Source organism: Bradyrhizobium ontarionense (assembly GCF_021088345.1).
Lineage (GTDB): Bacteria > Pseudomonadota > Alphaproteobacteria > Rhizobiales > Xanthobacteraceae > Bradyrhizobium > Bradyrhizobium ontarionense.
This window is the reverse complement of sequence record NZ_CP088156.1, coordinates 2742972-3198893: the sequence shown is the minus strand read 5'-3', so window position 1 is coordinate 3198893 and position 455922 is coordinate 2742972. Positions and strand designations below refer to the sequence as shown.

The following is a 455922-nucleotide window of genomic DNA, read 5'->3' as shown; positions in this document are numbered from 1 at the left end:
GCCGAAGCCGCCGGAGCCGAGGCCCTCGACGAACCATTTGAAGCCGACGGGGGTCTCGACCAGCTTGCGGCCGAGCTTGCGCGCGACGCGGTCGATCATCGAGCTCGACACGATGGTCTTGCCGATGGCGGCATCGCTGCGCCAGTCGGGTCGATGCGCAAAGAGATAGGAAATCGCGGTCGCGAGATAGTGGTTCGGATTCATCAGCCCGCCCGTGCGCGTCACGATGCCGTGGCGGTCGGCGTCGGTGTCGTTGGCGAAGGCGACGTCGAAGCGCTCGCGCATGCCGATCAGGCTCGCCATCGCGTAGGGCGACGAACAGTCCATGCGGATCTTGCCATCCCAGTCCGCGGTCATGAAGCGGAAGGTCGGATCGACGACGTCGTTCACGATCGTTGCATCGAGACCATAGCGCTCGATGATCGGGGCCCAGTAATGCACCGCGGCGCCGCCGAGTGGATCGATGCCGATCTTGATGCCGGCGGACTTGATCGCGTCGAGGTCGACGACGTTGGCAAGATCCGCGACATAGGGCGTGAGGTAGTCATGCGGATGGACGGAGCCGCGCTGGCGCGCCTGCCGGTAGCTGATGCGCGACACGCCATCGAGATCGTTGGCCAGATAGACATTGGCCTGCCGCTCGATCTCGGCCGTCGCGTCGGTGTCGGCGGGGCCGCCATGCGGCGGATTGTATTTGTAGCCGCCGTCCTCGGGCGGATTGTGCGACGGGGTGATGACGACGCCGTCCGCAAGATGCGAGGTGCGGCCCTTGTTGTAGGAGATGATGGCGTGCGAGATCACCGGAGTCGGCGTGTAGCCGCCGTCCTTGTCGATCATGACCTCGACGCCGTTGGCGCCGAACACTTCCAGCGCGCTGGCGAGTGCGGGCTCGGCGAGGGCATGGGTGTCGATCCCGACGAACAGGGGGCCGTCGAGCCCCTGCTGTCGCCGGTAGTCGCACAGCGCCTGCGTGGTGGCCAGAATGTGGTTCTCGTTGAAGCCGGTCTTCAGCGACGAGCCGCGATGGCCGGACGTGCCGAACGCGACGCGCTGGGTCGGCTCGTGCGGATCGGGCTTCAGCGCGTAGTAGGCCGTGATCAGCCGCGGAATATTGGCGAGCGCGGCATTGGCGATCGGCTTGCCGGCAGCGGGGTCTGTCTTGGCCATGGAGCATCCTTCGCAAGTTCAAGAACATCGGCGGCGGCGCTTCGTTCCGCGCCGCGGGCGCGTGGAACGACCGGCCGTATCGACTGGATTGCCGCCCAACATGGCGGTGTGCGGTGATCCGATCAACGGAATTCGTGCCAACCGCATGACGGGCGTGGGCGGAACGGCCGGTCAATCCGTCAGCTCGTAGATGAGATGTCCGGGTCCGACCAGCTTGGCGCTGAAATTCGCGGTCCTGCCGGCCAGCGCCGCGAAATTTCCGGATGCCAGCTTGAACACCACCTTGCCGGTCGCCTCGGAAATGGCGGGGCTGCCGTTCTTCATCACGACGGATCCGGTCCCTTCGGCCAGCACCGCCACTGCATAGCCGTCCGTCATGCGGTGAATGCCGGCGCCGTACAGATACGTTCCCTTCTGGTTCTCCCATTCGGAGGCGACGTTGGCGGTGTAGATCGCGCCCTTCATCAGGCCGTCGGTCCCGACGCAGGAATATTGGAAGCTGACCAGCATGTGACCGGGACGGTCGCCGATCGGCTCCAGGCCCATGGTGCCGACGATCGTGCAGTCGTAGCGGGCGATGGTGTCGGCGCGCGCCGCACCGAGGCCGGCGACCAGGCCGAGCGCGAGCCCTGCGGCGGATATGCGATGTGACATTGTCATCGGCGTGTCCCCCCACCTGATTGATGAAGTCGATACTACTACCTTAAAGCGTGTGTGTGTCCCGCTCTTTCTCTGCAGGTGAGGCTTTCTTCAGCATGTCGCCGCCGCAGCTGTCTGGCGGTCGGCAGGATCGGCCGCTTCATGCGCGCACCATTAACCACGCCGCGCTGTGAGAGCCGTGCCGGACCAACAAATAAGTCTGAGTTTAACGCATGGCCGTCGAGATGGGAGGCCAGCGCAGATCGCGTGTGCATCGTGCGCAAGAGAGTTCGTCAGGAGCGGAAAGTGAGAGCGCTTGTTATCGGCGCGTGGGCCGTCGTTTCAGTCTTGACCCTGGCTGGCTGCAGCCATCCGGTCACGCCGCAGGTGGCATCACCGTGTGTGGATCTCAGTGGCAAGGCCTGCGCGGAGAGTGCAGCGGTCGGCCAGCCGCCGCCGTCCGGGGAAGCCGCCATGGTGCACCGCAAATCCGCGGCCGGCGTTGCCCGTCGCGCGGCATTGCAGCGCAAGCACGCACGTGCCGCCAGGAAACGGGCGGCGTCCCATGTCGTCGCCGCCAAGCCGATCGAGCCGGCGGTGCGGACGCCACGGCCGGATCCAACGCCGCTGCCTGCTGCTCCCGCGCCAGCAGCCAAGATTCCGTCCGTCCCGACCGCTGCTCCCCCGAGTCCTGCCAAGGTCCAGAGCGAGGTCATGATTGCGGCGGTCACGGTGGCGGCCGAACTGGCCGAGCGGATGACTGCGCTGCGCGTCCCCGAGGCGCCGGGCGACACTCATCTGGTCGCCGTGGTCCTGGCGCGCCCGAATGTGCATGCGATTGCCGATCTCAGCGGCAAGGTGATCGCGATCGACGAGCGCTACGCCAAATCGAATGCCAGGATCACCGCCGCGATGTCCACGGCCGGCGCCTCCGAGGTGCTGCTCCTGGAAGGGCAGGCGACCGCGATCACCCGGCTGACCAACGGCGAGGTGGCGGCGGCCGTCGTCGCCCTTGCCTCGCCCGAGGCCGCCGAGGCGTTTCCGAAGATCGAGGGCTTCCGCCTGTTCTCGGTCGTGTTGCCGAAGCCGTAGCTGCGGCATCGGAGCCGGCTGCTGCCGGCCGCCTCAGGCCGCCGTCTTGGTCGTTCTCTTCGCAGCGGCCTTTGCCGGTGGCTTCTTCTTGGCAGGCTTGCCGGCCGGCGGCTTTCCCGGTGACGCCTCAGCCGGCTTGTCGGCCTTCTTTTCCGGCTTTTTCGGCAGCTCGGCTGCTGCGGCCTGCCGCATCGCGCGGGCATAGCTGTCGGCGGCGTTGTCCGCGGAGATCAGCAGCCGGCGCGCCGCGGCATTGGCCTGCTCGACCACTTCCCGGGCGAGCATCTTGAAGCGCTCCTTGGCGTCCTTGTCCTTGGCTTTCACGGCCATGCCGCTGAAGCGGTCCCGCCGCTTCTTCGCCGCCGCCAGAATGGTCTTGTTGTGCTGCTTGGCCAGTTGCCGGATCACGGCATCAAGATCGGCATCCGCCATCGTCGTCCCCAAACACCCCTGAGAATCAGCGCGCCCGTCGCGCAAAGCGCGCGGACTATGCTATCGGCGCTCCCGCTTTGCAATCGGGGTACCATGGGAGGGGTGCCGTCGCCTATGCCTGCCGTCGGTGCCGGTGAGGGCGCATCCGCTCACGGCGCATCGGGCCGGCGCTGATCCCTCGCATGGCAGTCATGCCGCGGTCGCTGGTGCAGCGGCACCGCCCGCAACGCGGTTACGACAATCGGAAACGCATCGTAACCGAATCCGCGCAATCGCATCAATTCCAACGCAACGGTTGACCAGCAACATCGGTCTGCAAGAGCACCTGTTTGTTGGAGCGCGACGTGCCGACCGGATATCGATACCTCAAGCTTCTGTCGCGGTTTCGTCGTGACCAGAACGGTAATATCGCGATTATCTTCGCGCTCGCGCTGCTGCCGATCCTGACCTTCGTCGGCTCCGCGGTCGACTACTCGCTCGCGGTGCGCGCCAAGGCGAAGCTATCCGCCTCGATGGACGCCGCCATGCTGGCGGCGACCGCCTATACCGCCATGCGCGGGACCGCGTCGGACGCCAAGACCGCGGCGACCAACATGTTCAATGGCCAGATGTCGGCCCACAATCTCGCCTCGAACTCCCTCAACATCACCATCACCGACAGCGTGACGGCACGAACCGTGACGGGCACCGCCACCGTCGTGGTCAAGACGGCGTTCATGTACATGTTCGGCTACCCGACCATGACGGTCTCGGCCTCGTCGTCGGCCTCGGCGTCGTTCCCGACCTACATGGATTTCTACGTTCTCGTCGACAACTCGCCGTCGCAGGGGCTCGGCGCGACCACGGCCGACATGACGTTGCTGCAGAACGCGACGTCCGACAAATGCGCGTTCGCCTGCCACGACACCTACACGTCGAGCTCGAAGAAGACCCTGCAGACCAACAGCTACTATCAGATCGCCAAGAATAAGGGCGTGACGATGCGCATCGACGTGGTCAGGTCCGCGACCCAGTCGCTCACGGACACGGCGACATCGAGCCAGGTCGTCAGCAACCAGTACCGCATGGCGGTCTACAGCATGGGCAGCGACTGCGGCTCGTTGGGGTTGTCCACCATCGCGAGCCTGTCGTCGAGCATGTCCTCGGTGAAATCGTCGGTCGGGTCGCTGGACCTGATGACGATCCCCTACAGCGGCTACAACAACGACATGTGCAGCGATTTCGACGGCACCATGTCCGCAATGAATGGTGTGATCCCCGCGCAGGGCGACGGCTCGTCGACGAGCCCGCAGAAATGGCTGTTCTTCGTCTCCGACGGCGTTGCGGACTATTCCTATCCCACGACCTGCAGCAAGACCGTGCTCTCCGGCGGACGCTGCCAGGAGCCGCTGAACACGACGACCTGCAATACGCTGAAGGCCCGCGGCGTCAAGATCGCGGTGCTCTACACCACCTATCTCGCGATCACCAACAACAGCTGGTACACGACCTATATCGCGCCGTGGCGCGACTCGATCGGAACCGTCATGAAGTCCTGCGCCAGCCCCGGCTACTACTACGAGGTCGACTCCAGCGGCAGCATCGGCGCGGCCCTGACGGCGCTGTTCCAGCAGGCCATCGCCTCGGCGCATCTGACGCAGTAGGGCGGGGCATCAGGGCTCGGACGCCTGCAGCGCGACCAGCTGCCCGAGCGCCGCTCGATCGTTGAGCACGGCGACCGTTTCGCGGCGGGAAAGAAAGCGGATCGCCTGTTCGAAGCAGCCGGCCTCGGCAATCCTCGCTTTGGCGGTGGCAAGGTCGACATCGATATCGCCCGGCTCGCGCGGCCGCGGCGCCGGCAGGGCGTCCACGTGATGGCGGCGGAGCACGGCATCCTGCCGGAGCTCGACCAGCGCAGCTCGACGTCGCGGCCGAAGCTCATCCGCAAGCTCCCTGGCGCGCACCAGCACCCGCGGCGGGATACGATCCTCGGGCGTCGTGAACAGGCGTGCGCCGCTGCCGCGGGCCGCGGTGAGCAGGCCGATCGGAATGGCGAGCACGAGCCCGGCGATGACCGGCGACATCCAGGCCAGCAGGGGCACGGAGACCGCGGTGGCGCTGGCCGCCATGGCGAGGCCGCAGATCGTCGGCAGCGCGAACTTGCGATAGATCTCCCGCCGGCTGACACCGCCGTCGCTGCGGCGCTGCACCTGCCAGCCGGCGTCGCGGCCGAGCAGGATCTCGATCACGGCGACCGACTGGAAGATCATCATCGAGGGCGCGATCAGCGCCGAAAGCACCGTCTCCGCCAGCACGGCGGAGCAGAGGCGCAAGCCGCCGCCAAAGCCTCGGCGCCTGCTGGGCGTGAACAGGGTCGCGAGACAGGCGAGCAGCTTCGGCACCATGAGCAGGCCGATGGTGGCGGCAAAGACCTGGGCGGCGAGCACCGGATCCTGGGCCGGCCAGGTCGGAAACAGCGCAAAGCCCTTCGGGAAGTATTCGGGCCTGACGAAATTGGCCTGCAGCGAGATCAGGATGCCGAGCACGAGGAAGGCGAACCACAAGGGGGCGGTGACATAGGCGCCGATGCCGATCAGAAGATGCAGCCGTGACGCCCAATGCAGGCCGCGCGCCGGCAGCACGGCCAGATGCTGCAGATTGCCCTGGCACCAGCGCCGGTCGCGCGCGGCGTAGTCGATCAGCGACGGTGGAACCTCCTCGTAGCTGCCATCGAGGTCGACGGTCATGTAGATCCCCCAGCCGGCGCGGCGCATCAACGCGGCCTCGACGAAGTCATGGCTGAGGATATGTCCCCCGAACGGCTTGCGCCCGCGTAGTTCCGGCAGCGCAGCGTCCTGCGCGAACGCCGCCACGCGGATGATGGCATTGTGTCCCCAATAATTGCCCTCAGAGCCGTACCACCAGGCATTGCCGGCCGCGACCATCGGCCCGTAGAGCCGGCCCGCGAATTGCTGCAGCCGCGCGAACAGGCTGGTGCCGTTGACGATCACGGGAAGGGTCTGGATCAGCGCCGCCTGCGGCGCGCGCTCCATGGCGTCGACCAGCCGCACCACGGTCGCCCCGCTCATCAGGCTGTCGGCATCGAGAATGATCATGTGCGCGTAGGCCGCGCCGAAGCGCCGGACCCAGTCGGCGATGTTGCCGGACTTGCGGGCGACATTGTCGGCGCGGTGCCGGTAGAACACACGATCGGTGCCGCGGGCCTTGCGCAGGGCGAGAAAGGCGGCCTCCTCGCCGATCCAGATGTCGGGATCGGTGGTGTCGCTGAGCAGAAACCAGTCGAAATGCTCGGACTGGCCGGTGGCGGCGATCGACTCGATCATCGCGCGCAGCCGCACCATCACGGCGTCCGGATCCTCATTGTAGGTCGGCAGCAGCATGGCTGTGCGACTCGAGAGCCTGGGCAGAGGACCGTCGATGTCGATCGGGATCGTATCCTGCCGCCGCGCCAACATCAGGCAGAAGCCGGCCAGCGCCGTGACGAACGCGAAGGCGATCCAGGCGAGAAGAATGGAAAACAGCGCAAGCACCAGGCCCTCGAGCACGGTCACGCCGCCGACTTCGACGACCTCGTACATCTTGGTGATGCCCGCGAACGTCAGGGCTGCGGTGCCGGCAAGAAGGAGACCGCGACGGAGCGCGATGCGCCACCCGCTGCTGATCTCGGCTCTGCCGGGCGCTGCGTGATGCAGCGGCGACGGCACCATCTCGCGCGGTGCCTCGGCGGGGAGGAAGTCCGAGCCCATCCCCTCATGAGGCGGGCGCTGCAGCCTTGCGCTTACGGCGTCCATCGATAGATCCAGGTCTCTGAGATCAGCTTGTCGCCGACGAACAGCTCGGCCCTCAGTTCGACCGGCGCGTCTTCGACGGCGCACTGGAAGCTCAATCGCCATCCTCCGGTTTCGGGATTGGGCTGCGCGACGATGTCGGTCACTGCGGATTTCCCGGCGCTGACCACGCCCTTCACGCCGCCCGGATCGAGGCCCTTCAGGATGTCGCCCGCCAGTTCGAGGACAAATTGTCGTCCCTCGCCGCGCGCGCCGACGCCGGTGCGGGTGACGCGTGCCAGCCCGTGCGGCTTCGGCATATCCGGCCCCCAATGCAGGCGATAGGTCATGTTGTGCTCGCCCTTGGCGGCGAGCGGCGTCTTCGGCCGCCAGAAGGCGGCGATGTTGTCGTGGATCTCCTGCTTGGTCGGAATCTCGAACAGCACCACCGCGCCTTCGCCCCAATCCCCGATCGGTTCGATCCACAGGCTCGGCCGCCGTTCGAAATGCGATTCGAGATCCTGGTAGGCAGTGAATTGTCTTTCTCGCTGCATCAGGCCGAAGCCGCGCGGGTTGAGATCATTGAAGACGCTGACCTGCAGATCGCGCGGGTTGCTCAGGGGCCGCCAGAGCTGCTCGCCCTTGCCGTTGAACATCGCAAGCCCGTCGGAATCGTGCACCGCGGGCCGGAAGTCGTCGACGTCGTTGCGATCATTGGGGCCGAAGAAGAACATGCTGGTCATCGGCGCCAGCCCGGCGTGGCCGATCTCGACGCGCGGATACAGTGAGGCCTCGACATCGAACACGGTGGTCTCGCCGGGGCGGATCGTGAAACGGTAGGAACCGGTCGCGCTCTTGCTGTCGAGCAGCGCATGAACCACCATCGCGGTGGTGCCGGGCACGGGCTTCTCGAGCCAGAACGCCTTGAAGACGGGAAACTCCTCGCCCTTCGCTTCGCCGGTGTCGATCGACAGCCCGCGCGCCGAAAGCCCGTAGATCTCGCCCTTGGCAACGGCGCGGAAATAGCTCGCACCGAGAAAGACGCAGACCTCGTCATAATAGTCCGGCCGATTGATCGGCGCGTGAATCCGGAAGCCGGCAAAGCCGAGATCGGTCGCCGGGAATGCGGGGACCTGCGGACCGAACGCGAAGTCGTCAGGACGATAGGCCACAGGTCTGGCCTGTCCGTCGGACACCTCGTAGATGTCGACCCGGTCCTTGTAGATGGAGCCGCGGTGAAAGAACTGCGCCTGAAATGGCAGATTCTCGCTGCGCCACAACGCGTGATCCGGCAGGAAACGGATCGAGCGATAGGCATCGTAGTCGAGCTTGGCCAGTGCGTCCGGCAGCTGATTGTCCGGCGCGGCGTAGGGCTTGGCGGCGAGGCTGCGCGCGAGATCGCGCACATAGGCCGCATTGAACGGTTGGCTTGCAGGCGCTGCCGCGGCTGCGCCCCGCACCAGCGATGCGGCGACGGGGATTGCAGCCGCAGATTGAATGAACTGACGGCGATTCAACTGAGTCTCACTTTTCTGCGTGGAACTGCGAAGCAACCATTCTGGAGCCATGCGGTTCCATCCCGAATTGAGGTTGCCGCGGTGGCGCGGGCCGCGGCGGTCTCCGGCCTGGCGCAAGTACGCCCTGCATGTGCAGACCGCCTCGCCCGATGGGGCGTGATCGCGCTATGCGCGTGCGCGGTGCTGACATACGACGGGGAATTGATGTCGCTGGTCGGCGAATGTGTGGCTGCGAGCGGCGATGATTGCTGGAGCCGGCGCATGTTTCGATACCCAACCGCCGATCGCTTGCGAAACTTGCAAGTCATCATGTCCGAGGCGTCATGAACGCAAGCTGAGCGATCGTCGGACGTGGCGATGAAGATTGGGACGAGACCTCAACAGACGCCCGACCGGGCGCGCGCCTCACCTTCCGATGACGCCGATCAGACGCGGGCGGCCTGCGAGCGAGGTCCGGGACGCGACGGCGCGCAGCCATTCGCGGAAGCTGACGACCTCCGGACAGTCCGCGGTGCCTTCAGGCGCAATCAGCCAATCCCCCAGACCGGATCCCTCATCGATCCGATCGCAGCGATAGCCCGGATGGTGGCCGAGACCGCGGGCGATCAGCAGGTCGACCTTGCCTTCGACCAACTCATGCAGGCCGGCGGGCTGCAGCACCCGCAAGCCGATGTCCGCATGCGCGCCGCGGAACTCCGCCAATGCGAGGTGGCGGAGGTCGAAGCCGCCATGGACCCCCAACTGCAGCAGCACCGCACCCGCCGGTTTCAAGCGCGAGGTCGCTTCCGCAATGTGCCGAAAGCCGGCGGAGATCCCGGGCAGATAGGCCTGACCGGCCGCGGTCAGGATGAGCTGCTTATGCAGCCGCTCGAACAGGCGGACGCCGAGGCGTCCCTCCAGCGCTTTCACCTGCTGTCCCACAGCGGCGGGCGTCACGTGTAGCTCGTGCGCGGCTAGCTTGAAGCTGAGATGCCGTGCGGCGGCTTCGAATGCGCGGAGCGCGTTGAGGGGTGGAAGGGCGTAGGTCATCGCGCTGCAATCTGACACGGACGGGCCGCCACCTTGCAATAGATTTTCTAGCGCTTGGCCGAAGAAACCATGCTTTGCGTGGACTTCGTGTCCCCGCCTACGGTCGGTTCGCAAATCCGCAAATCCTGTCCGCCAGCGAAGTCCGTGAGCGCGGCCTGTTCGAGAGGTGTCCCATGGCTGAGATCATCCATCCCTTCTACGAGTCGGAGCGCGGTGCCATGGAGGCCGCGATGCGCCACCGCCTCGATCTTGCCGACGCGATGTTGCGTGAGCGCGCGCATCTATCCGATATCGATGGCATCAGGCGGGAGGTGATGGACGAATTCCAAATCGTGCTCACGCAAATGCCCTATGTCGGAGGCACGGCAAGCCGCATGACCGAGTTCTTCATGCGTCTCATCGGCTTCATGGCCATCGGCCGCGTGCTGCGGCGACACGGCGTAGCGCTGTCCGTGATCGGCGAAATCGAGCGGGAGACCTACAAGGCGCAACTGCTCACAGTGCCGGAAGCGGAGCGTCTCGCCTCGGGGCGCCACTTCATGTCGTCGGAGAATCAGGCTTTCCTGCGCGAGCAGGCGATAAGGAGCGCCACAGAAAGCCATCAGAAGGAGTTTCCGGAGGATTTCATCTACGATTTCGTCGAGCCGGGCCCGGGTGACAACTTCGAATTCGGCATCAACTATAAAGCCTGCGGTTTCTGCAAGTTCGCGGCTCGTCATGGAGACAAAGAGATCCTGCCGAACATTTGTGGGCTCGATTTCGACGCCTATGCAACCCGAGGCATCCACCTGGAACGGACACAAACCCTGGCCGGCGGCGCGAACCACTGCAATTTTCGATACTCCCGGCTCCCGTCGGACTAGGACGACGCACGTGTCCGGTTCGGATCATTCGCCAGGGTGCAGGATGTGAAGAGCTTTCCGGATGCCGCGCACCTTGGTTAAGCATCGGAGCTTCCATGAGGTCCGGTGTCCTTCGCAGGGGCGGCCTTCATTCCATCGGCTCAGGTAATCGGTTGCCCTGGTGAAAGAGCGATGTCATGGCCGCCGGGGCAGGGCCGCGCTGAGATTTTGACAGCGCCGCTCATTGGCCCGGCTGTCCTCAATCTCGGATTGTGTCCTTATTCCTATTCCCTTTCCGATGATCTGTGCAATGATGACACCGGGAGGCAGGCATCCGGCTCGTTCGATCGCGGCATCTCGCAGATTGCGCGAGCAAGTGTGGTGATCTCAGTCTGTGCAAGACGAAGTCAGACGGATTTATCGATGATGAAAAAGGTATTGCCGGTAGGGCTGCTATTGCTCGGTGCGGTCCTGTTATATGTCTATTTCGATACCCGGTTACCGCCCGGCGTTCAGGCCAAGGGCGGCGAGGATTGGGTCAACAGCCTGTCTTTGGTTTCCTCGATCATCTCCATTCTCGGAGGCGTCGTCAGCGTGACACTTCAGGTGATCCAGCATCGCAGGGGGTAGTCATCCCATGCTTCGAACTTGGCTTGCGCTGTCCATTCTCGCCTTGACCTGCGGTCTTGCCCGCGCCGGTGTCGATGAGACCTACATACGTCCAACCGAACTTCCATCCTGGTCGGATCTCTACAAGAATTTCTTCGGCAGCAACGAATTCGGCAAGAGCTATGCCGTCGTCATTGGCATTGGTGACTACGACGTCTATCCCAAGCTCGATGCCCCCGCATCAGACGCCACTCGGATGCGCGACTTTCTGCGCGACGAGGCCGGATTCGACTACATCGTCACTTTGACGGATGAGCGGGCGTCTCGGTCGCGGATCGAGACGTTGATGGAAAAGACACTTCCGAAGCTCGTCGGCGCCAATGATCGAGTTCTGCTGTACTTCTCCGGCCACGGAGAAACCCGGAAACTCGCCGGAGACACGAAGCGCGGATACCTCATCCTGAAGCCCGCCGGCAAGGAGGACTGGGATGAAATGCTGGACATGCCGCGCGTCATACAATGGGCGGAGAATGTCGGCCAGTCGCGGCACAGTCTCTTCATCCTCGATGCATGCTTCAGCGGCCTCGCCGCGCTGCAAGTCAAGGGGACTGTCAGGGATCAGACCATCGGCCGTCTCTCGCAACCCGCCCATCAATTGGTGACGGCGGGCGTGGAGGACGAACTCAGCTTCGCGAGCCAGGGCGAAAGTCTGTTCACGAAAGCATTCATCGAGGCTGCGCGCGGCACGAGGAGGCCGGCTCCCGACGGCGTCGCGTCTCTGAGCGAAATCATGCTCGATGTCGGCCGTTCCATAGACGAGTATCGGTCCACGACCGGAATGAAGCGCCGGATGTCACCGCGTCAGTACCTGCTCAGCGCGAAGAACAATGCGGGCGAGTTCTTTTTTCTGCAGAAGGAGCGGCTCGAAAAAGTGGCCGCGAGGGCGCCGGATGCGCCGCAGAAGACGGGAGATCCAGTCCCGAAGGGACACGATGGGCAGGCCGGTGTGCCTGGCGGCAAGCCGCAGGGCGGGGGCGATCCGGCGCGGATTCCGGGCCGGGTGACGCTCGATGCGTATACGGTCCTGTTCGATCCCGCGAACGGCAAGCCTCTGCTGTGGTTCTCCCGCTTCGATCAAGAGTATGAATTCTTCGATGGACCCGGCTTTCACCCGCGCTCGGGCGAGAAGCTGTTGCCGTTCACCAGTGAAGAAGCGAAGAAGTTTCAGAAGCTGACGACGGAGCGAGCGGAGGCCTTGAAGAAGGAGAAGGAGCAGTTGGAGAAATCCAAGGCGGAGCGCGAGGCGCGTGATGCCGCTGCCAGAGATGCTCTTGCGAAGAAGCAGGAAGAGGATCGGAAGTTGAGGGAGGCCGAGGCGGCGCGGGCCTCGGGGGCGGGACAGCATTGCGACGAGCTTGCAGCCAATCCGAATGACAAGAACAAAGTCGGCCCGGGTGTCTCCTTTGCGGTTCTGAAGTCCCAGGCTGCTGAAGCCGTGAAGACGTGCGAGGCGGCAACAAAGCAAAGCCCGAACGAGCTGCGTTTCAAGTATCAGCTGGCTCGCAGCTTGCAGTTCTCGGACCGGGCGCGCGCATTCACCCTCTTTCAAGACCTGGTGTCGAAACGGTATCCCGCGTCCTTCGACAATCTCGGCTGGATGCAGCTGACTGATAAGAACAATCCGGCGCAGGCGGTGTCGATGTTTCGGTCCGGGGTGCAGGCCGGTGACGTCGATTCCATGGTCAGTCTTGCCGAGATGATCGATCGGGGGCAGGCAACTGCGGCGAATCCGTCGGAAACCAAGATGGAGCTCTGTCGCAGGGCGTCGGAGCTGGGACATCTCGGCGCAGCCCAATGCTATCAGGCAGAGGTGGCCAAGCTGGAGCAGGCGGAGAAGGATCGCGTCCAGAAGCTCGAGCAGCAGAAGGTGATGATGGAGGTCATCGGCACCGTCCTGCAGACGGTGACGAAGAGATAGTCGCCGACAACTCCTGCTCGGCTCCAATGCCGTGCAGAAGCGAATTTGCTCCGTGCGCTCGAAACTGTTTTTATCAGTCTTTTCAAATCGATCACCTCTGTCCAGATCCGAGTCGAAAAATATTTTTCTTTCGCTTTATCGGAAATTGTGTTTTCCTCCATTCATCCCGCCTCGATCTGAGGGGCGTTTCGCGGTCGTCACGAGCGTTGGGTGCGGGATGCGATGGGCGTGTCGGGTTGCAGCGTGAGTCATCATGCCGACGGACAATCCGATGCGCACGGTCAAGCCGTGTGGTCCTGGTCTCCCGATGCTGAGGCCAAGTTCGCGCTGAAGTAGCTGCGGACGACAGGGGCAAGACAGCCGGTCCCTGGGGAGAGCGCGGAGTAAGCCGTAAAGCCATTGCGCAGGGAGGGCCGGGATGTCCCAGCCGAACCTGTGGTTCCTGCCCCGTGCATTTTTTCCGCACGGGGGCCATGGGGGCGGCGAGCTCCCGGTCTTCCCTGCGCCCTCACGATTGAAGGGGGCGAGCTATCAGCAAAACTCGGACGCAGATGCGCCGCGAGAGAGTGATCCCATGTGTCTCCGCGTCATTGCGAGCGAAGCGACGCAATCCAGAATCCCGCGCGCGATTCTGGATTGCTTCGGCGCAAGGGCGCCTCGCAATGACGTGGATGGATGGGTGCCAAACACTCACTGTCATTCCGGGGCGCGCGTCAGCGCGAGCCCGGAATCCATGTCACAGCCCGGCCTGCGGCCAAATGGATTCCGGGTTCGCCCTGCGGGCGCCCCGGAATGACGGCGGAGTGAGCGGTGACGCTACAGCTCCCTGGCATTGCTGAAGGCGAACGAACTCACGCGCCGCGTGGTCTCGTCGAGGATCAGCGTCCGCGTGATCGGCGGCTCGGCGCGCTGGGCGCAGTTCTCGCGTTCGCACAGCCGGCAGTTGACGCCGATCGGCGTGCCCTCGGCCTTCTCCAGATCCGTGCCGGCGGCATAGACGAGGCGGGACGCGTGCCGGATTTCGCAGCCGAGGCCGATCGCAAAGCGCGGCTGCGGATGCGGATGCGGCGCCACCGGACGGCGTACCATCTGGGCGATCGAGAAATAGCGCGAGCCGTCGGGCAGCTCGATCACCTGCTTCAACAGCCGGTCCGGCGTGTCGAAGGTCGAATGCACGTTCCACAGCGGGCAGGTGCCGCCGAACTTGGAGAACGGAAAGGTGCCGGACGAGAAGCGCTTGGAGACGTTGCCGGCATTGTCGACCCGCAGCATGAAGAACGGAATGCCGCGGGCATTGGGGCGCGACAGCGTGGTCAGGCGATGGCAGACTTGTTCGAACCCGGTGTTGAAGCGCTGCGCCAGCACGTTGATGTCGTAGCTCAGCGCTTCCGCGGCGGCGAGGAAGGGGGCGTAGGGCATCATGACCGCGGCGGCGAAGTAGCTCGCCAGAGTCATGCGATAGAGCCGGCGCGAGGTGTCGTCGAGCGCGCCGGCGCGTCCGATGATGACTTCGAATGGGGCAAGGCATTCCGCCATGCCGAGCTGGACGGCGAGCTGAAAGGTGCGGCCCGGCCCGTCGACGAGCTCGGAGATCAGCAACTGGCGGCGATGGCGGTCGTAACGGCGCAGGGTCTCGCGCATGACGTCGACCGGCATGACACGGGTCTGAACCGAATGCTTTTCGCGCAGCCGCGCCGCGAGCGCCGCATAGAGCCCTTCGGCCGGCACGTCGAGTGCGTCGCGCAAGCTCTCGGCCTGCTGCTCGAGCTCGGCGAAATAGTTGCGGTTGGCCTCGATGAGGTCGCGGACGCGCTCGATCGGGTTGGCCTCGAAGCGCGCGCCCTCGTTGCGGTCGGCCATCTGCGCCGCCACCAGGGTCTCGCCGCGCCGCGCCTCGGTGTAGGCCGCGTACAGCCGCTGCAGCGCATGGGTGACGCCGGGGCAGAGCTCGGCGAGATCGCGCAGCTCCTGTTTGGGCAGCTCGATCTGGCGGAAGAGGGGATCGGAGAAGATCTCGTTGAGCTCGGCGAAGAACCTGTCCTCGTCGGCGGTGGCGAGGTCGCGCAGGTCGAGGTCGTAGGTCTCGGCCAGCCGCAGCAGGATCTGGGCGCTGACCGGGCGCTGGTTGCGCTCGATCAGGTTGACATAGCTCGGCGAGATGCCGAGCCCCTCGGCAAGCTGGGTCTGCGACAGTCCCAATTGCTGGCGGATGCGCCGGAAGCGCGGGCCGACGAACAGCTTCTTTCCGGATTCACCGGGCATCGCGCGCTCCCTTCGAGGTCATCCAACGACCGAATTTGTGACAATAATTACAAAATTACATTCGTTACAAGTAATGATGTTACATGACATCACCATTCGGAAACAAGCCATCTATACGAAACGTCCGGATTCGCGTTTATCTCCTGTCACGCAATTCGCAATGCTCTGTCAAAGTTGTGACGGGGTTTGAAGGAGGGTCTCATGACCAGCAATTTCTGGGTGATTGGCGGCGAGTTCGGCTCGATGAATTTCCACAAGCTGGTGGAAGGTTCGGCCCAGGTGAAGGGCCCCTTCAAGTCGCGCAAGGAAGCCGAGGACTGCTGGCGCGAGGTGTCCGAGGAGAACCGGCACAAGGCCGGCGTGCGGTTCTCGATCGTCGAGGAGCCGCAGCGCGCTCCGGCCGCCTGAGGCGGTCGTTTCAGGAATGCATTGCCGGGTATTTGAATAAGCTCGAGGAAGAGCCCAAGGACGGGGCGGTCTCAGCCGGGTCACACCGGAGGGGGCCGCCCACGTCCGTTTTGTGGTTACGGCAGCGTGCTTATAACCCATTGAAGATGAAAGGGGTTTGCGGAATACTGGGTTACTGCTAGGTTAATGGGTGGGAACCTGGCGGAACCAGGGCCAAAACGTGAAAGCGTGAGCGATGTCCGAGGCGCCCGACAGCAGCAGTGAATCCGGTCCCGTGCGCCTGCGCGAGGCGCTGCGCCAGGCCCGCATCGAGGCCGCAGACCGAACGGGCGTGGTGGTCGATCTGCGCGACGCCGAGGTGGCGCGGCTCGAAATTCTCAACGACGCGCTCGACCCGCTGTTCGCCGAGATTCCGAACCATATCGATCTGTTCGATCGTGGCATCAGCCAGGGCGAGACGCCGCGGTTGTGGATCGACGTCGTCGCCCACGTCGTGATGGGCCGCGACAAGCGGCAGTATCGATTCGTGCAGGACACACGCAACGGTCGCATCGTGCTCGCGGAGTCGCACGATCTCGGCGGCATCGTGAAGGCGGTGACGGACTACGTCGCGCGTCGCATGGTCGAGCGCGAGCGCGCCTTCGCCGTGGCGCGTGTCCAGGCGCCGGTGCTCGGCGAGACGCCGCGGCGGCGCGGCGGATTCTGGCCGTTCGTGCTCGGCTTCGTGTTTGGCGTGCTGTCGCTGTTCGGGGTCGCATTCTATGCGAGTCTGCAGCAGATCTGAGGCGCGGCCCGCGTTTCAGAGCAGGCGGATCTCGCGGATTTCGCGCACCCGCATCGCCTCGTTGACACCGCGCACGGTCATGTCGCAGCGCCAGTGATTGCCGTCGCGGGAGATGGCGAAGATGTTGTAGGCCGCGGCCGGATAATGGCCGTGCGCGATCGAGGAGGCGGAAGGGACACCCACGACCGGAATCTTGCGTTCCGGACCGTCGATCCAGATCGTCGAATGCACGTGGTCGTGGCCGTGCAGGATCAGCTCGACGCCGTGGCGCGCGAGCAGGGCGATGAGGTCCTGGGCATCGGTGAGCCGCTTCATCCGATTGGCCGAGCGCAGCGGATGATGCACCAGCAATACGCGAAACGCCTGCTCGTTGCCGAGCGATCCTAGCAACTGCTCGAGCGCCGCAAGCTGCGCGCTGCCGAGCCGGCCCGTCGCCAGGAATGGGGCCGAAGGGACAGCCGAGGACAGGCTGATCAGCGCCAGCGCCCCGCGCCGGCGCAGCGAGGGAAAGGTCGCCGGTCCCTCGCCATCGCCGCCGAAATAAGAGGCGAAGCTTTCGGCGAAGCGCAGCCGGGTCGAGCGCACATAGGCGTCGTGGTTGCCGGGGATCGCGGTGACCTTGTCGGGCGGGCCGACCGTCCGGAGCCAGGCCTGTGCCAGCGGGAATTCCGATTCCAGCGCGAAATTGACCAGATCGCCGGTGACCGCGATCTGGTCCGGCATCTGCGCATGCAGGTCGGAGACCAGCAGGTCGAGCACCTCGCGGCGATGATATTTGTAGCGGTTGCGCGTCCAGTTGAGATAGCCGAGCGCACGCTTGCCGGCGAGCTCGGACAGTCGCGGCCGCGACAACGGCGCGAGATGCGGATCGGACAGATGGGCGAGCGTGAAGGCGGCCATCAGCGGCCTCTGCGCCGAATGTGGATGCGAGCGCGCCCGGCTGTCATGTCGTGCTATCCCTCATGCTGGTGGCTCTCATGACAAGCCCTGCCTTCGAGCGCAAGACCAACCAGGACGACGACAGCGATGACGACATATCTCAGCGGGCTGAGAAGCCGGTTCGAGCCCGTGTTGAGGCGGGGATTCCACCTGTATTGGCGCTTCGCCCGCGGCATGACCTTGGGCGTCCGCGGGGTTGTGCTGGATGCCGCGAACCGCGTGTTCCTGGTGCGGCATGGCTACGTGTCCGGCTGGCACCTGCCGGGCGGGGGCGTCGAGGTCGGAGAGACGTTCATGGAGGCCCTGGAACGGGAGCTGTTCGAGGAAGGGCGGATCGCGCTGGCCGGCGAGCCGGAGCTGCACGGCATCTTCCTCAACAGTCACGTCTCGGTTCGGGACCACGTCGCGGTGTTCGTTATCAAAAGGTTCACGCAGGACTGGCCGCCGGAGCCCAACCACGAGATCGTCGAGACCGGATTCTTCGCCCTCGACGCGCTGCCGGAGGGAACCACCCTCGGCACGCTGTCCCGCCTGCGCGAGGTGCTAGACGGCGTTAAGATCATTCCGACCTGGCGTCCGGAACAGCGCCCTGCCGCCGGCTCATTATGAAATTCTGCACCGAATGCAGGCAGTCTCCCGGCCGTGGGAGATCGGTCAATGATATCACCATCGATGCGGATCGCCGTCCTGGTGCCGTGCTACAACGAGGAGGCTGCGGTCGCCTCCGTGGTCAGGAGCTTCAGGCAGGCGCTGCCGACGGCGACAGTTTACGTCTACGACAACAACTCGAAGGATCGCACGATCGAGGTCGCGCGCGCGGCCGGCGCCGAGGTGCGCAGCGAACGGCGGCAGGGCAAGGGCCATGTGGTCCGGCGCATGTTCGCCGATGTCGATGCCGACATCTACGTGCTGGTCGACGGCGATGCGACCTATGATGCGCCAAGCGCCCCTGATATGATCGAGCGTCTCGTCAACGAGCACCTCGATATGGTCGTGGGGCTGCGGGTCGACCAGGAGCAGGCCGCCTACCGGATGGGCCACCGCACCGGCAACTGGATGCTGACGAGCTTCCTCGCCGAGGTGTTCGGCCAGGCCTTCAAGGACATCCTGTCCGGCTACCGCGTGTTCTCGCGCCGCTTCGTCAAATCCTTCCCCGTCCTCTCGGACGGCTTCGAGATCGAGACTGAGCTCACCGTCCACGCGCTGGAGTTGGCGCTGCCGGTCGCCGAGATCGCGACGCCCTATTACGCGCGGCCCGAAGGCTCGGTCTCCAAGCTCAACACCTGGCGCGACGGCTTCCGGATTCTGGGCACGATCCTGAAGCTGTACCGTTCGGAGAAGCCGCTGCGCTTCTTCACCGCGATCGGCATCTTCTTCGCGCTGGTGTCGGTCGGCTTCGCCATCCCGATCTTCGTCACCTACTTCGAGACCGGGCTGGTGCCGCGGCTGCCGACCGCGGTGCTGTCGATGGGCCTGATGATCATGGCGCTGTTGTCGGCCTCGTCCGGGCTGGTGCTCGATACGGTCACGCGTGGCCGGCGCGAGATGAAGCTGCTGGCCTATCTGTCACAGCAGCCGGTGGGCGGCTGACACTCGGGAGCGAAGGCCGACATTGAGTGGCGGAAGCTTGTGTCCGCCCGCGGTTGCGGTCATGGTTCGGGGTCGTCAACTTCCTGGAACGAGAACACCGCTTCCCATGCCCATCCTCAACAGCATCGCCGCGCTCGCCGACGATATGGCCGCCTGGCGCCATGATCTCCATGAACATCCCGAATTGATGTACGAGGTGCATCGCACGGCCGGCATCGTCGCCGAGCGCCTGCGCGAATTCGGTTGCGACGAGGTGGTCACCGGCATCGGGCGCACCGGCGTGGTCGGCGTCATCCGCGGCCGCAACACGACGTCCGGACGCACCATCGGCCTGCGCGCGGACATGGACGCGCTGCCGATCGAGGAGGCCTCCGGCGTGCCCTACGCGTCGAAGACCCCGGGCCTCATGCATGCCTGCGGCCATGACGGCCACACCGCCATGCTGCTCGGCGCCGCCAAGCATCTCGCCGAGACGCGGAATTTCGATGGCACGGCGATCGTGATCTTCCAGCCGGCCGAGGAGGGCGGCGCCGGCGGCAAGGCGATGGTCGATGACGGCCTGATGACCCGCTGGGGCATTCAGGAGGTCTATGGCCTGCACAACGCGCCGGGCGTGCCCGAAGGCGTATTTGCCTTGCGGCCGGGCGCGATGCTGGCCTCGTCCGACCAGCTGGAGATCACCGTGCACGGCAAGGGCGGTCATGCCGGCGCCGGTGTTCACAAGGCAGTCGACAGCGTCCTGATCGCCGCGCACATCATCACCGCGCTGCAGTCGATCGTGTCGCGCAACGTCGATCCGATCAAATCCGCGGTCATCTCGATCTGCGTCGTCGAGGCCGGCAAGGCCATGAACGTCATTCCCGAGACGGTCGAGCTGAAGGGCACCGTGCGCACGCTCGATCCCGACGTGCGCGACCTGGTCGAGCGCCGAATCGCCGAGGTCGCCGACGGCATCGCCCGCACCTATGGCGGTACGGCGACGACGACATACACGCGGCTCTATCCGATCACGATGAACCATGCGCGCGAGACCGTGATCGCCGCCGACGTCGCCCGTGACGTGGTCGGCGCTGAGCGGGTCGTCGACAACGCGCCGCCGCTGATGGGCGCCGAGGATTTCGCCTTCATGCTGGAGGCGCGGCCCGGTGCCTTCGTCTTCCTCGGCATGGGCGACGGCAAGGACTGTCACCACCCGGCCTATCGTTTCAACGACAACATTCTCGGCCACGGCGCCTCCTATTGGGTGCGGCTGGTCGAGAAGACGATGCCGGCGGAGTGACGCCTGCGTCCTGGCGTCAGCTGCGGGACAGCACCTGCCTGGACAGCTGGCGCCACTGCCGCGGGCCGCAGCCCGCCCAGCGCGAAAACGCGCGGGAGAAGGCGGACGCCTCGGAATAGCCGAGCAGGAAGGCGACGTCGCCGAGCGGCAGATGCGCCTGGCGCAGATAGTGGCGGGCGAGATCGAGACGCGTCGCCTCGACGAGATCGGAGAACGTGGCGCCGAACTCGGCAAGGCGACGCTGCAAGGTCCAGGGCGTGGTCGACAGCGCGTCCGCGATCTCCTCGAGATGAAGCGGACCGACGGCCAGCCGGCGCCTGATCTCGCCGCGAACCAGATCGAGGAACGCCGGCGTGCCGCACGAGCCCGCGACGCCAGCCAGATCGGTCGTCAGCCGCTGCAGGCGTGACAGGTCGGCCTGCGGCATGGCGCGGTCGAGGCCATGGTCGCGAAACATCAGTGCGTTGGTGCCGTGCGACCATCCCACGTCGGCATCGAAGGCTGTTTCATGGTCGCGCCATGCGGCGGGCCGCGCGTGCTCGAACAGCACCATCTCCGGCGCCCAGCCCGACGGCAGGCAGGCGCGGAAGACGTTCGCGAACATGCCCATGGTCAATTCGGCGTCCTGCCGGCGATCGACAATCGACCCGTCGAGGATGCGATATTCGAGACGGAGAAATCCGTCCTGACGCGTGAGGCGGGTCTCGGTCGCCTGCTGGTGCCAGGGAAACCACAGCGCAAGGTGCTCGATCGCCGAGCCGAGCGTCGGGGCTGACAGCGCGATCTCGCCGATCAGGCCCAACATCCGCGGCTGGTAGCGCTGGCCGAACCACAGTCCGAAATTGTCGTTGCCGGTCTCCTGGGCGGCGTCTTCCATCATCGCCACATAATCGGCGAGATCAAGCGCGCTGCGGGTCTGGCCGAGGCATGCGGCATCGATGCCGATCCGCTCGAACACCGCTTCCGGACGACCGCCCGTCCGAGCGATGAAGTCTGCAACCCCGGTCGCCGCGGCGGCCAGAATGTTCCGGCTGCGATTTTGCGGATGCTGGCTTTCGGCTGCAAGACGCTGTGCCATGAAATCCTCGCTTTCGAGGAAATACGTTCCCGGTTCACACCTCGTAGTTATGCAAGTCACATGCCTGCCAGCCGTCGGCTGGCGATGAAACCCTCCGCGCGGGCGCATGACGCGGAGAGTTTGTTCGTATCGATTGAAGGTCTCGCGATCCGGCCGGATCAGTCGACCATGGCGCGGGCTTCGTTCAAGGCGATGTCGAGCAGATTGTCGTTGGCCGCATTGCCGCGTTGACCTGCCGTCAGACGATACAGCAGCAGGCCGGCGGCGAACAGCACGACGAATGCCGCGAACACCTGTAAATTGAACCAGATCATCGTGAGCAGCGAGAGCGTCGCGCTCACCAATGCGACGGCCGGAAGCACCGGATAGAGCGGCGCCATGAACGGCCGCACCAGGTTGGGCTCGGTGGTGCGCAGGCGGAACAGCGCGGCCATGCTCATGATGTACATCACCAGGGCGCCGAACACGCTCATGGTGACGATGTTTGCGGTCAGCGTCTGTCCGGCGAACTGGATCAGCTCGTCGGAGAAGATCGCGGCGATTCCGACCACGCCGCCGGCAAGGATGGCCCAGTGCGGCGTGCGGCAGGTCGGATGCAGGGCGGCGAGCTTCGCCGGCAGGAAGCCGGCGCGGGACAGTGCGAAGATCTGCCGCGAATAGCCCATGATGATGCCGTGGAACGAGGCGATCAGGCCGAACAGGCCGATCCACACCAGCATGTGCAGCCAGCCTGAGTTCTCGCCGACGACGATCTTCATCGCCTGCGGCAGCGGATCGTTGATGTTGGAGAGCTTCGCCCAGTCGCCGACGCCGCCGGCCATGATCATGGTGCCGAAGGCCAGCACGACCAGGGTCAGGATGCCGGCGATGTAGGCGAGCGGAATGGTCCGGGTCGGGTTCTTGGTCTCTTCTGCCGCCATCGCGGCGCCCTCGATCGCCAGGAAGAACCAGATCGCGAATGGAATGGCCGCGATGATTCCGCCGACGCTCGCCATCGAGAACGAAGTTTCTCCAGCCCAGCCATTCGCGGCGAAGTTGGCGAAGGAGAAGCCCGGGGACACGACACCCATGAACACGAAGAGTTCGATGATCGCCAGGATCGTGACGAACAACTCGAAAGTCGCCGCGATGGTCACGCCGGCGATGTTGAGCGCCATGAATACGACGTAGGCGCCGACCGCGGCCGTCTTCGGCGACAGCGCGGGAAACTGGACGTTGAGATAGGCGCCGATCGCGAGCGCGATGGCGGGCGGTGCAAACACGAACTCGATCAGCGTCGCAAAGCCGGCGACGAAGCCGCCGAGCGGTCCGAACGCCCGGTAGGAATAGGCGAAGGGCCCGCCGGCATGCGGGATCGCGGTGGTGAGCTCGGTAAAGGAGAAAATGAAGGTCGTGTACATCACCGCGATGAAGATCGTGGTGACGAGGAAGCCGAGCGTGCCGGCCTTGTCCCAGCCATAGCTCCAGCCGAAATACTCGCCGGAGATGACGAGCCCGACCGCGATGCCCCAGAGATGGAGTCCGGTCAGGCTCTTCGAAAGTGTCGGTTTGGTCTGGTCACTCATGTGCACGCGCTCCTGTCGGTTTGTGATGGGTGATTTGAGTTGTCGGTTGTGTCGTCTCGATCGCGCCATCCGGCGCCGCCTCCTTGAGGCCGATCCCGGTCACGCCGATCCGCAGGGCCTCGCGGACCAGCCAGGCGAGCTTGTCGGCAGCGCGTTCGGGCGTGAGCCCATGGCCGTGAATGTTCGAGATGCAGTTGCGCGCGCTGTCGCGCAGTCCCGGCGCCGGATTGAACGACAGATAGGCGCCGAGCGAGTCGGCGGCGGAGAGGCCGGGACGTTCGCCAATCAGGACCGCGACGAGACGCGCGCCCATCGTGGCCCCGACGTCATCGCCGAGAGCAACACGTGCCTGCGAAGCCAGCACGACCGGCGCGATGGTGAGACCGGCGAGGCGTGCTTCGGTCGCGATCACGACATTTGCCGCATGGCCTTCCACGGCATCGGCAGAAAGCCCGTCGGCAATGACGAACACGAGATCGAACGGTCCGGGCGGCAGCTTCGCGGCCTCGCCCTCTGCCAGGCGGCGGCCGAGGTCGGGCCGGCGCAGATATATCGCGCGATCGGCCGCAGCGCTTGCGACATGGATCACCTCGCGCGGCGCGAGCGCGGCTGCGATGCTCTCGAAATTGACTTTGCCCCACACGGCATCGCGGGCGAGCGCGTGCGCCATCTGGAATTCCAGCTTGGCCTTCGTCGGAAGCCCGTCGCCGGAACGCCCGAGCGCGACGCGGGCGCGCGTCATCCGGCGCAGCCTATCGAAGGCATCGTCCCTCATGCCCGTGCTCCCTGGCCGATCAGCCGGGTCACCGCCGGTGCGCTGCCGGGCAGCGGTGGCACGCGTCCGCTCTCGTCGAGCAGGCCCATCCGCGCCAGCCAGGCCTCGAATTCCGGCGCCGGGCGACGGCCGAGCAGATGGCGCAGCCGCATCACGTCGTGATGCGACAGGCTCTGATAGTTGAGCATGATGTCGTCGGCGCCGGGCACCGCGATCAGGAAATTGACGTTGGCCGCCGCGAGCAGCAGCGCCAGATCGTCCATGTCGTCCTGATCGGCCTCGGCGTGGTTGGTGTAGCAGACGTCGCAGCCCATGGGCACGCCGAGCAGCTTGGCGCAGAAATGGTCCTCGAGCCCGGCGCGGATGATCTCCTTCGCGTCGTAGAGATATTCCGGGCCGATGAAGCCGACGACGGTGTTGACCAGCAGCGGCGAGAAGGCGCGCGCGACAGCATAGGCGCGGGCCTCGACGGTCTGCTGATCGAGGCCGTGATGGGCCTCGGCGGACAGCGCCGCGCCCTGGCCGGTCTCGAAATACATCACGTTGGACCCGACCGTGCCGCGCTTGAGCGATAGCGCTGCCTCCTGCGCCTCGCCCAGCAGAGCGAGGGTCACGCCGAAGCCGGCGTTCGCGGCCTCCGTGCCGGCGATCGACTGGAACACGAGATCGAGCGGCGCGCCTTGTTCGATGGCCTGGATCGACGTCGTGACGTGGCTGAGCACGCAGGACTGCGTCGGCACCTCGAATTTCAGCCTGAGCTCGTCGAGCATCGTGAGCAGGCGGATGCAGGCCTCGACATTGTCGGTAGCAGGATTGATGCCGATCACGGCATCGCCCATTCCGAACAACAGGCCATCGAGCGTGCCCGCCGCGATCGCCATCGGATCGTCGGTCGGATCGTTGGGCTGCAGCCGCGACGACAGCCGGCCGGGCAGGCCGATGGTGGAGCGGAAACCCGTCACCACCCGGCATTTCGCGGCGATGGCGATCAGATCGCCATTGCCGCAGAGCTTCGACACGGCCGCGACCATCTCGGGCGTGAGACCGGGCGCGAGCGCGGCAAGCCGGTCGGCATCCGCCTCCCACGACATCAGCGATTCGCGCAGCTCGCCGACCGTCAGCGAGGCGACGGCGGCGAATGCGGCCGCATCGTGGCTGTCGAGGATGAGCCGCGTGACCTCGTCGTCCTCATAGGGGATCAGCGGCTCGTCGAGGAACCGCTGCAGCGGCACGTCGGCCAGTGCCATGCGCGCGGCAACCCGCCGCGCTGCGCTGTCGGCGGCGACGCCTGCGAGCTCATCGCCGGAGCGGCGCGGAGAGGCGCAGGCCAGCAGCGTCTTGAGATCGTCGAACACATGTGTTTCGCCGCGATGGCGCGACCGGAAACCACCCGTCATCTTCGACCTGCCGCCCGTGCTGCGTCAGAGCCATCCTGACGGTCGCGATGGCGACCGCAACGCTCATGACCGGTCTCAGGTTAAATGAGGTCCGCTCGGAAAACTTGACATCTCAGCACAATCTTCGATCACGTCGGGCGGGTGCTCATAAATTCAGCATTGCGAGGCTGTCCGGCGACCGTCTTCACACCAGGCTGGTCACGCCATGGACCGCGCCGCTTCGGGATGCTATCTCGCCACCCCACATGAGTGACCTCTCCATTACGATTTCCGCCGAAAAGCCGGGCGACGCGCAGGCGATCGAGCGGCTGCATGAGCGCACCTTCGGCCCCGGCCGCTTCGTGCTGAGCGCCTATCGGCTGCGTGAGCATGTCGAGCATCTGCTCGAACTGTCGTTCACGGCCCATATCGGCACCCTGCTGGTCGGCTCGGTGCGGCAGCTGCCGATCTGCGTCGGTGACACCAAGGCGCTGATGCTCGGGCCGCTGACGGTCGAGCCGCCCTTCCGCAAGCACGGCATCGGTCGTACCTTGCTGGAGCGCTCGATCAGCGACGCCAAGGCGCAGGGCCACCGTCTGATCCTGCTGGTCGGCGACGCCGCCTACTACGCCCGCGTCGGCTTCAAGCCGGTGCCGAAGGGCAGGGCGACGATGCCCGGCCCGGTCGACTACAATCGGTTGCTGGTGAATGAATTGGTCGAGGGCGCGTTCGACTGCATCTCGGGCGCGATCCGACCGGATTGGGACTACGCGCGCTAGCGTCTTTCCGTCATTGCGAGCGAAGCGACGCAATCCAGGGTCCCGAAGGAAGTCTGGATTGCTTCGTCGCTTCGCTCCTCGCAATGACGAAGGCGGCGCCCGTTGGTCGCCTCCGCGCCCCACCGAGCTCTTGATCAGAACTTCAGGTTGGCAAAAATCCGCACGCCGATGCCGGGCAGCAGCACCTCGTCCTTGGTGTAGGACACGGAGTTGCGGATCTTCTCGTTCAAGAGATTGTTGCCGACGAGGCCGACCAGCATCTCGCGCGCGCCGAACATGTTCGGATCGAGCTTGGTCCGATAGCTGACCTCCGCCTTCAGGAGATTGTAGCCCGGCGTCGGCGTTTCCGCGATCTGTGCGATGTCGTTCTGGGCGAAAGCGTGCAGCAGGTTGATGCGCGTGAGCCAGTTGGCATCGCGCCAGAACAGCCCGCCGCCGACGCGCATCGGCGGAATCCGTGGCACGTTGGTGCCGTCGGGGAAGGTGGCGCGGACGACATCGAACTGATTCTCGATGCCCCAGATGCCGCTGCCGAGCGCGGCGACGTCGAACTGGCTCTGGAACTCGGCGCCGCGGAACAGCGCGTTGCGCTGCGAGTAGACCGCCTGGTTCAGCTCCGTGCCCGTGGTGCCGCAGGAGGCGAAGTCGCCGTCGCACATGACGCCGGTCAGTCTCCGATAGATGAAGTTGCTGAACTGCGTGTAGTAGGCATTGGCCTCGAAGCGGAACGGGCCGGTGGCCTTGCGCAGGCCGACCTCGACGGTCTTGGCCGTCTCGATGCCGAGGTTCGGATTGCCGATGTCGAAGGTCGCGGTCGCGTCGTGCCCGCCACGCGAGAACAGCTCGGCCGCCTTCGGCGCACGCTCGACATATTGCGCCGTGACGCTCGCAACGAGGTCGCCCGGCAGGTTCTGCAGCAGACCGACGCTCGCGCTCTTCGGCGTGAACGACGGATTGCGCGCGATGTTGGCCTGCGGCGTGCCGTCCGGCAGATAGTCCGCCGGGAAGTCTGGCGTTGAGCCGTTCAGCGAGACGTGCTCGATGCGGCCGGCGATCTGCGCCTTGGTCGTGGGCGTGAAGGCGAGTTCGTTGAAGACGTAGCCGGCGACGCGGTTGTTGGTGTTGGGGCCGAACAGGCCGTTGAAGACCGAGCCGGGATTGTCGGGGCTCGGCGCATTGAGCTCCTGATGTCCGGCCTGCACGCCATAGGCCGTCGTCAGCGTGGCGAAGCGCAGATTGACCGGCATCATCTGCATTTCGACGCGGGCCTCCTGCTCGCGGTTGGTGAAGGTCTGACGCACGCCGTCGGTGGTGGGATCGGCGGTGTTGGCGAGGCCGATCTCATTGTGCCGATAGTCGGTGGCGCCGGCCCAGAACCGGATGGCGTCGATCGCAGCGGAGTCCGGTCGGTACTCGCCCTTCGCCGTGATCTTGGTCTGACGCGCATCGATCCGCGTCCGGCTATCGGCGCCGTCGATGCCGGGGATGTGGTAGAGCGCGTCGGTCTGCGTGATCGCCGCGCCGATGAAGCCGCCGCTGAAGAAATAGCTGCCGCCGATCGAGGCGCCGTCGTTCTGCACGGCCGAGTTGGGCTGCCGGCCATTCACCGGGCGGGTCTGATCGAACAGATAGGGATAGCCGGGAATCGAATAATCCCCGGTCTTGCGGCCATAGGCATCGGCATGAAGGGCGAAGTTGCCGCCGCCGGCATCGAGCAGCACGCCGCCCTCGACGCCGCGATCGACCGAGCTGAACGACGTGCGTGTCTCCGCCGTGACGCAGGGCGCGCCGCCTGCGGCAGGTGCTTTCGCCGGCAGGCCATAGGTCTGGAACGGTGCGGTCGAGCAGGCCGGCAAGGCCTGCGGAATGCGGTTGTTGGTGGCGCTGACGACGCCGCCGATCGATGTCGAGCCGTAACGCAGCGCGGCGGGGCCGCGCACGACCTCGATCTGGTCGCTGGTGAGCGGATCGATCGGCACGAAATGGTCTTCGCCGAGGTCCGACGCGCCGCCGCCGCCGATGCCGTTTTCGACGATGCCGACCCGGTTGCCGTCGAGGCCGCGGATGATCGGCCGGCTCGAAGCGCCCGGCGCGAAGCTCGAGCCGGTGATGCCGGGTTTCGAATTGAGGAGGTCGCCGAGCGTGGCTGCGCCGGCGCGCCGGATCTCCTCGTTCGGCACCACCGTGACGGTGGCGAACTGGTCGGTGACGATAGGCAGCACGCCCTGCTGCGGCGGAGGCGGCGCCGCCTGAGCTTCGCGTGCCGGGGCCGGCGCGCGGGTGCCGCCGCGCGCCACGCGGACGGTGGGATTGGGGCGCGGCACGACCGGCTTGCGGGCGCGGATCGGGCTCGGCGCGGTCACGGTGACCTCGGGCAGCTCGGCCGCCGGCTTCGGATCATCGGCGCGCGCGGTCGCGCCCAGAACGCACAACAAGGCTGCGGCGCTGCAGCCCGACATCAAAGCTCTCGGCAACATTCTTCCATTCCTGATCTTGATCAGGCGTCCCACGTCTTTCGTTGCTGGTGGGATGCGCCTGCCGTCGCCGTGCGACGGATGCATTCCTGAACGCTGTCGCTGCGCGCGTGAGCGCAGCGGTGCAGCATGTCGAGCGGCTCAGATCAGGCGGAGGGGAGGGGCGCGCGGCTGGAACGCCGTGCTGATGACGACCGCCGCCGCGGAGGCGGGGATCGCATCGGGCAGACGAAATGCGACGGCGTCAGGAAGAGTCAGAACCGGCGCGGGCGACAGCAGGATCGATTGCGCCATCGCCATGACGGCACAGATGGCACAGCCATCAGGCGAGGGCTGCTGATCGGGGTCCTGGCTTGCGGGAGACGAGCCGGTGTCCCGCTCGGCGACGGTGACGCCGCCCCCGTCCTGCGCCTGTCCGGCGAGCCAATGGACATGCCCGAACGCAAGCGCGAACTGCAGCAGCAGCGCAAACAGCGCCAGCCGCGAGACATCCTTGATGTTCGTGCGAAACCAGCTCATGGCCAGCTCTGGCTCATGCGGATCAGACACCCCGTTCGGCTGCGAATGTCAGCCGATGTTATATTGTAACATCGCAGGGACGATCCGGAGGTGTCAATCAGCACGCGGCGCGACATCGCGGAATCGCGTCCGCTGTGCCCTTGGCGCCACGTCATCTGAACCCCGTCGGGTGCGGATGCGGCGAGGGCTTAGCGCCCCTCACGCACCCAGGTCGCAGCGAGCGCGCCGAGCAGCAGCAACAGACCGACCAGGCCTGCGAACATCGGCAGCACGCCGACGCCCTTGACCACGCTGGCGTCGCGCATCCGCACGCCCATCCAGCCGTCGCCGCTGAACAGCGTCGACGACTTGACAGGGACGATGCGTGGCATGTCGAGGCTCGATCCGTCGGCGATGCGGCGCGTATCGCCGCCGGTCGCCTGCGTCAGCGCCTTCAGCGTCTCCGTGGTCGAGGTGACCTCCGAGAATTCCTTCGGGTTGGTCGGCCCGACATTGATCAGCGCCTTCAGCGTGCCGTCGGTGGCCTGCCACAGGCCGAGCTCGTTGGCCGGCAGCGTTGCGCGCCACTCGCCGGGATCGCCCTGGTTCAGGGCGAGCTCGCGCGTCGTGCCCGAGGGCGAGGTCACGGTGACCGGCGGGACGGTGTCGGCCATCGTCTGCCGGATCACCACGAGATCCTTGCCCTGGATCTGCAGCCGCAGCGCCTCCTCGTCGAGATCGGGCTGCTTCATCAGCCAATGCGACATCCGCCGGAGAAGGTCGAGATGGGGACCGCCGCCTTCATAGCCGCGTGCCCATAGCCAGATGTGGTCGGACAACAACAGCGCGACGCGGCCCTCGCCGAAACGCGACAGCAGCAGCAGCGGCTTGCCGTCGGCACCGGTCATGACCGGCGGGCTGACCGCATTGCGCGTCTCGACGGTGCGGAAGAAGCGGCTCCAGTGCGGCGGCTCGGAGGCCGAGCCCTCGAGCCCGCGCGTCACCGGATGGCGTTTGCCGGCATCCGACAGGTGCGCATAGAACGGCTTTTCGGTGACGCCGACCGGCTCGGCGGGCAGCACCGAGTCGAGCGGCGTGCGCCAGATGCTGGTGTTGGAGGCGTAGTCCGGCCCGGCCGAGACCAGCACCGCGCCGCCGTTGCGGACATAGCGCGCGATGTTGTCGAAATAGGCGATCGGCAGCACGCCCTGGCGGGCGTAGCGGTCGAAGATGATCAGCTGGAATTCGTTGATCTTCTGCTGGAACAGCTCGCGGGTCGGAAACGCGATCAGCGACAGCTCGTTGATCGGCGTGCCGTCCTGCTTCTCCGGTGGGCGCAGGATGGTGAAGTGCACGAGATCGACGCTGGCATCCGACTTCAACAGGTTGCGCCAGGTGCGCTCGCCCGAATGCGGTTCGCCCGACACCAGCAGCACGCGCAGCTTGTCACGCACACCATCGATCGACACCACCGCGCGGTTGTTGACGAGGGTGAGCTCGTTGTCGAGCGGCGAGGCCTCGATCTCGACGATGTTCTGGCCTTCGTGCTTGATGTCAACATCGACATTGGCGCTCTGGCCGCTCGTCAGCGTCCGCTCGCTGATGACCTCGCCGTCGCGGCGGATCACGACCTTGGCGCTTTCGCCGCTGACGCCCTGGTCGTCCAGCCTGAAGCTGATCGTCTGCGGCTGGCCGACGATGCCGAAACGCGGCGCGGCGGTGATCGCGACACGGCGATCGCGCTCCGCCTTCTGTCCCGTGATCAGGGCCTGCAGCGGCGCCTGGAAGCCGAGCGCCGCCACGTTGCCCGGGATGTCGTGGACGCGGCCGTCGGTGATCAGGAACGCACCGGCGACCCGGTCGACCGGGACGTCCGACAGCGCCGAGGTCAGCGCGCCGAACAGATGCGTACCGTCGGTCTCGCCGTCGGCCTGGCCGGCATCGACCACGCGGACTTCGAGGCCCTTGATCTTCTTCAGGCCATCGACCAGCGCCTCCTGGGCCGCCTGCGTCTGCTTGGTACGGTCGCCGAAATTCTGGCTCGGGCTCTTGTCGACGACGACGGCGGCCACCGAAGTCAGAGGTTCGCGATCCTCGCGCGTGAACTGCGGATTGGCGAGCGCCAGCGCGATCAGGACGAGTGCGGCGACGCGGATCCAGGCCGCGCGCGAGCGGCCGATCAGCAGCAGCGCGGCGATGACGGCGATGGCGCCGATCGCGAGCCACAGCACGATCGTCGGAACCAGAGGCGTGAACGCGATGCCATAGTTCATGAGGCAAACTCGCTAGCTACGTCGTGGCCGGGACAAGCCCGGGCATGACGCTGGTGGTTTTGGCGCGATCGGCGAGCACAGCTAACATCATCACTGCCCGAGCCGTTCGATCAGCGCTGGAGCATGCACCTGGTCGGCCTTGTAGTTGCCGGTCAGCGTGTACATCACGATGTTGACGCCGGCGCGGAAGGCGAATTCGCGCTGCCGCGGCTCGCCCGGCACCATCGGCAGCATGGCCTGGCCGTCGGGACGGATCGCCCAGGCGCCTGCCAGGTCGTTCGACGTGATGATGATCGGCGATACGCCGTCGCCGCCGCGCGCCGGACGTGATGCACCGTCCTCGTCCTCGTCCTTCGGCAGCGCCTCGACCCAGGTCTGGCCCGCGGTGAAGCGGCCGGGGAAGTCGCGCAGCAGATAGAACGTCTTGGTCAGCACGTGCTCGCGCGGCACCGGCTCGAGCTCGGGCACGTCCAGCGAGGAGAGAATGTCGCGCAGCGACTGCATGCCCGGTGTCTGCTGGGCGCCGTTGTCGCCAGGCGGCGCCTCGACCGCGTCGCGGGTATCGAAGATCACCGTGCCGCCCTGCTTCATGTAGGCGTCGATCTTGTTGATCGCGTCCTGCGGCGGCTTCGGCGCGCCGGGGACGATCGGCCAGTAGATCAGTGGGAAGAAGGCGAGCTCGTCATGGGCAGGATCGATGCCGACGGGATCGCCGGCTTCCAGCGCCGTGCGCTGCGCCAGGAACAAGGTCAGCCCGGTCAGGCCGGCCTTGACGATGGAATCGACGTCGGCATTGCCGGTCACGACATAAGCGAGCCGCGTCTGCGACACCGCGCGCATCGCGAAATCGTCGCTGGCAGCATCGGCGCGCGCGGCCATCGGCATCGCGATCGCGAGCAGGGCGCCGGTCGCGAGCACGGCGAAGGCGATCGCCGCCGGAGCTGCACGGCGGCGCCGTGCGAGCGAGGCCAGCGCGCCACCGAGCAGCGCGACGATGACGGCGTCGATCAGGAACAGCAGCAGCGCGGTCGACAGCAGGATGCCCCGGAGATCGCGCGGCTCGGCCGTGGTGTAGCTGGCGCGCCTGGCCTGCAGGCCGGAAGTATCGAGCGCCAGGATGCGATCGTTGGGGTTGAGCGTGTTCACTGCGGTGGGTCCCTCGGCAGGGCCGTAGAATCCGGGTGGATGATCCAGCGAAGCCCGGTCGTTGAAATCTGCCGGCAGCGGCTTGGCCGTCGAAGGCGGCGGTCCGAAGGCGCCGAACCCGTCGAGCACGTGCAGCGGCGCCAGCGTGGCCTTGGCGGTGTCGCCCGCGGGACCCGCGCCTGGCGTCGAGGTGTAGCCGGACATGTCGACGATGCGGCGGAGCATCTCGACCATCGCGCCGGACATCGGGAGATCGGACCAGCGCATGTCGGCGCTGACGTGGAACAGCGCGATGAGACCCTTGCCGCGATGCTCGCCGGTGACGAGCGGCGTGCCGTCTTCGAGCGAGGCCCAGCTCTTGGTCGCCAGCACTGCGTCGGGCTCGGCCAGCACCTGCCGGCTCACGGTCACGTCCTTGGGCACGACGATGCCCGCGAACGGGCCGTCGGCGGCAAAGGCCGCCAGATGCTGCGGCTTCTCCCAGGTCAGGCTGCCGCCCAGCGTGCGGCCGCCGCGGCGCAGCTTCACCGGGACGAGGTCGTCATCGCCCTGCGCGAGCCGCGGGCCGGCGAAACGCACCAGCACGCCGCCATTCTCGATCCAGCCGTTGAGCCGGTCGCGCAGCTCCGGCGACAGCGTGCCGATGTCGGCCATCACGATCATCGGCACTTTCTGATCGAGGAACTGGGTGATGATCTGCTGCGGCGCGCCGCGGTCACCGAGCCGGAGATCGGCGAATGGCGACAGCGCGCGCGTCAGGTAGAAGGTCGGTGCGAGCAGCGGCTGCGCGGTGTCGCTGGTGGCACCGGTGACGATGCCGACGGCGCGGCGGCGCCAGCGCTTGTCGAGCAGCTGCACGGCGCCGGCCGAGCGCTCGCCGGCGATTTCGAGCCGGGTGATGTCGTTGCGCAGCTCGACCGGAAGATCGAAGCTCGCCTCGCCATCGTGCGAACCGGCGGCGAAGCCGAACGGGGCCTCGCCCAGCGGCGAGCCCTTGGCATCGAGTGCGCGCACGATGCCGCCGGGCACGGACAGATCGGCCCGCAGCACCTTCACGGTCATCTTGGCGGCCGCATTCTCGGCGCCGGCGAGCGCCAGCGGCGACAGCATGCCGCCCTCGAACACTGTCAGGCTGCGGTCGCCGATCGTCTTGGCGAGGCCTGCGACGAACTCGCTGCCGCGGCCAGGATCGACCCCATCGGAGAACCAGATGATCTCGGCATCTCCAGTGGCCTTGAGAAAGCGGTCGAGCAGCGGCAGCGCGTCGGCGCGCTCCGCCGTGTAGGCCTTCGGTGCGATCTGGCGCAAAGCGACGCGGGCGGCGCCGGCCGGCATCAGCGTGATGTCGCGTGCGGATTCGGACAGCGGCACCAGCGCGACGCCGCGGCGGTCGGCATCGGCATTGGCGATCATCTCGTCGGCCGCCTTGATGCGCTGGTCCCAGCTCGCCGCAGCGCTCCAGCTGTCGTCGAGCAGCAGCACCAGCGGCGCCTTGCTGCCGACGGCTTCGGTGCGCGGATTCCAGATCGGGCCGGCCGCGGCGAAGATCACCAGCGCCGCTGCGATCAGCCGAAGCAGGGTCAGCCACCACGGCGAGCGCGACGGCGTCTCTTCCTTGGGCGTGATGTCGAACAGCAGGCGGGTCGGTGGGAATTCGATGCGCCGCGGCCGCGGCGGCATCACCCGCAGCAGCCACCATAGTACCGGCAGGCTGACGAGGCCGGCCAGCAGCAGCGGTTCGGCGAAGGACAGCGGCAGACCCATCATGCGCCAAGACCTCTCGCGCCAGCGCCTGCCTTGACGTTGCCGCGCGCGGCCCCTTTGGCTGTCGTCATGCCGGCATGCAGGAACAGCAGCAGCTCGGCGGCCGAGCGGCTGGTGGTGTGCGTCGTGAACAGCCAGTCGAGCTTGCCGGTCTCGGCGCGGATCTGGTCGCGATGCAGCGCGACGCGTGCGACGTAGTCCTGCGCCCAGCTCTCGGCGCGGCCGGCGGTGATCACCTCGCCGCCCTCCGGCTCGACGAATTCGACGCGGCCCGAATACGGGAACGTCTCTTCGGCGGGATCGACGACCTGCACCAAGGTGCCATGCGCGCCCGATGCAGAGAGCCCGGCGAGCATGGTGCCGATCTCGGAGATCGGCGACCAGAAATCGGACAGCACGACGATCTCGGCCAGCGCCGACGGCACGAAGGACGGCGGCAGGCTCGGCCGCGCGCTCTCATCGTGCAGCATCGCCTGCGCGATGCGGTCGATCACGCTGCGGCTCGCGGTCGGATTGATCAGGCCGGGAATGCCGACGCGCTCGCCGCCGGCGACGAGCAGTTCGGCCAGCGCAAAGGTGACGATCAGCGCCCGCTCCAGCTTGCTGTCGCGTGCGCCCTTCGACGCAAAGGCCATCGACGGCGAACGGTCGGGCCAGATCCACACCGTATGGGCGGCCTCCCATTCCTGCTCGCGGACATAGAGATGGTCGTCGCGCGCGGAGCGCCGCCAGTCGACGCGTTGCGACGGCTCGCCCGAAACGAAGCGGCGATACTGCCAGAAGCTTTCGCCGGAGCCGGCGCGTCGCCGTCCATGCAGGCCATGGATCACGTTGGCGGAAATCTGGCGGGCTTCCAGCACGAGACGCGGCAGCGATGACGCCAGCGTCCGGCTTTCGCCGTCGGCACGCCGGATTGCGAGAATCTCCTTGTCGGCGTGCCCTGTCGCTGCGGCCATCAGCCAATCCGGCTCTTCAGTTGCCGGATCACGTCCGGGATCGTTCGCCCCTCGGCGCGGGCCGGGAAGGTCAGGGCCATGCGATGCTTGAGCACAGGCTCGGCAAGATCGAGCACGTCGTCGATCGACGGGGCAAGCCGGCCGTCGAGCAGCGCGCGGGCGCGCACCGCGAGCATCAGGGATTGGCTGGCGCGCGGGCCCGGGCCCCAGGCGATCAGCTTGCCGGCGTCACCGGCCTCGGGGCCGGGACGGGCGGAGCGCACCAGCGACAGGATCGCCTCGACGACGGAATCGCCGACCGGCAGCCGCCGCACCAGCCGCTGGGCAGCGATCAGCGCATCGGCGGTCATCGCACCCTTGGCGATGCTGTCCTCGGAGCCGGTGGTTTCGAACAGGATGCGGCGTTCGGCATCGCGATCGGGATAGTCGACGTCGATCTCCATCAGGAAACGGTCGAGCTGGGCTTCGGGCAGCGGATAGGTGCCTTCCTGTTCCAGCGGATTCTGGGTGGCGAGCACATGGAACGGCTTGGGCAGGTCGTGCCGCGCGCCTGCAACCGTGATGTGCTGTTCCTGCATGGCTTGCAGCAGGGCGGACTGCGTGCGCGGACTAGCGCGGTTGATCTCGTCGGCCATCAGAAGTTGCGCAAAAACTGGGCCGGCGATGAAGCGGAACGAGCGCTTGCCGCCCGAGCTCTCATCGAGCACTTCGGAGCCGAGAATGTCGGAGGGCATCAGATCGGGTGTGAACTGGACGCGCTTGGCATCGAGCCCGAGCGTGACGCCCAGCGTCTCGACCAGTTTGGTCTTGGCGAGGCCGGGAACGCCGATGAGGAGCGCGTGGCCGCCGGACAGGATGGTCACCAGCGTGTTTTCGACCACTCTGTCCTGGCCGAAGATGACGTTGGCGATCGCGTCCTTCGCTGCGCGGATCTGTCCGGAGACCTGTTCGGCCGACCGGACGATCGCATCCTCGAGCTTCTCGGCACTCTCAGCCATTTCCGTCGCTCCTTCTGCCCCGCATCTTCAACTTTCGGACGGACGTTCCGCTCCAGTTTCTCAGGAAGCGGATGCCAATCTATGCGAAGGCGCTGTATTCGTTGAGTTAAACTATCCCCATATTATCGGCATTCCGGGGTATAGACGGCATCACGATATGGCGACCTTACATCACGCGCACTGACGCCAGGAACTTTTGCACAGACGACTGCGATGAATTCCTGCACCAATCGTGCCAATGCCGACGCAAACTCAGGGCAAACAATGGCGAAGCAAGGGCAGACCACCGACCAGGGACTCGAACGGCTGACGTCGGCCGTGACGCAGGCCGGCGCCTCCGGAAAGGGCCTGCCGCCGGTGCATCTGTGGAATCCGCCATTCTGCGGCGATCTCGATATGCGAATCGCAGCTGATGGTAGCTGGTACTACATGGGCACGCCAATCGGCCGCCCGGCTCTGGTTCGTTTGTTCTCGACAATTTTGAAGCGCGAGGGCGACCGATATTTCCTGGTCACGCCGGTGGAAAAGGTCGGCATTCGCGTCGATGACGCGCCGTTCATGGCCGTAGAAATGCGGAAGGAGAGCGACGCACGCGGGCCGCTTCTCCACTTCCGCACCAATGTCGACGACTGGGTCGCTTGCGATGCCGAGCACCGCCTGCGCTTCGAGCCGGGTGAGAGCGGCGGCCTCACGCCGTACCTGCACGTCCGCGCCGTTCTCTGGGCCAAGGTGACGCGGGCGCTCTACTACGAGCTTGTTGACATCGGCGAGGAGCGGATGATCGATGGCGAGGTCATGTTCGGCGTGGGGTCGGGCGGCGCGTTCTTCCCCATGGCCAATGCAGAAGAGGTGAGGGCTGCGCTTTGAACGAGCCCATGGTGAGGAACGGGACGGCCGTGCTCAGTTCAGCAGAGTTCTTCGGGCGCGGCCGCGAGCGGCTGCGCTTCGACGTTCCGCAGGCGTTGATCGATCCGGACATCGTTCCCGCCAGCGGCGATTCCGGCACCGATCGCATGCTCGAGATCATTGCCCGCGAGCAGCCGATCCGCCCTGCCGCGGTGCTGATCCCGGTGGTGGACCATCCCGAGCCGACGGTGCTCCTGACCCAGCGTGCGCCCCACCTGAGCAGCCATGCGGGACAGATCGCCTTTCCCGGCGGCAAGATCGACGTCACCGACGCATCGCCGCTTGACGCGGCGCTGCGCGAAGCCGAGGAAGAGGTGGGGCTCGACCGCAGTTTCGTCGATCCGATCGGCTACCTTGATGTCTACGGCACCGCCTTCGGCTTCCGTATTCTGCCGACGGTGGCGCGCGTGCGGCCGGGTTTCACGCTGCAGATCAATCAGGGCGAGGTCGACGATGCCTTCGAGGTCCCGTTGGCGTTCCTGATGAATCCCGCCAATCACCAGCTGCATTCCAAGGAATTTCGCGGCATGGAGCGCTCCTACTATGCGATGCCGTTTGCGGAGCGCTACATCTGGGGCGCGACGGCGGGTATCCTTCGGGTTCTCTACGAGCGGATCTATCTGTCATGATCCGACCCGTGTTGACGGAAATCGGAATCTTCCTCATTCCTTTTGCGGTCTATGTGCTGTTCTTGATCGCGACCCGGTCGGGGCTGTTGGTGCCGGCCTCCTGGCCCCTCCATCTGGTCGCAAAATTGACGGTGGCGGCGCTGGTGTTGGTGATCGCAAGTCTGGTTCTGCTCGCCGAGTTTTCCGGCGCCCCGCCGCGTTCCACCTACACCCCCGCGCATGTCGAGAACGGCAGGCTCGTTCCCGGAGTCGAGAAATGACCGACGCGCGGGTGTTGAGCGCGCCCTGGCTCGCATCCGGTCCGGCCGCGCGGGTGCTCGCGCTCCTCAATGCCGAAGGCGAGGAGGCGCGCGTCGTCGGCGGCGCCGTGCGCAATGCGCTGCTCGGCATTCCCATCGGCGACATCGACATCGCGACCACGGCGCTGCCCACCGAAGTGATCCGGCGGGCCAGGGCCGCATCGATCAAGAGCGTGCCGACCGGCATCGATCATGGCACGGTGACGCTCGTGCTCGAAGGCCATCCGTTCGAGGTGACGACGCTGCGCGAGGACACCGAGACCTTCGGCCGCAAGGCCAAGGTCGAGTTCGGTCGCGACTGGGTCGGCGATGCGCATCGGCGCGACTTCACCATCAACGCGCTCTCCGTGGGGCCCGACGGCGTCATCCACGACCATGTCGGCGGTCTCGCCGACATCGCTGCCCGCCGCGTGCGCTTCATCGGGGATCCCGCGCAGCGCATCGACGAGGACTATCTGCGCATCCTGCGCTTCTTCCGCATCCATTCGGCCTTCGGCCACGGCGAGCCCGATCGTGAGGGTTATGTCGCCTGCATCGCGGGCCGTGGGGGGCTTGCCACCCTCTCCGCCGAGCGCGTGCGCATGGAGATGCTGAAGCTCCTGGTCACCGACGGCGCGGTCGGCGCGGTCGCGGCGATGACGGATGGTGGTCTGCTGACGGCCATCCTTGGTGGCGTCGCCTATCTCGGTCCGTTCTCGGCGATGATCGACATCGAACGCGAGTTGGCGCTGCCGCCGAGCCCGGTCCGCCGTCTCGCCGCGCTCGCGATCGCCGTCACCGAGGATGCGCGCCGTCTCGGCGTCAGGCTGAAGCTCTCCAATGCCGAGACCAAGGCGCTGGACGGCATGGGCCATCGCTGGTGGCGCTTTGCCTCCGCGGACGAGGCGCGCGCACGGCGCCTGTTGTATCGCCTCGGCGAGACCGTCTATCGCGACCGCCTGATGCTCGGCTGGGCGCGTGCCGGGCGCGATCGCGACGATCAGCGCTGGCGCGAGCGCGCACTGTTGCCGCAGCGCTTCACGCCGCCGAAATTGCCGTTGAAGGCGGCCGATTTCATCGCGCGCGGGGTTGCGGAGGGGCCGCTTCTCGGTCATGTGCTGACCCTCGCAGAGGATGCTTGGCTTGCTGCGGATTTTCCGCTCGACGAGGCATCGCTGAGCGCGATCGCCGATCAGGCGGCGGCGCGCGTCAACCGCGACGGACGTTCATGAATTTTCTGGCAGGCTTTGCCGACATCTCGCTGCTGCAACTCCTGCTCGTCGCTTCCGTCGCATTATTTGCTTCCATCATCGGTGGTCTCGCTGGCTACGGCACCGGCGCGCTGATGCCGCTCGTGCTGGTGCCCATGGTCGGCGCCGAGCCGGTGGTGCCGATCATCGCGATCTCTGCGATCCTGACCAATCTCAGCCGCGTCGGCGCCTATTTCAGTCATGCCGACCGCACGCGCGCCGGCATCGTGGTCGCCGCGGCGGCGCTGACGACCGCGCTCGGCGCCTATGGTTACACGCGGCTGACCAATGCCGGCGCGGCCTTCGTGATCGGCACCATGCTGATCATGAGCGTTCCCCTGCGGCGCATCCTGCGCAAGCGCAATGTGCGGATCGGTCATGGCGGACTCGCCGCAGGCTCCGTCGGCTATGGTGTGCTGGTCGGCGGCACCTCCGGCTCCGGCGTGATCCTGCTGTCACTCTTGATGGCGGCGGGCCTCGAAGGCGCGGCGGTCATCGCCACCGACGCGATGATCTCGGTAGCGACGGGGGTGATCAAGATCTCGGTGTTCGGGCTCGCCGGCGTGGTCACGGCGCAGGTGCTGGCCTTTGCGCTCCTGATCGGCGCCGTCGCCGTGCCCGGTGCCTTCCTCGCCAAGGCCTTCGTCGCGCGGATGCCGGTGCACATCCACGCCGCGATCCTCGACGCCGCCGTCATCACCGGCGGCGGCGTGATGATCGCGTCGGCCTTGCGGCCGTTGCTGAGCGCCGCCTGAGCGGTCTCGCGAGACCCGTCAGGCGGCGGGTCGTTCGATCGCCGCTTCTACCTCAGCCCCACTTCATCTCGCCCTTGGCGACCTTGGCGCCGATGTCGAGCGCAACGCCCATGCCGAGATTCGAGAATCTCGCCTCCATCGCGGCCTTGAGGGCTGCGGCGTCCTTGGCCCTGGGCAGCTCCTCGTCGAATGCGACGAGATAGGCCTTGGTATGCTGAACGCCCGACAGATCGGTGGCAGCCTCCGGCACTGCGTGACCGGCTACCACGACGGTAGGGCCGCGCGCGGCGATCTTGTCGAGGGTCGCGATCCATGCCGCCCGCTGGTCCTTGGTCGGCGTGTCGGCGGTCCAGACATGGACGCCGGAAAAGATCATGACGCCGCCGAACACGGCCTTGAGCGAGGGCACCCAGAGATAGCGGCGGTTGGCGAGACCCTCGGCGTTCACGATCTCGATCGTCTCGCCATCGACCGACAGGGACGGGCCGTCGAACGGCTCGGGCAGAACGATATCGGCCATCGTCTGCGGGCCGTTGTCCTTGAGCTGCGGCCCCCAGACGGCGAGCTTCTTCTCGACATTGGCCTTGATCGCCTCGACGGTTGCCGTTGCGGCGATCACCTTCACGCCGGGGAATGCCTCGCGGATCGGCCTGAGACTGAAGTAGTAGTCAGGGTCCGACTGGCTGACATAGATCGCCGTCAGCTTCTTGCCGCTCGCCTTGATCGCAGCCGCCACCGCGCGGCCGTCGGGATAGTTGAAGCCGCCATCGATCAGCAGCGCTTCGGTCGGGCCCGAGAGCAGCACCGGGGCGCGAAAGAATCCGCTGGGGCCGGCTGGAAAATGCGTCCAGCTGAGCTTGCTCTCGGCGGCATGGCCGGTCACGGACGAGCCGAGGATGGCGGCGGCGGTCCCTGCAATTGCTGTCGTCATGATCTGTCTCCGTGTCGGCATGTCAGTCTCCTTGGCGTGATGAACTGATGAGGCCGGGCAGCCGGCCACGCTCCGGACGTGCGCGACGGCCGGGTGACGTGTGCCAGGCGTGTCCAGGCAGGTTGGCTAAGGCGCTCCGAGCTGCGCGAGCAGACCATCGAGCGGTTCGTACAGGACGTTGCCCGGCAGGGGCTTCTGGTCTGTGCCGTCACCGGCCAGCAAGGCCGGGACGCCGGACAACCCGTGGCGTCGCATGAGTGTCTGCGCGGTCTGGATGCGGCGGCCATAGGCTTCGATCAGCACTTGGTCGCGCGCCAGCATTCGCTCGGCTGCGCTCGCAAGTCCCAGCGATCGAAGGATCTCGCTCACGCCCGTGACACTCACGATGTCCTGCCCCCGCACATAACGCGCAAGCTGCAGCTCCTTCAGGGCCGCGATCTCACGGCCGGGATCGGTGACGTGGACCGCCGTCAGGCCGAGCGAGGCGGCCGTCGAGTCGAACGCGCCGGTCACCGCCAGGACCTTCGTGCGGTAGTCGTCGGTGAAACGCTGTCCGGTCAGCTTGGCGATACGCTGATCGTTGCTCCAGGCATACTCGGCAAATTGCGCATCCATCCTGCCGGCGCCACGACCTGCAAACAGGCCGGTTGGCAGCAGCTCGAGCTCGATGTTGTGGAGGGCTGCCAGCTTTTCGATCGCCGGGCCGGCGCCGTAGCACCATCCGCAGAGCGGATCGAACAGATAGGTCAGTCGCATGTCCAGAACCCTGTGTTGGATCGGCATGACGCTGACATAACGCGTTCTCTTTTGTTCAAAAAGAGAGCATAATCTGACAGACTGTATGCTAAAGACAGACAATCGAATGGGAGATCCACGGCGTGGAGCCGATCAATCTCAATCGCCTCGTCTATTTCGCCGCGGTCGTGGACGCAGCGTCCTTCACCCGTGCGGCCGATCGGCTCGGCATCACCAAGGCGGTGGTCAGCCAGCAGGTCGCCCAGCTCGAACGCGAGCTGAAGACCGACCTGCTGGTGCGGACCACGCGGCGCGTCGAGCCGACGGAAGCCGGCCGCCTTCTTCATGCACGATGCGCCGCGATCCTGCGCGAGGCGGAGAGCGCGATCGCCGAACTGGCACAGACCAACGCCGCGCCGATGGGCCTGTTGCGGATCGCCGCTCCGAACGACTATGGCACCTGCATCCTGGCCCCGATCGTGACGGCGTTCTCGCGGACCTATCCCGCATGTCGGGTCGAATTGATTCTTGCCGACAGCAGGGTCGACGTCGTCGCGAGCCAGATCGATCTCTCGATCCGGGTGGGGTGGCTCGATGATTCCACCCTGCAGACCCGGCGGATCGGCAGCTTTCGTCAGTTGCTGGTGGCCGCTCCCGGCGTGGTGAAGCGCGTCGTGCACCCGCGAGATCTGACGACGCTGCCGTTCATCACCAACGCAGCGCTCAGGGAGCCGCTCACATGGCAGTTCACGAGAGGCGAGGCCGGGCGCGAGACCGTTCAGATGACCCAGGCGCTGAGCATCAACACGACGCCCGCGGTCCTCGCTGCGACCTTGGCCGCGGGTGGTCTTGCCGTGCTGCCGGACTTTCTGATCACGGACGATCTGGCCGCGGGCCGTCTCGTTCAGGTGCTGCCGTCATGGACGCTTCCCTCCGGCGGCATCCACGCCGTCTTCCCGGCGGCCCGCTTTCGCCCGCCGAAAGTCACCGCCTTCGTGGCGATGTTGATGGACGCGCACAAGCGCTTGGCTGCAAGCGGCCGGAGGCGAACGAGATGATCGCGATCGGTCTATCGCGCCGGCACGAGCTCGGTCAGTGAGCGAATGATGCGGTCGGGCTTGACGGTGGTGTCGGCCGGCAGGCCGTCGCCATGGACGTCGATCCAGATCGAATAGATGCCGAGCCGCTGCGGCGCCTCGATCTCCCATTCCAGATTGTCGCCGATCATCCAGGTGTCTTCCGGACCGACGCCGAGCCGCTCCATCGCGTGCCGATAGGCCTTCTCCTCGGGCTTGCCGAAGCCGTGCTCGCCCTCAATCTGGATGTGGTCGAAGCGGTGCGCCAGCGCGAAGCGCTCGATCTTGGCGCGCTGCTGCCCGGCCTCGCCATTGGTGACCAGCGCGAGCCGGACGCCGCGTGCCTTGAATTCGTCGATCGCCTCATGCGCGCCGGGAAAGATGAACATCTGCTCGTCGCGATAGGCGGTGAAGCGGTCGGCGATGCGGAGCGCGAGCTCCACCGGCAGAGCGGCGCCGTCGCTGGTCAGCGCCGCGAAGCCGCCCTTGACCACCTCCTGGCGGGCCTGGATCAGCTTCATCCGCCATTCGGCCCCGGCGACCGACCAGAAGCGGCGCGCCGAGGCCAGGATCGCGGCCGCGACAGCGTGCGGCGTGTGCGGCGCCAGCTCGTCGGCGAATTCGGTGGCGACGATATTCCAGGCGATCTCCGGTCGGCCATAGGCCGACAGGATGGTGTCGTCCATGTCGATCAGCATGGCGCGGGGCAGGGGAGCGGTCATCTCCTGGGTACGCGGCAGCGTGGCTGAAGGTTTCAGGGCCATTTCACTTCGGGCGGCATCGAGGACAGGATCGAGTCGACATTGCCGCCGGTTTTGAGCCCAAATGTGGTGCCGCGGTCATAAAGCAGATTGAATTCGACATAGCGGCCCCTGCGGATCAGCTGCTCCTCGCGGTCGGCCTCGGTCCAGGGGGCGCTGAAATTGCGCCGGACCAGCTCGGGATAGATGGCCAGGAAGGCGCGGCCGACATCCTTGGTGAAGGCGAGGTCTGCCTCCCAGTCGCCGGAATCGTGATGGTCGTAGAAGATGCCGCCGATGCCGCGCGCCTCCTTGCGATGAGGCAGATAGAAATACTCGTCGCACCATTTCTTGTACTTGTCGTAGGAGGCGACGGCGGCGTGGGCGTCGCAGGCGCCCTGCATCGCGGCGTGGAAGGCGATCGTGTCCGCGTCCTCCTGGGTGCGCCTGCGGTCCAGCACGGGCGTGAGGTCGGCGCCGCCGCCGAACCAGGCCTTGGTGGTGACGACGAAGCGCGTGTTCATGTGCACTGCCGGCACATGCGGCGACCATAGATGCGCGATCAGCGAGATGCCCGAGGCCCAGAACCGCGGGTCTTCGGCGGCTCCCGGAATCTGGCTGCGGAATTCGGGGGCGAACTCGCCATGCACGGTCGAGCAGTGCACGCCGACCTTCTCGAACAGCCGACCGTGCATCATGCTCATGACGCCGCCGCCGCCCGGCGCCCCCGTGTGATCGGTGCGCTCCCAGGGCGTGCGCACGAACCGGCTGGCGGCGCGCGGATAGAGCGCGGCAGGCGCCTCGTCCTCGAGCCGCTCGAACGCCGCGCAGATCTGGTCGCGCAGGCTTTCGAACCAGGCGCGGGCGCGGGCCTTGCGATCCTCGATGGCGGCTGTGGTCATGAACGTTCCCCGGGCAATTTGTCCTTCACCCTGCTGTCAAGACTGTATGACAATCCTAGGTGACAGCGCCGTTGTCGCTGCAGGTGAGGTCCTACCACAAGAGATCAGCCCTGCGGGCCGAAATAGGTGCAGGTCTCGCGGCAGCTGTCGCGGTGGACGCTGACCTTGGTGACGTGGCCGATGGGACGGACGCGCTCGTAGATGAAGCGCGACAGGTTCTCCAGCGTCGGCAGCCCGATCGCTTCGATCTTGTTGAGAAACTTGTGGTCGAGCGTGGCCTGGATCTCGCCCAGGCGCTGCGTCAGCAGGCCGAAATCGACCACCATCCCCGTTGTCGGGTCCGGCGTGCCGCGCACGGTCACCTCGGCGCGGAAGGAATGGCCGTGGATTTCCTGGCTGGCTTCGCCGAGCGTGGTGATCGGCAGCGTGTGCGCGGCCTCGAAGGTGAAGGACTTGGTCAATTCCCACATCGGTTCAGTCACAATCCCTATCTGATGCCGATCATCTTGTGCGTCTGCAGGCTGAGCCGCCATTGCGGATGATGCTGGCAGTAGTCAATGGCGCGGGCCGTGTTCGCGGCCGCCTCCGGCCCGTCCATCGGCTGCAGCGAGAAGCGGCTGAAGGCGAGCCCTTCAAATCGCTCCGGCTCGGCGTCCGCCTGCGGATAGACCAGCTTCAGCTCATGGCCCTGGCGAAGCTTCAGCTCGGCGCCCGCCTTCGGGCTGACGCAGATCCAGTCGATGCCGTCGGGCGGAATGAGCGTGCCGTTGGTCTCGATCCCGACCGCAAAGCCCTCCGCATGGAGCGCTGCGATCAGGTCCGCATCGACCTGCAGCAGCGGCTCGCCGCCGGTCAGGATCGTATAGCGGTCGGCGTCGCCGCCTGTCCATTGCCCGGCGATGGCATCGGCGAGCCGCGCAGCCGTCTCGTAGCGGCCGCCCAGCGTGCCGTCGGTGCCGACGAAATCGGTGTCGCAGAACCGGCACGTCGCCGTTGCGCGGTCGGCCTCGCGACCGCTCCACAGGTTGCAGCCGGCGAAGCGGCAGAACACGGCGGCGCGGCCGGCCTGGGCGCCTTCGCCCTGCAGGGTCATGAAGATCTCCTTCACCGCGTAGCTCACTCCGGGGCTCCTCGTGCCGATTGCAGTTGGTCGAAATGCCCGGTCTGGCGCAGCGCCTCGCCGGCCGCCATGGCGGCCGCGATCGCCACGTTCAGCGAACGCAGGCCGGGCTGCAGCGGAATCCGCAGCCGCGCATCGGCGGCCTCAACCACCGCCTGTGGAACGCCGGCACTCTCGCGCCCGAGCAGCAGGATGTCGTCCGGCCGGTAGCTGACGTCCAGGTAGGACGTGGCCGCCCTGGTCGTGAACAGCAGCAGGCGATGGCCCTGTTCGGCCCGCCAGCTTTCGAACGCGCTCCAGGAATCATGCCGCCGCCAGGTCACGTGGTCCAGATAGTCCATGCCGGCCCGGCGGAACAGCCGATCCGACACCGGAAAGCCAGCCGGCTCGATGATGTGGGCCTCCAGCCCGAGGCAGGCGCAGAGGCGCAGAATCGTCCCGGTGTTCTGCGGAATGTCCGGCTGATAGAGCGCGATTTGCATGCGAACGGGTCTTAGGAATGGTGCGTCGGGACCGCATCCCCCACGGGAATTGGTGCATGGCGTGCTGCGGGGCCGATAGCGGGCTTGCGCTCGTATCGCAAGGGTGCCAATAGAACGATTCTGGACGGCTTGTTCCCACCAGGGGCGGTGGAACGAGCTGTTTTCTGCCGCCGCGGGGGACGCGGGCGCCGGCAGGCATCTCCCGCTCACGTGATCTCCAACGCCGAGATCTCAAGCGTCGAGCGGGGCGGTTCCACCGGCTGCAACGAAGAAAGGGTTGGAATCGTGACAGCGTCTACTGCGGATCATCCGACACGCCGTGATTTTCTTTTCGTCGCCACGGGCGCAGCCGCGGCAGTTGGTGGTGTGGTCACCCTGTGGCCCTTCATCTCCCAGATGAATCCCGATGCCTCGACCATCGCGGCCGGCGCGCCGATCGAGGTCGACCTCGCCCCGGTGGCCCAGGGGCAGGACATCAAGGTGTTCTGGCGCGGCAAGCCGATCTACATCTCCCACCGCACCAAGAAGCAGGTCGAAGAGGTTCGCGCGGTTCCGGTGTCGAGCCTGCCTGATCCGCAGACCGACCAGGCCCGGACCAAGGAAGGCCACGAGCAGTGGCTGGTCGTGATCGGCATCTGCACCCATCTCGGCTGCATCCCGATCGCTCACGAAGGCAATTACGACGGCTTCTTCTGCCCGTGCCATGGCTCGCAGTATGACGCCTCCGGGCGCGTCCGCCAGGGGCCGGCGCCTCTCAACCTTCCCGTCCCGCCCTATCAGTTCGTTTCCGACACCAAGATCCAGATCGGCTGAGCGGACGTTTCGTCTGCAGCTCACGCTCGATCGTGCAAGATAATTTCTTCAGGAACGCATCATGAGTGGACCTTCTGACTACCAGCCGAGCCATCCCGCCTTGAAGTGGCTCGAGCAACGACTTCCGATCCTCGGCCTGGTCCATTCGTCCTTCGTAGCCTATCCGACGCCGCGGAACCTGAACTACTGGTGGACGTTCGGCGCCATCCTCTCGATCATGCTGGGCGTGCAGATCGTCACCGGCGTCATCCTGGCGATGCACTACACGCCGCATGCCGACCTTGCCTTCAAGTCGGTCGAGCTGATCGTGCGCGACGTGAACTACGGCTGGCTGCTGCGCAATATGCACGCCTGCGGCGCGTCGATGTTCTTCCTCGCCGTCTACATCCATATGTTCCGCGGCCTCTATTACGGGTCGTACAAGGCGCCGCGCGAGGTGCTGTGGATCCTCGGCGTCATCATCTACCTGCTGATGATGGCGACCGGCTTCATGGGCTATGTGCTGCCGTGGGGCCAGATGAGCTTCTGGGGCGCCACCGTCATCACCAACCTGTTCTCGGCCGTGCCCTATTTCGGCGAGAGCATCGTGACCCTGCTGTGGGGCGGTTACTCCGTCGGTAATCCCACGCTGAACCGCTTCTTCTCGCTGCACTACCTGCTGCCGTTCCTGATCGCCGGCGTGGTCGTGCTGCACGTCTGGGCGCTGCACGTGGTCGGCCAGAACAATCCGGCCGGTGTCGAGCCCAAGACCGACAAGGACATGGTGCCGTTCACGCCCTATGCCACGATCAAGGACTTCTACGGCGTCACGCTGTTCCTGATCTTCTATTCCTGGTTCATCTTTTACATGCCGAACTATCTCGGCGACGCCGACAACTACATCCCGGCCAATCCGGCCGTGACGCCCGCGCACATCGTGCCCGAATGGTACTACCTGCCGTTCTACGCCATCCTGCGCTCGGTGCCGAACAAGCTCGCCGGCGTGATCGCGATGTTCTCGGCCATCATCGTGCTGGTGTTCCTGCCCTGGCTCGACGCGGCCAAGACCCGCTCGAACAAGTACCGTCCGCTCGGCAAGCAGTTCTTCTGGATCTTCGTCGTGGTCTGCGTGCTGCTCGGCTATCTCGGCGCCCAGCCGCCGGAGGGCATCTACGTCATCGCCGGCCGCATCCTGACGGTGCTGTACTTCGCCTACTTCCTGATCGTGCTGCCGCTGCTCGCCCGCATCGAGAAGCCGCGGCCGCTGCCGAACTCGATCGCCGAGGACGTTCTGGCCAAGTCCGGCCGCGCCGCGATCGTCTCGACGGTGGTCGCGCTGGTCGCCGCGCTGTCGCTGCTCGCCGGCAGCATGGGCGAGGCCCGTGCCAGCGAAGGCCAGGAGAACCCGCCGTCGGCGAAGTGGTCGTTTGCCGGGCCGACCGGCACGTTCGACCGCGGCGCCCTGCAGCGCGGCCTCAAGGTCTACAAGGAGGTCTGCTCCAACTGCCACTCGCTGCAATATGTGGCGTTCCGCAACCTCGCCGAGCCCGGCGGCCCCGGCTACACCACGGCGCAGGCGGCGGCGTTGGCGGCCGAGTACAAGATCAAGGACGGTCCGAACGATTCCGGCGAGATGTTCGAGCGCGCCGGACGCCCGGCGGACTACTTCCCGTCGCCGTTCCCGAACGAGCAGGCGGCGCGTGCGTCCAACGGCGGTGCGGCTCCGCCGGACCTGTCGCTGATCGCCAAGGCCCGCTCCTACAAGCGCGGCTTCCCCTGGTTCCTGATCGACTTCTTCACCCAGTTCCAGGAGCAGGGCCCGAACTACGTCAACGCGCTGTTGCAGGGCTATGAAGACACCCCGCCGCATGACGTCACCATTCCGGACGGCTCGTACTACAACAAGTACTTCCCCGGCCACGCGATCAAGATGCCGAAGCCGTTGTCCGACGGTCAGGTGACCTATGATGACGGCTCGCCTGCGACGGTGGCGCAATACGCCCACGACGTCGCCACCTTCCTGATGTGGACCGCCGAGCCGCACATGGAGGCGCGCAAGCGCCTCGGTTACCAGGTGTTCGTGTTCCTGATCATCTTCGCCGGCCTGATGTACTTCACCAAGAAGCGGGTCTGGGCCGCCGCGCATTGAGCGGCGTGCCAGCAGCGTCGCCTGAGAACGAAAAGCCCCTTCGGGGGCTTTTTTGTTGTCGCCAGCCGGATGGCTAGCTCGCACGCTTGGGGCGGCAGAGGAGGGATTGCATGACGTCGCTCTTGGCCTTCGCAGGCGCCGCCGTGCTCGAGATCGCCGGCTGCTTCGCGTTCTGGGCCTGGTTGCGCCTCGGCCACTCTGCGCTGTGGCTCGTGCCCGGCGGCGTTGCGCTCGCCGGCTTTGCCACGCTGCTGACCCTGGCCGACAGCCCGCTCGCCGGCCGCGCCTACGCAGCCTATGGCGGCATCTACATCGCGGCCGCGCTGCTGTGGGGCTGGCTGGTCGAAGGCCATCGCCCGGACGTCTGGGACGTCGTAGGTGCGGTCATCTGCCTGATCGGCATGGCCGTGATCCTGTTCGCGCCGCGCGCGATGCCGGCCTAGCGCGCCGATGTCGTAGCCCGGATGAGCGAAGCGACATCCGGGGCCAACGCGAACGCTGTTGTGATCCCGGATGTCGCTTGCGCTCATCCGGGCTACGGAAGTGGTCACGTTCGAGCGAAGCGGATCGCCACCAGTCGCGCAGCGAGCGTATTTGCGGTAGACCGCATTCCTAATTTCGAACACGAACAGCGGAGGACCATCATGGGCACACTCATCAGCTTCAAGCGCCCCGACGGCCAGGAGGCCAAGGGCTATCTGGCCAAGGCCGCGCAGGCCAATGCGCCGGGCGTCGTCGTGATCCAGGAATGGTGGGGCCTGCAGGACCAGATCAAGGGCATGTGCGACCGCTTCGCGCTGGCCGGCTTCAATGCGCTGGCGCCGGACCTCTACAAGGGCACGGTGGTGCCCTATCACGACACGGACGCGGCGGGACGCGAGATGAACTCGCTCGACTTCATGGATGCGACCACGCAGACCGTGCGCGGCGCCGCGCAATATCTGGCGCGCAACGGCGCCAAGGTCGGCCTCACCGGCTTCTGCCTCGGCGGCGCCGTCACCATCATCGGCGCGACGAAGATCGACGAGCTCACGGCCGGGGTCGTGTTCTACGGCATTCCGCCGGAGCAGGCGGCCAGGCCCGCCGACGTCAAGATCCCGCTGCAGGCGCATTTCGCCAACACGGACGACTGGTGCACGCCGGCCGTGGTCGACGCGTTCGAGAAGGGGATGAAGGAGGCCGGCAAGTCGCTCGAGCTGTATCGCTACGACGCCGAGCATGCCTTCGTGAACGAGCAGCGCATGAATGTGCATGACCGCGCGGCCGCCGAGCTCGCCTGGGGCCGCGCCACGGCGTTCTTCCACAAGCATCTGGGCTGATGGGGCAGGAGCGCCGTGCGGTTCCGTCGATCGCGTCTGATCGCTGGAACTGTCGCGGGCGCGTACGTTTCTGCCGTCCTTCGAGGCGGCCGCCTCGGTCGGGGTCTCGGGAGCAGGGCTGCATTCAGGGCGATCAAAGACCCTCATGGCGAGGAGCGCCGCCTGCGGGCCTCTCGAACCATGAGGCCGGATGGCGGTTCGCCATCAGGCACTGAGCGAGCCTGCTTGTGATCGTCTTGCCGCTTATTCCGGAACAATCGCCGCAGCGCTGTCTCAGGTGAGCCGAACCGGCTTGAGGATGGTCGGCGCGGACCGATCGACGTCGTCTGCGGCCGTTTGATCGACCTGATCAGCCGGCAGCTCAACGCTGATCGGCGCGGAAGCGGAGATGCGCCTGCGCTTCGTCCTCTTCGCCTGCGCTTCGAGGAAGCAATCGAGCAGCGTCTGCTGCTTCGGAAGCGCATGCGACACGGAAGGCTGTTTGCCGCGGGCCATGTTAACCAAGGTAATTCAATATGGTTAACCAATCATTGCCACACTATTGCAGATAGACAACAGTGTTGCTCTCGGGTCAGGCCAAGTTATGTAACTTTTTGGGGCTGATGCAGCCAATGGTAGGTAAATACTAAGTGATACACGCGCGCAACATGAGGTTGTGACGCGCTGCACAGCTGTCGGCTGCAGTTTTTCCGCCTCCGGACGCTGCCGCCTCACCTCGAATCACCGTGAAAATGCGGGACTCTGAGCACTGATCACGTTCGAAAACGGGCCATCGCGTTCGTCGTTCGAACGTGATCGGGCCTTCTCTGTTTGCATTGCCGAAACAATCTGAGGTAGCGTTCTCCAGTTCTTCTGCCGACGGAGAGAACGGTGCCTGTCGCCTTTGCGCTGGCCGGGCTGGGCGGCCTGAACGCCCATGGCGCCGGTTTTCTCGACACCGCCCGCGCCTGGGGCGTCACGCCGGATCTGGTCACGGCGACGTCGGGCCAGATCCTGGTGGTGTCGGCGTGGCTCAGGGGTCTCGACCTGCGCCACCAGCTCATCTCCTCGGACCGCACCGCCGATCCGGCGGCGCAAGCACGCACGGTGATGTTCGGCCATCCCGGCGTATTTCGTCCCGCCTTTGCCGAGGCGCTGGCGCGCTTCGCGTCCTGGCCGGATTGGCGCGACAGTCCGTTCAACGTGATCGCCGACCGGTTGCTGCCGGCGCAGCAATATGTGCCCGTGCGCAGCGAAGCCGACTTCGCCGACGCGGCGGACACGCTCAACGCGACGCCGATCGGCATCGTGTTCAACACCTACGATCCCGAGGCGGGCGCCGGCTATCTCTACGGCAACGACGCCGCGCGGGCGCTGCTGCCGTTGGAGAAGTCGATCCGCAACACCCATGTCGCCAAGGCTCAGCGCTCGGCGGCGAAGCGCGACCTGCGCTATGCCTCGGACGTGACGGCCGAACGCGCCATCCGGCCGATCACGGCCGAGGCGGTCAAGGCCGCGCTCTGGCTCTCGCTCTATGGATTTGCGCATCTCCCCGGCGGACAGATGGACGGCGCCTATCATCGCGCCTGCATTGTCTCCGAGCTGCACGGCTTCGATCGCGTGTTCGCGGTGCGCCCGCTCGCCAACGGCTGGCAGGGCAAGGCGCCGCAAAACTGGTTCGAGGTGCAGGACTGGACCTACGAGATGTGGTTCTCGGTCGGCTACAAGGCCGAGGTCGATGCGCTCAAGCGCATCAACGACCTGATCGCCGCGGGTGTGATCACCGATCCGAAATTCAAGAGCGTGGACCTGGTCGAGATCCAGCCGGAGACGCCGGCCGGCTATTTCAACTACTTCGTCGAGCGCGGCGAGGTCTATGAGAACGCGGTGGTGGCGACGGAGCTGAAGTTTGCGGAGCTGGGATTGACGAAGCCGGAGAGCTGACGCGCGCCGGTGCAGTCGCCGAAAGCGGGGCGCCGCCTCGGTCTCCGCGATCGTCCCGGGCAGCGCTGTCGCGTATGAGGATCCGAGCTCGTGGTCGGCTGCCTCCACGCCGTCATGGCCGGCCATCCACGTCGTTCGACGTCCTGGAAGGACGCGGATGCCCGGGACGGAGCCCGGGCATGACGAGCAACCAATAAGCAGCTATCCTCGTTGCGAAGGTCCTTTGTCTTCATAGGCGATCGCCCTGGCCGTCAGGGAAGGGCACCCTCAACGCGGTGACGAGTCGGGCCCATCGAGGCGTTGGATTGCAAAGTGCAACTCGCAAAAGTCATCCTGGATCACGCATGACCATTGAGCCGATCACGTTCGTAGACCAGGAATCCGGCGGATCCAGTACGCCGCGGCCCCTCCGCATGAACCGCAGCGTCAGTGGAATACTGGATGCCCGCCTGCGCGGGCATGACGCCGGTGAAAACAGGTGCCGCCTCGTTTCTGGGCATCGACCACGGCAAATCAAGCGTTGGCTGCCGGGATGGGCTGCTCAAAGCGGGAGCGGCATCCGGAAAAGGTTCTGCCGCTTCCGAGACGGCGCGATCGTCGTTGATGTGCCCTCTCCCCTTGCGGGGCCCCTTGCGGGAGAGGGCATGTGTGACCGGTCGGCAAACTCGGTCGGGTGAGGGGTATGCCTCCACGAGCGCCGTTTGCGGAGAGAGACCCCTCACCCGACCGCGTGCGTGGATGGGCCGGAGATGCCCTCTCCCGCAAGGGGAGAGGGCGCTGTATCGCGCAGGCGCTCGCAGAAACTCGGCTGAAGCCGATCCTCTGGCGCATCCCGCCACCACCCCCGAATGTGCCCCTCCCGCCCTTGACCCCGGCCGTCCCGCGTGGTCAGTTCCGTGCCATGAGCACCCCCGTCCGCCCAGCCCGTCTCTGGTGGCGCACCTTGTAAAAGGTGGCCGGTGCGATTTGTCTGACATCCAATCGCTTAGGGGCCGCCACGCAGCGGCGGCTTCCGGTTGGTCCTGTGTGGCGTTTCCTCGGCAAGTTTCGTAAGAGGACACCATGAACAGGACCGTTTTCGCCCTCCCGGCGCTCAGCGACTACCGCACCCGTGGCGGGCTTGCGATCACGCGCGCCGCCGAGCAGTTTTCCGGTGGCGCCAGCCGCCTCGACGACCTGATCGACCTGCTGGATCGCCGCCGCGGCGTGGTGCTGTCGTCGGGCACCACCGTGCCCGGCCGCTATGACAGCTTCGACCTCGGTTTCGCCGATCCGCCGCTGGTGCTGGAGACCAAAGGCACCAACTTCACCCTGCAGGCGCTGAACCGCCGCGGCGAGGTCTTGATCGCCTTCCTCAAGGACACGCTGCGCGAGCCCTGCGTCGTCATCACCGAGGCTTCACCGGCGCGTCTGGCCGGCCACATCGTCCGCGGGCCCGCCCCGGTCGAGGAGGATCAGCGCACCCGGCGCGCCAGCGTGATGTCGCTGGTGCGGGCGCTGATCGCCGTCCTGTCGGCCAATGACGATCCGCTGCTCGGCCTGTTCGGCGCCTTCGCCTACGACCTCGTGTTCCAGATCGAAGATCTCGTCGAGAGGCGCCCGCGCGAGCAGGACCAGCGCGACATCGTGCTCTACGTGCCGGATCGCCTGTTGGCCTATGACCGTGCCACCGGCCGCGGCGTGGTGCTGTCTTACGATTTCGCCTGGAACGGCCAGTCGACCTCGGGCCTGCCGCGCGACACCGACGCCAGCATCTACCTGAAGGAGCCGCGCCAGGGCTTTGCCGACCATGCCCCCGGCGAATACCAGGCGACGGTCAAGAAAGCGCGCGCCGCGTTTGCCCGCGGCGACCTGTTCGAGGCGGTGCCCGGACAGCTTTTTGCCGAGCCGTGCGAGCGCTCGCCGGCGGAGGTGTTCCAGCGTCTCTGCCGCATCAACCCGTCGCCCTATGGCGCGCTGATGAATCTCGGCGACGGCGAGTTCCTGGTCTCCGCCTCGCCTGAGATGTTCGTCCGCTCCGACGGCCGCCGCGTCGAGACCTGCCCGATCTCCGGCACCATCGCGCGCGGCCGCGACGCCATCGGCGACGCCGAGCAGATCCGCCAGCTGCTGAACTCGGAGAAGGACGAGTTCGAGCTCAACATGTGCACCGACGTCGATCGCAACGACAAGGCGCGCATCTGCGTGCCCGGCACGATCAAGGTGCTGGCGCGCCGCCAGATCGAGACCTATTCGAAGCTGTTCCACACGGTGGATCACGTCGAGGGCATGCTGCGTCCGGGCTTCGACGCGCTCGACGCGTTCTTGACCCACGCCTGGGCGGTGACCGTGACCGGCGCGCCGAAACTGTGGGCGATGCAGTTCGTCGAGGACAACGAGCGCTCGCCGCGGCGCTGGTATGCCGGCGCCATCGGCGCGGTCAATTTCGACGGCTCGATCAACACCGGCCTCACCATCCGTACCATCCGGATGAAGGACGGGCTGGCCGAGGTCCGCGTCGGCGCCACCTGTCTGTTCGATTCAGATCCCGCGGCCGAGGATCGCGAGTGCCAGGTCAAGGCGGCCGCTTTGTTCCAGGCGCTGCGCGGCGATCCGCCGAAGCCGTTGTCGTCGACCGCGCCGGACGCCACCGGCTCCGGCAAGAACGTGCTCTTGATCGACCACGACGACTCGTTCGTGCACATGCTGGCCGATTATTTCCGCCAGGTCGGCGCCAACGTCACCGTGGTGCGCTATATCCATGCGCTGAAGATGCTGGCCGAGCGCAGCTGGGACCTCATCGTGCTGTCGCCGGGACCGGGCCGTCCGGAGGACTTCAAGATTTCCACCACCATCGATGCGGCGCTCGAGCGGAAGCTGCCGATCTTCGGGGTCTGTCTTGGCGTGCAGGCGATGGGCGAGTATTTCGGCGGCCGGCTCGGCCAGCTCGGCCATCCCGCGCATGGCCGGCCGTCGCGGGTTCAGGTGCGGGGCGGGCGCCTGATGAAGGGGCTGCCGAACGAGATCGTCATCGGCCGCTATCATTCGCTGTTCGTCGAGCGCGACGGCATGCCGGACGTGCTGACCGTCACGGCGGCGACCGAGGATGGCGTCGCGATGGCGATCGAGCACAAGACGCTGCCGGTGGGCGGCGTGCAGTTTCACCCGGAGTCGCTGATGTCGCTCGGCGATGCCGTGGGGTTGAGGATCGTGGAGAATGCGTTCCGGCTCAATCAGCCGGTGACATGAGGTCACCGTCATCGCGAGGAGCGTGAGCGACGAAGCGATCCAGACTTGTTTTCGGACTCCTGGATTGCTTCGCTTCGCTCGCAATGACGTAAATCTTCGCGATCACGGCCAAACAGGGCAACGAGAGCACGATGACGTTCGATCTGGACATCAAGAACACGGTCCGCACCATTCCGGACTACCCGAAGCCCGGCATCCTGTTCCGGGACATCACGACCTTGCTGGCGGACGCCCGTGCGTTCCGCCGCGCGGTGGACGAACTGGTGCATCCCTGGGCCGGCTCGAAGATCGACAAGGTCGCCGGCATCGAGGCGCGCGGCTTCATCCTTGGCGGCGCAGTGGCGCATCAGCTCTCGGCCGGCTTCGTGCCGATCCGCAAGAAGGGCAAGCTGCCGCACAAGACGGTCAGCATGTCCTACGCGCTGGAATACGGCACCGACGAGATGGAGATGCATGTCGACGCGGTCGAGCCCGGCGAGCGCGTGATCCTGGTCGACGACCTCATTGCCACCGGCGGCACGGCCGAGGGTGCGGTGAAGCTGTTGCGCCAGATCGGCGCCACGGTGGTCGCGGCCTGCTTCATCATCGACCTGCCGGATCTCGGCGGCGCCGCCAAGCTGCGTGCGCTCGACGTGCCCGTGCGCACGCTGATTGCGTTCGAGGGGCATTGAGGCGCGGTCGCAGCGGGCGTCAAGACCGCTGCATCAGGAGCTCCGTTTCGATCTCGCGCAGCGCGTAATAGTTGCGCCGGATCCACTGATAGAGCTCCGTCGACGGATCCTTTTCCTGGCGCAGATAGCCGGTGAAGGAAAACGAGTAACGTTCGATATAGGTTTTCAGGAAGTTGGGCAGGGCGGCGATGCGCAGGTGCTTGGCGCGGTTGTAGAGCGCCGGAAGGTCGTTGCGCAGCACGTGGTCGTTCTCGACCACGATCAGCTGGGGCAGCGGGATCTGGCGCCGCAGGGCGTCATAGGCGCGGGTCGAGACCCGGTCGCCCTCGGCGCAGTACAGCACGATCGGGACCACGTTCCGCCGCGAGGCCTCCTTCAAAAAGCCGATCTCCTCGGACATCTTGAAGAACTCGTCGAACGAGTAGTAGCCGAGGTCGATGACCTTGGCGATACCGTCATTGAGGATCACGCGATCCATCAGCTGGATCTTGCCGTAGGTGTCCTCGATCGACGCGGTTTCCGTGATCTGCGGCAGGAAGTCGAGCAGCGACGGCTCGCGCAAGGTGACGTCGAAGGCGAGCACCTGGCCGTTCTTCAGCAGCAGGAACTCGCTCAGCACCCGCGCAAGCAGCGTCTTCCCGGACTGCGGCCGGGGCGAGCAGACGATGTAGACGGGCGTCGCGGGCATCAGACCTATATCAGGTCAAACGCGGCGGCGATAAAGTCCCATCATTCACGGAGATGCTATTTTTCCCCGGTCGGACGCGGCGCCGCCGGCTTGGTCGATCCGACGATGTCGGTCAGCTTGATGCGGTCGAACTCGCTCCAGACATTGGCGAGCCAATGCCGGACATAGCCGCGCAGCACGAAGGAGTAGTTGGCGGCCTCGTCATGGGGGCCCTTGTTGGCGACGAATTTCAGGAACGGGACCGAGGCGACCTCGACCTGCTCGAACGCCATTTCATTGAGCTTGGGGATGGTCAGCTCGGTCGCATCCTTGATGCGGTGAAAGTAGGAATTGTAGGTCGACTGGTCCCACTCGAAGAAGCTCGTGTTGTTGATGAAGTTCTTCACCAGGAAGTACTTCGCGCCGACCATGTAGCTGGCGGTCTCGGCGATCTCGTCGAGCGAGGCGATCGACGAGCCCAGGATGTGGAACACCGCGAAGGTGATCTGGCCGGAGCGGGCGGCATCGAGGAAGCCGATGTCGCGCAGCGCGGCAAGCGTCGGCGACATCAGGCCGGCGCGGACGTCGATCACGGTCACCGAGGGCGCCACCGCGCTCAAGGTGTCGAAGATCTTCATCTGGTCCGGCGTCGAATTCATGTCGACGATCTCGGTGATCTCGGGATGGAAGCGCTTGAGCGTGCCGCGCGGATGCTCGGTATCGAACGCCCGGGTGGGGACGTTGTTGGCGCTGAAATAATCGAGCAACGTCCGCGACACCGTGGTCTTGCCGACCCCGCCCTTGTCCGCGCCCACCACAACCACTGCCGGTTTCGCCATGGAAAGTCCCTGGATCCTTTCGGGCCGGCCCGCGGCCAGCGCAATGCGTCTGCTTTGGGCGCGAACATGGCAGAAACGCTGGAGAATTCAAATTCATTGAAGCAAGGCGCCGGTGAAATTTGCGCCCTCGCTGCAACAGGCGCGAGCAACCGGGAGCATTCCGGCCGAAACCTTCGGTCCGGTCCGGAAACACTTGAGAGCGATTGGCAGAACGGCTGTCCGCAAGACGGGGACTGGCGCCCGAATCGCGCCTCAGGGGCACGTCAGTGCCGGCCCCAGGGCCCCGACGCGGGCGTCGTCCAGGGGCCTTGCGGAGGCGCCTGCGCCGGATCAGGCGGCGTGCTCGGACCGTCGCCGGTGCTCCAGGGCCCCGCTGGAGGCAGGGGCGGCGGACCATCGCCGTCGGCGGGTCCGGCAGCCTGGCCGTCGGTGGCGGCCGGGGAGCCCTCGTCGGACGGCAGCGCGAGCGGACCGGGGTCATGGCCGCCGGCAAACTTGATCAGTGCCTGGATGCGCGCGTCGACGGACGGGTGGGTGGCGAACAGGTCGGCAAAGCCTTCGCGCGGATTGTCGACGCACAATTCCATCACCGCGGAGGTGGCGCCGGGCAGCTCGCCGCGCCCCTCGATCTTGCGGAGCGCGCTGATCATCGCGTCCGGGTTCTTGGTGAGCTCGACCGAGCCGGCATCGGCGAGGTATTCGCGGGTGCGCGACAGCGCCAGCTTGACGACCTGGGAGAGGAGCCAGGCCAGCACGATCAGCACGACCGCAATGATCACCACGATGACGGCGCCGCCGCCCGAACTCTTGCGGTCGGAGGAGGACGACGACGAAGAGGAGGAGGACGACGAGGATCGGCCCCAGCCGCCGCCCCAGCTCATGTTGGTGAACAGCCGGAAGAACAATTCGCCGAAGAAGCCGACCACGCCGGCGATGATCACGGCGATCACCATGAGCTGGACGTCGCCGTTGCGGATGTGGGTGAGCTCGTGGCCGAGCACGGCCTCGATCTCCTGGTCGTCGAGGGCGTCGAGCAGACCGGTGGTCACGGTGACCGCGTATTGCCGCGGGTTGAGGCCGGTCGCGAACGCGTTCAGCGCCGGGCTGTCCATGATCTTCAGTCGGGGCATGGTGATGCCGCGTGAGATGCAGAGGTTTTCGAGCAGATTGTACAGCCGCGGCTGCTCCTGGCGGGTCACCGCGACCCCGCCCGTGACGGCATCGATCATCGCCTGATGGAAAAAATAGGCGATCACGATCCAGGCTGCCGCGGCGATCGTGGCCCAGGGCAGCGCCTTGATCAGGTCGCGCAAGGCGGCCTGCATGTAATAGGCGACGCTGCCGTCGCTGTTGATCATGACCTCGGCGATCAGCGCGCCGGCAAACACCAGCACGTAGATCAGCAGGAACAGGCCGCCGAGCAGCAGCATCGACCGGAATTTGTTCGATGCGATGTGGGTATAGAGACCATAAGCGGCCATCGGATCGAGCTCTTCAGGCGCGAGGGCTCAGGCTCAGAACTTGACGCTGGGCGCAGTCTCGACTTCGGCCCGGCTGGCGCCGAGACCGAAGAACTCCTTGCGGGTGAAGCCGAAGGTCCCGGCGAACAGCGCTGCAGGCATCTGCTGGATGCCGGTATTGTACTCCTGGACCGCGCTGTTGAAGAAGCGGCGGCTGGCTGCGATCTTGTTCTCGATGTCGGACAGCTCGCTGGCGAGCTGCTGGAAGTTGGCGTTGGCCTTGAGGTCCGGATACGCCTCCGAGAGCGCGATCAGGCGTCCCAGCGCGCCGGAGAGCTGGCCCTCGGCGGCGGAGACCTGGGCCGGCCCTTGGGCCGACATGGCGGCATTACGGGCCTTGATCACCTCGTCCAGCGTGCCGCGTTCATGTGCGGCGTAGCCTTTCACGGTCTCGACCAGGTTCGGGATCAGGTCGTGGCGCTGCTTGAGCTGGACGTCGATGTCGGCAAAGGCCTGGCCGACCCGCTGGCTGAGGGCGACCAGCCGGTTGTAGGCGCCGAAGGCGAACAGCACGAGGATGACGATGATGCCGAGGACGATCCAGCCGGACATGACGGGCTCCGAGGGAGAAGGCGGGAGGACAAGGCGGCCGACGCATGGCGGCGCCGCCGGTCCCCGGGAGGGCCGGCGTGCATTGGTCGCACTAAAGCGGATGCGCGTTCAACCCGTCGAGAGCGTCCGATCGTTCGCGGGCCGACCGGATCATCCGATCTCAGGCAACTGGGCAGCGATCGGGCAAGCTCAATAGGGCCGGGCGACGCGCCAGAGCTGGGCGGGATCGTGGCCCTTGACGTCGCCGGGGGCGCTGTCGAGCTGCGAGTTGTAGAGCGGGCGGTAACGATAGGCCCACATCTTCTTGCCGTCGGGGCGGGTGATCACGGTGAAATCGCCGCTGGCGACCGCGTTGTCGGGCGCGAGCAGCGGCGGTCGCTTCTCGGCGCAGGCGCCGTCGCAGGTCGACTTAGTGCCGGTATTGTCGCGCTCGGTATAGTAGAGGGTCATCCCCTTCGGGTCGACCAGGACGGGACCGTTCTTGCCGACGATGGCCTTGGCCGGCGGGCCCTCCTGCTTCGGTGCCGGAGGCGGCGCCGCGGATTCACCACCGTGGCCGTTTGCCAGGGCCGTTCCTGCCGAAGCCAGCAGCGTCACCGTGATCACCGTCATCCTGAACATCGAAATGCATTCCCGTATGAGCAGCGCATTCAGCGCCTGTTGCAGCTCACCGTAGCAAACGCGGATTATTCCCGGGTTTCGCGAAATTGCGAAAATGAGAGACAAACACGACCTGACGTTAACCACGCTCCGCGGGCGGAGGTATCTGCGCAACGCTCGGCGTCATACGCCGTCGCCCCACGTCCAGCGGCGCGCGGCTGCGAAGGCGGCCTTGTCCCGCCGGGGAATGCTGACGGTTCGCGCCTGGCCATCAGCTTCGCATAGCTTGGCCGTCACCCCGATCTTGGTGGTCAATGCCGGTGCGAGCACACGCGCAGCCGGCCGCTGTGCCGCAGGCTCGCGTGTCAGCGCGACATAGCTAAATTTCTCATCCTCGAAGGGGACGTCCGCGCCCTTGATCTGCCGGTGGGCTCGCGAGCGGGCCAGCCGCTGCGCGAAGTGGCACCAGTCCGGTGCTACAAGCGGACAAGCCGCCGCGTGCGGGCAGGGGGCGGCGACGTGAGAACCGGCGGCGATGAGGCGGTCGCGCGCGGCGATGATGCGCTGATAGCCCGCCGGCGTGCCGGGCTCGACGATGAGGAGAGTGTCGCCGGTTCTGGCCCACAGCGCATCGATGATGCCCGGGCGTTCGGCGTCGGTCAGCTCGCCGATCATGTAGCTGGCGATGACGAGGTCGGCGCTCGTGGCGCACTCGCGCAGCGCCCGCGCCGGGCCGAGCGTGTAGGCGAGATCGCGCAGGCGCATCGTCTCTCCGGCGAGCGCAAGCGCCAGCGCGCGCAACGCGGGATTGGCGTCGATGGCATCGAAGGATGCCAGCGACGAAAAGGCTTCAGTTGCCGCAAAGCTCGCGGTGCCCGGCCCGGCGCCGACATCGAGCAGCGACGTCGGGGCGAAGTCCGGGCTCGCCTGCATCACGGCGTTCAGGCTGGCTGCAACGGCCGCGTAGGTCGCCGGCATCCGCACGGTGGCGTAGGCGATCGCGTCGGCTTCGCTGGTGATCGTTCCTGAATTGCCGCCGCTACGATAGGAATCCGAGATGCGGGTCGCGCGAACAGCCGCATCCTGCCGCGAATGCCCATGCAGCTTGCCTTCCAGGGCGGCCTTGAGGTGAGCGGGCAGGTCAGGAGAAATCATTGATGGTTGTCATCGTCCGGAGCGTTCGCGCATGATCGATGTGCGTCCTGAAAGAGGATGGCTGGCGTCTGGGGTGCGGAGCGAGCAATGCACAAATCGGCCGTGGGAAGGAAGCTCAGGCGATGGGGAGGGATCGGACTCCTCGGTGTGATCGCATTGGTCATCGTTGAATTAGCCCGTTCTGGCCCTCTGGGCTACCGCCCCTATTATTATTTGGCCATGCTGCTGCGTGAGCCACTCGACATTTGGCGCACTCAGCCGAGCGGGTTTTACAATGGCACGTTTCACGCGCGCGGCAAGTCGCTCCTGATATGCCCGGCGAGCGTCTGCAAGTCTGCCGAGAAAATCGACGTTGAGCCGCCCATCTTAAATGGATCGGCGGAGGAACTGATGGCGCGTCTCGACGCGGTCATCATGGCGGAGGCCGGAGCAGGTCGGGGCTATCAGCCTCCTGACAATTCGCTGCGAGCGCGCTACATCATGCGCTCATCATGGCTTGGATTGCCGGAGACCGTCGATGTCATCGTCATCCCTATCGACGACACGCACGCGACATTCGCGCTCTACGCGCGTGACCTCATCCGGGAGCTTGCCCCGGACCGGTCCGAGCGCACCGCGCGTTGGCTGTCAGCCTTGCGCGATGCACACTGAAACTGGGTTACGCCACCTGCTGGTCGAGGATCTTCACGGCCTCGTCGAGCGCGACCGAGACGAGCTGCGACACGCCGCGCTCGGCCATGGTGACGCCGAACAGCCGGTTCATGCGCGCCATGGTGATCGGATTGTGGGTGATGATGATGAAGCGGGTCTCGGTTGATCCCTTCATCTCGTGCAGCAGGTTGCAGAAGCGTTCGACGTTGTGGTCGTCGAGCGGCGCGTCGACCTCGTCCAGCACGCAGATCGGCGACGGGTTGGTGAGGAACACCGCGAAGATCAGCGCCATCGCCGTCAGCGCCTGCTCGCCGCCCGACAAGAGCGACAGCGTCTGCGGCTTCTTGCCCGGCGGCTTGGCGATGATCTCGAGGCCGGCCTCGAGCGGATCGTCGCTCTCGATCAGATGCAGCGCGGCCTCGCCACCGCCGAACAGCTCGGTGAACAGACGCTTGAAGTGATCGTTGACGGTCTCGAACGAGGCCTGCAGACGCTCGCGCGCCTCCTTGTTCAGGCTCTGGATGCCCTGGCGCAGCCGCTTGATGGCCTCGACCAGATCGTCGCGCTCGGTCGTCAGCGCGGTGTGCGAGCCCTCGACCTCGATGAGCTCTTCCTCGGCGCGCAAATTGACGGCGCCGAGCCGCTCGCGATCGCGGCGCAGCTTCTCCAGGCTGTCCTCGATCTCGTGCTGCGGCGGCAGCTGCGTGTCCGGGCCGATCTCGGCCATGGCGGCAACGGCCTGCGGCTCGCATTCGAGCATGTCGTGGATCTCGCGCTCGACATCGGCGACCCGGCGCTTGGCGCTTTCGAGCCGCTCCTCGGCACGGGCTGCGGCCTCGCGCGACTTCGACAGCGCCTCCAGCGAGGCCTTGGCGGCGCGATCGGTGTCGCCCATCGCGCCCTCGGCTTCGGCCAGCGCGTCGGCCGCGACCTGGCGCTCGCCTTCGGCGATGCCGAGCTCGTCGATCAGCGCGCTGCGCTTCTCGGCAAAGATCTCCGGCGCGTTATCGAGCTCGGCGCGCTCGTCCTTCACCTCGGCGATGCGGGCCTCGATGGTGGCGATCTGCGAGCCGGCGCCGCGGATGCGGTTGAACCAGTCGTTGCGCTCGCCGATGATCGCCTGCAGGCGGCGGTCGGCCAGTTCAGCTTCGCGCGCCAGCGCCTGGGCCTCGGCGCGGACCTGCGCCGCGGCCCGCCGCTTGGCCTCGATGTCGGCGCGCACGGCCATCAGCCGTGCCTCGGCTTCGGTGGTCGGCGGCAGCCCCTCGATCGCCTCCAGCGCATTCTCATGCAGCTCGGCGATCTCGGCGCGGTCATGGGCGAGGCGGGTCGACGCCTCGACCAGCGCCGATTTGCGCGCCGAATGCCGGTTGATCTCGCGCTCGGCATTGGCATGGCGCTCGCGCGCCGAGTTGACCTCGCGCTGCGCGGCGCGCCAGGCTTCGCGGCCGGCGCTCTCGGCGGCGGCGGCCGCTTTGACCTCGGCCTCGGCGCTCTCCAGCGCCTGGCGCTTGTTGGACGCATCGATGCGCGCCTGCTCGAGCTCGGCTTCGATATCGATCAGGCGGGCGCGCTCGGCGAGGCGCCGTGCCGCGCCGGTCGGCGCATGCGCCGCCGCGATGAAGCCGTCCCAGCGCCAGACGTCGCCTTCGGGCGAGACCAGCCGTTGGCCGGTCCGCAGCTGCGACACCAGCTGGGCGCCGCGATCCCGCGACACCACGCCGATCTGCGCCAGCCGGCGGGAGAGCTCCGGCGGCGCCTGGACATAGGCGGCGAGCGGCTCGACGCCATCCGGCAGCGCGGGATCGGTGACCTCGGCGCCGGCCACCGTCCAGTGCATCGGCGCCGACGCATCGACCGGCGCATCGAGGTCGTCGCCGAGCACGGCGCCGAGCGCCTTCTCATAACCCTTGGCGACCGTGACGCCGTCGATGATCGGCGGCCACAGGTTCTTGGTCTCGCTGTTGACCATCTTGGAGATGGTCCGCGCCTCGGTTTCGAGCCGCTGCACGCGCTTGTCGGCTTCGGCGAGCGGGGCGCGCGAGGCTTCGAGCTTCTGGCGCGCGGTTGCCTGCGCGGACTCGTTGCTCTGCACCGACGCTTCCGCCTGGGCCTCGGCCTCTTCAGCCGCTTCGAGCGTGGCCGCGAGCGTATCGAGATCGCCGAGATGGGCGGTCTCCTGCGCGAGCCGCTCCTCGTCGCCGCGGACGTTGGCGATGTCCTGGTCGAGCCGGGCGAGACGATCGCGATGGCTGCGAACGTTGGCCTCGAGCTGATTGCGCCGCGCCGTGAGATCGGCGAGCTGCGTCGTCAGCTCGGTGAACTGACGTTCGGTTTCGGTGAGATGGGCCTCGGCCTCGGCGACGCGCTCGTCGACGCCGCTGCGCATTTCGACGCGCGCCTTGATCTCTTCCTTGAGCTCGGCGTCTTCGGTTTCCAGGCGCTGCAGCGCGACCTGGGCGTCCTGGTTCTGCTGCTGCTCGCGCGCGACGTCGGCGGTGAGCTGCATCAGACGGCGGTCGAGCTCGCCGGCACGGTCCTTGGCGCGCAGCTCCTCGCGGTCGAGCAGGTCACGGGCGTTCTTCAGCCGCTGCATCGTCGCCGCGGCACGCGCCTCGGCCTCGCGCAACGCCGGCAGATGCGAGGCGCGGATCGCCTGGATGCGGGCCGATTCGGCCTGCTCGCGGGTCCGCTCCGCCATCTCGCGCACGCTGACATCGTGCACACGGGCGGCGTCGTTTAGATCCGCATGCGCGCCCATCCAGCGCATATGATAGAGCGTGGCTTCGGCCTTGCGCACCTTGGCCGCGACCTCGCGATAGCGGATCGCCTGGCGCGCCTGCTTGCGCAGCCCTTCCATCTGGCCGGAGAGCTGGCCGATGACGTCCTCGACGCGCAGCAGATTCGTCTCGGCCGCCTTCAATCGCAGCTCGGCCTCATGGCGGCGCGCATGCAGGCCGGCGACGCCGGCGGCGTCTTCGAGCACGCGGCGGCGCTGCTCAGGTTTTGCTTGAATGATCTCGCCGATCTTGCCCTGGTGGACGAGCGCGGGCGAGCGCGCGCCGGTGGCGGCGTCGGCGAACAGGATCTGCACGTCGCGCGCGCGCACGTCGCGGCCGTTGATCCGATACACCGAGCCCGCCTCGCGTTCGATGCGGCGCGAGATCTCGAGAATGTCGCGGTCGTTCACGGCCGCCGGCGCGGTGCGATCGCTGTTGTCGATCGTCATCACCACTTCGGCGTGGTTGCGCGACGGTCGCGTATTCGAGCCGGAGAAGATCACGGCGTCCATGTCGGCGGCGCGCAGCGATTTGTGCGAGGTCTCACCCATCGCCCAGCGCAGCGCCTCGACCAGATTCGACTTGCCGCAGCCGTTCGGACCGACGACGCCGGTGAGGCCGGGTTCGATCACGAAGTCAGTCGGTTCGACGAACGTCTTGAAACCGTGAAGACGAAGACGGGTGAGTTTCATGCACAGATTCTCTGTTGGCGGGAGACGAATCTCCCAGCCCCGACAATACCATGGAAGGCAATGTCAATGTGGACTGAGTCGCCTTGGCGCCCCATTCTAGGGGCCGGACAATGGCGAGAGCGGCCCGCGAGGGCAACCCGCCGCCCCTGCTTTTCCAAGGCTTTCTCGTGGCGATCAGCCCACGAAACAGAAGCGGCCCCATCAAGGGGCCGCACTGTGTCTCATAGGACTCAGTGATTCGAATCAGCTCTTCAGAAGCGGGTTGATCTTCTTCTGGAACTCCTCGATCGAGGTCTCGCCCTTGATCTTCTCACCGTTGATGAAGAAGGTCGGCGTCGAATCGACTTTAAGAACGTCGCTCGCATACTTCTGATCAGCGGCGATCTTGTCGAGCAGCGCCTGGTCCTTGAGGCAGGCCTCGACCTGCTGCTGGCTCAGCCCGGCCTGCTTGCCGATCCGCGTCAGCGTCTCCGTGGTGTTCTTCACCACCCAGTCGTTCTGCGAGCGGAACAGCATGTCGGTGACGGCGAAGTACTTCTGCGAATCGCCGTTGGCGATGCAGCGCGTCAGCATCGAGCCGGCGGCGGCTTTGATGTCGAGCGGGAACTCGCGGAAGATGTAGCGGACCTTGCCGGTATCGATGTATTCGGCCTTCAGCTTCGGGAACACGGTCGCGTTGAACGCCGCGCAATGCGGGCAGGTCATCGAGGCATATTCGGTGATGGTGACTGCGGCATCCGCCGGGCCGAGCACCATGTCGGGCAGCGACACCGGCTTGGCGACGTCGGTGGCGCTCTGCGCGAAGGCGTCCGAGATCAGCCGCAGCGGGGACAGCCCGGCCAGGGCGGCGAGGCCGGTCAGGGACAGGGCGGCGGTGAAGGCGCGGCGGGTGATGATCAAGGCTCTGCTCCGAAATGGGCGCATCTCGCGCCTGAAACGCTCATAACTTGGCTTTTCGCTAGCTTGAAACCCACCCGGAGGCAATGCCGGGCCGCAAAGCGGGATCGAAGGGGGAGTGTCAATTTCGCTTGATGGCGGCACCCAGGCGGGCGAGCGCGTCACGCAGGGCGTCGTCCTCGATCGCGGTCAAGCTCTCGGCGACTTCCGCCACCGCTTTCGGATCAGGCGGCGGCGGGCGGCGCTTCACGGGTGGCCGCGACAGCGGGCCCTGGCGCAGCGCCAGCTTGCCGACGGCATGCCAGCCGAAGAACCGGTTCACCCGCTCCAGGATCACGTCGGATGAATGCTGGATCTCCAGCGCCATCGGCCCCTCGACGCGCAAAATGAGGGTTGCCGGCTCCTGCGGCTGGCCCTCGACCGGCCGCGGCCACTGCATCTTGAGCGGCTGGGCATGGTCGGCGATGTCGCGGCCGGCGATCTCCGGCCAGCGGGTGACGAGCTCGCGCGCCGCAAAGCCCTGCTTGGCATAGGCGGCCGACAGCACGTCGCCCAGCATGAGCGACAGGGGCTTGGCAGTGAGGCGGCCGGGCTTTGCCATGATGTACGGGCTTCTCGTGGTCTGCCGTCAGTCCGAGCCGCCGGGGACTCGAAGAAAGCCGTGGATGCCGCAGACGAGACGGCAGTCCAGCGGGCGACGATGGCTCCTGACGTACTAGATTGGGCCGATGGTGTCATCAGCCCTTCCTTCCAAGCGCAAGAGTCAGCCAGAGAAGAGCCAGCCAGAGAATCGTGGCTCGGCCGAGCGTCCCGCGCAACTGCTCGCCTGGTACGACCGCCACCGCCGGCGGCTGCCCTGGCGCGCGCCAGCCGGGCAGCGCTCCGATCCGTATCGCGTCTGGCTGTCTGAGATCATGCTGCAGCAGACCACGGTGAAGGCGGTCGGGCCGTATTTCGAGAAGTTCCTGGCGCGCTGGCCGGAGGTCTCAGCGCTCGGCAGCGCTGATCTCGACGACGTGCTGCGGATGTGGGCCGGCCTCGGCTATTATTCGCGGGCGCGCAATCTGCATGCCTGCGCCGTCATCGTGATGCGCGCGCATGCCGGCGTGTTCCCGGACACGGAGGAGGGGCTGCGCGCGCTGCCCGGCATCGGTCCCTACACGGCTGCGGCGATTGCCGCGATCGCCTTCGATCGCCTGACCATGCCGGTCGATGGCAACATCGAGCGCGTCGTCTCGCGGCTGTTTGCCGTGGAAGAGGCGTTGCCGCAGGCCAAGCCGCAGATCCAGGCGCTGGCGGCCACGCTGCTCGGACCGTCCCGCGCCGGCGACAGCGCGCAGGCGCTGATGGATCTCGGCGCCACCATCTGCACGCCGAAGAAGCCGGCCTGCGCTCTCTGTCCGCTGAACGAGAACTGCGCGGCGCGCGAGCGCGGCGACCAGGACACGTTCCCGCGCAAGGCCGCCAAGAAGACCGGCGCACTGCGCCGCGGCGCGGCCTTCGTCGTTGTCAGAGGCGAGGAGGTGCTGGTGCAGTCGCGCCCCGCGAAGGGGCTGCTCGGCGGCATGACCGAGGTGCCGGGCTCGGAGTGGCTGGCCGGCCAGGAGGATGCGGCGGCACTGGCGCAGGCGCCGGAGCTGGCCGACGTGAAACGCTGGCACCGCAGGCTGGGCGTCGTCACCCATGTGTTCACGCATTTCCCGCTGGAGCTCGTGGTCTACACGGCCAAGGTGCCCGCACGGACGCGCGCGCCGAACGGCATGCGCTGGGTGCCGATCGCGACGCTGGACGGCGAGGCGCTGCCCAACGTGATGCGCAAGGTCGTGGTGCATGGGCTGGGGGAGTGAGGCTGCGCGTATGAGGGAGGCTGAAGGCGCTTCGCGAGCCGGCTGATGTAGGGTGGGCAAAGGCGCGCCCCGACAGGGCACGCCTCATGCCGCGCTCTCGCGCGCGCCGTGCCCACCGTTTTGGTTGGTTAAGTGCACTGTCACCGTAACCCCTGCTGCTCCGCCGTCTTGACCGGCACGTAACGCATCCGCGGCCGGCTCGATGCCTCACACAGCGCCTCTGCGTCTCGCCCGTCGTTCTTGTTGCGCTGAACGTATGGCTTCACCAGTTGCGGGGCGATCAGCTTGACCGTGTGCCCCAGCTTACCGAGCTCACGCGCCAGATTGTGCGCGGCCCCGCAGGCTTCCATCACCACCACCGTCGGCGGCAACTTGCCAAAAAACTCCATCATCGCCTTGCGCGTAAGGCGTGTGCGCAGAACCACGCTCTCCGACGCGTCCACCCCATGCAGTTGAAAAATATACTTCGACGTATCCAGCCCGATGCGGATAATCTGGCTCACGGACGGCTCCCTGGTATGAGACTTCGACAACCTCATTCTGGCACAACTGATGCCGTAGGGGGCCGTCCACACCATCACCCCCAGGGAGCGGTTCGAGGCACGCTGGTCATTGGCACTCTGCCCATCACGACGGCCGCAGCGTATGGGCCCCGGATCGGCGCCCCGACGCGCTTCCCGCGTCATGGCTTGTCCGGGACGGCGGCGAGGGTGAGGAGCCGCTGCAGCACCAACCACCGCTGTCGGACGTGATCGTGCCGCTGCTGACACAAGGCTGGCAGCAACGAGGATCTAGAACGGGCGCGCATTGGAGGCGCCCATGGTCGCAACCGAACTCGATACGCTCACCTCGCCGCCCTGCGCAAAGCTGCTCGGCTGGCGGCTGCTGGACGCCAACCCTGCTGACGGCTGGATCAAGATCGGCTTCGACGGCAAGCCGGAGTTCTGCAACCCGGCCGGCTACACCCAGGGTGGTATGCTCGGCGCGATGCTCGACGACACGATGGGGCCCGCCGTGTTCGTTAGCACCGAGGGGCGGCTCTACACGACGACCGTGAGCATGACCGTCAACTTCCTCGCTCCCGCCAAGCCCGGACCCATCGTCGGTGAGGCGCGCGTGCTGCAGCTCGGCAGGACCATCGCCTTCATCGAAGGACGTCTGACCAGCTCGGACGGCACGCCCCTCGCGACCGCCAGCGCCAGCGCGCGTCTGGTGGAAGCCGCAAAGGCGCTGCGCTAGGCGGTTTGCCGGGTAGGGTGGGCAAACGCGCGCCACGACGCTGATGAGTTCGGCGAGGTGCCACCCGCGGCGTGCCCACCATCGCTACCGCGAGTCCGCTGTGAGACTTCGTGGTTATACTGCTACGCAAGTGCCAGCTGCCTCACCAGGCTCAGTCGATCTATTTCATGCAGCGTCACCGTAATTCGGCGCGCCCCTATTGCTGGCCGGTTGGGGAAGGCAATGTCCAAAGATCTATGGCGCCTGCGTCTTGAGTGGCGGGCTTGTGAATGTATTGAATACCTACAACGTTGTGCTTTGGGAATTGCTCGGCAAACCGTTTAATAGGTTCAATTGACCCCTGAGTTTTTGAAATTGAGTATAACTCTCGGCCAACTCGAGTTAGTAGCACGCTGGGTAGGGAGACGGGAGTGGGGCTGGTGAATCGAACAAGGCAAATGTGATCCCTAAACTCAAAACCCCAGAGAGGTTTTTCTTCTGGAAGGGTTGGTGATTGCGCTTCGAAAGTCTTGCTTAATTGCCCGGTTGCCCCTGTTATAAGGCCGAAGTCTTCTAGCTGTAACAATTCAGTAAAATCGGCCCCGCCTTTGGCAGGGAATGCGATGTAATCTGACGAGATAACCCAGTTCGACCATTTTTCAAACATCGCGGCGATGTGCATGTCAAGTTCAGAAATAAATCGTAACGTCTGAAGAGAAAAGCACTGCGGCTTTCTTATCTGGCCGGCGAGCACGCGAGCCCAAATGTCCTGCAATCGATCCGATGATGCCTCCTGAGCGTGTCGTGCGAATACATTGAGCCAGTCGTCTTCTGGTGTGTTTGCCTCCGAGTTTGGAGTTTCTTTCAAGTGCTCAATCGTTTTAATTGCAACGGCCTCGCGATTGTATTGGTGGCGTATCTCTCTTGCCAAAAAAACGTCTGCAGCTCGCTGCACTAGTTCTGGGTCGTTCTTTACAAACTCCGCGGCTGCTCCAGCGAGAGTCTTTGAGACCAAATTTTGGGCCTCCGTCTTGTTGCGAATTGATTTTGCCTTTTGCTCAAGCCAAGCGGCCGGGACATCTGCGCCACCCGCTATCAGCCGAGATATCGCTTCGCCTGCCGGACCGGCGATCAGCTTCGGCAGATTGATCTCGGCAATAGCTCCCTTGATCATGTTGAGCGCATCCGCAGGAGGGGAGGTCTCTTCGGAGGGGCCGGGTGCAGTTGTCATCGTTTCCTCACTAGCTTGCCCGAGGTTGAGGATCCTGGTGAACCGGCTATATCAAATTCGTGCGGCTCCGTCCTAGGCTTTGTTGATTGGAGGAGCGCATTGGAGAAGATTACTTGACTTCTCAGGAGCAAAAAAGAAGTTGGAAAATTAGCTGATTGCATGGCTCGTCTTGTGGACTAATTCAGGATTTTCCAGGCGTCGAGCCCGTGGCGCCAGCGGCGGAAAATAGCTCGCCCACATCGGTTGCAGGGGCGTGCTGGCATGTATTCCGGTTTTCAGAACTCCCCCTTGACTCTCCTCCCAAATCAGGTGTCTTATCCGCCCCGTTCCGTCCCGGCAGGAGGGGCGTACGCGTCGTCACGAGACGCGGGGCGGGATGCGGTGGCTGCGACGGCGTCGTCACGACGAGCGATGTCGACCGGCCTCGTCCAGCGCTGCGGCGGCTTGCCGGCGTGGCGCGGGTGCGAGGTCTTTCGCGGACGTTGAAATCGTGTGGTCCTGGCATCCCGATGCTGATGCTAACTCACGTTGAGGCTTCGCTTCGCGTGGGGATGGTGGCCAAAAAGCCCGGCGCACCAGGGAGATCACGTATAAGACGTAAAGCCCATCGCGCAGGGAATGCCGGATGACCGGCTGGACCTGTGGTGACTGCCGCCTGCTTTCTTTGTTGCAGGCGGGCCATGGGTTGCGGCCAGCACCCGGCATTCCCTGCGCCCTCCTCATTTGCGAGGGTTCCTTGTCTGACATCACTCGGGCGCGCATCGCGCCGCGAGAGGGAGAGATCATGTCTGGCGTCGAGGCGCCGTCGGTCGGTCGAGACCATGCGCGCAGCTGTGCGGTGGACGACGGAGCGCAGCGGTGATGCGTCCGGTCCTGCGCAGATGGAACCATCGTGGCGACCGCGATCGCCGATGCGCGGATGATCGCGCGCGCAACGGTGCCGCGCGGAGGCTTCGCGGCTGCAGCGCCGAAACATCGCCGGCGCGATGTCTTTTTCATTGCCGCGCCAGCGAGGATGACGATAATCTAAGATTGTGTTTGAACGTTGCGCATCCTGTTGGTGCGATGCGTCGCATGACAGCTGGCGGCGCCTCGTTCGGACGCCGCGCACATTCGGTTCGCGGATGACGGCCTCTTCGTTGTCTCGTTCCCGCTGTGTCGTTGAAGGGCAGAGCTTGGACGAACGACGCGCTCGAACAGGACGCGCTCGAACAAAGAAGATCAATCTGGGGAGAGACGCATGATCAATGCTGCAGGATTGTCGCGCCGTTCGATGCTGAGCCTCGGCGCTGCGGCCGGGCTTGCCGGGCTCGCCAACAGCACCGCGCTGGCCAAGGGCCCGTTCCTGAACACCCAGGCGCCGACCTTCTTTCGCTTCAAGCTCGGCTCGGCGGAAGCCACCATCATCTCCGACGGCGTGCTGCCGCTCGGAGATCCGCATGCCGCGTTCCTCGGCATTTCCGCTGGTGATCTCGACGGGATGCTCACCAACAACTTCCTGCCGTTGGGAGCCGCGACCCTCGAGCAGAACATTCTCGTGCTCAACACCGGCGACAAGATCATCATCTTTGACAACGGCATGGGCGTCTCGAAGTTGTTCGGCGACACCACCGGCAAGATGCTGCTGACCTTGAAGCAGGCCGGCATCGACGCTGGGGATGTCGATGCGCTGGTCATGACGCATGCCCATATCGATCATTGCGGTGGCGTGATCGGACCCGACGGCAAGCCGAGCTTTCCCAATGCCGAGCTCTTCATTTCCGAGGCCGACTTCACCTACTGGACCGATGAGGCGAAGGTCGGTCCCACCTACAAGGCCTTCTATGAGCAGGCGGTTCGCAATCTGCTGCCCGTCAGGGACCGCATCACCTTTTTCAAGGACGGCCAGGAGTTCCTGCCGGGCATCCAGGCGATGTTCACCCCAGGCCATACGGTGGGACACACGATCTTCCTGATCCAATCCGGCAAGGACCAACTCGCCTATATCGGCGACATCTCGCATCATCCGGTGCTGCTGATCGAGAAGCCGCTGATCGAGTTCGCCTACGACACCGATCCGAAGCAGGCCGCCAAGACCCGCGTCCGCGTGCTCGACATGCTTGCCGCCAACCGGACGCAGATCCTCGGCTACCACTTCCCGTGGCCGGGCCTCGGCCACATCGGAAAGTACGGCGACGGCTTCCGCTATTACCCGACCGCCGTGCACACGATGGACGTGGCGCCGATCTAGTGTTTCAAACCGGAACAGGTGGTTCGCGGGCCGGCCCATGGCAGGCGGGGGTGGACGACCGATGTCGTCACAGCTAGGGTTCGGCTCCTTTCATTCGGGATCATCATGCTCAAGCTCTATTACACGCCAGGAACCTGCGCGCTCGCCTCGCATATCGTGCTGGCCGAAGCCGGCGCCGACTACTCGGTCGAGAAGATCGACTTCAAGACCGGCCAGCAGAGCAGCCCCGGCTATCTCGCGATCAATCCCAAAGGGCGGGTGCCGGCGCTCGTGACCGAGCGGGGCATCCTGACCGAGACGCCGGCGATGCTCGCCTATATCGCACAGATGTTTCCGCAGGCGGGGCTTGCGCCGCTGGATGATGCATTCGCCTTTGCCGAGGTGCAATCCTTCAACAGCTATCTGTGCTCGACGGTGCACATCGCACACGCGCACAAGATGCGCGGCCATCGCTGGGCGAACGAGGAGTCCTCCTTCGCCGACATGAAGCGCAAGATTCCGGAGACGATGCGCGCCAGCTTCAGCCTGATCGAGCAGAAGATGCTGCGTGGTCCGTGGGTGATGGGAGAGCAGTACACGATCTGCGATCCCTATCTTTTCACCATCGCGCAATGGCTCGAAGGCGACAGCGTCGACATCAACGCTTTCCCCAAGGTGGCCGAGCACTTCAGGCGGATGTCTGAACGCGTCGCCGTGAAGAAGGCGTTCGCAGAGCAGGCGGCCTGACGTCAGATGAAGACGACCGGCGCTGACGCCGGAACGAGCTTGATCGAAATTATTGGAGGGTGCTGAGCGCCAGCGCAGTCCAGGACATGACGAGGAAAAATATGCGGCGTCGGGAACCTCGGTGGGGCCCTGACGTTGCAGAAAGCCGTGGCGTGCGTCTGCGGCCGAATTTCCTCGATCCCGGGCCCCTTGATGTCGCTGGCTGCCATTTCGAATGATGCATTTTATCCGAGCAGCATCGAGGGAATCCGCGAGAGATTGAAGGTCGCGACAGCGGCAGACCATCATGCGCTCGATGAGCGCCTCCGCGACTTCGATCTCAGCACGACGGCGCATTATCGCCGCTTTCTTCAAGCCAGCGCGGCCGCCCTGTTGCCGCTGGAAGCGGCGCTTGAGCAGGCCGGGGTCGGCGAACTGTTCGAGGACTGGGCGCAGCGGCAGCGTGCACAGGTGATCGCCGCCGACCTCGCGGACATCAACGGCGTATGCGTGCCGTTGGGTCTGCCGATCCAGCCGCTCGACCGCCCCGCCGTCTTCGGCACGCTCTACGTGCTGGAAGGATCGCGACTGGGCGCGGCCTATCTGTTGCGTGTCGTCGCCGCCTCGGCCGATCCGCGCGTGCGGCGCGCCACGCGTTATCTGCGTCATGGCGCAGGCCAGGCGCTGTGGTGCGGCTTTCTCTCCCGTCTCGCGCGCGAGCCGGTGACGGCGGACGATGAGCTCAGGATGATCGTGAGTGCGCGCGAAGCGTTCGCGGTGTTTGCGAAGGCAATGGCGTGCCCATGAACGAGCCGGTCAATCTCACCAATTGCGATCGTGAGCCGATCCACGTGCCCGGCAACGTCCAGCCGTTCGGCTTTCTGCTCGCGCTGGTGTCGGACTTGACCATCTGCATGGCCTCGGAAAACGCGCCGGACTATCTCGGCGCCGATATCGGCTGGCTGTTGCAGCGGCCGATCGCCGCCGTGCTCTCCGAGGCCGCCGTGACGGCGATCCGCTCGCGGGTGGACTATCTGAGCGGACCGGACGCCGTCGAGCGCGTGTTCGGTGTCGATCTGCAGGGACGGGGCAGGCTGTTCGACCTCGCCATTCACTTCTCCGGCGCGTATCTCGTCATCGAGGCAGAGCCGAGCCTGATCGAGCCCGACGTCAATTCCGGTGAGCTGGTCAGGCTGATGCTCGGCCGGATCCGCAAGACCGCGGGCATCGCAGAGCTCGCGCAGGAGGCGGCGCGCCAGCTCAAGCTCCTCACCGGCTTTGACCGTGTGATGGTGTACCGCTTCCATCCGGACGGCTCGGGCGAGGTGATCGCGGAAGTCGCGGGCTCCGGACTGGAGCCGTTCCTCGGTCTGCATTATCCCGCATCCGACATTCCGAGGCAGGCGCGGCAGCTCTACCAGCGCAACTGGTTGCGCATCATCGCCGACATCGATGCCGCGCCATCGCCTTTGATGTCGACGCCGGCGCACAATGCGGGGCTGCTCGATCTCTCGATGAGCGTGCTGCGCGCGGTCTCGCCCATTCACATCGAGTATCTCCGCAACATGGGCGTGGCGGCGTCGATGTCGGTGTCCATCCTGCGCGAGGGCAAGTTGTGGGGCCTGTTTGCCTGCCATCACTATGCCCCGCATCATCTGTCGTTCGAGAAGCGCACGGCGGCCGAGCTGTTCGGCCAGATGTATTCCTGGCTGCTCGAGGCGCGCGAGCGCGAGAGCGACGTGGCCTACCAGACGCGCGCGCATCAGATCCAGGAGCGGCTGATCGAGCGCGCGGCCGCGCAGGCGCACAGCAAGCGCGCCATTCTCGATTTCGTCGGCGACTATCGGCAGATGATCGAATGCGACGGCATCGCGGTCTGGTCGGACGAGGAGATCACGCTCGACGGCGAGACGCCGACGGAGGCGGAGGTGCAGGACCTCGTCGGCTTCATCAATCGCACCTCGCCGGGACGCATCTGCGCCAGCGCCGAGATCGCCAAGATATATGCCGCGAGCGAATCGTTCCGCGATCGCGCCGCCGGCTTCCTGGCCATCCCGATCTCGCGCACCCCGCGCGACTGCCTGATCTTCTTCCGACGCGAGGTGCTGCGCTCGGTCAACTGGGCGGGCGATCCCGACAAGACCTATTCCGAAGGTCCGCTCGGCCCGCGGCTCACACCGCGCAAGAGCTTCGAACTGTGGCGGCAGACCGTCGTCGGCCAGTCGAAGCCATGGACGACGGCGGCTCTTCGGATCGCGGAGAGCCTGCGCGTCACGCTGCTCGAGGTGATCCTGCAGCTGTCGGAGCTCGCCGCGCGCGAGCGCCGTGGCGCGCAGGAGCGGCAGGAGCTCATGATCGCCGAGCTCAATCATCGCGTCCGCAACATCCTCAGCCTCGTGCGCGGCCTGGTGACGCAGAGCAAGGACACCTCGACCTCGATCGAGGACTTCGCGTCCCTTCTCGGTGGTCGCATCCAGGCACTGGCGCGCGCCCACGACCAGATCACCAATTTCAACTGGGCGCCCGTCGCGCTACGCTCGCTGCTGGAGTCGGAGGCCGGCGCGTATCTCGGCTCGCGGGCCGGCCGCGTGCGGATGGAAGGACCTGACGTCGCGCTCGACCCCAAGGCGTTTGCGACGCTTGCGCTCGTCGTGCACGAGATGATGACCAACTCGGCGAAATATGGTGCGCTCGCCGACTCGACCGGGCAGGTCCAGGTGTTGTGGCGGCTCGATCCCGGCGCGAGCCTCGTCATCGACTGGAAGGAGAGCGGCGGTCCACCGGTGCAGCCGCCTTCGCGACGCGGCTTCGGCACCACGATCATCGAGCGTTCGGTGCCGTTCGACCTGAAGGGCGACGCCGAGCTCCGCTTCGATCTGCTCGGCGTTCAGGCGCGTTTCGTGATTCCCGCCAGCTTCGTCCAGATCGTGCCGACCATGACCGGCGCTCTTTCTCATGAGGCGCAAAAGCAGGAGCAGACACGGCGTCTCTCCGGCACCGCGCTGATCGTCGAGGATAATCTGATCATCGCGATGGGCGCCGAGGTGATCCTGCTCGAACTGGGCGCGCGCCACGTCGAGACCGCCGCGTCGGTCAATCAGGCGTTCAAGGTGATCGAGCGCGTGACGCCGAGCTTCGCGCTGCTCGACATCAATCTTGGCGCGGAGAGCAGCCTGCCGGTGGGGCACAGGTTGAAGGAGCTCGGCGTGCCGTTCATGTTTGCCACCGGCTATGGCGAGCGCGCGCCGATTCCAGCCGAGTTGTCCGACGCGGCGGTGATTCAGAAACCGTACACGCGCGAGCTCGTTGAGAAGGCATTGACGAAAATCAAATGAGTTGCGCGCGCGGTGGCGTCCGACTCCGCGCCCTGCAGTGATGGGCATGCATAATTTCAGTCTTAGGTTTTCTCACATCCGCGTGTTGTCTCGAACAGGACCACATGCTTTTCGCTGCCGGATCGACGCGTATTCCAGCTGTTGCTGCGACAAAACAGCACGAGAAAATTAGAACGCATCCAAAGGACACCGCCGTTCTAACATTGTTTCGACAAATGGAACCCCCGCAGCCTTATTCCGAACGAAGTCATCGCCGAAACGGCGCATCGGGGGCGGTGTTGAATCGTCGGAGGTCTGATGATGAATCGAGCGACGAGTTTGTTGCCGTGCGTTGCTGTCGCGATGCTTGCGGGAGCAGCTGCGGTGACAATCGAGTTTCAACCGGCATCGGCGGCTGACGATTGTCTGACGAAGCCTGCGGGGACACCAGCGGGGAAGCATTGGTTCTATCGAATCGATCGCACGACGAAGCGGCAGTGCTGGTATCTGCGCGACGACGATCGCGCGGCGCAGGGGGCCTCGCTCGTCACGCGGAAGCTGGCTTCGGAGAAGGAGCGGGCGAAGCTCTCGTCGTCAGCCGCCGATGCGCATGCCGAATTCCAATCGCCCGCGAGCCAGACCAGCGATGATGTGAAGATTGCTGCATCGACGCCGCCGACATCCGCGCCGCCGGTCGCCGGCTTCCCGCCCGTGGCTGCGTTCCCGGCGCCAGCTGTGCCGGCCGTCACCCCGCCGGTGGCGTCGGCGCCCGCCGTGTCGCCGCCCCATACTGTCGATTCTGCTGCCAGCGACTCCGCGGTGGCGACACGCTGGCCCGATTCATCCGGCACGCTCCAGACGTCCGCCGAGCCGCCGCCCCGCGCCTCCTCCTACACGCTCGCCGCTGCGTCCGCCGATGCCGCGCCGGCGGAGACCGCCGCGCCCGTCGCGCCGGCTCCGATTGCGGCTGACTCGCAGCTGACCGCGGCGGTCGGCAGTGCGAGCGACGACGCGGCCCGGACACGGCTGTTCGCCTTCCTCGGCGCGGTCGCTGTCGCCGGCTTCTCGACCAGCGTTCTGCTCGCCCGCGCCCGTGCAAAGCGGCAGCTCCGCATCGAGCCCGTTGCCGCGCGGCGCGTGACACGCTGGCCGGTCGAACCGGAGCTCGATCGCATGCATCTGCCGCCCGTAGAGAGCTACTACCCTGGGCTTGCTCCGCGTGGCAAAGCGCGGTCGCAGCCGACGTCGCAGGTTTCGGTCGTGCCGCGCGACGATGTCCGCTATGACGAGCAATATGAGGTCGAAGACCTGCTGGCCCGTTATTCGGGACAGCCGCGCCCCAGATCGTAACGAATCAGGCGGTCATTTCCGAGCGGATCGCGGCGCGCAATTCGTCGATCAGCTTCAGGCCGCCCTTCGTCTCGACGTGCCAGAACGTCCAGCCGTTGCAGGCCGGCAGCCCCTGGGCCACCGCGCCGATCCGGTGGATCGAGCCGACCTTGTCGCCGAGCGTGATGGCGCCATCGGCACGCACCAGGGCCCCGTGACGTCGCTTGGAGTCGACCAGCTTGGTACCGGGCGAAATCATGCCGCGCTCGATCAGCTCTGAAAAAGCGACGCGCGGCGCATCGCGCGCCGTCATGAACGGCGCGAGCGTGGCCTCAGGCAGCGGTTCGACGGCGGCGATGCGCCGTTCCGCAGCATCAGCATAAGTCTTGTCGCGCTCGAATCCGACATAACGGCGGCCGAGGCGTTTTGCCACGGCGCCGGTGGTGCCGGTGCCGTTGAACGGATCGATCACGAGATCCCCGGGCTTCGATGACGACAGCAGCACCCGAGCGAGCAGGCCTTCCGGCTTCTGCGTCGGATGGATCTTCTTGCCGTCGCCGTCCTTGAGGCGCTCCTCGCCCGTACACAGCGGAATCAGCCAGTCTGACCGCGCCTGCACGTCCTCATTGGCGGCCTTCAACGTCTCGTAGTTGAAGGTGTAGCCTTTCGCCTTCTCGTCACGCGCTGCCCAGATCATGGTCTCGTGAGCGTTGGTGAAGCGGCGGCCGCGGAAGTTCGGCATCGGGTTGGACTTGCGCCACACGATGTCGTTCAGGATCCAGAAGCCGAGATCCTGCATGATCGCGCCGACGCGGAAGATATTGTGATAGGAGCCGATCACCCAGATCGTCGCGCTCGGCTTCATCAGCCGCCGTGCGGCGAGCAGCCAGGCGCGCGTGAAGTCGTCGTAAGCGGCGAACGATGAGAACTTGTCCCAATCGTCGTTGACCGCATCGACCTGCGATTCGTCGGGGCGCTTGAGCTCACCCTTGAGCTGCAGATTATAGGGAGGATCTGCAAACACCAGGTCGACCGATCCGCCTGGCAGTTTGGACATCTCGGCGACGCAGTCGCCGACGATGATTCGTTGCTCTTCAAGAGCCTGAAATTTAGTGCGGGGCGCCCTTGCAGACGCCCCGCGACGCGACTCAACCATGACTCATGAACTCTGACTCAGGCGACGCTGTCGGCGACGCGGGACCTAACAACCGACTGGCGTCACATTGACCCGGCAAAGTAAAAATGGACTTAATCGGGAAAATTTTTCGCATCGATGCGCAGTCCTTCATCACGTGCGGTGACGATGAAGTCCGGCGCGCTTGCGATCGGCGTTCTTGCGCAACACGGCGATTGTGATGGGTTTTTCGCTCCCGCTGCGCGGACGCCGTTGGGCGAGGCGCGGGGCGCCCGCCGGTTTTTCCGGCGGCGCTAGGCAAAAGTTGCCGGGCGGGTTATTGATTAACAGTGTGGAAATTTTACCTGTTTGCCGCGTTGGGAATTTCGCGCAGAGCCGCGCAGGATCATGAGGAAAGGCCGCCATGCGTTACGATGATTTCCGTCGCAGCGACGACATCGACGACCGTCGCGACGAAGGCGGCGGGATGGGCGGCGGTATGGGTCTGCCGATCGGCGGCGGCGGGCTCGGCATCGGCACCATCATCGTGCTCGGCCTGATCGGCTACGCCTTCGGCATCGATCCGCGCATCCTGATCGGCGGCGCCGAGATGTTGAACCATGGCAGTGCGCCGTCCTATCAGGCGGATCGCCGGTCGCCCGGCAAGACCGGCGCGCCGAAGGACGAGATGGGCGACATGATCTCCGGCGTCCTCGGCGAGATCGACGACCGCTGGAGCGAGATATTCCAGGCCAGTGGTCAGAGCTACACCGGACCGAAGATCGTGCTGTTCCGCAACAGCACCAATGGCGGCCGCTGCGGCATGGCGCAGTCGGCGATGGGGCCGTTCTATTGTCCGCCGGATCGGCAGATCTTCCTCGACACCGGCTTCTTCCGCGAGGTCGAGACGCGCTTCCGTGGCTGCTCGGGCAGCGCCTGCAAGTTCACGGCGGCCTACATCATCGCGCATGAGGCCGGACACCACATCCAGAACCTGCTCGGCATCCTGCCGCGCGTGACGCGGCTGCAGCAGCAGTCGGGCAGCAAGGCTGAAGCCAACGCGCTGCAGGTCAAGGTCGAGCTGCAGGCAGACTGCCTGTCCGGCGTCTGGGTGAACCGCGAGGCGAAGAAGCGCCCGGGCTTCCTCGAAGAGGGGGACATCGATTCCGCACTCACGACCGCGTCCGCGATCGGCGACGACACCTTGCAGCGGCAGGCGACCGGACGCGTGGTGCCGGATTCGTTCACACACGGCTCAGCGGCGCAGCGCAAGCGCTGGTTCATGGTCGGCTATCAGCAGGGCACGGTGCAGGCCTGCAATACGTTCGGCGCGAATTCGCTGTAAGGAGTGGTGGGATGGCGATCGACGAGAGCAAGAGCTTCGTTCCGCTCAACATCGCCGTGCTGACGGTGTCCGACACGCGCGCGCTCGCCGACGACAAGTCGGGGACGACCTTGAGCGACCGGCTGACGGCAGCCGGCCACAAGCTGGCGGCGCGCGAGATCGTCACCGACGACGTCGAAAAGATTCGCGTGGTGGTGAGGTCGTGGATCGCCGATCCCGGCGTCGACGTCGTGATCACCACCGGCGGCACCGGCTTCACCGGCCGTGACGTGACGCCTGAGGCGATCGAACCGTTGTTCGAGAAGCGCATGGACGGCTTTTCGATCGCCTTCCACATGCTGAGCCATGCCAAGATCGGCACGTCGACGATCCAGAGCCGGGCCACCGCGGGCGTTGCCGGCGCGACCTACATCTTCTGCCTGCCGGGATCGCCCGGCGCCTGCCGTGACGCCTGGGACGGCATCCTCGCCGCCCAGCTCGACTATCGGACGCGTCCGTGCAATTTCGTCGAGATCATGCCGCGTCTCGACGAACATCTGCGGCGGCCCAAGGCCCAGGGCGCGACGGCCTGACTCGCCATGGCGACGACGCGCGATCGGCCGCGTCCGTCACTGAGCCGGAACGATCTCGAATGCGCCGCCGCCTTCAATCGCGGCGCCGACGAGGCCGCCCATCATGCTGGCCGCGAAATTCTTACCCCGTGGACCAACGACCATCCGATAGGTTTTTCCGGGCGCCGCGGTGAAGCGAAGGCTCGATGATCCCGGCGACGACCAGGTGGACACGGTGATGGCGATCGGACCCGGCGCGATCTGGCCGCTATAGCTTTCGCCGCGGCCGAGACTCGCCACCTTGGCGCCGTTGATCTCGATGGCGGCGGGCGCTGCCAGATAAAGAAAATCATTCGTCCGCGTGATCGCGATCGTGGTGCGGCCCTTTGGCGCGGCGTGAGCCGCCATGCCGCCGGCGCCCTCGATTCCCAACATGCCAGCAAGTGCAAGAAGCACGGCAAGCTTCGATCGACACGTCAAACTGATCACTGATCACACCCTCTCTGGTTCGGCGAAATACTACCGAAGAGCGGGAACTCCGCAATCAGCGTGTACAGTGTGTTGCAGAGGTAGGATGAGGCTACCGCCAGTTGTCGCGACGCCGCGATCGGGCGAGCCCGCGCAAGCTACAGCTCGAGCTCCCACGTCTCGCCCATGAGCTCGGCGCCAAAGGAGGCATGCGGCTCCTCCGCGATCTTGCGAAAGCCGGCGCGGGCGTAGATGTCGCGCGCGGCCGTGAGGATGCTCTGCGTCCACAGCACGACCTTCTTGTAGTTCTTCTCGCGGGCGAAGCGGATGCATTGGTCGGTCAGGGCGCGGCCGACGCCAAGTCCGCGCGCGTTCTTTTCCACCAGCAGCAGCCGCAGCTTGGCGACCTCGTCGGTGCTCCTGACTAGGAAGATCGAGCCCACGGGGGCGCCGGCGACCTCGGCGATCCAGCAATGCTCGCGCGCCGGATCGAAGCTCTTGATGAACTGCGCGCCGATTTCGGCCACCAGCGCCTCGAACGAGATGTCCCAGCCATATTCCTCGGCGTAGACGGCGCCGTGCCGCGAGATCACCCAGCCGATGTCGCCGGGACGGTGGCTGCGCAGGAGGACGGGGGATCGTGCCTGCGCCGGCGGCTCCAGCACGTTTTCGATCGTCGTCATCGCGCCCACCAGCCGCTCGCGCGCCGGCTGTGGCAGTGTGTCGAGCATCGCCGCGACTTCCTTCTGCGAGCTGCGGTCGAGCCGGGCGAACGCCTGGCGTCCCTTCGCGGTGAGGCCTATCTGCTGCTGCCTTCGATCGGACGGCAAGGGCGTGCGGCTGATCAGTCCGTTCTCGTCGAAGCTCTGCACAATGCGGCTGAGATAGCCGGCGTCGAGTCCGAGCGAGAGTCCGATCTCCTTGGCGGAAACGGCCTCGCGGTGGGCCAGTTCGTAGAGCACGCGCGCTTCAGCGAGCGAGAACGGGCTGTCGAGCAGATGCTGATCGAGCGCGCCAAGCTTCCTCGTGTAGAAGCGATTGAACGCGCGCACGGCGGCAATCTGGCTGTCCGACTGAGCATGGACCATGGGCATCTCCAATACTTGCCATTGTCAACCAATTCGTTGAATTTGGCAAGTATCGGGCGCTACACCATCACGATCCGGCTGCGCAGCATGGTGCGAGAGGAGCGGCCGAGCTGGCGCAGCAACCGCGTTTCGGCCCGTTTGGCGTCGGGCTTGTAACCGCCGACCTGGCGGTAGTGATCGCGGGCGATCAGCAGCCCCTGATCTCCGAGCGGGCCGACCAATGCCCGCGTAACCGACCGCAGCCGGTCGCGCACGCTGACGGCTGCGTAGGGCGATCTGGCGTAGCGGAAGACGCCGGCCAGCGGCCGGCCGGCGGCGGATACGCTCTGCACGAACTGCATGGTCTCGTCGATCCAGCCGGGATCGAGCACCGCGCCCGCCGGCAGAAACATCAGCCAAGGCGCGCGGGCCTGCGCCGCGCCCGCCGCGAGTGCTGCGGCATGCGAGCCCTCGAACTTCATGAAATGGCAGCCGGCGACGTCGGCGACGCGCTCGATCACGCTGGAATCGAGGGAGCGGTCGATCAGCAGGACCTCGCTGACGACACCGGCTGCCGCGCCCGGCACCAGCGCTGACAGGGTGGCGACAGCGGTCTGCTCGACCCCTGCGGTCGGGATGATCACGCTCAGCATGGACCGGGCATCGTTGTTTGTAACGCCTCCGGCCTGCTTGTTATCATCTTGTCATATCCAAATCAGCCCGCTGCGCTGCGGAATTTTGCGGCAGGCCGGGCGCTCGCCCCGGCCTGCCGCGCCGTCGACCGGTGGATGCGACTTCCTGACCGCTCTACCTTTGCAGGCCTAGATGCCGGCGGCTGGCGTCGTGTTGCCGGTGCTGTACGGCCAGACCCAATCGCGGATCTCAGGCATGTCCTCGCCATGGGCGCGGATGTAGCGACCGTGTTCGATCAGCGCATCGCGGAATTTCTGCGTCACGTGCGCAGCCGAGACGCCGCGCCCCGGCACACGTTCGATCGCCTCGATCGCCAGATGGAAGCGGTCAAGCTCGTTCAGCACCACCATGTCGAACGGCGTCGTTGTCGTGCCCTCCTCGATGAAGCCGCGCACATGCAGGCCGCTGTGGTTGGTCCGGTTGTAGGTCAGGCGATGGATGAGATGGGGATAGCCATGATAGGCAAAGATCACCGGCTTGTTCGTCGTGAACAGGCTGTCGAACTCGCGATCGCTCAATCCGTGCGGATGTTCCTCCTTCGGCTGCAGGGTCATGAGGTCCACGACATTGACGACCCGGATCTTCAGGTCGGGCAATTCCTTGCGCAGGAGATCGACGGCCGCGAGCGTCTCCAGCGTCGGAACGTCGCCGGCGCAAGCCATCACCACATCAGGCTCCTCCCCGGCCGGCTCGGTGCCGGCCCATGACCAGATGCCGATGCCGGCGTCGCAATGCGTGGCGGCGTCCTGCATCGACAGCCATTGCAGCGAGGGTTGCTTGCCGGCAACGATCACGTTGATGCGGTCGTAGGTACGCAGGCAATGGTCGGCGATCCACAACAGCGTGTTGGCGTCCGGCGGGAAGTAGATGCGGACGATGTCCGCCTTCTTGTTGGCGACGAAGTCGACGAAGCCGGGATCCTGATGGCTGAAGCCGTTATGGTCCTGCCGCCAGACATGCGACGTGAGCAGGTAGTTCAGCGACGCGATCGGTCGCCGCCACGGCAGCTCACGCGACACTTTCAGCCATTTGGCGTGCTGATTGAACATCGAATCGACGATGTGGATGAAGGCTTCGTAGCACGAGAAGAGGCCATGGCGACCCGTGAGGAGGTAACCTTCGAGCCAGCCCTGGCAGAGATGCTCGCTCAGTACTTCCATGACGCGGCCGTCCCGGGCGAGATGGACGTCGTAAGGCTCGATGCCTTCCATCCAGACCCGCTCGGTCACCTCGAACACCGCGTCGAGCCGGTTCGACGCCGTTTCGTCCGGGCCCATGATGCGGAAGTTGCGGCGGTCGGCGTTGAGGCTGATGACGTCGCGCAGCAACTTGCCGAGCTCGCGCGTCGCCTCTGCGGTGGTCTTGCCGGGGGAGGGCACATCGACGGCGAAGGCGCGATAATCGGGCAGCTTCAGTTCGCGCTTCAACAGCCCGCCATTGGCGTGCGGATTGGCGCCCATGCGCCGTGAGCCCTTCGGCGCCAGCGCCTGCAGCTCCGGTCGGAGGCGGCCCTGGTCGTCGAACAGCCGCTCCGGCTCGTAGCTCTTCATCCAGGCTTCGAGCAGCGCGAGGTGCCCGGGGTTGCCGCGCGGATTGGCGATCGGCACCTGATGCGCGCGCCAGAAGCCTTCGACCTTGAGGCCGTCGACCTCCTTCGGCCCGGTCCAGCCTTTTGGGCTGCGCAGCACGATCATGGGCCATCTCGGGCGTTCGATCGCCGCATCCGGCTGGCGCGCATTCTGCTGGATCGAGCGGATGCTCGCGAGCGCGACGTCGAGCGCATCCGCCATCTCCCGATGCATCGCCTTCGGCTCGGAGCCCTCGACGAACAGCGGCGCGTAGCCATAGCCCTCGAACAGGCTCCTGATTTCGGCGTCGCTCATGCGGCCGAGCACGGTCGGATTGGCGATCTTGTAGCCGTTCAGATGCAGGATCGGCAGCACCGCGCCGTCATGGGCGGGGTTCAGGAACTTGTTCGAATGCCAGGATGCGGCCAGCGGGCCTGTCTCGGCCTCGCCGTCGCCGACCACGCAGGCGACGATCAAGTCGGGATTGTCGAACGCCGCGCCATAGGCGTGGAGCAGCGCGTAGCCGAGTTCGCCGCCCTCGTGGATCGAGCCTGGCGTCTCCGGGGCCGCATGGCTTGGGATGCCGCCGGGAAAGGAGAACTGGCGGAACAGCTTGCGCAGGCCGTCGGCGTCGCGCGCGATGTCCGGATAGATCTCGCTGTAGCTGCCTTCGAGATAGGTGTTGGCGACCATGCCCGGACCGCCATGGCCGGGGCCGCAGACATAGATGACGTTGAGGTCCTGCAGCCGGATCGCGCGGTTCAGGTGCGCGTAGATGAAGTTCAGTCCGGGCGTCGTGCCCCAGTGTCCGAGCAGGCGCGGCTTGATGTGGTCCGGCCTGAGCGGCTCACGCAGCAGCGGGTTGTCCAGCAGGTAGATCTGGCCCACCGAGAGAAAATTGGCCGCGCGCCAATAGCGGTCCAGCAGATCGAGATCGTCGGTCAGGGTCGTCGGGTCGGAAGATGTGAACTGCATAAGCCCTCGCTTGCCATCCGCTGCGCGACTGCGGGATGCTGTATTAGAGTAATGCCGCACCGCCTCGTTCCAGCACCGTCCGAGAATAGAACAGGAATGTGATGGCTGGCCTTGCGCGGGCTCAGATGCTGAGCGCAGCGTCGTTCCGTTTTGTTCTATTTTGTTCTTGTAATGTTCTGTTCGTGTGCTATGTCTTGGCCATGAGCCGAGCATCCTCACATGCCCTCAAGCGCCCGCCGGTCAAGGTGCCCTCCGAGCCGGCGGGCGCGACCCAAAGCGGTCCTGAGACGGATTTCCCCGAACTCGCGGTCGCCATCGAACGGGGCCGGCGCCGCGGCCGGGGCGCACAATCCAATGCCAGCGGCCGCTACGAGGCCGAAGCGCGCGTCATCTTCGACGATGGCTGGCAGAGCCTGGAGGAATTGCCGCCGTTCAAGACGACGGTGGCCACCGATACTTCGCGCAAGGTCATCACCCGCAACGACTCGCCCGACATCGGTTTCGATCGCTCGATCAATCCGTATCGCGGCTGCGAGCATGGCTGCGTCTACTGCTTTGCACGGCCAACGCACGCCTTTCTCGGCCTGTCGCCCGGCCTCGACTTCGAATCCAAGCTGTTCGTCAAGCCGGACGCGCCGGCGCTGCTGGAGAAGGAGCTCGCGGCCAGCGGCTATGAGCCGCGGATGATCGCGATCGGGACCAATACCGATCCCTACCAGCCGATCGAGCGCGAGCGGAAGATCATGCGCGGCATCCTCGAGGTGCTGGAAAAGGTTGGCCATCCCGTCGGGATCGTCACGAAGTCGGCGCTGGTGATGCGTGATGCCGACATCCTGGCGCGGATGGCCAAGAGGAATCTGGCGAAGGTCGCGATTTCCGTGACCACGCTCGATCCGAAGCTGGCGCGGACCATGGAGCCGCGGGCCTCGACGCCGGCGAAGCGGCTGGAGGCGCTGCAGGCGCTTTCCAAGGCCGGCATTCCGACCACGGTCATGGTGGCGCCGGTGATCCCGGCGCTCAACGACAGCGAGATCGAGCGCATCCTCGATGCCGCCGCCCATGCCGGCGTCAAGGAGGCAGCCTATGTGCTGCTGCGGCTGCCGCTCGAGGTGCGCGATCTGTTCCGCGAATGGCTGCTCGAGCACTATCCGGACCGCTACCGCCACGTGTTCACCCTGATCCGTGACATGCGCGGCGGCCGCGACTACGACTCGCAATGGGGGACGCGCATGAAGGGCACGGGCCCGATGGCCTGGATGATCGGCCGGCGGTTCGAGATCGCCTGTGAGAAGCTGGGACTGAACAAGCGCCGCGCGAAGCTCACCACCGATCATTTCGTGCGACCCAAGGGCGGCGGCCAGCAGCTCAGCCTGTTCTGACGTTGGCAGTTTGACTTGGCACGAAATGGGTTTGGCACGAAGTGGATTTGGCACGGAGTGGATGATGGCTGACCAAGTTGTGGTTCCCCGGTTCACTGTCGTCACGCTGGGAGTGGCCGACATGCGCAGGAGCATCGCCTTCTACGCTTCGCTCGGGTTTGCCCGAAAATTCAGAGCGACGGGCGAGGCGGTGGCGTTTTTCGACACCGGCGGAACGGTGTTGGCGCTGTATCCCTGGGACGCGCTTGCGCAGGACGCTGGCTTGCCGGACATGCCGCGCGCCTCCGATTTCCGTGGCGTGACGCTAGCCTGGAATTGCCGTTCGGAAGCCGAGGTCGATGCCGCGCTCGATTGGGCAGTCGGGAAGGGGGCGGCTCTGCTGAAGCCGGCACAGCCGACCGACTATGGCGGTTATGGCGGCTATTTCGCCGATCCGGACGGACATGTCTGGGAAGTCGTGGTCGCGCCAGGGATCGATCTCGGCGACGACGGGCGGGTGCGCCTGCCGGATTGATGGGCTGCGAATAGCGGGAATTGCCGCCGGTTCCGGGTTGCGCGGGCGAAGCCCGTTACGCACCATGCCGGCCATGATTCGGGATCAAGCGAAGAAGCCGGGCAGGGCGAAGGCTGCTACCAGCACTGCTACGAAGGCCGCTGCCAAGGGCGCTGCGAAAGTGGCCGCCGAGAACGGCGCGGGCAAGGCCGGCGCAAAGCTCGGCAAGGGCGTCATCGCGGTGTCGCCGCCGAGCTTCCGGCGCGAGCGTGCGCTGCTGAAGCAAGGCGTCTGGCCGGTGGCCGGCTGTGACGAGGCGGGACGTGGTCCGCTCGCGGGGCCCGTGGTCGCTGCGGCCGTCATTCTCGATCCCGCGCGCATCCCGAAGGGTCTCGATGATTCCAAGCGGCTGAGCGCCGAGCAGCGCGAGGCGCTGTTCGACAAGATCTGCAAGACTTCGGCGTTCGCGGTCGCCTTCGCCTCGCCGGCGCGAATCGATCGCGACAACATCCTGCGCGCCTCGCTTTGGGCGCTGTCGCGCGCCGTCAAGGCGCTGCCGGAGGCTCCGAAGCACGTGTTCGTCGACGGTCGCGACCGCATCGATGTCGACTGCGCCTGCGACGCGGTGATCGGCGGTGACGGCCTCGTGATGTCGATCGCGGCGGCGTCGATCGTGGCCAAGGTGACGCGGGACCGGCTGATGTGCGCCCTGGCGCAGGATTGCCCCGGCTACGGCTTCGAGCAGCACAAGGGCTACGGGGTGCCGGAGCATCTCGCCGCGCTCGACCGGCTGGGCCCGTCGGTGCATCACCGCAGCCTGTTTGCACCGGTCGTGGCGGCGCGCCAGAAGCACCAGCCCTCGACCGTGCAGCGCGAGCCGGACCTGTTGGCGGAGATCACGGTCGTCACGTCCAGCGAAATATCCATCGGCCTGTGATGCCGGTTGCCTCGCCAGCGCCGCGGTCTTAATAGCTTAAGTCAGCCAACCGGCACGATGTGTCACTCCTCGCAGCGGGGGCGATCTTGTGCGCCCCGATCATGTGGCATCGATCGTGGGCGTCGGGACAGCGAGGCTGCTGCGGATGAGGGACGGTCCTGCCGGCCTCTCCTCGACGTCCCAAGCGATCCAGCCGTTCATGCGTTTCACGTCCCTGGTTGTCGAACTGATCCGCGCGCGGCCGCGGCTGGTGGTCGTGATCGTGGTGTTATGCCAGGCCATGCTGTGGCTCGGCGTCGCCATGGTGCTCTATCGCAGCCCTCCGGGCGAGCTTGCGACCTCCCTCGCGTTCGGCCGGGAGTACCAGGTCGGCACCGATCTGGGGCCGCCGCTGTCGTTCTGGCTTGCCGACATCGCCTATCGCGCCGCCGGCAACCATTTGTTCGGTGTCTACCTCCTTTCCGTGCTGTGCTCGGCCCTGACGTTGTGGGGCGTGTATCTGCTGGCGCGCGCGATCGTCGGCGGCCAGCAGGCGGTACTGGCCGTGCTGCTGACGATGACCATCACTGCGTTCGGCGTTCCGACCCTCGAATTCGGTCCTGACGTGCTGGCGCGTCCGCTCTGGGCGCTGTTGCTGCTCCACAGCTGGCAGATCCTCGGGCTGGGCCGGCGCAATGCCTGGTTCGCCTGGTCGATCGAAGCCGGATTGCTGTTGCTAACCACGTCGGCCGCGATCGGGCTGCTGCTCCTGATCGCGGGCTTCGTGGTCTCGACCGTGCAGGGCCGTCGGGTGTTGCGATCGTTCGATCCGCTGTTCGCGCTGCTCGTGGTGCTGGTGCTGGCGCTGCCCTATCTCATCTTCGTGCTGCGGGCCGACAGTGTCGGGCTACCCGCGCTGCCTCCGCTTGCGGAGCTCGCGGTGCGCGCCAGGCATTGGCTCACACTTGGCGGTGGGCTGCTGCTGGCGATCTCGGCCGTTCTGCTTCTGGTCCTGCTGGATGCCAACTGGCCTGGCCGCAGCGAAACCGACGCGCCGATCATCTATCGTCCACCGGTGCCGCCGCTCGGGCGCGATTTCGTCTACTGCTTCGCGATCGCGCCGGCGGTGGCCGGCAGCCTGATCTCGGGTCTGTTCGGCCTGCCCACCGTGCTCGGAGGGCCTGCGGTCACGCTGATGATGGTCGGCCTTGCCATGGTGGTCGCGTCAGGCGACTTGATCTACCTGCGGCGCCAGCGGCTCCTGCGTGCGGTGTGGGCGGCCGCGATTGCGGCGCCCGCCATTCTCGTCGCCGGCAGCGCGGTCGTGCTGCCCTGGGCCGGCGACGGCGAGGTCGTGACCGCGATGCCGGCCCGCGACATCGCCCGCTTCTTCGTCGACAGCTTCGAGCGCCGCACCAATCAGCGGCTGCAGGCCGTCGCCGGCGACCCGCAACTGGCGAGTCTGATTTCGCTCGGCCGCCGCCGGGCGCACCTCTTCCTCGATGCCGCCCCGCAACGGACGCCTTGGCTGACGGCCGCCAAATTCGCCGAGAGCGGCGGCATCGTGGTTTGGCGCGCGTCCGATACGGCGGGCACGCCGCCGCCGGAGGTGATCAGTCGCTTTCCGGGCCTCGTGCCCGAGGTGCCGCGCAGCTTCGACTGGCTGGTCAACGGCCGGCAGCCGCTGCTGCGGGTCGGCTGGGCCATCGTCCGGCCGAAGGGGCCGTGATGTGATCGATCGAAGGGATGGTTGGGAGCAGCCGGCATGGACCTGAACCCCCCTGATGGCTCTCGGATCACGATCTCCGGGGGAGGGGTGCATCCGATCATCCGCATTCCCCAGGCCGGCAGCCCGACGCGCTATTTCGGCGGGCTGTTTCTGCTGTTCTGGCTTGGCGGCTGGGCCGTGGGATGGACCTCCGCCTGGTCCAAGATCACGTCCGGGCAAGGTTCCGCATTTCTCGTGTTCTGGCTTGGCGCCTGGACCATCGGCGGCATCTTCGCCGCTGCGACCGGGTATCGTTCGTTTCGTCCGACCGTTCCCGAGACCCTCGCCCTCAGTCGGAGCAGCCTGTCTTACGATTCAGGCGTTGCCCCATTCGAATTCAACAATGGCGAGCAGGGCCGGTCGAAGGGAGTCCGCGACGGCTTCAGAACGCTGTTTCCGAAGCGAATTCGGATTGAGCTGACGCAAAGGCAGCTCCAGTCGCTGCGCCTCCGGGAGACCGATTCGGGCAACCGCCTCACGGTCGATGCTGGTGCCGAGCGTCTTGATCTTGCGCGAGGCGCCAGTGAGATCGAACGCGAGTGGCTCGCGCATTACCTGGCGCGCCGTTATGGGCTTTCGCAGATCACTGCGCCCGCAGCCGAGACCTGAACTCGGGGCGCCGCGGGCATCAGGCCGGCAACACCTTTGCGATCGCGCGCAGGTCCTGCCACGACAACCGCTTGTAGGATGGCGAGCGCAGAAGATAGGCGGGATGGAACGTCGCGATCGCGCGGATGGTCCGTTTTCCGGTGTCGTAGTCGCGCCATTTGCCGCGCGTGCGCATGATGCCTTCGGTCGTCCCGAGCAACGCCTGGGTCGACGGATTGCCGAGCGTCACCAGCACGTCGGGATCGACCAGCTCGATCTGGCGGCGGATGAAGGGCAGGCAGATCTGCGTCTCCTGCGGCGTCGGCGTCCGGTTGCCCGGCGGCCGCCACGGGATGACGTTGGCGATATAGACCTTGCTGCGGTCGAGCCCGATGGCGCTGATCATGCGGTCGAGCAGCTTGCCGGAGCGGCCGACGAAGGGCAGCCCCTCGATGTCCTCGTCACGGCCCGGCGCCTCGCCCACCAGCATGATGCGCGCCTGCGGATTGCCGTCGGCGAACACCAGCCGTGAAGCGGTTTGCTTCAGCGAACAGCCGTCGAAGGTCTCGAGCAGAGCACGCAGCGCCTCCAGGGTCGGCGCGGTGCGCGCGGCCTCGCGGGCCGAGGCGATCGCTGTCTCCGGCGGGGGCGGCGGTTCGCCGCGGGGCGGAATGACCGCCGGCGCTGCCAGCCTGCCGGCCGGCGCCGCCGCGGTCTGGCGGGCGACAGCGGCGGGCGCAGGCATCGCCTCGGGCTCCACCAGCCGATTGATAGGCTCGTCGGCGAGCGCGCAATCGACCCCGGCCTCCAGATAGAAGGCGAGCAGTTGCCGGACGTCGGGGAGGGGCTCGAGGGTCATCATGATCGGTCGATACGTCTGTTTACGCCGCATTGGCGCATGACGGAATGCATTTCCGTGGTTGTCCTGCCCGGAAAAATCGGAAACAAGGGATTGGAATGACCCAAAAAAAGGGACGGAACGCCCTAGTGCAGCGGATTTGACGTTTGCATCTCCCCGCCGCGAGATCGCCGTGCAAATTTCAAATCCAAAGCTGCAATAGCAACAATAACTTAGCTAGTCCTTTGGCGCCGACATTCGCTGAAGTGCCGCCCGGAGGGGGGATGCGAATGTTGATGCCGGAACACTAGCCGGGCCTGAGATCGAGAAACATGAGCACCGAAGAATTGCCCCCGCGCGAATCCATGGAGTTCGACGTCGTCATCGTCGGCGCCGGCCCCTCGGGCCTGACCGCTGCGATCCGCCTGAAGCAGCTCAACGCCGACCTCAACATCGTCGTCGTCGAGAAAGGCTCCGAGGTCGGCGCGCACATTCTGTCGGGTGCGGTGATCGATCCGGTCGCGCTCGACAGACTGATCCCGGACTGGCGTTCGGACGACGATTGCCCGCTCAAGACGCAGGTCAAGATCGACAAGTTCTTCTGGATGACCGAGAGCAGTGCGATCGCGCTGCCGGGCTTCGCGATGCCGCCACTGATGGACAATCATCATTGCTACATCGGCTCGCTCGGCAATGTCTGCCGCTGGCTGTCGCGCAAGGCGGAAGCGCTCGGCGTCGAGATCTATCCCGGCTTCGCCGCGACCGAAGTGCTCTACGACGACAATGGCGCCGTGCGCGGTATCGCGACCGGCGACATGGGCGTCGCCAAGGACGGCTCGCACAAGTCCTCGTTCACGCGCGGCATGGAGCTGCTCGGCAAATACACGCTGTTCGCGGAAGGGGCGCGCGGCAGCCTGTCCAAGCAGCTGATTGCGAAATTCGCATTGGACTCGAACAGCGAGCCGCCGAAATTCGGCATCGGTCTCAAGGAAGTCTGGCAGATCGATCCCGCCAAGCATCAGAAGGGGCTGATTCAGCACTCCTTCGGCTGGCCGCTCGACATGAACACCGGCGGCGGCTCGTTCCTCTATCACTACGACGACAACCTCGTCGCAGTCGGCTTCGTCGTTCACCTGAACTACAACGATCCCTATTTGTCGCCGTTCGAGGAGTTCCAACGCTTCAAGACGCACCCTTCGATCCGGGGCGTGTTCGAAGGCGGCAAGCGGCTCGCCTATGGCGCCCGCGCCATCACCGAAGGCGGCTATCAGTCGGTGCCGCGGCTGTCGTTTGCCGGCGGCGCGCTGATCGGCTGCGCCGCAGGCTTCGTCAACGTGCCGCGCATCAAGGGCGTGCACAACGCGATAGGCAGCGCCATGCTCGCGGCCGAGCATGTGAACGCCGCGCTCGCGGCCGGGCGCGCCAATGATGAACTGGTCGACTACGAGAACGCCTGGCGCGACTCCCCGGTCGGCAAGGACCTGTTCACGGTCCGCAACGTCAAGCCGCTGTGGTCGAAGTTCGGGACCGTGCTGGGCGTCGTGCTGGGCGGCTTCGACATGTGGTGCAACACGCTCGGCTTCTCGCTGTTCGGCACCCAGTCGCACGGCAAGCTCGATCGCGCGACCCTCGATCCGGCCAAGGCGCATCAGCCCAAACCGGCGATGAAGCCGGACGGCAAGCTGACGTTCGATCGGTTGTCCTCGGTGTTCCTGTCCAACACCAATCACGAGGAAGACCAGCCGGTGCATCTGAAGGTCGCCGACATGGCGCTCCAGAAGAGCTCGGAGCACGACGTCTATGCCGGGCCGTCCAACCGCTACTGCCCTGCGGGCGTCTATGAATGGGTCGAGGACGGCACCAGCCCACGCTTCGTCATCAACGCGCAGAATTGCGTCCACTGCAAGACATGCGACGTCAAGGATCCCAATGGCAACATCACCTGGGTTCCTCCGGAGGGCAGCGGCGGGCCGAACTACGAAGCCATGTAGCGCGGATTAACGCACGATTGCGTGAGGCGGTCGCCCCGGGAGGGGTGACCGGCCACGATACGGCCATACTGCCGCGGTTTGACGCAGGTGACCTTTGCCAAAGGGGCTACCGGCTGACCCGAATATCCTGCAGATCCTTGCGGTTGGCCGCTAAACGCGGCATTGTCGGCGCCTTGAAGAGCTGCCGACCGGGTTTGTGTCCGAGACGACCAGTCCTTTCCAACAATCAGAGCGCACCGTGATGTTATCAATTCGTTGCAATCGCTGGACCGCCGTTGCCGTTGCTGCCTTGCTGCTCCCCGGTACCGTCCTGGCCCAGACGCCGGATCACCCGGCGGATAACACCGCGAAATTTCCGACCGGCGTCGATCTGAAGGCGCTCACCACGTCCGGCAGCTATCTGGCGGCGCGCCATGCCAGTGTCGAGCGCGATGCGGCCTCCGCAGCTGCGTTCTACCGTTCGGCGCTGCGCAGCGATCCCAAGAACAACGAGCTGCTCGATCGTGCCTTCATCTCGTCGGTCGCCGACGGCGACATCGACGAAGCCGTCAAGCTCGCCGAACGCGTGCTCACGGTCGACAAGTCGAACCGCATCGCGCGGCTGGTCGTCGGCGTGCAGGACATCAAGCAGAAGAAGTACGCTGCAGCCCAGACCAACATCAACCAGTCCGTGCGCGGTCCGATCACGGATCTGGTCGCGACCCTGCTGTCGGCGTGGGCAGCTGCGGGCGCCGGCGACGCCAAGACCGCGGTCGCCAACATCGACAAGCTGACGGGCCCCGAATGGTACCCGCTGTTCAAGGACCTGCATGCCGGCATGATCTGGGAGCTGGCCGGCAAGGACAAGGAAGCCGGCGTGCGCTTCGAGCGCGCCTACAAGCTCGACGATTCGATGCTGCGCATCACCGAAGCCTATGCGCACTGGCTGTCGCGCAACAAGGATGCGGCGGCGGCGACCGCGATCTACGAGGCCTTCGACAAGAAGCTCGCGCGTCACCCGCTGGTGCAGGACGGCCTGCGTGAGATCAAGGCCGGCAAGAAGCTGCCGCCGCTGATCGATTCGGCGCAGGCCGGCGCTGCCGAAGCGCTGTACGGCATCGGCGCGACGCTGAGCCGCCGCGGCGGCGAGGATCTCGCCCTGGTCTATCTGCAGCTCGCGCTGCATCTGCAGCCGAATCATCCGTTGGCGCTGCTGTCGCTGGCCGATCTCTACGAGACCGTGAAGAAGCCGCAGATGGCGATCAAGGTCTATGAGCGGGTGCCGGCAAGCTCGCCGCTCAAGCGCAACGCGCAGATCCAGCTCGCAACCGATCTCGACAGCGCCGACCGCGGCGACGAGGCGATCAAGATTCTCAAGGACGTGATCGCCCAGGATTCGAAGGATCTCGAAGGGATCATGGCGCTCGGCAACGTCGAGCGCGGCCGCAAGAAATTCGCCGATTGCGCCAAGACCTATTCGCTCGGCGTCGACGCGCTGCCTGCGAACAACGACAAGGCCAACAGCGTCTATTACTACTATCGCGGCATCTGCCTGGAGCGCTCCAAGCAGTGGCCCAAGGCCGAAGCCGACATGCGCAAGGCGCTCGAGCTGCAGCCCGATCAGCCCCACGTGCTCAACTATCTCGGCTATTCCTGGATCGACCAGGGCGTCAACCTCGACGAAGGCATGAAGATGATCAAGCGCGCCGTCGAGCAGCGGCCGGACGATGGCTACATCGTCGACTCGCTCGGCTGGGCCTATTATCGCATCGGTAACTACGAAGAGGCGGTGAAGAACCTCGAGCGCGCGATCGATCTGAAGCCCGAGGACCCGACCATCAACGACCATCTCGGCGACGCCTATTGGCGTATCGGCCGCAAGCTGGAAGCGAAGTTCCAGTGGGCCCATGCCCGTGACCTGAAGCCGGAGGCTGAAGAGCTGCCGAAGATCGAGGCCAAGATCCAGAACGGCCTGACCGACGATCCCGCTCCGGCGGCAGCGAGCGCGGACACCAAGGACGCACCGTCCGACGCCAAGAAGGACGACGGCAAGGGCGGCTAAGTCGCCGCTCAATCTTGGGGGACTTTGCGCCGATGTTGGCGTCCAGCAATCAAGGCGCGCTTCGCGAGACGGGGCGCGCCAAAGTCAATCTGACCCTGCGCGTCGTCGGCCGCAGGGGCGACGGCTACCATGATCTCGAAAGCGTCGTCGCCTTCGCCGACTGTGCGGATCAGCTCAGCCTCGTGCCCGGTTCCGAGCTGACGCTGACCACGATCGGTCCTCTGGCTGGAGCCTGCGGCGAAACCTCGGACAATCTGGTGCTGAAGGCCGCGCGCCTGCTCAGCGAGGCCGTTCCCGGGCTGGAGCTCGGCGCCTTCACGCTGGAGAAGGTGCTGCCGGTCGCGGCCGGGATCGGCGGCGGTTCGGCCGATGCAGCGGCCGCGCTGCGGCTGCTGGCGCGGCGCAATGGTCTTGCGTTGGATGATCCGCGGCTGGTCGCCGTGGCGCTGCAGACCGGAGCCGACGTGCCGGTCTGCGTCGCGTCACGCGCCTGCACCATGACCGGTGTCGGGGAAAATCTGCTGCCGCTCGATCTGCCGGTGCTGCCGTGCGTGATGATCAATCCGCGCGTGCCGGTGGCGACCAAGGACGTCTTCCAGGCGCTCGGCCTGAAGCCGGGTGAACTTCTGGTCGGCGTGACCGACGTGCTGACGGCGCCGGCGTGGCCAGGGGCCGGTGCGTCGGTCAGCGACTGGGTCGATGCGCTCGGAGAGGTGCGCAACGACCTCGAGCCGCCGGCGCTGAAGGTGCAGCCAATCATCGGCACCGTGCTCGACTCGCTGCGTGCAAGCGGCGGCGTCCTGCTGGCGCGGATGTCCGGCTCAGGCGCGACATGTTTCGCGATCTATGGCAGCGACGCCGATGCAAAGTCCGCCGGCGCACAGATTGCAGCCGCGCACCCCGAGTGGTGGGTGCACGCGGGGACGCTGAGTTAGCTGCGTACAGTCTCCGAGCGCCTGCGCGATACAGCGCCCTCTCCCCTTGCGGGAGAGGGCATCGCCGGCCCATCAACGCACTCGGTTGGGTAAGGGGTATCTCTCCGCAAACAACGCTCGTGGAGGCATACCCCTCACCCGACCGAGTTTGCCGCTCTGTCCGACATGCCCTCGCCCGCAAGGGGAGAGGGCGCAGTCATGAGCACCGCGGTGTACTGGATGCCCGGCCTTCGCGGGGCATGACCGCGTGTGTGTTGGTCACTAATGCGACCGCGCCAAACAGAACGCCACGACCTGCCCGAGCGCCGCCTTCATCGGCGAGGCCGGGAACAGCGCCAGCGCATCGACCGCCATCGCGCCGTAGTGATGCGCGCGGCTGATCGTGTCCTCGAGCGCGCGGTGCTTGTTCATCAGCCCGATCGCATGATCGAGATCATGATCGCTGATCTCGCCGCGTTCCAGCGACTTGATCCAGAACGCGCGCTCGCTGTCGCTGCCCCGGCGGAACGCGAGCACGACCGGAAGCGTGATCTTGCCCTCGCGGAAATCGTCGCCGATGTTCTTGCCGAGCTTGGCGGCCTTGCCGCCATAGTCGAGCACGTCGTCGACGAGCTGGAAGGCGATGCCGAGATTCATGCCGAACGAGCGCGATGCGGCCTGCTCGGCCTTGGGGCGATCGGCGAGCACCGGACCGACCTCGCAGGCGGCCGCGAACAGCTCCGCCGTCTTGCCGCGGATCACGGCGAGATATTCGTCCTCGGTGGTCGCGGTGTTCTTGGCGGCGGCGAGCTGCATCACCTCGCCTTCGGCGATCGTGGCCGCGGCGGCCGACAGGATGTCGAGCGCGCGCAGCGAGCCGACCTCGACCATCATGCGGAACGCCTGCCCGAGCAGGAAGTCGCCGACCAGCACGCTGGCCTCGTTGCCCCACAGCATGCGCGCGGACAATTTGCCCCGGCGCATTTCGCTCTCGTCAACCACGTCGTCATGGAGAAGGGTCGCCGTGTGCATGAATTCGACCGCGGCGGCGAGCTTGATGTGTCCGTCGCCCGGGTATCCCGTGAGGTGCGCCATGGCGAGCGTCAGCATCGGCCGCAGCCGCTTGCCGCCCGAGGAAATCAGGTGATTGGCGACCTCCGGGATCATCGTCACGTCGGAGCCGGTCCGCGACAGAATCGTGGTGTTGACCCGTTCCATGTCGGCTGCGACCAGCCCGACCAGCCCATCGATCGAAGCTCCCGATGGGCTCTCGAAAGGTACGATAACCGCCACGCTGGTCTCCAATTTTGCTATCCTGGCAACGACAATAGAAACTGCCGTTGCACGCGGCAAGGGCAGACACGGAACCTTGACCCAGCCTTCTTTGACACAAGCCGGCACGGAGACATAACGATTGAAGGAATTGGTTCGGACCAACGATATCGTGCTGGTTTCGGCGATCGGGGCGCTGCTCGACGGCGCCAACATCCATCATCTCGTGCTCGACCAGAACATGAGCATCATCGAGGGCTCGCTCGGCATTCTGCCGCGCCGGATCCTGGTCCATGAGGACGACAACGTCGAGGCCCGCCGTCTCCTCACCGAGGCCGGTCTCGCGCATGAACTGCGCGCCGATGAGTGACGCCGCCGACATCTCCGAAGACGCCGTGCTCGGTGGCCGGCTGCGGCTGCGGCAGCCGACCTCGGGGCATCGCGCCGGCCATGATGCAATCCTGCTCGCGGCGGCCACGGCCGCGCGCCCGGGCGATCGCGTGGTCGACCTCGGCGCCGGGGTCGGAACGGCCGGGCTGGCGCTGGCCAGGCGGGTGGATGGCGTCGCACTGACGCTGGTCGAGCGCGAGCCGGGTCTGGCGAGCCTTGCGCGCGACAATGCACGCGCCAACGAACTGCAGGCGGATGTCGCCGTGCTCGATGTGGCTGCGGACGCCGCCGCCTTCGCCGCCGCCGGGCTCGGGTCCGACAGTGTCGACGTGGTCCTGATGAATCCGCCCTTCCATGACGCCGCGCGTCATCGTGCCTCACCCGATGCGACCCGCGCGGCTGCCCATATGTCCACCGCGACGACGCTGGAGATCTGGACGCAGGCGGCGCGACGGATGCTGAAATCAGGTGGTGTGCTGACGCTGATCTGGCGTGCGGATGGCTTGGGGGAGGTTCTGGCGGCGCTGACGCGCGGCTTCGGCAGCCTAGCCGTTCAACCCGTTCACGGCCATCCGGCGCGGCCGGCCATTCGTATTCTGGTGAGGGCCGTCAAGGGAGGCCGGGCGCCGACCCAAATGCTCGCGGGTGTGATGCTGAATGAGGCGGCAGGCGGACCGAGCGACGAGGTGGTACGCGTGCTGGAGGGGCAGGGGGCGCTGGCCTTGGCCGGCCCCCTGAACGGTTGATGGGGGTCAGACGTTATTGCGTCTGCGCTTCGGATTGGCGTTCGGTTACCGTCGTGAAACGGATCGCCGTCAATAGAGTACCGATCAGCAGCATCAACAGGTAGGCCTTCATGAATTCCTCCGCCGCTCTCTGCAACTTGGCTCGCCGTGCAATTGCCCAGGCCATTGCAAGGCTCGTTCCAGCCCTTTGAATGGCAGCGGCGCGATAAAAAGTGGTTAATCCGAGGTAACAGGATGGTGGACGATTTGACACAACCAGGTGATGTGGCGGGGCCTTTCGATCGGTTGAAGGCGCTGCTTCCAGCAAGGCTGCGCGGCGCACCGGTGGTGCCCGTCGTTCGCCTGTCCGGCGTGATCGGCGCGGTGACGCCGCTGCGTCCGGGGCTGACGCTTGCCGGCGTTGCCAAGATGCTGGAGCGTGCGTTTTCGATGCGCAACGCCAAGGCGGTGGCGCTGGTCATCAATTCGCCCGGCGGCTCGCCGGTGCAGTCGCGCCAGATCTATCTGCGCATCCGCCAGCTCGCGACCGAGAAGAAGCTTCCGGTGCTGGTGTTCGTCGAGGATGTCGCCGCGTCCGGCGGCTACATGATCGCCTGCGCGGGCGACGAGATCTTCTGCGATCCGTCCTCGATCCTGGGCTCGATCGGCGTGGTCGGCGGCTCGTTCGGACTGCAGGATCTGATCAAGAAGATCGGCATCGAGCGCCGGCTCTATACCGCCGGCGAGCACAAGGCGATGCTCGATCCATTTCTGCCCGAGAATCCTGATGACGTGGCGCGGCTGAAGAACATCCAGCGCGAGATCCACGCGCTGTTCATCTCGCTGGTCAAGGAGAGCCGCAGCGCCCGGCTGAAAGGCGCCGACGATATGCTGTTCACCGGGGAATACTGGGCCGGCGACACCGCCGTGACACTCGGGCTTGCCGACGCCATCGGCGACCTGCGCGCGGTGCTGCGGGCCCGGTTCGGCGACAAGGTCGCCATGCCCGTAGTGGCGCCGGCCGCAGGGCTGCTGTCGGGCCTCCTTGGCCGTCGCTCGCCGGGCGCGGGCAGCCTGGAATTTGGCAACCTTGGGCTCGGCTGGGCGGGCCTGGCCGAGGAGCTGATCTCCGCGGTCGAAACCAGGGCGATATGGGCCCGATTCGGGTTCTGAACCCGGTAAATGGCTGCGCCATTTCGCCCCTCGCAATCCGGATTGCGGGGGGAACCGGGATCGGCGAGAATACGAATCAGGGGTGGCGCTTCTCATGAACAAGGATCGACCGATGCCGCCGTTCGTTGCATTCGCGGGTATGCTGGGCGGACTTGCTGCGGTTCGCTGGGTCTACAAGACCGCGCAGAAGATCAACCGGGAGCTCGAAGAGGCGCGACTGTCGCGCGCCGCCGAGGTCGCGCAGACCGCCGAGATCAAGACGCTGCGCCGCGATCCCGTGACGGGCGCCTACCGGCCGGGCTGACCCGTCCTGCTGATCCCGAAACGGCGGCCTGTTCGCCGCCGTTTTCGCAGGTCCCTATTGCCTTGATTCCTGTTGCCCCCGCCGATACGGTCCGCGCGCTTTTCGACCCCCCGCGAAAGACCGATATCGACGATGGATTCGCTGCCTCTGCACATGCGCCCCGAACGTTCGTTCCAGGGCTTCATCCTGGCCCTGCAACGGTTCTGGGCCGAGCAGGGCTGCGTGATCCTGCAGCCCTACGACATGGAGATGGGCGCCGGCACATTCCATCCGGCGACGACCCTGCGTGCGCTTGGGCCGAAGCCGTGGAATGCCGCCTATGTGCAGCCCTCGCGCCGGCCGAAGGACGGCCGCTACGGCGAAAATCCGAACCGGATGCAGCACTACTACCAGTTCCAGGTGATCATGAAGCCGTCGCCGCCGAACCTCCAGGAGCTGTACCTGAAGTCGCTGGGCGCGATCGGCATCGACGCCGCCGTGCACGACATCCGCTTCGTCGAGGACGATTGGGAAAGCCCGACGCTCGGCGCCTGGGGCCTGGGCTGGGAGTGCTGGTGCGACGGCATGGAGGTGTCGCAGTTCACCTACTTCCAGCAGGTCGCGGGCTTCGAATGTGCGCCGGTGGCGGGCGAGCTCACCTACGGGCTCGAGCGCCTGGCGATGTACGTCCAGGGCGTCGACCGCGTCTACGACCTCAACTTCAACGGTCGCGACGGCGACGCCAAGGTCACCTATGGCGATGTCTTCCTGCAGGCCGAGCGGGAATATTCCCGGCACAATTTCGAGCATGCCGACACCGACATGCTGTTCGAGCAGTTCAAGATGGCCGAGGGCGCCTGCCGCAAATATCTCGCCGCCGGCTGGCAAGAAAATTCAAAGCTGGGCAACCGCAAGGAGCACCTGATGGCGCTGCCGGCCTATGACCAGTGCATCAAGGCCAGCCACGTCTTCAACCTGCTCGACGCCCGCGGCGTCATCTCCGTCACCGAGCGCCAGAGCTACATCCTGCGCGTCCGCGAGCTCGCCAAGGCCTGCGGCGAGGCCTGGCTGCATACGGAAGCGGGCGGGGTAGGAGCGTGAGCCGGTACAAGCGCAAAGGCTGACTCTTCACCCTCCCCTGGAGGGGGAGGGTCGGCACGCGATCGAGCGAAGCGAGATGCGTGCCGGGGTGGGGTGATCTCTCGGCTGGAGCACTGTTTATAATGGATAGACTGTCACCCCACCCCGATTGCTCATGCATTCGCATGAGCAATCGACCCTCCCCCTCAAGGGGAGGGTGGCCCTGCGCTCGTGGGTGGACATCATACGATCGCCCTGCCCTGAAGGGGAGCGGGGTGGGGTGAAGGTGCCAGATGGGCAAACGGCCGATCAGCGATTTCAAACGCCAAACCGCGAAGAGGCTGCGCGAAAACACCACGGCCGCCGAAGACATCCTGTGGCGCCACCTGCGAAGACTCGAGATCGACAGGACTCACTTCAGGCGACAGGTCGTCATCGGTCCCTACGTTGCCGATTTTGCCTGTCTGGCCCGGCGCCTCATCATCGAGGTGGACGGGTCGCAGCATGGAGAAGATGCGAACATCCAGCGCGACGAAATCCGTACGCGCTGGCTCAACTCGGAAGGCTATCGCGTTTTGCGATTTTGGAACAACGACGTTATGACCAGGACCGAGGCGGTGCTCGAAGCCATTCACGCGGAGATCGCGGTCACCCCACCCCGCCCGCCCATGGCAGGCGACCCTCCCCCTCCAGGGGAGGGTGGTTCTTCGTGCAGAGAGACTTGAGACATGCCTGACCTTCTTCTCGAACTGTTCTCCGAAGAAATCCCCGCGCGCATGCAGGCCAAGGCGGCCGAGGATCTGCGCCGCATGGTGACCGACAAGCTCGTCGCCGAGGGCCTCGTCTATGAGGGCGCCAAGGCGTTCGCGACGCCGCGGCGGCTGGCGCTGACCGTGCACGGCATCCCCGCGCGGCAGGCCGACCTCAAAGAGGAGCGCAAGGGTCCGCGCGTCGGCGGTGCCGACGCGGCGATCCAGGGTTTTCTCAAAGCCACAGGCCTGTCCTCGATCGAGGAGGCGACGATCCAGCGCGACCCGAAGAAGGGCGACTTCTACGTCGCGCTGATCGAGAAGCCCGGCCGCGCCACGCTCGACGTGCTGGCCGAGATGCTGCCGGTGATCGTGCGCACGTTCCCGTGGCCGAAATCGATGCGCTGGGGCAAGCGCTCGGAAAGGCCGGGCGCGCTGAACTGGGTGCGGCCGCTGCACGCGATCACGGCGACCTTCGGTCTCGAGACCGAGGAGCCTGATGTCGTCAGCTTCGCCGTCGATGCCATCGAAGCCGGCCAGACGACGTATGGCCATCGCTTCATGGCGCCCGCGCCGATCTCGGTGCGGCGCTTCGAGGACTACGAGGCAAAACTGCTCGACGCCAAGGTCGTGCTCGATCCTGACAGACGGAAAGACACCATCGTCACCGACGCCAAGCAGCTCGCGTTCGCGCAAGGGTTTGAGCTGGTCGAGGACCAGGTGCTGCTCGACGAGGTCGCGGGCCTCGTCGAATGGCCGGTCGTGCTGATGGGCTCGTTCGATCCGGAGTATCTCAAGGTCCCCGGCGAGGTGATCCGCGCCACCATCCGCAACAACCAGAAATGCTTCGTGGTGCGCGATCCCAAGACGGGTGGGCTCGCGCCGAAGTTCATCCTGACCGCGAACATCGAGGCGTCAGACGGCGGCAAGACCATCATCGCCGGCAACGAGCGCGTGATCCGCGCCCGCCTGTCGGATGCGAAATTCTTCTATGAGACGGACCTCAAGACCAAGCTCGAGGACCGCCTGCCGAAGTTCGAGCAGATCGTGTTTCACGAGAAGCTCGGCACGCAGGCCGCGCGCATCGCGCGCATCGAGAGGCTCGCCGCCGAGATCGCACCGCTGGTCGGCGCCGATGCAGCGAAGACCGCGCGTGCGGCCAAGCTCGCCAAGGCCGACCTGCTGACAGAGGTCGTCGGCGAATTTCCGGAAGTCCAGGGTCTAATGGGCAAGTACTACGCGCTGGCGCAAGGAGAGGACGCCTCCGTCGCCGCAGCCTGCGAGGAGCACTACAAGCCGCAGGGACCCGCGGATCGCGTGCCGACCGATAGGGTTGCGGTAGCTGTGGCGCTGGCCGACAAGCTCGATACGCTGGTCGGCTTCTGGGCGATCGACGAGAAGCCGACCGGATCGAAGGACCCGTATGCGCTGCGCCGCGCGGCGCTCGGTGTGATCCGGCTAATCTTAGAAAATAACTCGCGAATTTCGATGATGCGGCTGATACACGTAGCTGTCTCTATCGCTGCGTCGCATGAACTGGAGTTGATCGGCAAGATCGCTTCGTTTGAAGGCTTGCCATCGCAGCAACGTGAGTTTTTGGAGCACAATCGTATTCCATTTATGCGAGGCTTTTCTGCTGAAACTGGTGTCACGACGGGGACTCATGGCGACCCGTCGTTTTTTAAGTTCGTGTGGTTCTATCCCGAATTCTTTCGGGAGGTCGCATCCAAGTTCCCGATTTGGATTCAAGAGTACAATCCGCCGGAAAAGGATCGTGATCTCCTCTCCTTCTTCGCCGACCGTCTCAAGGTCCAGCTGCGCGAGCAGGGCGCGCGGCATGATCTCGTCGACGCGGTGTTCGCGCTCGGTGGCCAGGACGATCTCTTGATGGTCGTCCGCCGGGTCGAAGCGCTCGGCAAGTTCCTTGAGACCGACGACGGCAAGAACCTGCTCGCCGGCACTAAGCGCGCCAGCAACATCCTTGCGATCGAGGAGAAGAAGGACAAGCGCAAGTTCGACGGCGCGCCCGACCCGGCGCTCTACAAGCTCGACGAGGAGAAGGCGCTGGCGAAGGCCATCGGCGAGGTCGCGGCGGAAGCGGGCGCTGCTGTCGCCAAGGAGGACTTTGCCGCCGCGATGCACGCGATGGCGAAGCTGCGCCCGGCGGTCGATGCCTTCTTCGACAAGGTGAAGGTCAACGATGATGACGCCAAGATCCGCGAGAACCGGCTCAAGCTGTTGAACGAAATCCGCAGCGCGACGCGGGCCGTCGCCGACTTCTCCAAGATCGAAGGCTGAGATGGATCGTGCGACGCTCGCCGCCTATGACCGTGAGGCGGCAGCGTTCGCCGCTGATTGGCATGCGCAGCCGGCACCGGCCGATCTGCACGACATCATCAGGCGCGTCTTCATTCCAGGCGGCCGTACCGCCGATATCGGCTGCGGCAGCGGCCGCGAGGTCGGCTGGCTGAATGTCAACGGCTATCCGGCGGAGGGCTTCGATGCCTCGGAGGGACTGCTGACCGAGGCGCGGGCGCGCTATCCGGGCGCCTCATTCAGGCCGGCCATGCTGCCCGATCTCACCGGCATCGCCGATTCCAGCTTCGACAATGTGCTGTGTGAAACGGTGCTGATGCATCTGGCTCGCAACGAGGTCGTGCCGTCGGTGCGCCGCCTGCGCGCGATCATGAAACCGGACGGCATCCTCTATCTGAGCTGGCGGGTGACCGCGGACGCCGACCAGCGCGATGCCCACGGCCGGCTCTATGCCGTCATCGATCTCGCCGCCATCCGCGAGGTGTTCGCATCTGATGCCGCGCTGCTGGACGAGCAGGTCGTCAGCGCATCCTCCGGCAAAGTCATCCACCGCATGGTGGTGAAGAAGACCGCCTGAACAACTCGCCCAAAAAAATTAGCCCCACCCGGTGGGGGGAACCGGGCAGGGCCTTTTTACACCTGGCCGCTTGCGGGGGCGTCGGCGACCAAATGCATCTCGATAACTACTCAACGACCTGAATGATCCGCCGCGTCCTCGGTTCGACCAACACGGTTTCGCCATTGACAACTGTATAGCGATAAGGTGTCGCACCGAAGCGCTGCGGAACGTCGTAGTATGTAACACCGGACTCCGGCAGGACGGTCCCAACAACCACGCGATCGGGCATCACATAGTTGGGAACACGCTCGCGCACCACGTATTCACGGAATTCCGGACGGCGCTCCACCGCGATCATGGGCGCGTCCTCCTCGACGACGACGCTGCGCCCGACGCCGGTCGTATAGGATTGCGCTTGCGCCGCCACCGGGATCACGAGTGCGGCCACGGCGGCTGCAAGTGTGAGATGGTTTCGCATGGACGGAACTCCTGGCAGTTGATGCTGATGACAACAGACCTGCTTGCGCGGGCCCATGCCTCCCAATGCCGGCCGATGCGCATCGTTCCGCGCAGCCCGGGCCCGCACCGGCTGCATTTTTGCGCCAGTTCCAATGGCGCGGGAACCGGAACCAATGCCGTGCGTCTCCTATTCCGCCACGATGAGCCGGGATAAGGTCCGGCCGACTCGAATCGCCCGTCTCGTCTTTCACTCATTCAGAGTTCGTCGATGACCCTGACCGTTGCCCATATCTCGCCGATCATGTCCGTGATCGCCGGAGTCCTCATCCTGATCATGCCGCGCCTGTTGAACCTGATTGTCGCGATTTTCCTCATCCTGAATGGCCTGATCGGCATGGGTCTGCTGAAGTGGTTCCACTTCTAGTCCCCAAGTTCTAGTCCCAAGGTCGGGAACCCTTTAGCTTGCGCCGCAGCGCCCAAAGTGGTGTAAGGCGCGCGATTTCTCCTCCCCATTTGCGGATCGAAGCACCTCATGGCCAAAGCGGTAGCGAAGTCTAAGAAAGTTACAGCGAAATCAAAGCCTTCCAAGCAGGGCAAGGCCAAGGCCGCAGCACTCGCTCCGCCCCGCAAGGCGCTGAAGAAGGCGCCCGCCAAGCCCGTCGCAAAGGCCCCGGCCAAGGTGGCGCCCAAGTTCGCACCCAAGTCTGCACCCAAGGCGCCGGCGAAAGCCGCGCCGAAAAAGCCGGCCAAGACAGCCGCGAAGCCCGCCGCCAAGGCGGCAAAGACTGCGGCCAAGAGCGCGGTGACCGCGATCAAGCCGAACAAGTGGGTCTATACGTTCGGCGACGGCAAGGCCGAAGGTAAAGCCAGCCTGCGCGACCTGCTCGGCGGCAAGGGCGCCAACCTGGCCGAGATGGCCAATCTCGGCCTGCCGGTGCCTCCGGGCTTCACCATCCCGACCTCGGTCTGCACCTACTTCTACGCCAACGACAAGACCTATCCGAAGGAGCTGCAGGCCCAGGTCGACAAGGCACTCGACTACATCGGCAAGCTCACCGCCAAGAAGTTCGGTGATGCGGCAAATCCGCTGCTGGTCTCCGTCCGCTCCGGCGGGCGCGCCTCGATGCCGGGCATGATGGACACCGTGCTCAATCTCGGCCTCAACGACGAGACGGTCGAGGCGCTGGCGCAGCTGTCCGGCGACCGCCGCTTCGCGTTCGACAGCTATCGCCGCTTCATCACGATGTATTCGGATGTCGTGCTCGGCTTCGAGCACCATCATTTCGAGGACATCCTCGACAGCTTCAAGGACCAGAAGGGCTATTCGCTCGACACGGATCTCTCGTCGGAAGACTGGGAGATGTTGGTCGGCAAGTACAAGGACGCGGTCGCGCATGAGACCGGCAAGGACTTCCCGCAGGACCCGCATGACCAGCTGTGGGGCGCGATCGGCGCGGTATTCTCATCCTGGATGAACGCGCGCGCGGTGACCTATCGCCGGCTGCACGACATTCCGGAATCCTGGGGCACGGCCGTCAACGTGCAGGCCATGGTGTTCGGCAACATGGGCGAGACCTCGGCCACCGGCGTCGCCTTCACCCGCAATCCCTCGACCGGCGAGAGCAAGCTCTACGGCGAGTTCCTGATCAACGCGCAGGGCGAGGACGTCGTCGCCGGCATCCGTACCCCGCAGGACATCACCGAGGATGCGCGCGTCGAGTCCGGATCCGACAAGCCGTCGATGGAAACGGCGATGCCGGACGCGTTCAACGAGCTGACCCGCATCTACACGCTGCTCGAGAAGCACTACCGTGACATGCAGGACATGGAGTTCACGGTCGAGCGCGGCAAGCTGTGGATGCTGCAGACCCGCAGCGGCAAGCGCACCGCCAAGGCCGCGCTGCGCATCGCGGTCGAGCTTGCCCATGAGGGGCTGATCTCGCAGAACGACGCCGTGCTGCGCATCGATCCGGCCTCGCTGGATCAGCTGCTGCATCCGACCATCGATCCCTCTGCCAAGCGCGACGTGGTCGCGACCGGCCTGCCGGCTTCCCCCGGCGCGGCTTCCGGCGAGATCGTGTTCTCCTCGGACGAGGCCACCAAGCTGCAGGCCGATGGCCGCAAGGTGATCCTGGTCCGCATCGAGACCTCGCCGGAAGACATCCACGGCATGCACGCCGCCGAGGGCATCCTGACGACGCGCGGCGGCATGACCTCGCACGCCGCCGTGGTCGCGCGCGGCATGGGCAAGCCCTGCGTCTCCGGCTGCGGCACCATCCGCGTCGACTACGGCCGCGGCACGATGAGCATCGGCGGGCGCACCTTCAAGACCGGCGACGTCATCACCATCGACGGCTCGGTCGGCCAGGTGCTGGCCGGCCGCATGCCGATGATCGAGCCGGAACTGTCGGGCGAGTTCGGCACCTTGATGGGCTGGGCCGACGCCGTGCGCGAGACCGGCGTGCGCGTCAACGCCGACACGCCGGAGGATGCGCGCACCGCCATCAAGTTCGGCGCCGAGGGCATCGGCCTGTGCCGCACCGAGCACATGTTCTTCGAGGAGACGCGCATCCGCACCGTGCGCGAGATGATCCTCTCCGAGGACGAGCAGGAGCGCCGCGCCGCGCTCGCCAAGCTGCTGCCGATGCAGCGCGCCGACTTCGTCGAGCTGTTCGAGATCATGAAGGGGCTCCCCGTCACGATCCGCCTGCTCGACCCGCCGCTGCACGAGTTCCTGCCGCACACCCAGGCCGAGGTCGAGGAGGTCGCGCGGGCGATGAACACCGATCCGCGCCGGCTCGCCGACCGCGCCCGCGAGCTGTCGGAGTTCAACCCGATGCTCGGCTTCCGCGGCTGCCGTCTGGCGATCGCCTATCCGGAAATCGCCGAGATGCAGGCGCGCGCGATCTTCGAGGCTGCGGTCGAGGCCGAGAAGCGCACCGGCGAGGCCGTCGGCCTCGAGGTGATGGTGCCGCTGATCGCCACCAAGGCCGAGTTCGATCTGGTCAAGGCGAGCATCGACGCGATGGCGCGGGAGGTCATCCGCGAGACCGGCGCCAAGCTGGAATATCAGGTCGGCACCATGATCGAGCTGCCGCGCGCGGTGCTGATGGCCGGTCAGATCGCGGAAGCCGCCGAGTTCTTCTCGTTCGGCACCAACGATCTCACCCAGACCACCTACGGCATCAGCCGCGACGACGCCGGCAGCTTTCTCGGCGCCTATGTCGCCAAGGGCATTCTCGAGATCGATCCGTTCATCTCGATCGACCGCGAGGGCGTCGGCGAGCTGGTCAAGATCGGCGTCGAGCGCGGCCGCGCCACGCGCCCCTCGCTCAAGGTCGGCATCTGCGGCGAACATGGCGGCGATCCGGCCTCGATCGCGTTCTGCCACCAGGTCGGCATGAACTACGTCTCGTGCTCGCCCTATCGCGTGCCGATCGCGCGCCTTGCGGCGGCGCAGGCTGCGCTCGGCAAGGAGATCGCGAGCCAGGCGTGAGCTTGCTGCGAACGATTTGATTTGATGAAGGCCGGCACATGTTGCCGGCCTTTTTCGTTGCGCTCCATCGACAGGGCCATTCGGCGTAGTCTCATCGCATCTGTGTAGTGGTTTCTCGTCGTGGCCCATCCTTCGAGACGCCCGCCTGCGGCGGGCTCCTCAGGATGAGGACGGGGTCCGCAGAGAGAGCTTCTCCCCTCATGGTGAGGAGCGTCGCCTTCGACGCGTCTCGAACCATGAGGCCACAACTGCGGAACGCACATGCGACTTGCTGCGCTCGGTGTCGCAGGTCATGCGTATGCTTTTCATTCACCGCGTTCGTTGACCGAATGTTCACCGTTCTCGTCGTGCCGCTGTTTACCAAGCATCGTGATCGAAGAACGCTCTGCAACTTCTCCGCTTGCCTGTCTCGATTGCGCAACGCGGGTTAACTCCTCGGCAACCTAAACCCGATACGAAGAGAGAAGATCGAATTGCACGGAAGCACTGTCGTTCGATCTTCCAGTGTAAGCGTTGCGTTGAGCGTATCGATGTTAGTTCTGCGTCCCGGTCCGAAGGGCGCGCGGTTTGCGTCCTTCGGACTCGGTCTCTGCGTCTTCGCTATGATGCCGACAGAGACCGGGTATCAAGACATCGCTTCACTGCTCGCCCGCCAGCCGGGCGTCGCCGAGCGCTGGCAGAAGCGCGTGTTCTCTGCCGCCGCCTCCGTTCAGCTCGCCACCTATAGTTTCGGTCGCCCGATCGGAACCTCGGCGCCGCAGGGCGTGAGCATCCGCCTTGCAAGCATCGATGCGCGCGACATCGACATCACCGGCAGCACGCCGCGCAATCCGGCGCTGCAGGTTCCGCCGCGCTACCAGGCCTCCGACTTTCCGAAAGTGGACCGCACCCTGAAGGGGGATCGCCTCGTGGTGCGCCCGGCCGCACCGCCGGCCGCGCCGACCGAGTCGGCCGAGCCGGTCCAGCCCGCACCCGCCGAGCCCGCGCCGGAGACCCCGACCCCGCCCGATTCGAATTCCTCGGTGTTCGGCGCGAAGACGACGGAAGCCCCGGTGCACACACCGGTGCAGCGCGCTGCACTCGATCCCGAATTGCAGGAAGCGCTGAGCGCGCCGCCGCTCGCGCAGTATGGGTCATCGAAGCAGGAGATCTCGCCGTCGGGCGAGCTCAAGCCCGCGCCGGATGCGCCTTCCGCCGCGAGCGGCATCTCCGCCGACGGTTTGAACATCAAGACGGCGAGCCTCTATTTCGGCACGGCGTCGCTGGGCGGCGCGGCAGAGACGATGGAAACCTGGCAGCCGGGCGAAGCGCCGCTGATCGTCGCGCCGGATCCGGATCTCAAGCCGCTGGCGATGCTGCCGCAGCCGCCGTCGGACGATCCGGTCAAGGCCGGTGACGGCGGCGAAAGCATCGCGCCCAAGGGCGAGGTCAACACCGACAATCAGCGCGCCAGGACTCCGGCCGAACGATTGGGGCTTGCCGACGACAAGGCCCGTTTCAAGTCGGAGAAGTGCCTTGCGGAGGCCGTCTATTTCGAATCGCGCGGCGAGGCGGTGCGTGGCCAGATCGCCGTGGCGCAGGTCGTGCTGAACCGCGCCTTCTCAGGCTATTATCCGACCACGGTGTGCGGCGTCGTCTACCAGAACAAGTATCGCCACTTCGCCTGCCAGTTCACCTTCGCCTGCGACAACACTGCAGACGTGGTCCGCGAGCCCGAGATGTGGGAGCGCGCCAGGAAGATCGCGAAGGCCATGCTCGAGGGAATGATCTGGCTTCCGGAGGTCGGCAAGTCGACCCACTATCATGCCTATTGGGTGCGGCCGTCGTGGGTGGCCGAGATGAAGCGCATGTACAAATTCGGCGTCCACACCTTCTACCGGCCGAAGGCGTGGGGTGACGGCAGCGATGCGCCAAGCTGGGGCACGCCGCAGCAGACCGCGGCCATTTCGGCCGAGCTCAGCGAGGCCGCCAAGAGCGAGGCCGAGATCAATCCGAACTGGACGCGGCGCTAATCATCTAGCGACGCGTCGCATTCCACTCGAGAAAGCGGCGATACAACTCGGTCTGGCGCGCCTGGTCCGGCGGCGTTGCGGCCCGCGGCTTCGCGGTGACAGGAATGCGCGGGGACGGTGCGGCGGCCGCGACCGGCTTCGACGGTCTAACGGTGGCCGTAGTGGCCGCCGGAATCGGTGTCGTCCCATCGAGCCATTCCTGCGCGGCCCGGAACCTGGTCCAGCCGGCGACCGGCGCACGCGGCGCCATCTCCTGCCATTTCGGATGGAAGGGAGGCCGCTGCAGCTGCGACATCCGCGAGAACAGCGACTCGACCAGCAGCGACAGCCGGCGATCGCGATCGCTTCCCGGCTGCCAATTATACGACGCCAGGATTGCCTCCGCTGCAATCGTTTCCACCGACTCGGATTTTGAGATCAGGTTGGGGTAGTCGTCCGCAGTGAGCTTGGATGGAAGGTAGTCCTCGCGCAAGGTCTTGTCGTAGCCGACCGGGACGAGATGCAGATTGGCATCCGTGATCTGGCTGAGCCAGGGCACCGGCTTGCCATCGACCGTGAAGATGGCGTCGATCTCCCCCTTGCGCAACATTTCGAGCGCGATGCGCGGCTCAATATAGAGCAGATGCGGCTTGATCTCGAGGCGCTCGAACACGTTGATCGCGGTCACGAAGGTGCTGCCATCCGGCAGGTCGACCGCGACGGTCTTGCCGTCGAGCTCCCGCATGGTGCGGATCGATCGCGGCGCCAGAACATGCATTTCCTCGTTGAACATCTTGGTGACGTAGACGAGCTGATTGCGGATGTTGCTCGCGAAGTCCTTGCGTTCGAGATAGGACAGCGTGTCCTTGCGCACGATTCCCACGTCGACGCCCTTGAGCATGAGGATGTCGGCCACCGCCTGAACCGAGCCGCTGCCCAGGACCGGCATGACTCGCAGGTTGATGCCGTCATTGAGGACCGAGGCGACGTCGGCGCCCATCTGGGAATAGGTGCTGCCATACGAGCCGGTCATCAGGCTCACCGTATTGGCGTTGAGCTGACCCGCGAGGTCCCGCTTGGCCGATGCATAGCGGAATATCGCCTTGAAGGAATCGCTGACGGCACCCGGGTCGATTCCGCTGCGCACCGGTCCGAACCGCTCCCAGCGGCCGTCGACGAACCGCTTCATCTGCATCTGCTCGATCGGCGCGTGGTCGCTGGCGCTGGTATTGGCGACGATCCCGGGAATCAGCATGGGAATTGGCGTCCCCTTCAAGGAACGCGCCTGCCTCATGATGTTGTCGCGGGAGAAATCGTCGCCGCAATTGCGCAGGACCGCAACCATCAGGTTGGCCAGCGCGTAGCCCACGATTCCCAAGCTGTTGTTCTTGCTGATTGCAGGCGCGTAGCGATCCATGAACGCGGACCACTCGGCGAAGCCGGGATCGCCGCCCTGCGTGCCGCCCTCGTACAGGATGGTGGCGGAAAGCAGTCCTTCCGCATTCTGCAGGCCCGCAGGCTGCAGCACGGTGGCGACCGAATCCGAAATCGTGGGGATGATGTGCTCGGGTCTCCAGCCGAGCTCCGCGAGGCGGCGGATCGCGAGCACCGTGAATTTCGGGGTGCTGACGTCGACCAGGACGTTGGCACCGGCCGCCTTCAGCTTCGCGATCTGCTGATTGATGTCGCTATCGGTGACCGCGTAGGCCGCTTCCGCGACGATCGGCAGCTTGCCGCCGAGCCCGTCCTTCAAGCCCTTCAGATAGTCCTTGCCGAACTCGTCGTCTTGATACAGCACACCGATGCGCATGCCACCGGCATGTTGCTCGAGCAGATATTGCGCGTGGATATGAGCTTCGATCTGGTAGCTGGGTTGCGCTCCCATGGTCCAAGGATAGTCGCGAGGCTGATCCCAGATCGAGGCGCCGGAGCCGACGAACAGTTGCGGTATTTTGTTCGCGTTGAGATAGGGCCGCACCGCGGCGCTGGTCGCTGTTCCAACGCTCGCAAAGATGACGTCTACCTTGTCTTCCTCCACGAGCCGTCGCGTCAGTTCGACGGTCTTCTGCGGATTATAACCGTCGTCATAGGAGATGTAGGTGATCTTGCGGCCCCTGATCCCGCCCTCGTCATTCACCTTCTGGAAATAGGCCGAGATGACCTTGCCCACGCTGCCATAGGCGGCTGCCGGCCCGCTGTAGGGCGTCGTATTGCCGATCCGGATCTCACCCTCGGCAGCACGCGCCGAGCCTGGCACTGCGGCAAGCGCGAGCAGCAACGCCATGGTCGGAGAACTTGGCGCGCAAAGCAGCCGCGGACCACGGAGCGCCGACGACCAGGCCGGCTGCAGCAGACGATCGAACATTCCCATCATGGACCTCATCACGCAACACAACACTTTGCGGGGACGCGCGCCGCCCGCACGGCATCATCGACCAGGATCCAGCGGCGCCCCGCCGCCCATTCCTGCGCAGCGACCGGCGTGAGAACGAGCTTCATCACCCAGTCTCGAAGCTCGGTTCACTTGAGGAGTCGCCGGGCCTCGAGTGATCCGAGTTCGGCGGCTCTCGCGTACCAGGCGCGTGCCTTGGCCGGATCGGGCGCGACGCCAACGGCTTTCAGATTGGACAAGATTGCGGCGTCATAGGTACCGGCCAGCATCAATGATGCTTCGGCGTCCCCTTCCGCGACATGCGCCAGGATCAGACGGGCAGTCGCAACGTCGCCCGCGCCGATGAGATCGCGTCCGCGCTTCACCATTTCGCTGATTTCGTTCTTGGTCAGCGCAGACGCGGTCGCGATCGCCCGAGATGCCTTCGGCAGAACTAATTGCGGGGTCTCGCCTCCGTCCGGAGCCGGCTTGACGGCCGGGACCGACGCCGCGATCGAATCGGCCGGTCCGATTGCGCGCGCCACGGCGTCCACCGATGCTTGGCCGTCCTCGAATGTCGATTTCCCCGCTGCCCGGAAGTTTCGGGGAGACGATGAAGCGGTCGTGTCCGACTGCGCAACTGTTTCAATGGTCGGAGCCTGCATGATGCGCACCGCAAAGAATGCGAGGCACGCAAGCACGGTCACTGCGGCACCGAACCGGAAAACGGAATCGAATTCGAGCGGTTGGGGCGGAGGCGGAGGCATCACGACTGGATCGAGTGAAGGGATCTGCCGGGATCGGTCAGATTCTGCAGGCGTCGGTGACATCGCTGCATCGTCCATCGCTGAAGCGGTTTGCCACCACGGCGGGGGGAGATCGTTGGCCGCATCCTCATCAGGCGCAGACGTCGCATGCGCGAGGCTGTTGGACAAAGCGGCAGGCTTTGCCGGGCGCCAACGTTCGCTCTGCGCATCGCCCACGGCGATCCGCGATCCGCTACTCCGCAATACGGAATTCATCCTCGACTACTCCTGCGGACACGCGCCATCGCGTCGCTCCGCATCACTCCCTGGACCGTTTGCCGCCTTTCCGGTCGGCGACTCGGCTTTCAAACCGGCCGCGAGACCAACGACCGCATTTATGGCCATGCCAAGCGGTCTATCGGCGATCTGGCAGCCGTGACTTTCCATTTCCTCGTCATCAGGACGGACAAAAACGCGCGCTACTACTTGAGCACCGCTAAATTTCGACCATCTCTTTTTCTTATTTGTACAGGTTCCGCGGTTCTTTTGCCGAAATCATGGCGAACCTGTCCAGCCATTTAGTTCGTGCTGGTAAATGCGGCCGGCAATGGAGTGCACGAGACAGTGCGGCGGTGGCTGGCCGACAACGATCTGAAGCCATGGCGCAGGCGCATGGCGTATCCCCACAGGTCGATGCGAATTAGTCGCGCGCGTCAAGGATGTGCTCGATCCGTGCGGCGAGCTGCGTCCGCGTCAGCCGGTGATCTGCTTCGACAAAAAGCCTCGTCCAACTGATTGGCGAAGTCGGCTCAGATCGTGCGCGTCATGACTACGAGTGCCGGCGCAACGGTGCGGCCAATCTGTTCGTCCAGCGTACGCAGAGACAGCACGCACGAACTACATCGCGCCTGTCCCCAAATACCGGCGAAGCAGCAAACAATAACGAGTCCGAGTATCTGTATGGGGCGACGATGGCCGCTTCGTCATCAGCACCGTCGTTCCGGACGAGGCCGCAGGCCTTCAACCCGGAATGACGCTGATCACGAATGACGGTGAAACCGCGACTGCCGAGCTCGGTCGTGACGCAGTCGGATCAGCCTTTACTACGCGCTCAGCGGCCGCGACTGCCGTGCCGGCGGCCGCGCCGCGAGTTCGTCGGCGATCTCCCGCGCAGCGGCCAATGTGGTCATCGTCCTCTGCGCGAAGCTCGGATTCTCCGCCGGGCAATCGGCGCGGCAATGGGCGCCGCGGCTCTCGCGGCGGCTCCAGGCTGCGGTCGCGATCAGGAGCGCTGCGGTCGCCATGTTGCGCAGAATGGGACGGCCGCCGTCGCGCTCGAGCCTGGCGATCGCGACAACGGCTTCGGCCAGCCGCTCCTCGTCGCGGATCACGCCGACCTGCGCCGTCATGATGTCGCGCAGCGTCTTTTCGTCGAATGCAGGGCCCGCACCGCCCGGTTCGGCAAATGCCACGTCGCGCAGGGCGGGCGTCGCCGTGAACGTCCGGCCGGAGATATCGTCGGCGATCCGCTTGGCGAACACCAAGGCCGCGAGCAGCGCATTGCCGGCGATGTGATTGGCGCCATCGGTGGCCGTCGCCGCCACTTCACCGGCGGCCCACAGGCCGTCGATCGAGCTGCGTCCCTGCGCATCGATCGCGATGCCGCCCATGTGGAAATGCGCGGCTGGCGCCACCGGAATCGGTTGCCGCGTCGGATCGAGGCCGGCCGCGACGCAGGCCCGGTGCAGCATCGGATAGCGCTCCGCGACGTCGTCTTCGAGCACGTCCCGCGCATCGAGAAAGGCGCCGCGCCCGGCTGATAGCTCGGCCATGATTCCACGGGCGACCGTGTCGCGCGGCGCGAGGTCGACCAGCGGATGTCGCGGCAGCATGAAGCGCTGGCCGCGCCGGTTGACCAGGATCGCGCCGGCGCCGCGCAGGCTCTCGCTGACGACGGGAGCCGGATCGTGACCGCTCATCATCGCGGTCGGATGGAACTGGACGAACTCCGGATCCGCAATGATGGCGCCGGCGCGCGCCGCAATCGCAAGGCCGATGCCGTTGGCGTGAGACGGGTTGGTCGTCGCCGCGAACAAATGGCCGATACCGCCGGTTGCCAGCACCACCGCAGATGCGGCGATCAGCATCGGCACAGCCGTATCGTCGTTGATCCGGCGCAGCCACAGGCCGCGCACGCTGCCATGCTCGGTCAGCAGCGCGTCCGCGACATGGCCCTCGATGAGGCGGATCGACGGGGTGGCGCGCACCGCGTCAGACAAGGCTGAATTGATCGCCTGTCCGGTGAAGTCGCCGCGGACGCTCAGGATCCGCCGCACCGAATGCGCCGCGGCGCGGGATGTTGCCAGATCACCCTTGGGGTTACGGTCGAACGCGACGCCGAGCCGCATCAGGTCCTCGATCCGCGCCGCCGCGTCGCGCGCGAGGTCGAGCGCGGCGGTCTCGTCGACGAGGCCGCCACCGGCAGCGATCATGTCGGCTGCGTGGGCCTCGGGGCTGTCGCCGGCCGAGATCGGCGCCGCGATGTCGGCCTGCATCGTTGCGCCGAAAGAGTCCTCGCCGAGGGATGTCGCGGAGATCAACGTGACCGGGCGAGGCGCGAGCGTCAGCGCGCAGAACAGTCCCGCAACTCCGGCGCCGACGATCACGACATGGTCTGACGTCTCGATCTGGTCGTGGTCCATACGCTGTCCAATTCCCCATTCCGTGCGCATGTGTACCGCGTTACCAGTTAGCTCTTCTTCAGAGACATTCCTCGGTGTTTAGGCGTGTTTTGCTACAAATCGCGGCCGTTCTGTCGGTCGCTCTCGCGCTGAGTGAATCATGACCATCGACTCGCGTAGAAGGACTAGCGAGCAGTTCCCGTCCGATGCGCGCGAGTTCCGTTTGGGGAACTCGCGCCGCAGGACGAACACGAGCGACATCGATTTTTTCATGGCTGGGTCTCGCTTTTCAGCTTGGGAGTTCTCATGCAAATGCATTAATCCCGGAGCAACGGCCGGGCGACAGCGAAAGCATCAGGGGAGGACCACATGTCGATACAGGCAGGAGATCTCGGCGCGGCCTCCCGCGCCCCGAGCTGGCGTACACCGCTCGTCATCATCGTGTGCGGCTGCGCCATTGCGCTGCTGAGCTTCGGCCCGCGCTCGACCATCGGCTTCTTCGTGCAGCCGATGAGCCGCGAATTCGCCTGGGGACGCGACGTGTTTGGGCTCGCCATCGCCGTCCAGAACCTGCTGTGGGGGCTCGGCCAGCCACTCGCCGGCGCGATCGCCGACCGCTTCGGGGTCATGCGCGTGATCTGGGTCGGCGCGCTGCTCTATGCCGACTCGCCGCTGTCACTGAACATCGGCGCCGGCGTGCTGGTCGGCTTCGGCCTGTCAGGCTGCTCGTTCAACCTCATCCTGTCGGCCTTCAGCAAGCTGCTGCCCCCGGAGCGGCGCGGCCTTGCACTTGGTGCTGGCACGGCTGCCGGCTCGCTCGGCCAGTTCCTGTTCGCGCCGTTCGGCGTCGCGCTGATCGATCAGTTCGGCTGGCAGAGCGCGTTGATGGTGTTCGCAACGTTGATGCTGTTCATCTTGCCGCTGTCGCTCGCGGTTGCGACGCCGCCGGCTGCCGAGGCCAAGCCGTCCGAGACCGAGCAGCAGTCGTTCACGACGGCGCTGATGGAGGCCTTCGGCCACCGCTCCTACGTGCTGCTGGTGCTCGGCTTCTTCACCTGCGGCTTCCAGCTCGCCTTCATCACCGTGCACCTGCCGGCGTTCCTGGTCGATCGTGGCCTGTCGGCCCAGACCGGCGGCTGGGTGATCGCGGCGATCGGGCTGTTCAACATCATCGGCTCGCTCAGCGTCGGCTGGCTGCAGAGCCGGCTGCCGAAGCGCTACATCCTGTCCTTCATCTATTTCACCCGCGCGCTGGCGACGCTCGCCTTCATCTCGTTTCCGGTCACGCCGGCGTCCGCGATCGCCTTCGGCGCGGTCTCCGGGCTCGCTTGGCTCTCCACCGTGCCGCCGACCTCATCGCTGGTCGCGATCATGTTCGGCACGCGCTGGCTGGCGACGCTGTACGGCTTCGCCTTCGTCAGCCACCAGGTCGGCGGCTTCCTCGGCGTCTGGCTCGGCGGCATCGTGTTCGAGCGCTACGGCTCGTATACGCCGATCTGGTGGCTCTCGATCCTGTTCGGGGTGCTGTCGGCGCTGATCAACCTGCCCATCGTCGAAAAACCGGTGGCGCGTGCCGTTCCGGCAACCTGAGTTGCACGCCGGACCCGATCGGCTAAACATGGCCGGAAATCGAAAGAGAGCGCAGGGAGTGCCGCGGTGGGAACGTTCAAGGCGATCCGGATCGACAAGGCCGACAAGGGGACCACGGCGACGTTGACGCAGTTCGACGAGGCCGAACTGATGGACGGCGACGTCACCGTGAAGGTCGAATGGTCGACGCTGAACTACAAGGACGGCCTGGCCTTGACCGGGAAGGCGCCGGTCGTCCGGCGTTTCCCGATGATCGCCGGCATCGATTTTGCCGGCACGGTCGAGCAGTCCAGCCATCCGCAATGGAAGCCAGGCGATGCCGTCATCTGCACCGGCTGGGGCATGGGCGAGACCCATCTCGGCGCCTATGCCGAGAAGGCCCGGGTCAAGGGCGATTGGCTGGTCGGCCTGCCGCCGGGCCTGGCGGCCCGCGACGCGATGGCGATCGGCACCGCCGGGTTCACCGCCATGCTCGCGGTTCTCGCGTTGGAAAAGCACGGGCTGACGCCGGCGAGCGGTCCGGTCGTGGTCACGGGAGCCGCGGGCGGCGTCGGTTCGGTCGCGACGGCCGTGCTCGCCAAGCTCGGCTACCACGTCATCGCCTCGACCGGACGCGTGGCCGAGGCCGGCTATCTCAAGTCGCTCGGGGCCGCCGAGGTGATCGACCGCAACGAGCTGTCCGGGCCGGCCAAGCCGCTCGCCAGGGAGCGCTGGGCAGGGGGCATCGACAGCGTCGGTTCCAACACGCTCGCCAACCTGCTGTCGATGACGAAATATGGCGGCGCGGTCGCGGCCTGCGGCCTGGCTGCCGGTATGGATTTGCCGTCGTCGGTCGCCCCGTTCATTTTGCGCGGCGTGTGCCTTCTCGGTATCGATTCGGTGATGTGCCCGCTGCCGGCGCGCAAGATTGCCTGGGCGCGGCTGGCCGCAGATCTTGACCGTTCAAAACTGGCTGAAATTACGCACGAAATCGCCTTGGATCAGGTGGCTGCCCTGGGCCAGCAGATTCTGGCCGGGCAGGTCCGAGGGCGAACGGTGGTAAGAATATCCTGAGGATGTTCAGACTTTTCAAACCAAGCTGCTCCATTGTTGCCACGGTTGGTATGGTAAGCATGGGGTAAAGATACCGCCTTACCCGCTGCGTGGGGTTAAGTGGGGAGTTTGAGCATGCTCGCGCGTTTGTTGCTGGGGACCGTGACCGTCGGCGCCATCGCTTTACCTGCGGTGGCAGGATCGATGACGGCCGATGAGGCGCGCAAGTTCGTCGCCGGCAAGGTGTTCGCCTTCACCTGCGTCGACGGCACGCGTGGGGCAGGTCGCGTTCTCGACGACATGGGTGCCGCCGGCGCCGTGCAGTTTTCCGGGTCCGGCCCGGTTCGTCAGATCCGGCTGCCCGGTAACACGCTGCAGATCCGTGGCCAGAACGTCTGCGCCGCGATCAAGGGCATGCCGTTCGAGCCCTGCTTCAACCTGGACAAGAAGGACGATCGCAGCTTCCGCGGCTCGGTCTCGGGTCTCGGCAGCATTGCCTATTGCGACTTCCAGCATCAGGGCGGTGCCACGATGCTGATGGCGCGTGCAGTGGCGCGACCTCACGCATCCCGTGCACCGCGCGCCGCCGCCCCTGCGGCGGATACGTCGCATACCGAGGTTGCGGCACGGGTGGAGACGCCGCACGTGGAGCGGAGCAAAGTGGAACCGGTGAGGGCGGAACCCGCGAAGGCGGAGAGTGCCAAGCCTGAAAACACCAGGCCTGAAAACACCAAGGCGGAAATCACCAAGGCTGAAAGCAGCAAGGCTGAAAGCAGCAAGGCGGACGCCGCACCGGAACTCCGACGCTCGACCGATTAGTTATTAGTTCACCGATCATTTAAAAACCGCCTCCGATTAACATATAGCAACATTTCAGACGCGACCGCACGCTAGCGGTCATTGCGCCGTAGTCGTACGGTCGCTTAAATTTATGCCTCGGTAGCGACTCGCGATACAGGGTGCGGCTGGGGGGGTGGCCCACGAGAAAGGGTCGGTAATGTCGTTGTATTTCTTCCGTATCAGCCAGGGCCGCTATTCCGGCGCTGCTGATCAGCCTTACGAATTTGCCAACCGGGAATCTGCCTGGAACGAGTTGACCGCAGTCTGCTCCGACTTGATTGGCGGAATCTCGCGTACGCTGCAGCAGGAGGCAGAGTGGCAAATGGAACTGCTCGACGAGGCCAAGCAGCCGGTGTTCCGGATTCGCCTGGTGTCGGAATCGGTTGGCTGACTTCCAGGCGTTTCGACCGCGTGCGGCCCGCAGTGTCCGGCCGCTTCGCCGCCGGATTACCGTCGAACGTCGGTTCGACGCTGCCAGCCGGGGGCTCGGGTAAAGTCCGAGGACGGGAATCGAACGACGGGCGCCAGCGCCCGCTCTCATCGGCCTCGCCGCCATCCACTCCGAATCCGCGAGTCACAGATAGCCCGTATCACAGATCGAGTGTCGCGCGCTCTCCCCCGTCATTTCGGGATGGGGCGCCGAAGTCGCGGCATCAACTCGCCCTGACGCCGATGGCGTTAGTTTGGAGCGACGATGGAACGATCGCGTGCCGGTCGGTGTGACCGGCCGGACCTCGCCGCACCGCGTCGCGAGTTCTCGCCATGCTGCGTCTTTGGCGTGCTTTCGCGCGAATTGCATGTTTTGATAGTAATCAGGTCTTAAGATGGTTCGCAGCATATCAGTGGAACGGGATCCGCTAATGCGGTCCATCGGATGTTCCCTCCTTCAGGGAGAGGACACATCCTAACAACTGCACGGGCTCAGGATACCGTTGCGCCGTGACCGGCGCCGCGCCCGGTGGCATTTGCCGTATTACTACGGTGCCGAGCCTTAACCGATGTTTGGCTTGTTTTTCTCTAAATAGTTCCATTCGGGGAACGAGCTTTCCGCGCCCTGATCGAAGCACTGCGCAACGCCGCGCGTATACGGACCGGTTGCCGTCGTGAGCGTTGGCAGACAGCGGCCAGAACCGCACAGCCTCTGGGGTCACCCGTGTCCAAACTCTCCATCCGTACCAAGATCATCTCGGTCATCGCCTTCATGCTGGTGACCATGTCCGGGCTCGGCGTTCTCGCCGTGACCAGCATGCAGTCGATCAACGCCGGCACCGTCGACATCGCGACCAACTGGCTGCCGAGCGTGCGCACGATCGGCGAGCTGCGCGCGGACATCAACCTGTTGCGCATCGCATTGCGCGCGCATGTGATGGCGGAAACGACCGAAGCCAAGCAGGCTGCGGACAAGCGCGTGACCGGCATCCTCGAGACGATCGGCAAGGACCGCAAGACCTACGAGCCGATGATCACGTCGGTCGAAGAACGCACGATCTACAACAACTGGGTGCAGGCCTGGGACAAGTATGTGGTCGTCGTGAAGCAGGTGATGGAGGAATCGAACAAGAGCGTCGGACGGCCTCCCCGCGAGGCCACTGATCTGCTCGAAAAATCGGCTGCGGCCATCGCGCGCGAGGCTGACAAATACTTCATCCAGGACATCGAGCTCAACAACAAGGGTGCCGTACAGGCGACCCAGGACGCCGCCGCCAGCTACGCGCGCGCCTTCTGGCTGGTGCTGGCCATCATCGCCGCTGCCATCCTGGCCGGCATTGTGGTCGGCTTCTATCTGGTGCAGAGCGTCTCGCAGGGCATCGCCTCGATCATCAAACCGATGCAGGAGCTGGCCGATGGCGACCTGACGGCCGAGGTGACGCATCGTGGTGAGGCCACGGAGATCGGCGCCATGGCCGACACCTTGCAGGTGTTCAAGGAAGCGCTGATCGCCAAGAAGGAAGCCGACGAGCTCGCCGCCCACGACGCCGAGGCCAAGATCGAGCGCGGCCGCCGCGTCGACAGCATCACGCGCCAGTTCGAGGCGATGATCGGCGAGATCGTGCAGACCGTCTCTTCCGCGTCGACCGAGCTCGAGCATTCCGCCGGTGCGCTGTCATCGACGGCCACCCGCTCCCAGGAAATCTCCACCATGGTCGCAGCTGCATCGGAAGAAGCATCGACCAACGTGCAATCCGTCGCCTCGGCTACCGAGGAGCTGTCGTCGTCGATCACCGAGATCAGCCGCCAGGTGCAGGAATCGGCCCGCATGGCCAACGAAGCGGTCGAGCAGACGCGGCTCACCAATGATCGCGTCGGCGAGCTGACCAAGGCCGCCGCACGCATCGGCGACGTTGTCGAGCTGATCAACACCATTGCCGGCCAGACCAACCTGCTGGCGCTGAATGCCACCATCGAAGCGGCGAGGGCGGGCGAGGCCGGCCGCGGCTTCGCGGTCGTCGCCTCCGAAGTGAAGGCGCTGGCCGAGCAGACGGCGAAGGCGACCGACGAGATCGGCCAGCAGGTCTCGGGCATCCAGGCGGCGACGCAGGAATCGGTCGGTGCGATCAGGGCGATCTCGACCACGATCGAGAAGTTGTCGGAGATTTCGTCCGCGATTGCGGCTGCGGTCGAAGAGCAGGGCGCGGCAACCCAGGAGATCTCGCGCAACGTTCAGCAGGCGTCGCAGGGCACCCAGCAGGTTTCCGTCAACGTCGTCGACGTTCAGCGTGGAGCGACCGAGACCGGGACGGCCTCCACGCATGTTCTGTCGGCTGCGCAATCACTCGCCTCGGACAGCGACCGGCTGAAGCGCGAAGTGGCGTCGTTCCTGCAATCGGTGCGCGCGGCCTGAGCCGTTCCGGCGACCGCAGTCGCATCGCGCCCCGTAGTAATACGACGTTCAGCATTAACGGAACTTTGCGGTAATCGGCGGCACCATGCTCCCCAGCAGGTGCCGCTTTTTCGTCTTCGCCGCGGCGCGGTCGATCACCGCAGAAGCTGACCGCCTCGACACGGCCGGTAGCGGGACGTTTTCTTTCGGAGGATGAGAACGTGTCCAAGCTTTCCATTCGTCTCAAGATCGTCGCCGTCATTGCCTTCATGCTCGTGGCGATGTCCGGACTCGGCATCCTCGCCGTGCGCAGCATGCACGGGATCAACGCGCATACGGTCGATATCGCGAAAAACTGGCTGCCGAGCGTCCGTGTGCTCGGCGCGCTGCGCGCCGACATCAACATGTACCGCCTCACGCTTCGGGTCCACGTGATGGCGTTGTCGGCGGAGGCCAAGGCCGCGGCCGACAAGCGCATGGGCGAGATGCTCGACGCCGTGCAGAAGGACATTCGCGCCTACGAGCCGCTGATCGCGAATGCCGACGAACGCAAGATCTATGAAGCCTGGACGCGCGCCTGGGCCAACTACCTGGCCGCGTCCAACAAGGTGCTCGACGTCTCGCGCAACAATGTCGGGCGTCTCCCCGATGATATCGACGGCCTCTTCAAGGGACCTGGCGCCGCATCGGCCGTCTCCGAAGAGCTGCTGGCGAAGGCCATCGACTTCAACGACAAGGGCGCGGAAGCGGCCACCCGGGACGCCGCCGACGGCTACAGCAGCGCCTTCTGGATCGTGACGACCATCATTCTCGCCGTGGTCGTTGCCGCGGTCGGCGTCGGTTTCTATCTCGTGCAGGACGTCTCGGCCGGCATCGCCTCCATCATCAGGCCGATGCAGGCCTTGGGGCAGGGCGATCTCGGCGCCGAGGTGCCGCACCGCGGTGAGCCGACCGAAATGGGCGCGATGGCCGACACCCTGCAGGTGTTCAAGGAGGCGCTGATCGCCAAGAAGGAAGCCGATGAGCGGGCTGCCGTCGACGCCGAGGCCAAGATCGAGCGCGGCCGCCGCGTCGACGACATCACGCGCCGGTTCGAGGCGACGATCGGCGAGATCGTGCAGACGGTGTCCTCGGCCTCGACCGAGCTCGAGCATTCCGCCGGCGCGCTGTCATCGACAGCGACCCGCTCGCAGGAGATCTCCACCCAGGTCGCGGCGGCGTCGGAGGAGGCGTCGACCAACGTGCAGTCGGTGGCGTCGGCCACGGAGGAGCTGTCGTCCTCGATCACCGAGATCAGCCGTCAGGTGCAGGACTCGGCGCGGATGGCCTCGGACGCCGTCACCCAGGCGCGTCAGACCAACGACCGCGTCGGCGAGTTGTCGAAGGCGGCGGCCAGGATTGGCGACGTCGTCGAGCTGATCAACTCCATTGCCGGCCAGACCAACCTGCTCGCCTTGAATGCCACCATCGAGGCGGCGCGGGCCGGCGAGGCCGGTCGCGGCTTCGCGGTGGTCGCCTCGGAGGTGAAGGCGCTCGCCGAGCAGACCTCGAAGGCGACCGGCGAGATCGGCCAGCAGGTGTCCGGCATCCAGGCCGCGACCCAGGAATCGGTCGGTGCCATCCGGGATATCTCCGGCAGCATCGAACGGCTGTCGGAGATCTCCTCGGCGATCGCGGCCGCGGTGGAAGAGCAGGGCGCGGCGACGCAGGAGATATCGCGCAACGTCCAGCAGGCCGCGCACGGCACCCAGCAGGTGTCGTCCAACGTGGTCGATGTCCAGCGCGGCGCGACGGAGACCGGCTCGGCGTCCTCGCACGTTCTGAGCGCCGCCAAGTCGCTCGCGACCGACAGCGACCGGCTGAAGCGGGAAGTGGCGTCGTTCCTGCAATCGGTCAGGGCTGCCTGATTCAGGGCTGCCTGATCATGACGCCGCCGGCACCGCCGGTGGCGCCTGCTGCTGCCTTCGGAACAGGACCTTCTGATAGAGCCAGCCGATGGCGACCAGCACCAGGCCGAGGCCGATGAACGACAGCGCGCGCCAGACGCCGGTCAGCGCCGACATGTCGACCAGGAAGGCCTTCAGGATCGTCAGCGCGATCACGATCGCCGAGGCCAGGCGGGCGCGCTGCGACTGCACGACGACGCCGATCCCGAGCAGCACCACGCCCAACGCGAGCCAGGCGATCGAATAGGTGTACTGCTCGGCGGCGCTGGTCGATCCCGTCATCAGGTCGGGGCCGTGATAGAGCCGGCGGATCTCCAGGCTCACGTAAGCCAGCGCCAGGATCAGCGCGCCCGCGGCCAGCGTGTTGCCATAGGCGGGAGGACGCCGCCCCGCGACCGCGTAGGACAGCAGCAGCAGCAGCACCGCCGGAAACGCGTAGGCCAGGATCAGGATGTTGAGCAGGCCGCCCTTGATCGCGACATCCGAGATCATCGGATTCTCCAGCACCAGCAGCCCGACCACGGTGGCGCCGCCGGCAAAGCCGGTGAGGATCACGGCGCTGATGTTGTGCACGATGCTGCCGCTGCGCTCGCGCAACCGCTCCAGGCCGAGCGCGAGCGCCAGCGCGACGCAGACGTCGAGGCCCGTTTCGGCGAGCGACGGCACCGCCAGCATGTCGCCGTCGTTGACGGCGTGGCGGATCTCCAGGAAGGCGAGCAGGGCCGTGAACAGGATGGCGGCGGCTTCGACGGCGCGCAGCGGCGCGTCGTCGCCATGGCGGCGCATCAAGTAGCTCGCGCCCCAGAACGAGGCGGCCGGCACGCCATAGCCCCACAGCAGCCAGTTGAAGATCGGCGTGGTGCCGACGTCGGCGCCGACGATGCGCGGATCATGGCCGATCCGGAGCACCACGAGGCCGGCGAAGGCGGCCGCGAGCGTGCGCAGGAACGGGATCGGCCTGTTCTCGAAGATCCAGGCGGTGCCGAGCGACATCAGCGCCAGCGCGATCGTGAGCCAGCCTTTCTCCAGCGCGAAGGTGAGCGCCAGCGCCAGCGCGGCCAGTGTACCGGTTGCGAACAGCGCGATCGCCGCGTTGAGGCCCGGACGCTCCTCGCGCCGGGTCAGCGCTTCGGTCGCGACAGCAAAGGCGGCGGCGAGCACGACGGCGAGGATCGCAAACGGAATCGAGCGGTCGAGATGGGCGATGCGCGCATACAGCGCGACCAGCAGCGCCAGCGGCGTGAATACGCCGGCCGCCGACCAGACCACCGGCACGACTGCGTTCTGCGAGCGTCCCTGCGCCAGGAAGCCTGCGGCGCCGAAGCCGAGCGCGAAGATCGCCGCCGTCACCAGATGCCACGACACGGAGGCGCCGAGCGGGTCCGGTCCCATGCCGGGCAACGCCCCGCCCGGCAGCACCAGCAGATCCGGATTGTCGCGCAGCGCCCATTCGGCGAACACCACGAACACCGTGCCGGCGGCCGCAGCCACCGCGCCGGCGGCGCTCGGCGCCCGCCAGGCGACCGCGAGCGTGGCGGCGACCAGCAGCGTGAAGCCGATCAGCGCCAATCCGTCGTGGAAGCTCGCGAGCACGACCAGCATGGCGCCGAGCAGATAGACGGCCAGCGCCACCGAGGAGATCGGCTCGACCTCATCGTTGTCGGCAGCGGGTCCGAACATGAAGCCGCAGACCACGATCAGGGCGGCCAGCGCGAAACCTGCGGCGACATGGAAGACGTGTGGCGCGACCTCGGCCACGCCGATGTCGAGGCCCGGCAGCGTCCACAGGAACGACAGCCCGATCGTGGTCATGGCGAGCCAGCGCCACAGCCGGACGCGGGCCAGCGCAAACGCCGCCGCGGTGACGATGGCGAGATAGATGTAAAGCGCCCAGTAGTTCGGCTGCCCCGTCGAGACCAGCACCGGTGTCGTGAAGGCGGCGACGATGCCGAGCCCGGCCAGCGCCGGGCCGTGCAGCAGCGCGGCAGCCAGCGTTCCCAGGGCCACGAGGCCGAGCAGGACGAACGCGATCGCGGGCGGGATGAACTGATAGAGCGCATAGGCCGCGTAGACGGTGGCGAAGGCGACGGCGGTGCCGGCCGCCGTCAGCATGGCCGGAATGTTGGCGATCGGCAGCGCCGAGATCTGCGAGATGCTTTCCTGGCGCCGGGTCCATTCGCCGGCCGCGAGCAGCGCGGCCGCAAACAGCGCGCCGAGCGCGACGCGTACCTCGGGGCCGATGAGGCCGGCCTCGATCGAGTAGCGCACCATGAAGAAGCCGCCGAGCGCGAGCGTCAGCCCGCCGATCCACACCACCCAGCGGGTGCCGATGCGCTCCTCGAAACCGGCGGACGGCTGCGGCGCGGGCGGCGGCTGATCGGCCGCTGCGTCGCTCGTCATCGTCGCCGGCTGCACAGCGGGCTCGGTCACTTCCGGCAGCGGCGGCGGCATCGGCGCAGCCGTGGCAGGCTCTTGCAGCGGGCTCAGCGGCGGCGCGGCCGGCATTGGGGCAACGGCCGCCGGACGCGCGGCTTCGAGCCGGTCCAGCCGGGCCTGCAGCTCGGCCAATCGATCGGAGATTTGACGCGCGTATGCGAATATTGCGAACGCGACCAGCAGAGCGATCCAATCCAGGTGCGAATCGAACATCACGCGGGGAAATCCTGAAACAATGGCGCCGGCAGGCGTCACGGGTGGAGGGATGGCGCCGGCTTTCGGGTGGGCGCGGCGAATCGGCCGATGGCCACGGCAGATCGCACGATGGCCGTCGTTCCCTCTGTGTCAAACCGCGGAACATAAGTTCAAAGCGTGCCGGTATGCGGCTACGCAGCGTCGCAACTCAGTCCAGATCGATCCGAAATGGCTGGCTGTCGACCATCATCGCGCCCGGGCCGATGGCGTCCAGCGCGCGCACCATGCGGCCCTCGCGCCCCAGTGCCTTGTCGGCCAGGCTGACGATGAGGCGGTTCGGTGACGCGACCGGCGAGGCTTGGCGGATGGCCCGGGCGATGTCGAGTTCGTCGCGATGCGGATTGAGCGCGCACGCCGTAGCGAAGGCGCTCGCGGTGGAACGGCTGATCCCCGCGTAGCAGTGGATCACCAGCGGAGCCGTGCGATCCCAGCCGCGCACGAATTCCAGCACCCGGGTGACGTGGTCCTCGCTCGGCGCCATGAAGCCCGGCAGCTGCTCGGTGATGTCGTCGACCGATACCCTGAGATGGTTCTCGGGAAGGATCGACTGCGGTCGCTGCACCTGCTCGACATTGGCCATGATGGTAAGGACGTGACTGGCGCCGGTCAGGCGCACGGTCTCGGGCAGGGCGGCAAGCGAGCAGACATGGATCATGAGGGGCCTTTGAAAGCCCGATTATACGACTGCGCGCGTGAGGGCAAAAGCGGCTTTCGAAGATCTGCTGTCGGGCTGGAGCATGCGTGCGCGGCGAGCCTGTGACGCCGAACCTGATCCGGTGTCAGCGGGTGTTCTTCAGGTGTCGCAGCTCCTGGCGGACAAGATGGGCCTTGCCCTCGATCTCGGCGTTCAGCCGCTCGAGGTGGTCGAGCAGACGCTCACGGTTCGGAGACGACAGCTCGACCGGCTTCTCGGACCAGGGACGGCGCACGAACAGGGCCACCACGGCGACGGCCGCGGCGGTCAGGAGCGGAAAGCTCAGCGCAAACAGCTGGTGCGTGGTCATCGAAGACCTCCCAGGATCCATTGACCCAGCAAATGTATGAGCACTCCGGTGACAATGCAAACCACGCCCGAGCCATAGATCACGGCGGCAGGGGTGCTCGATGGCAGCACACCGTAGACGAACTGGGCGAGCGGCACGAACGTTCCGGCGGTGACGATGGCCGTCGCCAGCGTGTTGACCCAGTTGGCGGCCAGCTTCAGGCGCTCGTTGCGGCGCTCGTCCGGTGTCAGCGGCATGGGGTCAGGACCCCAATACGGCGTTGAAGCGGGTCAGGAACCGCTTCTCGGCCTTGGCCGCACTCCAGGGCGTCAGATAGTCCGCCTCCGTGGCCTCCGGCAGGCAGGGGTCACGGCCGAACAGCCGCTTGGCCTCGCTCTCGGAGAAGCCGGCAAGCCGGGTCGCCTCCAGATAGGCTGCGCCGCGATCGGCCGCCTTGATCTGCTGCTCGATGCTGGCCGCAAGCTCCGGCGGCAGGCCGAAGCGGATATGGATCGCCGCCAGCAGCCGCTTCTCCACGGTCTTGTAGCCGGCACCCAGCACCGTCTTGAACGGCGAGATCATGTCGCCGATCACATATTCCGGCGCATCGTGCAGCAGGGCCGCGAGCCGCAGCCTTGCATCGATGTTCGGATTGCGCGCGCGCATCACGGTTTCGACCAGCAGCGTATGCTGGGCGACCGAGAAGATATGCGCGCCCGAGGTCTGGCCGTTCCAGCGCGCCACGCGCGCGAGCCCATGGGCGATGTCGGCGATCTCGACATCGAGCGGCGAGGGATCGATCAGGTCGAGCCGCCGGCCGGACAGCATGCGCTGCCAGACCCGGTCAGGGCGGCTGGAGGCCTTGTTGTTGGTTGTCATTTGGACGTCTTGAGGCGCGGAGTGCGGCGCTTGCCGCTGCAGGTCTCGTGGCAGAAGCAGGTGACGAGATGGTCGTTGACCATGCCGGTGGCCTGCATGAAGGCATAGACGATCGTCGGGCCGACGAACTTGAAGCTGCGCGAAGACAGCTCCTTGGAGATCTTGATCGACAGTGGCGTCGAGGCCGGCACGCTCGCGGTGGTCTTGAACTGGTTGACCTTGGGCGCGCCGTCGACGAAGTCCCACAGGAATTTCGAGAAGCCGTCGCTCTCCTCCTGGATCTTCAGCCAGGATTTGGCGCTGAGAATCGCGCCTTCGATCTTGGCGCGGTTGCGCACGATGCCGGCATCGTTCATCAGCGCGTGGATCTTCTTGTCGTTGTAGCGCGCGATCTTCTCCGGCTGGAAGTCATCGAAGGCGCGGCGGAAATTGTCGCGCTTGCGCAGGATCGTGATCCACGACAGCCCGGCCTGGAAGCCGTCGAGGATCAGCTTCTCGTAGAGCGCGCGGTCGTCATATTCCGGCACGCCCCATTCGGTGTCGTGATAGGCGACATAAAGCGGATCGCTGCCCGGCCAGGGGCAGCGCGTCAGGCCATCGGGATGGACGACAGCAGCGCGGCTCATGCAACCTGCTCAGGCAACCGTCTGCTTCGGCGCCCCCTGCAGGGCATCGGGATCGGCGACACGCAAGGTGAGCCCGCCGGCGGTCAATGGCGTGCCGGCCTCGATCGCCTCGGCGACGCGGTCGATCCGCAGCAGCGCCATGCCCTTGTGCTGCGACGCCGAGCCCATCGTGCCGATGCTCTTGTCGCCGGCCAAGATCGGCGTGCCCGGCTCGGGACTCGCATCGTCGAGCAGCACCTGCGCCGCGCGCGTGCGGGTCGTGCCGCGATGATGCATGCGACTCACGACCTCCTGGCCGACATAGCAGCCCTTGCTGATGTCGACGCCGTGCAGCCGGTCCATGTTGGTCTCGTGCGGGAAGGCGTCGCCATACATGAAGTCGAGCCCGCCGCGCGGCACGCTGTAGTCGATGCGATGTGCCTCATAGGCATCGGAACCGACAACATCGGCGCCGAGCCCTGCGGCGATGTCATGGAGCGATCCCTGTGACGCAATGACGCGCGCGCCGAGGCTCTCGTGACGCGGATCGGTGAAGCTCGGCTCCGGCGTGGCGCCGACGGCGCCATCCCAGATCGCGATCACGCCGAGCTGGTCGGACAGATTGGCGATCGCAACCTTGGCCCTGAGCTTGTAGACGTTGAGCTTGTCGGTGAGCGCCTGGGCAAGCGCGCGCGGACAGTCGAGCAGGAAGCGCTCGCCGGCCTCGTTCGATGGCGCCTGCGCCACCAGGAAGTCGACGATGATCTTGCCCTGCGGCGTCAGCAGCGCGCCGAACCGGGCGTCCCCAGGCGTGAGCTTGGTGACGTCGGTGGTGAACAGTCCGTTGAGGAACTTGCGTGCATCGTCGCCGCTGACCTGGACCACGCCCCGGTCTTCGAGAAACGTCGCCTTCATCCGAAAAACCTCTTGCGACAGGCCGCACTGAAACGTAAGCCGCCCTGGCATAAACCACAAGGCTGAAACGCCCCCGCTCGGTGGGCTCATTCTAAAGATCAAGACGCGCGCCCGGTAAAAGGCCAGCAAATGGGCAGGTGCGCAGCATGATCGACGCGTCTTGTGGTGATGCGGAGAATGAAATCCTATGAGGGCTTCATGAGCCAGCGCTTCCAAGTCATTCTGAAATCCGGAACCGTGGTCAATCAGGACGGCGAGGGCGTCCGCGACATCGGCATCACCGATGGGCGCATCGTGGAGATCGGCAATCTCGGCGCGGCGTCGGCCGCCGAGATCATCGACTGCAAGGGCCTGCACGTGCTGCCCGGCGTGATCGACACCCAGGTGCATTTCCGCGAGCCCGGCCTCACCCATAAGGAGGATCTCGAATCCGGCTCGCGCAGCGCCGTGATGGGCGGCGTCACCGCTGTGTTCGAGATGCCCAACACCAATCCGCTGACGGTGACGGAGGAGGCGTTCACCGCCAAGGTCGCCGCCGGCCGTCATCGCATGCATTGCGACTTCGCCTTCTTCATCGGCGGCACCCGCGAGAACGTCGACCAGTTGCCGGTGCTGGAGCGCGCCGAGGGCTGCGCCGGCGTCAAGGTGTTCGTCGGCTCCTCCACCGGCTCGCTGCTGGTCGAGGACGACGATAGTCTGCGCCGCATCTTCCAGGTGATCCGCCGCCGCGCCGCGTTCCACGCCGAGGACGAATACCGCCTCAACGAGCGCAAGGATCTGCGCGTCGAGAACGATCCGCGCTCGCACCCGGTGTGGCGCGACGAGGAGGCGGCGCTGCGCGCCACCCAGCGGCTGGTCAATCTCGCGCACGAGACCGGCAAGCGCATCCACGTGCTGCACATCTCCACCAAGCAGGAGATCGTGTATTTGCGCGATCACAAGGACGTCGCCACCGTCGAGGCGACGCCGCATCATCTGACGCTGGCGGCGCCCGAGTGCTACGAGCGGCTCGGCACCTACGCGCAGATGAATCCGCCGGTCCGCTCGGCCGACCATCGCGACGTGATCTGGTGGGGCGTCGACCAGGGGATCGTCGACATCCTCGGCTCCGACCATGCGCCGCATACGGCCGAGGAGAAGGCCAAGACCTATCCCGGCTCGCCCTCCGGCATGACCGGCGTGCAGACCCTGGTGCCGATCATGCTGGACCACGTCAACGCGGGACGATTGTCGCTTCAGCGCTTCGTCGATCTCACCAGCGCCGGCCCCGCCCGCATCTACAACATCGCCCGCAAGGGCCGCATCGCCGCCGGCTACGACGCCGATCTCACGATCGTCGACCTCAAGCGCAGCGAGACCATCACCAACAAATGGGTGGCCTCGAAGGCCGGCTGGACGCCTTACGACGGCCTGCGCGTCACCGGCTGGCCCGTCGGCACCTTCGTCCGCGGCCAGCGCGTGATGTGGCAGGGCGAGCTGCTGACGCCGGCCACGGGCGAGCCGGTGCAGTTCATGGAGACGTTGAAGGCGTAAGGTCCGTTGCTCGTTGCTTTACTCCGTCATTGCGAGCGCAGCGAAGCAATCCAGAGTCCTTGCTGAGCCCTGGATTGCTTCGCTGCGCTCGCAATGACGCGGAGTTTCTATGATGCTTCTCGCTGTCATCCCGCGCAAGGCGGGGATCCAGGACTCAGCGGCGGATCGCGTTAGATCTGTCAGCGATTCGCTGTGCGATACAGCGCCCTCTCCCCTTGCGGGAGAGGGCATCACCGGCCGATCCACTTGCTCGGTTGGGTGAGGGGTCTCTCTCCGAGCGCCACGCTCGTGGAAGCATACCCCTCACCCGACCGAGATTGCTGCGCTTTCCTACATGCCCTCTCCCGCAAGGGGCGAGGGCGCATTCACGAGCAGCGCAGTAGGTTGGGCAAAGGCGCGCACGCGACGGCCGTGCGTCGTGCTCTGCTCCATCGCGCCGTGCCCACCACTTTGTTTCCGCGCGCGCTGATCGACGGTGGGCACACGACCGCCCTGCGGGCGTCTGCTTTGCCCACCCTACGCGATCACGTGCTGTGCGACCACGCCGTGCCCGCCGGGCAAATCAGTTGCGCGATTTGTCCGGATGGTCCGACCTTCGTCGTCGTCAAACGACGCAAATCGCATGCGCCGAAACATCAATTTGACGCGCGATCTCAGCGCGATCGTGCACGTGGCACATCTCGCGTCAAAAATTCCTCTTTCGCTTTTACGGAATCCATGCCTACCTTACGTCCATCCCGCCTCAACGAGAGGGGCGTACGCGCGGTCGTCACGAGACGCGAGGCGGGGAGGCGGTGGACGTGTCGGGTTGCAGCGTGACTCTGTTGCGCGGACGAACAACATCGATGCGGACGTGAAGTCGTGTGGTCCTGGCCTCCCGATGCTGAGGTCAAGCTCGCCGTTGAGATGCGAAAGCACCAGCGCGGGCGATGGGGGCAATCAAGCCGGTCCCCAGGGAGAGCACGAAGCAAGCGTTAAAACCATCGCGCAGGGAAGGCTGGGTTCATCCGGCTGCACCTGTGGTTCCTGCCCCGTGCTTCTTGTTCGCACGGGGGCCATGGGCGTCAGCCGACGCCCAGCCTTCCCTGCGCCCTCGATTTCTGCGAGGGACGAACGTCAGTCATTGCTCGGACGCGAATCGCGCCGCGAGAACGACGATGCATGCTCGATCGCTCTTTGACATGTGAAGATGAACGCTGCTGCTGACTTAGATCAGCGAGTTTGAGGCGTAGGGTGGGCAAAGCAGCCGCCCGCAGGGTGGTCGCGTGCCCACCGTCGCGAGGCAGACTCGGAGCTCAATGGTGGGCACGGCGCGCGCGAGAGCGTCGCATCAAACAGGCACCATGGGCGCGCCTTTGCCCACCCTACGGCACTGCGATGGTTCGCTGATGTCGCAGCACCTACTACTGTCATCCCCGCGCAGGCAGGGATCCAGTCGTGTAGCCCGGATCAGCGTAGCGACATCCGGGTTCGCCGATGCACCGCGTGAGACCCCCGATGTCGCTACGCTGATCCGGGCTACGAGTGAAACGTTAAAACCGCGAACCCTACTGCGTCGCCCGCGCCAGCGAGAATTCGCCGTTGCGCACGCGGTCCGGCATCCCCTCGACGAAGGTCGCGACCGCGTCCTCGCCATAGGTGGTGACGAGCTCGGCCAGCGCCGCGAACAGGCTCGCCTGCGCCAGGCAGTCGCCGTCGACGCCGTCATGGCGCGCTTCCGCCCAGGCTTCGTTGAGATAGCTGAGCGCGGCCTGCTTCTGCTCGTGATCGGGCAGGGCGGCGGGGAGGGCGCTGAAAGGCAGGGGAAAGCTCATTGAATTCAGTCTGGCGAGGCCGCGAGGCACGTTGACTTCCGAACGCGGGCGCGTCCGACCCGTGAGGTTTATCACGCAGTGCGTGGACGCCTAGGCCAGTTCTTTAGGAAAGGTTAACAGGGTTAACGCAAACGTGGATAACGCCTGAGAGTCCAACCCCGTGGGCCGTTAATTGGCGTAGCGGGCGGTGAGATCGCGCGAGATCTTGGAGCCCTCGTCGATGTAGCGGCGGATCGCGACCATCGCCGCGGGCGTACAGGTCCGGTAGGTCTGCTGGAAGCCGTTGTAACCGCGGTTGAAGCCGGCGATCATTCGGGCGCGGCGCTCGCCCGACGGGGTCTCGGCATCGACCAGCGCCTGCATCTGGTTGCGCCATTTGGCGCCTTCGTTGCTGCCGCAGATGCCCCTGAGGTAATGCAGGGTGCCGAGGATCTCGGACAGCCGCTGCAGGTCGCCATCGAACGGCGCAGCCGCATCCTGCGCCCGCGCCGGGACGATGGCGCAAGCCGCAGAGAGCATCAGGACGGCCAGCAGGCGCTTGGAGATCATGGGAACCACAGCAGTGATATGCCTTTGCCCGGCGGCAGACGCAAGGCGCGCCTACAGCAGCGCCCGGGCCGCGGCGATGATGTCCGGCAACCCGTCGGTCAGCGGCAGGCCCTCCAGCGCATCCGGGACGCGCCATTGGAAGTCGTCGAGTTCCGGGTTCAGTTTGATCTCGCCGGCCTGCCAGCGCGCGGCGAACGGCAGAATCACGTAATGGCCGCCGCCGCCCTGAGCCGGCAGAACCTCGCGCCAGCCGGCCAGCCCGATGATGGCCATCGACAGCCCGGTCTCCTCCATCACCTCGCGCGCCAGCGCCTCGTGCAGGCTCTCGCCGAACTCGACCCGGCCGCCCGGCAGCGTGTAGACGCCTTTGGCCGGGGCGCGGGCGCGGCGCACCAGCAGGGTTTTGCCGTCGCGAAAGATCGCGGCGCTGACGGCGAGTTGGGGATGGCGGGGAGGCGTGGGGACGGTCATCGCATGCTGCTCCGGGACAACGCGACGTTATATGAATCGTATCGTGCTTTCAGCCCCGTCGCGTGACGGCTCAGTAGCCCGCCATGATGGCGTCGACCGTATCGACCTCATCGACCGGGTCCGGATCGACCTCGATGTCGCCGTTGATGATGCCGCCGGCCTGTGTCACCAGCGGCTTGACCCAGCCGGCAGCCTCCTCGGCGAGCTTCGCCTTGGTCTTGTCCTGCTTGGCTTCGCGCATCGCGCTGCCGACCGCGAGCAGGATCTCGGTCATGGTCTGCGTGAGACGATCGAATTTGTCACGAATTGACGGCTCGGCCTGTTCATAGGCCTCGATGACGAGATCGCGGGCCTTGAAATTGGTGTGGGTGAAATGTTCTGGATAGGTCAGCGGCGTCCACGCCAGGAAGTCCTCAGCGCATTCCGGAATGTCCGGGATCATTTCGAGCAGCATCACGGCTTCGTTGAAATGATTCAGATAGTCGGTGGCAAGCCCGGTGCGCGGATTGATGTTGGCGGCACGCAGGATCGCGGCACGCGCCGGATCAACGGAACTGCCTGCCGGTCGCCGGGTCGTGCGATCGGAATGCATGGAGTGTGGGGCCGCGGCGGTCATCCGCCGCAGTGTTGGCAACCGGAGTTAAAAGGTGCTGAACACACGACGATTTGAGTGAGATTATGTGTGGACGCTTCGTGATCACTTCACCACCCGCGGCACTGCGGCAGATGTTCGGCTACGAGGAGCAGCCGAACTTTCCGCCGCGCCACAATATCGCCCCGACGCAGCCGATCTCCGTAATACTCCTGGATCACGACAAGCGCCATTTTCGCCTGATGCGCTGGGGCTTCATGCCGGCCTGGGTCAAGGATCCCCGCAATTTCACGCTGCTGATCAATGCGCGTTCGGAGACCGTACGCGACAAGCCGGCGTTCAAGAATGCGATCCGGCGGCGCCGCGTTCTTGTGCCCGCTGATGGATATTACGAATGGCAGGTGATCGACGGCCGCAAGCGTCCGTTCTTCATCCATCGCAGTGATCGCGCGCCGCTCGGCTTCGCCGCCCTCGCCGAGACCTGGATGGGACCGAACGGCGAGGAGGTCGACACGGTGGCGATCGTCACGGCGGCCGCGAGCGGTGATCTCGCCATGCTGCATCATCGCGTTCCCGTGACGATCAGGCCGGACGATTTCTCGCTCTGGCTCGACTGCCGCTCCGATGATGCCGACGAGGTCATGAGGCTGCTGGTCGCGCCGCGAGAGGGCGAGTTCGCGTGGTACGAGGTGTCGACGCGCGTCAACACGGTGGCCAACGACGATGAGCAGCTGCTGCTGCCGATGACCGAGGAGATGCGTGCTGCGGAGGACGCGCAGCGCAAACCGGCGAAGAAGGTTGTATCACGCAAGACTTCAACTGCGCCTGCGGATGATGGGCAGGGGAGTCTGTTTTGAGGCAGGGCGCATCAACGAAGAAGGTCGTCATACCCGCGAAGGCGGGATCCAGTACGCCGCGGCCGCTCATGTGAAAACCGATGTCGGTGGAATACTGGGTCCCCCGCTTTCGCGGAGGACGACAGTGGAGCAGGACGGTGCGGTCGGCGCGCAGGCCCCGCTCAGACGAAGATCTTCAGCGCGGCGTGCTGCAGCAGCATGATGGTCTTGGCATCCTGGATGCGCCCGTCGGCGACCATCGCGAGCGCGTCGTCGATGCCGACCTCGAGCACCTCGATCTCCTCGCCCTCATGCGCGAGGCCGCCGCCGGCGCTGACGCGCATCTCGGGCTCGTAGGCGGCGACGAAGAAGTGGATCTTCTCGGTGACGACGCCCGGGCTCATGAAGGCCTCGAACACGAACTTGACGTCGTGCAGGCGATAGCCGGTTTCCTCCTCGGCCTCGAGGCGGATGCGTTCCTCCGGCGAGGCATCATCGAGCAGGCCTGCCGCGGCCTCGATCAGGAGATCGTCATAGCCGTTGACGAATGCCGGATAACGGAACTGCCGGACCAGGATCACGCTGCGCCGTTGCAGGTTGTAGGGCAGGATTGCCGCCGCGTTGCCGCGGTCGAACACGTCGCGGCTCTGCGTCTGCCACGTGCCGTCGTCGCGCCGCCACTCGAATTTCGTCGAGCTCAGCGTGCCGTAATGGTCGGACAGCACGCGCCGCTCGTGGACGCGGATGCGGTCGGAAATGCTCATGCTGGACCTCTATTTCATGCCGGGCGTGGGCTCGCGGCCGTCGAGCCATTTCGAGAACACGACGCTGTCCTGCACGGCATAGTCGAGCTGATTGTAGAACGCCTGCACCTTGGTGTTGTCGCCGCGCACCATCAGCATCAGTTTGGCGACGCCGCGCGTGCGCAGCCAGTCCTCCGCCGCCGCCATGATGGCGCGGCCAAGATCGCGGCCGCGATGGTCGGGATCGACGCTGACGTAGTAGACCCAGCCGCGATGGCCGTCATGGCCGACCATGGCGGAGGCTGCGATCGCGCCGCCGGCGCGGCCGACCAGGATGGTGGAGCTTTCGCCGCGGCGGGCGAGCGCGATGTCGGCGGCCGGATCGTTCCACGGCCGCGTCAGGCCGCAGCGCTGCCACAGCGCGATGATGGCGGGAACATCGGCATCGGTGATGTCGGAGATCGCAAGAGCAGGGGCTGTGTCCATGGGAGAGTCGAAATCCTAGAGAACCTTGCCGGGATTCATGATCCCGAGCGGATCGAACTGCGCCTTGATCGCGCGCATCAGCGCGATGGCGGTCGGATCCTTCACGTCGGGCAGCTCGTCGCGCTTGAGGACGCCGATGCCGTGCTCGGCCGAGATCGAGCCGCCCATGCGCAGTACGATCTCGAACACGACCGCGTTGACCTCGTGCCAGCGCGCGAGATAGTCGGCGGTGTTGGCGCCGATCGGCTGGCTGACATTGTAGTGGATGTTGCCGTCGCCGAGATGGCCGAACGGCACCGGGCGCGCGCCGGGCATCAGCTTCACCACGGCGGCGTTGGCCTCCGCAATGAAGGCCGGCACTGCGGCGACCGGCACTGAGATGTCGTGCTTGATCGAGCCGCCCTCCGGCTTCTGCGCCGCCGAGATGTCCTCGCGCAGCTTCCAGAACGCCATGCGCTGGGCGAGGCTGTCGGCGATCGCGGCGTCATCGACGATACCGTCCTCGAGGCCCTTTTCCAGGATCGTCTCGAGCGTGGCGCGGGCATCGTCGCGCGACGACGACAATTCCATCAGCACGAACCAGGGATGCTGGCCGGTAAGTGGCGCGCGGTTGCCGGCGGCGTGGCGGACCGAGAAGTCGAGCGCGATCGCCGCGATCAGCTCGAAGCTGGTCAGGCTGCCGGCGGCCTCGGCTTGCGCGATCGCGAGCAGCTTGAGCGCGTCCTCCGGCGACTTCAGCCCGACGAAGCTGGTCTCGACCGCGCGCGGCTTCGGGAACAGCTTCAGGCTCGCCGCGGTAATGATGCCGAGCGTGCCCTCGGCGCCGATGAACAGGTTGCGCAGATCGTAGCCGGTGTTGTCCTTCTTCAATTTCGACAGCGCGTTGAGCACGCGCCCGTCGGCCAGCACGACCTCGACCCCGAGCGCCATCTCGCGCGCCACGCCATAGGCCAGCGCGGCGGTGCCGCCGGCATTGGTCGAGAGATTGCCGCCGATGGTGCAGCTGCCCTCGGCGCCGAGCGACAGCGGAAACAACCGGTCGACCTCGGCGGCCTTCTGCTGCGCAACCTGCAGCACCACGCCGGCCTCCGCGATCATGGTGTTGGAGGCAGTGTCGACCTCGCGAATCCTGTCCATGCGCTTCAGCGACACCACCACCTCGCCATTGTGCGGCGTCTGGCCGCCGACGAGGCCGGTGTTGCCGCCCTGCGGCACCAGCGCGATGCGGTGCTCGCTGGCGAGCCTGCAGATCGCGACGACCTCGGCGGTCGAGCCCGGACGCAGCACCAGCGGCGAGCGGCCGTGGAACAGATTACGCTCCTCGGTGACGTAAGGCGCGACGTCGGCAGGCGCGGTCAGCGCCTGGCGCTCGCCGACGATGGCGGCGAATTGCGCGATCAGGTCGGGCGACAGCGGCGGCAGGGCAGGCGGGCTGATGTTCATGGTCGGTCGCTTCCAGTGTTATCTCGGCGCGGCGGCGCGGCGCAGCCGGTCGTTGATGGCCTCGCCCAATCCGTCGTTCGGGATCGGCATCACGGCGATGCTGCGCGCTCCCTTGGCATCGAGGCTGCGAAGATAGCCGAAAAGATGCATCGCCGCCTCCGCCGGATCGCCGGTGGGGGACAGGTTCAGGATCGCGGTGGCGTTGGCGGTGCCAGGCAAGGTCACGGGTCCGAAGGCGAGCAGGGCCTCGCCGGGCGCGACGTCCGTGGCGTCGAGGCGCACGCTGGCGCGCGGCGCATAGTGCGAGGCCAGCATGCCCGGCGCCAGCGGCTGCTCCGGTGCTTGGGCTTCTGCGGCGGCGGGCCTCGCCAGCGGGCGCCCGAGCACCGCCTCGATCGCCTCGCTCGGAATGCCGCCCGGGCGCAGCAGCGTGGGCTCGTCGAAGCAGCCGACGATGGTCGATTCGACGCCGACCTCGACAGGGCCGCCGTCCAGGATCAGATCGATTCGGCCCGCGAGATCGGCCGCGACATGTGCTGCCGTGGTCGGCGACACGTGGCCGGAGATGTTGGCCGAGGGCGCCACCACGGCACCGCCGAACGCCGCGAGCAGCGCCCGCGCGGTCGGATGCGAGGGAATGCGGATAGCCACCGTGTCCAGGCCGGCCGTGGCGAGATCCGCGACCGTGCAGCCGGCGGCCTGCGGCACCACCAAAGTCAGCGGTCCCGGCCAGAACGCTGCGGCCAGACGCTCGGCCGTGGCATCGAAGCACCCGATCCGCCGCGCGGCGGCGACATCGGCGACATGGGCGATCAGCGGGTTGAAGGCCGGACGGCCCTTGGCCTGGTAGAGGCGTGCGATCGCCGCGGCATTGGCGGCGTCGGCGCCGAGGCCGTAGACGGTTTCGGTCGGGAACGCGACCAGTCCGCCGCGTGCGAACGTCGCCGCACCGTCAGCAATTCCGGTCACGTCGGCAGGCAGGATCCGGGTGTTCAGCGCAGGTGTCTCGGGCGGCGACATGATCGGCGTGGTTATGGCGGCTTTATGCGCTCGGCTATAGCGGGCGGCAGCGTGCGAATGAAGCGCGCAAATGATCCGCGCAACTGCGTCCGCTCCGGGCGCCGCGTAAAGCGCCGTGGCCTCAACGAGTTAACCCATCTCCGGACGATCGGCGATTTCGATGCGATTTCCTGCCTGCTGCGCCTTGCGGAGACAGAGACCCGAGGCTATAAGCCGGCTTCCCAAAGTCGGAGCGTGGCTCAGCCCGGTAGAGCACTGCGTTCGGGACGCAGGGGTCGCAGGTTCGAATCCTGCCGCTCCGACCATTTTTTCAAGCACTTAGACCTTTGCCTTTCCCGCCGGCGCCATGGATGCCCAGCGAAACTGATCGGCTGTTGGCCATGTGCGCCCTTAGCTGGACAACGCGACACTACGTCGAGGCCGCGAGCCCCCCTGGAAGGCGTCGACGTCGCTATTCGGTGATGCGGCTGGACCGGGGTCTGGACCACCGCTCACCGAGATGAGGCGCCTCGGATCACGGACGGTCGTGCTGGGTCACAGCCGCCTTCTGCAGTGTTTCGAAAATCTTCCCATTCATCAGAAGCGCGATCTCGCTGGCGGGCATCGGCTTCTGGCACTCGGACAAGGGATTGAACCAGAAGTTGGCATTGGGCAGCATGTCGAACAGGTTGCGGGCTGCTGCGCCGAGGCAGGCTTCCTGCTCCTTCACGTAGTCGGAGATGCGCTTCTTGGACGTAAACGCCGGAAGCCAGGTCAGGCCCTGGAACTCGACGGTCGCGACGTTGATCCTTTCCTGGCGTTCCAGGGACCGCTGCCCGCCGGCCTTCACGGCCGCCTCCGGCGTCAGGACATAGATCTCGCTGTCGAGCAGCGCGCGGTAGAATATCGGGGCGACAGCGGGATCCTTTCCGGCCGCCTGCATCAGTGCTTCGAGACTGTTTTCCGGTTCGAACATCGTACCTCTCCCATTGACGGCCTCGGTCCATTCCAAGGTTGCTCGTCAGCTCTGTTTGTCACGAAGGGCGCGATAGACGGTGTTGCGGGAGATGCCGAGCCGCCGGGCGGTCTTGCTGATGTTGTTTCCGGTTTCAGCAAAGGCGCTCAGCACATGTGCGCGCTGGATCTCGTGCAGATCGGTCTGAAGGCCGTCGCTGGTCGGCGTCCTGTGGACCGGTTGCGCACGGCGCAGGGCGCCGACGACGGCTTCGACTGCGTCGGCGTCGACCCCTTGGCCGGTCTCGTTGAGCGAAAGCCGGGCCAGAACATTGCGCAACTCCCGGATATTGCCGTCCCAGTCCAGCTGGGCCAGCCGATCAATGGCCGCCTGGGACAACTCGATCGACGGATCGATCTTTTGCAGCAGATGGCGTGCGATCTCGACGAAATCGGTGCGTTCGCGTAGCGGCAGCAGCGTCACCTCGAGCGTGTTCAGGCGAAACAGGAGGTCGGATCTGAACCGGCCCCTGGCGATCGCGTCGGCGAGATTGGCGTTGGTGGCCGAGACCAGGAGAACGTCGACCTCGCGCTTGCTGCCTCCGACCGGCCGCACGGTCCAGTCATCGAGGAAGCGCAACAGCACCGCCTGCAAGGTCACGGGCATGTCGCCGATCTCGTCGAGGAACAGGGTGCCGCCATCGGCTTCCTTGAACAGGCCCGCCGAGCCGCCCTTTCTGGCGCCCGTGAAGGCGCCTTCCGTATAGCCGAACAGCTCGGCCTCGATCAGGCTGTCGGGAAGGGCTGCGCAGTTGACAGCTACGAACGATCCCGTCCGACGGCTCGCCGCATGCGCGTGCCGCGCCATCTGCTCCTTGCCGGTGCCGGTCTCGCCGCGAATGAGGATCGGCATCTTGCGCGCCGCGGCGACCGCGACGCGCTGCACGATGGCCGCGATTCTCGGATCGGCGGAGACGAACGGTGCGGCGGTGTCCTTCGGCGGGGACGGCCGCGGCATCAGCACGCGATGCGTCATCGGGAACTGCCGGGTGTTCTCGATCGTCGCCACGAACTGGCTGCCGACATCATCCTCGAGCCGCTGGCGCTCCTTGCGCCGGCCCTCGTCGACGAAATCACTGAATCTGGCGCGGAACACATCGCCAAAGCGGCGGCCTGCGGAGGCCGGCAGGCCATGAAGCAAAACTCGCGCGGCGCGATTTGCGGCGAGGATCTGGCCGTCGTTGTCGACGGCCAGCAGGCCGGCGCTGAGCGTGTGCAGGTATTCGCCGCGATTGTGGAAGGCGATCAGGATATTGCCGCGATGTTGTTCGCGGAACAGCCCGTTCTCGATCTGGGTCGCGGCCATCGCGACCAGCGCCTGGGTGTGGGCCTGGCGCGACATGCAGTCGGACGATGCGTCGAGGATGCCGGCCACCTCGCCATCGGGTGCGAAGATCGGGGCCGCTACGCATGTCAGATTGTTGTAACGGGCAAAGAAATGCTCGCGTCCGTGCACGACAATCGGCCGCTTGAGGTAGGCGGCGGTGCCGAGGCCATTCGTGCCGCAGATATTCTCGGTCCAGATCGATCCGGCACGGATGCAGGCTGCATCCGATGCATCGCTGAAGCTGGAGTCGGAGATGATGTCGAGCAGCAGGCCTTCCGCGGTCGCAAAGGCGATCATGAAATTGGAGCCGGCGATCTGCTGATGCAGCGTGTGCATCTCGGCAAGGGCGAGGCCGCGTACCAGCGAACAGCGCTGCTGTTCCTGCCGCAGCAACGCGGAGTCGATGAATTCGGGCGAGGGCGGCCGTAGGGCATCGAGGCCGAGTGTGATGCAGCGCATCCAACTGTCGTAGATGTCGGCAGACAACAGATCGGCCGGTGGATGGCCCTGATCGTCGAGCTTCATCCACGCGCCATCGACGCGCCGGCTGGCAGGCAGCATCGTCCATCCTCCCGCTCTGAGGGCTTGGCAGCATCCCCGTCGTCGCAGCCGTTTGATTGTTCGTTATGTGGTGCTGCTTTGCTCATCATAGAGCAATCGAACGAGAAGCCAAATTTGGCGCGCAACGGCGAAGGCCGTCTTTGCATCGCGAAAGTGTTCCGTCCCGGAACAGTTGTGCAATCAGCATTGATCCGCGACGGACCGAACAACGAATTCGAGGCCTGTGAGAACGTACGAAATATCAGGTTGTTAGCTCGCTGGCATAGCTCTTGCTCAACCCATGGTCAACGATACGTACGCCAGTTGACGTCAAAACAAAAAAATCCGGGGGAGTTCAATGAAGGCCGCGGTTCTCCATGCATTCGATGAAAAGCTAACGGCGAAGGAGTTCGTCAGATACGAAGAGGTCACCAATCCGAAGATCTCGCGCCCGATGGACGTCATCGTGCGCATCGGCGGTGCCGGCGTCTGCCGCACCGATCTGCACATCGTTGAAGGAATCTGGCGCAGCAAGGTCGACGTCAAGCTTCCTTATATCATGGGTCACGAGAATGCGGGCTGGGTCGAGGCCGTCGGTCCCGGTGTCGAAGGCGTCAAGATCGGGGACAGCGTCATCTGTCACCCGCTCGTGACCAGTGGCCATTGCCTGGCGTGCCGACGCGGCAACGACATGCACGCGCTCGACAGTTCCTTCCCCGGCATCAACGCCAATGGCGGCTACGCGGAATATCTGCTCACGGGCCAACGCTCCCTGATCAAGCTGCCGAAGTCGCTGGCGCCGAAGGACGTCGCTCCCTATACGGATGCCGGCCTGACGGCCTATCGCGCGGCCAAGAAGGCGTCGCGCCATCTGCTGCCTGGCGAGTATGCCGTGGTGATCGGCGCCGGCGGCCTCGGCCATATCGGCATCCAGGTTCTCGCAGCGCTGTGCGCGGCGGAGATCATCGTCGTCGATCGCTCCGACAAGTCGCTCGAGCTCGCCAAGGACTGCGGTGCGCATCACCTCGTGAAGGCCGATGGCGGCGAGGTCGAGGCGGTGCTGGCGCTGACCGGCGGTCGTGGTGCGGAAGCCGTCATCGACTTCGTCGGTGAGGGCGATGCCATCGCCAAGGGCCTCGCGATGACCGCGAATGGCGGCTCCTATTACATCGTAGGTTACGGCGGCAAGATCGATCTGCCGACCATCGACATGATCACGACGGAGAAGACCATCGTCGGCAATCTGGTCGGAACCTATGCCGAGCTGGTCGAGCTGATGGCGCTGGCCGACCGCGGCCTCGTCAATCTCCACACCAGGGAATACCGGCTCAGTGAGGCCAATGATGCGCTCCATGATCTGCATCATGGGCGCATCCACGGACGTGCCGTCCTGATCCCGTAACGCGTGCGCGGCCAGATGCTCGGCGTCGATCCCAATCATCGAACGAGAGTAACTCGGGTGACGAAATCCAGCGAGCGCGGGCCACAGATGACCGCCGACGAAGCTGCCCAATTGCAGCTGGCGCGCGATCGGATGATTGCCCGGCACAAGCTGATCGAGGGCATCATCCGCAACAACGAGATGCAGCTCAGGAATGAGAGCGCGCGCGGCGGCGCCGAAATCGAGCTGGAGTGCGCGCGGCGCGACGTCGCGCGCGCGGCGGGTGGCAGCGCCGCGCAGGACGAGTTCGACAGGGTCGTCGATCGTCTCGGCAAGCTACGCGACGAGCACGCGCGGCTCGTCGCCGAGCGTGAGTGGCTCAACCATGCTCTGTTGGAATTCGACAGCACGCCCACCGACGACGACCACAAACGCACGGGACACGCATGATGAGCAAGGTCGACATGAGCAGGCTCAATTGGAAGAAGTCCGGCGCACCCGTCTCGGCGGTGCCGCCCGTTCTCGGCCCGACACCGCCTCTGCAAGCCGAGCAGGGCGAGGACGACCGGTCGAAGGATGCCTTCTTCGCCCAGGTCGGTGAGATCGCCGAGGCGATGATTGCGCGACACGGCAGTGAGTTTGCCATCGGCACGCTGGTGCTGGCGGCGAAGTTCGTCGCGGAAGGCCGGCCTCTGGTCAACCGCGGCGCGGGAGCCGGCGGGGCAGCGAACGCGGCCAAGCCGGTCTGAAATGCCAAATCCATTGCGGGAGTCAAAGTCAATTTTCGGACCTCAAAGTTGATGGGCAGACGTGAATTTGCAGGAGACGTCGCGGAAGCGCTGCTTGTCGCCGCTGCCGCGATCGAACGATCAAAGCCTGAATGCAGAAAACTGGTGCAACGTTCAAAGGAGAAGGAAATGTCTGCAAGTCTGACGCTCAATAAGATTACCGCCCAGAAGGGCATAACGATTGCCGAGGCAGCCAATCGCGTCGCGGATCTCGGCTGGACGCCGAGCTACGTCCAGGAAGCGATGACGTTCCCGACCGACTACAAGATTTCAAAGACACCGCGCGATCCGATGAAGCAGGTCCTGCGATCGTACTTCCCGATGCAGGAAGAGAAGGACAACCGCGTCTACGGCGCGCTGGACGCGGCGTTGCGTGGCGACATGTTCCGCAACGTCGAGCCGCGCTGGGTCGAGTGGATGAAGCTGTTCCTGGCCATCATCCCGTTCCCGGAGATCTCGGCGGCCCGGTCGATGGCGATGGTCGGCCGGCTGGCGCCGGGTGAGGAGCTGCGTACCGGCTTCACGATGCAGATGGTCGACGAGTTCCGGCATTCGACGATCCAGATGAATCTCAAGAAGTGGTACATGGAGAACTACATCGATCCGGCCGGGTTCGACATCACCGAGGCCGCGTTCGGCAAATGCTACGCCACCACCATCGGGCGCCAGTTCGCCGAGGGTTTCCTGACCGGTGATGCGATCACCGCGGCCAACGTCTACCTCACGGTGGTCGCCGAGACCGCCTTCACCAACACGCTGTTTGTGGCGATGCCGTCGGAGGCGGCCCGCAACGGCGACTACGCGCTGCCGACCGTGTTCCTCTCGGTGCAGTCCGACGAATCGCGCCACATCGGCAACGGCCACTCGATGCTGATGGCGATGATCAACGATCCGTCGAACCACCAGTTGCTCGAGCGAGACCTGAAATACGCGTTCTGGCAGAACCACGCGATCGTCGACGCCGCGATCGGCACCTTCATCGAATACGGCACCACCAACCGCGACAAGAACAAGGAATCCTATGCGGAGCTCTGGCACCGCTGGATCTACGAAGACTATTATCGCACTTACATGCTACCGCTGGAGAAGTACGGCATCAAGATCCACCACGATGACGTCGCCGCCGCCTGGGACCGGATCGTCAAGAAGAACTACGTCCACAAGACCGCGCAGTTCTTCGCGGTCGGCTGGTCGGCGAACTTCTGGCGCATCGAGGCCCAGACCGAGAAGGACTTCGAGTGGTTCGAGCACAAATATCCGGGCTGGTACGCCGAGTTCGGCGACTTCTGGAAGTGGTATGCGAAGCTGAGCGTGCCGGGCGAGACCAACATTCTCTTCAACAGCGACGTGGGCTACGTGTACCCGCATCGGTGCTGGAGCTGCATGGTGCCGTGCCTGATCCGCGAAGACTTCGTCTGCGACGAGGTCGACGGCAAGATGTACACCTATTGCTCGGAAGGGTGCCGCTGGACCCACAAGGTGGCGTTCGCCGCCGAGTATGAAGGCCGTGCGACGCCGGCGATGGGCCGCTTCAGCGGTCGCCGCGAATGGGAGGACTGCTATCACGGCTGGGACATTGCCGACGCCATCAAGGATCTCGGCTTCGTCCGTCCGGACGGCAAGACCCTGACCGCCCAGCCGCATCTGCGGTTCGACGCCAAGGACATGTGGACGCTCGATGACGTGCGCGGCCATCAGCTTGGCAGCCCGCTGCGCGGCTTCCGCGCGCTCTCGCCGATCGAGCGGGAGGTCGCGGTCGCCGACTATCGCAAGGGCTTCACGATCAATCCTTGCCACTGACGATGCGGCGGCAGGGGGCCGGTTCGCCGGCTCCCTGCGATCATCAGCTTGCGTGTGTCGGGGAGGTTGTCGATGTCGGTTGGTAGAGGGGCTGTCATGACGGACGTGCAGGTTCACAAGGTTCGTTTCGAGCCCGTCGGAATCGAGATGGAAGTGGAGGAAGGCGAGACCGTGCTCGATGCGGCGTTTCGCCAGGGCATCTCGCTGATGCATGGTTGCAAGGAAGGCCAGTGCGGAAGCTGCAAGTCGAAGCTCGTCGACGGCGACATCGAGCTCATGAAATACTCGACCTTCGCGCTGCCGGACTATGAGAGCGAAAACGGGCATGTGCTGCTGTGCCGGACGCACGCCTATAGCGACGTCAGTTTCGAGCTGCTGAACTATGACGAGGATCTGCTCAGGCGATCGATCGCGGTCAAGACGTTTCGCGGACGGGTCGCGGCGATCACGGCGCTGACATCGGACATCCGTCTGCTGGAGATCGACATCGACAAGCCGATGAAGTTCTGGGCCGGCCAGTATGTCGACCTGACGATCGACGACGGCCGCATCACCCGCGCATTCTCGATGGCGAATGCGCCGGGCGAGGGCGCGCGGCTCAGCTTCATCATCAAGACATATCCGAATGGGGCGTTTTCATCCCAACTCGACGGCGGTCTTGGCGTCGGCGATGTGGTGACGGCGAAGGGGCCCTATGGCACGTGCTTTCGGCGCGAGGAGCGACCCGGCCCGATGCTGCTGATTGGCGGCGGATCGGGAATGTCGCCGCTGTGGTCGATCCTGGCCGATCACATTGCGAGCCGCGAGCAGCGGCCGATCAGGTTCTTCTACGGCGCCAGGACGCGCGCCGATCTGTTCTACCTCGACGAGCTGGCGGCGATCGGCGGGCAACTCGCGGATTTCAGGTTCGTGCCGGCGCTGTCGCATGCCACCGCCGACGACCATTGGGACGGCGAGACCGGCTTCGTGCACGAGGTCGTCGCGCGCCACCTTCGCCAGGAAGGCCTGGCGGGGACGATCGACGCCTATGCCTGCGGTCCGACGCCGATGATCGATGCCGTGCTGCCGATCCTGCAGGTCAACGGTGTCGAGCCGGACCACATCTATTTCGACAAGTTTACGCCGGCGGTGCGATGACGGCGTTCGGAAATCGTCGCAACACAAGAGCAAAAGAGGGAGGTCATCATGAGCGCACAAGTAGGCAGAGCCATTGCGGAGCCGGAAGTCGTCAAATCGGGGGCGGCAGGATCCGCCGTGTTTCCTGGCTCCGATAGCCGCAAGTACAATTATTTCGAGCCCAAGGGACGCAAGGCGACCCACTACGAGGACATGACGGTCGATGTCCAGCCCGATCCGGAGCGCTATCTGCTGCAGGACTGGATCATCTCCTTTCCCGACGGAACGCCGACCTACAGCAAGGACTGGACCGCGGCGAAGAGCTCCAACTGGCACAAGTTCCGTGCGGTCGATCAGGAATGGGAGCGGACGCATTATCAGCGGCAGTCGACGATCTGCGGCATGGTGCAGAACACGATCGAGAACGGCCGGAAGTCCGGTGCGCCGGCGCGCTTCGACCCGGCCTGGGTGAAGATCCTGCAGAACCATCTCGGCGCCTACAAGCATGCCGAGTTCGGGCTGGGGACGTCGACCATGCAGGCGCAGCGCTATGGCTACACCCAGATGGTCAACAATGCGATCCTGACAAACTCGTCCTACAAACTGCGCTTCGCCCAGGACATCACGCTCTATCTGAGCGAGATCGCGCTCGACCTTCCCGGCTTCGATGTCAATGCCGGCAAGCAGCATTGGCTCGAGGATCCGATCTGGCAGGGCGTGCGCAAGTCGATCGAGTCGGTGATGGGATCGAACGACTATCTCGAGCAGTATTTCGCCACCAACGTGGTGTTCGAGCCGTTGGTCGGCGAGCTGTTCCGGTCCGGGTTCCTGATGCAGGCCGCCTCGGCGCAGAACGACTTCATCACGCCGGCGGTGGTGTCGGCTGCGGAGGCGGATTACGAGCGCAATCTCGCCAACACGGTCGAGCTGTTCCACATCCTCGGCACCGACCCCACGCATGCGGCGAACAACGTCGCGCTGTTCGACAAGTGGCTGGCCAAGCACGCCGAGCTTGCGCTCGACGCGGCCAACCGACTGCAGCCGATCTGGTCGCAGCCGCGCGTCAAGGTCGTGTCGTTCAGCGAGGCGCTGGCGCAGGCCAAGAATCGGATCAGGGGAATCGCTGCCGAGCTTGGCTTGACGGTCCCGGCCAGTCTCGCCTCGTAGCCGACGCCTTTCACTCAATCCGTCAGGAGAGCAACCATGATGCACGAAGCCGAGAACATTTTCAAATCGATGAAGGACATCACGTTCGAGGACACGGTGTCCCATCAATGCGGGGTTACGATGAATGACAGCGTCGAGGCGCGCGCCATCGCCGACGTCATGAGCCGCCATGACCACATCACGGTGACCTACATGCCGGCGATGATCCGGATCGACGGCATCGGCAAGATGGAATTCAAGATGGACGAAATCTCGGAGGAGCTCGGTCGTGAGATGACGCCGTATCTGTTCGAGATTTCGACGTCGACGCATTACGGCCGGATGGTCATGATCGACGACAACACCGTGATGCTGTTCGGCGACATGAACGAGATGATGAAGTACATCGTCTGAGCAGGGGTGCGCAGGACGTCCGGCCGGCCTCGCCGCCGTCCGGGCCAACCTGGCTCCGCCATCAATGGTGGGACTCATAACATTCAACCTGGGAGCGGGAGAAACGCGATGTACAGGACGGCGACGGGCGAAGAGATTTTCGTGATCGACGGGCACACCCATTTCTGGGACGGCAGCCCGGCCAACCAGAAGAACATTCACGGCAAGCAGTTCATCGAATGCTTCTATGCCTACCATTCCAATCTCAGTCCGCCGTCTGAGAAGTGGGAGAAGGAGAAGTTCGAGAAGTATGACGCCAAGACGATGTTCGATGACCTGTTCGTCTCCGGCTATGATGACATGGCGATTCTGCAGCCGACCTATCTGACCGACTTCTACAAGAACGGCTTCAATACGACGGAACGCAACGCGGCGATGAAGAAGAGCCATCCGGACCGCTTCATCCTCAATGGCGCCTTCGATCCGCGGGACGGCAGCAAGGGCCTGGAGGATCTTCACGCGCTGGCCGAGAAGTACAAGCTCCAGGGCGTGAAGCTGTACACGGCGGAATGGCGCGGCGAGTCCAAGGGCTACAAGCTGTCCGACAAGGACTCCTACAAATACCTCGAGGCGGCGCAGAAGCTCGGCATCAAGAACGTTCACGTCCATAAGGGGCCGACGATCATTCCGTTGAACCGTGATGCGTTCGATGTCGCTGATATCGACGACGTCGCGACCTCGTTCCAGGATCTGAATTTCATCGTCGAGCATTGCGGGCTGCCGCGGCTGGACGATTTCTGCTGGATCGCGACCCAGGAGACCAACGTCTATGCGGGGATCGCCGTGGCGTTGCCGTTCATCCATTCGCGGCCCGGCTATTTCGCCCATGTGATGTCGGAGCTGCTGTTCTGGCTCGGGCCGGACAAGATCCTGTATGGCAGCGATTACGGCATCTGGACGCCGAAATGGCTGATCGACAAGTTCATGGCGTTCGAGATTCCGGAGGACGTTTCCAAGGAAACCGGCTCGGTGCTGACCTTGGAGAACAAGACCAAGATTCTCGGTCTCAACGCGGCGCGGCTCTATGGCATCGATGTCGAGGCCCAGAAGAAGAAGATCAGGGCCGGCGGCGGATACGCGCATCTGTCCGAACCCGTGCCGGCGTGAGCGCCATGAGCGGGCGGATCGCAAGGAGCCTGCCGGAACGAGACCGGCAGGCCGAGCAGAGGCAGGTCGAGGCGAGGCAGGCGGAGCTGTGGGGCTGCCTGCACGGCGTCATGGATCCGGAGCTGGACGAATCCGTGGTCGATCTCAACTTCGTCACCAGAGCGGATGTGGACGCGACCAACCATGTCCACATCGAATTCCGGCTGCCGACCTATTGGTGTGCCGCCAACTTCTCGTTCCTGATGGCGGACGACATGCGCCGCGCCGTGACCGCGCTGGAGTGGGTGGAAGGCGTGAGCGTGGTGCTCGGTGAGCACATGTACGCCGACAAGATCAATGCCGGGCTGGCGCAGGGCCTGTCGTTCCAGGAGACGTTCGGCGTCGAGGCCGATGGTGACCTGGAAGATCTGCGCCGGACCTTCCTCGTCAAGGCGTTCCAGCGTCGCCAGGTCGCGCTGCTCAATCATCTCACCGGCATCGGACATTCGCCGGAGACGATCACGGCCCTCACCTTGGCGGAGCTGTGTGGTCTTCCCGTCGACGACGAGGGCGACGGGCTGAGGCAGCGCTATCTCGCAAGGCGGGATGTGGTGGCAGCAGCCCGTGATGAGGTGCCGGCCTTCGTCGATGCTGCGGGATCGCCGCTGCGGGCCGATGGATTTTCGGCCTACGTCTCGGGGCTGAGGCGTGTCGGTGTCAACGCAGAATTCAACAGTGCGCTGTGCCGCGGTCTGCTGTCGGTGCGGTTCGATCTCGAGACGCCGTTCGTTCCGAAAGCACGAGTCTCGGCCTGATCGGCCGGGGGACAACAACAACAGTCGCGCCGGCCGGAACGGCGGCGAACGACCAGGCCAATGGGAGGTTGAGGACATGCCGAAGATCATGCTGCATGACGAAGCGGCGCGGGCCGCATTGGGACGGGGCGTTGCCAAGCTTGCCAAGGCGGTGCGCGGCACCTTGGGTCCGAAGGGAATGAACGCGATCATGGACCGTCCGATCGGTACACCGATCGTGTCGCGCGACGGCGTCAGCATCGCCAGCGAGATCGAGCTCGAATGCCCGTTCGAAAACATGGGCGCGCAGGTGCTGCGCGAGGTCTCGAAGCAAACCAACGACACTGCGGGCGACGGCACCACCACGGCCACGGTGCTGGCCGACGTGCTGGTGCAGGACGGCTTGAAGTGTCTCGCTGCCGGCGCCAATCCCGTGGAATTGGTGGAAGGCCTCGAGCTGGCGGTGGCGGAGACGATCAAGAACCTGAAGCGCTCCGCGATGGCGCTGCAGGGCTCGGCGGGCGTGCGGGCGGTCGCGAGCATCGCGGCCAACGATGCTGCGCTCGGCGACATGGTCGCAGAAGCCTTCGAGCGCGCCGGAACGCACGGGATCGTCGCGGTCGAATATGGCAGCACCGTCCAGACGACGCTCGAAGTCGTCGAAGGCATGGCGTTCGAGCGCGGCTATCTCTCGCACCACATGGTGACGGATGTGGAGCGGATGCAGGTCGTGCTCGACAATCCGTTCATCCTGATGACGGACCACAAGATCCAGAGCGGCGAGCAATTGGCCGGCGTGATCTCGCTGGTCGAAAAGAGCGGCAGGCCGTTGCTGATCATCGCCGAGGAAGTTGCGCCGGTCGTGATCATGCAGCTGCTGGCGCGCCGCGAGAAGAGCAACTTCAAGGTCGCCGCGATCCATCCGCCGGAGTTCGGCCATTGGCGCAAGGCGATGCTGGAGGATATCGCCATCACCACCGGCGGCCGTGTCATCTCGGTCGATCTGGGTGGCCGGCTGGAAAAGGCCGAGCTGCAGGATCTCGGAGCCGCCCGCCAGGTGCGGATCTCCGCCTCCAAGACCTTGATCACGGCGGGCGCCGGCGATCCGGCCAAGATCGCTGCGCGCCGCGAGCAGGTGATGCGGCAATATGATGCGGCGCCTGAGAACATCGAGCGCGACAAGTTCCAGGAGCGTATTGCCAAACTGTCCGGCGGCACGGCGATGATCCTGGCGGGCGGAGCGACCCCCGTCGAACAGAAGCGCAGGACCCAGCTGATCGAGGACGCGATCAATGCGACGCGGGCCGCGATCGAGGAGGGCATCGTCCCCGGCGGCGGCTTTGCGCTGTTGAAGGCGGCGCCGAAGCTCGACGACCTGATCAAGGGGCTGGACGGCAGTGTGAGGCAGGGTGCCGAGCTGTTGCAGCGTGCGCTGAGCCGTCCGCTGTTCCACATCGCGTCGAATGCCGGCCTCGATGCCGAGGCGGAGGTCAACAAGGTTGCGAAGGGCGCCAACGGTCATGGCCTCGACGCGCGCAACGGCGCATCCGTCGATCTCGTCAAGGCCGGCATCGTCGATCCCGTCAAGGTCTGCTACAGCGCGGTGCGCAATGCCGCCTCCGTCGCCGGCCTGATCCTGACGACGCAGACGTTGATCGCGAAGAAGCCGGACGATTACGACCCGACGGCCGGCCCGGCCCTGGGCGGTGGCGCCGAGCGGCTTTGACCCCGTTCGGCCGACGCGCTGCCGGTGAGCCATGAAGCCGGGCGTCCGCGCCCGGCGAACGCATTGCGCCGTCACGATGCCATCGCCTTGTCGACCCGTGTCGGCTCCCGGCCTGCGCGCCGACTACGGCCGCGGCTGCCCGAGCGCGCGGTAGATCGTGTTTCTGGACACGCCGAGACGCCGCGCCGTCTCGCTGACATTGCCCGCGGTTTCGGCGTAGACCATCAGGATGCGGGCGCGCTGGACGTCCTGGAGCGATCCAGGCGCCGGCGGCGGAGGCTGGCCGATCACCTTGCCGATCATGGCCTCCACGCAGGCCTCGTCGATCACCCCGTTGGAGACGCCGAGCGTGAGCCGCGCCAGCATGTTGCCGAGCTCGCGGATGTTGCCGTGCCAATGGTTCGGCGCCAGTCGCGCCAGCGCCGCCGCGGTGATGTCGCAGCCCGGATCGATCTTGCGCAGCAGCTGGCGCGCAATGGCGTCGAAATCGCAGCGCTCGCGCAGCCGCGGCAGCCGGACCTCGAGCGTGTTGAGGCGATACAGCAGGTCGGAGCGGAATCGCCCCTCGGCGATGGCCCTGTCGAGCGCGGCATTGGTCGCGGACACCAGGAAGACGTCGACCTTGAAGGCGGTGCCGCCGACCGGCCGCACGGTCCAATCGTCGAGCAGGCGCAGCAGCACGCCCTGCAGCGCTACCGGCATGTCGCCGATCTCGTCCAGAAACAGCGTGCCGCCATCGGCCTCCTTGACCAGCCCCGTGGCGCCGCCGTGCCGTGCGCCGGTGAAGGCGCCGTCGGCATAGCCGAACAGCTCGGCCTCGATCAGGCTGTCGGGGAGGGCGGCGCAATTGACCGCAACGAACGCGCCGGCGCGTCCGCTGGCGGCGTGGGCGTGGCGCGCCAGCTGTTCCTTGCCGGTGCCGGTCTCACCGCGGATCAGGATCGGCATCTTGCGCGCCGCCGCGCTCTCGACGCGCCGCACGATCGCTAGCACGTTCGGATCCTGGGCGACGAAGCCGGGACTCTTGTTGCCGGCCGGCTTCGTGGGCGGGCGGCACGGCTGTGCCTGCAGGTTTCGCGACGGAGCCGACGTGGTGGCGTCGTCGCGCGCACGCGTCTCCTTCGCGGTCACGGCGTTGCGATCCGCGGCTGCGCGGCGCCGCGCATGCATGACTACGATCGCGCCGACACCGGTGCTGCCGTTCTTGACGAGCTCGAAGCTCGCATGGGGCAGGATCTCCCTGAGCTTGGCCGGCCAGTCTTCGAACTGGACCGTTTTCAGGAAGCGCGTCGGCGCATCGCCATCGGTGTTGAGGCCGTTGTCCTTCATGGCGCGCAGCCCGCGCTCGGTCGCATGGAGGATCGCGCCGCGCCGGTCGAGCAGGATGCATTCCTCGGTGGCCCATGACGCCCGCTTGGCGATGAAGTCGCACAGCAGCTGCTCCTTGTCCTGCCGGGCCAGCTGCGCAAGCACGCTTTCGACGTGATGGCCGACCGCCACCGCCAGCGCCAGGCTCTGCGGGTTGAAGGTGCTGGCCGGACCCGAGATGTCGACCACGCCGAGCAGCTCGCCGTCGCTCGGGTCGTGAACCGGAACCGCGGCGCAGGTCCAGCGCTGGACTTCGGTGCAGAAATGCTCTGCGCCGTGAATCTGGACCGGTCGTGATTCAGCCAGCGCCGTGCCGATGGCGTTGGTGCCGATATCAGCCTCGCTCCAGCGTCCGCCGTGCTCCAGATGCACCGTGCGGCCGGCGTCGATGACCCGTGCATCGCCCTGGGTGTCGACGATCAGGCCGGTGGGATCGGTGAGGATCATGATCGAGCCGGCGTCGCTCAGGAACGTCTTCGAGTTCTGCAGCGCGCAGCGCGCGGCATGGCGGAGCGACGCATGCTTGGAGCGCTGGCGAAACAATTCCGCCTCGGCGACGAGTGGCGCTTTCGCACGATCGACCGTGACGCAGTGCTGCCTGGAGCGCTGCCACGACGCGGCCACCGTCGATCTCAGCTCGGCCGACAAGGCGCCGCGCGCGACGAATTTTTCCCATGCGGCCCGTACGTCCCGTTGGTCCATTTCGGCTCCTCCGACGCGTCGATGCCCACAACCGAGACGTCCCGCGATCGAACACCGGCTGCGGAGTCCCGATCGGGGCGAACAGCACCGCCGATCACGCCGCAACAATCGACTCGTCCGAGCCGTTCGAACCCAAGACCTCCAAAATGTCGGAAAATCTGCACGCATGCGCAGGATGAGGGCGGACGGAGTCGGCCCTTCACCCACCTTGCTCGCGTTTCACTTCCCGACGTTCCAGCGCTTCCTCGACGCTGGTAACGATTGAGCTTATACGCGCCGGCCAATTGCGCAAAGCGGAACTCATTGCGTTGAGGCTCACTCATACGTCAATTTCAGCGCCTGTCTCGACGTGCGCCGCCGGCCGCATTGCTATCGCCGCTCTCTGCGCCATCGCCGCTGACATCGTCCACGACAGTGCGATGCGGTATATGGATGAGACGTATTAGCCGGCTACTACACTCGTCCTCGTTTCTGTCCTGATGGCGCGGCGCCGCAGCCGTCGCATGCTGGAGCAACTCAGAGTCCAGCCAATCGCCGAGAAAAAACCGTTCTTCCGTCTCCGGATCCCGGACCAATGGAAGGTTCAATACTCAGGCCGCGGCTGACTGCCCGTGGTTGGTCGCCCGCTTTCCGGGCCCACGGCCGATCCTCGTGGTTGTCGACGAGGACCAGGAGCGATGACCTCCCGAGTTGGCCTCCTGAGATGGCTGCCCATTGCGGAATTCGGCGCCCCATCTGGAACGTCGCGAGACGCCGTCGTGACGCGGCCGAGGCTGGGAATGCCTCTGGAGCCGCAGACGAAACTCGCTCACGGCGCGCCGCGCTGCTATACTGATCGCGCATCACAGGAGGACCCCCAATGACAAACCGCAAACTCGCTGCTGCACTGGTTGGTCTTGGTTTGACCTTGCCCGTCGCCGTACTGGCGCAAGGCCAACCCCTTGAGGAACAGCTCGTAAATTCAATGAACAAGGTATTCGGGGTACACCCCGGAATGCGGGCCAATCACGCAAAGGGCATCGTCGTCGAGGGGAGCTTCAAAGCATCTCCGGAAGCCGCAGGGCTCAGTCGAGCGGCTCTCTTCAGCGGCGCTGCGATCCCGGTGACGGCGCGCTTCTCAGACTCCACGGGCGTCCCGAACCTGCCGGATGGGTCCGACGACGCCAATCCGCACGGGGTGGCAGTGAAGTTCCATCTGCCTGATGGCAGCGACACCGACATCGTCATCAATTCCCTCAAGTTTTTCCCGGTGTCGACGGGCGAAGAGTTTCGGGAGCTGCTCACGGCGCTGGCAGAGAGCCCTGCCAATGCGGCCAAGCCGACGAAATTCGAACAGTTCGTGTCCAGCCATCCCTCGGTTCCGGCGGCGTTCGGCACCGTGGCCACGCCGGACAGCTTCGCCGACGAAGAATACTACGGCATCAACGCATTCACGTTCGTCAACAAGGCGGGAGAACGACAGGCCGTCCGCTATCAGATGCTGCCGGAGAAGGTCGTTCATTTGGAGAAGTCCGACGCGGCGAAACGGGCACCAGACTTCTTGATGAACGAGCTGCCCGAGCGATTGAAGCAGGGCCCGGTGACCTTCCATTTCAAGGCGCAACTTGCTGCTGCCGAAGATTCCACGAAGGATCCGGCGAAACCCTGGCCTGAGAGCCGCAAGGTGGTCGAACTTGGAGTCCTGACAATCGACAAGGCTGTGCCGAACAGTGACGAGGTTCAGAAGAGCTTGCTGTTTCTACCTGGCCAGCTCACCGACGGAATCGAGCAGTCCGACGATCCAATGGTCGATATCCGCGGCGGTGCATACGCTGTATCGTTTTCGCGGCGCAATCCCTGACCGCCAGCGACATCGCGCTCGAAACGGTGGAAAAAGTACTGTCACGTTCGTTCTCCATTCCGTCGGCCTATCCACCTCCGAGCAGGCGGCTTCCCACATGACCGCGCGATATCAACGCAAGGCGCCGCCTGCGGGACAAACCGGGACGGCGTGGCGTCACGCCAATATCGGTCGCCTGCTCAACAATGCGGTGCGCCGGTTCGAGTCCCGAGTCCTCGAATTGATGGCGGCCAGCGGACACGGCGAGACGCGCATCGCCCATGTCGGTCTTACCCGCAACCTCGACGTCGAAGGCACGCGGCTGACGGAGCTCGCGCGCCGGGCCTCGATGAGCAAGCAGGCGATGGGCGAGCTGGTTGATCAATGTTCAGAGCTGGGACTCGTCGCGCGCGGGGCCGACCCGCGCGACCGCCGCGCGCGCCTCGTCAGGTTCACGCCGGCGGGCCTGAGCTGGCTGGAGGCCTTCCGCGATGCGGTCGATGTCGCCGAGCGCGAGATGCGCGCAGAGCTCGGCAAGGCCGCGATGGATGCGATCGTGCAGGGGCTTTCGGTTTACGGAGCAAGGTTCGATGCGCTTGCAGACGGGACAAGCGACAGCGGTAAATAGTCAGGTTACTTGACTATCTCGGCCGGGCCGCCCTACTATGGCGGGCAGCCGCCGGGGAGAAGCGCCGTGACCACACCTCTGACCGCCGCCGTCCTGATCGTGGGCGGCGGACCGTGCGGGCTGATGCTCGCCAACGAGCTCGGCCGCCGCGGCGTATCCGCCGTGCTGATCGACGAGAAACCCGGCACGGCCTTCAATCCACAGGCCAACGCGACCCAGGCGCGGACGATGGAGCATTACCGCCGGCTGGGTTTCGCCGACGAGATCAGGCGTGCGGGGCTTCCGGCCGACTATCCGACAGACGTCGCCTATTTCACCCGCTACACGAGCTATGAGCTGGCACGCTTCCAGCTGCCGTCGGCGGCGCGCGCGACGGAGCTCGTGGAAGGCCTGTCCGGTTCCTGGAGCGCGGCCGAGCTGCCGCATCGGGTGTCGCAGAAATTCGTCGAGGCGATCCTGCGCCGGCATGCAGAGCAGCTTGCGGGCATCCAGCTGCATTACGGTCATCGGCTTTCAGGCTATATCGCCAATGATGACGGCATCACGGCCGAGGTCGAGCGCCTCAGCGACGGCGCGCGCTTCCAGGTCGCGGCGGATTTCCTGATCGGTGCCGACGGCCCGCGCTCGCTGGTGCGCCAGTCGCTCGGCATCTCCTATGGCGGGACCACCGGCGTTCAGCGCGACTTCATGGGCGGCCGCATGCTCGCCGTGTATCTCCGGTCGCCGGAGTTCTACCAAAGCATTCCTCACGCCAAGGCCTGGATGTATGTCTGCTTCAATCGCGACCGCCGTGCCTTCATGGCCGCGGTGAACGGGCGCGACGAATTCGCCTTCCACACCCAGCTGCGGCCCGGCGAGGACGAGAGCGCAATCAGCGCTGATGACGCCAAGGCGGCGTTTCAGCGCGCCTGCGGCGCAGCCGTGCCGTGCGAGGTGCTGTCGCATCTCACCTGGACCGCGGGCCACGCGCTGGTCGCCGATCGCATGCAACGCGGCCGGGTGTTTCTCGGCGGTGATGCGGCGCATCTGTTCACGCCGACCGGCGGGCTCGGCTACAACACCGCGATCGAGGACGCCGTCAATCTCGGCTGGAAGCTCGCTCACGTCGTCAAGGGTATCAGTCCGGTGTCCTTGCTCGACAGCTATGCGGCCGAGCGCCGCCCGGTGGCGCTGCGCAATACCGACTATGCGCGCCGCTTTGCGGATTCGCTCGGCCTGTTTGCCGCGGTGCCCGAGATCGAGGACGCGACGGCGGCCGGCGCTGAGGCGCGGCGCATCGCCGGCGCCTATCTCGACCAGCATGCGCGCGCCGAGTTCAATATTCCCGGCATCACCTTCGGCGGCCGCTACGACGGCTCGCCGATCATCGTCTCCGACGGCACGCAACCGCCGCCGGATGCCGCCAATGTCTACGTGCCGAGCGCCTGTCCCGGCGGCCGCGCGCCGCATGCCTGGCTGGAGCAGGGCGTCTCGTTGTATGACCGGTTCGGATTCGAATGGACCCTGCTGAGGTGCGAAGGCTGCGACTTTGATGAGGATCAGCTGCGTGACGCGGCGCGGCCGTTGTGCGCCGACGTGAAGGTCATCACCTTGCCGCGCGCCTTGCGCGATCTCTACGAAGCGGATCTCGCGCTGATCCGTCCCGATCAGATCGTGGCCTGGCGCGGCAGCGCATCGCAGGCCGGCATGCTGGGACGCGTGCTGGCCCAGGCGCTCGGTCACGAGGTGCACGCGTAGGTCCGCATCGCGCCTGTACACCGATCGCGGCTTTGACGGCGGCACGCCGCCGGCGTAATTGAGTCCGACGCCCTCGTTGCCAACACTGCACGCGATGCGCGAACAATGAGGCCCTCGTCATGGCCATGCTGCAGGCCGCGGTATCGTGAGCACCATGTCCCTCCCGGCCGTCGCGCTCGGCGCCCACGGCGCTGCATGCGGACTATTCCTGCTGACCGCCGGCCTGACCTGGCGCGAGCGCCGCCGGACCCGGATCGGGCAGTTGACCGCGGCGGTCCTGCTCGGTGCCGCCGCGGCATCGGTCAATTCGGTGCCGGGATTCGGGCATTCCGGGATTGTCTGGCGCGTCCCCGTGCTGGCGCTGGCCGCCGGCAATGCCGTCGTGTTCTGGCTGTGGGCAAGGGTCGTCTTCGACGATGACTTCATCCTGCGCGCCCGGCATGCGGCGCTGTGGGCGCTGTTCGTTGCAGGCGAGCTGCTGAGCGCCTATGGCCCCGTCGTGTGGTCACGGCTCGACCCGGTCGCCGACCTTGCCGACAAAGCCGTACAAATCGCTGGCCTCGGACTTGCGGTGCTGGCTGCCGCGCAATCGATGGCGACGTGGCGCGGTGATCTGGTGGCGGGCCGGCCGCGCCTGCGCGTCGTGGTCCTGCTCGGCAGCGTGCTGTTCATCGCGGTTGATGCCATCTACGGCTCGGGTCTCGGCGCGCGCGTCATCACGCCGGCCGCGATCGACACGATCCGCGCCGCTGGACTATGCGCGCTCGCAGCGATGGCGGCGTGGAGCCTGCTGCAGGTCGCGCCCGTCGGCGCGGCTGCGGCCGTGCTGCCGCGGCGCGAAGCGGCACCGGCGGCCGCGCCTGCGCCGCGAAGCGCTCCCCAAGGCGCCGATCAGCTGCTGCTGAAGCGCCTCGATCAGTTGATGACGCAGGAGCGCATCTTCCGGCAGGAGCGGCTCACCATCGGCGTGCTCGCCGCCCGGCTCGCGGTGACCGAGGAGCAGCTGCGGCGCGCCATCAATGAGGGCCTGGGCTATCGCAACTTCAATGCCTTCATCAATCACCACCGGCTCGCCGAGGCCAAGGCGGCGCTGGCGGATCCAAGCCAGCGCGACGTCCCGGTGCTGACGATCGCGATGGATGCCGGCTTCCAGTCGCTCGGTCCGTTCAACCGCGCCTTCAAGGCCGCGACCGGCCAGACGCCGACCGAATACCGGAGAACGGTCCGCGACGTGCCGTCGTCCGAGGTGCCGGCGGCGGCTGATCGAAAAATCGGCTAGCTGAATCCCGGAGTTCGGCGAGCCGGGGACAGGGACTCCGATGCAGTCTCGGGCGATGCAGCCTCCGCTGCCTGACCCCTGGAGACATCGATGATCCCCCGTACCTCCCGGCCGATGCGCCTGCCGCGGCTGGCCTCTGCGCTCATCCTGCTCTTGTCCCTCGCCGGACCGGCAGCCTCCGACGATCTGGCCCAGGTCGCCGATCCGGACCCGCTCGGTTTCTCGGCGGCGCGATTGGCGCGGATCGCGCCGTGGTATCAGGCGCGCTTCGAGGCCTTCCCGCCATCCGAGGGTCTCGTTCCTGGCGCCGTCGTTGTCGTCGCCAAGGCCGGCAAGCTCGCTTATCTGCAGGCCATCGGATTTCAGGACCGCGCCAGGACGGTCCCGATGCAGATCAACTCGATCTTCTGGATCGCCTCGATGTCCAAGCCCGTGACCAGCGTTGCGGCCATGATCCTGGTCGATGACGGCCGGCTCGACCTCGATGCCCCGGTCGCCCGTTATCTGCCCGAGCTCGCGGAGATGCAGGTCGGGGTCCGCAGGACGGACGCGTCCGGCCGGACGGAATATGGGTTGGAGGCGCCGAAGCGCGCGATGACGGTGCGCGACCTGCTGCGCCACACCTCCGGTCTCATCTACTCCGAACTGGATTTCGCCTATCCGGCAGGCGGCCTCGCCGACCCGGATGCCGATGCCGGCATCCGGATGATCCACATGCTCTATGGCTGGAAGGCCGTGTACCGCCGCGACCGGACGCTGGCGGATTTCGTGGCGAGCCTCGCAAGCCTGCCGCTCGCCCATCAGCCCGGCGAGGTCCATGAATATGGCTGGAGCGTCGACGTGCTGGGCCGGGTCATCGAAGTCGCGTCCGGTCAGCCGCTCGATCAGTTCCTGCGCGCGCGCATCTTCGAGCCGCTGCGCATGGTCGACACCGGCTTCTTCGTGCCGAAGGAGAGGCTCGACCGTCTCGTCGACGCGCCGATGCCGGAACGGCCGCCGATCTGGGACGTCACGACGCCGCCGAAGCTGTTTGCCGGCGGCGGCGGCCTGGTGTCGACCGCGCCCGACTATCTCCGCTTCTGCCAGATGCTGTTGAATGGCGGCGAACTCGACGGCGTGCGCGTGCTCAGTCCGCAGGCGGTGAAGGAGATGACGACCAACGCGCTGCCCGAGACTGTTCGTATCTTCGGCGGTGACGAGGTCGGCGCTCGCGCGGGCACGACGTTCGGGCTCGGCTTCGCGATCCGGACCAATCCCGTGTCCAGCTGGGTGCCGGGCGGGGTCGGAAGTTTCTCCTGGGCGGGCCACTGGGGCACCTATTTCTGGATCGATCCGGCGGAGCAACTGATCGGCCTGCAGATGATCCAGGCCACGCCGGGCAGCAAGGCGCTGCTGCCGGCCGGGATCAACCGTCTGGTCTACGGTGCATTGACGGCGTCAGTGCCGCCCGAGCGCGCGGCGGAGCCGAGCCCTGCGACGTCAGCGCGGTGAGATGGGGGGCGGTCGCAATGGTGGGGCGTGCATTGCGGAGCCGTGGCGGCCTTGCTAGTTTTCGGCTCGTTGGAACGAGAGGCTGCGGTGACGGAATCGGACAAGGCGCGAGAGGTATTCGCGGCGCTGAAGTCGGCGGAAGGGGCGGCGCCGGAGAGCGCGCTGCAGACGCTGAACGGCCTGATGGGGCTGGTGCGGAGCGAGAGTTTTGATCACTCGCTCGAGCTGGACGAAGCGCGCGCTGCGGCGTTCCTGTCGATCTGCGAGGTCGGCAAGGCGCTGCATCGTGGACAGCCGGTCGATGCGCTGTGGCCGGCGGCCGTGTCGGCGACCGAACGCTGGATGGCGCTCGCCCGGTGAACGAGCACGCGGGCCACCGGTCAGCGCGAGCGGACGGCATGCGCTGGCGGGCGATGACCACCGCTGACCTCGCGGCGGTGGACGCGATCGCCGCCAAGGTCCACCCCTTCTATCCCGAAGACGCGAGCGTTCCGGCAGAGCGGCTGGAGCTTTACCCCGATGGCTGCCGCGTGCTCGACGCTGCGCGCCGGGACGGTATCGGCGGCGCCATCAGCGGCTATGTCGTCAGCCATCCCTGGCATCTCGGCCAGCCGCCGCCGCTGAACGCCCTGATCGGCCGCTTGCCCGAGCGCGCGTCGACCTACTACATCCACGATCTCGCGCTGCTGCCTGAGGCGCGCGGCAGCGGTGCGGCCGACGCGATCGTGAGGCAGTTGCTCCGCCATGCCGCCGAAAGCGGTCTCGGCACGGTGTCGCTGGTCGCGGTCAACGACTCCGTGCGGTTCTGGCAGAGCTACGGCTTCGACATCGTCGACCTGCCGGAGCTGCGCCCCAAGCTCAGCAGCTACGACAGCCGCGCACGGCTGATGGTGCGTGAGGTTGGCGCCGCCTGAGCCGCGCCGCACGGGAGCGGGGTGCCGGTCCGGTGCGGATCGTCATGAGCCCGATGACGCCGTCGCCCCATCAGTAGCGGCGATAGGGGCCGGGCTGGCGCGCGTAGGCATAGGCCGGGTTGATTCCGCAGCCGGCGTCGGTGCCGGAGGCGGCGGCCTGGCACTGCCGGTAGGTCGTGAACTGGCAGTTGCCGGGATAGCCCCATATCCGGCCCTGCAAGCAGAAGCGGTCCTGCGCGGCGGCAGCGGGCGAACTCGCGCCGAAGCTGGCGAGAACGGCTGCCGCGGCGAGTGAAGCAAACAACAAGTGGCGCATGAATCGTGTCTCCTTGCGGTGAATGGTGCAGTCGCAACGCAGGCTCGCCCGGACGCGTTCCTCGCGCGCTCCATCAACTGTGGGTGTCGCCAGGCCGCCATCGCGTTCATGCTTTGCACGGGCTTTACCAGAGGCCGGAACATTCCTCGACTCGTCCGGTTGCTTCACGCGACAGTGATGGACGAGGCCATGTTTCGCCGATCGAACAAATCAGACGACAGCAGTCCGAAGGCCGCTCCTAAGTCCGGCGGGCTGCATGCAACGGGCACCGGTGCCCTGCTGGGTCTGCTCGGACTGGCTGTCCTGATCCAATATCTGGATCAACCGCCCCGCGCGCAAGCCGCCGGCGGACGGCAGGTCAGCGCTGCCGACAATAACGGCCGCGGCCGGCTTGCCGAGTCTCCGCCCGACATTCCTGCGCGTGGCTGGAGAGACGTGCTGTTTCGCGTCTATGGGAACGTGACCGAGCACAGGATCGTCGCGATGGCCGCCGGCATGACGTTCTATACGCTGCTCGCGATCTTTCCGGCCCTGGCCGCGCTGGTCGCCATCTACGGCCTGTTTTCCGATCCTGCCCGGATCACCGGGCATCTGGAGCAGCTCGATGGCCTGTTGCCCGGCGGCGCCATCGACATCGCGCGGGACCAGCTGACACGTGTCTCCGCAAAGGGCGGCCAGGCGCTCGGCCTCACCTTCCTGGTCAGCCTCGCGATCTCCTTGTGGAGCGCGAACGCGGCCATGAAATCGCTGTTCGATACGCTCAACGTGGTCTATCGCGCGCGCGAGACGCGCGGCTTCTTCAAGCTGAACGCAATGTCGCTGCTGTTCACGGCCGGGGCGATTCTGTTCGTGCTTTTTGCGATTGGTGCGCTCGTCGTGCTTCCGGTCCTGCTGAACTACGTCGGCATGTCCGATGCCGCCGATCTCGTCCTGCGCGTCGGACGCTGGCCCGCGATCTTCGTCTGCGTCTCGTTCGGGCTTGCGCTCATCTATCGCTATGGACCTGACCGCGACGAGCCGAAATGGCGCTGGATCAGCTGGGGCAGTGCGCTCGCGGCCGCGCTATGGCTCGCGGGATCGGCGCTGTTCTCCTGGTATGCGGCCAATTTCGGCAACTTCAACGCGACCTATGGCTCGCTCGGCGCGGCCGTCGGCTTCATGACCTGGATCTGGATCTCGGCCATCGTGATCCTGATCGGCGGTGAGCTCGATGCGGAGCTCGAGCTCCAGACCCCGCGCGACACCACGACCGGCCGCGAGATGCCGCTGGGCGCACGAGGGGCCACCATGGCCGGCACCGTCGGCCGCGCCGGCTGATCTCGACGGTATCCGATCGGGCGGTTGCCGGCGGCGGCCAGCAGGACGAAGCCACTGGTTCCCTGAACTGCCATTTATGTTTTCAGAACGAGGTCCTTGGGACCTCTCGCCAGACCGGGTTCCTCGGGAACCCGAGGCGGATTCATTGTGTTCCTTTTCCAGCCGGCCGTAACGCCCGGTGACTTGCGAGCCCGCCGTGTCCGCGGGCGATGACTGATTACCGTTCGTCCAAATTCATCACGACGGAGCGTTTGAATGACGGGGGAGTTTGTCGGCGGCCAACGAAATGGCGGCTCCAAGGATCTCACGCGGATCTCCACCGGCAGCGGTGGCCTCGACGATATCCTCGGCGGCGGCCTCGACGCCAATCGCCTGTATCTTTACGAGGGCCGGCCCGGGACCGGAAAGACCACCATCTCGCTCCAGTTCCTTCTGAAGGGCGCAGCCCTGGGCGAGCGGGGGCTCTACATCACCCTGTCCGAGACGAAGCAGGAGCTGGAGGTCGTCGCCGAGCGGCACGGCTGGTCGCTTGCCGGCGTCGACGTGTTCGAGCTTGTTCCTCCGGAGACGACGCTCGATCCGGAGCGGGAGCTCACGGTGTTCCACCCGGCCGAGGTGGAGCTCAGCGAGACGACCAGCCTGATGTTCAAGGAGGTCGAGCGCATCGACCCCGCCCGGGTCGTGATCGACAGCCTTTCCGAGCTCCGGCTTCTGGCGCAGAGTCCGCTTCGCTATCGCCGTCAGGTGCTGGCATTGAAGCACTTCTTCGCCAAGCGCAACTGCACGGTCATCCTGCTCGATGATCTGTCGTCGTCGCAGGACGACCTGCAACTCCACTCGATCGCGCACGGCGTCGTCATGCTGGAGCAGCTTGCGATCGAGTATGGCGCGGAGAGGCGCCGGTTGCGTGTGATCAAAATGCGCGGCATTTCGTTTCGCGGTGGCTTTCATGATTTCACGATTGCCGAGGGCGGGCTGAAGATTTTTCCGCGGCTGGTCGCCGCGGAGCATCACAGACCATTCCTGGGCGAATTCACCCCGAGTGGCAACACCGAGCTCGACCAGCTGCTGGGAGGAGGGCTCGAGCGCGGCACCAACGCGCTCCTCATTGGAGCAGCCGGTGTCGGCAAATCGTCGCTCGCGCTGACCTACGCGATCGCGGCGGCGGAGCGGGGCGAGCACGCCGTCTTCTTCGCATTCGACGAAGGCCGCGGCACGGTGGAGGCCCGTGGGCGAACGCTTGGCTTGCCGCTCGCGACGCATCTGGACTCCGGTCGCATTCGCTTCCAGCAGATCGACCCCGCCGAATTATCTCCGGGTGAGTTCGGCGCCAACGTTCTGCAGAGCGTCGAGCGCGACAAGGCCCGCGTCGTGGTCATCGACAGCCTCAACGGCTACCTCAACGCGATGCCGGACGAACGCTTTCTCATCCTCCAGATGCACGAGCTCCTGAGCTATCTCAGCCAACAAGGTGTGCTGACCATCCTTGTGCTGGCGCAGCATGGTCTGGTGGGCCCGATGGATACACCGCTGGATATCAGCTATCTCAGCGATGCGGTGTTGATGCTGCGCTATTTCGAGGTGGCGGGGACGGTCCGCCGCGCTCTATCGGTGGTCAAGAAGCGGAGCGGGAACCACGAACATACCATCCGGGAGTTTCGTTTGAGCAGTGCCGGCATCACACTCGGCCCGCCGCTCACGGATTTCAGCGGGATCTTCGCGGGCAATCCGCGCTATAACGCAATCGCTGTCCCTGACACGGGGATGCGAGATGAGCATTGAGCGGGATCAGCGCGTGCTCGTCTTTGCGCCGATCGGACGCGACGGTCCGGCGTCTGCGGAGCTGCTTCGAAGCGCAAGGCTCGACACCCATGTCTGCACCTGCCTGACAGAGCTGATCAGCGAGTTGAGTGCCGGCGTCGGCGCGATCGTTCTGGCCGAGGAGGGGGTGTTCGCAACGGACACTGCTCCTCTCACGCAATGGGTCGAGCGGCAGCCCGCATGGTCCGACCTGCCCTTCATCGTGCTCACCAGCCACCGGGAGCAGCCCGCAGTGGTTGCGTGGAGGCGCAATCTCGTGGGCGCGCTGCGCAACGTCTCATTGCTCGAGCGGCCGGTCCAACCGATCACGCTGACGAGCGCGGTGCAATCGGCGATGCGGGCCCGGCGGCGCCAGTACGAAATTCGCACGCTGATCCAGGCGCGCGAGCAGGCCGCGCAGGAGCTCGAGCGGCTGGTGGTGGAACGGACTCGCGCGCTCGCGGAATCCAACGAACATCTTCGCCTCGAGATGGCCGAGCGCGCGCGTGTCGAAGAGACGCTTCGCCAGGCCCAGAAGATCGAGGCCATCGGCCGGCTGACGGGCGGCGTCGCGCATGATTTCAACAATCTGCTGATGGTGATCTCCGGCGGCCTCGACATGCTGGATCGCCAGGCCGATCCGGCGAGGCGCCGTCGCCTCATGGACGGCATGCTCCAGGCGGCGCAGCGCGGTGCGAGCCTGACCCGGCAGCTTCTCGCGTTCTCTCGCCGGCAGGAGCTGAGACCCGAACCGGTCGACATCGCCCGTCAGATCGGCGGAATGCGCGAATTGCTTGATCGCAGCCTTCGCGGCGACGTCCACGTGCGGTTCGATTTTCCCGATGCGCTGTGGCCGGTCGAGGTCGACCCCGGCGAGCTCGAGCTGGTGGTGCTCAATCTCGCCGTCAATGCGCGCGACGCGATGCCCACCGGCGGCACCATCGTGGTGCGAGGGGAGAACCTGCTGAATTGGAAGGATGACGAGGTCGCAGGCGACTATGTCCGCCTGTCCGTGCTCGACACCGGAACCGGCATGACGGACGAGGTTCGCGTTCGGGTCTTCGAGCCATTCTTCACTACCAAGGATGTCGGCAAGGGCTCGGGCCTCGGGCTTGCCCAGGTCTACGGCTTCGCCAAGCAGTCGCGGGGCACCGTCTGCATCGACTCGGAGCTTGGTCGGGGCACCACGATCGCGTTGTACCTGCCCAGATCCGCGCACGCCGCATCCAGGCAGCAGCATCACCTCGTCGACCTTCATCGACCGAGAGCCCGTTCTCGCGAGGAGGGGCGGATTCTTCTGGTCGAGGACGACGACGAAGTCGCTGCGCTCGTGAGCGAGATGCTCCGCCAACTCGGCTATGAGGTCACCCGTGCATCCAGCGCGGCGGCGGCACTGGGCGCGTTGGCCGACGGGCGGTCGGTCGACCTCGTGTTCTCCGATGTCATGATGCCGGGGGGCATGAACGGGGTCGAGCTCGCGCGCGAGATCCAGAAACGGCGCGGCGATATGCCCATTCTCCTGACCAGCGGCTATTCGGGAGCGGCCGTGCATGCAGCAAAGGAGGCCGGAGTTCGGATTCTGTCGAAGCCATATCGGATCGACGAACTGGCAGCCGAGATTGATGCGGCCAAGGCAGAAAACGTGTGGTCGCGGGCGCGCAACTCCTGAGAGCGCCGATCATCGACGCATGGGACTAAGAGCTCTGCAGCGGAGCTCTTGGCGATCCGCTCGGTCTCACGATCGCCGCAACCCGCTCCTGCATTTTTCACAGATCGAGTTTGATTTGCCGCAATGGCGCTAGCTCGCTTCGCTGCAACATTGGCGGCAACGAAAGGGGCTTGAGTCATGTTACTCACAAAGGACGACTTCCGCATCAAGGCGGAAAATTTTGATTTGTCGAATGGCCTGAACATTCTTCGCATTATTTGCGGTCTATTTCTGTTTCCGCATGTCGCCGGAAAGTTCGCCGCCGGTGCGGTATCGGCGACGACCGCCGGCTTCTTCGCCAAGGCGGGCTTTCATCCACCGGAGGTCTGGGTGCTGATCGCCGCGGCGTCCGAGTCCGCGGCCGGCGTGGCCTTGGTGCTCGGCATCTGCACGCGATTTGCGGCGCTCGGCGCCACGGCGCTGCTCCTGTTCGCCGTCTATGCGCTGCAGGTCGTGAAGGGGTTCGGCTGGACCTGGAACACCGGCGGCTATGAGTACCCCGTGTTCTGGGCGATCACCTCGCTCGCGGTGGCGATCGAAGCATGGAAGACACATCTGCGGCAGACGAAGCCCCGTGTCGGCGCCCTGCAGGCGAGCGCTGCGGCTTGACCTTGCGGCGATCCCGCGATCGCGAGCCGGCCAGCAAAGACATCGATCGAGACATATCGATAAGGAGACGAGAGCCGCCCATGGGCGGCTTTCGCGTTTGCGTCGGCGAGGCGGAGATCCCTTGCTTCAGGTCTTCGCCGCATAGAGGCCGGCGAAGCGGTCGCGCAGCAGATTCTTCTGCACCTTGCCCATGGCATTGCGCGGCAGCGTATCCACGAAGACCACGCGTTTGGGCTGCTTGAACTTCGCCAATCGTCCGGACAGCGCCTTGAGAATCTCGCGCTCGTCGACCGACGATCCGGCGGCGCGGACCACCGCAGCCGTCACCCCCTCGCCGAAATCGGCGTGCGGCACGCCGACGACGGCGCTTTCCGTGACGCCAGGAATGGCGTCGATCTCGGTCTCGATCTCCTTCGGATAGACGTTGAAGCCGCCGGTAATGATGAGGTCCTTGCCGCGGCCGACGATCTGCACGTAGCCGTCCGGATTGATCTTGCCGAGATCGCCGGTGATGAAGAAGCCATCGGCGCGGAATTCCGCGGCGGTCTTTTCCGGCATGTTCCAATAGCCGGCGAACACGTTGGGGCCCCGGACCTCGATCATGCCGACCTCGTCGACTGCAAGGGGAGCCCCCGTGTCGGGATCGGCGATGCGCAACTCGACACTCGGCAGCGGCTGGCCCACGGAGCCCGGCACGCGCGGACCTTCATAGGGATTGGAGGTGATCATGCCGGTCTCCGTCATGCCATAGCGCTCGAGGATCTCGTGGCCCGTCCGTCCGTTCCAGGCGCGATGGGTTTCGGCCAGCAGCGGCGCCGAGCCGGCCACGAACAGCCGCATATGAGCCGTCGTGGCCGGGCCGAGATCAGGGTTCTGCAGCAGGCGGACGTAGAACGTCGGCACGCCCATCAGGACGGTGGCTCCCGCCATCGCAGCCAGGATGCGCTCGGCATCGAACTTCTGCATGAACAGGATCCGCGCCCGCGCCGCGAAGGTGACGTTGCCGGCCACGAACAGCCCGTGGATATGATAGATCGGCAGCGCGTGGATCAGCACGTCGTCGCGCGTGTAACGCCATTGCTCGACCAGCGTCAGCGCATTGGAGACCAGATTGCCATGCGTCAGCATGGCACCTTTCGATCGCCCGGTCGTGCCTGACGTGTAGAGGATGGCGGCCAGATCATCCTTCGCACGCTCGACCGTGTCGAATTCACTCGGGCAGGCAGAAGCCGCGTCGACCAGGGAGCCCTGGCCGTCCGGATCGAGCGTCTCGATCCGCCCGCCGGCCGTCGCAACGATGGCGCGCAGGGCGGCCTCGTCCTTCGGGTCGCAGACGATCAATGTCGGCTCGGCGTCGCCGATGAAGTACGCCGTCTCCGCCGGCGTGTAGGCGGTGTTGAGGGGCAGGTACACCGCACCGGCGCGTAACGTGGCAAGATAAAGTGCGAGGGCCTCGACTGATTTCTCGACTTTGGCGGCGACGCGGTGGCCGGGGCCGATGCCGAGCCCGGCAAGAAAGTTTGCGAAGCGGCCGCTGAGTGCCGCCAGCTCCGCGTAGCTCAATGTGGTGCCGTCGTCCTTCTCGATGCAGATCGATTGATCCGTGACGGCGGAGGCGAGCAGGCGGTCGTACAGGTTCCAGGTCATGACGAGATCTTCCGTTGCGGGTTCTTCTGCGGTCTGGGAACGAGGTCCTGCGACGCCAGCTTGGTGCGCAGCGACTTCTTGACCTGTGGCGAGGCGACCACCGTGCCGGCCTCCGCAAAGGCCTCGTGGTTCGCCTCGATGTGCTCCAGCGCATAGAGATAGTTGACCATCAATCCGTACGACTGCTTGAGGCCCTTGGGCGAGGGATCGCCGAGGAAGTTGAGCCGCTCGAGGCGGGCGCCGTTGCCGAGATGGAAGCGGGCCACGGGATCGACGGGCTTGCCCGATGACAGCTTCGCCTTGAGAAAGTAGTAGGCCGCGAGCGCGGTGATCGGCTCCCGCGCCTGCGCGAGGTCGCCGCCGTCCTCCAGCGCCGCCAGCGCGCGCCTGGCGTCGTCATCGATTGCGATCGACGCCTCGGCCTTCAGCTCGCGCCTGACCCAGTTGGCGAAGCCCGGCACCGGCGACAGCGTCACGAAGGTCGTCAGGTTCGGCAGCTCGCGCGCCAGATCCTGCACCACCTGCTTGATCAGGAAGTTGCCGAAGGAGACGCCGGCCAGCCCCTTCTGCGTGTTCGAGATCGAATAGAAGACGGCCGTGGTCGCCTCGCGGGCGTCGATCGCACGGCGTGGCTTTTCGAGGAGAGGGCCGATCGCGGAGGGGATCTCCTTGGTCAGCGCGACCTCGACGAAGATCAAGGGCTCGTCGACCAGTTGCGGATGGAAGAAGGCGTAGCAGCGGCGGTCCGTCGGCTCGAGGCGGTTGCGCAGATCGTCCCAGTCCTGGATCGCGTGAACCGCTTCGTACTTGATAATTTTCTCGAGAATGTTGGCCGATGTCGTCCAGTCGATCGGCCGCAGCACCAGGAAGCCGCGGTTGAACCATGACGAGAACAGGTGAACGAAGTCGTCGTCGACTGCCTGCAGCTCCGGATGCTTCGACAGCAGAGACAGCAGCACCTCGCGCATGCGCACCAGCGACGCGGTGCCGCCCGGCGCCAGATTGAGCCGTCGGATCAGCTCCTGCCGCCGCGGCTCGGCCGCGGCGTGCAGCGCCTCGATCTTCTTCCCCGCACCGCCGTCCTCGCCCTTGTAGGCGGCGATCGCGAGCTCGACCGCGCGGCGATCAGGCCCGAACCGGTCGGCGAGCGAGGACAGGAATTTCAGCCGCTCCGGCTCCTTGGCCCGCTCGAAGACGGCGAGCAGCGACTGCGCGATCGCGACGCCCGAGGCCTCGCCGCGCCGCGAGAGCAGCGCCTCGCCGAGCAGTTCGAGGTCCGGATCCTCGCCGGTGTGGCGAGGCGGCTTGATGCCGAGGACCGATCGTCCGCGCTGGGTCAGCGTGTCGATCAGACCCTGGAGGAATTCCGGCGCCGACATGCGTCCGGATCGCGTCTCGTTGAGCATGGTCTTAAGGCTCCATGGGCTTATCGGGAAGGGAGACCCATCACCAGGTTCGGCAACCAGGTGGAGATCGAGGGCATCAGGCAGAGCAAGACGACCGCGAATGCCATCAGCAGCACGAATGGCAGCGTGCCCCAGATGACGTCCCGTAACGGGATGTCGGGCGCGATGTTCCGGATCACGAAGATGTTCAAGCCCACCGGCGGGTGGATGAGGCCCATCTCCATCACGATGGTCATGACCACGCCGAACCAGATCAGGTCGAATCCGGTGGCCTTGAGCGGCGGCAGGACGATCGGCGCCGTCATCAGGATGATCGAGACCGGCGGCAGGAAGAATCCGAGCACGACCACCAGCACGAGGATCGCCGCCAGCAGCAGCCATCGCGACAGCTGCATTGCGACGATGGCCTGCGCCGCTCCCTGGCTGATGTGTAGATAGCTCATCACGTAGGAGTAGAGCAGTGACATGCCGATGATCAGCATCAGCATGGTCGATTCCTTCAGCGTCGATTCCAGGATCGGGCCGAGATCGGTCGGCCGCCACACGCCGTAGATCAGTGCAATCAAGGCGAGCGCCAGGATGCCGCCGAGGCCGGCGGTCTCCGACGGCGTGGCGTAGCCGCCATAAAGCGCGATCATGACGCCGCTGAGCAGCACGATGAACGGCATCACCCGCGGCAGCGCGCCGAACCGCATCGCCATCGTGTAGCGCTCCTGCGACAGGATCGGATGCTGGGCAGGATCGGCCGCATAGGCGCGTTGCGCCGCGGCGTATTCGGCCTTGAACTTCATGACGGCGTAGGTTGCGAACAGCACGACCAGCAGCAGTCCCGGACCGATGCCGGCCAGGAACAACCGTCCGAGCGACTGCTCGGCCGCGACCGCGTAGAGGATCATCGTGATCGAGGGCGGCAGCAGGATGCCGAGCGTGCCGCCCGCGGCGATGACGCCTGCGGCGAAGCCGCCGGAATAGCCGCGCTTGCGCATCTCGGGAATGCCGGCCGAGCCGATCGCGGAGCAGGTCGCCGGAGACGAGCCGGCCATGGCCGCGAACAGCGCGCAGGCGAACACGTTGGCGATGCCGAGACCGCCGGGAATGCGGCTCATCCACACGTGCATGGCGCTGTAGAGGTCCTGGCCCGCCTTCGACTTGCCGATCGCCGCGCCCTTGAGGATGAAGAGCGGGATCGCCAGCAGCGTGATCGAGGCCAGTTCCTCGTAGACGTTCTGCGTCACGGTATCGAGCGATGCCGCGGGCATGAAGAAGTACATGAAGATGACGGCTACGGTGCCGAGCGCGAGCGCGATCGGCATCCCAGAGGCCATGATCGCGAGCGTCGCGCCGCCATACATCATTCCAACAGCGAGCGTGCTCATTTGCTCCTCCATCCATCGACCTGTGACGCGAGCTGAAGCGCGATCTGCAGGGTCATCAAGGTCATGCCGGTGGCCATCAGGCTGTAGGGAATCCACAGAGGCGGGGCCCAGGTCGAGCCGGACACCTGTCCGTCGACCCAGGCCTCGTGCAGCAGGGTCCAGGATTTCCAGGCGAAGAAGCTGCAGAACAAGAGGCTGATCAGGTCGACGAGGAAGGTCCGGATCGCATTGCCGCGTCGCGTGAGATAGCCGGTGAGGGCTTCGATGCCGATGTGGCCGCGGTTCGACTGCACGAAGGCGGTCGACATGAAGGTGCTGCCGACCAGCAGGAACACGGCCGCCTCGTCCTGCCAGTAGGTCGCGGCATTGAAGAAATAGCGCGCGGCGACGCTGTAGCTCAGGATCGCGCTCGCGGCGATCAGGGCGATCGAGCAGAACACGATGATGGTCCTGTTGAGCACGGCCATGGCGCTGACGATCCGCGCCGTGAGGGAGCCGGGCCGCGCCGCCGTCACGACGACGGGATGCCCGAGATCGACACCATGCGCGCTCATGAGCCGACCTCCATGGCGAGCTTGATCAGGCGGGCGCAGTTCTCGTTCTTGTTGGCGTAGTCCTTCCAGGCGGTGTCACGCGCCAGCGCGCGCCAAGCCTGGACCAGCCTGTCGTCGAGATCGTGGACGGTCGCGCCCGCGGCCTCGTAGACCTTGGCGACGCGGACGTCGTCCTGCATGGCCGCCGAGCGGCCGAACTCTTCGAGCTCGGCGCCGACCGCGACGATGATGTCGCGCTCCTCAGCCGACAGCCGGTCGAACGCCGCTTTCGACATCACCAGCGGCTCGAGCATGAACCAGTAGCTCCTGGCGCGTCCGCTGGTGAGATGCTTGGCGAGCTCTTCCAGGCGGAACGAGGTCAGGCTGGTCGAGGAGGTCAGCGCCGCGTCGCAGGCGCCGGTCTGCATCGCCGCATAGAGCTCGTTCGACGGCAGCGACAGCACCGAGGCGCCGGCGGCCTGCAGCACCAGATCCATCTCGCGCGAGCCGCCGCGCACCTTCACGCCCTTGGCATCGGCCACGTCGACCAGCGGACGCGAACGGCAGGCCGCGCCGCCGGCCTGCCAGATCCAGGTGACGATGACGACGCCCTTGGCGGCGAGAAACTTCGTCAGCTCCTGGCCGATCGGCCTGGTCTTCCAGGCGAGCCCTTCCTCGTAGCTCGTCACGAGGCCCGGCATCAGCCCGATGTTGAGCTCGGGCAGATCGCCGCCGGCGTAGGAGATCGGAATGAGGCTCATGTCGAGCGCGCCCTTCCGCATCGCGGAGAACTGCGCGTTGGTCTTCATCAGCGACGAGCCGGGATAGATCTCCGCGCTCAGCGTTCCCTTGCTGCGCTCGCTGACGAGCTCGGCAAAGCGCCGGCACAGCCGGTCGCGGAAGTCGCCTTCCGTGGCGGTGCCGCCGGGAAACTGATGCGAGATCTTCAGCACTGTGGCGGCCTTTGCGCGTCCGGTCCGCAGCAGCGCGGGAACCGCGAGGCCAAGCGCCATTGCTCGGCGTCGAGACAGTCTCATTCCATACCTCCCGTCCTGCGATTGCATTTTTAAATAACAATCTTGCATACAATTGGTATATTGATTGCATACTGTATTCGTTGTCAAGTGTATGGTATGGAATTTGGGCCGAGGATGTATGCAATGAGCCAGGCCTTTCGACTGAAGCAGGCGATCGAAGATGCTGTGATTGCGGGGGAATTCCTGCCCGGCGACCGGCTGGACGAAGCCTCGCTGGCGGAGCGATTCGGCGTCTCGCGGACGCCGATCCGGGAGGCGCTGCTGCAGCTCGGCTCCGAGGGCTTCATCGATATCAGGCCGCGCCGCGGCGCCATCGTCAGCGTGCCGTCACCGACCCGGCTGTTCGAGATGTTCGAGACCATGGCCGAGGTCGAGAGCGCCTGCGGGCGGCTCGCGGCGCGCCGGCTCACGCCGGAAAACGACGCGGCGATGGAGGCCGCGCATCGCGCCTGCGAGGTGGCCGCGCGCGCCGGCGACAGCGAACAGTACTACGCCGACAACCGGATCTTTCACGAGGCGATCTATCGCGCGAGCTGCAACGGATTCCTCGCCGATCAGGCCTTGGCCCTGCACAAGCGGCTGAGCGCCTATCGGCGCATCCAGCTGCGCGCGCGCAACCGGCTGCTGCAGTCGCTGCAGGAGCATGCCGGCGTGCTCGACGCCATCCGCGCCGGCGACGAGCAACTCGCCGCGACGCGGCTGCACGACCACGTGCTGGTGCAGGGCGAGCGCTTCTCCGACATGGTGCTCGGGCTTGCCGAGCGGCAGCGTTCGGCCATAGCCGGCGGCCGCAGCGGCACGACGAAATCGCGCGCGGCCGAGTAGAAGCGGGCGCGGCCTTGCACGGGCTGGAGGCGGTGTTGGCATGAGGCCGTGACGGGACTATGAAATCCCCGTGCGATCATTCTGCTGCAACCTCAGCCGTCAGCCATGACAACCTGCCGCATTCACGTCACCGGAGCGTCGGGGGCCGGCACCACGACCCTTGGCCGCGCCGTCGCCACGGCGCTCGCCGTGCCGCATCACGATACGGACGATTACCTCTGGCAGCCGACCGAGCCGCCTTACAGCGAGATGCGTCCCGCTGCCGACCGGCTGCGCCTGATGTCAGAGATGTTCGTGCCCCGCGCGACATGGGTGCTGAGCGGATCATTGCAGGGCTGGGGTGATCCGCTCGTCCCTCATTTCGATCTCGTGGTTTTCCTTTACACGGCAAAGGATCTCCGGCTGCAGCGCCTGCGCGCGCGTGAGGTTTTGCGCTACGGTCCTGAGGCCACGGCGCCCGGCGGCGCGCGCCATCACGACACCGAGGCGTTCATCGCCTGGGCATTGGACTACGATGACGGGCATAGGGCGAGCCGCACGCTGGAAAAGCATCAGGCCTGGCTGGCGGCGTTGCCATGTCCCGTGCTCCGCCTTGACGGGGCGAGCCCTCTGGCGGAGCTGACCTCACGGGTCGTTTGTTCCGTCCAACTGGCGTGATCGGACGAAGGCCCGCGCAGCTCACGACGCACGGTTGACCGCATTAGTTCCGTCTCACAGCGGCCCGCCGTCTGCTGGTCTTAGATGTTGGACATCACGGCGCGGCGGTAGAACTACGGAAAACGCCGGCTTTCGACGTGCGTCTTAACGATGACGGAACAAATTGTATCAATTCTACGCCGATCAGCTTCGGTCGTCCGACTCGGGTTTTCCCGGTCGGTCCGAGCGCCTGGAAATAAGTTTGGCATTCGGAGGTTACTTTGTTGTTTCGCTCGAACACCCGCTCGGACGCCGAGGCTCAGCTCGCCGCCCTCAGTCGCGCGTCGGCCGTGATCGAATTCCGGCTCGACGGAACGATCATCACCGCCAACAAGAACTTCCTCGATGCGCTCGGTTATCAGCTGCAGGAGATTCAGGGCAAGCACCACAGCATGTTCGTGGAGCCGTCGGAGCGCGACAGCGCCGGCTACCGCGAATTCTGGGCCGCGCTGAGCCGCGGGGAATTCCAGGCCGCTGAATTCAAGCGCATGGCCAAAGGCGGCCGCGAAATCTGGCTTGAGGCCTCCTACAATCCGGTCCTCGACAGCTCCGGTAAGCCGGTCAAGGTGGTCAAGTTCGCGACCGACATCACGAAGCGGAAGCTGCGGAGCATGGCCGACGCGTCGAAGCTCGCCGCCATCGATCGCGCGCAGGCCATGATCGAGTTCAAGCTCGACGGCACGATCGTCGATGCCAATCAGAACTTCCTGCACGCGCTGGGCTACCGCCTGGACGAGATCCAGGGCAAGAACCACAGCATGTTCATCGAACCGGCGCTGCGCGACAGCCCGGCCTATCGCGAATTCTGGGCCGCGCTCAATCGCGGCGAATACCAGGCGAGCGAATACAAGCGTATCGGCAAGGGCGGCAAGGAAGTGTGGATCCTGGCCACTTACAACCCGGTGCTCGACGTCTCCGGTCGGCCGATCGGAGTGGTCAAGTTCGCAACCGACGTCACCGCGCAGAAGCTGAAGAACGCGGATCTCGCCGGCCAGATCGAGGCGATCGGCAAGTCGCAGGCCGTCATCGAGTTCAACATGGACGGCACGATCATCACCGCGAACGACAACTTCCTGCGCGCGCTCGGCTACACCCTGCCTGAGATTCAGGGCAAGCACCACAGCATGTTCGTCGAACAGTCCGAGCGGGACGGCTCCGCCTACCGCGATTTCTGGGCCAACCTGAACCGTGGTCAGTACCAGGCCGCCGAATACAAGCGCATCGGCAAGGGTGGCAAGGAAGTCTACATCCAGGCCTCCTACAACCCGATCCTCGATCTCAACGGCAAGCCGTTCAAGGTCGTCAAATATGCCACTGACGTCACCAGGCAGGTGCTGGTCCGCATGGGCAACGAGCGCGTTCGCGCCATGATGGAGTCGGTGGCCGCGGGCGCGGAGGAGCTCAACGCCTCCGTGCGGGAGATCTCCGAAGCCATGACGAAGTCGCGCGAGACCGCCATGGGCGCGGTGGATCGTGTGACGGCCGTGGATGCGCAGGCCCAGCGCCTGTCCGAGGCCGCCCAGGCCATGAGCGGCATCGTCGAGATGATCCACAGCATCACCGGCCAGATCAACCTGCTGGCGCTGAATGCCACGATCGAGTCGGCCAGGGCCGGCGAGGCCGGCCGTGGCTTCGCCGTCGTCGCGTCCGAAGTCAAGAATCTGGCCACCCAGGCGAAGAGTGCCACCGACAAGATCGCCCAGGAGATCGAGAGCCTCAACAACATCTCCGGAGGTGTGGTCACCTCGTTGGGCTCGATCAAGCAGGCGATCCAGAATGTCAGCGAATACGTGACGTCGACGGCGGCCGCGGTCGAGGAGCAGAGCACGGTGACGAGCGAGATGTCGTCCAGCATGGCTCGCGCCGCCTCCGAAGCTCAGGCCCTGGCCGCGCGCGCCGCCTGACACGACCTCAATCCGCTGCGCCCCGCAATCGCGGGCGGCAGCGCGCGATTGCGAAGCGAGGCTGCCATCCGCACTGCGATGCGCGGCGTCGCCATGGCCTGTTCGCAGTCATCCCGGCTCGTCGAGACCAGCCATGGCCGACATCATCGTATTCCCTGTCCGGGACTCGCTGCGCGTCATTGCCTCGCGAGCAGATCACCTGGGCAATGCCATGGTGGCACCTCAGGTCAGACGGCTTCGGCGCGAAGTGGAGGTGTGGCGAACCGCGGTGGACAATCTGGATCAGATCGTCAGAGCCGATCCGTCCCTCGCGTCGCTGGCGGCCGAATGCGACAGGATCCGGGAGATGATCGCCGCGGCCGCGGACAAGCTCGAGCCGCTGGCGTAAAATCGATCTCCGCGTGGCGTCATGCAGGGTTTGGCTCCTTTGGGCAGCGCGTAGGGCGGATCAGCGAAGCGTGATCCGCCGCTCCAGTCCGCAGGCCGGCCAACCAACCAGGACCTTGTGCGGCGTCATGCGCCGGCCGGCATCGGTTTCTCCGGGCAGTTCGTCAGGCGGGCCGGTGCGCCCACGGCGGTGCAGCCGGCCGGCACATCCGTCGTGACGACCGCTCCGGCGCCGATCCTGGCGAAGTCGCCGATCCCGACATCGCCCAGGACCGTCGCGCCCGAGGACAGCAGCACGCCGCGGCCGATCCACGGGCTCCGGCCGGGAAGCGCGTCCTGTCGTCCGATCGTGACATTCTGCAAAATGGTGACGTCGTCGCCGATGGCGGCAAAAGCGCCGATGACGATGCCGGTGGCATGGTCGAGAAACACCGAGCTCCCGATTTGCGCCGAGGGATGGATGCTCACCTGGAGCGACGTCGAGGACTCGGCCTGGAGCAGCAACGCGAGATCGAGCCGTTCGTTGGTCCAGAGCCAGTGTGAGACGCGAAACGTCTGCAGCGCGATGTAGCCTTTGTAGTTCAGCAGCGGCGGCAGCAACGCCGTGGTTGCAGGATCGCGCGCTGCAATTCCGCGCAGATCGCCATTCGCCGCGTCGACGAGCGTGGGCGCAGCGAGATGGGCCTCGCGGGCCACCGCAGCAAACCGCGTGCGCTCGCCCGCACTTCTGCCCAGCCGCATGCCGATCTGGTGCGCCACCACGCTGCCGAGATCGGAGTGGTCGAGGATCGCCGCTGCCAAGGCATGGCCAAATACGGGATCGGTCCCTGAGGCCAACTGCGCTTCGCGCTGGATCGACTGCCAGAGTTCGATGCTGGATGTGTTCGTGTTATCGGCCATGGCCTTAACTGCTCGGTTGCCGATGGAGCGCCACTATAGCCTGACGCGGGCTGCCCCGAAACCTGCTGAACTGCATTGGAACCCCGGATAGCGCGTAGGGCGGATCAGCGTAGCGTGATCCGCCGCTTCGGACGTGGGGGAGCCGTCTTCGAAAGTCGCTCGGTCCTGGCAGAAACGTCAGTTCTGAGCCGTCCGGGCAACTGCCGCCGCTACGCCCGCTCCGATCAGAAGCGTGCCGCCCGTCTTGTTGAAGAGGCTGATGGCTCTTGGATTCCGCACGAGCGAGCGTGCACGCGACGCGATCAGCGCATATCCAAATGCATTGGTGAAAGCCAGGATGAGAAAGGTGATCTCAAAGATGATCATCTGAGTGATGAATGGGCTGTTCGGACTCAGAAATTGTGGAAGGAAGGCCACGAAGAACGTGATGCTCTTGGGGTTGAGTGCGGTCACGATCCAGGCGTGACCCAGCATCTTGAACGCCGAGGCTTTGTCTGTTCGTGGTACGGCGTTCAAGGAACCGCCTGCCTGCCACAGCTTGATCCCGAGCCAGACCAGATAGGCCGCGCCAATCCACTTGAGCGTGGTGAACAGGACTGCCGAGGTCGCCAGCAACGCGCCGACGCCAAGCATGGACAGGGTCATGGCGGTGAAGTCACCAAGCGCGACGCCGACCGCCGTCGGCAGCGCGGTTCGCCATCCCTGGCCGAGCGCATAGGAGACCACGAGCAGAACGGTCGGCCCTGGGATCACGAGGAGGATGATGGATGTCCCTGCAAACGCGAGCCACGTCTCGATTGCCATGCTGCCCATCCTTAGATCGCGAACCCACACCAACAATAGACCTATGAGAATAGAGGAATTTTCTGTCCGGGTCCAACGCAGACCGCGCGTGCGGGGGCGGCGCTTCTGCCCGCGATAAAAAGCTGACGACCAATGTCGGACAGCCGCGGGTCCGATCGTCCTCGGAGAAGGCATTGGAGGAACCTGACATGACCATCCCCAGAATAGTCTCGCAGGCCGACTGGACCGAAGCGCATCGCGCTCACCTCGCCAAGGAAAAGGCGTTCATCAGAGAGCGCGACGCGCTGGCCGCGGCGCGGCGGGCCCTGCCATGGGTCAGGGTGGAGAAGGACTATGTTTTCCAGACGCCGAAAGGCCCGCTGAGTCTGGGCGGCCTGTTTCAAGGGCGCAGCCAGTTGATCATCTATCATTTCATGATGACACCCGGCGACAGCCATCGCTGTCCCGGGTGCTCCTTCCTGTGCGACCATATCGACGGTGCGAACCAGCATCTCCGGCATCACGACGTCAGCCTGGTTGTGGTATCGCGCGCGCCGCTCGCCGAGATCGCGCCGTTCAAGGCCCGCATGGGGTGGAGCTTCGACTGGGTCTCGTCCGAAGACAACGATTTCAACTTTGACTATCAGGTCTCATTCTCGGACGAGCAGATCGTCACCGGCAGGGCCAACTACAACTTCGCGCCCATGACCGGCAAGTCGCCGGATCTTCCGGGCGTCACAGTCTTCTACAAGAGCGAGGCCGGCGACATCTTCTGCACGTTCCAGGTGCGCGCGCGGGGCGGCGATCCGCTCATCGGCGCCTATCACTATCTCGACCTCACGCCGAACGGCCGCAACGAGACGAAGCGCGGCATGATGTCCGACTGGGTGCGGTTGCACGACGAATATGACGAGCGCGGCAATCGCGCCTGTCATTGCGGTTCGTAGAGACGTCCGCCTGCAGCGCGGAGGTCCATGTTGCTTGTCGCAGGAATGACGCCGGCGGCTAGGGCGTCGGCCGCGTGGTCGACGCGGCCTGCCATGTGTGCCCGTCGCGTCAGTAGATGCGGACGTGATTGGCCTCGAACGTGACCTGGAAATTGTTGGGATTCTGCAAGGTCAATGTCAGCACGACCCCGACGCCTCCGCGCGGGTCCCAGACGACGCTCCTGTCCGTCTGGCGCAGGGGCTCCATCGCCAGATGGTTCTTGTCGAAGTGCGGAGCGATCGAGACGTCGAAAAATTCATAGGGCGTCTTCGAGTCCCGTCCCCACCAGAAGGTGAACTGCTGTGTGGTATTGGCAGGAATCGAATAGCTGGCGCGCTTATAGTCGATGTTGGCCATGATTTCGGGTCCTTGTCCTTTCCGTCGCACCGATGCGACGTCTCGACCATGCCGCGTCCTGCATGCGTGAGCTGTGAGCTGCCTCACGTAGTGACGTGAGGTTGCTCTTCGAACGTGCGGGCGTTGGCCCCTCGTCAAGCGTTCCGGTGAGCCGATGGCAGGGATTGCGGAGCCCTTTCGGCTCGATCGCGAGGACGGCGCCTATTGCTGGTCGAGGTGGCGCCGGCGCGCGTTGGAGAGGGGCTGAGGCGGGAGAGGGGCGGAACTCCCCGATGAGGATCTCGATCTGGCAGTTCGCCCGATGGATGCAGGTGTGTCGTGCAACGTTCGCGATCGTGAAAGTAAGCATCACCGTCCGGCTCCGGCCCACCCCGCAGTTGTCCGCCCTCGGTGGCGGCCGCCTGCAGGCGGAGGCTGCTCAATCGGCCAAGTCGAGCCTCATGAACTGGTTGTGCGGGCTCGCCTGATAGCCGGCGAACGGCTCACAGGAGACGAAGCCGGCGCTGCGGTAGAGCGCGATGGCAGGAGCATGCAGGTCCGCAGTCCCAGTTTCCAGGCTGAGCCGCGCGTACTCCCGTTTAAGAGCTTCAGCGATGATGTGCTGCAAAATGGCGCGGCCGACGCCGGTGCCCCGTGCAGCAGGCGCGGCGCGCATCGATTTCACTTCGCCATGCGTTTCGTCGAGCCGCTTCAGCGCACCGAATCCAAGTAGTACCTGGCCCTGCCAGGCTGTCCAGAACGTCACGGCCGCAGCCGAAAGGCCGCTGGCGTCGAGCGCTTGCGCGTGCTCGCCCATGACGCTCTGCAGCTCCGCTAGATGATGTGCCAACAAGGTGGCAACATATGGCGCCGTCGGATCGTCTTGTCTAATTTCCACCGTATGCCTCTGTAGTTGTATTGGCGCTGCCATCTAGCACGATGTGCTGGCACACACTCGCGATTTGTCATCATTGATAGCGGCGCTATCGATAACAAATGACGGAAGCCGCTTTGTCTTGAACTGCTCGTCGTGGCGAAGGCTGTCGCCCGCCGTTAGGCCCATCGAAGATTAGACGTCCCGCCTGGAATGCGTCTTGCTGCGTTGGGCGGCACGCGGGTGCCGCCGTCCGTTGCCGACCGTCCGAGCAATTCCTGCAAGAGCAACAGGAGGTCCTGATGCAGTCGGGCATGATCGATGATCTCGTCCCCGGAGACTGCTATTGCGCAACGGACCTAACGTTTCCCGTCGAACGCCAGCCGCAGCGCGAGCGTGCCAAACACCGTTCCCAGCAGATATTGTGGCCAGCGGCCGAGGCGGCCGGTTCTGAAGACGCCGGCCCCGAGGCGGCTCGCAACCGCAATGACAATTCCATTCACGAGCAGGCCGATCGCGTTCAGCACGGTCGCCAGAATCATCACCTGGAGCGCAACCGATCCAGCATCGGCCTGGACGAATTGGGGAAACAGCGCCAGTACGAACAGCGCCATCTTTGGATTGAGAAGGTTCGTCACCAGCCCCTGCCGAAACGCCGCCGATGTGGAGCGGTGGTCGCTCTCGTTGGAGACCGGCGCGAGCAGACGCTTCGAGCTGAATGCCTGCCACGCCAAGAAGAGGAGATAGGCGGCACCCGCATAGCGAACGGCGTCGTAGGCGAGAGGGACCAGCAGAAACAGCTTGGACAGACCGAAGGCCGCGGCCAGGGCATGGCAATAGGTGCCCGCCTGAATTCCCATCAGTGTCGCAAACCCGACGGATCGCCCTTGCGCGATGCTGCGGCTGGCAATCAGCAGCATGTCAGGGCCCGGAGTTGCCGTCAGCGCCAGGCATGCGAAGGAAAACAATGCGAGCGTGTGAAGATCGGGCATATCCAGTTCACTCTCCGAGTCAGCCGCGGTGGAGCTTACAGGCGACGGCGTGCCTTTGTCTCGTCGACGGGCGATCTCCGCAGGTTGTGGACGGTTCGAGCCACTCTTCGCCCGTGGCGGAGCTCGGCGTTTTCCTTCAAAGATTTCTCTTTCGCTTTTCCAGAAAACGTGCTCTACTGCTTCCATCCTGCTTCGGCACGAGCAACTGTGCTGAGAGGTAGGCCGGCGAACGGCCGGCCTCAAGGCTGGCGCGAGACGCGCCCCCGCCTTCGGCGGCTGAAGGCCTTGACCCCGTCCGCTCGCCGTCCTGAGGACTTGGCATGCGCTCGGTCGTGGACCGAGCGCGGTAGAGCGCTCGATCAGCTCACCGCGGTCCGTAGCGGCTTGGGATTCCACCTCTCACCGCGAGCGATCATCGTGTTGAGGATGATGATCAGCTTGCGCATGCATGCGATGAGCGCCACTTTTGGCTCCTTGCCCTTGGCGATGAGGCGCTCATAGTAGGCGCTGAGCACCGGATTGTGTTGCGTCGCTGCGCCGAGGCAGGGAAGGAACAGGCCGTTTCTCACCCAACGTCGTCCGCCCTTGATGTGACGCTCGCCGCGGCGCTTGCCGCTGTCGTCGTCATAAGGGGCAACGCCGATCAGGGCAGCGGCGATCCTGTCACTCACCTTGCCGAGCTCCGGCGCTCCTGCAATGAGAAGCGCGGAGGTCGTGCCGGCAAGCCCCGGCACACTTTCGATGATCTTGGCGCGCTCGGCAAATTCCGGTGTCGCCTTGACCTTGGCGGAGATCGCAGCCTCGAGCTTTGCAATCTGGGCCGCGAGCATCTTCAACACCTGGGAATGGGCCTTCTGCGCCAATCCCGGTACAACATGCTCGTTCTGGTTCTGCAAACGGGTTTTCAGATCCATCAGGTTCTTGCGCGCTTTCACCAGCCCCGCCAGTTCCTCGCGTGCAGCATCGTAGGTCTGGCTCGGTGCCTCGTCGAACGTCTCGGCGAACCAGGCGATCATCTCTGCGTCGATCGTATCGTTCTTCGCCAGTCGACCCGCCGACAAGGCGAAGCTGCGAACCCGTTTGGGATCAACGATCCGCACCTCTATCCCCGCCTCGCGCAGCGCCTTGGCCCATTCGCGCTCATAGCCGCCGCTGGCCTCCATGACGGCCTTTGTCACCTTGTGCTTGCGAAGCAAGGCCATGAGCTGGCGGTGCCCGTGCGAACTGCTCGGGAACGTCTGCCGTAAGCCGAGCTTGCGAATGCAGCCGTCGACCTTGTCCTTGGCGACATCGATGCCAGCGACACCGTTTACGATTTGTGTCATCATCCACTCCCTTCCTTGCCTTGTATGGGCTCGAAGCCCTTGCAACTGTTCGGGTTGAGGAAGATCACCGGAGCTGTCCCTCGCTCTGATACAGGCTCTGCCGCGTTTGGGGCGTAACGGGCTCAGATCCAGCGACGGGCGGTTTTGCGAGAACCGCCCGTTCGCGCATTCTGGCAGACTTTCTGAACACAAGGGGCGTATCGCGATCGTCACGACACGCGAGGCGGGGAGGCGATGGCCGCGAGGTGCCGCAGCGTGCTTGCACGCGGACGAACGGCAGCTTGCGGACGTGAAGTCGTGTGGTCCTGGCGCCGCGACGCTGGCGCTAAGCCCCGGGGGTGATGATCCCCCTGGGTGACGGTGGCTAAAGAGCCCGTACACCGGGGAGAGCACGATATAAACGTGAAAACCGTCGCGCAGGGAATGCCGGATGTCCGGCTGGACCTGTGGTGACTGCCGCCTGCTTTTTTGCTGCAGGCGGGCCATGGGTTGCGGCCAGCGCCCGGCATTCCCTGCGCCCTCGTGATGTCGAGGGTCCGCTGATCTCCAAGACTCGGGCGCGCCAGCGTCGCGGGACGCGCCGATGCGCGTCGGAACCCCCGGCTGACAGACCAGACAGCGACAGTCGCGAGAGGGGAAGCCCGCCAAGTGGCCGATTGCCCAGCGGCCGGTGCTCGCGCCCGCCCGGATTTTGATCTACACGGGGGCGTTCACGATGGACCAGCCATGACGTCTCGCGCGCACCGGCGCGAAAGACAAATCCGGAGTTGCATATGTCGCCCAGCCAAGCAGAGTCCCTCAATCTCGCTGCGGAAACGACCGATATCCTGACTTCGCTTGGCGTTGCGCCGGAGCGATTGCGCGGGGGGACGCGAGCCGCCCGCTCGCCGATCACCGGCGAGGTGCTGGCCCACGTGCATGACGACACGAGAGCGGATGCGACGGCGGTGATCGCGCGCGCCCATGCGGCGTTTTTGCAGTGGCGGCTGGAGCCCGCACCGAAGCGCGGTGAACTGGTGCGGTTGCTCGGCGAGGAGCTGCGGGCCAACAAGGCGGCGCTCGGCCGCCTGGTCTCGATCGAGGTCGGCAAGATCGTCTCCGAAGGCCTCGGCGAGGTCCAGGAGATGATCGACATTTGCGACTTCGCGGTCGGCCTGTCGCGCCAGCTCTACGGGCTGACCATCGCGACCGAGCGCGCCGAGCACCGCATGATGGAGACGTGGCATCCCCTCGGCGTCACCGGGATCATCTCGGCTTTCAACTTTCCCGTGGCGGTGTGGGCCTGGAATGCGGCGATCGCGCTGGTGTGCGGCAACAGCATCGTCTGGAAGCCCTCGGAAAAGACCCCGCTGACCGCGCTCGCGACGGAGGCGCTGCTGGCGCGCGCGATTGCCCGCTACCGGCGTGAGGGCGGCGAGGCGCCGGACGGCCTCGCCGGCCTCCTGCTCGGCGGCCGCGCGGTCGGCGAGATGCTGGTCGATGACCCCAAGGTGCCGCTGGTGTCGGCGACCGGATCGACCGCGATGGGACGCGTGGTCGGCGCCTGCCTCGCCGGCCGTTTTGCCCGTGCTCTCCTCGAGCTCGGCGGCAACAATGCCGCGATCGTCGCGCCCTCGGCCGATCTCGACCTCACCTTGCGCGCGGTGGCTTTCGCGGCGATGGGCACGGCGGGCCAGCGCTGCACCAGCCTGCGCCGCCTGTTCGTGCATGCCGACGTCTACGAGCGGCTGGTGCCGCGCCTGAAGCAGGCCTATGCGTCGGTCGCGATCGGCAATCCGCTGCAGCAGGGCACGTTGATCGGTCCGCTGATCGACCGCGGCGCCTATGACGCCATGCAGGATGCGCTGAGCGCGGCCCGGGATCACGGCGGCCGCGTGTTCGGCGGTGAGCGCGTCGCGGTCGGCGGCTTCGGCGATGCCCATTATGTACGGCCGGCGCTGGTCGAGATTGCAACCCAGAGCGGCCCGGTGGAGCGCGAGACCTTCGCGCCGATCCTCTACGTGATGCCGTATCGCGATCTCGACGCGGCGCTCGAGCTGCACAATGCGGTGCCGCAGGGCCTGTCGTCGTCGATCTTCACCAACGATCTGCGCGAGGCCGAACTGTTCGTGTCGGCGCGCGGCTCCGATTGCGGCATCGCCAATATCAATATCGGCCCGTCGGGGGCCGAGATCGGTGGCGCGTTCGGCGGTGAGAAGGAGACCGGTGGTGGCCGCGAGTCCGGCTCCGATGCGTGGAAGGCCTATATGCGCCGCGCCACCAACACCGTGAACTACGGGCGCAGCCTGCCGCTGGCGCAGGGCGTGAAGTTCGATATCGGGTGATCAGCGCGATGCCTGACGTCACTTGCGGAACTGCTTCGCCTTGTCGTGCGTTGCGCGCTGACAAGGAGACATGCCATGGCAGCGAAGAAGACACCGACGGCAAAGTCAGCGCGCGGACGCAAGCAGGATCGCGCCCGCGTTGCGGGCGGACAGGACTACGAGGTCGGCTACGAAGCCAAGAAGAGCGGACGTTCGGCTCAGGCCGTGAAAAAGGCGATCAAGAAGGTCGGCAACGGCCGCAACAAGGTCGAGCGCAAGCTCGCGCGCTAGGTCTTCTGCGGCCGCTGCGGCGGCCGCAGCGATCCCCTCGTCCAGCGGAGCGCCCTGGGCGAGTGCAGCGGATCGGGGCCGTCGCAGCTCGGGCAGATCAGGTTGCCCTCGTCGTCGCGCCGCTCGTCCCGTCCTTCCCGCACCGCCAGAGGCCTGCCGCAGGTCGGGCACGCTTTGCGCTGCAGCTGAATCGGATGCCTCAACACGGGCATGTCTCCCTGTTGCGGCCACACGGTAGGCTAGAATGAGGCCGGAGCGGAATCACTTATTTGAATCCCGGGTATCTCCGTCGAGGCTTTCGCGCGTACAGTCCGGACAGGTGTCGCCGATCCCGGCGAGGACCTTCTCGATTGCTGCGACCGCGTCCGAAGCGGAGCTGCCGGGCGGCGGATCGTCGCGGCCGATGCGCAGCGCCCGGATGCGCGCATGCGGGTCGCCATACTCCCGCATCCAGCCATGGGGCTCGCATTCCACGATGGCGCCGGTCTCGCGCAGCGTGGCGATCGCCCAGCCGTCGAGGCTGCGGATCGCGGGACGGCGTGTGGTGGTGGCAGGCATCGGCGAAGCTCTCCATCAGGGAGAATCCACGATCTCAGCTGTGTTTCCAGGCCGGACATGCAGGGCAGGGATTCCGAAACGGAGGGGCTGGCGGTCCGGCCAGAATCTTCCCGGTCCGGCTTGAGATCGCCGGCGGCTGCGGCCATCTTGGACGCAATGTGATCAAGCGGATCAGGACGACGGATGCAGATCAAGGCGAACGAGGATTTGCTGCTCATCATTGATGTGCAGAACGATTTTTGTCCCGGCGGCGCCCTGGCAGTCGCCGATGGCGACGCCGTCGTTCCGGTGATCAACCGGCTGTCAGGCTTGTTCGAGCACGTTGTCCTGACCCAGGACTGGCATCCCGCAGGTCACAGCTCGTTCGCCTCCAGCCATCCGGGCAAGGCGCCGTTCGAGAGCGTCGCGATGCCCTACGGGCCGCAGACCTTGTGGCCGGAGCATTGCATCCAGGGCATGCCGGGCTCGGCCTTTCATGCTGATCTTGCGACCGACAAGGCGCAGATGATCATCCGCAAGGGTTTTCGGCGCGCGATCGATTCCTATTCGGCGTTCTTCGAGAACGACAAGACCACGCCGACCGGCCTCGGTGGGTACTTGCGTGAGCGCGGCTTGAAGCGGGTTTTTCTGGTTGGACTCGCGACCGATTTCTGCGTGCATTATTCGGCGGTCGATGCGCGCCGGTTCGGCTTCGACGCCGTCGTGATCGATAATGCCTGCCGCGGCATCGATCTCGGTGGATCGATGGCGGCGGCGCAGGCGCAAGGCGCCGAGGCCGGCGTGATCAGGATCGCCGCGCTGGCGTGACGGTGACGGACTAGGCGGCCGCGCCGATCTTCGGCTCGGCGATCGCGCCGGCGACGCGAACGCGGACGCGCAGCGCATTGCCGGGGAGGTAGGCGATGGGCATGTCCTCGACGTCGACCGTTTTCAGGGTTTTGCGGTCGGCGCCGGCCTGCACCGCGCGCTCCTCGGCAATGCCGCGCGCGGCCGCGATGGCGTCGTCGCGGGTGAGGTCGCGGAACACCTGGTCGGCCTCGCCCGAGACCTGGGCGATGGCCGCGCCGACCGCATTGGCGCAGTCGCCATGCGGCACGCGGATGATTTTGGAGATGCCGGCGAGGCGCTTCGGCACCAGGAAGGCGCCGCCGCCGACCGCCAGCAGCGGCACGTCGCCGGCCTCGGTCTTCATGCGGTCGATGTCGCCCTCGAGCTGGCGATGGGCGTCGGCCAGCGCCGCATCGATCACGCTTTTCGGCAGATGCGCGACGCGCGCGCGGTCGCCGATGTCGATCAGCCCGGCCGCGACCGCGATGTCGGTGGCGGTCAGGCGGTCGCCGCCGAACACGAGGGCGTCGGACGTCAGGCGATATCCGACGCTGAGCGGACCGACACGGACGGGATTTTGCTCGACGTGGCTGCCGCCGCCGAGCCCGATCGACAGCAGGTCGGGCATGCGGAACAGGGTGCGGACACCGCCGACCTCGACGACCGCGTTGGCTTCGCGCGGAAAACCATGGCGCAGCTGGCCGATGTCGCTGGTGGTGCCGCCGACGTCGACGACCATGGCGTCGTCGAGGCCGGACAGATACGCGGCGCCGCGCATCGAGTTGGTGGCGCCGGAGGCGAAGCTCATGACCGGGAACGCGGTCGCGATCTCCGCCTGCATCACGGTGCCGTCGTTCTGGGTCAGGAACAGCGGCGCGTCGATGCCGGAATCCGCGATCGCCTTGCGGAAGGCGGCGACCGTGGTGACGGCCAGGTCGTGGAGGGCGGCATTGAGCAGCGCAGCGTTCTCGCGCTCGAGCAGGCCGATGCGGCCGAGATCGTGCGACAGCGTGACCGCAACATCAGGGCAGATCTCGGCGAGGATCTCGCGCGCCGTGGTCTCGCAACTCGGATCGAGCGGCGAGAACGACGACGCGACCGCGACCGAGCGCAGGCCCTTGGCCTTGATCGCGCGCGCGGCGGCTTTCAGGCCGTCGATGTCGAGCGGCATGAAGGGACGGCCGTCATAGTCGTGGCCGCCCTCAAGCATGAAAGTCTCGCCGTTGACGAGCGCGGCGAGATCGGTCGGCCAGTCGCAGAACGGCGGCAGCGAGGCGGAGGCGGGCATGCCGATGCGGATGGCGCCGATCTGCTGCAGGTGCCGCCGCTGCACCACCGCATTGATGAAATGCGTGGTGCCGATCACGACCGCATCGACCGGCACGGCCGCTGCGGGATTGCTGCGCAGCGCCTTCAGCGCGGCGAGAATGCCGGAGGTGACATCCGCGGTGGTCGCGCTTTTGACGGAGTGGACGACCTTGTCGTCGGCAATCAGGACGGCGTCGGTGTTGGTGCCACCGACGTCTATACCAATACGCTTCATTCTAAGGAGCTCCAGGGGTCGCAAACAGCGACCGGAAATCGAGGTCGTAGCCGAAGGCGCGAGGGCCGACGAAGTCGAGCCCGCGCGGGCTGGTCAAAACGGCCGGCGCCGGCAGCGCGATCACGGTGATGCGCTGGCCATAGCGCACGGTCTCGGTGCCGATGCCATGGCCGTTGACGCTGTCGAGCACGCAGATCAGGTCGGGGCACATCGCGATCGCCTCGCCGTCGCGCCAGGCCACGATCCATTCGTTCTGGAACGACAGCTTGAGCCGCGTGCCGCGATCGTCGTCGCTGCCCTCGATCACGGCGCTGCCGCGCAGAAAACCCTCGGTGGTGCGGCGCTCGACGTCGACGATCTTGCCGGTGAACAGGCGCTGGCCGCCCTCGCAGTCGAGGATCGCCGCGATCGGGTCCTGATGGCTCCGGTTGGCTGCGTCGACCGCACGGCCAATCGCGATCGCCTTGGTGGTGGTGAAATGGATACCCCAGTCCTTGACCTCGCGGCCGGTACGCGGCGCCTTGCTGGTCGAGGCGATCGAGCCCATCTCGACGCAGATCTTGCGGCTGGCACGCTCCATCCATTTCCAGCTCGGCACCTTCGTCACCACGGCCTCGATGCCGCGCGGATCATAGAGCGTGCAGGGATAGGGCCTGAGGTCGCCGATCGCCACCGACGTCATCTGCGCTTCGGGAAAGGCGCGGCCCATGCAGTCGGCGTCGACGACGGGAATGCCGAGATGGGCCGCCGCCATCAGCGCCTGCATGCCGTTGCCGCCACCGATCTCGACCGACATCACCGCGCGGAACTTGATGTCGTTGATCTCCTCCTGCATGCGCACCGCGCGCGCGATGCTGCGGCTGTCGGCGAGGCGTTCCTGGCCCACCAAGGGCGCGCCCATGTTGGAGACGACAGCGACCCAGTCATCGTCGGCAAGCTCGAGCGGCGACATCAGCTGTACGCGATGGCCCTCCGCATAGAGGCGGCGCAAATTGAGCAGGCCGAGATAGGGGCTGCCGCCGCCACCGGTGCCGAGGATCCAGGCGCCGACCGCGAGCGCCTCGATGTCGTCGAGGCTGATCGTCTTCATCTCGACCGCGCTCACGACACCAGCTCCTCGACGACACGGGCAGCCGCGGCGATCGACAGGATCACGGGACCGGAGTAGTGGCGACGGAGGCGGGCCTTGTTGGCGCTGGTGTAGCTCATGCAGTCGAGCACGACGAGGTCGGGGTGCCTGGCTGCCATTTCGTGCGCCGCCGTATCGACGCTCGCATCATCCGAGCCCGGCTGCAGCGTGACGCCGACCACCTCGACACCTTCGCGCCGCCATTTGCCGGCGATCAGCGCGGTCTGCTCCGGCAGCGGCGAGAACACGCCGAGCCGGCCCTTCGGCAAGACAGCCTCGACCATCTTGTGCAGGACCGCCGAGGGCAGGATCACGAGGCCCTCCGGCGTGAGGTTGGGAAACTTGCCGGTGCAGGCCAGCATGACCACGTCGATGCCTTCCTGCCGAAACGCCGCGAGCTGTGCATTGGCGCGGCCCTCGACGGCCTTCTTGCTGATGCGCACGTTGTCGCCGTTCGGCAGCAAGGTGAACAGCGCGTCGGCGCCATCGACCGGCGGTATCAGGTCGATCTCGTCACGGCGCATGCCGTCGAGCGCGCCGCGCAGCTCGATCGTCATGCCGGGGGACAATACGGCTGCGATCTCGGCTTCCATGGTGGGACGCGGGCTTTGCCCGATGACCACGACGCCGACGCGCCGCTGCGGCGAAGAGCGATCGGCGGTGTCCGGCGATGCCGCTGAGAGTATCATGGTCAAAGTATCAATCCTCGAGAATGACGAGATCGGCTGGACGCCAGCCGAGTGTGACGGGATGACCGGGCGCATGGAGTTGGGCGGCTCCGGAGTTCGGCTGCTGGGCCAGCACGCGCTGCCCGCCGTCCAGGACGATGCGGTACAGCACGGCGCCGCCGAGGAAATTGGTGCTCTCGACCGTGCCATGGGCCGACATCCCCGTGGCTCTGACATCCACGGGGCCACCCGGCGAAACCATGATCTTCTCCGGCCGCAAGGCGACCGACAGCACCTCGTTGTCCGCCGCTGCGACTACACCGGGCAACGCCAGCACGAGTCCGTTGCCGACCGCGATGCCCGTGCCGTGGTCCATCGTCACGCGCTGGCCGCGGAAGATGTTGGTGTCGCCGATGAAGTCGGCGACGAAACGCGTTCGCGGCTGATCGTAGATCTCGACCGGCGTGCCGATCTGCTCGACGCGTCCTGCGTTCATAACGGCGATGCGATCGGACATCGCGAGCGCTTCCTCCTGGTCGTGGGTGACGAACACGAGGGTGAGGCCGAGGGTCTTCTGTAGCTGCTTGAGCTCGAACTGCATCTGCTGGCGCAGCTTCTTGTCGAGCGCGCCGAGCGGCTCGTCGCACAGCAGCACGCGCGGCGAGATGACGATGGCGCGGGCAAGCGCAACGCGCTGCTGCTGACCGCCTGACAGCTGCGCCGGCCTGCGGTCCTCCATGCCGGACAGTTCGACCATCGCCAGCGCTGCCTTGACCTTGGAGGCGATCGTCGGCTTGTCGATCTTGCGCATGCGCAGGCCGAAAGCGACGTTCTCCGCCACCGTCCGATGCGGAAACAGCGCATAGTTCTGGAACACCATCGCCATGTCGCGCCTGTGCGCGGGCACATGCGTGACGTCGGCGCCGTCGACGCGGATCTCGCCGATGCTCGGGGTGTCGAAGCCCGCGATCATGCGCAGGGTCGTGGTCTTGCCGCAGCCGGACGGACCGAGCAGCGAGAAGAACTCGCCCGGCCGGATATCCATGGCCACGGTGTCGACCGCGCGCACGCCGCCGTCATAGATCTTGCTGACGCCGGCGATCTCGATCGTCGCACTCATGCGCGGAAGATCCGGTTGACCCGGCTGTCGATCTCATCCTTCTGCGCGTTGTACCACTTCCAGTCGACCTGGATCAGCTTGCTGACCTTCTCCGGGGTGGTCAGCAGCTTCGCATCATATTTCGCGTCGAGCTTGACCTTCTTGTTGGCCGGCGAATACCACACCGTCTCGGCCAAGCGCTTTTGAACATCGGGGCGCAGCATGTAGTTCACATAGGCGTTGGCAAGCTCCTTCACCTTGCTGCCGGGCGTGATGCTGAGCACCTGCTCGAGCGACAGCACGCCCTCGCTCGGCGTGACGAACTCGGTGGGCTGATTCTGGCCGTCATAGCGGTAGATGCCGGAATCGTGGATCACGCCCAGCCCGACCTCGCCCGACAGCAGCAGCTTCTCCATCGCGCCGGTGAAGTCGACGAGCTTGATCGGCTTCAGTTTCTCCAGCGCCGCATAGGCGGCGTCGAGATCCATCTGTCCCTTGCCATAGAGTGTGCCGCACATCATCAGGAACGCCTGCCCCAGGCTGTTCACCGGGATGACGTAGCCGCCGCGCACGCCGTTGTACTTCGGATCCCACAGCTCCTTCCAGGACGTGATGTTGGCATAGCCCTTGTCGGTGCGCATGCCGAGCCCGATGGCGCTGGTGAAGATGCAGACGCCGACGATCTTGTCGCTGACGGCATAGGGGTAGACGTCGGCGATGTTCGGCACCAGCTTGGGATCGACCTTCGGCTCGACGAGGCCCATCTCGACGGCGGCCCACTGCTCGTTCGAATTGGTGTGCAGCACGTCGTAGATCGGCGCCGAGCGCGAACTCGCCTGCAGCTTCGGCAGGAACGGCAGCGCGGTATCCGTCTTGAGCTTGCACTTGAACTCGCCCTCGAAGGCCGGACCGATCTCGGCCTTCATGACGTCGCCCCATTTGCCGCCCCAGCCGGTGATGTTCAGCACGGGCTCATCCGCACGCGCGACGTAAGGCGCCGCGATGACGCCGGCGCCAAGCGAGGCCGCCGCGGTCAGCAGGCGCCGGCGGCTCAGGGGGAAGCGACGCGATGAGGCGGTCATGTCAAAGATCTCCGTTAGAGTTTGACGTAGGAGCGCAGGCCGACGGTGCGGTCGAGCGCGATGACGACGATGAAGGCGAGCAGGATCGAGACGACCGAGGCGGCACCGATGGTGCCGTCGAGATCGAATTTGAGATAGTTGAACAGGGTGATCGGCAGCGTCTCGCTGCCCGGTGAGACCAGGAACAGCGACACCGGGAACTGATCGAACGAGACGATGAAGGCGAAGATCGCGCCTGCCAGAACGCCGGGCTTGACCAGCGGCAAGGTGACCTCGAAGAAGGTCCGGGCCGGGCTGGCGCCGAGATTCTGCGCGGCTTCCTCCAGTCGCACGTCAAAATTATGCAACACGGCGAGCGTCGTCCTGACGACGTAAGGGATCGTCACCAGCGTGTGGCCCGCGACCAATCCCCAGAGCGGGCGGCCGACGTCGAGCAGCACGTAGGACTGGAACAGGGCGAGGCCGGTCAGGATCGCGGGCAGCATCAGCGGCGACAGCATGGTGGCCACGATCAGCCGGGAGCCTGGCAGGTTGCCGCGGGCGATCGCAAGCGCTGCAGACGCGCCGAGCACGGTGGCGGCGACCGTCGTCATCGCCGCGACTTCCAGGCTGAAGAGCAGCGCATGCATGAAGTCGCGCGAGGCGAAGAACTTCTCGAACCAGCGCAAGGAGACGCCGACCGGCGGGAACTGGATGAAAGGCGTCGGGTTCAGCGCGAACACGATCACGATCGCGATCGGCGCCAGGAGGAAGACGAGGATGACGCTGTTGGCGGCGAGATAGAGCCTGCGGCCCCACCGGAGCGGCGACGGCTTGCTGCGAACGGCCGGTGCGGTCGCCAGATCAATCGGCGCAGCACGCGGTGGCTGCGATCCTGGAGCGAGGCTCGTCATCTGCGCCTTCATTGCAGCTCGCGCTGGCCCGAGACGAGGCCGAGCACGTGATTATACGCGACGACGAGCGAGAGCGAAATGATGAGCAGCACCATGCCGAGCGCGGCGGCGAAGCCGACGTTGAAGTTCGCGGAGATCTGCTGATAGATCAGGATCGGCAGGGTCATGATCTGGAAGCCGCCGAGCAGGATCGGCGTGACATAGGCGCTGATCGCGAGCGCGAACACCAGCAGCGAACCGGCGAGGATGCCGGGCAGGCTGAGCGGCAGGGTGACTTCGAGGAACGCCCGCCATGGGCTGGCGCCGAGATTTTCCGCCGCCTGCTCCAGCCGCTCGTCGATGCGGCCGATCACGCCGGTCAGGGTCAGCACCATGAACGGCACGTAGATGTGGACGAGGCCGATGATGATTCCGGTCTCGTTGTACATCAGCTGCAGCGGCTTGGTGATGAGGCCGAGCGAGGTCAGGATCTGGTTGATGACGCCCTTGTCGGACAGCAGCGTCATCCAGGCAAAGGTGCGCACGACGATGCCGGTCAGCATCGGCGCGAGCACCGCCATCAGCAGCAGCGCATGGCCGGTGCGGCTCTTGATCCGCGCCATCCAATGCGCCAGCGGGTAGCCGATCACGAGCGCCGCCAGGGTGGTCCAGAGGCCGATCCGGATCGTGGTCCAGATCACCTCGAGATAATAGCTGTCGTTGCCCATCCGGGCGTAGTGCTTGGTGGTGAAGCCGACATTCGGCATAACGACGGGATTGCCGGTCAGGACGCTCATGACCGCCATCAGCCCAATCGGCAGGAAGAAGAACAACGCGAACAGCAGCGCGCTCGGCAGGATCAACAGCGCGAGGCTGTTGACGCGCGGCGCACCGGTAGCGGGCATCAGGAGGCCAGTCCGGTCAGCTGCTCGATGGTCTGGCCCTGCGGATCACCGGTCATGCGCCGCAGCTTCGCGGCCATCGCGCCAAGCTCGCGGCGGACGTTGGCGCGCTCGAGCTCGGTGGTGGCCTGGACCGAATAGGAGACGGCGATGCCGATGAGCTCGCCGCTCTCGCCGCTGGCCAGCGCAAAGCCCTGCGAGCCGACGCCTTCGATGGCTTCATCAGCAGCGTCGGAGATGCCGGTGCGGCGGATCTCGTTCAGCCGGGCCATCAGCTCGGTGAAATTCTGCGGGGAGTTGGCGGGGACCTTGGGATAGTCCAGCGGCACGCGCGCGCGGATCTCCTGGTCGGACAGGCGCGCCAGCATGGCGCGGCCGTTCGACGTGATGATCGCCGGCGTGCGTTGGCCCGGCGGGTTGACGACGCGCAGCGGATTGGAGCCCGGCACGATGCGCAGCACGACCTGCTGATAGCCGTCGAGCACGGCGATGTAGCCGGTGTGGCCGGTGCGCGCGCAGACGTCGCGCAGCTCGCGCTCGGCGGTTGCGATCAGGTCGTCATGGGCGCGATGCAGCCGCCCGAGCTCGAAGGTGAGCAGGCCGGGACGGTAGCGGCGGCTGTGCGGGTCCTGCTCGAGCAGGCCGCAGTCCCGCAGCGAGCGGAGCAGGCGCGAGGTCGAGCTCTTCGGTTTGCCGGTCAGGACTTGCACGTCGGCAAACGAGAGGTTCGGCCGCGAGGTCGAAAAGCAGCGCAGGATGTCGATGGCGTTGGTCAGGGCGCTCATGATGATACCGTTGGTTCCAATATGCGGAACATAGTCCCGAATTCTAGAAGCGGCAGGCCGTCTGCCGCAAGGCGAAAATACTGGCAAGGCGCTGCCCGAATGCGCGTCAGGGTGGTGGTCGCGGCGCCGGGCGAATGGGGAGCATCGTCGACCTCAATGCGCCAGGGCCGACCGGATGCGGCCGACTGCGGCGTCCACGTCCGTCCAGGCCGGCTTGTCCGGGGCAAACTGCCCGCGGAGATAGGAGACGAGCTCGGAGAGTTGCGCGTCGCTCAGATGGTCCTTGAACGCGGGCATGTAGCCGAGGTCGGACGAGGCCGGCTTCATGATGCCGTGCAGGATCACCTGGATCAGGTTGTCGGGCGTCGCGCTGTGCAAATTGCTGTTGAGGGCGAGCGAGGGCCGGCTGCCGAACAGCGGCAGGCCGCCGACCTCGTGACAGGCGGCGCAGGCACCGAGATAGAGTCGGGCTGCCGGCGAGGAGGCCGAGGTCACCTTGGTTCGCGCTTCCAGCTCGAAGGCCATCGCGTCCAGTTTGGCCGTGTCGGCTGAGGGCTCCTGGAAGGAGACGAGATAGGTCGCCATGGCGCGGATATCAGTGTCCGGCAGCGTCGCGAGATCCTTGACGATCGGCGCCATCGGGCCGGCAGCAACGCCGTGGAAGCGCGACTGGCCGGAGCGCAGATAGGTGGCGAGCTCGTCCTCCGTCCACGGAATCGGGGCGGTCGAGAGTGACGTGAGTGCGGGCGCTTCCCAGCCGTCGGCAAAGCCGCCGGCGAGATAGGCATTGCGCGGCTCGGCGCCGAGCGCATTGCGCGGCGAATGGCAGGCGCTGCAATGGCCGAGGCTTTCGACCAGATAGAAGCCGCGATTCCACTGCTCTGATTTGGCCGGATCGGGCTTGAACGGCTGGCTGTCGTGAAACAGCGCATTCCATCCGGCGACCAGCGGCCGCAGATTGAACGGAAAGCGCAGCGCATTGTCGGGCGCCCGTTGGCGGACCGACGGCTGCGCCATCAGGTAGGCGTAGAGCGCCTGCAGGTCGGCATCGCCGGTGCGTGCGAAATGCGTGTAGGGGAAGGCCGGATAGAGCTGCCGCCCGTCGCGGTGCACGCCCTCGCGCATCGCGCGCTCGAACGCGGGATAGGACCAGGCGCCAATGCCGGTCTCGACATCGGGCGTGATGTTGGTGCTGAAGAGCGTGCCGAACGGCGTCTCCAGCGCGCGCCCGCCGGCGTTGACCACGCCGCCGTCGGCGGTGTGGCAGACCGCGCAATTGCCGAGCGCCGCGAGCGCTTCGCCGCGCGCGATCGTCGCCGCGGAATAGACGGAAGGATCGGGCCGCGTGATCGGCGCGATCGCACGCCAGGGCAGCACGGCGCTCGCCACGCCGATGGCCGCGGCACAGGCCGCAACGGCGCTGGCGATGAGGCCGCCGCGCTTGGCGAAGGGGTTGAGCCATGTCGTCGCCGGCTTGTCAGGCGCCGGCAGCGACTGCGGCGCCGGCGTCTCCACCTGTTCGCCGCGCAGGCCCTTGAGGATGCGCTCCGGCGTGAAAGGTGGTTCGCGGAAGCGCACGCCGGTGGCGTCATAGATGGCATTGGCGATCGCGGCGGCGCTGGGAACGGAGGCGGATTCGCCGACACCGAGCGGCGGCTGATCCGGCCGCGGCAGCATCAGCACGTCGATCTTCGGGACGTCGGGGAAGGTGATGATCGGGTAGGCGCCCCATTCCCGCGCGGCGACCTTGCCGCGCGCGAACGGAATCTCCTCCATGAGCGCGCGACTGGTGGACTGGATGACGTTGCCTTCGATCTGATGGCGCACGCCGTCCGGATTGATCATCAGGCCGGAATCCTGGCCCGCCACGACCCGGGTGACGCTGACGTCGCCGGTCGTCGTATTCACGGCGACATCGGCGATCCAGGCCGACCACGCCGCGCCATAGCCGGGAAACTTGCTGTGGACGTAGAGCGCATAGGCGAAGCCGCGGCCATGCACGACGCCTTTGTCGGGTGTCTTGTCTTCCCGCACTGGGCGCGGCGTCCAGCCGGCGCGCTCGGCCACCGCGTTGACGAGGTCGCGGGCGCGCTCGTCCTTCAAATAGCGCAGCCGGTATTCGATCGGATCGACACCGGCCTCAGTGGCAAGCTCATCGATATAGGACTCGTGCGCGAAGCTGTTGGGCAGCGCCGAGACGCCGCGAAACCAGGAGGCGCGCACGATCGGCGGCATGTCATGCGCTGTGATGCGCATGTGGTCGTAGTCGTAGGGTGGGATCGCGGTGCGGTCGCCCATCTCCAATACGGCCGGCTCGGGCGAGATGCGGCCGGTGAGCAGCAAGGCCAGGGTCGGCGCGCCGTTGGACGGATAGCGCGTGGCGAACTCATAGGCGGCAACCGATCCGTCGGCATTGAGGCCGCCATTGACGTCCATCAACTGCGCGGTGCCCTTCGGCTCCCACAGATGCTCCTGCTCGCGCGACAGCTGCACGCGCACCGGGCGGCCGACCGCACGCGACAGCAGCAGCGCATCGGCCGTGACATCGTCGGCGCAGTTGCGGCCGTAGCAGCCGGCGGCCTCCAGCCGGATCAGCTCGATCTGATCCTCGGGACAATCAATCAGCTTGGCGAGATCACCGCGGAGGATGTGCGGATTCTGCGTGCCGGAATAAATGCGGATCTGCCCGTCGCGACAATCGGCGACTGCGCAGGATGGCCCGATCGAGCCATGCATCTGATAGGGCCAGAGATAGGTCCGCCGCATCGGCTTGGCCGCGCCTGCGATGGCAGCATCGACGTCGCCTTTGTCGAGCAGCCGCCGCGGGCTCGACGGATTGGCGCGCAGCGCGTTCTCGACATCGTCGAGATCGCGCAAGGTCGGCACCGGCTTCCAACTGACCTTCAGACGCTCGGCGGCGAGGATGGCGTTCTCCTCACGCTCGGCGACGGTTCCGATGAAGTCGCCGATCACGACGACGTCGATCAGACCGGGAACGTCGCGCACCGAGTCCTTGTCGACGCCGAGCAGGCTGGTGCCGATGAAGGGCCCGGCATCGACGCCGGCATAGGGCGGACGCACGACGCGGCCGTGCAGCATGCCGGGGATGCGGACGTCGTGCACATAGGTCAGCTCGCCGGTCGCTTTCGCCGGCAGGTCGACGCGCGGCACCGATCGGCCGACGACTTGATAGTTGTCGACCGATTTCACGGCGACGTCGTCGGCCAGCTCAAGACGGATCGTGTCGCCGCCGATCAACTCGCCATAGCTGAGCACGCGATTGTTGGGACCACGGACCAGCCCATCGTCGACCGTCAATTCGGAAGCGGAAACGCCGAGCTGCGCCGCGGCCCGGGTCAGCAGAAAGGCGCGCGCCTGCGCTGCGGCCCTGCGGAGCGGCACCGCGGTGATCTGGATGGTTTCGCTCGCAATGGTCGCGCCCTGGTTCGGCACGACGGCGGTGTCACCGAGCACGACCACGACCCGTGCAAAGGACACGTCGAGCTCTTCTGCGACGATCTGTCCCAGTGCGGTGCGAATGCCGGTGCCGAGATCGACATGGCCGTTGAAAGCCGAGACCTCGCCGGACGCAGTGATTCGGATGAAGGTTTCGAACTGGCGGCCAGCGCCGGCCTCGGCGCGCTCGACGGTCAGCCAGCCGACATGTTGCTTGGCTTCCTTGTCAACGCTGTCCGTCATCAGTCCAGCGCCTCGAGCGTATGGCCGGCCGCGCGCAGGGCGGCGCGGAGGATTTCGACATGGGCGCCGCAGCGACAGAGATTGTAGCGCAGCGCCTGCTTGATCTCGTCGAGCGAAGGATCGGGCTTGATTGCGAGCAGCGCCTTGGTCGTCATGATCATGCCGTTCAGGCAGTAGCCGCATTGCGCGGCCTGCTCGGTGATGAAGGCCTGCTGCACGGCGTCCGGGTTCTCGCGGGATCCCAGGCCTTCCAGCGTGATGACGCTGCGGCCGATGCAGCCCTCGATCGGAATGACGCAGGAGCGGGCGGCGCGGCCGTCGATCAGCACGGTGCAGGCGCCGCATTCGCCGAGGCCGCAGCCGTATTTGGGACCGTTCAGCAAGAGGTCGTTGCGCAGCACATGGAGCAGCGGCGTGTCGGGCGCGGCAGCGACGTCATGCGCCTGTCCGTTCACGGTCAGCCGAATCGTTGCTGGCGTCATGCCCCTTCTGCCGTCCGGTATGGTATCGTTAACGAGGATGAGATGCTGGTCGCCCGGAGCGTATCGTTTGTGTACTAACATGCAAGTGCCACGTTTCTTGCTGCAGTGCATGCACGATTTCTCGTCATTGTGCAGGGCAAACTGATCGTTTATCCGGCAATCGTGCTTTTCATTCGCGGCGGCGCTTGACAGCCGGGAGAGCCGGGCATCATCATTCGTATACGAACGAATTGCCGCGCCCGTCTGGCGGCTGTGACGATCTCCATTCCAAATTGAGCTGCTGCATGGTGACTGAGACGGCGAGCGATGGTGCAGGGGACAAAATCCGCTGCGATGCCTGCCCGGTGATGTGCTACATCAAGCCGGGCGCGGCCGGCGCCTGCGACCGCTATGCCAATCAGGACGGCGTGCTGGTGCGCGTCGATCCGCATATTCTCCTGGAGCGCACGGTGTCGCATGGCGGCAAGCTGGTGCCGTTCCAGGCGAGCGGCGACTGGGACGGCAAGATCGTGCATCAGCCGGAGCTGTTCGTCACCGCGATCGGCGCCGGCACCACCTATCCCGACTACAAGCCGGCGCCGTTCATCGTGTCGTCGCAGATCGAGGGTGTCGACATGGTCACCGTCGTGACCGAGGGCATCTTCAGCTATTGCGGCGTCAAGGTGAAGATCGACACCGATCGCTATCTCGGGCCGGAAGCGGCGACGGTGCGCGTCGACGGCGAGGCGGTCGGCCACGTCACGACCAGCGAATACGGCTCGCAGATGCTGTCGCTCGGCGGCGTGCATCATCTGACCGGCGGCTCGAAGAAGGAGGGGCGCGTCACCTGCGACGCGCTGATGGATCTCAGCAACCGCAAGCCCGTCGAGCTCGTCGTCGACGGCGGCGCCAGCGTCATCGTGCAGGCGGGGCAGCCGCCGATCGTCAACGGCGTCAAGGAAGAGCGCATGCGCGTCGGCTGCGGCTCGGCCACGATCGGCATGTTCGCCAAGCAGTGGCAGGGCAAGGTCGACGAGGTCGTCGTGGTCGACGACCACATCACCGGCGTGCTCTCTGAGCACCAGGCCGGCAAGCTGCTCGACATTCCCGCGACCGGCATCAAGATGAAGGGGCGGCGCTCGACTCCGGGCCGCTACTTCCAGGTCGCGCAGCCCGGCACGGGATGGGGCGGCACCGATATCTCCGATCCGCTGTCGATCCTTGGGCCGTTCGATCCGAAAACGGCGAAGCCGGGAACGACGCTGCTGATGGTGTCGACGACCGGCGAGCACGCCGGCTACTACGTGCTCGATGAGGCCTTGAAGCCGGTCCAGCGCGAGATGCCGCCGGAGCTGCAATTCTCGGTCGAGCGCATCCAGGAGAATTGCGAGCCGGCGCTGTGTACCGTGCTTTTCATGGCCGGTGCCGGCGGCTCGCTGCGCGCTGGTGTCACCGACAATCCGGTGCGGCTGACGCGCTCGGTGAAGGATGCGTTGACGCGGGTTACGAGCGGCGGCGCGCCGGTCTATGTCTGGCCCGGCGGCGGCATCACCTACATGGTGGACGTGACGCAGATGCCGGCCGGCGCCTTCGGCTATGTGCCGACGCCTGCGATCGTCGCGCCGATCGAGTTCACTTTGAGGCTGTCGGACTATGCGGCGCTCGGCGGCCACATGGACTATGTGCAGCCGCTTGGTTCGCTCAAGGATGCGAGCAAGGACATCCGTCAGCTGCCGTGGCCGGGGCAGAGCACATGAGCCGGCAGCCGCAGATCGTGGTGTTGCCCGACCGGAGGCTGCATCTGCAGGACGGCCCGATCGATCTGATCATCGGCGCCGACGGCGCGGAGGCCGATATTCGCGCCGCCTATCGCGCCGCAGCCGAACGTTTCACGGGACTGCTAGACGAGCTTTGCTCGGAGCTGCCCGGGTTGCGCAGGGCTGCGGATCCGGATCGTTGCATGCTGGGCGGCGTGGTTGCGCGGCGAATGCATCGCGCCGTGGCGCCGTTTGCCGGCGACATGTTCATCACGCCGATGGCTGCCGTGGCCGGTGCCGTCGCCGAGGAGATTCTCGGCGCGATGCTGGGGGCGGCGAAATTGACGCGCGCCTATGTCAACAATGGCGGCGACATTGCGCTCCATCTGCAGGATGCGGCGACGTTCAGCGTCGGCCTGATGGACCGGCCCGACAGCGCCGGCATGATGCGCAGGATGACGCTCCGTGCGGGCGATGCGATCCGCGGCGTCGCCACCTCGGGCCGCCATGGCCGCAGTTTCTCGCTCGGCATTGCCGATGCGGTGACCGTGCTCGCGCGGAGCGCCGCGCAGGCTGACGCTGCTGCGACCGTGATCGGCAATGCGGTCGATCTTCCTGATCATCCTGCCGTGCTTCGCCGTGCCGCCTGTGAGCTGCAGCCGGATAGTGACCTTGGTCACCGCCTCGTCACATGCGAGGTGGGTGAGCTGTGTGATGCTGATGTGGACGCCGCGCTGGCTGCGGGCGAGCGGAGTGCGCAATCGCTGCTGTCGGACGGCCTGATCGAGGGCGCCGTGCTGCAGCTGAGCGGGAGCGTTCGCGTCGTGGGCGTGCGTCAGATCGAGATTGTCCGTCCGCCGCGGTTGCGGGCGGCGGCCGCGTAAGGTTTGATGCATGGTGTGCTGGAACATGAAGGACCGCCGACGATGAGCGCCGTCATCAGAAAGATCGTGACCGTGGTCGAGGAAGTCCATCGGGAGATGGGCAAGGCCGTCTCGCCGCCGACGCGGCGCGCGGCAGCCGTCGCCGTGATCGAGAATCCGTTCGCGGGCCGCTACGTCGAGGACTTGTCGCCGTTGATCGCGATCGGCGAGGAGCTCGGCGAAATGCTGGCCAAGCGCGCGGTCGCCGCGCTCGGCATCGAAGGGCCGGCGGCGCACAGCTACGGCAAGGCCGCCGCCGTCGGCAGCGACGGCGAGCTGGAGCATGCGGCGGCGATCCTGCATCCGAAGATGGGCGCACCGGTCCGCAAGGTGCTCGGCAAGGGCGCGGCGCTGATTCCGTCGTCGAAGAAGCGCGGCGGGGTCGGCTGCACGCTCGACATCCCGCTCGGGCACAAGGACGCCGCCTTCGTGCGCAGTCATTTCGACGGCATGGAGGTGCAGATCAACGATGCGCCGCGTGCGAACGAGATCATGGTGGCGCTTGCGGTGACCGACAGTGGCCGGCCGCTGCCGCGGGTCGGCGGGCTCACCGTCGCCGAGATCAAGGGCGATGACGGGTTAAGGTAATTCGGGTCAACATTGGAGGCTAAGGGAATGCAACGGAGAACGATGCTTGCGGCAGGCCTGGGCCTTGCCGTCGCCGGATTGATGAGCACGGCGCGCGCCGAGGACGTCATCAAGATCGGCGAGATCAACAGCTACTCGCTGCTGCCCGCCTTCACCGAGCCCTATCGCAAGGGCTGGCAGCTCGCGGTCGAGGAGATCAACGCGGCCGGCGGCATCAACGGCAAGAAGCTCGTCGTCGTCTCCAAGGACGACAGCGGCAAGCCGGCCGATGCGCAGACCGCGGCGAACGAGCTGGTGTCGAGCGAGAACGTTGCGATGCTCGCCGGCACGTTCCTGTCGAACATTGGTCTCGCCGTCAGCGACTTCGCCAACCAGAAGAAGGTGTTCTTCCTGGCGGCCGAGCCGCTGACCGACGCCATCACCTGGTCGAAGGGCAATCGCTACACCTTCCGCCTGCGTCCCTCCAACTACATGCAGGCCGCGATGCTGGTGGAGGAAGCTGCCAAGCTTCCGGCCAAGCGCTGGGCGACGATCGCGCCGAACTATGAGTACGGCCAGTCGGCGGTCGCGGTGTTCAAGAAGCTGCTCTCCGAGAAGCGCCCGGACATCCAGTGGGTCGACGAGCAGTGGCCGCCGCAGGGCAAGATCGACGCCGGTCCCGTCGTGCAGGCCGTCGCCGCCGCCAATCCGGAAGCGATCCTCAACGTCACCTTTGGCGCTGACCTCGTGAAGCTGGTTCGCGAAGGCAACACCCGCGGCGTGTTCAAGGACCGCAAGGTCGTGAGCTTCCTCACCGGCGAGCCGGAATATCTCGATCCGCTCAAGGACGAGACGCCCGAGGGCTGGATCGTGACGGGCTATCCCTGGTACTCGATCAAGACGCCGGAGCACGACGCGTTCCTGAAGGCCTATCAAACCAAGTACAACGACTATCCGCGGCTCGGCTCGATCGTCGGCTACCAGACCATCAAATCGGCCGCCGCTATTCTCGCCAAGGCCGGCTCGACCGATACCGAGAAGCTGATCGCCGCCGCCGAGGGCCTCGCCGTGCCGTCACCGTTCGGCGAGATCACCTTCCGCAAGATCGACCATCAGTCGACGCTCGGCGCTTACGTCGGCAAGACCGCGATCAAGGACGGCAAGGGCATCATGGTCGACACCGTCTATCGCAAGGGCTCGGACTATCTGCCGAGCGACGCGGAGGTCGCGAAGCTGCGGCCGAAGGACTGATCCACACTATCCTGCTCCTCCTCCAGCGGGGGGAGAGCGGGCGGGGTGAGGGACGACGACGCCTGATCTGCAGGTTCAGGCTGAGATCCCTCACCCCACGCTTGCTCGCCGGCTCTCGTTGTGGAGAGCACGAGCTCTGACGCGGCTTAGCTCGATTTCGACGATTTCCCTCACGCGGACCGCCCATGGCCTTCTACTTCGTCCAGTTCCTGACCGGCCTTGCCAGTGCGGCCTCGCTGTTCCTGGTGGCGTCGGGACTGTCGATCATCTTCGGCGTCACCCGCATCGTGAATTTCGCCCACGGCGCGTTCTATATGCTTGGCGCCTATGTCGCGTTCACGCTGACCGAGCGGCTGTCCGGCGCGCTCGGCTTCTGGGGCGGCATCGTCGTTGCGGCGCTCGTGGTGGCTGCGATCGGCGTGCTGGTCGAGATCGTGCTGCTGCGCCGGATCTATCATGCGCCGGAATTGTTCCAACTGCTCGCGACCTTCGGCCTGACATTGATGGTCGAGGACCTCGTGGTCCTGATCTGGGGGCCGGACGACCTGCTCGGCCGCCGGGCGCCCGGCTTCAAGGGCGCCGTTGATTTCTTCGGCCAGAACATTCCAAGCTACGACCTGTTCCTGATCGCGCTCGGTCCCATCGTGCTCGGCGCGCTGTGGCTGCTGTTCCAGCGCACCCGCTGGGGCATCCTGGTGCGCGCGGCGACGCAGGACCGCGACATGGTGGCGGCGCTCGGTGTCAATCAGAAATGGCTGTTCACCTCGGTGTTCGCGGTCGGCGTCTTTCTAGCGGCGCTCGGTGGCGCGCTGCAGATTCCGCGTGATGCGGTCCACCATGCCATGGACCTGCGCATCATCGTCGAAGTGTTCGTCGTGGTCGTGATCGGCGGTCTCGGCAGCATCCTCGGCGCCTTCGTCGCGGCGGTGCTGGTGTCCGAGCTCAACGCCTTCGGCATCCTGATTTTCCCGACCATCTCGCTGATCCTGATTTTCCTGGTCATGGCGGTCGTGCTGGTGGTGCGTCCCTGGGGTCTGTTCGGCAGGAAGGAAGCGCCGGCGCGACGCACGCCCGGCCTCACCGTCATCCCGTGGCGTCCGCTGTCCTCGGTCGAGCGCTTGGCGTCGTTGGCCGCGCTGACGTTCGCGGCGATGCTGCCTTTCGTCAGCGGCAACTACGCGCTGAACGTCGGCGCCGAGATCGCGATCTTCGTGATCTTCGCGGCCTCGCTGCACTTCCTGATGGCGGTCGGCGGGCTAGCTTCGTTTGGCCACGCCGCCTATTTCGGCCTCGGCGCCTATGGCGTCGCCTTTCTCGCCAAGATGGCGGGATTGCCGATGATCGCATGCCTGCTGCTTGGGCCGCTTCTCGGCGCGCTGGGCGCGGCGGTGTTCGGTGCCTTCGCGGTGCAGCTCTCCGGTGTGTACTTCGCGATGCTGACGCTCGCCTTTGCCCAGATCGTCTGGTCGGTCGCGTTCCAATGGGTAGGGGTGACCGGCGGCGACAACGGCATTCTCGGCCTGTGGCCGGAGACATGGGCGGCCTCGCCGCCGCACTTCTACTGGCTCGCGCTCGGTGTCACCACGCTCGTCGTCAGCGTGCTGCGCCTGATCACCTTCTCGCCGTTCGGCTACGCGCTGCGCGCGATGCGGGACTCGCCGCTGCGCAGCGAGTCGATCGGCATCAACGGCAAGCGTATCCAGTGGACGGCCTTCATCATCGCCGGCACCACGGCCGGTATCGGCGGCGCGCTGTTCGCCTACCTCAAGGGCAGCGTGTTCCCTGACAACATGGGCATCTCGTTGTCGGTCGATGCGCTGGTCATGGTGCTGCTGGGCGGCGTCGAGACAGTGCCGGGCGCGATCTTCGGCGCCATCGTCTACAAGGCGCTCAACATCTGGCTGGTCAGCAAGACCGACTTGTCCAAGCTCGTGCTCGGCATCTTCATCGTGCTGATCGTCGTCGTGTTTCCGAAGGGCATCGTCGGCGTAGTCGAGAGCTTCATGCACCGGCGGCGTGCGGCGGCGCCCAAGGCGGCTGCGCTGTCGGCCAAGATTGAGGGGGCACAATGAGTCTCGGTGTATCCCTTCTCTCAGTCGAAGGCCTGTCCAAATCCTATGGCGGCATTCACGCGGTGCGCAGCGTCTCCTTCATGCTGCAGGCCGGCGAGATCCTGGCGCTGATCGGCCCGAACGGTGCGGGAAAGAGCACCTGCTTCGACATGCTGAACGGCCAGAACGTGCCGGACAGCGGCCGCATCACGGTCATGGGCGAGGACACGACCGGCCGCAAGCCGCGCGAGGTCTGGCGGCTCGGCGTCGGCCGTACCTTCCAGATCACCGCAACCTATCCGACGATGACCGTGCGCGAGAATATCCAGGTCGCCCTGGTTTCGTTTCATCGGCGCCTGTTCGATTTCTGGACGCCGATGGCTGCAATCGAGCGTGGCGAGGCGGACCGCCTGCTCGATCTCGTCGGCATGGCCGGCTATGCCGAGCGTCCCTGCGGCGAGCTCGCCTATGGCGATCTCAAGCGGCTGGAGCTGGCAATCGCGCTCGCCAACCACCCCAAGCTGCTCCTGATGGACGAGCCGACCGCGGGCATGGCGCCGCGCGAGCGCGTCGAGCTGATGCGGCTCACGGCCAGGATCGCCCGCGAGCAGTCGATTGGCGTCCTCTTCACGGAGCACGACATGGACGTGGTGTTCGAGCACGCGGACCGCATTCTCGTGCTCAATCGCGGCAGCCTCATTGCTGAGGGATCGCCGGCCGAGGTGCGGGCCAACCGCGAGGTGCAGGCGATCTATCTCGGCGAAGGCTTGCTGTATGATGCTGACCATCGCGAGGGAGCTCCGGCATGAAGCTGTCCGTCGCTAATCTCAACAGCCACTACGGTCCTGCGCATATCCTGTTCGACATCGGCCTTGAGGTCGGCGAGGGCGAGGTGGTGGCGCTGCTCGGGCGCAACGGCGCCGGCAAGTCGACCACGTTCCGCTCGATCGTAGGTCTCGTCGCGCTGCGCGAGGGCCAGATCATGTTCGAAGGCAAGGATATCTCGACGGCGCCGACTCATGAGATCGTTCGGTCCGGTCTCGGCTATGTTCCCGAGGAGCGGCGCATCTTCACCGATTTGACGGTCGAGGAAAATCTCGAGGTCGGCCGGCAGAAGCCGCGACCCAATGCGCCGCAATGGACGCGCGAGAAGCTGTATCAACTGTTTCCGAATCTCGGCGAGATGAAGAACCGGCCCGGCGGGCGGATGAGCGGCGGCGAGCAGCAGATGCTGACGATCGCGCGCACCCTGATGGGCAATCCGTCGCTGGTGCTGCTCGATGAGCCCTCGGAGGGCCTGTCGCCGAAGATCGTCGAGCAGATGGTCGATGCCATCCTCACCATGAAGAAGGAAGGCGTCTCGCTGGTCGTCTCCGAGCAGAACCTGCATTTCGCCAAGCTGATCTCGGACCGCGCCTACATCATCGAGCGCGGCCGCATCTGCTTTTCCGGCACCATGGCCGAGCTCGACGCGCGGCCCGACATCCGCGACGCGCATCTGTCGATCTGAGCAAGGAATCCCATGGCCAAGAGCGCCACGCTGAAGCGATCGGCAAAAGCCGCAACGAAGACTGTGCCGAAGCCGCAGGCCAAGCCATTGGCGAAGATGGCGGCCAAGCCAACACGTGCGGCATACGTGCTGGACGACCAGATCGGCTTCATCCTGCGTCAGGTGTGGCAGCGTCACACCATGATCTTCGCGCGTGACATCGGCAGCAACCTGACGCCGACGCAATGGGCGGCGCTGTCGAAGCTGATCGAGACCGGGCCATGCTCGCAGAACCAGCTGGGACGTTTCACGGCGATGGACGTCGCGACGATCAAGGGCGTGATCGACCGGCTGACCGCGCGTGGTCTGACCGAGACCAGCCCGGACCCGCAGGACGGCCGGCGGCTGCTCGTGAGTTTGACCCGCGCCGGCCAGCAGCTCGCGGAGAAAACCGCGCCGCTGGCGCTTGCGATCTCCAAGGAGACATTGGCGCCGCTCGATGCCAAGGAGCGCGAGACGCTGCTGGGGCTGTTGAACAGGCTGCGATAGTCGCCACGAGCGCAGATCGCGTAGGGTGGGCAAAGACGGATTCGCGCAGCGAAGACGTCGTGCCCACCATCTCATGCAACGAGGAAGACGGTGGGCACGTCGCACAAGACGCTGGCGCGTCGCGTGCGCCTATGCCCACCCTACGCAATCTTCATCAAACTCACGGCGTCATTGCGAGGCGCTCTTGCGCCGAAGCAATCCAGAGCTTCACGCGCGACTCTGGATTGCTTCGCTTCGCTCGCAATGACGGGGGAGAGAGCGGAGCGAATCTACTTCGCCACGATCTCCGGGATCTTCGTCGCCGGCGGGGTGTTGCGGCTGCGCTGGGTGCGGACGATGCCGTCGATGATGGTCATGCCGATGCCGGGGAGGTCGCCGAGCTGCACGCTGTCGAGCAGCGTCTTGGCCGGCGAGTGCTGGGCCTTGTCCATGATGACGAAATCGGCGGCGCGGCCGACCTCGATCAGTCCGCAGTCGAGCTCACGCATCCGCGCGGTGTTGCCGGTGGCGAAGCAGAACGCGATCTCGGCCGGGACGTCGCCGAGCGAGGACAGCAGCGACACCATGCGCAGGATGCCGAGCGGCTGCACGCCGGAGCCGGCCGGCGCATCGGTGCCGAGGATGACGCGGTTGAGCTCGTTCATCTCGCGCGCGGTGCGCAAGGTGAACAGCGCCGAGCGCTCATTGCCGTTGTGCACCAGCTCGAGGCCGGCCTTGCAGCCCTCGCAGATGCAGCGGATCTGATCGTCGGGCAGGGCGGTGTGGCCGCCATTGATGTGCCCGATCACGTCGGTGCCGGCTTCCAGCACCACGTCCTTGTCGATCAGGCCGGAGCCGGGGATCGAGGGACCGCCGGTGTGGATGGTGCTCTGGATGCCGTATTTGCGCGCCCAGCCGACCATCTTGCGCGCGGTCGGGCCGTCCTTGACGCCGCCGAGGCCGACCTCGCCGAGCAGCTTGACGCCGGCCGCGGCGAGCTCCTTGAAATCGTCCTCGACCATCTCGCATTCGATGACAGGGGCGCCGGCATGCACCTTCACGCCGCCGGGCCGCAGGGTCCAGAACGCGCGCTGCGCGAAGATCGCCATCGCCTTCAGGCCAACGACGTCGCGCGGACGGCCCGGCATGTGCACCTCGCCGGCGGAGATCATGGTGGTGACGCCGCCATGCAGATAGGAGTCGATCCAGTTGCTCTGGTTCTGGCGCGGGGTCCAGTCGCCGGCCACAGGGTGGACGTGGCTGTCGATCAGGCCCGGCGCGACGGTCGTGCCGTGGGCATCGACGATCGTGCTCGCGCCTTCGGTGTCGACGTCCTTGAAGCGGCCGATTCCCGTGATCTTGCCGTTCTCGGCGACGATGGTGTCGGCGTCCAGGATGGGCCGCTCCAGTGCCCCTGACAGGATCAGGCCGATGTTGCGGATGACCAGCTTGCTGGGACCGGTCGCTTGCGGCGCGTCATGGGCCATCGGGATGTCCTTCTCTCTCGCGAAGCGTTCAACGGCAGTTTGCGCCCGCACGCGGCGCAGCATCAAGCCGGTTTTGTTCATTCGTACACGAATGATATTGGCCGGCAAGCGGCGGTGTTGCACGAAGATGAGGCGCGAGTTGCCTAGTTCGACTGCGTCACAACCACCGTCATTCCGGGGCAAGGCCGAGAGGCCTTGAACCCGGAATCTCGAGATTGTCTTGCGGTCTTTTCCAACAATCTCGAGATTCCGGGCTCAATCGTCAACGCGTAGCCGCATTGACGATTGCCCGGAATGACGGTGGTTGTGACTCAGCAGAGCCTGCAGACGGCTCGGCCGCGGCTTCTAACGCAGCGTCGGGATGTAGAACGCCTGGCGGAAATAGGAGCGGAACACCTCCATCGCCGGCGTGAACTCGATGTTCCGTCGCCAGGCGAGGCCGACATCCATCGCCGGCACCGGATCGCTCAGCACGATGGTCTCGATCCGCCGGCCCTCCAGCGACCACGGCCGCAGCACCATGTCGGAGAGGATGGCGACGCCCTGGCCGTTCGCGACCATCGAGCGCACCGCTTCGACCGAGGAGGTCCGCAGCACGACGTTGGGCTGGAACGCGGTCTTGCTCCAATATTTCAGCGAGGTGTGCGCGGCTTCGTCGACCGTCAGCATGATGTAGGGCTCGGCGGCGACGTCCTTCAGCGAGACGGCTTCCTGCTGCAACAGGCGATGTTTCGACGGCACCCACAGCCGCCGCCGCGAGCCGATCAGGGTCTCCATGGTGAGATCCGGGTTCTGCACGTTCGACGTCAGCAGCACCGCGATGTCGTAGCGATTCGACAGCAGGCCTTCCTCGATCGCCTCGCGCGTCAGCTCGAACAGCTGAATGTTGAGGCGCGGGTAATGGCGCTTCAGCCGCTCGAGATGATTGGGCAGGAAGTAGCCGATCACGGTGTAGGTCGCCGCCAGCGTGAGGCTGCCCTCGACGTCGCCGGCCGGCACGCGCAGCGAGGTCGCCTCCTCGACCTTGTTGAGGATGTCGTAGGCATGAAACAGGAACTGCCGCCCGATCGGCGTCAGCTCCATGCCCTGGGGCGAGCGATTGAACAGCTCGGCCCCGACGATCTCCTCGAGCTCCTTGATGGATGTCGTGATCGCCGATTGCGAGATCGACAGCGCTGAGGCGGCCTGGGTGATCTGTCCCTGCTCGGCGGTCGCTACGAAATATCGGATCTGGCGCAGGCTGATGGCCACGCGATTCTCCATTTGAAAATCAGAATAGACATCCACTTCTGTTCTAAAAAAGTAAACAGAACAATCCTTGAGCACGTTGCATCGCAAACAGGCTGCAGTATTATCGATGCAAATTCAGTATCTTGGTTCGATATGGCGCATAAAGCGTGTTCAGCGGGCAATCTAAAAAAGAGAAAATATGTTTCCAACAATAATAATTTTCAATGGGAGTTCGTCCCCCTAACGTCCAGTTCCGCCGCCCGCCGTTGTCAGCGCGAGGGGCCGGCGCCAGGTGAGGGGAGCATCCGTGCCGGTCAAGACTGTCGATATCAATTGCGATCTGGGCGAAGCGTTCGGCTCCTGGCGGCTGAGCGATGCCGAGGACGCCAAGCTGATGGAGCTGATCAGCTCGGCGAACATCGCCGCCGGCTTTCATGCCGGTGATCCCAACCTGATGGACACGACGGTGCGCTTGGCGACCCAGCACGGCGTCGGCATCGGCGCGCATCCGGGCTATCGCGATCTCCAGGGCTTCGGCCGGCGCCGCATCGACGGCAGCGCCGACGAGCTCATCAACGACATCGTCTACCAGGTCGGCGCCATCCGCGAGTTCGCGCGCCGTCACGGCGGCACCTTGCAGCACGTCAAGCCGCATGGCGCGCTCTACATGGAGCTCGCCGCCAACGAGCAGCTGTCGCGCTCCTTCATCAAGCTGATGCGCACGGTCGCGCCGAATTCGTTCGTGTTCTGCATGGACATCTCGGTGACCTATCGGGTCGCGGTGGAGGCGGGCCAGCCGGTCATCCGCGAGTTCTATGCCGATCGCGACTACGATCGCTCCGGCTCGATCGTGTTCACCCGCCACGGCAAGAAGCTCGATCCGCAGGGCGTCGCCGACAAGGTGCTGCGCGCCTGCCAGACCGGCAAGGTCCGCACCATCGAGGGCGACGACATCGACGTCGCCTTCGAGTCGGTCTGTTTCCATTCCGATACGCCGGGCGCTTTCGAGATCGCCAGCGCGATGCGCAAGGCGCTCATTGCCAACGGCATCCGCATCGCGCCCGTGTCCGACGTCGTTCCCCAGAAACTGCAAAGCGAATAGTGCCCCAGGAGCATTGAGATGAGCACTGAGATCAAGTCCCCGCTACCTGGCGTATTCTACCGCAAGCCTTCGCCGGAAAGTGCCCCGTTCAAGAATGACGGCGACAGCGTCGCGGCCGATGACGTGATCGGCCTCGTCGAGGTGATGAAGTCGTTCCACGAGGTCAAGGCCGGCGTCGCCGGCAAGGGCATCCGCTTTGCGATCGACGACGCCGATGCCGTGATGGCCGGGCAGGTGATCGCCGAGGTCGAGGCATGACCTTGCGCTCGGTCCTGATCGCCAACCGGGGCGAGATCGCGGTGCGGATCATTCGTGCGGCGAAGGCGCTCGGCTTGCGCACCGTGCTCGCGCACAGCGTCGCGGACAAGGACTCGCTGGCCGCGCAGCTCGCCGATGAGACGGTCGATATCGGACCGCCGGCTGCCAAGAAATCCTATCTCAACATCGAAGCCGTGGTGAACGCAGCCAAGACCGCCAAGGTCGATGCGGTGCATCCCGGCTACGGCTTTCTCGCCGAGAATGCGGAGTTCGCCGACGCGGTGACCGCGGCCGGCATCATCTTTGTCGGCCCGAGCGCGGAAGCGATCCGGCTGCTCGGCGACAAGGTGATGGCGCGCCAGGTCGCGGCGCTCGCCGGCGTGCCGACGGTGCCGGGCTCGGATGGCCGCGTCACCGATCTTGGCGAGGCCATCGCGATCGCCGCGCGGATCGGCTTTCCCGTCATGATCAAGGCCGCAGCCGGCGGCGGTGGGCGCGGCATCCGTATTGTCCAGGATGCCGACGAATTCGCGCGGCAGTTCCCGCAAGCCTCGAGCGAGGCGGCGGCCGCCTTCGGCGACGGCGGTCTCTACATCGAGAAGGTCATCGAGCGCGCCCGCCATGTCGAGGTGCAGATCCTCGGCGATGGCAGTGATGTCGTGCACTGCTATGAGCGCGAATGCTCGCTGCAGCGGCGGCGCCAGAAGGTCTGGGAGGAGGCGCCTGCGGTCGGGCTTCCCGACGACGTCCGCCAGCGGCTCTGCGCCAGCGCCGTCGCGCTCGGCCGCGCCGTCGGCTACAGCGGCGCCGGTACGGTCGAATATCTCTACGACGACGCCAGCGGCGAATTCTACTTCATCGAGGTCAATACCCGCATCCAGGTCGAGCATCCCGTCACCGAGATGATCACCGGGCTCGACCTTGTCCAGGAGATGCTCAGAATCGCCGGCGGCGCAAAGCTGTCCGTGAGCCAGGACGACATCCGAATCGAGGGCCACGCCATCGAGTGCCGGATCAATGCCGAGGATCCGTACAAGGGCTTCATGCCCGGGCCCGGCACGATCGAAACGCTCGTGGTGCCGGATGGCGAGGGCATCCGCTTCGATACACTGCTGTTCGAAGGCTACGCGGTGCCGCCGTTCTACGACTCGCTGCTCGGCAAGCTGATCGTACGCGGCGCGGATCGCGCTGACTGTCTCGCGCGCCTGCGCACAGCGCTCGACGGGCTCGTGATCACCGGCATTCCGACCACCATCCCGCTGCATGCGGCGCTGGCGCGCGACGCCAGCGTCACGGATGGCCGCACCCATACCCGTTTCCTCGAGCCATGGCTCGAGAGTGATTTCGCGCAGCTTGCCCGCGCCAGGGAGGACGCCTGATGACGACCCGCTACTCGTTCGGGGGTGACGAGCATCTCTTCGTCGAATGCGACGAGGCGATGTCGCTCGACGCCTTCTTCAAGAGCCTGTCGATGACCAATGCGATCCGCGACGCCGCCATCAAGGGCGTCACCGAGATCTGCCCGGCCAACGCCTCGTTCCAGATCAAGTTCGATCCCGACCTGATCAAGCCGAACGACATCCTGAAGGAGGTTCAGGGCATCGAGAGCGCGGCCGCCAAGACCGAGCCGGTGATCAAGACCCGCATCATCGAGATCCCGGTGTTCTATCAGGACCCCTGGACGCACGAGACCCTGATGCGCTTCCGCGAGCGGCACCAGGACCCGACCGCGACCGACCTCGAATATGCCGCCCGCGTCAACGGGCTCGCCGATGTCGACGCGTTCATCAAGGCGCATAGCGGCTCGCCGTGGTTCGTCTCCATGGTCGGCTTCGTCGCCGGCCTGCCCTTCATGTACCAGATGGTCGAGCGGGCGAAGCAGCTCCAAGTGCCGAAATATCTGCGGCCGCGCACCGACACGCCGAAGCTGACGATCGGTCACGGCGGCTGCTTCTCCTGCATCTATTCGGTGCGCGGCGCCGGCGGCTACCAGATGTTCGGCATCACGCCGATGCCGATCTTCGATCCCGAGCAGAGCATCTCCTATTTGCGCGACTTCATGGTGTTCTTCCGGCCCGGCGACATCGTCAAGTTCAAGCCGATCAAGCACGACGCCTACGACCACGCACTGGGCGAGGTGGCGTCGGGCCGCTTCGCGCCTGTGATCCGCGACGTCACCTTCGACTTCCGCGACTTCCAGAAGGACATGACCGGCTACAACGCCAAGCTGCAAGGAGCGCTGGCATGACCATCAAGGTGCTTCATCCGGGCCTGTCGACCACGGTGCAGGACCTCGGCCGCCCCGGCTACTTCCATCTCGGCATTCCCGTCGGCGGCGCCATGGATCGCCTCGCGCTGCGCGCGGCCAACATGCTGGTCGGCAATGACGAGGGCGCGGCGTGCCTCGAAGCCGTCTTCATCGGCCCGCAACTGGAGTTCACGGCGCCCGCGCGCATTGCGGTGACCGGCGCGGAGATGCCGATCAAGATCGACGGCGTCGAGCAGCCCGGCTGGACCGCGCTCGAGGTCAAGGCAGGGCAGGTGCTGAGCTTCGATTACCTGAAGAGCGGCGCACGCATCATCATCGCGGTCGCGGGCGGCATCGACGTGCCCTTGGCGCTCGGCAGCCGCTCGACCTATCCGATCGGTGCGCTCGGCGGCTTCAAGGGCCGGGCCATTGCCGCCGGTGATGAGCTGCCGGTTGGTGCAGCCGCCAGCGGCAAGGCCGGCGCGAGCGTGCCGGAGGCGCTGCGCCGCAAGCCGGCCCATCCCGCCGAGCTGCGCGTGCTTCCCGGCCTGTACTGGCATCGTATCCTGCCGGAGTCGCAGCAGAGCTTCTTCGCCGACCAGTGGAAGGTCGCGCCCGAGGCCGACCGCATGGGCTATCGCTTTCGCGGCGGCCAGGCGCTGAAATTCGTCGAACGCGAGCAGCCCTTTGGCGCCGGCTCCGATCCGTCCAACATCGTCGACAGCTGCTATCCCTACGGCTCGATCCAGGTGCCCGGCGGCAAGGAGCCGATCATCCTGCATCGCGATGCCGTCTCCGGCGGCGGCTACTTCATGGTCGGCACGGTGATCTCGGCCGACATGGACCTGATCGGCCAGCTGCAGCCGAACATGCCGACGCGCTTCGTCGAGATCGACATGGACGGCGCGCTGGCGGCGCGCGCCGATCGCAAAGCTCTTCTGCAGAAGATCCGGGCGGTATTGGCCTGACCGCACCATGTGCGCGAAGGCCGATGCTGAGTTTCCACGACTGACAAGACAAGGGGTAGTTCAATGAAGAGTTTGGTTCGTGTTCTCTTGGCGTCATCGGCGCTGGTGCTTGCGGGCGGCGCCCATGCCGCCGATTGGTATCCCTACGATGCGGCCAAGATCGATCCGCCGTTCGCGGCTGACGGCAAGTCGTCCGATGTGAAGTACGTGCCGCTGGAGAAGGCCTCCAAGCCGTGGAAGCTGTGCGTCTCCTTCCCGCACATGAAGGACGCCTATTGGCTCGGCGTCGACTACGGTGTGGCGGAGGAGAGCAAGCGCCTCGGCGTCAAGATGAACCTGGTCGAGGCCGGCGGCTACACCGAGCTCAACAAGCAGATCTCGCAGATCGAGGATTGCGTGGCGAGCGGTTCGGATGCCGTCATCATCGGCGCGATCTCGGCCGACGGCCTCAACAAGGTGATCGGCGAGATCGCCAAGAAGAAGATCCCGGTGATCGACCTCGTCAACGGCATCTCCTCGCCTGAGGTCTCGGCGAAGTCGCTGGTGTCGTTCTACACGATGGGTGCCGAGACCGGCAGCTATCTCGCCAAGAAGCATCCGGCAGGATCGCCCGAGGTGGTGGTCGGCTGGTTCCCGGGCCCGGCCGGCGCCGGCTGGGTCGAGGCCGCCAACAAGGGCTTCATGGACGCGGTGAAGGGCTCGGCGATCAAGGTGCTGGAGCCGAAATATGGCGACACCGGCAAGGAAGTGCAGGCCAAGCTGGTCGAGGACGCGCTGCAGGCCGCGCCCAACATCCGCTACGTCGCCGGCACCGCCGTGACCGCCGAGGCGGCGCAGGGCCTGATCCGCGAGCGCGGCCTGAAGGGCAAGGTCGATCTGCTCGCCTTCTACATGACGCCCGGCGTCTATGAGGGCATCAAGCGCGGTCTGATCATGGCGGCGCCCGCCGATTCGATGGTGATCCAGGGCCGTATCGCCGTCGATCAGGCCGTGCGCATCCTCGAAGGCAAGGACTACGTGAAGCACGTCGGCCCGAAGATCTTCGTCGTCGACTCCGCCAACGTCGCCACCGTGCCGCCGGCGAACATCCTTCCCCCCGACGGCTTCAAACCCGTCTTCAACTGAGCGGGGGAAAGGTGCGGCTCTGCCTTTGTTCCCTGACGGGGCAGGGCCGCATCGAAGGGGGCAAGTGATGAGCAGTGTGGCTGCACCGCTGGTCGAGATGACCGGGATCTCGAAGGAGTTTCCCGGCGTCAAGGCGCTCAGCGGCGTCGATCTCAAGGTCGAGCGCGGCGAGGTCCATGTGCTGTTCGGCGAGAACGGCGCCGGCAAGTCGACCTTGATCTCGATCCTCTCCGGCGTATTCCGGCCGACCGCGGGCGCCGTTCGTATCGAAGGCCACGAGGTGAGCTTCCACTCGGTGCACGATGCGGCGCAGGCCGGCATCGGCACCGTGTTCCAGGAATTCTCGCTGGTGCCGACACTTCCGGTGTTCGAGAATCTCTATCTCGGCCGCGAGCTGATGCGCGGCCCGCTCACCGACCGCCGCGCCATGCTGGCCGGCGCGCGAAAGCTGTTCACTGATCTCGATTTCGACATCGACGTCACGCGCCCGGCCTCCAGCCTGTCGCGGGCGCAGCAGCAGATGGTCGAGATTGCGAAAGCGTTTCTCTCCAATGCCCGCGTGCTGATCCTGGATGAGCCGACGGCCTCGCTGACCGAGCGCGAGACCGAGCGGCTGTTCGCGTTCATCGCCAAGGCGGCCGCGTCGGGCGTCGGCATCATCTACATCTCGCACCGGATCCAGGAATTCCAGGAGATCGCCGACCGCATCTCGATCCTGCGCGACGGCCGCCTGATCGCCACGGTGCCGGCGCGCGGCACCTCCGAGCGCGAGCTGATCGAGCTGATGACCGGCCGCGCGGTCGACCAAGTCTATCCGAAGATTGCGCATCGCGCGGATGGCACCGTGGTCATGACGCTGCAGGGCATCCGCACCTCCGGCGTCCACGGCGCTGATATCGAGGTCCGCGCCGGCGAGGTGCTCGGCTGTGCCGGCCTCGTCGGCAGCGGCAAGTCGCGGATCTGGCGCGCGGCGATGGGGCTGCAGCCGCTGCACGGCGGCAAGGTCACGCTGAAGGGGCGCGACGTCACCGGCGCCTCGACGCGCGCGCTGCTCAAGGACGGCGTGTTCTTCCTGCCCTCGGACCGCAAGAGCGAGGGGCTGCAGATGACCGCGAGCGCGCGCGGCAACATCGAGCTCAGCCTGCTCGATCGCGCCGATGTTGCAGGTCCGTTCGGCTTCGTGCGGCCGCGGCGCAGTCGCGCTTTGACGGACGCGATCGGCGGCAAGGTCGGCATCGCCAAAGCCGCCATGGACCGCGCGGTCTCGAAACTGTCCGGCGGCAACCAGCAGAAGGTGCTGTTCGGCAAGGGCTTTGGCGACGACCGCGACGTCTACGTGTTCGATGAGCCGACCGTCGGCGTCGACATGGGCACGCGCATGGCGCTGTACCAGCTCATCAAGGACATCGCCGAGGCCGGCAAGGCCGTCGTCATCATCTCCTCCGACCTGCCCGAGGTGATGAACCTGTCGCATCGGCTGCTTGTCTTCGCCAAGGGACGCATCGCGGCCGAGCTGTCAGGCGCCGCAATCGACGAGGAGAACGTGTTGAAACATTTCTTTGCTGAAACGGAGGGCTCGGCGTGAGCATGCCAACCACGACAATCGCCGAGGACGCCGCTGCACCCCGCCGCTCCAATGCGGCGCTCGCGGGCCTGCGCGCGGTGTTCCTGCGCGTCGGCGTGCTGCCGTTCTTCCTGGTCGCCACATTGATCGCGTTCTCGCTGGTGTCGAAGGAATTTCTGGCGCTGCAGAATCTCACCAACGTCGCGCGGCAATCAGTCTATCTGATCCTGGTCTCGCTGGGGCAGATGCTGGCGCTGTTGACCGGCGGCTTCGACCTGTCGGTCGGCACCGCGATTGCGCTGACCTCGGTGGTGTCGGCGCTTGCCATGGTCTCGCTGTCGCATCTGCTGCCGCCGGACATGCTGTGGCTCGTCATCGTGCTGGGCTGCTGCGCAGGGCTTGCCGCGGCGCTCGTCATCGGCAGCCTCAACGGGCTCGGCGTCGCCGTGTTCGGCGTCTCCCCCTTCATCATGACGCTCGGCGTGCAGTCGGTCGGCGCCGGCATCGCGCTGTTCCTGACCGGCGGCGTGCCGGTCTCCGGCATACCTTACGAGTTCGGCGACGCGCTCGGCTTCGGCCGCGTGCTCGACATCCCGGTGCCGGTGCTGGTGGCCATCGTCGCAGCTGCCGCGATCTGGCTGGTCATGAACCGCACCCGGCTCGGCAAGCACATCCAGGCGGTCGGCGGCAACGTCAAGGCGGCCAGGCTGTCGGGTGTGAACACGACCAAGGTGCTGTTCATCGCCTATGCGCTGTGCGCGCTGCTCGCGTCCGTGGCGGGCCTGTTGCTGACCGCGCGGGTCGGCTCCGGCGAGACCAATCTTGGTGGCACCATCGCGCTGGAATCGATCGCGGCCTGCGTCATCGCCGGGGTGTCGCTGCATGGCGGCATCGGCCGCGTCGAGAACGTCGTGCTCGGCGGCTTCTTCATCGTGCTCTTGCAGAACGGCATGAACATCGCGCAGATCGGCTCCTACATGCAGATGGTGCTGCTGGGCTCGCTGCTGGTGCTCGCGGTCATCCTCGACCAGTTCCGCTATCGGCTTCTGGTGGGTGAGCGCTGAGTTGGCGTGCCGGCCACTGGACGCCGCTGCCGCAATCCGGCATCACGTCGCGCGGTTTTTACAAGCAGGGTGCGCGACATGAGCGACGACCTCCACACCATCAGCGCGGGCGGCATCGCCGCCACGATCAAGGCTCTCGGCGCCGAGCTGTGCTCGCTGAAGACGGCCGATGGCTTGGAACTGCTCTGGCAGGCGGGGCCTGCCTGGCCACGCCATGCGCCCTGGTTGTTTCCGATCGTCGGCCGGCTCAAGGACGACCGTCTGCACCATCATGGCCGGACCTATCCGATGACGCAGCACGGCTTCGCCCGCGACATGCGCTTCACTTGGGTCGAGCGCAGCGCCGATGCCTGCACTCTGCGTCTGGCCGACGACGAGACGACACGGGCACGCTATCCCTTCGCCTTCGGTCTCACGCTGAGCTACCAAATCACAGCCGATGCGCTCGACATGGTGGTCGAGATCGCCAACCCAGGGGCGGAGGTGCTGCCGGCTTCGTTCGGTGCCCATCCCGCCTTCAACTGGCCGCTGCTCCCGGGACAGAAGAAGGACAGCTACCGGCTGATTTTCGCACAGCCGGAGCCTGCGCCGATCCGTCGTCTGACCGGTGGCTTGCTGCGCGAGCGGCCGGGGCCATCGCCGATCGAGGGGTGCGTTCTCGCATTGAACGAACGTCTGTTCGACGAGGATGCCGTGATCCTCGATCAGCCGGCCAGCCGTTCGGTTCGCCTCGTCGGAACGAGGGGACCGGCGCTGGAACTAACCTGGGATGGCTTCCGCCAACTCGGCATCTGGTCGAAGCCCGGTGGCGTGCCATTCTTGTGCATCGAGCCCTGGCGCGGCTTTGCCAGTCCGCTCGATTTCGATGCCGAGTTCGCAGCGAAGCCGGGCGTAATGCACATCGCACCAGGAGCATCCGAAACGCTGCGTTGCCGGATCGGGATCGGGGTTTCGGATTAGTATGACTTATCTCCGTAGCGCCCGGTTGCGTGCACAGTGGTAACCGTGACTCGCGGTTTTGGGCCTGGAAAAGGCGGCACCGTGACCTACATGAGAGACGCGGGCGGAACTTTGGATATGATGCGTCAAACGACCGGCGGATCTCGGGCTTTTATCCAGGCCAATAACGGTCGATCAACGAACATCATGACGCACGAAGCGAGGTCAAGCGCTCGCGGCACGCCAATGTCGCGAGGCGATCTCGTAATCGATCGTCGCAAAGGGATCTCGCAGTAGGGGCGCGTAATTGACGTTACGCGGGAAGACGGGAGGACGGGATGGTCTTGAAAGCGTTCGTCGGCACGATCGCGTGCGCCGTGTTGTTCGCGGGCGGCGAAGCGATGGCAGGCGCATATCAGCCGGGTGACTTTCTCAAGCTCGACCTGTCCAAGGCGGTGTTGTCACCCGAGCTGCTGGGACCCGAGGCGCATTTCGAGCCTGTTCCCATTGAAGCCAGGACCGACCGGCCCGTGGTCGCCGCGCGGCCAGCACCCCGGTCCGACATCAGCTCCGCTATCCCGCGTGTGGTCGCCACGCGACGGGTTCAGGCCGCCAAGATGGCCGAGCGGCCGCGCGGAGCCGCTCGCATCAGGCTCACGCATCGGCACGGCAATCCGTTGGATGCGCAGGCGATGGATACGCGTGTCCAGACCTGGCCTTGCCGGCCCGGAAGCGGCGGAATCTGCGGCTGGCGCTGAACGGCGGCTGTCTGCGGTGAAGCTCGGGTGGCCGGGAACCGATGTCCCGACATGTTGATTGATGTCGCGCGCCGGTCGGCTTGAACTGACGAAGAGATCGCAGGCAAGCTTCAGCCCCAATCATCAGTCGTGATGTGCCGTCCCCTTCGATGGGGCCGCGTTGCGATCGGCGCAGCTTCGTCAGGAGAGTCCATGAACGCCATAGAAACGCAGGGCATTCTTCTGCCGAAGCTCGGGCTCGGCACGTTTCGCATGCAAGGCACCGTGTGCCGCGAGGCGGTCGAGAGTGCGCTGGCACTGGGCTATCGCCATATCGACACGGCCGAGATGTACGCCAACGAGGATGCGATCGGCGCCGCGCTGGCTGCCGCTTCAGTGGCGCGGCAGGAATTGCATGTGACGACAAAGGTCTGGCCGGAAAATCTCGCGCCGGACGCGATCCGCCGTGCGTTCGACACGAGCTTGAGGAAGCTCAGGCTGGACTTCGTCGACCTCTATTTGATCCATTGGCCGGCCAAGGGAATGAACCTGCCGGCGGCGCTCGAAACGCTCATGAAGCTGAAGGACGAGGGCCGCACGCGTGCGATCGGCGTCGCCAACTTCACCGTCGCCCTTCTGAAGCAGGCGGTGGAAGAGATCAAGGCGCCGATCGCCTGCAATCAGGTCGAGTATCACGTCATGCTCGATCAATCGACGCTGATGGCCTACATGGCGAGCCGGTCGATTCCCCTGGTCGCCTATTGTCCGCTGGCGCAGGGACGCGCGGCTGCCGACGAGACGCTGACGGCGATCGGCCGCAAGCATGGCGCGAGCGCCGCCCAGGTCGCGCTGAAATGGCTGTTGGATCAGGATGGCGTTGCCGCGATCCCCAAGGCCGGACGCAAGGAAAGCCAGCAGGCGAATTGGGATGCGTTGAAAGTTCAGCTGGATGATGAGGATCGCGCGACCATAGCCGCCCTCCCAAAAGACAAGCGTTTCGTCAATCCGGGCTTCGCGCCGGACTGGGACCGCTGACGACCTTTCCTTTTGGGGGCACCGCTCGCACTGACCAACAAAAATGGCCCCTTGCGGGGCCATTTCCGTGTCGAGCTGCCGATCAGTCGCGGTGCTTGATGATCACCGTGCGATCATGGTGACGGTGATAGGGGCGGACCTCACGGTGCATGCGGTATTCGGCGCGGGAGCGATCGAAGCCGCGATGCCCACCCTCCCAGCCGTGATGATAGTGATGGCCGCCGCGCTTGATGACCACGGTCTCGGCGTTGGCGATCGACGGGACCGCGAGCGCGACGGCGGCCAGGGAAACGAGTGCAAGAGCGATCTTCTTCATGTTGTCCTCCAGATTGAACGTGCGGGATCAACTTGAAGTGTGAAAGAACGTTCCGCAGGAACTTCCGCGAAGTTGCTGAATGTACGTTCAGATTTGGTCTTCAGGCCGTGCGTGAACGCCGCCAGCCCGCAAGATTTCCGCGTCAGTCGCACTTCCTGAGGGCGGGCGTCGGCTTGCCGTTGGCGATGAAGCGGGCCTCGCGAATGGTGTAGCTGCCGTCCTCGCCGCGATTGAACACCGAGCGGATGCCGCCATCCGTCGTCTTGATGATGCCGTTCTCGCGGGTCTGGTGCGCCCTCGGCAGCACGATCGAGAGCACCAGCGTCTGGTCGGGCTCGACGCGCGCGTTCGTGACCTCGTTGACGTCGGACGGATCATGGTCGCGGCGATAGATCAGGTTGCCGTCCGGCGTGACCTCGTAGGAGATGATGGCGCCGCGGCCTTTGACCGGCGGCGCGTTGCAATCGGCGGCCCAGGTTCCGATCAGTCCCCAGGCACGCGCGACGTCGACGGCGTCGTCCGCCGAGGCGGCCGGCGCGAATGATGATGTGAGCAGAATGATCGCGAGCAGGCGATGGAAGATCGAGGTCATGCGGTCTCGCAGGTAGGCTTGCCGGGCCATCTTAATGCACCGCGTCAACGGCGCAACGTCAGACCCGCGCGGTCAATGGCGACGCCAGCTTTGATCTTCCGATTGCGGTCTTGCCCGATCGGCGGACAAAGCGCATGCTATCTCCAACTACAAACAAAAATCGGGGGAGGCCGAGCATGTCCGCGCTGTCGCGCCGCAATTTCCTGTTGTCGTCCGGAGCGGCCGCCATGGCCGCGCTTTCAGGCCCTGGTCGTGCCGCGATGGGGCCGGCCGACAAGTTCGATCTGGTGATCAAGGGAGGCGACGTCATCGATCCCAGCCAGTCGCTGCGCGGCAGGCGCGACATCGGCATCCGCTGGGGCGTGGTCGAGGCCATTGAACCCGAGATTCCCGTCGAGCGGACGTTACGGTCGATCGACGCCGCCGGCCGGCTGGTGATGCCGGGTCTCATCGACCTCCATAGTCATGTCTATCCCTATGGTTCGGCGATCGGGATCCCGCCGGACGAACTGGTGCAATTCCAGGGCACGACGACGGTGGTCTCGGCCGGCGATGCGGGTGTGAACAATCTGGCGGCGTTGCGCCGCTTCATCGCCGCCCAGTCGCGGGCGCGCATCTACGCCTTCGTCCATATCGCCAATAACGGCCTGTCGGCGTTTCCCGTTGCCGAGCTCTACAATATCGACAACGCCCAGGTGGAGGCCTGCGCCATGGCGCTGGCGGAGAACCCGGACTTCCTGCTCGGGGTCAAGGTGCGAATGTCGGAGAACGTGATCTTCAAGCACGGGCTCGAGCCGTTGAAGCGCGGCATCAAGGCCTGCGAGCTGTGCGGCTGGCCGGCGCGGATGATGGTGCATATCGGCGGCGTCGAGACCGGCGAATTGATGTCCCAGATCCTGGACCTGCTGCGGCCCGGCGACATCCTGACCCACGCCTATTCCGGCGCACCGAACATCGGCGGCGCCTTCACCAACATCGTCCAGGACGGCAAGCTGTTGCCGGCGGCGCTCGCCGCCAAGCAGCGCGGCGTGCTGTTCGATGTCGGCCATGGCGGAGGCAGCTTCGATTTTACCGTGGCCGAAGTGGCGATCCCCGCCGGCTGCGGCCCGGATACCATCTCCTCGGACATCCACGTGTTCTCCGGCAACTCGCCGGGCATGCCGTTCCTGCCCAACGTGATGGGCAAGTTCCTGGCGATGGGGTTCTCCCTGGAGCAGGTGGTGAGCATGGCGACCTCGGCGCCTGCCAAGATCATCAATCGTGCGCCGAAGCTCGGCACCCTGCAGGTCGGTGCACCGGCCGACGTCGCGATCATGGACATGGTCGAGGGACCCGTCAGTTTCCTTGACACGCGGGGCAACAAGCGTGACGGCAAGCTGCAGCTGAAGCCGGTGCAGACCGTGATCAATGGCGTGCCGTTCGGGCGGCCCTATCAGTCGCCGTTTTCGGTCAGGTGAGCACCGCGCGATCATTCGATCGCGTGGGTCCGCTCCACATTCGCGGAACGCTTGGGCACGCCGAACTCCTCGCGGCAGACCTCGGCGAGGACAGCAATGCCCTCGCGGATCTCCTGATGCGAGGGGCTGGCGAAGCAGAGCCGCAGGCGGCTTCTCGCATGCGTTGCATCGACCGACCATTCCGGTCCGGGATTGATCGACACGCCCCGCTTCAGCGCGGCTTGTGAGAGCTTCATGGCGTCGACCTGGTCCGGCAGCTTGACCCACAGGAAGATCCCGCCCTTCGGCGCCTCGAATTCGGCGGCGGTGCCGAACTCGGCGTCGAGCGCCTCGGTCAGCGTGTCCAGCTTTGTGCGCAGCCCTCGCACCAGTTGCGGCACGTGGGTTGCGAAATGCTGCTTGCAGTATTCCGCGAGCACCATCTGCTCGAGAGCGCCCGAGCCGGCATCGGTCTTGAGCGCCAGCAGAACCGACATGATGTCCCAGGGGGCGACCAGATAGCCGACCCGCAGCGCGGGCGCGACCGATTTCGAGAACGACCCGATATGGATCACGCTGCCATGCTCGGACATGCCATGGATCGCGCGCGGGCGTTTCCCGTCCCAGATGAGGTCGGCATAGCAGTCGTCCTCGAACACCGGCACCCCATAGGCCCGTGACAGCCACAGCAGCTCGGCGCGGCGGCTTTCCGGCATGATGGTGCCGGTCGGGTTCTGCACCGTCGGGATGGTATAGATGTATTTCGGCCGGATGCCGCGGTCCTTCAGATCGGCCAGCACCGATGCCAGCGCATCCGTTCGCATGCCGTTCTGGTCGAGCGGGATGCCGATGGCCCTGACGCCGAGCCTCGCCAGACGCGTGAGCGTGCCCTGGTAATTGTCCTGCTCGACCAGCACGGTGTCCCCGCGTGTGAGCAGCGCCTGGTTGACGAGGTCGAGCCCCTGCAACGAGCCGGAGAGGATCATGATGTCGTCGGCACGTGCCGACATGCCGGAGTCGCGAGACAGTTTGCCGGCCAGGAAGTCCCGCAACGGCCGATAGCCTTGCGGTCCGTGCGCCAGGCCATAAGTCGCGAGCGCGCGGCCTTCGCGGGCAAGCACGGCGTCTGCAGCGGCTCGCAACTCGTCCACCGGCACGGCACCAGGGTCGTTGTTGCCGCCGACGAAGCTGTATTTTGCAAGGCCCGTCCAGCGTGCGGCCGGCGCCGGCAGGCCGGCAGTCAGGAGCGGTGCAAAATCGAATGCGGCCATGAGGCACGCCTCCCTTGTTCTCGGTCTGGGGCGACTTTAAACAGATACCAGCGCGCTTGAAACAGGTACCAGCGCGCTTGTCCTGGCAGGACAGGTTCTTTCCCCGGGGAAGGCGATTGCGAAGGGCGGTTCCGCTGCTCTGGCGCGCGCCTGCGATCCCGGCTAAAGCACCCCGGAAAACCAGCGAGACTTGCAATGGCCGACTCGATCCAGGAAGTTCTGTACGCTTTCGCCAAGGGCGAGATGGTCGTCGTGACCGACGACGACGACCGCGAGGGCGAGGGCGACCTCATCGTCGCAGCTTCGCTCTGCACGCCCGACAAGATGGCGTTCATCATCCGCCATACATCGGGCATCGTCTGTGCGCCGATCACGGCCGACGACGCGCGACGGCTGCGCCTCGATCCGATGGTCGCCCACAACGACTCCAATCACACCACGGCCTTCACCGTTTCGATCGACTACAAGCCGGACGGTGGCACCGGCATCTCGGCCGAAGAGCGCGCCTCCTGCTGTCGCGCGCTCGCCAACCCGAATGCCGGCGCCGCTGATTTCGCGCGCCCCGGCCATATCTTCCCATTGATCGCGCGTGACGGCGGCGTCCTGCTGCGCTCGGGCCATACCGAGGCGGCCGTCGATCTCTGCAAGCTCTCGGGGTTGCCGCCGGTCGGCGTCATCTCCGAGTTGATGAACGACGACGGCACGGTCATGAAGGGCGAGCAGGTCGTCCGTTTCGCCGGGGCCCATAATCTCAAGCACGTCACGATCGCCGATCTGATCTCCTACCGCCAGGCGCGCGAGAAGCTGATCGAGCGCGTGTCGACCTTCACGACCGAGAGCCCGATCGGACCGCTGCAGGGCTTTGCCTACCGCTCGCCGTTCGATCCGATCACCCATGCCGCCTTCGTCTATAACGGCATCGGCGACGGCAAGAATGTGCTGACGCGGCTGCACAAGCCGAACATCGTGAAGGATCTGATCGCGGGCCCGCAGCGTGTCCAGGCGGTGCTGCAGCACTTCAAGAAGGCCGGCCGTGGCGTGCTCATCTACCTGCGCGACGGTGCGGCCGGCGTTCCGGTCGAGCCGGTCGAAGAGCCGCATACCGCGGAAGCGGATCGCCATCGTCAGTGGCGCGAGGTTGGCGTCGGTGCGCAGATCCTGCGTGATCTCGGCGTGACGTCGATACGGAACCTGACCTCGTCGGTCCATGACTATAAGGGCCTGTCGGGTTTCGGGATCGAGATCGTCGCCAACGAACGGCTTGAAGGCTGAACTTCCAGGATTTAACTTCAGATGGCTGCGACCCGTGCGCAGCGAGACGCGAAAGGACCATTCATGAGCGCGCGCCCTCAGGCAAAGGACAAGCCGGCCCAGTCGAGCTTCCAGTGGGACGATCCCTTCCTGTTGGACGATCAGCTGACCGAGGACGAGCGCATGGTGCGCGACACCGCGCGCGCCTATGCCCAGGACAAGCTGCTGCCGCGCGTGACCAAGGCCTATCTCGAAGAGAAGACCGATCGCGAGATCTTCAACGAGATGGGGGAGCTCGGGCTGATCGGCATCACGTTGCCGGAGGAATATGGCTGCGCCAACGCCAGCTACGTCGCCTATGGGCTGGTGGCGCGCGAGATCGAGCGCGTCGATTCCGGCTACCGCTCGATGAACTCGGTGCAGTCGTCGCTGGTGATGTATCCGATCTATGCCTATGGCGACGAGAGCCAGCGCAAGAAATACCTGCCGAAGCTCGCCAGCGGCGAATGGGTCGGCTGCTTTGGCCTGACCGAGCCGGATGCCGGCTCCGATCCGGCCGGCATGAAGACCCGCGCCGAGAAGGTCGCGGACGGCTATCGGTTGACCGGCAGCAAGATGTGGATCTCGAACGCGCCGATCGCCGACGTGTTCGTGGTGTGGGCCAAATCGGCCGAGCATGACAACCAGATCCGCGGCTTCATCCTCGAGAAGGGCATGAAGGGCCTGTCGGCGCCTAAGATCGGCGGCAAGCTCAGCTTGCGCGCCTCGATCACCGGCGAGGTGGTGATGGATGGCGTGGTGGTGCCGGAGAGCGCGCTGCTCCCCAACGTGTCCGGCCTGAAGGGGCCGTTCGGCTGTCTCAACCGTGCCCGCTATGGCATCTCCTGGGGCGTGCTCGGCGCGGCCGAGGACTGCATGCATCGCGCCCGCCAGTACACGCTGGACCGCAAGCAGTTCGGCCGGCCGCTGGCCGCGACGCAGCTGGTGCAGAAGAAGCTCGCAGACATGCAGACCGAGATCACGCTCGGCCTGCAGGCTTCGCTTCGCGTCGGCCGGCTGATGGACGAGGGCAAGATGGCGCCCGAGATGATCTCGATCGTCAAGCGCAACAACTGCGGCAAGGCGCTCGACATCGCGCGCGTCTCCCGCGATATGCACGGCGGCAACGGCATCTCGATCGAGTATCACGTGATGCGTCACACCGCGAACCTCGAGACGGTGAACACCTACGAGGGGACGCATGACGTGCATGCGCTGATCCTCGGCCGTGCCATCACCGGCATCCAGGCGTTTTTCTAAGGCCTGCACCGGTAAGCCTTGCACCGGTAAAGCCTTGAACCGGCTGTGTCGGGCGTCCCCGCTGTCATCGTCCGCGAAGGCGGACGATCCAGTAGACGCCGACCTCTCGAGGCTCATCGCCGTCTCGGCGTACTGGATACCCCGCGTGCGCGGGGTATGACGGCAGAGAATGGGGCAATGATTTGCCTCATTCGCAGGAAGGCAAATCATGGCCGACAATGACGACGTCCCATTCAACCGCAACTTCCCGCTTCAGGCGGGCGTGGTCGAAGAAGTGCGTCCGGGCATCCGCCGCGTCCTCTGCAACAATCCGAGTCCGTTCACCTTCACCGGCACGGTCAGCTACATCGTGGGCACCGGCAAGGTCGCGATCATCGATCCCGGCCCGGACAACGAGGCCCACGCGCAAGCGCTGCTGAACGCGGTCAGGGGCGAGACCGTGACGCATATCCTGGTCACGCACACCCATCGCGACCATTCGCCGAACACCGGCCGGCTGAAGGCTGCGACCGGCGCGACCGTCTATGCGGAGGGTCCGCATCGCGCGTCGCGGCCGCGCTACGAGAGCGAGAAGCATAATCCGGAGTCCGGTGTCGACCGCGACTTCGCGCCCGACGTCACGGTCGGCGACGGCGACGTGGTCGAAGGGCAGGGCTGGCGGGTCGAGGCGGTGGCGACGCCGGGTCATACAGCCAACCATCTCGCCTTCGCCTGGCGCGAGCGCAGCACCACCTTCGTGGGCGATCACGTGATGGGCTGGGCCACCTCGATCGTGGCGCCGCCCGACGGTTCCATGGTCGACTACATGGCCTCGCTGGAGCGGCTCGCGGCGCGCCCGGAGGAGCTTTATTTCTCAGGCCATGGCCCGGAAATTCTCGAAGGGCCGCGCTATACTCGCTTCCTGATGCGCCATCGCCAGGCGCGCGAGGCCTCGATCCTGCATCGCCTGTCCAAAGGGGAAGCCGACATCCCGACCATGGTGCGCGCGATCTACATCGGCATCGATCCGCGGCTCACCACCGCGGCGGGCTATTCCGTGCTGGCACATCTGGAGGATCTCGTCGCCCGCGGCGTCGTCGCGACGGACGGCGATCCGGTGATCGGCGGGACGTATCGGTTGGTGTAGCGAAGGGCGAATAGCGAGTAGGGAAGCGAGACGATCCTGGCCTGCGCTGCGCTCAATTCCCTATTCGCTACTCCCCACTCGCTATTCGCCCAATCACTTCTTCACCGTCTTGGCATTTTGCTTCGCCGCGACCGGCGGCGGAGTGATCTTCTTCACCGGCTTCTGCGCCTCGGCCTCGCCGGCATTGGACAGATCTTCGATCAGCTTGTTCACCCGCGCGGCATTGCTGCCGAGGTCGGAATCGAAATAGCGCGAGGCGGAACGGACATCGATGCGCGAATCCTCGCCGTCAGGCTGGACGCGGATCGAGATGTCCTCGCGAAAGCCCATGATCGGTGTGCGCGCCACCGCCTCAATGCGGCCGACGCGGCGCGGCGGCTGCGGTGCGCGCTCGTCGACCACGAACCATTTGCGGCGGTTGACCAGCTTCAGCGCGATCGCATAGGCGCGATCGGGCGGCAGCTCGATCTGCACCGGCTCGATGTCGGGATAGAATTTCTGCTGCTGCTCGGCCGAATACAGCCCGGCATAGACCGCGGTGTTGGTGCCGTCGCCGTTGCGCAATGAGGCGAGCGCCTCGAAGCGCGGCGGATCGATCGGGTCGGTCGTGATGTCGTAGATCTTGGGCAGCTTGCGATACTGGAGCGCGAGATAAGCGGGATAGGCCAGCACGACGGCATCGATCATGAAGGCGAGCAGCACCCGGCTCATGCCGCGGCTGCCATTGCGCCAGATCGCCACGAAGGCGGCCAGTCCGAGCAGGATCGACAGCACCGCCAAGCCCAGCGCGCCGAAGAACGTCGCCAGTGCCGGTTTCATCTCCAGGAAGTCGAAGCGCAGGATCAGGATCGAGACCAGCACCGCGACGACGGAGAACACCGCGAGATTGCGGGTCCAGGTCGCGAGGCTGGAGGTCGGCTCCGACAGATAGGGGGCGTGAAACCTGCGGGCCATCGAGTCAGGAACTGCCGGGTTGGGCCGCTGCCTGCGTTGCGCCGGGCGGCCGGGTCATCCGTGTGAGACCATGCGGATGGGGTAAATTCAAGAGGGGTCTGGCCCGGAGAGCGCGGTTGATCCGGACACCGTGCCAGGCGGCTCAGTTGGGGCGGGTGCGCAAGGCCGTCAGCATCAACAGGATGGTTGCGATCGAGAATGCCGCGCCGGTCGTGAACGTCGCCTGCGGCCCATAGGCATGCCACAGCCACCCCGCCAGCAGGCTCGCGACGAGCAGCGCACCGCCGGTGACGAGGTTGAACAGGCCGAAGGCGGTGCCGCGCAAGTCCGGCGGGGCGGTGTCGGCGACCATCGCCGAGAGCAGCCCCTGCGACAGCCCGAGATAGAGGCCCCAGAGCGCGACGCCGATCGCGGTGCCGATCAGGCCGGGCACGAAAGCCAGCGTCAGGTCGGCGGCTGTCAGCACGACGATGCCGCAGGTCAGCACGTTGCTGCGGCCGATACGGTCGGAGAGGATGCCGGCGGGCATGGCGACGCCGGCATAGATCAGGTTCATCAGCACATAGACCAACGGGATCAGGAACAGGGCGAGGCCGTCGGCCTGTGCCTTGAGCACCAGGAATGCCTCGCTGAAGCGGGCCAACGCGAACACCGCGCCGATGACGACCACGATCCAATACGCGCGTGGCAGCCGGCGCAGCTCGCGTGCATGGATCGGCGAGCCGCGGCGCGGCGCCGGCGCGGTCTCCGCCGGCTCGCGCACGCCGAACAGGATCAGCAGCACGGCGAGCGCGGCCGGCAGTGCCGACCACCAGAACACCGCGCGGAAGTCGTTGGCGTAGAGCGCCATCAGGGCCACGGCGAGGAGGGGGCCGGCAAAGGCGCCGACCGTGTCGAGCGCCTGGCGCAGGCCGTAGCTCGCGCCGCGAATGCCTTCCGGCGTCACGTCGGCGATCAGCGCGTCGCGCGGCGCCTCGCGAATGCCCTTGCCGATGCGGTCGACGAAGCGCGCGGCGAGGATCTGCCAGGAGGTGCTGGCGAGCGGAAAAACCGGCTTGGTCAGTGCCGCCAGGCCATAGCCGATCCCGACCAGAAGCTTGCGCTTGCCGATCCGGTCCGACAGCGCGCCGGAGAACACCTTCGTGATCGCGGCGGTAGCCTCGGCCACGCCTTCGATCAGGCCGATGGTCACCGTCGAGGCGCCGACCACGGTCGCGAGGAAGATCGGCAGCAGCGCGTGGATCAGCTCCGAGGAGATGTCCATCAGGAGCGACACCAGCCCGAGCGTCAGCACTGTCGACGGCACGTCGCGCCATGTCGGGCGCGCGGTCCGTTGTCCTGTCGTGTTCATCGCGGACTTGTAGCGGTTGGATCTCCTCGAGCCTTGCGCCACGTCAACGCGGTATGGTGGCGGCGGTGCCGGGGGCAAAGCAGAACGGCCTCTCCGGTGATGGAGAGGCCGCGCGTGGTGATGCGCCGTTGGACGCGGCCTGCTCAGGCCGCGGCGTTGGGAAAACGATAGCTCTTGAACTGGTCGCGCAGCGCGGTCTTCAGGATCTTTCCGGTCGCGGTGTGCGGGATGCCTTCGACGAATGCAACGTCGTCGGGCATCCACCATTTGGCGATCTTGCCTTCCATGTATTTCAGGATGTCCTCGCGCGTCGTCGTCTGGCCCTGCTTGAGCTGCACGATCAGCAGCGGACGCTCGTCCCATTTCGGGTGGTAGATGCCGATCACCGCGGCCTCGGCGACGGCTGGATGGCCGACCGCGAGGTTCTCCAGGTCGATCGAGGAGATCCATTCGCCGCCCGACTTGATCACGTCCTTGGAGCGGTCGGTGATGCGCATGAAGCCATGTTCATCGACGGTGGCGACGTCGCCGGTGTCGAAGAAGCCTTCCTCGTCGAGGATGTTGCTGTCGACCTTGAAGTAGGCCTTGGAGACGGCAGGGCCGGAGACCTTGAGCCGGCCGAAGGTCTTGCCATCCCAGGGCAGCTTGCTGCCGGCATCGTCGGTGATCTTCATCTCGACGCCGAACGGCGGAAAGCCCTGGGTCTGCAGCACGTCGAGCTTGGCGTCGCCCTCGGCATCAAGGAACGGCGGCTTCAGGGTGGCGAGCGTGCCGATCGGGCTCATCTCGGTCATGCCCCAGGCGTGACGCACGCCGATGCCCATGTCGAGGAAAGCCTGGATCATCGAGCGCGGCATCGCCGAGCCGCCGCAGACCACCATCTTCAAATGCGGCAGCCGAAGGTTATGTGCCTGCATGTGCTGCAGCAGCATCAGCCACACCGTTGGCACGCCCGCGGTATAGGTCACCTTCTCGGTGTCGAGCAGCTCGTAGACCGAGGCGCCGTCGAGCTTCGGTCCGGGCATGACGAGCTTGGTGCCCATCGAGGGCGCGGAGAAGGCGATGCCCCAGCTGTTGGCATGGAACAGCGGAACCACCGGCAGCATTGTATCGCCTGCGGACGTTCCGAGCGAATCCCTGGAATTGGCCATCAACGCATGCAGCACGTTGGACCGATGCGAATACAGCACGCCCTTGGGATCGCCGGTGGTGCCGGACGTGTAGCACATCGCGGCCGCGGTGTTCTCGTCGAAGGTGCTCCAGGCGAAATCGCCGTCGGCTTCGCCGATCCAGGCCTCGTAGGCCACCGCGTTCTTGAGGCTCGTCTGCGGCATGTGCGCCGCATCGGTCAGCACGACATAGCGTTCCACGCTCGGCAGCTTGTCGGCGAGCTTCTCCAGCAGCGGCACGAAGGTCAGGTCGGTGATGACGATGCGATCCTGCGCATGGTTGACGATCCAGGCGATCTGTTCCGGGAACAGGCGCGGATTGACCGTGTGACAGATCGCGCCGATTCCCATAATGCCGTACCAGACCTCGAGATGGCGGGCGGTATTCCAGGCAATGGTGGCGACGCGGTCGCCGAGCTTGATGCCGTCGCGCGTCAGCTTCTGTGAAACCTTGAGGGCGCGGTCGTGGATTTGCCTGTAGGTGGTGCGAACGATGGGGCCTTCGACCGAGCGCGTCACGACCTCCTGGGAGCCGTGGATTGTCGCCGCATGCTCGATGATCCGGTGACAAAGCAGGGGCCAGTCTTGCATCAAACCAAGCATCAGGTCGTTCCTCCGGTGGGTCGCTTATGGCAGCGAGGGTCTTTTGGTTCGTTTCGTGAATTTTAGCGCGCGCAGCCTCCGGCGCAAATGGGCTTGTGACGGCTGCGACGTCGCGCCGGCGGCGATGGTTAGCGCCGCAGCCGCCACGGTCGCATTGAGCTGGCTCATGGTCGCCGCGCCGGCGGCTGCCAAATCGGCGCACCGCAGTGCGCCCGTCGCCTCTGAGCCCGCTTCGAAGCCGGCCGATATCGCCGCCAAGGTGCCGCTTCCGCAGCCGCGCCCGGCCGAAGCGCCAGCGCGCGAGGCGGCCAAAGGCAAGGACGACGCGCCGCGCGGCGAGGCGATGGCCGGTGCAAAGGAGGAGGCCAAGGCCCCGCCGCCGCCCTCGGCCTGCCGGCTGGCTTTGACCGACGAGGTCGCGATCGCGCCCTCGATTCCGCCGATCAAGGGCCCTGGCGGCTGCGGCGGCGAGGATCTGGTGCGACTGGAGGCGGTGGTGCTGCCGGACAAGCGCCGGGTGGCGCTGACGCCGGCGGCGACCATGCGGTGCCCGATGGCGACTGCGGTCGCCAATTGGGTGCGCAACGATGTAGCGCCGCTGGCCGAGCGGCTCGGCAGCGCGATCACCGCGCTCGATAATTTCGATTCATATCAATGCCGCGGCCGCAACAATGTCGCCGGCGCTCAGCTATCCGAGCACGGCCGTGCCAATGCGCTGGACGTGCACGGCTTCAAGCTCTCCGACGGCCGCATGATCGACCTTACCGACCGCACCCAGCCGCGCGATTTGCGCGAGGCGGTGCTGCACTCGGTGTGCACCCATTTCTCGACCGTGCTCGGCCCCGATTCCGACTGGTATCACGAGGACCATATTCATCTCGACCTGATGGAGCGGCGGAACAATTACAGGATCTGCCAATGGGACGTGCTCGATCCATTGCCGAAGGTCGCGCCCTTGATGCCGGCCGCCCGGCCTGAAGATGCGCCGCCGCGCGAGACTGAACAGGCCGGCGCTGAAAGCTCCAGGAAGACCGCGAGCACCCCCGCCGAGCGGAACGGCACCAGTCGCGGCGACTCGGAGGAGACGGAGGCCGGAACGTCTACCGCAGGGAACAGCACCGCCCCGTCAACTCAGGAGGAGACCGAACGGTCCGACACGGAAGAGCGCTCTCCCGCGCAAAAACCAGCCGATTCTGCCCGCAATCGGCGCACGGCGTCAAAGTCACCGCCCGAGCAGCAAAAGGTCGGAGCCGCCGCGCCGGAGGCGCGATCATCGACCGGCAAGCCGTTGGCAGGCGGTCCATCCGCAGCTTCGGACAAGGATAAGACTGGCGATGCAGCCGGGCGGGACCAGCGCGCGCAGACGAGCCAGAATGGGGAGCGGGCGTCCCTGCAGAAGCCAGCTTCGCGGAAGCGCCATCACAGCCGTCGAAGCTGGGATCCATTCCGGGGATTATTTTAATGCCCAAAACAAAAGAGCGCCGGTTGCCCGGCGCTCTTCAAAAGGCTGCTAAACGCGTTTCTCGGCTTTTGAATTTCGTCCGCCGCCTCAGCCGACGCTCACTGCATCGCAGCGTAGGTGCCGCCGCCCTGCAGCGCCATCTGCGGCTTGTAGGGCGAGTCGCCCTTCTTCGGATCCAGCACCACGACGATCGTCCCGACCTTGACCCGGTTGTAGAGGTCGATGGCGTCCTCGTTGGTCAGGCGGATGCAGCCCGAGGAGATCGATGCGCCGATATATTCCGGCTGGTTGGTGCCGTGGATGCGGAACAGCGTGTCCTTGCCGTTCGCATAAAGGTACATCGCGCGCGAGCCCATCGGATTGTCAGGGCCGGGGGCGACGAAGGTCGGCACGCCCAGGCGTTCGATCTCGCCCTTGGTCGGGTGCCAAGCGGGCCATTCGGTCATGCCGCCGACCTTGGCGATGCCGGACCAGGCCATGGCCTCCTCGCCGACCGTGATGCCGTAGCGGATGGCCTTGCCGCCATCGAGCACGTAATAGAGGTAGTGGCTGTCGGAATCGACCACGATCGAGCCGGGGGCTTCCTTGCGATGGTATTCGACGATCGCGCGCCGGAACGGCTCGGCGACCGGGGTATTGGCGTAGCGGATCTTCGCAAGAAGTTCCTTGTCCTTCGGCTTGAAGGCCTGGGTGTTCGTCGCCTCGAAGGTCGTGGCCTGCATGCAGCCCGACAACATCAGGCCGACGGCCAGGAGTCCGAGTTTCACCTTCAGCGACATGTCACCGATTCCAATTTCAGTTGACGTTGCAATGAGCCGACCGTGCCATCGCACCGCGATTCCGATCATCCCATTATCGCCAAAATCGATCTCAATTCCAGCCACTACGCGCACAGGTCGCGCTGCAGCGCCGTGGATGTTGCTTTTTTGCCGCAAAGTTCCTGCCGTTCATCCACAGCTGTGCCCATGATGGCACGGTCATCCTCATTGGTTCGGCGCGCCTGGCCCGAAAAGCCGATGGACCCCACCACCAAGCTGCGTCACAAGGCAGCAGCATCCCTCCGCTAAGCCCCCCGAAACCACGTTCCTGATTCGGAGTCCTCCATGTTCTCGGTGTTCGTTCCGTCCGAATCCTCGCTGAAGAAGGCGGCCATCACCGATCCTGCGAATCTGCCCGAGAACGCGGTCTGGGTCGACCTGGTCAACCCGAGCGGCGCCGAGGACCGGGCGGTCGAAAAGCTCGCGGGCATCGCGGTGCCGACGCGGGAGGACATGCAGGAGATCGAGATCTCCAGCCGTCTCTACATCGAGAACGGCGCCCGCTACATGACGGCGACCCTGATGTGTCACTCCGATTCCGACATGCCCCGGACCACCGCGGTGACGTTCATCCTGGCCGGCCACCGTCTGGTCACGGTCCGCTACGACCAGCCGAAGCCGTTCGCGGTGGTCGAGGCCAAGCTGGCTCGCAGCTGTGCCCCGGGCGTCACCGGCGAGATGGTGCTGATGGAGCTGCTCGACGCCGTGATCGACCGTTGCGCCGACATCCTCGAGCGGGTGGGGGCCGACATCGACCAGGTCAGTCACGAGATCTTCGAGCCGAACAATGAGCGGCACGGCCATGCCAAGCAGTATTCGCAGATCCTGGCTGCGATCGGCCGCAAGGGCGACCTGACCTCGAAGGTGCGCGAGAGCCTGGTCTCGATCGGGCGCCTCGTCACCTTCCTGTCCGCGGTAGTGGAAGGCGTGAAATGGTCGAAGGACATGCGCGAGCAGCTCAAGACGATGCAGCGCGACGTGGCTTCGCTCAGCGATCACGCGTCCTATCTCGCTAGCAAGATCACCTTCGTGCTCGACGCGATGCTCGGTGTGGTCAACCTCGAGCAGAACAACATCATCAAGTTGTTCTCGGTGATGGCGGTGGTGCTGATGCCGCCGACCTTGATCGCCTCGATCTACGGCATGAACTTCAAGAGCATGCCCGAGCTCGAATGGGTGCATGGCTATCCGTTTGCGCTCGTGCTGATGCTGATCGCGGCGATCGTCCCTTACTACATCTTCAAATTGAAGAAGTGGCTGTAGGGCCGCGCCCGCCAACAGCTTCCTCCGCGTGTCGTGCCGGCAGAATAGGCTTGCGCCGCGCCGGCGGCGTCATCCATCGAGCCAATCTGCGCCTCACTCGCGCCCCGTTGTTAGCAACGCCGTTGGACATGTCCGGACATCGCATGTCGTAGCAGGTGCGTCGCTATGCACTGCAAGTGTCAGAAGCCGCGCGGTACGAGAAATACTTGTTAGACTGGCTGCAGAACCGCTGCAAAGCCGCCTCAATTCCTCAGGTAAAATTTGACGGGAACCCTGAACGTTTGATCGAAACTTCTCTGCGATAAGTAAGCTCGTGAGCATGGCCAACAACGAGCGCTTCGGCGCATGACATGCAAGACGAAGCTTCAGGGCGCGTTCATCGCGTCTTAGCCAAGAGGCGGCAATGGTTGAGAAACGCATAACGGCATCGAACAACGTGGTCGAGCTCGCCAGCTATCAGCGTGGCCGCGCCGACATCGTCGTGGCCCATGCGCTGTCGCTGCGCACCTGCCGTTACTGCGGTGCCGATCTCGAAGAGGACGAGCGCGAGGACGATTGCTCCAGCGCGCTCAACGTCGAATCTGCCCGCCTGCGCTGGCGCGCCGCGCAGATCCTGCGCGGCTTGGTGTGCGAAGGCTGAACGAACGTTCTCGACTCGGCGGTATTCCCGCGCCGCCGATTTGTGCAGCCCGCAATCTGAAATCCAGTATGCCAATGCCGCCGCATGAACAGCGCTCCCTCCCGGGGGCGCTGTTAGTTTGTCGCGCTCGGCGTCGTCAGCATCGATCTTTGCAAATGGCGTTAATCGCGCACCGGCCCGGACGCGCAATCCTGGTCGAGAGCGGCAAGTCGGCGTGAACCAATTCAGAGACGGCCTGGCGTCTGATTTGCCGCTCGTCGATCGTCCTCAGACGTGCTGGCCGCCGTTGATGTGGATCTCGGCGCCGTTCACGTAGGAGCTGGTCTCGCTGCACAGCACGTAGATGATCTTGGCGACCTCGTCGGGGGTGCCGAGCCGCTGCATCGGGATCTGCTCCCGCACGATCTTCTCGGTGCCCGGCGACAGGATCGAGGTGTCGATCTCGCCCGGTGCGATCGAGTTGACGCGCACGCCGACCCGGCCGAAATCCGAGGCCATTTCACGTGTGAGTGCGGCCAATGCCGCCTTCGAGGTCGCATAGGCCGCGCCGGCAAAGGGATGCACGCGCGAGCCGGCGATCGAGGTGACGTTGACCACCGAGCCCTTGGCGGCCTTCAGCTCGTTGATCAGGCCGCGCGCCATCATGATGGGCGCGAAGAAGTTGACGCGGAAGACGTGATTCCATGTGTCGAGGTCGGTGTCGACGGTGCCGAGCCGCGCGCCGCCGGTGCCCTTCGGCGAAATCGCCGCGTTGTTGACCAGCGCGTGCAGCTCGCCGCCGTCGATGCGCTGCTTGATCTCGGTGATCGCGCGCAGGGTGTCCTGGGGATCGGAGAGATCGACCTGGACGTGGTCCTCGGGGCCGGCGCCCCACGGGCACTGCTCCGGGAACGGATGCCGCGAGCAGGTGAGAACGCGCCAGCCGGCGGAAGAGAAGCGGATCACCGTGGCGTGGCCGATGCCGCGGCTGGCGCCAGTCAGGAGCATCGTGCGTCGCGGCTGGTTGGAGGAGGTCGGCATGAAGGGTGTCTCTCCCGATCCACGAAGGATCAGCTTACCACAATGGTTGTATGTTCGGCGCGTGATTCACGCGCGCGATGGCGAGATGTTCAGCACGTGCGCGGACATCGCGACGAGCGCGGCCGTTGGACCAGCGTGCTACGGATACATCCTCACCTTCGTCCACGGCCGGTCGGTAGCGTCGCGCCGGAATTCGATGCGGTCGTGCAGGCGGAATGGCCGGTCGTGCCAAAACTCCATGCTGACAGGCGCGATACGCCAGCCGCTCCATCCGGCGGGGCGCGGCACCTCGCCGATGATGTATTGGGCGGCGACCTTGGCGATCGCCTGCTCGAAGGCGAAGCGGCTCTCGAGCGGCTGCGACTGCTTGCTCGCCCAGGCGCCGAGCTGCGCCTGCTTGGGCCGGGTCGCGAAATAGGCGTCCGCCTCTTCGTCGGTCACCGGCGTGACGGGCCCGCGGATGCGGACCTGCCGGCGCAACGACTTCCAGTGAAACAGCAGCGCGGCCTTCGGATTGGCGGCGAGCTCACGGCCCTTCTGGCTGGCCTTGTGGCTGTAGAACACGAAGCCTGACTCGTCATAGCCCTTCATCAGCACCATGCGGACATCAGGCAATCCGCCGTCGTCCACCGTCGACAGCGCCATCGCATTCGGATCGTTGGGCTCGCTCTTCGTGGCCTCGGCAAACCACTCCGCAAACAAGGCAAACGGCTCACCGGCCTGGGTAAAATCGGCCGATGTACCGGATGTTAAGGTTGTCTGGTGTTTGATGGTCGTGGGGTCGGTCATGTGTATGGGGAGTCCGAGTTTTGCGTTCACCCGCGGCCAGGCGCGCGCGAGTCCAATCCGTTCCGGTCCTATATAGGGCATCGGTCCGGCTTGGCCTATCCGCGATCGGTCATGCCGGCGCCGCTTTGACACTCATTCTAATCGGCCTGTCCGGTGGCGGCTGCAGCCTGTCGCGACCCGAATCGGCCTATGCCAAGATGGACGATGCGGAGATTACAGGATCGATCAACCCACCGCCCGAGCGCGAGCCGACCGAAGGCGATCTCGCCTTCGCCCGCAACGCTGCGTCGGACGTGTTGACCAAGGGGACCAAGGATTCCAGCCAGCCCTGGCAGAATCCGCAGACCGGAGCACGTGGCTCGGTGACGCCGATCGCCAAGTCCTATACAGCGGACAATGGCCGCACTTGCCGGGATTTCCTGGCAAGCTACGTCAACGGCAAGACCGAGCGCTGGCTGCAGGGCTCGGCGTGTCGGATCGAGCGTGGACGCTGGGACATCCAAACGCTGAAGCCCTGGCAGCAAAGCTAGCTGGGACTTCTGGAACCCGTTGCAAAAATACAACGGACTCCCCAGATGAAATGCGAAGCGGGCGGGGAGCCCGTAGGTTAGTATCTGACTTTCTGTAAGGAGACGTGACGGATGCGCGACCCCTATGAGGTCTTGGGGGTGCCGCGAAGCGCCAGCGCTGCGGCCATCAAGAGCGCCTATCGCAAGCTCGCCAAGAAGCACCATCCCGACAGCAACAAGGATGACCCGAAGGCATCGGCCAAGTTTGCCGAGATCAGTTCGGCCAACGAGATCCTGGGCGACGAGGAGAAGCGCAAGCAGTTCGATCGCGGGGAGATCGATGCTGACGGCAAGCCGCGCTTCCAGGGCTTCCCTGGTGGTGGCAGCGCCGGTCGAGGCGGGCCGGGCGGCTTCGAGAACTATACCTTCCGCAGCGGCGGGGGGCCGGGCGGCGGCTTCGGCGGCGGCGGTGGCTTCGAGGACATCCTGAACAGCATGTTCGGTGGTGCGGCCCAGCGCGGCGCGCGGGCCGGCGGCGGCAGTCCATTCGAATTCGAGACCGGCGGCGTTGGTGTCGATCTCGATCTCAAGGTGGCGATGTCGGTGACGCTCGAGGAATCCGTCAACGGCGGCGAGAAGCGCGTGCGTCTGCCCTCCGGCAAGGAGCTCAACGTCAAGGTCCCCGCGGGCGTGACCGCGGGCCAGCAGATCCGGCTCAAGGGCCAGGGCGAGAGCGCACCGGGGCACCGGCCGGGCGACCTGCTCATCACGATCCAGATCGCGCCTCATCCCTTCTTCAAGGTCGAGGGCAGCGACCTCAGGCTCGACCTGCCGGTCACGCTCTACGAGGCCGTGCTCGGCGCCAAGGTGCGTGCGCCGACGCTGGGCAGCGCGGTCGAGCTGTCGATCCCGAAGAACACCTCCAGCGGCCGTACCTTCCGGCTGAAGGGCAAGGGTCTGCCCAAGGGCGACGGCTCGACGGGGGATCTGTTCGTCACCGCGCGGATCGTGCTGCCGGACGGCAACGACGCCGACCTCGAGGCGCTGATGACGAAGTGGCGCGACCGCCATCCCTACAATCCGCGCAGCAACCTCTCGTGAGGTTGCGCGTTGCGGACCACTCAGATGAAAAGCTGAAAGATCAGCTGGAAAGCTGAGAAAAAAGTGCGGCCTCGAGAGGGGGACCAGCGCGGTACAAAACCCCAATCGAGGCCGCTTCCGTGTCGATCGGCGGATCGAACACTCGTCATTTTTTCGTGAACATTTGGCGCGATATTGAGACGCGCCGGTGACCTGATTCCAGATTTCCGGTGACGGAATTGCGGCGTCGACCTTGGCGTGTCTCCCGCCCGATCGAGGCGGCTACCGCTGTTCTCCGGTCCATCATTTGCCGCCCCCGGACAAGCCTTTCTGATCATGCTGGGAATCGTGACGGTGCCCGCGTCAGGCGAGCTCCCTGAGCGTCCCACCGCTAGCCGCCCGTCCGTTCGGACTGGTCATAAACAAGGCGTGCAACCTGGGTGAGACGCGTACGGTCGCTTCCGCCGGTGACGACATAGCTGACGCCGCGCTCCGCCCAGGACAGCGCGGCGGTATTTCCCTGCGCCATGTAGCGCATCTCGGCAGCGTCGATCCCGATCTTGGTCGCGTAGACCGTGAAGCGCTCGCCGGAGGTGCTCTCGTACATCAGGAACGAGGCCGGACCGGTCGGTCCCGGCAGCAGGCGGCCACCGACGAGCTTCAGCCCGGTGGTCTCCAGCTCCGGCGCCTGCACGGTGCGGCCGCAGCGGCGCGTCAACCATTGCTGCAGATGGGCCTTCTCGTCGCCGGGCACTTCGACCGGATGGCGCACCTCGACGACGTAGAGGCGGTGCGCATCGAGGGCGTCGCCGGCCAGGTTCTGCAGCAGCGACGGGGAGGACGCCGCGCCGTGCGCGATCCAGCCGACCGCGCCGCCGATCGCGAAGGCGACGAGGCTCGCGGCGACCGCGCCAAAGATCCATCGCCGCGGCCTACGGTCCAGCCGGTCCAGGTCGAGGCGCGGTGGCACCGGCTCGTTGGCGGCGGCATCGTAACGGGCATGCAGCGCCTCGGCCATTTTGCGCCAGGATTCCACCCGTTCGGCCTCTGCCGGATGCGCGGCGAGCCAGGCCTCGACGTCGCTGCGGCGCTCGACCGGCAGCTCGTCGTCGACATAGGCGTGCAGCTCGTCTTCGGTGACGGGAATGGTCGGATCAGTCATCATCTCAATCTCGTTGCAGTCGAGCGGTGGTGCAGAAGCGTGACCGCAGCGGCTTTGAGCAGGCGAACGCAGCAGGGCGGCTTTTGTGCGATGGATCGCAGGGTCATTTCACACTCCGCAGCGCCGGCCGCTGGCCCTCGATCACGGCGCGAACATGGGCGCGGGCGCGGGCGAGGCGCGACATCACGGTGCCGATCGGCACGCCCTGGATCTCGGCCACCTCGCGGTAGCTCATGCCTTCGAGCACGACCAGCAGCAGCACGGCACGCTGCTCCTCGACCAGGGTCGCCAGCGCGCGTTCGATGTCGCGGCTCTCGGCCTCGGTGCCGCTGGCGTCGGGATTGTCGTCCTGCAGCGGCATGAAGAGCGGCCGCCGCGCCAGCGAGCGCCGGCGGTTCTTGTTGAGGTTGGTCAGGATCGTGTACAGCCAGCTCCGCAAGTCGCCGCCCAGGAACAGGCGTTCCGACCGCAGCGCCCGGACCAGCGTGTCCTGAACCAGATCGTCGGCCGCGTCCACGTCGCGCGTCAGCGCCCGGGCATAGCGACGCAATGCCGGGATCATGGCCTCGACGCTCTGGCGAAACGCGCTCATGGGATGCCCTGCGGCCGTTCAACGTTGTGACAAAGACGCGGGCCGCGACCGCGCCTTGCATAGACCATAACACCGCGGTGACAGGCCTATTCCGGCCTGTCAATTCCGCCGGTACTTTGCCACAGAGCGGGCGGAATGGGGCTGTACCGGGCCAGACCGGTGGTGTACGTCCACTCCTTAATAATCAGTTCGATGGGAAGCCGCATGGCGCAGATTTCAGGTTTGATGCAGGGCAAGCGCGGGGTCGTTCTCGGCGTAGCCAACAACCGCTCGATCGCCTGGGGCATTGCGAAGGCCGCGCGCGCGGCCGGCGCGGAGGTCGCGCTGACCTACCAGGGTGACGCGCTGAAGAAGCGGGTCGAGCCGCTGGCGGCCGAGCTCGGCGGCCTCGTGCTCGGCCATTGCGACGTGACCGACGCCGCCACCATCGACGCGGTGTTCGACGTGCTGAAGGAGAAGTGGGGCAAGATCGATTTCGTCGTGCACGCGATCGCCTTTTCCGACAAGGACCAGCTCGACGGCCGCTACATCGAGACCACGCAGGACAATTTTTCCAAGAGCATGCTGATCAGCTGCTACTCGCTGACGGCGATCGCGCAGCGCGCCGAGAAATTGATGACCGACGGCGGCTCGATCATCACGCTGACCTATTACGGCGCCGAAAAGTGGATGCCGCACTACAACGTGATGGGCGTCGCCAAGGCCGCGCTCGAGGCCAGCGTGCGCTATCTCGCCGCCGATCTCGGCGAGAAGAACATCCGCGTCAACGCGATCTCCGCCGGTCCCATCAAGACGCTCGCCGCCTCGGGCATTGGCGACTTCCGCTATATCCTGAAGTGGAACGAGTACAACGCGCCGCTGCGCCGGACCGTGACCATCGACGAGGTCGGCGACAGCGCGCTGTATCTGCTGTCCGACCTGTCGCGCGGCGTCACCGGCGAGGTGCACCACGTCGATTCCGGCTATCACGTCGTCGGCATGAAGCGGCCGGAGGCGCCCGACATCTCGCTCAGCAACTCCGTCGGCGCCAAGGAATAACGTCAACGCGCAATGCCCCGGCCCACGATCTACTACATCCGCCACGGCGAGACGGAATGGAATGCGCTCGGCCGCTTGCAGGGCACGCAGGACATTCCGCTGAACGCGCTCGGGCGGGTGCAGGCGGTCCAGGCGGGCAACATCCTGGCCGGGCTCGTCGCGCGCAACGGACATGAAGGGGCACGCCTGCCTTATGTCGCGAGCCCGCTCAGCCGCGCCCGCGCCACCATGGAGCTCGTGCGCGAAACGCTGCAGCTGCCGCCGGCGGATTATGCGCTCGACCCGCGGCTGCGCGAGATCGGCTACGGCAAATGGGAGGGATCGACGCTGCCGGAAATGCAGGCCGCCGATCCCGCCTTCTACGCCAGGCGCCTGACCGAGAAGTGGACGCTGGCGCCGGAGGATGGCGAAACCTACGCCGATGTGGAGTCCCGCGTGCGCGACTGGTACGATGAGCTCACGGGCGATATCGTGGCGGTCGCCCATGGCGGCACGGCGCGGGCGCTGATGGTCGCGCTGGGCTTCGAGACGCCGCACGGCGCCGTCGACCTGCCGATCCAGCAGGGCGCGGTCTATGTGTTCGGCGAGAACGGGTTCGAGAAGTTTAGTTGATTTGCACCGTCATTCCGGGGCGTCTCGAAGAGGCGAACCCGGAATCTCGAGATTCCGGGTCTGGTCCTTCGGACCAACCCGGAGTGACGGTTTTCCTGATTGGTAGATCAGATCATGTCCTTCAACACCTTCGGCCACATGTTCCGCGTCACCACCTTCGGCGAGAGCCATGGCGTGGCCATCGGCTGCGTCGTCGACGGCTGTCCGCCGCGGATCCCGCTGCAGGCAGATGAGATCCAGCGTGATCTCGACCGCCGCCGTCCCGGCCAGTCGCGCTTCACCACCCAGCGCCAGGAGCCGGACCAGGTGAAGATTCTATCCGGCGTGATGGCCGATCCCGACACTGGGGTGCAGGTCACTACGGGCACGCCGATCGCGCTCCTGATCGAGAACACCGATCAGCGCTCCAAGGACTATTCCGAGATCAAGGACAAGTTTCGTCCCGGTCACGCCGACTTCACCTATGAGGCCAAGTATGGCCTGCGCGACTATCGCGGTGGCGGCCGCTCCTCGGCGCGCGAGACCGCAACGCGGGTCGCGGCCGGCGCCATCGCGCGCAAGGTCCTGCCGGACGTGAAGGTGCGCGGCGCGCTGGTGCAGATGGGCCCGCACAAGATCGACCGCGGCAACTGGGACTGGGACGAGGTTGCGCGCAACCCGTTCTTCTGCCCCGACAAGGCCAAGGCCGCGTTCTTCGAGGATTATCTCGACGGCATCCGCAAGTCCGGCTCGTCGATCGGCGCGGTGCTGGAGATCGTCGCCGAGGGCGTGCCGGCCGGACTGGGCGCGCCACTCTACGGCAAGCTCGACGCGGATCTCGCGGCGGCGATGATGAGCATCAATGCCGTGAAGGGCGTCGAGATCGGTGCCGGCTTCGGTGCGGCCGAGCTGACCGGCGAGGAGAATGCCGACGAGATGCGCTCGGCGAACGATGGCACGCGCTTCCTCTCCAACAACGCCGGCGGCGTTCTCGGCGGCATCGCCACGGGACAGCCGATCGTGCTGCGTTTCGCGGTCAAGCCGACCTCGTCGATCCTCACCCCGCGCCAAACGGTCGACCGCGCCGGCCATGAGACCGAGATCCTGACCAAGGGGCGTCACGACCCCTGCGTCGGCATCCGCGCCGTGCCGGTGGGCGAGGCGATGATGGCCTGCGTGCTCGCCGACCATCTGCTGCGCCATCGCGGCCAGGTGGGATAGCTCCGTCCCGTGGCACTACCGCCGCCGCAAGCCATGCTCTAGTCTCTGTGCATGGATCAATCGAAGCTGCTCGCGTTCATCAACTGGCTGATCGACGGTGCCCGTTCGGCGGACGAGCCGAGCCGGACGCTTTATGAGGCTTGCGTCCGTCTCGTCGAGCTGGGCATTCCGCTGTGGCGCGTCGGCATCTTCGTGCGCACGCTGCATCCGGAAATTTATGGCCGCAGCTTCGTCTGGCGGTCGGGCGGCGAGGTCGAGGTCGGTAGCGTCGACTACGGTTTCCAGGATTCGCGGACCTATCGCGACAGTCCGATTTCGGTCGTGGCACAGGAGGGCATCGCGTTCAGGGCCAACCCGCAGGCGCCCGAAGCCGAGCGCTACCCGATCCTGATGGATCTGCGTGCCGAGGGCGTGACCGACTATCTGGCGTTGCCGCTGGCCTTCCTGGACCGGCAGGTGCATGTGTCGAGCTGGACGACGCAAGCGCCCGGCGGCTTCACCGATGCGCAGGTCGAGGCGATCCGCTCCCTGATCCCGGCACTGTCGCGCTACACCGAAATCGTCACCCTGCAACGGACCGCCTCGATGCTGCTCGACACCTATGTCGGCAACAGCGCCGGCGAGCGCATCCTCGGCGGCCAGATCCGCCGCGGCCACACCGACACGATGCATGCGGCGATCTGGCTGTCGGACCTGCGCGGCTTCACGCCATTGTCGGATCGGCTGCCGGCGGAAAACGTGGTCGAGATCCTCAACCATTATTTCGACTGCCAGGTGGATCCGATCCGTGAGCAGGGCGGCGAGGTGCTGAAGTTCATGGGCGACGGGCTGCTCGCGGTGTTTCCGATTCCCGAACAGGGCGGTGATCCGGCCGAAGTCTGCGGCCGCGTGCTCACGGCGGCGCGCGCGTCGCGGGCCCGCGTCGACGCGCTGGAATACGCCGTCGACGGCACCGGGGAGCGCTTCCGCTTCGGCGTCGCGCTGCATGTCGGCAGGCTGCTCTATGGCAATATCGGCGGCGGCAACCGGCTCGACTTCACCTGCATCGGCCCCGCGGTCAACCTCGCCGCCCGGCTGGAGAAGATGGCCGCGCGGCTGAAGCGTACCGTGGTCGCCTCCGAGGCCTTCGCCGGCACCTGTAAAGAATCCTGGACCGATCTCGGCGAATTTCCGATCGCCGGCTTCTCGACCGGGCAGCGCGTATTCGGGCTCCGCGAGGAGGCCGGCTAGTTCTCCGGCTCCGTCGTGAACAGGAGCGGGTAACCCTTGGCGCGGCCGGCGTCGGTCGCACGCGTCGCCTTGGTCTCGGCGACGTCCCGGGTGAAGACGGCCACCACGCAGACGCCGAGCTTGTGTGCCGTGATCATGACCTTGTAGGCCTCGTCCTCGGTCATCCGGAATTCGCCCTTCAGCACCATCACGACGAAATCACGCGGCGTGAAGTCGTCGTTGACGAGGATCACCTTGTAGAGCCGCGGGTGCTCGACCTTGGTGCGCACCTTCGTCTTGGGCTTGGTGACGGCATCGTTCATCGAAGGCGCGCCTGTGTTCCTGATGCGGCAGTCACGTCACAATACAGCCTTCGGCCGCCCCGGGAAACCACGGGCTGAAGCGCTCCGGTCAGGCGTGCGAGGATCGATCACCGCGGCCATCAGTTGAGTTGATCAACAAAGCTAACCGGAAAGTGAATGGGGGCGTCTGTTCGCGCTTTGCTCTCCGCCGATTGCGTGTCACCATCTCGCGACGCGATTGGAGGGCAGCATATGCGCTGGTGGATCTCGATCGGGGTGGCGTGTCTGGCGGGCGCCTTGGCCGGCGGCGACGTCGCAACCGTCGTGGCAGCACCCGGGGCCCAGCCGGCACAGCAGCTGAACGACAAGGAGACTTCCGTCGACGTCGAGCTGGTGCTCGCCGTCGACGTGTCCTACTCGATGGATCTGGATGAGCTCGCGATCCAGCGTGAAGGCTACGCGCAGGCGCTCAGCTCGCGCGAGTTCCTGCAGGCGCTGAAGAACGGAGTCCATGGCCGCATCGCCGTCACCTATTTTGAATGGGCGGCCTCGAGCGACCAGAAGATCATCATTCCCTGGCGCCTGATCGACGGGCCGGAAAGTGCCGACGCGGTCGCCGCCGAGATCCTGAAGACGCCGATCCGTCGGGCCTCGCGGACGTCGATCTCCGGCGCGATCTACTTCGCGATGCCACTGTTCGACGAGAATCCGTATCGCGGGCTGCGCCGCGTGATCGACATTTCCGGCGACGGGCCGAACAACAACGGCCCTTCGCCTGTCACGATCGCGCGCGACGAGGCCGTCGCCAAGGGCATTACGATCAACGGCCTGCCGATCATGGTCAAGGAGCCGTCCTACTCGACCATGGATATCGAGAACCTTGACCTCTACTACAAGGATTGCGTGACCGGCGGCCGCGGCTCGTTTGTGGTGACGATCAAGAGCCGCGAGGAATTCAAGGAGGCGATCCGCACCAAGCTCCTGATGGAGGTCGCCGGGCGCACGCCTGCGCCGCGATTCGTGCCGGTCGCCGACGATGCCAAGGAGCCGCGGGTCTCCTGCCTGATCGGCGAGAAGATCTGGCAGGATCGATGGGGGCGGTGAGGCCGATGCCCGGCATGCATCGCGGGGCCCGCCGTCGGAATGATCATCGCCGGCTACACCGCCCAGACCTCATACGGCCCTGATCTGGACGACGAGTTCCGCGTGGGGATGGGCTCGACCGCACGATCGCCGGTACGCCGATCTTGTGGAGAACCGCGCCTCGTCGCCGATTCCCGCTGCATTTGTGGCACGGGAGCCACACTTGGTTCAAAAACCAAGGGTTGCAGAGCTGCAATAATTCTCTTTGCCACTGTGTTGCCGCGATTGGGCCGCGAGCTTGGCCCCGCTGAGGCGGAGGCGCACAGAACATGCGTATCATCGACCAGACAGAACGTTTTGGAGATCGCACCACCATCGATCCAGTCGTCCGGGCAGCAGCGCCAGAGCGCGCGAACCAGCTGCTGAGAGCGGCATTCATGTTTGCCGCGGCGGCCTCGCTGGCCGCCTGCGCGCAATCATCGGCCGTGCGGCAGGCCAGATGGACGCCACCGGCCAGGCAGCCCGATAGCGGCTTCCGGCCTCACGTCCAGACCGCGGAGAAGGCACACGAGTCGGTCGTTCGGGTGCGCCATGCGGAGCTGAGTCCACCGCCCGCGCGCCCCGGATCGTCGGGTCTCGCCAGCTACTATTCGGAAGGGAGCAAGACCGCGAGCGGCGAACGGTTCGACCCGTCCGAGCTGACCGCGGCGCATCCGAGCCTGCCGTTCGGCACGCGCCTGCATGTGACCAATGTCAGGACCGGCCGCTCCGTGGTGGTCCGCGTCAACGATCGCGGGCCGTTCGTACATGGCCGTGTGGTCGACGTCTCCTACTCGGCCGCGCAGGCGCTGGGCATGGTGAATTCCGGTGTCGCGCAGGTGAAGGTCGACGTGGTGCAGTAGCGCGCAGCGCCTTGGCGGGATTGACTCACCGCACCAGCTTCACCACCAGCTCGACATGCGGCGTGTGGCGGAACTGGTCGACGGGCACCACGGTCTCGAGCTTGTAGCCGCCGTCGATCAGCATGCGTACGTCACGGGCGAACGTCGTGACGTTGCACGACACCGCGACGATCACCGGCACCTTGCTGGCCGCGAGCTGCCTGGCCTGCGCCTGCGCGCCCTGGCGCGGCGGGTCGAACACGACGGCGTCGAACTCGCGCAACTCCTGCGGCATCAAGGGACGGCGGAACAGGTCGCGCGCCTCGGCCTTGATCGGCTTCAGGCCCTGCGTGCCCGCGACCGCCTTTTGCAGCGCGCCGATGGCGCCGGCGTCGCTGTCGAAGGCGGTGACGCGCGCGTGCGATGCGAGCCGCAGCGCGAACGGGCCGACGCCGCAGAACAGGTCGGCGACGTGCTTCGCCTTGACCGTACGCTCGCCGACGAGCGCGGCCAGCGTCTCTTCACCGCGCACGGTGGCCTGCAGGAACGAGCCCGGTGGCAACGTCACCTGCGCCGTGCCCACGGTGATCACCGGACCGTTGCGCATCAGGATCAATTCGCCGTGTCGGGTCAGGCGCGCCAGTCGGTGCTGCTCGGCGACCGCCGAGAGCGCGGCGACGCGCGGCGGCGGCAGCGGTCCTGAGCCGCGGATATCGATGTCGAGGCCGTTGCTGGTCGCGGTGGCCTGGATGTCCAACGGCTTGCCGGTCGGCTTCAACGCTTCCGCCAGCGCCCACGCCGCCTCGAGCGCCCCGTCGAGCGCGGGATCGAGGATCGGGCAGCGGTCGATCGGGATGATGTCGTGGCTGCCGGTTGCCGAGAAGCCGACCCTGAGCACGTCATGCGTGCCCATCCGCGCGTGGAATGTGGCGCGGCGGCGCCCTCTGCCATGGGCGTCGACCAGCGGGGCCACCTCGCAATCGACCCTGGCGGCCTTCAGCGTCTCCACGACGATGTTGCGCTTCCACGCCTGATAGTGGGCCGGCACCCAGTGCTGGATCGCGCAGCCGCCGCAGATGCCGAAGTGCGGACAGAACGGCGCGATCCGCTCGGGGCTCGGCGTCTCCACCGCGAGCAGCTTGCGGCGGTCGGGATGGCCGGGAATGACCGCCGCCTCGACGGTTTCGCCGGCGAGCGTATAGGGCACGTACAGCGCCTCGCCCGACGAGAGCGAGACGCCGTCGCCGCGATGGCCGACATGGTCGATGACGAGACGCTCAACCATGGCGGCGCGCTCCCAGAAAGAACTCCGCGTTGCCGTCGCCGCCCTTGATCGATGACGCAAACACCTGGACGTCGCTGCAGCCGAGCGAGACTGCGAAGGCGGCGATGTCATCGCAGACCGCCGCGTGCACGGCCGGGTCCTTGATGATGCCGCCCTTGCCGTGTGCGCCTTTCGCCTCGAATTGCGGCTTGATCAGCGCCAGCAGGCTCGTCGGCGCGGCCGCCAGCGACAACGCAACCGGAAGAACGGCCTTCAGCGAGATGAAGCTGCAGTCGATCACGACGATGTCCGGACGCTGCGGCAGCCGCTTGCCGTCATAGCTGCGGATATCGGTCTGCTCCATCGAGACGATCTTCGCATGGCCGCGCAGCGAGGGATGCAGTTGATCGCGGCCGACATCGACCGCGAACACCAGCGCTGCGCCATGGGCCAGCAGCACCTCGGTGAAGCCGCCGGTGGAGGCGCCGACATCGAGGCAGACATGGTCCTCGACCTCGACCCCATAATGCTCCAGCGCTGCCGCCAGCTTGACGCCGCCGCGCGAGACGTAGGGGTGCGCCGGCTCGGCCTGCAGCACGGCGTCGGCCGGAATGGTCTCGGAAGCCTTGGCCACCTGTTTGTCGTTGGCGATCACGAGCCCGGCCTCGATCGCGGCCTGCGCCCGCGCGCGGCTCTCGAACAGGCCGCGTTCGACCAGCAGGACATCGGCGCGTTTGCGGGGAGGGGGCATGATGGGGCGATCAGTTGTCATCAGTTGTGGAGCTCGGGCACACAAATTCGTGTCGTCCCGGGCAAGTACCGACGCGCAGCGCGCGTCGGTGCGCCGACCCGGGACCCATAACCACAGGATGACATTGGAGGGAAGGTTCTAACCACTCGCCTGCCACAAACAACATCCTGTGGTTATGGGTCCCTGCGTTCGCAGGGACGACAGTGGGAATCGTGGCGAGCATGATGCCCGCCCTACGATTCCGTCACCAGCCGCTCCGCTGCCAGCTTCACGCAGATCTCGAACGCCGTGAGGTCGTGCCAGATGTCGGCCGGCGGCTGGCGCGGGATCACCAGCGGACAGCCGTGCACATCGAGCGCGTGCATCATCATCAGATTGTCGGGCAGGCCGAAATCCTCGACCGTCAGGCTTTCGGCATCGACCAGACGTCCGTCCTGGTCCACGACCGTCGTGAAGCGCCGCGCGCGCTCGGCATAAACAGACGGATCGTTCGAATAGCCGAGGCAGAGCTTGCCGCGCCCGGCCATGTAGCCGAGCTCGTAGACCGTGCCGGCATCGGCGCCGGGACCACGAAACGGCGTGAGGTTGGCAATGATGGCACAGGCGTCCTCCATCATCGCTGCGTTGCCGTCAAAGATCTGGCGCGAGGCATCGGACGAAGCGAGGTCGACGCTGTTGTCGAGCGGGTAGAGACCGGTCAGGCCGTGCCGCTCACAGATGGCGACCTTGTGCCGTCCGACGTCGAGAGCGTCCGGCAGGAACACGTCGGGACCTGCCAGATAGATCTTCATGGGATCACCGATGACGGCTAGCCAAGCCCGCCTCAGGCGAGCTTGACCGCCTCGGTGGTGTAATCCTTGCCGAGCGCCTCGAACACCTTGCGGACGATGCCCTTGGCGTCGAGCCCGGCGCGGCCGTACATCGCCGCCGGCGTGTCGTGGTCCTGGAACTCGTCGGGCAGCACCATCGTGCGCATCTTCAGGCCGCCGTCGAGCATGCCCTGGTCGCTCAGGAACTGCATCACGTGCGAGCCGAAGCCGCCGACTGAGCCTTCCTCGATGGTGAGCAGGATGTCGTGCTCGCGCGCCAGCTTGCTGACCAGCTCCTCGTCGAGCGGCTTCATGAAGCGCGCATCGGCAATCGAGGCGGACAGGCCCAGCGCCGCGAGCTCGTCGGCCGCCTTCTCGCATTCGGCCAGGCGGGTGCCGAACGACAGCAGGGCGACCTGCTTGCCCTGGCGGATCATGCGGCCCTTGCCGACCGGCAGGGCGACGCCGAATTCCGGCATTTCGACACCGCGGCCTTCGCCGCGCGGATAGCGCACCGAGCTCGGACGATCGTTGATCGCGACCTGGGTCGCCACCATGTGCACCAGCTCGGCCTCGTCGGACGCCGCCATGATCACCATGTTGGGCAGGCAGCCGAGATAGGCATTGTCGAACGAGCCCGCATGCGTGGCGCCGTCGGCGCCGACCAGGCCGGCGCGGTCGATCGCGAAGCGCACCGGCAGGCTCTGGATCGCGACGTCATGCACGATCTGGTCGTAGCCGCGCTGCAGGAAGGTCGAGTAGATCGCGCAGAACGGCTTGAAGCCTTCGGCGGCCAAGCCCGCGGCGAAGGTCACCGCATGCTGCTCGGCGATGCCGACGTCGAAGGTGCGCTTGGGGAAAGCCTTGGCGAAGATGTCGATGCCGGTGCCGGACGGCATTGCGGCGGTGATGCCGACAATCTTGTCGTCCTTCTCGGCTTCCTTGACCAGGCTCTGGCCGAACACGTTCTGGTATTGCGGCGCGTTCGGCTTGGCCTTGGCCTGGGTGCCGGTGGCGACGTCGAACTTGGCCACGGCGTGGTACTTGTCGGCGGAGGCTTCCGCCGGCGGGTAGCCCTTGCCCTTCTGGGTGACGACGTGGACCAGGATCGGGCCGGTCTCCATGTCGCGGATGTTCTTCAGGACGGGCAGCAGATGGTCGAGATTGTGACCGTCGATCGGGCCGACGTAATAGAAGCCGAGCTCCTCGAACAGCGTGCCGCCGTCCACCATGAAGGCGCGGGAATATTCCTCGACGCGGCTGGCGCGGTTGGCGATCACCTTTGGCAGATGCTGGCCGAGCTGCTTGGCGGCCTCGCGCAGGGTGCGATAGGTCTTGCCCGAGTAGAGGCGCGACAGGTAGGCCGACATCGCGCCGACGGGCGGGGCGATCGACATGTCGTTGTCGTTGAGGATCACGATCAGGCGGGAGTTCATCGCGCCGGCGTTGTTCATGGCCTCATAGGCCATGCCGGCTGACATCGCGCCGTCACCGATCACTGCGATGACGTTGTTGGTGCCGCCGGAGAGGTCGCGGGCCACCGCCATGCCGAGGCCGGCGGAAATCGAGGTGGAGGAATGCGCCGCGCCGAACGGATCATAGTCGCTCTCGGTGCGCTTGGTGAACCCGGACAGGCCGCCGCCGGTGCGCAGCGTGCGGATGCGGTCGCGGCGACCGGTCAGGATCTTGTGGGGATAGGCCTGATGGCCGACGTCCCAGATCAGGCGATCGCGCGGGGTGTCGAACACGTAGTGGATGGCCGTGGTCAGCTCGACCACGCCGAGACCCGCACCGAAATGACCGCCGGTCACCGAGACCGCGTCGATCGTCTCCTGGCGCAGTTCGTCGGCGACCTGCCGGACCTGCTCGACCTTCAGCCGGCGCAGATCTTCCGGAGTCTTTATGGTATCGAGAAGCGGCGTCTTACTAAATGTGGTCACGGTGACATTCCAATTTTGCAGGTCGGGTTCAAGGGCCGACGTCTGAGAGGTTCATCGTAACGGGCGGCGAAACCTGGTGCCTTGAAGGTCCCATCCGCGCGGATCGAAGCCGCAGACCAGAGCCTAGCCGGGTTTCGGATCGATCTATGTGATGTAAGTCACTCTTGGCGGCCTTGCCGTCCTCGTTTGTCGCCAGAGCTCGTCAACTCGTTCAGCCAAGCCTGTTTTGCTTGCCTTTGCATGCACTTAGTTCCATCCCCTGCAAGGGAATGGCGCCTCCAAAAGCCCACAGTTCCGAGATGCTTTACACCAAAGCCCGTCTTAAAGCCAACCCGGCGCAAGATGGCAAGCCCGCAAGCGGTACCTTCACGCGCGACACCTCAACCCCTGCGGCGTGCCGTTGGTTCCCTGAGGCTGCTTAATTCCACGGCAGCCGTCTCCCCGTGAGAGACCGGAGATTGCAGTTCGGCCCAGGCTTTTTCCCGCGATGCGGGATCCGTTGCCGTTGCAATCGCGAGCGCTGCTGCCGGCCGAGCCATGCGTTCGCGTAAGGGGACAGGACCGCATACGATCATGAAGAAGTCGTAGGGGTGCGGTCGTTCGTTGGCCATCACGAACTGGAAGTGGACGCGGAAGAACTGCCAGCGAAACAGATTGTAATGTTCGGGCCGGATGATCTCGCGGAAGCGGACCGGCACGATGGTTGGATTGCGGCGCGCATCGCCGACCTCGATGCCGTGAGCGGCGATCGGATCAATCCGGAAGAAGCTCATCACGTCCTTGCGCGCCTGGCAGTCGATCCAATCGATAGAGGGCTCGATCGCGAGCTGGCGCAGATGTTCACGAAAATCGCTGGCCGCGCGGTGGAAGCCGACGATAGGGAAAGTGCTGCCAAGGGTCAGCAGCACCAGGCGCGGGCTGTGGCTGCCGAGGCCGGGGGCGCGCCTGAGCGCCCGCGCAACCATCTCCGCAGCCAGAAAGGAGCCTGAGCTGTGACCGACGATGACGATCTCGTCGGCATCGCTGTCGCGCACCACCTCGCACAGATATTCGGCGAAGCGGTCGATGCGGCTGTCCCACTCCGGTCGTGCGCGATTCGAGAACTGCCAAGTCCAGATCGTGTCGCAGAGCAGATATTTTGCGTAGGTGTAATTCTCCGTGTACTTCAACGCGCCGTAAACCAAAACGAAGAAGATCGCGACGCCGACGAGCACGCTGAACGGCAGCGGCAGATGCAGCGCGTCGAGCCCCTTGGCGAACACGAAGCCGCTCGCGGCGGCAACCAGGGCTTCCACGAGCACGACCAGATGCGGCCACGTGATGAAGGTCGCAAAACGCCAGTTGGCGTTCCAGAACCGGACGAGGGTGCCGCGGAACACGAGGCCCCAGTAGATCCACGCAGCCTGCAACACCGTGCGCCAGACCGGCGCGGCCAGATCGTTCTGGATGAAATCCTCGAAACGAAGGAAGTCATAGGTGGTCTTGGTCTGCCACTCCGCAGCCTTGGCTTCGATGCTCCAGGAGGTGATCTCTTCGTCGGACTTGCTCGTCGGACGGCTGATCGTGGTTGCGACCTCATAGAGCTGGCCGAATTTTCGCAGCTCGGTGCGGAACATGCGATAATATTGCGCCAGACCGCGCGGATCGTAGCCCTGCAGGTAGATGACATGGCGGTTCTGGACGCGCACGCGGCTTTTGATCCCGATGGTCTTCGGGGAACGGCGTTGTGGAAGGAGCGTCGTGACGGCGATTGGCCGGTGACGGTCCCGAAGTTCCCCCTGGCCGGCACTATAGCAGCACTGCCGCTGCGCAAACGGACAATTGCACCGATTTTCGGCTGATATGCACGATTGGCAGGCGGCTGTCCCGCGCTCAATCCGCGCAGGGAAGCTCGAAAAATAAATATTTGCGGCCGTCCCGGGAATAAGGGCGCGTGCCGGCTGCCGCTACTGCACGTCCAGCGGCGCGGTCCCGGTTGCCCGGCCGCCGGCATCGGTCGTGATCTTCTCGACCCTGGCTTCCGCCTGGCGCAGCAGAACTTCGCAGCGCCGCTTCAGCGCTTCGCCCCGCTCATAGATCGCTACCGACTCCTCGAGCGGCACCTTGCCGTCCTCGAGCCGTTTCACGATCGACTCCAGCTCCTCGATCGCGCGCTCGAACGACAGCTGTTTGACATCGGTTACGGTGTTGTCCGCCATACGGGGTTCCCTGCAGATCACTCAACTCCGGGGCCGTGCTTTTACACGCCCGTCATGGCCCTGTCAGGCCCTGCAGGGGCTCGACCGGATGGAACCTGGGGATCACGCTCCGGTCAGCGCCGCGACGTGGGCCGAGACGGATTCCTTAAGTCCCTGAAGGTCATAGCCGCCTTCCAGCACCGACACGACCCGGCCGCCGGCGCATTTGTCGGCGAGATCCATCAGCTTGCGGGTGACCCAACCGAAATCCTCCGCCCGCAGATTCAGGGAGGCCAGAGGGTCGCGATAATGCGCGTCGAAGCCGGCCGAGATGATCACGAGCTCGGGGCTGAACTTGGTCAGCTGCGGCAGGATCAGGTTCTCGAAGGCCGAGCGGAACTCGAGGCTGCCGTCCTCCGAGGCGAGCGGGGCGTTGACGATGGTGTCGTGCTCGCCGCGCTCGCCGCGGGCGCCGGTGCCCGGGAACAGCGGCATCTGGTGGGTCGAGCAGTACATCACGCTCTTGTCGGCCCAGAAGATGTCCTGGGTGCCGTTGCCGTGATGGACGTCGAAATCGATGATGGCGGCGCGCTCGATGCCGAAAGTGCGCTGGGCATAGCGCGCGGCGATCGCCACGTTGTCGAAGAAGCAGAAGCCCATCGGCTTGTTGATCTCGGCATGGTGACCGGGCGGGCGCACCGCGACGAAGGCGTTGCGGTGGCGGCCGGACATCACGGATTCGGTCGCCGCCACGGCGCCGCCGACGCCGCGCATCACGGCCTCCCAGGTGCCCGGGGACATCGAGGTATCGCCGTCGAGATAGACGATGCCGGACGTGGGCGCCATATGGCGCAGCTCGGTCACGTAATGCTCGTTGTGGCAGAGCAGGACCAGGTCGAGATCGGCCTCCGGCGCCTCGTCGCGATCCAGAAGCGCGAAACGCTCCTCCGTCAGCGCCTCCTCGACCGCACGCAGCCGATCGGCGCGTTCGGGATGTCCCGACGGCGTCGCATGATCGAGGCAGGCTTCATGGGAGAGGTACAGCGTCGACATTCAATAGGCCCTGCCACTCGCGCGTTGCGGGAATGCCCAATCTATGCGCTGAACGCAGGCTCGGAAAGAGCCATGACAGGGATATGACCGGTTTCCGCCGTCCGACGGGGCTTCACTGGGCCTTGTTGACGATGCGGTCGCGCGGCGGCGGTCCCAATGGGCTGTTGGCCTTGAGAAAGGCGAACAGCGCCTCGTCGTCAAAGGGGCCGACGATGGCATCGCGGCCGCTCTTGAACGCGGTGAAGCCGTCGCCGCCGAGCGCGAGATAGTTGTTGATGGCAACGCGATAGGACGCGCCCGGATCGATCGGATGGCCGTTCAGCATCAGCGAGGCCGCATCGATGCGTGCGCCGGCCGGCTGCTTCGCATCGAACGCATAGGCGAAGCCGCGCGACACCTGGAGGATGCGCGGCCGTGCCGGGTCGAGCCACTGCTGCTCCAGCGCCGCCTTGATCTCGGCGCCGGTCAAAGTGACCGTCACCAGTTGGTTGCGGAACGGCTGGCTTGCGAACAGGTCGGCATAGGTGACCGCGCCGTCGTCGCGACGGGCGAGATCGGTGCGGATGCCACCGGGATTGGTCATCGCGATCACGGCGCTGCCCCTGGCGGGCGCCGCCATTGCCGCGAGCTGGGCATCGGCGATGACGTCGCCGAGCACGCTTTCGCCGGAGGCGTTCGGCAGCCGCGACAGCGTCGTGGTGATCACGCCGGCGGGCTGATTGGCGTAGGGAGCGGCGAGCTTCTCGTAAGCGTCGATCAGCGCAGTCTGCGCGGCGTCCTTCGGCAAGGTCGCGTCGACCACGATGTTGGTCGCGTTGGCGCTGATGACGTCGCGCGTCGTGCGGTCGAGCTTGACGTCGATTGCGGTGACCAGCGTTCCGAACTTGTCGGCCGAGGTGACGAGACGCTTGTCGATCGTGCAGACATAGGCCTGGTGGGTGTGGCCGGAGATGACGATGTCGACCGCGCTGTCGAGGTCCTTGACGATGTCGACGATCGGGCCGGACAGGCCGGGGCATTCGTTCATGCCGCCTGAAGGCCATCCACCCTCGTGGATCAGCACGACGATCGCCTCGACGCCTTTGGCCTTCAGTTCCGGGATCAGCGCGTTGACGCTCTCGGCTTCGCTGCGGAAGTCGAGACCGGCCGAGCTCGCCGGCGAGATGATGCCCGCGGTGCCCTTCAAAGTGAGGCCGATGAAGGCGACCGGGATGTCCTCGAAGCTGCGGATTTCGTACGGCGGAAACACCGTCTTGTCGGTGCCGGCCAGGAAGGTCGAGGCGGCGAGATAGTGGAACGTGGCGCCGGTGAACGGCTGCGGCCCGCGGCAGCCGTCCTGCGGATGGCAGCCGCCGTTCTGCATGCGCAACAGCTCGTCCTTGCCTTCGTCGAACTCGTGGTTGCCGACGGCCGACAGCGCGAGCCCCATCTGCGACATCGATTCGATGGTCGGCTCGTCGTGGAACATCGCCGACAAAAACGGGCTCGCGCCGATCAGATCGCCGGCCGCGACGAAGATCGTGTTGGGCTTTCCGTCGGAGAGCAGCTTGACCAGGCTTGCCATCTGCGCAGCACCGCCGGCAGGGACCACGCTGCTCTTGGTCGGATCGGCGGGATCGCTGACGCGGATGCCTGGCGCCGGCGGCTTCAGATTGCCGTGGAAGTCGTTGATGGCGAGGATGCGCAGGTTCACCGGCTCATCCTCGGCATGGCCGGGCAGGGCGGTCAGACTTGCCGCGGCGGCACCGGTCAGCAGGCAGGCGAGGGCGAAGCGGTAGAGACGGCTCATGGCAGGGTCACGTGTGATGCAGGGCGAAGCGCGATTGCCTCGCTGGAGCGGCGATGACATAAGATCATTTCATAACAACAATACCGGGAATCGGGAGGCCATGATGAAAAGAATGATGCTGCTTGCCGCGACGCTGTCGCTTGCGGCCGGTCCCGCTGCGGCGCAATCGCTGCCGGACCTCATGAAGCAGATGATCGCGGCGTGGAATACGCCGACAGAGCCGTTCAAGGTCATCGACAACGTCTACTACGTCGGCACCAACGGGCTCGCCTCCTACCTGATCACCACCTCGCAGGGCCACATCCTGATCGACACCGTGATGCCGGAATCGACCGCGCAGATCGAGGCCAGCATCGGCAAGCTCGGCTTCAAGGTCGCCGACATCAAATACATCCTCAACACCCACGCCCATATCGACCACACCGGCGGCCTTGCGCAGATCAAGCAGGAGACCGGCGCGCAGATGGTGGCGGGCGCCAAGGACGTGCCGCTGCTGGAAGGCGGGTTCTATCCCGGCCGCGAGGAGGAGCGGCACCTCGGCTTTCCGCCGGTCAAGGTCGACCGCGCCGTGCACGAGGGCGACACGGTGACGCTGGGCGGCATGACGCTGACCGCGCACGAGACGCCGGGCCATTCGCCGGGCTGCACCAGCTGGACCACGACCGTGAAGGATGGCGACGCCACCCGCAGCCTCATCTTCTTCTGCAGCGCCACCGTCGCGCTCAACCAGCTGGTCGGCCGCCCTACCTATCCCGGCATCGTCGACGACTACAGGAAGACCTTCGCCTGGGCGAAGACGGTGCATCCGGACATCCTGCTGGCACCGCATCCGGAGATGTACGACATGGCCGGCAAGCGGGCCAAGATCGCCGACGGCGCGCCCAATCCCTTTGTCGGGCCTGGCGAGTTCAACACCTATCTCGACAAGCTCGAGACGCAGTTCGCCGACGGCCTCGCCAAGCAGACCGCGGCGCTGCAATCCGGAAAGTAGCCGCTGGCCTGGGCTATGACGGATCGGACGGCGCGGCCAGCCGGTCCAGCGCGAAGCCGGAGAGATCGACCCGCGGCGCCTGGCCCAACGCCATCGCCGCGAGCGCCTCGCCGATCGCCGGCGAATGCTTGAAGCCGTGGCCGGAGCAGGGCGAGGCGTAGATCACGTCGGCATCGCCGGGATCGCGGTCGATGATGAAGCGGCCGCCACTCGCGTTGGTGTAGAGGCAGACCTCGCTGCGCAGGCATCGCGGGCCGAGATCCGGCACGAACGGACGGACATAGGTCTCATACGTTGCGGCGACCTCGTCAGCCCCGACCTCGCGCGACACCTGATCCGGATCGGTCTCGCCGGTCAGTACTTCGTTTGCGATCTTCACGCCGTTTCCGGGCGAGCCGAGCCAGGGGAAGCCGTAGATGTCGGACGCGGCGCGCTCGCGGCCAGTGACGTCCCAGATGAACACCGGTGCGTCCGCGCCGAAGCGCTCGGGATGGGATAGTACCTCGAACCAGTACAGCACCTGGCGGGTGACGCGGACGCGCCGGCGCAGCGGCGCGATCAGCTCGGTGATCCACGGCCCCGTGGTGATGATCAGCGTCGTGGCGCTGGCGGTCGTGCCGTCGTCCATGGTGACGGTGTGTGCGCCGGCTGCACGGCGGAACGCCGTCACACGCCGGCCGGTCAGCAGCGCGGCGCCACGGCGCGCGGCGACCGTCAGCTGCGTCCGCACGCAGTCCTCGACCAGGAGATAGCCGCCTTCGCGGTCGAGGAAGGCGCGATCCCTCGCCGTGGTGGCGAAAGCCGGATAGTCCGCGCGCAGCTGCTCCGCTGCAATGATCTCGCCATCGATCCCGTGCAGGCGCGCGGCGGTCTCGATGTTGGCGAAGAACTGCGCGCTGGTGACGCCGTGGACCTCGCCGCCGTCCTGGCTCGGAATGAACAGGCAGCCGCATTGTACGAACAGGCGCGCACCCGTCTCGCGCTCCAGCGCGCGCCAGATCTCGTGCGAGCGCTGCGCCAGCGGCGTGTAGTCGACGCCTTCGCCGATCGCCGCGCGGGTGATGCGGGTCTCGCCATGGGTCGAGCCGAACCGGTGCGGCGGCTGGAAGCGGTCGATGCCGAGCACCCGCCGTCCAGCCCGGGCAAGATGCAACAGGGCGGCGCTACCGACCGCGCCGCAGCCGATCACGATCACATCATAGTCTGGCATGCATGCTCCACGCGCTTCGGACAAAGCCGGCCTGGCTGTTCATGTCCGACAATATCACGTTGCAGGCCCCCGGGCGTCTCGGCCGGGGCGGATGACCCGCGCTGCTCATCTGCGACAGATGCGCGTTGTGGACGGACTCTCGATCGTCTATCAGGTGCCTCCGAATCCGGTCCCGCCGAGGGGCGCCCGCGGCCACGGCTGCGATGCGCGGGGCGACCATCCATCGTTTCGTCATGTCCTGCCGTGTCCGTGTCCAGTAATCCCGCCCCGTCCGCCACCGCGACAGATCCGTCGGCATTCCATCGGCTCGGCCAGCAGCATCTGGCCGAAGGCCGCTTCGACGAGGCCATCTCCGCCTTCGAGGCCGGGCTGCGCATCGTGGAAGGGGAGGCGGCTGCGTCGCTGCCGGCCACGCTGGTCGGCGATCTCCATGCCTGCCTCGCCAATGCCTGTCTTTCCTGCGGAGATCTCGTTGCCGCGGCCGAGAACTACAAGGCGGCGCTGCGGCTGATGCCGCATTTGACCGGCTGTTGGTGCAATCTCGGCAGCACCCTGTTGAGGATGGGCCGGACGCAGGACGCGATCGCGGCCTATCTGCAGGCTTTGCAGCTCTCGCCGGCGCATTGGCCGTCGCGCACCAATCTGGCGCAGGCGATGCTCGCGACCGACCAGCCCGTGATCGCCAAGGCGCTGCTGCTCGAGATGGTCGCCGATCGGCCCGAGGACGGCCGGCTGCATCACGAGCTCGGCAAGGTCTGCTACCGGCTGAACAACACCGAGCAGGCGCTGTCGTATTTTTCGCAGGCCCTGGCCTGCGATGCCGCGGATGCCGAGAGCCTGTACTGGATCGGTGCGATCCGGCAGGAGCGCGGCGACGAGGCCGCTGCCCGCCTGGCCTATGGGCAGGCCGCGGTGATTGGGCCGGTGATCCGGCGTGCCGCGGCGCGCGCGCCGGCGGCGTTCCGGGCGCTGGCGCTGCAGGCGCCGTTCGGCGGCAACACGCCGGCGCAATTCCTGTTCGAGGATGCGGCCTGCGACATCGACACGCTGGCGCTGCTGCCGTCCGTGTCCATCGATGCGGTCAAGCTCGACCCCGACTACGATGTGATCGTCAATCTCATCTCCGATCCCGACCAGGCCGGTGATACGCTCGCCACCGCCGCCGGATTGGTCGAGCGCCTCGGCCTGCCGGTCATCAACGATCCGTGCCTGATAGCGACCACTGCGCGCGAGGCGACCGCCGCGCAGCTCGCAGGTCTCGACGGCTGCCGCTGTCCGCGCACGCTCAGGCTTGCCGCAGGCGGCGACCGGTCGCCGTCCGCGCTGGCGTCGCTGCTGCCATCAGGCTTCCCGCTCCTGGTGCGGGTCGCCGGCACCCATGGCGGCGACCTGTTCGAGCGCGTCGATGACCTGGCGCAGCTCGCGGGCTTCCTCCGCGCCCACGCCGCCCGCGACTGCTACCTGATCGAGTATGTCGACTATCGCTCGGCCGACGGCCAGTTCCGCAAATACCGGATCACCTTCGCGGGCGAGGAGGTGCACCCCTATCACCTCGCGATCGGTCCCGGCTGGAAGCTGCATCGCGATGCCACGGCCATGGACGATCATCCCTGGATGAGACAGGAGGAAGCGGCGTTCCTGCGGCAGCCCGCCGCCGTGCTCGGCGCGGCGCAGATCGAGGTGCTGCACGCGATCCGGCGCCGCATCGGCCTCGACTATTTCGGCATCGACTGCGCGCGCGATTCCGACGGGCGTCTGCTCGTGTTCGAGGTCAACGCCTCCATGCTGGTGCATGGCGAGGCCGAGGACGGCCCGCTCGCCTACAAGACGCCGCATGCCGAGCGCATCAGGCAGGCGTTCGGCGCACTGCTCGCGCGCAAGGCCGGGGTGGCCTGAGGACCAATCCGTCTCTCAACACGTCGGTCTCTCGACACGCCGATCCGTTAAGCGAGCGTATCCGCGCCACGGCCCGCCGCGGCCTCATTTCTTCTTCTTGCGCGACAGGAACGCCTTGAAGGAGCTGATCGCCTCTTCCGAGGTCATGCGCTCGGCGAACAGATAGGCCTCCTGGTCGATGCGGCGCGTCAGCTCGTCCGGCGGCGTGCGGATCAGCTTGCGCCCGATTGCGACCGCCTCGGCCGGCAGCCGGCAGATGTCGCGCGCCACCTTGAGCGCCTCGACCTCGGTATGGCCCGGCGCCACCACCGTATTGACGAAGCCGGCGATGTGCGCGTCCGCCGCGGTCATGGTGCGGCCCATCACCAGCATCGCGAACGCGCGCTGATAGCCCATGGTTTGCGGCATCAGCAGGCTGGAGGCGCCCTCCGGCACCAGGCCGAGATGGATGAAGGGCGTCGAGAACGTCGCCGTCGTCGAGGCCAGCACGTAATCGCAATGGAACAGCATCGTGGTGCCGATGCCGATCGCGACGCCGTCGACGGCCGCGATGATCGGCTTGACGTTGTGCGCCAGCGAATAGAGGAACTTGGTTGCGGCCGAGGTGCGCATGGCGTCGCTGCCGGCCGCGCCCGCATGCAGGAAATCCTCCAGATCGTTGCCGGCCGTGAACACGCCGGAGCCGCCGGTGATGATGATGCATCGCACCAGCGGATTGTTCTGCGCGGTGTCGATCGCATCGCTCATGCCGAGATACATGGCCTGCGTGATCGCGTTCTTCTTCTCCGGCCGCCGCAGCTTGATCGTCCGCGTCTCGCCCTCGTCGGTCACGATCAGATGGTCGGTCATGGGCCCCTCATGCGTGTGCGCCAGCCGCTCCCGCTGCAGCCGGTCGTTTCGAGTCGTATCGTTTGCCGTCAGCCTACATCATCCGCCGATCGCGCCAAGCACGGAAGCAGCCGCTGCGTGCAAGGCCGGCGGCGCCTGTGGTCGCAGGCGTGGCCGCTGCGGTCATGGTTGACGACGGGTGTGCAACATCGATGGCGCGAGCGTGGCGCGCCTCAACAGCCCCGGCAGATGCTGACGGCGCCGCGGCGCAGCAGCCGGTCGTTCTCCCTGACGCGGGCGCGCTCGAGCCGCTGCCGGTCGCGCTTCGACAGCCGCTCCGGGACGTAGGGTCTGACATAGCGGAGCTGCGGCGAGGACAGCGAGCCGGGCGGGCCGCTCGGATAGCTCGGCGTCACCGGAACGGGATCGGGGCGCGGCAGCGGCGGCATCCGCGCGGCGTTGCCGATCCCGGAGGGGTCGGCGATCGAGCCGTTCAGCCCGTTCTGGTTGGCGGGGCCGGGCGGAATGCCGCTGACGCCGCTGTCCTGGGCCTGCACCGGCGCGGCGAGCAGCGCGAGTGCGAGCACGGCCGCCGCGGTGCGTCGTCCGCCTCGGCCGGCACGGCGGGAGATTGTCGGGAGTAGGCCCATCGGCATCATCGATCCAGTCAGGCTGCGATCATAGCAACGGATGGCGGTGGAGTCCGGTTCCCGGGACGCAGTCTCGCGGGTCGGCGCCCGCGCGATGCAAGCGGCCGTTCACGATAGTCGCGCGGCCGCTGCGCGGCGACGACCTGCTGCCGGCGACGCGTGCCGGCTCACGCCGCAATGCGTCCGCCGCTGAGCGTGCCCTTTGCGGTGTATGTCTGCAGCCCCTGGCCGCGCGACGATGCCGTCGAGGTCGTCACCGCGGTGGTGCCGTCCGAATAGGTGGTTGTGGTGATGATCTCGCCGGCGACCGTGATCGAGACCTTGCTGATCACGGTTCTGCTCGCCGACGGGATGGGCGACGTGTGGCCTCCGGAACTCGATCCGGTCAGCGATATTGCCCGCGTGGCCGGTGTCGCCGACGTCGTCGTGACGGAGTCGATGGCATTGATGGGCATGGCGCGCCTCGCTCGAAGATGAGGCCGATGCGGGCTGGCGCCGGATCTGGTGCTGAAGTCCGCACCCCTTGCGACGGGACTGTCGTCGCCCTGGCCTCGTGCGTGAGGTCCGCAGCTACGCTCGCGCCGCCGGGTTAACGATATCCTAATGCCGGTCCCGCGTTCGCTGCATGGCTGACAGGCGCGGGGCAGGGGAGAACTGCGTGATGCGCGATCGGGCCGGTCTCAGCGCGTGCCGTCCGGACGCGGAAGAGGACCGCCTGCGCCGCGCGGGCTGCCGGCCGGCGGCGCCTGCGGCCGGCCGACGTCGCTGCGCAGCGCCTGCTCCAGCACCACCAGCCGCGTCGCCATGCGCGTCAGCTCGTCATGAACCGAGCCCTGGACCGCATGCACGGCCTGCTGCACCTCGCGCAATGCGTCGCGCTGGGTCTCTGCCTTGAGGATCCTGAACTCGGCTTCGACCGAGGTCAGGCGCTGACTGACCGCCCTGATCGCTTCCGCGATCTCCTTCTGGCCTTCCTGCAGCGCGCGCACGTGATCGACCAGCCGCAGATGGTCCGTCAGCTCCTCGACGGTCTTGCCGATGTTGCTGCGGCCCCACATTACTTCACCGACCTCAGCAGGGTCCTGATCGTCGCCAGATGATCGTCGGGCGATCCGAGCCGCGCCGAGATGACGCTCATCAGATCCTTGCGCAGCTCCGACAGCTCGTCCTCCTGCGCCGGCCGATCGGGGGGCTCGTCGTAGGAGCTCCGCCGCGGCTCCGCCTCGACATGGCGCGGCTCGATGTCGAAATGCGGCGGCCGCTCATAGACCGGGATATGCGGCGCGTGGCGCGACGTCGTCACCCGCGCCAGGCTCGGGAAGCGCGGCGGCGTCGCCGGCGGCCGTTCGATCGACTCGATCAGCGCCGCCAGCGCGACGTCCATGTTGTTGTCGTCCGGCTCGTCGTCGACGACATGGTAGGCGTGCCTGCGGGCCGCGGCTGTGCTCGTGAGCGATGCAGGCGTGAGCGATGTTGCGTGGTCACGGAGTCGCTCGATGACCCGGCGAAGTCGCTCGCCGAGACCGGGCTTCTCCCTGGCTGGTGTTCGCATCAACATCTTACTCTCCAGCGGAACAGCTTAGGCGAGCAGGGAAAACCTTAGCAAGAGGCAGTTGCTGTGCTGCCACAGGATGTCCAGCGGTAATCACAGCGGCGGGTTCCCCGTGCGCTGTTCCACCGGACCTGCACGCCACGGGCTGCGCAGTGCGTATCAACGTGCACAGGGCGGGGGTGCCAAAGCGAATGGTCCGCAACGCTGAGGACGCCGCGAAGCCCGACTGGTCCGCATGCGGAGGTAAGGAACAACCGGATGCACCGGCCGTTCGGAGCATAGCTGCATTTCCAACCTCCCGAGGCCCTCATGTATCACCACGTCAAGAAGCTGATGTTCACCGTTCGCGTCGACGAGCCCGATCCGCGCTTCGGCAACATGCTGCTCGAGCAGTTCGGGGGCGCCAATGGCGAGCTCGCCGCCGCCATGCAGTACTCGATCCAGGGCCTCAACTGCGAGGATCCAGATCGCAAGGATCTGCTGATGGACATCGGCACCGAGGAGCTGAGCCATCTCGAAGTCGTCGGCACGCTGGCGCGCCTGCATCTGAAGCCGTCGAAGTTCGATCGCGAGGCCGCCGAGGCCGATCCCTTGATCGCGATTGCCGGTGGTGGCGGCGTGAACCTGTTCAACTCGCAGGGCAATGCCTGGACCGCCGACTATCTGAAGATCACCGGCGAGCTCGACGTCGACCTGCGCAGCAACATCGCCGCCGAAGCGCGCGCCAAGATCGTCTATGAGCGGCTGATTAATTTCACCGACGATGCCGGCACCAGGGACGCGCTGCAGTTCCTGATGACGCGCGAGATCACGCACATGAAGGCGTTTGCGCTGGCGCTGGAGAGCATGGGCAAGCCGGCCTTCAGCATCGGCCGCCTCGCGCCGACGCCCGGGCTGGTCGATCAGTTCTTCAATGATTCCACCGGCTCAGGCGATCATGGTGAAATCGACACCCGCGGACCGTGGAACGAGGGCGGCGACTGGGTCTTCACGGAGTCTCCGGCCATTCAGGCCGGCGAGCCTGGAGCTGCGTCATCGATCGTGACCGAGAGCTCGCCGCCGGCCGATGAGTCCGGCCTGAGCGATCTGCTCATGGACGAGCTGCGCGACATCCTGCACGCCGAGAAGCAGCTCACCAAGGCGCTGCCGAAGATGGCCGAGGCCGCGCGCTTCGATCAGCTGTGCGAATTGTTCGAGCAGCATCTGATCGAGACCGAGGCGCAGATCGAGCGCATCAACGAATGCTTCGAGCTGCTCGGCAAGACGCCGCGCGCAAAGCCCTGCAAGGGCATGATGGGCCTCATCGAGGAGGGCCAGGAGATCATGACCCAGAGCGAGGACAAGGAGGATGCCGCCGCGGATCTCGCGCTGATCGGCGCCGCGCAGCGCGTCGAGCATTACGAGATGTCGGGCTACACCACCGCGCGCAACCTCGCCCAGCAGCTCCGCCACAGCGCTGTCGTCGCGCTGCTGTCGAAGTCCCTGGCCGAGGAGGAGAACGCCGACCAGCTCCTCAACCAGGTCGCCCGCTCGCTGATGTCCGTCGCCAAGATGCCGGCCGCGATCGAGCAGGGGTGAGGGGGCGTATGCGTAGGGCGGATCAGCGCAGCGTAATCCGCCCTTTGTCCTCGCGGGCGCGGCGGGCTACGCCTTCGGCTGACCCGCCCTGCGAGTGCACGCTCTTTACCCGACGTCATTCCGGGGCATTCGCGCGCAAACGGCGTAGCCGTTTGAAGCAGCGCGAATGGGCCCGGAATTTATAACCACAGGCCTTATGGCCGGGCGAGAGCTCGCGCGGCCGACTGCTCGCCCCCCATGGACATCGTGGCTACGGATTCCGGGCTCGCCCTACGGGCGCCCCGGAATGACGGTGGAGGGGGCTGCGATCAACAACGAACAAGCCGCCCTCTGGCACGGCTGCCGTCTCATTCGGTATAGCTGCGCCACCGCTCCGCCCTCCGGAAATGCGTGGCCGTCAGGCATCGCCGCGCCCGGCTGATCTGGGCGTCGGTGGCGCCGCGGCTGCGCGCATACGTCTCGGCGACCTCGGCCGTGTATTTCTCCACGTAGTAGCGAACCTCCGAGCAGGACATCCGCTCGCTCGACCCTGGTTCGCTCGCCGCCTGCAGCCCTGAACCCATCGCCAGCATCAGCAGTCCCGCGCCGATCACGCCCCGCAACATCGCTGTCCTCCCCATTGTCGCAGCTGTTTGCCAACAGGGCAGACTCGGGCCGACGGCGCAAATTAACAATGCCGCTGCGCGCGACATCTCGCGCGCACTGTTGCTCCTCAGCGTCACCCGGCGCCGTCGCTGCACCTCGCTGACAGCCGCGGCCGAGCCGCGCGGCGGTGTCGATGCGACGAACTCGTGTTGACGCCAAGCAGGTTCCGGGAGCGGAACCTGCCGCGAGGTCCTACTATCGCGCAGTCGGCGAAGCGATCGGCGGACGATCGTCAGCTCGCGCGCTTGGGCGGCCGGTGGTTGGAACGTCTCAGGCCTTCACGCCCTGGCTCGACGCGCTTGCGCTGACGGTCGCTGCGGTGTTGGTCGCGCCCTGCGCGTTGTAGGTCTGCGCGCCCTTGCTGCTGTCGTCCGAATGGGCGGCGGTCTTGGTCACCTCGGACGAGCCGTCGGAATAGGTGATGGTCGTGGTGGTGATGCCGTCGAGCGTGATCGAGACCTCGCTCACCACGGTCTTGCTCGACGACGAGCCGCCGCCGCCGGAGGCGCTCTCCGACGTGCTGCCGGCCGAGCTTGCGGCAGACGACGATGAGGTCTGCGAGGTCGACGAGGTGGATTGCGTGGCCGTGGTGGCCTGGGAGGAGGTGGCGGCGACGGGCGTACTGACGGAGCTGATCGACATGGGACTCTCGCGTGAAGAAGGGACGGGGCCGCGCGCGCTCGCTCGGCTCGCTTCTTCAACGCAGATGCCGGTCGGAGCTGGCGTCGCGAATTGCGTCTGAGTATGTCCGAGCGCCGCTGTCTTAACGCGGGGTTAAGACCGGGTGACGTGAGCCTGTCGCCGGGCTCGCGTCTCGGCGTCACAGCTTCGCTGCGCGGCGCCTCGTCCGTCCCGGAACGACGGCACCTTCGGATGCGCTGCACTTGTAGCCCGGACGAGCCGTGCGCGGGGCCTAAGGCACCGCTCACGGCGATATCCGGGACAGCGGTCCCGCGTGTCGCTGACGCTCACGCGGGCCACAGGACAGTTGCCGAGATCGCCGCGGGGGCGGGGGACGGCTGCGGCCAGCTCGAAGACGATGACCAGCCTAATTGCCGAGGATCTTTTCCGCGGCGGTGACGATGCTGACCGTCGGATGCTCGGCGCAGTACTTGCCGAACTTCTTGGCATTCTCGACGAACACCTCGGTGTCGAAGATGGCCTCATCCTGGTCGCCCTTGTACCAGCCGTCGAGCCAGATCAGCACCATCTTGATGCCGTCATCGCCGCTTTCGACGAACTGCTTGCAGCTCATGGTCGAGAGATCGAGAACGACGGCCGACGCCGGCGCGGACGACAGCATCAAGGCAGCGGCAAACAGCGTCGCAACGACAGATTTCATATGCTTTCTCCGAATGACTATGATGAAAAACGACGAACTATGCAGAGCCTTCCCGATGCCTTCGCGAAATGAGAGCGAACTGCGTGACCATGGTCGCGCTGGAACCGGGTGAGATAGAACTGGCGGGATCGACTGCAGATGTCAAGGACAGCGGCGGTGAGTCGCGCGACAACCAGCGGTATGCGAGGCAAATCCTGCAGGCGTCAGAACCACCAATGCGGGCCAGCCGCCGCAGCCTGCTCCAGGTCGCCTTCGCTGCAGACGAGCTGCCGGGTTGGCTGGAGCGGCTGGGCCGGTGAAGTTCGGGGGGCGCCACCGCACGGCGATGCCTTGACCCGAACTCATAACAATTGATTGCGGCGCCGCAATGCTTCGCGGCGGCCGACGCGTCTGAACATTCTGTCTTTCATACCGCAGAGGTATGGGGGAACGGAGAAAGGCGAAGTTCGAGCCGGACTCAATTGCAAGTAGATCGCGGGCCGGCTAAGTTCGTCGTGCTGAACTTTGGGAGGTGTCGATGGAAAATCGCGAAGTACTCCTTGAGCAGGTGAGACGCGCGTACAAGGCGCGCGACGCCGGGTTGCTGGACGACCTGATGGCAGAGTGTCATCCGGATGTCGTGTTCACGCTGGCTGGCGACCAGAGCGCCAGCGAAATGGTGGGGTGCATGTGTGGACACTCCGAGGTCAAACAGGCCGCGGCCAAGCTCATCGATACGTTCCAGTTCGTGCGGCGAGACATCCTGACCGAGCTGGTGGATCAAGACCGCGTCGCCGTGCGGTCCCGGCTCACCGTGCGAAGCCGTCCTACGAACATGACGCGGGACACCGAGATCATGGATCTCTTCCGATTCCAGGACGGGAAGATCGTCGAACTGATCGAGTTTGCCGACACCGCGCTCATCAGGACCATGGTGTCGTAGCGGGGTGAGCGCTGCGCTGCAGATCGGCGAACGCGTAGTCGGTCATTTTCGGGAGCGAACGAGAACGGTGGGGCGCGCCTTCGGCTGCCCCGCCGCAGCCTTGCCATTGTTGTCCCTCGCATCGCTCACGCGCGCTGCCTGCCGCTAGAACCGCGGATAGCGAACGACCCAGCCGGTGCGTCGCGCCAACTCCTGAAAGTTGTCGTCCAATCCGCTGGTGCGGCCGTAGCTGGTGGCGCTGATCCGCCGGACCGGTTCGCCGGCTTCGAAATGGAATTGGACGATGCCGCCCCGATCGCCGGTGAACTCCCCCGTGTAGTTGGGATAGCGACCGTCGACGCCGAACAGGAACAGCCAGATCCGCAGCGGCAGCGGCGTGGTCTGGCGCGCTGCCTTTGCTTGGACCGTCTCCTCGGCGTTATAGGTGAATTCGACGCCGGGAAAGGCCGCGGCGAGTTGCCGCTTGACGTCGGCGACGCTGCCCAGCGGGGCCCTGTCCGGGTGCTCGATGACTCCGCGAAGCGAGACGTCGTCCCTGTCCTGCCACTGCGATGCCTGATGTCATGCGAGCAGGATCATGGGATCATGCGTTCATGATGGCGACATCCGGGACCGCCGCCCGCGTGTCGCTTGCGCCTTTGCGCCTTTGCGCGTGTGCGACGGCGCAAGGCGCGCTCACGCGGGCAAGGTTCGCGTTGATTGCCAAGTGCCGATCATTCGCTCTAGTCTTCCGCGCGCATGACCCTCGCGATCTCTCCCCAGCAACGAACACAATTCACGCAAGCCGGCGCGCTGCACCTCGCCGCGGCGCTCGATGCGGCCGCCCTGCGCGAGCTCGAAGCCGCGCTGAGCGGCCATGCGCCGGAGCAGGCGGGCAAGCGCCTGCAGGGCATCGCGGCGCTGATGCCGTTCCTGGCCAATCACGGCCCGGTCGGCCAAGCGGCCGGCGCTGTTCTCGGCGAGGGTGCGCGGCCGGTGCGTGCGGTCTATTTCGACAAGACCACGGCAGCGAACTGGGCGGTCCCGTGGCATCAGGATCGGACCGTCGTGGTGCGCGAGCGCGTCGAGGTCGCCGGCTTCGGTCCCTGGACCATCAAGGGCGGCCTGCAGCACGTCGCGCCGCCTTATGAGGTCCTCGCGCGCATGGTCACCCTGCGCGTGCATCTCGACGCCGTGCCGGACGGCAACGCGCCGCTGCTGATCGCGCCCGGCTCGCACCGCCTCGGCCGCATCGCGGAAGCCGAGGTGCCCGCTGTCGTCGCGCGCTGCGGCACGGCGGTGTGCTGCGCCGACGTGGGCGACATCTGGCTCTACGCGACGCCGATCCTGCACGCCTCCGAGCCATCAGCGCGGCCCGGCCACCGCCGCGTGCTGCAGATCGACTTCGCCGCCGATGAGCTGCCGGGCGGATTGGCTTGGATGGGGGTGTGAGGCTGGCATGGACGTAGAGGGTGGCCTGCCATGAGACGGATGCGCGCAGCGTTGTTTGGTGGGATCGTGGCGGTGTCGCTGGTGGGCTGTCAGACGACGGAGCAGGCGGAGTTTCTCAGCCACGGCCCTAGCGACAGAGCCGAGTTGCTTGCGAGCTATTCGCGCGAGCGGAAGTGGCGCATGTTCAAATACGCCAATCAGGTGGTCCACCCGCCGATGATCGGACTGGCATCTGTCCTGGCGCGTGACGGAGAGCCGATGCTTCGGCTGATCCTGGCAAGCCTGGATACGACGGACAACGATCTCGACTATCGCGACGCGTTGCAGGTCTTCGCGGAGATGGAGCGCGCCGGCACGTATCGAATCTGCGCCGACCGCCCGGTTCTCGCGAAGATCGAGGACTATCGCGACAGGATCAGAGATGCCGGCTGGCGTGCTTTCTATGGCGACAGGCTGCGGGATCTGTGCCGCGCAAAGCGCAGCCGGTGAGGCACCGAGTGGGGCGGATCAGCGAAGCCAATCCGTCATTTCCAGGCGCGAAAGCTCAGCGGGTTGGCCGCCTTCCCGCCGCCGCGGATCTTACCTCGGCTTCAGTATCGTCGTGAGTCCCTCGCTGAGAAGCGCCATCCGATCCGGCTCAGCTGCCCGCACGCGCCATTACGCCGCGACGATCGATTGGTTGTTCTGGAAATAGTCGAGCGGATCCCACTCCGTCTTGGCCTGGGTCAGACGTGGCAGGTTGCCGCCGTAGTAGAGTCTGAGCGCGCCCTCGCGACCGCCGTACTGGTTGAGGTCGGTGTCGGGATAGTTGATGTAGCAACCGTCGACATTGTTCGAAGGGTCCTTCGCGGGGTCGGGGACGCCGCCAGAGGCGGCGTACATGTCGCGGTAGAAGTCGCCGATCCAGCGGATGTGCGCTTCGCCGTTCGGGCTTGGGCCACTCTCCACGTCCTGCCAATAGGTCTGGTACTGCAGCTTGAACAGCGAGCTTCGCTGCCACACGGCGGTGGCATGCGGGGCGACGGTGTTGATCTTGCCGCCGTAGCTGTCGACCTGCAGCAGCGATTGCGACATGTCGATCGGTTCGCCGCCGGCTTCCGTGGGGTAGTGCCTCAGGTAGCGATAGATGGTGGCGATCTGATCATCGGGAAAATCCTTGCGCATATAGGCCGACTTGTACTTGCCCTTCTGGTTCGGGCCGGACCCGTTGAGGGTCTGGACCGCCTCGAACCAGGTCAGGTCCTGATACGGGATGGCGTTCGCGAGATAGACGGGATGACCGATGAGCGTGCCGCGATGCGGGGTCGCGGCGGCGTAGATGCCGAACTGGTTCAGCGTGGCTTCGAGCAGCGGCAGGATCGTCGACGATCCCGGCGCGCCGTCATAGGCGTATTGGACGACCAGCGAGACGGCGCCGGCCGCCTCGTGCGCGAGTTTCAGCAGCGCGAACGCCGACGGCGGCATAGTCCGCGTCAACACCTCGAAGCTGGCGATGATCTGCTTGAGATAGGCCGCGCCGCCTTGCGGCACGATGGTATCAGCCCAGCTCCAGCTCATGGTGTAGATTTCCGCGCGCTGCGGCGCCTTCGGAAGCGTGGCGAACTCATAACGCGTGATCAGGCCGAAATTGCCGCCGCCGCCGCCCGTATGCGCCCAGAACAGATCCTGGTCCGGACCCGGCGCGCTTTGCCGGTTGACGCGCTTGAACACGGTGTTGCGGTTGCGGTCGACCGTCACGACGTGAACGCCGCTCAGCCAGTCGACGGTCAAGCCGAATTCCCGCGACATCAGGCCATAACCGCCGCCGCAGATGTGTCCGCCGAGGCCGACGGAGTAGCAGGACCCGGCCGGCAGAGTGAGGCCGAAGTGCCAATAGAGCCTCCGGTAGAGGTCCCAATTGGTGCCGCCGCTCTGGGCATAGTAGACCCCCTGTTGCGCGTCGAAGCCGATCTCGTCGAGCAGGCTGACGTCGATGAGGGCCAGCGTCTGCTCGCTGAAAACGAAATCCTCGTAGCAGTGGCCGCCGCCGCGCACCCGGACATGGCCGGGACCGAAGCCGACCGCCTTGGCGAGCGCGATCTGTGCGCCTTGCTCGGTCAGCGGGACGAAGATCACCGCGCAGTTCGGCGCCAGCCAGCGCCGATTGAAACCCTGGGTGAGCCCGACGAATTGCGGACTGTTCGGCTCGAGCACCAGCAGGTCGGTCCCGGCGGCAGCCCCTGCGACGGCCACGAATTCGGACCTTGCCTGCGCGGCCGGCCGGCCGGTCGATGCAAGCAGGCTGGCGATCGATCCGCCGGCGGTTGTCCGCCGCTTCAATAGTCCGTGGGCTTCCATGACCGCCTCCCTGCTGCTTCGCTTGCCCGCGTGGCGCGCGCCGAACGCGAGGTGAGCGAAGCAACTCTTCGCCCTATCGTCAACCTGTGATTGAATGTGTGTTCGGGTGCGATCGAGATGCCGGCCGATTGGCCGCGACCCGACGGGCAAATCGGTCCGCCCCGGCCAAACCCTGTCAAGAGCTTCTGAAAAACATAAATCGCTTTCCGCCTCCCCCAAATCAGGCTTATTGTCCCGCTCGTTTCGTTGCACGGTAGGGGACGGTTCGCGGTCGTCACGGACGTTGGCAATGGAATGCGATGGACGCGGGCGGGCGCGGTGCTGTTAGCACGGACGAACGGCCGACCGCGGACGGTGAAGGCGTGTGGTCCTGATACTCCGACGCTAGTATCAACGTTGCGACGAAGCTTCGCTTCGCGCAGGGGATGGTGGCCAGAAAGCCCGGCGCACCAGGGAGAGCGCGCTATAGCCTGTTAAAACCGTCGCGCGGGGAGGGCCGGGTGTTTCGGCCAGACCTGTGGTGACTGCCGCCTGCTTTTTTTCTGCAGGCGGGCCACGGGCGCGGCCAGCGCCCGGCCTTCCCTGCGCCCTCCACCTGATGAGGGCGGGACTTCGAGCATAGCTCGGGCGCGGAGCGCGTCGCGAGAACGCAATGTTCACGCCTGGCTCAGCCCCAACGCTGTTTGAGATGGTGGATCAGTGACCGCCACGGGCGTCATTGCGAGCGCAGCGAAGCAATCCAGGGTGTCTCTGAGGAGGCAGTCTGGATTGCTTCGGCGCAAGGGCGCCTCGCAATGACGGAGTGTGGACAGGCTGAGTGCCACAAACTCAGCTGCCATCGTCCGCGCAGGCGGACGATCCAGTTTTCCAGAGGCGGCAGTGAGCTATCGAGACGCCGCGGCGTACTGGGTGCCCCGCCTGCGCGGGGTACGACCATGATGGGGGGAGAGACAGCTCGCGCTTCACGTCCATTACTGTCGCGCGTGCCTCATCACACCGCTTGCGCGGCCGTAAGGCGCCGCTCACGCCACCAGCACGGCCTCCGCGGCGAGCACGGCGTCGGCGCCGTCGGTGACGGTCTTTTCCAGGGACGGCGCCTGTACCGCAAACGTCTCGGCGAAGAAGCGCGCCAGCGCGACGTGACGGGCGCCCTCGGTCTCGTTCTCGCTGCGCGCCGCCAGCGCCTCGTTGGCCAGCATGCAGCCGCCGAGCGCCGAGCCGAACAGGCGCAGATAGGGCGTGGCGCCGGCGAGCGCGTCGTTCGGCGCTGTCGCCAGCTTTTCCAGCAGCCAGCGGCTGGAACGGTCGAGCGCACCCAGCGCGTCGCGCAGCTTGGCGCCGGTGGTGACGAACGCCGGATCGTTCGAGGTCTCGACGCGGCGGACGATGTCGGTGAGCTCGTCGAGCAGCTTGAACACCGAGGCGCCGCCATTGGCGCCGAGCTTGCGGGTGACGAGGTCGATTGCCTGGATGCCGTTGGTGCCCTCGTAGATCGCGGTGATGCGGGCGTCGCGATAATGCTGCGCGGCGCCGGTCTCCTCGATGAAGCCCATGCCGCCATGGATCTGGACGCCGAGATAGGCGACCTCGTTGCCGATGTCGGTGGAGAACGCCTTCGCGATCGGCGTCAGCAGCGCGCCGCGCGCCGCGGCCTCGGCGCGCACGCCTGCATCCTTGGCGCGCACCGCGACGTCGAGCGCCACGGCGGTCGCGTAGCAGATCGTGCGCGCGGCGGCGGTCAGGACGCGCATCTGCATCAGCATGCGCTTGACGTCGGGATGGGCGATGATCGCGTCCGAGCCGGTGCCCTTGCTGCCGATCGCGCGGCCCTGCTTGCGCTCCTGCGCGTAGCTAAGCGCCTGCTGATAGGCGCGATCAGCGACGCCGACGCCTTCGAGGCCGACGCCGAGCCGCGCCTGGTTCATCATCGTGAACATGCAGCGCATGCCGGCATTCTCTTCGCCGATCAGATAGCCGATGGCGCCGCCCTCGTCGCCCATGGTCATGGTGCAGGTCGGCGAGGCGTGCATGCCGAGCTTGTGCTCGATGCCGGTGGCGTAAATGTCGTTGCGGGCGCCCAGCGAGCCGTCTTCGTTGACGAGGAACTTGGGAATGAGAAACAGCGATATTCCCTTGGTGCCGGCGGGCGCATCCGGCAGCCGCGCGAGCACGAAATGCACGATGTTGTCGGTCATGTCGTGGTCGCCATAGGTGATGAAGATCTTGGCGCCGGTGATGCGATAGCTGCCGTCGGCGGCGCGCTCGGCGCGGGTGCGCAAGGCGCCGACGTCGGAGCCGGCCTGCGGCTCGGTCAGCTGCATGGTGCCGGTCCATTCGCCGGAGATCAGCTTGGCGAGATAGATGTCCTTCAGCGCGTCGCTGCCGTGGGCGTCGAGCGCCTCGATCGCGGACAGCGTCAGCAGCGGGCACAGGCCGAAGGCGACGTTGGCCGCGCTCCACACTTCGGTGCAGGCGGCGTTGATGGCGAGCGGCAGGCCCTGGCCGCCATGCGCCTCGGAACCGGACACCGCGTTCCAGCCGGCCTCGGTCCAGCGCTTGTAGGCATCCGGCCAGCCCGGCGCGGTCGTCACTTGTCTGTCGGCGAGCTTGACGCCGTTCCTGTCGCCGACCTGGTTGAGCGGCGCCAGCACGTCGGCGGCGAACTTGCCGGCCTCCTCGAGCACGGCGGTGGTGATGTCGGGGTCGAAATCGCCGTAATGGCCGGCCTCGACCGCCGCCTTCAGCCCGGCGCCATGGTTGAGGGCGAGCAGCATGTCGTTGAGCGGGGCGCGATAGGTCATGGCGTGTCCTCGAGGGTCGAACGTTGTCGGCTTGGCCGCCGTCATCCCATGAAACCGGCCGGGCCTCAACTTTTTCGGGTGTTTCCGCAGCGGGGCGCCGCGGCGGCCCGGGCCGGGAGGGATAAAGGCTTGCCGGGATTGACGAATTGGCGGGAACGGCGGATCACCGGAGCGGCTTGCAAAATTCCCGCGGCGCGGCGGTTGAAATGGGCGGGCGCGGTCTGTAGACCACGGGCGCCGATCCGGAATCGCATGGCGCCCGCGCGCCGGCCCGATCCGGCCTGCCTGATGGGGCGTAGCCAAGCGGTAAGGCAGCGGATTTTGATTCCGCCATTCGGAGGTTCGATCCCTCCCGCCCCAGCCAGATTTCTGGAGCGAAGTCAGTATCTTATATTTTCACGATCTTGTTGTTCTGAAACTCGCCAGACGCTGCATTCTGAAACTCTGTTTGCGTTGTGTTCGCCAAAACGTGGGCTCGCCGTTTGCGTGTTGCCGCAAGGATGCGTGGTGCTGTGCGCTTGGCGTAGCCGGCGCTTTCCCTTGTGCGGTGTGCCGATAGGGCGCGGCCCTGTCCCTCCGTAAGTTCGGTTTCCTGGCAGCGACAGCGACGCGCGGCCGGCGGAGCCGGACGGGATGGAAGCGAGCAACGACTGTGTGTAGGGCTGTTGGCGATGATCGAAGATCTTGCTGACGGCACCGGGTGGAAACAGCGACGCATGCTTCTGGAAATGCCGAATGTGCCGCGCTGGCGAAGCAGGGACGGGAAAAGCACCTGAGGCTTTCGACCTGACGCGGTGAAATTCAATAGAGATGCCAAACTGAGCAGCACTTAGTAGAAAACTACAAAGTCGCGGTGCTGGTCGGCGCTGAACTTGAAATTGGCGAAGGCGCTGGCGACATCCAAGTCCCGGGGTCTGTTTGAAGTACTCAACTGGCCCGGGCCTGCGCAAGGACCGCCCACGATAGAAGCTCGCTCTGTCCCAGTACGCTCGCCCGCGGCAGAGCCAGAGGTGCGGGCAACGAGGGACTGGTCGATCGTTGGGTGCGACATTCTCTGAGGCCGCGACTTGTGGATCGATTGGCCAGCACCGCTGGGGATTTCATCAACGAGATTGGCTCAGCGCCAAGCAACGCGTGTCGTCCTCAACCTCTCTGATCCCCCTCCATCCCATTCGCTGAGCGAACGACCGGTTGCTCAGATCTCAGTTATGAAATCTCAGATACAACTTGGTACCTCATACGCAACACGATGATATCATTACTTAAATCTTCAATGTCGGGATTGTGATAGCGGAGCTTTTTTGGCCCCATGCGATCGACCGGTCGGCGGTTGGCTGCCTCTTGCGGAGGAGCCCGACAGGCAAGCAGGGGTATATGTCATTGAACGTCAGCACGCGAAGCTTGGTCATGGGCGCAGCCATTGGCGGATGCGCGATCACTGCGGCAGGCCAGGCCGCCGCTTACGAATTCGGATCTCCTGGATGGGCACAGAAGCCGGGCATTACGCTCGGCGGCGGGTCCGCGGGCACTCCACCGCCGGGTCTTTATTCCTTCAACCAGGTCTTCACCTATCAAGCGAAGATCGTCGGCCCCGGGGCTCCGAACGTCGGGGGGGCTTCCACGCCCTTTCACGCAGCCGTGGAAGCCAATGGCCTGCTGTGGGTGCCGGGTTGGACGTTTCTGGGTGCAACCTATGACGCCGTGGTCGTTCAACCCTGGATCATGGCCGACGTGGGCGCGCCGGTGAACATCAATCTGGTCGGCATGCACAATACCTTCATCGTGCCTGCCGAACTGAGCTGGAAGCTTGGAGACAGCGGCGTCTTCATCAAGGCAGGTCTCGGCATGTATGTGCCCGATGGCACGATAGCGGGCGCCAACGGTCTCGCCAGCATCGGCAATCCCTGGTGGACCTTTCAGCCCAACCTGGTGGTTTCGTATCTGAAGGACGGGTGGAATCTCACCGCTAACTTCTATCGCGAGATCAACACCCGGAACACGATTACGAACTACCGGTCCGGCGACGTTTTCCGTGCCGAGTTCACTGCAGCCAAGACGATCGGCAACTGGACCGTAGGGCCCATCGGCTACTACATTGGTCAGGTTACCAATGACACCTCGAGCGCATTCTACGGCGGCGCGATCAACACCAACCGATATGCGCTGTGGGCCGCAGGTGGCCTTGTCGGCTACAATTTCGGCCCCGCGGCGTTGCATGTGTGGGCGACCAAGGAATTCGCCGCCTCGGCGTCCGGAGGAACGGCCGGACCTCCCGGCATTGATACTGCATCGATCACCAGGGGCTACTCCGTCTTCGCAAGCTTGAGCTTCCGGCTGCGCTACCAGCAGCTCGACCCGGTGATTCGCAGGGCGCGCCTCGACCATGACCTGTTCGGCTGGACGAGCGGTGCGGCAGTGCCGCCTGGAACGAAGGATCAGCGCAGGTTCTTCGAAGAGGCTGTCTTCTTCGGCATTCGAGGCGGTGTGACGGTATCGATCCGCGGCGGCTTTGGCCGCATGTCGGCCTTCACGCTGACCGGCGTGGCGTGTGCGGAACACCTCGGCCGTCTCTCTCTAGCGGTCATGAGGTCCCATTTGGACGCTGATGCGAGTTTCGGCAGCTGGCGGAGGATGTATCGAGCCGGCCCGCTTGCGTTCCAATCAGAGGCCCCGGGACCTGATACAGGGCCCGCTAGGAAGCTGCTGGCGAGGGATTGCCGACGCGACGACACCAGAGGTTTCTCAAACTAGACATCTGCGAAGTCGGAGCGCCCATGCTCAGATTGCTTTCCCTCAAAGTCGTCCTTGGCTGACACGGACACCGAACAATCGAGAAAATCCCCTCAGAAAGGTCCAATCCGCCTCCGACATGTTCTGTTAACTTCGTCCACGCTTCGCAGGAGCCGACTTCAGGAGTTGAATGCTTGAGGGACACATGGACCGATTGTCAGGGAAGATCGCACTCATAACGGGCGGCACCAGCGGCATAGGATTGGCAACCGCAAAGCTGTTCGCGGATGAGGGGGCATCCGTCTTCATCACGGGGAGACGTCCGGCAGAACTCGAGGCGGCCGTCGCCGCGGTCGGGCCGAGTGCCAAGGGAGTCCAAGGCGACATCGCGCACCTTGGCGATCTCGATCGTCTCTTCGAAGAGATCAAGAAAGCCGAGGGGCGACTCGATATTCTCTTCGCGAATGCCGGCCTCGGCGAGTTCGCTGCTTTGGGTTCGATAACTGAGGCCCACTTCGACAAAACCTTCGGGGTCAACGTGCGCGGAACGCTGTTCACGGTACAGAAGGCGCTGCCTCTCATGGGCGAAGGTTCCTCGATCGTGCTGAACGCTTCTATCGCCGGCATAAAAGGCATTCCCGCATTCAGCGTATATGCAGCGACCAAGGCAGCGATCAGGTCGTTCGCCCGCGGCTGGAGCGTCGATCTGAGAGATCGAAAGATCCGCGTGAACGTCGTGAGCCCTGGCACGGTGCCGACGCCGGCCTACGACAAATTCGGCATGACGGACGACCAGATGGCCGAGTTCCTGAAGGGGCACAATGATGTGGCGCCGGTCGGACGGGTTGGACGGCCGATCGAGATCGCCGAGGCGGTCCTTTTCCTGGCGTCCGACAAAAGCTCCTTCGTCAACGGCGCCGAACTGTTCGTGGACGGCGGCGCTGCCCAGGTCTGATCGTCCCCACGAGGTTCGAGGTCGCCGCAGCCGAATCCTTACCTAAGGCGATGTCTGTTCAAGTCGAATGTCGACCGGACCGGGACAAGATGCACCGGACTTCGGCTCGGTCCTGGGTGAAGGAAGGACAACGGTATGCCGGAACGAAATGGAAGCGAAGTCGCGTGGAATCGAAGACAATTCCTCGCTGCCGCATCGACGGGTATCGTTGGAGGTACGGTCGCGGGACGTGCGTCGGCAGAAACGCTCGCGGACGTGCCTACTCGCGAGCCGGGAGCCGATTTGGGCGCGCTCAGCGCGCGGTCGAAATACGTGCAGATCGGACGGATCCCGGAGGCGGGTCCAAGGCGCCGCAACGTCGATCCCGCCGACGCCATCAACTCAAAAGCCCCGTTGCAGAAGCTCGTGGGCGCAATCACGCCGTCCGACCTGCACTACGAGCGAAGTCATTCGGGCGCAGCCGACCTTGACCCCTCCAAGCACCGGCTGCTCGTGCACGGCATGGTCCGCAAACAAGTGGTCTTCTCCGTCGAGGACTTGAAGGCCATGCCGGCAACATCCCGCATCGCCTTTCTGGAGTGCACCGGCAACGGCTGGGAGAATTGGAAGAAGGCCGACGGCAATCTCACCGTTCAGAACACGCATGGGCTGGTCAGCACCAGCGAATGGACCGGCGTGCCGCTGAAGTTCATTCTTGGTCTTGTGGAGAAGGAGACGGCTGCCACGTGGATGCTCGCCGAGGGTGGAGACGCCGCCGGCGTGGCCCGCAGCATTCCGCTCACCCAGGAGATCGTCGATGAGGCGATCGTCGCTTACGGGCAGAACGGGGAACCGATCAGACCGGCGCACGGTTTTCCCATCCGACTGATCCTGCCCGGCATGGAGGGCAATCTGAACATCAAATGGCTGCGTCGTCTGAAATTCGGCGACCAGCCATGGATGACCCGGTGGGAGACGGCCCGTTACACGCAGCTTCTCGCGAACGGGAAGGCCAGGCAATTCCAACTGCGGATGGAGACCAACTCAGTCATCACGCAGCCGTCGGGCACCATGCAGATACGGCCGGGATACAATCGCATTTCGGGACTGGCCTGGAGCGGCCACGGCAAGATCGCCAGGGTGGACATCAGCACCGACGGCGCGAAGAGCTGGCAGGAAGCTCAACTGAACCTTCCAGCTCTGCCGAAAGCCCAGACACGCTTCCAGATGGATTGGATCTGGGACGGCAAGCCGACGAAGATCGTCAGCCGCTCGATCGACGACAAGGGCAACGTGCAGCCAGACCGGGACTCCTTCATCGCCACGATGGGGACGAACGCCCTGTTTCATTACAACGCCCAGCAGACCTGGAGCATCGACCAGGCGGGAAGGGTCGAAAATGTCCTGTCGTAGAATGGCGCCGCTTTCGGGCGCGATGGCGTTCGCCCTCGTCTCCTCGGCAGTGGCGTCGGAATTCGGTCGCCCGGCGACCCCGGCCGAAATCTCGCTGTGGGACATCGACGTTCGGCCGGACGGCAAAGGTCTGCCGCAAGGCAGCGGCACGGTGGCCAAAGGCAAGGAAGTTTTCGCGGACAACTGCGCGGCCTGCCATGGGGACAATGGAGTTGGCGGCATCAAGGATCGGCTGGCCGGCGGGCAAGGGACACTGGCCTCGGCCATGCCCGTGAAGACGGTGGGAAGCTTCTGGCCGTACGCCACGACCCTGTTCGACTACATCCACAGGGCCATGCCCTATCAGGCGCCTGGATCGCTCAGCGTCGACGATACCTACGCGGTTGCCGCCTACATTCTCAGCCTCAACGGGATCCTGCCTCCGGAGGGCAAACTCGATGACCACTCACTGCCTGAAATTCGTATGCCCAACCGGGACGGCTTCATCCCGGAACCGGAATTCAGCAGAAGCAGGAAATAGGTTCTCCATGGCGAACGCGACAAACTCGCAATTCCGCCGCTCGCAACGGCTTTTGCTCGCAGCAAAAATCGTCTTTTTTTTCGCCCACCTCTCAGGAGCAAACGCCATGGCCGCCGAAGGATTGATCAGTCAGAAGAGCAACTACGAGCCGAAGGAGACCGTGGGGCGGCTCGAGTCCGCAGTGTCCAGGCGAGGCCTGACCATCTTCGCGCGGGTCGATCACGCGGCCGGCGCCGCGGAGGTCAATCAGCCGCTGCGCCCGACCGACCTGCTGATCTTCGGGAATGCGAAGGGCGGAACCCCGGTCATGCAGGCGGCCCAGACCGCGGGCATCGATCTGCCGCTGAAGGCGCTGGTCTGGCAGGATGCAAACGGCATCACATGGTTGTCGTATAATGATCCGGCCTGGATCGCCGCTAGGCACGCCGCGAGCCCCGATGCCAAAGCCGCAATCGAGGCGATGTCGAAGCTGCTCGAGGGCATTGCAGCCGAGGTCGCGTTGGAGAAATAGTAGCCCCACGGCGTCGGTGCCGTGAACACCGCCTCGATGTCGATCGAGGCTCACTTGGCTGTGTAGAGGTGGGACAGGTACACCAGCAGCGCAATTCCCATCACACTGAGTAGCCCGCCCAGCACGATGTCCATGCGTGAGCCGCGGATCTGGCGCTCCTCCTCGTTGTCGATCATGGTCGCGTTCCGCAGAAAGCGAACGGTCGCGAGGACAAACAGAAGCGTTCCCACGGCGATCGCCGAGAGTCCCGCTATGTCTGCGAGTTCACGCTCCGGCGGACGCGGTGTGGCAGCGCCAGCGGCCAAGCCGGCGGCCTCCAGCATCAGATCGAATCTTTCGATCAGGAATCCGAATGCCATGACGGCGATGGCCGTCCGTATCCAGGCCAGGAACGTGCGCTCGTTCGCGGCATGATCCCGGAAGTTGCGTATCATTTGTTGTCGCCGGCGTTACCGACGGAGGATTCGGAGTCGCCCTCGGTCGTGATGAACACCGGAGGCTCGTCGTAGCCGCCACGGCTGCTGTAGAACACCAGGCCCATGAGCCCGAACCCGACGGCCAGTGAAAGGACCACGCCCAGAGCCATCGAGACGTAGCCCGAGGTCGTCACTTCAACGCCACTTCCAAGTCTCCAGCCGAGGTAGGCGACGAAGCCTGATGCTCCCAGAAGCGCGACCAAAATCACGATGATGGCCCAGGATCCCACGCCAAGACGGGCATTCGCCGTCGTGGTCCCGGCGGCAAAAACCGTTTCCTTTTGGGGGGCGATCATTTCAGTGCTCCCTCTGACGGATTCGCCTGCTTCAGCAGCTTAAGTTCGGTCTCGAGCTCATAGATCCGCTTGTCTCGTCTTACGAGCCCTCGTCGCGATCGCGGAACGTGCCTACGAGAATCTCTCCATTTGCGAGCTGTCGGATTAGACGCCCTCATAGACCAGCTTGGTGAACAGGGCCGGCGTGATGACGAATTGGCCCCATTTCCCGTCGAAGGCCGCGGTCGGCCTGGCAGCGACCACCGCATCAAGCGTCTTCTCCTGCTTCTTGAGCCTCGCGACGTTGTCGCGGATGGTGACCAGCATGTCGCGATAGTCTTGTAGACCAGCGCGATTGCTGACCGGGGAACCGTGCCCTGCGATCACGATCGTTGTTCCACTGGCCTTCGCCAAATTCGCGTCCGCTGCGCGGATCATGCCGTCGATGCTTCCGCCGGTCGAGTAGTCGATGAAAGGGTAGATCCCGTTCCAAAAGGTGTCCGCAACGTGCAGGATGTCGGCTTCCACGAAATGGACCGATATGTCGCTGTCGGTGTGAGCAGGTCCATAATACTGAAGTTCGATCGTGGACCGGTTCACCGTCAGCTGTTTCCTTTCGGAAAAGACCTCCGTGGGAATGGCGCTCGGCGCCAAGGCCGGGAAATCAAAGTCCCAGTCCTCGACGCGCTGCATCGTCTTCAAATGTTTTCGTGTGTTCTCGTGAGCTGCAATGGCTGCGCCCTGAGCATGAACCCACTCGTTGCCGTCGGCGTGGTCGAAATGCCAATGCGTGTTGATGAGATGCCGTACGGGCTCGTTTCCAAGACTGGCCAGCGCCTCCAGCATTCTGGGCTTCGAAGCCGTGATTCCGGCGTCGATCATGACCTTGCCGTCCGGTCCGCTGAGCACGCCGACATTGCCCCCGGATCCTTCGAGGACGCTTACGCCACCGCGCAATTTATGGACTTTGATGGCTGCCGTGGCTGCATCCGTGCGGATCATGTCCACGATGTTCCTTGCTTCGGCATACGCGGCCCGAGGAGTCAGCCACCCTCCACCGGATGCAAAGGTAGCCGATGCTACGCAACACAAACAAAAGCGTCGCCTTGTCAATTGTGACACTTGGCTCATCTTAGCCTCCGATGATCCGCAGGGCTCGTCCGGGCATCTAGAGCGTATTCGATGGCAAGTACTTGAATGAATCTACTCGACTTTGTACGTTTCGCTCACTCGCGGACGTGAAGGATACAAAATGCCCGCCGCAACGCGCGGCAAGAGAGTGGCCTTGTCCCTTTGGGGGCTACGATGGGCGATCTGTTGCATTGTGTCGCAGGTTGATTGCGTACAATGTACCTGAGATCGTTTATGTCTCTGATTTAGATAAGCAATGATCTAGAAAAATAGGGCTGTCGGCGTGCCTCAGTGGGAAATTCCGAATGATTCCTCAGGATTTGTCGTCGCAGGAGGATGAAGTGTCGTTCGGCCCGTTTATACTGCGGGTGAGTGAGCGAGTTCTAAAAAAAGGTGCGACGCCGGTACATCTGACCCCGCGCGCGCTGGATATTCTTCTTGTGCTCTTGGAGCAGGCGGGCAGCGTCGTCGACAAAAAAGATCTGATGGCGCGCGTCTGGTCGGATGTGACCGTCGATGCCGGCAGCCTGCGATTCCACATCGGCGTGTTACGCAAAGTCTTGGGTGAAGGAGAAGCTGGCGCCAGATTTGTCGCCACGGTACCGGGCAAAGGGTACAGTTTCGTTTGTCCTGTATCATATCGAATGAGCGCAGAGGCAGAAGATCACAATCGAGTTGTCGAGCCGAACTATGGCCTGCCACCCCGCCTCAGTCGAATGATCGGTCGCGATGAAGTGGTCAAAAAAGTCTGCGAGATGCTCTTTGAGGATCGCTTCGTCACGATTGTTGGACCGGGCGGGATCGGCAAGACGACGGTGGCCATAGCCGCAGCCCATGAGAGCAACCCGCAGATCGACGGCGCCGTGGCGTTCTTCGACCTGGGGCCTCTTAACGATCCCATGCTTGTGCCGACGGCTGTGGCGTCGACGCTAGGTCTAATGGTTCAATCCGATGATCCAACGCCGGCAATCATCAGTTTTATCCGCGACAAGAGCATGTTGCTGGTACTCGATAGTTGCGAGCACGTCATCACCTCCGCGGCGGCACTCGCCGAGCACGTCTTTCAGCACGCACCGAACGTGCGAATTCTCGCGACGAGTCGCGAGGCGCTGCGGGTGGAGGGAGAATATGTTCTCCAACTGCCGTCATTGGAAAATCCTCCCCTGAATGTGCAGACAGTTTCAGACGTGCTTGCGTTTCCGGCGGCGCAATTGTTCGTGGACCGCGTTCTCGCGAGTGGGTCATCGTTTGAATTGAACGATGCTGATGCGCCGACAGTCGGAGAAATTTGTCGACGATTGGACGGAATAGCACTGGCCATTGAAATCGCTGCAAGCCGAGTGACCGCCTTCGGAATCAAGGGAACCGCTGCTCTGCTCGACGACAGGTTCAGGCTACTGGGCCAGGGACGGCGCACTGCTTTGCAGCGTCACCAGACGTTGGCAGCCGCGCTGGATTGGAGTTATGGTCTGCTCTCCGATAACGAATCGCTTGTCCTTCGGAGGTCATCCGTCTTCGTCGGTTATTTCTCGATGCGAGCCGTCATTGCCGTGGTCGGGCCGGATGATCTCAGCGAGGAACTCGCGTTCGAAGCCGTCGGAAGCCTGGTAGACAAGTCGCTGATAGCGGTAGTTTCAGGGTCATCGGAGGCGCGCTATCGTCTGCTCGATACCACTCGCGCGTACGCCTTATCGAAGCTCATGGATTGCGACGACGACAACGGCGTCTTTCAGCGACATGCCATCTTTTATCTGACGTGGGCCGAACAGCACGACATCGTTCGGCTGACCGAGGTAAGTCTTGATGGGGGCTCCGCTTACGATCCCCACCTCGGCAACATGCGTGCTGCCTTGGAGTGGTGCTTTCTTCAGACCGAAAAGTCGATCGGTATTGCACTGGCCGCCGCGGCCGCTCCACTGCTGCTTGAGTCGTCGCTGGTTACAGAATGTCGTCGCTGGACGGAGCTGGCAATCGTCAATCTGGATGACTTGAGCCGGGGTACGTCTCGAGAGGTGACCTTGCAGGCGGCGCTTGGTCTCTCACTCATGTTTTCGCAAGGCAATAATGAGGAGGCCCGGACATCACTTGAAAGGGGACTTGAAGTGGCCGAGGGCTTGGAGGATTTGCCAAGTCAATTGCAATTGATCGGTCGCCTGCATCTGTTTCACTACAGAACCGGGAATTTTCGCGAGGCCCTCAAATTTGCCGAACGCAGTGAGCCAGTTGCACTGAAGATGAATGACCCGGGGGCGCTAGCGGCTGCAAACTCCCTTCTGGGGGTCTCGCATCATCTTATGGAGGAGCTCGAGCAGGCGCGCGGGTACTTGGAATCGGCTGTCAGGCACATCCCCGCTTCAAAACATGTCGATTCACTCCGTCTTGGTCTTGATTATCGAAACCGCGCTGGAATCTGCCTGGCGCGCACGCTCTGGCTGCTTGGATACGCCGACCGGGCCACCGAATTGGCTCGGCAGGTCTCGGTTGAGGCCGGAAAATTGAATCATCCCCTTACGCTTTGCATCGCACTTATTTGGGCTGTTTCAGTCTATCTCTGGAACGGAGACTGGGAAAACGCAGAGCAGAGCATAGAGCGACTGATCGATCACGCGCGTAATCGCGCAATAGTGGCCTATGAGGCGGCGGGAATTGGCGTACGAGGCTATCTCGCGGTTATGCGAGGTGACCATCAAGCTGGACTGCCGATGCTGAGATACGCACTCATAGAGACGCGTTCGCATCGTTATGAACTGATGACGACGGCCTTCAAGAGTGCGTTAGCTGAGGGGCTGCTGATGGCGGGTCAAACGAGGGAAGCGCTTGAGGCGGCGGACGACGCACTTGCTACGGTGGCGCGAAACGGAGACATGTTCAATGCCGCCGAGCTTCTTCGCATCAAAGGTCACGTGTTTATGGCCGAAACTATGAAAGACATGCCCAGGGCGGAGGTTCTTTTTATTCAATCCCTCGAAGCCGCGAAGGCAAGCGGAGCCCGCGCGTGGGAATTGCGAACGGCGACGAGCTTGGCCGGCCTGTGGCGCTCGCAGCGAAGGTTCCAGGCGTCCGTGGAGCTCTTGGAGGACGTCTTGGCGAATCGTACCGAAGGCTTCAGTTGCCCTGATTTCGTCAACGCCAGGAAATTGCTCAGTGATTGCGCCAGGCTCGCCGCGCCTGATTGACCGGGAGCCTAGGCGGTCGACCGTCCTGAATGGGGTCTCTCACACAATCTAACACCCGTCTCCGGGCATTCTAACACGCCTCTCGGATGTTCTAACCGCCGTGCTTGCTCAGGAACTGTACCTTGCAAGTGCCGAGCGACCAACACGAGAGCGTCCAGATATGCAAGGGTTGAAGGACTCCCAGAGGGGGAGCGTTTGCGAGTGGTCAAGCTGGCCGCTGCCTTCCGAGCGACTGTGCTTGCATTGTTGTATCAAGGGGACCTGCGCGCAGCCGAAATATCGCCCAGTCAAGCGCACCTCAAACAATGCAGCAGCGGCAGGTGATTTCGGGCCACTGACCCGGTGTGATGCCGCCGTCCCATTGGCGGGGTCCTGCAATCGGACCGAGCCTGCATGCGCTCAGATCGCCGTCCCCATCGGTTCAGGGAGCCTGTCATGAGCGTCCTCGATCAACCCGCCGCAAGTACAGGTTGGCCGGCGCCGACGTTCGGAGCGATCAAGACACGCCGCACGTCTCCGAATTGGGGAAGCGCCGTGATAGCACAGACGTCCTTGGCCCGCGTCGATGTCTTGCGACAATTGATCGTCCCGGCCGGCGACGACAAGATGGTCATCTCACATATTTCAAGAAGCCGGGCCGGGCATGGCCCTACGGAATCGCAAGCCAGGAAAGCTGGCTACGCGGTCTGCGTGCACCTGGATGAACTCGCGTCATACAACTTGTGGAGCAATGAGAGGCATTGCGCCAGTCCTCCGCTTCCGGCCGGCACAATTCACATCAGCGACATGCGACACACGTGGCAGGCAGATATTCAGAGCTCATTCCAGGTCGCCAATTTCTATCTACCGCAGTCGGCTCTCGACGAGGTCGCCGATGAGCAGGGTTCGCGGGGTGCGGGGACGCTCCATTGTCCCATTGTGGAAAGGAGAGCGGACCCCGTCGTGGCAAACGTTGCGATGGCGCTCCTGCCTGCTTTGAGCCGTCCCGAACAGGCGAGCAAGATTTTTCTTGACCACGCCTGGCGTGCGCTGACGGCGCATGTGGTCAAAGCATATGGATCGTCTGATGCGCGCCCGCAGATCGTCCGGGGTGGCCTTTCTCCATGGCAGGAGCGTCGGGCAAAGGAAATGCTGCTGGCAGACTTGAATGGCAACGTGACGTTGCCGGATCTCGCGCAAGCATGTCGCCTGTCATGCAGTCACTTCAGTCAGGCATTTCGACGCACAGTGGGCTGTCCGCCGCATCAATGGCTGCTATCTCAACGGGTCGAACGATCGAAGGAGATGATGCTCAACAGCGATCGACCGCTCAGCGAAATCGCGCTCAATGCCGGCTTCGCGGATCAAAGCCATTTCACGCGCGTATTCTCACGCCTGGTCAAGACAAGCCCCGCCGCCTGGAAGCGCGAGCAGGAGAGGTAAGTGCGTCGTCGTGAGCGCAAAGGAATGCTTTCGTCACAAAGAGCAGAGAATGCGAAAAGAAGCGGTAGGTAGTTCGCCAGATACTGCGCCAGTTGTACGATAACCCGGATGTCGACGTTGTTCGTCGAGGATCCGGACGCAACTCAACAGGAGCGGACATGAGCACGATCACGACGAAGGACGGTACGACGATCTACTACAACGACTGGGGCTCGGGCCGGCCGATCGTGTTCAGTCACGGGTGGCCGCTGAGCGCGGACGCCTTCGAAGACCAGATGTTCTTCCTCGCCTCGCGTGGCTATCGTTGCATTGCCCTCGACAGGCGGGGGCACGGCCGTTCGAGCCAGCCTTGGCAGGGCAACGATCTCAGCACTTATGCCGACGACCTGGCGACGCTCGTCGAGAAGCTGGATCTGAAGCATGCGATCCATGTCGGGCATTCCACCGGTGGCGGCGAAGTGACCCGATACATCGGTCGGCACGGGACGGGCCGGGTGGCGAAGGCCATTCTGATCGGCGCCATTCCGCCGCTTATGCTCAAGACCGAAGCGAACCCCGGCGGCCTGCCGATCGCCGTGTTCGACGAGCTTCGCGCAAACGTGGCCGCCGACCGATCGAAGTTCTTCCAGGAATTGAGCCTGCCGTTCTACGGTTACAACCGATCCGGAGCGAAGATCTCGGATGGAGTCCGGGAGTCGTTTTGGCTGCAGGGCATGATGGCCGGCCTACCGGCGTCCTACTTCTGCATCAAGGCGTTCTCGGAAACAGACCTGACGGAGGACCTGAAGCGGTTCGACGTGCCCACTCTGGTTCTGCACGGGGACGACGACCAGATCGTCCCGATCGGCGCCTCCGCGCTGCTGTCCTCCAAGATCATCAAGGACGCGAAGCTCGTCGTCTACGAGGGCGCACCCCATGGAATGTGCACGACCCTCAAGGATCGCGTCAACGCCGAGCTGCTCTCGTTCATTCAAGGCTAGCGGCTCATGCGCCGGCGCCCGACGGTGCCGGCCAACTTTCAGATCATGCAGTCCACAGCAGCAGCGACGTTGTCGCTGCGGGAGAGACGAAGATGACAAAGAACTCGGAATCGTCGCGAACCCGGCGCGAGGTGCTCGGCGGCGCAGCCGCATTGGGCGTAGCCTCGCTGCTTCAGGTGCAAGCTTCCGTGGCCGCCGATGGCCGTGAGTCTCCGGCTGCGGCAGCGATCGTGGGCAGCGCCCGGTCGGGCCGCTTCAAGACCAAGGACGGCACTGAGATCTATTTCAACGATTGGGGCTCCGGTCCAGCGATCGTTTTCAGCCACGGCTGGCCGCTCAGCGCCGACGCCTTTGAGGACCAGATGTTCTTCTTCGCGTCTCGCGGATATCGCTGCATCGCGCACGATCGTCGGGGACACGGCAGGTCGAGCCAACCGTGGCGCGGCAACGATATGGACACGTATGCCGACGACTTGGCTGAGTTGATGCACGAGCTGGACGTGCGAAAGGCGGTGATCGTCGGGCATTCCACCGGGGGTGGCGAGGTTGCACGCTACATCGGCCGCCACGGCACGGAGCAGTTGCGCAAGGCGGTTCTCATCAGCGCGATTCCTCCCGTCATGTTGCGATCCGACGCCAATCCGGGCGGAACTCCGTTGACGGCATTCGACGACGTACGCGCCAAGGTGAGCGCGGATCGTTCGCAGTTCTTCAAGGACGTCAGCATGCCTTTCTATGGCTACAATAGACCAGGAGCCACGGTTTCGGAGGGCGTTCGATCGTCCTTCTGGCTGCAGGGGATGATGGCTGGATTTCCGGCATCGTACTTCTCGGTCGCGGCGTTCTCGGAGACCGACTTCACCGCCGATCTGAAGAAGTTCGACGTCCCCACGCTCGTTCTTCACGGCGAGTTCGACCAGATGGTGCCGATTTCGGATTCGGCCTTGCTGTCCTCGAAGATGATCCGCGATGCACGCCTCGTCGTTGTCGAAGGCGCCCCGCACGGGCTCTGCACCACGCACAAGGATCGCGTGAATGCGGAGCTCCTCGCATTCATCGAGTGATTGGCAGTTCGGCGGCACGGCTATGGGAAATGCAATGAACCGCGCGGCAAGGCTCGTCATTTTAGCTGCGGTGGCTGCGTGCCCCGTCTTCCTGCGGTCCAGCCCAGCTCCCGGCGAGCTTGCGCTGTCACCGATCTTCGGTGTGGGAATTCCACCGGACTACCGCCACTGGGGGTTGGTCGGGGTGGCACACGAAACTGGATTGGACGAGCTTCGGGGCATCGTCGGCAACGCGACGGCGATCGAGGCCTTCCGGGCCGGAACGCTGCCGTTTCCGGACGGGGCGATCCTGGTCAAGCTGGCGTGGAAGCATGTTCAGTCGACGGAGTTCGGACCTGCGTTCGTTCCCGGGCCCGCCACGACGGTCCAGGTGATGGTCAAGGACTCGGAGCGATATTCGTCGACCGGAGGCTGGGGATTCGGTCGCTTCATCGATGGCCAGCCGGTCGACGAGGCTCAACATCAGACCTGCTTTGGTTGCCACGCCGCGGGGGTCAAAGAACACGACTTCGTCTTCACGCGACTTGCGCCTTGAGACCCGAGCGCTTCGAGCGCCGCGCGACCAAGTAGGGACCGCGGGAAGGCTGCGTGCAAGCTCGCTAGAGAGTTGTCCAGATCGTCTCACTCAATTCGTCGCTGTGGCGAGCATCCATTTCGGATGCGTCGTGCTCACCTCAAGCGACGCTGACATCATCTGAACTCTTCCGCTTCCTTGCGAACGGTAAGAACAGACAATCGGAAAGAGTCGCAGGCAAGAGCAGATCGATCCTCGCGGGTAATCTCCCCTGCATCGGCGGAGATCCGGCGAATGCAGATGGCGACACACACGGTTAGCGACGATGAAATGCGTTTCCGGCCGTACGCCCGCAGCGCGGGAGGAATGGACGAGCTTGTTTCTCACAGCGAGCGTTGCAGGATTTTCAGGACGGAGACTTGGAAAGCGAAACAACGAAGTCGTTTGCGACGACCGCGCCGTCCGTCGGCGGTCGCACAAGCGCAACATTTCAGAGGAGCAGACATGAATAGACTGACACGATATCTCAGGATCGCGGCTCTCGCCGCCGGCGTAGCCGCGCTTTCCCCGATTCCGGAGGCGTTCTCCGGACCAGGTCCGGCGATGGATGCGACCCCGATTCCGGTTACTCACTATCGGACGGCAAAGATCGACGGCATCGACATCTTCTATCGCGAAGCCGGGCCTGCGGATGCTCCGGTCGTTTTGCTCCTGCACGGATTCCCGACGTCGTCGCACATGTTTCGCAACCTGATCCCGCAGTTGGCGTCCCGCTATCATGTGATCGCGCCGGATTATCCGGGCTTCGGCCAGAGCGCAGCTCCCGACCACAAGATGTTCGCCTATACGTTCGCTCACTTCGCCGACCTGATGGACGGTCTGCTGGGGAAACTCGACGTTAAGAGCTACGCGATGTACGTGATGGACTACGGCGCCCCGGTCGGCTACCGGCTCGCGCTGAAGCATCCGGAACGGGTGAGCGCGCTGATCATCCAGAACGGCAACGCGTACGAGGAGGGGCTCAAGACGTTCTGGGATCCAATCAAGGCCTACTGGGCCGACGGATCACCGGCCCACCGCAAAGCGCTGGAGGTACTGATGAAGCCGGAGACTACGAAATTCCAGTACACCGACGGGATGAGCGACGTCAGCCGGATCGATCCGGACAATATCCTGCACGATCAGACCTTGCTGGACCGGCCGGGCAACATGGATATTCAGCTCGACCTCTTCCATGACTACGGATCGAACGTTCCACTCTATCCGAAGTTTCAGGCGTTCTTCCGGGATCGCAAACCGCCGACCCTGATCGTCTGGGGAAAGAACGACTTCATCTTCCCGGCGGATGGCGCGGGTCCGTATCTGCGTGACCTGCCAGATGCAGAGCTGCACCTGATCGACACCGGCCACTTCGCACTCGAGGACAAGGCCGATGAAATGGTTCCCTTGATCCGCAGCTTTCTCGAGCGAAAACTGCCGGCCACCTGACGATCGGCATACTCGTTAGTCCATCGGAGGCGCAGCACCAAGTTGGGACTGCGCCTCCCGACGCAAGACGATGTAAGCGACGTTTCGGCGCTGGTTCAACTCACGTCACGCAAGGAGACCCATCATGGACACCTCTTTCAACTTGGACGCCGAGCCTGCCGGCAAGGGGCCTGCGGTGACGTTCAATGCTGCGACGGCTCGCGATGTTCGCGGTCCGTCGGCTTTGCTCGCCCTCGATGACGAAGCGCCTCCCAGGCTGATCGTCGATCCGCCGCTCGCAGAGCCTCTCGAGGCGGGAAGGGTCTTCATCCAATACCGGACGGAAAACCTGCGTGTGCTGCCGGTCTTCGGCGCCGGAGCCTTGGACGTGTCGCCGAGGGTTGGACACGTGCACATCACGGTGGACGACGCGACCTGGCACTTTATCGACGCGTCCGGCGAAACGGTTGTCCTCGTGGGACTTGCTCCGGGCCCGCACCGGGTCCTGTTCGAATTGGCGGACCCGACCCACCGCGTGATCGACAGTCAAACGGTGCGTTTCACCGTACCGGAGTGAGATCGGCCAAGTTATCGGATGTTCGTCCAATAGCTCTGTCGTCAGGCGTGAGATGCTCGACGTCACGGAGTAGTGGACTCAAACGGGAAGGGATCGAAAATGGATGTTGTGGAAACGAATAAGCGCCAGGCCGCACCGCTGCACACGCCAAGCGGCCTCGGGGCAAATGCGGTGCGCGACGTCTCGGGCGCGTTGACCGCGCTGCTGGCGGACATGCTGGCACTTTACCTGAAGACCAAGAACTTCCACTGGCATGCGTCGGGGCCACATTTCCGCGAGGATCACCTGATGCTGGATGATCAAAGTGCTCAAATTCTTGCTACGACGGACGCCATCGCGGAGCGGGTGCGGAAGGTCGGCGGAACGACGATCAGATCCATCGGGCATGTGTCGCGCCTGCAGCGGGTCCTCGACAACGATGCGGAGTACGTGACGCCGCTCGACATGCTCGCGGAGTTGCGCGACGACAATATGCAGTTGATCGCCCGGATGCGGGAGACCCATCAGCTTTGCGAGGAGAGCCGCGACGTGGCGAGCGCCAGCCTGCTCGAACCGTGGATCGACGAAGCCGAAGGCCGGGTCTGGTTCCTATTCGAGAGCAGCCGCCGATCACATTCCTCCGCGGGCTAGAGCCAGACCGCAGCCGATCAAGTCGAACTTAAGAGGCTTGGGATGAGCATTTCGACGGGACGCGATGGACGCGACTTGCTGAACCGTCGCACGTTCATGGGGGCGACTGCCGATGCTTTGGCTTCACCTCTGCTGTCGGACCGCGGGCTTTCGAGCAGCGCCTATGCCTTCAGGCACGGAGCTTTCGATATTCGCGTGTTCAGCGACGGGCACATGATCGTGCCAGCCTCCATGCTGGCGATCGGAGCCCCGGCCGACAAGCTGGAGGAGGTGCTTCGGCGGACGAACGCTCCCACCCCGATGGCTTGGCCAGCTGCGAATATTCCCCTGATCAGAGTCGGCGGAGATCTGATCCTGGTCGACGTCGGCGACGGGAGAAACTTCCAGCCGACGGAAGGAGAGCTTCTAGCCTCCCTTCGGCTGAATGGCGTCGATCCGGCGGCCATCACGAAGGTCGTGCTCACGCATTCCCACCCCGATCACCTCTGGGGAATCTCGAACTCGGCGGGCGAGTTGAACTACCCGAACGCGACCTACCATATCGGAGGTGCGGAGTGGAATTTCTGGATGAGTTCCGATGTGGCGACCTCGCTGCCTGCCGACTTCAGAGGGATCGTGCCCAGGACCCAGCGGACGCTCGCAGCGATCGCGGGCCGAGTGATCTTCGTGAAGCACGGTGATGAGATCGTGCCCGGAATGAAGGTCTTTGATACCCCCGGGCATACCCCAGGACAGTTTTCGCTGGCGCTCAAGGGCGAAGATGGCTTGATCATCACTGCGGATGCGCTCACGCACGAAGTCATTTCCTTCGAGTATCCGGAGTGGGTCAATGGGTTCGATCTGGCTTCAGATGTGGCGGTGGCAACCCGTCGAAAGCTGCTTGCCCAGGTGGCGGCCGAGCGCACGAAACTCCTCGGGTTTCACTTCAGCTACCCCGGTATCGGGTATGCCGAAGCATTCGGCTCAGCCTACCGCTTCGTAGCCGCCTAGCCCCTCCAGGAGTCATTGAATCCGAATAGCGCGTGGCCCAAGGCCCGTTGAAACGCCAGCCGCCTTGGCCGGCGCAAGGGGCAACGAAAGGATTACCGGCCCGACAGTATTGGCCTGCCACACCCCGGCTGCTCGGTCACAGTCGCGATCGCAACTTAGCTCTGTTTGGGCAGCGCTGTTGAAAAGCCCTGCAGAGCAATGAAGCCAATCTTCCCCAAATCGTTATTTGGTCCGTTGATTTTTTACTTTCCCGCTTCCCTACGAAGTCCCAGCCTCGTGTCGCCCTGGTCGAATCGCAACTTCTCCCGACTGTCGGTATCGGGAATTGCGAATCCGCGCACCAATGTTCTCTACCAGCGGGTTCAATGGTGCTGTCGGTTTGCCCGGCTTGTTCAGCAACGAGATCGGCAACCCGGCTTTCCGCACCAGCATGATTCCTGATCATCATGCTCCAAGTCCGGTCCTCCCATCTTTGGCCGGCAAGTCGGAAAATCGTGGTCTGTCCCCGATTTCCCCTCCCAAGCGGCTCGCGTCCTACACGCCGACCGCGGAGCCCGGCTGACGGCCGACGCTTCATCCCGCCTTGTCGCTGAACGCGGCGGGAAGCGTGGCGAGGAACGACATGACGCGCTGCGTGCGCAGGGGCGGGCGGCGGTTGGAGGTGCGCAGCATCCATAGGGGCTCCGCCGGCGCGCGCCAGGGCGCAAGCACTTCCACGAGCCGGCCGGTGCGCAGATCTTCATGGACGAGCCACGCCGGCCCCCAGCCGACGCCAAACCCATTCGCAATCAAAGCGAGCGAAGCGTGCGCGTCGTCGCAAATGTGCTTGGGCTTGGGCGCGACGCGAACGGGTCCTTTGCCGCGCGGGTCGGCGAAGCGCCAGGTCAGGATCTGGCCGCTCGCGGGATTGCGGAAGCCGACGTGGTCATGCGCGGAAAGCTCGTATGGAGTTGCCGGCGCGCCGCGCGCGTTCAGATAGGCGGGCGAGGCGCAAGCGATCCAGGAGAACGTGCAAAGCCGCCGCGCCTGATGGCCGGGCACGCGGTCGAGGGGTCCTGAGCGGATCGCGACGTCGACGCCTTCTGCCGCGAGATCCAGAATCTCGTTGCGGAATTTGATCTCGATCTCGATTTCCGGCCGCTCCCGCAGGAACGCGGGCAGTCGCGGCAGGATGCAGGCGCGCGCGAACGAGGCGGGCGCGGTCACGCGCACCCGTCCGCCATCGTCACGCGCGGCTTCGCCGAGCGCGGATTGGACACGGGCGAGACTTTCGGCCAGCGCGCGTCCCGCCGCCATCAGCCGGTCGCCCTCTTCGGTCAGTGCCAGCGAATGGGTGGAGCGATGCAAAAGCCTGATGCCGCGAGCCTGTTCGAGGCGGGCGACCGCCTTGGACATCGCCGAGGTGGTCGTCCCCGCTCGCCGCGCGGCTTCGGCGAAGGAGCCCGCCTCAACGACGCGGACGAAGGCGAGGAGACGCGAGAGGTCGGGAGGCAGGGCCGTTGTGGACATTCAGTCAACATAGTCATGGCGATGCGGTCGCTACAAGAGCCGTTCTCGAGGGGCCAAATGGGGGACCGTCAGCGCGCAATCTGCGCCGCTAGAAACCGCGGGAAGTCCCATGAACCCCATCGAAATCACCCTGCAAGCCCTCGACGCCGCCGAGCGCGCGATTCCGCCCGGCCAGCCGGTCTACATGCTCAATCTGCTGCGCTACCGCGCGTATGCGCATTACGAGGACGGCTTCGACGCCGCGCCCTGTTCGGGCCGCGAAGCCTTTCACGAACGCTATAGACCGGCATTCCGGCGTCTCGCGGCCGGTAAGCCGCTCGTGCGGATGTTTTCCGGGTCGGTCCTGGCGAGCCTCGTCGGCCCGCAACGCGAACGCTGGGACGAAGCGGCGATCAATGAATACGGCGATTTCGCCGCCTTCCGCTCGATCGTCGACACCGAGACCTACCGGCGCGAAGCCGCCCCGCATCGGCACGCGGCGCTCGAGGATTTCCGGTTGTTCGCGCTCGCCAAGGCGATGTGAACGCATTTCTTCTGTACGCCGCCATTGTTCCCGGAGCATGGAACGGCGCTGCAAGTGACTTTGATTGGACGCGCGGCCAAGCGATCCAGCATCATTACGCCAATGCTTATTCGCTTGAGCACATGAGCGCGAGAGGTCGATTTCTTTCATGCCAAGACGATCGGATTCAATTGACGGATGATGCAAAGACAACATGCGCGAGTGCGCTGAGAGCCGGTCGCCCCGGCGAGATCATCGCCGGGAGCGAACACAAATGCGGATTCTTTGGAATGTTCAGTTGCGTCAATACTGTTCCTGAAAATTCCAAGCCAGCCCGATGAACGCTTTGGCGAAGATTCTGCGATCCTACGTGAGCGGGTGAGTCATGAACGCTCAAAGAACCCTTCGAGAAATTGCCGCTGAGATCGAGACCGATTGGCGCGTTATAGATAGCCAAGCCGCCAGAAAGGCTCTCGATTACATGAAAGCGATGGGGGCGATTGAAGCCCCGTCTGCTGTTGATCCTGACGGTTGTGCGGTTGTTGGTAGTTTTCTGAATCACGCGGCGCGCAACCGGCATCGAGCCGCAAAGGCGCGACATGACATGCGCACGTGGCAGGTCGAGCGCGCGCAAGCGCACGCGGCACCTCGTCGAACCGGGCGGCCTCGTCATCAAAGCCGGTATCGTGGACCTGACCGGCGACGATCGCGCCACGATCTTCGGCGCGTTGCTCCGGATGGCTGACCCATCGGCGCTCGATAGAAGTATCACTTGCGCCGCTCCGAGGGGGCGACCGCACGATGCATCGCGGTCTATCGAATGACCCGCAACAGCTCTCGAGCTGACCTCGCGCTGATGCGCGGATCAACCGTCATCGTCTCGGCTCCATTTGCCCGATTGAACATTTGCGCGGGGCGATTTGATGCAGTGACTGGCCCGCTGCAGTGTGTCGCTTTCTGGCTTCCGATTTTCGGAACGTGACGCGGCGCCAGGCATCGCGGCCGATTTCGCACTGCGCTCCGGCCGGATCGCGTCGAGCGTGCGTCGAAGCCGATGAAATATACCAGCGTGTAAATCCTTGTAACTAGCGTATAATTAGAAGTTTGGTAACCGCCATATGGCACGATTGGTATCATGATGCTGAATTTCGCGCCGAGCTTATACGCGTAGATCCGAACGGGTGTCGAGTGACAAATAGCGCCGATGGGGCCGACCAGTATCTGCGCCTGCCGCCTGACTGCAGTATCGCGGCGATCCGCAGCGTCTGTGACCTGGTGCGTGAAGCCCTTGGGCGCGAGACGCGACGGGACGACAGGCTCGAAATCGATTGCTCCGACGTCGAGCGAGCGGACGTGACCTCTGTCCAGCTGTTGCTCGCAACCGCCAAGAGCGCAAACCTGCAGGGGCGGCCGATCGTGATGACCGCGATCTCCAAGACTCTTAGCTCCACCTTCATGCGCGCCGGCGTGACCGCCGACGTGATGGCCGCTCACGCTTTGCCTTGCGATACGGACGAACGATAATGGGTACGATCCTGACAGTCGACGACTCCCCAAGTATCCGCCAGATGGTCAAGGTCGTTCTCGGCCCCGCGGGTCACGACGTGATCGAGGCCGGTGATGGCAGCCAGGGATTGGAAAAGGCGCGCGCCTCGCGGCCTGATCTCGTGATCACCGATCTCAACATGCCTGTCATGAACGGTATCGAACTGATCAAGGCGCTGCGGGCGCAGTCATCGCTGTCGGGCATGCCGATCGTGTTCCTGACCACAGAATCGGCCGACGCCATGAAGCAGCAGGCGAAGGCCGCCGGCGCCACCGGATGGATTACAAAGCCCTTTAGGCCCGAGCAGTTGCTCGCAGTCGTCGGCAAGCTGGTCCGGTCATGACGTTGCTCGATCCCGCGGAAGTCTTCCGCCAGGAGGCAAGCGAGCTGTTCGAAGCTCTCGAAGCGGCGCTGCTGGATCTCACTGTTCGGCCCGACGACCGAGACTTGATCGACACCGCCTTTCGCGCGCTGCATACCATCAAGGGATCCGGCGCGATGTTCGGCTTCGACGCGGTGGCCGCGTTCACGCACCAGTTCGAAACCGCTTTCGATCTGGTACGCAAGGGCGAGATCAAGCCGAGCGAGGACATGATCTCGGTTGCGCTTGCCGCCAAGGACTATATCCGGGCGTTGATCGAGGCTCCCAACACCACGGACTCAATCATAGGCGATGCGATCCTCGATGACCTCAGCCGGTTCGTCGAACCCGGCCGAGCGCCGGTCGCCGGAGTCGCGGCTGAACCGGCACTGAAGGAGCCGGGCCGGCGCACCGGCTGGCGCATGCATCTGGAATTCGAAAGCCAGGTCCTGCGCAACGGCTCCAATCCCCTCGACCTGTTCGACGACCTCAGCAAGCTCGGCTCCTGCTTCATCGTGGCACTCACCGACGACGTGCCGGTGCTCGAAGAACTTGATCCCGAATTCTGCTACCTGAAATGGGACGTCACGCTCAACAGCGTTTGCGACCGGAGCGCGATCGACGACATCTTCATGTTCGTGCTGGATGAAATGAAGCTGACGCTTCAGCCGATCATCGACGGCGGCGAGGTCGCTGAGATCCCGGATCGGGTCGAAACTGCGCTCATGACACCGCAAGCCGCGCCGGCGCCTGTCCAGGCAACGCGGGTTGCCGAGGCGGGGCGCGACGCGCCCAAATCCCAAGAGCTCAAATCCGAAGGTCCCAAGCGGAACGAGCCGAAGCGCGCCGACGAGCGCGGCATCGCGACGGTTCGGGTGCAAGCGGAACGTCTCGACGAACTGATGGACCGGGTCGGCGAGCTGGTGATTGCCCAGGCGCGCCTCAGCCAGCTGGCGGCCGCCGGCGACGATCTGTCGATCAAGATGATTGCGGAGGAAATCGAACGGCTGGCCGCCAGCTTGCGCGATACCACGATGGGCGCACGCATGGTGCCGATCGGTTCGCTGTTCGGGCGCTTCCGGCGCCTCGTCCATGATCTCTCCCGCGACCTCGGCAAGCCGGTCGAATTTGTGACGGCGGGCGAGGACACCGAACTCGACAAGACCATGATCGAGTGCCTGGCCGATCCGCTCGTCCATCTCATCCGCAATGCCGTCGATCACGGGATCGAGGACACCTCCCGGCGCATCGCCGCCGGCAAGGTCGAGAGCGGCCGTATCGAGCTTGTTGCGGCTCATTCCGGCGCCGAGGTGCTGGTGCGGTTGAGCGACAATGGCGGCGGTCTCGACACCGCGCGGATCTGCGCCAAGGCCGAGGAGCAAGGGCTGATCGCGCCGGGGACGACGCCGTCCGATGCCGAAATTCATCAGTTCCTGTTTCATCCGGGTTTCTCAACCGCGCAGACGGTGTCGGCGCTGTCCGGCCGCGGCGTCGGCATGGACGTCGTGAAGCGCACCATCGAGGCGATGCGCGGGTCGATCGATCTGTCGACCCGGCCGGGCCACGGCACCACCGTCACGTTACGGTTGCCGTTGACGCTGGCGATCATCGAAGGTCTGCTGATCCGCGTCGGGCAAGGGCGCTACATCGTTCCGTTGTCGGCCGTCGAGGAATGCGTCGAACTGACGGCCGCCGACGAGCGCTCGCGCGGTCGAAATTTCCTCAATGTGCGCGGCGACCTCGTCCCGTTCCTGAGACTGCGCGAGCTGTTCGCGACGCCGGGCACGGCAGACCGTCACCAGAAGGTCATCATCATCTCGACCGGCGACAGCCGCGTCGGTCTGGTCGCCGACCAAATTCTTGGAAACCACCAGACCGTCATCAAATCGCTGTCGAAGCTGCATGCGGACGTCACGATGTTTTCCGGCGCGACCATCCTCGGCGACGGCGCCGCGGCGTTGATCATCGATGTCGTCCAACTGGTCGCGTTGGCGCAGTCGCAGGCCGACAAACAGCACATGGGCGAGGCGGCATGACGAATCTCGATCTGGATATGTCTGCGCCCGGCGACGCCGCGTTGCGGCAGGTCGTGATGGTCGGACTTGGGCCGGAATTGTTCGCTCTCGATGCGGGGATGGTCAGGGAAATCATCGATCCGATTCCGACCGCCGTGGTCGCCGGAGCGCGGGCGTTTCTCTCCAGGGTGATCAACGTTCGCGGCAATGTCATCCCGTTGGCTGATTTGCGCATCCGCTTCGGCATGCCGGCAAACGAAGGTACTGCCGATACCCGCATCGTCGTCATCGAAATCGAGATCGACGGCGATCCGGTCCTGGTCGGTGTTCTCGCGGACAAGGTCTATGAGGTGACCGAAATCCTGCCGGCCGACGTGCAGCAGACGCCCCGTGTCGGCATGCACTGGAAGCCCGAGTTCATCAGCTTCATCGCCAAATGGCGCGACGAATTTGTCATCGTTCCCAACATGGAACGCATCCTGAACTAAGTGTCGAATGAATGGGGAAGGGGCTGTAGCATGAGATTTACCGTCAAGGCGAAGCTCGCGGGCGCGTTCGGCGCGGTGATCGTCCTGTCGATGATCACCGGTGCTATCGCCTATGTCAGGTTGTCGTCGCTCAGTGAATCGCAGGAGCGGATCGTTGCGCAGGCCGGGCGGCTGAAGAAGGCCGGCGATCTGATGGACAGCGTCCAGGGTCAGGTTCGGAGCGAATTGCGACTGCTTCAAGCTCGCTCCGAGAAGGACCTGCAGGATAACCAGAACCTGATGCAGTCACGTCGCGACCGTACCGTGAAGCTGCGCGACGAGCTTTACGGCGTCGCCAGCGAGGCCGGGCGGCAGTTGCTCGATCAGTTCACCGCGAAACTCAAGCGCGTGAACGAGTTGCAGGAGCAGGCCGGCAGGCTCGCCTTGCTCAATTCGAACAGTAAGGCCGCCGAGCTCTGGAAAGGCGACGGGCAGGTCGCGGCCAAGGAGCTTGATGTGGCGCTCGAAGCCGCGGCGTTGGAGTTCGGCAAGGGGATGTCGGGCGACCAGGAGCAGATACAGGCGGCGCTGCAGGCCGCGCGGCTCGACCTCTCGCGGCTGTCGCAGGCGGTCGTCGCAGGCTATGGAGCTGCGACGGTCGCGGATGCCGAGACGGTCTCAAAGGATATCGCGGTGCGGGCCGGCAGCCTGAAGTTATCGCTTTCGCAGCTGGCCAATCAATCCGCGGCGCTGCGGCCGGCGCTCGCTGCCTATGAGCGGCTCGGCAAGCTCCTCGATCGAGAAGTGCCGCTGATTCTGGAGGCCGGCAACGTCAGGGCCGCGGCGATTTCCAACGGCGACGGTCGCAAGGCGTTCAACGAGAGCCTGGAAGCGATTGAGGCCTATATCAACCGCAACGAGAAGCAGATGGAAGACGTCGCAAGCGAAGGCTCGCGGGAGGCGGCCTTCGCCAAGACCTTGCTGATCGTCACCGTCATTGCGTCACTGCTGATCGCGGTGGCATCGGCGACCTGGATCGCGCTCAACATCAGTCGCGGCCTGGCCAGGGCGGTCGGTCTCGCCGACGCGGTGGCGCTCGGCGATCTCAGCCAAACGATCAAGCTCTCGAGCGATGACGAGATCGGCGACCTGGTCAAATCGCTGAACGCAATGACCATCAATCTCAAGGCAACGGCGGAGGTGGCCGACAAGATCGCGAGCGGCGACCTGACAAGCGACGCCAAGCGGCGGTCGGACCTGGACACGCTCGGCATTGCACTGGAGCGCATGGTCGAACGATTGCGAGCGATCGTCTCGGAGGCCTTGATGGCGGCGCGCAACGTGTCCGCTGGCAGCCAGGAGCTGTCGGCCAGCGCCGAGCAGCTGTCGCAGGGCGCCACCGAGCAGGCGTCCTCGGCGGAGGAGGCGTCCTCGTCGATGGAGGAGATGGCGGCCAACATCAAGCAGAACGCGGAGAACGCCGGCCAGACCGAGAAGATCGCCGCGCAGTCGGCCAAGGATGCCGAGGCCAGCGGGATCGCGGTCGGCCGCGCGGTCGAGGCGATGCAGACCATCGCGGCCAAGATCACCATCGTGCAGGAGATTGCGCGGCAGACCGACCTGCTGGCGCTCAACGCGGCCGTGGAAGCCGCGCGCGCCGGCGAGCACGGCCGTGGTTTTGCGGTGGTTGCATCCGAGGTGCGCAAGCTCGCCGAACGCAGCCAGGCCGCCGCCGCCGAGATCGGCGCGCTGTCGGTCGACACCGTCAAGGTGGCGCAGGAGGCGGGCACCATGCTGTCGAAGCTGGTGCCGGACATCAAGAAGACGGCGGAGCTGGTCGAGGAGATCACCTCGGCCTGCCGCGAGCAGGATGTCGGGTCGTCGCAGGTCAATCAGGCGATCCAGCAGCTCGACAAGGTCGGCCAGCAGAACGCCAGCGCGTCCGAACAGGTGTCCTCGACCTCCGAGGAGCTGGCGTCGCAGGCCGAGCAGCTGCAGGCGACGATCGCCTATTTCAAGATCGATCAGGAGGCGACGCGCGACGTCCCGCGGGCGGCCCATATCGACCGCGCGGTCAGCCAACTGCGCAGCACGGCGGCCGGCATGTCCGCCGCCGGCCGCGCGCCGAAGAAACCCGCAGGCCCGGCAAGAGCCGGTCGTCCGCTGAAGGTGGCGAGCGGCGGGGGCGGCTTCGCCTTCGAGATGTCCGCCAGCGACGAGCATGACGCCGACTTTCAACGCTGACCAGGTGGCCGGCGTCGCACAGGCAGCGACGCCGGAATGCCCGCTTTCACCAGCCTTCTCGCGCGGAGCTTAACATGGCCGAACTGGCGCAATACCTGACACTCGGTCTTGCCGACGAGACTTTTGGCATCAGCATCCGCAATGTCAGGGAAATCCTCGATATCAGGCCGATTTCCCGACTGCCTCATGCGCCGGACTTTCTGGTCGGCATGATCGACGTGCGCGGCAGCGGCTACCCGATCGTCGATCTCCGTACCAAGCTCGATCTGCCGCGGGTCCCGGCGACCGAGGCGACGCGCATCATCATCCTCGACGTGCCGATGGAAGACCGTCTGGTGGGCGTTGGCTTCATCGCCGATTGTGTGTTCGAGGTTACCGATATCGACGAGAGTCGGATCGAGCCGCCGCCATCGGTCGGGGGACGCTGGAAGTCGGATTATCTCGCGGGCGTCGGGCGCAAGGGCGACAAGTTCGTCATCATTTTCGATCTGCGGCGCTTGATGCTGTCTACGGACCTGATGCAGACCGCGGAGGCTGCGCTGGCCAAGCCCGTTGCTGCTTGATCGAGGGGGCGGTCATGAACGATTCCGCACTGCATCTGACGGACCGCCATTTCAAGTCTGTCGCAACGTTGATCGAGAGCCAGATCGGCATCAAGCTGCCGCCGGCCAAGCGCGTGATGATCGAGGGGCGGCTGCAGAAGCGCGTTCGTGCCCTCAAGCAATCCAGCGTCAATGAATATGTCGAGCGGCTGTTCGAGGACGGCCAGCTCGAGTCCGAACTCGTCGACCTGATCGACTGCGTCACGACCAACAAGACCGACTTCTTTCGCGAGCCCTCACATTTCGAATTCGTCCGTCACGTCGCCGTCAACGAGTTGCTGGCACTGCGCGGCCGGACCTCGCGGTTGATCAAGATCTGGAGCGCAGCCTGTTCGACCGGCATGGAAGCCTATACGACGGCCATGGTGCTCGACGATCTCCAGATGAAACGACGCGGCTTTGAATTTCGCATCCTGGGAACGGACATCTCGACCAGCGTGCTGCGGGTCGCCAAGGCCGGCATCTACCCGCGCGACATGCTCGCACCGGTTCCCGCCGAGATGGCGCAGCGCTATTTCCTGTCTGCTCGAGATCGAACGCGGGCCGATCTGCGTGTCGTTCCAGAATTGCGGCGGCGCGTGAATTTCACGCGCATGAACCTGATGGACCCGAGCTATCCGGTCGATCAGGATGTCGATATCATTTTCTGTCGCAACGTTCTGATCTATTTCGACAAGGTGACCCAGCGCAAGGTGGTCGACCGGCTTTGCAGGCATCTGCGGCCAGGCGGCTATTTCCTGGTCGGTCATTCCGAATCGATGGTCCACCAGGGCTCGGTCGGATTGAAGCAGGTCCAGCCCACGATCTTCCAGAACGTCGCCCGGAGATGATCGCGTGAGCAAGCCGAAGGTGCGTGCCCTGATCGTCGACGATTCCGCCCTGGTTCGGCAGATTCTGTCTTCCATTCTCACGGAGGATCCGGAGATCGAGGTGATGGCTGCAGTGCAGGACCCGTTCGCCGCGGCACGACGGATGCAGGAGGAACTGCCGGACGTCATCATTCTCGACATCGAGATGCCGCGCATGGACGGCATGACGTTCCTGCGCAAGATCATGGCGCAGCGGCCGATTCCGGTCATCATCTGCTCGACGTTCACGGAGCGGGGCTCGGACATGATGTTCGAGGCCTTCGAGGCGGGCGCCGTCGACATTCTGCCGAAGCCGCGGGTGGATACGCGGCAGGCGCTGCTGGAATCGTCGGCCAAGCTGCGTGAGGCGGTCAAGCTTGCCGCCCGCGCCCGCGTTCGTGCGCGCGGTCCGCGCCGTAGCGTAGAAAAAAAGCTCACGGCCGATGCGATCATTCCGCCTCCGGTCGAGAGCCGGATGCGGCCGACGACGGAACGGATTGTCTGCATCGGTGTTTCGACCGGCGGCACCGAATCGCTGCGTGACGTTCTCGAAGTGTTGCCGCGCGCCTGCCCTGGAATTCTCATCGTGCAGCATATGCCGCAGGGATTTACGGCGGCCTTCGCGCGGCGGCTCAACAGCCTTTGCGACATCGATGTCAAGGAGGCTGAAGACGGTGAGCCGGTGCGGCCCGGGACGGCTTATATCGCGCCCGGCAGCCGGCACATGCTGCTGCAACGAAACGGCCTGCGCTATCATATTGCCATCAAGGACGGTCCCCCGGTCTCGCGTCACCGGCCTTCGGCGGATGTGTTGTTCCGCTCGGCGGCGCAATATGCCGGCGGCAATGCGCTGGGCATTATCATGACCGGCATGGGCGACGACGGCGCGCGTGGCCTGCTCGAAATGCGCAAGCTTGGCGCCGCGACTCGGGCCCAGGACGAGGAAAGCTGCGTTGTGTTCGGGATGCCGAAAGAGGCGATCGCGTGCGGGGCTGTCGAGAAGGTGGTTCCGCTCTCCAGGATCGCCAAGGAAATCATGCTCTGGCATCAAGCCGGGCAATCGGCTTTGGCGGATTGACCGTGGCTGCGAGCGGTGCCGCGTCGCGCGTGGATGGTATACTTGCCTGCACCGAGGAGATTGCCGCGCAGATCGAGGCGACCTTCGCGCAAATGGGACGTGGTCTCGGGCGCGGTCATGTCCTGTTCGACGAACTCAATGCCGGGCTGGCGTCGCTGTCGCAGGAATTGTCCGGCGACAGTATCGCCGGCGCGTCGTCGGTGCTGCGGGACGTCGCGGCACGACTGGCGCGGCTGCTCGAGGTTCTGCGCTCGGAAGGCGATCTCCTTGGCACCATCGGGGCGAGCGCGGAGGACTCCGCGTCAATCCTGAAGCTGCTCGTCAAGCACATCAAGATGGTGCTCGTGATCGCACAAAACGCGCGAATCGAGGCGGCTTCGCTGGGCAGCGGCCAGGACGGCTTTCTGAATTTCACCCAGGAGGCCGTTGCGTTGGCAAAGGCGGTCGAGGGGTCGATCGAAGCCTGTTCGGTGAACCAGACGCGGTTGGCAGAAGCGGTGGCGACCGCGCTGCGCCGGCAGCGCGATTTCGAGACACGCTATCGGGATCGGTTCCGATCGGTCGGTGCCGATCTGGTTTCGGCGCACGCGGCGCTGCAGTCGCGGCGGACCAACGCCGTGCGGCTTGCGGCATCGGCCGGCGCGGGCACCAGGAAGATAACCGAGGCGGTCGGCTCTGCGATCGTGTCGCTGCAGGCGGGCGACAGCACCCGGCAACGTCTCGAACATGTCGGTCGCGCATTGCGGATTGCAGATGGCCTCGATCATGGTCTCGCCCCGGCCGGTTCGCATGAGACCGGTGATGGCGCGACGATCGCGGGCCTGATCCGCGGCCTGCAGTCCGAACAGCTGACCAGTGCTGCATCCGATCTCGATTCGGATCTCGGCGACATCGACCGGTCGCTGAGCAATCTGCTGTCCGGTGCGACCGAGGTGGTCGGCCATGGACGCGCATTGGCCGGGACGGATGACGGCACAAGCGGCTCCTTTCTCACCGGCGTGAAACAGGCGCTGGCGGAGGCATCGTCTCTGATCAAGGCGTGCGACGACTCGCGCAGGTCGGTCGACAATGCGCTGAGCGTCGTTGACGACATGCTTGGGAATTTCCGCAGTGCCGTCCAAAATCTGTCCGACGCCGTGACCGATATCATCCTGGTCGGCATGAATGCCGGGCTGAAGGCTCGTCAGGTCGGCATTCGCGGCCGCGCCTTTGTCGTGATCGCGAATGAACTCCGTGCCACCGCGGACAAGCTTACGGGCGGAGCGGCGATGCTGAAGCCGATCCTGGACGCGGTCGAGCGTGCGGCCAGTGAGCTTGCGCGGGTCAATGGCGACAGCGCTTCCGGGCTGGTGACGGAGCTCGAGCCGAGGATCCTGAGTGCGATCCGCGGCATCGAGTCCGAGAGCGACCAGATCGGCGCGGTTATGACGCGACTGATCCAGAGCGGCGGCGAATTTGATGGCTTGATCTCCGAGGCGAAGGCTCTGCTCGGCGCGCTGCGCAAAAAATCGGCCTGGCTTCCGGAGGTCGCCAGGAGTTTCACTCCTCCTGCCGGCGCGCGGCCGGGCTTAGCGTACGACGATCAGGTGCAGGCTGGGAACGTCTTCGATGGTCTCTATGCGCAGTACACAATGGCGAGCGAGAGGGGCGTCCATCTCGGCTTTCTACAGCGCGTGGGCCTCGCGGCACCCTCGGTGGGCGCGCCGGCGCCGCAACAAGGTGAAATCGATGAGGCGCTATTCTTCTAGGCAGACCAGCTCACCCCATCTGGTCTGATCGTGCGCCTATCGGATGCCGGTCAAGATCGAGGGCGACGACAACTTCACTTTCGTCTGGTCGCGCCGCAGAGATTTTTCACACCCTGCGCATCGTTGGCCCAAGTGATCTCAACTCCCATGCCTCCCGAGCTATTTGGCGACGCAAAGCTGCGCTCGTTCACGGTATTCGGCGAGTGGCAGTCTCATTGCCGGCGCAGGCGCCGGGCGAGGACGGTGAGGCGCGTACGTGCGACGTCGAGCAGCAAGGCGAGCGCGTTGAGGCGCTGCGGTTGTTCGCTCGCTGCCTGGGTTGTCGCGCCGTTGAGGTGCTTGTCGCAGTTTTGCGCGAACACTGTCGTGATGCGCGCCGCCAGATCGCGCACGAAACCGTCGCGCGCGATCTGGGCCAGAGGACCGGAGAGGCTGTAGCCGATCGCGAGCTCGACGCGGGTCGCTCGGCCCTCGTCGATCGGAACCATGCGCCAGCTGATCTGCCCGGAGGTCGATGTCCGGCTGCGCTGATCATGGCCCATGCCGACGAGCCTGCCGGACAGGTTCGTCTCGTCGCGGTCGATCCGCGCGGCGCCGCGGAATGCCGCCGCGAGAGGGCCGAGGGCGACCCTGATTTCGCCTTCGATGCGATCGGGGGCCGGGATGTCCGTGATCGTGGCGCCGGGAAAGCAGGCGGCCAGGGTCCTGACGTTTCCGAACAGCGCAAACACCTGCGCAGGCGCGGCGTTCACAATGAACGATGCGTCGAAGCTCTTGGCGGGCACAGCCTCGGGAATATCGAGCGTCCTTACTGCAACGTTCCGGTCAGCCTCCATCTCACGCATTGCTCGCGGCGCCGACGACGTGGTGGTCGCGATCGCGGCCGGTTGCGATCCCACAGGGCCGAGCGATGTGCGTCCGGCGCCGATCGCGGCCGCGATGCCTCGTTGCCGCCGCGCCTCGATCACGGCGCGGACGGCGCGTACGATTCCGACATAGCCGGTGCAGCGGCACAGGTTGCCGCTCAAGCCGACACGGATGGCCTGCTCGTCCGCGCTGTCGAGGCGCAGCACGAGATCGCGCGCCGACATGATCATGCCGGGCGTGCAGTAGCCGCATTGCAGGGCATGCTCGCGGGCAAAGGCCGCGCGAAGCTCGGCTGCGATCTCGTCCTCATCCAGGCCTTCGATGGTCGTGATGGTCGCACCGTCGCAGGCCACCGCGAGCGTGATGCAGGAGCGGGCCGGAGCGCCGTCGAGGAGCAGCGTGCAGGCGCCACAGACGCCGTGCTCGCAGCCGAGATGGGTCCCGGTCAGGTCGAGCTGATCGCGCAGGAGGTCCGCGAGGTGGGTGCGCGGCTCGACCGTGGTTTCGGTGGCCGTGCCGTTGACGCTGAGCTGGATCGTCGTCACGCGGCGGCCTCCGCGATCGCTCGCGCGAGCACGGTCACGTGGATGTGCCGGTCGGCCGTATCGGTCACACCAGCCCGCATCAGCAGGCGGTCGGCGAGGTCGCGATCGAACTGTTGCTTGAGATTAGTGAGCGTTCCGCCGAACAGGGATGAATCGTCGACGACGATCGGCGTCCTGTCGATGGCGCCGATCACGATTCGGCTGCGGGACTTGTCCGGTTCAATCAGGACGGCTGCCATCGCATGCGCGAATTCGCCGGGCTTGCGACAGGCCTTGGCGTAGCCGAAGCGCGCCGTGGGCGGAAGCGCCGGCAGGCGGATCGCGGTGACGAGTTCGCCGGGACGCAATGCTGTCTGCAGCGCGCCCTGGATGAACTCCGCCACGGCGAGGTCACGTCGTCCTGCCGCGCTTGTCAGCCGCACGCCGGCTCCGAGGGCTGTGAGCGTCGTCACCCAGTCGGCAGCCGGATCGGCGTGACTGAGCGAACCTCCGATCGTGCCGCGGTTGCGCACGGCGCGATAGGCTATTCCAGCAGAGATCCGCCGCATTACGCCATTCGTCACATCGGGAATGCGGCCGTCCTCGATGTCGGCATGGGTGAGGCAGGCGCCGATCACGAGATCGGCGCCATCGCGGTCGACCGTGCGAAGCTCGGCGAGCCCGGCGATGTCGATGATGAGTTGCGGCTGCACCAGACGCAGATTGAGCATCGGCCCGAGCGACTGCCCGCCGGCCATGATCCGTGCCCCACCGTTGGCGTTCGCGAGCAGGTCAAGCGCGGCGCTGACGCTGTGGGGACGCTCATAGGCGAAAGATGCGGCCTTCACGGCGAACTCGCCTGGGCCTGTTTCGCCGCCAGCACCGCCGCGACGATCCGGCGCGGCGACAGCGGCGACTGCATCAGCTCAGCACCGAGCGGCCGCAGCGCGTCGTTCACGGCGTTGGCGATCGCGGCCGGTGGCGCGATCGCGCCGCCTTCGCCGATGCCCTTGACCCCGAACATCGTGTAGGGCGACGGCGTCTCCATGTGAATCAGGCGCGGCTCGGGGACTTCGGTCGGACCCGGCAGCAGATAGTCGGCAAGCGTCGTCGCGAGCGGCTGCGCGGCATCGTCGAACGGCATTTCCTCGTACAAAGCGGTGCCGATGCCCTGGGCCAGGCCGCCGAGAATCTGGCCGTCGACGATCATCGGATTGACCAGCACGCCACCGTCCTCGACGACGACGTAATCGAGCAGCTCGACCTCGCCGAGATCCGGATCGACGGCGACCGTCACCGCATGCGCCGCATAGGAAAAGGTGCCGCTGTCGCGCACCGGCTTGTAGCCGCTGGTGACCTCGAGGCCGGCCGGGTCGACGTCCGCCGGCAGATCCTGCGGCCGCCGGTACCAGGTGTGGGCGATCTCGGCGAGGCTGACGCTGCCGTTCGGGCCGCAGGCGCGGCCCTCGCGCCATGCGATTGCCTCGGGCGGGAGCTGCAGCAGCTTGGCGCCGATGCGCGTGGCGCGTGCGACGATCTGCGCGCAGGCGGTGCCGACAGCGCCGCCGGCCATCACCATCGATCGCGAGCCCCAGGTCCCGGTCGAGTAGGGCGTCATCGCGGTGTCGCCGAGCACGACACGGATCATGCCGGGATCGACGCCGAGGATCTCGTGCGCGACCTGGGCGAGCGTCGTCTCCAGCCCCTGGCCGTGCGAATGAACGCCGACGCGCAGCTCGAGTCCGCCGTCGGGCGTCAGGCGCGCTGTGGCCTGCTCATGGCCGGGCACCATCGGGATGCCCCAGCCGGCATAGACCGAGGTGCCGTGCGCGGCCTGCTCGCAATAGATTGATACGCCGGTCCCGATCATCCGGCCGTCCGGCTCGCCGCGCTGTTGGCGCGCGCGGACGGCGGGGACATCGATCGCGGCCAGGGCCCGCTGCAGCGCGCCAGGATAGTCGCCGCTGTCGAAATGCTTGTTGGTGATGTTGTCGAACGGCATGTCCTGCGGCTGGACCAGGTTGCGCAGCCGGACCTCTCCAGGCTCGAGCCCCGCCTCGACCGCGACGGCATCGAGCAGCAGCTCGAGCGCGAAGCAGACGCCGGTGCGGGCCACGCCGCGATACGGCAGGATCGGACATTTATTGGTTGCGACCGAATAGGTCCGGCAGCGATAGGCCGGCATCCGATACGGGCCCGGCAGGATGCTGGCAATCTGCGCTGCTTCGAGGCAGGCCGAGAACGGATAGGACGAGTAGGCGCCGGAATCGACAATGGCCTCGCAGTCGATGCCACGCAGGCGGCCGTCGCGATCGGCATAGACCGTGATGTGATAGGCATGCTCGCGGCAATTCGCGCTCGCGCTCAGGTGCTCGCGCCGGTCCTCGAGCCAGCGCACCGTCCAACCCTTGTGCATGGCGAGCCAGCTCAGGCACACTTCCTCGGGCAGCAGGATGCCCTTGTGGCCGAACCCGCCGCCGATGTCGGGCGCGATGATGCGGATGCGGCCCTGCTCAATGCCGAGACAGTCGGAGAGGCCGTTGCGCACGATGTGCGGCATCTGCGAGCCGGTGTGCAATGTCAGCTGATCCAGCCGGTGATCGAAGGTCGCGATGACGCCACGGCCCTCCAGCGGCGCCATGCATTGGCGCGCCGTCGAGATCTCGCGCGTCACCTTGATCGGCGCGTCCAGCGCAGACGCGATGTCGACCTCGAATATCGTTTCCAGGAAGACGTTGTCGCCCCAGTGCTCGTGCACCAGCGCGCTACTCGGCTCGCGCGCCAGGCGCATGTCGTGCACCGCCGGCAGCGGCTCCAGCTCGAGCTCGACGGTCGCTGCAATGTCCTCGGCCTCGGCACGGGTGCGGGCGACACACATCGCCACGAGCTCGCCGACATGGCGCACCTTGCCCATCGCCAGCACCGGCTGCTCAGAGATCTTGAAGCCGGGCAGGCCGGAGACGGCGCGGATCGGCTTGATGCCGGCGAGGTCGTCGGCAATGAAGACGACGTCGCGGTACTCAGCGGGAATATGGATCGCCTTGATCCTGGCGTGCGCCATCGGGCTGCGCACGAAGGCCACGTCCTTGAGACCCGGCAGCCTGATGTCGGCGACATACTGTCCGCGCCCGCGCAGGAACCGGTCGTCTTCCTTGCGCAGCAGCCGCGCGCCGACTCCCCGCGGAGAGCGGTCATCGGAGACGGCCGGCACGGGGGCGGCCACGTCAGGCCGCGACCGCTGCGGGCAGGATCGGCGCCGTCGCGTCATGTCGGACGCCGGCGCGCAGGCAGAACACCGGCTGCAGCAGCCGGTCGGCAATCACCTCGGTCTTCTCGTTGTCGCGGAGCACGAAGCGCCCGTTCTTCTCCTGGAGCATGCTGACATCGGCCACCATCCCGGGTCGCAGTGCGCCGATCTGATCGGACAGGCCGAGCATGGCAGCGGGGTTCGACGTGACCATCGGCACGACCTGCTCCAGCGTCAGCCCGAGCGCGACCATCGAGCTCATCGCCTGCACGAGGCTGAACTTGGCCTGGCCGGCGAACGGATGATTTTCGTCGTCGGCAGGTTCGTCCGGCGTGCCCGCGGGCGCCGGCACGTGCGTGTTGTAGCCGTGGATGTCGGCGCCGAGCGTATTGGGGACGATGCCCGAAGCGATCGCCTTGCGCGCCAGACGATAGGAGAAATGACTACCATGTCCGACGTCGACCTTGAGCCCGCGATCGAGCGCCGCCTGGATGACAGGGTGAATCTCGCCCTTGCTGTTGACGAAGCCGCCGGGATGCCGGGTGAACGGGTGCGCCAGCACGTCGCCCGGACGCAGCAGCGGGATCACGCGCTCCAGGATGGTGTCGACGTCCTCGCCATTGGTGCCGCTCGCGGGCAGGCCCCACAGCTGGCCGAAATGGACATAGACCGGAAGCTCGGCGCGGCGGCCGATCTCGGCGGCCATCTCGATCACGCGGATGCCCCAGCGCGCAAAGCCGCCGATCTCGGCATGCGCCTTGATGCCGCGGACGAGGTCGCGGTTGGCGATCGCGGATTTCACCGTCGCTTCGATATCGACGCAGTCGGGCCGATAGAGATCGGGGTAGTAGTGGCCCTCGAGGCCACCGACCAGATAGGCCGACAGGAACGCATAGACGCGTGACTTGGCGGGCTCGGCGATGAAGTGCCGGAAGCCGGGCAGCGTCATGCAGGACGGGCCGCCCTGGTCGATCAGGCTGGTGACGCCCGACTGCACGCCGACCATGTCCGCATTCATGCCGAAGCGGCCGGTGACGTACTGATAGACATGGGCGTGGGTGTCGATGAGTCCCGGAAGCACGAGCTGGCGGGTGACGTCGATCACGTTCTTGGCGCTGGTCGGCAGGATATCGGATTGGACGGCGGCGATGCGGCCATTGCTGATGGCGACATCCTTCAGTCCGTCGATGCCGGAGGCCGGATCAATGACGCGGCCGCCGCGCAGCAGCAAATCGAATGTGGCGCTCACGGACATGCAAGGTCTCCTTTCCGGGCAATGTGTTTGTCCCGGTCAAAGTCTTCCTTGAGGAGCCGGCACAGATGACGGGCCGACCGATTTACGAAGCATGCTTCGCATTACATCAAGATCCGTGCCATAGACAGCTTCAAATTGATGCAGCGTGATGAGCGCTTATGCGGGAGCCGTTCGATGGCTGGAAGGAACAAGCCCAGAGCAGAGACATCGTGGCCGCTCGAGCAGCGCCCGGGCTATCTGATCCGGCGGCTGCATCAGATCCACGTCGCGCTGTTCCAGGAGAAATGCGCGGCCTATGAGATCACGCCGCTACAGTACAGCCTGTTGACGGCGCTGGCGAAACGGGGAACGGCGGACCAGACTGCGCTGGCCCAGGACATCGCGCTCGACCGGACCACCACCACAGGCGCGCTGAAGCGTCTGCAGGCGCGCGGCTTCGTCGATCGTAGCGTCGGACCGCACGACCGGCGGTCGCGGACCTGTCGTCTGACCCGTTCCGGCGTGGCATTGCTGCGCAAGATCGAGCGGCCGGCACGGGCGGCGCATCTTGCGACGGTGGCGGATCTCACCAAGGCCGATCAGACGCGGTTCATTGCCATGATGCAGGCGATCGTCAAGGCGCAGGGGCAAAGGCTCGATGCGACACGATCGCCCGACTGATCTGCTCGACGGCGATCGGCTCGATTAGATAATGGGCATGGTGCTGCCTGAAAAGCAGCGCGTCGCCGGTGCGCGGCGTCGGGACGCGGCGCTCGCCGTAACAAATACGAAGCATGCTCCGCATTTCGGCGCTGCGGCGTTTTGTCTGCAACTGGCCCATTTGGCTGCTCATTTGAGGCTGAGACATTGGTGTGAGCGGGTGCACAAGCATCCCGCGTGAGATGCCTGAACAAGATCTGGCATGTCCCTTGCTGACCATCTCAACAATAGCCCTGCGCATCAGCGCCGGGGCGATACGAATCTGGGGCGGCGACACCGGTGTCGCTGCGCGTGGAGTTGAGCGATGCGATCTGTGCTGCGGCGGGATCCGCCGATCATTGCTCTGGCCAACGGCGTCCGTTCGAAGTGGTGCGTCGCACGCGATGTGAGAGAGGCGCCGTGATGTCCGAGCAGGCCGGCGCCATTGCGACGCGCTTCGGTGACGGCGGTCCCGACGGCGGCGGCGTCGAGACAAATGAGTTTCTGCGCGGCGTGCTCTCGCGCAAGACGGTGCGCCGCTACAGCGACCGGATGCCGGAAGAGGGGTTGCTCGACCTGCTCGTCGCCTGCGCGCTGAGCGCGTCGGCCAAGTCGGACTTCCAGCAGGCCTCGGTCATGCGCGTCAGCGATGCCGGGAAACGGGCGGCGATCGGCAAGCTGTTTCCGAGCATGCCATGGATCGGGGCGTCACCGGTGTTCTTCGTTTTTCTCGGTGACGCACGGCGGCTGCAGCGGATCGGCGCGCTGCGCGGCAAGCCGGTCAGGAACGGCACCCTGGAAGGCTTCTTCAACGCCGCCGTCGATGCGGCGCTGGCGCTGCAGACCATGATCCTGTGCGCGGAATCTGTCGGGCTCGGCACCTGTCCGATCAGTGTCATCCGCAACGAGATCGACACCGTCGCCGCCGTGCTCGAGTTGCCGGACCTGGTGTTTCCGGTCGCCGGGCTATGTCTCGGCTACCCCGCCGCGGACGGACATGTCAGCCTGCGGCTGCCACGCAGCATCACCACCCATACCGATCGTTACGGCGACGATACGCTGCCCGCGGCGATCGACGACTACGATCGCCGGCGCGATGCGCGGCACGCGATTCCGAAGGAGCAACAGCGCGGCAATGCCGAGTTCGGCGAGGCCGCGTTCTACGGCTGGTCGGAGGACAAGGCGCGGCAGGCCGCCAAGGCCGAGGGCGCGGCCTTCCCGCCTTATCTGCGCGCGCACGGCTTCAGCTTCGATTGATCAGTTCAATGTGAGGAGATACGAGATGACCAAGCCTTCGTTTCCCCGCCTGTCGCCGCCGTCTCGGCGAGCAGCCCTTGCGTTGCTGGCTGCTGCGCTGACGCTGCCTGCGGCGTTCAGCGCCAAGGCCGGTAGCCTCGACGAGATCAAGAAGCGCGGGCTGATCGTGGCCACCGAAGATGATTTTCGCCCCTTCGAATTCGTCAAGGACGGCAAGCCGACCGGCTTCGACAACGAGCTGATCGAGGATCTGCGCAAATATGCGCCGTTCGAGATCAAGCAGCAGATCCTGCCCTGGACCGGCATCCTGGCCGGCGTGTCTACCGGCAAGTACGACGTCGCCATCACGGCGGCGATCATCACCAAGGAGCGCAAGAAGTCGCTGGATTTCACCAGCCCGATCGCCGATGCGACGCACTATTACGTCAAGCGCAAGGACGACAAGAGCATCTCCGGGATCAAGGATCTCAGCGGCAAGACGGTCGGCGTGCAGGCCGGCAGCGCGCTGCTCGGTCGGCTCCCCGAGCTGGCGTCGATGCTCGAGAAGGAGGGCGGCAAGCTCGGCAAGGTCGTCGAGTACACCTCCTATCCCGAAGCCTATCAGGATCTCGCGCTCGGCCGCGTCGACTATGTCGTCAACACGATCATCAACATCAAGGCGCTAGTCGCCGAGAAGCCGAACGTGTTCGCGGTCGGCGAGCCGGTCTCCGGCAAATCGTATCCGGCCTGGGCGGTCGCCAAAGGCAACACCGAGCTCGTGGAATTCCTGAACGGCTTCATTGCCAAGGAGAAGGAAACCGGACGGTTCGCCGAGCTGCAGAAGAAGTGGTTCGGCGAGGCCTTCCCGGATCTGCCGGTCATGTTCGAGCCCGAGTTCTGATATCGCAGGTGAGGTAGAGGCGATGTGCAGCTGCAGATCGCTTCGCGCGGGTCCACTCGAGAGAGAGGTGACCGTGCGCCGTGTGCGAACGGTCGGCACATGGCGTCGACCATTTGGTCACGCCAGGGATCGACGTCGATGAGCGCTGCCGACGTGCTGGCCATCCTGCAAGGCGCCGTCGTCACCGTGACGCTGTCCTTCGTCGGCATTCTGATCGGGCTCCCGATCGGGCTCGGCCTGGCGCTGTTGCGCTGGGCCAACGTTCCCGTCGTCGCCCGCATGGTCGCGGTGTATGTCTCGGTGCTGCGCGCGACGCCGCTCGTGACGTTGCTGCTGCTGTTGTTCTTCGCGCTGCCCAATGTCGGGATCGCCATCGGCCCGGTGTCGGCTGCGGTCCTTGCGCTGGTCATGAACACCTCGGCGTTCAACTGCGAGGTCTGGCGCGCCGCGCTGATGAATTTCCCGAAAGAGCAGTACGAGGCCGCGCAGTCCGTCGGCATGCATGCGAGCCTGCGCTTCCGCCGCATCGTGCTGCCGCAGATCGTCCGGGTCAGTCTCCCCGGGCTCGTCAACGAGATGTCGCTGCTGATCAAGGTCACGCCGGTGCTGGCGGTGGTCGGCGTCGTCGACATCACCCGCGCGGCAGTGCGCATTGGCGCCGAGACCTATGAGCCGCTGCCGCCGTTCCTGGTGGCGATCGCGATGTATGCGCCGATCGTGTTCGCGCTGGTCTCGCTGCAGCGCTTCATCGAGCGGCGCCAGCTCGCAGCCGAGGCCGCATGATCCGGGATTTCGCCATCGTCTGGAGCGAGCGGGATCTGCTCCTGAGCGGTCTCGGCAACACCACGATCCTGTCGGTGCTGTCGGCGATCGCCGGCCTCGTGATCGCCTTCGTGCTGACGCCGGCGCTGATGTCGAAGCAGCGCTGGCTGGCGCTCGCCGTGCGCGTGTTCGTCGATGGCATGCGCTGCGTGCCGTTCCTGCTGTTCGCCTACATCGTCTATTACGGGCTGCCGTCGTTCGGCATCCGGCTCGACAATTGGAGCTCGGGCTTGGTGGCGCTGACCGTCTATCACGCCGCCTATCTCGCCGAGATCCTGCGCGGCGCTTGGGTAGCGCAGCCGCGCGAGCCGCTCGAGGCCGGCGTCGCCTTCGGCTTCTCCGGAGCGCGGTTGTTCCGCCGCATCATCCTGCCGCCGCTGCTGCTCGCCGCAGGTCCTGTGATCGGCAACCAGATGATCCAGATCGTCAAGGACAGCGCCTTTCTCACCATCATCGCGCTGCCCGAGCTGACGCATGCGGCGAGCTCGATCCAGTCGCGCCACTACGTGCCGTTCGCCGCCTTCATCACTGCCGTGTTCCTCTATTGGGGGCTCTGCCTCGTGATCGAGGCGGGTGTCAGCGGCATCGACCGGCTCGCGGCGGCGCGGCGCTGAAAGGAAGCTGGGATGACCGACGACATGGCCGTGCTCGACGTCGCCGGCATCTCCAAGCGCTTCGGCGAGCTCGAGGTGCTCTCCGACATCAGCTTCACGGTGACGCGCGGCGAGACGGTCTGCGTGCTCGGCCCGTCCGGCTCCGGCAAGTCGACGCTGCTTCGCTGTATCAACTGGCTGGAGCGGCCCGACGCCGGCCAGATCTATCTGAATGGCGCGCGCATCGGCATCAACAATGGCGGCGTCGTGATGTCCGACCGCGAGCTGTCGCGGGTCCGGACGCGGATAGGCATGGTGTTCCAGCATTTCGCGCTGTGGCCGCATCTGACCGTGCTGCAGAACCTGATGGAGGCGCCGGTGCAGGTGCAGAAGCGCCCCGTGGCCGAAGTGCGCGAGGAGGCGATGGCGCTGCTCGCCAAGGTCGGACTCTCCGACAAATGCGATGCGTTCCCGGCGCGACTGTCCGGCGGGCAGAAGCAGCGCGTCGGCATTGCGCGCGCGCTGGCGATGAGGCCGGACGTGCTGCTGTTCGACGAGCCGACCAGCGCGCTCGATCCGGAGCTGGTCGGCGAGGTGCTGGTGGTGATGCGCGAGCTCGCCCGCGAGGGCCGCACGATGGTGATCGTGACCCATGAGATGGGCTTTGCCCGCGACGCCGCTACCCGCATCCTGTTTCTCGATCGCGGCCATGTCGTCGAGACCGGGCCGCCGGAGCGCTTCTTCGTCAACCCGGACACCGAGCGCGCGCGGCAGTTCATCCAGCGCTACGCCGCCGGATGAACCACAACAAAGCGAGGGAACACGCCATGGATCCGATCTACCATCTGCTCCCGGATGCGCCGAAGCCGGTCACGCCCTACAGCCACGCCGTGCAAGCCGGGCCGTTCCTGTTCGTCACCGGCCAGCTCGCGACCGATCCTGATGACGATTCGCTACCTTTGCCGGACGGCATCGAGGCGCAAACCCGCAAGGTGATGGACAATCTCGCGCGCGTGCTGAAGGGCTGCGGCATGAGCTTTGCGAACGTCGTGTTTGCGCGCATCTTCCTGACCGATTTCAAGCGCGACTACGCCGCCATGAACGCGATCTTCTCCAGCCATTTCGACGATGCGCACCGGCCCGGCCGGACCACGATCGGCGTCTGCGATCTCGCGCGCGGCGGCATCGTCGAGATCGACTTGGTCGCCTACAAGCCCTGAGGGAGATTGCGATGGATCCGATCGAGATTCCGGCGCGCCGCGGCAAGGCGGCCTTCGTCGCCGCCGGCCAGGTGGTCACGGTGATCAATACTCATGGCGAGCAGGTGGTCGACACCTGGGCCTTCAATCGCGCCGACCTGTCCGAGTTCATGTCGAACGAGCACACCCGCGCGCATTCGCTGCACCTGGTGCCGCGACCAGGCGACGTGCTCAGGACCAATAAGCGCCGGCCGATCCTCACCCTGGTCGAGGATACCTCGGGCGGCATTCATGACACGCTGATCGCCGCCTGCGATCGCTATCGCTACGCGTTTCTCGGGCACGAGGGCCATCACGACAATTGCACTGACAACCTGTTCGCCGGCATGGCCGAGCTCGGCCTGACGCCGCCTGAGGTGCCGAGCCCGCTCAATCTGTTCATGAACATTCCGTGGGACGCCGACGGCACGCTCGGCTTTGCCGCGCCGCCGCGTCCGGTGCCCGGCGGCCATGTCCGGCTGCGCGCGGAAATGGATCTGGTGATCGCGTTCTCCGCCTGTCCGCAGGACATCCTGCCGATCAACGGTAAGGCCGGACAGCCGGTCGAGGCGCATTTCACGGTGACCGACGCATGAGTGCGCAGGGCAACGCACAGCGGGCCGCCGCCAATCGCCGCCGCTACGAGGAGCTGCGCGCGGCGGGACAGGAGCTGAAGCAGCTGCCGGCGCCGACGGCGATGGATGGCGCGCCGATCACAAAGGACGCGATCGTCCAGACCGAGCAGGTGCCGCCCGGCTGGCACGCGACCGTGCGGCTGTCGCGCGGCGAGGCGCTGCGCATCTGCGATGATCTCGGACGCTCCAGCGCGTCGCTGCTTGCGTGGCGCAACGAGGATCCGTGCGAGCGGATCAACTGCGCCGATACGGTGAAGGTGCAATGGAGCGCGGCGCTGTCGAAGGGCCGGATGATCCTGTCGGACATGGGACGAGTGCTGCTGTCGATGATCGAGGACACCTCCGGCGCCCATGATCTCCTGGTCGGCGGCTCGACGGCGGACTCGACGCTCAAGGCCTATGGCGAGGTCACGCGCAACACGCAGGCGAACTTCATCTCGGCAGCCGCCAAGATCGGGCTCGGCGTGCGCGACATCCCGCCCTGCGTGACCTTCTTCGCGCCGGTCACGACCGATGCGACCGGGCGCTTCGTCTGGCATGGCGAGCGCAAGCGCGCGTGCGATTTCGTCGACCTGCGCGCCGAGATGAACCTGATCGTCGCAGTCTCGAACTGCGCCCATCCGCTCGATCCGGCGCGGCCGGCAGCGACCACGCCGATCACGCTGATCCGGCACCGGCTGCCACCGCCCGCGGCCGACGACGTCTGCCGCACGGCGTCGCCCGAAGCGCTGCGCGCCTACGCCTTCACCGATCAGCTGTTCGCCTGAGGAGCGTGATCATGTCCCCGACCGATCAGGACGACCTCGTCTATGCCTTCGACATTCCCGCCGAGCAGCCCTGGTCACGGATACTGAAGAAAGGCCAGACTCTGCGCATCATCGACAGCGAGGGCGAGCAGGCGGTGGACGCGCTGATCTACGTCGCCGGCGACACCGCCGAGCGCTACAGCGCGCAGGACACCCTGCGCGTCCAGGGCTCGGCCTATCTCGAGCTCGGCACGCGGCTGATCTCCAACTGCGGCCGGGTGATGGCACAGATCACGGCCGACACCTGCGGTCGCCACGATACCTCGGCGGGCTGCTGCTCCTGCGAGAGCAATGCCGTGCGCTTCGGCGAGGCGACGCGCTACCTGCATGCCTGCCGCGAGAACTTCATCCTGGAGCTGTCGCGGCACGGCCTGACCAAGCGCGACATCGTCTCCAACCTCAACTTCTTTATGAATGTGCCGATCGAACCATCCGGCAATTTCACCGTGCTCGACGGCCCCTCGTCGCCGGGCAACTACGTCGACGTGACCGCCGAGATGGACGTGCTGTTCGTGATCTCGAATTGTCCGCAGGTCAACAACCCGTGCAACGGTTTCGATCCGACTCCGATCCGAGTGGAGATCAGGCAGACGCCTGCGGCATGAGATCGCCGCAAGAAATCTCCGCTCGCAGTCCGTTGCAGGCGGACGCTCTGCGCGCCCGCCTGCTTATGAACGTCTCCGATAGCCGCAGCGTTCATTTTGGTGGACTGCTAAGGCGCGGCCGTTAACCCGGGGGCGCGACGATTGCCCGATATCGGTGATATGCGCCGGCCGGAGCTATCTCGTCTTTCAAGAGGAGAAAACTCTCCCGTTCCCGCCTCTGATTGGAGCGTCGCAAATCCCGATCTTGAGTGAAAAAGTGGCATTTTGCGCGGGCATCCCCATATAAGATCAATGGCAAAATGGCAAAAATCGAGTACGCGACAACCTCACAAGACGAAGGCTGAACTCCGTCAGATGCTGACCGAGGCGGTCCGCAATACGCCCAGTTCGGGCTCGCGACCGAAGCGTCTGGTGAAACTCGACGGCATTGCTGATGAGGCGCCGGCTTCTGTCGATCATCCCGAGAACCTCGCGGCGGCCGTCACTGTTCACGCCAATCCGACGATCGCGGCGACCGAAACGATGCGGCCGGTCTGACGCACTTTCACGTAGGTGGCATCGATCCAGAGTCAGGGCGAGTCGGCCTCGATCGGGCGCGTGAGGAGGGACAAGTCGCCCAGCCTCGGGGCCGGGCGACTTGATCGTCAGGCGGGTATTAGTTCCGGGTCGGTGCCGGCACGGCGGTACGGTTCGCGGGCACCGTGACGGGCTGATAGGCGAACACGTCCCGGCTGCGCGGATCGACGGTCACCTTGACCCAGCGCACGTCGTTGTTGCCGTTGCCCTGGTTGTCGCCGAAGGTTTCGACGCGGGTGAAATTCTCCAGCCGCTGGCCTGCGCTGTTGAGGAACGGCTGGTCGATCCGGAAGTAGTGGGAATCGCCATGGACGTAGGCGACCGGCTTGCGGAACGCCTCGACCTCGGTGCGCAGCGCGGTCAGGAAGCTCGCAAAGCCGTCCGGCTGTCCGTCGGTCTCGGCGAGCGTCTTGGGATCGCGCAGCGGCGCGCGGGTGGCGTCCGAGAGGTCCCAGCCGGGGTCGGCCTGGGAGACGAACATCACGGCGGCGGAGTTGCGCTTCTTGGCCTCCGCGAACGTCTGCTGCATCCAGAGGATAACGGCGGCGTTGCGCGCATTGTATTCGTCGGGATCGGGATTGGTATCGCAGAGATTGTTGCAGGAGCCTTGGACGTTGAGCGTCGCATAGGTCACGCGACCCACCGTCCAGCGGCGGTTCTCCACGCAGCCGACCTTGGTGCCGTTGGCGCCGAGGCACAGCGGATCAGTCTGCACCTCCTGGCGCAGCTTGCGTTGTCCGAGCGAGAACGGCGTCGAGAAGAGCACCTTGCGCTCGTAGTCGAGCCGGTCGCGCGAATTGAAGCCGCCGTTCGAGGGACGGTCGCAATCGACCCAGTCATTGTCGCCGGGTGTGAACATCGCCGGTGCCTCGAGGCTGCCGAAGAAGGCGAGAGCCTGGGCATAGAGCGCGGCGTCGCAGGCCGAATTGGAGCCCTGCTTCAGGTCGCCATCATGGACGGTGAACTTCAGCCGGTGGGCGTTCATGTCGGCGATCAGGTTCGGAACGCCGACGGTGGCCTGCAGCGTGGAGTAGGGTAGGTCGCCCCACAGGCCAATGGTATAGCTGTCGTCATCATCGTCGTCATGCGCCAGGCTTGGCGCCGCAGCGGCGAACGAGAGCAATGACACCGTCACGGACAGCGTGAGCAGTTCGTGGAAGGCTGATTTGAATGATGATCGGAATGACATACGGCAAGATCCCCCAAAGACCTCGGTTGCAACGCGCCGCTTCAAGCAAGCGGCCGCGCGACGATGCGGAGCGTCGATAACGGGGACGTGACGATCGGCTGACAATCACCTGACGGATATACGATGACGCGGATCGGGTGCGTTGCCGCCGTGGAAGCGCAAGAGCCCGCCGAATGGCGGCGGGCTCTTGTTCTGTTGCGTCATGCTGATTGCAGGATGTTCAGCAATCGATCAGCGGTCGCCATCGTGCCCGTCGTCGCCGCGATCGTGGTGGTGTCCGTGGCCGTCATGGTCATGATCGCCGTCATCGTCGCTGAAGGCGAACAGATTCATCAGGTCACCGATCGCCGGACGGTTCTTCGGCACATAGCGGTTGTCGTCACGATCGTGGATCGGGTTGGGCAGCCGGTCGCGGCTGACCGCCGAGATCGTCGGAAGCCGCCAGTTGCGCTCGATGAACTTCAGCAGCGAGACATGGTCGTAATAGGTGTGGTCGACATGACCCTTCTTTGCCAGCGGCGAAACCAGGATGAAGGGGATACGCGTACCGTCACCGAGGAAGTCCACCGGCTGGATGTAGCCGGAGTCGTAATAGCCGCCACCTTCGTCGGTGGTGATGAAGATCGCAGTCCTGGCCCAGATCTGCGGATTGGCCTTGACGCGATTGATCAGCGCCTCGAGGAACTTCTCATAGAGGTCCGTGGTCGAATCGGCCGGATGGCCGGCGAGCGCCTCGAACGGACGCACGAACGACACTGCGGGCAGCGTGTTGTTCTGCACGTCCTTGATGAAGGCGCCGTAGTTCTGCAGCTTGGCTTCCTCGGCCGGGTTCTTCATGATCTTGTTGAAGCCGGTGAGCGGGTCGCAGATGCCGCAATAAGAATGGAACAGCAGCGGCACGCCATCGACGCTGCTCGCGAAGGTCGTGGCATCATCGCCACGGTCGGCGCTATAGTATTTCCAGGAGACGCCCTTCGCGGTCATCACGTCGGCAATAGTGGGCGCGCTCTGCGGCGGGAGCACGAATTTGTCTGAACCGAGCGCATTCGGCTTCGCGCTGGTCTGGTTCCAGAACATGCTGTAGTTGTTGACGAGATAGTAGTGGTTCGGCGCGCAGTTGTTGTTGTAGACGCCGTTCCTGAACAACTGCTCGTTGATGGCGGCAACGCCCGGCGCGCTGGGATCGGAGCAGTTGACGTAGGAGCCGCCGCTGTAGCCGTCCTGCTTGTAGTAATTGTTGGTGCCGGCGACCGGATCCGGATTCTCGATCTGGTTGGCGTAGGGCACGGCGGGAGCGCCGTTCATCGTCTCGGGGTTGGTGAAGAACGCGGCGTGGCCGGTCACGAGGGACTGGAAGTTGGCTCCGGTGCCGCCCATGATGGCCTGGTGATAATTGTCGCTGATCGCGTAGTCGTCGGCGAGTGTCTTGAAGAACGGGGCATCACCGGGCTGCGCCTTGCCGGTGGTGTCGGTGAACGGATTCATGTTGTAGAAGCCCATCGAAATGGCGCCTTCCATCGGGTTGAACCCGCCGGCCGGATAAGGCTGCCCGTTCGAGCCGGTGCCGATGGTCTGTTCGACCCACACGAACTTGTCGTGCTTGCCGCCGTCGATGTCCTGCCACATCTGGAAGAAGCGATGCACGGGATCGCCGGTGTAGGCGGCGTAGGTGACGTATTTCGAGATCTGGTACGGCCCGTTGGGGAGATTGGCCGGAAAGCGGGTGTCGAGGACGTTCTGGGGCAGGCCGATGCCATAAGTGGTGTAAGGCTGCGGCAGTGTCGCATAGGCGCCGGTCGACGCCGTCTCGGCGGTGTAGCGCACCTCGTCACGGCCGATCCGCTGCTCGGCCTTGTTGAAGTGACGGCCGGGCGTGCCGTCTTCGTTGACGATCCCCTTGCTGAGCAGGTTGTCGATGCTCTGTCCCGTCTTCGGCTTGTAGGTGCCGAACAGATTGTCGAAGGTGTGGTTCTCACCGACGATGATGATGACGTGCTCGATCGGCGTGCTGGTCGCCGTTCCGGCGAAGGCTGGCGCGACGCTGGTCGCGGTGAAGATGGCGGTGGTCGCAAGGGCGAACGCCTTGGACCGCGTGACTGTTCTGGTCATGACTTCTCCGGACGGAGTAGGGTGGCTGGCGCGTGCACCTTCTGATGGGCCGCGCCTGCGACAATGTATCGCGGCAACAAATTGCAACGTGGTGTCGGTCTTAATGCGGTTTTGTGAAACGCGCCGCGCTGCGCAGACCAGGGGCCACGACGCGTTGCCTCAGGCTCAGAACTGGCCCAGGGCCCAGCTCAGCGCGAGCGCCTGGCCTTGCGCGATCTGGTCGCTCGACATCTTCGAGGCGACGGCATTGCGCAGACGGAGGTAGTAGCTGCGTTGCGCAGGCCCGGCGTGCCCGGCGGCGAGGTTGAGCCATTTGTAGGCGAGCACGACATCCTGCGGAACCCCGTGTCCCTTGTCATACATCAGTCCGAGCATGGCCTGGCCGAATGGATTGCCGGCCGCGGCCGCGCGGCAGTAGAGGTCGCTCGCCGCATCGTAGGCCTGAGGCGCGCCGAAGCCGTTCTCGTACATGAAGCCGAGCATCGCCTGCGCTTGCGGATTGCCGTGCAGCGCGAGCGGCGTCAGCACGCGGACAGCGCGCACGAAGTCGCCGCGCGCATAGGCGCTGCGTGCGGTGCTGATCGAATTGGCCCCGGCGGGAGACAATGCCGTGCCGAGCAGCACGCATGTACAGAGCAGGACGAAAACGCCGCGCTTCGTCAGCCGGGCGTGGCAGGGGTCAGCGGCTGGTGCGGACACGCAAATCATCCGTGATGCTGGCTCCGACCGATCCGCGGAGCTTGGAACGCAGTTCTTCGGCCACCTGATGGGCATCGCTGCCGTCGCGGATGATCTGCGGCCGGATGAAGATGATCAGCTCGGTCCGCGTTCCCTTCTTGTCCTGATGCGAGAACGTATCGCCAAGGACGGGAATCTCGTCGAAGCCGGGAATGCCGTTGCGATTGCCGGTCTGTTGTTCGCTGATCAGGCCGGCCAACAATACGGTCTGGCCGTTGGCGACGGAGATCGCGCTCTTGACCTTGCGCTGCGACACTGTCGGCGTCAGGCTCGCGGTAGATTGTGCAGCCACGTTGCTGATCTCCTGCTCGACCTCGAGCCGCACATTGCCGTTGGCGGCAATCCGCGGCACGACGCGCAGGATGATGCCGGTGTTGCGATAGTCGATGGTGTTGACGACGGTGTTGCTCGACGACAGCACGGTGGCGCTGCCGGTCGACACCGGCACGACGTCGCCGACCTGCAAGGTGGCGGTCTGGTTGTTGATCACGACCAGCGAGGGATTGGAGAGCACCTTGACGCTGGTGACGGTATGGAGCGCGTCGAGGATCATGTTGGGCGAGGTTTCGTGCCCGATCAGGAAGTTGAAGCCGGGCAGCGCGCGGTTGATCAAGGCCGTCGTCGCCGCGGATGTCGTGGCCGTGGCCACCGACGTCGCTTGCGTATTGGTGATCGAGCCCTTGTCGGTGCCGAGGCCGAGCACCTTGCTCGAAAGATAGGCTTGCACGCCGTAGGACAGTTCGTTGGTCAGCGTCACCTCGGCGATGGTCGCTTCGATGCCGACCTGCAGCACCGGCTGGTCGAGCTGCTGCAGGGTGTTGGAAATGATCCGGTAGTTCTCGCGGTCGGCATAGATGAGCAGCGAGTTGTTCACCGTGTCCGGCGTGATACGGATGTTCGGCATCAGCGCCTGGCCGCCACCACCGGTGCGCGGCTCGAGCCCCGTCGAGGTCGGTGCGCTGCTGGACGACGACAACGTGCTCGAAGCCTGCATTCCGGTCTGACCGGTTGCGCCTTGAGCCCGGCTTGAAGGATTGGCGCCGGAGCTCGACGATCCCCCCGCATTGGTGTTGAACGACAGCCGGTCGGCAACGGATGTCGTCGTGCCGTCCGATCCCGGCGCAGTCTGGCCGTCGGCGCCGTCGGTGGAGGACGAGCCGGCGCCTCCGAACATGTCCGAGAGGACCTTCGCCAGCTGGCGGGCATCACCGTAGCGGATCCGGTAGACGTGAACGCTGGTGCGTCCGGAGTCGGCCTGATCGAGACGCCGGATCCAGGTCGCCGCGGTCTGCAGCAGCGCCGGCTTGCGCGTCACGACCATGATCGCGTTGAGACGATTGACGACCTGCAGCTTCACCAGGTTCTGGCTGAGCCCGTTCTCGCCGGCATCCATGATCTTCTCGAGCTCGGCCATCAGAGGCTCCGGCGCCGAATTGCTGACTGGAAAGATGCCAACGGACTGGCCGCGCATCCAGTCGACGTCGAAGCTGAGGATGGTCTCGATCGCGGACCGTCGCTCGGCTCCGGTGCCCTGGATCAGCAACAGGTTGCGGGTGGCATCGGCACGGACGCTGCCGGCGCGGGTGGCGAAGCTGTCCATCAGCTTGAGGATCGTCTGGGCGCCGACATATTGCAGCGGCACCACCGATACACCGTAACCGGGTTCGGCGCGGGCGGCCTCGCCATCGACGCGTCCGGCGCCGATGGCGTCGCCGAGTGGCGTCAGCTTGTAGCCGCCGGCATCGCGCACCAGCACGACGCCGGACAGGCGAAGGGCGCTCTCCAGCACGAACAGGATGTCGGACTTCGGGACCGGTCGGGCCGAGACCAGGCTGACACTGCCCTGCACCCGGGGATCGATCGAGTAGCCCGCGCCGAGAATGTCACCGATCACGACCTTTGCTATCTGTGCGATCGGCGTGTTCTCGAAGTTGAGGTCGTAGCCCTTGCCATCGGCTGCCGGTTGCGGCCTGACCTCGGCAACCTCCTGAACCATGGTCCCCTGGTAGGTCCGCGCGGTTGCGCGCTCAACCTCCGGACGCCCCTGGATGGATGCGACCGGCCGATCGTCGCGCGGCAGGATATCGAGCGAGCGAACCTTGTCGATGACGTCGACGTCCGCTGGTGCGCTGGCCTGGGAGCCGAGGGTCGCCATGTTGCAGGACGCGAGCAGGATCGAGGTCGCGAGCAACAGGGCGTGACGAGCAACCGCAGCGGACTGGCTTCGATTGCCGATACCAAACATGGACTTGCCGATCTACTCGTGTTGACCGGTCGAACAGGAAGACGCCACGTTCGGACCGCGCCGCCTGCATAGCGGTCCAATATGACACTTATGTATATCCGACCGCCGCGGCTTACCTTTGCGCGGCCGGTGTGTCGGAAATGTCGGCGTCATCAGCATTCGTACAGGCGTCATGTTCGCGATCAATAACACCGGTAGCCAGCTGCGGGGTGCCGAGACGATGTGCCGGCACGGGGCATCATCCGGATCATGCCATGAGCGGTACACTGTCGACCCAATTCCATGCCTATCTTCGACAGCGTCACACACAGGCGCCGGGCGAGGGCGGGGCTGCGGGCGAGACTCAGATCATGCTCTGGGACAAGTTCGGCCTGACCGCCGAAGTCTTTGCCGAGGAGGCCGCCGGCTTCACCGGTCTTGAACGCGTATCTGTGCGCGAGCTGATGGCGGCCACGCCCGCGGTGGGGGAGTTCTCGGACCGCTTCCTGCGCGAGGTGCTCGGCTATCCCTACACGACGTCCGAGGGAGCAGCCGTCTTTGCGATGGCCGATCCGACCGATCAGGCCGTGCGCAGGGCGGCTGAACTGGTGCTCGGCCCGGGCACGATCTTCAAGGTCGCGTCCCACGAGGATGTCGCCGTCGTTCTCGACCAGCGGCTCGGTGGCGCCGACGAAGCCGAGATATCGCCGGCCCAGGAACTCCGCGACGACGACATCGAGAGTCTCCGCGATCTCGCGAGCGGCGCGCCTGTCGTCCGTGCGGTCAACGACCTCATCGAGAAGGCGGTCGAGATGCGCGCCAGCGACATCCACATCGAGCCGTTCTCGACCGGGCTCGTCGTCAGGCTGCGAGTGGACGGGCTGCTGCGTCCGATCGTGGCGCCCGCGGGCGTGCTGCCGCAGGCCGTGATCTCGCGCATCAAGATCGTCGCCGGCCTCAACATTGCCGAACGGCGCTTGCCGCAGGACGGCGCCGCGCGGATTCGCGCAGGACGGACCGAGATCGATGTCCGCGTTGCGATCATGCCGACCCAGCACGGCGAGTCCGCGGTGCTGCGCATCCTGCCGAAGGATCGCTCGCAGCTCGTCGCGAGCCGTCTCGGGCTGTCGCGGCGCGACGACGCGGCGCTCCGGCGTCTGATCACGCTGCCGCACGGCATGATCGTGATCACCGGACCGACCGGCAGCGGCAAGACCACGACGCTCGCGACGGTGCTGTCGATGCTCAACACGCCGGAGCGCAAGATCCTGACCGTCGAGGATCCTGTGGAATATGAAATCCCCGGCATCAACCAGTCGCAGATCAAGCCGGCGATCGGGTTGACCTTCGCCAGCGCGCTGCGCTCCTTCGTGCGTCAGGATCCCGACGTCATCATGGTCGGCGAGATCAGAGACAGCGAAACGGCGCATGTCGCTGTCCACGCGGCGCTGACCGGGCATCTCGTGCTGACGACGCTGCACACGGAGACCGCAGCGGCGGCCGTGCCGCGTCTGCTCGATCTTGGCGTCGAGGGTTATCTGCTGCGATCGACGCTGCGCGCCGTCATTGCCCAGCGCCTGGTGCGCCAGCTCTGTGACCACTGCAAGACGGCGACACCGCTCGACGAAGAGGCGTGTCGCCTCGATCCGCGCTTTGGTCACCTCGGCCTCGCCCCCGGCGATACGACCTGGCATCCGACGGGCTGCGAGCGATGCGGCCAGGGCGGCTATCGCGGCCGGGTCGGCGTGTTCGAGCTGCTCGAACTGACGAGCAACCTGCGCGAACTCATCGCGGACAGCGCCGACGGTCTCGCGATCGATCGGCTTGCAATCCAGGAAGGCATGACGACGATGCTCGACGACGGCATCGCCAAGTGCCGCTCCGGCGTCACCTCGGCGTCCGAGCTGCTTCGTGTCCTCGTCGCGCGCTGAGGTGGATCGTGCCGAGCTACAAGTATCGCGCGCTGACACAATCCGGCGAAATCGTCGTCGGTTCGCTCGAGGCGCCGTCGCGCGGCGAGGTCGAACGGCGCATTTCGTATCTTCAGCTACTGCCCATCGAGACCGTCGAGGAGAAAAAGGCCGGCACGGCTTCGTCGCGGGGCCTGTCGTTCGGGGGACCATCCACGGCCGAAGTGACGACCTTCACGCGCGATCTGGCCCTGCTGCTCAAGGCCGGCGCGCGGCTCGACGATGCGCTCGACCTGTTGTCGAGCGATTCCGATATCGGCCGCCTCCGTTCCGTGGTGGCCCGACTGCGGGCGGCCATCATGACCGGTGAGAGCTTCGCCGACGCCGCGGCGGCGCAGCCGCAGCTGTTCTCGCCGATGTATGTTGCACTGATGCGCGTCGGCGAGGCATCGGGGACGCTCGATCACGTGCTGACGGCGTTGGCCGGTGAACGCGAGCGCTCGGAGGCGACGCGCCGCAAATTGACCGATGCGATGCAGTACCCCGCCTTCGTGTTCCTCGCGGCGATCGGCGTGATGCTGTTCTTTCTCGTGGCCGTGCTGCCGAATTTTTCTGCCGTGCTGAGGGATTTCGGCGGTCGCGCCGATACCGCGCTCGGCTTCTTCATGACCCTGTCCGACGTCATGCGCGCCAATGCGGCGGCGATCACGGTCGGCTGCGCGGCGCTGCTCGCAGCAGGCTGGTGGCTGTTCCGTCAACCCGCGGTTCGCGCCGCTCTGACCAGCGTCGTGGCGCTGCTACCCGGGATCGGCAGCATCCTGATGTTCTATCGGACCAGCCTGTTCTGCCGGAATCTCGGCCTGCTGCTCGGCTGCGGCGTCAATCTGAGCGCCGCCTTGCGCATCCTCGTCGACGTGATGGCGGTGACATCGTCGCGCGTCCCATGGTCGGCGGCCGCGGATCGTGTGCGTCACGGCGGCAAGCTGTCCCAGGCGCTGTCGGCCGACAACATGTTGCCGCCGATGGCCCTGCGCATGCTGCGGCTGGGCGAGGAGACCGGGCAATTGCCGACGCTCTCGACCCGGATCGCCGAGTTCTATGAAGCCAAGCTGCAGCGCGGACTCGACCGTGTCGTCGGCATCGTCGGTCCGGCGGCCATTCTGCTCATCAGCGTCGTGGTCGGTGGTCTGATCGTCTCGATCATGACGGCACTGCTGTCCGTGACGCAACTCGTCGGCTGACCGGACATCAAGGAGAACACTATGAGCCTGGACATGCAGACCAAACCGGCAGCACTGAATCGGCGTGCCGGCGCGCAGCAGCGGCGCGACAACGAGCGCGGCTTCACGCTCGTCGAGATGCTGGTCGTGATCACGATCATCGGGCTGATCATGGGACTGATCGGTCCCCGCGTTCTGAACTATCTCAGCGAATCCAAGACCAAGGCCGCGCGGATCCAGCTGCAGAGCTTCTCGGGGGCGCTCGATCTCTTCTATCTCGACGTCGGCCGCTACCCCTCGACCTCGGAAGGCCTTGCGGCGCTGGCGCAACGGCCGGCCGGTCTGAACGTCTGGAACGGACCCTATCTCAAAGGCGGCGCCGTGCCGAAGGATCCATGGAATACGGCCTATGTCTATCGCGCCCCGGGCGAACGCGGCCCGTACGACATCCTGTCCTACGGGGCCGATGGCCAGGAAGGCGGCAGTGGCACGGCGGCCGACATCATGCTCGGAACGCAGACGAGCGCTGCGCAATGAGTGGAAACGGCCAGCGTGGATTTACCCTGCTGGAGATGGTCTGCGTGCTCGCGATCGTCGCGCTGCTGGCGTCCGTCGCGCTGCCGGACCTGCCCCGGCAGACGTCGCGGCCGCGGCTGCAGGCCTATGCGTTGCAGGCCGTGACACTCCTGAAGTCCGATCGCGCCTCATCGATGCGCAACGGGTCGCGCGTGGATACGCAGATCGATACGACGCGGCGTGTGATCGGCTCCGGCAGCGGCGCGGCCGTGCTGAAGCTGCCCGACGATGTCGCCTTTCAGGCGACGCTGCCGCGCAGCTGCCAGCACCGTCCGGTGCTGGCCACGATCAGTTTCTTCCCCGACGGCCTGTCCTGCGGCGGCGCGATCACATTGTCTCGCGCCGATCTGAGCCTGGAGATCAGGGTCAACTGGCTGACGGGGAGGATCGACATTGTCTCGCGCTCGCTCGCCAATGGCTGACCGGGGGACGGCTGATCGGAGCCAGGCCGGCTTCACGCTGATCGAGGTGCTCGTCGCGCTGGCCGTCGTGAGCGTGTCGATCGTCGCGATCGGTGCCGTGGTGTCGCGCAATGCAAACGGCGTCCGCAAGCTCGAACAGCATGTCACCCTCATCACGGACATGAGGCTCGCGCTTGCAACCGCGCTGGCGGATCGCAGCCGGCTGCAGCCCGGCATCATCGATCAGCGCTCGGGCTCGGGTTCGGTGGTGCTGCGGATCAACCCGCTCGGCGGCGATTGGGAGCGTCCGGTCGGGCAGCAGGGATGGGTTCCGGAGGCCGTCACCCTGCACGTGAGAACCGGCTCCGGCGCTGTGGCCGACGTGCAGACGGTCCGGCTTGCACGGATGGCCCCCTGATGAGTATCGGATCCGATCGTTCGCGCGAGGCGGGCTTCACGCTGATCGAGGCGCTCGGCGCGCTCGCCATTGCCGGCATCGTCTTGTCGGCGCTGCTGGCGGTCACGTCGCAATGGCTGCCGGCCTGGAAGCGCGGACTGGATCGCGTGCAACGCGCCGAGATGGTGGCGGCGGCGCTGCGCCGGGTTGGAGATGATTTCGCCGCGGCCCAGTTCATACCGGCCAATCGCGAGCAGAAGGGGCCGCTGTTCGTGGGCCAGGAATTCTCGGCGATGTTCGTCCGTACCGAGATCGGTCCCAACGCCGGACACGGTCTCGACGTGGTGCGCATCGGAGAGGGAGGGGCGAGGAGCGAGCGCGCCGTGCTGCGATCGCGCGCTACGTTCGAGCCGGTCCCCGTCGGCCAGCCCTCGGCCGAGCATTTCCGCTTCGCAGATCCCGTGGTGCTGCTGTCTGCACCGTTCCGGATGTCGTTCGCCTATGCCGATCGTTCAATGGCGTGGACGACGGAGTGGCGCGATGCCAACAAGCTGCCAGTCGCGGTGCGCGTGACCGTTCATGATGAGAGCCGTGGCGGCGCCCCCGTTCTCGTCAGTGCGGTCCGCATTCAAGTCGATACGCCGGGCGGCGCCGCCGTCGATGGAGGCGGGGGCGGCAATGCGAACCCGCCGGCCGCGGCGGAGCCGCCGAAGCCCAACAAAATCGAGCCGATCGACTGATGCCGGTGCGTTCTTTCAGCAAGAGATCTGCTCCTGGGAGCAGCGCACGGGATGGCTTCATCCTCATCGCTGCCTTGTGGATGCTTGCGGCGCTCGCCGCTCTCGTGGTGGTCGTTTCGCAGCAATTGGGAAGCTCGGCGCGATTGCTGCGGCTCGAAGACGAGGCGGTCGAGGCCGATGCGTTGATTTCGGCGGGAATCGAATTGTCGTCCTATCGCCTGTTGCTGATGAAGGAGGAGGAGCGGCCGAGGCAGGGCGGCTTCCGCCTCACACTCGGGGGAAACGACATAGCGGTCTCGTTCGTGAACGAAGCCGCGCGGATCGATCTCAATACCGCCTCGAAAGAGATGCTCGAGAATCTCTTCGTCGCGGCGGGGACCGAGAGGGACGCCGCGAAGGACTATGCCGAGCGGGTGGTCGCGTGGCGCTCCAAGGCGTCCGACGCCGCGAAGGCGCAGGCGGAAGAAGCGCGCTATGCCGCGGCCGGTCTCAAGCGGGTTCCGCGCCTGGCTCCGTTCGCGCATGTCGGCGAACTCGCGCTCGTCCTCGGCATTCCCGCGTCGCTGATCGAGCGGGTCCTTCCATCGGTCACCGTCTTCAACGGCTCTCCCGGGATCGATCCGACGATCGCCGCGCCTGAGGTCGTTGCGGCGTTGCCGGGTATGACGCCGCTGATCCTGAAGGATTTCCTGAACGCGCGGGCGTCGTTGTCACAGGATGCGGATACGCTTGCCAAGACGCTCGGGCCCGCTGCGAAGGACGCCGCCAAGGGCAAGAGCAAGGCCTATCGGCTCCACGTCGTCGTCGGTCCGGCGGGCGGGCTGCGTCATGCGGCGAGCGCGGTGATCATCCCGGGCGAAGGCGAGGAGCCGTATCGACTGCTCGCGCGGCAGGACGAAGGACCGCAACCGAGGAGCGCGCTCCAGGCGCGGCGGATGCCATGAAGCTGACCGAAACGCTCGAACGAGGATTGACGGTGTGGACGGCTGCCGTCGGCACCGCGGTCGAAGCGGTCGCCGATCGGCAGCTCAGCCGGCCGCAAGTCCGGGTCAAATACGATCGGCCGGACAGTGTGGTCTTGACGGTGCAGGCGCCGGCGAAGGGCAAACCGGCGCTGCCGCAAACCATCATGAATTTTGCCGAAGGAAGCCCGCGCGGCGGGCTTTCGCCGGAGTGGCTGCGGCTTCTTCGCGGCTGCTCGCTGGAGGTCCAACTGGCGGCCGAGAACGTGTTGGTCCGCCCTCTCGACTTTCCGAAGCAGGCCGAGCCGTTCCTGGACGGCATGATCCGGACACAGATCGGCCGGTTGACGCCGTGGAACCTCGATCAGGCGCTCTATGGCTTCAACGTCCCGCGCGCCGCAGGCAATGACCGGATCGCGCTGACGCTGGCGGCAACGCCGCGCGCCTTGGTCCAACCGCTGCTGGCCTTCGCCGATGAGGTTGGCGCGGCGAAAATCGTGGTGTTCGCCGGCGATGGCTTACCCGATACGGCGCCGATCCAGATCTTCAAGGCGTCGCTCCGCTCGGCACTCGCCGGCGGTCGCGATCTCGGACGCGTGCTCAAATTCGCCTGGCTGTCGGTGGCAGCGGCAACCGCCGTGCTCCTGATGGCCACGATGTTGATGGGCGGGTATCTCGGCGGCGAACTGGAGGACGCGCAGGCGCAGGTGACGCGGCTGCGCACGGCCTTGCGGCCCGCGATCGGGGCCACCGCCGCGGACGGGCTTCTCGCCAAGCGCAAGCAGACCAGCCCGGCGAGCGTGATCGTCCTCGATACGCTGTCGCAGATCCTGCCGGATGGCACCTACGTGATCGAACTGCACGTCGAGAATGATCGTCTGCAGATTTCCGGCGTGACGCAGGACGCGCCCGCACTGATCCGACTGATCGAGCAGTCGCCGCAATTCAGCCGCGCGACGTTCTACGCGCCGACGACTCGAACCGCCGGAGAAGCGGGAGAACGTTTCCATATCGAGGCGCGCATCAACGCCTATTTCGGAGACCGGGCATGAACTGGTCGACATCGCTGCGCCGGATCTTCGTGAGCTCGCCGGCATCGGCTGCGGCGCTCTACGCCATCACCATCATCGCGCTGATCTGGCTTGGCAGCGCGGCAGTGCTCGACCTCTTCGCCAAGCGTGAACAGCTCAACGATGCCAACGCGCAATTGGCGGAGTTCGCGGGGCGCAAACAGCAGGGCGGCGCATTGGCCGGCAGTGGCCCGACGGGGCCGGGAGGATCGGTGTTCGTCGAAGGACGTACGGTGACCATCGCCGGCGCGGCTTTGGTGCAGCGCCTTACGGAGGCGGTTGCCAAGGTCGGCGGCAACGTGCTGTCGACCCAGGTCGATCTCCCGCCAGCGCGCGCGAATGCAAGCGTCATCAGCGTTGTCGCGAGCTGCGAGCTCGATCAGCCGGCGCTGCAACAGCTGCTCTATGACATCGAAGCCGGACTGCCGTTCCTGTTCGTAGATCAGCTGCATGTCCAGGAGCCGCTGGCCGCCGCAGCGAGTGGAGCGGGGCGGCTGAGGGTGCTGGTGACCGTCTCGGGTCAATGGCAAGGGAAAGTATGATGCGGTCGCTCGTCAGCTCACTCATCGTTGCCGCGGCTGTTGCGTGCGTGGCCTGCGACCCGCTCGGCCGGGCGTGGGGGGCGGAAGCGGAAGGTCTTGAGCCAGCCGCGCCGCTGCAAGCCGCGCCCGGAGGCCGGGATGCCGAGCCACCGGCGGTTGGTGTGGCGCCTGTGACGGTGTCGACTGTGCCGGAAGCGACGGCGAAGAGCGCCAATCCGTTGTGGGACGTTCCGATCGCCGCGCTCGCGGCGACGCGCGACCGTCCGCTGTTCTCGGTGTCGCGCAGACCGCCGCCGGTGGCGGCCCCCGTCACGGTAATGCGCGCGCCGCCGCCTCCGCCGAGAGAACCGGAGCGGCCCAACCTGCAACTGGTCGGCACGGTGATCGGGGAGGAGGAAAGCTTTGGTATCTTCGTCGATCCATCGTCGCAGACGTCACTGCGATTGCGCGTCGGTGCCTCGCATGACGGGTGGCTGCTTCATGCCCTGAAGCCCCGCGAGGCCATGTTGCAGAAGGAGCGCGAGACGGTGAGCTTGCCGATGCCGCAGATCGGACAGACGCCCGACGGCGAGGTCGCGTCGGGGCCGACGGTGGCGCCAGCCCCGCCTGGACGAGAGCGTGTTGCGCGGCGTTCGCGCTGAGGATCGCCTCGCTTGGTCTGAGCTAGAAAAGCGCGAGATCGCCCGCGTTCTGGACCAGGAGCGCGCCGGCAAGGCCGATGACGAGGAACGGACCGAACGGCAGAGCCGTCTGGCCGGTCATGCGCCGCCCGGTCAAAGAGAGCACGAGAACCGCCGCGAGCGCCGTGGTCGTGGCGATGAGCAGCAGGATCGGAAGCCCCGACAGACCAGCCCAGAGGGTCGCTGCCATCAGAAACTTGACGTCGCCGAGGCCCAATCCCTGCCTGCCGCGCGTGATCGCGTAGAGATGGCGCAGCACCAGCAGCGTGATACCGACAGCAACGGCCGCTCCGCCATCCCATAGCGCTTGCGGGAGATCAGCGAGCGCCGTCGTTCGGAGGAAGCCGCTCGCAGCAACCAGCGCATTCATCCAGTCCGGAAGGATGCCGTCGCGTAGATCCGTCCAGATCAGGCCGGCGCCGGCCAGGAGCAGCACGAGGATGCAGATGATGTTGATGGCGTTCGTCACGCAGCCCGGGGATTCGCGATTTTCGATCGTCGCAGCATAGGCATGCTCAGGATGCGAGCGATAGTCCCGCCATCATCAGGCCGACGGCAGCCACCCAGCCACCGACGGCGCGGACGGCGATGCCGCGCCAGTTCGAGGCCGGTTCGGTGTCCGGACGTCTGAAGGTCAGCGCGAGTGCCATCACGAGGGTGATGACGACGTAGCCTGCACAGGCAAGCCCCGCCGCATAGAGAAGGCGATCGGTCTGCGGCAGCAGTTCGCCGGCGTTGGCCGCGCCGCGCATCACGCCGAGGGCAAATGCCATCGCGCAAAGCAGCGCCAAGGGAATGCGCAAGGATGCCGCCAACAGCAGTCCGAGAATGAGGATTGTCGCGGCATCCATGATCGGTGGCATGGGAGCGACACCCGCGCTCACCGCGAGCGCGAGTCCCGCGCACAGGCCGAGCGGAAACACCACGACGAGCCATCGTCCGCTTGCAGCCCCCATCGTGCCGGCCAGGAGGCCGAGCGCGGCCCAGACGACGACGTCCTGCAGCGTCAGCAGGGGATGCAGCGCGCCGGCGTAGAAGTCGCCAAGCCGGGCCGATACGATGTGAGCGTCGGCGATCTGGACCTGCGTCAGCAGCAGCGTTGCTGCGAGCAGCAGCGTTCTCACGCGGCAAATCATGCGATGGCTCCGAGGCTCGCGGCCAGGAAGTAGCCGCCGAGCGCGGCGATGGCCGCGCCGACGCCCTGGATGACCCGTTCTCCGCCCGGCCAGCGCGCCAGCGCTCCGATCATGATGCCGCAGGCGTGGAGAAGGCCGGTCGCGACCACGAAGCCGCAGCCATAGGCCAGCGGATTCGCCGCGGAGGGAAGCTCGACGCCGTGCGCGTGGCCGTGGAAGATCGCGAACACCGCGACGATCGCTGCCGCGGCCGCGAACGGGACGCGAATGCGCAGGGCGACGGCCAGTCCGAGCACCAGCGCCGAGAGCGCGATCACCAGCTCGGGGAGAGGGAGCCCAATCTTGAGGATCCCGGCAACTGCGCCCAGCGCCATCACGAGCGGAAAGACGATCGGCAGCACCCAGATCGCGACGCCTCCCAGTTGCGCGCCCCAGATGCCGACCGCGACCATCGCGACGAGATGATCGATCCCGGTCAATGGATGCAGCAGGCCGCTGGCAAGCCCGCCGCCGACGCCGGTCTGCTCATGGGCCAGAGCCGCGCTCGCCGTCAGAACCGACAGCAACGCGATCGTCGATGCGGATTGCAGGACCTTGCGCATGGTCATGATTGCCCCATCCATCGTCATGCGGCCGCCAGAACCCGCACGAGGCGGCCCAAGAACCAGAACATCGACACGGAGCCGATCGCGTAGGCGGGAAGCTCGGCACTCCAGCGCGGCAGTCCCGCGCCAAGCCGCCGATGAGCCCAGATCAGTGCGAGGACGAGCAGAACGAACAGGAGCTGTCCGATTTCGACACCGACGTTGAAGAAGAGAAGCGCAGCCGGCAGGATCCGCCGCTCCAGTCCAAGGCCTGCGAGCGCGCTCGCGAAGCCGATGCCATGCACGAGACCAAAGCTGAAGGCGACAGCCCATGGGTATCGTGCGGTCAACCCGATCTCACCGCGCTGCTGCTTGACGATCTCGACGCCCACGAACACGATGCTGAGCGCGATACAGGCGTTGAGCGGACGCTCGGAAACACCGATCAGTCCGAACGCCGTTGCGGCCAGCGAGGCGCTGTGCCCGACCGTAAAGGCCGTGATGGTCTTGATCAGGCGCCAGCCGCCCTGCACGATCCAGATCAGGCCGAGCACGAACAGCAGGTGATCGGCGCCCAGCAGGATGTGGTCGATGCCGAAATTGATGTAGGTCCTGGCGAGCTCCAGCCAGGTGTCGAGCGTCGGCGCGTCCGTGCCGAGCAAGGTGACCACCGGATTGGCCGTCGAGATCGTGTAGCTGCGCGGCTCGCCGCGAAGCGGAATCACCTTGATCAGCGCCGCCGACATGTCGGCGCCGAGATTGCCGATCGTGATCTGGCCGACCAGTCCCTTGTCGCCGCAATTGAGCTCCGGCAGGCGAAGCAGACAATGCGGCGGGACCCTGAGATCGACGCGGCTCGCTCCGACCGTCGGCTCCATGGTCCACCGCCCGATGAACGCACCGGGCCGCATCTCGCGGAACTCCAGCACGCCGAGCGTGGCTTCATGGGCGAGCAACGGCGTCCAGAAGGCGAGAGCCGCGGCGGCAAGCAGCACGAGCCGCGCGATGCGATGCAGGATCACGGTTCGTACCGGATGGTATAGTTGGCCTTGAGACGGGTCACGGCATCCCAGGCCTGCCTGCGCGTCTCATCGGTGTGCCAGATCTTGGCGGCCTCGTCGCGCACGTCCTCGAGCTTCGCGGGCGTGCCCGGCTCGCGCGCATCCAGGCGCACCACGTGCCAGCCGTCGTTCGATTGCAGGAGACTCCAATCGCCCGTCGGCATCTTGAGCAGCCCGTCGCGAAAACCCTCACCGTATCCGCCGGCGAGACTCGCGACGGGACGTCCGAGGATGACGCGCGTCTGGTCGCGCAGCTCCTCGGATTCGCGCTGGCCGCGAATGTCCTCGAGTTGCTGCCGGGCCGTCGCCTCGTCGGTCGCCGGCGTCATGAAGAAGCTGACGCGTTCGGGCGCATCGAACCGGGCGTGATTGTCGGCGAACCAGGCGCGAAGCTGCGCTTCGGTCGGCTCGGGCACGCGCACCTGGTCGAAGATCAGGAGCTGCAGCTTGAACGCGACGCGATCGCGGATCATCTCGTCGCCGCGATCGACGCCAAGCGCCTTGCCTTCGCGATACAGGATCTCGCTCGCCACCCAGGCATCGATCATCTTCTGCAGATCGGCGCTGCTCGGCGTCCGCTGCTTGTCCTCGTCGAAATTGTCGATGAAGGACTGGCGCAGCGCCTTGGAGACGGTGATGACCTTTTCGTTGCTGGCCGGCGGATGAAGCACGGAGTCGGCTGCGAAGATCAGCCCGCCCAGAACGAGGAAATGCAGCAGAGGCTCCCTGACGAGCTTGCGCAGGGCCGTGACACGGGCTCGCGACGGCGCGACCTCCTGGGCACTCGCATCGCTGTTGCCGCCCCGTTCAGCGGGGCGTGCGGCGGCATCATCCAAATCCAAGGTCTGCGCCGCATTCGACATGGCAGAAGCTGACATTCTCTCTTTGCAATTCACAAGGCGCTTCGGGCGCGGCGCGTATATGCAACGGCGTCGTTGTCGTTGTCACCGGGCAATCGGCCGTGTCACAAAAATTTCGCAACGGATCCGCTCGCGAATTCGATGGGGGCGGCGGACACAGAAAATAAATCCTTCAACAAACTGTCTCCGAGTTTTGGTTTGTTCGCGCGGCGAAGCAAAGTGGCGCATCAGGCATGCGTGGTTGATTTCGTCTTAGAACTCATTGAATTCTCAGGGGCGACGATATGGTTTCATCTGCCAAGAAAATCCTGCTGACAGCGGCGTCGGTTTCGCTGGCTCTGTCGCAGAGCGCCGACGCTGGTGAGCGTTGGGGCGAGACGAGCAAGAACAATCCCTATGTCGCCGGCGACATGCACAACCACAACACCTGCACCGACGGTTCGGTGGCGGCCGGCTATTCGATCGACCGCGCGGTCGGCAAGGGCACTGCGGCTGCAGGCGGCAACAATTTCGACCTCGACTGGTTCACGCTCGGCAACCACGGCGGTTCGGGCAATCGCGATTGCCGCTTCAGCGACGCCAGCGCCAACATTCCGGGCGACAACACCACGACGACCTGGAGCCAGACGCTCGGCAAGACGATCGACGGCATCACGATCACCAGCCTGAAGGGCACGCCGAACGGCACCGGCACCGGTGCCACGATGTGGCGCTGGCAGTCGATCAAGGAGGTCGAATACCCGATCATCGTCGACCGGACCTCGACCTACGACAAGGTGCTGGTCGAAGGTCTGGAATGGATCCTGCCCGGCCACGAACATGGCGACGTCGCCGTGATCGCCGGCCAGAACCCGCGCGGCTACGGCAACGCCGACAAGATGGCGGAATTCGAGTATCGCTTCGACCGCGCCGACACTGATGCGATCGGTCCGGTCGACGCCAAGAACAACCCGGTCTGGTCCGGCAAGGACAACGTCAACAACTCCGGCACCGCGGGCCATCAGAAGGCCGTCGCCGGCATTGCCTGGCTGCAGGCGAATCATCCGCTGCAGTCCTACGCGATCCCGACCCACACCGAGCGCCAGGGGCCGTTCAATCCCAGCGGCACGGCCGGCTACAACATCGAGCATTTCCGCGACTTCAACAATGCCGGTCCGACCGTTGCGTTCGGCATCGAATCTCCCGGCCACATGGCTCAGGGTGGTCTGACCGGCGGTTCGGGGTCTTACGGCTCCGGCGCCGTCGGCGGCGGCACCTATGGCATGGCCGGCGTCTACACCGCCAAGGTCGGCGGCCTGTGGGACGGTCTGCTCGGCGAAGGCCGCAACAGCTTCATCTATGTGAGCTCGGATTGGCACAATCGCGGTGCCTTCGGCGCCCGCGACGCCTCGACGACCTCGGACTTCATGCCGGGCGAATACACCAAGCTGTACGTGCCGAACGAGAACAGGTTCAACCACCAGTCCATCATCGACGGCATGCGGTCGGGCAACTCCTATTCGGTCAACGCCGACATCATCGGCTCCGACATGGTGTACCGCGCCAAGGGCGAGTGGGATTACGACTGGAAGACGATGGGCGAAACGCTGGTCGTGCGTCCGGGCGAGAAGGTCACGCTCGAGATGGAGATGACCGTCCCGGCCTCGAACAACAGCCCCTACAGCTTCAACAATCCGCTGCTGCTGCAGGTTGGCGTCAAGCAGCCGCTGAACAAGCCGTCTCTCGACCACGTCGACCTGATCACCAGTGACATCACCGGTCCGATCGCGCCGGGGGCTGCAGGCTATGCGGTGGCCAATGCCGCGGGTGTAGCGGGTGCTGCCATCGTGTACAATCCATCGGCCAAGATCGCCAAGCAGATCCCTGCGACCAAGATGAGGAGCTTCAGGCTGAGGGACGGCTCCACCCGGTTGAGCTTCACGACGACGTTCGTTGCCGGGAAGACGCCGTTCTACATCCGGGCTCGCGGCACCAACATTCCGCCGGGAACACCGAACGTGTCTGATAGCGCCGGCAACCCGCTGCTCGACGTCAACAACGCGAACGTCGCCTGCACCGATGCGGCGTGTCCGACCCACCTGGCCGCGGTGAACGGCGTCAAGCGCGTGACCTACGACGTCCAGGCCTATTCGAACGTCTGGTTCTACGCCAACCCGATCTTCATCCGTCCGCAGGGCACGTCCGAGCTGCTGGTCGAGAAGAACGCGGAGCTGGCGCGCAAGCTGGCTCACGAGCATCACCACTGGCACGACTGGGATCATTGGGGCCATTGGGGTCACTGGGGTCGCTGGGCTTTCAACCGCGACTGATTGATTCTCTCGGTCCGGCGGGGCGGAGCAGCACCGCCGGACCCATCATCATCAGCGTCGGTTTGCGAACCGGCGCTTCTTGCTTTCGGACACATCCTGCCTCGGGCCCATCCATCCCATGTTTCGCCTGTTGACGCTGATCTTCGCCTGCCTCACGCTCGCGGCCGACTTGGCGTCGGCACACGAACAGGAGCCGACCCGCGAAACCTGCGATGCAGCGGTTGCGGAGGCGCGCGCGCAAGCGGCGACCCTGCCGGCCGACGACGTGTCGCGCTACTTCGCCGAGCGCGACATCCAGCAGGCGCTGGTCGAGGCCGGCAATGGCGAGTTCGACGATTGTCTCGAGAAGGTCGAGAGTGCGAAGCTCGAATTGCGCGAGCGCCACCACAGCCTGAAGCCGGGCGAGCGGCTCGACATCCTCGGGGCGCACGAAGTGCCGTCACGCTGACGGTTGGACTCGCAGCGCCTGCGGCGTGCCCCGTCATTCGTCTGTCATGCAACTGCGCACAGTGTGGCCGCGATTGCGATGAGTGCAGGGCGTTGAGACATGGACCAGATCGAACCGCTTTTTCCGATTCCTCTGTTGCGTTCTCCGGGCCTGTTGAGTCCCGAGCTGAAGGACGCGGCGGTGGCCGCGATCCGCAGTTCGAAGATCGAAAGCAACCTGCGGTCCGGACAGCTGTTCCACACCGCGGTCGCCGATCCCAGCAGCAACAACCTGTTCCAGGCCATTGCCGAGCTGGCGGTGCCCAAGCTGGTCGATTTCGGCGAGCTGCTGTTCGGCGAGAAGCTGCGCTGGACCGTGAAGGAGATGTGGACCAACATGCTGGAGACTGGCGGCAACCAGACCCTGCATGCCCATGCCAACAGCTTCGTCTCCGGCATCTTCTATCTGACGCCCTCGCATCCCGGCAGCCGCACCGTGTTCGTGCGTCCGCCCGGCGGTTCTGATTTCTCGTTCCGCCATCACACGCGAGAGGCAGCCATGGGCCCCTACAATGCGGGCAAGTATGTCCTGCCCCAGGCCGAGCCGGGGGACCTCGTGCTGTTTCCGAGCTATCTCTATCATGAGGTGCCGCGCAACCAGGGCGACCAGCGCATCACCATCGCCTTCAACGCGATCCCGGACCATCTCGACTGCTGGGGCTACCGCGTCAATTTCTCCTCCTGACCCGGCTCACTGACCGAATTCGCGCGACAGCAGATCACGTGCCTCGCCCCGGGACGGCGCGGCGTCGTCGATGGCGCGAAGCAGGCCTTCGGCGGCCCGGCGGTCCGACGCCAGCAGCGATCGCGCCATGCTCATGAGGGGGACGTAGGCCGGCTCGAACTCGGCGCTGAGGCGGACCGAGTCCAGCAGGCCAGGTGCTGCGGCCGCGATGAGCGCCGACCCGCGTGGGTCGCCGGTCAGTGCCGCGCCGGCTTGAAGGAAGCGGTTGCGCGCCTGCCAGTACGCGCCGAGACGCTCGTCCCACGCCGCGCGCTGCGATGGATCGATCAGTTCGGTCGCATCGGTCTTTGCCTGCCCGATGACGGTCAAGAGCAGCTCCCACGGCGGCGCCGAGAGCGCGCGGACATTGCGTCTGGCGTCGAAGGTGACGAACGGAAAATCGTCGCTGTTGCGCGGTCCCGGACCGGCGAAGCGCGCAAGCGATTTTGCGCCGGCCACATACTGGCCGAGTAGGTCGATCGGCTGGTCCAGGGCGAGAGGGTGAAGGATCGGACGAAGCCGCGGCTCCGACAACCGGGGGCCGAGCCGTTCGGGATCGACATGATGCGAGGCGCGTGATCCGATCAGGGCGAGCATCGGCGTGCGCACGCTGTAATGGTTCAGCCAGGCGGAGCCGTCGGGAAAGATCGCGAGGAAGCTTCTGACAATGGCGCGCAGCGATGGCGCGTCGAGCTGATAGAGCGGCAACCATTGGCAGAACACGCCGTCCGCAGCGAGCCGCTGCCTGACCGCATCGAAATGCTCGGTGGTGTAGAGTGCGCCGCTGCCGTCCAGCGCCGGATGAAACAGGTCGGCGACGATGACGTCGTAGCGTCCGTCATCCGCGACGATGAAGCGCCTCGCGTCGGCAATGGAGATCGGTGGCATCTCGTGTTGTGCCGCCGGGGTGTCGAACCAGGGCAGCAGCGCCACGACCTCGGACGACAGTTCGACCGCCCGCACCGTCAGATCCGGCATCTGCGCGCCGCCAAGCACGGTCGCCCCGGTCCCCACACCCAGGAAGAGGGCGCTGCGCGGCGCCGGATGCAGCAACAGCGGCAGCATGGCCTGGCGAAAATCGGACCGCACCGAGCTGGTGCCGCCCATGCGAAAGTGACCATTCACTTCGAGGTAGCGGGCGCCGGACGCATCGTCGACCACGCTCGCGGTGGCCATCGGCCCCTCGCGCAGCGCCAGCAGCTTGCCGCCGGGCGGCACCTTCACCGGCGTGGGGGCGGAAATCCACAGCAGCACGAGGCCCAGCAGGGCCGGCACGGCCGCTCGGACCAGCACCGCACGACGCGGCTGCAGCAGCAGGAGATATCCGAGCGCGACGACGACCAGGGCCTTCCAGGTGCCAAGCGTCGGAATCAGAAGATGCGCCGCGACCAACGGCGCGACGGCCGCGCCGAGGCTGTTGATGCCGACGGCCCAGCCGACCGAGCCACTGATGTCGCGGACGTCCTGCATCAGTTGGCCGAACAGCGCACCCATCGCCACAGAGGGCAGCAGAAAGAGCAGCAGCGCGAGCCCGAGCTCGCCAGCGACGCCGAGGCTCGCGGCGTGATCCGCCAGACCGGTGAGGAAGGGGGCCAACAGGGCGGTGCCCAGACACGCGAGTGCGGCGCTGCTGATCAGCGCCGTCCTGCCGAACATCGCCGTCCGCCCGATGCGTTGCCAGACGATGCCACCGGCCGCGGTCCCCAGCAGATAGGCCGCCAGAAGACAGGCGAAGCTGTAGACGGTGTCCTGCATCATCTGCGCCGCGAGGCGCACCACCAGCACCTCGAATGCAATGCCAAGCAGACCGGTGACGAACAGGGTCGCAGTCAGGCGGATGTCAGGGACCCCACGCACGCGCTTGTGGGTCTCGTGCAGTTTGACGTGTACCGGCCGGCCGAGGCGAAGTGCGATGAGCGCGCATGTCCCATTGACGGCGGCGAGGCACAGCAGCGTCGTCGCGAAGCCGAGCGTCGGGATCAGCACGAAGGTCGACAGCAGCGCGCCGGCGACGGCGCCGGCGGTGTTGGCGCCATAGACGCCGGCGCTGACCGGTCCGTCGCCCTGCACCGCGGCCATCATCCGCTCCAGTGCGGTCAGCGTGCCGCCCATCGCGACCGTGGCCGGCAACAGCACCAGCGTGGGAAGCAGGAAGCTCGCGCTCCACAGCAGGACCGGCGAGGGCGCCGTCCCCAGCAGCGGCGCCAGCGCGCGTGCGCTCGCCGGCAGCAGCCAGATCGCACAGAGCCCCCAGAGTCCGATGACTGCTTCGAGAACCGCGTAGATCTGGTGCGGCTTGGCGGCGTGGCGAATGCGGGCGTCCAGCATGAACGCCCCGAGCGCCAACCCAGCGAAGAAGCCGGCGATGGCGCCGACCACGGCCATCATCTCCGTCCCCAGCGCGAGAGCGAGCTGGCGCGTCCAGACGATCTCGTAGCCGAGCCCGGCGAGGCCGGAGGCGGCGATGAGCGCCTTCATGGCCCAGAGCCGTGCAGCCCGCCCTTCTTTGACCGAGGCCGGCCAGGTCGCATGCGTGGTTCCGACCAGATCAGTGTCGGGCAGGGCGGTATGGTGTGTCTCGGTCAAGGCCCAGTTACCCGGATCTCGGGGATCCATCATCGAAAGCGGCTTGCTTTGTGTCGTGCGGTCGTCACCTTTCTGTTTGCGTTTCGTGACGGCGGTTTGACAGCCGCCCCGATGCGCGATGGAGAGCTCCGATATCGAGATGGCCCGGGCGACAAGCGGGCGCCGGGCCATCGGTAGGGGCGTTACCGGATCAGGGCGTCAGCGACCACAACTGCGAGCCTGCGGCCGAGCCCGTCGAGGTCAGCAACTGGTTGCCGACCGAGGTGCCGTTCTGGCTCACGACCTCGACGGCATAGCTGCGCAGCGCGATCGTGCCGGCGGTCGCATCGTAGCGGAAGCGCTGGTTGTTGTTGCCGGTGCAGGTCCAGATGATCAGCTGCGCGCCGTCGCCGTAAGTGCCGTTGTTGTCGAGGCAGTAGTGCGGGTCCTGCATGCTGCGGATCATGCCGCTCGCGTCGTCATAGCTCCAGGTCTGGTTGGCGCTGCCGTTGCAGTACCACTGGATCACGGCCGTGCCGTCGGCCATGGTGCCGCCATTGACGTCCATGCACAAAGCAGAGGTGCGGTTGACGATGCGGACCGGCTGCCGCGCGGGTGCAGCCGTGGTGGAGACCGGCGCGTAGACGACGCCGAGCTTGTCCATCTCGTCACCGGACCGGCCATGGAAGCCCGCGATCTGCCAGCCGCTCGGGGCGGCATAGCTGGTGCAGCTCGATGTCGTCGCGCCCCCCGACAGGGTGCGGCCCGCGCTGGTGCTGAACGCGATCGAGAAGATGCGCGTATGACCCTGATATTCGGCGCTGCACAGACTGACTGAGGTGAGATATTCGCCGCCGCCGAGCGGCAGGCTCTGCGCCGTGCCGCCGCTGCCGCCATGGCTGAACACGTAGCCATTGGACAGCGTGAGCTCGACCTGGTCGACCCGGTTCCCGGTGCGGATCGTCAGCTTGCTGACCACCGGATTGGCGGGCAGCGCGGACACGTCGTTGTAGCTCGTGCCGTGCGGGCCGCCGAACTGATCGCTCATTCTGCGATTGGCCGCAGTGGAGAAACTCCAGTCGACCTCGATCGGATGATGATCGGAGAGCTGCGCGCCGGTCGGGTCGAGCGCATCCTGACGGTCGACATAGGATGTCGCCTGCAGGTTGAGAAAGCCGTTGTTGCGCCACAGCACCTTGTCGACGATCTCGCAATCCGGCCGCGCCGTCTGCACGCTGCCGCAGACGAGAGCATCGCCGATCGGAGGCACGGCGCCGCCGCGAACGGCTTCGATCCAGGCGTCGCTGAAGCCGTGGTGCAGGAATTCCCACATGTTCTGGCCGGCCCGGGTGTAGCGCGTGTTGGTGTCGCCCATGACCATGACCGCATTGCCGGCCGAGTTCGCCTCGATGTAGCTCAGGATCTGCGCGACGTCGGATTCGCTGTCGGCGAGGTCGGTCGACGACGTGCCGGATTGCGCGTGAAGATTGTAGAAGTCGAGGTAGACGCCTTCGGCCAGCCGGGTGCGGACCAGCGAAAAGCCCTTCGGCGTCAGCGCATCGGAATCGGCGCGTTGCGTCCAGGTGACGCGATCGAGATCGTCGAACCAATAGGTGCTCAGCGTGTTGAGGCCGTCGCCGATGCCCGCGGTGCCCGACGTCGGCGTCCGGTAGGGGTGGTTGTCGCAGGTGTCGTAGAGCGCGGCGTGCCAGAGAAAATCCTCCTGCACGTTGGCGATGCCGAATTGGCGCAGATAGCAGCTGATGACACGCGAATGCGCGTTGCTTCCGCCATTATAGGCCGTCGGCGTCTCCGCGACGTTGTAGCTCAGCGTATTGAACGTTCCGTTGGCTGCATGCAGCGGGCTGGCGAGCAGCCCGGCGCATCCAAGCGCGATTGCGCCCGCCAGAGAGCGAAGTGTCATTGGTCGATCCCCCTCGATCATGTTGGAAAGAGGCGGCGCGATAGCATCGGCTGGTTGTCGTCGTGATGACAGATTGATAGATGTTTTGCGCGCGCGATGTTCCGCTGGAATATACAATCAAGGATTGTGTCTCGGGGCCGGTCGAATGTCCGGCGGCTGGCTCCGAGGAGCAGACAGTCAGAGCGCCTTCACGGATGGCTCTCGAAAAGCCCGATGTGAGTCGTTGGCCCGATATGCTCGCAAGGGGCTCCATCGATGCCGGCTCCTCGTTTGGAATTCGTCGTCAAGCTGCCGAGGCTATGGCAGGGCATTCCAGGACATAGCCAGCCGCTTGGATCACGTGGCCGCGCTTGCCTGCCAGTCCGATCTTTCGGGCGCTCATGGAGGCGGTTTTCCGAAAGTCCAGACAGGGGGCTGGCCGGTCCATCGGCGGGCGCTCGTGATGGTTGGCAAATGGTAGCAAACTGAAGAACATGCGGGTTCAGCTCAATTCGCCCACTCGGCTGGCACGAATGCTGCTAAAGATGTTGCCAAACGAGCGCTAGCTCCAGAACAATCAACGCGAGGGGACGTCCGGATGCCAGCCCGCAGCAGCCCATCCTTCATCTGAGACCAGCGACCAGGCGATCTCGCCTGTGCAGCATTGCGCCCGCGCGAACCGGGGCGGCAGTGCCTTCCGACGTGTGACTTCGGCCCGGCATGCAGTGGAGATGATGATGACAGGTGCGGACTCGAACGACCTGGATCCGCAGGAAACCCGCGAATGGCTCGATGCCCTGGCGGCGGTGAAGGGCCATCGCGGCGACGCGCGCGCCCAGTTCATCGTCGGCGCCGTGCTCGAGGCGGCCCGCCGCGAAGGCCTCCGGATCAACCAGTCGCTGACGACGCCGTATTGCAACACGATCCCGCTGCATCAGCAACCGGCGCTCCCGGGCGATCGCGCGATGGAGCACAGGCTGCGCTCGATCATCCGCTGGAATGCGCTCGCGATCGTGTTGCGGGCCAACAAGGAGAGCTCGGAGCTCGGCGGCCACATCGCGAGCTTCCAGTCGGCAGCCACGCTCTACGACATCGGCTTCGGCCATTTCTGGCATGCGCCGACCGAGAGTCATGGCGGCGATCTGATCCTCGTGCAGGGCCACAGCTCGCCCGGCATCTACGCGCGCGCCTTTCTCGAGGGGCGGCTCAGCGAGGAGCAACTGCTCAGCTTCCGCCAGGAGACCGGCGGTAAGGGTCTGTCGAGCTACCCGCATCCCTGGTTGATGCCGGACTTCTGGCAATTCCCGACCGTATCGATGGGCCTCGGGCCCCTGCTGGCGATCTATCAGGCGCGCTTCCTGAAATATCTCCAGAACCGCAGTCTGGCTGAAACGGCGAACCGCAAGGTGTGGGCCTTCATGGGCGACGGTGAAACCGACGAGCCGGAATCGCTCGGCGCGATTTCGCTCGCCGGCCGCGAGAAGCTCGACAACTTGATCTTCGTCATCAACTGCAATCTGCAGCGGCTCGACGGTCCCGTGCGCGGCAATGGCAAGATCGTCCAGGAGCTGGAAAGCGTATTCCGCGGCGCCGGCTGGAACGTCATCAAGGTGCTGTGGGGCTCGGGCTGGGACCGCCTGCTCGAGAAGGACAAAAGTGGCCTGCTGCTGAAGCGCATGGAGGAATGCGTCGACGGCGAGTATCAGGACTTCAAGAGCAAGAGCGGCGCCTATATCCGCGAGCATTTCTTCGGCAAGTACGAGGAGCTGAAGCAGCTCGTCGCCGACATGAGCGACGACGAGATCTGGAAGCTGGCACGCGGCGGCCACGACCCCGAGAAGGTCTTTGCGGCCTACACCGCCGCGGTGAATCACACGGGCCAGCCGACGGTCATCCTGCCGAAGACCGTCAAGGGTTACGGCATGGGCGAGTCCGGCGAAGGCCAGATGATCGCGCATCAAGCGAAGAAGATGACGCAGGATGCGCTGCGCGGCTTCCGCGATCGCTTTCAGGTGCCGATCGCCGACGAGGACCTCACGAAGGTGCCTTTCATCCGCTTGCCGGAAGATAGCCCGGAGATGCAGTATTTCCGTGCGCAGCGCGAAAAGCTCGGCGGCAGCCTGCCGCAGCGCCGGCGCAAGTCCGCCTCTCTGCAAATCCCGACGCTCTCGGCTTTCCAGCGTCTGCTCGAGTCTACCGGCGATCGTGAAATCTCGACCACGATGGCATTCGTGCAGATGCTCGGGAGTCTCGTGCGTGACAAGGCGATCGGCAGGCACATCGTACCGATCGTGCCCGACGAATCCCGCACCTTCGGCATGGAAGGCATGTTCCGCCAACTCGGCATCTATTCGTCGGTGGGCCAGCTTTACCGGCCGCAGGACGCCGATCAGCTGATGTACTACCGCGAGGACAAGAGCGGACAGGTCTTTCAGGAAGGCATCAACGAAGGCGGCGCGATGTCGAGCTGGATCGTCGCGGCCACGTCCTACAGCACGAACAACGTGCCGATGATCCCGTTCTACATCTACTATTCGATGTTCGGGCTGCAGCGCGTCGGCGATCTCGCCTGGCTCGCCGGCGACATGCGCGCACGCGGCTTCCTGCTCGGCGGCACCGCGGGGCGCACTACGCTCAACGGCGAAGGGCTGCAGCACGAGGACGGCCACAGCCACATCCTCGCGGCGACGATTCCGAACTGTGTGTCCTACGATCCGACCTTCGCCTATGAGGTCGTGACCATCATCCGTGAAGGCATGCGCCGGATGTACGAGGCGCAGGAGGATGTTTACTACTACGTCACGCTGATGAACGAGAACTATTCCCATCCCGCGCTGGCGGAGGCCGGCGAGGGGGCAGAGGAAGGCATTCTCAAGGGATTGTATCTCCTCAAGAGCGGTGGCGAGGCGAAGGCCGAGGGGCCGCGCGTCCAGCTGATGGGCTCCGGTACGATCCTGCGTGAGGTGATCGCCGCCGCCGATCTGCTCAAGACGGAGTTTGGCGTCACGGCGGACATCTGGAGCGCGACCAGCTTCAACGAATTGCGCCGCGACGGCATGGCGGCCGAGCGCTGGAACCTGCTGCATCCGACCGAGCCGCGCCGCAAGAGCTGGGTGGAAGCGCAGCTCGATGGCCATGCAGGCCCGGTCATCGCGTCCACGGACTACATGCGCAACTACCCCGACCAGATCCGCGAATACGTCCACGCCGCCGGCCGGCGCTACGTGGTGCTGGGCACCGACGGCTTCGGTCGCAGCGACTATCGCGTCAAGCTGCGGCGCTTCTTCGAGGTCGACCGCCACTACGTTGCGGTCGCGGCGCTCAAGGCGCTCGCCGACGACGGCCGCATCAAGCCGGGGATCGTCGCGGAAGCGATCGCGAAATATCAGATCGACACCGGGTGCGCTGCGCCCTGGACCCTGTGACGCAGCCAGCCGAGGACAAAGCGATGACTGGTGTGATCGACATCAAGGTTCCCGACATCGGCGACTTCAAGGACGTTCCGGTGATCGAGATCTTCGTCAAGCCCGGGGACCGGGTGAAAGCCGAGGACCCGCTGATTGCGCTGGAGTCCGACAAGGCGACGATGGAAGTTCCCTCGCCGCGCGAGGGCGTTGTGAAGGCGGTCGTCGTCGAGGTCGGCGACAAGGTGAGCGAAGGCACCGTCGTCGTGCAGTTCGAGGACGCCGGCGCTGCGCAGGCCGAGGCGCGCCCCGTGGTCAGCGCGCCGCCGTCGCCCGTGAACGCGCCGGCCGGTCGTGCCGAGGTGCGCGTGCCCGACATCGGCGACTTCAAGGACGTTCCGGTCATCGAGATCTTCGTCAAGCCGGGTGATACGGTGAAGGCGGAGGATCCGCTGATCGCGCTCGAGTCCGACAAGGCGACGATGGAGGTGCCCGCACCGCTGTCCGGCACCGTCGGCGAGATCAAGCTCAAGATTGGCGACAAGGTCAGTGAGGGCGCGATCATCCTGGTGCTGGCAACAGGTGAGACGCCTGCCGCGGCGAGCACGCCGGCGGTGGCCGCGCCGGCACCTCTTGCCGCGGCGCCGACGGCAGGCGCGGTCGACGATGCCGCTTTCGCGCTCGCCTATGCCGGGCCTGCGGTCCGCAAGCTCGCCCGAGAGCTCGGTGTCGACATCGGCAAGGTGAAGGGGACGGGCAACCACGGCCGCATCCTGCGTGAGGACGTCGAGGCCTTTGCCAAAGGAGGCGCCGCGCCGGCCAAGCCGCAGGCTGCTTCCACCAGCGCAGGCGGAGGTGCTGGCCTTGATCTCTTGCCGTGGCCGAAGGTCGATTTCGCCAAGTACGGTCCGATCGAGCGCAAGGAGCTCGGCCGCATCAAGAAGATCTCGGCGGCTAATCTGCATCGCAACTGGGTGGTCATTCCGCACGTCACCACCCATGACGAGGCCGATATCACCGACCTTGAGCAGTTCCGCGTGACGATGAACAAGGAGCTGGAGAAGAGCGGTGTCAAGCTCTCGCTGCTGCCGTTCATGGTGAAGGCGGCGGTGGCCACCCTGAAGAAGTTCCCTGAGTTCAACGCCAGCCTCGACGGCGATACGCTGGTCTACAAGAACTACTGGCACATCGGCTTCGCCGCCGACACGCCCAACGGCCTGATGGTGCCGGTGATCCGCGACGCCGACAAGAAGTCGATCCCCGAGATCGCCAAGGAGATGAACGACCTCGCCAAGCTCGCGCGCGAAGGCAAGATCAAGCCTGATCAGATGCAGGGCGGCACCTTCTCGATCTCCTCGCTCGGCGGCATCGGCGGCATCTATTTCACGCCGATCATCAACGCGCCTGAAGTGGCGATCCTGGGCGTCTGCAAGGGCTACTGGAAGCAGCATTCGGCCGATGGCAAGACCTGGAGCTCGCGCCTGACTTTGCCGCTGTCGCTGTCCTGGGACCATCGCGTCATCGACGGCGCCGCCGCGGCGCGCTTCAACGTTCATTTCGCCAACGTGCTCGCCGATCTCCGGCGCGTGCTGTTCTGACATCGAAGGAGAGAACGGCATGGCTGAGCTGATCGACGTCAAGGTCCCTGATATCGGCGACTTCAAGGACGTAGCCGTCATCGAGGTGCTGGTGAAGCCGGGCGAGACGGTCGCCGTCGATACCAGTCTCATCATCGTCGAGTCCGACAAGGCCTCGATGGAGATCCCGTCGTCGCATGCCGGCACCGTCAAGGAGATCCGGATCAAGACCGGCGACAAGGTCAGCGAAGGTTCGGTGATCCTCAGTCTGGAGGCGGCAGGTGCGGCGGCCAGCGCGGCGCCCGCCGCGGCGTCGCCACCGCCGGCCGCCGCTGCAGCTGCGGCGCCTGCGCCAGTCGCCGCATCGTCCTACGCCGGCAAGGCGGACATCGACTGCGAGATGCTGGTGCTCGGCGCGGGACCCGGCGGCTACTCCGCGGCGTTCCGCGCGGCCGATCTCGGTATGAAAACCGTCCTGGTCGAGCGCTACGACACGCTCGGCGGCGTGTGCCTCAATGTCGGCTGCATCCCGAGCAAGGCGCTGCTGCACACCGCCTCCGTCATCGACGAGGTCAAGCATCTTCCCGACCACGGCATCTCGTTCGGCGCGCCGCAGATCGACCTCGACAAGCTGCGGTCGTTCAAGGACGGCGTCATCAAGAAGCTGACAGGCGGCCTCGCTGGCATGGCCAAAGCGCGCAAGGTCGAGGTGGTGACCGGCGTCGGCAGCTTCGTCGATCCACATCATCTGGAGGTCACGACCGCGAGTGGCAAGACGACGATCCGGTTCGCCAAGGCGATCATCGCTGCCGGCAGTCAGTCCGTGAAGCTGCCGTTCCTGCCCGATGATCCGCGCATCGTCGATTCCACCGGTGCGCTACAGCTGAAGTCGATCCCCAAGCGGATGCTGGTGATCGGCGGCGGCATCATCGGCCTCGAGATGGCCACCGTCTATTCGACGCTCGGCGCGCGCATCGATGTCGTCGAGATGCTCGACGGCCTGATGCAGGGCGCTGACCGCGACCTGGTCAAGGTCTGGGAGAAGATCAACACGCAACGCTTCGACAAGGTGATGTTGCAGACCAAGACGGTCGGCGCGAAGGCGACCGAGGCCGGGATCGAGGTGAGCTTCGAGGGCGCGCAGGCGCCGGCCGGGCCGCAGCTCTATGACCTTGTGCTCGTGGCTGTCGGCCGCAGTCCGAACGGCAAGGCGATCAGCGCCGACAAGGCCGGCGTCGCCGTCACGGACCGCGGCTTCATCAACGTCGACAAGCAGATGCGCACCAACGTGGCGCACATCTTCGCCATCGGCGACGTCGTCGGCCAGCCGATGCTGGCGCACAAGGCCGTGCACGAAGGCCATGTGGCGGCCGAGGCCGCGCGTGGCGAGAAATCCTACTTTGACGCGCGACAGATCCCGTCGGTGGCGTACACTGATCCCGAGGTGGCCTGGGCCGGCAAGACCGAGGAGCAGTGCAAGGCCGAAGGCATCAAGGTCGGCAAGGCGGTGTTTCCGTGGGCCGCCTCGGGCCGGGCCATCGCCAACGGCCGTGACGAGGGTTTCACGAAACTGCTGTTCGACGCGACGACCCACCGCATCATCGGCGGCGGCATCGTCGGCACCCATGCCGGCGATCTCATCAGCGAGATCTGCCTGGCCATCGAGATGGGCTGCGAGCCGGCTGATATCGGCAAGACCATCCATCCACATCCGACGCTCGGCGAATCCATCGGCATGGCCGCCGAGGTGTTCGAGGGGCATTGCACCGATCTGCCGCCGCAGAAGCGGAAATAGGCGGACGACCGAGACGTAGACCGAGTGAGACCAGGGAGAGAAGATACGATGTCTGCAACCACCACCGCGGCACCGAAAAAGCCGTTCTACCGTGTCCTCTATGTGCAGGTCCTGGTGGCGATCGTGCTCGGCGTCATCGTCGGCTGGCTCTGGCCGGAGTTCGCCAAGAACGAATGGATCAAGGCGCTCGGCGACGGCTTCGTCAAGCTGATCAAGATGGTGATCGCGCCGGTCATCTTCTGCACCGTCGTCTCCGGCATCGCCCACATCTCCGAGGTCAAGAAGGTCGGTCGCGTCGCGGTCAAGGCGCTGATCTACTTCGAGGTGGTCTCGACCTTCGCGCTGGCGCTGGGCCTGATCGTCGCCAACGTGCTGCATCCCGGCGCGGGCTTCCAGGGCCAGACCAACGCCGCCGCCGTCGCCAACTTCGCCAAGCAGGCAAGCGAGATGAAGTCGGTCGACTTCGTCCTTCACATCATTCCGGACACCGTTGTGGGCGCCTTCGCCCAAGGCGAGATTCTCCAGGTGCTGCTGTTCGCGATCCTGTTCGGCTTCGCGCTGATGGCGCTCGGCGAACGCGGCCACACGATGCGGGCCTTCATCGACGACGCCGCGCACGCGATCTTCGGCGTCATTGCGATCGTCGTGAAGGCGGCTCCGATCGGCGCGTTCGGCGCGATGGCGTTCACGATCGGACGCTACGGGCCGCAGGCGCTCGGCAATCTCGCCGGCCTGATCGCGACCTTCTATCTGACCGCGCTCGTCTTCGTCGTCGTCGTGCTCGGGACCATCGCGCGCATTGCCGGGTTCTCGATCTTCAAGTTCCTCAAATACATCAAGGACGAGCTGCTGATCGTGCTCGGCACCTCGTCGTCCGAGAGCGCGCTGCCGCAGATGATGGAGAAGCTGGAGCGCCTTGGCTGCTCCAAGCCGGTCGTCGGGCTCGTCGTTCCCACCGGCTACTCGTTCAACCTCGACGGCACCAACATCTACATGACGCTGGCGACGCTGTTCATTGCCCAAGCGATGAACGTCGATCTCAGCTTCGGCGAGCAGATCACGATTCTCCTCGTCGCGATGCTGACCTCGAAGGGCGCCTCGGGGATCACCGGCGCCGGCTTCATCACGCTCGCCGGCACGCTCGCGGCCGTCAGGCCCGAGCTCGTTCCCGGCATGGCGATCGTGCTCGGCATCGACAAGTTCATGAGCGAGTGCCGTGCGCTGACCAATCTGTGCGGCAATGGCGTGGCCTGCGTGGTTGTCGCCTGGTGGGAGGGTGAGCTCGACCGCGACAAGCTGCGGGCGGCGCTCGATCGCGACATCGATCCGGCCGATATCGAGGTCGCGGTCACCACGGGCTGAGTGCGCAGGGAAAGTCGAGGACGACGATGGATCGGGATCTGAGGGAAGCCGCACTCGAATATCATCGCCTGCCGGCGCCGGGGAAGATCTCCGTGGTGCCGACCAAGGCCATGGCGACGCAGCGCGACCTGGCGCTGGCCTACTCACCGGGTGTGGCCGAGCCATGCCTGGTGATCGCCGAGGACCCGTCGCAGGCCGATGAGCTGACGGCGCGCAGCAATCTCGTCGCCGTCGTCACCAACGGCACCGCCGTGCTCGGCCTCGGCAATATCGGACCACTCGCGGGCAAGCCGGTGATGGAGGGCAAGGCGTGCCTGTTCAAGACGTTCGCCGGCATCGACGTGTTCGATATCGAGCTCGCCGAGACTGACCCGGACGCACTGATCGAGACGATCGCCAGGATGGAGCCGACCTTCGGCGGCATCAACCTGGAGGACATCAAGGCGCCGGAATGCTTCTACATCGAGCGCAAGCTGCGCGAGCGGATGAAGATTCCGGTGTTCCACGATGATCAGCACGGCACGGCGATCATCGTGGCGGCGGCGATCCTCAACGGGCTGAAGCTGGTCAAGAAGAACATCGCGGAGGTCAAGCTCGTGTGTTCGGGCGCGGGCGCCGCGGCGCTCGCATGTCTCGATCTCATCGTCAGCCTCGGGCTGCCGCGCGAGCGGATCATCGTCAGTGACGTGTTCGGTGTGGTCTATGCCGGACGCGCCGAAGGCATGGACGACAACAAGGCGCGTTATGCCGTGGCGACAGCCGCGCGAAAGCTCGAGGACGTCATCGAAGGCGCCGACATGTTTCTCGGCCTGTCGGCCGGCAACGTGCTGAAGCCCGACATGGTCAAGCGGATGGCGCGCGATCCGCTGATCTTCGCCATGGCCAATCCGACGCCCGAAATCATGCCGCAGGACGCGCTGGAGGTCCGCCCCGATGCGATCATCGGCACCGGACGGTCGGACTTCCCGAACCAGATCAACAACGTGCTGTGCTTTCCCTTCATCTTCAGGGGCGCGCTCGACTGTGGTGCCACCACAATCAACGAGGCGATGAAGCTCGCGACGGTGCACGCGCTTGCGGATCTTGCGATGACCGAAGTGCCCGAGGTCGTCGCTGCCGCCTACAAGGGCGAGGGGCTGCGCTTCGGCCGCGACTATCTCATTCCCAAGCCGTTCGATCCGCGTCTCATCGAGGTCATTGCCCCGGCCGTCGCCAAGGCCGCGGCCGACACCGGCGTCGCCCGGCGCCCGATCGCCGACATGGCCGACTATCGCTCGAGGCTGGCGCGGTTCGTCTACCGTTCCGGGAACGCCATGCAGCCGGTCTTTGCGGTGGCCAAGGCGAACGCCAAGTCGCTGCTGTTGGCGGAAGGGGAAGAGGAGCGCGTGCTGCGCGCCGCCCAGATCATCGTCGATGAAGGCCTCGCCAGGCCGCAGCTGGTCGGTCGGCCTTCGACGATCGACGAGCGGATCAAGGCGTTCGGCCTGCGGCTCAGGCCGGGCGACGATTGCGAGATCATCGACCCGCAGGACGAGCGGGTCTATGCCGCGTGTGCGGAGCTGTACCATGCGCGCCGCAAGCGCGACGGCGTCTCGGCCGGACTGGCCCTGTCGGAGACGCGGGGCAATGCCACGGTGCTCGCCTCGCTTCTGCTCGCGCGCGGCATCGGCGATGCCATGCTGTGCGGCGTGATCGGCCGGACGTCCGACCATCTGTCGGCAATCCGCAACGTCATCGGTACGAGGGACGACGTCTCGACGCTCGCGGTGATGCAGATGCTGATTCTCCAGCAGCACCAGCTGTTCATCTGCGACACCCACTACAATGCCGACCCCACTGCCGAGCAGGTCGCCGAGATCGCGTTGCTGGCGGCGGCTGCGGTCAGGCGCTTCGGCATCACGCCGCGCGTGGCACTGCTGTCGCATTCGAGCTTCGGCAGCTCGGCCGCGCCCGAGGCGCAGAAGATGCGCCAGGCCCGGGTCATCATTCACGAACGCGCACCTGCATTGGTTGTGGAGGGCGAGATGCGCGGCGACGCTGCGCTGTCGCAGACGGTGCTCGATCAGGAGTTTCCCGACTCGGACTTCGAGGGTCCCTCGAATGTGCTGGTCATGCCCAACCGCGACGCCGCCAACATCTCGTATAATCTGCTAAGGATGGCGGCGGGGCAGGGGCTCACCGTGGGAGGCATCCTGCTCGGTGCTGCAAAGCCGGCGCATATTCTGACCCCATCGTCCACGGTGCGGCGTATCGTGAACATGGCGGCAGTCGCGATGGCTGGGGCGGCGGTGCCGAAGACATGATGCATCAGGAGTGATTTGGGCGTCACTCCGCCGTGCCGCGGCCACGCTTGGAGAGGTTTGATGATGGCCGTTGCGCAGTCAGGTGTTCCTCGAATCGTGATCGTCGGCGGCGGTGCGGGCGGATTGGAGCTCGCGACTCGCCTCGGCGACAAATACGGCCGCAAGGGCAAGCTCGACGTGACCCTGGTCGAGCGCAACCGCACCCATGTGTGGAAGCCGAAGCTGCACGAGATCGCCGCCGGCAGCATGGACATCTCCGCGCACGAGGTCGACTATCTCGCCCAGGCCTATTGGCACGGCTTTCACTACCGCATCGGCGACATGATCGGCCTCGATCGCGACAAGCGCGAGGTGCTGGTGGCGCCTTATCTCGATGCGGAGGGACGCCAGGTCACGCCGCAGCGGACCATCCCCTATGACGTGCTCGTCATCGCCATCGGCAGCCAGAACAACGATTTCGGCACGCCGGGGGTCGTCGATCACGCGATCAAGCTGGAGTCACAGGCGGAGGCGAAGCGCTTTCACGAGCGCATGATCAATGCCTGCATCCGCGTTCATTCGCAGTCGTCGCCGATCGCCGCGCACCAGCTCAAGGTCGCGATCATCGGCGCCGGCGCGACCGGCGTCGAATTGGCTGCCGAGCTGCATCGCACGACGCGGGAAGTGGTGGCCTATGGTCTCGACCAGGTCGATGCCGAGAAGGACATCAAGATCACGCTGATCGAGGCCGCGGGAAGGGTGCTCCCGGCATTGCCGGAACGGGTCTCGCGCGAGACCGAGAAGCTGCTCGCAAGGCTGGGCGTCGAGGTCCTGGTCGGCGCCAAGGTCGCCGAGGTCGGGGCTCAACAAGTGAGCCTCACCGATGGCCGCGTCATTCCCGCCGAGTTGATCGTCTGGGCCGCGGGCGTCAAGGCGCCCGACTTCCTCAAGGACATCGCGGGCCTGGAGACCAACCGCATCAACCAGCTCGTGGTCAAGCAGACCCTGCAGACCACGCGCGACGCGCGCGTCTTTGCGATCGGCGACTGCTCTGCCTGTGCGTGGGGCGAGCGCGGCAACGTTCCGCCGCGGGCGCAGGCGGCGCATCAGCAGGCGTCTCACCTCTACAGGCAGATTCCGCGCTTCATCAGGGGCGAGCCGCTGAAGGACTATCGCTATCACGACTTCGGCTCTCTCGTGTCGCTCGGCGAGTTCAGCACGGTCGGCTCGATGATGGGCGCGCTGGTCGGCGGCAACCTGGTATTCGAAGGCCTGTTCGCGCGGCTGATGTATCTGTCGCTCTACAAGATGCACGAATACGCGCTGCACGGCCTCGCAAAGGTGACGCTGGATACGCTGGCGCGCCTGATCACCCGCCGCACCGAGCCGCACGTCAAACTGCACTGATGCGCGCAAGCCTCGTGCCCGACATCCGCTTCGCCGCCCCCGTCGGGGATGGCGATCGTGCTGCATTGCGGCATCGCCGGCGCCCGATTTTGCTGTCGCCTATTCCGGAGCAAGACCCTAGACTTAGGGCCCATGTGCGGGCGCGGTTGTCGTGGCCCGCCACGCCTAGGATTTGCCTGGTTCAGGAGATGACGGACCTTCCATTCCGGATCGGCCTCGAGGGACATCCCGAAGTCGCCGCGGTGGTCCCCAGGCGCGCGGGCTGGCTCGTTCGCGGACTTCTGGCCCTTGCGCTGGTCGGCGCCGCGGCGTGGCTCGGCTATGCCATCGCCTTCTCCCGCGGGCTGGATCAACTGCATGCCGCGGCCCAGCAGCGGCTCGCGGTCGAGGCCGCGCGGCTCGACGGCTATCTGTCGCGGTTCGAATATCTGCCGTCGCTGCTGGAGACGTCGTCCGACGTCTTCCGGCTGCTCGGCACGCCGGATGATCGTGCGCTGCAGCAAAACGTCAGCCTGTATCTCAAGTCGATCAACCTGCTGGCGGGCGCTGACAACCTCTACGTCCTGTCCGTTGCCGGTGATGCGATCGCGGCCGCCGACTTCGACCAGCCGGGCACGCCGGTCGGCAGCAACCTGTCCTACCGGCCCTATATGCGCCAGGCGCTGGCGAACGGCCGGGGGGCGTTCTTCGGAATCGGCATCACCAGCGCCCGCGCCGGCTACTATCTGTCCTATGCGGTCCAGCGCGAGGGACGGACGATCGGCGTCGCCGTGGTCAAGGTCAATCTCGACGCCTTCGAGCGCGAATGGCGCAACCGCGGCAGCGACATGGTTCTGGTCGACGCCCGCGGCGTGACGATCCTCGCCTCGCGTGACGAATGGCGCTTCCGCCCCTTGGCGCCGCTGTCGGTGGACGCGCTCGAGGAGATCGCAACGTCGAAGCCCTATGGCAGCTCGAGCCTCGCGCCGCTCGGCTGGACCTTCACGGAGACCGCGGATCGTGGTGGCCGGGTCTCGACCGAGCCCGGCGCGGTCTACAGTGTCGACGAACGTCCGCTCAACGGGCGGCAATGGCAGCTGCTGCTGCTCGACGACGAGACGCCCGTGCGGCGAACGGCCGTCGTCATCGGCGCATTGTCGGCGCTCGCCAGCATCGTTGCGCTGCTGGCCTTCGGCCTGTTCGCGCAACGAAGGCGGGAGATCAGGCAACGTCTGGCGAGCCAGGCCGCGCTGCAGGCCGCGAACGACAGGCTCGAGAGCCGGGTGCAGGAACGCACCGCCGAATTGCGGGCCGCCCAGGACGAGCTCGTGCATGCCGGCAAGCTGGCGGTGCTCGGCCAGATGTCCGCCGGGCTCGTGCATGAGATCAATCAGCCGCTGGCGGCGCTGCAGACCACTGCCGACAATGCCATTCAGTTCGTCGATCGCGGGCTGATCGGCGAGGTCCGCGGCAATCTCGTCCGGATCGGCGAATTGGTCCGCCGACTCGGCCGCCTGACCAGCCAGCTGCGGGTCTTTGCCTACAAGTCGAATAGCCCGCTCGACGTCGTGTCGGTCGAGCAGGCGCTGTCGGAGACGCTCAAGATCCTCGGTGGGCGGGTGAAGGAGGGAGGTGTCGAGCTGACGAGCGATCTCGCGCCAGGTCTCCACGTCACCGCCGATCAGACCCGGCTCGAGCAGTTGTTCTGCAACATCGTCGCCAATGCGCTGGATGCAGTCGAAGGCGCCGCGCAGCGGTCGATCCATATCCAGGCCGTGCGCGAGGACGGGCCGACGGCGCGGTGCCATATCACCATCAGCAACAGTGGTCCGGCGATTGCGCCCGATGTTCTGCAGCGCCTGTTCGAGCCGTTCGTGACGACCAAGCCGGCAGGCAAGGGCCTCGGACTTGGCCTCGTGCTTGCCAACCATATCGCGCGGTCGTTCGGCGGCGAGTTGCAGGCGAGAAATGGGGAGCCGACCGGTGCCGAGTTCGTGGTGCTGATTCCGCTGGCCGAGGTGACGAGATGTCCGCATGACAAATGAGCAGCCGGTCGGCGTGATCTATGTCGAGGATGATGACGACGTGCGCATCGGCGCCGTCCAGGCGCTCGAGCTCGCCGGGCTTTCGGTCACGCCGTTCGTCTCGGTCGAAGCAGCGAGCGCGATCGTCCGCGCCGACATGCCGTTCGTGATCGTGAGCGACGTGCGCCTGCGCGGCAGGAGCGGCACCGAATGGTTGTCCGAGCTGCACCGGCTCGACCCGGACCTTCCGGTCATCCTGGTCACCGGCCACGGCGACATCTCGATGGCCGTGCAGGCGATGCGCAACGGCGCCTATGACTTCATCGAGAAGCCGTGCTCGTCCGAACAGCTCGTCTCGGTCGTCCGCCGGGCGCTCGACAAGCGGCGCCTGACGCTCGAAGTGCACAGCCTGCGCTCCGCGCTGGCCGACCGCCAGGGCATCGAGGCGAGCCTGCTCGGGCGGTCGCCGCAGATCCAGGAGGTGCGCCGGCTGGTGGCGACCCTGGCCGCGACCAACGTCGACGTCACGATCTATGGCGAGACCGGCACCGGCAAGGACGTCGTCGCGCGCTGCCTGCACAAACACAGTGCGCGGCGCGCGGGCAACTATGTCCCGGTGAACTGCGGCGGCCTGCCGGAATCGCTGGTCGAAAGCGAGTTGTTCGGCCATGAGGCCGGCGCGTTCACCGGCGCGACGAAGCAGCGGATCGGAAAGATCGAATATGCCCATGGCGGCACGCTGTTCCTCGACGAGATCGAGAGCATGCCGCTCAGTGCGCAGGTCAAGCTGCTCCGGGCGCTGCAGGACCGCTCGATCGAGCGCGTCGGCTCCAACAAGCCGGTTGCGGTGGATTGCCGGGTGGTGGCGGCCAGCAAGGCCAACCTGCTCGAGCTCAGCGAGAACAAGCTGTTTCGCGCCGACCTGTATTATCGGCTCGGCGTCGCCTTCATCGAGCTGCCGCCGCTGCGGGAACGGCGCGAGGACATTCCGATCCTGTTCGAGCACTTCACGCTGGACGCCGCCAGACGTTTCGAGCGCGACGCGCCGATCATCGGTGACGAGACGATGTCGCTGCTGCTGACCTATGCGTGGCCGGGCAACGTGCGGGAGCTGCGCAACGTCGCCGACCGCTTCGTGCTGGGCGTTCTCGACAGCAAGGCCCTCAACAGATCGGCTTCCGGAACCTCGGAGCTGTCGCTGCCGCGGCAGCTGGAGAACATCGAGCGCTCGATCATCGAGGATGCGCTGCGCCGCAAGCTCGGTGACGTCCAGGCGACGGCGGCCTTGTTGAGCATCCCGAAGCAGACGCTCTACGACAAGATCAAGCGGCTTGCCGTCAAGGTCGACAGCATCAGGGATGGCTCGCTCGTTCGACCGGGATCCTGAGAGCGGGCGCACCGGCCGCCGCGACACGGAGTGGCGCGCGGCAGCCGGCAGGGCGTCGGTCTACTTGGCGGCGACGACCATGATTTCCACCGTGTATTGCGGCGCGGCAAGCCCGGCCTCGACGGTGGCGCGGGCCGGCGTGTTGCCGGCCGACACCCAGCCGTCCCAGACGGCATTCATCTCGCCGAAGGTCTTGATGTCGGTGAGGTAGATCGTCGCGGACAACAGCTTCGACTTGTCGGTGCCGGCCTTGGCGAGGTGACCGTCGATGATGGAGAGAATGTCCTCGGTCTGCTTGGTCACGCTTTCGCCGGCCGCGTTCTGCGCCACGACACCGGCGAGATAGACGGTATTGCCATGCACGACGACCTGGCTCATGCGCGGGCCGGTTTCGAAACGCTGGATCGACATTGGAGGACTCCTGAAAAAGTCAAATCGGGGCCTCTCCCTAGCGCGTGCAGCGCGGCAGCGCCAGTCGGCAGAGGCAGGGCAGAGGCCCGCAAATGAGCCATTCTCCCGGCGATCGCATATGACTGAAGCTTGGGCCCGCAGTGTGCCCTCCACCGTCCTTCGAGACGCCCGCCTGCGGCGGGCTCCTCAGGACGAGGGCTGATTGCGGGGCGCGATCTGAAACCCTCATGGTGAGGAGCGCCGCTTTGCGGCGCGTCTCGAACCATGAGGCCCCAGTTCGCCGCAGGACGCGACCTTGCGTTGCTGGTAAAGCATCAGCACACGGTCAGCGGCCTTTGCCTATGCCGCCGCGGTGTCCGGGTGCAAGCAGGCCTTGCCCATGGCTGAGGCAAAGATGGGGCGTTTTCCGCGCTTGCACAGATATTTGAGACATGAAACATTCTCCGCGAAGTTCCTTTTTGAGATGGGCGGAGGGGCGTGATGCGGAACAGATTGATGCTGGCGGCGTGGGCTGCGATTGCGTTGGGAACGAGCGCAGCGCCGAGCTTTGCGCAGCAGACGATCCGCGTCGGCTGGACCATCCCGGCGGAGGAATCGAAATATTGGATGATGAAGCGTCCGACCGAATTTCCGGATATCGGCAAGACCTACAACATCGAATGGACCCAGTTCCAGGGAACGGCACCGATGACCCAGGCGCTGGCCGCCGGTGCGCTCGATTGCGCGACGCAGGCGCCGCTGTCGCTGTCCAACGGCGTGGTCGGTGGCGGGCTGAAGGCCTATATCGTCGCCCAGCACGTCTATGAAAAGCCCGGCGGGTTCTCGGTCTATTGGGCGGTCAAGGACGACTCGCCGATCAAGACCATCGCCGATCTGAAGGGCAAGACGGTCGGCATTTCCGTGATCGGCGGCGGCACGCAGGGGCCGTTCAACATGCTCCTGAAGCAGGCCGGACTCGATCCGGCGAAAGACATCAAGCTGGTCGAGGTCGGCTTCGCGGTGTCGGAAGATGCGCTGCGCCAGGGCCGCGTCGATGCCGTCAACATGAACCAGCCGTTCGCGGCGCGCGCCGAGGCCAAGGGCGGCACGCGCAAGCTGTTCCAGCTGTCGGAGGCGATGCCGAACATCGTGCACATCCTCGAGGCCTGCCGCGCCGACTTCGTCGATAAGAACCCGGAGCTGGTGAAGGCCTATGTCCGCGACATCACCGCCGGCATGAAGAAGGCGCTCGCCAACCGTGACGAGACGCTGAAGGTGGTGTCGGAGGTCATGAAGGCGCCGGTCGCTGTCATCGACACCTATCTGCTCAAGGACAATGATTTCGGCCGCGATCCGGTCGCAGCACCGAACTTCCCGGCGATCCAGAAGATGCTCGACATCTATGCCGAGACCGGCATGCTGCCGAAGCTCGACGTCGCGCAGTTCAAGCATCCCACGATCGTCGCGCCGATCCAGTAAGCGCCCTTGCGCGGAGTTTGTCGCCGATGAGGAAGCTGCGATCGCGCGTGACGGTGGAGGGGCTCGATCGCGCCCCGCACCGCGCCTTCATGCGCGCGATGGGGCTGGATGACGCCGACATCGCCAAGCCGATGATCGGCGTCGTCAGCCAGAAGGGCGAGCAGACGCCCTGCAACATGACGCACGACTTCCAGGTCGATGCGGCCAAGACCGGCATCTCCGAGGCCGGCGGCACGCCGCGCGAGTTCGCGACGATCTCCGTCTCGGACGGCATCAGCATGAACCACGAGGGAATGAAGTTCTCTCTGGTCTCGCGCGAGCTGATTGCCGATTCGATCGAGGCCGTGGTTCACGGCCTGGCCTATGACGCGCTGGTCGGCTTCGGCGGTTGCGACAAGACCTTGCCCGGCGTCATGATGGGCATGGTCCGCTGCAACGTGCCGTCGATCTTCATCTATGGCGGCAGCGCGCTGCCCGGCAAGTATCAGGGCAGGACGCTCACGGTGCTCGATTCCTACGAGGCCGTCGGCAGCTACATGACCGGCGAAATCGACGAGGCGACGCTTGAGGGCATCGAGCGGTCCTGCCTGCCGACCATCGGCGCCTGCGCCGGACAGTTTACCGCCAACACCATGGGCATGCTGTCGGAGGCGATGGGCCTGTCGATGGCGAACGTCTCGATGATCCCCGGCGTCTATGCCGAGCGCGCGCATGTGGCGCGACAGGCCGGCCGTCTGATCATGCAGATGCTCGCGCGTGGCGGCCCGCTGCCGCGCGATATCGTCACCCGCAAGGCGCTGGAGAACGGCGCCGCCATCGTCGCCGCGACCGGCGGCTCGACCAACGCGGCGCTGCATCTGCCGGCGATCGCCAACGAGGCCGGCATCCGCTTCACGCTCGATGATGTCGGCGAGGTGTTCGCGCGCACGCCGCTGATCGGCAATCTCAGGCCCGGCGGCAAGTACACGGCCAAGGACGTCTATGACATCGGCGGCGCTGCTGTGGTCATTCGCGCGCTGATCGAGAGCGGCCACATCGACGGCTCGTGCGTGACGGTCACGGGCCGCACGCTCGCCGAGGAGTATGGCTCGGCCAATGCGCCGGACGGTGAGATCGTCTTCCATCCGAACAAGCCGATCATTCCGGATGGCGGGGTCGCGGTGCTCAAGGGCAATCTCGCGCCGGATGGTGCCGTCATCAAGGTCGCCGGCCTGAAGAACCTTGTATTCGAGGGCCGTGCGCGCGTGTTCGAGGACGAGGAAGCCTGCGTTGCGGCGGTGCGCGCGCGCGACTACGGGGCGGGCGAGGTGCTGATCATCCGCAACGAGGGACCGGTCGGCGGCCCCGGCATGCGCGAGATGCTCGGCGTCACCGCGCTGATCTACGGCCAGGGCATGGGCGAGAAGGTCGCGCTGATCACCGACGGCCGCTTCTCCGGCGCCACCCGCGGCATGTGCATCGGCTATGTCTCGCCGGAGGCTTTTGTCGGTGGGCCGTTGGCGCTGGTGCAGGATGGCGATCCGATCCGCATCGATGCGAGAGCGCGGACGCTCGACGTCCTGCTCGACGCGCGTGAGCTTGCGGCGCGCCGCGCGTCCTGGTTGCCGCGTCCGCCGCGGCATCGGGCGGGGGCACTGGCGAAATATGCCAAGCTGGTCGGTCAGGCGCCGCTTGGCGCCGTGACCCATGAGGGGCCGGCCGAGTGGCCCTGGTTCGATCAGGAGCAGGAATGAGCCGGGGAGAACGACGATTGGCAGGGTTCTTGCTAATTCTGCTATCACGAGCCCTGTCATTCCGGGGCAATCGTCAATGCGCAGACGCGAAGCGGGTGCGCGTTGATGATTGAACCCGGAATCTCGACATTGTCGAGACTGGACGCAAGGCAATTTCGGGATTCCGGGTTCAAGGCCTGCGGCCTCGCCCCGGAATGACGGTGGTTGTGACGTCGTGGGACTGATCTGCGGGCATTCGTCATGCCGGATATGGATATTACGGAGCGTTTGAGCGTGCTGCATCGGAAAGAGAAGCCGACATGGGCGTGACCCCGGTCCGACCTGATCAACTCGCGGGCGTCCCGCTCGGCCGCCGTCCGGCCGGTCCGATCATCGAGATCGATCGCGTGTCGCAGGTCTTCAAGACGTCGTCGCGCCGCGACCATACCGCGCTGTTCGACATTTCGCTGACGGTCGAGGAGGGCGCGTTCGTCTCCATTCTCGGACCGTCGGGATGCGGCAAGTCCACACTGCTCTACATCGTCGGCGGCTTCGTCAGTCCCACCGGCGGCGCGGCGAAAATGAAGGGCAAGGCAATCACCGGTCCTGGTCCGGACCGCGGCCCGGTGTTCCAGGAGTTCGCGCTGTTTCCCTGGAAGAGCGTGCTCGGCAACGTCATGTATGGTCCGCTGCAGCAGGGGATGAAGCCGGCGAAAGCCGAGGCGCGTGCCCGGGCCCTGATCGCCATGGTCGGATTGACCGGCTTCGAAAAATTCTATCCGAAGGAGCTCTCCGGCGGCATGAAGCAGCGTGTCGCGCTGGCGCGCACGCTCGCCTATGGACCCGAAGTGTTGCTGATGGACGAGCCGTTCGGCGCGCTCGATGCCCACACGCGGACGCGGCTGCAGAACGACCTGCTGGAGATCTGGGAGCGCGATCGCAAGACCGTGCTGTTCGTGACGCACTCCGTGGAGGAGGCCGTGTTCCTGTCGGACAAGGTCGTGATGATGTCGCGCTCGCCCGGCCGCATCCGTCAGGTGATCGACATCGATCTGCCGCGGCCGCGGCGCCGTGAGGAGCTGCTGCTCGATCCGCGCTATCAGAAATACATCGTCGAGATCGAGCGGCTGTTCGACGCGTCGGGCGACAACGAGCTGCCGTCATGAACGGGCTTGTGAAGCGGCTGGCTCCCGTGCTGGCCTGCTGCGGTCTGCTGCTGGCGTGGCAGCTCGCCTCGCTCGGGCTCAAGAACGACAGCTTCCCGACCGCGCTGGAGTCGCTGCGCGCGATCCCGCCGATCCTCACCGACAAGGAAGCGCTGATCAACATCCTGGCCTCGCTGCGGCGGATGGCAATCGGCTTTGCGCTGGCGATCGCGTTCGCGATTCCCTTGGGGCTTCTGATGGGACGCAGCCGGTCGACGGCCGCGTTCTTCAATCCGCTCTTGATGTTGATCTATCCGGTGCCGAAGGCGGCGCTGATGCCGATCATCATGCTCTGGCTCGGCGTCGGGGACATCTCCAAGACGCTGGTGATCTTTCTCGGCGTCAGCCTGCCGGTGATCTATCACAGCTTCGAAGGCGCCAAGGCGGTCGAGGAGAAGATGCTGTGGTCGGGCGCGGCGATGGGCATGCCGGCCGGTGAGCGTCTGCTGCGGATCGTGCTGCCTGCGGCGTTGCCCGAAATCCTGACAGGCTGCCGCACCGGTCTCGTGCTGGCCCTGATCACGATGGTCACGAGCGAGATGATCGCGCGTCAGTCCGGCGCCGGCAATATCCTCTTCAACGCGCTCGACATGGGCCAGTACGACACCGTGTTCGCGATGATCATCATCATCGGCGCGATGGGCATCTGTCTCGACGCGGCATTCGAAGTTGTCCGCCGCTGGCTGGTGCGCTGGTCCGAGCCGCAGTTCGACTTGCCCCTGAGCTTCTCATGACGACCACGCGGACGACGAACGACCTGCTGCTCGGAGCCGCGCCGATCGCGCTGGTCCTGCTGGTGTGGCAGGGAATCGTCTCCTTCGGCTACGCGCCGGCCACGCTGCTGCCGCCGCCGGCGCAGGTGTTCCTGCGCATGGGCCATCAGCTCGCCAGTTCCTCCTTCCAGCAGGACATCGCGGCGACGCTGTTCCGGCTGTTTGCCGGCTTTGCGATCGCGGTCATCATCGGCGTCGCCACGGGAATTGCCGCCGCGGTCAGTGCTCCGGTCGACGCCGTGATCAGGCCGATCGTCCGCGTGTTGGCGCCGCTGCCGAAGGTGGCGCTCTATCCCGCCTTCCTGCTGCTGCTCGGCTTCGGCCACGAATCCAAGATCATGCTGGTGGCGGCGGACGCGCTGTTTCCGATTCTGCTGTCGACCTATTACGGCGCCAGGATCGTCGAGCAGAAGCTGATCTGGTCCGCGCTCGCCGCCGGCACGCCGCCGCGCGACGTGTTGTGGAAGGTGGTGCTGCCGGCGGCGATGCCCTCGATCCTGACCGGATGCCGCATCGGTCTCGTCATTTCCTGCATCGTGGTGTTTCTCGCCGAGATGATCACCTCGACCGACGGCCTGGGCCATGTGCTGGTGACGGCGGCGCGCACGTTCCAGGCGGTCGACATGTTCGTGCCGTTGATCACGATCTCGCTGCTCGGCCTGATCCTCAACGGCCTGCTGCAGGGCCTGCGCGCTTATCTGCTGCGCGGCTTCCCCTCAGTCTGATAAGACCACGAACAAGAATCGGGAGGACAGACCATGCTGGCAGATCGCATCGAGGCGAAATGGATCGACGCATTCTGCGAGATCTTCGAACGCTGTGCTGTCAAGGCGGGGGACACCGCCGCGATCCTGTCGGAGACGCAGTCGCGCGCGCTCAACGTCCATCTGGCGGAATTGGCGCTGCTGCGGATGGGCGCGCGTCCGTTCCATGTCGTGGTGCCGACCCCGCGCAACCGCCACCCGGTGCCCGTGCGCTCCACCGGCGCGTCGGAGGCGATCGGCAAGCTCGGGCCGGTCGTCACGGCCCTGCAGCAGGCTGGCTTCGTCGTCGACTGCACCATCGAGGGGCTGATGCATGCGGTGGAGACGCCGGAGATCCTGAAAGCAGGCGCCCGCATCCTGGTGATCTCGAACGAGCATCCGGAAGCACTCGAGCGCATGGTACCGGACTCGGCGCTGGAGAAGCGCGTGCGTGCCGCCGCCAAGATGCTGCGCGGCGCCAAGCGGATGCGCGTGACCTCGAAGGCCGGCACCGATCTCGACGTGATCATGGAGGGGGCCTCGACCGTCGGCGTCTGGGGCTGGACCGATCGTCCCGGCACCTTGGCGCATTGGCCGGGCGGCATCGTCGTCAGCTTCCCCAAGAGCAAATCGGTGAACGGCACCATCGTGATGGCACCGGGCGACATCAACCTCACCTTCAAGCGCTACCTGAGTTCGCCGGTGACGATGACCCTGCGCGACGACTACGTCACCGCGCTGGACGGCGAGGGCACTGACGCCGCGATGATGCGCGCCTATCTGGCGTCGTGGGGTGACCGCGAAGCCTATGCCGTGTCCCACGTCGGCTGGGGCATGAACCCCGGTGCGCGCTACGAGGCGCTGTCGATGTACGACCAGCGCGATACCAATGGCACCGAACTGCGCGCCATCCCTGGCAACTTCCTGTTCTCCACCGGCGCCAACGAGTTCGCCGGCCGCTACACCGCCGGCCATTTCGACCTGCCGATGATGGGCACCACGATCGAGCTCGATGGTGTCGCCGTGATCAAGGACGGCGTGCTGCAGGACGTGTTCGGGTAGATCACCAGCCGCTGTTTTGGCGTACCTGCAGCGTCGAACTCCGCCGTCATTCCGGGGCGTCCGGCGAGCCACAGCGAAGCTGTGGCTCGGAGGGCGAGCCCGGAATCCATCGTGCAGCGTCATCTGCCGTGAGATGGATTCCGGGCTCGTGCTGCGCACGCCCCGGAATGACGGAGGAGAAATCTCGCAATCGTCTCGCATCGCCGGATAGGGGCAAAGTCGCCGCCGCGACGGGAGCAGCCCGCCAAAGGCATTCCGTGGTCCGATGCATCCTATTCGCGCTCGAATTCTGAAAAAAATAAATACCTTGCGATTTTTCGGAATTCATGATTGTCTGTGCGCATCCCGCCTCACTGCGGAGGGGCGTTGCGCGCGATCGTCACGACACGCGAGGCGGGGAGCGATGGCCGCGGTCTTGCCGCAGCGTGTCTTCGGATGCGCCGACGAACGGCAGGGCTGCGGACGTGAAGTCGCAGCGTCCTGACACCCCGATGCTGGTGTCCAGCGCAATGCGCGAAAGCGCATTGTCGCCATGGTGGCCAACAAGCCCGGCGCACCAGGGAGACTGCGTATAAACGTGAAGACCGTCGCGCAGGGAATGCCGGATGACCGGCAGCACCTGTGGTACCTGCCGCCTGCATTCTTGTTAGCAGGCGGGCCATGGGTGAGGCCTTCACCCGGCATTCCCTGCGCCCTCTGCATGTTTGCGAGGGACGAACTGATTGCAAGGCTCGGGCGCAACACGCCGCGAGAACGCGATATCGTATCCTATGCTGTTTGAGATGTGAATGAGATGCGCGCCGAGCAACGGTGCCGTAGGGTGGGCAAAGCGGCCGCCCGCAGGGCGGTCGCGTGCCCACCGTCCATCCGCGCATGCGGAGCAAAATGGTGGGCACGGCGCGCGACGGAGCGCGGCATGCGGCGCACAGTATCGCATGCGCGCCTTTGCCCACCCTACGGTTTGGGCGATGCCGGCGCAACGATCCGCCTCATCGCCTTCAATCCACCACAGGCGGCCGCGCCAGCTTGAAGTGGCGGAGCATGTCGACCAGCGCGCCCAGCCGCTGCTCGCGATAGGCGGCGACGTCCATGCCGGAATAATCGAGGAAGCCGGCGCCGGTGCGCAGGCCGATGCGGCCCTCGGCCATGTTCTTTTCGATGACCTCTGGGGCGCGGTAGCGGTCGCTGTGCAGCGCGCCTTCGAGATAGCGGCTGGCGTAGTACAGAATGTCGCCGCCACCCCAGTCGATGAATTCGAGCAGGCCGAGCACGGCGTAGCGGAAGCCGAAGCCGTAGCGGATCGCCTTGTCGATCTCCTCGGCGCTGGCGACGCCCTCGCCGACCATGCGCGCCGCCTCGTTCATCGCGAGCGCCTGGATGCGCGGCACGATGAAGCCGGGCGTGGCCGCGCAGACGACCGGCACCTTGCCGATGCCTTCGAGCAGCGCCTTCAAGCGGGCGGTGACGTCAGGATCGGTCGCTTGGCCCGGCGAGATCTCGACCAGCGGGATCAGATAGGCCGGGTTGAGCCAATGCGCGTTGAGGAAGCGCTCCGGTCTCTCCACCGCGCCCGAGAGATCGTCGACCAGAATCGTCGACGTCGTCGAGGCGATGATCACGTCGGGCGCGACCGCGCGCGACGCCGCAGCCAGCACCTCGCGCTTGAGGTCCACGATCTCCGGCACGCCTTCGAACACGAGCGTGGTCTCGGCGAGCACATCGCCGCTCGCGCCGGCTGGCGCGACGGTGACCTTGCCCATCAGCTTCTCGGCATCAGTGGCCTGCAGCAGTCCCAGCCGCGCCAGCGTGGTGAACGTGGCCTTGACCTCGCCGAGCGCCTCGCTCTCCAGCTTCGCAAACTGCTCGGATGTGCGCGCCTTGATGTCGATCATCGTCACCGGATGGCCGGCATAGGCAAACGCGACGGCGATGCCGCGGCCCATGCGGCCGGCGCCGAGACAGGCGATGTGACCGCGCGGGCTCATGACGCAAATCCGTCGCGCAGCAGGGCCTGCAGCGCGGTTCGGTCGAGTCCGCCGAAGCCGAGGCTGGCGAGGGTGCGCCCGGTGGCCATGAAGTCCTCGCCGCAGATCGCGCCGCCGATAGCTAGAAAGGCCCGGGCGAGCGGCGTCGCGGTGCCGGTCAGCCCGGCGGCCGAAATCAGGAACGACAGGCCGAGCCGGAGATCCTCGCGCATGTAGCGGTGCTGCGTCAGCACCAGCTGCTCGCGCCAGTCGCCGGAATCGGTCAGCCGGTCATGCGAGCCACGGCCATACATCCAGACTTCACCTTCCTTGGCGTAGTGATGGGCCAGCGGAAAGTGCGGCGCGCCGTAGCCGAGCGCCTCGCGCACCGCGATCCGTTCGGCATCGAGCGCGTCGGTGACCCGGCGGATCGAAGCTTGCGTGCCTTCCTTGTGGATGTCCCAGCGCTCGAAATGCTCGATGGGACCGGCGTTCATGATGATCAGCGGCGGATGGATGATGCAGCCGGCATTCATCAGCGCGCCCGACAGCGCATCGCCGCACGGCTCGATCACGCCGGGAAAAGCGCGGCCGATCACCGCGAGCGCATGCTCCGCTGTCCTGAGAGGAAACACGCCGACCGGGAGCCGCTTGGCGCGGATGGTGATCGCGACCTCGAACGGCCCGTGCTTGCGCGTCAGCCAGGGCAGGGTGCCGGTCTCGGCGTAGCTGACGTTAGCCTTGTTGCCGGCATCGTGCGCGGCCGCCGCAAAGATCATCGTGCCGAAGGTGGCCGGCGGCAGGAACACGACCTGGCCATCGGCGAGGTGCGGCGCGAGCTGGCGCGCGATAGCTCCTTGCGCGAACGCCGGCGCCGGGCAAAGGATCAGCTCGGCACCGCTGACAGCTTCGCCGATCTCGGTCGTGACCAGCGCGAGCCTGGCCTCATGTCGGCCGTTGAGGTCCTTGACGATGATCGTCGAGCCTGCTGCCTTGTGCTGGGCGACCAACTCCGCATCGCGGCGCCACAACCGAACCTCGTGGCCCCCGAGGGCGAAATCGCCTGCGGCCGCAAAGGAGCCGTTGCCGCCGCCCAGCACTGCTATTCTCAAGATCGTCTCTCCATTTCGAAACCGACGTTCACGCTCATTCATTTGGGTCCATCGATCTGGCGCAGCACATGGTGCTGGACCTTGCCGAGCGCGGTGCGCGGCAGGTCGTCGACGAACACGATGTCGCGGGGCACCTTGAAGCGCGCGAGCTGCGACTGCAGATGCGCGCGCAACGTCTCGGCGTCCAGCGAACAGCCCTGGCGCTTCACGACGAAGGCCACCGGGACTTCATCCCAGCGCGGATCGGGCCGGCCGATCACGCCGCATTCGACGACGTCGGGATGCTCGCCCAGCACCCGCTCGATCTCGGCGGGGTAGACGTTCTCGCCGCCGGAGATGATCATGTTGTTCTTGCGCTCGAGCACCCAGAAGTACCCCTCCGCATCGCGCCGCGCGATGTCGCCGGTGCGATACCAGCCGTCCTGGATGGCCTGCTGCGTCGCCTTGGCGTTACCCCAATATTCGTAGAACACGTTGGGGCCGCGCACCTCGATCTCACCGGCAACACCCGCTGCAAGTTCATCGCCATCTCTGTCGATGATCTTCGCCTCGCAGCACAAGCCGGGAAGCCCGGTCGAGCCGGTGCGCGAGAGGTCGCCGCCGAGCCGCGTGTAGATCGCGATCGGGCAGGTCTCGGTCGAGCCGTAGACCTGCAGCACCGGCACGCCGCGCGCGATGATACGATCGATCAATGCCGGCGGCACGATGCTCGATCCGGTGGCCACGGCCTTGAGCGACGACAGGTCAGCGGTCGCCCAGCCCGGATGCTCCGTGACGGCTTGAATCGTCGCAGGGACCAGCACGGTCAATGTCGGACGCGCGGCGGCGATCGTCGCGAGCGTCGAATCCGGGGTGAAGCGCGCGTGGAGCGTGACGGTGGCACCATAATGCAACGCCGGCGTGGTCTGGATGTTGAGGCCGCCAACGTGGAACAGCGGCAACACGGTGAGCACATGATCGTCGGACGTGAGGCCATGCATGTGCTGGCTCATCACGCCGTTCCACAGCAGCGCCTCCTGGCGCAGCACGGCGCCCTTCGGCCGGCCCGTGGTGCCCGAGGTGTAGACGATGAGCAGCGGGCAGGAGAGATCGATGTGCGGGTTGCGGTCATCGCCCCGGCCGCGGGTCAGCAACTCGTCGATGATGAGTCCGTTGGAGGGGACGAAGTCGATTCCGACTGGCGCTGTCTCTGGAGGCAGCGCCGGCAGCACCGGCGCGAACGCCTGCTCCAGCACCAGCACCTTGGCCGCGGCATCCGAGAGAATGAAGACCTGCTCGGCCACCGCGAGACGCCAATTGAGCGGCACCAGGATCGCGCCGAGCCGCGCGCAGGCATAGAGCAGGACCAGGTAGTCCGGCCGGTTGAGGCTCAGGATCGCGACCCGGTCGCCGCGGCCGACGCCGAACTCCGATTTCAGCGCCCGGGCCATCCGCGCGATGCGGTCGCTGAACTCCGCATAGGTCAGCGTCGTGCCTTCGAAATGGATCGCAGGCTTGTGCGGCGTGAACGCGGCGTTGCGCTCGATCAGGCTGCAGAGGTCCACGCTCAGTCGTCCGTCTCGCCGGGCTCGTACAGCGCCTCGCGGCCGATGCGGTCGAGGCAGAGCTCGGCGGTCCAGGGCAGCATCAGCGAGCCGCAGCGGCTGTCGCGATAGATGCGCTCCAGCGGCAGCGTCTTCAGCATCGACTGCCCGCCGCAGGTACGGATCGCGAGCGCAGCCAGCTCATTGGCGCCCTCCATCACCGAGTACTGCGCGGCATAGGCGCGCAGCACCTGCTCCTTGGTCGGATTGGCGCGCGCCTCGGTGACGGCCTGGAACCAGATGCCCTTGATCTGCTCCAGCTTGATCTGCATCTGGGCCACCGCGATCTGCTTGGTCGGATACATCCGCCGCTTGACCGGCGGCATGCCGGGCACTTCGCCGCGAAGATATTTGAGGGTGAAGTCATAGGCGGCCTGCGCCAGGCCCATATAGGTCGGCGACAACGTCATGAACATGTGCGGCCAGCGCAGCGCAGCCTGGAAGTAGACGCCGCGCGGCATCAGGGCGGCGTCCTCCTCGACGAACACGTCCTTGAACAGCAGCGTGCGCGAGACCGTGCCGCGCATGCCCAGGGGATCCCAGTCGCCGACGACGGAGACGCCCTCCGTCTTCGCCGGCACCGCAAGATAGAGCGTGTTGCGGCGGGACGCCTTCTCGCCCTCACTGACCTCGGTGCAGAGCACGCCGTAATAGTCGGCATGTCCGGCGAGCGAGGCGAAGATCTTCTTGCCGTTGATCAGCCAGCCGCCCTTGACCGGCTTGGCCTCGGTGCCGAAGGCGACGCCCCCGGCCGCGGCCGCGCCGCCTTCCGAGAACGGCTGCGAGTAGATCGCGCCGTCATCGATGATGCGCTTGTAGTGGATCGCGCGGCGGCGCTCGTGCGCGGCGCGCATGGTGTCGTCCATGTCGAGATCGTCGGCGAGCGGACCGGACCACAGGGTCGAGCAGACATGCATATTCCAGGTCAGCGCGGTGGCGCCGCAATAGCGGCCGATCTCGGCGGCGGCGAGTGCATAGGTCTGATAGCCGGCCCCGAGGCCGCCCTGGGCTTTGGGAACGGAGACGCCGAGCAGCCCGGCGCGGTGCAAATCCTTGTAGTTCTCGGTCGGAAAAATCGCGTCGCGATCATAGCCTGCGGCGCGGCCCGCGAGCACGCTCTGCCCGAGTTCCCTGGCGCGCGTGATGATGTCGGCCTGCACGGCCGTGAGCCTGTAGGCCGCAGGATCGAACATCGGCGCATCGAGCGCCTGACCTGCGGCGGATACCGCCTTCTCGACCTGAATGGTCATGGTGCCTCCACAGCGGCCGCCGTTGCGTGGGTCAGGAAGACAGCGAGCGCGGCGTTGAATTCATCGGGCCGCTCGAGATTGACGAGATGGCCGGCGCCCTGAAGCTCGACATAGCGGCCTGAGGGAATGAAGCTCGCCATCTTTTCCATCATCGCCGACGGCGCATTGCGGTCCCTCGAACCAGAGAGGACCAGGGCCGGCACCAAGATCTCCTTCAAAGCCTCTCGCCGGTCGAAGCCGAGCAAAGCCAGCATGCTGGCGCGATAGCTCGCCTCGGGAACGCCGGCCATGCAGGACGTCGCAAGTTCGAGACCATGCGGATCGGGATCGTCGCCGACGAGTTCCTTGACCAGGGCCGGAGCCAACGACGCCATCGTGGCGCCACGGTCGAGCGGGCCAAGGCGCGCCTCGATGAACGACTTCTGCCAGTCGCCGTCGGCCTTGCCGAAAGCGGGACTGGTCTGCGCCAGCACCACGGCGGCCGCAGCTTGTGGATGGGCCATCAGCCACTCCTGCACGATCATCCCGCCGATGGAATGACCGACCAGGATCGGCTCACGGGCATCGATCTGGATCAGGAAGTTCTGAAGCGCGGCAGCGAGTGTGGTGATGCTGACTTTGTCGAGCCGAGCGGATTGGCCATAGCCCGGCATGTCCCAGGCCATCGCATGGTAGTACTTGCCGAAATGTTCGAGCTGGCCGCGCCATGCGCGCGCCGCACCGCCGATGCCGTGCAGGAACACAACGGCTTGCCGCTCGGGCGCTCCCGACGCCTCATAGCCGAAGCGGCCGTCCTTCGTGGTCAGGATTTGCGAAGCTGGCACGCAGACCTCCGAGGTGCGCCGTGAACGGCAACGTTGCTTGCACGGGGCTCATGAACGCTAGCCGCGGCGGGCGGGGTGTCAAGTCGCTTCGGGCGCGTTGTTGCAAAAATTTGAAGTTTAAAATAAATTCCGCGCAGAGACCTGCAGGTGAGGCACGAGGAGGCGCGCATGTCCGGACTTCCTGAAGCGGCGCATGCGATCGTGACAGGCGGTGGCCGAGGTATCGGCCGCGAGATTGCGCGAGCGCTCAAGCAAGCCGGCGCAACCGTGACGATCGTCGGTCGCAACCGCGCAACGCTCGATGAGGCCGTGACGCAGGGATGCGCCGATCATGCGGTCATTGCCGACGTCGCCGATCAGGCGGCGCTGAATGCCGCTTTTGCCGGCGCGGCAGCGCGACAGCCGATCGACATTCTCGTTGCCAACGCCGGGAGTGCGGAATCCGCACCTTTTCTCAAGTCCGATGCCGCGCTGTTCCGCCGCATGATCGACGTCAATTTCATGGGCGTCGTGCATGCCGTGCAGGCCGTGTTGCCTGCCATGAAAAGCAGGCCGTGTGGCCGGATCGTCGCGGTCGCTTCGACGGCAGGTTTGAAGGGCTATCCCTATGTCAGCGCCTACACCGCGGCGAAGCATGCGGTCGTCGGTCTCACGCGATCGCTGGCATTGGAGTTGGCAACGACGCGCGTCACCGTCAATGCGGTATGCCCGGGCTTCACCGATACGGATCTCGTGGCCGATAGCATCGACACCATCATGAAGAAGACCGGGCGCAGCCGTGAACAGGCCATCGCCGAACTCGCCAAGCACAATCCGCAGGGGCGGCTGATCGCGCCGCAGGAGGTCGCAGACACCGTGCTGTGGCTGTGTGGCACCGGTGCGGGCGCCATCACCGGGCAGGCGATCGCGGTGGCGGGCGGCGAAGTGTAAGCGGCTTGGCCGTAGCCCAATCAGAACAGTCGAACAGAGGAAGCTATCATGTCGAGACCGGCCAATCCCGTCACCTTGCCGTTGGCGGACTACAAGCCCAGCCATTTCCTGCTCGCCGTCAAGGACCGCGTCGCGACGGTGACCTTGAACCGGCCCGAGCGCAAGAACCCGCTGACCTTCGAGAGCTATCGCGAACTGACCGATTTCTTTCGCGCGTGCGCCTTCGACGACGATGTGAAGGTGGTCGTCGTCACCGGAGCGGGCGGCAATTTCTCGTCCGGCGGCGATGTGTTCGAGATCATCGGCCCGTTGGTGAAGATGGACACCAAGGGACTGACCGCCTTCACCCGGATGACGGGCGATCTCGTCAAGGCGATGCGCGCCTGTCCGCAGCCCATCGTGGCGGCCGTCGAGGGCATCTGCGCCGGTGCCGGTGCCATCGTGGCGATGGCCTCCGACATCAGGCTCGCGGCGACCGGCACCAAGGTCGCCTTCCTGTTCAACAAGGTCGGTCTCGCCGGCTGCGACATGGGCGCCTGCGCGATCCTGCCGCGCATCATCGGCCAGTCCCGCGCCTCCGAGCTGCTCTATACCGGCCGTTTCATGAGTGCCGACGAGGGCGAGCGCTGGGGTTTTTTCAGCCGCATCGTCGCGCCCAGCGAGGTGCTGGCGCAGGCCGTCGCCTTGGCAACAGAGATCGCGAACGGTCCGACCTTCGCCAACACCATGACCAAGCGCATGCTGGCGATGGAATGGGCGATGTCGGTGGAGGAAGCGATCGAGGCCGAAGCAGTTGCTCAGGCCTTGTGCATGACGACCGAGGATTTCAATCGCGCCTTTGAAGCCTTCGCCGCCAAGTCGAAGCCGGTCTTCCAGGGCAATTGAGCTAACGAACGCAACCGCGCCGACGATACGTTCGGCTTCGGGGGCGTGTTTTCCGACGAGCTGAAGGTTAAGGCTAAGCCGAAAACGCGGGCCGAGCTGAAGGCCGAGGCTGCGAAGCCGCTTGCGGCGGAGTGAGGCTCCATGCCACGCTGTCGGCCGATATGTCCAGTATGAGTGGAGTAGAGGGCGATGAAGGCGATCGTCGTTGGTGGCGGTATCGGCGGATTGACGACGGCCCTGATGCTGCGGGCGCGCGGTATCGACTGTGAGCTGTTCGAGCAGGCGGATGCGATCCGCGAGCTCGGCGTCGGCATCAACACCTTGCCGCATGCGATCCGCGAGCTCGCCCAGCTCGGGCTGCTCGACCGGCTGGATGAGGTTGCGATCCGCACCTCCGAGCTGTTCTACCTGACCCGGCGCGGCCAGGAGGTCTGGCACGAGACCCGCGGGCTCGACGCCGGCCATGACGTGCCGCAATTCTCGATCCACCGCGGCCGGCTGCAGAGCGTGATCCACCAGGCGGTGGTGGAGCGCCTTGGCCATGCGAAAGTCCACACCGGCTGCCGGCTCGGCGCCTTCACCCAGGACGAGGGTGGGGTCACCGCCTATTTCTTCGACCGCTCCGGCGCCCATGTCCACACCGTCCGTGGCGATGTCCTGATCGGGGCCGACGGCATTCATTCCAAGGTCCGGCAGACGCTGTTCCCCAACGAGGGCGCACCGTGCTGGAACGGCCTGATGCTGTGGCGCGGCGCCACCGACTGGCCGGTGTTCCTCACGGGGCGGTCGATGGTCATCGCCGGCGGCCTCAATGCCAAGGCGGTGATCTACCCGATCGCGGAAGGCTCGAGCCCCGCGACCCGTCTCACCAACTGGGCCGTGCTGGTGCGCATCGGCGATGCCAACACCGCACCGCCGCGGCGCGAGGACTGGTCGCGGCTCGGCAAGGCCGACGAGCTGATGCCGCATGTCAACGGCTTCTCCATTCCCCAGGTCGACTTCGCCGCGATGGTGCGCGCGACGCCGGAATTCTGGGAGTATCCCTGCTGCGACCGCGATCCGCTGCCGTACTGGTCGAGCGGCCGCGTTACGCTCTTGGGCGACGCCGCCCATCCGATGTATCCGGTCGGCTCCAACGGCGCCTCGCAGGCCATTCTCGATGCCCGCGCGCTGGCCGATGCGCTGGCTCGCTCCGAGCATCCGCGCCAGGCGCTGATGGCCTATGAGCAGAAGCGGCTGCCGATGACCGCCGAGATCGTCGCCGCCAACCGCCGCGGCGGCCCCGAGGGCGTGATCGACGCGGTCGAGCAGCTTGCGCCGCAGGGCTTCACCGACATCAACACCATTCTCAACTACGAGGCCCGCGAGGGCATCGTGCGCGGCTATGCCAGCCGGGCCGGCTTCGCCGCGCGAATGGTCACGCGGCAGGCGTCGTAGCTGGGCCTTCCGGCACCATTTGTGAGGCTGCCCCTCACCCCAGCCCTCTCCCCGTAAGGACGGGGAGAGGGAGCGCACCGCATGCTGCGCGACAGTTCGAAAGCTAACGCCTCAGCTGACTTAAGCCGCCGGAGGCGGCGGCAGGAAGTGGATGTTGTGCTCGGCGGCGAGCTTCACCACGTCGTCCGGGTTCTGCTCGCGCATGTTGTGGATCGCCCAGAACAGCTCGTAGAGCCGGCGCGTCGGCGACACCCAGAACAGCGTCTTCGCGGTCTGCTGCGACTTGTTGAAGATGCCGTGCGGCTTGCCCATCGGCAGCCGCACCGTGTCGCCGGCGGTCGCAAATTCCTCGGCGCCGTCGAGGAAGAAGTCGAGACGGCCTTCGAGGATGTAGAGATACTCGTCCTGATCGGGATGGATGTGCGGCGGCACGAAGGTGCCGACCGGGAAGGTCGCGTGCCAGGAGAAGCTGTGCTCGGTGCGGTTCTTCGGCACGTAGATCTGGCCGAGGATGTTCCAGGAGATGCCCTGGATGCCCTCATTGGCCCGGGTGATGCCGGCGATTTCCGGATGGCTCATGTTGGTTTCGCTCCCTGTTGTTACTTGGCCGCGCAGTCCTTGGCGTAGCGGTCGCCGTAGTTCTCGAACACCTTCTGCACGATCTCGGTCTGGAACTTGCCGTCCGGCCGCTTGGCGACCTTGGTCAAATAGAAGTCCTGAATCGGGTAGCCGTTGGTGTTGAACTTGAAGCCGCCGCGTAGCGAGGTGAAATCGGCCTTCTTCAGTGCGGCGGACACCGCGTCCTTGTTGGCGAGATCGCCGCCGACCGCCTTCACGGCGCTGTCGATCAGGAGCGCAGCATCATAGGCCTGCATGGCGTAGGTGCCGGGCACGCTGTTGTAGGCGGACTCATAGCCGGCGACGAACTTCTTGCTTTGCGGATTGTCGAGATTGGGGGCCCAATCGGCGCCGCCGAACATGCCGACCGCCGCATCCTGCTGCGCCGGCAGGGTGGATTCGTCGACGGTGAAGGCGGACAGGACAGGGATGGTGTCGGCGAGGCCGGCTTGCTTGAACTGCTTGACCAGGTTCACGCCCATGCCGCCGGGCATGAAGGTGAACACGGCGTCCGGCTTCTGCGAGGAGATCTTGGAGAGCTCGGGCTGGAAGTCGAGGGTGTTGAGCGGAACGTAGGATTCCTCGACGATCTCGCCCTTGTAGTCGATCTTGAAGCCCGCGACCGAATCGCGTCCGGCCTGGTAGTTCGGCACCAAGAGATACATCCGCTTGTAGCCGCGGTCCTGCGCGACCTTGCCGAGGATCGCGTGGACCTGGTCGTTCTGGTACGAGGTCACGTAGAAGAACGGGCTGCATTCCTTGCCGGCATAGCTGGAGGGGCCGGCATTCGGGCTGATCAGGAAGGTCTTGTTTTCGGTGACCGGGCGATGAATCGCCTGCAGCATGTTGGAGAAGATCGGCCCGACGACGAAGTCGACTTTGTCGCGCTCGAGCAGGCCCTTCACCTTGGTGATCGCAGCATCCGGCTTCAGCTCGTCGTCGGCGACGACCACCTCGACCTCCTTGCCGCCCATTTTGCCGCCGAGATCCTTGATGGCGAGATTGAAGCCGTCCCGGACCTGCCCGCCGAGCGCGGCAGCCGGTCCTGACAGGGTGACGATGACGCCGATCTTGATCTTGTCGGCGGCCAGCGCCGGCTGCGCCATGACACAGGCGATCACGCCAAGGCCGGCCAGCTTCCAACTCACTCTCATGACAACTCCCCCGGATGCGGAAATTCAGGTTTATGTATTTTGAACCTGACCAGATGCCTGGATCAGGCCGCAGCTTGGTCTCAAGCCTAGTCTGACGACGGCCTCAGCCGCAAGCGAGCTGCTGGCGCGAGCGGCAGTTTCGGCACGCATGCAAGCGCCGCGCCAATTGCTTGAAGGTTAAAGGAATTGCCGCTCCTCGTTCTCCAGCGTGACGACGGTACGTTTTTCCTTGCTCCCGGAAGCTCCTGAAGGTCAAACTCACGAGCCTCGCCCGACGGGGCAGCACGTGTGCATGTGATTCCGTCATGACTCTGGATTCCGAGACCAAGGCCGTCGAGCTGCCCGAGGATCACGCCGAGGAGCTGCGGCTGTGGCTGCGGCTGCTGACCTGTACGACGCTGATCGAGGGCGAGATCCGGGGCCGGCTGCGCGAGCGCTTCGACGTCACCCTGCCGCGTTTCGACCTGATGGCGCAGCTCGACAAGGCGCCCGACGGCATGACCTTGTCCGATGTCTCCAAGCGCATGATGGTGTCGAACGGCAACGTCACCGGGCTCGTGGAACGCCTCGTCGAATCCGGCCATCTCGACCGCCGCACCTCGGACACCGATCGCCGTGTCCAGGTGATCCGGCTGACCAAGCTCGGCCGCGCCGAATTCCGCAAGATGGCGACCGAGCACGAGACCTGGATCGCCGACATTTTCGGCGAGCTCACGCCGAAGGATGTCCGCGAGCTGATGCGGCTGCTGGCCAAGACCAAGGGATCGGCGCAGAAGGCCGTGAAGCGCCGGCAGGATTGAGGCCGGGCTGTCGCATCGTCGAAGGCCGCGCCGCCACCGCGCGCGGCAAACGCTCAAACAATTTGCGGGCAGTGCACAATCTTCGGCTCTTGCGTCCGAATGTTTTAAGTCTAAAATGTTTAGGACTGAAATGTGCCGGGCGTCTTTCCTTTCAGACAGGAGCGTGTGATGGCCACTGCCGCCAGTGTTCAGATCCACGACAAGGCTCAACTTCCGGACAGCGCAAGCGCGAAGGCGCATAGCGCCCACATCGATACGTTTGCTCAGGACCATCTGCCGCCGCGCGAGCTGTGGCCCGATTTCGTGTTCAGCCGGCCCGAATTCCAGTATCAGCCACGGCTGAACTGCGTGACGCATTTCGTCGACCGCTGGGTCGCGGAGGGGCGGGGCGATGCGCCCTGCATGATCAGTTCTGAAGTCAGCTACACCTATCGTGAGCTGCAGGTGCTGGTGAACAAGATCGCCAACGCGTTGGTCGGCAGGCTCGGCCTCGTGCCCGGCGGCCGCGTGCTGCTGCGTTCCGCCAACAATCCGATGATGGTCGCGACGTATCTGGCCGTCATCAAGGCCGGCGGCATCGTCGTCGCCACCATGCCGCTGCTGCGCGCCAAAGAGCTGTCCTATCCAATCCAGAAGGCGCAGATCGCGCTGGCGCTGTGTGACGGCAAGCTGGCCGACGAGATGGAAAAGACCCGCGCGGTCGCGCCGGCGCTGAAGCAGGTGGTGTACTGGGGCAACGGGCAGGCCGACGCGCTGGAGGCGCTGATTGCCGACGCCAGTCCCGAGTTCACTGCGGTCGATACCGCCTCCGACGACCTCTGCCTGATCGCCTTCACCTCGGGCACGACGGGGGACCCGAAGGGCACCATGCATTTCCACCGCGACATGCTCGCGGTGTGCGACGGCTACGCCCGCAACGTGCTGCGCGCCAATGAGAACGACCGCTTCATCGGGACGGCGCCGCTGGCCTTCACGTTTGGATTCGGCGGCGTGCTGTTCCCGATGCATATCGGCGCATCCTACGTGGTGCTGGAAAAGACGGCGCCGGATGACCTCCTGGCTGCCATCGAGCGCACCAAGGCGACGGTCTGCTTCACGGCACCGACCGCCTATCGCGCCATGTTGAGCAAGCTCGAAGGCCGTGACATTTCGTCCTTGCGCAAATGCGTCTCCGCCGGTGAGACCTTGCCGAAGCCGACCTTCGACGCCTGGCTCAAGGCCACCGGGCTCAAGCTGATGGACGGCATCGGCTCGACCGAGATGCTGCACATCTTCATCAGCGCGATCGAGGACGAGATCCGTCCGGGCGCCACGGGCAAGCCGGTGCCGGGCTACGAGGCCAAGATCGTCGACGATGAGGGCCGCGACGTGCCGCCCGGAACGATGGGGCGGCTCGCGGTGCGTGGCCCCACCGGTTGCCGCTATCTCGCCGACGAGCGCCAGCGCAAATATGTCCAGAACGGCTGGAACGTCACCGGTGACACCTATGTGATGGATGAGGACGGCTACTTCTGGTACCAGTCCCGCTCCGACGACATGATCGTGTCGTCCGGCTACAACATCGCCGGCACCGACGTCGAGGCGGCGCTGCTGACCCATCCGGCGGTCGCCGAGTGCGGCGTGGTCGGGGCGCCCGACGAAGCGCGCGGCATGGTCGTGAAGGCTTATGTCGTGCTGGCACCGGGCGCGGAAGGCACGCCGGCGCTCGTGACCGAGCTGCAGGAGCATGTCAAAAGCGAGATCGCGCCGTACAAATATCCGCGCGCGATCGAGTTCGTGACACAGCTGCCCAAGACCGAGACCGGCAAGCTGAAGCGTTTTGCCCTGCGGCAGATCGCGCAAGCCGCAGCCGCGTCCGGTACAGCCGTGTAGCAGAGACAAGGAGAGACGCTCGTGAGCACGACCAAAGCGCCCACGCTCGCCATGGCGAAGCCGGATGAGGCGGGCCTGCGCGTGCTGCAGCCGAGCGGCTGGCCGATGCCGAAGGGCTATGCCAACGGCATCAGCGCCGAGGGGCGGATCGTGGTCACCGGTGGTGTCATCGGCTGGGACCAGAACGAGAAGCTGGCCGATGGCTTCGTGGCGCAGGTCCGGCAGGTGCTGGAGAACATTGCTGCTGTTCTGGCCGAGGGGGATGCGCGGCCGGAGCACCTGGTGCGGCTCACCTGGTACGTCGTCGACATGGACGAGTATCTTGGGAATCTGAAGGATCTCGGCAAGATCTATCGCGAGATCTTCGGTAGCCACTATCCGGCCATGGCGCTGGTGCAGGTGGTGCGGCTTGTGGAGAAGGCGGCGCGGGTGGAGATCGAGGCCACCGCGGTGGTGCCGCGCTGAGGCCCACTCCGACACGGAGGTTGCGAGATCATGTCCCGGTTCAGGAACCAGACCCGCCTTCGTGCCTTCTCCTCGATGGCACGATTGATCTTCAACGATTTCCGCGAGCCCGCGGCCGCCGAGGCCTACGACATTGCGCTCGACTATCTCTGGCGCACCGGCGCCGTGCGCGATCAGTTCAAGACCTATAAGTTCCTCACCGCTGAGATCTCCCGCATGGTCGATCGCGGTCAGAGCAACCGGCTCTGGATGGCCAATCTCGCCATCGCGGCCCATCAGCGCCGCTTCGTTGATGCACACGCGCCGCCCGTCAGTGCCTGATCCGATCGGGCGACGCCGGGCACGGTCATCACGATGCGGGTGCGCTTGCATGCGTCCCTCCTCGGGGAGTTTCTCGGGCTTGGACAGTTGGAGCCGAGCAGGGCGGCGCGCCGCTCAGGCGCGATCTCGACCGAAGCCGAGCGTGCGCCAGCGTGATCTCGCGGCGCAGACGCGTCCGAGCTTTGCTGGTCGGTCACCCTCTTGAAATCGAGGGCGCAGGGAAGGCCGGGTGTCCACCACACCCGCGGCCCCCGTGCGGAGAAAATGCACGGGGCAGGAACCACAGGTGGGCCGAACATTCCGGCCTTCCCTGCGCGATGGTCTGACGGCTTATACGTGGTCTCCCTGGTGCGCCGGGCTTGTTGGCCACCATGATCCGCGCGATGCGCTGAGCATCGTCGCGAACGTGATACCAGCATCGGGGTATCAGGACATCACGACTTCACCGTACGCCGCCGCATCACTCGTCCGCGCGAGATGCGCATGATGCAATAGCGTCCACCGCAACCTGCCTCACGTATCGTGACGACGCGTACGCCCCTCTTCGACGAGGCAGGATGGGCGCAAGCATCGTTGTGATTTGCCCGACGGTGCAAGCCGAAATGCATGCGACATGGTAACGCGACGGGCAATCACACAGGGATCACAGATCCGGTTTCGGGCGTGGCATGGACGGCGCTGATGGGCCTGCTGTCGAACGAAAGGCCAGAGATCGCCACGCGGCAGACAAAAACCTGTTCGACCGTGGCAGCGCAGTGGCGCGTGGGAAGCAAGGGGACGGATCGTGGATTGGAAACTGGTCGCGACGACGGCGGTGGCCGCGTGCATCGGCGCTGCCGTCGGTGTGCTGGCAATGGCGAACGCCGGCGTCGGAGGCATCGAGCATCCGGCGGACGCGAAGATGCTGGAGATGAGCGTGGCGATCCTGCGCGAGCCGGCCAGGGTGGACGATGATCCGATGCGCACATGGGCGATCAGGGTCGTGGAGAAGAAGTCGGGTGTCAGCTTCACTGACGCGCAAAAGGCGGTCCTTCTGAAGAAGGGGCCTGGCCGATAGCACGCCTGACGCGATCCGTGCGCGGCGCTTGCGCTTGATCGATGCACCTCGAGGGCGCGATGGGATTTGACCAGAGGCGCCGACGATCGCGAATGCCGCTCGTCCATGCGAGCGGGCAGGACGTGACGTCGATCTCCGCCGTGATCCAAGAGCGCGACATCGCAGGTGTGGCCACAGGTGGAAATGCCGACCAGGGGTTGCGCAAGCGCCGAGATTCTCGCTAACCTGCGCGCCTCAGGAGGCGCGAGAATGGCATCTCGGCACATCTTTGTCAGTGTCGGCGCGACGGCCAATGAGGAACAGGAAGCATTCGTTCGTGCCGTCGAAGATCGACTGCGAAGCGAAGGGCTTGTCCCGCAGACCGTAGGTCGGAACACCTTCAGCTCCGACGCTCCGCTGAAGAAGATCGTCGAATTGCTCGACGGCTGTCAGGGCGCCGTCGTCATAGCCCTTGAACGCTCGTTCTTCCAGTCGGGTGTTGAAAAACGCGGTGGCCCGCATGAAGCCCAGCTGGTCGACGTCAAGCTGCCCACGCCGTGGAATCACATCGAAGCGGCGATGGCGTACAGCCGGCGGCTTCCGCTGATGGTTCTCGTCGAGACGGGGCTGAAGAGCGAAGGACTGCTGGAGCGTGGATATGACTGGTTTGTGCAGTGGGTCAGGCCAGTATCATCGGCGTTGACCACCAACGAATTCAACGGCGTTCTCGCGGACTGGAAATCAAAGGTGGAGGCGTACCATGCGACTGCGGTCGGGGGAGGCGATCATTCGTTGGCAAGATCGCCGGCCGATCTCACTGTGCGAGAGTTGATCGATGGTCTGCGCCCGGCGCAGCTCTGGAGCATGCTCGCTGGTCTCGCAGCCCTGGCAGCGGGGGCCTTCGTGCTTGGTGCAAAACTGGTCGGAGCCGGTTAGCGTTTCGATGCCGGAGACCCGCAACTCCGGGCATGCCGTGACCGTCTTGAACGTTGTCCGCCGGCAACCGAGCTGTCTCAAATCCGAAAGAATATCGGGATAGACTTTTCAGGCGGTGCTTTGAACCAGGCTGGATCGGTTGGGACTGCGGCTTTTCCTGCACCACGCGGAGCGGCTGGCCGATGACAGGTCGATCGGGGATCCGAGACCGGGATACGAACGTCGTCGTATCCGAATGAACGATCATCGGAGAGGGAGAGGCGTGATGCTCGCCAAGCATATTCGCTTTGCAGCCGCCGTTGTGGTGCTGCTGCAGGTTTGCGCCGTAGACGCGGCACTTGCCGACTCGACGAGCCCGAGTGGCCAGGTCGGGACGACCTTTCCCGCGCACTTCCCGGTGATCCGCAATTTCTATCTGGGCAAGCCCGTGATCGGCTTCGGCTCGGAGAGCGGCCGGGTCACGCGTGTCCCGGTGATCTTCCTGCACGGCAACAACGATACGCCGTTCCCGACCGCCTGCAATCCGTTCGGACGTATGCAGGCGTTCGCGCAGTTCTTCCTCGACCACGGCTATCAGCCGCGCGAGCTTTGGGGGCTCGGTTATCAAGGCGATCAGTGCGACCTGGCGCAGGACAACACCCATCGTTCTGGAGTCGCGCACACGACCGCAGTGGCGGTCCCGATGCTCCGCCAGTTCGTCCAGGCGGTCCTCGACTTCACCGGAGCCAAGCGGGTCGACATCGTCGCGCACAGCCTGGGCGTCACCGTGGCGCGGGAGTGGATGCTGCAGGACAATACCTACCGCAAGGTACGGGCGCTGGTCGCCATTGACGGCCCCAATCACGGCATCATCGACTGCTCGCCCAACCCGGCCAACTTCTATCAGTTGGCGAGCGGCGGCGGCTTCACGCCGAGCAGTGCCGTCTGCAACGAGTACGGGTCTGATCACACGCAACTGCTCACGGTGCTGAATGCCGCGGGCGAGACCCCCGGTCCGACACGTTACCTGGTGATCCGCAACAAGCCGGGGACACCCGATTTCGTCTACAACAGCCTGCAGGACGGCGTGCTTCCCGGCGTGCCGGCCGAGGATCGGGACGGCAATGCGCATGACTTTACCGCCAGCGCCGGTCTCGCTGGGGCCGACACCATCGACCTGGTGGGGCAGGGGCAGTACGACCCGGTGCTTTCCACCACCCATCTCGGGATCCTGAATTCGCCCGACACGCGCAACGCGGCCTTGCAGTTCCTGGCCAGATTGCCGGGACGGGCCGATCAGGACGACCAATAGATCGAGAATCGCGCCTGGCGCTGCGCCTACTGATACGCGGACACGATATCGCTCACGGCGCGTTCGAGCTGCTGGGCCGTCGCGCAGGGGCGCACGACGTTGCAGAAGGTCTGGTAGCGCGGCATCTCGGAATCCCCCCAGCCCCAGGTCATGCGGCCCTCCGGATTGAGCCAGACGACGCGCTTGGCGCGTTCGGAGATCCGCTTCAGAATGTCGGCGCGCGGGTCGAGGTTGTTGCTGCGGGCGTCGCCGAGCATGATCACGGTGGTCTGAGGCGTGACCGAGGCCATGAACTGCTTTTCGAAATCGACGAGCGAGCTGCCGTAGTCCGACGAACCGAAGCCGACCTTGTCCATGATCTCGGCCATCGCCTCCTCGGCCGATTTCTGCTCCAGGATCTCGCTGACCTCGATCAGATGGCCGGAGAAGGCGAAGGACCTGACGTCGCTGACCACGTCGTGCAGGCTGTGGATCAGGAGCAGGAAGAAGTCCGAGACGCGGGCGACCGAGCCGGAGACGTCGCACAGCGCCACGATCTTCGGCCGATCGCGATGCCGGCGCTTCCACGCGGTGAGGAAGGGCACGCTGCCCCAGGCAGCGTTCCGCCTGATCGTGCGGCGCACGTCGAGATGGCCGCGGCGCTGGCGCTTGCGCGGCTTGCTGTAACGTTCGCGCAGGCGGCGGGCGATCTGCCGGATCAGGGCGCGCATCGCCGCGACCTGGCGCGGCTCGATGCGCGACAGCTGGGCGTTGCGTAGGATCTCGTGGCGGAGGTTCTCAGCCTCCTCGCGGCCGTACAGCGCCAGCGCCTGCGCGACGGTATCGCGCACGGTGTCGCGCAGGCCGTCGAGCGCCCCCTGCAGCCGTTCGGCCTGCGCTGGATTGCTTTCGGTCAGCGCGTCCAGATCGTCGCGCAGCCGCTGGATCCCCATCGCCTCCAGCATGCGGCTGGAGAACAGCCCGCGCTGGGTGAAGTAGCGGATGTCGGAGAGACCCACCGCGCTCGATGCGTTGGCGATCGCGGCCGAAATGTCGGCTGTGTTCCGCGCCAGCAGCATCTGGGCGAGGGGGCCGAGCTCGGCGTTCGTCTGGTCGACACCGTCTCGCGCGGATTGCGGCGCAGCCTGGGCCTCGTTCTGCGTAGCGTCCTGCTGCGCCTCGTCGTCCGCCTCCTGTCGCGTCGGATCGGCATGGGCGAAGAACAGGTCGAAGCAGGCGCCCAGCGCCTTCTTCTCGTCCTCGCTCTTGGCAAGGGTCAGCAGCAGGCTGTCGCGCAACACCATGCGATCGGCGAAGCCGACGGTCGCGACCGCGCGCATCGCGTCGATGCTCTCGGCCGGCGAGACATGCACCCCGGCGCCACGTGCGGCGCGAAGGAAGCGGTGCAGGTTCTCGCGCATCGGGAGCTAGAACACGTGCTGGCGCTGCGCCTTGGCGACGAAAGTCGTCACCTGCGGCAGCGCCACTTCGATGTCGGACTCGTATTTCAGCAGGACGTTGAGCGTGTCCTTGACCACCTCATGGCCGAGCTCGGCCGCCTGCAGCAGCACCAGCACGCGCGCCCAGTCGATGGTCTCGCTGACCGAGGGCTGCTTCTTCAGGTCGAGACTCCTGATGTCGTGGATGAAAGCGACGAGCTGCCGCCGCAAAGTCTGCGAGATGCCGGGCACGCGGCTCTCGACGATCCGCTCCTCCAGCTTCTGCTCGGGAAAGCCGATATGCAGATGCAGGCAGCGCCGCTTCAAGGCGTCGCCGAGATTGCGCTCGGAGTTGGAGGTCAGGATCACCGTCGGCGGCTTGGCGGCGGCAATGCTGCCCAGTTCGGGAATGGTGACCTGGAAGTCGGAGAGAATCTCCAGCAGCAGCGATTCGAACTCCGCGTCCGACTTGTCGATCTCGTCGATCAGGAGCACGCAGCCGTTCGGCTCGAGCAAAGCCTGCAGCAGAGGCCGTGGCTCGACGAATTCCTTGGAGAAGAACACGTCGCCGAAATCATGCAGCTGTGCGAGCGCCGCATGCAGCGTCTGCGCGCCGCCCAACACCTCGCCGAGCTTGTCCTTCAGGATCTGGGTGTACAGCAGCTGCTTGGCGTATTTCCACTCGTACAGCGCCTTGGCCTCGTCGAGCCCCTCATAGCATTGCAGCCGGATCATCTTCAGGCCGCGCCAGGCGGCGATGGCCTTGGCCAGCTCGGTCTTGCCGACGCCGGCCGGCCCTTCGACCAGGATCGGCTTGTCGATCGCCTGCGACAGGTAGACGGCGGTGGCGATCTGGCGGCTGGCGATATAGCCCTGCGCGGCAAGGCCGGCTTCGACGCCTGCGATGGCGGTGGCGGCTGAGGAGGGGGCCTGCGGATCAGCCAACGGTCGAACTCCGGTTGATTGCGGGATCCGAAGCGAGAGCGATCGGCGTTCCGGTCCCTGGTGTGGCCGTCAGGCGAAAACCCTGACATTTGCTGGCTTTGTGTTATGTCCTGGCTACGCGCCCGGCCAACCCTTGTCCAGTGCGTGCGCGGGTACCGGACGGCATGGCTGCCTCTCGCCGGCCGACCAGCCGAGACACCACTGACCTCATTACGCCGAGCGGAATATGAACCGATCCATCCTGCATCTCATCGTCCTCCTCGTCCTGGTCGTCGGAGGCGGCTGGATCATCGGCGCCTCCAACCTGCCGGGCGCCTGGTACGGCTCGCTGATCAAGCCGCCGTTCAATCCGCCGAACTGGCTGTTTCCGATCGCCTGGACCGTGCTCTACATCCTGGTGGCGGTGGCCGGCTGGCGCACCTATGAGCGCGTCGAAAGCGGTGCCGTGATGCAGGTGTGGTGGGGGCAATTGCTGCTGAACTTCGCCTGGTCTCCGGTGTTCTTCACCGCGCATCTGATGTGGGTGGCGCTTGGCATCATCGTCAGCATGTTCGTGCTGATCGTGACCTTCATCGTGCTGCAATGGCGCGCAGACCGGATCGCGGCGCTGCTGTTCGTGCCCTATGCCTGCTGGGTCGCGTTCGCGTCGGTGCTGAACCTGTCGCTGAATCTGCTGAATTGAGATGAGGCGGTGTTGATGGGGCGATGCTGGAAACCGTTGTGCGCGACGCAGCCTCATATTCCGCTGTCGTCCCGGCGCACGCCGGGACCCATACCGCGGACGGCCGATTGTGGGAAAAGACTCTGCATCACCTTCCTTTGTCGACAACAAGGGCCGGTGGCTATGGGTCCCTGCGTTCGCAGGGACGACAGTGGGGGGTGGGGCAGGCAGCCGCGCACGATCACGCCTGATCGAGGGGGCGCCCGCCCATGAACCTCAGGCAGCTCGAATATTTCGTGCAGGTCGCCGAGCTCGGCTCGTTCAGCAAGGCGGCATCCGTGCTCGACGTGGCGCAGCCGGCGCTGTCGCGCCAGGTGCGGGCGCTGGAATCCGAGCTGAAGCAGCAACTGTTCGCGCGCAACGGCCGCGGCGTGGCGCTGACGGAGGCCGGCAAGCGCCTGTTCGACCACAGCGTCGGCGTGCTGCAGCTGGTGGCGCATGCGCGCGAAGATCTCGGCGCCAGCCGCGATGCGCCGGTCGGCCGCGTCACCATCGGCCTGCCGCCGAGCATTGCGCGCCAGCTGACGCTGCCGCTGATCGAGCGCTTCCGCAAGGAGTTTCCGGCCGCGCGGCTCGCGGTCGTCGAGGGCCTGTCCACGCATGTCGTCGAATGGATCACCAGCGGCCGCATCGACGTCGGCATGGTCTATAATCCCGAAGCCCAGGCCGGTATCGAGATCACGCCGGTGCTGCAGGAGCCCTTGGCGCTGGTCAGCCACGCGCCGAAGGGCAAGCGCCGCGTCACCGCGCCGCTGCCAATGGCCGAGCTGTCGCGCTACAAGCTGATCATGCCGGAGCGGGTGCATGCGATGCGGCGCCTGCTGGAGACGCAGGCCGCGCTCGCCGGCATCCGGCTCGACATTGCCTGGGAGGTGTCGAGCGTGCCCTCGATCATCGATCTCGTCTGCGCCGGCTATGGCCACGCCGTGCTGACGCCGAGCGGCGTCGCCGCCTCAGGCCGCGCCGGCGAGCTCGCGATCCGGCCGCTGACCGAGCCCGCGCCGACCAGCGTGCTGTGCCTCGTCACGTCAGCGCACAAGCGGCCGACGCCCTTGGCGCAGCACACGATGAAGCTGGCCTCGGCGCTGATCCGCAAGCTGCCGCGGTAGTCGCGGATCGCCGGCACGACTATGTGGCCGTTTCATCCGAGATCTTGCGGCGCTGACGGTGCGCTCCCTCTCCCGGTTCTTACGGGGCCGCGACGAGCTTCGCTCGCGCTGAGAGGGTTGGGGTGAGGGGCAGCCGCACGGGTGGTGCGTGCCATTAGACCTGTACCCCCTCACCCGGATGGCATCTGTCGATGCCATCCGACCTCTCCCCGCAAGCGGGGCGAGGTGCACCGAGCGAGCCGAACGCGCGTCCCAAAACCATTTCAGACCCATTCTAAAATCAGCATGGCTCATTTGATATCTTATGCCGTTTTGGAATAGCTGATAGAAGCCGGCCGGCGCTGGCGCGCGTGGTCGCGCTCGGTCACAACTCCCGTCAATCCGCCGAAGGAGCAGGGCCGATCGCGCGTGGAGCGCGCCCCGTGGAACTCGGTGAGCACAAGAACAGCCCCCAAGGAAAGCAGAAGCGATGCAAACGACCGGCCGTGTCGACGTCCAGGCCTTTCTCGACGACCACAAGTTCTCCGCCTTCCAGTGGCTGATCTTCGCGCTCGGCTTCGTCATCGTGCTGCTCGACGGCTTCGACACTGCGGCGATCGGCTTCATCGCGCCGTCGCTGCTGAAGGAATGGGGGATCGAGAAATCGGCGCTCGGGCCGGTGCTGAGCGCGGCGCTGTTCGGCCTTGCTGCCGGCGCGCTGTTCGCGGGACCGGTGGCCGATCGTCTCGGCCGCAAGCTGGTGCTGGTCGGCTCGGTCCTGATCTTCGGCATCGCCTGCCTGGCCTCGGCGTTCGCGACCAATCTGACCGAGCTCACGGTGCTCCGCTGCGTCACCGGCATCGGGCTTGGAGCTGCCATGCCCAACGCCGTGACCCTGCTCAGCGAGTACTGCCCGGGCCGTTTGCGCGCCACCATGACCAATCTGATGTTCTGCGGCTTTCCGCTGGGGGCTGCGTGCGGCGGCTTCCTCGCCGCCTGGATGATCCCGCAATGGGGTTGGCGTAGCGTGCTGGTGCTTGGCGGCGTGACGCCGCTGGTGCTGACCGTGCTGCTGGTCGCAATCCTGCCGGAGTCCGTGCACTATCTGCTGTCGCGCGGCGCCACCGTCGAGCGCGTCCGCAAGGTGATGCGCAGGATCTCGAATGCCGCGTCCGACGTTGGCCAGTTCGTGATGCTGGAGCCGGAGCATGCCGAGACCACCCGCCGCGTCAACGCGACCGGCATCGGCATGGTGCTGTCGCCGGTGCTGCGCATCGGCTCGCTGATGCTGTGGGTCACCTATTTCATGGGGCTCGTGATCTTCTATTCGCTGATCAACTGGATGCCGGTCCTGTTCAAGGATGTCGGGCTCAACCCGCAGACCGCGACCCTGATCTCGGCGCTGTTCCCGCTCGGCGGCGTCGGCGCGGTGTTGTTCGGCCTGCTGATGGACCGCTTCAACGCCAACCGCATCGTGGCGGTCGGCTATGCCCTGACCGCGGTGACGATCTTCCTGATCGGCCAGGCGGTCGGCAACATCGGCTTGCTGGTGGTGATCGTGTTCGTCGCCGGCGTCGTCATGAACACGGCGCAGTCGTCGCTGCCGGCGCTGGCTGCCGCGTTCTATCCGACCCAGGGCCGCGCCACCGGCGTTGCCTGGATGATGGGCATCGGCCGCTTCGGCGGTATTGCCGGCTCCTTCCTGGTCGCCGAACTGACCGCGCGGCACCTGACCTTCAGCGAGATTTTCACCGTGATCGCGGTTCCCGGCTTGATCGCGGCGCTCGCCCTTGTGGTAAAGCAGGCCGTGGGACCCACGGGCCGTGCCAGCGGCAAGGATGTCGGCGCCCCCGTAGTGGCGCATTGAGCGGCGCGCGCGGCGCCACGGACGATAGAGAAGCTTGAGGGAGAGACTGACGTGATCATCGACGTGCACGGCCATTACACGACGGCTCCGAAGGCGCTCGAAGACTGGCGCAACCGGCAGATCGCGGGCATCAAGGATCCCTCCGTGATGCCGAAGGCGTCCGAGCTTTCGATCAGCGACGACGAGTTGCGCGAGAGCATCGAGAGCAACCAGCTCAAGAAGATGAAGGAGCGCGGCAGCGACCTCACCGTGTTCTCGCCGCGCGCCAGCTTCATGGCGCACCACATCGGCGACTTCCAGGTGTCCTCGACCTGGGCCGCGATCTGCAACGAGCTGTGCTATCGCGTCAGCAAGCTGTTCCCGGACAATTTCATCGGCGTCGCGATGCTGCCGCAATCGCCCGGCGTCGACCCCAAGACCTGCATTCCCGAGCTCGAGAAGTGCATCAACGAGTACGGCTTCGTCGGCATCAATCTGAACCCAGACCCGTCCGGCGGCCACTGGACCTCGCCGCCGCTGTCGGACCGGCACTGGTATCCGATCTACGAGAAGATGGTCGAGCTCGACATCCCCGCGATGATCCACGTCTCGACCAGCTGCAACGCCTGTTTCCACACCACCGGCGCGCATTATCTCAACGCCGACACCACGGCGTTCATGCAGTGCCTGACCTCGGACTTGTTCAAGGACTTCCCGACCCTGAAGTTCCTGATTCCCCATGGCGGCGGTGCGGTGCCGTATCACTGGGGCCGGTTCCGCGGCCTCGCCCAGGAACTGAAGAAGCCGCTGTTGAAGGATCATCTGCTCAACAACATTTTCTTCGATACCTGCGTCTATCATCAGCCCGGCATCGACCTGCTGACCGGCGTGATCCCGATCGACAACATCCTGTTCGCGAGCGAGATGATCGGCGCCGTCCGAGGGATCGATCCCGAGACCGGCTTCTACTATGACGACACCAAGCGCTACATCGAGGCGGCCAAGCTGACGCCCGAGCAGCGCCACCAGATTTACGAAGGCAATGCGCGGCGCGTGTTCCCGCGGCTCGACGCCGCGTTGAAGGCCCAAGGCAAGTGAACTAGGACCAGCGAGATGAGCACACCCATGAACAATCTCGGCATCGTCAAGAAGACCATCACCCGCGCCGACAAGGCGGCGGTGGAGAAGCTGTCCAAGTTCGGCGTCGCCACCATCCACGAGGCGATGGGCCGCGTCGGCCTGATGCAGTGCTACATGAGGCCGATCTATCCGACCGCCAAGATGTGCGGCACGGCCGTCACCGTGCTGCTGCAGCCCGGCGACAATTGGATGCTGCACGTCGCGGCCGAGCAGATCCAGCCCGGCGACGTCGTCGTCGCGGCCTGCACGGTCGAGAATACCGACGGCTTCTTCGGCGATCTGCTGGCGACCAGTTTTCGCGCCCGCGGTGCCAAGGGCCTGGTCATCGACGGCGGTGTGCGCGACGTCGCTGACCTGACCGAGATGCAATTCCCGGTATTCTCGCGCGCCATCAGCGCACGCGGCACGGTCAAGGCCACGCTCGGCTCGGTCAACATCCCGATCGTCTGCGCGGGCGTTGCCGTCAATCCTGGCGACGTGATCGTCGCTGATGTCGACGGCATCGTCGTGGTGCCGGCCGCTGTCGCACACCAGGCCGCTGAAGCCGCCGCCGCGCGCGAGGCCAACGAGGCCGACAAGCGCGAGAAGCTGGCGTCGGGCGTGCTCGGTCTCGATATGTACAAGATGCGCGAGCCGCTGGCGAAGGCCGGGCTCAAATACATCGATTGAGCGCAATGACCTTGGCGTCCAACCAGTGGCATGTCGGGCTGATCGGCTATGGCGAGGTCAGCAAGATCCTCGCCGAGGATCTGCGCAAGGACGGCGTGCGTGTCTCGGCCTATGACGTGAAGCTGGCGGACGCCAGGGGCGACGCGATGCGCAGCCACGCCGCTGAAATCGGCGTGACGCTCGCAGCCTCCCATGCCGAATTGGCGGCCCAGGCCGACTTCATCGTCTCTGCCGTCACCGCGAGCCAGGACGTGGCGGTGGCGGAGGCCTGCGCTGTGACCATCAAGCCGGGTGCCTGGTTCCTCGACTTCAACTCGGCCTCGCCCGGTGCCAAGCAACGCGCCGCTGATCTGGTCGACGGCGCCGGCGGGCGCTATGTCGAGGGTGCCGTGATGACCTCGGTGCCACCCTATCGCATCAAGGTGCCGCTGCTGCTCGGCGGCGCCGGTGCCCGCGAGCTGGCGCCGCTGCTCAACGAGCTCGGCTTTGCCGCCAAGCCCGCCAGCGACAAGCTCGGCGTCGCCTCGGCGACCAAGATGTGCCGCAGCATCATGATCAAGGGCCTCGAGGCGATGGTGATCGAGAGCTTCACCACCGCGCGTGCCTATGGCGTCGAGGACGCCGTGCTGGCGTCGCTGAAAGAAACGTTTCCCGGCATCGACTGGGAGAAGCAGGGCGCCTATTTCTTTCAGCGCGTGATCGAGCATGGCCGCCGCCGCGCCGAGGAGGTGAGGGAGGTCGCCGAGACCGTGCGCGACATCGGGCTCACGCCGTGGTCGGCGCAAGGCACCGCCGAGCGCCAGGCCTGGGTCGCCGACCTCGCCGATGACGGCCTGTTCGGCACGCGCGGAGCCAAGGACTTCGCACGCAGCCCGGACTGGCGTACCGAGGCCGACCGCATTCTCAACAAGATCAAGTCCAAGGAGTAGGGAACCTCATGGAGTTCCAGAAGACCCCCGGGTGGCTCGACTGGTACGACGGCCCGTCGAAGCCGCGCTTCAAGGTGCCGGCCGGATCAGTCGATGCGCATTGCCACGTGTTCGGCCCCGGCGCCGAATTCCCTTATGTGCCCGAGCGGAAGTACACGCCCTGCGACGCCTCCAAGCAGCAGCTCTATGCGCTGCGCGACCATCTCGGCTTCGCCCGGAACGTCGTGGTGCAGGCGACGTGTCATGGGGCCGACAACCGCGCCATGGTCGATGCGCTCGTGCATTCCAATGGCAAGGCTCGCGGCGTCGCCACGGTGAAGCGCAGCGTCGGCGATGCCGAGCTGCAGGCGATGCACGATGCCGGCGTCCGCGGCGTCCGCTTCAACTTCGTCAAGCGCCTGGTCGACTTCACGCCCAAGGACGAGCTGATCGAGATCGCCAACCGCATCAACAAGCTCGGCTGGCACGTCGTGATCTATTTCGAAGCCGTTGATCTGCCGGAGTTGTGGGACTTCTTCACGTCGCTGCCGACCACCGTGGTGGTCGACCACATGGGGCGTCCCGACGTCACCAAGCCGGTCGACGGGCCGGAGTTCGAGCTGTTTGTGAAGTTCATGCGCGAGCACAAGAACGTCTGGTCCAAGGTGAGCTGCCCGGAGCGGCTGTCGGTCGCCGGCCCGCGGGCGCTGAACGGCGAGCAGAACGCCTATCGCGACGTGGTGCCGTTTGCCAAGCGCATCGTCGAGACCTTCCCGGATCGCGTGCTGTGGGGCACCGACTGGCCGCATCCGAACCTGAAGGACCACATGCCCGACGACGGCCTCCTGGTCGATTTCATTCCGCATATCGCTGTCACGCCGGAGCTGCAGCGGAAGCTCTTGGTCGACAATCCGATGCGGCTTTACTGGCCCGAAGAATCCTGAAGGAGGGAAGCGATGTCGCTCGATAAACCCTATACCGACGTTCCCGGCACGACCATCTTCGACGCGGACATGTCGCGGATGGGCTATCACCTCAACCAGTTCTGCATGTCGCTGATGAAGGCCGAGAACCGCGCCCGCTTCAAGGCCAATGAGCGCGCCTATCTCGACGAATGGCCGATGAGCGAGGAGCAGAAGCAGGCGGTGCTGGACCGCGACCTCAACCGCTGCATTTCGCTCGGCGGCAACATCTACTTCCTGGCCAAGATCGGCGCGACCGACGGCAAGAGTTTTCAGCAGATGGCCGGCAGCATGACCGGCATGACCGAAGAACAATACCGCGACATGATGGTGAAGGGCGGCCGCTCGGTCGAGGGCAACCGCTACACCGGGGAGAAGAAGTAAATGGCCCAGATCTCCGCAAGCGTCTTCACCTCGCACGTGCCGGCGATCGGCGCCGCGCTCGACCTCGGCAAGACCGGCGAGGACTATTGGAAGCCGGTGTTCGCCGGCTACGACTTCGCCAAGCAGTGGGAGAAGGAGCAGAAGCCCGACGTCGTGTTCCTGGTCTTCAACGACCACGCGACCGCCTTCAGCCTGGACATGATTCCCACCTTCGCGATCGGCACCGCGGCCGAATATCAGCCGGCCGACGAGGGCTGGGGCCCGCGCCCGGTGCCGAAGGTGATCGGGCATCCGAAGCTCGCCGCGCATATCGCGCAGTCGGTGATCCAGGACGATTTCGATCTCACCATCGTCAACAAGATGGACGTCGACCACGGCCTCACCGTGCCGCTCAGCCTGGTGTTCGGCCAGGTCGATGCCTGGCCGTGCCCGGTGATCCCGTTCGCGGTCAATGTCGTGCAGTATCCGGTGCCGTCGGGCCGTCGCTGCTTCATGCTCGGCAAGGCGATCCGCAAGGCGATCGAGAGCTATGACGAGCCGCTCAACGTGCAGATCTGGGGCACCGGTGGCATGAGCCATCAGCTGCAGGGTCCTCGTGCCGGCCTGATCAATCGCGAATGGGACAATGCGTTCCTGGACAAGCTCATTAACGATCCGGACGGGCTGTCGAAGGTGCCGCACATCGATTACGTGCGCGAGGCCGGCAGCGAGGGCATCGAGCTCGTGATGTGGCTGATCGCGCGCGGCGCCATGAGCGACGTGAACGAAACGAAGAAGGGCAACGCGCCGACCGTGCGTCACCGCTTCTATCATGTGCCGGCCAGCAACACTGCGGTCGGCCATCTGATCCTGGAGAACAACTGATATGGCCAAGACCATCAAGGTCGCGCTTGCCGGCGCCGGCGCCTTCGGCATCAAGCATCTCGACGGCATCAAGAACATCGACGGCGTCGAGGTGGTGTCGCTGGTCGGGCGTCGTTTCGACCAGACCAAGGAAGTCGCCGACAAATACGGCATCAAGCACGTCTCGACCGAGCTTGCCGACAGCCTCAAGCTGCCGGAGGTCGACGCGGTGATCCTGTGCACGCCGACGCAGATGCATGCGGCGCAGGCGATCGACTGTCTCAAGGCCGGCAAGCATGTCCAGGTCGAGATTCCGCTCGCGGACTCGCTGAAGGATGCGCAGCAGGTGGTCGAGCTGCAGAAGGAGACCGGGCTGGTCGCGATGTGCGGCCACACCCGTCGCTTCAACCCCAGCCATCAATTCGTGCACAAGAAGATCAAGGCCGGCGAGTTCCACATCCAGCAGATGGATGTACAGACCTACTTCTTCCGCCGCACCAACATGAACGCGCTGGGCCAGCCGCGCAGCTGGACCGACCATCTGTTGTGGCACCACGCCGCGCACACGGTCGACCTGTTCGCCTATCAGGCGGGCTCGCCGATCGTGAAGGCCAATGCGGTGCAGGGACCGATCCACCCAAATCTCGGCATCGCCATGGACATGTCGATCCAGCTGAAGGCCGCCAATGGCGCGATCTGCACCTTGTCGCTGTCGTTCAACAATGACGGCCCGCTCGGAACTTTCTTCCGCTACATCGGCGACACCGGCACCTACATCGCCCGCTACGACGATCTGGTGAACGGCAAGGAAGAGAAGATCGACGTGTCGAAGGTCGACGTCTCCATGAACGGCATCGAGCTGCAGGACCGCGAGTTCTTCGCCGCCATCCACGAGGGCCGCGAGCCCAACGCCTCCGTCGCCCAGGTGCTGCCCTGCTACCAGGTGCTGCACGATCTCGACGAGCAGCTCGCCAAGGGCTGACGAGGGCTGAGACATGGCCCTCCTCGCGCGGATCAGCGCGGGGAGGGGACCTCCGGCGGGCGGCCCGCTGACGAGCGTTGCGCAGGAGCTGCGGCTTCGCTTACCATCGGCTCCAGCAACATGGGGTCGCTCTTGTCCGTTCAATCGCCGCAACCTGTCCCGACCGAAACATTCACCGACGCGGCTGCCGCGGTGGCGCGCCTCGAAGAGATCTACGAGCGCAACACCGCGTTCCTGCGCGGTCATTTCGAGGCCTATGCCAACGGCGTGGTGCCGGCGGCCCGGATCCGGGCGACCTATCCGTTCGTGCGCCTCACGACGGCGAGCCACGCCCGGCTCGACTCGCGTCTCGCTTATGGCTTCGTCGCGGGGCCTGGTGTGCACGAGACCAGCGTGACGCGGCCGGATCTGTTCCGGTCGTACCTGACCGAGCAGATCCGTCTGCTGATCGAAAATCACGGCGTTCCGGTCGAGATCGGCGAGTCGTCCGAGCCGATCCCGATCCATTTCGCCTATCGGCGCGACATCAACATCGAGACGGCGCTGCCGCATCACGAGAGCCCGCTGGTGACGCGCTCGCTGCGCGACGTGTTCGACGCGCCGGATCTTTCGGCGATGGACGACGCCATTGCCGACGGCACGCTCGAATTGCGACCAGGCGCGTCCGAGCCGCTGTCGCTGTTTCGCGCCGCGCGCGTCGACTACTCGTTGCGCCGGCTCTATCACTATACGGGCACCGACCCGGACCATTTCCAGAACTTCGTCATCTTCACGAACTATCAGTTCTATGTCGACGCCTTTGCTGACTGGGGCCGGCAGCAGCTCGCGTCCGGGCAGATTGGACCCGAGGCCTTCGTCGAGCCGGGCAACGTCATCACGCGCAATGCGCGCCTCGGCGGCGGCACAACAGGCACGGCGCCTGCGCGCACGCCGCAGATGCCGGCGTTTCATCTCGTCGAGCCGGGTCACCAGGGCATCACCCTGATCAATATCGGCACCGGCCCGTCCAACGCCCGCAACGTTACTGACCACATCGCCGTGCTGCGGCCGCATGCCTGGCTCATGGTCGGCCACTGTGCGGGTCTCCGCAATACGCAGCGGCTCGGCGACTACGTGCTTGCCCACGGCTATGTCCGCGAGGATCATGTGCTCGACCAGGAGCTGCCGCCCTGGGTGCCGATCCCGGCGCTGGCGGAGGTGCAGGTGGCGCTGGAGGAGGCCGTGGAAGCGGTCACCGGCTATTCCGGCTTCGAACTGAAGCGGCTGATGCGGACCGGCACGGTCGCGAGCGTCGACAACCGCAACTGGGAGATCAGCGGGCCGGCGGTGATCCGGCGGCTGTCGCAGTCGCGCGCGATTGCGCTCGATATGGAGTCGGCCACGATCGCGGCCAACGGTTATCGCTTTCGCGTGCCCTACGGCACCTTGCTCTGCGTCTCCGACAAGCCGCTGCACGGCGAGATCAAGCTCGCGGGCATGGCCGGCGACTTCTACCGCCAGCGCGTCGGCCAGCATCTCCAGATCGGTCTCAAGGCGCTGGAGCTTCTGAAGCACCAGGAGTCGGAGCGGCTGCATTCGCGCAAGCTGCGCAGCTTTGCCGAGGTGGCGTTTCAGTAGCCGCGCGAGCGAGCAGCCGCTCAACGCCCCCGGCGCTCGTCGAACGCCTGACGGGCCAGCTCGACCTCGGGCATCTTGGCGATGGTCCAGGCATAGAGCGCGCGGAACGGCGGCTGCAGCGTGCGCCCAAGCGGTGTGATCTCGTATTGCACCGCGACCGGTGCATCCGCGATCACTTGGCGCGACACCAACCCGTTGCGCTCCAGCCGGCGCAGGCACTGCGTCAACGCCTTCTGGGTGACGCCCTCGAGCTGCTTCTTGATCACGTTGAAGCGCAGCGGTCCGGAATCGAGCACGGCCAGCACCATCATCGACCATTTGTCGGCGATCTGGTCGATCAGTACCCGGCTCGGGCATTCCGACGAGAAGTGCTGCGGTTTGCAGCGGGGCGGTGTGTGATCCGCTTCCGAAAGTGTGGTCATGGGCGCGGTGTCCTCGAATATACCTGAGCGACTTCGGGTGCCTTATTGACAGCAGGTTTACGAAGTATACTTGGATGGTTCCGAACGCAATGGAGCTCTTTGAATGTCCGACCTCGATACCAGCGTGCTGTTTCGCCCCTTTCGCCTGAAGACGCTGGAGCTGAAGAACCGCATCGTCATGGCGCCGATGACGCGCAATGCGGCGCCCAATGGAATTCCGGGTGACGCAAACGTCGCCTATTACCGCCGCCGCGCCGAAGGCGGGGTGGGGCTGATCCTCTCCGAGGGCACTGTGATCAACCGGCCGGCCTCCAAGAACGAGCCCAACATTCCCTTCTTCCACGGTGATGCGGCGCTCGCCGGATGGCAGCACATCGCCGCCGCCGTCCATGCTGCAGGCGGCCGCATGGGGCCGCAGATCTGGCACACCGGCTCGACCAAGGGCATGAGCCGCTGGGAGCCGGACGCGCCGGTCGAGAGTCCGTCCGGGCTGGTTGCGCCGGACAAGCCGCGCGGCAACACGATGACCGAGAAGGACATTGCCGACACCGTCGCCGCCTTCGCGCAAGCCGCGGCTGATGCCAAGCGGATCGGTTTCGATACGGTCGAGATTCATGGTGCGCATGGCTATCTCATCGACCAGTTCTTCTGGTCCGGCACCAACAAGCGCGAGGACCGCTACGGCGGCGCCACCATCAAGGAGCGCGCGCGCTTTGCCGGCGAGATCGTCGCCGCGATCCGCGCCGCGGTCGGCCCTGATTTCCCGATCATCCTGCGCGTCAGCCAGTGGAAGCAGCAGGACTACGCGGCGCGGCTCGCGGAGACCCCGGCGCTGATGGCCGACTGGCTGCAGCCGCTGGTCGATGCCGGCGTCGACATCCTGCACTGCTCGCAGCGCCGCTTCTGGGAGCCGGAATTCCCGGACGTCGACGGCGAGAAGGGACTGAACTTCGCCGGCTGGGCCAAGAAGATCACGGGTGCGGCGACCATCAGCGTCGGCTCGGTCGGCCTCGACGGGGACTTCTTCTCGGCCTTCGCCGGCAAGCCGTCGACGACGGCCGATCTCGACAATCTGCTGGAGCGCATGGCGAAGGACGAGTTCGACCTCATCGCCGTCGGTCGTGCGCTGATCAGCGATGCCGAATGGGCCGCCAAGATCAAGTCCGGCGAGAAGGCCGGGCTCAAGGGCTTCAACGCCGCGGATCTGGGCGCGCTGGTTTGAGCTTCTGACGTGCTCCGTCATGCGGGCCTATTCGGGTTCACCTCTTGCAGCGTAGAAGATGCGCTGCATTGTTAGTTGAAGTCGATCAGTAGCCTCTCGCTCGGTGCACCCTCTCCCCCTGTGGGAGAGGGTGCATTGCATGAGCGCAGCGACATGCGAGCCGGGTGAGGGGTCTCTCTCCACATCCGCCCGTGCGGATGGAGACCCCTCACCCGCCTGCGATGCTTCGCATCTCCGGCACCCTCTCCCACAAGGGGAGAGGGTGCACCGAGCTCGTGGCGAGGTATTCGTCTCTCTCTCCTATCAGGTCGACGGTATGCGCGTTGATGACGAAACATCTTCATTGCGCCTTGCTCGACTATCCCTGTGTCTCCGGCAGCATGACGACCAATCCCTCCACCGCCGCCGTCGCCTTGATCTGGCAGGCGAGGCGGCTGGTCGGGCGGAGCTCGGCGGCGGCCGTGTCGAGCATGTCCTCCTCGGCCGCATCAGGTGGTGCGAGGTCGCCGAGCCGGGCTTCCTCGACATAGCAATGGCAGGTGCCGCAGGCGCAGGAGCCGCCGCATTCGCCGACGATGCCGTCGACGCCATTGGCGAGCGCGCCCTGCATCAGGCTCCAGCCGTCCTCGACGTCGATTGTCTTCCGCGTGCCTGAGGGCTCGACATAGATGATGTTGACCATTGTTGCTGTCCCGGCGTTTCCTCAATGCACCGTCAGCTCGAGATACATCGGGCTGCGGAAGGTCGATGACGGCATCCAGGGCAGTTGCTCCTGGGTGCGGCGATAATCCGGCACCACCTTGTGCAATTCATCGAACGCGATCTTGATCGCCATGCGCGCGATCGCAGATCCAAGACAGGCGTGCACGCCGCCGCCGAAGCCGAGATGGCCGCGCGGCTTGCGGGTGATGTCATAGACATCGGGATTGGCGAACTGCCGCTCGTCACGGTTGCCGGAGCCGTAGGCGAGGCAGACGAATTCACCTTCGCGCATGGTCTGGCCGTGCAAGGTCACGTCCTTCTGCAGGCCGCGGCGGAAGCGCTGCGCCGAGGTGTTGAAGCGCAGCGATTCTTCCACCGCATCCGCCAGCAGATCGGGGTTGGCGACGACCGCGCGGCGCGCGTCGGCGTAGTCGGCGAGGTTATAGGCGAGCATGGTCATGAAGCCGCCGAGCGACTCGATGCCGGCCATGATCAGCGTCGTCGTGGTCAGCAGCACCTCGCGCTCGTCGAGCTTGTCGCCATCGATCTCGGCCATGCTGAAATGCGAGATCAAATCGTTCTGCGGCCGCGCGCGCCGCTCGGCGATCACCCCCGCGGCATAGTCCTGCATCCAATTATACGCCGCGATGTGTTGCGGCCCCTTGGCGCGGGTCACCGGATCGCTCTGTACCATCAGTACGGCCTTGTCGCGCACCGTCTGCTCGTCGCCGAGCGGCAGGCCGAGGGCGGCGAACAGCACGCGCACGGTGAATTTCGAGGAGAACTCCTCGATGAAGTCGAAGCGCTCCTGGCCGCGCAGCGCGTCGGCCGCGGTGCGGGCGATGTCACGGATCGGCCCCGAAAGGCTCTCCAGATTGCGCTTCATGAAGGCGTGCTGGACCAGGCCGCGCAGCCGGTCGTGGCGCGGCGGATCGGTGGTGCCGAGCGTCGCGCCGGCGCGGTTTGGCAGCTCGGTCATCAGGTTGCCCTTGGCCGAGGAATAGGTCTGCCAGCTCGAGCCCGCCGAGACGATGTCGGCATAGCGCGACAGCACCCACATCTGGGCCTGCTGGCTCCAGAAGCAGGGATGCTCGTCGCGGAGCGTCTTGTAGAAGGGGAACGGGTCGGCATCGACCGCGGGCGCATACGGGTCGAACGTGAACATCAGGGCCTCCTCTCCATGTGGCATCGGGTGTTGTTTGTTATTTTCACTGATCTAACCGAGCGGCGGCCGCAGCGTGAGACACGAACGCCGGTCAAGACTTGTACTTTTCCGACATTCGGGTTTAGCTCTCGGCGATGCCGCGATTTCGCACCAAGCCGTCGATTCCCGCCTTTGCGCTGTACGGCGAGGCGTCCGCCGCGCAGGCGGACATGCTGCACATTGAGCCGATCCAGGTGCGCAGCCGGCTGTATCGCTGGGAGATCGAGGCCCATACGCATCAGGGCCTGCATCAGATCCTGTGGGTTGCTTCCGGCCCCGCCGAGATCGCCCTGGACGAAAGCCGCGCGCGCTGCACCGGTCCGGTCGCCGTCGTGATCCCGCCCGGCGTGGTCCATGCCTTCCGCTTCTCGCGCGAGACCGACGGTTACGTGCTGACCTTCAATCCCCGCGCCGTCGTCGAAGGCGACGTGCCGGCGACCGGCGAGGCGCTGCGCGATTTGTTTGCAACGCCGCAAATCCTGCATCTGGAGCCGCAGGCCGTCGCGACGGTCCGGATCGGTGCGCTGTTCGTCGATCTCGCGGACGAGTTCGCCGCCGCCGATTCCGCGGCTTCCCCGGTGCCGCATTGGCTCGGGCGTTCGATCGTGTGGCGGCTGGCGCAGCAGAGCGCGCGGCAGTCGCAGGGGGCGCGGCGGGGCAGCAGCCATGCGGCGTTGTTCACGCGCTTCATCGTGCTGGTCGAGGCGCATCACCGTGATCATTGGTCGGTGGCGCGCTATGCGGACGAGCTCGGCATGACCCCGGAGCGGCTGAACCGGCTGACCCGCGCCGAGACCGGCCAGTCCGCGCTCGACATCGTGCATGCGCGGCTGGCGCGCGAAGCCTGCCGCCGGCTCACCTATATTGCAGCGCCGGTGTCGAAGCTGGCGTTCGAGCTCGGCTTCAAGGACCCCGCCTATTTCTGCCGCTTCTTCAAGCGCCATACGGGGGCCAGCCCGCGCGACTACCGGCGTGCCATGGGCGTGGATGACGGCGCAGCGCCGGCGATGCGCTGACCGGCGGCGCCTGATACCGCTGCATCGTGCTTCTTGCGCCGCGGCATGGTGTCGGAAAAGTGCAAGAGAATGCAGCGTCCATCCAAGTGTATCAGCGCGTTTCTTGCTAGAATCTGCGATTGAAAAGCAAGCCCAACAATCCTGCCTGCATGAATCCGGGAGAGATGCCTCATGAAAGTCCAAGTCTGCATCATCGGCGGCGGTCCTTCCGGCCTGATGCTGTCGCAACTGCTGCATCTGCAGGGCATCGACACCATCGTCCTGGAAAAATCCAGCCGCGACTACGTGCTGTCGCGCATTCGCGCCGGCGTGCTCGAGCACGGCTTCGCCGAGCTGATGCGCGAGGCGCAGTGCGGCGAGCGCATGGACCGCGAGGGCGAGATCCATCACGGCTTCTACATCGCCCATGACGGCAAGCTCGACCGCGTCGACCTGCACAAATATTCCGGCGGCTCCTCGGTGGTGGTCTACGGCCAGACCGAGCTGACGCGCGATCTCTACGAGGCTCGCGACAAGCTCGGCGGCAAGGTCGTGCACAACGCGCTCGACGTGACGCCGCACGACGTCGCCTCCGACAAGCCCTACGTCACCTATCGTACCGGCGAAGAGGTGATCCGCGTCGACTGCGACTACATCGTCGGCGCCGACGGTTTTCATGGCGTCAGCCGCAAGTCGATCCCGCAGGACAAGCTGCAGGAGTTCGAGCGGGTCTATCCGTTCGGCTGGCTCGGCGTGCTGTCGCGCACCAAGCCGGTGTCGCCGGAGCTGATCTATGCCAAGCACGAGCGCGGCTTCGCGCTGTGCTCGCTGCGCTCGCAGGTGCTGAGCCGCTACTACGTCCAGGTGCCGCTCACCGACAAGGTCGAGGACTGGAGCGACGATGCGTTCTGGGAGGAGCTGAAGCGCCGCCTGCCGGAGAAGGTCGCGGCCGAGCTGATCACCGGGCCGTCGATCGAGAAGAGCATCGCGCCGTTGCGCAGCTTCGTCGCCGAGCCGATGCGCTACGGCCGGCTGTTCCTCGCCGGCGACGCGGCGCATATCGTGCCGCCAACCGGCGCGCGCGGGCTCAACTCGGCGGCGTCCGATATCTACTATCTCTATCACGGCCTGCTCGATCACTACAAAAAGGGCGACGACACCGGCATCGACGGCTACTCGCAGCGGGCGCTGGCGCGGATCTGGAAGGCGCAGCGCTTCTCCTGGTGGATGACGACCTTGCTGCATCGCTTCCCCGACCGGCTGTCCTACGACGACAAGCTGCAGGACACCGAGCTCGCCTATCTGTTCTCCTCCGAGGCCGCGCAGCGGTCGCTGGCGGAGAACTATGTCGGGCTGCCGTTCTAGCTGAAGGCCTGCTACAACACACGAAGCGAATCCGCGCCGGCTCGGCGTGGATATGAGATCCCGGATCAACGGGACCATAAAGGGAAGGAACTGACCATGATGAGATGGACGAGCGTGCGTTGCGCGAGCGCTGTCGTCGTTTTGACGTCGCTGACAGCGATATCTCCTGCAGGCGCTGCGGCGTTGGTCGGCGATGCCGCAGCGAGCTGCAACGGATTGGCTGGCACAGCTGAGGGTGCGGTGCGGATCGATACGGCCGCGATGCAGACGCCATCGCCCCTTTCGGTGGCGGAAAAGGCTGGTTCGCCGGCGGCGCGCGTCGTTCCGGCTACTCCGGCCTTCTGCAAGGTGCTCGGGCACATCGAGCCGAAAGACCCGACTGCGCCGCCGATCAAGTTCGAGGTGAATCTGCCGGCCGACTGGAACGGACGCTCGCTGCAATATGGCGGCGGCGGCTTCAACGGCGTGCTGATCACCGGTCTCGGCCTGCCGCCGGCCTATCCGTTCGACAAGGCATCGCCGCTCGCGCGCGGCTTCGTCACCTACGGCACCGACTCGGGCCACGAGTCCAAACCGGGCGAGCCGCCGCAGACCTTCGCGCTCAACGACGAGGCGTTCGAGAATTTCGCGCATGTCGCCTACAAGAAGGTGCGGGATGCGGCCATCATGGTCGTGCAGCGCGCCTACGGCAAGGCGCCCGAGAAGATGTACTTCATGGGCTCCTCCGAAGGCGGCCGCGAGGCGCTGACCATGGCGCAGCGCTATCCTGACGATTTCGACGGCATCTTCGCCCGCGTGCCCGTGATCAACTGGGTCGGGCTGCAGCATGCCGGCACGCGCGGCGGGCTGGTGACGATGGGCGAGGGCTGGATCAGCCCGGCCCAGGTCAAGCTGGTGGCGGATGCGGTTCGCAAGAGCTGTGACAAGGCCGACGGCGCCGAGGATGGCCTCGTGGCAGACGCCGTCGGCTGCAAGGCGAGCTTCAAGCCGGAAAGCCTGCGCTGCCCCGACGGCAAGAGCGGTGATGCCTGCCTGACCGATGCGCAGATCAAGGCGATCACGACCTTGCATGAGCCCTACAAGTTCTCCTTCGCTCTCGCCAACGGGCTCGACGATTATCCGGGCTGGGGCATCTCCGGCGAGGACACCGAGGGTTTTGCCTCTGCGGGCGGCTGGATCTCGTGGTGGCTCGGCAAGGCGGCACCGACGCAGCCTCCGACGCCCGCGAATGGCATCGCCTGGGTGTTCGGCGCCGGCGGCACGCAGTATGTGTTCGCGCGTGATCCCAAGCTCGACGTCACCAAATATCGGCCGGAAGATTACAAGGACCGCCTGCTGCAGGTCTCGCAGCTGATGGATTCCACCAATCCGGATCTCAGCCGCTTCCGCGCTCATGGCGGCAAGCTCGTGATCCTCGAGCATATGGCTGACTACGCGCAGAGCCCTTACGCCGGCATCCGCTATTTCGAGTCTGTCGAGCGCAAGCTCGGCAAGGCGGAAACGGCGGAGTTTGCCCGGCTCTACACCGCGCCTGGCGTCGACCATGTCGGCAACGGCGCGCCGGCCAATGTCGACATGCTGAGCGTGCTGGTCGACTGGGTCGAGACCGGCAAGGCGCCCGGCGATCTCGAAGTCGCCGAGCAGAAGATCGAAGCGCCGGCCTTCACGGTGACGCGCAGCCTGCCGTTGTGCCGCTGGCCCTCCTGGCCGCGATACAAGACGGGTCCGGTCGCGCTGGCCGCGAGCTTCAGCTGCGCGCCATAGCGGGTCGGTGTGGAGGAGGACGTGAGGCCAACTCATCGTCTCTTCTTCGTCATCGCATCTCTCCTTCGTCATTGCGAGCGCAGCGAAGCAATCCGGAGTCCTCGTGACGCCCTGGATTGCTTCCGCCTACGCCCTTCGGGCTTCGTCGGACAAGTCGCTGCGCTCGCAATGACGCGTGGTGAGACGGAACGCTTGAGCCGCAAACACGGCTCTCGTCCCGGCAAATGCCTCAGCGGTGCATTTCCGCGGCATGTGGTGTCCAAGGTTGCGATTAGGAACCGTAGGGTGGGCAAAGGCGCGCTGGTGCTGTGCGTTGCTTGCTCGACTCCATCGCGCGCCGTGCCCACCATTCGTTCCGCTCGTGCGGATGCACGGTGGGCACGCGACCGCCCTTCGGGCGGCTGCTTTGCCCACCCTACGGCAGCGCCCCTCGGACATGACGGATTCACATCTCAAACAGCAGCGGACATGACATCGCAGTCTCGCGGCGCATGACGCCCGAGTCGTGCATCGAACATGTCCCTCCAAGTGAGAGGGCGCAGGGAATGCCGGGTGAAGGCCTCACCCATGGCCCGCCTGCGAAAAAAAATGCAGGCGGCAGGAACCACAGGTGCAGCCGATCACCGGCATTCCCTGCGCGATGGTCTCACGCTTATACGCAGTCTCCCTGGTGCGCCGGGCTTGTTGGCCACCATGATCCGCGCGGCGCGTTGGCGCCGTCGCGAACGTGACACCAGCATCGGGGTGTCAGGACGCTGCGACTTCACGTCCGCAAGACGTTCGTTCGTCCGCAAGCTCTTTCGAGCCCGCTGCGACGTCTCGCGGCCACCGCATCCCCGCCTCGCGTGTCGTGACGATCGCGCGCAACGCCCCTCTCGTTGAGGCGGGATGGCGGGAGATAAGCATGATTTCCGAAAAAGAGAAAGCAAAAAGATTCTGGAAAGAAGAAAATCTTGGGATGCATCCAGGGCCGGGACGAGGTCGTATGACGGCGCCGTACAAAATGTGGTCGAAAGCGCCACAGGCTGGCTGCCCGCGACGTCACTCCGCGCCCGTGTTTGACAAATCTCGATGAGGGTCTCTTAGTCACTGCCGTAAGTTGACAGGAGGCTACCATGCATCTTCGTCGCCTGATTGTCGTGTCGGCATTTCTAGCCGCCTGGGGACTCGCCGCGCCGGCGTCGTCGCAGAACTTCGCGTTCTCCGACAACATCGATCGGCCGGGCGGTGACTACCGCAGCTTCGATAGCTATGACGATGCACAGGCGTGTCGCCAGACCTGCAACCGTGAGCGGCAGTGTCGGGCATGGACCTACGTCAAGCCGCCAACCCACTGGCGCGGGCTGCAGCAGCCACCGGCGCGCTGCTGGCTGAAGACGATCGTCCCACGGGCGCGTGCCAATCCATGTTGTATATCCGGCGTGTCAGGCGGCCAAAGGATCGATTAGCGCCGGTTTTCGAGGCACGCCATCCTCTTGGCCTCTCAGCGACTGACCTTGCAGCGACGACCGTGCACCCTCAGAAATGAGTTGCGTACCTCAAAAATCGGGGTATGGTCCTCAACCTCAAGGGGAGGAGCATGAACGCGCCGCTGACATTGCGGGACATCGCGCGACAGGCGGGCGTCAGCCTCGCCACGGTCGACCGCGTGCTGCACAATCGGCCGGGCGTGCGTGCCGATACGGTGCGGCGCGTGAAGGACGCGATGACGCGCAGCGCCTTCCAGCCGCATGCGGCCGCCTCCGAACTTGCTCGCGCGCGCTCCCGGCGCTTCGCCTTCGTGATGCCCGCGGGCGTCAACCTCTTCATGCAGCAGATCCAGGCGCATCTCGGCGAAATGGCGAACTGGATGGCGGCGCGGCGGCTCTCGGTGGAGATCGTCGCGACGGATGTGTTCGATCCGGCCATCCTGGCCGCCAGGCTCGAAGACCTGGTCGGCCGGGTCGATGGCGTGGCCGTGGTGGCGCTCGATCATCCGAGCGTGCGTGCGGCGATCAATGACCTCGTCGAGTCCGGGGCCAAGATCGTCACCCTGGTGTCGGACGTGCCGTCATCGCGCCGGCATCATTACGTCGGGATCGACAACATCGCGGCGGGCCGCGCCGCCGGCGCGCTGGTCGGGCGCTTCACCGGCGGCAGACCCGGGCGGGTGGCGATCATGGCCGGCTCACACGGGCTGCGTGACCACGCCGAGCGCATCTTCGGCTTTACCCAGGTCATCGCCGCCGAGTATCGGCAACTTGAAGTATTGCCCGTCGTTGAGGGCCATGATGATGACGACCGCTCGGAACACCTCATGCGGCGTCTTCTGGCGGACTATCGTGACATCGTCGGTCTCTACAATGTCGGTGCCGGCACCGCCGGCGTCGCCAAGGCACTGACTGAGCCGCTGAGCGGGTCGGGCCGCGCCGGCGACATCGTGTTCGTCGGCCACGACGTGACGGCCGTGACGCGGAAACTGCTGCTGAACGGCGTCATGGATGCGGTGATCTCGCAGAACCCGGGACACGAGGCGCGATCTGCCGTGCGCGTGCTGCTGGCGCTGGCGCGCGGCGAGCCGCTTCTGAGCGAACAGGAAGCCATCCGCATCGACATCGTGATGCGGGACAATCTGCCGTGAGCCGCCGACGCGCCGCGTCTGCAGCGGCGCGGGCGGAGCACGGCGCGACAACGAATGAGGGCAGGGTGCGAGGCGACGCAGATCGCCGAAACCTTGAGTCCGCGTGGGAGGAGTGAGAGTCGTGTATCTCGGACTGGATGTCGGCACATCCGGCGTGAAGGCCGTGCTGGAGGACGAGGCGGGCGCGCTGGTCGCGAGCGCCTCGCGTCCGCTGTCGCTGTCGCATCCGCAACCGCTGTGGTCCGAGCAAAATCCGGATCACTGGGTCGAGGCGACGCTTGGTGCGGTCGACGATCTCGCCGTGAGCCATCCGCGCGAGACAGCGGCTGTGCGCGGCATCGGCCTGTCCGGCCAGATGCATGGCGCGACCTTGCTCGGCCGCGACGGCCGGCCGCTGCGGCCGGCGATCCTGTGGAATGACGGCCGCTCGCAAGAAGAATGCGCCGAGCTCGAACGGCGCTGTCCCGAGCTGCACGCGATCGCCGGCAATCTCGCGATGCCTGGTTTCACCGCGCCGAAGCTCGTCTGGGTGGCCAAGCACGAGCCGAAGATATTCGCTGAAGTGGCGAAGGTGCTGCTGCCGAAGGCCTATGTGCGCTATCGCCTGTCCGGCGAGATGGTCGAGGACATGTCGGACGCGGCCGGCACCCTGTGGCTCGACGTCGGCGCGCGGCGCTGGTCGGAGACACTGCTCGCGGCGACCGGCCTCGCCATCAGTCACATGCCGCGGCTCGTCGAAGGCAATCAGCCGGCCGCATTGCTGTCCGCCGAGCTGGCGCAGCGCTGGGGCATGGGCGCGAACGTCGTCATCGCCGGCGGCGCCGGCGACAACGCGGCGAGCGCGATCGGGCTCGGCGCGATCAATCCGGGCGATGCCTTCCTGTCACTGGGCACGTCGGGCGTGCTGTTCCGCGTGACCGACCGCTTCGCGCCGGCGCCCGAATCCGCCGTGCACGCCTTCTGCCACGCGCTCGGCGGGCTCTGGCACCAGATGGGCGTGATGCTGTCGGCGGCCGCATCGCTGTCGTGGCTGGCGCGCATTCTCGAGACGCCGGAAGCCGTGCTGCTGGCGCCGCTCGGGGCGAGCGTGGAGCGTCCCAGCACGGTGCAGTTCCTGCCCTATCTCGACGGCGAGCGCACGCCGCACAACGACGCTCATGCCGCGGGGGCCTTCGTCGGCCTGCGCAGCGCGGCTTCGCGTGGCGATCTCGTGCAGGCGGTGCTGGAAGGCGTTGCGTTTGCTGCGCGTGACATGCTCGCAGCGCTTGGCCGCAGCGCGCAGCCGATCACGGAACTCGATCTCGTCGGCGGCGGCTCGCGCTCAGTGTTGTGGGCGCAGATCATGGCGGACGTGCTCGGCGTCGCCGTGCACCGCGTCGAGGAGGGCGAGGTCGGCGCCGCCATCGGCGCTTCCAGGCTCGGCCGTCTCGCCGCGACCGGGGCCGCGCCCACCGATGTCTGCCGCAAGCCGCAGCGGCTGCAGAGTTTTGCGCCGCGCGTCGCCCAGCGTGCGGCCTATGACGACGCCTACGCGCATTGGCGCAAGCTCTATCCTGCTCTCAAGGAGTAAACCCTCGTGAACGTCCAGGCTCCCTTTTTTCAGACCGGCGCGACCGTGGCCTATGGCGGCCCCGAGGCGCGCAGCCCGCTGTCGTTCCGCTGGTACGACAAGGACCGCATCGTCAGAGGCAAGCGGATGGAGGATCATCTGCGCTTCGCGGTCTGCTACTGGCATTCGTTCTGCTGGCCCGGCAGCGATCCGTTCGGCGGCGAGACCTTCCTGCGGCCCTGGCAGCATGGCGACGACATCATGGCGCTGGCGCGCGCCAAGGCCGATGTCGCCTTCGAGCTGTTCCGCCTGCTCGACGTGCCGTTCTTCACCTTCCATGACGTCGATGCCGCGCCGGAAGGGGCGACGCTGAAAGAGTCCGTCGCGAACCTCAACGCGATCGCCGACCTGTTCGAGCAGAAGATGGCCTCGGCCAAGGTGCGGCTGTTGTGGGGCACCGCCAACCTGTTCTCGCATCGCCGCTACATGGCGGGTGCCGCGACCAATCCCGATCCCGAAATCTTCACCTATGCGGCGGGGCAGGTCCGTGCCGCGCTCGAGGTCACGCACCGCCTCGGCGGGCAGAACTACGTACTGTGGGGTGGCCGCGAGGGCTATGAGACGCTGCTCAACACCGATATGAAGCGCGAGCTCGACCAGCTCGGCCGTTTCGTCTCGCTGGTCGTCGAGCACAAGCACAAGATCGGCTTCAAGGGGCCGCTGCTGATCGAGCCCAAGCCGAAGGAGCCGACCAAGCACCAGTACGATTTCGACGTCGCGACCTGCTACGGCTTCCTGCGGCGCTATGACCTGCTCGACGACGTCAAGCTCAACATCGAGCAGAACCACGCCATCCTCGCCGGCCATTCGTTCCAGCACGAGATCGCGCTGGCGCAGGCGCTCGGCGTGCTCGGCTCGGTCGACATCAACCGCGGTGACGATCTCCTCGGCTGGGATACCGACCAGTTCGCGATGAACGTGGGCGAGCTGGCGCTGGTGTTCCACGAGATCCTCAAGGGCGACGGTTTCAGCACCGGCGGTCTGAACTTCGATGCCAAGATCCGCAGGCAATCGATCGATCCGGACGATCTGCTGCACGCCCATGTCGGCTCGATGGACGCCTGCGCGCGCGCGCTGATCGCGGCCGACGAGATGCTGGAGGCCGGCGCGCTGACCGCGCCGCTCACCGCGCGCTATGCCGGGTGGGACGGCGAGGAGGGCCAGGCGATCCTCGCCGGCCGGCGCTCGCTCGCGGAGCTCGCCGACCGCGCCGTCAATTCCGGCCTCGATCCGCAGCCGCGTTCGGGCCGGCAGGAATATCTCGAAAGCGTGGTGAACCGTTATGTCTGACGACAGCAGCCCGCGCGCAGCGCCGACGAATGAAGATGTGGTGGCCGCCATGGGCGCAGTGGCGGCCGGGCAACCGATCCTGGAGATCAAGGGCCTCGGCAAGCAGTTCGGCGCGATCCGCGCGCTGCAAGGCGTCGACCTGTCGATCGGCGCCGGCGAGGTGGTCGGCCTGATGGGCGACAACGGCGCCGGCAAGTCGACGCTGGTGCGCATCATCGCCGGCAATTTTCCGCCGAGCCAGGGCACCATCCATTTCTGCGGCCGCGAGGTGCATTTCCATCGTCCGATGGATTCGCGCAGCGTCGGCATCGAGGTCGTCTACCAGGACCTCGCGCTCGCCAACAATCTCACCGCGGCCGCCAACGTCTTTCTCGGCCGCGAGCTGAAGCGCAATTTCGGGCCGCTGGTGCTGCTCGATCACAAGGGCATGGAGGCGCGCGCGCTGGAGCTGTTCCGTGAGCTGCGCTCGGAAACGCGGCCGCATGATCTCGTCAAGGACATGTCGGGCGGCCAACGCCAGGCGGTCGCGATCGCGCGTACGCGGCTGTCCAACGCCAAGCTCGTGATGATGGACGAGCCGACCGCGGCGATCTCGGTACGCCAGGTCGAGCAGGTGCTGAGCCTGATTCACCGGCTGAAGGAGCAGGGCATTGCCGTGATGCTGATCTCGCACCGCATGCCCGACATCTTCGCGGTGTGCGACCGCGTCGTGGTGATGCGGCGCGGCGAGAAGAGGGCCGACAAGCCGGTCGGCGAGACCAGCCCGGAGGAAGTCACCGCGCTGATCACCGGCGCCAAGGAGGCGGCGTGATGTCCGTACCATCCGAAACTCCGGTGCCGGAAACCGCAGCGCCCGACCTGCAGGTCACCTTCACCAATGTCGGCGCCACGAGATGGTGGCATCGCGGCGTATTTGCCTCGCAGACCGCCTATGTGACGCTGGCGCTGCTCGCGCTCATCGTGGTGATGAGCTTCGCCAGTCCGTACTTCTTGACGGAAGGCAATCTGCAGAACGTCGCGAAGAACTTCTCCTTCATCGCGATCGCCACGCTCGGCATCACCTTCGTGATCATCACCGGCGGCATCGACCTGTCGGTCGGCTCGCTGATGGCGTTCGCCGCGATGATCACCTCGATGGTGATGACCAGCCTGTCGACGCCGGGTCTGCCGCTGTCGTCGCTGTTCGTGCATCTCGCCGCCGACGGCAAGACCGTCGTCGCCAACGTGCCCGGCCTGATCCTGATCGTATCCGTGCTGGCAGGCCTCGCGGTCTCGCTGGTCGTCGGCCTCGTCAACGGCGTCTGCATCGCCGTGATCGGGCTGTCGCCGTTCGTGACCACGCTCGGCATGCTCTCGATCGTGCGCGGCCTCGGCTACGTCATCTCCAACGGCAAGGGCAGCTTTCCGGGTGGCCCCGACGCCGTCTACTTCTACGCGCTGACGCAAGGCGACGTGGCCGGCGTGCCCGCGCCCTTCATCTATCTCATCGCGCTCGCCTTGGTGATGGCGCTGGTGCTGCACCACACCGCGTTCGGCCGCCACGTGTTCGCGATCGGCGGCAACGAGAAGGCCGCCGAGCTGACCGGCGTGTCGGTGCCGCGCGCCAAGATCGAGGTCTATGTGATCGGCGCGCTCGCCGCCGGCCTGCAGGGCATCATCATCTCCGGCTGGCTGGGATCTGCGCCCGCCAACATGGCGACATCCTACGAGCTCAACGTGATCGCGGCCGCCGTGATCGGCGGCGCCAACCTCGCCGGCGGCATCGGCGGGCCGCTCGGGGCCATCGTCGGCTGCGTGCTGCTCGAGGTCATCAGAAACGGGCTGGTGCTGGCGCAGGTCAACTCCTACTGGCAGCAGACGCTGGTCGGCGTGATCATCATCGCCGCCGTGCTGGTCGACCGCGTCCGCGCGCGGCTGTTGTAACGAGATACTGGCCGGGATGTGACTGATCACGTCTATCCGCGCCCGGCACAGACAATCATCAGGGATAGACATCGAGGAGGGAAAACCATGAGGAAGTTGCTGTATGCGGTCGCGTCGCTCGCGATCATGCTGGCCCCGGCGCAGGCCGAGACCAAATACCGTTTCGCCATCGTGCCGAAGGCGATGAACAATCCGTTCTTCGACGTCGCGCGCGACGGCTGCCTGAAGCGCGCCAAGGAGCTCGGCAATGTCGAGTGCATCTACAAGGGCCCGGTCGAGCACGAGCCGGCGACGCAGGCGCAGATCATCCAGGACTTCATCACGCAGAAGGTCGACGGCCTCGCCATCTCGGTCGCCGACGTCCCGTCCATGACCAAGTCGATCGAGGCGGCGGCGGCGGCGGGCATCGCAGTCATCACGTTCGATGCGGATGCGCCGGGCTCCAAGCGATCAGCCTATATCGGCACCAACAACAAGGATTTCGGCCTCGCGCTCGGCAAGCAGCTCGCGCAGCTGAAGCCCGAAGGCGGCAAGTACGCGATCGTCTCGGGCGGCCCCGGCGCCAAGAACCTGGCCGAGCGCGTCGACGGCGTCCGCGAATCCCTGAAGGGCACGAAGTGGGTCGAGGTCGCAGGCTCGCCGACCTTCTGCAACGACGATCCCGCGCTCGCCGTTCAGCAGATGTCCGATCTGCGCACCGCCACGCCCGACCTCGGCGCGATCGTGCCGATCGGCGGCTGGCCGATGTTCGCCCCCGAGGGCTACAAGGCCTTCGTCAACAAGAACCGCAAAGACATCGACGCCGGCAAGCTGACGCTGGTCGTCGCCGATACCTTGAAGATGCAACTCGAGCTGCTGCGCGACGGCTATTCCAACGCGCTGACCGGCCAGCGCCCGTTCGAGATGGGCGAGAAGGCGATGGACACGCTGCTCGCGCTCAAGAAGGGCGAGAAGGTGCCGGACGTGATCTATACGGGTCTCGACCTCGTCACCAAGGACAACGTGGCGAAGCTGTTGAACTAAGTTCCTCCCGGGGAAAACCTGGCGGTCCGGCAACCGGCTTCGGCCGGCGGCTGGACCGTCCTTTTTGTTTTGGAATGCTCTTAGTGCCTGTGGACCGGACACGAAATACGGCCTGCGTTGCGTTGTCCTGCTCCACCAAACGGGGCCATTCGTGTCCACCGCTGTCATCGTCCGCGACGGCGGACGATCCAGTATTCCAGAGACGGCTGTGATCGATCGAGGTGCCGCGGCGTACTGGATCATCCGCCTGCGCGGATGATGACGGCGGTGGGTGGCGCTATAGCAGGGCGCCTCTCAACATCTCCGCTCTCCAGATCGTATTGACACTCGCAGATGTCTGACCTAAGTCAGATATCATGCTCGATCCCGTCTCCCGCGTCCGCCGCTTCAATCGCGCCGTCACCTCGGAGGTCGGCGCGCTCGATACCTCGTTCCTTGGACGCGGGCGCCCGCTCGGTGCCGCGCGCGTGCTCAATGCGATCGGCCATGGCCGCAGCGACGTCGCAGAGCTGCGCGACTATCTCGCGCTCGACTCCGGGCTCATGAGCAGGTTCCTGCGTGGCCTGGAGGAGGAGGGGCTGGTGACGACCAAGCCGCATCCGGACGATGCGCGTCGTCGCATCGCCAGGCTCACCGCAGCCGGCCGGCGCGAATTCGAGGCGTATGAAACGCTCTCCAATGCCCAGGCCGAGTCCATGCTGGCGCGCCACAGTCAGCCCGAGGCGCTGCTGGCGGCGATGGACATGGTCGCGGCCGCGCTCGGACGCAACCGCATCAGCGTTGAGGAGGCCGACCCCAGGGGAGAGCCGGCGCGCTACTGCCTCGGCGAATATTACAGTGAGCTATCGCGACGGTTCGAACGCGGCTTCGATGTGGCGCTGTCGCGTGATCCCGATGCCATGGACATGATGCCCCCGCGCGGGACGTTCTTCATCGCGATGTCCGACGGCCTGCCACTCGGTTGCGTCGGACTGAAGGGAACGGGCGGTGAATGCGCCGAGATCAAGCGGCTCTGGGTCGCGCCCGCTGCCCGGGGCCTCGGCCTCGGCCGGCGCCTGATGGACGCGACTGAAGATGCCGCGCGAAAACTGTCGATCGAGACGCTTCGGCTCGATACCAACAGCGCGCTCGCCGAGGCCATGCAGCTCTACCGCAGGACCGGCTGGACCGAGATCGAGCGCTTCAACGACGATCCCTATCCGGACCTGTTCTTCGAGAAGCGGCTGTCGCCCGACCGTCCCGCCTGACGCGGATGGTCGGCGGTCGGCTGCCAGCTTGATGCTCGGACCATGGAACCCGCACCGAGGATGAATTCTGCTGTTGCGGCGCGCAGAGTGATGTCTGCAGACGAACCTGCGGCGCGGCGCCGCAACGGGGACACTCGTCGCGGTTGCCGCCTTGGCTCCAGTCCTGCAATATTTGCTACCACGGAGAACGCGTGGGCAGGTTGCTGCTCAAGCAGCTCAACCACGTCGAGCATGATTGCTGTTAGCCGCGCAAGGCGGTACGTGCCGTTCGCGAGGAGGGACCTTTGGGTAGCAATGCGGATCCGAGGATACGCCGCGATGCGGACAGGTACACGGGCGGTGTTCTGCTGTCGTCTGCAGACAGGCACTGGCGCGGACTCTCCGCCGAACTGCGGTGTCATCCGGCCGGCGAGATTCCGGCTTACGTTGCTTCGGTGACCCAGATCGCCATCCTCGTCCGAGGCACCTCGGTCGTCGATCGCCGTGCAGGCGGCGTTCGGCAACGTATCGTGGGCTTGCGCGGGACGATCGGATTGTGCCCCATGGGGGTTCACGAAGATTACACCTATGTGTCGAAACCCATCGATGAGATGCTGCATATCTATCTGGCGCCATCCGCGTTTGCGTCGCTGGCCCGGCACACGTCGAGGGATTTCAATGCGGCTTCGGTCAGGTACGAGGCCGGCTTCAACGATCGACTGATCGAGGTGATCGCCGCCGAGGTGCTCGGCGAATTGCGCTTCGAAACGTCCTGCGGTGACCTCATGGTCGAAGCATTGGCCGATGCACTCGCGGTGAGGTTGCTCAATAATTATTCAAGTCTGAGCGTCGACCCGTTCCGGACGAGGCGGGGATCCAAGGGGCTCGACCCCAGGCGGCTGCAACGCGTCATCGACTATATCCAGACCAATCTCACGAAGGAAATCACCGTCGAGGAACTCGCCGCTGCCGCCGCGCTGAGCCGTTTCCACTTCTCTCGGATGTTCAAGTCCACGACCGGACAATCGCCGAGCCGCTTCATCGGGTTGCTGCGACTGGAACTGGCAAAGACGCTGTTGACCGCCGGGCGATCGATGTCCGAGGTGGCGCGCGATTGCGGATTTTCGTCCGAGTCGAACTTCGTCCGGTCGTTTCGGCGCGCGACCGGCGTCCCGCCGGGCCGATATCGCGACAGCACCCGGAAATAGCGGGGGTTACCGAGGCTGGCCGTGCCTTGCGGCAAGCGATTACGCGCGCGCGGCAATGAAGATCCGAATTCAGCAGGAGCTGAATAGGAAACAGCACGCTGGGATCATGTCCCGCCCGGCTGCCGAACTATAATTCGGCGGATTCCGGGCAGGCGATCGGTTGGATTCCGTGGCGCCGCCGCTTCGTCATACCCGCAGGGCGAGGAGAAGAGAGCATGAAGATCCTGATGATTCTTACGTCCCACGATCAACTGGGCAACACCGGTCGCAAGACGGGCTTCTGGCTCGAGGAGCTTGCTGCTCCCTATTTCACATTTCGCGATGCCGGCGTTCACGTCACGCTTGCATCCCCCAAGGGCGGTCAGCCTCCGCTCGATCCGAAGAGCAACGAGCCGGCGTTCCAGACCGACGATACCAGGCGGTTCGAAGCGGACGCGACGGCGATGGCGGCGCTCGCCAGCACCACGACGCTGTCCGAGGTCGATCCCGCAGACTATGACAGCGTGTTCTTTCCCGGAGGCCATGGCCCGCTGTGGGACCTGACCAATGACCGCCATGCGCTGTCTCTCATTGAGCGCATGCTGTCGGCGAAAAAGCCCGTGGCGCTCGTCTGCCACGCGCCGGGAATCCTGACCAACGTGAAGGCGCCGAACGGTGACCCCGTTGCGAAAGGCCGTTCCGTCACCGGGTTCACGAATTCCGAGGAGGAAGCGATGCATCTCGTCGAGGTCGTTCCGTATTTGCTCGAGGACGTGCTGAAGGCGCAGGGCGCGCTGTTCTCGGCGACAGCGAATTGGGGTGTGCACGTGGTGCAGGACGAATTGCTGATCACCGGCCAGAACCCTGGATCGTCGCGGCAGACCGCCCGCACGCTGCTCGCGGCGCTGGGAAAGCGCGCCGCCGCCTGACGTCGCGGCGGCATTCGAGCGCTCATGTTGCTGATGGTCTTCGCCGCACCGCCACGCGCGGTACAGCCAGCGACATGGGCGCGCTCTTCGAACATTTGATGGAAGAATTGCAATGGCAAAGAAGTATACGGCTCAGTGCGCCTGCGGTGCGGTGAAGTTCGCGTTCGACCGCGATCCGGACTTCATCGCCAACTGTCATTGCCTGGATTGCAAGAGAGCGTCGGGCGGCGAGATGGCGACGTTCTTCGCCGTGCCGCACGACGATTTCACGCTGCTCAGCGGGCAGCCGAAAGCGCATCACTACATTGCCGAGTCGGGTAAGGGGCTCGACCGCAATTTCTGCGCTGATTGCGGCTCCCGATTGTTCACGAACAATCTGGACAGCTTCCCCGGTCTGGTCTTCGTCATGCTTGGCAGCCTGGACCGGCCCGAATTGATCGCACCGAAGCTCGAGATGTTCACCAAGCGGCGCCTGACATGGGCCAAGCCGCTCGAGCTCCCGCAATTCGACAGCATGCCCGGTTGAAGCGGGAGGGACCGGCCCCTCAGCTTCGCTGCCGAAGCCGATGCGCGAGAGACAGAATTGCGCCTGCCATCTCGTCCGGACACAGCGTGGGATGAAGATGGGTTCCGTTCAGCCGCTCGACAGGCCAGCCGCGCCGCAGCGCTTCGGTTGTGGCGTGATCGTAGATCGGCGAAGCCTGGACGAAGCCGGCAGGGATGTGATCCCAGCGCAATAGGTCGATCGTATCGTCGAACCAGTCGACCCGCATCGTCGGCAGTCCGTCTTCGAACTGAGCGAGCGCCAACGGATCGCGCGCCAGAATGTCGAGGCCGATGAGGGCGGCGCGTTGCGGATCGCGCGCGAACCAGCGGGACCAGACCGGAAGCATGCCCTCCGCTCCGGCGAGATTTCGGATGAAATCATGAAGGACCGGACGGACCGGCGAAGCGCGGCCATGGGGCGGCGGAATGTCGCCGTCGACGATGATGATTGCGCGGGCGGGGAGCTTCGTCGCCAGTTCAGCGACCAGCGGGCTTGCTGAACTGTGCCCGACCAGGATCAGGTCGTCGGTCGCGGCGATATGGTTCATCAAGTGCCGGGACCATGCGCTCCACGCCGGTGGAACTGCACACTTGGCAAGGACGTCCGGCACCTGGACCGGGTACCCGGCCTGGCGCAGACGAACGGCCGTCGGCTCCCAACTTGCGGCGCGGACCATGGGGCCCGCAACGAGAACGAACTCTGCTGACATTGTCGCTCGGCGTTGAATTTGTTGAAGGGCGCGCTGCGGCCGCGTCAGCCAGTGGCCCCGACCAGCGCCACCTTCATGTTTCGCGCTTCGTAGACGCCGTTGCCGTCCGCGAGCACGCGGCCGTCGGCGATGCCGAGCACCAGCCTGCCGCGCTTGACCTGCCGCATCTCGACCTCATAGCGCACACAGCGGACATTCGGCGTGATCTGGCCTCTGAAGCTCACCTCGCCGACGCCGGTGGCGCGGCCTTTGCCGGGCGAGCCCGACCAGCCGAGCCAATAGCCGACCATCTGCCACATCGCGTCGAGGCCGAGGCATCCGGGCATCACAGGATCGCCGCGGAACAGGGATTCGAAGAACCAGAGCTTCGGCGTGATGTCCAACTCGCCGGCGATATGACCCTTGCCGTAGCGGCCGCCGTCCAGGCTGAGCTCGCTGATCCGATCGATCATCAGCATCGGCGGCGCCGGCAGCTGCGCATTGCCCGGACCGAAATAGCCGCCTTCGCCGGATTTGAGCAGATCGTCCTTCGTGTAGGACGATTTCGGGGTGTGAAAATCACGCGGGTTGGGCAAGGGGCGATTTCCTCCAGGACAGTACTTGGTTGCGAGCGGAGACGGAATGACGACGCGGCTGTCTCCGGTCTCCAGGACATGAGAAGACGGGCGATGCCGTTCAAGCGCTGTCGTGGAAGAATCGTTTGGCGCTGGTGTGATGTGTCGACACACGGTCGATCCACCTTCGACGCGAGCGGCTGCGCTTAGACCGGAAACAGAAGGTCGAACTCGCGCAGCCCTTTGGCGCTGAACAGCACGGCGCGACTGTCCTTGTCGCGGTTTGCCCATTTGAGAGCCAGGATCCGGCTGAGACAGGCTGCGCCGAGGCGGCCGGCGAGATGATCCCGGCGCTCACTCCAATCGAGGCAGCTTACGCAGGTCGTACGAGCGTTTGCCTGCTGGACATCGAGATCAATTCCGAATTGTTCGGTGAACCGCTGTCCGGAGCTCGTCAGCGTGACCGTGTCGCCGACGCGCTCCAGCAACCGGCTGCGCAGCATGCTCTCGAACATCTGGACGCCGCGCGCCCCGGCCAGATGATCGTAGCAGACGCGCGCCTCGCGCAGCGCCGGATCACGCGGACCGGTGCGGACCCGGCGGTGTCCGGTGCGCGCCGCGAGCAGCATCAGCGTCTCCAGCGTATGGACGACGTCCTCGCCGGACAGACGGACGTAGCGATTGCGCCCCTGCCTGACGGAAACCAGCAGGTCAGCCTGCTCGAGCTTGTTGACATGCGCGCTGGCGGTCGGAAGGCCGATGTTCGCCGACCGGGCCAATTCGCTCACGGTCAAGGCACGCCCGTCCATGAGTGCGGCGAGAATGTTGGCGCGCGCCGGATCGCCGATCAGGGCAGCGACAGCGGCGAAGTTGGGACCGTCCCTCATGCTGTGATCGATAGCGAAGCATCGGGGCTGGTTCAACGCCTATAACGCGGCCGCTACGGCGCGAAACATGGACGGATCGACATGACGGGACGCGATGAATGGACAGGCACCTTGCAACTGGCGCTCGACCATGCGCTGGACCATCTGAGCGGGAGCGACGCGCGCCCGGTCGGCGCGACCGCGTCGCTCGATGAGCTGCGAGCGCGGCTGGGACGCGCGCTGACCGACGAGGGCGTTCCGCCTCATGACGTCATCGACGAGCTCGTTCGCGACGTCGAGGGCGGCATTCTCAACAGCACGGGTGGGCGCTTTTTCGGTTGGGTCATCGGAGGGACGCTGCCGGCGGCGCTCGCGGCCGATTGGCTGGTGTCCGCCTGGGACCAGAACGCGGCGATCCATGCCTGCGGTCCGGCCGAGGCGGTCATCGAGGAGGTCGCGGGCACGTGGCTCAAGCAGCTGTTCGGTCTGCCGAACACTGCGAGCTTCGCCTTCGTGACCGGCACGCAGATGGCGCATGTCACATGTCTGGGTGCCGCCCGCCATCGCCTGCTCGCGCGGGCCGGATGGGATGTCGAGGACAGCGGGCTGTTCGGCGCGCCCGCCATCCGTGTCCTTACCAGCAGTGAGAGGCACGGGTCGGTCGAACGCGCGCTGCGCGTTCTCGGTCTCGGCAGGCGCTCTGTGCGCTCCTTGCCCTGCAATGATGACGGGCAGCTCGCGCCATCGACGCTTGCGCACGCACTGGCGGACAGCACGCAGCCGACGATCGTGATCCTGCAGGCAGGCGACCTCAACATCGGCGCGTTCGACCCGTTTGCCGAGTTGATCCCGATCGCCCGCAAGCACGATGCATGGGTGCATGTCGATGGCGCCTTCGGCCTGTGGGCCGCCGCGAGTCCGCGCTACCGACACCTCCTGCGCGGTGTCGAGCTTGCGGATTCCTGGACCAATGACGGGCACAAATGGCTCAATACGCCGTTCGACTGCGGCTACGCCTTCGTGGCCGATCCGAAGGCGCATCGCGGCGCGTTCTCGCATCGGACGAGCTACACGATGTTCGTCGATGGTGCGCGCGACCAGATCGACTGGACTCCCGAATGGTCGCGGCGTGGACGCGCCGTGCCGACCTATGCCGCCATCCGCCAGCTTGGCCGAAACGGCATCGCCGATCTGGTCGAGCGGTGCTGCGGCCATGCCCACGCTTTGGTGACACGGATCGGCCGGTTGCCGGGGGCAAGCGTGGTCCGGGAGCCAACGATCAACCAGGGGCTGGTGCGGTTCCTCGACCCGCACCCTGGTGCGACGGACATGGATCACGATCGCCGCACCGACGCCGTGATCGCGGCGATCTGCGCGAGCGGCGAGGCCTTCTTCGGCGGCACGACCTGGCGCGGCAGGCGCTGCATGCGGGTGTCGGTCTGCAACTGGCAGACCTGCGAGGCCGATATCGATCGCGCGGTTGCCGCAGCCGGGCGGGTGCTCGGTCGTCCCACGATGTGAGCCGGTGCCGTGCGCCGGCTGCTCGTAAAACCACCATGGGAACCGGCCCCGTCGTTCCGCCTTGCTTCCGCCATGCCCGGGTCCGGTCCCCACATGTCCGAAATGTGAGACCAGTCTGGCCGCGGTGGACCTTGCCTCACTTCACCCCAAGACATGATCGAGCATATAAACTGCGCTGCGTCGGCCTATCGGCGGCCAGCGGGAACAGGCATTGAACCGGGACAGGGCATGGTGACACGATCCAGGGCGGCTCAAACCAGTGCAGCGATGCGGCGTTGGGGGCCCGTCTTCATGACGCTGGCGGCGCTGGCCGTGCCTCACTCAGCGGCGGTCGCGCGGCAGGCGCGCCCCGCACCTGCGACCGAGGCCGTGGCGCCGCGTGCGGCCGGCGAGCCGATCATGGCGATCGTGTCGATCAAGGCCCAGAAGGTCACGTTCTACGATGCCGACGGCTGGATCTGGCGCGCGCCGGTGTCGACCGGCATCTCCGGGCGCGAGACGCCGGCCGGCGTGTTCGCCGTGCTGGAGAAAGACAAGGATCATCATTCGACGCTCTACGACGACGCCTGGATGCCGAACATGCAGCGCATCACCTGGAACGGCGTCGCGCTGCATGGCGGGCCGCTGCCGGGCTATGCCGCCTCGCACGGCTGCGTGCGGATGCCCTATGGCTTTGCGGAAAAATTGTTCGAAAGGACCTGGATCGGCATGCGGGTGATCATCGCGCCGGGCGATCCGGCGCCGGTCGAGTTCTCCCATCCCGCTCTGTTCGTGCCGAAGGCGGAGGCCCTGGCGTCGGCTCCGACGCGGGCCCAGACCCTCGGCCGCGAGGCCGAGGAGGCCGCGAAGATCGCCGGCGAGACCAAGGCGGCCGCCGCGACCGCAGAGCGCGACGCCAAATCGCTCAAGGCCTCCTTGCGCAAGCTGCAACAGGCCAAGGCCCAGGCCGACGTCGAGCTGAAGCGGGCAGATAGGAAGCTGGCCGCGGCGACGACCGATCAGGCCAAGGCCCAGGCTGAGGAGCTGCAGCAAAAGGCCGCCACCAAGGCCGCGGACGCGGCGACGCAGTTGGACGCGGCCCAGGCCGACGCGACGGCGAAGCTCGCTGCCGTCACGAGCACGAAGGAGGCCGCCAAGACGGCGGCGGCCAAAAAAGCCGACGCGACCAAGGCCGCCACCGAGGCGACGCTCGCGGCCGAGCCGGTCTCGGTCTATATCAGCCGTTCGACGCAGATGCTGTATGTGCGGCGGAACACGCACAAGCCGGCGCGCGACGGTGGCGGCGAGGTGTTCGACACCTCGATCGAGGCGCCCGTCACGATCCGCGATCCCGAGCGGCCGATCGGCACCCATGTGTTCACGGCGGTGGCGCAGAACGGCGCGGGCCTGCGCTGGACGGCGGTGACGATCGATGACGGCGACGACGCCAAGGACGCGCTCGATCGGATCACCATTCCAAAGGATGTGCTCGATCGGATCGCGCCGACGGCCGTGCCGCGATCCTCGATCATCGTCTCGGACGAGCCGCTGTCGGGCGAAACCAACTATCGCACCGAGTTCGTGGCGGTGCTGAGCAACCAGCCCCAGGGTGGCTTCATCACGCGCCGGCCGACGGCCGATGTGAGCGTCGCCAGCGGCGATGGGTATGATGACGGTTTCGGCAGCTTCTTCCAGCGCAGCTGGGACGGCCAGCCAGTGGCGCCGCCGCGCCGGCGCGGCCCTCCGCCCACCTACTTCCGCCCGGTTCAGCCGGGCTGGTGGTAACCAGCCGGCTGGTCGTAACCAGCCGGGCAGGTGGTAGACCGCGCGGCGGCGCGCGGTCAGCGTTTCTTTCGGTCCGTGATCAATTGGTGCCGGCAGCCGCCACTCCGGGCCATTGCGCCAGGAAGGGTTGCGGCTTCGCCTCGATGGTGCGCGCGGCTCTCCTGACGCGATGAGGCCTGTTGCTCCTGGCGATCGAGCTGGTCGCCTCACGGGCAATCTCGATGCGCGAGATCTGCTGGCGGATTTCGCTCGTGCTCGCGCGCAGCGAGTCGAGGCCGATCTCGCTGTTCGCAGCCGTGGCCCGCAGCCCGTTCAGCTCGGTTGCGGTGTCCTCCTGCGCCGCACGGACGCGGACCGTCAGGCGCTTCAGCACGGCGATATCCGACTCGATCCTGTCAGCCGTGTCACGGCGGTGCGCCTCGTTCTCGTCGGCGGTCGTGCGCAGCGTCGCCAGTCCGGTCTCGGCGCTGGTGAGGCTGGCGCGGAGCTGGACGAGTTCTCCGGAGGCGTCGTTCTGGCGTTCGTGCAGCTTGGCCGTCTCCGCCTTGACCTGGGCGAGCTCCGAGGTCAGGGCCGCGACGCGGCTCTCGAGCGTCGGCGATCCATCGCTGGCGAAGGAGAAGCTCTTGGCCCCGCCGCTGCTCCACCACATCACGCCGGCGCTCGCTGCGAGCGCCAGACTCATGGCTATTCGGAAAGAGGCCGCGCCGCGATGCGGTTGGGCATCCGGCGTCTTCTTGGGTTTGCGCATCGACAGGTCTCCGGGATTTGATGGAGACCATTATGATCATATTAAGGTTGCCAATGTTCTAAGCGCGCCGCGCTCGCGCGACATTTCATGCACGTAGATTTGCGGGGCGCGCGCAGCCGCAGAGATGAGCGCAAACAATATTGAGACAGTTTGCGCATCCGGCAGTTGTGGATCGTGTTCTTCTCGATGCGCGGGCTTGTCGAGTCCGCGCGGTCCCGGCGTCGGCTTTCGATCGTTGCCGATCTCGTCCGCTGCAACTGAGCAGCCGTACGATCGGTGCGGGCGCGATCGTTTGCAGACGACTCCATGACCTCGAAAATGCCTCGCGCTTCGTGCGGATCATGCTCTAAATTCCGGCCATGTCCGACACCCCGCCCACCGCCGCACCGTCATTCGACGAACTCGCCGACGCGATCAGGCAACGCCGCTCGGTCTATGGTCAGATCAGCGGGCTCCGGATGGAGCGCTTCGCGCCCGGCGAAGCCTGGTCGTGTCTGCCCTATCGTCCGGTGTTCGTCGGAGACAGCGAGACCGGCGTGCTCCACGGCGGGGTCGTCACGGCGATGCTCGACGAGAGCTGCGGCATGGCGGTGCAGCTCGCGCTCGACGGCAGCAGCGCGATCGCGACGCTCGACCTGCGCATCGACTATCAGAAGCCGGCGACGCCCGGCCTCGACATCAAGGCGCATGCCGTGTGCTTCCGCGTCACGCGCTCGATCGCCTTCGTGCGCGCGACCGCCTATCAGGAGGAGGAGAGCGCGCCGGTCGCGACCGCGACCGCCTGCTTCATGATCGGCGCCAACCGCACTAACATGCTGACCGACCGGCCGGCGTTCGGCGGCGCGCTGCCGCCGCTCGAGGCGCCTGACGATCCAACGGGACCGTTCGCCACCAGCCCGTTCGCGCGCTGCCTCGGAATCCGTTTCGCCGAGAACGAAACGTTCGTGATGCCGTTCTCGCGCCAGATCATCGGCAATCCCGTGCTGCCGGCAATCCATGGCGGCATGACCGGCGCGTTCCTCGAGACCGCGGCGATCGTCACCGTGATGCGCGAGCTCGGCGCGTCGGCGCCGCCGAAGCCGATCGGCCTGACCATCAACTATCTGCGCTCGGGCCGCGCGCTCGACAGCATTGCCTCGGCATCGATCGTCAAGCAGGGCCGCCGCGTGGTCGCCTTCGAGGCCCGTGCCTGGCAGGACGATGCGGCGAAGCCGATCGCGACCGCCTTCGGCCATTTCATGCTGCGGCAGGCGGCGGGGCAGGAGCAGGATTGACGCGAGCGGTGCGCCCGCCTGGCAGTCCAGCGTGGCTTGAACGAAAAGCCGTCCCCCTCGTTGACAACACCGGTCAGGGCCATATCCAGGGTGAAGGCCGCATCGTCGCGCAACAGGAGTGCACATGAAACCGGACGTCATCTGCCTGATGGCATCGAGTGTCGACGGCCGAACCTTGCCGAGCCGCTGGCGCCCCAAGGGGGCGGCGGGGGACTTGTTCGAGAAGGTGCATGACGAACTGGGCGGCGACGCCTGGCTGATCGGGCGCGTCACCGGCCAGGAGTTCGCCAAGGGCACGGTCTATCCGCCGACGACCACGGAGCAATTCCCACGGACGAACTGGATCATCAGGCGCGACGCCAAGGCCTATGGCGTCGTGCTCGATCCCCGCGGCAAGATCTGCTGGGGCCGGTCCGACATCGGCGGCGATCCGATCGTCGTCGTGCTCGCCGAGGCGGTGTCCGATGCCCATCTCGCAGGGCTGCGCAGCGAGGGCGTGTCCTACATCTTCGCCGGCGAAACCAAGCTCGATCTTGCGCGCGTGCTCGACATCCTCTCGCAGGAGCTCGGGGTGAAGCGGCTGCTGCTCGAAGGCGGCGGCGGCGCCAACGGCGCCTTCCTGCGCGCCGGCCTGGTCGACGAGTTCGATCTCGTTTTGTGTCCTGTGATCGACGGCGCCAAGGGCGCGCCCAGCGTGTTCGACTCACCCGAGGCCGAGTCCGGCGAGCGCGCACCGATCACGGCGATGACGCTGGAAAGCACGAAAGCGCTGGAGGGCGGCGCGCTGTGGCTGCGCTATCGCATCACCAACGGCTCTGCCATCGGCGCCCAGGCCAGTCATGGTTGAGGGACGAATTGACCTCGCCATCATCGTCGGCGCCGGTGCCGCGGGCCTGATGGCCGCACGCGAGCTCGCGCGTGCCGGCAGGCAGGTCATGCTGCTGGAGGCCCGCGACCGCTGCGGCGGCCGCATCCATCCGTTGCCGGAGCGCGACTTCGGATACAGCGCCGAGGCCGGCGCCGAGTTCATCCATGGCGAGGCGCCGGTCACGTATCGGCTGTTGGCCGAGGCCGAACTGTCAGCGCAGCCGATCGAGGGCGCGCGCTGGCACGTCGAGCGCGGCGCGTTCTCGCGCGACGATCCAGCCGATCGGCAGATGGGCCGGCTGCATGACGTGCTGGCAAATCTCGACGAGGACATGACGGTCACGGCGCTGCTCGACCGTCATTTCCGCGGCCCCGAGTTCGCCGCCTTGCGCGAATCCGTGCTCGGGATGGTGCAGGGCTATGATGCCGCCGATCCCGATCGCGCCAGCGTCTTCGCGCTGCGCGACGAATGGATGGGCGGCGACCGCGGCGGGCAGGCGCGCATCGTCGGCGGCTACGGCGCGCTGATCGATCATCTCGCGGCGGAGTGCCGGGCGCTCGGCGTCGCGTTTGCGTTTCGATCCGTCGTCACCGGGATCGAGAGCGCAGATGATGGCGCGATCGTCCGTTGCGCCGATGGCCGCACGCATCGCGGCGATGTCGTCATTCTGACCATACCGCTGCCGCTGCTGCAGACCATCGCGCTGCCGCCGGCGATGCGCGGGCAGGTCGCGGCTACCGCCGACATCGGCTTCGGCAACGTCATCAAGCTGCTGCTGCGCTTCGAGCATCGCTGGTGGATCGAGACGAACGCGCGGGACCGCGACGACATGCTGTTCGTGCTGTCCGATGCCCAGGTGCCGGTGTGGTGGACGCAGCACCCGAGCGATCATGCCGTGCTCACGGGCTGGCTCGCCGGACCCGCGACGCGCGACTTCGCAGCGTTGGACGAGGCCGCGCTGATCCAGATCGGATTGGCTGCGCTCGCGGATATTTTCAGCAAGCCGGTGGCCCTGCTGAGGCAGGAGCTGGTCGCGGCGCATACGACCGACTGGGCCAAGGATCCGTTCGCGCGCGGCGCCTATTCCTATGCGACCCTTGCCACGCGCCAGGCGCAGGATGTGCTCACGCACTGGGACGGCGGCCCGGTGTTGATCTCCGGCGAGGCGCTGTATCGCGGGCGCGACATGGGCACGGTCGAGGCGGCGCTCGCGAGCGGCCTGCAGACGGCGCGGATCGTTCTGGCCGCCGATCGGTCGTGACGATGGGGGGCTCACGTGCAGGCTGACGATCATTGCCGCCGCAGGATCTTGTCCATTGCTTTTCCCCGCGCCAGCTCGTCGATCAGCTTGTCCAGGTAGCGGATCTCACGCATCGTCGGTTCCTCGACATCCTCCACGCGGACGCCGCAGATCACGCCCTTGATCAAGGCGCGCGCCGGATTCATGGCAGGCGCCGTCGCAAAGAAGGTTTCGAAGTCCGTCTGTTGTTCGATCCGCTTGTCGAACTCCGTCTGATCATAGCCCGTCAGCCAGCAGATGATCTGATCGACCTCTGCCTTCGTGCGTCCCTTCTTCTCGGCCTTCGCGACGTAAAGCGGGTATACGCTTGCGAAGCTTGTCGTGTAGATGCGGTGTTTCGCCATGAATGCTCCATGGGGCGGTGATCGAGACGTGTGGTCTGAGACTATCGGGGGCGCGCCGCCGGAATGGCGGCAACCATGCTTCTTTCAGAAGTTCGTATCATAGTGTCGTGCGTTCGTCTGCGAACCGCGGAACCGAGCGCTACCCCGGCAGGAACATCGGGAACGACACGCCGAGCGACCACGCCAGGATCAGGCCGAGACCGACGCCGGTCGCCGTCGGTGAGCCGGTCCTGCGGCCGACGCAGCCGCCGATCAGTCCGAACACAATGAAGAACAGCACGATCACCGGGATGATGATGAGCAGGAAGAACAGCCGCTTGAAATCGAGCGCGACCGCGCCGCCGAGCGATGCCAGGAACGCTGTCCGTATCCACAATGTGCGCCAGAGCGCGGCGCGGCCGCCTTGGTTGGCGATGCTGTCCGCCAGCATGCAGGGCACGGCGCCGACCGCGATCGCGGCAATGATCGGCACGCGGGCGGCGATCGGCATGAAGGATGCGACGTAGCGGTCGAGCGCGCCGCCGAGCCCGAAAATGCCGTAGGCGGCGAGCGCCAGCGTCGCGAACCAGGCAAGGCGGCCGAAGCGGACACCCTGCAGCCGCAGCAGCGCCAGCGACAGCACGCCATAGACGAACAGATGCACGGCGAGATAGTCCGCCACGAGGACGGGCAGGAAGCGCGTCTCGACCAAGCGCAGCACGACCGGCGTCACCAGCGCCGGCACCAGCGTGGCGATCGCGAGGGCACGCAGGGGAATTGGCGCAGGGGGCCCGTCGCCCTTCGGCAACAAATTCGCCAACGGCCACGCCAGCACGACGACGCCCGCGAGCAGCAGAACAATGGCGCCGCCGGTCGCAGCCACCGGGCCGCTGCTGCTGCGGCTGAACACCTGGTCGAGCCAGTCGCGTGCCTCGCGTAGCGCCGTGCTCGAATACAGCACGCTGACATGCTCCACGCCGGGCGCCACGACGGCGCGGCGTCCGCCGCTCCCCGCAGGATCGCCGACGGTGTCGCCTTCTGCAGCGGCGGGATCCGCGAGCCTGAGGTTGCGCAACGCGTCGCGACGCAGGGATGTCTCCCAGGCGCCGGTGATGATCAGCAGGTTGCGCGGCGTGCTCGCGGTGGCCGCCTCGGAAAACATCGAGATCGCGACCGTCGCCGCGATGCGCGGATCGACCATGGCCTGGCGCACGATGATGTCGGAGGCCATCGAATGCCCGAGCAGGGCGACCCGGCCATCGGCGCCGGGCAGGGCGAGGGCTGTGTCGGTGACCCGGCCGATCTCAGCCATCAGCTTCCGCGTCGTGCCGTCGATCCGCGTGACGTCGCCCGACATCGGCGTGGGATTGCGGCCGTGGCCTTCGAAGTCGAACGAGACGACGAGATAGCCCGCATGGGCCAGGGTCAGCGCGTAGGCTTCCATGAGCTGGCGCGAACCCGCGAAGCCGTGCGCGATGACGACGACGGGCGATGGGCCGGCACCGTCGCGCCGATAGACGGTGAGCGGCGTCGTGCCGGTCTCAAGCTGCGTGATCGTCACGCCCGCGCGCGCGCCTTCGAGCTGCCAGATCCCGGCCATGCAGAAGGCGAGGCCGGCAAGCGCTGCGGCCAGCAACGCCGCGCCCGGCATGGTGATCCGCATGCGTGGCGCGATCTCGCGTTCCATGACACCAACTCCGTTTCCCCGCGAACGTTAGCGCAAAGCATGTGCATGGGGACAGCACCGCGCGCCGAGGGGCAGGCGGGGAACCGCAAGGTGATCTCGCTGCGCCTCCGCAACCGAGTCGTCATGATGCCGTCATGACGCATGCGCGTTCCGTTGCGGGTGTGGCGGGGCCGGCCTATAAGTCTGTAACTCACGATCATAGGATGACCGCCATGCTCGACCACGTCGGCTTTCCCGTCTCCGACTTCACCCGCGCCAAGTCTTTCTATGCTGCGGCTCTCGCGCCGTTGGGCTATGTCCTGATGATGGAGATCACCAACGAGCAGACCGGCGGACATGGTGATCACGCCGGCTTCGGCGACGGCCGTCCGGATTTCTGGATCGGCACCGGCAAGACGGCCGCGAGCTCGACGCATGTCGCATTCCACGCCAAGGATCGCGCCACGGTCGATGCCTTCTACCAGGCGGCGATTGCGGCCGGCGGGCGCGACAACGGCGCGCCCGGCCTGCGGCCGCACTACCATGCGCACTATTACGGCGCGTTCGTTCTGGACGCCGACGGCAACAACGTCGAGGCGGTCTGCCATACACCGGAGTGAGGGCGGTCCCTCTGCCGGGATGGACTACGCCGGCACTGGCATGTGCTCAGCCGCGGCCGCGAGGCTCGGCGCGACCACGATCTCGAGCTGCTGACGCAGCCAGCGGTGCATCGGGTCGTCGTGATGGCGCAGGTGCCAGACCATGTACATCGGCATCGCCGGGCAGGGGACCGGCACCGGTGCGACCGCCAGGCCGCGCAGCATGTAGGCACGTAGCAGGCTCGGCAAGGTCGCGATCATGCGGCTGCCACGCAGGAACGGGCCGATGCCGCCGAAGCCCGGGACTTGCGCGGCGAAGCGCCTGACGAGGCCGCGCTCGGCGAGCACCTCGTCGATGTCGAGCCGGCGGCGCGGCTCGTACAGCACAGTGACGTGGTCGCTGGCGAGATAGTCCTCCAGACTCTGCGGCGGCTCGCGCTGGCTCGCATCGTAGAATACGCGGTAGCTGTCCTCGAACAGCCGCTTCTGCAGGATGTCGCTGCCTTCGGGCGGGCGCGGCGTGATGATCAGCTGGCAGTGCTCCTCGCGCAGCAGCTCCGGTGTCGGCGCGCCCGAGGGGATCACGCGCAGGCTCAGGCCGGGGGCCTGTGCGCGGGCGTAGCGGAGCAGGGACGGCAGCAGCAGGTCGCGCTGCAGATCATTGGCGGCGATCGTCACCTGCGCGGAGATCTTCGCGGGCTCGAACGCGGCGGCGTACGAAAAGCTCCTGAGATCGTCGAGCAGCGCGCGGGCGCGCAGTGCGAGCAGCTGCGCATGCGCGGTCGGTACGATGCCGCGGCCGGATTTGACGAATAGCGGATCGCCGGTGATCGCGCGCAGCTTGTCGAGCAGATGGCTGACGGCCGATTGCGTGACGCCGAGCCTGAGCGCGGCGCGCGTGATGGAGCCTTCCTCCATCACGGCGAGCAGCAGCTGCAGCAGGTGGCCGTCGAGGTCCAAATGATCGAATTGGCTCATGGATCAGATCGCGCGCGCGGCCTTTATTGATGTTGTCGGCTGGCGATACTGGCGACACAAACCGCGCAAACGTTTGATCCAGATCAAGCGGCGCAATCGCAAGACGCCACCAGGGAGGCTAAGATGTCCACTACATCAGCCCGGCAGCCCGTGCCCGGCACCACCATCTTCGACGGCGAGCAGGCCCGCAAAGGCTATGCCCTCAACAAGATGTGCTACTCGTTCAACGATGCCGCCAACCGCAAGGCCTTCGTCGCCGACGAGGACGGCTATTGCGCCAAGTATGGCCTCAACGCGCTGCAGCGCGAGGCGATCCGCCATCGCAACGTGCTCGAGCTGATCGAAGCCGGCGGCAACGCCTACTACCTCGCCAAGTTCGCCGGCATCTTCGGTCTCGACATGCAGGACATCGGCGCGCAGCAGACCGGGCTGACGAAAGAGCAGTTCAAGGCCAAGCTTCTGGCGGCCAGGGGGTAATCGTCATGGCAAAGATCGTAGGTTGCATCACCACCTCTCACGTTCCCGCCATCGGCGGCGCGATCGCCAAGGGGCTGCAGCAGGATCCGTATTGGAAGCCGTTCTTCGACGGCTTCCCGCATGTGCGCGACTGGCTCGCCAAGGTCAAACCCGATGTCGTCGTGCTGGTCTATAACGACCACGGCCTCAACTTCTTCCTCGACAAGATGCCGACCTTCGCCGTCGGCGCGGCCGACAGCTACAGCAATGCCGACGAGGGCTGGGGCATTCCGCAGACCGCGCCGTTCAAGGGCGACAGCGAATTGTCGTGGCACCTGATCGAGCATTTGGTGAAGGAGGATTTCGATCTCACGACCTGCCAGGAGATGGCCGTCGATCACGCCTTCACCTTGCCGATGGCACTGTGCTGGCCGGACCAGAAATGGCCGGTGCGGGTCGTGCCGGTGGTCGTCAACACGGTGCAGGCGCCGCTGCCGTCGGCCGCGCGCTGCTACAAGCTCGGCCAGGCGCTGGCGCGGGCTATTCAAGCGTGGCCGAAGGACCAGCGCGTGGTGGTGATGGGCACCGGCGGACTGTCGCACCAGCTCGACGGCGAGCGCGCCGGCTTCATCAACAAGGATTTCGACGAGAAGTTCATGGCCAGCATGGTCGACGATCCCGCCTGGGCGACAAAATACTCGACCGCCGAACTGGTCGAGCTGTCGGGCACGCAGGGCGTCGAACTGCTGAACTGGATGGTGGCGCGCGGCACCTTGCCGGAGAAGGTCCGCAAGGAACATTCCAACTATCACATCCCGATCTCCAACACGGCGACGGGATTGATGGTGCTGGAGCCGGCGTAGCGGCTCCAGCGGGAGTTTTGGTGCGGAAGGTGATGATTGAGAGCTGTTCCGCCAACGACCATCACGCGGTATGGGTCCCGGCTCAAGGCCGGGACGACAGAGGAGTGTTTGGCGGGGTCGCGCCTCATCATCGCTGTCGTCCCGGCGAACGCCGGGACCCATACCGCGGATGCCATCGAGGGACGTCGCTGTCCGTTGCCGGCTTCGACTAACTTCCCGTGCGGCTGCCCCTCACCCCGACCCTCTCCCCGTGAAGAACGGGGAGAGGGAGCGCAGCGTTCGAGAGGCTCGTGCCCGACTCCAACTCTGGAGGTTAAGCCTGCGCCTCCTGCGTCGCGCCTGCCTTTAACGTCTTCATGAACTGCTTGAACGCAGGGCCGAGTTCGGCGAACAGCGGTTCGCCGCGGTGGTTCAGCATCACGCCGCCAAGCAGCTTCAGTCCGGTGACGAAGACCTTGCTCTCATTCTCGTCGAACAGGCCGCGGCGCTGCACGCGTTCGACGATGGCGTTGAGGTCGTCATGGCTGTCGAAGGTGAAGCCGTAGCTGGGGCCAGCCGCGCCGTCGGCGCGCGGGCTCGTGTCGGCCACCTCGATGGCGTAGGAGTGAGGCATCTCTTCAATCCTCTTGATGATCGCCCGACGGTCAGATTGCAGTGTCGTCGTCGCCCTGAATCTCGGCGATGGCCCGGGTGAGGATGGTGCTGACGCGCTTCGACTCCGCGTCGCTCCAGCCGGGGCGGTGCATCTTGAGCGCCATCTTCAATGTCTGCACCGTCTGCAGCACCTGCTCGGGCGGGCGCATGCCGCCCATGGTGCGGGCCATGATGCGCAACCGACTGAGCAGGCCCTCGATCGCCGCCTCGTCGTCCTTCAGCGCCTGGCGTCCGGCGTCGGTGATCGCGAACAGCTTCTTGCCGCCTTCGCTCGCCGCGGCTTCGATCTGGCCCATGTCCTCGAGCAGATTGAGGATCGGATAGACCGAGCCGGGGCTCGGTGAGTAGGAACCGCCGACCAGCTGCTCGACCGCCTTGATCAGCTCATAGCCATGGCGCGGCTTCTCGCCGATCAGCCACAGCAGCAGGCTGCGCAGGTCGCCGGGGCCGAAGAAGCGACCACCGCCGCCACGCCCGAACTCCTCGCGACCGCCGCGACGTCCGCCGCGTTCGAACAGGCCGGCTCCGCGTGGGCCGAAGCCGGGACCGCGGCCGCCGAGGCGGACGTCCTCGCAGGACTCGCCGAAGCCATGCCGCTCATGCCGTCCGCGATGCGCCCAACCGCGCTCTTCGTCGTCCCAGCTGGAAGGCCCGAATTTCCAATGATGATGTCTCATACGATATGATCTCCGTTTCATACAAACGATATATCGTTTACATGTGTCGTTTGTCAATGCCGGGCCATTGGATTATCGGCTCTTCTCCTAAGATACTGATTTTACGTGATTTTGCGAACCGCCTATGGAGCAACCGTCGCCCCGGCCGCCTGAGACGTCGCTTCTGCCGGGGCACCGCGATGGGCGATCAGCGCATAGACGACGGGGACCACGAACAGCGTGAACAAGGTGCCGATCGCGAGCCCGGTCGCGATCACGAGGCCCATGTTGAAGCGCGACACCGCGCCTGCGCCGCTTGCCGTGATCAGCGGGATCACGCCGAGCACCATCGCCGCCGTGGTCATCAGGATCGGCCGCAGCCGGACCGTCGCGGCTTCGATGATCGCCTCGGTGCGGTCCTTGCCGTGTTCGCGCAGCTCGTTGGCGACCTCCACCATCAGGATGCCATGCTTGCTGACGAGGCCCATCAGCGTGACGAGACCGACCTGTGTGTAGATGTTGATGCTGGCGCCGCCGATGCCGAGGCTGATGAAGATCAGCGCGCCGGCCAGCGACATCGGTACCGACACCAGGATGATGATCGGATCGACGAAGCTGTTGAACAGCGCAGCGAGCGCCAGGAAGATGATGATCAGCGCGAATACGAAGGTGGTGACGAAGCCGCCGGATTCCTGCTCCAGCTGCCGCGAGGCGCCGCCATAGTCGATCGAGTAGCCCGAGGGGAGCGACTTCGAAATGTCCTTCAAGGTGGCGAGCGCATCGCCCATCGCGACGCCCGGCATCGCCACGCCGGAGATGGTCGCGGCGTTGATCTGCTGGAAGTGGTTGAGCGACTCGGGAATCGTCTTGTGCTCGAGCCGAGCCACCGTCGACAGCGGCACCATGGCATTGCCGCTGGTGCGGATCGAATAGTCGAGCAACTGGCTATCGGTCAGGCGATCGTTCTGCCGGACCTGCGGGATCACCTTGTAGGAGCGGCCTTCCAGGCTGAAATAATCGAGATAGTTGCCGCCCAGCATGGTCGCGAGCGCGCCACCGAGATCGCTCATCTTGAGGCCGAGATCGGCGGCCTTGTCGCGGTCGAACACCACGGTGGTCTGCGGCTTGTCGATCTTCAGGTCGCTGTCGAGGAAGATGAACCGGCCGCTCGCCAGCGCCTTGGCCATGAAATCGCGCGACACGTCGTTGAGCTCGCCGAACGTGCCGGTGCTGCCGATCACGAACTGGATCGGCAGGCCGTTGCTGCCCGGCAGCGGCGAGGGCTGGAAGGCGACCGAGCGGGCGCCGGCAATGCCGTTCAAGAGCTGCTGGAATTCCGGCTGCAAGGTCTTGGTCGTTGCCTTGCGCTGATCCCAGGGCTTCAGAACCCAGCCGCCGATCACCTGCGTCGAGGTGTCGATCTGGAACACGGTGCGCGTCTCCGGCCGTTGGGCGATCAAGCCGTACAGCTGCTGGCCGTAGAACTGGCGCTGCTCGAGGGTGGCTGATGGCGCCGAGTTCGTCAGCGACAGCACGATGCCCTGGTCCTCGTCGGGCGCGAGCTCGCTGGTCGAGCTGACATAGAGCCAGGGAATCATCGCCAGCATCAGCAGCGCGAACACCACGACCACCGGCTTGGTGGTGAACACGCTTTCGAGCAAGCCGCGATAGCCATGCGCGAGCCGTTCGAGCACGTGGTCGATGGCGCGGACCAGGCGCGCCTCCAGCGTGGTGGCATCGCGCTCGGTCCGGCGCAGCAGCCAGGCGCAGTTCATCGGCGACAGCGTTAGCGCGATCACCGCAGAGACGGTGACGGCGCCGGCGAGCGTGAAGGCGAATTCGGTGAACAGGGCGCCGGTCAGGCCGCCCTGGAAGCCGACGGGCACGTAGACCGCGATCAGCACCACGGTCATCGCGATGATCGGGCTCGCCAGTGCCCGCGCCGACTGGATCGCCGCTTCGACCGGCGGCACGCCCTCGTCGATCAGGCGGTGCACGCTCTCCACGACGATGATGGCGTCGTCGACGACGAGGCCGATCGCGAGCACCAGCGCCAGCAAGGTCAGCAGGTTGATGGAGAAGCCCATCAGCAGCATCAGGCCGAAGGTGCCGATCAGCGACAGCGGAATGGCGATCACCGGGATCAGCACCGAGCGCCACGACCCCAGGAACATGAACACGACGACGATCACGATCCCGATCGCCTCCACCAGCGTATGGATCACCTCGTCGATGGACGAGTTCACGAAGTCGGTGGAGTCGTAGAGGATCTCGCTGGTGATGCCGTTCGGCAATTGCCGCTGCAGCTCGGGAAGGATCGCCTTGACGCCGTTGATGACGTCGAGCAGGTTGGCGGTCGGCGCCACCTGGATGCCGATATAGACCGCGGTCCTGCCGTTGAAGCGGGTCGCCGAATCGTAGTCGTCATTGCCGAGCGTGACACTTGCGACGTCCCGCAGGCGGATGATGGCGCCGTTGACCTGCTTCACGACCAGGTTGCGATATTGTTCGAGCGAATGCAGGTTGGTCGCGGCGGCGAGGTCGACCTGGACGAGACGGCCCTTGGTGGTGCCGAGACCGGAGATGTAATCGTTGCCCGACAGCGCCGTCGACACGTCGGTCGCGGTCAGGCCATAGGCGGCGAGTTTGTCGGGATCGAGCCAGGCGCGCAGCGCGAATTTCTTGGCGCCGAGCAGCTCGGCGGTCTGCACGCCGGAGACGGCCTGCAGCTTCGGCTGCACCACGCGCGTGAGGTAGTCGGTGATCTGGTTCGGCGCGAGCACGTCGCTGGCGAAGCCAATATACATCGAGTCGATGGTCTGCCCGACCTTCAAGGTCAGGGTCGGCTGCTGCGTGCCGGTCGGCAGCTGGTTCAGCACCGAGTTCACCTTGGCGTTGATCTCGGTCATCGCCTTGCCGGAATCATAGTTGAGCCGCAGGTTCACCGTGATGGTGCTGCTGCCGGTGACGCTGGTCGAGGTCATGTAGTCGATGCCGTTGGCCTGGGCGATCGCGTTCTCCAACGGCGTCGTGATGAAGCCGGCGATGATGTCGGAATCGGCGCCGGCATAGGCCGTGCTCACGGTGACGATCGCATTCTGCGTCCGCGGATATTGCAGGATCGCCAGCGTCGTCATCGAGCGCAGGCCGAGCACCAGGATGAGGGCGCTGACGACGAGCGCCAGCACCGGCCGGCGGATGAAGATGTCTGTGAAACGCATGGATGTTGGCTCTGACGGTCGGAGGCTGCGCGAATTACTGGTCGACGACGTTCGGTGCCGCCTCGGCGACGGGCACGTGCGAGTTGTCGATCTTGACCGGACTGCCGTTGCGCAGCTTGATCTGGCCCGCGATCACGACGGTCTCGCCCGGCTTGATGCCGTCGGTGATCGCGATCCGGTCGCCCTTGGCCGGCTTGCTCTTCACGAACATCTGTCGCGCCTTGCCCTGGCCGTCCTTGAGATCGTCGACGACGTAGACGAGATCGCCGTAAGGGTTGCTGACGATCGCCGTCAAAGGCAGCGTCACGAACTGCTCAGGGCTGCCGGTCGCGATCTCCACCTTGGCGAACATGCCCGGCAGCAGCCGCGCTGCATCGTTGTGCAGGGTGGCGCGAACCTGAACGTTGCGGCTGCCGGAATCGACCTTGGCGTTGATCGCCGAGATCTGGCCGGTGAAGCGCTCGGCGGGGAAGGCATCGACGGCGATGCCGACGTCCTGGCCGATCCGGATGTCGGCGAGCGATTGCTGCGGCAGATAGAAGTCGACGAAGATCGGATCGAGGCTCTGCAGCGTCACGATCGTGGTGCCGGCGCTGAGAAACTGTCCGAGATCGACGGCGCGGATGCCGAGCCGGCCGGCGAACGGCGCCTTCAGGGTCTTCTGCTCGACGATCGCTTTCTGCTGCGTCACGAGAGCCTGCGCGTTCTTCAGATTGGCGCGGTCGCTGTCGAGCGTGGCCTGGCTGACCGCGTTGAACTTGATCTGCTCCTCGTCGCGCTTGACGACGATGGCGTAGTTCTCGGCGGTGGCCTGCAGCGATTGCAGCTTGGCGACGTCGTCGGTCGCGACGAGTTGAAGCAATTGCTGACCGGCTTCGACGGCGTCACCCGAATTGAACTGGATGCTCTGCACGATGCCTGCGGCCTGCAGCGCCAGATCGGCGCCGTTCACGGCGCGCAGCGAGCCGACGGCAGTGAGGTTGGAGCGCCAGGGCGCCGTCTCCGCGACCGCGGTCGAGACCGTCTGCGGCGGGTTCGCCATGGCGCCGATTGCCTTGGCGATCATGATGCCCTTGAAGCTCTGGAAGCCGTAGAGGCCGCCGAATAGAACGGCCATGACGGCCAGCATGATCGTCATGCGTTTGATCATTACATTGCTTCCTGGGAATTGCGGGTAGGGCCGGCGAAGTAGCCGGGATTGGCGCGGGGCAGCGCTGCTGGCGTCTCGTCCTGGCGATTCCACCAGCCGCCGCCGAGCGCCTGGAACAGCGCCGAGGTGTCGCTGAAGCGCGTGGCTTGCGACTTGATGCGGGAGACGCGTGCGTTGAGATAGGATTGCTGCGCATTGATGACGTTGGCGTAGGGCACGGCGCCGCTCTTGAACTGCTCGACCGCCATGGCGAGGCTGTCCGCGGTGGCCTTCTCGGCGGCGGCCTGGGCCTTCAGCGCCTCGGCGTCGTACTGGATGGCGCGCAGCGAATCCGCAACGTTCTGGAACGCCGTGATGACCGTGCTCTTGTAGAGCGACAGATCCTGCTCGAAGGTTGCGACGTCGGCCTCCTTGGTATGGTAGAGCGTGCCGCCGTCGATCAGCTTCTGGCTGACGCTCGAGGCCGCATCCCACACGATCGTCGTCGGCGAGAACAGCCGCTCCGGTCCGCTCGCGCCATAGCTGCCCGACAGCGTCACCTGCGGCAGCAGGTTGGCGATCCCGACGCCGACCGTCGCGGTCGCCTGGTGCAACGTGGCCTCGGCCTGCCGGATGTCGGGACGTTGGCGGACCAGCGCCGACGGCAGCGACACTGGCAGCTTGTGCGGCAGCTTCAGTGCGGCAAGGCTGACATGCTCACCGCGGTCCTGGCTCGGCAGCCGGCCGAGATAGGCCATCAGCTGGTCGCGCTGCTGCGCCAGCTGCTTCTGCAGCGGTGCCAACGTCGCCTTGGCCTGCGCCAGCGTCGCTTCCTGCGACAGCACGTCGGATTTGGAGATGGCGCCGACGTCGAACTGGCGCTGGATGCGGCCGAGCTGGTCGGTCTCGGCCTTGATGATCTCTTCCGTCGCCGCGATCTGATCGCGCAGCGAGGCGTCGGTGATCGCAGCCGTCACGACATTGGCGGTCAGCGCGAGATAGGTCGCCTCCAGCTTGAACGCCTGGTAGTCGGCCTGGGCCTGCTGGGCCTCGACCTGGCGTCGCGTGCCGCCCCACAGGTCGAGCGCATAGCTGACGCTCACCGACGTGCCATAGAGCGTGTAGAGCGAGGTCTGGCCGGGCCATTGCCCGTTCTGGGTGGTCGAGGCCTGCGTGCGTTCGGCGGATCCGCTGGCGCTCACCTGGGGAAACAGCGCGCCCTGCTGCGACAGCGCGTTCTCGCGCGCCGCACGCAGCGCCAATTGCGCGGCTTCGATGTCCGGATGGTTGCGAATCGCTTCCTCGACGAAGGCGTTGATCTGCCGGGAGTGAAACAGCGCCCACCATGTGCCGGGCAGGTCGCTCCCAGATGCGAAGCTCTGGGCGTTGCCGCCAGGCGTCGCGGCGCTGGCGGTCGCCACGAGGCGATGCTCGGCCACGTAGCCGGTCGCAGCCGGCGCATCGGGGGACATGAAATCCGGGCCGGCGGCGCAGGACGCGAGCAGCACGCTGCAGCCGACGAGGCCGAGCGGAAAGGGCAGCGCGCCGCGTCTCGGGACCAGCCCAAGACAGGTGCGAAACAATTGGACATAACCTGACATAAAACTAAACCGTTTCGTTTTATGATGCGGACGATGCCGTGGCAGTCCAGGCCTAGTCAAGTCACGTTGATGACAGGACGAGCTTACTCACAGCTTCGCCCCTTGCGCGCCGCCGCGCGGCGTCGGCGCTCGCCTGCACCGGACGCGCGCATGACAATTCTGAGACGAGCGCCGAGAACGCGCCGCTGCCATTCCCGCAATGTCGAGCGGCGACGTTGCTTCTCACAATGATAGAGAAGGCTCTGCTGTCGAGCCCGCGTTGTCCAGGCTAGGCCCGGGCGGAGCAGCGCGCGCGGATCGCGCGGGAGGTTGCTTGGAGCCGGCTCGCGGGGCGAGCCGGCTCCAAGCGACAGTAGAGGTCGTCAGGACGTCATCGAGGATGCGACCGCGGGCTTCGCGGGCACGTTGCGCGCGCGATTCGGGCGCCGCAGCCGGCGCTGCGTCCAGATCAGCACGCCTGTGATCAGCAGTGCGAACAGCGCAACCGAGATCAGCACGTTGGCCGCGCTGCCGATCAGCGACCAGTTGCCCTCGTGCAGCAGGCGCGGCCAGTTGCGGGGCAACGCAGAGAGCCCGTCGGGCGTAACAGCATAGGCCCTGAGCTCATCGTCCTCGATGATCCGCGCCATCATCCGTCCGCCGCGACTGCCGATCGAGTTCACCGACGACAGGTCGTGGTCCTTGGCGACAATGCTGACGGCCTCGGGCAGCGAGATGCGCTTGGCTGCGGCGGGCGGAGCGCTGCCTGCGAAGGTCAGGCCGAGCTCGAGACAGAGTCCGGTGAGCGGGCTGAGCAAAATCAGAGGCAGCGTGAACCAGGCCGCGCCCTTGTGCCAGCCGGACAGCGTGTTGCGCAGCCGCGGCAACCCCATCAGGATGCCGATGATCATGACGGTGACCATTGCGATGGTCGAGATCAGGGTGAGGCCCGGGATTCCGATCAGATGCTCATGGGTTCGGCGCGCCCACGAGAAGACGCTCGCCATCGCGGGCTTCTCGACCACGGCGCCGCTCGTCATGTCGACCTCGGCGCCCGGCGCGCCCTGCAAGGTGAGGTGCTGCGTGGACGCGTCGATCGACAGGCCGCGCGCCTTGCCGTCGGGATCATACTGCTTGATCAGCGCGACCACGCGTGCCGGATCGACGCTCTGCGACTTGACGGCCGCGACCTGCGCCATCGGCTCGAAGGACAGGATCAGCCCGGTTACGATGATCACGAGCAGCGGCAGTGCGAAGGTGAGGCTGATCCAGCGGTGGAGTTTGAGCAGGAGCTGCTTGTTCATGAACGTCTCCAAGTGATCGTCAAGTGATCGTCACGCACACGAACGACGCGGCGATACGGTTGTCCGCAGGCGCTCACTCCGTAGTTTCAGATCGTTTCTTGATGAACGACGCTGCGAGATCAGTCCGTCGTCGTTGCGCTTTCATTAGCTGAGCGCAGCACTCGAACGAAAGAACATAACTATTAATTTTAGGTCATGCGCCGTTTGATCGGCGTCAATGCGGCGAAAGCAGATCCACATCTACGCGAATGATGTCAATTCGCAACTGACGCTTCCCGGCGATGGCCGAAGCGAGATGGGGCGGTGTTCTTCAGGCCAGTGTCGTGCTGGTCTGCGTGTCGCTGTCCGAGGTGGAGACCACGGCGATCCCCGGCGGCAATGCGTGACGACGCGTTGGGGCTATTTCCCTGGCGTCACGATGCCCTTCAGCCCGGCGCGCTCGGCGGCGGCGCTGACGAGGCCCGACGCCCGGATCTCAGCGGTAAAGCTGCGCAGGAAGTCAAGTCCGGCGCCGCGGCCCTTCGGGATCGCAATGGCGTGGCGCTCCTCGCCCCAGCGTCCGGCGAGCACGCGCGACCCCGGCACCTGCTCGGCGATCTCGAACAGCGTCGCCTTGTTGGTGGCGAAGGCGTCGATCTCGCGGCCCTTCAGCATGGCCACCGCATCCTTCAAGGTCGGCGCCCGGACCCGCGTCGCGTTCTTCAGCTCGTGCCCGAGCGTTGCATCCGACGTGCTGCCGGTGGTGACGCCGATCTTGCGGCCGCTCGCGTCGACGTCGCCGACGTCGGAGAGCAGGGAGCCCTCGGGCACAAGATATCCAAGCTCGATCTCGAGATAGACGGGACCGAAGTCCATTTCCTTCGCGCGCGCGGGCGAAGCATTGGTGAAGGCGACGTCGACCGCGCCGCTCTTGACGGCCTCCAGTACCTCCGCATTCTTGGCGAACACGACCGGCTCGTAGTCGACATGGAGCTGGCGCGCCATCTCCTTGCCGATGGTGTAGCCGACGCCGCGAGGATTGTCGGTCCCGTCGGGCAGGATCGAGGTCGGCGTGCCCGGATAGAGACCCGCGCGCAGATGTCCGGTCGGCGCGAGAATCCGCGCCACGTCGACGTCGGCGCAGTTGCCTCGAACCGGAGTGAGCGCCGCGCAGGCGACGATGGCGATAGCGACGGCCTGCCGGAGGATGGTAGTTACGGAGTCCATCGGTCGCCTCGCTGATTCCCGACCTATTCAGTCAGCTCGCTGCCGGCTCCGCCATCGAGCACCTGCTTGAGGCGCGTCTTGTCGAGCGCGTTCTCCCAGCGGGCGACGACGATGGTCGCGACCGCATTGCCGATCAAATTGGTCGGCGTCAGCCCCTGCGACATCAGGCGATGGATGCCGAGCACCAGCGCGACGCTGGCGACCGGAATCGTGCCGGTCGCGGCGAGCGTTGCGGCCAGCACGACGAAGGCGGCGCCGGCGATGCCGGCCGCGCCCTTCGACGTCAGCAGCAGGATCAGCAGCAGCCCGACCTGATGGCTGATGTCGAGATGGGTGTTGGTGGCCTGCGCCAGGAAGACCGCGGCGGTGGCGAGATAGAGACAGGTACCGTCAAGATTGAAGGAGTAGCCGGTCGGAATGACCAAGCCGACGATGCTGCGCTCGCAGCCGAGCGCCTCAAGCTTCACCAGCATCCGCGGCAGCACGGTCTCGGACGAGGTGGTGGCGATGCAGACCAGGATCTCATCGCGGATGTAGCGGATCAGCTTCCACAGGCTGAAGCCGGTGAATGCGGCGATCGGCCCGAGCACGGCCGCGATGAAAATGAGACAGGTCACGTAGAAGCTGCCGAGCAGCAGGCCGAGCTTGGCCAGCGAGCCCAAGCCGAACTTGCCGACAGTGAACGCAATGGCGCCGAAGGCGCCGAGCGGCGCTGCCCACATCACGATCTTGACCACGCCGAAGATCATCTGCCCGGCGACCTCGATCACGTCGGTGACGGGCTTGGCGCGGTCACCGAGCCAGATCAGCGCGAAGCCGCACATGACCGAGATGAACAGCACCTGCAGGATGTTGCCTTCGGCAAAGGCGCCGACGAAGGTCTGCGGGATGATGTTGAGCAGGAACGGCACGAAGCCCACCGCCGCGGTCTGCTTGACATAGGGCTCGATGGTCGCGGAGTTGATGGTCGCGGGGTCGATATTCATGCCCGCGCCGGGCTGGAACAGATTGACCGCAGCGAGGCCGATGATCAGCGCCAGGGTCGTGATCACCTCGAAATAGACCAGCGCCTTGATCGCGACGCGGCCGACCTTGGCCATATCGGCCATGTGGGCGACGCCGTTGACCACGGTGCAGAAGATGATCGGCGCGATCAGCATCCGGATCGCCTTGATGAAGGCATCGCCCAGCGGCTGCATCTGCGCGCCGAGATCAGGCTTGACGGCGCCGAGCAGGATGCCCGCGGCCATCGCGATCATGACCTGGACCCACAGCTCCTTCCACCAGGCGCGGCGGCTGCCTGCTTTGCTGTCGGCAGTGAGGGTCGTGGCAGTCATGATCGGTCCTGTCGTTGAAGGCCTGGAGGCGGAGGTGCTGACGGTCGGCTCAGCTCTTGGCCTCGAACTTGAACAGCCGTTCGGGATTGCTGACAAGAAGTTTGCGCTGGACGGCAGGATCCGGGGCGTAGAGCGGGATCAGATCGACCAGATCACCATCATTGGGCATGATCTTGACGTTGGGATGCGGCCAGTCGGTGCCCCAGATGACGCGATCCGGCGCGTTGTCGATCAGCTTGCGGGCGAACGGGACCGCGTCGTGGAATGGGGGCCCGGAGGCCGAAGCGCGCTCGGGACCGGTGATCTTGATCCAGCACTTGTCGTCGCTGGCCTGCAGGTCGAGCAGCGCCTTGAACTCGGCGTCATCGATGCCCTTGGCGGCGCTGATCGTGCCCATGTGGTCGATCACATAGGTGACGGGGAGCGCCTTCAGGACCGGCACGAATTCCTGGATCGTGCCAGCCTCGAGATAGATGTCGACATGCCAGCCGATCGCTGCGACGCGGTCGACCAGGCTGCGGAACACCTTCATGTCGCCGACGCCGCCGAGCCGGCGCAGGAAGGCGAAACGGCAGGCGCAGATGCCGGCCTTGCCGAGCGCCGCGAGGTCGGCGTCCGACATCGCCGCATTGATGTTGGCGACGCCCTTGTAGTTGCCGTTGCTCTGCGCGATCGCGTCGGTGACGACGCGATTGTCGGTGCCGTGGACGGTCGCATTGACGATGACCGCGCGCTCGATCCCGATCTTCGCATGCAGCGCCCGGAACATCTCCAGCGGCGCATCCGGCGGGGTGTAGGGGCGGGTGGGCGAGAATGGGTAGGTCGATGCGGGGCCGAAAATGTGGGTGTGGGTGTCGACGCTGCCGGGCGGCGCTTTGAAGCTCGGCGTCCGGGTCGCTGGATCCGGGCCGGGAATGCTCGGGATCTTGGCTTCCTCAGCGGCAACGCGCGCAGGGACAGCGCCGAGCACGGTGACCGCTCCCAGTCCGGCCATGGTGGCCAGCAGATCTCGTCGTAACATCATGGGTCTCCATCATCATGGCTGCGGTCATCAGCGGGCATCACCCGCCGGGCCGGCAGCACCTCGTTATTTCCTGGTCATCGGCTTGCCGCCGGCGTCGCGATCAGGCGGCCTTGCGCCCCGCCGCGACGATGTCGCCGACGTTGGCCAGCGTTTCCACCTTCCAGCAGCGCTCCATCACGGTCGCGACCTGCTGGGGGGAACGATGCCATCGGCGAGATCCTTGAACTTGCGTTCGAGATCGGCATTGCTCATCGGCCGCTCCAGGCTGCCGATCGCGTGCTCGATCCGCTTGGTGATGACGCGGCCGTCGGTGAGCGCGATCGACATCTCGACCTGCTCGGGCTTGATCGTCGCATCGATCACCGGATTGACCTTGCCGCGCAGTTCTATGATCGCCGGATCGCGCACCGCGCGGTCCGAGAACTGCTTCTCGCCACCGGCGCCTTCGATCAGGGCCACAGCGACCGCGTGGTAGACGCTGAACTTGCCCTCCAGCCCTTCCTTCGGAGTTTTCTTGCCGGTGAGCTCGAGCACCAGCGGATTGACCTTCATGTCGACGCTCTTCATCCGCGCCGCCGTGAGGTTGTTCTCGTTGCGCAGCTGGATCGCGGCGTCGATCGCCGGGTGCAGGACGATGCCGCAGGCGAACGGCTTGTAGGTGTTGAGCGCTGCCTCATAGCGCTGGCCGAGCTCGCCGGTGATCTCGCGGTAATCCTGCTTGGTGCTGATCGTGTTGGCCCAGCCGCGCTTGGCCTCGATCATGCCGTCGGAGCTGGTGTAGTTCCTGGAGGCCAGGATTGCCGCGAACAGGCCGTCGGCGGCGGCGCGGCCCGGATTGAAGCTCTTGTTCATAGAGCCGAAGGATTCGCGCAAGCCTACCGGCTGCGAGGCGGCAAGCCCGAGCGCCCATACCATCTGCTGCTCGGTCAGGCCCATCAGCCGGCCGGCGGCGGCTGCGGCGCCGAACACGCCGGCGGTGCCGGTGATGTGCCAGCCGACGTCATAGTGATTGGGATAGACGGCATTGCCGATCCGGCATTCGGTCTCGACGCCGAGCACGAGGGCGTTGAGGAAATCGCGGCCGTTGACCGGCTTCAATTCCGAGAGCGCCAGGATTGCGGAGATCACCGGACCACCGGGATGGATGATCGTCTTCAGATGGGTGTCGTCGTAATCGAAGATGTGGCTGGAGACGCCGTTGATGAAGGCTGCGTTCATGATGTCGAACCGCTCAGGGCGGCCGAACAGCCCGGCCTGAGGCGGACCGGAGAACGGCGCGAGCGCCGAGACCGCGATATCCACCGTCTCGTGATGCGACCCGCCGATGGCTACGCCGACATAGTTCAGGAGCGTCCGCACACCTTCCTTGCGGACGTTCTCGGGCAGGTCCTCATAACGCGCGCCGACGAGATAGCGGGCCAGTATCCAGGTGACGTCCTTGCCGTCGGACTTGGCCGCCTCTGCAGCCGCTGCAGACGCTGCAGACGCGCCAGAGATGGCCGCCAGCGACAGGCCAGCGGCACCCGCCAAAAGTCGGCGGCGTGACATCGCGATCATGACGTCCTCCCGATCCGGCGCCTTGTGGCGTCCGTGTTGCGATTGGCCCGTGGAGCGATCCTGATCCCAATTCGCTCCTGGCATGCCAGGATCTTGCAGTCGCTCGGGCTTTACAAGAAGCCTTGGGTGAACGGTCAGTTTTCTTGGTTGGACAATGCTCTATGGCCCACTCAGCAATGTTGCGGACGCGGTGGTTCGATGTGCGCTGCAGCGGGTCCGCGCGAGGGGAGGCCTCTCTTCAACCGGCCTGTCAGAAGGCCGATCCATCCCGCAGCTCCCATGAATTGTTCGCCTGGCGGAAAGGTGAGTTGCTTCAACGATATGTCGTGCGTTCCGGTCATGCGCCGACAGCTTGAAGCGCCGTTGTGGACACCGCCGGCGGAATGCTATGCGACAGCAAAGGCGGTCCTGGTGGCGCTGTGCCACTGCCTGACCGCCAAGCTCACAACAACATCGGGCAAAGGAAACACCATGGTCGACGCGCTGATCATCGACGCCTGCAGGACTCCGCGCGGCATCGGCAAGGCCGGCAAGGGCGCGCTCGCGGGGCTGCATCCGCAGCATCTCGGCGCCACCGTGCTGCGCGCGCTGGCCGACCGCACCGGCATCAAGACAGCCGATGTCGACGACATCATCTGGGGCTGCTCGTCACAGCGCGGCCCGCAGAGCGGCGATCTCGGCCGCATGTCGGCGCTCGATGCCGGCTACGACATCCGCGCCTCCGGCGTCACGCTCGACCGCTTCTGCGGCTCCGGCATCACCAGCGTCAACATCGCGGCGGCCTCGATCATGGCCGGGCAGGAGGATCTCGTTGTCGCCGGCGGCTGCGAGATGATGTCGATGGAGGGACGGCGCGGCGACGGGCCGCTGATGATGGATGCCGGCAACCTGCATCTGCGGGCGCTGCATCCGCAGTCGCACCAGGGTGTCTGCGCCGACGCGATCGCCACCATGGAAGGCATCACCCGGGCCGATGTCGATGCGCTCGGGCTGCAAAGCCAGAAGCGCGCGGCAGCCGCGATCGCCGGCGGTCATTTCAAGAAGAGCCTGGTGGCGGTCCACCGTGAGGACGGCAGCCTTGCGCTCGATCATGAAGAATATCCGCGGCCGCAGACCACGGCCGAGGCACTGGCCGGGCTGAAGCCGGCGTTTCCGGCGATCGCCGATTATGCGCTCGACGACAAGGGCACGACCTATCGCGGCCTGATCCTGCAGCGCTATCCCGGCCTCGAGATCGCGTTCATGCATCATGCCGGCAACTCCTCCGGCGTGGTCGACGGCGCAGCCGCCATCCTGCTGGCGTCGCCATCCTACGCCAAGGCCCACGGTCTGAAGCCGCGGGCCCGCGTCGTGGCGATGGCCAACATGGGCGATGACCCGACCCTGATGCTGAACGCGCCGGTGCCTGCAACGCGGAAGGTGCTGGCGAAGGCCGGGCTGACGCTCGACGACATCGACCTGTTCGAGATCAACGAGGCTTTTGCGGTCGTTGCCGAGAAGTACGTCCGCGACCTCAAGCTCGACCGCGCCAAGGTCAACGTCAATGGCGGCTCGATCGCGCTGGGGCATCCGATCGGCGCCACTGGTTCTATCCTGATCGGGACCTTGCTCGACGAGTTGGAGCGGCGCGATCTCAAGCGCGGCCTGGTCACGATGTGCGCGGCCGGTGGCATGGCGCCGGCCATCATCATCGAGCGGGTCTGAGCGATCCCGTCTGTTTGATTTAAGTTGTCAGCGCCCGCTGTGGAGCTC

Annotated in this window: 409 protein-coding genes, 2 tRNA genes and 4 pseudogenes (1 of these 415 cut by a window edge); 242 read left to right on the top strand and 173 right to left on the bottom strand. The window is 65.5% G+C overall.

All coding sequences use genetic code 11. The annotated features are described in order from the left end of the window. Together pgm and LQG66_RS14445 are read right to left on the bottom strand one after the other, a co-directional pair. Positions 1-1167: the 5' portion of a phosphoglucomutase (alpha-D-glucose-1,6-bisphosphate-dependent) gene (gene pgm / locus LQG66_RS14450; RefSeq protein ID WP_231326884.1), read on the bottom strand. 474 nt of this gene lie to the left of the window's left edge; the window shows 1167 of its 1641 coding nt (coding positions 1-1167); the start codon lies at positions 1165-1167; its stop codon lies off the left edge, out of view. Positions 1168-1338: 171 nt separating this feature from the next. Further along, a complete protein-coding gene (locus tag LQG66_RS14445) occupies positions 1339-1827 on the bottom strand; it encodes a hypothetical protein (protein ID WP_231326883.1) in 489 nt (162 codons plus the stop codon). A 285-nt stretch (positions 1828-2112) separates the two neighbouring features. Between LQG66_RS14445 and LQG66_RS14440 the strand changes: the two genes are divergently transcribed. Beyond that, positions 2113-2898, top strand: coding sequence for a hypothetical protein (locus LQG66_RS14440; protein ID WP_231326882.1), 786 nt, complete (start codon positions 2113-2115; stop codon positions 2896-2898). A 33-nt stretch (positions 2899-2931) separates the two neighbouring features. Here the strand turns inward: LQG66_RS14440 and LQG66_RS14435 are convergent, their stop codons facing one another. After that, a complete protein-coding gene (locus LQG66_RS14435) occupies positions 2932-3330 on the bottom strand; it encodes a hypothetical protein (RefSeq protein WP_231326881.1) in 399 nt (132 codons plus the stop codon). 344 nt (positions 3331-3674) lie between these two features. Between LQG66_RS14435 and LQG66_RS14430 the strand changes: the two genes are divergently transcribed. Beyond that, complete coding sequence (locus LQG66_RS14430; protein WP_231326880.1) at positions 3675-4973, top strand: TadE/TadG family type IV pilus assembly protein; 1299 nt, start codon at positions 3675-3677, stop codon at positions 4971-4973. 9 nt (positions 4974-4982) lie between these two features. Here LQG66_RS14430 and mdoH read toward each other — a convergent pair whose 3' ends face one another. The 3 genes from mdoH to LQG66_RS14415 form a co-directional block, all read right to left on the bottom strand. Next, on the bottom strand, positions 4983-7121 hold the full coding sequence (gene mdoH, locus LQG66_RS14425; protein ID WP_231326879.1) for a glucans biosynthesis glucosyltransferase MdoH: 2139 nt from the start codon (positions 7119-7121) through the stop codon (positions 4983-4985). Continuing rightward, positions 7109-8614 carry a glucan biosynthesis protein G gene (locus LQG66_RS14420; RefSeq protein ID WP_231326878.1) on the bottom strand — a complete coding sequence of 502 codons (1506 nt, stop codon included), beginning with the start codon at positions 8612-8614 and terminating at the stop codon, positions 7109-7111. The genes mdoH and LQG66_RS14420 overlap by 13 nt, the downstream gene beginning before the upstream one ends. Positions 8615-9019: 405 nt before the next feature. Continuing rightward, positions 9020-9643 (bottom strand): LysR family transcriptional regulator, encoded by a 624-nt coding sequence (locus tag LQG66_RS14415; protein ID WP_231326877.1) that lies wholly within the window; start codon positions 9641-9643, stop codon positions 9020-9022. A 173-nt stretch (positions 9644-9816) separates the two neighbouring features. Here LQG66_RS14415 and LQG66_RS14410 point away from each other — a divergent pair, with 173 nt between their 5' ends. The 3 genes from LQG66_RS14410 (at position 9817) to LQG66_RS14400 (ending at position 13072) form a co-directional block, all read left to right on the top strand. After that, positions 9817-10506, top strand: a complete 690-nt coding sequence (locus tag LQG66_RS14410) for an L-2-amino-thiazoline-4-carboxylic acid hydrolase (RefSeq protein WP_231326876.1) — start codon at positions 9817-9819, stop codon at positions 10504-10506. Between the two features lie 171 nt (positions 10507-10677). After that, positions 10678-11115 carry a hypothetical protein gene (locus LQG66_RS14405; protein WP_231326875.1) on the top strand — a complete coding sequence of 146 codons (438 nt, stop codon included), beginning with the start codon at positions 10678-10680 and terminating at the stop codon, positions 11113-11115. Positions 11116-11122: 7 nt separating this feature from the next. Continuing rightward, a complete protein-coding gene (locus tag LQG66_RS14400) occupies positions 11123-13072 on the top strand; it encodes a caspase family protein (protein WP_231326874.1) in 1950 nt (649 codons plus the stop codon). An 816-nt stretch (positions 13073-13888) separates the two neighbouring features. On the opposite strand, the gene LQG66_RS14395 is transcribed toward LQG66_RS14400, so the two are convergent. Next, positions 13889-15334, bottom strand: coding sequence for a helix-turn-helix domain-containing protein (locus tag LQG66_RS14395; RefSeq protein WP_231326873.1), 1446 nt, complete (start codon positions 15332-15334; stop codon positions 13889-13891). A 201-nt stretch (positions 15335-15535) separates the two neighbouring features. On the opposite strand from LQG66_RS14395, the gene LQG66_RS14390 reads away from it, so the two are divergent. Beyond that, a complete protein-coding gene (locus tag LQG66_RS14390) occupies positions 15536-15742 on the top strand; it encodes a DUF4170 domain-containing protein (RefSeq protein WP_006612464.1) in 207 nt (68 codons plus the stop codon). 235 nt (positions 15743-15977) lie between these two features. Beyond that, positions 15978-16526: a hypothetical protein gene (locus tag LQG66_RS14385; protein ID WP_231326872.1), complete on the top strand. Its 549-nt coding sequence runs from the start codon at positions 15978-15980 to the stop codon at positions 16524-16526. Between the two features lie 15 nt (positions 16527-16541). Here the strand turns inward: LQG66_RS14385 and LQG66_RS14380 are convergent, their stop codons facing one another. Further along, complete coding sequence (locus LQG66_RS14380; protein WP_231326871.1) at positions 16542-17426, bottom strand: metallophosphoesterase family protein; 885 nt, start codon at positions 17424-17426, stop codon at positions 16542-16544. Between the two features lie 126 nt (positions 17427-17552). Here LQG66_RS14380 and LQG66_RS14375 point away from each other — a divergent pair, with 126 nt between their 5' ends. The 3 genes from LQG66_RS14375 to LQG66_RS14365 all read left to right on the top strand — a co-directional run bounded on the left by LQG66_RS14375 (position 17553) and on the right by LQG66_RS14365 (position 20334). Next, positions 17553-18074 carry an NUDIX domain-containing protein gene (locus tag LQG66_RS14375; RefSeq protein WP_231326870.1) on the top strand — a complete coding sequence of 174 codons (522 nt, stop codon included), beginning with the start codon at positions 17553-17555 and terminating at the stop codon, positions 18072-18074. Positions 18075-18122: 48 nt separating this feature from the next. Next, entirely contained in the window at positions 18123-19055 is a 933-nt protein-coding gene (locus tag LQG66_RS14370) for a glycosyltransferase family 2 protein (RefSeq protein ID WP_231326869.1), read from the top strand. A 106-nt stretch (positions 19056-19161) separates the two neighbouring features. Further along, a complete protein-coding gene (locus LQG66_RS14365; protein ID WP_231326868.1) occupies positions 19162-20334 on the top strand; it encodes a M20 aminoacylase family protein in 1173 nt (390 codons plus the stop codon). A gap of 16 nt (positions 20335-20350) precedes the next feature. Here LQG66_RS14365 and qhpR read toward each other — a convergent pair whose 3' ends face one another. The 4 genes from qhpR to LQG66_RS14345 all read right to left on the bottom strand — a co-directional run bounded on the left by qhpR (position 20351) and on the right by LQG66_RS14345 (position 25149). After that, positions 20351-21412 carry an AraC-like transcriptional regulator QhpR gene (gene qhpR / locus LQG66_RS14360; protein ID WP_231326867.1) on the bottom strand — a complete coding sequence of 354 codons (1062 nt, stop codon included), beginning with the start codon at positions 21410-21412 and terminating at the stop codon, positions 20351-20353. A gap of 158 nt (positions 21413-21570) precedes the next feature. Further along, positions 21571-22977: an ethanolamine permease gene (gene eat / locus LQG66_RS14355; RefSeq protein ID WP_231326866.1), complete on the bottom strand. Its 1407-nt coding sequence runs from the start codon at positions 22975-22977 to the stop codon at positions 21571-21573. After that, positions 22970-23752, bottom strand: a complete 783-nt coding sequence (eutC, locus tag LQG66_RS14350; protein ID WP_231326865.1) for an ethanolamine ammonia-lyase subunit EutC — start codon at positions 23750-23752, stop codon at positions 22970-22972. Before eutC ends, eat begins: the two co-directional genes overlap by 8 nt. Further along, the gene (locus LQG66_RS14345) at positions 23749-25149 is read right to left on the bottom strand and encodes an ethanolamine ammonia-lyase subunit EutB (RefSeq protein ID WP_231326864.1); all 1401 of its coding nucleotides are present in this window, start codon (positions 25147-25149) and stop codon (positions 23749-23751) included. The genes eutC and LQG66_RS14345 overlap by 4 nt, the downstream gene beginning before the upstream one ends. Positions 25150-25394: 245 nt before the next feature. Here LQG66_RS14345 and LQG66_RS14340 point away from each other — a divergent pair, with 245 nt between their 5' ends. Continuing rightward, complete coding sequence (locus LQG66_RS14340; protein WP_231326863.1) at positions 25395-25907, top strand: GNAT family N-acetyltransferase; 513 nt, start codon at positions 25395-25397, stop codon at positions 25905-25907. Positions 25908-26041: 134 nt separating this feature from the next. On the opposite strand, the gene LQG66_RS14335 is transcribed toward LQG66_RS14340, so the two are convergent. The 6 genes from LQG66_RS14335 to LQG66_RS14310 all read right to left on the bottom strand — a co-directional run bounded on the left by LQG66_RS14335 (position 26042) and on the right by LQG66_RS14310 (position 36016). Beyond that, positions 26042-28366 (bottom strand): TonB-dependent receptor, encoded by a 2325-nt coding sequence (locus LQG66_RS14335; protein WP_231326862.1) that lies wholly within the window; start codon positions 28364-28366, stop codon positions 26042-26044. Between the two features lie 156 nt (positions 28367-28522). Next, on the bottom strand, positions 28523-28900 hold the full coding sequence (locus LQG66_RS14330) for a DUF2946 family protein (protein ID WP_231326861.1): 378 nt from the start codon (positions 28898-28900) through the stop codon (positions 28523-28525). Positions 28901-29088: 188 nt separating this feature from the next. After that, positions 29089-31152, bottom strand: coding sequence for a hypothetical protein (locus LQG66_RS14325; protein ID WP_231326860.1), 2064 nt, complete (start codon positions 31150-31152; stop codon positions 29089-29091). 90 nt (positions 31153-31242) lie between these two features. Further along, complete coding sequence (locus LQG66_RS14320; RefSeq protein ID WP_231326859.1) at positions 31243-34065, bottom strand: DUF4159 domain-containing protein; 2823 nt, start codon at positions 34063-34065, stop codon at positions 31243-31245. Continuing rightward, positions 34062-35018 (bottom strand): DUF58 domain-containing protein, encoded by a 957-nt coding sequence (locus LQG66_RS14315; protein ID WP_231326858.1) that lies wholly within the window; start codon positions 35016-35018, stop codon positions 34062-34064. Before LQG66_RS14315 ends, LQG66_RS14320 begins: the two co-directional genes overlap by 4 nt. Next, positions 35018-36016, bottom strand: coding sequence for an AAA family ATPase (locus LQG66_RS14310; RefSeq protein WP_231326857.1), 999 nt, complete (start codon positions 36014-36016; stop codon positions 35018-35020). Before LQG66_RS14310 ends, LQG66_RS14315 begins: the two co-directional genes overlap by 1 nt. 264 nt (positions 36017-36280) lie before the next feature. Between LQG66_RS14310 and LQG66_RS14305 the strand changes: the two genes are divergently transcribed. The 5 genes from LQG66_RS14305 to LQG66_RS14285 are packed head-to-tail and all read left to right on the top strand — an operon-like array spanning position 36281 to position 39834. Beyond that, entirely contained in the window at positions 36281-36883 is a 603-nt protein-coding gene (locus LQG66_RS14305) for a DUF1285 domain-containing protein (protein WP_231326856.1), read from the top strand. Between the two features lie 8 nt (positions 36884-36891). Further along, positions 36892-37551, top strand: a complete 660-nt coding sequence (locus LQG66_RS14300; RefSeq protein ID WP_425601312.1) for a CoA pyrophosphatase — start codon at positions 36892-36894, stop codon at positions 37549-37551. Further along, the gene (locus tag LQG66_RS14295) at positions 37548-37811 is read left to right on the top strand and encodes a DUF6111 family protein (protein ID WP_231326854.1); all 264 of its coding nucleotides are present in this window, start codon (positions 37548-37550) and stop codon (positions 37809-37811) included. Before LQG66_RS14300 ends, LQG66_RS14295 begins: the two co-directional genes overlap by 4 nt. Beyond that, positions 37808-39061, top strand: coding sequence for a CCA tRNA nucleotidyltransferase (locus LQG66_RS14290; protein ID WP_231326853.1), 1254 nt, complete (start codon positions 37808-37810; stop codon positions 39059-39061). Before LQG66_RS14295 ends, LQG66_RS14290 begins: the two co-directional genes overlap by 4 nt. Continuing rightward, a complete protein-coding gene (locus LQG66_RS14285) occupies positions 39058-39834 on the top strand; it encodes a TSUP family transporter (RefSeq protein ID WP_231326852.1) in 777 nt (258 codons plus the stop codon). The genes LQG66_RS14290 and LQG66_RS14285 overlap by 4 nt, the downstream gene beginning before the upstream one ends. Before the next feature lie 52 nt (positions 39835-39886). Here LQG66_RS14285 and LQG66_RS14280 read toward each other — a convergent pair whose 3' ends face one another. Both LQG66_RS14280 and LQG66_RS14275 read right to left on the bottom strand, forming a co-directional pair. Continuing rightward, a complete protein-coding gene (locus LQG66_RS14280) occupies positions 39887-40786 on the bottom strand; it encodes an MBL fold metallo-hydrolase (protein WP_231326851.1) in 900 nt (299 codons plus the stop codon). A gap of 105 nt (positions 40787-40891) precedes the next feature. Beyond that, positions 40892-41521 (bottom strand): DsbA family protein, encoded by a 630-nt coding sequence (locus LQG66_RS14275; RefSeq protein WP_231326850.1) that lies wholly within the window; start codon positions 41519-41521, stop codon positions 40892-40894. 122 nt (positions 41522-41643) lie between these two features. Here LQG66_RS14275 and LQG66_RS14270 point away from each other — a divergent pair, with 122 nt between their 5' ends. Beyond that, positions 41644-42558, top strand: a complete 915-nt coding sequence (locus tag LQG66_RS14270; protein ID WP_231326849.1) for a LysR family transcriptional regulator — start codon at positions 41644-41646, stop codon at positions 42556-42558. An 11-nt stretch (positions 42559-42569) separates the two neighbouring features. Here LQG66_RS14270 and LQG66_RS14265 read toward each other — a convergent pair whose 3' ends face one another. The 5 genes from LQG66_RS14265 to LQG66_RS14245 all read right to left on the bottom strand — a co-directional run bounded on the left by LQG66_RS14265 (position 42570) and on the right by LQG66_RS14245 (position 45820). Continuing rightward, a complete protein-coding gene (locus tag LQG66_RS14265) occupies positions 42570-43298 on the bottom strand; it encodes an HAD family hydrolase (RefSeq protein ID WP_231327780.1) in 729 nt (242 codons plus the stop codon). Positions 43299-43330: 32 nt separating this feature from the next. After that, positions 43331-44218, bottom strand: coding sequence for an oxygen-dependent coproporphyrinogen oxidase (hemF, locus tag LQG66_RS14260; protein ID WP_231326848.1), 888 nt, complete (start codon positions 44216-44218; stop codon positions 43331-43333). Between the two features lie 104 nt (positions 44219-44322). After that, positions 44323-44688 carry a 6-pyruvoyl trahydropterin synthase family protein gene (locus LQG66_RS14255; protein ID WP_231327779.1) on the bottom strand — a complete coding sequence of 122 codons (366 nt, stop codon included), beginning with the start codon at positions 44686-44688 and terminating at the stop codon, positions 44323-44325. Positions 44689-44705: 17 nt separating this feature from the next. After that, a complete protein-coding gene (gene queE, locus LQG66_RS14250; RefSeq protein ID WP_231326847.1) occupies positions 44706-45338 on the bottom strand; it encodes a 7-carboxy-7-deazaguanine synthase in 633 nt (210 codons plus the stop codon). Continuing rightward, positions 45335-45820 carry a tRNA (cytidine(34)-2'-O)-methyltransferase gene (locus tag LQG66_RS14245; RefSeq protein ID WP_231326846.1) on the bottom strand — a complete coding sequence of 162 codons (486 nt, stop codon included), beginning with the start codon at positions 45818-45820 and terminating at the stop codon, positions 45335-45337. Before LQG66_RS14245 ends, queE begins: the two co-directional genes overlap by 4 nt. Positions 45821-46102: 282 nt before the next feature. On the opposite strand from LQG66_RS14245, the gene petA reads away from it, so the two are divergent. From petA to LQG66_RS14210, 7 genes are all read left to right on the top strand, one after another. Next, positions 46103-46633 carry a ubiquinol-cytochrome c reductase iron-sulfur subunit gene (gene petA, locus LQG66_RS14240; RefSeq protein WP_305879338.1) on the top strand — a complete coding sequence of 177 codons (531 nt, stop codon included), beginning with the start codon at positions 46103-46105 and terminating at the stop codon, positions 46631-46633. 61 nt (positions 46634-46694) lie between these two features. Next, positions 46695-48761, top strand: coding sequence for a cytochrome c1 (locus tag LQG66_RS14235; protein WP_231326844.1), 2067 nt, complete (start codon positions 46695-46697; stop codon positions 48759-48761). Positions 48762-48871: 110 nt separating this feature from the next. Beyond that, positions 48872-49204 carry a YnfA family protein gene (locus tag LQG66_RS14230; protein WP_231326843.1) on the top strand — a complete coding sequence of 111 codons (333 nt, stop codon included), beginning with the start codon at positions 48872-48874 and terminating at the stop codon, positions 49202-49204. A 201-nt stretch (positions 49205-49405) separates the two neighbouring features. Next, positions 49406-50080: a dienelactone hydrolase family protein gene (locus tag LQG66_RS14225; RefSeq protein ID WP_231326842.1), complete on the top strand. Its 675-nt coding sequence runs from the start codon at positions 49406-49408 to the stop codon at positions 50078-50080. 870 nt (positions 50081-50950) lie between these two features. Further along, on the top strand, positions 50951-52003 hold the full coding sequence (locus LQG66_RS14220) for a hypothetical protein (protein WP_231326841.1): 1053 nt from the start codon (positions 50951-50953) through the stop codon (positions 52001-52003). A gap of 1062 nt (positions 52004-53065) precedes the next feature. Continuing rightward, a complete protein-coding gene (locus LQG66_RS14215) occupies positions 53066-55231 on the top strand; it encodes an anthranilate synthase component I (RefSeq protein WP_231326840.1) in 2166 nt (721 codons plus the stop codon). 131 nt (positions 55232-55362) lie between these two features. After that, entirely contained in the window at positions 55363-55902 is a 540-nt protein-coding gene (locus LQG66_RS14210) for an adenine phosphoribosyltransferase (protein ID WP_015668625.1), read from the top strand. Between the two features lie 19 nt (positions 55903-55921). Here LQG66_RS14210 and LQG66_RS14205 read toward each other — a convergent pair whose 3' ends face one another. From LQG66_RS14205 to LQG66_RS14180, 6 genes are all read right to left on the bottom strand, one after another. Further along, positions 55922-56590: a hypothetical protein gene (locus tag LQG66_RS14205; protein ID WP_231326839.1), complete on the bottom strand. Its 669-nt coding sequence runs from the start codon at positions 56588-56590 to the stop codon at positions 55922-55924. 56 nt (positions 56591-56646) lie between these two features. Beyond that, positions 56647-57408, bottom strand: coding sequence for a P-loop NTPase family protein (locus LQG66_RS14200; RefSeq protein WP_231326838.1), 762 nt, complete (start codon positions 57406-57408; stop codon positions 56647-56649). A gap of 263 nt (positions 57409-57671) precedes the next feature. After that, positions 57672-58889, bottom strand: a complete 1218-nt coding sequence (locus LQG66_RS14195; RefSeq protein WP_231326837.1) for a M48 family metallopeptidase — start codon at positions 58887-58889, stop codon at positions 57672-57674. A 33-nt stretch (positions 58890-58922) separates the two neighbouring features. Beyond that, positions 58923-59480 (bottom strand): LemA family protein, encoded by a 558-nt coding sequence (locus LQG66_RS14190; RefSeq protein WP_231326836.1) that lies wholly within the window; start codon positions 59478-59480, stop codon positions 58923-58925. Between the two features lie 189 nt (positions 59481-59669). Further along, positions 59670-60101 (bottom strand): COG4315 family predicted lipoprotein, encoded by a 432-nt coding sequence (locus LQG66_RS14185; protein ID WP_231326835.1) that lies wholly within the window; start codon positions 60099-60101, stop codon positions 59670-59672. 162 nt (positions 60102-60263) lie between these two features. Beyond that, positions 60264-61235 (bottom strand): small ribosomal subunit Rsm22 family protein, encoded by a 972-nt coding sequence (locus tag LQG66_RS14180; RefSeq protein ID WP_231326834.1) that lies wholly within the window; start codon positions 61233-61235, stop codon positions 60264-60266. A gap of 87 nt (positions 61236-61322) precedes the next feature. Here LQG66_RS14180 and LQG66_RS14175 point away from each other — a divergent pair, with 87 nt between their 5' ends. After that, on the top strand, positions 61323-61886 hold the full coding sequence (locus LQG66_RS14175; protein WP_231326833.1) for a hypothetical protein: 564 nt from the start codon (positions 61323-61325) through the stop codon (positions 61884-61886). 7 nt (positions 61887-61893) lie between these two features. Here LQG66_RS14175 and smc read toward each other — a convergent pair whose 3' ends face one another. The 3 genes from smc to LQG66_RS14160 form a co-directional block, all read right to left on the bottom strand. Then, positions 61894-65358, bottom strand: coding sequence for a chromosome segregation protein SMC (gene smc / locus LQG66_RS14170; protein ID WP_231326832.1), 3465 nt, complete (start codon positions 65356-65358; stop codon positions 61894-61896). 243 nt (positions 65359-65601) lie between these two features. After that, entirely contained in the window at positions 65602-66258 is a 657-nt protein-coding gene (locus LQG66_RS14165) for a DsbA family protein (RefSeq protein WP_231326831.1), read from the bottom strand. A 118-nt stretch (positions 66259-66376) separates the two neighbouring features. After that, positions 66377-66856 carry a DUF721 domain-containing protein gene (locus LQG66_RS14160; protein ID WP_231326830.1) on the bottom strand — a complete coding sequence of 160 codons (480 nt, stop codon included), beginning with the start codon at positions 66854-66856 and terminating at the stop codon, positions 66377-66379. 127 nt (positions 66857-66983) lie between these two features. Here LQG66_RS14160 and mutY point away from each other — a divergent pair, with 127 nt between their 5' ends. Then, positions 66984-68102, top strand: coding sequence for an A/G-specific adenine glycosylase (gene mutY, locus LQG66_RS14155; protein WP_231326829.1), 1119 nt, complete (start codon positions 66984-66986; stop codon positions 68100-68102). Between the two features lie 152 nt (positions 68103-68254). On the opposite strand, the pseudogene LQG66_RS14150 reads toward mutY, so the two are convergent. Beyond that, a pseudogene (locus LQG66_RS14150) lies at positions 68255-68605 on the bottom strand (IS110 family transposase); the annotation flags it as partial. 316 nt (positions 68606-68921) lie between these two features. On the opposite strand from LQG66_RS14150, the gene LQG66_RS14145 reads away from it, so the two are divergent. Next, on the top strand, positions 68922-69341 hold the full coding sequence (locus LQG66_RS14145) for a PaaI family thioesterase (RefSeq protein ID WP_231326828.1): 420 nt from the start codon (positions 68922-68924) through the stop codon (positions 69339-69341). 196 nt (positions 69342-69537) lie between these two features. On the opposite strand, the gene LQG66_RS14140 is transcribed toward LQG66_RS14145, so the two are convergent. Beyond that, positions 69538-70551, bottom strand: a complete 1014-nt coding sequence (locus LQG66_RS14140) for a DUF2806 domain-containing protein (protein ID WP_231326827.1) — start codon at positions 70549-70551, stop codon at positions 69538-69540. A 1240-nt stretch (positions 70552-71791) separates the two neighbouring features. Between LQG66_RS14140 and LQG66_RS14135 the strand changes: the two genes are divergently transcribed. The 5 genes from LQG66_RS14135 (at position 71792) to LQG66_RS14115 (ending at position 78150) form a co-directional block, all read left to right on the top strand. Then, positions 71792-72781, top strand: coding sequence for an MBL fold metallo-hydrolase (locus LQG66_RS14135; RefSeq protein WP_231326826.1), 990 nt, complete (start codon positions 71792-71794; stop codon positions 72779-72781). A 105-nt stretch (positions 72782-72886) separates the two neighbouring features. Continuing rightward, positions 72887-73507 carry a glutathione S-transferase family protein gene (locus LQG66_RS14130; RefSeq protein WP_231326825.1) on the top strand — a complete coding sequence of 207 codons (621 nt, stop codon included), beginning with the start codon at positions 72887-72889 and terminating at the stop codon, positions 73505-73507. A 192-nt stretch (positions 73508-73699) separates the two neighbouring features. Further along, positions 73700-74293: a biliverdin-producing heme oxygenase gene (locus LQG66_RS14125; protein ID WP_231326824.1), complete on the top strand. Its 594-nt coding sequence runs from the start codon at positions 73700-73702 to the stop codon at positions 74291-74293. Then, positions 74290-76821, top strand: coding sequence for an HWE histidine kinase domain-containing protein (locus LQG66_RS14120; protein ID WP_231326823.1), 2532 nt, complete (start codon positions 74290-74292; stop codon positions 76819-76821). The genes LQG66_RS14125 and LQG66_RS14120 overlap by 4 nt, the downstream gene beginning before the upstream one ends. A gap of 363 nt (positions 76822-77184) precedes the next feature. Continuing rightward, on the top strand, positions 77185-78150 hold the full coding sequence (locus tag LQG66_RS14115; protein WP_345778945.1) for a hypothetical protein: 966 nt from the start codon (positions 77185-77187) through the stop codon (positions 78148-78150). 4 nt (positions 78151-78154) lie between these two features. On the opposite strand, the gene LQG66_RS14110 is transcribed toward LQG66_RS14115, so the two are convergent. Together LQG66_RS14110 and LQG66_RS14105 are read right to left on the bottom strand one after the other, a co-directional pair. Next, positions 78155-79285 (bottom strand): site-specific DNA-methyltransferase, encoded by a 1131-nt coding sequence (locus LQG66_RS14110; RefSeq protein ID WP_305879326.1) that lies wholly within the window; start codon positions 79283-79285, stop codon positions 78155-78157. A gap of 132 nt (positions 79286-79417) precedes the next feature. Next, positions 79418-79669: a hypothetical protein gene (locus LQG66_RS14105; RefSeq protein WP_231326820.1), complete on the bottom strand. Its 252-nt coding sequence runs from the start codon at positions 79667-79669 to the stop codon at positions 79418-79420. Between LQG66_RS14105 and ypfJ the strand changes: the two genes are divergently transcribed. Together ypfJ and moaB are read left to right on the top strand one after the other, a co-directional pair. Then, entirely contained in the window at positions 79668-80588 is a 921-nt protein-coding gene (gene ypfJ / locus LQG66_RS14100; protein WP_231326819.1) for a KPN_02809 family neutral zinc metallopeptidase, read from the top strand. The two genes, LQG66_RS14105 and ypfJ, sit on opposite strands and share 2 nt — an antisense overlap. 11 nt (positions 80589-80599) lie before the next feature. Then, positions 80600-81160, top strand: coding sequence for a molybdenum cofactor biosynthesis protein B (gene moaB, locus LQG66_RS14095; RefSeq protein ID WP_231326818.1), 561 nt, complete (start codon positions 80600-80602; stop codon positions 81158-81160). A gap of 36 nt (positions 81161-81196) precedes the next feature. On the opposite strand, the gene LQG66_RS14090 is transcribed toward moaB, so the two are convergent. From LQG66_RS14090 to LQG66_RS14075, 4 genes are all read right to left on the bottom strand, one after another. Beyond that, positions 81197-81595 carry a hypothetical protein gene (locus tag LQG66_RS14090; protein ID WP_231326817.1) on the bottom strand — a complete coding sequence of 133 codons (399 nt, stop codon included), beginning with the start codon at positions 81593-81595 and terminating at the stop codon, positions 81197-81199. Positions 81596-81765: 170 nt separating this feature from the next. Continuing rightward, positions 81766-82695 carry a bifunctional helix-turn-helix transcriptional regulator/GNAT family N-acetyltransferase gene (locus LQG66_RS14085; RefSeq protein ID WP_231326816.1) on the bottom strand — a complete coding sequence of 310 codons (930 nt, stop codon included), beginning with the start codon at positions 82693-82695 and terminating at the stop codon, positions 81766-81768. A gap of 59 nt (positions 82696-82754) precedes the next feature. Beyond that, positions 82755-83327 carry a glycosyltransferase family protein gene (locus LQG66_RS14080; protein WP_231326815.1) on the bottom strand — a complete coding sequence of 191 codons (573 nt, stop codon included), beginning with the start codon at positions 83325-83327 and terminating at the stop codon, positions 82755-82757. 168 nt (positions 83328-83495) lie between these two features. Next, the gene (locus LQG66_RS14075) at positions 83496-85910 is read right to left on the bottom strand and encodes a phosphoketolase family protein (RefSeq protein WP_231326814.1); all 2415 of its coding nucleotides are present in this window, start codon (positions 85908-85910) and stop codon (positions 83496-83498) included. Between the two features lie 200 nt (positions 85911-86110). On the opposite strand from LQG66_RS14075, the gene LQG66_RS14070 reads away from it, so the two are divergent. From LQG66_RS14070 to LQG66_RS14050, 5 genes are all read left to right on the top strand, one after another. Further along, positions 86111-87289 (top strand): PA0069 family radical SAM protein, encoded by a 1179-nt coding sequence (locus LQG66_RS14070; RefSeq protein ID WP_231326813.1) that lies wholly within the window; start codon positions 86111-86113, stop codon positions 87287-87289. Between the two features lie 64 nt (positions 87290-87353). Then, positions 87354-87803 (top strand): VOC family protein, encoded by a 450-nt coding sequence (locus tag LQG66_RS14065; RefSeq protein WP_231326812.1) that lies wholly within the window; start codon positions 87354-87356, stop codon positions 87801-87803. A gap of 64 nt (positions 87804-87867) precedes the next feature. After that, the gene (locus tag LQG66_RS14060; protein ID WP_231326811.1) at positions 87868-88719 is read left to right on the top strand and encodes a ribonuclease HII; all 852 of its coding nucleotides are present in this window, start codon (positions 87868-87870) and stop codon (positions 88717-88719) included. 199 nt (positions 88720-88918) lie between these two features. Beyond that, a complete protein-coding gene (locus tag LQG66_RS14055) occupies positions 88919-90427 on the top strand; it encodes a glycosyltransferase family 39 protein (protein WP_231326810.1) in 1509 nt (502 codons plus the stop codon). Between the two features lie 36 nt (positions 90428-90463). Further along, on the top strand, positions 90464-91075 hold the full coding sequence (locus LQG66_RS14050; protein WP_231326809.1) for a hypothetical protein: 612 nt from the start codon (positions 90464-90466) through the stop codon (positions 91073-91075). Between the two features lie 19 nt (positions 91076-91094). On the opposite strand, the gene LQG66_RS14045 is transcribed toward LQG66_RS14050, so the two are convergent. Next, entirely contained in the window at positions 91095-91913 is an 819-nt protein-coding gene (locus tag LQG66_RS14045; RefSeq protein WP_231326808.1) for a uracil-DNA glycosylase, read from the bottom strand. Between the two features lie 311 nt (positions 91914-92224). Between LQG66_RS14045 and LQG66_RS14040 the strand changes: the two genes are divergently transcribed. The 3 genes from LQG66_RS14040 to LQG66_RS14030 all read left to right on the top strand — a co-directional run bounded on the left by LQG66_RS14040 (position 92225) and on the right by LQG66_RS14030 (position 96859). Further along, positions 92225-93883: an electron transfer flavoprotein-ubiquinone oxidoreductase gene (locus tag LQG66_RS14040; protein WP_231326807.1), complete on the top strand. Its 1659-nt coding sequence runs from the start codon at positions 92225-92227 to the stop codon at positions 93881-93883. Positions 93884-94124: 241 nt separating this feature from the next. Beyond that, complete coding sequence (locus LQG66_RS14035; RefSeq protein WP_231326806.1) at positions 94125-95924, top strand: tetratricopeptide repeat protein; 1800 nt, start codon at positions 94125-94127, stop codon at positions 95922-95924. A gap of 32 nt (positions 95925-95956) precedes the next feature. Continuing rightward, complete coding sequence (locus LQG66_RS14030; protein ID WP_231326805.1) at positions 95957-96859, top strand: 4-(cytidine 5'-diphospho)-2-C-methyl-D-erythritol kinase; 903 nt, start codon at positions 95957-95959, stop codon at positions 96857-96859. Positions 96860-97120: 261 nt separating this feature from the next. Here LQG66_RS14030 and LQG66_RS14025 read toward each other — a convergent pair whose 3' ends face one another. After that, positions 97121-98131, bottom strand: a complete 1011-nt coding sequence (locus LQG66_RS14025) for a polyprenyl synthetase family protein (protein WP_231326804.1) — start codon at positions 98129-98131, stop codon at positions 97121-97123. 121 nt (positions 98132-98252) lie between these two features. On the opposite strand from LQG66_RS14025, the gene LQG66_RS14020 reads away from it, so the two are divergent. The 8 genes from LQG66_RS14020 to LQG66_RS13985 all read left to right on the top strand — a co-directional run bounded on the left by LQG66_RS14020 (position 98253) and on the right by LQG66_RS13985 (position 105403). Beyond that, positions 98253-98480 carry a putative signal transducing protein gene (locus LQG66_RS14020; RefSeq protein WP_231326803.1) on the top strand — a complete coding sequence of 76 codons (228 nt, stop codon included), beginning with the start codon at positions 98253-98255 and terminating at the stop codon, positions 98478-98480. Continuing rightward, positions 98473-99246: a tRNA1(Val) (adenine(37)-N6)-methyltransferase gene (locus tag LQG66_RS14015; protein WP_231326802.1), complete on the top strand. Its 774-nt coding sequence runs from the start codon at positions 98473-98475 to the stop codon at positions 99244-99246. Before LQG66_RS14020 ends, LQG66_RS14015 begins: the two co-directional genes overlap by 8 nt. Before the next feature lie 234 nt (positions 99247-99480). Further along, a complete protein-coding gene (locus LQG66_RS14010) occupies positions 99481-100398 on the top strand; it encodes a S49 family peptidase (protein WP_231326801.1) in 918 nt (305 codons plus the stop codon). A 112-nt stretch (positions 100399-100510) separates the two neighbouring features. After that, complete coding sequence (locus LQG66_RS14005) at positions 100511-100702, top strand: hypothetical protein (protein ID WP_015668569.1); 192 nt, start codon at positions 100511-100513, stop codon at positions 100700-100702. 132 nt (positions 100703-100834) lie between these two features. After that, the gene (locus LQG66_RS14000; RefSeq protein ID WP_231326800.1) at positions 100835-101782 is read left to right on the top strand and encodes a glycine--tRNA ligase subunit alpha; all 948 of its coding nucleotides are present in this window, start codon (positions 100835-100837) and stop codon (positions 101780-101782) included. A 272-nt stretch (positions 101783-102054) separates the two neighbouring features. Further along, on the top strand, positions 102055-102486 hold the full coding sequence (locus LQG66_RS13995; RefSeq protein ID WP_231326799.1) for an endonuclease domain-containing protein: 432 nt from the start codon (positions 102055-102057) through the stop codon (positions 102484-102486). 3 nt (positions 102487-102489) lie between these two features. Continuing rightward, on the top strand, positions 102490-104808 hold the full coding sequence (gene glyS, locus LQG66_RS13990; RefSeq protein ID WP_231326798.1) for a glycine--tRNA ligase subunit beta: 2319 nt from the start codon (positions 102490-102492) through the stop codon (positions 104806-104808). Between the two features lies 1 nt (position 104809). Further along, positions 104810-105403, top strand: a complete 594-nt coding sequence (locus tag LQG66_RS13985; RefSeq protein ID WP_231326797.1) for a class I SAM-dependent methyltransferase — start codon at positions 104810-104812, stop codon at positions 105401-105403. Between the two features lie 106 nt (positions 105404-105509). Here LQG66_RS13985 and LQG66_RS13980 read toward each other — a convergent pair whose 3' ends face one another. After that, positions 105510-105863, bottom strand: coding sequence for a DUF1236 domain-containing protein (locus tag LQG66_RS13980; RefSeq protein WP_231326796.1), 354 nt, complete (start codon positions 105861-105863; stop codon positions 105510-105512). Positions 105864-106112: 249 nt separating this feature from the next. Here LQG66_RS13980 and LQG66_RS13975 point away from each other — a divergent pair, with 249 nt between their 5' ends. The 3 genes from LQG66_RS13975 to LQG66_RS13965 all read left to right on the top strand — a co-directional run bounded on the left by LQG66_RS13975 (position 106113) and on the right by LQG66_RS13965 (position 111352). Continuing rightward, positions 106113-106268, top strand: a complete 156-nt coding sequence (locus tag LQG66_RS13975) for a DUF3096 domain-containing protein (RefSeq protein WP_231326795.1) — start codon at positions 106113-106115, stop codon at positions 106266-106268. A 108-nt stretch (positions 106269-106376) separates the two neighbouring features. Further along, a complete protein-coding gene (gene ppdK, locus LQG66_RS13970; RefSeq protein WP_231326794.1) occupies positions 106377-109340 on the top strand; it encodes a pyruvate, phosphate dikinase in 2964 nt (987 codons plus the stop codon). Between the two features lie 530 nt (positions 109341-109870). Continuing rightward, positions 109871-111352, top strand: coding sequence for a cell wall hydrolase (locus LQG66_RS13965; RefSeq protein ID WP_231326793.1), 1482 nt, complete (start codon positions 109871-109873; stop codon positions 111350-111352). A 4-nt stretch (positions 111353-111356) separates the two neighbouring features. Here LQG66_RS13965 and LQG66_RS13960 read toward each other — a convergent pair whose 3' ends face one another. The 3 genes from LQG66_RS13960 to LQG66_RS13950 form a co-directional block, all read right to left on the bottom strand. Then, positions 111357-113702: an ABC transporter substrate-binding protein gene (locus LQG66_RS13960; RefSeq protein ID WP_231326792.1), complete on the bottom strand. Its 2346-nt coding sequence runs from the start codon at positions 113700-113702 to the stop codon at positions 111357-111359. Between the two features lie 149 nt (positions 113703-113851). Then, entirely contained in the window at positions 113852-114724 is an 873-nt protein-coding gene (locus LQG66_RS13955; RefSeq protein WP_231326791.1) for an SEL1-like repeat protein, read from the bottom strand. A gap of 827 nt (positions 114725-115551) precedes the next feature. Beyond that, the gene (locus LQG66_RS13950; RefSeq protein WP_231326790.1) at positions 115552-117150 is read right to left on the bottom strand and encodes an L-aspartate oxidase; all 1599 of its coding nucleotides are present in this window, start codon (positions 117148-117150) and stop codon (positions 115552-115554) included. 348 nt (positions 117151-117498) lie between these two features. Between LQG66_RS13950 and LQG66_RS13945 the strand changes: the two genes are divergently transcribed. The 6 genes from LQG66_RS13945 (at position 117499) to LQG66_RS13920 (ending at position 125319) form a co-directional block, all read left to right on the top strand. Beyond that, positions 117499-118719 (top strand): MFS transporter, encoded by a 1221-nt coding sequence (locus LQG66_RS13945; RefSeq protein WP_231326789.1) that lies wholly within the window; start codon positions 117499-117501, stop codon positions 118717-118719. A 66-nt stretch (positions 118720-118785) separates the two neighbouring features. After that, positions 118786-119772, top strand: a complete 987-nt coding sequence (acuI, locus tag LQG66_RS13940; protein ID WP_231326788.1) for an acrylyl-CoA reductase (NADPH) — start codon at positions 118786-118788, stop codon at positions 119770-119772. A 114-nt stretch (positions 119773-119886) separates the two neighbouring features. Then, positions 119887-120570 (top strand): hypothetical protein, encoded by a 684-nt coding sequence (locus LQG66_RS13935; protein WP_231326787.1) that lies wholly within the window; start codon positions 119887-119889, stop codon positions 120568-120570. A 178-nt stretch (positions 120571-120748) separates the two neighbouring features. Next, positions 120749-120982: a DUF6894 family protein gene (locus LQG66_RS13930; protein WP_231326786.1), complete on the top strand. Its 234-nt coding sequence runs from the start codon at positions 120749-120751 to the stop codon at positions 120980-120982. A 762-nt stretch (positions 120983-121744) separates the two neighbouring features. After that, positions 121745-123433, top strand: a complete 1689-nt coding sequence (locus LQG66_RS13925) for a methyl-accepting chemotaxis protein (protein ID WP_231326785.1) — start codon at positions 121745-121747, stop codon at positions 123431-123433. A 200-nt stretch (positions 123434-123633) separates the two neighbouring features. Continuing rightward, a complete protein-coding gene (locus LQG66_RS13920; protein WP_231326784.1) occupies positions 123634-125319 on the top strand; it encodes a methyl-accepting chemotaxis protein in 1686 nt (561 codons plus the stop codon). A 15-nt stretch (positions 125320-125334) separates the two neighbouring features. Here the strand turns inward: LQG66_RS13920 and LQG66_RS13915 are convergent, their stop codons facing one another. From LQG66_RS13915 to ygfZ, 7 genes are all read right to left on the bottom strand, one after another. Further along, a complete protein-coding gene (locus tag LQG66_RS13915; RefSeq protein WP_231326783.1) occupies positions 125335-128007 on the bottom strand; it encodes a DUF2339 domain-containing protein in 2673 nt (890 codons plus the stop codon). A gap of 190 nt (positions 128008-128197) precedes the next feature. After that, a complete protein-coding gene (locus LQG66_RS13910) occupies positions 128198-128704 on the bottom strand; it encodes a tyrosine phosphatase family protein (protein WP_231326782.1) in 507 nt (168 codons plus the stop codon). Positions 128705-128828: 124 nt separating this feature from the next. Further along, the gene (locus LQG66_RS13905) at positions 128829-129053 is read right to left on the bottom strand and encodes a hypothetical protein (RefSeq protein WP_231326781.1); all 225 of its coding nucleotides are present in this window, start codon (positions 129051-129053) and stop codon (positions 128829-128831) included. Further along, positions 129050-129289, bottom strand: a complete 240-nt coding sequence (locus LQG66_RS13900; RefSeq protein ID WP_231326780.1) for a hypothetical protein — start codon at positions 129287-129289, stop codon at positions 129050-129052. Before LQG66_RS13900 ends, LQG66_RS13905 begins: the two co-directional genes overlap by 4 nt. A 4-nt stretch (positions 129290-129293) precedes the next feature. After that, the gene (locus LQG66_RS13895; protein ID WP_231326779.1) at positions 129294-129911 is read right to left on the bottom strand and encodes an HD family hydrolase; all 618 of its coding nucleotides are present in this window, start codon (positions 129909-129911) and stop codon (positions 129294-129296) included. Further along, entirely contained in the window at positions 129908-130537 is a 630-nt protein-coding gene (locus LQG66_RS13890; protein ID WP_231326778.1) for a DNA-3-methyladenine glycosylase I, read from the bottom strand. Before LQG66_RS13890 ends, LQG66_RS13895 begins: the two co-directional genes overlap by 4 nt. Before the next feature lie 9 nt (positions 130538-130546). Beyond that, positions 130547-131431: a CAF17-like 4Fe-4S cluster assembly/insertion protein YgfZ gene (gene ygfZ, locus LQG66_RS13885; protein WP_231326777.1), complete on the bottom strand. Its 885-nt coding sequence runs from the start codon at positions 131429-131431 to the stop codon at positions 130547-130549. A gap of 198 nt (positions 131432-131629) precedes the next feature. Here ygfZ and LQG66_RS13880 point away from each other — a divergent pair, with 198 nt between their 5' ends. Next, positions 131630-132964 carry a dihydroorotase gene (locus LQG66_RS13880; RefSeq protein WP_231327778.1) on the top strand — a complete coding sequence of 445 codons (1335 nt, stop codon included), beginning with the start codon at positions 131630-131632 and terminating at the stop codon, positions 132962-132964. Between the two features lie 1547 nt (positions 132965-134511). On the opposite strand, the gene LQG66_RS13875 is transcribed toward LQG66_RS13880, so the two are convergent. From LQG66_RS13875 to LQG66_RS13860, 4 genes are all read right to left on the bottom strand, one after another. Next, entirely contained in the window at positions 134512-134778 is a 267-nt protein-coding gene (locus tag LQG66_RS13875) for a hypothetical protein (RefSeq protein WP_231326776.1), read from the bottom strand. Positions 134779-134946: 168 nt separating this feature from the next. After that, entirely contained in the window at positions 134947-135327 is a 381-nt protein-coding gene (locus LQG66_RS13870) for a TIGR02301 family protein (protein ID WP_231326775.1), read from the bottom strand. Between the two features lie 51 nt (positions 135328-135378). Continuing rightward, a complete protein-coding gene (locus LQG66_RS13865; RefSeq protein ID WP_231326774.1) occupies positions 135379-135798 on the bottom strand; it encodes an NUDIX hydrolase in 420 nt (139 codons plus the stop codon). A gap of 70 nt (positions 135799-135868) precedes the next feature. Further along, positions 135869-136390, bottom strand: a complete 522-nt coding sequence (locus tag LQG66_RS13860) for a hypothetical protein (RefSeq protein WP_231326773.1) — start codon at positions 136388-136390, stop codon at positions 135869-135871. A gap of 86 nt (positions 136391-136476) precedes the next feature. Here LQG66_RS13860 and LQG66_RS13855 point away from each other — a divergent pair, with 86 nt between their 5' ends. Further along, positions 136477-137247, top strand: a complete 771-nt coding sequence (locus LQG66_RS13855; RefSeq protein WP_231326772.1) for an SOS response-associated peptidase — start codon at positions 136477-136479, stop codon at positions 137245-137247. Between the two features lie 161 nt (positions 137248-137408). Here LQG66_RS13855 and LQG66_RS13850 read toward each other — a convergent pair whose 3' ends face one another. Genes LQG66_RS13850 through LQG66_RS13835 form a run of 4 tightly spaced genes read right to left on the bottom strand, consistent with a single transcriptional unit; the run spans position 137409 to position 140918 of the window. Further along, positions 137409-137990: an NUDIX domain-containing protein gene (locus tag LQG66_RS13850; RefSeq protein WP_231326771.1), complete on the bottom strand. Its 582-nt coding sequence runs from the start codon at positions 137988-137990 to the stop codon at positions 137409-137411. Between the two features lie 9 nt (positions 137991-137999). Next, positions 138000-138455: a GNAT family acetyltransferase gene (locus LQG66_RS13845; RefSeq protein ID WP_231326770.1), complete on the bottom strand. Its 456-nt coding sequence runs from the start codon at positions 138453-138455 to the stop codon at positions 138000-138002. Between the two features lie 15 nt (positions 138456-138470). Next, on the bottom strand, positions 138471-139898 hold the full coding sequence (locus LQG66_RS13840) for an FAD-binding oxidoreductase (RefSeq protein ID WP_231326769.1): 1428 nt from the start codon (positions 139896-139898) through the stop codon (positions 138471-138473). A gap of 18 nt (positions 139899-139916) precedes the next feature. Next, positions 139917-140918 (bottom strand): L-threonylcarbamoyladenylate synthase, encoded by a 1002-nt coding sequence (locus LQG66_RS13835; RefSeq protein WP_231326768.1) that lies wholly within the window; start codon positions 140916-140918, stop codon positions 139917-139919. A gap of 228 nt (positions 140919-141146) precedes the next feature. On the opposite strand from LQG66_RS13835, the gene LQG66_RS13830 reads away from it, so the two are divergent. Next, positions 141147-141223, top strand: a tRNA-Pro gene (locus tag LQG66_RS13830). Between the two features lie 209 nt (positions 141224-141432). Here LQG66_RS13830 and LQG66_RS13825 read toward each other — a convergent pair. After that, on the bottom strand, positions 141433-141873 hold the full coding sequence (locus LQG66_RS13825; protein ID WP_231326767.1) for an SseB family protein: 441 nt from the start codon (positions 141871-141873) through the stop codon (positions 141433-141435). 45 nt (positions 141874-141918) lie between these two features. Continuing rightward, positions 141919-143799 carry a sigma-54-dependent Fis family transcriptional regulator gene (locus tag LQG66_RS13820; RefSeq protein ID WP_231326766.1) on the bottom strand — a complete coding sequence of 627 codons (1881 nt, stop codon included), beginning with the start codon at positions 143797-143799 and terminating at the stop codon, positions 141919-141921. A gap of 337 nt (positions 143800-144136) precedes the next feature. Here LQG66_RS13820 and LQG66_RS13815 point away from each other — a divergent pair, with 337 nt between their 5' ends. From LQG66_RS13815 to groEL, 10 genes are all read left to right on the top strand, one after another. After that, positions 144137-145180 carry an NAD(P)-dependent alcohol dehydrogenase gene (locus tag LQG66_RS13815; RefSeq protein WP_231326765.1) on the top strand — a complete coding sequence of 348 codons (1044 nt, stop codon included), beginning with the start codon at positions 144137-144139 and terminating at the stop codon, positions 145178-145180. 87 nt (positions 145181-145267) lie between these two features. After that, a complete protein-coding gene (locus tag LQG66_RS13810; protein ID WP_231326764.1) occupies positions 145268-145609 on the top strand; it encodes a hypothetical protein in 342 nt (113 codons plus the stop codon). Further along, the gene (locus LQG66_RS13805) at positions 145609-145908 is read left to right on the top strand and encodes a hypothetical protein (protein ID WP_231326763.1); all 300 of its coding nucleotides are present in this window, start codon (positions 145609-145611) and stop codon (positions 145906-145908) included. The genes LQG66_RS13810 and LQG66_RS13805 overlap by 1 nt, the downstream gene beginning before the upstream one ends. A gap of 168 nt (positions 145909-146076) precedes the next feature. Then, positions 146077-147747, top strand: a complete 1671-nt coding sequence (locus tag LQG66_RS13800; protein ID WP_231326762.1) for an aromatic/alkene/methane monooxygenase hydroxylase/oxygenase subunit alpha — start codon at positions 146077-146079, stop codon at positions 147745-147747. A gap of 72 nt (positions 147748-147819) precedes the next feature. Then, on the top strand, positions 147820-148884 hold the full coding sequence (locus tag LQG66_RS13795) for an NADH:ubiquinone reductase (Na(+)-transporting) subunit F (RefSeq protein WP_231326761.1): 1065 nt from the start codon (positions 147820-147822) through the stop codon (positions 148882-148884). A 48-nt stretch (positions 148885-148932) separates the two neighbouring features. Continuing rightward, the gene (locus LQG66_RS13790; RefSeq protein WP_231326760.1) at positions 148933-150030 is read left to right on the top strand and encodes an aromatic/alkene monooxygenase hydroxylase subunit beta; all 1098 of its coding nucleotides are present in this window, start codon (positions 148933-148935) and stop codon (positions 150028-150030) included. Positions 150031-150066: 36 nt separating this feature from the next. Beyond that, entirely contained in the window at positions 150067-150423 is a 357-nt protein-coding gene (locus LQG66_RS13785) for an MmoB/DmpM family protein (protein WP_231326759.1), read from the top strand. A 108-nt stretch (positions 150424-150531) separates the two neighbouring features. Next, entirely contained in the window at positions 150532-151569 is a 1038-nt protein-coding gene (locus LQG66_RS13780) for an amidohydrolase family protein (RefSeq protein ID WP_231326758.1), read from the top strand. Between the two features lie 5 nt (positions 151570-151574). Then, on the top strand, positions 151575-152363 hold the full coding sequence (locus tag LQG66_RS13775) for a metal-sulfur cluster assembly factor (RefSeq protein ID WP_231326757.1): 789 nt from the start codon (positions 151575-151577) through the stop codon (positions 152361-152363). Positions 152364-152439: 76 nt separating this feature from the next. Then, on the top strand, positions 152440-154068 hold the full coding sequence (gene groEL / locus LQG66_RS13770) for a molecular chaperone GroEL (RefSeq protein ID WP_231326756.1): 1629 nt from the start codon (positions 152440-152442) through the stop codon (positions 154066-154068). Positions 154069-154191: 123 nt separating this feature from the next. Here the strand turns inward: groEL and LQG66_RS13765 are convergent, their stop codons facing one another. After that, complete coding sequence (locus LQG66_RS13765) at positions 154192-156138, bottom strand: sigma-54-dependent Fis family transcriptional regulator (protein ID WP_231326755.1); 1947 nt, start codon at positions 156136-156138, stop codon at positions 154192-154194. Positions 156139-156997: 859 nt separating this feature from the next. Between LQG66_RS13765 and LQG66_RS13760 the strand changes: the two genes are divergently transcribed. The 7 genes from LQG66_RS13760 to LQG66_RS13730 all read left to right on the top strand — a co-directional run bounded on the left by LQG66_RS13760 (position 156998) and on the right by LQG66_RS13730 (position 164006). After that, positions 156998-157978: a catalase family peroxidase gene (locus tag LQG66_RS13760; RefSeq protein ID WP_231326754.1), complete on the top strand. Its 981-nt coding sequence runs from the start codon at positions 156998-157000 to the stop codon at positions 157976-157978. 97 nt (positions 157979-158075) lie between these two features. Further along, a complete protein-coding gene (locus LQG66_RS13755) occupies positions 158076-158585 on the top strand; it encodes a MarR family winged helix-turn-helix transcriptional regulator (protein WP_231327777.1) in 510 nt (169 codons plus the stop codon). 66 nt (positions 158586-158651) lie between these two features. After that, on the top strand, positions 158652-160322 hold the full coding sequence (locus LQG66_RS13750; protein WP_231326753.1) for an FAD-dependent oxidoreductase: 1671 nt from the start codon (positions 158652-158654) through the stop codon (positions 160320-160322). A gap of 154 nt (positions 160323-160476) precedes the next feature. Next, positions 160477-161601 (top strand): AraC family transcriptional regulator, encoded by a 1125-nt coding sequence (locus LQG66_RS13745; protein ID WP_231326752.1) that lies wholly within the window; start codon positions 160477-160479, stop codon positions 161599-161601. A gap of 90 nt (positions 161602-161691) precedes the next feature. Next, on the top strand, positions 161692-163092 hold the full coding sequence (locus LQG66_RS13740; RefSeq protein ID WP_231326751.1) for a serine hydrolase domain-containing protein: 1401 nt from the start codon (positions 161692-161694) through the stop codon (positions 163090-163092). Positions 163093-163179: 87 nt separating this feature from the next. Next, positions 163180-163452, top strand: a complete 273-nt coding sequence (locus LQG66_RS13735; protein WP_231326750.1) for a hypothetical protein — start codon at positions 163180-163182, stop codon at positions 163450-163452. Positions 163453-163490: 38 nt separating this feature from the next. Further along, positions 163491-164006 (top strand): GNAT family N-acetyltransferase, encoded by a 516-nt coding sequence (locus LQG66_RS13730; protein WP_231326749.1) that lies wholly within the window; start codon positions 163491-163493, stop codon positions 164004-164006. A gap of 70 nt (positions 164007-164076) precedes the next feature. Here LQG66_RS13730 and LQG66_RS13725 read toward each other — a convergent pair whose 3' ends face one another. Continuing rightward, positions 164077-164322 carry a DUF3551 domain-containing protein gene (locus tag LQG66_RS13725; RefSeq protein ID WP_231326748.1) on the bottom strand — a complete coding sequence of 82 codons (246 nt, stop codon included), beginning with the start codon at positions 164320-164322 and terminating at the stop codon, positions 164077-164079. A gap of 252 nt (positions 164323-164574) precedes the next feature. On the opposite strand from LQG66_RS13725, the gene LQG66_RS13720 reads away from it, so the two are divergent. The 4 genes from LQG66_RS13720 to LQG66_RS13705 all read left to right on the top strand — a co-directional run bounded on the left by LQG66_RS13720 (position 164575) and on the right by LQG66_RS13705 (position 169756). Next, positions 164575-165639 carry a YihY/virulence factor BrkB family protein gene (locus LQG66_RS13720; RefSeq protein WP_231327776.1) on the top strand — a complete coding sequence of 355 codons (1065 nt, stop codon included), beginning with the start codon at positions 164575-164577 and terminating at the stop codon, positions 165637-165639. A 255-nt stretch (positions 165640-165894) separates the two neighbouring features. Further along, positions 165895-167421: an ATPase domain-containing protein gene (locus tag LQG66_RS13715; RefSeq protein WP_231326747.1), complete on the top strand. Its 1527-nt coding sequence runs from the start codon at positions 165895-165897 to the stop codon at positions 167419-167421. Beyond that, complete coding sequence (locus LQG66_RS13710) at positions 167411-169108, top strand: response regulator (protein ID WP_231326746.1); 1698 nt, start codon at positions 167411-167413, stop codon at positions 169106-169108. Before LQG66_RS13715 ends, LQG66_RS13710 begins: the two co-directional genes overlap by 11 nt. 177 nt (positions 169109-169285) lie before the next feature. Continuing rightward, entirely contained in the window at positions 169286-169756 is a 471-nt protein-coding gene (locus tag LQG66_RS13705; protein ID WP_231326745.1) for a DoxX family protein, read from the top strand. A 126-nt stretch (positions 169757-169882) separates the two neighbouring features. Here LQG66_RS13705 and LQG66_RS13700 read toward each other — a convergent pair whose 3' ends face one another. The 5 genes from LQG66_RS13700 to dctP are packed head-to-tail and all read right to left on the bottom strand — an operon-like array spanning position 169883 to position 175755. After that, positions 169883-171403, bottom strand: coding sequence for a malonate--CoA ligase (locus tag LQG66_RS13700; protein ID WP_231326744.1), 1521 nt, complete (start codon positions 171401-171403; stop codon positions 169883-169885). Next, positions 171400-172809, bottom strand: coding sequence for a malonyl-CoA decarboxylase (locus LQG66_RS13695; protein ID WP_231326743.1), 1410 nt, complete (start codon positions 172807-172809; stop codon positions 171400-171402). Before LQG66_RS13695 ends, LQG66_RS13700 begins: the two co-directional genes overlap by 4 nt. 20 nt (positions 172810-172829) lie before the next feature. Continuing rightward, a complete protein-coding gene (locus tag LQG66_RS13690) occupies positions 172830-174185 on the bottom strand; it encodes a TRAP transporter large permease (protein ID WP_231326742.1) in 1356 nt (451 codons plus the stop codon). Beyond that, on the bottom strand, positions 174182-174739 hold the full coding sequence (locus tag LQG66_RS13685; protein WP_231326741.1) for a TRAP transporter small permease: 558 nt from the start codon (positions 174737-174739) through the stop codon (positions 174182-174184). Before LQG66_RS13685 ends, LQG66_RS13690 begins: the two co-directional genes overlap by 4 nt. Then, complete coding sequence (gene dctP, locus LQG66_RS13680; protein WP_231326740.1) at positions 174736-175755, bottom strand: TRAP transporter substrate-binding protein DctP; 1020 nt, start codon at positions 175753-175755, stop codon at positions 174736-174738. The genes LQG66_RS13685 and dctP overlap by 4 nt, the downstream gene beginning before the upstream one ends. Positions 175756-175878: 123 nt before the next feature. Here dctP and LQG66_RS13675 point away from each other — a divergent pair, with 123 nt between their 5' ends. From LQG66_RS13675 to LQG66_RS13660, 4 genes are all read left to right on the top strand, one after another. After that, complete coding sequence (locus tag LQG66_RS13675; protein WP_231326739.1) at positions 175879-176580, top strand: GntR family transcriptional regulator; 702 nt, start codon at positions 175879-175881, stop codon at positions 176578-176580. A gap of 105 nt (positions 176581-176685) precedes the next feature. Continuing rightward, the gene (locus LQG66_RS13670; protein WP_231326738.1) at positions 176686-177237 is read left to right on the top strand and encodes a P-loop NTPase family protein; all 552 of its coding nucleotides are present in this window, start codon (positions 176686-176688) and stop codon (positions 177235-177237) included. Positions 177238-177497: 260 nt separating this feature from the next. Beyond that, positions 177498-179180 (top strand): methyl-accepting chemotaxis protein, encoded by a 1683-nt coding sequence (locus tag LQG66_RS13665; protein ID WP_231326737.1) that lies wholly within the window; start codon positions 177498-177500, stop codon positions 179178-179180. 133 nt (positions 179181-179313) lie between these two features. Further along, the gene (locus LQG66_RS13660; protein WP_231326736.1) at positions 179314-179568 is read left to right on the top strand and encodes a hypothetical protein; all 255 of its coding nucleotides are present in this window, start codon (positions 179314-179316) and stop codon (positions 179566-179568) included. 125 nt (positions 179569-179693) lie between these two features. Here the strand turns inward: LQG66_RS13660 and LQG66_RS13655 are convergent, their stop codons facing one another. Both LQG66_RS13655 and LQG66_RS13650 read right to left on the bottom strand, forming a co-directional pair. Then, positions 179694-180467 carry a serine acetyltransferase domain-containing protein gene (locus LQG66_RS13655; protein ID WP_231326735.1) on the bottom strand — a complete coding sequence of 258 codons (774 nt, stop codon included), beginning with the start codon at positions 180465-180467 and terminating at the stop codon, positions 179694-179696. Positions 180468-180644: 177 nt separating this feature from the next. Then, a complete protein-coding gene (locus LQG66_RS13650) occupies positions 180645-181271 on the bottom strand; it encodes a LysE family translocator (RefSeq protein WP_231326734.1) in 627 nt (208 codons plus the stop codon). A 188-nt stretch (positions 181272-181459) separates the two neighbouring features. Between LQG66_RS13650 and LQG66_RS13645 the strand changes: the two genes are divergently transcribed. Further along, on the top strand, positions 181460-182197 hold the full coding sequence (locus LQG66_RS13645; RefSeq protein ID WP_231326733.1) for a DUF899 domain-containing protein: 738 nt from the start codon (positions 181460-181462) through the stop codon (positions 182195-182197). A 109-nt stretch (positions 182198-182306) separates the two neighbouring features. On the opposite strand, the gene LQG66_RS13640 is transcribed toward LQG66_RS13645, so the two are convergent. The 4 genes from LQG66_RS13640 to LQG66_RS13625 all read right to left on the bottom strand — a co-directional run bounded on the left by LQG66_RS13640 (position 182307) and on the right by LQG66_RS13625 (position 185764). Continuing rightward, positions 182307-182594: a hypothetical protein gene (locus LQG66_RS13640; protein ID WP_231326732.1), complete on the bottom strand. Its 288-nt coding sequence runs from the start codon at positions 182592-182594 to the stop codon at positions 182307-182309. Positions 182595-183012: 418 nt separating this feature from the next. Beyond that, positions 183013-183390 (bottom strand): GNAT family N-acetyltransferase, encoded by a 378-nt coding sequence (locus LQG66_RS13635; RefSeq protein ID WP_231326731.1) that lies wholly within the window; start codon positions 183388-183390, stop codon positions 183013-183015. A gap of 416 nt (positions 183391-183806) precedes the next feature. Continuing rightward, entirely contained in the window at positions 183807-184439 is a 633-nt protein-coding gene (locus LQG66_RS13630; protein ID WP_231327775.1) for a LysE family translocator, read from the bottom strand. A 359-nt stretch (positions 184440-184798) separates the two neighbouring features. Then, positions 184799-185764, bottom strand: coding sequence for an IS110 family RNA-guided transposase (locus LQG66_RS13625; RefSeq protein ID WP_231317673.1), 966 nt, complete (start codon positions 185762-185764; stop codon positions 184799-184801). Between the two features lie 773 nt (positions 185765-186537). Between LQG66_RS13625 and amaB the strand changes: the two genes are divergently transcribed. Next, positions 186538-188088 carry an L-piperidine-6-carboxylate dehydrogenase gene (gene amaB / locus LQG66_RS13620; protein ID WP_231326730.1) on the top strand — a complete coding sequence of 517 codons (1551 nt, stop codon included), beginning with the start codon at positions 186538-186540 and terminating at the stop codon, positions 188086-188088. 75 nt (positions 188089-188163) lie between these two features. Beyond that, entirely contained in the window at positions 188164-188358 is a 195-nt protein-coding gene (locus LQG66_RS13615; RefSeq protein WP_231326729.1) for a DUF3606 domain-containing protein, read from the top strand. On the opposite strand, the gene LQG66_RS13610 is transcribed toward LQG66_RS13615, so the two are convergent. Beyond that, complete coding sequence (locus LQG66_RS13610) at positions 188355-188570, bottom strand: hypothetical protein (RefSeq protein WP_231326728.1); 216 nt, start codon at positions 188568-188570, stop codon at positions 188355-188357. The two genes, LQG66_RS13615 and LQG66_RS13610, sit on opposite strands and share 4 nt — an antisense overlap. 49 nt (positions 188571-188619) lie before the next feature. After that, entirely contained in the window at positions 188620-188916 is a 297-nt protein-coding gene (locus LQG66_RS13605; protein ID WP_231326727.1) for a hypothetical protein, read from the bottom strand. 183 nt (positions 188917-189099) lie between these two features. Between LQG66_RS13605 and pncA the strand changes: the two genes are divergently transcribed. Continuing rightward, on the top strand, positions 189100-189723 hold the full coding sequence (gene pncA / locus LQG66_RS13600) for a bifunctional nicotinamidase/pyrazinamidase (RefSeq protein WP_231326726.1): 624 nt from the start codon (positions 189100-189102) through the stop codon (positions 189721-189723). A gap of 10 nt (positions 189724-189733) precedes the next feature. Here the strand turns inward: pncA and LQG66_RS13595 are convergent, their stop codons facing one another. The 10 genes from LQG66_RS13595 to LQG66_RS13550 all read right to left on the bottom strand — a co-directional run bounded on the left by LQG66_RS13595 (position 189734) and on the right by LQG66_RS13550 (position 202005). Next, complete coding sequence (locus tag LQG66_RS13595; protein ID WP_231326725.1) at positions 189734-191287, bottom strand: hydantoinase/oxoprolinase N-terminal domain-containing protein; 1554 nt, start codon at positions 191285-191287, stop codon at positions 189734-189736. A gap of 1 nt (position 191288) precedes the next feature. Beyond that, positions 191289-192392, bottom strand: coding sequence for an S-methyl thiohydantoin desulfurase family protein (locus tag LQG66_RS13590; RefSeq protein ID WP_231326724.1), 1104 nt, complete (start codon positions 192390-192392; stop codon positions 191289-191291). After that, positions 192389-193105 (bottom strand): AroM family protein, encoded by a 717-nt coding sequence (locus LQG66_RS13585; protein WP_231326723.1) that lies wholly within the window; start codon positions 193103-193105, stop codon positions 192389-192391. The genes LQG66_RS13590 and LQG66_RS13585 overlap by 4 nt, the downstream gene beginning before the upstream one ends. 10 nt (positions 193106-193115) lie before the next feature. After that, positions 193116-194204, bottom strand: a complete 1089-nt coding sequence (locus LQG66_RS13580) for an ABC transporter ATP-binding protein (RefSeq protein ID WP_231326722.1) — start codon at positions 194202-194204, stop codon at positions 193116-193118. After that, on the bottom strand, positions 194201-195265 hold the full coding sequence (locus LQG66_RS13575; protein WP_231326721.1) for an extracellular solute-binding protein: 1065 nt from the start codon (positions 195263-195265) through the stop codon (positions 194201-194203). The genes LQG66_RS13580 and LQG66_RS13575 overlap by 4 nt, the downstream gene beginning before the upstream one ends. Before the next feature lie 14 nt (positions 195266-195279). Continuing rightward, positions 195280-196158, bottom strand: a complete 879-nt coding sequence (locus LQG66_RS13570) for an ABC transporter permease (protein WP_231326720.1) — start codon at positions 196156-196158, stop codon at positions 195280-195282. 8 nt (positions 196159-196166) lie between these two features. Further along, on the bottom strand, positions 196167-197042 hold the full coding sequence (locus LQG66_RS13565; RefSeq protein ID WP_231326719.1) for an ABC transporter permease: 876 nt from the start codon (positions 197040-197042) through the stop codon (positions 196167-196169). Then, entirely contained in the window at positions 197042-197824 is a 783-nt protein-coding gene (locus LQG66_RS13560) for an IclR family transcriptional regulator (protein ID WP_231326718.1), read from the bottom strand. Before LQG66_RS13560 ends, LQG66_RS13565 begins: the two co-directional genes overlap by 1 nt. 153 nt (positions 197825-197977) lie before the next feature. Then, a complete protein-coding gene (locus LQG66_RS13555) occupies positions 197978-201523 on the bottom strand; it encodes a molybdopterin cofactor-binding domain-containing protein (RefSeq protein ID WP_231326717.1) in 3546 nt (1181 codons plus the stop codon). Next, positions 201523-202005, bottom strand: coding sequence for a (2Fe-2S)-binding protein (locus tag LQG66_RS13550; RefSeq protein WP_231326716.1), 483 nt, complete (start codon positions 202003-202005; stop codon positions 201523-201525). Before LQG66_RS13550 ends, LQG66_RS13555 begins: the two co-directional genes overlap by 1 nt. A 284-nt stretch (positions 202006-202289) precedes the next feature. On the opposite strand from LQG66_RS13550, the gene LQG66_RS13545 reads away from it, so the two are divergent. The 8 genes from LQG66_RS13545 to LQG66_RS13510 all read left to right on the top strand — a co-directional run bounded on the left by LQG66_RS13545 (position 202290) and on the right by LQG66_RS13510 (position 210571). Beyond that, positions 202290-203741, top strand: coding sequence for a 6-hydroxynicotinate reductase (locus LQG66_RS13545; RefSeq protein ID WP_231326715.1), 1452 nt, complete (start codon positions 202290-202292; stop codon positions 203739-203741). Further along, a complete protein-coding gene (locus LQG66_RS13540) occupies positions 203738-204625 on the top strand; it encodes a UPF0280 family protein (protein WP_231326714.1) in 888 nt (295 codons plus the stop codon). The genes LQG66_RS13545 and LQG66_RS13540 overlap by 4 nt, the downstream gene beginning before the upstream one ends. 42 nt (positions 204626-204667) lie before the next feature. Further along, positions 204668-205252: an amino acid synthesis family protein gene (locus tag LQG66_RS13535; protein ID WP_231326713.1), complete on the top strand. Its 585-nt coding sequence runs from the start codon at positions 204668-204670 to the stop codon at positions 205250-205252. A 42-nt stretch (positions 205253-205294) separates the two neighbouring features. Then, positions 205295-206482, top strand: coding sequence for an ABC transporter substrate-binding protein (locus LQG66_RS13530; protein ID WP_425601338.1), 1188 nt, complete (start codon positions 205295-205297; stop codon positions 206480-206482). Positions 206483-206667: 185 nt separating this feature from the next. Beyond that, entirely contained in the window at positions 206668-208554 is a 1887-nt protein-coding gene (locus LQG66_RS13525) for an ABC transporter permease (protein ID WP_231326711.1), read from the top strand. Then, positions 208551-209342 carry an ABC transporter ATP-binding protein gene (locus LQG66_RS13520; protein WP_231326710.1) on the top strand — a complete coding sequence of 264 codons (792 nt, stop codon included), beginning with the start codon at positions 208551-208553 and terminating at the stop codon, positions 209340-209342. The genes LQG66_RS13525 and LQG66_RS13520 overlap by 4 nt, the downstream gene beginning before the upstream one ends. Beyond that, positions 209339-210043: an ABC transporter ATP-binding protein gene (locus tag LQG66_RS13515; RefSeq protein WP_231326709.1), complete on the top strand. Its 705-nt coding sequence runs from the start codon at positions 209339-209341 to the stop codon at positions 210041-210043. Before LQG66_RS13520 ends, LQG66_RS13515 begins: the two co-directional genes overlap by 4 nt. A gap of 12 nt (positions 210044-210055) precedes the next feature. Then, entirely contained in the window at positions 210056-210571 is a 516-nt protein-coding gene (locus LQG66_RS13510) for a MarR family winged helix-turn-helix transcriptional regulator (protein WP_231326708.1), read from the top strand. A 269-nt stretch (positions 210572-210840) separates the two neighbouring features. Here LQG66_RS13510 and LQG66_RS13505 read toward each other — a convergent pair whose 3' ends face one another. Together LQG66_RS13505 and LQG66_RS13500 are read right to left on the bottom strand one after the other, a co-directional pair. Further along, positions 210841-212037 carry an amidohydrolase family protein gene (locus LQG66_RS13505; RefSeq protein ID WP_231327774.1) on the bottom strand — a complete coding sequence of 399 codons (1197 nt, stop codon included), beginning with the start codon at positions 212035-212037 and terminating at the stop codon, positions 210841-210843. 345 nt (positions 212038-212382) lie between these two features. Beyond that, the gene (locus LQG66_RS13500; RefSeq protein WP_231326707.1) at positions 212383-213288 is read right to left on the bottom strand and encodes a LysR family transcriptional regulator; all 906 of its coding nucleotides are present in this window, start codon (positions 213286-213288) and stop codon (positions 212383-212385) included. Positions 213289-213574: 286 nt separating this feature from the next. On the opposite strand from LQG66_RS13500, the gene LQG66_RS13495 reads away from it, so the two are divergent. From LQG66_RS13495 to LQG66_RS13445, 11 genes are all read left to right on the top strand, one after another. After that, on the top strand, positions 213575-214369 hold the full coding sequence (locus LQG66_RS13495; protein ID WP_231326706.1) for a 5-oxoprolinase subunit PxpA: 795 nt from the start codon (positions 213575-213577) through the stop codon (positions 214367-214369). An 18-nt stretch (positions 214370-214387) separates the two neighbouring features. Next, complete coding sequence (locus LQG66_RS13490) at positions 214388-214627, top strand: acetyl-CoA carboxylase (protein WP_231326705.1); 240 nt, start codon at positions 214388-214390, stop codon at positions 214625-214627. After that, positions 214624-216006 (top strand): acetyl-CoA carboxylase biotin carboxylase subunit, encoded by a 1383-nt coding sequence (locus LQG66_RS13485; RefSeq protein WP_231326704.1) that lies wholly within the window; start codon positions 214624-214626, stop codon positions 216004-216006. The genes LQG66_RS13490 and LQG66_RS13485 overlap by 4 nt, the downstream gene beginning before the upstream one ends. Beyond that, positions 216006-216875, top strand: a complete 870-nt coding sequence (locus LQG66_RS13480) for a 5-oxoprolinase subunit B family protein (protein ID WP_231326703.1) — start codon at positions 216006-216008, stop codon at positions 216873-216875. Before LQG66_RS13485 ends, LQG66_RS13480 begins: the two co-directional genes overlap by 1 nt. Further along, positions 216872-217843 carry a 5-oxoprolinase subunit C family protein gene (locus LQG66_RS13475; RefSeq protein WP_231326702.1) on the top strand — a complete coding sequence of 324 codons (972 nt, stop codon included), beginning with the start codon at positions 216872-216874 and terminating at the stop codon, positions 217841-217843. The genes LQG66_RS13480 and LQG66_RS13475 overlap by 4 nt, the downstream gene beginning before the upstream one ends. Before the next feature lie 63 nt (positions 217844-217906). Next, entirely contained in the window at positions 217907-218968 is a 1062-nt protein-coding gene (torT, locus tag LQG66_RS13470) for a TMAO reductase system periplasmic protein TorT (RefSeq protein ID WP_231326701.1), read from the top strand. A gap of 67 nt (positions 218969-219035) precedes the next feature. Further along, complete coding sequence (locus tag LQG66_RS13465) at positions 219036-220553, top strand: sugar ABC transporter ATP-binding protein (protein ID WP_231326700.1); 1518 nt, start codon at positions 219036-219038, stop codon at positions 220551-220553. After that, a complete protein-coding gene (locus LQG66_RS13460; RefSeq protein ID WP_231326699.1) occupies positions 220550-221596 on the top strand; it encodes an ABC transporter permease in 1047 nt (348 codons plus the stop codon). The genes LQG66_RS13465 and LQG66_RS13460 overlap by 4 nt, the downstream gene beginning before the upstream one ends. Positions 221597-221674: 78 nt before the next feature. Next, positions 221675-222556, top strand: a complete 882-nt coding sequence (locus LQG66_RS13455; protein WP_231326698.1) for an aldose 1-epimerase family protein — start codon at positions 221675-221677, stop codon at positions 222554-222556. A 317-nt stretch (positions 222557-222873) separates the two neighbouring features. Further along, on the top strand, positions 222874-223293 hold the full coding sequence (locus LQG66_RS13450) for a hypothetical protein (RefSeq protein WP_231326697.1): 420 nt from the start codon (positions 222874-222876) through the stop codon (positions 223291-223293). A gap of 192 nt (positions 223294-223485) precedes the next feature. Next, complete coding sequence (locus LQG66_RS13445; protein WP_231326696.1) at positions 223486-224307, top strand: aldo/keto reductase; 822 nt, start codon at positions 223486-223488, stop codon at positions 224305-224307. 82 nt (positions 224308-224389) lie between these two features. On the opposite strand, the gene LQG66_RS13440 is transcribed toward LQG66_RS13445, so the two are convergent. Together LQG66_RS13440 and LQG66_RS13435 are read right to left on the bottom strand one after the other, a co-directional pair. After that, entirely contained in the window at positions 224390-224623 is a 234-nt protein-coding gene (locus tag LQG66_RS13440; protein WP_231326695.1) for a hypothetical protein, read from the bottom strand. A 142-nt stretch (positions 224624-224765) separates the two neighbouring features. Continuing rightward, on the bottom strand, positions 224766-225215 hold the full coding sequence (locus tag LQG66_RS13435) for a hypothetical protein (protein ID WP_231326694.1): 450 nt from the start codon (positions 225213-225215) through the stop codon (positions 224766-224768). Positions 225216-225391: 176 nt separating this feature from the next. Between LQG66_RS13435 and LQG66_RS13430 the strand changes: the two genes are divergently transcribed. Next, positions 225392-226672, top strand: a complete 1281-nt coding sequence (locus LQG66_RS13430; RefSeq protein ID WP_231326693.1) for an amidohydrolase family protein — start codon at positions 225392-225394, stop codon at positions 226670-226672. 11 nt (positions 226673-226683) lie between these two features. Here the strand turns inward: LQG66_RS13430 and LQG66_RS13425 are convergent, their stop codons facing one another. Continuing rightward, positions 226684-227922 (bottom strand): aminotransferase-like domain-containing protein, encoded by a 1239-nt coding sequence (locus tag LQG66_RS13425; RefSeq protein ID WP_231326692.1) that lies wholly within the window; start codon positions 227920-227922, stop codon positions 226684-226686. A 195-nt stretch (positions 227923-228117) separates the two neighbouring features. On the opposite strand from LQG66_RS13425, the gene ribB reads away from it, so the two are divergent. The 3 genes from ribB (at position 228118) to LQG66_RS13410 (ending at position 231598) form a co-directional block, all read left to right on the top strand. Next, on the top strand, positions 228118-229194 hold the full coding sequence (gene ribB, locus LQG66_RS13420) for a 3,4-dihydroxy-2-butanone-4-phosphate synthase (RefSeq protein ID WP_231326691.1): 1077 nt from the start codon (positions 228118-228120) through the stop codon (positions 229192-229194). 63 nt (positions 229195-229257) lie between these two features. Further along, a complete protein-coding gene (locus tag LQG66_RS13415; RefSeq protein WP_231326690.1) occupies positions 229258-230472 on the top strand; it encodes an acyl-CoA dehydrogenase in 1215 nt (404 codons plus the stop codon). 208 nt (positions 230473-230680) lie between these two features. After that, positions 230681-231598, top strand: a complete 918-nt coding sequence (locus LQG66_RS13410; RefSeq protein ID WP_231326689.1) for an MBL fold metallo-hydrolase — start codon at positions 230681-230683, stop codon at positions 231596-231598. 93 nt (positions 231599-231691) lie between these two features. Here the strand turns inward: LQG66_RS13410 and LQG66_RS13405 are convergent, their stop codons facing one another. The 3 genes from LQG66_RS13405 to LQG66_RS13395 form a co-directional block, all read right to left on the bottom strand. Further along, a complete protein-coding gene (locus LQG66_RS13405) occupies positions 231692-232552 on the bottom strand; it encodes a DUF1499 domain-containing protein (protein WP_231326688.1) in 861 nt (286 codons plus the stop codon). 142 nt (positions 232553-232694) lie between these two features. Continuing rightward, the gene (locus LQG66_RS13400; protein ID WP_345778944.1) at positions 232695-233903 is read right to left on the bottom strand and encodes an MFS transporter; all 1209 of its coding nucleotides are present in this window, start codon (positions 233901-233903) and stop codon (positions 232695-232697) included. A 143-nt stretch (positions 233904-234046) separates the two neighbouring features. Further along, positions 234047-235675, bottom strand: a complete 1629-nt coding sequence (locus tag LQG66_RS13395) for a fatty-acid--CoA ligase (protein ID WP_231326687.1) — start codon at positions 235673-235675, stop codon at positions 234047-234049. A gap of 55 nt (positions 235676-235730) precedes the next feature. On the opposite strand from LQG66_RS13395, the gene LQG66_RS37405 reads away from it, so the two are divergent. After that, the gene (locus tag LQG66_RS37405; protein ID WP_425601311.1) at positions 235731-237137 is read left to right on the top strand and encodes an extensin family protein; all 1407 of its coding nucleotides are present in this window, start codon (positions 235731-235733) and stop codon (positions 237135-237137) included. A gap of 98 nt (positions 237138-237235) precedes the next feature. Here LQG66_RS37405 and LQG66_RS13385 read toward each other — a convergent pair whose 3' ends face one another. Next, positions 237236-237916 (bottom strand): L,D-transpeptidase, encoded by a 681-nt coding sequence (locus LQG66_RS13385; protein ID WP_231326686.1) that lies wholly within the window; start codon positions 237914-237916, stop codon positions 237236-237238. 324 nt (positions 237917-238240) lie between these two features. On the opposite strand from LQG66_RS13385, the gene LQG66_RS13380 reads away from it, so the two are divergent. Beyond that, positions 238241-239218, top strand: coding sequence for a magnesium transporter CorA family protein (locus LQG66_RS13380; protein ID WP_231326685.1), 978 nt, complete (start codon positions 238241-238243; stop codon positions 239216-239218). Between the two features lie 403 nt (positions 239219-239621). Next, positions 239622-239858, top strand: coding sequence for a hypothetical protein (locus LQG66_RS13375; RefSeq protein ID WP_231326684.1), 237 nt, complete (start codon positions 239622-239624; stop codon positions 239856-239858). Positions 239859-240125: 267 nt separating this feature from the next. Here LQG66_RS13375 and LQG66_RS13370 read toward each other — a convergent pair whose 3' ends face one another. Together LQG66_RS13370 and pdxH are read right to left on the bottom strand one after the other, a co-directional pair. Further along, on the bottom strand, positions 240126-240878 hold the full coding sequence (locus LQG66_RS13370) for an SDR family NAD(P)-dependent oxidoreductase (RefSeq protein WP_231326683.1): 753 nt from the start codon (positions 240876-240878) through the stop codon (positions 240126-240128). Positions 240879-241016: 138 nt separating this feature from the next. Then, a complete protein-coding gene (gene pdxH, locus LQG66_RS13365; protein ID WP_231326682.1) occupies positions 241017-241667 on the bottom strand; it encodes a pyridoxamine 5'-phosphate oxidase in 651 nt (216 codons plus the stop codon). A gap of 125 nt (positions 241668-241792) precedes the next feature. On the opposite strand from pdxH, the gene LQG66_RS13360 reads away from it, so the two are divergent. Together LQG66_RS13360 and LQG66_RS13355 are read left to right on the top strand one after the other, a co-directional pair. Further along, complete coding sequence (locus LQG66_RS13360; RefSeq protein ID WP_231326681.1) at positions 241793-242197, top strand: RT0821/Lpp0805 family surface protein; 405 nt, start codon at positions 241793-241795, stop codon at positions 242195-242197. A 111-nt stretch (positions 242198-242308) separates the two neighbouring features. Then, positions 242309-243277 (top strand): DnaJ C-terminal domain-containing protein, encoded by a 969-nt coding sequence (locus LQG66_RS13355; RefSeq protein ID WP_231326680.1) that lies wholly within the window; start codon positions 242309-242311, stop codon positions 243275-243277. Between the two features lie 370 nt (positions 243278-243647). On the opposite strand, the gene LQG66_RS13350 is transcribed toward LQG66_RS13355, so the two are convergent. Together LQG66_RS13350 and LQG66_RS13345 are read right to left on the bottom strand one after the other, a co-directional pair. Continuing rightward, complete coding sequence (locus LQG66_RS13350; RefSeq protein ID WP_231326679.1) at positions 243648-244421, bottom strand: anti-sigma factor family protein; 774 nt, start codon at positions 244419-244421, stop codon at positions 243648-243650. Between the two features lie 100 nt (positions 244422-244521). Beyond that, a complete protein-coding gene (locus LQG66_RS13345; RefSeq protein WP_231326678.1) occupies positions 244522-245010 on the bottom strand; it encodes a sigma-70 family RNA polymerase sigma factor in 489 nt (162 codons plus the stop codon). A 204-nt stretch (positions 245011-245214) separates the two neighbouring features. Between LQG66_RS13345 and fabI the strand changes: the two genes are divergently transcribed. The 4 genes from fabI to LQG66_RS13325 all read left to right on the top strand — a co-directional run bounded on the left by fabI (position 245215) and on the right by LQG66_RS13325 (position 249090). After that, positions 245215-246048 carry an enoyl-ACP reductase FabI gene (gene fabI / locus LQG66_RS13340; protein WP_231326677.1) on the top strand — a complete coding sequence of 278 codons (834 nt, stop codon included), beginning with the start codon at positions 245215-245217 and terminating at the stop codon, positions 246046-246048. A gap of 12 nt (positions 246049-246060) precedes the next feature. Beyond that, positions 246061-246660 (top strand): histidine phosphatase family protein, encoded by a 600-nt coding sequence (locus LQG66_RS13335; RefSeq protein WP_231326676.1) that lies wholly within the window; start codon positions 246061-246063, stop codon positions 246658-246660. Between the two features lie 114 nt (positions 246661-246774). Next, the gene (gene aroC, locus LQG66_RS13330) at positions 246775-247860 is read left to right on the top strand and encodes a chorismate synthase (RefSeq protein ID WP_231326675.1); all 1086 of its coding nucleotides are present in this window, start codon (positions 246775-246777) and stop codon (positions 247858-247860) included. 51 nt (positions 247861-247911) lie between these two features. Beyond that, entirely contained in the window at positions 247912-249090 is a 1179-nt protein-coding gene (locus tag LQG66_RS13325) for an adenylate/guanylate cyclase domain-containing protein (RefSeq protein WP_231326674.1), read from the top strand. On the opposite strand, the gene clpS is transcribed toward LQG66_RS13325, so the two are convergent. Continuing rightward, a complete protein-coding gene (gene clpS, locus LQG66_RS13320) occupies positions 249087-249392 on the bottom strand; it encodes an ATP-dependent Clp protease adapter ClpS (protein WP_231326673.1) in 306 nt (101 codons plus the stop codon). The genes LQG66_RS13325 and clpS overlap by 4 nt on opposite strands. A gap of 231 nt (positions 249393-249623) precedes the next feature. Here clpS and LQG66_RS13315 point away from each other — a divergent pair, with 231 nt between their 5' ends. Both LQG66_RS13315 and LQG66_RS13310 read left to right on the top strand, forming a co-directional pair. Then, positions 249624-250475, top strand: a complete 852-nt coding sequence (locus LQG66_RS13315; RefSeq protein ID WP_231326672.1) for a DUF1194 domain-containing protein — start codon at positions 249624-249626, stop codon at positions 250473-250475. A gap of 308 nt (positions 250476-250783) precedes the next feature. Continuing rightward, the gene (locus LQG66_RS13310; RefSeq protein ID WP_231326671.1) at positions 250784-251356 is read left to right on the top strand and encodes a septal ring lytic transglycosylase RlpA family protein; all 573 of its coding nucleotides are present in this window, start codon (positions 250784-250786) and stop codon (positions 251354-251356) included. Positions 251357-251381: 25 nt separating this feature from the next. On the opposite strand, the gene LQG66_RS13305 is transcribed toward LQG66_RS13310, so the two are convergent. The 5 genes from LQG66_RS13305 to LQG66_RS13285 form a co-directional block, all read right to left on the bottom strand. After that, positions 251382-252620: a class I SAM-dependent RNA methyltransferase gene (locus LQG66_RS13305; RefSeq protein WP_231326670.1), complete on the bottom strand. Its 1239-nt coding sequence runs from the start codon at positions 252618-252620 to the stop codon at positions 251382-251384. Then, entirely contained in the window at positions 252613-253350 is a 738-nt protein-coding gene (locus LQG66_RS13300; protein WP_231326669.1) for a TlyA family RNA methyltransferase, read from the bottom strand. The genes LQG66_RS13305 and LQG66_RS13300 overlap by 8 nt, the downstream gene beginning before the upstream one ends. A 233-nt stretch (positions 253351-253583) precedes the next feature. Beyond that, a complete protein-coding gene (locus tag LQG66_RS13295; RefSeq protein WP_231326668.1) occupies positions 253584-254141 on the bottom strand; it encodes a nucleoside 2-deoxyribosyltransferase in 558 nt (185 codons plus the stop codon). A 32-nt stretch (positions 254142-254173) separates the two neighbouring features. Further along, positions 254174-256099, bottom strand: a complete 1926-nt coding sequence (gene dxs, locus LQG66_RS13290) for a 1-deoxy-D-xylulose-5-phosphate synthase (RefSeq protein ID WP_231326667.1) — start codon at positions 256097-256099, stop codon at positions 254174-254176. Positions 256100-256479: 380 nt separating this feature from the next. Then, on the bottom strand, positions 256480-257787 hold the full coding sequence (locus tag LQG66_RS13285; RefSeq protein WP_231326666.1) for a hypothetical protein: 1308 nt from the start codon (positions 257785-257787) through the stop codon (positions 256480-256482). Between LQG66_RS13285 and LQG66_RS13280 the strand changes: the two genes are divergently transcribed. Beyond that, positions 257767-257940 (top strand): hypothetical protein, encoded by a 174-nt coding sequence (locus tag LQG66_RS13280; RefSeq protein ID WP_231326665.1) that lies wholly within the window; start codon positions 257767-257769, stop codon positions 257938-257940. The genes LQG66_RS13285 and LQG66_RS13280 overlap by 21 nt on opposite strands. 105 nt (positions 257941-258045) lie before the next feature. Here LQG66_RS13280 and LQG66_RS13275 read toward each other — a convergent pair whose 3' ends face one another. From LQG66_RS13275 to LQG66_RS13265, 3 genes are all read right to left on the bottom strand, one after another. Next, positions 258046-258297 (bottom strand): exodeoxyribonuclease VII small subunit, encoded by a 252-nt coding sequence (locus tag LQG66_RS13275; protein ID WP_231326664.1) that lies wholly within the window; start codon positions 258295-258297, stop codon positions 258046-258048. A gap of 102 nt (positions 258298-258399) precedes the next feature. Beyond that, the gene (locus LQG66_RS13270) at positions 258400-259329 is read right to left on the bottom strand and encodes a histone deacetylase family protein (protein ID WP_231326663.1); all 930 of its coding nucleotides are present in this window, start codon (positions 259327-259329) and stop codon (positions 258400-258402) included. 112 nt (positions 259330-259441) lie between these two features. Next, a complete protein-coding gene (locus tag LQG66_RS13265) occupies positions 259442-261118 on the bottom strand; it encodes a bifunctional metallophosphatase/5'-nucleotidase (protein ID WP_231326662.1) in 1677 nt (558 codons plus the stop codon). Between the two features lie 103 nt (positions 261119-261221). Between LQG66_RS13265 and bla the strand changes: the two genes are divergently transcribed. Next, positions 261222-262109, top strand: coding sequence for a subclass B3 metallo-beta-lactamase (bla, locus tag LQG66_RS13260; RefSeq protein ID WP_231326661.1), 888 nt, complete (start codon positions 261222-261224; stop codon positions 262107-262109). 13 nt (positions 262110-262122) lie between these two features. Here bla and solA read toward each other — a convergent pair whose 3' ends face one another. Continuing rightward, positions 262123-263319, bottom strand: a complete 1197-nt coding sequence (gene solA, locus LQG66_RS13255) for an N-methyl-L-tryptophan oxidase (protein WP_231326660.1) — start codon at positions 263317-263319, stop codon at positions 262123-262125. 243 nt (positions 263320-263562) lie between these two features. Between solA and LQG66_RS13250 the strand changes: the two genes are divergently transcribed. Further along, positions 263563-265215 (top strand): tetratricopeptide repeat protein, encoded by a 1653-nt coding sequence (locus tag LQG66_RS13250; protein WP_231326659.1) that lies wholly within the window; start codon positions 263563-263565, stop codon positions 265213-265215. An 84-nt stretch (positions 265216-265299) separates the two neighbouring features. On the opposite strand, the gene LQG66_RS13245 is transcribed toward LQG66_RS13250, so the two are convergent. From LQG66_RS13245 to LQG66_RS13235, 3 genes are all read right to left on the bottom strand, one after another. Further along, positions 265300-266064, bottom strand: coding sequence for a crotonase/enoyl-CoA hydratase family protein (locus tag LQG66_RS13245; protein WP_231326658.1), 765 nt, complete (start codon positions 266062-266064; stop codon positions 265300-265302). Positions 266065-266276: 212 nt separating this feature from the next. Then, positions 266277-266693: a hypothetical protein gene (locus tag LQG66_RS13240; RefSeq protein WP_231326657.1), complete on the bottom strand. Its 417-nt coding sequence runs from the start codon at positions 266691-266693 to the stop codon at positions 266277-266279. A 167-nt stretch (positions 266694-266860) separates the two neighbouring features. Next, positions 266861-267025: a hypothetical protein gene (locus LQG66_RS13235; protein WP_231326656.1), complete on the bottom strand. Its 165-nt coding sequence runs from the start codon at positions 267023-267025 to the stop codon at positions 266861-266863. On the opposite strand from LQG66_RS13235, the gene LQG66_RS13230 reads away from it, so the two are divergent. Further along, positions 267015-267170: a hypothetical protein gene (locus LQG66_RS13230; RefSeq protein WP_231326655.1), complete on the top strand. Its 156-nt coding sequence runs from the start codon at positions 267015-267017 to the stop codon at positions 267168-267170. The two genes, LQG66_RS13235 and LQG66_RS13230, sit on opposite strands and share 11 nt — an antisense overlap. Positions 267171-267373: 203 nt before the next feature. Here LQG66_RS13230 and LQG66_RS13225 read toward each other — a convergent pair whose 3' ends face one another. Continuing rightward, positions 267374-267751 (bottom strand): hypothetical protein, encoded by a 378-nt coding sequence (locus LQG66_RS13225; protein ID WP_231326654.1) that lies wholly within the window; start codon positions 267749-267751, stop codon positions 267374-267376. Further along, positions 267751-268251, bottom strand: coding sequence for a hypothetical protein (locus tag LQG66_RS13220; RefSeq protein WP_231326653.1), 501 nt, complete (start codon positions 268249-268251; stop codon positions 267751-267753). The genes LQG66_RS13225 and LQG66_RS13220 overlap by 1 nt, the downstream gene beginning before the upstream one ends. Before the next feature lie 303 nt (positions 268252-268554). On the opposite strand from LQG66_RS13220, the gene LQG66_RS13215 reads away from it, so the two are divergent. Further along, complete coding sequence (locus tag LQG66_RS13215; RefSeq protein WP_231326652.1) at positions 268555-269823, top strand: DUF892 family protein; 1269 nt, start codon at positions 268555-268557, stop codon at positions 269821-269823. Positions 269824-270170: 347 nt separating this feature from the next. On the opposite strand, the gene LQG66_RS13210 is transcribed toward LQG66_RS13215, so the two are convergent. The 3 genes from LQG66_RS13210 to LQG66_RS13200 all read right to left on the bottom strand — a co-directional run bounded on the left by LQG66_RS13210 (position 270171) and on the right by LQG66_RS13200 (position 271810). Beyond that, on the bottom strand, positions 270171-270428 hold the full coding sequence (locus LQG66_RS13210) for a hypothetical protein (RefSeq protein WP_231326651.1): 258 nt from the start codon (positions 270426-270428) through the stop codon (positions 270171-270173). 310 nt (positions 270429-270738) lie between these two features. Then, a complete protein-coding gene (locus LQG66_RS13205) occupies positions 270739-271110 on the bottom strand; it encodes a hypothetical protein (protein WP_231326650.1) in 372 nt (123 codons plus the stop codon). 406 nt (positions 271111-271516) lie between these two features. After that, a complete protein-coding gene (locus tag LQG66_RS13200) occupies positions 271517-271810 on the bottom strand; it encodes an HdeA/HdeB family chaperone (RefSeq protein ID WP_231326649.1) in 294 nt (97 codons plus the stop codon). Between the two features lie 83 nt (positions 271811-271893). Here LQG66_RS13200 and LQG66_RS13195 point away from each other — a divergent pair, with 83 nt between their 5' ends. From LQG66_RS13195 to LQG66_RS13180, 4 genes are all read left to right on the top strand, one after another. After that, positions 271894-272109 carry a hypothetical protein gene (locus LQG66_RS13195; RefSeq protein WP_231326648.1) on the top strand — a complete coding sequence of 72 codons (216 nt, stop codon included), beginning with the start codon at positions 271894-271896 and terminating at the stop codon, positions 272107-272109. 218 nt (positions 272110-272327) lie between these two features. Next, on the top strand, positions 272328-272732 hold the full coding sequence (locus tag LQG66_RS13190) for a nuclear transport factor 2 family protein (RefSeq protein WP_231326647.1): 405 nt from the start codon (positions 272328-272330) through the stop codon (positions 272730-272732). 738 nt (positions 272733-273470) lie between these two features. Then, the gene (locus tag LQG66_RS13185) at positions 273471-274163 is read left to right on the top strand and encodes a phytanoyl-CoA dioxygenase family protein (protein ID WP_231326646.1); all 693 of its coding nucleotides are present in this window, start codon (positions 273471-273473) and stop codon (positions 274161-274163) included. A gap of 30 nt (positions 274164-274193) precedes the next feature. Next, positions 274194-274652 (top strand): hypothetical protein, encoded by a 459-nt coding sequence (locus LQG66_RS13180; protein ID WP_231326645.1) that lies wholly within the window; start codon positions 274194-274196, stop codon positions 274650-274652. A gap of 168 nt (positions 274653-274820) precedes the next feature. Here the strand turns inward: LQG66_RS13180 and LQG66_RS13175 are convergent, their stop codons facing one another. Then, on the bottom strand, positions 274821-276500 hold the full coding sequence (locus LQG66_RS13175; protein WP_231326644.1) for an FAD-binding oxidoreductase: 1680 nt from the start codon (positions 276498-276500) through the stop codon (positions 274821-274823). Between the two features lie 1022 nt (positions 276501-277522). Next, positions 277523-279301, bottom strand: a complete 1779-nt coding sequence (locus LQG66_RS13170; RefSeq protein WP_231326643.1) for an acyl-CoA dehydrogenase family protein — start codon at positions 279299-279301, stop codon at positions 277523-277525. 289 nt (positions 279302-279590) lie between these two features. Between LQG66_RS13170 and LQG66_RS13165 the strand changes: the two genes are divergently transcribed. The 6 genes from LQG66_RS13165 to LQG66_RS13140 all read left to right on the top strand — a co-directional run bounded on the left by LQG66_RS13165 (position 279591) and on the right by LQG66_RS13140 (position 285409). Then, positions 279591-279665, top strand: a tRNA-Gln gene (locus LQG66_RS13165). Between the two features lie 1043 nt (positions 279666-280708). Further along, positions 280709-282052, top strand: coding sequence for a transporter (locus LQG66_RS13160; protein ID WP_231326642.1), 1344 nt, complete (start codon positions 280709-280711; stop codon positions 282050-282052). Between the two features lie 184 nt (positions 282053-282236). Beyond that, positions 282237-282986 carry an SDR family oxidoreductase gene (locus LQG66_RS13155; protein ID WP_231326641.1) on the top strand — a complete coding sequence of 250 codons (750 nt, stop codon included), beginning with the start codon at positions 282237-282239 and terminating at the stop codon, positions 282984-282986. Between the two features lie 135 nt (positions 282987-283121). Then, complete coding sequence (soxC, locus tag LQG66_RS13150; RefSeq protein WP_231326640.1) at positions 283122-284378, top strand: sulfite dehydrogenase; 1257 nt, start codon at positions 283122-283124, stop codon at positions 284376-284378. Position 284379: 1 nt separating this feature from the next. Further along, positions 284380-284898 (top strand): c-type cytochrome, encoded by a 519-nt coding sequence (locus LQG66_RS13145; protein ID WP_231326639.1) that lies wholly within the window; start codon positions 284380-284382, stop codon positions 284896-284898. Between the two features lie 106 nt (positions 284899-285004). Next, positions 285005-285409, top strand: a complete 405-nt coding sequence (locus LQG66_RS13140; protein WP_231326638.1) for a DUF302 domain-containing protein — start codon at positions 285005-285007, stop codon at positions 285407-285409. Between the two features lie 50 nt (positions 285410-285459). Here the strand turns inward: LQG66_RS13140 and LQG66_RS13135 are convergent, their stop codons facing one another. The 3 genes from LQG66_RS13135 to LQG66_RS13125 form a co-directional block, all read right to left on the bottom strand. After that, positions 285460-285843 carry a YidH family protein gene (locus LQG66_RS13135; RefSeq protein ID WP_231326637.1) on the bottom strand — a complete coding sequence of 128 codons (384 nt, stop codon included), beginning with the start codon at positions 285841-285843 and terminating at the stop codon, positions 285460-285462. Continuing rightward, positions 285840-286181, bottom strand: coding sequence for a hypothetical protein (locus tag LQG66_RS13130; RefSeq protein WP_231326636.1), 342 nt, complete (start codon positions 286179-286181; stop codon positions 285840-285842). The genes LQG66_RS13135 and LQG66_RS13130 overlap by 4 nt, the downstream gene beginning before the upstream one ends. 144 nt (positions 286182-286325) lie before the next feature. Then, positions 286326-287291: an MBL fold metallo-hydrolase gene (locus LQG66_RS13125; RefSeq protein ID WP_231326635.1), complete on the bottom strand. Its 966-nt coding sequence runs from the start codon at positions 287289-287291 to the stop codon at positions 286326-286328. Between the two features lie 305 nt (positions 287292-287596). On the opposite strand from LQG66_RS13125, the gene LQG66_RS13120 reads away from it, so the two are divergent. From LQG66_RS13120 to LQG66_RS13080, 9 genes are all read left to right on the top strand, one after another. Continuing rightward, on the top strand, positions 287597-290467 hold the full coding sequence (locus LQG66_RS13120) for an ATP-binding protein (protein ID WP_231326634.1): 2871 nt from the start codon (positions 287597-287599) through the stop codon (positions 290465-290467). Between the two features lie 435 nt (positions 290468-290902). Further along, complete coding sequence (locus LQG66_RS13115; RefSeq protein WP_231326633.1) at positions 290903-291889, top strand: helix-turn-helix domain-containing protein; 987 nt, start codon at positions 290903-290905, stop codon at positions 291887-291889. 158 nt (positions 291890-292047) lie between these two features. Next, positions 292048-292869, top strand: coding sequence for an alpha/beta fold hydrolase (locus tag LQG66_RS13110; protein ID WP_231326632.1), 822 nt, complete (start codon positions 292048-292050; stop codon positions 292867-292869). Between the two features lie 92 nt (positions 292870-292961). Then, on the top strand, positions 292962-293933 hold the full coding sequence (locus LQG66_RS13105; RefSeq protein ID WP_231326631.1) for an alpha/beta fold hydrolase: 972 nt from the start codon (positions 292962-292964) through the stop codon (positions 293931-293933). Positions 293934-293967: 34 nt separating this feature from the next. Next, positions 293968-294468 (top strand): cytochrome P460 family protein, encoded by a 501-nt coding sequence (locus LQG66_RS13100; RefSeq protein ID WP_231326630.1) that lies wholly within the window; start codon positions 293968-293970, stop codon positions 294466-294468. Positions 294469-294951: 483 nt separating this feature from the next. Beyond that, positions 294952-295935, top strand: coding sequence for an alpha/beta fold hydrolase (locus LQG66_RS13095; protein WP_345778957.1), 984 nt, complete (start codon positions 294952-294954; stop codon positions 295933-295935). A 124-nt stretch (positions 295936-296059) separates the two neighbouring features. Further along, on the top strand, positions 296060-296491 hold the full coding sequence (locus LQG66_RS13090) for a DUF6130 family protein (protein WP_231326629.1): 432 nt from the start codon (positions 296060-296062) through the stop codon (positions 296489-296491). Positions 296492-296590: 99 nt separating this feature from the next. Further along, on the top strand, positions 296591-297121 hold the full coding sequence (locus tag LQG66_RS13085) for a Dps family protein (protein ID WP_231326628.1): 531 nt from the start codon (positions 296591-296593) through the stop codon (positions 297119-297121). Between the two features lie 42 nt (positions 297122-297163). Beyond that, complete coding sequence (locus tag LQG66_RS13080) at positions 297164-298111, top strand: MBL fold metallo-hydrolase (protein ID WP_231326627.1); 948 nt, start codon at positions 297164-297166, stop codon at positions 298109-298111. Positions 298112-298684: 573 nt separating this feature from the next. Here LQG66_RS13080 and LQG66_RS13075 read toward each other — a convergent pair. Beyond that, a complete protein-coding gene (locus LQG66_RS13075; RefSeq protein WP_231326626.1) occupies positions 298685-299620 on the bottom strand; it encodes a LysR family transcriptional regulator in 936 nt (311 codons plus the stop codon). 109 nt (positions 299621-299729) lie between these two features. Here LQG66_RS13075 and LQG66_RS13070 point away from each other — a divergent pair, with 109 nt between their 5' ends. From LQG66_RS13070 to LQG66_RS13020, 11 genes and pseudogenes are all read left to right on the top strand, one after another. Then, positions 299730-300143 (top strand): hypothetical protein, encoded by a 414-nt coding sequence (locus LQG66_RS13070; protein ID WP_231326625.1) that lies wholly within the window; start codon positions 299730-299732, stop codon positions 300141-300143. Positions 300144-300726: 583 nt separating this feature from the next. Next, positions 300727-300946, top strand: a pseudogene (locus LQG66_RS37400) (conjugal transfer protein TraD). A 364-nt stretch (positions 300947-301310) separates the two neighbouring features. Then, a complete protein-coding gene (locus LQG66_RS13060; RefSeq protein ID WP_231326624.1) occupies positions 301311-301646 on the top strand; it encodes an STAS domain-containing protein in 336 nt (111 codons plus the stop codon). Beyond that, entirely contained in the window at positions 301646-302011 is a 366-nt protein-coding gene (locus LQG66_RS13055; protein ID WP_231326623.1) for a response regulator, read from the top strand. Before LQG66_RS13060 ends, LQG66_RS13055 begins: the two co-directional genes overlap by 1 nt. Further along, positions 302008-304065, top strand: coding sequence for a chemotaxis protein CheA (locus LQG66_RS13050; protein ID WP_231326622.1), 2058 nt, complete (start codon positions 302008-302010; stop codon positions 304063-304065). Before LQG66_RS13055 ends, LQG66_RS13050 begins: the two co-directional genes overlap by 4 nt. After that, positions 304062-304532, top strand: a complete 471-nt coding sequence (locus LQG66_RS13045) for a chemotaxis protein CheW (RefSeq protein WP_231326621.1) — start codon at positions 304062-304064, stop codon at positions 304530-304532. The genes LQG66_RS13050 and LQG66_RS13045 overlap by 4 nt, the downstream gene beginning before the upstream one ends. Positions 304533-304562: 30 nt before the next feature. Continuing rightward, positions 304563-306755, top strand: a complete 2193-nt coding sequence (locus LQG66_RS13040) for a HAMP domain-containing methyl-accepting chemotaxis protein (protein ID WP_231326620.1) — start codon at positions 304563-304565, stop codon at positions 306753-306755. A 74-nt stretch (positions 306756-306829) separates the two neighbouring features. Continuing rightward, a complete protein-coding gene (locus tag LQG66_RS13035; protein WP_231326619.1) occupies positions 306830-307318 on the top strand; it encodes a chemotaxis protein CheW in 489 nt (162 codons plus the stop codon). A 14-nt stretch (positions 307319-307332) separates the two neighbouring features. Further along, positions 307333-308187 carry a CheR family methyltransferase gene (locus tag LQG66_RS13030; protein WP_231326618.1) on the top strand — a complete coding sequence of 285 codons (855 nt, stop codon included), beginning with the start codon at positions 307333-307335 and terminating at the stop codon, positions 308185-308187. 4 nt (positions 308188-308191) lie between these two features. After that, positions 308192-309283, top strand: coding sequence for a protein-glutamate methylesterase/protein-glutamine glutaminase (locus LQG66_RS13025; RefSeq protein ID WP_231326617.1), 1092 nt, complete (start codon positions 308192-308194; stop codon positions 309281-309283). A gap of 29 nt (positions 309284-309312) precedes the next feature. Then, positions 309313-311031 carry a chemotaxis protein gene (locus tag LQG66_RS13020; RefSeq protein ID WP_231326616.1) on the top strand — a complete coding sequence of 573 codons (1719 nt, stop codon included), beginning with the start codon at positions 309313-309315 and terminating at the stop codon, positions 311029-311031. A gap of 212 nt (positions 311032-311243) precedes the next feature. On the opposite strand, the gene LQG66_RS13015 is transcribed toward LQG66_RS13020, so the two are convergent. The 4 genes from LQG66_RS13015 to LQG66_RS13000 are packed head-to-tail and all read right to left on the bottom strand — an operon-like array spanning position 311244 to position 316924. Beyond that, the gene (locus LQG66_RS13015) at positions 311244-312443 is read right to left on the bottom strand and encodes a 2Fe-2S iron-sulfur cluster-binding protein (protein ID WP_231326615.1); all 1200 of its coding nucleotides are present in this window, start codon (positions 312441-312443) and stop codon (positions 311244-311246) included. Then, a complete protein-coding gene (locus tag LQG66_RS13010; RefSeq protein ID WP_231326614.1) occupies positions 312440-313270 on the bottom strand; it encodes an FAD binding domain-containing protein in 831 nt (276 codons plus the stop codon). Before LQG66_RS13010 ends, LQG66_RS13015 begins: the two co-directional genes overlap by 4 nt. After that, a complete protein-coding gene (locus LQG66_RS13005; protein WP_231326613.1) occupies positions 313267-315645 on the bottom strand; it encodes a xanthine dehydrogenase family protein molybdopterin-binding subunit in 2379 nt (792 codons plus the stop codon). Before LQG66_RS13005 ends, LQG66_RS13010 begins: the two co-directional genes overlap by 4 nt. Before the next feature lies 1 nt (position 315646). Further along, a complete protein-coding gene (locus tag LQG66_RS13000) occupies positions 315647-316924 on the bottom strand; it encodes an amidohydrolase/deacetylase family metallohydrolase (protein WP_231326612.1) in 1278 nt (425 codons plus the stop codon). 174 nt (positions 316925-317098) lie between these two features. On the opposite strand from LQG66_RS13000, the gene LQG66_RS12995 reads away from it, so the two are divergent. The 10 genes from LQG66_RS12995 to LQG66_RS12950 all read left to right on the top strand — a co-directional run bounded on the left by LQG66_RS12995 (position 317099) and on the right by LQG66_RS12950 (position 324438). Further along, positions 317099-317584, top strand: a complete 486-nt coding sequence (locus tag LQG66_RS12995) for a MarR family winged helix-turn-helix transcriptional regulator (RefSeq protein ID WP_231326611.1) — start codon at positions 317099-317101, stop codon at positions 317582-317584. 441 nt (positions 317585-318025) lie between these two features. Then, entirely contained in the window at positions 318026-318859 is an 834-nt protein-coding gene (locus LQG66_RS12990; RefSeq protein ID WP_231326610.1) for a nitroreductase family protein, read from the top strand. Between the two features lie 25 nt (positions 318860-318884). Beyond that, the gene (locus LQG66_RS12985; protein WP_231326609.1) at positions 318885-319739 is read left to right on the top strand and encodes a transporter substrate-binding domain-containing protein; all 855 of its coding nucleotides are present in this window, start codon (positions 318885-318887) and stop codon (positions 319737-319739) included. Between the two features lie 138 nt (positions 319740-319877). Beyond that, on the top strand, positions 319878-320522 hold the full coding sequence (locus LQG66_RS12980) for an amino acid ABC transporter permease (RefSeq protein ID WP_231326608.1): 645 nt from the start codon (positions 319878-319880) through the stop codon (positions 320520-320522). Further along, a complete protein-coding gene (locus LQG66_RS12975; protein WP_231326607.1) occupies positions 320519-321175 on the top strand; it encodes an amino acid ABC transporter permease in 657 nt (218 codons plus the stop codon). Before LQG66_RS12980 ends, LQG66_RS12975 begins: the two co-directional genes overlap by 4 nt. A 12-nt stretch (positions 321176-321187) precedes the next feature. Beyond that, positions 321188-321955 carry an amino acid ABC transporter ATP-binding protein gene (locus LQG66_RS12970; protein WP_305879323.1) on the top strand — a complete coding sequence of 256 codons (768 nt, stop codon included), beginning with the start codon at positions 321188-321190 and terminating at the stop codon, positions 321953-321955. 26 nt (positions 321956-321981) lie between these two features. Then, positions 321982-322374 (top strand): RidA family protein, encoded by a 393-nt coding sequence (locus LQG66_RS12965; RefSeq protein ID WP_231326606.1) that lies wholly within the window; start codon positions 321982-321984, stop codon positions 322372-322374. Between the two features lie 11 nt (positions 322375-322385). Continuing rightward, positions 322386-322988, top strand: coding sequence for a DUF1989 domain-containing protein (locus tag LQG66_RS12960; RefSeq protein WP_231326605.1), 603 nt, complete (start codon positions 322386-322388; stop codon positions 322986-322988). Then, the gene (locus LQG66_RS12955) at positions 322985-323794 is read left to right on the top strand and encodes an urea amidolyase associated protein UAAP1 (RefSeq protein ID WP_231326604.1); all 810 of its coding nucleotides are present in this window, start codon (positions 322985-322987) and stop codon (positions 323792-323794) included. Before LQG66_RS12960 ends, LQG66_RS12955 begins: the two co-directional genes overlap by 4 nt. A gap of 11 nt (positions 323795-323805) precedes the next feature. After that, the gene (locus LQG66_RS12950) at positions 323806-324438 is read left to right on the top strand and encodes an urea amidolyase associated protein UAAP2 (protein ID WP_231326603.1); all 633 of its coding nucleotides are present in this window, start codon (positions 323806-323808) and stop codon (positions 324436-324438) included. A gap of 456 nt (positions 324439-324894) precedes the next feature. On the opposite strand, the pseudogene LQG66_RS12945 reads toward LQG66_RS12950, so the two are convergent. The 5 genes and pseudogenes from LQG66_RS12945 to gspD all read right to left on the bottom strand — a co-directional run. Beyond that, positions 324895-325007 (bottom strand): annotated as a pseudogene (locus LQG66_RS12945) (transposase); the annotation flags it as partial. 86 nt (positions 325008-325093) lie between these two features. Then, positions 325094-326203 carry a hypothetical protein gene (locus tag LQG66_RS12940; RefSeq protein WP_231326602.1) on the bottom strand — a complete coding sequence of 370 codons (1110 nt, stop codon included), beginning with the start codon at positions 326201-326203 and terminating at the stop codon, positions 325094-325096. A gap of 231 nt (positions 326204-326434) precedes the next feature. Then, positions 326435-328312 (bottom strand): alkaline phosphatase family protein, encoded by a 1878-nt coding sequence (locus tag LQG66_RS12935; protein ID WP_231326601.1) that lies wholly within the window; start codon positions 328310-328312, stop codon positions 326435-326437. A 165-nt stretch (positions 328313-328477) separates the two neighbouring features. Continuing rightward, positions 328478-329020: a tetratricopeptide repeat protein gene (locus LQG66_RS12930; RefSeq protein ID WP_231326600.1), complete on the bottom strand. Its 543-nt coding sequence runs from the start codon at positions 329018-329020 to the stop codon at positions 328478-328480. Next, positions 328992-331295: a type II secretion system secretin GspD gene (gspD, locus tag LQG66_RS12925; protein ID WP_231326599.1), complete on the bottom strand. Its 2304-nt coding sequence runs from the start codon at positions 331293-331295 to the stop codon at positions 328992-328994. The genes LQG66_RS12930 and gspD overlap by 29 nt, the downstream gene beginning before the upstream one ends. A 254-nt stretch (positions 331296-331549) precedes the next feature. On the opposite strand from gspD, the gene LQG66_RS12920 reads away from it, so the two are divergent. Genes LQG66_RS12920 through LQG66_RS12875 form a run of 10 tightly spaced genes read left to right on the top strand, consistent with a single transcriptional unit; the run spans position 331550 to position 339733 of the window. After that, on the top strand, positions 331550-333205 hold the full coding sequence (locus LQG66_RS12920) for a GspE/PulE family protein (protein ID WP_231326598.1): 1656 nt from the start codon (positions 331550-331552) through the stop codon (positions 333203-333205). Between the two features lie 8 nt (positions 333206-333213). Beyond that, positions 333214-334425, top strand: coding sequence for a type II secretion system F family protein (locus tag LQG66_RS12915; RefSeq protein ID WP_231326597.1), 1212 nt, complete (start codon positions 333214-333216; stop codon positions 334423-334425). Between the two features lie 21 nt (positions 334426-334446). Next, a complete protein-coding gene (gene gspG / locus LQG66_RS12910; RefSeq protein WP_231326596.1) occupies positions 334447-334941 on the top strand; it encodes a type II secretion system major pseudopilin GspG in 495 nt (164 codons plus the stop codon). Continuing rightward, complete coding sequence (locus LQG66_RS12905; protein WP_231326595.1) at positions 334938-335402, top strand: prepilin-type N-terminal cleavage/methylation domain-containing protein; 465 nt, start codon at positions 334938-334940, stop codon at positions 335400-335402. Before gspG ends, LQG66_RS12905 begins: the two co-directional genes overlap by 4 nt. Further along, positions 335395-335799 carry a prepilin-type N-terminal cleavage/methylation domain-containing protein gene (locus LQG66_RS12900; RefSeq protein ID WP_231326594.1) on the top strand — a complete coding sequence of 135 codons (405 nt, stop codon included), beginning with the start codon at positions 335395-335397 and terminating at the stop codon, positions 335797-335799. The genes LQG66_RS12905 and LQG66_RS12900 overlap by 8 nt, the downstream gene beginning before the upstream one ends. After that, on the top strand, positions 335799-336518 hold the full coding sequence (locus tag LQG66_RS12895) for a PulJ/GspJ family protein (protein ID WP_231326593.1): 720 nt from the start codon (positions 335799-335801) through the stop codon (positions 336516-336518). The genes LQG66_RS12900 and LQG66_RS12895 overlap by 1 nt, the downstream gene beginning before the upstream one ends. After that, on the top strand, positions 336518-337462 hold the full coding sequence (locus tag LQG66_RS12890) for a type II secretion system minor pseudopilin (protein WP_231326592.1): 945 nt from the start codon (positions 336518-336520) through the stop codon (positions 337460-337462). Before LQG66_RS12895 ends, LQG66_RS12890 begins: the two co-directional genes overlap by 1 nt. Next, positions 337459-338532 (top strand): PilN domain-containing protein, encoded by a 1074-nt coding sequence (locus LQG66_RS12885; protein WP_231326591.1) that lies wholly within the window; start codon positions 337459-337461, stop codon positions 338530-338532. Before LQG66_RS12890 ends, LQG66_RS12885 begins: the two co-directional genes overlap by 4 nt. Beyond that, positions 338529-339092 (top strand): type II secretion system protein GspM, encoded by a 564-nt coding sequence (gene gspM, locus LQG66_RS12880; protein ID WP_231326590.1) that lies wholly within the window; start codon positions 338529-338531, stop codon positions 339090-339092. The genes LQG66_RS12885 and gspM overlap by 4 nt, the downstream gene beginning before the upstream one ends. Beyond that, complete coding sequence (locus LQG66_RS12875; protein WP_231326589.1) at positions 339092-339733, top strand: general secretion pathway protein GspN; 642 nt, start codon at positions 339092-339094, stop codon at positions 339731-339733. Before gspM ends, LQG66_RS12875 begins: the two co-directional genes overlap by 1 nt. Positions 339734-339755: 22 nt before the next feature. On the opposite strand, the gene LQG66_RS12870 is transcribed toward LQG66_RS12875, so the two are convergent. Genes LQG66_RS12870 through LQG66_RS12850 form a run of 5 tightly spaced genes read right to left on the bottom strand, consistent with a single transcriptional unit; the run spans position 339756 to position 343416 of the window. Next, the gene (locus LQG66_RS12870; RefSeq protein ID WP_231326588.1) at positions 339756-340241 is read right to left on the bottom strand and encodes a prepilin peptidase; all 486 of its coding nucleotides are present in this window, start codon (positions 340239-340241) and stop codon (positions 339756-339758) included. A gap of 46 nt (positions 340242-340287) precedes the next feature. Continuing rightward, positions 340288-340908, bottom strand: a complete 621-nt coding sequence (locus LQG66_RS12865) for a HupE/UreJ family protein (protein WP_231326587.1) — start codon at positions 340906-340908, stop codon at positions 340288-340290. Next, on the bottom strand, positions 340905-341516 hold the full coding sequence (locus LQG66_RS12860; RefSeq protein ID WP_231326586.1) for a HupE/UreJ family protein: 612 nt from the start codon (positions 341514-341516) through the stop codon (positions 340905-340907). The genes LQG66_RS12865 and LQG66_RS12860 overlap by 4 nt, the downstream gene beginning before the upstream one ends. 17 nt (positions 341517-341533) lie before the next feature. Next, positions 341534-342514, bottom strand: coding sequence for a HupE/UreJ family protein (locus LQG66_RS12855; protein ID WP_231326585.1), 981 nt, complete (start codon positions 342512-342514; stop codon positions 341534-341536). Continuing rightward, a complete protein-coding gene (locus tag LQG66_RS12850; RefSeq protein ID WP_425601337.1) occupies positions 342511-343416 on the bottom strand; it encodes a peptidyl-prolyl cis-trans isomerase in 906 nt (301 codons plus the stop codon). The genes LQG66_RS12855 and LQG66_RS12850 overlap by 4 nt, the downstream gene beginning before the upstream one ends. A gap of 281 nt (positions 343417-343697) precedes the next feature. On the opposite strand from LQG66_RS12850, the gene LQG66_RS12845 reads away from it, so the two are divergent. The 3 genes from LQG66_RS12845 (at position 343698) to LQG66_RS12835 (ending at position 346893) form a co-directional block, all read left to right on the top strand. Then, on the top strand, positions 343698-345722 hold the full coding sequence (locus LQG66_RS12845; protein WP_231326583.1) for a hypothetical protein: 2025 nt from the start codon (positions 343698-343700) through the stop codon (positions 345720-345722). 118 nt (positions 345723-345840) lie between these two features. Next, on the top strand, positions 345841-346170 hold the full coding sequence (locus tag LQG66_RS12840) for a hypothetical protein (RefSeq protein ID WP_231326582.1): 330 nt from the start codon (positions 345841-345843) through the stop codon (positions 346168-346170). A 99-nt stretch (positions 346171-346269) separates the two neighbouring features. After that, entirely contained in the window at positions 346270-346893 is a 624-nt protein-coding gene (locus LQG66_RS12835; protein ID WP_231326581.1) for a 2OG-Fe(II) oxygenase family protein, read from the top strand. 6 nt (positions 346894-346899) lie between these two features. Here the strand turns inward: LQG66_RS12835 and LQG66_RS12830 are convergent, their stop codons facing one another. Both LQG66_RS12830 and LQG66_RS12825 read right to left on the bottom strand, forming a co-directional pair. After that, complete coding sequence (locus tag LQG66_RS12830) at positions 346900-349410, bottom strand: spermidine synthase (RefSeq protein ID WP_231327770.1); 2511 nt, start codon at positions 349408-349410, stop codon at positions 346900-346902. 298 nt (positions 349411-349708) lie between these two features. Further along, complete coding sequence (locus LQG66_RS12825) at positions 349709-351421, bottom strand: jacalin-like lectin (protein WP_231326580.1); 1713 nt, start codon at positions 351419-351421, stop codon at positions 349709-349711. Between the two features lie 713 nt (positions 351422-352134). Between LQG66_RS12825 and aceE the strand changes: the two genes are divergently transcribed. The 8 genes from aceE (at position 352135) to LQG66_RS12785 (ending at position 366617) form a co-directional block, all read left to right on the top strand. Then, the gene (gene aceE, locus LQG66_RS12820; protein ID WP_249792954.1) at positions 352135-354825 is read left to right on the top strand and encodes a pyruvate dehydrogenase (acetyl-transferring), homodimeric type; all 2691 of its coding nucleotides are present in this window, start codon (positions 352135-352137) and stop codon (positions 354823-354825) included. 23 nt (positions 354826-354848) lie between these two features. Next, on the top strand, positions 354849-356402 hold the full coding sequence (locus LQG66_RS12815; RefSeq protein WP_231326578.1) for a dihydrolipoyllysine-residue acetyltransferase: 1554 nt from the start codon (positions 354849-354851) through the stop codon (positions 356400-356402). A gap of 19 nt (positions 356403-356421) precedes the next feature. After that, the gene (gene lpdA, locus LQG66_RS12810; protein WP_231326577.1) at positions 356422-358176 is read left to right on the top strand and encodes a dihydrolipoyl dehydrogenase; all 1755 of its coding nucleotides are present in this window, start codon (positions 356422-356424) and stop codon (positions 358174-358176) included. 48 nt (positions 358177-358224) lie between these two features. Further along, positions 358225-359538 (top strand): dicarboxylate/amino acid:cation symporter, encoded by a 1314-nt coding sequence (locus tag LQG66_RS12805; protein ID WP_231326576.1) that lies wholly within the window; start codon positions 358225-358227, stop codon positions 359536-359538. 26 nt (positions 359539-359564) lie between these two features. Further along, a complete protein-coding gene (locus LQG66_RS12800; protein ID WP_231326575.1) occupies positions 359565-361841 on the top strand; it encodes an NADP-dependent malic enzyme in 2277 nt (758 codons plus the stop codon). 63 nt (positions 361842-361904) lie between these two features. Further along, positions 361905-363227: an NAD(P)/FAD-dependent oxidoreductase gene (locus LQG66_RS12795; protein ID WP_231327769.1), complete on the top strand. Its 1323-nt coding sequence runs from the start codon at positions 361905-361907 to the stop codon at positions 363225-363227. Positions 363228-363415: 188 nt separating this feature from the next. Beyond that, positions 363416-365251: a sensor histidine kinase gene (locus LQG66_RS12790; RefSeq protein WP_231326574.1), complete on the top strand. Its 1836-nt coding sequence runs from the start codon at positions 363416-363418 to the stop codon at positions 365249-365251. Then, positions 365241-366617, top strand: a complete 1377-nt coding sequence (locus LQG66_RS12785) for a sigma-54-dependent transcriptional regulator (RefSeq protein ID WP_231326573.1) — start codon at positions 365241-365243, stop codon at positions 366615-366617. The genes LQG66_RS12790 and LQG66_RS12785 overlap by 11 nt, the downstream gene beginning before the upstream one ends. A gap of 60 nt (positions 366618-366677) precedes the next feature. Here the strand turns inward: LQG66_RS12785 and LQG66_RS12780 are convergent, their stop codons facing one another. Continuing rightward, the gene (locus LQG66_RS12780) at positions 366678-367028 is read right to left on the bottom strand and encodes a RidA family protein (RefSeq protein WP_231326572.1); all 351 of its coding nucleotides are present in this window, start codon (positions 367026-367028) and stop codon (positions 366678-366680) included. A gap of 480 nt (positions 367029-367508) precedes the next feature. On the opposite strand from LQG66_RS12780, the gene LQG66_RS12775 reads away from it, so the two are divergent. From LQG66_RS12775 to LQG66_RS12750, 6 genes are all read left to right on the top strand, one after another. Continuing rightward, on the top strand, positions 367509-368486 hold the full coding sequence (locus LQG66_RS12775) for an ABC transporter substrate-binding protein (RefSeq protein WP_231326571.1): 978 nt from the start codon (positions 367509-367511) through the stop codon (positions 368484-368486). Positions 368487-368512: 26 nt separating this feature from the next. After that, on the top strand, positions 368513-370219 hold the full coding sequence (gene ilvD, locus LQG66_RS12770; RefSeq protein ID WP_231326570.1) for a dihydroxy-acid dehydratase: 1707 nt from the start codon (positions 368513-368515) through the stop codon (positions 370217-370219). A gap of 299 nt (positions 370220-370518) precedes the next feature. After that, on the top strand, positions 370519-371364 hold the full coding sequence (locus LQG66_RS12765) for an ABC transporter ATP-binding protein (RefSeq protein ID WP_231326569.1): 846 nt from the start codon (positions 370519-370521) through the stop codon (positions 371362-371364). Next, a complete protein-coding gene (locus tag LQG66_RS12760) occupies positions 371361-372137 on the top strand; it encodes an ABC transporter permease (protein ID WP_231326568.1) in 777 nt (258 codons plus the stop codon). Before LQG66_RS12765 ends, LQG66_RS12760 begins: the two co-directional genes overlap by 4 nt. After that, positions 372134-372901, top strand: a complete 768-nt coding sequence (locus tag LQG66_RS12755) for an ABC transporter permease (protein WP_231326567.1) — start codon at positions 372134-372136, stop codon at positions 372899-372901. Before LQG66_RS12760 ends, LQG66_RS12755 begins: the two co-directional genes overlap by 4 nt. 33 nt (positions 372902-372934) lie before the next feature. Continuing rightward, positions 372935-373981: a 2,5-dihydroxypyridine 5,6-dioxygenase NicX family protein gene (locus tag LQG66_RS12750; RefSeq protein ID WP_231326566.1), complete on the top strand. Its 1047-nt coding sequence runs from the start codon at positions 372935-372937 to the stop codon at positions 373979-373981. A 998-nt stretch (positions 373982-374979) separates the two neighbouring features. Here LQG66_RS12750 and LQG66_RS12745 read toward each other — a convergent pair. Genes LQG66_RS12745 through LQG66_RS12725 form a run of 5 tightly spaced genes read right to left on the bottom strand, consistent with a single transcriptional unit; the run spans position 374980 to position 380714 of the window. Then, complete coding sequence (locus LQG66_RS12745; RefSeq protein ID WP_231326565.1) at positions 374980-375966, bottom strand: 3-hydroxybutyryl-CoA dehydrogenase; 987 nt, start codon at positions 375964-375966, stop codon at positions 374980-374982. Next, complete coding sequence (locus LQG66_RS12740) at positions 375963-377057, bottom strand: NAD/NADP-dependent octopine/nopaline dehydrogenase family protein (RefSeq protein ID WP_231326564.1); 1095 nt, start codon at positions 377055-377057, stop codon at positions 375963-375965. Before LQG66_RS12740 ends, LQG66_RS12745 begins: the two co-directional genes overlap by 4 nt. A 38-nt stretch (positions 377058-377095) precedes the next feature. Further along, on the bottom strand, positions 377096-378601 hold the full coding sequence (locus LQG66_RS12735) for a class I adenylate-forming enzyme family protein (RefSeq protein WP_231326563.1): 1506 nt from the start codon (positions 378599-378601) through the stop codon (positions 377096-377098). Positions 378602-378603: 2 nt separating this feature from the next. Beyond that, on the bottom strand, positions 378604-379890 hold the full coding sequence (locus LQG66_RS12730) for an acyl-CoA dehydrogenase family protein (RefSeq protein ID WP_231326562.1): 1287 nt from the start codon (positions 379888-379890) through the stop codon (positions 378604-378606). Beyond that, on the bottom strand, positions 379887-380714 hold the full coding sequence (locus tag LQG66_RS12725; protein ID WP_231326561.1) for an alpha/beta fold hydrolase: 828 nt from the start codon (positions 380712-380714) through the stop codon (positions 379887-379889). Before LQG66_RS12725 ends, LQG66_RS12730 begins: the two co-directional genes overlap by 4 nt. 168 nt (positions 380715-380882) lie before the next feature. Between LQG66_RS12725 and LQG66_RS12720 the strand changes: the two genes are divergently transcribed. The 3 genes from LQG66_RS12720 to LQG66_RS12710 all read left to right on the top strand — a co-directional run bounded on the left by LQG66_RS12720 (position 380883) and on the right by LQG66_RS12710 (position 383966). Beyond that, positions 380883-381644, top strand: a complete 762-nt coding sequence (locus tag LQG66_RS12720) for an SDR family NAD(P)-dependent oxidoreductase (protein ID WP_231326560.1) — start codon at positions 380883-380885, stop codon at positions 381642-381644. A 48-nt stretch (positions 381645-381692) separates the two neighbouring features. Further along, positions 381693-382529: an enoyl-CoA hydratase family protein gene (locus LQG66_RS12715; protein ID WP_231326559.1), complete on the top strand. Its 837-nt coding sequence runs from the start codon at positions 381693-381695 to the stop codon at positions 382527-382529. A 189-nt stretch (positions 382530-382718) separates the two neighbouring features. Next, a complete protein-coding gene (locus tag LQG66_RS12710; RefSeq protein WP_231326558.1) occupies positions 382719-383966 on the top strand; it encodes a flavin-dependent oxidoreductase in 1248 nt (415 codons plus the stop codon). Between the two features lie 120 nt (positions 383967-384086). Here LQG66_RS12710 and LQG66_RS12705 read toward each other — a convergent pair whose 3' ends face one another. Together LQG66_RS12705 and LQG66_RS12700 are read right to left on the bottom strand one after the other, a co-directional pair. Then, positions 384087-384545: a cupin domain-containing protein gene (locus LQG66_RS12705; protein WP_231326557.1), complete on the bottom strand. Its 459-nt coding sequence runs from the start codon at positions 384543-384545 to the stop codon at positions 384087-384089. 20 nt (positions 384546-384565) lie between these two features. Continuing rightward, a complete protein-coding gene (locus tag LQG66_RS12700) occupies positions 384566-385738 on the bottom strand; it encodes an ABC transporter substrate-binding protein (protein ID WP_231326556.1) in 1173 nt (390 codons plus the stop codon). 305 nt (positions 385739-386043) lie between these two features. Here LQG66_RS12700 and LQG66_RS12695 point away from each other — a divergent pair, with 305 nt between their 5' ends. From LQG66_RS12695 to LQG66_RS12665, 7 genes are all read left to right on the top strand, one after another. After that, entirely contained in the window at positions 386044-386538 is a 495-nt protein-coding gene (locus tag LQG66_RS12695) for a MarR family winged helix-turn-helix transcriptional regulator (RefSeq protein ID WP_231326555.1), read from the top strand. A 168-nt stretch (positions 386539-386706) separates the two neighbouring features. Next, positions 386707-388410 carry a benzoate-CoA ligase family protein gene (locus tag LQG66_RS12690; RefSeq protein ID WP_231326554.1) on the top strand — a complete coding sequence of 568 codons (1704 nt, stop codon included), beginning with the start codon at positions 386707-386709 and terminating at the stop codon, positions 388408-388410. 21 nt (positions 388411-388431) lie between these two features. Further along, positions 388432-388875: a RidA family protein gene (locus LQG66_RS12685; RefSeq protein ID WP_231326553.1), complete on the top strand. Its 444-nt coding sequence runs from the start codon at positions 388432-388434 to the stop codon at positions 388873-388875. Between the two features lie 30 nt (positions 388876-388905). Further along, the gene (locus LQG66_RS12680; RefSeq protein WP_425601310.1) at positions 388906-389196 is read left to right on the top strand and encodes a hypothetical protein; all 291 of its coding nucleotides are present in this window, start codon (positions 388906-388908) and stop codon (positions 389194-389196) included. A 784-nt stretch (positions 389197-389980) separates the two neighbouring features. Continuing rightward, positions 389981-390253: a hypothetical protein gene (locus tag LQG66_RS12675; protein WP_231326552.1), complete on the top strand. Its 273-nt coding sequence runs from the start codon at positions 389981-389983 to the stop codon at positions 390251-390253. A gap of 249 nt (positions 390254-390502) precedes the next feature. After that, a complete protein-coding gene (locus LQG66_RS12670) occupies positions 390503-391168 on the top strand; it encodes a hypothetical protein (RefSeq protein WP_231326551.1) in 666 nt (221 codons plus the stop codon). A 265-nt stretch (positions 391169-391433) separates the two neighbouring features. After that, entirely contained in the window at positions 391434-392459 is a 1026-nt protein-coding gene (locus LQG66_RS12665) for an alpha/beta hydrolase family protein (RefSeq protein WP_231326550.1), read from the top strand. A gap of 26 nt (positions 392460-392485) precedes the next feature. On the opposite strand, the gene LQG66_RS12660 is transcribed toward LQG66_RS12665, so the two are convergent. Together LQG66_RS12660 and LQG66_RS12655 are read right to left on the bottom strand one after the other, a co-directional pair. After that, on the bottom strand, positions 392486-393859 hold the full coding sequence (locus LQG66_RS12660) for a vWA domain-containing protein (RefSeq protein WP_231326549.1): 1374 nt from the start codon (positions 393857-393859) through the stop codon (positions 392486-392488). 6 nt (positions 393860-393865) lie between these two features. Beyond that, positions 393866-394822: an AAA family ATPase gene (locus tag LQG66_RS12655; RefSeq protein ID WP_231326548.1), complete on the bottom strand. Its 957-nt coding sequence runs from the start codon at positions 394820-394822 to the stop codon at positions 393866-393868. Positions 394823-395048: 226 nt separating this feature from the next. Here LQG66_RS12655 and LQG66_RS12650 point away from each other — a divergent pair, with 226 nt between their 5' ends. From LQG66_RS12650 to LQG66_RS12600, 11 genes are all read left to right on the top strand, one after another. After that, positions 395049-395504 carry a TspO/MBR family protein gene (locus tag LQG66_RS12650; protein WP_231326547.1) on the top strand — a complete coding sequence of 152 codons (456 nt, stop codon included), beginning with the start codon at positions 395049-395051 and terminating at the stop codon, positions 395502-395504. Between the two features lie 248 nt (positions 395505-395752). After that, entirely contained in the window at positions 395753-396652 is a 900-nt protein-coding gene (locus LQG66_RS12645; protein WP_231326546.1) for a LysR family transcriptional regulator, read from the top strand. A gap of 469 nt (positions 396653-397121) precedes the next feature. Beyond that, positions 397122-398498, top strand: coding sequence for an MFS transporter (locus LQG66_RS12640; protein WP_231326545.1), 1377 nt, complete (start codon positions 397122-397124; stop codon positions 398496-398498). A 51-nt stretch (positions 398499-398549) separates the two neighbouring features. Continuing rightward, positions 398550-399575, top strand: a complete 1026-nt coding sequence (locus LQG66_RS12635) for an amidohydrolase family protein (RefSeq protein ID WP_231326544.1) — start codon at positions 398550-398552, stop codon at positions 399573-399575. Between the two features lie 15 nt (positions 399576-399590). Continuing rightward, positions 399591-400286 carry a 4-carboxy-4-hydroxy-2-oxoadipate aldolase/oxaloacetate decarboxylase gene (gene ligK, locus LQG66_RS12630; protein ID WP_231326543.1) on the top strand — a complete coding sequence of 232 codons (696 nt, stop codon included), beginning with the start codon at positions 399591-399593 and terminating at the stop codon, positions 400284-400286. Between the two features lie 5 nt (positions 400287-400291). Further along, on the top strand, positions 400292-401215 hold the full coding sequence (locus LQG66_RS12625; RefSeq protein ID WP_231326542.1) for an NAD(P)-dependent oxidoreductase: 924 nt from the start codon (positions 400292-400294) through the stop codon (positions 401213-401215). An 8-nt stretch (positions 401216-401223) separates the two neighbouring features. Beyond that, positions 401224-402138: an amidohydrolase family protein gene (locus LQG66_RS12620; protein ID WP_231326541.1), complete on the top strand. Its 915-nt coding sequence runs from the start codon at positions 401224-401226 to the stop codon at positions 402136-402138. 12 nt (positions 402139-402150) lie between these two features. Next, the gene (gene ligA / locus LQG66_RS12615; protein WP_231326540.1) at positions 402151-402540 is read left to right on the top strand and encodes a protocatechuate 4,5-dioxygenase subunit alpha; all 390 of its coding nucleotides are present in this window, start codon (positions 402151-402153) and stop codon (positions 402538-402540) included. Then, the gene (locus LQG66_RS12610; protein ID WP_231326539.1) at positions 402541-403404 is read left to right on the top strand and encodes a class III extradiol dioxygenase subunit beta; all 864 of its coding nucleotides are present in this window, start codon (positions 402541-402543) and stop codon (positions 403402-403404) included. 1 nt (position 403405) lies between these two features. Then, positions 403406-404365, top strand: a complete 960-nt coding sequence (locus LQG66_RS12605) for a Gfo/Idh/MocA family oxidoreductase (RefSeq protein ID WP_231326538.1) — start codon at positions 403406-403408, stop codon at positions 404363-404365. A 120-nt stretch (positions 404366-404485) separates the two neighbouring features. Next, positions 404486-405982: an AMP nucleosidase gene (locus tag LQG66_RS12600; RefSeq protein ID WP_231326537.1), complete on the top strand. Its 1497-nt coding sequence runs from the start codon at positions 404486-404488 to the stop codon at positions 405980-405982. Positions 405983-406002: 20 nt separating this feature from the next. Here LQG66_RS12600 and LQG66_RS12595 read toward each other — a convergent pair whose 3' ends face one another. Further along, positions 406003-406404 carry a winged helix-turn-helix transcriptional regulator gene (locus LQG66_RS12595; protein ID WP_231326536.1) on the bottom strand — a complete coding sequence of 134 codons (402 nt, stop codon included), beginning with the start codon at positions 406402-406404 and terminating at the stop codon, positions 406003-406005. Between the two features lie 103 nt (positions 406405-406507). Here LQG66_RS12595 and LQG66_RS12590 point away from each other — a divergent pair, with 103 nt between their 5' ends. Next, on the top strand, positions 406508-407626 hold the full coding sequence (locus tag LQG66_RS12590) for an NADH:flavin oxidoreductase (protein WP_231326535.1): 1119 nt from the start codon (positions 406508-406510) through the stop codon (positions 407624-407626). Between the two features lie 358 nt (positions 407627-407984). Here LQG66_RS12590 and LQG66_RS12585 read toward each other — a convergent pair whose 3' ends face one another. Continuing rightward, positions 407985-408308 carry a 2Fe-2S iron-sulfur cluster-binding protein gene (locus LQG66_RS12585; protein ID WP_231326534.1) on the bottom strand — a complete coding sequence of 108 codons (324 nt, stop codon included), beginning with the start codon at positions 408306-408308 and terminating at the stop codon, positions 407985-407987. Positions 408309-408329: 21 nt separating this feature from the next. Continuing rightward, positions 408330-409493 (bottom strand): cytochrome P450, encoded by a 1164-nt coding sequence (locus LQG66_RS12580; RefSeq protein ID WP_231326533.1) that lies wholly within the window; start codon positions 409491-409493, stop codon positions 408330-408332. A gap of 134 nt (positions 409494-409627) precedes the next feature. On the opposite strand from LQG66_RS12580, the gene LQG66_RS12575 reads away from it, so the two are divergent. The 14 genes from LQG66_RS12575 (at position 409628) to LQG66_RS12510 (ending at position 425989) form a co-directional block, all read left to right on the top strand. Then, positions 409628-410548: a helix-turn-helix domain-containing protein gene (locus LQG66_RS12575; protein WP_231326532.1), complete on the top strand. Its 921-nt coding sequence runs from the start codon at positions 409628-409630 to the stop codon at positions 410546-410548. A gap of 171 nt (positions 410549-410719) precedes the next feature. After that, positions 410720-411892 (top strand): 4-hydroxybenzoate 3-monooxygenase, encoded by a 1173-nt coding sequence (gene pobA / locus LQG66_RS12570; RefSeq protein WP_231326531.1) that lies wholly within the window; start codon positions 410720-410722, stop codon positions 411890-411892. Between the two features lie 96 nt (positions 411893-411988). Next, the gene (locus LQG66_RS12565; protein ID WP_231326530.1) at positions 411989-413656 is read left to right on the top strand and encodes a tannase/feruloyl esterase family alpha/beta hydrolase; all 1668 of its coding nucleotides are present in this window, start codon (positions 411989-411991) and stop codon (positions 413654-413656) included. 1115 nt (positions 413657-414771) lie between these two features. Next, a complete protein-coding gene (locus tag LQG66_RS12560) occupies positions 414772-415104 on the top strand; it encodes a PAN domain-containing protein (protein ID WP_231326529.1) in 333 nt (110 codons plus the stop codon). A gap of 131 nt (positions 415105-415235) precedes the next feature. Continuing rightward, entirely contained in the window at positions 415236-416276 is a 1041-nt protein-coding gene (locus LQG66_RS12555; RefSeq protein ID WP_231326528.1) for a LacI family DNA-binding transcriptional regulator, read from the top strand. Positions 416277-416397: 121 nt separating this feature from the next. Further along, positions 416398-417846: a xylulokinase gene (gene xylB / locus LQG66_RS12550; protein WP_231326527.1), complete on the top strand. Its 1449-nt coding sequence runs from the start codon at positions 416398-416400 to the stop codon at positions 417844-417846. Between the two features lie 6 nt (positions 417847-417852). Next, positions 417853-419175 (top strand): xylose isomerase, encoded by a 1323-nt coding sequence (xylA, locus tag LQG66_RS12545; RefSeq protein ID WP_231326526.1) that lies wholly within the window; start codon positions 417853-417855, stop codon positions 419173-419175. 49 nt (positions 419176-419224) lie between these two features. Continuing rightward, positions 419225-419986: an ATP-binding cassette domain-containing protein gene (locus LQG66_RS12540; RefSeq protein ID WP_231327767.1), complete on the top strand. Its 762-nt coding sequence runs from the start codon at positions 419225-419227 to the stop codon at positions 419984-419986. Next, positions 419986-421098: an ABC transporter permease gene (locus LQG66_RS12535; RefSeq protein WP_231326525.1), complete on the top strand. Its 1113-nt coding sequence runs from the start codon at positions 419986-419988 to the stop codon at positions 421096-421098. Before LQG66_RS12540 ends, LQG66_RS12535 begins: the two co-directional genes overlap by 1 nt. An 87-nt stretch (positions 421099-421185) precedes the next feature. Beyond that, on the top strand, positions 421186-422121 hold the full coding sequence (locus tag LQG66_RS12530) for a sugar-binding protein (RefSeq protein WP_231326524.1): 936 nt from the start codon (positions 421186-421188) through the stop codon (positions 422119-422121). Positions 422122-422477: 356 nt separating this feature from the next. After that, positions 422478-423368, top strand: a complete 891-nt coding sequence (locus LQG66_RS12525; RefSeq protein WP_231326523.1) for a bifunctional helix-turn-helix transcriptional regulator/GNAT family N-acetyltransferase — start codon at positions 422478-422480, stop codon at positions 423366-423368. Between the two features lie 284 nt (positions 423369-423652). Further along, positions 423653-424555, top strand: a complete 903-nt coding sequence (locus LQG66_RS12520) for a helix-turn-helix domain-containing protein (protein ID WP_231326522.1) — start codon at positions 423653-423655, stop codon at positions 424553-424555. A 215-nt stretch (positions 424556-424770) separates the two neighbouring features. Further along, the gene (locus LQG66_RS12515) at positions 424771-425463 is read left to right on the top strand and encodes a type 1 glutamine amidotransferase domain-containing protein (RefSeq protein ID WP_231326521.1); all 693 of its coding nucleotides are present in this window, start codon (positions 424771-424773) and stop codon (positions 425461-425463) included. A 112-nt stretch (positions 425464-425575) separates the two neighbouring features. Then, complete coding sequence (locus LQG66_RS12510; RefSeq protein WP_231326520.1) at positions 425576-425989, top strand: GFA family protein; 414 nt, start codon at positions 425576-425578, stop codon at positions 425987-425989. A 19-nt stretch (positions 425990-426008) separates the two neighbouring features. Here the strand turns inward: LQG66_RS12510 and LQG66_RS12505 are convergent, their stop codons facing one another. From LQG66_RS12505 to LQG66_RS12495, 3 genes are all read right to left on the bottom strand, one after another. Continuing rightward, a complete protein-coding gene (locus LQG66_RS12505) occupies positions 426009-426557 on the bottom strand; it encodes an alpha/beta hydrolase (protein ID WP_231326519.1) in 549 nt (182 codons plus the stop codon). A gap of 206 nt (positions 426558-426763) precedes the next feature. Then, positions 426764-427294: a bifunctional 3-hydroxydecanoyl-ACP dehydratase/trans-2-decenoyl-ACP isomerase gene (gene fabA, locus LQG66_RS12500; RefSeq protein ID WP_231326518.1), complete on the bottom strand. Its 531-nt coding sequence runs from the start codon at positions 427292-427294 to the stop codon at positions 426764-426766. 185 nt (positions 427295-427479) lie between these two features. Next, complete coding sequence (locus LQG66_RS12495; protein WP_231326517.1) at positions 427480-428160, bottom strand: ArsR/SmtB family transcription factor; 681 nt, start codon at positions 428158-428160, stop codon at positions 427480-427482. Between the two features lie 81 nt (positions 428161-428241). Between LQG66_RS12495 and LQG66_RS12490 the strand changes: the two genes are divergently transcribed. Both LQG66_RS12490 and LQG66_RS12485 read left to right on the top strand, forming a co-directional pair. After that, a complete protein-coding gene (locus tag LQG66_RS12490) occupies positions 428242-429660 on the top strand; it encodes a pyridoxal phosphate-dependent decarboxylase family protein (RefSeq protein WP_231326516.1) in 1419 nt (472 codons plus the stop codon). A gap of 228 nt (positions 429661-429888) precedes the next feature. Beyond that, positions 429889-431424 (top strand): L,D-transpeptidase, encoded by a 1536-nt coding sequence (locus tag LQG66_RS12485; RefSeq protein ID WP_231326515.1) that lies wholly within the window; start codon positions 429889-429891, stop codon positions 431422-431424. Between the two features lie 79 nt (positions 431425-431503). Here the strand turns inward: LQG66_RS12485 and LQG66_RS12480 are convergent, their stop codons facing one another. Next, positions 431504-432175, bottom strand: coding sequence for a kinetochore Spc7 family protein (locus LQG66_RS12480; RefSeq protein ID WP_231326514.1), 672 nt, complete (start codon positions 432173-432175; stop codon positions 431504-431506). A 359-nt stretch (positions 432176-432534) separates the two neighbouring features. Between LQG66_RS12480 and LQG66_RS12475 the strand changes: the two genes are divergently transcribed. The 3 genes from LQG66_RS12475 to LQG66_RS12465 all read left to right on the top strand — a co-directional run bounded on the left by LQG66_RS12475 (position 432535) and on the right by LQG66_RS12465 (position 435578). After that, complete coding sequence (locus tag LQG66_RS12475) at positions 432535-433449, top strand: PaaI family thioesterase (RefSeq protein WP_231326513.1); 915 nt, start codon at positions 432535-432537, stop codon at positions 433447-433449. Between the two features lie 124 nt (positions 433450-433573). Then, positions 433574-434296, top strand: a complete 723-nt coding sequence (locus tag LQG66_RS12470) for a RibD family protein (protein WP_231326512.1) — start codon at positions 433574-433576, stop codon at positions 434294-434296. After that, a complete protein-coding gene (locus LQG66_RS12465; RefSeq protein WP_231326511.1) occupies positions 434289-435578 on the top strand; it encodes a flavin monoamine oxidase family protein in 1290 nt (429 codons plus the stop codon). Before LQG66_RS12470 ends, LQG66_RS12465 begins: the two co-directional genes overlap by 8 nt. 29 nt (positions 435579-435607) lie before the next feature. On the opposite strand, the gene LQG66_RS12460 is transcribed toward LQG66_RS12465, so the two are convergent. Together LQG66_RS12460 and LQG66_RS12455 are read right to left on the bottom strand one after the other, a co-directional pair. Next, positions 435608-435961 carry a DUF2200 domain-containing protein gene (locus tag LQG66_RS12460; RefSeq protein WP_231326510.1) on the bottom strand — a complete coding sequence of 118 codons (354 nt, stop codon included), beginning with the start codon at positions 435959-435961 and terminating at the stop codon, positions 435608-435610. A 139-nt stretch (positions 435962-436100) separates the two neighbouring features. Continuing rightward, positions 436101-437627, bottom strand: coding sequence for an alpha/beta hydrolase (locus LQG66_RS12455; protein ID WP_231326509.1), 1527 nt, complete (start codon positions 437625-437627; stop codon positions 436101-436103). A 212-nt stretch (positions 437628-437839) separates the two neighbouring features. On the opposite strand from LQG66_RS12455, the gene LQG66_RS12450 reads away from it, so the two are divergent. Further along, positions 437840-438226 (top strand): VOC family protein, encoded by a 387-nt coding sequence (locus tag LQG66_RS12450; protein ID WP_231326508.1) that lies wholly within the window; start codon positions 437840-437842, stop codon positions 438224-438226. 24 nt (positions 438227-438250) lie between these two features. Here the strand turns inward: LQG66_RS12450 and LQG66_RS12445 are convergent, their stop codons facing one another. After that, positions 438251-439183 (bottom strand): LysR family transcriptional regulator, encoded by a 933-nt coding sequence (locus LQG66_RS12445; RefSeq protein WP_231326507.1) that lies wholly within the window; start codon positions 439181-439183, stop codon positions 438251-438253. A 123-nt stretch (positions 439184-439306) separates the two neighbouring features. Here LQG66_RS12445 and LQG66_RS12440 point away from each other — a divergent pair, with 123 nt between their 5' ends. Further along, complete coding sequence (locus tag LQG66_RS12440) at positions 439307-439660, top strand: protocatechuate 4,5-dioxygenase subunit alpha (protein ID WP_231326506.1); 354 nt, start codon at positions 439307-439309, stop codon at positions 439658-439660. A 5-nt stretch (positions 439661-439665) separates the two neighbouring features. Then, entirely contained in the window at positions 439666-440502 is an 837-nt protein-coding gene (locus LQG66_RS12435) for a class III extradiol dioxygenase family protein (RefSeq protein WP_231326505.1), read from the top strand. 313 nt (positions 440503-440815) lie between these two features. On the opposite strand, the gene LQG66_RS12430 is transcribed toward LQG66_RS12435, so the two are convergent. From LQG66_RS12430 to LQG66_RS12385, 10 genes and pseudogenes are all read right to left on the bottom strand, one after another. Then, entirely contained in the window at positions 440816-441115 is a 300-nt protein-coding gene (locus tag LQG66_RS12430; protein ID WP_231326504.1) for a DUF3861 domain-containing protein, read from the bottom strand. Positions 441116-441146: 31 nt separating this feature from the next. After that, complete coding sequence (locus tag LQG66_RS12425) at positions 441147-441833, bottom strand: PadR family transcriptional regulator (protein WP_231326503.1); 687 nt, start codon at positions 441831-441833, stop codon at positions 441147-441149. Between the two features lie 122 nt (positions 441834-441955). Then, a complete protein-coding gene (locus tag LQG66_RS12420) occupies positions 441956-445033 on the bottom strand; it encodes an efflux RND transporter permease subunit (protein ID WP_231326502.1) in 3078 nt (1025 codons plus the stop codon). Between the two features lie 34 nt (positions 445034-445067). Beyond that, entirely contained in the window at positions 445068-446183 is a 1116-nt protein-coding gene (locus LQG66_RS12415) for an efflux RND transporter periplasmic adaptor subunit (protein WP_231326501.1), read from the bottom strand. Further along, the gene (locus LQG66_RS12410) at positions 446183-447763 is read right to left on the bottom strand and encodes an efflux transporter outer membrane subunit (RefSeq protein ID WP_231326500.1); all 1581 of its coding nucleotides are present in this window, start codon (positions 447761-447763) and stop codon (positions 446183-446185) included. Before LQG66_RS12410 ends, LQG66_RS12415 begins: the two co-directional genes overlap by 1 nt. Positions 447764-448125: 362 nt before the next feature. Beyond that, on the bottom strand, positions 448126-449046 hold the full coding sequence (locus LQG66_RS12405) for a PepSY-associated TM helix domain-containing protein (RefSeq protein WP_231326499.1): 921 nt from the start codon (positions 449044-449046) through the stop codon (positions 448126-448128). 399 nt (positions 449047-449445) lie between these two features. Further along, positions 449446-450252, bottom strand: coding sequence for an ABC transporter substrate-binding protein (locus LQG66_RS12400; protein WP_231326498.1), 807 nt, complete (start codon positions 450250-450252; stop codon positions 449446-449448). Positions 450253-450275: 23 nt separating this feature from the next. Further along, positions 450276-451589, bottom strand: coding sequence for a C4-dicarboxylate transporter DctA (gene dctA / locus LQG66_RS12395; RefSeq protein ID WP_231326497.1), 1314 nt, complete (start codon positions 451587-451589; stop codon positions 450276-450278). A gap of 49 nt (positions 451590-451638) precedes the next feature. Continuing rightward, positions 451639-452610 (bottom strand): amidohydrolase family protein, encoded by a 972-nt coding sequence (locus LQG66_RS12390; RefSeq protein WP_231326496.1) that lies wholly within the window; start codon positions 452608-452610, stop codon positions 451639-451641. Between the two features lie 103 nt (positions 452611-452713). Further along, positions 452714-454170, bottom strand: a pseudogene (locus LQG66_RS12385) (MmgE/PrpD family protein). Between the two features lie 471 nt (positions 454171-454641). On the opposite strand from LQG66_RS12385, the gene LQG66_RS12380 reads away from it, so the two are divergent. Continuing rightward, positions 454642-455874 carry an acetyl-CoA C-acetyltransferase gene (locus LQG66_RS12380; protein WP_231327766.1) on the top strand — a complete coding sequence of 411 codons (1233 nt, stop codon included), beginning with the start codon at positions 454642-454644 and terminating at the stop codon, positions 455872-455874. Positions 455875-455922 lie beyond the last annotated feature (48 nt).

What these genes read in the sequence shown, in the direction of transcription:
- LQG66_RS13030 (WP_231326618.1), top strand. Translation starts at nt 307,333, where the DNA reads ATGAACGATTCCGCACTGCATCTGACGGACCGCCATTTCAAGTCTGTC.
- LQG66_RS12720 (WP_231326560.1), top strand. Translation starts at nt 380,883, where the DNA reads ATGTCCGGACTTCCTGAAGCGGCGCATGCGATCGTGACAGGCGGTGGC.
- dctP (WP_231326740.1), bottom strand. Translation starts at nt 175,755, where the DNA reads ATGAGACTGTCTCGACGCCGAGCAATGGCGCTTGGCCTCGCGGTTCCC.
- LQG66_RS13760 (WP_231326754.1), top strand. Translation starts at nt 156,998, where the DNA reads ATGACAAACCGCAAACTCGCTGCTGCACTGGTTGGTCTTGGTTTGACC.
- LQG66_RS12560 (WP_231326529.1), top strand. Translation starts at nt 414,772, where the DNA reads ATGCATCTTCGTCGCCTGATTGTCGTGTCGGCATTTCTAGCCGCCTGG.
- LQG66_RS12400 (WP_231326498.1), bottom strand. Translation starts at nt 450,252, where the DNA reads ATGGACTCCGTAACTACCATCCTCCGGCAGGCCGTCGCTATCGCCATC.
- LQG66_RS14180 (WP_231326834.1), bottom strand. Translation starts at nt 61,235, where the DNA reads ATGATTTCTCCTGACCTGCCCGCTCACCTCAAGGCCGCCCTGGAAGGC.
- LQG66_RS13890 (WP_231326778.1), bottom strand. Translation starts at nt 130,537, where the DNA reads ATGAGCCGCGCTGCTGTCGTCCATCCCGATGGCCTGACGCGCTGCCCC.
- LQG66_RS12960 (WP_231326605.1), top strand. Translation starts at nt 322,386, where the DNA reads ATGGATCCGATCGAGATTCCGGCGCGCCGCGGCAAGGCGGCCTTCGTC.
- LQG66_RS13160 (WP_231326642.1), top strand. Translation starts at nt 280,709, where the DNA reads ATGGGCGCAGCCATTGGCGGATGCGCGATCACTGCGGCAGGCCAGGCC.
- LQG66_RS12450 (WP_231326508.1), top strand. Translation starts at nt 437,840, where the DNA reads ATGCTCGACCACGTCGGCTTTCCCGTCTCCGACTTCACCCGCGCCAAG.
- LQG66_RS13930 (WP_231326786.1), top strand. Translation starts at nt 120,749, where the DNA reads ATGTCGTTGTATTTCTTCCGTATCAGCCAGGGCCGCTATTCCGGCGCT.
- LQG66_RS13670 (WP_231326738.1), top strand. Translation starts at nt 176,686, where the DNA reads ATGACAACCTGCCGCATTCACGTCACCGGAGCGTCGGGGGCCGGCACC.
- LQG66_RS14290 (WP_231326853.1), top strand. Translation starts at nt 37,808, where the DNA reads ATGACCGACGCGCGGGTGTTGAGCGCGCCCTGGCTCGCATCCGGTCCG.
- soxC (WP_231326640.1), top strand. Translation starts at nt 283,122, where the DNA reads ATGCCGGAACGAAATGGAAGCGAAGTCGCGTGGAATCGAAGACAATTC.
- gspM (WP_231326590.1), top strand. Translation starts at nt 338,529, where the DNA reads ATGAACTGGTCGACATCGCTGCGCCGGATCTTCGTGAGCTCGCCGGCA.
- LQG66_RS13155 (WP_231326641.1), top strand. Translation starts at nt 282,237, where the DNA reads ATGGACCGATTGTCAGGGAAGATCGCACTCATAACGGGCGGCACCAGC.
- LQG66_RS13110 (WP_231326632.1), top strand. Translation starts at nt 292,048, where the DNA reads ATGAGCACGATCACGACGAAGGACGGTACGACGATCTACTACAACGAC.
- LQG66_RS13480 (WP_231326703.1), top strand. Translation starts at nt 216,006, where the DNA reads ATGACGACCCGCTACTCGTTCGGGGGTGACGAGCATCTCTTCGTCGAA.
- LQG66_RS12990 (WP_231326610.1), top strand. Translation starts at nt 318,026, where the DNA reads ATGTCCGAGCAGGCCGGCGCCATTGCGACGCGCTTCGGTGACGGCGGT.
- LQG66_RS12900 (WP_231326594.1), top strand. Translation starts at nt 335,395, where the DNA reads ATGGCTGACCGGGGGACGGCTGATCGGAGCCAGGCCGGCTTCACGCTG.
- aceE (WP_249792954.1), top strand. Translation starts at nt 352,135, where the DNA reads ATGATGACAGGTGCGGACTCGAACGACCTGGATCCGCAGGAAACCCGC.
- LQG66_RS13780 (WP_231326758.1), top strand. Translation starts at nt 150,532, where the DNA reads ATGTACAGGACGGCGACGGGCGAAGAGATTTTCGTGATCGACGGGCAC.
- LQG66_RS13960 (WP_231326792.1), bottom strand. Translation starts at nt 113,702, where the DNA reads ATGGGAATGTTCGATCGTCTGCTGCAGCCGGCCTGGTCGTCGGCGCTC.
- LQG66_RS12955 (WP_231326604.1), top strand. Translation starts at nt 322,985, where the DNA reads ATGAGTGCGCAGGGCAACGCACAGCGGGCCGCCGCCAATCGCCGCCGC.
- LQG66_RS12525 (WP_231326523.1), top strand. Translation starts at nt 422,478, where the DNA reads ATGCTCGATCCCGTCTCCCGCGTCCGCCGCTTCAATCGCGCCGTCACC.
- LQG66_RS12565 (WP_231326530.1), top strand. Translation starts at nt 411,989, where the DNA reads ATGATGAGATGGACGAGCGTGCGTTGCGCGAGCGCTGTCGTCGTTTTG.
- LQG66_RS12485 (WP_231326515.1), top strand. Translation starts at nt 429,889, where the DNA reads ATGGTGACACGATCCAGGGCGGCTCAAACCAGTGCAGCGATGCGGCGT.
- LQG66_RS12935 (WP_231326601.1), bottom strand. Translation starts at nt 328,312, where the DNA reads ATGACCAGAACAGTCACGCGGTCCAAGGCGTTCGCCCTTGCGACCACC.
- LQG66_RS12670 (WP_231326551.1), top strand. Translation starts at nt 390,503, where the DNA reads ATGGCATCTCGGCACATCTTTGTCAGTGTCGGCGCGACGGCCAATGAG.
- LQG66_RS14105 (WP_231326820.1), bottom strand. Translation starts at nt 79,669, where the DNA reads ATGGCGGCCTTTCCTCATGATCCTGCGCGGCTCTGCGCGAAATTCCCA.
- LQG66_RS14340 (WP_231326863.1), top strand. Translation starts at nt 25,395, where the DNA reads ATGAGTGACCTCTCCATTACGATTTCCGCCGAAAAGCCGGGCGACGCG.
- LQG66_RS14030 (WP_231326805.1), top strand. Translation starts at nt 95,957, where the DNA reads ATGTTGGCGTCCAGCAATCAAGGCGCGCTTCGCGAGACGGGGCGCGCC.
- clpS (WP_231326673.1), bottom strand. Translation starts at nt 249,392, where the DNA reads ATGAACGATGCCGTCACCAAGCCCAAGACGAAGGTGCGCACCAAGGTC.
- LQG66_RS13095 (WP_345778957.1), top strand. Translation starts at nt 294,952, where the DNA reads ATGAATAGACTGACACGATATCTCAGGATCGCGGCTCTCGCCGCCGGC.
- LQG66_RS12410 (WP_231326500.1), bottom strand. Translation starts at nt 447,763, where the DNA reads ATGTCAGGTTATGTCCAATTGTTTCGCACCTGTCTTGGGCTGGTCCCG.
- LQG66_RS13965 (WP_231326793.1), top strand. Translation starts at nt 109,871, where the DNA reads ATGTTAGTTCTGCGTCCCGGTCCGAAGGGCGCGCGGTTTGCGTCCTTC.
- LQG66_RS13105 (WP_231326631.1), top strand. Translation starts at nt 292,962, where the DNA reads ATGACAAAGAACTCGGAATCGTCGCGAACCCGGCGCGAGGTGCTCGGC.
- LQG66_RS14365 (WP_231326868.1), top strand. Translation starts at nt 19,162, where the DNA reads ATGCCCATCCTCAACAGCATCGCCGCGCTCGCCGACGATATGGCCGCC.
- LQG66_RS12795 (WP_231327769.1), top strand. Translation starts at nt 361,905, where the DNA reads ATGGCCGTTGCGCAGTCAGGTGTTCCTCGAATCGTGATCGTCGGCGGC.
- LQG66_RS12825 (WP_231326580.1), bottom strand. Translation starts at nt 351,421, where the DNA reads ATGACACTTCGCTCTCTGGCGGGCGCAATCGCGCTTGGATGCGCCGGG.
- LQG66_RS14320 (WP_231326859.1), bottom strand. Translation starts at nt 34,065, where the DNA reads ATGATGGGTCTGCCGCTGTCCTTCGCCGAACCGCTGCTGCTGGCCGGC.
- LQG66_RS14210 (WP_015668625.1), top strand. Translation starts at nt 55,363, where the DNA reads ATGACGTTCGATCTGGACATCAAGAACACGGTCCGCACCATTCCGGAC.
- LQG66_RS13675 (WP_231326739.1), top strand. Translation starts at nt 175,879, where the DNA reads ATGAGCCAGGCCTTTCGACTGAAGCAGGCGATCGAAGATGCTGTGATT.
- LQG66_RS14265 (WP_231327780.1), bottom strand. Translation starts at nt 43,298, where the DNA reads ATGACCGCTCCCCTGCCCCGCGCCATGCTGATCGACATGGACGACACC.
- LQG66_RS12665 (WP_231326550.1), top strand. Translation starts at nt 391,434, where the DNA reads ATGCTCGCCAAGCATATTCGCTTTGCAGCCGCCGTTGTGGTGCTGCTG.
- dctA (WP_231326497.1), bottom strand. Translation starts at nt 451,589, where the DNA reads ATGACTGCCACGACCCTCACTGCCGACAGCAAAGCAGGCAGCCGCCGC.
- LQG66_RS13080 (WP_231326627.1), top strand. Translation starts at nt 297,164, where the DNA reads ATGAGCATTTCGACGGGACGCGATGGACGCGACTTGCTGAACCGTCGC.
- LQG66_RS13595 (WP_231326725.1), bottom strand. Translation starts at nt 191,287, where the DNA reads ATGAAGCGTATTGGTATAGACGTCGGTGGCACCAACACCGACGCCGTC.
- LQG66_RS13440 (WP_231326695.1), bottom strand. Translation starts at nt 224,623, where the DNA reads ATGAAGAAGATCGCTCTTGCACTCGTTTCCCTGGCCGCCGTCGCGCTC.
- LQG66_RS12495 (WP_231326517.1), bottom strand. Translation starts at nt 428,160, where the DNA reads ATGAGGGACGGTCCCAACTTCGCCGCTGTCGCTGCCCTGATCGGCGAT.
- LQG66_RS14335 (WP_231326862.1), bottom strand. Translation starts at nt 28,366, where the DNA reads ATGTCGGGCTGCAGCGCCGCAGCCTTGTTGTGCGTTCTGGGCGCGACC.
- LQG66_RS12710 (WP_231326558.1), top strand. Translation starts at nt 382,719, where the DNA reads ATGAAGGCGATCGTCGTTGGTGGCGGTATCGGCGGATTGACGACGGCC.
- LQG66_RS13730 (WP_231326749.1), top strand. Translation starts at nt 163,491, where the DNA reads ATGCGCTGGCGGGCGATGACCACCGCTGACCTCGCGGCGGTGGACGCG.
- LQG66_RS14380 (WP_231326871.1), bottom strand. Translation starts at nt 17,426, where the DNA reads ATGGCCGCCTTCACGCTCGCCCATCTGTCCGATCCGCATCTCGCGCCG.
- LQG66_RS13645 (WP_231326733.1), top strand. Translation starts at nt 181,460, where the DNA reads ATGACCATCCCCAGAATAGTCTCGCAGGCCGACTGGACCGAAGCGCAT.
- LQG66_RS13815 (WP_231326765.1), top strand. Translation starts at nt 144,137, where the DNA reads ATGAAGGCCGCGGTTCTCCATGCATTCGATGAAAAGCTAACGGCGAAG.
- LQG66_RS12920 (WP_231326598.1), top strand. Translation starts at nt 331,550, where the DNA reads ATGAGCGGTACACTGTCGACCCAATTCCATGCCTATCTTCGACAGCGT.
- LQG66_RS12645 (WP_231326546.1), top strand. Translation starts at nt 395,753, where the DNA reads ATGAACCTCAGGCAGCTCGAATATTTCGTGCAGGTCGCCGAGCTCGGC.
- LQG66_RS13355 (WP_231326680.1), top strand. Translation starts at nt 242,309, where the DNA reads ATGCGCGACCCCTATGAGGTCTTGGGGGTGCCGCGAAGCGCCAGCGCT.
- LQG66_RS14075 (WP_231326814.1), bottom strand. Translation starts at nt 85,910, where the DNA reads ATGCAGTTCACATCTTCCGACCCGACGACCCTGACCGACGATCTCGAT.
- LQG66_RS13200 (WP_231326649.1), bottom strand. Translation starts at nt 271,810, where the DNA reads ATGAAATCTGTCGTTGCGACGCTGTTTGCCGCTGCCTTGATGCTGTCG.
- LQG66_RS13575 (WP_231326721.1), bottom strand. Translation starts at nt 195,265, where the DNA reads ATGACCGCCTCATCGCGTCGCTTCCCCCTGAGCCGCCGGCGCCTGCTG.
- LQG66_RS12905 (WP_231326595.1), top strand. Translation starts at nt 334,938, where the DNA reads ATGAGTGGAAACGGCCAGCGTGGATTTACCCTGCTGGAGATGGTCTGC.
- LQG66_RS12390 (WP_231326496.1), bottom strand. Translation starts at nt 452,610, where the DNA reads ATGTTACGACGAGATCTGCTGGCCACCATGGCCGGACTGGGAGCGGTC.
- gspD (WP_231326599.1), bottom strand. Translation starts at nt 331,295, where the DNA reads ATGTTTGGTATCGGCAATCGAAGCCAGTCCGCTGCGGTTGCTCGTCAC.
- LQG66_RS12815 (WP_231326578.1), top strand. Translation starts at nt 354,849, where the DNA reads ATGACTGGTGTGATCGACATCAAGGTTCCCGACATCGGCGACTTCAAG.
- qhpR (WP_231326867.1), bottom strand. Translation starts at nt 21,412, where the DNA reads ATGGCACAGCGTCTTGCAGCCGAAAGCCAGCATCCGCAAAATCGCAGC.
- LQG66_RS14215 (WP_231326840.1), top strand. Translation starts at nt 53,066, where the DNA reads ATGAACAGGACCGTTTTCGCCCTCCCGGCGCTCAGCGACTACCGCACC.
- LQG66_RS13350 (WP_231326679.1), bottom strand. Translation starts at nt 244,421, where the DNA reads ATGATGACTGATCCGACCATTCCCGTCACCGAAGACGAGCTGCACGCC.
- LQG66_RS12805 (WP_231326576.1), top strand. Translation starts at nt 358,225, where the DNA reads ATGTCTGCAACCACCACCGCGGCACCGAAAAAGCCGTTCTACCGTGTC.
- LQG66_RS14295 (WP_231326854.1), top strand. Translation starts at nt 37,548, where the DNA reads ATGATCCGACCCGTGTTGACGGAAATCGGAATCTTCCTCATTCCTTTT.
- LQG66_RS14060 (WP_231326811.1), top strand. Translation starts at nt 87,868, where the DNA reads ATGCCGGCCATGATTCGGGATCAAGCGAAGAAGCCGGGCAGGGCGAAG.
- LQG66_RS14085 (WP_231326816.1), bottom strand. Translation starts at nt 82,695, where the DNA reads ATGGTCCATGCTCAGTCGGACAGCCAGATTGCCGCCGTGCGCGCGTTC.
- LQG66_RS13535 (WP_231326713.1), top strand. Translation starts at nt 204,668, where the DNA reads ATGAGCGCCGTCATCAGAAAGATCGTGACCGTGGTCGAGGAAGTCCAT.
- LQG66_RS13265 (WP_231326662.1), bottom strand. Translation starts at nt 261,118, where the DNA reads ATGAGCCGTCTCTACCGCTTCGCCCTCGCCTGCCTGCTGACCGGTGCC.
- LQG66_RS12425 (WP_231326503.1), bottom strand. Translation starts at nt 441,833, where the DNA reads ATGAGACATCATCATTGGAAATTCGGGCCTTCCAGCTGGGACGACGAA.
- LQG66_RS14395 (WP_231326873.1), bottom strand. Translation starts at nt 15,334, where the DNA reads ATGCCCGGTGAATCCGGAAAGAAGCTGTTCGTCGGCCCGCGCTTCCGG.
- torT (WP_231326701.1), top strand. Translation starts at nt 217,907, where the DNA reads ATGAAGAGTTTGGTTCGTGTTCTCTTGGCGTCATCGGCGCTGGTGCTT.
- LQG66_RS12995 (WP_231326611.1), top strand. Translation starts at nt 317,099, where the DNA reads ATGGCTGGAAGGAACAAGCCCAGAGCAGAGACATCGTGGCCGCTCGAG.
- pdxH (WP_231326682.1), bottom strand. Translation starts at nt 241,667, where the DNA reads ATGACCGACCCCACGACCATCAAACACCAGACAACCTTAACATCCGGT.
- LQG66_RS12440 (WP_231326506.1), top strand. Translation starts at nt 439,307, where the DNA reads ATGTCCACTACATCAGCCCGGCAGCCCGTGCCCGGCACCACCATCTTC.
- LQG66_RS13525 (WP_231326711.1), top strand. Translation starts at nt 206,668, where the DNA reads ATGGCCTTCTACTTCGTCCAGTTCCTGACCGGCCTTGCCAGTGCGGCC.
- LQG66_RS12480 (WP_231326514.1), bottom strand. Translation starts at nt 432,175, where the DNA reads ATGCGCAAACCCAAGAAGACGCCGGATGCCCAACCGCATCGCGGCGCG.
- lpdA (WP_231326577.1), top strand. Translation starts at nt 356,422, where the DNA reads ATGGCTGAGCTGATCGACGTCAAGGTCCCTGATATCGGCGACTTCAAG.
- LQG66_RS12970 (WP_305879323.1), top strand. Translation starts at nt 321,188, where the DNA reads ATGACCGACGACATGGCCGTGCTCGACGTCGCCGGCATCTCCAAGCGC.
- LQG66_RS14390 (WP_006612464.1), top strand. Translation starts at nt 15,536, where the DNA reads ATGACCAGCAATTTCTGGGTGATTGGCGGCGAGTTCGGCTCGATGAAT.
- LQG66_RS14040 (WP_231326807.1), top strand. Translation starts at nt 92,225, where the DNA reads ATGAGCACCGAAGAATTGCCCCCGCGCGAATCCATGGAGTTCGACGTC.
- eutC (WP_231326865.1), bottom strand. Translation starts at nt 23,752, where the DNA reads ATGAGGGACGATGCCTTCGATAGGCTGCGCCGGATGACGCGCGCCCGC.
- LQG66_RS12975 (WP_231326607.1), top strand. Translation starts at nt 320,519, where the DNA reads ATGATCCGGGATTTCGCCATCGTCTGGAGCGAGCGGGATCTGCTCCTG.
- LQG66_RS14035 (WP_231326806.1), top strand. Translation starts at nt 94,125, where the DNA reads ATGTTATCAATTCGTTGCAATCGCTGGACCGCCGTTGCCGTTGCTGCC.
- LQG66_RS12750 (WP_231326566.1), top strand. Translation starts at nt 372,935, where the DNA reads ATGCTGGCAGATCGCATCGAGGCGAAATGGATCGACGCATTCTGCGAG.
- LQG66_RS14130 (WP_231326825.1), top strand. Translation starts at nt 72,887, where the DNA reads ATGCTCAAGCTCTATTACACGCCAGGAACCTGCGCGCTCGCCTCGCAT.
- LQG66_RS12510 (WP_231326520.1), top strand. Translation starts at nt 425,576, where the DNA reads ATGGCAAAGAAGTATACGGCTCAGTGCGCCTGCGGTGCGGTGAAGTTC.
- LQG66_RS12505 (WP_231326519.1), bottom strand. Translation starts at nt 426,557, where the DNA reads ATGAACCATATCGCCGCGACCGACGACCTGATCCTGGTCGGGCACAGT.
- LQG66_RS13185 (WP_231326646.1), top strand. Translation starts at nt 273,471, where the DNA reads ATGACCCTCGCGATCTCTCCCCAGCAACGAACACAATTCACGCAAGCC.
- LQG66_RS13705 (WP_231326745.1), top strand. Translation starts at nt 169,286, where the DNA reads ATGTTACTCACAAAGGACGACTTCCGCATCAAGGCGGAAAATTTTGAT.
- LQG66_RS13580 (WP_231326722.1), bottom strand. Translation starts at nt 194,204, where the DNA reads ATGAGTGCGACGATCGAGATCGCCGGCGTCAGCAAGATCTATGACGGC.
- LQG66_RS12600 (WP_231326537.1), top strand. Translation starts at nt 404,486, where the DNA reads ATGGGGTCGCTCTTGTCCGTTCAATCGCCGCAACCTGTCCCGACCGAA.
- LQG66_RS12610 (WP_231326539.1), top strand. Translation starts at nt 402,541, where the DNA reads ATGGCCCAGATCTCCGCAAGCGTCTTCACCTCGCACGTGCCGGCGATC.
- LQG66_RS14195 (WP_231326837.1), bottom strand. Translation starts at nt 58,889, where the DNA reads ATGGCCGCTTATGGTCTCTATACCCACATCGCATCGAACAAATTCCGG.
- LQG66_RS13220 (WP_231326653.1), bottom strand. Translation starts at nt 268,251, where the DNA reads ATGTTGATGCGAACACCAGCCAGGGAGAAGCCCGGTCTCGGCGAGCGA.
- ypfJ (WP_231326819.1), top strand. Translation starts at nt 79,668, where the DNA reads ATGCGTTACGATGATTTCCGTCGCAGCGACGACATCGACGACCGTCGC.
- LQG66_RS12850 (WP_425601337.1), bottom strand. Translation starts at nt 343,416, where the DNA reads ATGTCGAATGCGGCGCAGACCTTGGATTTGGATGATGCCGCCGCACGC.
- LQG66_RS12490 (WP_231326516.1), top strand. Translation starts at nt 428,242, where the DNA reads ATGACGGGACGCGATGAATGGACAGGCACCTTGCAACTGGCGCTCGAC.
- LQG66_RS12650 (WP_231326547.1), top strand. Translation starts at nt 395,049, where the DNA reads ATGAACCGATCCATCCTGCATCTCATCGTCCTCCTCGTCCTGGTCGTC.
- LQG66_RS13300 (WP_231326669.1), bottom strand. Translation starts at nt 253,350, where the DNA reads ATGCCCCCTCCCCGCAAACGCGCCGATGTCCTGCTGGTCGAACGCGGC.
- LQG66_RS12445 (WP_231326507.1), bottom strand. Translation starts at nt 439,183, where the DNA reads ATGAGCCAATTCGATCATTTGGACCTCGACGGCCACCTGCTGCAGCTG.
- LQG66_RS14235 (WP_231326844.1), top strand. Translation starts at nt 46,695, where the DNA reads ATGAGTGGACCTTCTGACTACCAGCCGAGCCATCCCGCCTTGAAGTGG.
- LQG66_RS13425 (WP_231326692.1), bottom strand. Translation starts at nt 227,922, where the DNA reads ATGGCCGCATTCGATTTTGCACCGCTCCTGACTGCCGGCCTGCCGGCG.
- LQG66_RS13950 (WP_231326790.1), bottom strand. Translation starts at nt 117,150, where the DNA reads ATGGACCACGACCAGATCGAGACGTCAGACCATGTCGTGATCGTCGGC.
- LQG66_RS12380 (WP_231327766.1), top strand. Translation starts at nt 454,642, where the DNA reads ATGGTCGACGCGCTGATCATCGACGCCTGCAGGACTCCGCGCGGCATC.
- LQG66_RS13790 (WP_231326760.1), top strand. Translation starts at nt 148,933, where the DNA reads ATGAGCGCACAAGTAGGCAGAGCCATTGCGGAGCCGGAAGTCGTCAAA.
- LQG66_RS14370 (WP_231326869.1), top strand. Translation starts at nt 18,123, where the DNA reads ATGATATCACCATCGATGCGGATCGCCGTCCTGGTGCCGTGCTACAAC.
- LQG66_RS14245 (WP_231326846.1), bottom strand. Translation starts at nt 45,820, where the DNA reads ATGCAAATCGCGCTCTATCAGCCGGACATTCCGCAGAACACCGGGACG.
- LQG66_RS12765 (WP_231326569.1), top strand. Translation starts at nt 370,519, where the DNA reads ATGGGCGTGACCCCGGTCCGACCTGATCAACTCGCGGGCGTCCCGCTC.
- LQG66_RS13555 (WP_231326717.1), bottom strand. Translation starts at nt 201,523, where the DNA reads ATGACGGACAGCGTTGACAAGGAAGCCAAGCAACATGTCGGCTGGCTG.
- LQG66_RS13640 (WP_231326732.1), bottom strand. Translation starts at nt 182,594, where the DNA reads ATGGCCAACATCGACTATAAGCGCGCCAGCTATTCGATTCCTGCCAAT.
- LQG66_RS13410 (WP_231326689.1), top strand. Translation starts at nt 230,681, where the DNA reads ATGGCCGACAATGACGACGTCCCATTCAACCGCAACTTCCCGCTTCAG.
- LQG66_RS12840 (WP_231326582.1), top strand. Translation starts at nt 345,841, where the DNA reads ATGTTTCGCCTGTTGACGCTGATCTTCGCCTGCCTCACGCTCGCGGCC.
- glyS (WP_231326798.1), top strand. Translation starts at nt 102,490, where the DNA reads ATGCCTGACCTTCTTCTCGAACTGTTCTCCGAAGAAATCCCCGCGCGC.
- LQG66_RS13295 (WP_231326668.1), bottom strand. Translation starts at nt 254,141, where the DNA reads ATGAAGATCTATCTGGCAGGTCCCGACGTGTTCCTGCCGGACGCTCTC.
- LQG66_RS13845 (WP_231326770.1), bottom strand. Translation starts at nt 138,455, where the DNA reads ATGGACACAGCCCCTGCTCTTGCGATCTCCGACATCACCGATGCCGAT.
- LQG66_RS14055 (WP_231326810.1), top strand. Translation starts at nt 88,919, where the DNA reads ATGCGTTTCACGTCCCTGGTTGTCGAACTGATCCGCGCGCGGCCGCGG.
- LQG66_RS13850 (WP_231326771.1), bottom strand. Translation starts at nt 137,990, where the DNA reads ATGAGCATTTCCGACCGCATCCGCGTCCACGAGCGGCGCGTGCTGTCC.
- LQG66_RS13345 (WP_231326678.1), bottom strand. Translation starts at nt 245,010, where the DNA reads ATGAGCGCGTTTCGCCAGAGCGTCGAGGCCATGATCCCGGCATTGCGT.
- LQG66_RS13740 (WP_231326751.1), top strand. Translation starts at nt 161,692, where the DNA reads ATGATCCCCCGTACCTCCCGGCCGATGCGCCTGCCGCGGCTGGCCTCT.
- ygfZ (WP_231326777.1), bottom strand. Translation starts at nt 131,431, where the DNA reads ATGAAGGCGACGTTTCTCGAAGACCGGGGCGTGGTCCAGGTCAGCGGC.
- LQG66_RS12705 (WP_231326557.1), bottom strand. Translation starts at nt 384,545, where the DNA reads ATGAGCCATCCGGAAATCGCCGGCATCACCCGGGCCAATGAGGGCATC.
- moaB (WP_231326818.1), top strand. Translation starts at nt 80,600, where the DNA reads ATGGCGATCGACGAGAGCAAGAGCTTCGTTCCGCTCAACATCGCCGTG.
- LQG66_RS14285 (WP_231326852.1), top strand. Translation starts at nt 39,058, where the DNA reads ATGAATTTTCTGGCAGGCTTTGCCGACATCTCGCTGCTGCAACTCCTG.
- LQG66_RS13000 (WP_231326612.1), bottom strand. Translation starts at nt 316,924, where the DNA reads ATGTCCGTGAGCGCCACATTCGATTTGCTGCTGCGCGGCGGCCGCGTC.
- LQG66_RS13550 (WP_231326716.1), bottom strand. Translation starts at nt 202,005, where the DNA reads ATGACGCCAGCAACGATTCGGCTGACCGTGAACGGACAGGCGCATGAC.
- LQG66_RS12455 (WP_231326509.1), bottom strand. Translation starts at nt 437,627, where the DNA reads ATGGAACGCGAGATCGCGCCACGCATGCGGATCACCATGCCGGGCGCG.
- LQG66_RS13040 (WP_231326620.1), top strand. Translation starts at nt 304,563, where the DNA reads ATGAGATTTACCGTCAAGGCGAAGCTCGCGGGCGCGTTCGGCGCGGTG.
- LQG66_RS13170 (WP_231326643.1), bottom strand. Translation starts at nt 279,301, where the DNA reads ATGACCTATCGCGCCCCGCTCAACGACATGCTGCTCGCCCTCAACCAT.
- LQG66_RS14410 (WP_231326876.1), top strand. Translation starts at nt 9,817, where the DNA reads ATGGCTGAGATCATCCATCCCTTCTACGAGTCGGAGCGCGGTGCCATG.
- LQG66_RS13115 (WP_231326633.1), top strand. Translation starts at nt 290,903, where the DNA reads ATGAGCGTCCTCGATCAACCCGCCGCAAGTACAGGTTGGCCGGCGCCG.
- LQG66_RS13140 (WP_231326638.1), top strand. Translation starts at nt 285,005, where the DNA reads ATGGCCGCCGAAGGATTGATCAGTCAGAAGAGCAACTACGAGCCGAAG.
- LQG66_RS13860 (WP_231326773.1), bottom strand. Translation starts at nt 136,390, where the DNA reads ATGCATTCCGATCGCACGACCCGGCGACCGGCAGGCAGTTCCGTTGAT.
- LQG66_RS13630 (WP_231327775.1), bottom strand. Translation starts at nt 184,439, where the DNA reads ATGCCCGATCTTCACACGCTCGCATTGTTTTCCTTCGCATGCCTGGCG.
- LQG66_RS12890 (WP_231326592.1), top strand. Translation starts at nt 336,518, where the DNA reads ATGCCGGTGCGTTCTTTCAGCAAGAGATCTGCTCCTGGGAGCAGCGCA.
- LQG66_RS12755 (WP_231326567.1), top strand. Translation starts at nt 372,134, where the DNA reads ATGACGACCACGCGGACGACGAACGACCTGCTGCTCGGAGCCGCGCCG.
- LQG66_RS12475 (WP_231326513.1), top strand. Translation starts at nt 432,535, where the DNA reads ATGTCCGACACCCCGCCCACCGCCGCACCGTCATTCGACGAACTCGCC.
- LQG66_RS14065 (WP_231326812.1), top strand. Translation starts at nt 87,354, where the DNA reads ATGGCTGACCAAGTTGTGGTTCCCCGGTTCACTGTCGTCACGCTGGGA.
- LQG66_RS13125 (WP_231326635.1), bottom strand. Translation starts at nt 287,291, where the DNA reads ATGAGCCAAGTGTCACAATTGACAAGGCGACGCTTTTGTTTGTGTTGC.
- LQG66_RS12660 (WP_231326549.1), bottom strand. Translation starts at nt 393,859, where the DNA reads ATGCGCGAGAACCTGCACCGCTTCCTTCGCGCCGCACGTGGCGCCGGG.
- LQG66_RS13685 (WP_231326741.1), bottom strand. Translation starts at nt 174,739, where the DNA reads ATGAGCGCGCATGGTGTCGATCTCGGGCATCCCGTCGTCGTGACGGCG.
- LQG66_RS14190 (WP_231326836.1), bottom strand. Translation starts at nt 59,480, where the DNA reads ATGTCCGGCTGGATCGTCCTCGGCATCATCGTCATCCTCGTGCTGTTC.
- LQG66_RS13210 (WP_231326651.1), bottom strand. Translation starts at nt 270,428, where the DNA reads ATGTTGCGGGGCGTGATCGGCGCGGGACTGCTGATGCTGGCGATGGGT.
- LQG66_RS12555 (WP_231326528.1), top strand. Translation starts at nt 415,236, where the DNA reads ATGAACGCGCCGCTGACATTGCGGGACATCGCGCGACAGGCGGGCGTC.
- LQG66_RS13725 (WP_231326748.1), bottom strand. Translation starts at nt 164,322, where the DNA reads ATGCGCCACTTGTTGTTTGCTTCACTCGCCGCGGCAGCCGTTCTCGCC.
- LQG66_RS12860 (WP_231326586.1), bottom strand. Translation starts at nt 341,516, where the DNA reads ATGACCATGCGCAAGGTCCTGCAATCCGCATCGACGATCGCGTTGCTG.
- LQG66_RS12595 (WP_231326536.1), bottom strand. Translation starts at nt 406,404, where the DNA reads ATGACCACACTTTCGGAAGCGGATCACACACCGCCCCGCTGCAAACCG.
- LQG66_RS13475 (WP_231326702.1), top strand. Translation starts at nt 216,872, where the DNA reads ATGACCATCAAGGTGCTTCATCCGGGCCTGTCGACCACGGTGCAGGAC.
- LQG66_RS13765 (WP_231326755.1), bottom strand. Translation starts at nt 156,138, where the DNA reads ATGGACCAACGGGACGTACGGGCCGCATGGGAAAAATTCGTCGCGCGC.
- LQG66_RS13245 (WP_231326658.1), bottom strand. Translation starts at nt 266,064, where the DNA reads ATGACCGACCATCTGATCGTGACCGACGAGGGCGAGACGCGGACGATC.
- LQG66_RS13690 (WP_231326742.1), bottom strand. Translation starts at nt 174,185, where the DNA reads ATGAGCACGCTCGCTGTTGGAATGATGTATGGCGGCGCGACGCTCGCG.
- LQG66_RS14120 (WP_231326823.1), top strand. Translation starts at nt 74,290, where the DNA reads ATGAACGAGCCGGTCAATCTCACCAATTGCGATCGTGAGCCGATCCAC.
- LQG66_RS13490 (WP_231326705.1), top strand. Translation starts at nt 214,388, where the DNA reads ATGAGCACTGAGATCAAGTCCCCGCTACCTGGCGTATTCTACCGCAAG.
- LQG66_RS12985 (WP_231326609.1), top strand. Translation starts at nt 318,885, where the DNA reads ATGACCAAGCCTTCGTTTCCCCGCCTGTCGCCGCCGTCTCGGCGAGCA.
- LQG66_RS14415 (WP_231326877.1), bottom strand. Translation starts at nt 9,643, where the DNA reads ATGACCTACGCCCTTCCACCCCTCAACGCGCTCCGCGCATTCGAAGCC.
- LQG66_RS13465 (WP_231326700.1), top strand. Translation starts at nt 219,036, where the DNA reads ATGAGCAGTGTGGCTGCACCGCTGGTCGAGATGACCGGGATCTCGAAG.
- LQG66_RS13910 (WP_231326782.1), bottom strand. Translation starts at nt 128,704, where the DNA reads ATGATCCATGTCTGCTCGCTTGCCGCCCTGCCCGAGACCGTGCGCCTG.
- LQG66_RS12760 (WP_231326568.1), top strand. Translation starts at nt 371,361, where the DNA reads ATGAACGGGCTTGTGAAGCGGCTGGCTCCCGTGCTGGCCTGCTGCGGT.
- LQG66_RS13625 (WP_231317673.1), bottom strand. Translation starts at nt 185,764, where the DNA reads ATGACACAAATCGTAAACGGTGTCGCTGGCATCGATGTCGCCAAGGAC.
- LQG66_RS12680 (WP_425601310.1), top strand. Translation starts at nt 388,906, where the DNA reads ATGTCCCGGTTCAGGAACCAGACCCGCCTTCGTGCCTTCTCCTCGATG.
- LQG66_RS12800 (WP_231326575.1), top strand. Translation starts at nt 359,565, where the DNA reads ATGGATCGGGATCTGAGGGAAGCCGCACTCGAATATCATCGCCTGCCG.
- LQG66_RS12535 (WP_231326525.1), top strand. Translation starts at nt 419,986, where the DNA reads ATGTCCGTACCATCCGAAACTCCGGTGCCGGAAACCGCAGCGCCCGAC.
- solA (WP_231326660.1), bottom strand. Translation starts at nt 263,319, where the DNA reads ATGCCAGACTATGATGTGATCGTGATCGGCTGCGGCGCGGTCGGTAGC.
- LQG66_RS13995 (WP_231326799.1), top strand. Translation starts at nt 102,055, where the DNA reads ATGGGCAAACGGCCGATCAGCGATTTCAAACGCCAAACCGCGAAGAGG.
- LQG66_RS13505 (WP_231327774.1), bottom strand. Translation starts at nt 212,037, where the DNA reads ATGGCCCATGACGCGCCGCAAGCGACCGGTCCCAGCAAGCTGGTCATC.
- LQG66_RS13190 (WP_231326647.1), top strand. Translation starts at nt 272,328, where the DNA reads ATGGAAAATCGCGAAGTACTCCTTGAGCAGGTGAGACGCGCGTACAAG.
- LQG66_RS14200 (WP_231326838.1), bottom strand. Translation starts at nt 57,408, where the DNA reads ATGGCGAAACCGGCAGTGGTTGTGGTGGGCGCGGACAAGGGCGGGGTC.
- LQG66_RS13120 (WP_231326634.1), top strand. Translation starts at nt 287,597, where the DNA reads ATGATTCCTCAGGATTTGTCGTCGCAGGAGGATGAAGTGTCGTTCGGC.
- LQG66_RS14015 (WP_231326802.1), top strand. Translation starts at nt 98,473, where the DNA reads ATGAGTGACGCCGCCGACATCTCCGAAGACGCCGTGCTCGGTGGCCGG.
- LQG66_RS14045 (WP_231326808.1), bottom strand. Translation starts at nt 91,913, where the DNA reads ATGACCCTCGAGCCCCTCCCCGACGTCCGGCAACTGCTCGCCTTCTAT.
- LQG66_RS12620 (WP_231326541.1), top strand. Translation starts at nt 401,224, where the DNA reads ATGGAGTTCCAGAAGACCCCCGGGTGGCTCGACTGGTACGACGGCCCG.
- LQG66_RS13305 (WP_231326670.1), bottom strand. Translation starts at nt 252,620, where the DNA reads ATGGTTGAGCGTCTCGTCATCGACCATGTCGGCCATCGCGGCGACGGC.
- LQG66_RS13975 (WP_231326795.1), top strand. Translation starts at nt 106,113, where the DNA reads ATGACCCTGACCGTTGCCCATATCTCGCCGATCATGTCCGTGATCGCC.
- LQG66_RS13980 (WP_231326796.1), bottom strand. Translation starts at nt 105,863, where the DNA reads ATGCGAAACCATCTCACACTTGCAGCCGCCGTGGCCGCACTCGTGATC.
- LQG66_RS12965 (WP_231326606.1), top strand. Translation starts at nt 321,982, where the DNA reads ATGGATCCGATCTACCATCTGCTCCCGGATGCGCCGAAGCCGGTCACG.
- smc (WP_231326832.1), bottom strand. Translation starts at nt 65,358, where the DNA reads ATGAAACTCACCCGTCTTCGTCTTCACGGTTTCAAGACGTTCGTCGAA.
- LQG66_RS12715 (WP_231326559.1), top strand. Translation starts at nt 381,693, where the DNA reads ATGTCGAGACCGGCCAATCCCGTCACCTTGCCGTTGGCGGACTACAAG.
- ligA (WP_231326540.1), top strand. Translation starts at nt 402,151, where the DNA reads ATGTCGCTCGATAAACCCTATACCGACGTTCCCGGCACGACCATCTTC.
- LQG66_RS12470 (WP_231326512.1), top strand. Translation starts at nt 433,574, where the DNA reads ATGAAACCGGACGTCATCTGCCTGATGGCATCGAGTGTCGACGGCCGA.
- LQG66_RS13820 (WP_231326766.1), bottom strand. Translation starts at nt 143,799, where the DNA reads ATGCTGCCTGCCAGCCGGCGCGTCGATGGCGCGTGGATGAAGCTCGAC.
- LQG66_RS13240 (WP_231326657.1), bottom strand. Translation starts at nt 266,693, where the DNA reads ATGGGCCTACTCCCGACAATCTCCCGCCGTGCCGGCCGAGGCGGACGA.
- LQG66_RS13840 (WP_231326769.1), bottom strand. Translation starts at nt 139,898, where the DNA reads ATGAACATCAGCCCGCCTGCCCTGCCGCCGCTGTCGCCCGACCTGATC.
- LQG66_RS14405 (WP_231326875.1), top strand. Translation starts at nt 10,678, where the DNA reads ATGTCATGGCCGCCGGGGCAGGGCCGCGCTGAGATTTTGACAGCGCCG.
- LQG66_RS13090 (WP_231326629.1), top strand. Translation starts at nt 296,060, where the DNA reads ATGGACACCTCTTTCAACTTGGACGCCGAGCCTGCCGGCAAGGGGCCT.
- LQG66_RS12690 (WP_231326554.1), top strand. Translation starts at nt 386,707, where the DNA reads ATGGCCACTGCCGCCAGTGTTCAGATCCACGACAAGGCTCAACTTCCG.
- LQG66_RS12640 (WP_231326545.1), top strand. Translation starts at nt 397,122, where the DNA reads ATGCAAACGACCGGCCGTGTCGACGTCCAGGCCTTTCTCGACGACCAC.
- LQG66_RS14160 (WP_231326830.1), bottom strand. Translation starts at nt 66,856, where the DNA reads ATGGCAAAGCCCGGCCGCCTCACTGCCAAGCCCCTGTCGCTCATGCTG.
- LQG66_RS12790 (WP_231326574.1), top strand. Translation starts at nt 363,416, where the DNA reads ATGACGGACCTTCCATTCCGGATCGGCCTCGAGGGACATCCCGAAGTC.
- LQG66_RS14435 (WP_231326881.1), bottom strand. Translation starts at nt 3,330, where the DNA reads ATGGCGGATGCCGATCTTGATGCCGTGATCCGGCAACTGGCCAAGCAG.
- LQG66_RS14080 (WP_231326815.1), bottom strand. Translation starts at nt 83,327, where the DNA reads ATGCTGAGCGTGATCATCCCGACCGCAGGGGTCGAGCAGACCGCTGTC.
- LQG66_RS13130 (WP_231326636.1), bottom strand. Translation starts at nt 286,181, where the DNA reads ATGATCGCCCCCCAAAAGGAAACGGTTTTTGCCGCCGGGACCACGACG.
- LQG66_RS14010 (WP_231326801.1), top strand. Translation starts at nt 99,481, where the DNA reads ATGGTGGACGATTTGACACAACCAGGTGATGTGGCGGGGCCTTTCGAT.
- LQG66_RS13775 (WP_231326757.1), top strand. Translation starts at nt 151,575, where the DNA reads ATGAGCGGGCGGATCGCAAGGAGCCTGCCGGAACGAGACCGGCAGGCC.
- LQG66_RS14175 (WP_231326833.1), top strand. Translation starts at nt 61,323, where the DNA reads ATGCACAAATCGGCCGTGGGAAGGAAGCTCAGGCGATGGGGAGGGATC.
- LQG66_RS13215 (WP_231326652.1), top strand. Translation starts at nt 268,555, where the DNA reads ATGTATCACCACGTCAAGAAGCTGATGTTCACCGTTCGCGTCGACGAG.
- LQG66_RS13945 (WP_231326789.1), top strand. Translation starts at nt 117,499, where the DNA reads ATGTCGATACAGGCAGGAGATCTCGGCGCGGCCTCCCGCGCCCCGAGC.
- LQG66_RS13800 (WP_231326762.1), top strand. Translation starts at nt 146,077, where the DNA reads ATGTCTGCAAGTCTGACGCTCAATAAGATTACCGCCCAGAAGGGCATA.
- LQG66_RS13935 (WP_231326787.1), top strand. Translation starts at nt 119,887, where the DNA reads ATGCTCGCGCGTTTGTTGCTGGGGACCGTGACCGTCGGCGCCATCGCT.
- mutY (WP_231326829.1), top strand. Translation starts at nt 66,984, where the DNA reads ATGGTGTCATCAGCCCTTCCTTCCAAGCGCAAGAGTCAGCCAGAGAAG.
- LQG66_RS13135 (WP_231326637.1), bottom strand. Translation starts at nt 285,843, where the DNA reads ATGATACGCAACTTCCGGGATCATGCCGCGAACGAGCGCACGTTCCTG.
- LQG66_RS13335 (WP_231326676.1), top strand. Translation starts at nt 246,061, where the DNA reads ATGCCCCGGCCCACGATCTACTACATCCGCCACGGCGAGACGGAATGG.
- LQG66_RS12515 (WP_231326521.1), top strand. Translation starts at nt 424,771, where the DNA reads ATGAAGATCCTGATGATTCTTACGTCCCACGATCAACTGGGCAACACC.
- LQG66_RS12885 (WP_231326591.1), top strand. Translation starts at nt 337,459, where the DNA reads ATGAAGCTGACCGAAACGCTCGAACGAGGATTGACGGTGTGGACGGCT.
- LQG66_RS13315 (WP_231326672.1), top strand. Translation starts at nt 249,624, where the DNA reads ATGCGCTGGTGGATCTCGATCGGGGTGGCGTGTCTGGCGGGCGCCTTG.
- LQG66_RS13405 (WP_231326688.1), bottom strand. Translation starts at nt 232,552, where the DNA reads ATGGCCCGCAGGTTTCACGCCCCCTATCTGTCGGAGCCGACCTCCAGC.
- LQG66_RS12530 (WP_231326524.1), top strand. Translation starts at nt 421,186, where the DNA reads ATGAGGAAGTTGCTGTATGCGGTCGCGTCGCTCGCGATCATGCTGGCC.
- LQG66_RS13325 (WP_231326674.1), top strand. Translation starts at nt 247,912, where the DNA reads ATGGATCAATCGAAGCTGCTCGCGTTCATCAACTGGCTGATCGACGGT.
- amaB (WP_231326730.1), top strand. Translation starts at nt 186,538, where the DNA reads ATGTCGCCCAGCCAAGCAGAGTCCCTCAATCTCGCTGCGGAAACGACC.
- LQG66_RS12415 (WP_231326501.1), bottom strand. Translation starts at nt 446,183, where the DNA reads ATGATCAAACGCATGACGATCATGCTGGCCGTCATGGCCGTTCTATTC.
- LQG66_RS14280 (WP_231326851.1), bottom strand. Translation starts at nt 40,786, where the DNA reads ATGCCGACACGGAGACAGATCATGACGACAGCAATTGCAGGGACCGCC.
- LQG66_RS13875 (WP_231326776.1), bottom strand. Translation starts at nt 134,778, where the DNA reads ATGAGCTTTCCCCTGCCTTTCAGCGCCCTCCCCGCCGCCCTGCCCGAT.
- LQG66_RS12785 (WP_231326573.1), top strand. Translation starts at nt 365,241, where the DNA reads ATGACAAATGAGCAGCCGGTCGGCGTGATCTATGTCGAGGATGATGAC.
- ribB (WP_231326691.1), top strand. Translation starts at nt 228,118, where the DNA reads ATGGCCGACTCGATCCAGGAAGTTCTGTACGCTTTCGCCAAGGGCGAG.
- LQG66_RS13955 (WP_231326791.1), bottom strand. Translation starts at nt 114,724, where the DNA reads ATGAATTCCGTATTGCGGAGTAGCGGATCGCGGATCGCCGTGGGCGAT.
- LQG66_RS14310 (WP_231326857.1), bottom strand. Translation starts at nt 36,016, where the DNA reads ATGGCTGAGAGTGCCGAGAAGCTCGAGGATGCGATCGTCCGGTCGGCC.
- LQG66_RS14230 (WP_231326843.1), top strand. Translation starts at nt 48,872, where the DNA reads ATGACGTCGCTCTTGGCCTTCGCAGGCGCCGCCGTGCTCGAGATCGCC.
- pncA (WP_231326726.1), top strand. Translation starts at nt 189,100, where the DNA reads ATGCAGATCAAGGCGAACGAGGATTTGCTGCTCATCATTGATGTGCAG.
- LQG66_RS12775 (WP_231326571.1), top strand. Translation starts at nt 367,509, where the DNA reads ATGCGGAACAGATTGATGCTGGCGGCGTGGGCTGCGATTGCGTTGGGA.
- LQG66_RS12865 (WP_231326587.1), bottom strand. Translation starts at nt 340,908, where the DNA reads ATGATTTGCCGCGTGAGAACGCTGCTGCTCGCAGCAACGCTGCTGCTG.
- LQG66_RS12460 (WP_231326510.1), bottom strand. Translation starts at nt 435,961, where the DNA reads ATGGCGAAACACCGCATCTACACGACAAGCTTCGCAAGCGTATACCCG.
- LQG66_RS13530 (WP_425601338.1), top strand. Translation starts at nt 205,295, where the DNA reads ATGCTTGCGGCAGGCCTGGGCCTTGCCGTCGCCGGATTGATGAGCACG.
- LQG66_RS14400 (WP_231326874.1), top strand. Translation starts at nt 11,123, where the DNA reads ATGCTTCGAACTTGGCTTGCGCTGTCCATTCTCGCCTTGACCTGCGGT.
- LQG66_RS14275 (WP_231326850.1), bottom strand. Translation starts at nt 41,521, where the DNA reads ATGCGACTGACCTATCTGTTCGATCCGCTCTGCGGATGGTGCTACGGC.
- LQG66_RS13805 (WP_231326763.1), top strand. Translation starts at nt 145,609, where the DNA reads ATGAGCAAGGTCGACATGAGCAGGCTCAATTGGAAGAAGTCCGGCGCA.
- LQG66_RS12605 (WP_231326538.1), top strand. Translation starts at nt 403,406, where the DNA reads ATGGCCAAGACCATCAAGGTCGCGCTTGCCGGCGCCGGCGCCTTCGGC.
- LQG66_RS13485 (WP_231326704.1), top strand. Translation starts at nt 214,624, where the DNA reads ATGACCTTGCGCTCGGTCCTGATCGCCAACCGGGGCGAGATCGCGGTG.
- LQG66_RS13710 (WP_231326746.1), top strand. Translation starts at nt 167,411, where the DNA reads ATGAGCATTGAGCGGGATCAGCGCGTGCTCGTCTTTGCGCCGATCGGA.
- LQG66_RS13430 (WP_231326693.1), top strand. Translation starts at nt 225,392, where the DNA reads ATGTCCGCGCTGTCGCGCCGCAATTTCCTGTTGTCGTCCGGAGCGGCC.
- LQG66_RS13070 (WP_231326625.1), top strand. Translation starts at nt 299,730, where the DNA reads ATGAACCCCATCGAAATCACCCTGCAAGCCCTCGACGCCGCCGAGCGC.
- LQG66_RS13085 (WP_231326628.1), top strand. Translation starts at nt 296,591, where the DNA reads ATGGATGTTGTGGAAACGAATAAGCGCCAGGCCGCACCGCTGCACACG.
- LQG66_RS13540 (WP_231326714.1), top strand. Translation starts at nt 203,738, where the DNA reads ATGAGCCGGCAGCCGCAGATCGTGGTGTTGCCCGACCGGAGGCTGCAT.
- LQG66_RS13510 (WP_231326708.1), top strand. Translation starts at nt 210,056, where the DNA reads ATGGCCAAGAGCGCCACGCTGAAGCGATCGGCAAAAGCCGCAACGAAG.
- LQG66_RS13145 (WP_231326639.1), top strand. Translation starts at nt 284,380, where the DNA reads ATGGCGCCGCTTTCGGGCGCGATGGCGTTCGCCCTCGTCTCCTCGGCA.
- LQG66_RS13610 (WP_231326728.1), bottom strand. Translation starts at nt 188,570, where the DNA reads ATGCCCGTGTTGAGGCATCCGATTCAGCTGCAGCGCAAAGCGTGCCCG.
- LQG66_RS13370 (WP_231326683.1), bottom strand. Translation starts at nt 240,878, where the DNA reads ATGCCGACCTCCTCCAACCAGCCGCGACGCACGATGCTCCTGACTGGC.
- LQG66_RS12730 (WP_231326562.1), bottom strand. Translation starts at nt 379,890, where the DNA reads ATGACCATTCAGGTCGAGAAGGCGGTATCCGCCGCAGGTCAGGCGCTC.
- LQG66_RS13635 (WP_231326731.1), bottom strand. Translation starts at nt 183,390, where the DNA reads ATGGGCGAGCACGCGCAAGCGCTCGACGCCAGCGGCCTTTCGGCTGCG.
- LQG66_RS12930 (WP_231326600.1), bottom strand. Translation starts at nt 329,020, where the DNA reads ATGATTTGCGTGTCCGCACCAGCCGCTGACCCCTGCCACGCCCGGCTG.
- LQG66_RS12465 (WP_231326511.1), top strand. Translation starts at nt 434,289, where the DNA reads ATGGTTGAGGGACGAATTGACCTCGCCATCATCGTCGGCGCCGGTGCC.
- LQG66_RS13280 (WP_231326665.1), top strand. Translation starts at nt 257,767, where the DNA reads ATGGCGGTTCTGGACGCGCACGCGGCTTTTGATCCCGATGGTCTTCGG.
- LQG66_RS13455 (WP_231326698.1), top strand. Translation starts at nt 221,675, where the DNA reads ATGAGCGACGACCTCCACACCATCAGCGCGGGCGGCATCGCCGCCACG.
- LQG66_RS13515 (WP_231326709.1), top strand. Translation starts at nt 209,339, where the DNA reads ATGAAGCTGTCCGTCGCTAATCTCAACAGCCACTACGGTCCTGCGCAT.
- LQG66_RS12695 (WP_231326555.1), top strand. Translation starts at nt 386,044, where the DNA reads ATGACTCTGGATTCCGAGACCAAGGCCGTCGAGCTGCCCGAGGATCAC.
- aroC (WP_231326675.1), top strand. Translation starts at nt 246,775, where the DNA reads ATGTCCTTCAACACCTTCGGCCACATGTTCCGCGTCACCACCTTCGGC.
- LQG66_RS12625 (WP_231326542.1), top strand. Translation starts at nt 400,292, where the DNA reads ATGACCTTGGCGTCCAACCAGTGGCATGTCGGGCTGATCGGCTATGGC.
- LQG66_RS13415 (WP_231326690.1), top strand. Translation starts at nt 229,258, where the DNA reads ATGAGCGCGCGCCCTCAGGCAAAGGACAAGCCGGCCCAGTCGAGCTTC.
- LQG66_RS14070 (WP_231326813.1), top strand. Translation starts at nt 86,111, where the DNA reads ATGAGCCGAGCATCCTCACATGCCCTCAAGCGCCCGCCGGTCAAGGTG.
- LQG66_RS12435 (WP_231326505.1), top strand. Translation starts at nt 439,666, where the DNA reads ATGGCAAAGATCGTAGGTTGCATCACCACCTCTCACGTTCCCGCCATC.
- LQG66_RS14185 (WP_231326835.1), bottom strand. Translation starts at nt 60,101, where the DNA reads ATGTTCAGGATGACGGTGATCACGGTGACGCTGCTGGCTTCGGCAGGA.
- LQG66_RS13915 (WP_231326783.1), bottom strand. Translation starts at nt 128,007, where the DNA reads ATGTTCGATTCGCACCTGGATTGGATCGCTCTGCTGGTCGCGTTCGCA.
- LQG66_RS13180 (WP_231326645.1), top strand. Translation starts at nt 274,194, where the DNA reads ATGAGACGGATGCGCGCAGCGTTGTTTGGTGGGATCGTGGCGGTGTCG.
- LQG66_RS13905 (WP_231326781.1), bottom strand. Translation starts at nt 129,053, where the DNA reads ATGACCACGCACCAGCTGTTTGCGCTGAGCTTTCCGCTCCTGACCGCC.
- LQG66_RS13985 (WP_231326797.1), top strand. Translation starts at nt 104,810, where the DNA reads ATGGATCGTGCGACGCTCGCCGCCTATGACCGTGAGGCGGCAGCGTTC.
- fabI (WP_231326677.1), top strand. Translation starts at nt 245,215, where the DNA reads ATGGCGCAGATTTCAGGTTTGATGCAGGGCAAGCGCGGGGTCGTTCTC.
- LQG66_RS12540 (WP_231327767.1), top strand. Translation starts at nt 419,225, where the DNA reads ATGGGCGCAGTGGCGGCCGGGCAACCGATCCTGGAGATCAAGGGCCTC.
- LQG66_RS13810 (WP_231326764.1), top strand. Translation starts at nt 145,268, where the DNA reads ATGACCGCCGACGAAGCTGCCCAATTGCAGCTGGCGCGCGATCGGATG.
- LQG66_RS12420 (WP_231326502.1), bottom strand. Translation starts at nt 445,033, where the DNA reads ATGCGTTTCACAGACATCTTCATCCGCCGGCCGGTGCTGGCGCTCGTC.
- LQG66_RS12590 (WP_231326535.1), top strand. Translation starts at nt 406,508, where the DNA reads ATGTCCGACCTCGATACCAGCGTGCTGTTTCGCCCCTTTCGCCTGAAG.
- LQG66_RS13395 (WP_231326687.1), bottom strand. Translation starts at nt 235,675, where the DNA reads ATGCTTGGTTTGATGCAAGACTGGCCCCTGCTTTGTCACCGGATCATC.
- LQG66_RS13045 (WP_231326621.1), top strand. Translation starts at nt 304,062, where the DNA reads ATGACGAATCTCGATCTGGATATGTCTGCGCCCGGCGACGCCGCGTTG.
- hemF (WP_231326848.1), bottom strand. Translation starts at nt 44,218, where the DNA reads ATGACCACAGCCGCCATCGAGGATCGCAAGGCCCGCGCCCGCGCCTGG.
- LQG66_RS13560 (WP_231326718.1), bottom strand. Translation starts at nt 197,824, where the DNA reads ATGAGCGCCCTGACCAACGCCATCGACATCCTGCGCTGCTTTTCGACC.
- pobA (WP_231326531.1), top strand. Translation starts at nt 410,720, where the DNA reads ATGAAAGTCCAAGTCTGCATCATCGGCGGCGGTCCTTCCGGCCTGATG.
- LQG66_RS13785 (WP_231326759.1), top strand. Translation starts at nt 150,067, where the DNA reads ATGATGCACGAAGCCGAGAACATTTTCAAATCGATGAAGGACATCACG.
- LQG66_RS14050 (WP_231326809.1), top strand. Translation starts at nt 90,464, where the DNA reads ATGGACCTGAACCCCCCTGATGGCTCTCGGATCACGATCTCCGGGGGA.
- LQG66_RS12875 (WP_231326589.1), top strand. Translation starts at nt 339,092, where the DNA reads ATGCGGTCGCTCGTCAGCTCACTCATCGTTGCCGCGGCTGTTGCGTGC.
- LQG66_RS14205 (WP_231326839.1), bottom strand. Translation starts at nt 56,590, where the DNA reads ATGCCCGCGACGCCCGTCTACATCGTCTGCTCGCCCCGGCCGCAGTCC.
- LQG66_RS14445 (WP_231326883.1), bottom strand. Translation starts at nt 1,827, where the DNA reads ATGACAATGTCACATCGCATATCCGCCGCAGGGCTCGCGCTCGGCCTG.
- LQG66_RS14135 (WP_231326826.1), top strand. Translation starts at nt 71,792, where the DNA reads ATGATCAATGCTGCAGGATTGTCGCGCCGTTCGATGCTGAGCCTCGGC.
- LQG66_RS14375 (WP_231326870.1), top strand. Translation starts at nt 17,553, where the DNA reads ATGACGACATATCTCAGCGGGCTGAGAAGCCGGTTCGAGCCCGTGTTG.
- LQG66_RS13270 (WP_231326663.1), bottom strand. Translation starts at nt 259,329, where the DNA reads ATGTCGACGCTGTACCTCTCCCATGAAGCCTGCCTCGATCATGCGACG.
- LQG66_RS14330 (WP_231326861.1), bottom strand. Translation starts at nt 28,900, where the DNA reads ATGAGCTGGTTTCGCACGAACATCAAGGATGTCTCGCGGCTGGCGCTG.
- LQG66_RS12950 (WP_231326603.1), top strand. Translation starts at nt 323,806, where the DNA reads ATGTCCCCGACCGATCAGGACGACCTCGTCTATGCCTTCGACATTCCC.
- LQG66_RS12700 (WP_231326556.1), bottom strand. Translation starts at nt 385,738, where the DNA reads ATGAGAGTGAGTTGGAAGCTGGCCGGCCTTGGCGTGATCGCCTGTGTC.
- gspG (WP_231326596.1), top strand. Translation starts at nt 334,447, where the DNA reads ATGAGCCTGGACATGCAGACCAAACCGGCAGCACTGAATCGGCGTGCC.
- LQG66_RS14345 (WP_231326864.1), bottom strand. Translation starts at nt 25,149, where the DNA reads ATGACGGGTGGTTTCCGGTCGCGCCATCGCGGCGAAACACATGTGTTC.
- eat (WP_231326866.1), bottom strand. Translation starts at nt 22,977, where the DNA reads ATGAGTGACCAGACCAAACCGACACTTTCGAAGAGCCTGACCGGACTC.
- LQG66_RS14125 (WP_231326824.1), top strand. Translation starts at nt 73,700, where the DNA reads ATGTCGCTGGCTGCCATTTCGAATGATGCATTTTATCCGAGCAGCATC.
- LQG66_RS13870 (WP_231326775.1), bottom strand. Translation starts at nt 135,327, where the DNA reads ATGATCTCCAAGCGCCTGCTGGCCGTCCTGATGCTCTCTGCGGCTTGC.
- LQG66_RS13100 (WP_231326630.1), top strand. Translation starts at nt 293,968, where the DNA reads ATGAACCGCGCGGCAAGGCTCGTCATTTTAGCTGCGGTGGCTGCGTGC.
- LQG66_RS13055 (WP_231326623.1), top strand. Translation starts at nt 301,646, where the DNA reads ATGGGTACGATCCTGACAGTCGACGACTCCCCAAGTATCCGCCAGATG.
- LQG66_RS13565 (WP_231326719.1), bottom strand. Translation starts at nt 197,042, where the DNA reads ATGCCCGCTACCGGTGCGCCGCGCGTCAACAGCCTCGCGCTGTTGATC.
- LQG66_RS13570 (WP_231326720.1), bottom strand. Translation starts at nt 196,158, where the DNA reads ATGACGAGCCTCGCTCCAGGATCGCAGCCACCGCGTGCTGCGCCGATT.
- LQG66_RS13520 (WP_231326710.1), top strand. Translation starts at nt 208,551, where the DNA reads ATGAGTCTCGGTGTATCCCTTCTCTCAGTCGAAGGCCTGTCCAAATCC.
- LQG66_RS13035 (WP_231326619.1), top strand. Translation starts at nt 306,830, where the DNA reads ATGGCCGAACTGGCGCAATACCTGACACTCGGTCTTGCCGACGAGACT.
- LQG66_RS12980 (WP_231326608.1), top strand. Translation starts at nt 319,878, where the DNA reads ATGAGCGCTGCCGACGTGCTGGCCATCCTGCAAGGCGCCGTCGTCACC.
- LQG66_RS14385 (WP_231326872.1), top strand. Translation starts at nt 15,978, where the DNA reads ATGTCCGAGGCGCCCGACAGCAGCAGTGAATCCGGTCCCGTGCGCCTG.
- LQG66_RS13435 (WP_231326694.1), bottom strand. Translation starts at nt 225,215, where the DNA reads ATGACCTCGATCTTCCATCGCCTGCTCGCGATCATTCTGCTCACATCA.
- LQG66_RS13865 (WP_231326774.1), bottom strand. Translation starts at nt 135,798, where the DNA reads ATGACCGTCCCCACGCCTCCCCGCCATCCCCAACTCGCCGTCAGCGCC.
- LQG66_RS14325 (WP_231326860.1), bottom strand. Translation starts at nt 31,152, where the DNA reads ATGAACTATGGCATCGCGTTCACGCCTCTGGTTCCGACGATCGTGCTG.
- LQG66_RS13445 (WP_231326696.1), top strand. Translation starts at nt 223,486, where the DNA reads ATGAACGCCATAGAAACGCAGGGCATTCTTCTGCCGAAGCTCGGGCTC.
- LQG66_RS13655 (WP_231326735.1), bottom strand. Translation starts at nt 180,467, where the DNA reads ATGGCCGATAACACGAACACATCCAGCATCGAACTCTGGCAGTCGATC.
- LQG66_RS12780 (WP_231326572.1), bottom strand. Translation starts at nt 367,028, where the DNA reads ATGTCGATCCAGCGTTTCGAAACCGGCCCGCGCATGAGCCAGGTCGTC.
- LQG66_RS12405 (WP_231326499.1), bottom strand. Translation starts at nt 449,046, where the DNA reads ATGAACAAGCAGCTCCTGCTCAAACTCCACCGCTGGATCAGCCTCACC.
- LQG66_RS14005 (WP_015668569.1), top strand. Translation starts at nt 100,511, where the DNA reads ATGCCGCCGTTCGTTGCATTCGCGGGTATGCTGGGCGGACTTGCTGCG.
- LQG66_RS13545 (WP_231326715.1), top strand. Translation starts at nt 202,290, where the DNA reads ATGGTGACTGAGACGGCGAGCGATGGTGCAGGGGACAAAATCCGCTGC.
- LQG66_RS13695 (WP_231326743.1), bottom strand. Translation starts at nt 172,809, where the DNA reads ATGCTCAACGAGACGCGATCCGGACGCATGTCGGCGCCGGAATTCCTC.
- LQG66_RS13745 (WP_231326752.1), top strand. Translation starts at nt 160,477, where the DNA reads ATGTCCCTCCCGGCCGTCGCGCTCGGCGCCCACGGCGCTGCATGCGGA.
- LQG66_RS12830 (WP_231327770.1), bottom strand. Translation starts at nt 349,410, where the DNA reads ATGAAGGCGCTCATCGCCGCCTCCGGCCTCGCCGGGCTCGGCTACGAG.
- LQG66_RS14300 (WP_425601312.1), top strand. Translation starts at nt 36,892, where the DNA reads ATGGTGAGGAACGGGACGGCCGTGCTCAGTTCAGCAGAGTTCTTCGGG.
- LQG66_RS13225 (WP_231326654.1), bottom strand. Translation starts at nt 267,751, where the DNA reads ATGTGGGGCCGCAGCAACATCGGCAAGACCGTCGAGGAGCTGACGGAC.
- LQG66_RS13605 (WP_231326727.1), bottom strand. Translation starts at nt 188,916, where the DNA reads ATGCCTGCCACCACCACACGCCGTCCCGCGATCCGCAGCCTCGACGGC.
- LQG66_RS13450 (WP_231326697.1), top strand. Translation starts at nt 222,874, where the DNA reads ATGGTCTTGAAAGCGTTCGTCGGCACGATCGCGTGCGCCGTGTTGTTC.
- LQG66_RS13755 (WP_231327777.1), top strand. Translation starts at nt 158,076, where the DNA reads ATGACCGCGCGATATCAACGCAAGGCGCCGCCTGCGGGACAAACCGGG.
- mdoH (WP_231326879.1), bottom strand. Translation starts at nt 7,121, where the DNA reads ATGGACGCCGTAAGCGCAAGGCTGCAGCGCCCGCCTCATGAGGGGATG.
- LQG66_RS13895 (WP_231326779.1), bottom strand. Translation starts at nt 129,911, where the DNA reads ATGACAACCAACAACAAGGCCTCCAGCCGCCCTGACCGGGTCTGGCAG.
- LQG66_RS12845 (WP_231326583.1), top strand. Translation starts at nt 343,698, where the DNA reads ATGGTTTCATCTGCCAAGAAAATCCTGCTGACAGCGGCGTCGGTTTCG.
- LQG66_RS13880 (WP_231327778.1), top strand. Translation starts at nt 131,630, where the DNA reads ATGAGCCAGCGCTTCCAAGTCATTCTGAAATCCGGAACCGTGGTCAAT.
- LQG66_RS13615 (WP_231326729.1), top strand. Translation starts at nt 188,164, where the DNA reads ATGGCAGCGAAGAAGACACCGACGGCAAAGTCAGCGCGCGGACGCAAG.
- LQG66_RS12940 (WP_231326602.1), bottom strand. Translation starts at nt 326,203, where the DNA reads ATGTCATTCCGATCATCATTCAAATCAGCCTTCCACGAACTGCTCACG.
- LQG66_RS12745 (WP_231326565.1), bottom strand. Translation starts at nt 375,966, where the DNA reads ATGAGCCCGCGCGGTCACATCGCCTGTCTCGGCGCCGGCCGCATGGGC.
- LQG66_RS12580 (WP_231326533.1), bottom strand. Translation starts at nt 409,493, where the DNA reads ATGTTCACGTTCGACCCGTATGCGCCCGCGGTCGATGCCGACCCGTTC.
- LQG66_RS13050 (WP_231326622.1), top strand. Translation starts at nt 302,008, where the DNA reads ATGACGTTGCTCGATCCCGCGGAAGTCTTCCGCCAGGAGGCAAGCGAG.
- ppdK (WP_231326794.1), top strand. Translation starts at nt 106,377, where the DNA reads ATGGCCAAAGCGGTAGCGAAGTCTAAGAAAGTTACAGCGAAATCAAAG.
- LQG66_RS13380 (WP_231326685.1), top strand. Translation starts at nt 238,241, where the DNA reads ATGTTCTCGGTGTTCGTTCCGTCCGAATCCTCGCTGAAGAAGGCGGCC.
- LQG66_RS12895 (WP_231326593.1), top strand. Translation starts at nt 335,799, where the DNA reads ATGAGTATCGGATCCGATCGTTCGCGCGAGGCGGGCTTCACGCTGATC.
- LQG66_RS12585 (WP_231326534.1), bottom strand. Translation starts at nt 408,308, where the DNA reads ATGGTCAACATCATCTATGTCGAGCCCTCAGGCACGCGGAAGACAATC.
- LQG66_RS13855 (WP_231326772.1), top strand. Translation starts at nt 136,477, where the DNA reads ATGTGTGGACGCTTCGTGATCACTTCACCACCCGCGGCACTGCGGCAG.
- LQG66_RS13715 (WP_231326747.1), top strand. Translation starts at nt 165,895, where the DNA reads ATGACGGGGGAGTTTGTCGGCGGCCAACGAAATGGCGGCTCCAAGGAT.
- LQG66_RS13205 (WP_231326650.1), bottom strand. Translation starts at nt 271,110, where the DNA reads ATGTCGATCAGCTCCGTCAGTACGCCCGTCGCCGCCACCTCCTCCCAG.
- LQG66_RS13075 (WP_231326626.1), bottom strand. Translation starts at nt 299,620, where the DNA reads ATGTCCACAACGGCCCTGCCTCCCGACCTCTCGCGTCTCCTCGCCTTC.
- LQG66_RS13400 (WP_345778944.1), bottom strand. Translation starts at nt 233,903, where the DNA reads ATGAACACGACAGGACAACGGACCGCGCGCCCGACATGGCGCGACGTG.
- LQG66_RS12575 (WP_231326532.1), top strand. Translation starts at nt 409,628, where the DNA reads ATGCCGCGATTTCGCACCAAGCCGTCGATTCCCGCCTTTGCGCTGTAC.
- LQG66_RS12835 (WP_231326581.1), top strand. Translation starts at nt 346,270, where the DNA reads ATGGACCAGATCGAACCGCTTTTTCCGATTCCTCTGTTGCGTTCTCCG.
- LQG66_RS13825 (WP_231326767.1), bottom strand. Translation starts at nt 141,873, where the DNA reads ATGTTCGAACCGGAAAACAGTCTCGAAGCACTGATGCAGGCGGCCGGA.
- groEL (WP_231326756.1), top strand. Translation starts at nt 152,440, where the DNA reads ATGCCGAAGATCATGCTGCATGACGAAGCGGCGCGGGCCGCATTGGGA.
- LQG66_RS13660 (WP_231326736.1), top strand. Translation starts at nt 179,314, where the DNA reads ATGGCCGACATCATCGTATTCCCTGTCCGGGACTCGCTGCGCGTCATT.
- ligK (WP_231326543.1), top strand. Translation starts at nt 399,591, where the DNA reads ATGAGCACACCCATGAACAATCTCGGCATCGTCAAGAAGACCATCACC.
- LQG66_RS12430 (WP_231326504.1), bottom strand. Translation starts at nt 441,115, where the DNA reads ATGCCTCACTCCTACGCCATCGAGGTGGCCGACACGAGCCCGCGCGCC.
- LQG66_RS13385 (WP_231326686.1), bottom strand. Translation starts at nt 237,916, where the DNA reads ATGTCGCTGAAGGTGAAACTCGGACTCCTGGCCGTCGGCCTGATGTTG.
- bla (WP_231326661.1), top strand. Translation starts at nt 261,222, where the DNA reads ATGAAAAGAATGATGCTGCTTGCCGCGACGCTGTCGCTTGCGGCCGGT.
- LQG66_RS13375 (WP_231326684.1), top strand. Translation starts at nt 239,622, where the DNA reads ATGGTTGAGAAACGCATAACGGCATCGAACAACGTGGTCGAGCTCGCC.
- LQG66_RS14305 (WP_231326856.1), top strand. Translation starts at nt 36,281, where the DNA reads ATGGCGAAGCAAGGGCAGACCACCGACCAGGGACTCGAACGGCTGACG.
- LQG66_RS14140 (WP_231326827.1), bottom strand. Translation starts at nt 70,551, where the DNA reads ATGACAACTGCACCCGGCCCCTCCGAAGAGACCTCCCCTCCTGCGGAT.
- LQG66_RS14110 (WP_305879326.1), bottom strand. Translation starts at nt 79,285, where the DNA reads ATGGTTGAGTCGCGTCGCGGGGCGTCTGCAAGGGCGCCCCGCACTAAA.
- LQG66_RS14000 (WP_231326800.1), top strand. Translation starts at nt 100,835, where the DNA reads ATGGATTCGCTGCCTCTGCACATGCGCCCCGAACGTTCGTTCCAGGGC.
- LQG66_RS14315 (WP_231326858.1), bottom strand. Translation starts at nt 35,018, where the DNA reads ATGGCCGCAGCGACAGGGCACGCCGACAAGGAGATTCTCGCAATCCGG.
- LQG66_RS13650 (WP_231326734.1), bottom strand. Translation starts at nt 181,271, where the DNA reads ATGGCAATCGAGACGTGGCTCGCGTTTGCAGGGACATCCATCATCCTC.
- LQG66_RS13310 (WP_231326671.1), top strand. Translation starts at nt 250,784, where the DNA reads ATGCGTATCATCGACCAGACAGAACGTTTTGGAGATCGCACCACCATC.
- LQG66_RS13835 (WP_231326768.1), bottom strand. Translation starts at nt 140,918, where the DNA reads ATGTCGCCGCCCGAGACACCTGCGCTGAACACCCGGATCCTGCCTGCC.
- ilvD (WP_231326570.1), top strand. Translation starts at nt 368,513, where the DNA reads ATGAGGAAGCTGCGATCGCGCGTGACGGTGGAGGGGCTCGATCGCGCC.
- LQG66_RS13585 (WP_231326723.1), bottom strand. Translation starts at nt 193,105, where the DNA reads ATGATACTCTCAGCGGCATCGCCGGACACCGCCGATCGCTCTTCGCCG.
- LQG66_RS13175 (WP_231326644.1), bottom strand. Translation starts at nt 276,500, where the DNA reads ATGGAAGCCCACGGACTATTGAAGCGGCGGACAACCGCCGGCGGATCG.
- LQG66_RS14145 (WP_231326828.1), top strand. Translation starts at nt 68,922, where the DNA reads ATGGTCGCAACCGAACTCGATACGCTCACCTCGCCGCCCTGCGCAAAG.
- LQG66_RS14225 (WP_231326842.1), top strand. Translation starts at nt 49,406, where the DNA reads ATGGGCACACTCATCAGCTTCAAGCGCCCCGACGGCCAGGAGGCCAAG.
- LQG66_RS13900 (WP_231326780.1), bottom strand. Translation starts at nt 129,289, where the DNA reads ATGCCGCTGACACCGGACGAGCGCCGCAACGAGCGCCTGAAGCTGGCC.
- LQG66_RS13795 (WP_231326761.1), top strand. Translation starts at nt 147,820, where the DNA reads ATGTCGGTTGGTAGAGGGGCTGTCATGACGGACGTGCAGGTTCACAAG.
- LQG66_RS13275 (WP_231326664.1), bottom strand. Translation starts at nt 258,297, where the DNA reads ATGGCGGACAACACCGTAACCGATGTCAAACAGCTGTCGTTCGAGCGC.
- LQG66_RS14255 (WP_231327779.1), bottom strand. Translation starts at nt 44,688, where the DNA reads ATGTGGGAATTGACCAAGTCCTTCACCTTCGAGGCCGCGCACACGCTG.
- LQG66_RS13700 (WP_231326744.1), bottom strand. Translation starts at nt 171,403, where the DNA reads ATGACCTGGAACCTGTACGACCGCCTGCTCGCCTCCGCCGTCACGGAT.